Origin of the sequence: Mesorhizobium sp. M0052, assembly GCF_040323255.1 — a bacterium.
In the GTDB taxonomy this organism is placed as follows: Bacteria; Pseudomonadota; Alphaproteobacteria; order Rhizobiales; family Rhizobiaceae; genus Mesorhizobium.
Map to the genome: position 1 here is coordinate 1 of NZ_JAMYUS010000003.1, position 362,218 is coordinate 362,218.

The following is a 362,218-nucleotide window of genomic DNA, read 5'->3' on the forward strand; positions in this document are numbered from 1 at the left end:
CCTTGCCGGGGGGGGGGGCCGACACCCCCGCCCCCAAACCCCCCCCCCGGGGGGGGGGGGGCCGCCCCCCCGGGGGGGGGGGGGGGCAAGTGCCAGGCACCCCGCCCCGGCGCTACGCGCCGACCCTCCCCATCAAGGGGAGGGTAAAGGGAGCTAGCGCAGTGCCTTCATCAGCGCGCCGACCATCACCTGCGGCCGGTAGCCGAGCTTGGCCGGCGTCAACCCCAGCCGCACCACCACCAGTTGCTCCGACGGGATGATGGCGACCGTCTGGCCGTCATGGCCCTCCATCCAGTAGGTATCGTTGGGCAGGCCGGCGGCGACGCCGGCGCCGGGATTTCCTTCGTCCCCCGGGGCTTCGATCCAAAGTTGCCCCTTGCCGTAGACTTTCGAGGCCGGTGCCGGTTCGCGCATCCAGTCGACGAAACCGGCCGGCAGGATCTGGTTGCCGTTCCAGACGCCGCCCTGCAGCAGGAATTGGCCGAACCGCGCCCAGTCATGCCCCGTGGCATAGAGGTAGGATGAGCCGACAAAGGTACCCTCCTCGTCGGTTTCGAGCACCGCGCTTTGCATGCCGAGCGGCCCGAACAGCGCTGTCCTTGGCCACATCAGCGCCTTGTCCTTGTCGCCGATAGCATCCTGCCACAGCCGCGACAGCATCACCGCCGTGCCGCTCGAATAGGAAAAGACCTTGCCGACGTCGCCGGTCAGCGGCTTGGCCTCGGCGAAGCCCGCCATATCCGGTTCGAGGTAGAGCATGCGCGTCACATCGGCAACGTCGCCATAATCCTCGTTGAACTCGAGTCCGCTCGACATCGCCATCATATCGGCAAGGCTGATGGCGGCGCGGCCGTCCGCCTTCCATGAGCCGAACAGGCCCTGATTGGTCACCGCCATCTTGCCGTCCTTGACCAGCGTGCCGACGAGCGCGGCGTTGACTGTCTTGGTCATCGACCAGCCCAGCAGCGGCGTTTTCGCCGAAAAGCCGTCGCCATAACGCTCCGCAACAATGCGGCCATTTTTGACCACCACCACGGCGCGCATGCCGATGCCGGTCATCGCCGCACCGTCGAGGATCTTGTTGATTTCGGGATTTTGCGAGGCATCGACTCGATCTCCCTCGGGCCACAGATCGCCCTTGGTGGCCGCCGACGCCTCGGCAGGGATTGACGTGCGCCGTGCCTTGCCGACGTCGCCATCGGGAACCGAGGCGCAACCCAGGCCGGCGCGCGCAACGGCAACGCTCTTGCCGAGGAAGCCAAGCAGCCCGGCCGAGACGGTCCCCCTGTTCTTGTCGACCGACACCTTCATCAGCCTGAGAAGCGGATGGCCGGGCGCCTGCACGTCGATGGCAAGCACCTCATTGGGATCATGGCCGGCGATAAAAACATTGGAGCAGACAATCTTGGCGGAATAACCGGAACCGACCCGGATCAGGTCGGGCGGCGCGATGTAGAGCCAGGTAAACAGGGCGGCTATGGCCAACACGACCAGGCCGAGCAGCCATTTGATGATCTTCACGGCGATCCGCATCTTTCCGTCCCTGCTTTTCCGCTGGCCGTGGCTTGCGGCCCGATTTATGTCATCGATTTGCCGCCATTGCTTCCGCACAATCGGTGTTCTTGTCGAGCGCCGTCAACCTGTTATCAACCATGATCGGCGATCACTGATGCATGTCGCCCAAAAGTGCGCAGCGGTTTTGAGACAACGACATGCACGAAAATAGCGTATCAGGCGATGCTGTGGGGCGATCGCCTGAGGGGCACTTGCAACGACAACCCAACAGCGACCGGCTGATTCCGGCTCGGGAAATGCGATGCGCCGTTTTGCGGCCCTCATCACGTTGACGCTGCTGGCCGCCTGCTCGACCGCCAGCGATCTCGTGCCCTCGATGTCGCCATCCAGCAGCCCGACGGTTGCCGTGCGCGCACCGCGTTTCGAAGACTCCAAGCCGCATGAATGGGATAGCGGCGCGCCCTGGAACTATGCCGTTCACGGCACCGACGTCTCCAAATACCAGACCTCGGTCGACTGGCCGACGGCCAAGGCCAGCGGCATCTCCTTCGCCTTCATCAAGGCGACCGAGGGCGGCGACCGTTTCGACGAGTATTTCAACGAGCATTGGTCGCGCACCAAGGCCAATGGCATTCCGCGCGCGGCCTACCATTTCTTCTATTTCTGCACGCCGGCCGCCACCCAGGCGCGCTGGTTCATCCAGAACGTGCCCGTCGACCGCTCGGCCATGCCGCCGGTGCTCGACATGGAGTGGAACCCGCAATCGCCGACCTGCAGGCTGCGCCCGGATTCGGCAACGGTGCGGGCCGAAATGACCACCTTTCTCGAGATGATCGAGCGGCACTATGGCAAGAAGCCGATCATCTACACCTCGGTCGACTTCTTCGACGATAACGACCTTTCGACCTTCCGCGGCTATCCCTACTGGCTGCGCTCGGTCGCCGGCCACCCCCGCCAGAAGTACGGCAGCCACCCCTTCACCTTCTGGCAATACACCGGAACCGGTATCGTTCCCGGCATGACCGGCAAGTCCGATATCAACGTCTTCAACGGCACTGAGTCAGCCTGGAAAAAGTGGCTGCGGCAGAACACCCGTTGACACCGGCTCTGCCGCCTGCTTTTCGACGTCCCATGCGCACCTACCTGCAACCACTGGGATATTTACGCCGGAAACAGTCGAGGAGCCGCCTGCGCTCCGGGCTGCTCGCGGCCCTGCTGCTCGGCGCTACGGCGATGCCGGCGGGGGCGCAGGAATGCGGCGGCGACTTCGAAACCTGGAAGCAAGGCGTGGCGGCGGAAGCCAAGGCGGCCGGTGTCGGCGCTGTGGGCCTTGACGCACTGGAAGCCGCCACCGTCGACGACAAGGTGCTGGCGCGTGACCGCGCCCAGGGCGTCTTCGCACAGACCTTCATCCAGTTCTCCAACCGCATGATCTCGGCCTACCGGCTGAAGCAGGGCGCGGTCAATCTGAAGAAATACGCCGAAATCTTTGCGCGCGCCGACCAGCAGTTCGGTGTCCAGGCGCCGATCATCACCGCCTTCTGGGGGCTGGAGACCGATTTCGGCGCCGTGCAGGGCGATTTCCACACGCTGAGCGCCTTGGTGACGCTGTCGCATGACTGCCGCCGCCCCCAGCTGTTTCGGCCGCAACTGGTGCCGCTGTTGACGCTGATCGATCGCGGCGTCGTTCCGGCCGACGTCACCGGCGCCTGGGCCGGCGAGATCGGCCAGACGCAGATCCTGCCTTCCGACTATCTCGCGCGCGGAGTCGACGGCGACGGCGACGGCATCGTCGACCTCAGGCGCAGCGTACCCGACGTGATCATGACCACGGCCAACAAGGTGCTGTCGCGCGGCTGGAAACGCGACCAGCCCTGGATCGAGGAAGTGCGCGTGCCCGAGGACATGCCCTGGGAGCAGACCGGCCGCACCAACAAGTTGCCGCTGTCGCAATGGGCCGCCTGGGGCGTCACCAATCCCGATGGCACGCCGCTGATCGACAATGGCCTGAAGGCCGGCCTGGCGCTGCCGATGGGCCGCAAAGGTCCGGCCTTCCTCGCCTACGACAATTTCGACGTCTATCTCGAATGGAACCAGTCCTTCACCTACGCGCTGACCGCCGCCAACTTCGCCAGCCGGCTGGCCGGGGCAAAGCAGTTCGACCCGCGCAATCCCGAAACCGGGCTCAATGGCGACCAGATGAAGGAATTGCAGACCAAGCTCGAAGCCAGGGGCTATGACGTCGGCACCGTCGACGGCATTCTGGGCACCAACACCCGCGAAGCCATCCGCAAGGAACAGATGCGGCTCGGCATGCCGGTAGACGGCTGGCCGACGCCGGAGCTTTTGGGGAAACTGTGAGTAGAATCTGCCCAAGCTGAGTTCCTTATTCCCTACTCCTTGCCCGGACGAAGTCGATAAATGCCCGCAAAGCCGGGGGGACGTGCCTCGAACTCGGGTGATACAGGAAGAAGCCTGGAAAGCTGGGCGACCAGGGCTCTAGAAATCTCATCAGCCTGCCCGCATCGATCCAGGACTGGACCTGATAGTCGATCATGTAGGCAACGCCTGCTCCACCCAGCGCCGCGTTCAGCATCAGCTCGGTGTCGTTGACAGTCAGGCTGCCCTCGACGGCGATTTCCAGAGACCGTTTGCCGCGCGCGAACTCCCATCGATAGAGGTTGCCGCCACCAGGCCACTGGAATTTTATGCATTGGTGCTGATGCAACTCCTGCGGATGGCGCGGTATGGCCCGATTTTCGAGATAGACGGGAGCGGCCACCGCCGCCATCTGCAAATCCCCGCTCAGTTTCACTGCCACCATGTCCTTCTCCAGCCGCTCGCCAAGCCTGATTCCGGCATCGAACCGTCCTCGGACAATGTCGGTCAGGGTATCGTCGACGATGACGGTCAGCGCGATATCAGGATAGGCGCGTTGGAAGTCGCCAAGGATCGGGCCGATGAACCGCACCGCGGCAACACGCGGCACGTTTATTCGTAGCGAACCCGCCGGCCGATCACGCGCGGCATGAATGTCCGCTACGGCGCCCTCCAGCTCTTCGAACGCAACGGCAAGGCGCGCAAACAGCGTCTCGCCAGCACCAGTGGGTGAAACACTACGCGTCGTGCGATTCAGCAACCTGACGCCGATGCGAGCCTCCAGTTGCCGGATCGACTGGCTGAGCGCCGGCGGGGAAACACGCAGCCGGGCGGCGGCGCGGACGAAACTACGCTCTTCCACGATTGCGGCGAATGCCTTGAACTCGGTGAATTCAGAACCGCGCATTGTGTATCCCTAGATTAACAAGCTAGTCAGATAATAGGCCATTATCTGATCAGTTGCATGGCCCTATCTCTCGACTAGCGGACCCGTCAGATGAAACCGGCACGGGCCTGAATGATTGAAGGAAACGTATCATGCCCAAGTCCTTGCAAGGCAAAACCGCACTCGTCACCGGCAGTTCGCGCGGCATTGGGCGAGCCATCGCCGAAGGACTCGCCTCCAAGGGCGCTGCCGTCGTCGTCAACTATGTCGGCAACCACGAAGCCGCTGACGAGGTCGTGGCCGCCATCGCCGGCAAGGGAGGAAAGGCGATCGCCGTCCAGGCCGACATATCAAGCGTCTCGGATATTCATCGCCTGTTTGACGAGGCTGAGAGTGAGTTCGGCGCGATCGACATCGTGGTTGCCAATGCCGGCGTCGCCGTCATCAAGCCTCTGACCGAGGCAACCGAAGCCGATTTCGACCATGTCTTCGGCACCAATGCCAAGGGCACGTTCTTCGTGCTTCAGGAAGCAGCGCGCCGTGTGCGAAACGGCGGCCGCATCATCGCGGTCTCCACCGGCGGCACCAAGATGTTCTTCACGCAAACGGCGCTCTATCTCGGCAGCAAGGGCGCCGTCGAACAATTCGTCCGTGTGCTCTCGCGTGAACTCGGACCGCGCGGCATCACCGTGAATGCGCTGTCGCCTGGCTTCACCGACACGGACCTGCTTCCCGAGCGCGATCGCGCCGTCGCGGCCGGCATGTCTCCATTTGGCAGGATCGGCGCGCCCCGCGACGTTGCCGATGTCGCGGTCTTCCTGGCCAGCGACGAGGCCCGCTGGCTGACCGGCGAGAATATCCAGGCCGGTGGAGGCGTCGCCTAATCCGCCATTGTCTCCAGGCTGGCGAATCCCTGCGGCGCATCGCCTTCATCGAAGGGTGTCGTCACCTCGACGAAGGTATCGGGATAAAAGCCGTTGAAGCGGGTTCTTAGCGACAGCGAATAGGCGCCGATATGGCCAATCTCGATCCAGTCGCCGGTGTCGACGGTTTCCGGCAGCCAGAACGGCCGGGACAGGATGTCGACGGAATCGCAAGTCGCGCCGCAGACCTTGAACGGCACGATGTTCTTTTCCTCGCCATTGCGCGAGCGGATGGCCGGATCGGGGATGAAGCGGGCCGGCAGTGTGATCTTGCCGGTCCAAGAATCCGACAGCGACGCCCAGATGCCGTCATTGATGTAGAGCCGCTTGCCCTTGCGCAGCAGCACCCGCACGATCAGCGACAGGCAGCGCGCCACGATCACCCGGCCGGGCTCGGCCACCAACGGGATCTGGTCGAACTGGTATTCCCTCAGGTCGCCCGACAGCCGCGACATGATCTGGCCGAGCGACGGCATCTCGATCTGCTTGCGATTGGGGTCATGGCCGTACTCGGCGGGAAAGCCGCCGCCGACATCGAGGCCCGCAATGTCGAAGGTCAGCCGGTTGCGCACCCAATCGGCGGAGGCCAGCGCCCGCTCATAGGTGTCGGGATCCTCGATCTGGCTGCCGACATGGAAGCACAGGCCGACCTTGTAGCCGGTGCGGTTGAGTCGCTCGGCGAGTTCCACAGCATAGGCCGGCCCGGCGCCGAATTTCTTTGACAGTTCATAGGCCGCCGAGCCCTTGGTCTGGATGCGCACGAACACGCTGATGGAGCCCGGATCGATGTCAAGCGCCCGCACCACCCGCGTCAGCTTGGTGATCTCGTCCTCATGGTCGAGCGAAATGACGCGGATGGCGTATTTTTCCAGCGCAAGCTTGATGTCCGACTGCGCCTTGACCGGATGCATGTAGAGCATCTCGGCGTCGGGTGAGACGGCGCGAACTGCGGCGAACTCGCCGGGCGAGGCCACATCGAAAGCGGTGACGCCGGCTTCGACCAGCGCCTTCAGCACGATCTGCTCGCCATTGGTCTTGACTGCGTAAGCGGTCTTGCCGGGAAACATGCCCATGAACTGTTTGGCATCCGCCTTCAGCACCTGCGGGCGAAAGCAGTAGACCGGATCGTCCGGCCGAAGCGCCAGCGCCGCCTCGCGGGCATTCTCGAATCGCTGCATGGACGAATCCCCTGACTTCTCGGCTGCGCACAATTAATCCAAGCTAGCGGCCAAAGAAAACAATTCTGTGTCTGGCGGGCACTGACCCAGCGGCGCACCCTCTGGCAGCACTGTTGCCAGCAATCAGGTTTCGGGTGGCTCTTGTCGCCGGACCCGATATGCCTTCTGCCTGAGTGGCTGGCATTGATGCCGCGGGGAAGGACGTTCACGATGGCAATAGCCACGACAGCCGTGCAGCGCGGACCGATGACGCTGAGGGACTGGGGACAGCTTCTGCTGCTCGGCGCCATCTGGGGCGGCTCGTTCTTCTTTGCCCGCATCGCCGTTGCCGAAATGCACCCGCTGGTGCTGGTGCTGTTTCGCGTTGCCATTGCGGCCATTGCACTGCAGCTCTATCTCGGCATTCGCGGTCCGTCCTTCCGCCTCGCCTTCCCGCATGCCGGCCTGTTTTTCCTTTTGGCGCTCGCCAACAATGTCGTCCCGTTCTCGCTGATCTTTGCCGGCCAGACCGCGCTTGGCGCGGGCGTCGCCTCGGTGCTCAATGCGACGACGCCGTTCTGGACGCTGATCCTCGCCAACGCGCTGACAGCGGACGAAAAGCTCTCCTGGAACAAGCTTGCCGGCATCGGGCTCGGCATCGCCGGCACCGCTGTCATGATCGGCCCCGGCCTGCTGGCCGGGCTCGGCGGCCCGGTCTGGGCGAAATTCGCGCTGATCGGCGCCTCGCTGTCTTACGCCGTCGCGCTGATGATTGCCCGCCGCTTCAAGGGCGTGCCCTCGCCGGTCATCGCCACCGGACAATTGACGGCGTCGACCATCATCATGATCCCGGTGGTGCTGCTCACCTATGGCCCGGCCGGCCTGTTCTCGGCCTCGCCGCCGGTCTGGACGGCGGTGCTGGCGCTGGCGCTGCTCTCCACCGCCTTCGCCTACATCCTCTATTTCAACCTCGTCGCCTCGGCCGGCGCCACCAACGCCTCGCTGGTCACGCTCATCGTCCCGGCCAGCGCCATCCTGCTCGGCCTCCTGTTCCTCGGCGAGCGGCTCGCTCTGTTCGAGTTCTGCGGCATGGCACTGATCGCGCTTGGCCTGGTGACGATCGATGGCCGGTTGTTTGGTCGGCGCTAATGCCTGTCGACCAAAAGTGCGCAGCGGTTTTGGGACAACGACGCGCTTTAGGTCTGGTAGCGCTGCCATGCCTCGCTTTCGCCACGGCCGCGTCACAATTTATTCACAGGCTGCCAGCGGCTTTTCCCGAAGAGTTTCAACGCTTAACGACAGGTGGCAGGTCGCAAATTCCACAATCGCGTCGCATTGCAGCATATTTTCCGCTTGCCTGTGGCACAAATGCCCCTAGACTCCACCCATAGCTCTTGAAGAGGAGACTATGACATGGGACTTACGAGGCCAATCAACGCATTGATGATCTGTGCTGCATTTGCCTTCATTGGCGCCCTTATCATAGGTGTTCTTCCGTAACCGCCGGAGCGGAAGAAAACAGCAGCAATAGCCCACAAATTCGAAAGGCCGGGTGTTTCGCCCGGCCTTTTGCATTTCAGATTTCGTACCACGATGAAGCTCAGGCCGCGGCGGATCCAGCTGCCTCTGTTTCGTGGGAGCGGATGCCGATCATATGGCAGATGGCAAACACCAGGTCGGCCCGGTTCATGGTGTAGAAATGGAAGTCGCTGACGCCGCGCTCGACGAGATCGAGCACCTGCTCGGCCGCCACGGCAGACGCCACGAGCGCATGCGTCTGCGGATCGTTGTGCAGCCCTTCGAAACGCTCGGCCAGCCATGCCGGCACCAGCGCGCCGCAGCGCGCCGAGAAATTGGCGACCTGGGTGAAATTGTGCACCGGCAGGATGCCAGGCACGATCGGGATGTAGATGCCGGCACGGCGCGCCTTCTCGACATAACGCTCGTAGAGATCGTTGTCGAAGAAGAACTGGGTGATCGCCCGCGTCGCGCCATTGTCGGCCTTGCGCTTCAGCATGTCGAAGTCGGTGGCGAAGTCGGGGCTTTCCGGATGCTTTTCGGGATAGGCCGAGACCGAGATGTCGAAATCGCCGGCGTCCTTCAGCGCTCCGACAAGTTCGGCGCCATTGGCATAGCCATCGGGATGCGGCCGGTAGGCCGTACCGACACCCGCCGCCGGATCGCCGCGCAACGCAACGAAGCGCTTCACGCCCATATCGGCGAATTCGCGGACCACGGCATCGACCTCATGGCGGGCGGCGTCGACGCAGGTCATGTGCGCCGCCGGCGTCAGCGCCGTCTCGTTCAGGATGCGCTTGACCGTGCGCGCCGTGCGCTCCCGCGTCGAGCCGCCGGCGCCATAGGTCACCGAGACGAATCTCGGCTTCAGCGGCTCCAGCCTGGTGACGGTGTCCCAGAGCCTGGCTTCCATCTCGTCGGTCTTCGGCGGGAAGAACTCGAAGGAGACGCGGACCTTGTCGCCAATGTCGGGACGGCGGGAAAAGCGGAACTGGTTCATCAGGCGATTTCCCCCATAGGGTACGCTTTGGTGGGTTGGGTGTCATTTGAAGGCTCGGCGATCAGCATGCGGCGGTCGCGGCCGAGCCACAGCTTGACGGTGAGCCTGGCTTCGTTGCCGCCGCGCGGCTCGAATTCCTGGGCATCCTCGAGATCGAGCCCGGCATCGGCAAACCATTCGGAGATCTGGCGGTCGGAAAAGCCCAGCCTGACATGCGCATGCTGGTCGCGCAGGAATTCCAGTGCATGCGGCGCGAAATCGACGATCACCAGCCGGCCCGACGGGCGCAGCAGCCTTGCCGCCTCGCGGATGGCGCGGGCGGGATCGTCCAGATAGTGCAGCACCTGATGGATGGTGACGAGGTCGAAGGCGTCGCGCTCGACCGGCGGCGCGAAAATGTCGCCTTGGCGGACCTGGGCATTGGCGATGCCTGCCTTGTCGAGATTGGCCCGCGCCACCGTCAGCATTTCGCGCGACATGTCGATGCCGACACCGCGCCGGTAGAGCGGCGAAAATATCTCCAGCAGCCGCCCGGTACCGGTGCCGAGGTCTAGCATCGACTGGAATGGCCGCTTGCCGACCAGCTTGAGGAGTGCGGCTTCCACCGCGCGGTCCGGCACATGCAGCGAGCGGATGTGATCCCAACTGGCGGCGTTCTCGGAGAAATACTCGGCGGCACGGTCCTGGCGCTTGCGCTTGACCGATGCCAACCGCTCGAGATCGCGCTCGACCTGTGGATCGGCGCCGCGAATGCCAGAGACCAGCCCCATGACGAAGTCGCGCGCGGAATCCGTATCCGACAGCCGGAAGAAGGCCCACGAGCCCTCCTGGTAGCGGCCGATCAACCCGGCCTCCAGCAGCAGCTTCAAATGCCGCGACACCCGCGGTTGCGACTGGCTGAGGATCTCGGTGAGGTCGGACACGGTGAGATCGCCGCGCGACAGCAGCGCCAGGATGCGGAGCCGGCTCGATTCGGCCGCAGCCTTCAACGTATCAACCATCGTATCGAGCGAAACATGCATCGGCGCGTTCTCGTTGAAAAAGATATAAACATATGTTTATGTCAGCTTTGACGACATGGCAAGGCCTATGTCGCTTCCTGACAAGAAAATGCCGCACACATGATCCCCGCCTGAGAGAACCGCTTTTCCCTGACGATCAGCTGGAAACTTGTGCTAGGGCGAAAGCCATGTTCGAGAAGCGCGACGGCGAAAAGCTCCTGCAGACTGACCCGGCTGACATGCCGGCGGATGGCCATATCGTGTTTATCGGCCGCATCGCCTCGCCATGGACCACGCGCGAAAGCTGCCCGAAGAACATGCGCGCCGCCCGCGAGACAGGACAGGCGGCCACTGTTCTCATCGACCCACCCTATCGCGACGGCCTGCTTGCGCTGGAGCGGGCCAGCCACATCGTCCTCCTGTCCTGGCTGCATCACGCGCCGCGGGCACTGATTGTCCAGAGACCCCGCCATGCGGCTGAGCCGAAAGGCGTTTTCTCGCTGCGCTCCCCTGCCCGGCCGAACCCAGTCGGGCTGCATATCGCCAGGCTGATGGCCGTCGACATCGACAACGGCCGCATCGACATCGACGCCATCGATGTGTTCGACGGCACCCCGGTGATCGACATCAAGCCCTATTTCGCCTCGACCGACGCCTTTCCCGAGGCGACCATTGCCGGGCGTGACGAAAAATGAGCGCGCCCACCGGCCGCCGCCGCGCCATCGCCAAGGCGCTGACCGCACTGCTGCCCCTGGCGCCCTATGCCGATATGGAGAAAATCCGCACCGAGGCCGGCGCCGTGCACATGAAGACGCTGCCGCCGGGCATCGCGGTCTGGCTGGCGACGATCGCCCATATCAGGCACGGCCATACCGACTATGAAAAGCTGCTGGCCGAGGGCTATGACCGCGACTCGGCGCGGTTCTTCGTCATCGAGCAAACAAACATGGTGCTGACCCGTTGGCGCGCCACGCGCCTGCTCGATTCAGAGGACGAAGAGGAATAACTTCAGCTACCGTCGCTTCAATACGGCAACCGCATTGTAGGGCTGGCCGTCGGCCTGGCCAACCCAGGTCCAGGACAGGTTCCCTTTGAAAAATCGGACGGTGATGCCGCCACCGTCGATGCACTTGTCCTGGCCGTAGCTGATGTTTTCCCGGTATTCCGCCGAACTGTCGTCGCGAGAAATCTCGGTCAACGATCCGCCGCAGCCGAGCGACGGATAGTCGATCGACGCGGCGCCATCGCCGATTGTCATTGCGATCGCCCAATCGGCGCCGGCAGCCCCGGCCGGACTTTGATGACCGCTGCCGGTCCAGACGCCGTTGAGCCCCGCCGCGTTGACCACGCAAGGCACGTTCTGAAAGATCGGCGTCAACTCGCTGCCCGTCTTCTCGCAACGATAGGTCTGGCCGTTCTGGCACAGCGCCTCGCCCTCGCGAGCGCATTGCGCGAAGGCATGGCCAGTGACGAAGACGAGGAAAATTGCAAAGCTGATGGTCCGAAAAGATCTGCCCATTTTGCCCCTCCCGGCCGGATATTTTCAAGCCGGACCATAGGGCATATCGAATGTGCTACCTAGGACAAACGGCGATGGTTGGGTGGCCCTATGCCGCCTGCAGGGGACCACTAGCTTGACTCTGCCGTATGAAGCCGAAGGGACCAATCGCCATGAACCGAAGCTCAGCAGCGGGTAGCATCGTGCCATTTCCTTCCATGTCCGACCGCCACATCGATCCGCATTCCTATCCCGACGGCATCGCCTTCCTCGACGGCCAGTATCTGCCGATGTCGCAGGCCAAGATCTCGGTGCTGGATTGGGGCTTTCTGCATTCCGACGCCACCTACGACACCGTGCATGTCTGGGACGGGAGCTTCTTCCGGCTCGACCTGCATCTCGACCGCTTCTTCGCCGGCTTGCAAAAACTGCGCATGACGATCCCGTCCGACCGCGATGGCGTGGCCGAGATTCTGCACAATTGCGTGGCGCTGTCGGGCCATCAAGCCGCCTATGTCGAAATGCTGTGCACACGCGGCGCCTCGCCGACCTTCAGCCGCGATCCGCGCCAGGCGGTCAACCGCTTCATGGCCTTCGCAGTTCCCTTCGGCTCGGTCGCCAATGCCGAGCAGTTGCGGCGCGGCCTGCATGTCGCCATTAGCGACAAGGTGCGCATTCCGCCGGTCTCGATCGATCCGGCGATCAAGAACTACCACTGGCTCGACCTCGTGCGCGGCCTCTACGACGCTTATGACCGTGGGGCCGAAACCGCATTGATTCTCGACTTCAACGGCAATGTCGCCGAAGGCCCCGGCTTCAACGTGTTCTGCGTCAAGGACGGCAGGCTGTCGACGCCAGCCGCCGGCGTGCTGCCCGGCATCACCAGGCGCACCGTCTTCGACCTCTGCGCCGAGGCAGGCCTTGTCGCCGCTCCAGTCGATGTCAGCGTCACCGCGCTGAAGGGAGCCGACGAAGTCTTCATCACCTCCACCGCCGGCGGCATCATGCCTGTGACGGTGATCGACGGCGCTGCTGTCGCCGACGGCAAGATAGGCGCGATCACAAAGCGCTTGATGGCGCTCTACTGGCAAAAGCATGACGACCCGGCCTGGTCAAGCCCGGTGCGCTATCCCTGACCGGCGAAGATCCTGCTCCACACGATGTCGTGACCAAAAAGATTCCCCCTCGCCTCTGGAAAATCGCTCGACACACCGTATATCGCGGAAGCGGAGAAGCCTCCGCTTCCCAGTTCACGGCCCGCATGGGCAAGGATTCCACGTCATGACAAGCAAGGTTTGGTTCATCACCGGATCATCGAAAGGCTTTGGCCGAGTCTGGGCCGAGGCCGCACTCGCCCGCGGCGACCGTGTCGCCGCAACCGCGCGCGATGCCGGCACGCTCGCCGATCTCGTCGCGAAATACGGCGATAATGTCGCCGCCATCAAGCTCGACGTCACCGACAAGAAGGCCGTCGATGCGGCCATCGCCGAGGCGCACAAGCGCTTTGGCCGGCTCGACGTCGTCATCAACAATGCCGGCTATGGCCATTTCGGCGCCATCGAGGAAGTCAGCGAACAGGAAGCCCGCGACCAGATCGAAACCAATGTGTTCGGCGCGCTCTGGGTCACCCAGGCGGCTTTGCCGATCATGCGGGCGCAGGGCTCCGGCCATATCATCCAGATCTCGTCGATCGGCGGCGTCAACGCCTTCGCCTCGCTCGGCCTTTACCATGCCTCGAAATGGGCGCTCGAAGCCTTCAGCCAGTCGCTCAGCATCGAGGTCGCCGAATTCGGCATCCATGTGACGCTTGTCGAACCGGGAGGCTTCTCCACCGATTGGTCCGGCGCCTCGGCCAAGGTCTCCAAAGCGATCGAGGCTTACGCGCCGGCCCGCGCCAAGATGGCGGAACGCCGCGCCAACTCGGTCGCCGGGGACCCCGATGCCACCGGACCGGCGATGCTTGAAATCGTCGACGCGGCCGAGCCGCCGCTGCGCGTCTTCTTCGGCGATGGCGGCCTGCCGATGATCAAGCAGGAATACGCCAACCGCATCGCGCTGTGGGAAAAGTGGGACTACGTTTCCGTCGAGGCGCAGGGCGCCAAGAAGAACCGCAAGGCGGCCTGAGCGCGTCTTGAAATCCGGCTGCGTCGCCCCGGCGGCGCAGCCCTTGCCCTAGCCCGGTGCTAGGATCGATAAATCCACTGCTCGGGCACGCGCACCGAGATCTCTTCCCCTGTTGTCATACGACCCGGTTTCTCGACCCAGGCAACGAGGCCGCGCAGCCGTTTCGCCGCCTTCGGGAAGGCCAGCGCGCCGGCCTCCGGATCGGCCATCCCGGCGTTTTCGGCAATCGAACGTCCGGCAAGCCGGCAAGGTCCGTTCTGCGCATCAACCTTGATCGTCACGCCACCTCTGAAGAACAGCAGCGTGCCTGACGGCAGCATCGAGAGATGCGGCACGCCTTCGATCAGCAGATTGGCGCCGATCCATTCCGGCTTGATCTCGGTCAGCCCCATCCGCTCGGCAACGACGCCGAGTTCATTCGCTGCTACGATTGATATCTGCCGCTCGTTGCGGATTTCGGTGCCGCGCGGATACCAGGGTTCGCGACCGCCGGAACGACGGGTGGCGCCGGCGTGGAAGTCGCCGTCGATGCCTTCGAAACCGAGCTGCAATGCTTCCACCGGGCGCGTCTGGAACTGATTCGAAGGTGCGACGTACAAAGCGGCCACTTTGGCGGACAGCTTCCTGGCGGGGATGATGTCGACCGGCTTCTCAGACTCCGGGAAGAGGTCCAGCATGGCTTCGTTCCTTCTGCAGGATGACGTCGCAAATAGCCGTAGCCGTGGGCTCGGGTCCAGTCGAAAGCGATGATGATTCGATCAAACCGGCTGATAGCGTCCATCGGCATCGTCATGAAGGCAAGGCTGGAGGAACGCTTTCTGCGCGGAGAACTCGGCAACGCCTATGACGACTATGCCCGCCGCGTGCCGATGCTGGTGCCGTTCATGCCGGCCTGATTACAGCATCCGCAAAAGCGCGCCGCCGATCGAATAGCCGGCGCCGAAGGCGCACAGCACGCCGAAATCGCCGGGCTTCATGTCGGCGTGGTTTTCCGACAGCGCGATGATGGCGCCAGCGCCGGCGGTGTTGCCGAGCCGCTCCAGCACCATCGGCGCGCGGTCATGGTCGACCTCGTGGCCGAAGGCCAGTTTCAGGATCATGGCGTTCATTCGCGCATTGGCCTGATGCAGCCAGAATCGCCTGATGGCTTGCGGCGTCAGCCCGTGCTCGGCGAGGAATTCGACAATGAATTTGTGGCCGGCGACGGTGACTTCCTTGAACACCTTGTTGCCGACCTGTTTGATCAGATTGCCTTCGAGGTTGATCATGTAAGGATCGTCCTGGGCGGTGCGGGTGTGATAGCCCAGATTGGTGCGGATATTGTTCGACATCTGGGTCCAGGTGCGCGTGTCCAGCACCTCGAAACGCCCCGGCCGCCTCTCGCCCTCGCCCAGCCCCTCGACCACCATCGCCACCGATGCATCGCCGAAGATGAAATGCGTCTGCCGGTCGCGGAAATTGAGATGGCCGGTGATGATCTCCGGCGTGACCACCAGCACGCGCTTGTGCGCGCCCGCCCGCACCAGATTGGCCGCAATGTGCAAGGCGGCCGCGGCCGATGAACAACCAAGCCCCATGTCGAAGCCGGCGCCCTTGGTGCCCAGCGCCTCCTGCATTTCGATGGCGATCGCCGGATAGGGCCGCTGCTGGTGCGAGGCCGAGCAGATCACCAGGTCGATGTCGGAGGCTTTCAGCCCGGCATGGTCGAGCGCCTTCCGGGCCGCGGCCACGCCGAATTCGGCCTGCAGCGACAGTGCATCGTCCGGTCGCGCCGGGATGCGCGGCGCCATGCGAGTCGGATCGAGAATGCCTTCGCGCTCGATCACATGCCGGGTCTGGACGCCCGAGGCATGGACGATGAAGGCGCTGTCGGATTTCTGCAGCAGCGTCTCATCCGTGCCTTGCCGGCGCGCATTCTCCGTGTCGACCCAGGCATTGAAACTGGCGACCAGTTCTTCATTGGTGATCTTGGCTTCAGGGATTTCAACGCCAATGCCGCTGATGATGACGCGATGCATATCCAGTCCGTCCATGCGCAGGCGTTGTCGTTCTCATGTGAACGACCAGGGGGCGCGACACAACACTTTTCTCACCCCACCGGTTTACGCCGGCTTAAACCACAGGCTGTGGCCGGATGTCATCGGGAGTGCTAGCCGGCCCGCTTGGCGACGATGAAAATGCGCGGGAAGCGCAGCAGCACCTTGCCGTTTGCGGTCTTCGGATAGGCCTTGGCGATCTTGGCCGTGTAGCTGTCGAGGAAGATCTTGCGCTCGTCGGCGTCGAGCGGATCGAGGAAAGGTTTCAGCCCCGTCGACTTCACCCATTCGACGATCGCCTCGGCGTCGGTCAGCGGATGATTGTAGGCTGTATGCCAGATATCCACCCGGTCGGAGAGCGGCGACAAGAGATCATAATAGAACGACACCGCCGGCAGCGGTCCGCGCGCAGCACCTGCCATCTTGGCGGCGAACGGCATTTCGGCGGCCGTCTCGCGCATCACCTGATGCGACGGCTCAAGCAGATTGTCGGGCATCTGGACGGCGAGCGCGCCACCGGGGGCGAGAAAGCCCATCAGCCGCTGGAACACTACCGGGTGGGTGGGCAGCCACTGGAATACCGCGTTGGCGAAGATGACGTTGACCGGCTCGGCCGGTCGCCATGTCGAGACATCGGCGAGGTCGAAATTGACGCTGGGCAGGCGCGCCTTCGCCTTCTCGATCATGTCGGGAGAGGTGTCGAAGCCGCTGATATCAGCATCCGGCCAGCGCTCGACCAGCAGCTCGGTCGAATTACCCGGGCCGCAGCCGATGTCGACCACCCGGCGCGGGAAATCCACCGGCACCTGCGCAACAAGATCGCGCGCGGGCCGCGTCCGCTCATCCTCGAATTTCAGATATTGGGCGGCGGACCAGTCAGGTTTTGCGGCTGTGCTGTTCATCGATAAACCTCACGACGGTTGCCAACCTCCACGACCAGCACGACAAGCCGGCTGTCCTGGAACTGAGTAATGATCCTGTGGTCACCGACACGAAACCGCCAAGCTTCTTCCTTTGTGCCCGTCAGGCGCTTGGCAAGGGCTCTCGGATTGGGATGCGCTGAAACTCTCTGATTCAGGAACTCCAGGATGCGCCGTTGATCTTTCGTCGAAAGCCGTTCGATGTCTTTCTCGGCGCGCGGCGTGAACTCGACACGCCAGGTCATTCAGCGGCAGGCTTCTTGCGACGCTCCTCGGCTTCACGACGTTCGAGCTTCCGGATCACTTCATCCAGCGGAATGCGCACACCGTCATCATCTCTCAGGCGTTCGTCCGCAATTGCGGCGTCGTGCCAATCTTCGATGGCCTCGAGGATCGCTTCGGCTGCAACCTGGTCGGCGGTGCGACCGCTGGCCTTGGCCATTTCGGCCAGCAGTTTCTCGGCTTTTTGCGGCAGTTTGACTGTGATCATGGACGACTCCATCCGATCAATTTAGGTCAAACGCACACCGCCTGCAACGGATCGCCGCAGCCCTACCGCGTCAGCCTCTTGTACGTCATCCTGTGCGGGTTGACGGCCTCGGGGCCGAGCCGGCGGATCTTGTCCTGCTCATAATCCTCGAAATTGCCCTCGAACCATTCGACATGACTGTCACCTTCAAAGGCCAGGATGTGGGTGGCCAGACGGTCGAGGAACATACGATCGTGCGAGATGATGACGGCGCAGCCGCCAAAGTTTTCCAGCGCGTCTTCGAGCGCCGCCAGCGTTTCCGTGTCAAGGTCGTTGGTCGGTTCGTCGAGCAGCAGCACATTGCCGCCGGTCTTCAGCATCTTTGCCAAATGCACGCGATTGCGCTGGCCGCCGGAGAGGTTGCCGACCTTCTGCTGCTGGTCCCCACCACGGAAGTTGAACGACGCGCAATAGGCGCGCGTGTTGGCCTCGAACTTGCCGAGCTTGACCACTTCTGCGCCGCCGGAAATCTCCTCCCACACCGTCTTTGACGGATCGAGCGCATCGCGGCTCTGGTCGACATAGCCGAGCTTCACCGTTTCGCCGATGCGGACAGAGCCGGCATCCGGCGTTTCCTGGCCGGTGATCATGCGGAACAGCGTCGTCTTGCCGGCGCCGTTCGGCCCGATAACGCCAACGATGCCGCCCGGCGGCAGTTTGAACTCCAGACCCTCGATCAACAGCGTGTCGCCAAAGCCCTTCGACAAGCCTTCCGCCTCGATCACCACATTGCCGAGCCGCTCGCCATGCGGAATGACGATCTGCGTATCGCTCGGACGCCGCTTGTCGGCTGCATCCAGCAGGTCCTGGAACGCCTGGATACGCGCCTTGGACTTGGTCTGGCGGGCTTTCGGGCTGGACTGGATCCACTCGCGCTCGCGGCCGATAGCGCGCTGGCGGGCGTCGTCCTCGCGACCTTCCTGCTTGAGGCGCTTGGCCTTGGCTTCGAGGTATTTGGTGTAGTTGCCCTCATAGGGAATGCCGCGGCCGCGATCGAGCTCGAGGATCCATCCCGTGACATTGTCGAGGAAGTAGCGATCGTGGGTGATGATCATCACGGCGCCCGGATAGGCGCGCAGATGCTTTTCGAGCCACGCCGTGGTTTCGGCGTCGAGATGGTTGGTCGGTTCGTCGAGCAGCAAGAGGTCGGGCTGACGCAGCAGCAGCTGGCAGAGCGCGACGCGGCGGCGCTCACCGCCCGAAAGCTTGGTGACCTCGGAATCCTTGGGCGGGCAGCCCAGCGCTTCCATCGCCATCTCGACCTGCTGTTCGAGATCCCACAAATTGAGCCGGTCCATCTCGTCCTGGAGCTTGGCCGACTCGTCAGCCGTCTCGTCGGAGTAGTTCATCATCAATTCGTTGTAGCGCTCGATGATGGCGGTCTTGGCGGCGACGCCTTCCATGATGTTCTCGAACACCGTCTTGTTGGCATCGAGCGCCGGCTCCTGCGCGAGATAGCCGACGGTGGCGCCTTCGGCGAGCCAAGCTTCGCCGTTCCACTCCTTGTCGAGCCCGGCCATGATCTTGAGGATCGTCGACTTGCCCGAGCCGTTGGGGCCGAGGATGCCGATCTTGGCGTCGGGATAGAAGGAGAGATGGACATTCTCAAGCACCTTCTTGGTGCCATAGGCCTTGTTGAGGCCGGCCATGTGATAGATGAACTGGCGTGCCACGCGCGCTTTCCTTGATGATTGACCGAAAATGTCGGATTGAATGGAGGTTGGCCGCTATGTAGGCGATGCCGGGCCGAACGGCAATCGCTTTTGCCATTTCAAGCCGGGTGTACACCGCACGTTATGTTTTCCGCCGGTTGTGGGGAGCGTTGAAATCCCCGGTTAACCCTTCAGCGTCAAAACAGGATCGATCGCTGGCCTGTCGCGATCGAAAGTAAAGATCGGACCGAAGGTAGTGCTGAACAGTTTCCTGCTCCTTGCCGAAGCGGTCGTCTACTTCAGCGTCATGGTCACGCTGTTCCGCTTCAGGGATCGCATCGGCCTCGGCGTCTTCGTCTGCGCGCTGGGCGCCATGCATTTCCTCGAAACCTATCTCGCCAGCGTCTTCTATGTCGCCCTGCCCTTCGGCATGGTCTCGCCAGGCTCGGCGGTGCTGTTTTCCGGCAAGCTGGTGATGCTGCTTCTGCTCTACATGAAGGAAGATGCGGCCACGGTGCGCCAGCCGATCTATGGCCTGCTGCTCGGCAACGCCTTGATGATCGGGCTGGTCCTGATCCTGCGCCTGCACGATATTTCAGCTCTTTCCGACGGCAAGCTTCCCGATATCGGCTTCATCGACCAGATGGGCTGGTTGATGGTATGGGGCACGACGCTGCTCTTCATCGACGCCATCCTGATCATCCTGCTTTACGAAAAGCTCGGGCGTTATCTGCGCAAGGCGCCGTTCTCCCGCATCCTGATTTGCGTCGCCTGCGTGCTCACCTTCGACCAGGCCGGATTTTTCACCGCCCTGCATTTCGTCGCCGGCGCACCGATCGCGGTCTTCTTCGGCGGCTGGTTCGCGAAGATGGGTGCCGCTTTTGCCTACAGCGCCATGCTTGTCGCCTACCTCAGATGGTTCGAAACGCGTCAGGTCGTGGCACCGCGCGGGCTGTCCGACGTCTTCAACACCTTGACCTATCGCGAGCGCTACGAAGCCCTGGTCGAACATGTCGGCCGCGACGGCCTCACCGGCCTGTTGCACAGGGGACGCTTTGACAGCGACGGCGAACGTCTGGTTGCCGTCAGCCTGCGCACGGCCCAACCGCTCAGCCTGCTGATCGTCGACGTCGACCATTTCAAGTCGATCAACGATCGCTTCGGCCATGCCGAGGGCGACAGGGTGCTGAGATCGATCGCCCAGGTGCTGACCCAGGCGGCCGGCGCACACGATCAGGTTTTCAGGATCGGCGGCGAGGAGTTCGCCATCCTTTGCTCGCAGCCGCATGCGGTCGCCAGGTTGCTCGGAGAAAACCTCCGCCAGGCCGTCAAAGCGTGCGTAAACCGGTTCGACATCAGCGTCAGCGCCGGCATCGCCACTGTCGATGAGACCGTAGGCTCGCTTGCCGATCTCTTCGCCCTTGCCGACGAGCGTCTCTACAGGGCCAAGTCCACCGGGCGTGACCGCGTCGTCGGCGAAGCGCATGACGATGCCGAAGACCTAACTGCGTGGACATTGCCCACGCGTGGCGTCAGCGGATAAGGCTGTCAGCTCCGCTTGCGCTGCTGCAACGCGCCGACCGCAACTGAAACGGCTATCAGCGCGATGGCCAGCCATTTCAGCACGGTGATGATCGGACTGGCATCGATGTCATAAGCGATGAACAACAGAATGCCGGGCACCAGCAGGCCGCACATGACCAGCATGATGCGGTTGATCTGCCAAGACACTTTTGCTGCCAGCGCTTCGTCACCGGCTTCGCCGACAAGACCGGCGCGCATCTCCCGAGAGATGGCCAACGCGCTCGACAGGCGCATGGAGATCGGCAAGCCGAGCCCGATTATGAGGAAGGCACACGCCGCCAGCAGAGCCGAGAATTTGAGCGCGCTGGTGTCGGCCGGCACCGGAAACAAAAGTGTCGCCAGCGGCAGGAAGACACAGACGATGCCGAGCGCGGCAATGGCGATGAAGATCGCGGCATTGACCCAAGTGAACAGCTGGTAGCGGCTTGCCCCGATCGGCGCGGCAAGCACGCGCATGCGCGCCCACTCGGCATCGGTATAGGAAAAGCCCGGCCATTCCATGCGGCCGTCTTTAATGGCGGTCATCCCCCTGGCCCAGAAAGCCAGCCGCGCCAGCGCGCCTGATGTCATGCCACTCATCGCCACCCCCGCCGAATGAAACACATCCAGACCATATCACCGCGTCACTGCCAAGCGACAGACGGATATCCTACTGGAACCCGGCCGCATCGACCGAGCCCTTCGGACAGCCCGCCTTGGTCGTCGGCGCCGAGGCGAGCATGAGAGTGCTCAGCGAACTGTCGGGGCCGATCGGGCCGGTCAGGCCGAGCGTCAGCTCGCCGATCAGCCGCCTGCCGCTCGACGGATCGACCAGGCAGGAGACACGCACCCGCGCGCCCGACCCGGCGCCGAAGGCGCTGTCGAAGGCGCTGCGGATCTGGTCCGAAGTCAGCTGCTTGCCGACATTCCTGGTGAAGAGCTCGCGCACCGGCGAGGCATTCACCGCCCGGATCAGGTTCAGCGCCTCGGCAAAATACTCCTGCTGGCTCTTGCCGTAGCAGGTGCCGTGCTTGATCCATTCATGCCGTTCGAGCTTGGAGGCGGTGCCCGGCATAACCTGGTCGAGCTCGGCGCGCGTAGCGGCATCGAGATCGACCGGCGGCAGGTCTGCCCAATGGGCCGGATTGTCATTGGCCTTGTCGCTCGCCGGCACCTGGCAATAGAAATTGCCGTTCGGCTGCGGCCAGAGCCCATGCAATGTGAAATGCGACGCGTCGAAGCCGCCCGCCGTCTGCGCCTGGCATTCGGGCTTGCTCGACTTGGTTTCGCAGAAGGCCGGCTGCCAGCTCAGCGCGAAAACATATTCGGGTTTTCCTGAAGCCGGCGCCGCAGGGTTGCCCTGATCGGCGGGCGCGGCCGGCAGGGCGGCTGCGCTGCCGCCGGTGACATGACCGCAGCTGATCTTGACCCAGCGACGCTCAGGATCGGCGCCCGGCACGCGGATGAGGTAATGCGTCGGCGCATCCTTGTTGCCGGCCAGGAGGTCGTAGCTCTGTCCAGCCGTTGTCGCGATATTGCCGGGGTTCTTGCCGCTCTTGATTGCCTGCGTTGCTGGACAGGCAGCATCGGCCACGAAGGAGCCGCTCATCTTCACATCGGCGCGCGCTAGGCCGACACCGGCCAGCGCCACCAACACCGCACCCCATATCGCCGATATCCGCATTCCAGCACTCCTAGCGTTTCATAGCGCAAGCTAGAAACGTGTGACATGTCAGAATTACGATTTCTTTCGTCGGCCGCAAAAAACAATCGCTCGGTCGATCAGACCCCGCCCTCCTCGACCCGCTTCGTCAACATACGCAGCAGATCAAGCGCGGTCTCAAGCACGCGAGGCTCGATGCCCTCGCTGATGCGGTTGGCCCAGACATGCTGGCGCGTGCCGATATCCCTGATCGCGGCCCGGCCGGCATCGGTCATCGCCAGGAGCTTGGCGCGGCGGTGCGCCGGGTTGTCCGCATAGGCGGCAAGCCCTTCGGCGGCCAGAATATCGGCAAGGCGCTGCACGCTCTGGCGGGCAAGCCCCATGTCGCGGGCAATGTCGGCCACCGATTTCGGCTCCTTCAGCACCGCGCCCAGAACCTGCCAGCGCGCCGCCGTCAGCCCGGCAGGCTCCGCCAGCCGGTCGGCCGCGTCGAGAAACCCGCCATTCAGCCGGAACACGGCAAGCACCAGTTCGGTGAGCACATCTCCGGCTTCGGTCCTGCTTGTCATTTCTGGCCGGCCTCGATGGTGGAAACGAAGATGTTGACGGATTCAGCCACCGCCTCCGGCTTGTCAAGCATCACCCAATGGCCGGAACCGGCGACGGTTCTGTGGCCAATTCGGCTGCACAGCCGAAACAGGGCCGCCGCATTGTCATTGGCCTCCGTAGCCAGCACGAAGATCGGCCCGCGATAGGCGTCGAGCGTCGGTTCGGGATTCCATTCCGCCAGCGCCTTGCCGACGCCTGCCCGAGCCGCCGGATCGACCACCGCCGCATCGGCGAGGACCCGTTTGCGGACATCTGGATTGGATCCGGCGATCGAGGTGTAATAAGCGCTCAGGACGTCGCCGCCGTTTGGCCCCGCCAGATCGCGCACGAACCCGTCGCGAATCTCTTTGGGCAGGGCGCGCGGATCGGTCGCCGGATCGACCAGCAGGATGCCGGCAACACGGTCGGCATGGCCGGCGGCATAGGCGAGCGCGGCCCCACTGCCGCCGCTATGTGCAACGAGGACAAACCGCTTCAGGCCGAACGCATCGGCCACCGCATCAATATCGTCGGCACGGCCGTCATAGCCGTAGTCGGCATCAGCTGCAGGCGCCGATGCGCCATGGCCGCGAAAATCGAAGGCGACCGCCTCACGGCCACCTGCGGTGAGCTGCATCACCCGGTTCCACTGTGTGGCGCGGCTGCAGTCGCCATGCGCGAACAGGATCGGCAGGCCGTCGCCGGATTTGATGTCGTAGCCGGCAAGCTGGCCCTGCGGGCCGGCAATGGTTGAGATCTTCATGGTCATCTCCCTGGTCTGGCTGGAAGCAATGCCGGGCAGGAGCATTGCGGATGACAGGCTCGCCAGCAGAAACGCGCGGCGCGAAACGGTCGAAAAGGTTTTCATGCTCATGCTCCCTATTTTGACAGTATGCTGTCATATAATCAAATTGACAGCATACTGTCAATAGCCCTCCCCTTGACGCCGGTTACGCCGTCGCCCAACAGTCGCCGACGGGAGCGAGAGATGGCATTTGACGAGCAGACGACGCTGGCCTCACCGACCGGGGCCACGCTCAACCTCTATGTGAAGCACGCGAGCGGCTCTCCACGCGCCGTCGTCCAGATTAACCATGGCCTTGCCGAACACGCCGCGCGCTATGCCCGCTTCGCCGATTACCTCAGCACCGGCGGCTTTCATGTCTACGTCCACGACCATCGCGGCCATGGCGCGACCAAGGCGCCCGATGCCCCGCTCGGCAGGTTCGCCGGCACAAGCGGCCCGGCCAAGGTGATCTCCGATGTCGACGCAGTCCACGATTTGATTGCGAAGGAGCAGCCCGGCCTGCCGGTCATCCTGTTCGGCCATTCGATGGGTGCGTCGGTGGCGCTCAACTACCTGCTGGCGCACTCGCCGCGCGTCCACGCCGCGGCGATCTGGAACGGCAATTTCTCACAAGGCCTGCTTGGTCAGCTTGCACTCGCCATCCTCGCTTATGAGCGCTTCAGGCTCGGCTCCGATGTTCCCTCACGCGTCTTGCCCAAACTGACCTTCCAGGCCTGGGGCAAGGCGGTGCCCAACCACAAGACGCCGTTCGACTGGCTGTCGCGCGACGAGGCTGAAGTGGCCAAGTACATTGCCGACCCGCTGTGCGGCTGGGATGCCTCGATCTCGATGTGGCGCGATGTCGTGGAGATGGCGCAGAAAGGCGGCAAGGATGCGGGCTTTGCCGGCATCAGGCGCGACCTGCCCGTCAGCATCGTCGGCGGCGAGAAGGATCCGGCCTCCGACTATGGCAAAGGCATCGATCATCTCACCAAGCGGATGCGCGCGATGGGCTTTTCGAATCTGGTTTCAAAAATTTACGCCGACACCCGCCACGAAAGCCTGAACGAGGTGAACCGCGACACCGTTATGGACGATTTCGCTGCCTGGGCCGATAGCGTGCTCAAACAGTGACATCGCTGGCCTACCGCAAGGCCCGTGACAGCGGCATCCCGGGTTGATAGAGGCTGCGGTTCCGACCCGTTTTTGGTGATTTATGGCTGAACCTCCGCTGAAAGGCATCCGCGTCGTCGAACTCGCCCGCATCCTGGCCGGCCCGTGGGCAGGACAATTGCTGGCCGATCTCGGCGCCGATGTCATCAAGGTCGAGAGCCCCGATGGCGGCGACGATACCCGCAAATGGGGTCCGCCCTTCGTCATGAGCCATGATGGCGAGAACCTGTCGGCCGCCTATTACCACTCCTGCAATCGCGGCAAGCGCTCCATCGCGGTCGATTTCTCGACGCCCGAAGGGGCCGAGACGGTGCGCCGGCTGGTTGCCACGGCCGACGTTCTGATCGAGAACTTCAAGTTCGGCGGCCTCAAGAAATACGGGCTCGATTACGAGAGCCTGAAGGCGATCAATCCAAAGCTCGTCTACTGCTCGATCACCGGCTTCGGCCAGGACGGGCCTTACGCCTCACGCGCCGGCTATGATTTCATCATCCAGGCCATGGCCGGCATGATGTCGATCACCGGCGAGGTCGGGCGCGAGCCGCAAAAGGCCGGGGTCGCTATTTCCGACATCTTCACCGGCCTCTATTCGGTGATCGCCATCCAGGCAGCGCTTCGCCATGCCGAAAAGACCGGCCAGGGACAGCATATCGACATGGCCCTGTTCGACACGCAGATTTCCGCACTCGGCAACCAGAACCTCAACTATCTCGTCTCCGGCAAAGCGCCGGTGCAGATGGGCAATGCGCATATGAACATTGCGCCCTATGAGGTTGTCCCGGTCAGGGACGGCCACATCATCCTGGCGGTCGGCAATGACGGCCAGTTCGCCAAATTCTGCGCCGCCGTCGGGCTCGACCATCTCTCAGCGAATCCCGATTTCGCCACCAATCCGGCCCGCGTCGCCAACCGGGTGAAGTTGCGCGAGCACTTGATCGAGACGCTGAAGAATTGGGATCGCGACCCATTGCTGGCCAAGCTCGAAGCGGCAAGCGTGCCGGCGAGCCCGATCAACGACATCGGCCAGATGTTTGCCGACCCGCAGACGATCGCACGCGGCATGCGCCTCGACCTCGACGATGGCCATGGCAATCGTCTGCCCTCGGTGCGCGCGCCGATGGTGATGTCCGGCACACCGCTGGTCTATGAACGCCCTTCGCCGCGCCTTGGCGAACACACGCAAGAAATCCTTGCCGAACTGGAGAAGTCTGGACGATGAAGACCGGTGGACAACTGATTGTCGACGCACTCGAGGCGAACGGCACCGACCGCATCTTCTGCGTGCCCGGCGAATCCTATCTCGCGGTGCTCGACGCATTGCATGACTCGCCCATCCGCACCATTGTCTGCCGACAGGAAGGCGGCGCCGCCATGATGGCCGACTGCCAGGGGCGGCTGACGGGCAAGCCCGGCATCTGCTTCGTCACCCGCGGCCCCGGCGCCACCAATGCATCGGCCGGCATTCACATTGCCATGCAGGATTCGATACCCGTCATCCTGTTCATCGGCCAGGTCGCCAGCCACGCCAAGGAGCGCGAGGCTTTCCAGGAGGTCGACTACAAGCGCTTCTTCGGCGACATCGCCAAATGGGTGGTGGAGATCGACGATGCCGCGCGCATCCCCGAACTCGTCACCCGCGCCTTCGCCGTCGCGACATCGGGCCGCCCCGGCCCCGTCGTCGTCTCGCTGCCGGAGGACATGCTGACCAGTCTTGTCGACGCGCCCGCGGCCTTGCCGCACACGCCGGTCGAAACCCGGCCCGGCGAAGCCGAACTCGATGCTTTGGAAAAGCTTCTGGCCAAGGCCAAGCGTCCCTTCGTCATCCTCGGCGGCACACGCTGGGACGAGGAAGCGGTGGCACGTATGCGCACCATTGCCGAGGCCTGGTCGCTGCCGGTCGGCTGCTCCTTTCGCCGCCAGATGCTGTTCGACCATCTGCACCCGAACTATGCCGGCGATGTCGGCATCGGCATCAACCCGAAGCTGGCCACCGCCATCAAGCAGGCCGACCTGGTGCTGCTGATCGGCGGCCGCATGGGCGAGATGCCGTCCTCCGACTATACGCTGCTGAAGAGCCCTTACCCCGACCAGACGCTGGTCCATGTCCATGCCGATGCCGGCGAACTCGGCCGCGTCTACCGGCCGACCCTGGCGATCAACGCTTCGCCTTCGGCCTTCGTCGAGGCTTTTGCCAAGCGCAAGCCAACCTCCACGCCAGCCTGGGCGGATGAGACAGCGAAAGCACACGCTGCCTACCTCGACTGGTCGACGCCGCCTGAGACCGGCCCCGGCCCGGTCCAGATGGGGCCGATCATGAACTATCTGGAAAAGATTTTGCCCGATGACGCCATTTTCACCAACGGCGCCGGCAATTACGCCACCTGGGTGCACCGCTTCCACCGCTTCCGCCGCTTCGCCACCCAAGGCGCGCCGACCTCCGGTTCGATGGGTTACGGCACCCCGGCTGCGGTCGCCGCCAAGGCGCTCCATCCCGACCGCACCGTGATCGCCTTTGCCGGCGACGGCTGCTTCCTGATGAACGGACAGGAATTCGCTACCGCCGTGCAATACGACCTGCCGATCATCGTTATCGTCGTGAACAACGGCATCTACGGCACCATCCGCATGCACCAGGAGCGCGACTATCCCGGCCGTGTCGTCGCCACCGATCTGAAGAACCCTGACTTTGCCGCTCTTGCCCGCGCCTATGGCGGCCACGGCGAGACGGTCGAGAACACGGCAGATTTTGCCCCTGCCTTCGAGCGTGCCCGCGCCAGCGGCAAGCCGGCGATCGTCGAAATCAGGCTCGACCCCGAGGCGATCACGCCGACGCGGACGATGACGCAGATCCGCGACAAGAGCTGAGAAGTTAGCAGCGAAAGCCGAGTTCCGTCACACCCCCCTCTGTCCTGCCGGACATCTCCCCCTCAAGGGGGGAGATTGGATGTCATGTCGCCCTTCGCCAATCTGCAGCGTTGCAGACAGGGCGCTATGGTCAGAGCTGCTGATCTCCCCCCTTGAGGGGGAGATGTCCGGCAGAACAGAGGGGGGTGCTGTCCCGCCGACGCTGCCAAGACGATCGCCCCTTTCCTGATATCTACAAGCGAGCTATCAGACCGCTGCCAGCGCCTGCGTCAGGTCGGCGATAAGATCGTCCGGATGCTCGACGCCGATCGACAGCCTGACCGTGGTCTCCAGCACGCCGATGCGCTGGCGCACGTCGAAGGGAATGCCGGAGTGCGTCATCGCCGCCGGGTGGCTGGCGAGTGACTCCGTGCCGCCAAGGCTCACCGCCAGCTTGAATATTTGCAGCCCATTGAGAAAGGCGAAGGCCGCCTTCTCTCCGCCCTTGATATCGAAAGAAAATGTCGACCCGGCGCCGCTGCATTGCGCCTTGTAGGCCCGTCCCGCTGCCGTATCCTCGCCCAGGAACGGCAGGTAATGCACCTTCTCGACCTTGGCGTGATCGCGCAGGAATTCGGCCACGAGCCCCGCATTGTCGTTGGCGCGCTCCATGCGGATCGACAGCGTTTCCAGCGAGCGGCCGAGCATCCAGCAGGAATGCGGATCGAGCTGCGTGCCGATTGCGCCGCGCAACGCCTTGATTGGCTTGGTCACCGCCTTGCTGCCCATCGCCGCACCGGCGATCAGGTCGGAATGGCCGCCGACATATTTGGTCAGCGAATAGACGGAGACATCGGCGCCATGTTCGATCGGGCGCTGGAACACCGGGCCGAGCAGCGTGTTGTCGCAGACGATGATCGGCGTTGATCCTTGGCTTGCGCCGATCTCGTCGGCAATCTTCCGGATCAGTGCGATGTCGACCAGGCTGTTGGTCGGATTCGACGGCGTTTCGATGAGAATGACCGAGACACGCCCCTTCGCCACCGCTGCATCAGCAGCGGCCCGCACCGCCTTCTCGTCGACGCCGTCGGCGAAGCCGACAGCGCCGATGCCGAAGCCGGACAGCGTGCGCGTCAAAAGCGTCTCAGTGCCGCCGTAAAGCGGCTGCGAATGCAAGATGACATCGCCCGGCCGGGCATAGGCGAGCAGCGTGGTGGCGATCGCCGACATGCCCGACGAGAACAGGATGCAGGCGTCCGTTCCCTCATAGACCGCCAGCCGGTCCTCGACGATCTCGGAGTTGGGATGATTGAAGCGCGAATAGACCAGGCCGGACGCCGTGCCGCTCGGCGGCTCCTTGCGGCCGGATGTGTAGTCGAAGAAGTCGCGCCCCTCCTCCGCCGATTTGAACACGAAGGTCGAGGTCAGGAACACCGGCGGCTTGACGGCGCCTTCCGACAGTTGCGGATCGAAGCCATAGCTCAACATCAACGTTTCCGGATGGAGCTTGTGGTTGCCGATGTGGGTTTTCGACGGGCGCGGCGCGGTCATGGCTTTTCCTGCATCTGGAGGAGTCTCGTGCAGCAATTTATGCGATCCCGGTCCGCCAGTCCTTGCTATTTTCGGCCTCGCATGGCTGCATCCCGGCAACAAATTGCCGAGCGAGAGCAAAAGTGCAGCAGAAGATAGCCGACGATTTCGACCGCAAGATCCTGCGCGAGCTGCAGGCCGACGCCCGCATCACCAACAATGAGCTGGCGGAGCGCATCGGCCTGTCGCCGTCGCCATGTTTGAGGAGGGTACGCCGGCTGGAGGAGGCCGGCATTATCCGGGGCTATACCACGCTGGTTGATCCCTCCGCCTTCGGCTGGAACATGGTCGCCATCGCCACCGTTCGGCTCAGCCGCCAGAACGAGGACGAGATCGTCATGTTCGAGGACGCCATCCGCGGTTGGGAGGAGGTGCTGGAATGCCACCTCGTCACCGGGTCGCGCGACTATGTGCTGAAGGTGGTGACCGGCAGCCTCGAACAGTACGAGCGCTTCATCAAGGAAAAGATCGCGCGGCTTAAATGCGTCGCTTCGATCGAGACCAGCTTCGTCATGAACACCATAAAGGAACGGCGCCTCTGACATTTGGTCAAAGGCGCCGCTCTCGAGGTAGAAATTGCCTGGCCAGGCTTATTTGATCGCCTTGTCGGTGATGGCCGTGGTGTAGGCGCCGGTCGGCGCCTTGGTGATGATCTTCTGGTCGAGCAGCGCCTTGGCGGTGCGCTCGTAGGTCGCCGGGTCGAGCTTGCCGTCGGCATTGTCGATCAGCTTGGCGACTTCGCTCATCATCCGCTTCTGGTGGTTTTCGTCCTGGCCACCGCCGTCCATGACAATGCCCGCGGCCTCGTCATTGTTGTCGATGGCATATTTCCAGCCCTTCATCGAGGCGCGCACGAAACGCACCATCTTGTCTTCGAAAGCCGGATCCTTGAGCTTGTCTTCCGAGGCGTAGAGCCCGTCCTCAAGCAGGTCGTTGCCCATCGCCGAGTAGTTGAACACGGTGAGCTGGTCCGGCTTGTAGCCGGCATCGATCAGCTGCCAGTACTCGTTGTAGGTCATGACCGAAATGCAATCCGCCTGCTTCTGGATCAGCGGCTGGACGTCGAAGCTCTGCTTCAGAACCGTGACGCCATCCGGGCCGCCTTCGGTCTTCAGGCCGAGCTTGTTCATCCAGGCGTAGAAAGGATATTCGTTGCCGAAGAACCAGACGCCGAGCGTGTGACCCTTGAAATCGGCTTCGGTCTTGATCGGGCCGTCCTTCGGGCAGACCAGCTCCATACCGGCCTTCTTGAACGGCTGGGCGATGTTGACCAGCGGCACGCCCTTTTCGCGCGCGGCGAGCGCCCCGCCCATCCAGTCGACGATGACGTCGGCGCCACCGCCGGCGATCACCTGCTCGGGTGCGATATCGGGACCGCCCGGCTTGATGTCGACGTCGAGGCCTTCTGCTTCATAAAAACCCTTGGCCTTGGCGACATAGTAGCCGGCAAACTGCGCCTGCGTGACCCATTTCAGCTGCAAGGTCACCTTGTCGGCGGCCATTGCCTGGAACGCGGCCAGCGACATCGCGCCGGCCAGCATCGGAATGATCAGTCTTTTCATGTTTTTACCCTCTGAAGTTAACACCCGAACCCACCGCCCTATCCACCACGGACAGAGGGATGCCAAAACGTGACGGCTCTCTCGACGAGAGCGACCACGCCATAAAAGACCGAACCCGCCAGTGCTGCAACAGCGATTTCGGCCCAGACCATATCGATGTTCATCCGCCCGACCTCGGTCGAGATGCGAAAGCCCATGCCGACCACAGGCGTGCCGAAGAACTCGGCGACGATGGCGCCGATCAGCGCCAGCGTCGAGTTGATCTTCAGCGCGTTGAAGATGAAGGGCGCTGCCGCCGGCAGCCGGAGCTTCAAGAGTGTTGGCCAGTAGCCCGACGCATAGGTGCGCATCAGGTCGCGCTCCATATGGCCGGAGGCGGCAAGACCGGCAACCGTGTTCACCAGCATCGGGAAGAAGGTCATGATGATGACGACCGCGGCCTTGGACGGCCAGTCGAAGCCGAACCACATCACCATGATCGGCGCCACACCGATGATCGGCAGCGCCGAGACCATATTGCCGATCGGCAGCAGACCGCGGCGCAGGAACGGCACGCGGTCGGCCGCAATCGCCACCAGGAAGCCGGCGCCGCTGCCGATGACATAACCGAAGATCACCGCCTTGAAGATGGTCTGCCTGATATCGGCGCCGAGCACCGGCAGGGAACTGGCGATGCGCACACCGATGGCGCTCGGCGGCGGCAAAAGGATGAAGGGAATGCCGGCGCCACGCGTCACCGCTTCCCATATGATCAGGATCCAGGCGCCGAAGATCGCCGGGATGATGAGGCGCAGCGCCATCCGCGCCCCTTTTGCCATCGGGCGAAGCCCCGACAGCACCGCCACACAGCGCCAGGCCAGCAGCCAGGCAGCGGCGAGCAGCAGGAAATAAGGCGCCATTGCCGTGCCTTCGAACCCTGTAATGCCCGAGATCAGCATCCAGGCGACAAGGTGAGCGCCGATTAACAGCACCGCAGCCTCGGCCACCGCCGAAATTCTGATCATCGAGATCAGCCCCGCCAGCACGGCCAGGCCGATCATCGGGGTCTTTATACCGAAATAGGGGTAGTCGAAACTTGCCGTCGGGTCTGCAAGGGTGGCCGCTTCCGGCTTCGACATCGCGCCGAGCGCGACGGCGACGAGGCACAGCGCAATGGCCAGCACGGCTTGCCAGGAGGGCTTCAGCCAGTTCAAGCCGGCCTCCCGCCCATCGCGCGGTCAACGAGGCGCCCGGCTATGCCGACCACCATGACCAGAAGGGCCGCCACCACCGAGCCCGCCACAAGGGCGGACCAGATGTCGATCGACTGGCTGTAATAGGCGCCTGCCAAAAGCTTGGCGCCGATGCCGGCGACAGCACCGGTCGGCAGTTCGCCGACAATGGCGCCGACCAGGCTCGCCGCCACCGCCACCTTCATCGAGGTGAACAGGAACGGCACCGAGGCCGGCACCCGCAGCTTCCAGAAGGTCTGCGAGACACTGGCATTGTAGGTGTGCATCAGGTCGAGATGCATGAGTTCGGGCGAGCGCAGGCCCTTCACCATGCCAACCGTCACCGGGAAGAACGACAGGTAGGTCGAGATCATCGCCTTTGGGATCAGACCGCTGATGCCGATCGCCCCCAGCACGACGATGATCATCGGCGCCACCGCCAGAATGGGAATCGTCTGGGAGGCGATGATCCACGGCATCAGGCTGCGGTCGAGCGTCGCCACATGCACGATGCCAACCGCGATGACGATGCCGAGCGCCGTGCCGAAGGCAAAGCCGAGCAACGTCGACGACAGGGTCACCCAGGCATTGTAGACGAGGCTTCGGCTCGATGTAATGGGCCGCAGGAAGGTGTTCTCGAAGAAGTTCACCGCCACCTGATGCGGCGCCGGCAGCGTCGGCTTGGGCTGCGACAGCGTCTTGCCGATGAATTCGACGGTGTCGTGGGTTTCCCCGGCGCGCCGGTCGAGGTCGCGCTGGAAGGGCGCGTTTAGGATGACGGCGAAGACATACCAGAGCACCACCACGCCCAGGAGGATGGAGGTCACGGGGATGAGTTTTTCGCGGAAGGTGTCCATCTAGCGCGCCTCGCCAGCGGGGCGCCCTCCTCTCCCCAACGGGGAGAGGGTGGCCGGAGCGAAGCGGAGGTCGGGTGAGGGGGTAGAAATCTTTCCGTCGAGACAAGCCAAGATCGTATCCAGGACCGCTCGGCGCTCAGCCAAAACTTCGTGATTCCAGAAGCGCAGAACCGAATAACCTTGTCCGTTCAGCCAGGCTGTCCTGGCGGGATCGGTCAGTGAATCCGCGTGTTGGCTGCCATCAAGCTCGACAATCAGCCCCTGCTCGCGGCAGACGAAGTCCGCGATGAAAGGTCCGAGCGGCACTTGCCGCACAAATTTGTAGCCGTTGAGATGACGTCCTCTCAATTCCCCCCAAAGCCGGTATTCAGCTTCGGTCTCGTCAAACCGCAGCTTTCGGGCGCGAGCGGTTGCCCCGACATTTCTCTTGGTCGGATCCGTCGGCGCCGCCCCCTCACCCGACCTCCGCTTCGCTCCGGCCACCCTCTCCCCGTTGGGGAGAGGAGCCAGCCGGTCGTTCGCCCCCTCAATCATCATAGCTGTGCCCTGCCCTCAAGCCATCGCGTACCCTGGCCGCGATCGCCAAAAATTCCGGCGTCTCGCGGATGTCCAGTGGCCGCTCCTTTGGCAGCGTCGATTCGATGATGTCGGTAACCCGACCTGGGCGCGGCGACATGACGACGATGCGCGTTGACAGATACACCGCCTCGGGGATGGAATGGGTGACGAAGCAGATCGTCTTGTTGGTGCGCGCCCACAATTCCAGAAGCTGTTCATTGAGATGGTCGCGCACGATCTCGTCCAGCGCGCCGAAGGGCTCGTCCATCAGCAACAGGTCGGCGTCGAAGGCGAGCGCGCGGGCGATCGAAGCGCGCTGCTGCATGCCGCCGGAAAGCTGCCAGGGGTATTTCTTCTCGAAGCCGGAGAGGTTGACGAGCTCCATCGTGCGCTTGATGCGCTCGGCCTGCTCCGCTCTCGAAAGGCCGATGATCTCCAGCGGCAGCGCCACGTTACGCTCGATCGTGCGCCACGGGAAAAGGGCTGCCGCCTGGAAGACGTAGCCATAAGCGCGTTTCTCGCGCGCCTGTTCCGGCGTCATGCCGTTGACCGAGATCGTGCCCGATGTCGGTTTTTCCAGATCGGCGATGACGCGCAGCAAGGTGGTCTTGCCGCAGCCCGATGGGCCGATGAAGGAGACGAACTCGCCCTTGCCGATGGTCAGGTCGGCATTGGAGAGCGCCTCTACCGGACCGTCATTGGTCTGAAAGGTAAGGCCAAGTCTGCTTGCCGAGACGACGGCTGGCGATTGTCCCGTCATCGCTTGCTGCCTGCCTCTCGCAGCCGCCCAGGATGAAATGCCGTTGCATTCGCGTTGATGTTGCTTTCCACTCGTCCAATCCCACCCAATCGACGCCCGGAGCCTTGCCGATGTCGCCCAAACCCACTTGTCACCTTATCCGTCCTGAAAGCACTTATGAAGGCAAGCAGGGATTGACCTATTTTGCCGGCATTGCAGCCGAGACGGTCGGCTCGTCCGGCATCTGCATGCATCTGCTCACCCTGCCGCCTGGCGCCCGCGCCAAGGCGCATCTGCATGAACGCCATGAGACGGCGATCTATGTGCTCTCGGGCGAGGTCCACACATGGTATGGCGACAGGCTCGAGAACCACATCGTCGTCAAGGCCGGCGACCTCTTCTACATCCCGGCCGGCGTACCGCATCTGCCGGCCAACCTGAGCAACGCCCCGTCCTCGGCCGTCATCGCCCGCACCGATCCCAATGAACAGGAAAGCGTCGTCCTGTTGCCGGAACTGGATGCGCTGGTGGCCTGACGCTAACGGGACTGCCGTCATTTGCACCGCGCCACTTCGCCCATGACATTGCCGTCGTCGTCGGCGACCGTCAGCTTCTTGGCGTTCTTGGCGCTGCGCTTGATGGTGAATTTGGTCGGCTCCTGTCCTTCTTCGCCTTCCGCCTCGCATGTTGCCGTCACCACCAGCGACCCATCAGCCTGCGCCTGCTTGTCCGTGAAGGTGCAGGCGCTGGCGGCGGTGACCAATGCCTCGTCGGTCAAAAGCAGCATCCGATCGGCGGCGACTTCCTGGCCGTTGCGGTTGATGCAGCCATATTTGTCCCCATAGGGTTTCGTCAGGTCGATGCCTGCCGCAAGGGCCTGACCCGCAGCCAGAACGACTACCATCGCAACAGACGGCCCCAAACCGCGCGCGCTCATTCCCCCAGCTCCAACGTCACGAACACGGTTGCAACGGCCCCATTTCTTCAAGACCGGGAATGGTCACGAAGAACCCACCCTCGCCCTTGTTGGTGACCACAACGGTTTCAGCCGTCGTCCCCGCCTCGCCTTCGGCGGAACAGGTCGCATCAAGCGATTGCGTGCCCGGCGCCCACGTCAATTGCTGCGCGAACCGGCAGCCGCTGCCATAGGTCTCGATGCCTTCGGCGGTCAGCACGATATAATCGTCCCGGCCCTGAAAACCGGCCTTTGCAAAGACACAGCCGGCATCGTTGCCCCAGGAGCCGGCCAGCCTCTCGGCCCCTGTTGCCGGACCAGCGACCACCATCGCCACGACCAGTGAAATGAGCGCCCCCGGGCTCCGCAACGTCAAACGCCTGTCGCCGGAATGCCGGTGCGTTCCACCTTGCGCGGCGCGGTAATGTCCTTCCAGGTCGACAGAGCCCGGTTGACCGCCGCGTTCGGCTCGCGGGCGACGAATTCGCCATGGCCGGGCTTGGCCTTGACATCCGCTTCCTCGACCGACAATTCGCCGCGCGAAAAGACGAAGCGCGGCAGGCCGGTCACCTCAAGACCTTCGAAGACGTTGTAGTCGATCACCGATTGCTGCTTCTTCGAGGTGATGGTCTTCTTGGCGCTGGGGTCCCACACCACGATGTCGGCGTCCGCGCCTTCGACGATGGCGCCCTTCCTAGGATACATGTTGAGGATCTTGGCGATGTTGGTCGAAGTCACCGCGACGAACTCGTTCATCGTCAGCCGCCCGGTGTTGACGCCCGTCGTCCACAGCACGGGCAAGCGGTCTTCAAGCCCGCCGGTGCCGTTCGGGATCTTGGTGAAATCGCCGACGCCATTGCGCTTCTGCTTGGTGGTGAAGGCGCAGTGGTCGGTCGCCACCACCTGCAGCGATCCCGCCTGCAGGCCGGCCCACAGCGAATCCTGGTGCAGCTTGTTGCGGAAGGGCGGGCTCATGACGCGGCGCGCCGCATGGTCCCAATCCTTATCGAAATACTCGCTTTCATCCAGCGTCAGATGCTGGATCAGCGGCTCGCCGAAAACCCGCATGCCCTTCTGGCGGGCGCGGCGGATGGCTTCGTGGCTCTGCTCGCAGGACACATGCACGACATAGAGCGGCACGCCGGCCATGTCGGCGATCATGATGGCGCGGTTGGTCGCCTCGCCTTCCACTTCCGGCGGCCGCGAATAGGCGTGTCCCTCGGGGCCATTATTGCCGGCGGCGAGCAGCTTTTGCGACAGCGCCGCAACCACGTCGCCATTCTCGGCATGAACGAGCGGCAGCGCGCCGAGATCGGCGCAGCGCTGGAACGACGCGTACATCTCGTCGTCGTCCACCATCAGCGCGCCCTTGTAGGCCATGAAATGCTTGAACGAGGTAATGCCTCTGTCGACGACGGTGGCCATCTCGTCGAACACCTGCTTGCCCCACCAGGTGATCGCCATGTGGAAGGAGTAGTCGCAGGCAGCCTTCGAGGTCTTGTTGTCCCACATCTGCAACGCTTCCAGCAGCGATTGCTGCGGCGCCGGCAGGCAGAAATCGACCACCATCGTGGTGCCACCGGAAAGGGCCGCACGCGTCCCGGACTCGAAATCGTCGGCCGAATAGGTGCCCATGAACGGCATTTCGAGATGGGTGTGCGGATCGATGCCGCCCGGCATGACGTAACAGCCGCTGGCGTCGAACTCATGGTCGCCATGCAGGTTCGAGCCAATGGCGACGATCTTGCCGTGCTGCATCAGCACATCGGCCTTCCAGGTGCGGTCGGCGGTGACGATGGTGCCGTTTCGGATGACTTTGGTCATTGTCGTGTTCCCTTGTTCTCTTCGCGCTTCTTGTGAGCGTCGTTTTGAATACAGATCTTAGTTCACGCCACGATCCCCGCTGTCTCTACCACCGCATGGAACAGCACGTCGGCGCCGGCGCCGGCCCATTCCTTGGTGATTTCCTCAGCCTCGTTGTGTGACAACCCGTCAACGCAGGGGCACATCACCATGGCAGTCGGCGCAACGCGGTTGATCCAGCAGGCGTCGTGGCCGGCGCCGGAGACGATGTTGCGGTGGGAATAGCCGAGCCGATCGGCGGCGTCGCGGATCGCCTTGACGCAGCCGGCATCGAAGGTGACCGGATCGAAAGCGCCGACCTGCTCGACCTTGTACTGGATGTCGAGCGCCTCACAGATCGTGTCGATGCCTTCGCGTATGCGCCCATCCATCGCGTCCAGCACTTCCTTCTCGGGCGAACGGATGTCGATGGTGAAGACGGTGCGCCCGGCGATGATGTTGCGCGAGTTCGGAAACACCTCCATGTGGCCGACCGCGCCGACGGCGTCGGGCTGGTAGTCCATGGCGATCTCATGCACCAGCTCGACCACGCGCGCCATGCCTAGACCGGCATTACGGCGCTTGGGCATCGGCGTCGAGCCGGTATGCGCCTCCTTGCCGGTCAGCGTTACCTGCAGCCATTTCAGGCCCTGGCCGTGGGTGACGACGCCAATGTCGATGCCTTCGTCCTCGAGGATCGGCCCCTGCTCGATATGCAGTTCGAAGAAGGCGTGGATCTTGCGGTCGCCGACCTTCTCGGTTCCCTTCCAGCCAATGCGCTCCAGCTCCTCGCCGAACTTTTTCCCCTGTTTATCGGTGTGCTGATACACGTCCGCCTGCTCGAGCACACCGGCGAACACGCCGGACGCCATCATCGCCGGGGCAAAGCGCGAGCCTTCCTCATTGGTCCAGTTGGTAACGACGATCGGATGCCTGGTCTGGATGCCGAGATCGTTAAGTGAGCGGATGATCTCCAGCCCGCCGAGCACGCCGAGCACGCCGTCATACTTGCCGCCGGTCGGCTGCGTGTCGAGATGGCTGCCGACATAAACCGGCGGCAGGCTGGGATCAGCACCTTCCCGCCGGGCAAACATGGTGCCCATCTCGTCCAGGCCCATTTCGAGCCCGGCCGCCTCGCACCAGCGCTTGAACAGATGCCGTCCCTCGCCGTCCTCGTCGGTCACGGTCTGGCGATTGTTGCCGCCCGCAATACCGGGGCCGATCTTCGCCATCTCCATGATGGAATCCCACAAACGGTCTGAATTGATTCGCAGATTCTCGCCTGGGGCGGCCATTCAAAGTCCTCTCATTTCATATAACCAACCGGGCGGCGGTTCCCGCCGCCGCCCGACTGGCTGGATAGATTAGTCGATCGCCCTCAGCACTTCTCTGACATGGTCGATCAATTCGTTGATCTGGCCCTTGGTGATGATCAGTGGCGGCGACAGCGCGATGATGTCGCCGGTGGTGCGGATCAGCGCGCCGCGCTCGAACGCCTTTACGAAGGCCGAGAAGGCCCGCTTGGTCGGGCTGCCTGCGATCGGCGCCAGTTCGATCGCGCCGATCAGGCCGATGTTCCTGATGTCGATGACATGCGGCTCGCCCTTCAGCGAATGCAGCGCATCTTCCCAGTACGGCGCCAGTTCCTCGCCGCGGGTGAGCAGGCCCTCTTCCTTGTAGGTGTCGAGCGTGCCGAGTGCCGCGGCGCACGCAATCGGATTGCCCGAATAGGTGTAGCCGTGGAAGAACTCGATCATGTGCTCGGGGCCGGTCATGAAGGCGTCGTGGATTTCCTTCTTCACGAACACCGCGCCCATCGGGATGACGCCGTTGGAGACGCCCTTGGCGGTGGTCATGATGTCGGGCGTGACGCCGAAATAATCCGCAGCGAACGGCGCGCCCAGACGGCCGAAACCGGTGATGACCTCGTCGAAGATCAGCAAAATGCCGTGCTTGGTGCAGATCTCGCGCAGTTTCTGCAGATAGCCCTCCGGCGGCAGGATGACGCCGGTGGAGCCGGCGACCGGTTCGACGATGACGGCCGCGATGGTCGAGGCGTCATGCAGGGCAACGATGCGCTCCAGCTCGTTGGCGAGTTCCGCGCCATATTCCGGCACGCCCTTGGAGAAGGCGTTCTTTTCCGGCAGATGCGTGTGCGGCATGTGGTCGACGCCGCCGAGCAGCGTGCCGAACATCTTGCGGTTGGTGACGATGCCGCCGACCGAGATGCCGCCGAAATTGACGCCGTGATAGCCGCGTTCGCGGCCGATCAGGCGGGTGCGCGCGCCCTCGCCCTTCACACGGTGATAGGCGATCGCCATCTTCAGCGCCGTTTCGACCGATTCCGAACCGGAATTGGTGAAGAAGACATGGTCCATGCCCTTGGGCGCGAGATCGACCAGGCGGTTGGCCAGCTCGAACACGATCGGGTGTCCCATCTGGAAGGCCGGCGCATAGTCGAGTTCGGCCGCCTGATGCTGGATCGCCTCGGTGATCTTGGGACGGCAATGGCCGGCATTGACGCACCAGAGGCCGGCGGTGCCATCGAGCACCTTGCGGCCGTCGCTGGTGGTGTAGTGCATGTCCTTGGCGGACACGAACATGCGTGGCGCCTGTTTGAACTGCCGGTTCGCCGTGAACGGCATCCAGAATGCGCTGAGATCGTTCGGCGTGACTTTCAGCCGGTTGAACATGACCAAGACTTCCCCTTGTAACCTGTTTCGGTGCGGCTAACGCTTGGTCTTTCCAAAGCTTGGTCTTTGCTGCGTTTTCATGCTACGCAAATTTTTGACCGATTGGACAAACGTTAGCACCGCCCTGTCGGCGGTCAAGGGATTACTAGCGGAAATGCGGCCTGCGAAGTGCGCTCCACGGGTAAGAGAAAAACTGGTCCAGAGAATTGGTCCAGATGACCCGCTCGGCCAAGGCTTGCAGGGGTGAGCGGCGCCATGGAAGGCTCAGCCCCTCGCCGCACCCGCATCCAGCAGGAAAAGCGCGAACTGATCCTGGAGGCAGCCCTCGAAGTCTTCTCGGCCAACGGCTTTCGCGGCTCGACCATCGACCAGATCGCCGAGGCCGCGGGGATGTCGAAGCCGAACCTGCTCTATTATTTCCGCCGCAAGGAAGACATCCACGAAACGCTGATGGAGCGGCTGCTGGCGACCTGGCTGGCGCCGCTACGTGAACTCGACGACATCGGCGACCCCCTGACCGAGCTCAGGAGCTACATCCGGCGCAAGCTCGAAATGGCGCGTGATTTTCCCAGGGAGAGCCGGCTGTTCGCCAACGAGATCCTGCAAGGCGCGCCGCGCATCATGCCGCTGCTGGCGGGTGAGCTGAAAACGCTGGTCGACGAGAAGGCCAACGTCATCAAGGGCTGGATGCGCGCCGGAAAAATCGCCCGCACCGATCCCTGGCACCTGATCTTTTCGATCTGGGCGACGACGCAGCACTATGCCGATTTCGATGTCCAGGTCCGCGCGGTGCTCGGGCCCGACCGCGGCGGCGACGGCCGCTTCGAGGATGCGGCGCGGTTTCTGGAGCAGTTGTTCATTGATGGGCTGAAGCCGAAGGGCTGACCTTGGGCGTCAGGCGCTGCGGCGCTCCGCCGGCATCGCCTCAAGCAAATTCTGCAGCTTCTCGATCGAATTCTGTTCGGCCAGCGGCGTGTAGACGATCAGCTTCATGTCCGAGCCGTCGTCGATCGACAGGCTCATATGCTCGAACGTCATGGCGCCGGCGCTCGGATGTCGGACATGTTTCACCCCCGACAATCGGCGTGCCACGTCGCGTTGCGGCCACCAGTCGCGAAACTCCGGACTTGAGCGCGTCATAAGCACGATCAGCCGCTCGAAATCCGCACCGCCCACATAGCGGGCGCTTTCCGCCCGGAACGAGGCCAGCACGGTGCGCGCCAATTGCTCCCAGTCAACCAGCAGGCGCCGGTGATGCGGATTGGTGAACACCATGTGGACGATGTTGCGGGCGTCGCCCTCTAGCAGGCCATAATCACCGAACACCGCTACCGCCGCCGGATTCCAGGCCAGCACATCCCAGCGCCGCCCGACGACATAGGCCGGCTGCAGCACCAGGCTCTCCAGCATATGCATCAGCGGGCCATCGACCTTTTCCGGCGCAGCCACGCGGTTCTCCGGTTGCTGGCGGCCTGCCAGGATGAACAGATGCCGCCTTTCGACGGCGTCGAGGCGCAGCGCTTCGCTGAGCGCCGCTAGCACCTCCACCGAGGGTCTGACCTCGCGCCCCTGCTCTAGCCATGTGTACCAGGTGGTGCCGACGCCGGCGATCATCGCCACTTCCTCGCGACGCAAGCCTGGCGTGCGTCTCCGCAGGCCGGTCGCGATGCCGGTGGCGGACGGCGTCAATCTTTCGCGGCGCGAGCGCAGGAAGGCGCCAAGCTCGCGCCGGCGGCTGTCTTCAGCGGAGTGCGTGGGGGCATCCATGAGAGCTATTATAGCAGTATTGATACCAGGATAAAGTTTGAACTGTTTGGGCTGAGTCAGGCGCCCCATCTTCCATCCAGAGAGATGGAGGCTCTGAATATGGATCTGAAAGACAAGACAATCCTCATCACCGGTTCGACCGACGGCGTCGGCCGTGTCGTCGCGCAAAGGCTGGGCGCCGGCGGCGCGCGCGTGCTGGTGCATGGCCGTGACGCGGCTCGCGGCAAGGCAACCGTCGCAGAAATCGAATCCGCCGGCGGCAAGGCCGAGTTCCTCGCCGCCAACCTCGCCTCGCTAGCCGAGGTCCGCCGCCTTGCCGAGGCCGTACGCGCAAAAACCGACCGGCTCGACATCCTCATCAACAATGCCGGCATCGGCACGGCCGGCGCCAAGCGACAGCTCAGCGCCGACGGCTTCGAACTGCGCTTTGCGGTCAACTATCTCCCCGGTTTCCTGCTGACCTCGGAACTGCTGCCGCTGCTCAAGGCGAGTTCGCCGGCGCGCATCATCAACGTCGCTTCGGCCGGCCAGCAGGCGATCGATTTCGGCGATGTCATGCTGACACGTTCCTATGACGGCGTGCGCGCCTATTGCCAGAGCAAGCTGGCGCAGATCCTGTTCACCATCGACCTGGCCGGAGAGTTGAAAGGCAGCGGCGTCACCGTCAACGCTCTGCATCCAGCGAGCTACATGAACACCACCATGGTCCGCCAAGCCGGCGTGACGCCATGGAGCTCGGTCGAGACCGGCGCCGACGCCATTCTCAACCTCGCGACATCGCCCGCCCTGGAGGGCCGCAGTGGCCTCTATTTCGATGGCCTAAAGGAATCCCGCGCCGAAGCACAAGCCTATGACGCCAAGGCCAGACAGCAATTGCGAACCCTGAGCCTCGACTTCGTCGGCCAAGTCTCCGCAAAATCGAAGGAACAGCATTCATGACCGGCAAGATCGAACACACGGTCGTCATCGGCGGCTCATCCGGCATCGGCCTCGCAACGGCGCGAAAACTGCTGGGCCCAGGCATGAAGGTGACCATCACCGGACGAAGCCAGGACAAGCTCACCAGCGCCTGGAAGAGCCTCGGCGGCGCCGCCGAAAAAGCTGCCTTCGATGCTTCGAAGCCGGATGAAGTCCGCCATTTCTTTGGGGAACTCGGACCGTTCGATCACCTCGTGCTGGCTGCCAGCGGCGGCAAGGGACTTGGGCCGTTCGAAACCCTCGATCTCTCAGACATCGCCGGCGGCGTCGACGAGAAAGTCAGGCCGCAGCTGTCCTGCCTGCAGGCTGCCTTGCCGACGCTCAACAGATCGGGATCGGTCACTTTCATCTCGGCGGTGTCGGCACAATTGTCGGCGCCCGGCGTGGCTGGCATTGCCGCCGTCAACGGCATGCTGTTGACGGTGGTGCCGATCCTGGCGGTCGAACTGAAGCCGCTGCGCGTCAATGTCGTGGCGCCCGGCGTCATCGACACGCCGTGGTGGGATTTCCTGGCCGAAGACCAGCGGCAGGCGGTGTTCAGCGAATATGCCGGCAAAACCCCGGTGGGCAGGATCGGCCGCGCCGAAGACGTCGCCGGCGCAATCGCCTTTCTAGTCTCCAACGGCTTCATGACCGGCCAGGTGCTGACCTGCGACGGCGGCCTGCGCTACGCGGCGTGACCTTACAGCGACTGCGCGATCAGCGTGAGAAGGCCTCCGGCCAGTGCGACGTTGCCTACGAAACCGTTGATGCGCGACGCCCGGTCCGGGCCCTGATGGTCCCAGAAATTGTGGAACATCGGCGTGGCGACGATGAGAAACAGCAGCAGCACGGCGCAGGCGGTCGCAGTCCACAGGCCGGCCATCAACAGCGCGCCGGCAATGGTCTGCAGGACGATGCCGGCCCACAACGCCAATCTCGCCTGCGGCACGCCGCGCGCGGTCATCAGCCCGGTCAGGAAGGTCTCGTTCTGAACATTGCGCAGGCCGGCGCAAACGAAGGCGCCGCCGAGCAACAGGCGGCCGAGAAACAAAAAGGTCGAAGGCAAATCGACAGGCATGAAATCTTCCCCGTACTTAAGCATGAAACAGGTGGAGCGCCGCCCTTTCCACGGCGCTCCATGACTAACCGGACGGTCAGGCTGCTTTGGCAGCCGGCATCGGGTGAATGGCGTGGAACGGGATGCAGAGCCGGTTCCAGGTGTTGATCATGCCGATCGCGACCGACAGCTTGACCAGTTCCTCTTCCGAGAAGTGCTCTAGCGTGCGGGCATAGAGTTCGTCCGAAACGCCATTGTTGGCGATCAGGGTCGTTGCCTCGGTCCAAGCAAGCGCCGCGCGTTCGCGCTCGGAAAACAGCGGCGATTCCTTCCAGGCCGAAACCAGATAGAGCCGTGTCTCGGTTTCGCCATCGCGCCTCGCCTCGCGGCTATGCATCTCGACGCAGTAGGAGCAGCCATTGATCTGCGAGGCGCGGAGCTTGATCAAATGCAGCAGGCTCACTTCAAGCCCGCATTCGTCGACCGCCTTGTTGAGCGCCGACACGGCTTTCATGATCTCAGGCGCCTTGGCGAAGAATTGCAGTCTCTGTTTCATCGTCTTTCCTTTCACATCTGTTTGCGGGGGATTAAATCTGTTTGGTCGAAGCGGGTTTCTGCGGCCGCTGATGGCGCGCCACAAAGGCACAGCTGGCGGCAAACGATCGCGGATCGCCTTCGGCCTTGTAGTCAGCCACGATGTCGGACAACCGGGTTTCCGCGAGAGCGGCACGATAGGCACGCTCGGCTTTCAGCATCGCGGCATTGATGCCGCACGGCTTCACATAGGCCGAAGCATCGATCTTGACCGGGCCGCGCTGGCGGATCTCGCCGCAGCGGAAGGCCGGCTCGCGACCCTCGACCGCAAGCACGATATCGAGCAGCGTGATGCGCTCGGCCGGACGCGCCAGCCGGTAGCCGCCCGCCGGTCCCGGCACCGATTCCAGGATGCGCGCAGCAGTCAGCTGGTTCAGATGTTTCAGCAGATAGCTCGGCGACAGGCCGAAGGACTCTGCCAAAGCAGCACCCGGTATCGTGCTGTTGCCCTCCACGCTGGCCAGTGTGGCCGCGCAATGGATGGCCGCTTCTACACCCTCGCCCAGTTTCACGATGTTGCGCTCCTATTCATGGATATCTTTTATCCTAGATAGATTTTATCTGCAATAGTAAAATGAAAAACGGCGCTCGAAAGCGCCGCTTTTTTCTTCGACCCGTTCCTTACTCTGCGGCCACCTTGGCCATCGGGTTGTTCGGGTGCGTCGTCCAGTTGGCATAGATCGGCGACACCGGCTTGCCGGTGCGCTGGTCCATGACGCCGGCGGCCAGCGGCTCCATGGTGATGCAGTTCTCGACCGGGCAGACATTGACGCACAGATTGCAGCCGACGCATTCGGCCTCGATCACCTCGAAATGCCTGACGCCGTCGACCATGTTGGTGATTGCCTGGTGCGAAGTGTCCTCGCAGGCGATGTGGCAGCGGCCGCATTTGATGCAGGCGTCCTGGTCGATATGCGCCTTGGCGATGTAATTGAGGTTGAGATACTGCCAGTCGGTGACGTTGGGCGTGGCGCGGCCGACAATGTCGTTGAGCGAGGCGTGGCCTTTCTCGTCCATCCAGTTTTCGAGACCGGCGATCATCTCCTGCACGATCTTGAAGCCGTAAGTCATCGCCGCCGTGCACACCTGCACATTGCCGGCGCCGAGCGCCATGAATTCAGCCGCATCGCGCCAGGTGGTGATGCCGCCAATGCCGGAGATCGGCAGGCCGCGCGTTTCCGGATCGCGGGCGATCTCGGCCACCATGTTCATGGCGATCGGCTTCACCGCCGGGCCGCAATAGCCGCCATGCGAGCCCTTGCCGTCGATGGTCGGCTGCGGCGCGAAACTGTCGAGGTCGACGCCGGTGATCGAGTTGATGGTGTTGATCAGCGACACCGCGTCGGTTCCGCCGGAGAGTGCGGCGCGCGCCGGCTTGCGCACATCGGTGATGTTCGGCGTCAGCTTGGTGATGACAGGCATGCGGGTGTTGGCCTTGCACCAGCGCACTACCATTTCGATGTATTCAGGCACCTGGCCGACAGCCGCGCCCATGCCGCGTTCCGACATGCCGTGCGGGCAGCCGAAATTGAGCTCGATGCCGTCGGCTTCGGTCTCCTCGACCACCGGCAGGATCGCCTTCCAGCTTTCCTCGACGCATGGCACCATCAGTGAGACGACGATGGCGCGGTCGGGCCAGTCCTTCTTGACCTGTTTGATCTCGCGCAGATTGACCTGCAAATCGCGGTCGGTGATCAGCTCGATATTGTTGAGGCCGAGCAGGCGCCGGTCGGCCCCCCAAATCGCGCCATAACGCGGGCCGTTGACGTTGACCACCGGCGGACCTTCTTCGCCCAGCGTCTTCCACACGACGCCGCCCCAGCCCGCCTTGAAGGCGCGGATGACATTGTAGGCCTTGTCGGTCGGCGGCGCCGAAGCCAGCCAGAACGGATTGGGCGATTTGATGCCGACGAAATTGTTGCGAATGTCTGCCATGGGTCTTTCTCCTCTGGCCGTGGCGGGCTTACCGCCACCTTAAAGCGTTGCCTATCGGATCATTCCTCGCATCGAAGAAAAACCGATGGCGGTTCACCTTCGACCGTTACCGTGATCTGGTCCGGATCGCCCTTGCGCGCTTCCAGCCCGACCATTTTTTCATCCATGCGCACGGTCTCGTCCCCGTTGAGATAGACGCTGGCGCATGAAATCCTTGTCTCAACATGATCGCCGCTTGGCGGCCCGGATGTCCATTGGCAGATCGTGTGCTCGCTGAAGCCGACACCGGATGCCTCGACGGACATCCGCTCTTCACCCTTCGCGTCACACCATTGCGTATAGAGCCAATAGTCCGGTGAAGCCGCCGGCATTGCCGCGGTGCCGATGACGGCAGCGAGGATCGGCGCGATCATCGCAGTGCCCGGTTGATCAAGCGGGTCGGCTTTACCGAGGCCAACCAGAACGGATTGGGCGATTTGATGCCGACGAAATTGTTGCGGATGTCGGTCATAACTCTCTCCGCTAGCTACAGATCACAACAAGAGTCATCTGAACTGCTACAGGCTCACTCGAAACGTTTCGGACGACGACCTGCCACACATGGTCGCTAAACGGATAACTTGCCGATACAACCAACGCAGTAGGGTTGGCCGGCGGGATATCAAGCGCGTAACCTCCAGAGATGAGCTCCTCGTTCCCGCACCCAAGCATAGGAGAGAACGCCTCCCCTGCGCGAACGTCCGGTTGATCAAAATATCTGGTCACACGATGAGCCGCCGAGGCGTTGGCAGAAAACAGCAACAGGCTCGTGCTTAAAGCTCCAACGAACTTGACGACGTTAGGCATTCCAGCTTCCTCCAGCCAGTGCCCGGTTGATGCTCTCCGCCGCGTCGCGGCCTTGCGCGACGGCCGAGACCGTCAAATCGTCGCCGCCGAAAATGCAGTCGCCGCCGGCCCAGACATTGGCGAGCGAGGTGCGGCCTTCCGCGTCGACCTTGATGCGGCCGGCTTCGAGTTCGATCGCAGCACCGCTGCCGTTAAGTGCCGCCGGCACAAAGCTCTGGCCGATCGCCTTGAACACCTGGTCGGCGGTAAGCGTCAGCGTCTCGCCCGTGCCGGCAAGCCTGTCCCCGTTCATGGCGGTGTATTCGAGCTCGATGCCCGACACTTTGCCAGCCTCGGCGATGACCCGCTTCGGCTGCAGCCAGTGGCGGATGGTGACGCCGTTGGCGGCTGCCAGATCCTGCTCGAACTCGGAAGCGTTCATGTGTTCCTGGCCGCGCCGGTAGCAGATCGTCACCTCCTCGGCGCCGAGCAGCTTCGACTGCACCGCGGCGTCGATCGCCGTCATGCCGCCGCCGATGACGACGACGCGCCGGCCGACCGGCAGGCTCGCGAGATCGCTGGCCTGGCGTAGCTCGGCGATGAACTCGACCGCATTCACGACGCCATCGGCCTCCTCGCCATCTGCGCGCAGCGCGTTGACGCCGCCAAGTCCCATGCCAAGAAACACCGCATCGTAATTCCGGATCAGATCCGACAGCTGGTAGTCGCGGCCGAGCGCCCTGCCGTTCTGGATATCGATGCCGCCGATCCCCGTGACATAGTCGACCTCGGCCTGGGCGAAATTGTCGATGCTCTTGTAGGCGGCGATGCCGTATTCGTTGAGGCCGCCGGCCTTCGGGCGGGCTTCCAGTATGGTCACCTCGTGGCCATGGCGGGCGAGCCGGTGCGCCGCGGCTAGGCCGGCCGGACCGGCGCCGACCACGGCGACCGACTTGCCGGTCGATTCAGCGCGCGAATAAAACTGCTTGTGCTCGGCCATGGCGACATCGGTAGCGTAGCGCTGCAGGCGGCCGATCTGCACCGGCTTGCCTTCCGCCACCTCGCGCACGCAGACCTCTTCGCACAGCGTCTCGGTCGGGCAGACGCGGGCGCACATGCCACCCAATATGTTCTGGTCGAAAATCGTCTTGGCCGAACCGATCGGGTTGCCGGTCGATATCTGGCGGATGAACAGGGGAATGTCGATCGAGGTCGGGCACGCATTCATGCACGGCGCATCGTAACAGAAATAGCAGCGGTCTGATTCGACCAGCGCCTCGTGGTGATCGAGCGGCGGATGCAGGTCGGAAAAATTCTCGGCGTACTGGTCGGCGGCAAGCCGGCCGCCGGCAATGCCGTCCTTGAACTGGCCTTCTGGCATCGTCAGTTCCCCATGTTTTCGTTTTGGGAAAGGCTAGCACGTTTTATTTTTTTATCAATTGGTCAATTTTCGACCCAAGCCGCTGAAAAGACTAGCTGATAATATGATTTAGTTGCTCATGTTAGAGTGACGGTTGCGTCCTCAAAGAGGGGAGCGCGACAAGCTCCAAGTCGCGGCAAGCTGTTCCAGGCCAGCGCGAAATGATAGGGCGCTTGAGCACGATGCGCGGCTTTCATTCAACGGAGAAGACGATGACCGATGATAGGGAGACGGCTCACCGGTGGGAGCCCGTGGGAGATTTACCTCTGGCTGCCTGTCAGGTGTGGCGTCTAAAATCCGACAATAACTTTGAGCTGACCGTCGAAGGCGACTTCGGGACATCGGAACGAACTCTCAAGATCGATTTTCAAGGGGTAGTAGCCCTGGCTGCCCATGATGACATGCTGGGACTGACCAAAATCCGTGCGGACACCTCGATCCCATTGATTGGATCTGGCAGGCAAGCCTCCTACAGGTGGCCGATCCTGCGAGTGGAGAACTCGCATTGGTTGCGATCGACACTTGGCCCGACAGTAGACTGTACGCATTTTCTGCTGCTCAGTCTCGAATGCACGGTTGAGGTCATTGCTCGTGAAGCCACTCCTTCTTGGATCTGATCACCCGAGGAGCGAAACGCCTTGAAACCGCATACGCTCCGGCACAGGCCAAGATTGGTGGCTGTTCGCTACGAAGGTGCCAGCTGTAGGCTGGCATCTGAGGGGCCGCCATGAATCGACCTGATCTCGTCGGCAACCAGTTGCTGCAGCCGCCACAGATTGCGGTCGCGGATGCCGAATTCCTCGAGGTGGCTGACGGTGTTGTAGAGATATTCCGCACCCGAGCCGACATGGCCGCAGGCCCGCGCCAACACCCGCGCCACCCGATCTAGCGGCTGCCCAAGCGAGGTTCCCCTGCCCGTCACCCCGACCCAGAAGCCGAGCGCCCGTATCCGGCCCTGCTCCGTGCGCACGGGAACCCACCGGACCGAGCTGACACTCTCATGGTCGTCGATCTCGCGCCGCAACAATCTTTCGATCTGCTGCGGCTTGTCGCCGTCGGGCAGGCGGTAGATGACGCCGTCGCATCGGCCGCCGCGTTCGAGCGCCATCATCAGCCCCGGCTGCGCGACGCTGCCGCGCCAGCGCACCATGTCGAGGCAGAAGGAGCGATGCCAGCCAAACGCAGTGGCGCGCTGGCGTTCGACGGGCTCGAAAGCCGGCTTCCAGATCAGCGAGCCATAGGCGAACACCCATAACGGCCCCGCATCGGCTTCGTCGGAGAGCCGTAAGGCAAGCGTGCGAAAATCCTCATCGTTCAGCTGCGTCCAACTGCAGTCGGGTCCGGGATCGACCTCTTCGCGATGACACAGTGACACAAGCTCAGGCGTGAGCGACATAAGGCGCATGAAACGACTACCCCTCGTTTGCCCAAGGAAAGTCGAAAACCGCCGCACGTGCAAGGCGTCGGTGGGGCGAAGTGCGGAACGATGTGTCAACGCAGCCGTTGAATTTTCTCCGGTTCGCTGTCGGATTCGCGTCGCTGAAAACGTCCTTTGATGGATCGGACGACGATCTATGCATAGGTGAGGAGACCGAGAATGCCGAGATCCCCAATGCCCTTCTTCTGGTACGAGTTGATGACCAGCGACCTCGATGCGGCGCAAGCGTTCTACACCAGCGTGGTCGGCTGGCGGGCCGAGCCCTTCGACAAGGCGCCCGGCATGCCGCGCTATATCGTGGTGAACTCCGCCGAGCGTGGCGTCGGCGGGCTGATGACCCTGCCCGAGGAAGCAGCCAGGACGGGTCTGAAGCCGGCCTGGTTCGGCTATATCCACACCAGCGATACCGATGCCTCGACCGAGGCACTGAAAGCCGCCGGCGGGGCTGTTCACCGCGAACCCGACGACATTCCCGGCGTCGGCCGCTTCTCCGTCGTCGCCGACCCGCAAGGCGCCGCCTTCATGTTCCTGCAGCCCAGTGGGCCCGACCAGCCCGTCCTTCCGGCAACGACGCCGGGCCATGTCGGCTGGCACGAGCTTTATGCGGCCGACCGCCAGAAGGCCTTCGATTTCTACTCAAGCCAGTTCGGCTGGACCGATGCCGGTAGCATGGACGTCGGCGAGATGGGCATCTATCAGACCTTCTCGGCCGGCCCTGAATCCGGCGGCGGCATCATGAACAAGCCGCAACCGCTGCCGGTGCCGGTCTGGCTGTTCTACTTCAATGTCGGCGCCATCGACGCAGCCGCCAAACGCGTCACCGACAATGGCGGCAAGATCGTCATGGGTCCGATGCCGGTTCAGACCGGCCAATGGATTGCCCAGTTCACCGATCCGCAAGGCGCCTATTTCGCGCTGATCGCGCCGGGCCGCTGACCCCCTCCGGTACTCGCCTGCACGGAAACTGCTCTCATCGCACTGCCGGTGCGATGAGAGGCGCGTCCGGGCGCGGTCACTCCGGCGCCAGCACCGCGACTTTGAGGTTCTCTTTCCTGGCGCCGCTGAGCTGGATCGTGGCTGCGCCAGGCGTCAGCTTGAAGCGCACGCTCTTGCGGATGCCGGGGCAGGTCTTCACGCCGCTGAAACCCGCTGATTTCACGGCTTGGCCATCCTGAATGACGTCGACCCAGGCCTCCTCGGACAGGCTGATCTGGAGCTCTCCTTCCGCTGGCACGGCCACGTTTGCCGTCGCGCCGAACGTGCCGGCTGCCGGCGCGCGTTGCGGTGAGACCGTGAAGCTGACCGCATCGACGGGCTCCAGCGCCATATCCGCGGCTTCGCCGAAAGCAAGAGAGGCACCGGACTGCGCGGCGGGCGCTGCCGGAAACAGTTCCTGCTCGCGTGTCACCGGCCATTTGAAGGCATCGCAGCCAGCATCAGCGGCCATGGCGAAACTGGTGCTTGCGAGGATTGCGAACAGGCTGATGGCGGCTTTTTTCATGGCGAAGGAACCCGTCTGGTTTGGAGTGTCTACTCGCAGATATACAACCTTAACGAGATCTATGCAACCATAACGAGAGCAAATTTCGAAGTCAGACTGGAAATAATTGCAATCACCGATTGTTGATGACAGGCCATGGGAAGTGAATGGTCCAGCGCCGGGTGATGATTTATGGCCGGGCCACATGGTTGGAAAAATGGAGTTTAGATGAAGCTTTTTGACGGTCTCGCCAGATTTCAGCCGCAGGCACTCGGCGTCCTGCGCATCATGACGGCCCTGCAGTTCCTCGAGCATGGCTCGCAGAAACTGTTCAATTTTCCGGTCAGCGCCGAGCCTCACGCTCTTAGCGGCCTGACGGCGACGGCAGGCATCCTGGAGTTCGCCGGTGGCATCCTGCTGGCGCTCGGTCTGTTCACCCGCCCGGTCGCGTTCCTTCTGGCCGGCGAGATGGCCATCGCCTATTTCATGGCGCACTATCCGCGCGACTTCTTCCCGGTCAACAACGGCGGCGATGCGGCGATCTCCTTCTGCTTCATCTTCCTCTATCTGGTGTTTGCCGGCGCCGGCGCTTTCGCGCTCGACAACCGCCGCAGCACCTGACGCGCCTAATGCATGTCGCCCAAAAGTGCGCAGCGGTTTTGGGATAACGACTTGCACCAAGAATCTGAAGCGCCTCGGCGAAGCCGAAGCGCTTCAGGCGCGCATTCGCTCGAAGTTCGCGTCAAAGAGCGGCGCTGCCTGAACGCGCGCCGCGTGGCGCTTGCCCAAAAGTTCGATTTCGAAGCCGTCGCTCTTGTCTGCGATCTCCTTCGGCACATAGCCGATGGCGACGGATTTCTTCGAGTGATGCGCATAGCCGCCCGACGTTACCCAGCCGCGCACCGCGCCATCGTACCAGATCGGCTCGTCGCCGATGACATCGGCATCGTCGGCATCGAGGATAAATGTGCGCAGCCTGAGCTTGCCGCCCTGCTTGCGCTCGGCAAGAGCGCCGGTTTTACCGATGAAATCGGCATCCTTGCCATAGGCGACGAAACGGTCGAGCCCGGCCTCCAGCGGCCCGTAGATCGGCCGGTATTCGCGCGCCCATGAGCCGTAGTTTTTCTCCAGCCGCAGCGCATTGAGCGCGCGCGAGCCGAACAGGCCGAGGCCGAATTCCGCGCCTGCCGCCATCAACGCCTGGAAGGCAGCGCGCTGATATTCCGGCGCCACCCAGATCTCGTAGCCGAGATCGCCGGTGTAGCTGACGCGGCCGACCAGGCACGGCGCCATGCCGATGTCCATTTTCGCGACGGCCATGAAGGGGAATGCTGTGTTGGCGACATCCGCGCGGCTGACCTTTGCCAGCACCTCCCTCGCCTTGGGTCCGGCGATCGCCAGACCGGTCAGTTTCTGCCCCAGCGCCTCCATGCGCACTGAGCTATCCGCAGGTAAATGCGCCTCGAACCAGCGCATATGATACTGCTCGGCGATACCGGAGCCGGCGATGAACCACTCGGTCCCGTTGGAATTGGGGGCACCGATATTGGCCAGCGTGAAATCGCCGATGAGCTTGCCGTCATCCTTCAGCATCGGCGCCAACGTCATGCGGCCTGGCTTGGGCAACTTGCAGGCAAAGATCCGGTCGAGCCAAGCGGCCGCCCCTTCTCCCGTCACCTTGTATTTGGCGAAGTTCGAAATCTCCGCCAGGCCGACGCTTTCACGAACCGTCGCGACCTCATTGGCGACATGGGAAAAATCGCTGGAACGCCGCCACGAGAATTCGTCCCTGACACCCTCGGGCGCATACCACAGCGGCACTTCCAGCCCATAGGACACACCCCATTGCGCACCCTTGGCCGACAGCAAATCGTAGATCGGCGTCGTCTTCAGCTGCCGCCCGGCAGGCAGCTCCTCATTGGGGAAGCGGATCGAGAAGCGGCGCGAATAATTCTCGCGCACCTTGGCGTTGGTGTAGGCCATCGTCGCCCAGTCGCCATAGCGCGCGACATCCATGGCCCAGATGTCGGCGCCGGGATCGCCCTCGATCATCCAGTTGGACAGCGCCAGGCCGACGCCGCCGCCTTGTGAAAAGCCCGCCATGACCCCGCAGGCGACCCAGAAGCCCGGGAGGCCGCGCACCGGCCCGACCAGCGGATTGCCGTCCGGCGCGAAGGTGAAGGGCCCGTTGATGATCTGCTTGATGCCTGTCCTCTCGAAGGCCGGGAAATGCCGGAAGCCGACTTCGAGCGACGGCGCGATGCGGTCGATATCCGGCTCCAGCAGTTCATGGCCGAAATTCCACGGTGTCTGGAATTCGGACCACACCTTGTTGGCCTTCTCATACGTGCCCATCAGCATGCCGCCGCGCTCCTGGCGCAGATAAAGCTCGCCATCGAAATCGACGGCGTGGATGATCTCGGTGCCGGTCTTGGCGTTCCACGCCGCAACCTCGGGCATATCCTCGGTGATCAGGTACATGTGCTCCATGGCCAGCACCGGCAGTTCCAGCCCGACCATGCGGCCGACCTCGCGCGCCCATAACCCGCCGGCATTGACGACATGCTCGGCCACCACTTCGCCCTTGTTGGTGATGACCCGCCACATCCCGTCGGGCCGGCGCACAATGTCTTCCACCTTGGTGAAGCGCTCGACCTCGGCGCCAAGCTTGCGCGCGGCCTTGGCGTAGGCATGCGTCACGCCGGAGGGATCGAGATGGCCGTCTTCCTTGTTGCGAACGGCGCCGACGAACTGCTTGGGATCAATCAGCGGCATCAGCTCGGCCGCTTCATTGGCCGATATTTCTTCAAGGTCGATGCCGAGGTAACGCCCTTTGGCGACGACGCCGCGCAGCCATTCGAGCCGCGCCTCGGTTGCCGCCAGAAGCACGCCGCCGGTCAGATGTACGCCGGTCGCCTGTCCCGACAGCTCCTCGATCTCCTTGTAGAGCGAGATCGTGTATTTCTGCAGCTTGGCGACGTTGGGGTCGCCATTGATCGTGTGCATGCCGCCGGCCGCATGCCAGGTCGAGCCCGAGGTCAGCTCGTCGCGCTCCAGCAGCACGACATCGGTCCAGCCATGACGCGCCAGATGGAACAGCACGGAGCACCCGACGACGCCACCGCCAATGACCACGACCTTTGCATGCGATTTCATGAGTTTTGCTCTGTTATCAATGAGTTGAGGAGATAAGGTGAATCAGAAAGGCAGCGCCGCGCGCCGATGTTGAAAAAGTCACGGCTCGCCCTGCCCGATCGCTTCCTTGCGCCTGGCCACATACGCCTCCAGCGCCTCGCGCACGGCGATATCCATCACCGGCTCGACATAGTCTTCCAGCGCCTTCTTCCACAGCCGGGTCGCGCGCGCCGTGGTGTCGAGGCCGCCGGCTTCCTGCCAGGCCTCGTAATTCTGCCAATTGGACAGCATCGGCTGGTAGAAGGCGGTGGCATAGCGTTCCAGCGTGTGCGGTTCGCCGAAGAAATGGCCGCCGGTCGGCACCGCGCCCAGCGCCTCGACAGCAAGCTCCGCCTCGTCGACGACGATCGGGCGCAGGAATTCCATCATGTGCTGGATCATCTCGACATCGATGATGAGCTTTTCGAACGATGCCGTCAGCCCGCCTTCCTGCCAGCCGGCGGCATGATAGACGAGGTTGCCGTGGCCAAGCACAGCGCCCCACAGCGCCATCAGCGTCTCGTAGGCGCCTTGCGCGTCCGCCGCATTCGATGCCGACCCCGGTGTCGTGCGGTAGGGCAGATTGTAGCGCCGCGCCAATTGCCCCGAGGCGATGTTGGCCTTGGTGTTCTCCGGCGTTCCGAAGGCCGGCGCGCCCGACTTCATGTCGACGTTGGAGGTGAAGGCGCCGTACATCACTGGCGCGCCGGGGCGCACCAGTTGCGTCAGCACCACGCCGAACAGCGCCTCGGCATTCTGCTGCGCCAGGGCGCCGGCGAGCGTCACCGGGCTCATCGCGCCCATCAGCGTGAACGGCGTCACCGCCACCGACTGGCCGAACTCAGCCATGGTCATCAGCCCTTCGGCCATCATCTCGTCGAAACGCCGCGGCGAGTTGACCGAGATGATGGTGGCAATGCCGGGATCATCGCGCATCTCGTCCAGCGTCAGCCCGCGCGCGATTGCCATCATCTCGATGCCGTCCAGCGCCCGGCCTCGTCCGATCGCCGAGACATGGAACGATTTGTCGGTCAGCGTCAGATTGGTGAAATAGGTATCCATGTGCCTGGTGTTGGCCGGCAGTTCCACCGGCGCGCAGACCTGGTTGCCGAGCATGTGGATGCAGTTGAAATGCTGCGCCAGCCGGGTCAGATCGGCATAGTCGTGCAAGTTTCCGGCGCGCCGGCCGCGCTCCATGTCGTGCACATTGGGCGGCCCGGCGACGAGGGTGAAATTGATCGTGTTGCCGCCGAGATGAATGGTGTTGGCGCGATTGCGCGGCGTCAGCCGATAGCTGGACTGCGTGGTCTTCAGCGCCTCGGCGACAAGGCCCCGGTCGATGCGGACGTTCGCCGTTGCATGGTCGACCTTTGCGCCCGCCTTCTCGAACAGCGCCAGCGCCCGCTGAGACATCACCTCGATGCCGAAATTTTCCAGAATATGCATCGACGCCTGGTGGATCGTTTCGACCTGGTCGACTGAGAGCATCGCCATCGGCGGATAGGGATTGGTCACCCGCCGCAGTGGAAGTTGCGGGATGGCGGCAGGCCCCCGGTTGCTGGTTCGCTCCGCGCCGCGCTTTCGTCTTGGTTCATTCATGCCTGGCATCAGAGCGCCGGCATCCGGATATCGCTGTCAGAAATCCGCCCTTCGCGGGCGTGATTTTAGCCAAGGCGGCATTTTTGAATTCGTATGGAGACAGAGGCGACGCAAAAGGTCGGAATAATGATACAGGTCCCACTCAGCGGAGCCGGGCCGGCAAGCCGTTAAGAAACGCCGCAAGATTCCCTTTATGATTTCAGCCTATCCGTCTTCCATGCGTAGTTCGAATTTGAGTAAAATTGTAGCGGTTGGCGTGCTGCTGGCTTTGCCGGCCTGCGCGACGCCGCCCAACCATATCAACAATGTCTGCGCCGTCTTCGACCAGAACGACGGCTGGTTCGACAACTGGCAGTCGGCCGCCGAGCGCGCCTCGCAGAAATACGGGGTCCCCGTCCCCGTGCTGATGGCGACGGTGCGCAAGGAATCCGGTTTCAAGAGCAATGCCAGGCCGCCGCGTACCAAACTGCTCGGCTTCATTCCGTGGAAACATGTCTCGTCAGCCACTGGTTTCTCGCAGGCGCTCGACGGCACCTGGTCGCAATATCAGAGCGAAACCGGCAGTTGGGCGGCGAGGCGGACCAAGTTTGCCGATGCCGTCGATTTCGTCGGCTGGTATCATTCCAAGACATCAGACACGTTCGGCGTCGCCCGCAACGACACCTACAATCTCTACCTCGCCTACTATCTCGGCTGGACCGCCTACGGCCGTGGCAACCGTGGTGACGCCGGCGTGCAGGGCTATGCCAGGGCGACCGAAAAGATGGCCCGCGACTATGCCGAACAGCTGCAGCAATGCGGCAGCTGACGTTGCCAAGCGGTCTTGCAGCCACGCAGTTTGCGATCGAAGCGGAACTCAGCCATTCATTCGCTTGGGATCAGGTGGAGGATCGACCTCCCTCCCTTTACCGCTGCCGTCGACAGCTTTCGGTCAAACGTCGCCAATTGGCCGTCACGCGCCTTGGCGAGTCCCAACAGATAGCTATCCGTTACCTGTGCCGGGGTGAGGATCCTAGCTGCATCGATGTCGTTGGAACCGACAAGGCTGATCTCGTCAGGCCAGAACTGATGTCCTGAAAGGGCATGCAGCTTGCCGACAATCTGCGCCACCACGGCGGGAGAACCCGGAGAATTGGGGTATTTCGGGTTGCTTACAATCCTGATGACGCCATTCTCGGTAATGGGACATGTTGCCCATGATAAATGCCCGGTGGATTGGAACCACCGATGGGCATCTTCATGCGCGACGTGAGCTGGATCGATCAACGCAATCAACACATTGACGTCGAGCAGGAAGGTCACGCCAATTCGTCGCGAAGCGCATTGACCATTTCGAGATCGACCATCGGGCCGTCGGGCCGCGATGCAAGCAAGGGGATGCCGTTGCGTTCACCGCCGGTCGGTGGCCTGCGCAGTGAGCGGCGAGCCAGATCGGAAATGACATCGCCAACGCTGCGATCCTGCTGTCGCGCCATGGCCTTGGCGGCAAGGAGGACATCGTCATCGATTGCAAGTGTGGTTCTCACAATATGCTCCCTATCGCGCATCAAACATCACGCATCACATAAAGCAATGGACAGCAATATTCAAGCGAACGTAGCTGTCGTTCCTTGAGCTATGGCGACGCTGCGGCAATGCGCCAACGAGCGGCATTGCCTCTATGGCTGGTCAGCTCGGCTTCTTGCCATGCGGGCGCTTCGGCGGTTCGCCGGCGAAACCGGGCCCGATCCCATCCGGTGCGTCTTCCGGCACGCCCTCATGCGCTGCGTGTTCCCTGTCGAACTTGATCACCGGCTCCATCGTCGCCAGCACATCGTCCGACAGCCAGCACAGGCTCATATGGCCATCGCCGAGATGCTTCACCGGCGGCACCTTGGTCTCGCACAGATTGTCCGGCACCAGCCTCTTGTAGCCGCAGCGCGTCTGGAACGGGCAGCCGCTCGGCGGGTTCATTGCGGACGGGATATCGCCTTCAAGCACGATGTGCCGTTTGACCACGCTGGTGTCGGCGATCGGGATAGCCGACAGCAGCGCCTCTGTGTAGGGGTGATAGGGTGGCGCGAAGATCTGGTCGGTCGTGCCCTGCTCGACGATGTAGCCGAGATACATGACGACGACGCGGTCGGCGATGTAGCGCACGACGGACAGATCGTGGCTGATGAACAGCATCGTCGTCTTGTTCTTGCGCTGGATGTCCATCAGCAACTCGGTCACCGCCGCCTGCACCGAGACGTCGAGTGCCGACACCGGCTCGTCGGCCACCACCACCTTGGCATCGCCGGCAAAGGCACGCGCCACGCCGATGCGCTGCTTCTGGCCGCCTGAGAGCTGACGCGGCTTGCGCGTCTCGAAGGCCCGCGGCAGCTTCACCAGGTCGAGCAGCTCCAGCATGCGCTTGCGCCGCTCGGCGACATTGTTGCCGACTTTGAATTTTTCCAGCGTGCGGATGATCTGCGAACCGACGGAGTGGCTGGGATTGAGTGTATCGAACGGGTTCTGGAACACCATCTGGATCGACGACACCGTTTCGACGCTGCGCTTCTCGATGCCGGTCGACTGGATCTCCTTGTTGCCCAGCGTCACTGTGCCGGCACTTGCCGTCTCCAGCCCCAGCAGGACCTTGGCCAGTGTCGACTTTCCGCAGCCGGACTCGCCGACGATGGCGACGGTCTCGGATTCGCGCGCCATGAACGAGATCGTCTCATTGGCCTTGACCACGCGGCCTTCGCTGGAGCCGAACACTTCGCTGCCGCCGACCTTGTAGTATTTTCTCAAATCCTCGATCTTGAGCACCGGCGCGCCGGGCACGACCTTCTCATTGACCTTCTTGGCGCCGGGAGGCAGCGCTTCCCAGTCGATCTCGTTGAAGCGCACGCAGCGCGAGAAATGCCCTTCGTGACCGGCGACCTCAATCATCGGGATTTCGGCGGCATTGCAGACGCCCTCAACGAAATGGTGGCAGCGCGGGCCGAAATTGCAGCCCTTGGGCCGCTCATGCGGCAGCGGCAACTGGCCGGGGATAGAGATCAGCGGCCGCGAATTCTTGTCGGCGCCCGGCAGCGGAATCGAGCGGAACAGCCCTTGCGTATAGGGATGGCGCATCCGGTCGAACACGTCCTTGATCTTGCCGGTCTCGACCGCTTCGCCCGAATACATCACCGTGATGCGGTCGCAGGTCTCGAGGATGAGGCCCAGATTGTGCGACACGAAGATCATCGACGTGCCGAACTTCTCGCCCAGCCCCTTGACCAGTTCGACGATGCCGGCCTCCACCGTCACGTCGAGCGCCGTCGTCGGTTCATCGAGCAGAAGCAGCGCCGGCTTCGACAGCAGCGCCATGGCAATGACGATGCGCTGCTGCTGGCCGCCGGACAGCTGGTGCGGATAGGAACGCATCATGCGTTCGGGATCGGGCAATCTCACCGAGCGCACCATTTCGAGCGCCCTTTTGTAAGCCTCTTCCTTCGACACCTTGTCGTGGATCAGCGGCACTTCCATCAATTGCTGGCCGACCTTCATCGCCGGATTGAGGCTCGCCATCGGCTCCTGGTAGATCATGGCGATCTTGTTGCCGCGGATGGAGCGCAACTCCTCGTCGGACAGCTCGCCCATGTCCTTGCCCTGGAACTTGATCTTGCCGCCGACGATCTTTCCGATGTTGGAGAGGTCGCGCATGATGCCGAGCGACACGGTCGACTTGCCGCAGCCGGACTCGCCGACGATGCCCATGGCTTCGCCCGGCATCACCGTGCAGGAAAAGTCCATGACGGCGGGGATCTCGCCCTTGCGGGTGAAGAAGGAGATCGACAGGTTCTCGATCTCGATGATCGGCGCAGCGCTTGGCCCAAGGGTCGGGTTGCCGGGATTTCGAACTGCCTCATTCATGGGTCGCTCCAATCCTATTTTCATGCTCGCGGGCCGAAACCCGCAGATCAGTCTTTCATCGATTGTTCGCGCAGCGAGTCGGCAAGCAGGTTCAAGCCCAGCACGAACGACATCAGCGCGATTGTCGGCGGCAGCGCCGGGTGGATGAAGGAGCGCAGCAGGCGGCTGGCGTCCTTGATTGCGGTGCCCCAATCCGGGCTCTCCGGCGCCAGACCCAGCCCGAAATAGCCGAGCGTGCCGAGCAGGATCGTGGTGTAGCCGATGCGCAGGCAGGCATCGACGATCAGCGGTCCGCGCGCATTGGGCAGGATCTCCCACAGCATGATGTACCAGGGCGATTCACCGCGCGTCTGCGCCGCCGCCACATAGTCGCGCGTCTTGATGTCCATCACCAGGCCGCGCACGATGCGGAACACGCCGGGGCTTGAAGCAAACACCACCGCCACGAAGATATTGAGCTGGTTGGGGTCGATGTGGATGATCTTGAACGGATCGGCATCGAAGACCAGGCCGGCATAGACCCAGCCGCCGATGATCAGCGTCAGCCCGAGCAATATATAGAGGCGGTCCGGCCGGTTCTTGTAGCGCGTCCAGAACAGTACGGAAAAGAATATGATCGGGAACAGGAAGAACAACCCGGCCATGGCGTAGGGGATGGGTGTATCCATGATGCCGGGCGTCACCAGCAGGTAGAACAGCAGGATCACCGGGAAGGCCAGCACCAGATTGGCCAGGAACGACAGCACAGTGTCGATCCGGCCGCCATAGTAGCCGGCGGGCAGACCGAGCGTAATGCCGACCATCAGCGCGAAACCGGTCGCCGCCGGTGCGATGATCAGCACGATCTGGCTGCCATAGACCATGCGCGAAAAGACATCGCGGGCGAGCTTGTCGCCGCCGAAATAGTAGATGAGTTTCGATACCGGCTCGAGCGCGCCCGGCAGCGCATCCTTCATGATCGGGACCTGGGCGAGCGGATCGAAGGGCGCGACGGTCGACGCGAAGATTGCCGTGAACAGCCAGAACAGGCAGATGCCGACACCGACTATGCCGACGCCGCTATCGAACAACTGGCCGTAGAGGCCGAGCCTTTTCTTGTAGGTGAAGCTCACCCCCATCACCAGGGCAAGCCCTAACCAGACTGGCCAGAAACGCCCAATCACGCCGAGCACGACATTGAAGGCACCGATATATTCGACCTGCATCTGCCCCAGCCCCCTATTGAACTCTGATACGCGGATTGAGGAACGCGTAGCCGACATCCGAAATGAGCTGCGTGATCAGCACGATGAACACCGAGACCAGTGAACAGCCAAGCAGCAGATCGATGTCGTTGTTGCCGGCGGCCTCGACCAGCGTGTAGCCAAAGCCCTGGTAGCGGAACATCACCTCGACGATGACGACGCCGGTAAGCAGCCAGGGAAATTGCAGCATGATGACGGTGAAGGGCGCAATCAGCGCATTGCGCAGCGCGTGCTTGACGACGACGCTGCCGAAGGAAAGCCCTTTCAGCCGGGCGGTGCGGATATATTGCTGCGTCATCACCTCGACCATCGAGGCGCGTGTCATGCGGGCGATGTAGCCGATGCCGTAGATCGCCAGCGTCATCACCGGCAGGGTGAAATTGTAGAAGGTGATGCCCTGGCTTGCCGAGGCGGCCGAACCGTTCAGCCAGCCGAGCCAGGAGGCGAAGATGACGGTGAAGATGACGCCGGACACATATTCGGGCGTCGCCGTCGACGCGATCGATGCGACGGACAGCGTTCGGTCCGTTCGCGAGCCCTCGCGCATGCCGGCCAGGATGCCAATCAGCAGCGAAATTGGCACCATCACCAACAGCACGCAGAGCATCAGAATGCCGGTGGCGGCGAGTGCGGGGAAGAGCTTTGACGCAACGGAGGTTTTGAACTTGGTCGAGCAGCCGAAATCACCTTCCAGGATGCCGGAGAATTTCGGCTCCAGCGGATCGTTGCAGAAGGAGAAACGCTGCGTCGGCTTGCCGGTCGCCGGATCGGTCACCGGTTGCTTCGGGACGACGCCCAGCCATTGCCCGTAGCGCACGAAGAAGTTCTGCCGGTAGCCATGGTTGACCAGCCAGCTTTCGAGCTGTTCGGCCGATGTGTGCATTTCGGTCTGGCTGATCGCCAGCTTCTTCAAATTCGGCTCGAGGTTGATCAGGAAGAAGACGATCATCGTCAGGCACAGCATCGTCAATGCCATGGTGCCGAGACGCCGGATTACGAAAGAAAGCATGGCGGTCCCCTGCCGGTCTGGTTGGGGTTGGAGCCAGTTCGAAAAACCAGCTTTGCCGTTGCCGGCAGAGTTGGCCGTCAAATCGGCACTCGGATGCAATCAACCCAGTTTTATTGAACGGTCTTTCAGGAGAGTCCGCAACTTTTTGCTGCGGCGGCTTCCGGTTCTGGGCCATGCGAGGCGTGACGGGAAGGAGCGAAGCGCCCCTTCCCTGACTTCCGATCACGCCTGGTCGAGCCAGACCTTGCCGTAGTCGCGCTCGAAGGTCGGATGCATCTTGTAATTCTGCACCGCCTTGACCGAGTGGCTGTAGAGCTTGCGCCAGTATGGCTGGATCATGATGCCGGAATCCTGCAGGATCTGCTCGATGTCTTTCATCATCTCCTTGCGCTTGGCCGCATCGGCAACGGCCAATGCTGCATTGAGCTTGGCATCCCATTCGGGGTTGGAATAGGCCGACTCGTTCCACGCCTCGCCGGTGCGGTAGCCGATCGCCAGAACCTGGACACCGAGCGGGCGCATGTTCCAGTTGGTCATCGACAGCGGATACTTGGTCCAGTCGTTCCAGAACGTCGAGCCCGGCAGCACCGTGCGCTTTACCTTGAGGCCGGCGTCGCGCATCTGCGCGGCGATGGCGTCGCCGGTATTCTTGTGCCAGTCTTCGTCGACCGTGATCAGCTCATGCTCGAAGTCGGCCTGGCCGGCTTCCGCCATCAGCGCCTTGGCCTTGGCCGGATCGCGAGCGACTTTGGGCAGCTCGTAATATTCCGGGTGGATTTGGCAGACATGGTGGTTTTCAGCCACCGTGCCGGCATTTCCGTAGCCAAGCTGCAGGACGACATTGTTGTCGACCGCGAGTTGCAGCGCGTTGCGTACCTTCTGGTCGCCGTAAGGCTTGTTGTTGATGTTGGTGCGGCACACGATGGTCGACGCGGTGACGATTTCGGACTTGACCAGGTCCAGTCCGTCGAGGATCGACACATAGTCGGCCGAGGTCTCGAAATTGGTATGGACTTCGCCGGCCTCGAAGGCACTGACCATGGCTGCCGGATCGGTGCCGTAGTCGACGAATTCGATGCCGTCGAGGAACACCTCGCCGTCCCACCACTTGTTGTCCTCGCGGCGCTTGTAGACCACCTTCTGGCCGACATCGTAGGAGACGAGCTCGAACGGGCCGGTACCGATCGGGCAGGCTTTGAAGTCGCCGCCCTTCTCGTCGAAGCTCTTGTGGACGATGAGGCCGGGATAGTCGCACATGTTCGGAATGAGCGCGATATCAGCCTTGCCGAGCTTCAGCTTGACGGTGTGGTCGTCAACCTTGGTCACGGCGCTTTCGTCGAGCTTGTCGTCCTTGACCAGCGTGCCGAGACGGCCAGGCATGGAATTGCCCTCGGCCTTCTTGTCGGCCCAGCGCTTGAGATTGAAGATGACGTCATCGGCGGTGAAGGCATCGCCATTCGACCAGGTCACACCCTTGCGCACATGCAGCGTGTACTCGGTGGCGTCGTCGTTGACCTCCCAGCTCTCCAGAAGGTACGGGCGGAACGTGTATTCGCTGGTGTACTTGACCAGCGGCTCAAGCGCCTGACGCTCGGCATTGGCGATTTCCGACCAGTCGGCCTTGCGCGGATCCTTGGGATCCTTGACCCATTGCGCGACTTTAAGGATGCCGCCCTTCTTGCCCTGCACCTCTTCGGCCCTGGCTTGGGTCGGCACGGCTACGCCGAGCATGCCGTAGGCCATCGCAGTCGACGCGCCGAACACGCTCGCCATGGCGAGGAACTCGCGGCGATCGACTTTGCCTGCCTTGGCTTCTTCGGCCATGGCCAGGATGTGATCGGGAACGCGATCGCCATTACTCTTGTAATTTGTCATACCTTAACTCCCATTGTTGGCTTTCCGCCTTTTAACATTCCGCATCCCTGCCGTGATGTCAAAGACGGCATGGCTACGGAACCTGTTAGGGAATGTGCAACTTTGAAAAGGGAGCGGTTCGCGTGATAACGACAGACTTGGCGCAAAAGTGCTAGCGCGCCCAGATTCCGCCGAAATCTGCTTAGGCGAGTAACTGATACATTTGGGCGGGTTGAGACAGCGCCAGTTCCGGCGGCGGTAAGGGCCAGGAACTCAATATTCCTTTTCGTAGAATATGCCGCCCTTGGCCTCGCCGCCATCGTTAGCCTCGCCACGCAGCTTGACGCCGCGCCCGACATTGAGGTCGATCGTCGCCTTGCCCGATCCTGGCCTGTCGCCTTTCTGGATCGTCACATAGGTGCGGTCATTGAGATACTTGCCCGCAGACACGGCCGTCCCGCCCTGGTCATCGGTGGTCACATCCAGGTCGTCGACGCCGATTGCACTGCGCAGGTTTTCGAGCAGCGAGGTCGAGCCGCCGACGCCGGCCAGTTGGCCGGCGGCCTCGGCCAGCTGCGCGATCTGCAGCGGCGACAGGTTCGACATAGAGCGGCCGAAAATCAGCTGCGCCAGCACCTCGTCCTCGGGCAGCGCCGGCACCGATGAGAAGTCGAATTTCGGATTGGTCGCTTCGCCCGAGACGACGATGGTGACGGTGGCGCTGGTCGTGGTCGATGTCGCGGTCAAGTTGAGGTAGGGCACCAGCGAGCCCGAAAAGCCGACCGTGCCTTCGGTAAAGGTCAGCCGCTTGCCGAGGATCGACAGCCGCCCACGCTGCAAGGTGAAGGTGCCGACCGCCTGCGGCGAAGCCGCCGGGCCGGTCAGCCTCAGCGAACCGCCGAACTCGGCATCGACACCCCTGCCCTGGATGAAGATCTGGTTCGGCGCATTGACCGTGACGTCGAGGACAAGTCCACTGCCGCCACCCCCGCTGGCCGCCGCCGGTCGCAAGGCCTTGTCCTGCGCCCGCACGGAGGCGGGCGCGTTCTTGTGCTTGACACCGAGCGCTGCCAGCGAGCCCGGCAGCTTATCGGGAACGGTGATGACGGTCTTGGCCAGGTTGACGGTGCCCGAAATCACCGGCGCCGAGGTGAGCGGCCCCTTGATGGTCAGGTCGCCGCCGAGATTGGCTGTCACCACCCTGCCGTCGGTATAGCGGCCGTCAACCAGCTTGATCGACAAATCGGCTGGGAAACCTTGCGCCGGATTGATGCCGAGGGTGCCGGAGGCCGACAGGCTGCCGCGTGTCGACAGCGTGCCGGTCAGCCGGTTGATCCGGGCAACGCCGTTGCCGATCGAAATGTCGGCGGCAATGTCGTTGACGGCAAGGCCGGAACGCGCGTCGACCAGGCGGGCGCCCGACGTGCTGACCGTGCCGCCGATCACCGGCGACGCCGCCGGGCCGCGCATCTGGATATTGACGTTGGCGGTACCGCTGAGCGACAGCCCTTGCGCCGCAAGCTTGGCGGCCAGGAAGGAAAATGGCACCTTGCCGTTGAAGTCGAGCACCAGCGCTGGTGTGCCGGCCGTCGTCACCGTACCGCCGCCCTTGAGGCCAAGCCCGGCGCCGTCGCTGATGTCAGCGTTGAAGGTGAGCTTCTTGCCGGCGAATGTTCCCGACGAAGAGATATTCATGCCGCCAAGACCGGCGCTGCGCGTCTGCGAGGTCTGCACCCCACCAGCATCGATATCGAAAGCGACAGTCGGATTGCCCGGCGCGCCGGTTACCTTGACTGTTCCTGAAATCGAACCGGCGGCCTGGAGGCCCGGCGAAAAACTGTTGGCCAGCGAAGCCGGCACCTTCGACAGCGCGGCACTGATGTCGAGTGCCTGCCCGACCTTGCCGGTCACCGTCGCCGTGCCGCCACCGAGATTGAGCACCAGCTTGTCCAGCGTCGTGGTGCCGTTCGCGATGCTGACGGTCGAGGCCTGGGCGATGGCCGCCTTGATGCCCTGCACCGTGGCCTGGCCGGAAGCGAGTTCGATGGTGGTGGTGCCGCCAGCCACCTTTACCCTGCCCGCAGCCTTCGCCGGAATGCCCTTGACGGTGGCGCCGCCGGAAAACCCGGTCCATTCGCCGTCGCGCTTCAAATCGACATCGATGCCGCTGATGGCGGTGCCACCGGAAATAACGCTGTCGGCGCGAATTTTGCCCGAGATGACCGGCGCGGCGAGATAGTTGGCGACCAGCGCATCGATTGACACCGTCTTCGCCTGCAGGTCGCCGCGCGTGATCGAAGCGGTCGCAGCCTTGACCGCGACGTTCGGGCCATCCGCGGTCTTGGAGAATGCAATAGTGCCGCGCACATCGCCTTCGGCCTTTTCCAGCGCCAGCGCCGCCAGCGGCCCGATATCCGGCAGGTCGAGCGCGATGGTGCCGACCGGCACGAAAGCCTCGTCGAGCGCAAGGTCGCCGGAAATCCTGTTCTTGCCGAGTGACAACAGCAGTCCGTTGATGGCGCTCTTGCCGTCCGCCGTCGCCAGCACCGCGCTACCTTGCAGCGCCTGTCCAGCGACATTGCCGGTCAGTTGCACATTGGCCGCCGGATTGGCGGCATCGGCCTTGCCGGTGGCGGTCAGCTTCAACCCGGTGATTTCGCGTTCCGCCACCAGCAGCCGGTCGCTGTTGACCGTCAGCGACAGGTCCGGCGCCAGGCTGGGCCCCTGCGCGTTGAGTGCAAAGCTGATCGCGCCTTTGGCATCTTTCGACAACAGTGAGATGTCGGCCAGTGCACCCTTGATATCTGCGCTGAGCTTGTTGTCGGCGAGACTGGCCTGACAGTCCGCGGTCAGTGCGCCCGACGCCAGTCTGACCGGATTGGCGCTGACATTGCCATTGGCATCCCGCTTCAGCGTGGCGCTGAGCTGCGTGCGCTCTGCCAGCACGCCGCGCGCCGCAGCCGGCAATGCCGCGGACAGCACGTCGGCGTTGAGGTTGAGGTCGATTGCTCCATCGGCAAAGCCGACACGGCCATTGAAGGCACTGCCCAGCGCATCGGCCTGCACCGAGCCGCTGTCGATGGTGATCGCGTCCGCCGCCAGGGTGCCGGCGATCTTGGCGGTGATCTTGCCGGCGATCAGCGGCGCGATGGTCGGATTGTCCAGACCGATCTTGTCCGCCGTCACCGTGCCCGAGATCGGACCGGTTCGGCTTTTCATATCAAATGCATCGGAATGCAGCGCAAGCGCAATGCCCTCGACCTTGGCGTCATCCGTCGCCACCGAAGGCAGTACCGCCGAGATGTCGAGCTTGGCTTGCGCAGCCTGCCCGGCCGCCTTCACCGACAGCGCCTGCAATTCGAGCTTGATCGGGCTTTCCGCGCTGCCCAGCGTCAACGGCAGGCTCGGACCGGACGATGTCAGATCGAGCGCGAAATCGCTGGCGCCGTTCGGGTTGACGGTGCCGGCTGCCTTGCCGGAGATTTTTTGGCCCGACAGCGTCGCCTGATCCAGCACGATGCCGCCGGCCGTCGAATAGCTGCCGGCCGCATCGACATCGAGCGGTCCGAGCCCGGCCTGACGGGTCTGGCTGGTCTCGGCGCCGGCCAGTTTTGTATTAAAGCGAATGTCGGGATTTGCTGACGGCCCGGTGATTTGCGCCGTGCCGTCGAGCGTGCCCGCGGCATCGAGGCGGGGCGAAAAGCCATTGGCAAGCGCAGCCGGCAGCGCCGAGAAGGTCGCCGCCAGATCGAGCGTCTGGCCCGCCGTGCCCGACAGCGTCACCGAGCCGCCGCCGAGATCGACTACCAGCCTTTGAATGTTGGTTATGCCATCGGCAATGGTCAGGCTCGACGGCTCGGCGATCGCCACCTTGATGCCGCGCACCGTCGCCTCGCCGGACGCGATCTCGACGCTGGTCGCGCCGCCGGCAATCTTCGCCCGCCCGGCAGCTGTCGCCGGAATGCCTGATATGGTTGCTCCGCCGGTGAAATTCGTCCAGTCGCCGTCACGCTTGAGGTCGACGCCGATGCCGCTGACGACGGTCGTTCCCGAGGTCACGCTCTCGGCCTTGATCGTGCCGGAGATCGCCGGGCTGGTGAGATAGTTGGCGATCAGTGCGCTGACGGTGACTGCCTTGGCTGCCACATCGCCGCGCGCGATCGACACGCTGGCTGCATTGATGGCGACGGTGGGCGCCTCGCCGTCTTTGGAGAACACCACGGTGCCGCCGATATCGCCGGCCACCGTCTGCCCGGCCAGCGACGCCAGCGGCGCGATGTCGGGGGCGGAGATCGTCAGCGTCCCCAGCGGCAGGAATTTTTCATCGAGCGCGAGGTCGCCCGACACCTTGTTGTCGCCCAGCGCTACGCTGAGCCCCTTGATGGAGCGCTTGCCGTCGCTCGTCACCAGCGCCGCCTTGACGGCGAGCGGCTGTTCGTCGACCGCGCCGGTCAGCGAGACATCTGCGGCCGGGCTCACAATGTCGGCCTTGCCCGATGCGGTCAGCTTGATGTCCTTGACGGTGCGGCCGGAGGCCGTCAGGCTGGCACTGTCGGCCGAAACCGAGAAATCCGGTGCGTTGCGCGCGCCGCTTGCCGTCAGCGCGAAATCGACCCCGCCGGCGATCGGCACGCCGACCAGCGAAGACAGCACCGAGACGTCGCCGAGCTTGCCCTTGATGTCGGCCTGGATATCGCTGCCTTGCGCGCTGGCGGTGCCGCTGGCGCTCAGCGAACCGGAAGTGAGTTCGATCGAGTTGGCGGCGAAAGAGCCCTGCGGATCGCGCGTCGCGGTCGCCGAGAATTTGACCCGTTCGCCAAGCAGCGAACTGATCTGCGGCGGCAGCGCCGTCGACACAGCATCCGCATTCATCTTCAGCGTCATGGCGAGATCGGCCAGCGTCACCTTAGCCGTCAGCCCGGCATTGAGAGCATCGCTGCGCAGCGTGCCTTCGTCGAGCGAAATCTCGTCCCTGCTGATCGAACCGGCAAGAGAGGCCGTCAGCTTGCCGGTGATCAGCGGCGCCAGCGTCGCCACGTCGGTCTTCAGCCCGGCGGCCGCCAGACTTACACTGACCGGGCCGCTGCGGCTCTCGATGTCGAAACCGTCGGAATGGATCTTCGCATCCAGATTGTTCACCTGAGAGCCGCCCGCCACCACCGAGACCAGTGAAGCGCTGGCGTCAATCATCGGCGCCTTGCCGTCACCGAAGGCGCGCGCGGTCACATTGTTGATGGCCACCATGATCGGCTGCGCCGGGGTACCGACATTGACCGTGACCGGCTTGGCTTTGGCCACCAGTTCGACCGAAAGGTCACTGGCGCCCTTGGGGTCGACCATGCCGGCAGCGGTGCCATGAACTGCGTCGCTCTCGATCGCAGCGCGCTCGATGTCGACGCCGCCGGCTGCGGTCGCGGTGCCGGCGAGGTCGAAACTGGTCTTGCCGGCAAACAGCGACTTGAACCGTTCCGGCAGGAACCCTTCGAACGAACCGTCGCCCTTGGCCTCGATCCGGTTGCCTTTGTCGGTCAGCTGGTGCCGGCCGGTGAGCTGGGTAACGATCTGCCCATCGACCATGAAGGTGCCGACGCCGCTCCAGTTGGCCAGCGGCCCGGTGCCCGAGACGACGATGTTGACCGGCGGCGCGCCGGGCAGTTTAAGGAGATTGGCGATGATGCCGCCGGCCGGCTCGGAAGCCTTGAGATCGAGGTCGAGCTTGTTCTCATCCGGCGCGAAGTGGATGTTGGCGTCGACATTGCCTTGCTTGCCGTCATGGCGGGTAACGTTGAGCACCGTCTGGATCGCCAGCGGCGACGCATCGACCTTGGCCGATCCCTTGGCCGCAAGCTCGGCAATGCCGCTGCCGGCAAGTTGCTGGCCAAGCGCGATCTCCGGCAAATCGATCGCTCTGATATCAAGCGAAACCGGCAGGCCACCCGACCCGCTCTGGCTCGGCACGGTGCTCGCCACAGGCAGCCGTGCCAGTTCTATCCGTTCGGCCGCTATGCGGTCGGCGCTGAAATTCTTCGACAACAGCGCCAGCGGCGACCAGTCGACGGCCACCTTGCGGGCCACCAGCCAGGCGCCCTCGCGGTCTTCCAGCACGACATGGTCGACCGTCAGCGCGCCGGACCAGATACCGTTAATGCCGCTGACCGTGACTTTGCTGTCCCCTGACGAGGCCATGTCAGAGATGATGCCGGCGAGATTTTCGCGGCCGCGCTCGGTCTTGGTCAGCACGACCAGCGCGCCGATGCCCGCCGCCGCCACGATCAGCAGCGTGTAGAAAAACAGGCGAAGGATGCGTTTCAAAATCTTCATCGTCAGAACGCCTGTCCGATGCCGGCATAGATGCCGAAACGCGGGTCGCCACGGTCGCGGTTGAGCGGCACGGCGGCGTCGATGCGCAGCGGCCCGAACGGCGTGATGTAGCGCAGGCCAACGCCCGCGCCGACCTTCACGTCGGAAAAGTCCGGCGTCGCTGTGGTCGAGACAGTGCCGGCGTCGACGAACGGCACGATGCCGATCGTGTCGGTCAGCGCAATGCGCATTTCGACCGATGTTTCGAAGAAGGAAAGCCCGCCGATCGGCTGATTGTCGATGTCCTTCGCTCCGATGCCCTGATAGGCATAGCCCCGCACCGAGCCGCCACCGCCGGAATAGAAGCGCCTGTCGGCTGGAACGTTCTGAAGGCCGGTGCCGACGATCGAACCCAGCGCGACGCGTTCGGCAAGCACGAATTTCGAGGCCGTGTCGAGCGACTGATAGGCCGACCCCTCGCCCCTGAGCTTGAGGAAGGCGGCGCCGCTCAGAATGTCGTAGCTCGGTTCGGCATAGGCCAGAACCCTGAAGCCGCTGGTCGGATTGAGCCGGTTGTCCCTGTTGTCATAGACATACTGCAGCGGAATGCTGGCGATCAGGTATTTGTGCTTGCCGAAGGCGTCCGTGATCCTGGAATAGTCGAGCGCGACTTCAGCCGAAACCGTCTGCTTCTTGTCGATCTCATAGGACAGGCCGGTGCTGCCCTTGACCGAAAAATGGTCGTAGGCGTCGGGATGTTCGAGTACGGTCTTGACGCTGGCGATGAATTTCGAGGCCGGCCCGACCACCCCCGGCTTCTCGAACATGATGCCGGCATTGTAGTTGAGTTCGCTGAGATCGTTGCTGCCGATGCCGCTGATCTTGCCCTCGATGCGCAGCTTTTCGGCCCGGCCGAACAGATTTCGGTGGCCCCAATAGCCTTCCAGGCCTAGCCCTTCGGTGTTGGAGAAAGTGCCGCCGACGCCGAAATAGCGTGGTTTGCGCTCGCTGACCTGAACGCCGATCGGAATGTTGCCGTCGGCGTCGAGACTGTCGGCTTCCTTCAGCGTCACGCTGTTGAACACTTCGAGCCTCAGCAGCCGGTCGCGGGCACCGTCGATCTCGTCAGGCGAATATCGCCGGCCGCGTTTCAGCCCGGTCATATATTCGGCGAACTCGCGATCGACCTTCTCGGTGCCATCGACGGTGGTATCGCCATAGCCGGCAACCGGCCCGGCGGCCACCGTCAGCGTCACGTCGAGCGTCGAGGTGGTGTGCTCGGCCACGACCTGCCGGTCGGTGATCCGGGCCAGCGGCCGGCCCTCCTGCTTCAGCGCCCGCACGATCAGCGCCTCGGCCTTGAGCACGGCGCCCGAGCCGGCATCGCCGCCGGCTATCAGGCCGAAATCGGCGCTCGCCAGCCCGGCGGCATCGCCCTCCAGCCTGATATTGCCGAGTGTGAATTTGGGCCCGCTGGCGATGCTGACCACCACCGGGATCGGCTGCGGACCCGTGAATTCGGCATCGGGCGGCAAATCGTCGAGCGCCTTGCCCTGGATGGTGATGGTGACGACGCCTTCATAGCGGGCGTCGGCATAAAGCGCGGCGACCAGCTGTTCGCGGTCGCTACGCGCCTTTGCCAGAAGGCCGAGCGAGCCGGAAACCGGGCGGTCCTCGTCGGATTTCAGCGACGAGGCGTTTTCGAGCTTCTTGATCAGGTCCTTGTCGGCATCGGGCGCTTCGATGGTCACCGCATAGCGCAGCGGGTCGACGATATCGGCGTCTTCGTCATTCGAAGAGCCCCACAATTTGATGCCGAAGAGCTCGAAGGCGGCCGCCGACCCCGATTCGGCAACGAGCACGCTCGAGCACGCCAACGCCACAATCAGCGCGCGCGAAAGCGTGCGCCGTGGCGCACTTACCTTCGACATCTGCGCTTCATACGCCGGCATCAGGACAACCTAGGTTACAAAACTAAAATTGGAATGAAGTTTTGAAGCGCTCGTAAAGGGGCCACAATCCAATTGTCTGAAATAGGCAGGGCTTGGAATTCACACCTTCTGCGTTTTCGCAAGAAAGCGTGATCCCTTTCCCGTGGATGAACTATCGGCATACCGGTCATTGGCCGGTTTGGGAACCGTTGGCGGGCGGAAACCTGCCCGTCCTCGTGTTGACAAGCTTGACTGAAGCTTGAACATGCCGCGGACGTAGCAGTGTCTGGAGGGTGTTATGGCGATGCGCGCGGCGGCTCGTGGTCTGTCGATCTTGATTCTTCTCATTTTCGCCTGGGGGTCTGTAGCGCAAGCGGCCGAAGCCCGCCGGGTGGTGACCTCAAATAATTCCGACTATTTCGGCTTCGATCTCAGATCGGACCAGAATGTCAGCCTCGATCAGTGCAAGACGACATGCCTCGGCGACCCCGCCTGCCGCGCCTTTACTTACAACAACAAGGCCAAATGGTGCTTCCTAAAATCCGACTATAACCAGTTGAAACCCTTCAGCGGCGCGGTCGCGGGCAAGGTCGTCAATGTCGATGGCGACCCCGATATCGGCGCCCCGCCGGAACTCGCCTTCTTCCCCAACTGGATGGCCGACCAGGCCCAGCAATACCGCAACAAGCTGACCGATCCGGCCTATGACAAGCCGACCGACGGGCTGGAATCACTCCGCGCCGCCGCCGAACAGGCTGCACTGACCGGCGACCATGGCCAGGCCATGAACAAATACGAGGCCGCGGTCTCGGTCCTGCCTGACGACGGCCAGCTTTGGCTCGGTCTGGCGCGTGAAACGCTTGCCATACAGCCGGCCAGCGGCACCTCCGAATCCTACAATCTGCCGGTCAAAGGCACCTCCGCCGCCATCAACGCCTACAAATTGCTGCGCACCACCAAGACCCGCGCCGAAGTGCTGGCGCTGCTCGGCAACGGCCTCGACCGCCGCGATCTCTACCGTCCAGCCCTGCAGGCTTATGAAGCCAGCCTCGCGCTGGTCAGTTCGCCGGCGGTCAAGGCCGAATATGAGGATCTCAAGGCCCGCAAGGGCTTCCGCGTCATCGATCACTCGATCGACGCCGACACCAGCGCGCCGCGCATTTGCGCGCAGTTTTCCGAGGAGCTGGTCAAGACCGGCGTCGACTACGCCCAGTTCGTCACCGTCGACAACCAGCCGCCCAAGGGCGTCGAGGCCAAGGACAAGCAGATCTGCGTCGAAGGCCTGGAGCACGGCCAACATTACGAAGTGACCTTCCGCGCCGGCCTGCCGGCCGCCATTGGCGAGGTCACCGCCGCTCCGGTCGTGCTGTCGATCTATGTGCAGGACCGCGCGCCGTCCGCCCGCTTCACCGGCGACAGCTTCGTGCTGCCCGCCGGCGCCCGCCGCGGCATCCCGGTCGTCACCGTCAACATGAATGCCGCGCAGATGAAGCTCTACCGCATCGGCGATCGTTCGCTGGCGCAGCTTCTGTCCGGCTATCAGTTCCTGAAGCAGCTCGACGGCTATGATATCTCCAGCATTTCCGACCAGATGGGTGAGCCGGTCTGGCAGGGGCAGCTCGATATCGCCAACGACCTCAACAAGGACGTCACGACTTCGTTCCCGGTCGACGAAGCCTTGCCGCAGCGCAGGCCCGGCGTCTACGTGCTGACCGCGCAAGCGGTAAATGAAAATGACGAGGACAATTACAATTCGCTTGCCACGCAGTGGTTCGTCGTCTCGGACATCGGCCTGTCGACCTATACCGGCCAGGATGGCCTCAATGTCTTTGCCCGCTCGCTCGGAACCGCCAAGCCGATCGCCGGCGCCGAACTGACGCTGCTGGCCAGGAACAATGAAATCCTCGGCACAGCCACGTCGGACGCCGAAGGCCATGCTGTCTTCAACCCCGGCCTGACGCGCGGCGACGGCGGCATGGTGCCGGCCGTTCTGATGGCCAAGCAGGGCGACAACGATTTCGTCTTCCTCGACATGGGCCGCGCCGGCTTCGATCTGTCCGATCGCGGCGTCGCCGGACGCGCCGCACCGGGCGCGCTCGATGTCTATGCCTGGACCGAACGCGGCATCTACCGCGCCGGCGAGGATGTGCATGTCGCAGCCCTTGCCCGCGACGGCGCCTCCAAAGCGGTGGAAAACCTGCCGCTGACCTTCATCTTCACCCGTCCCGACGGCGTCGAGAACCGCCGCATCGTTGCCGATGGCGTCTCGGCCGGCGGCTATGCCGTCGACCTGCCGCTGGAAGCCAACGCCATGCGCGGCACCTGGACGGTGTCGATCTATACCGATCCCAAGCAGGCGGCCGTTTCCAGCCAGATGTTCCTGGTCGAAGACTTCGTGCCGGATCGCATCGAGTTCGACATGAAGTCCGACAAGCAGGAGATCGCACAGGGCGAAACCGCCAACATCGACATTGACGGCCGCTTCCTCTATGGCGCGCCGGCCGCCGGCCTCGCGCTCGAAGGCGAGCTGACGCTGTCGACGGCGCGCGACTGGGACCGTTTCGCCGGCTATTCGTTCGGCCTTGCCGACGAGCAGTCGGCCGAGCCTTCGGTCACCCCGTTCACCGGTCTGCCGGTGGTCGGCGACGACGGCAAGGCGACCTTCCCGGTCACGGTCGACCAGTTGCCCGCGACCACCAAGCTGGTCGACGCCAAGGTCACGGTTCGCATGCGCGAAACCGGCGGCCGCGCCATCGAGCGCTCGCTCAACATCGGCATCCGCCCGCAAGGCCACATGATCGGCATTCGTCCGGATTTCGCCGACAATGAGGTGCCGCAGGGCGGCACCGCCAAATTCAGCCTCATCGCGGTCGATCCCGACGGCAAGCGCGAGACGCTGAAGGGCGCGCAGTGGTCGCTCGTCAAGGTCGAACGCAATTACCAGTGGTATCGCAACAACAACTCGTGGAACTACGAACCGGTCACCTTCACCAAGTCGATCGCCAACGGCCAGGTCGATCTCAGCGCCGATGCCGAGGCGACCGTGACGATGCCGGTCGACTGGGGCCAGTACCGGCTCGAGATCGAGACTGCCGATCCCGAGGGCCCGGCGACCAGCTATGAGTTCGACGCCGGCTGGTATGTCTCCTCGACCTCCACCGAAACGCCTGACGGGCTCGAGATCGCTCTCGACAAGGACAGCTATGCCGTCCGCGACGTGGCCAAGCTGAAAGTGTCGCCGCATTTTGCCGGCGAACTGCTGGTCACCATCGGCGCCGACAAGCTGCTCAAGACCGTCACGGCAACCGTGCCGGCCGGCGGCAGCACGGTCGAGATCCCGGTCGGTGACGACTGGGGCGCCGGCGCCTACATCACCGCAACCCTGTTCCGGCCCGGCGATGCGCAGGAAACCCGCATGCCGGCGCGCGCCATCGGCGTAAAATGGCTGACGGTCGACCCAGGCTCGAAAAAGCTCGCCGTCACCCTGACGCCGCCGGACAAGACGATGCCGCGCCAGCAGCTGTCGATCCCGGTTTCGGTCGCCGGCGTAGCGCCGGGCAGCAATGCCTATGTCACGGTCGCTGCCGTCGATGTCGGCATTTTGAACCTCACCAACTACAAGGCGCCGGATCCGGAGGGCTGGTATTTCGGCCAGCGCATGCTCGGGCTCGAAGTCCGCGACATCTATGGCCGTCTCATCGACGGCTCGCTCGGCACCAGCGGCAAGCTCAGGACCGGCGGCGACGGCGCCTCGATGCAGCCGCAAGGCAGTCCGCCGACCGAAAAGCTGGTCGCCTTCTTCTCCGGCCCGGTCCAGCTCGACGCCGACGGCAAGGCCAGGATCGACTTCGACATCCCGCAGTTCAACGGCACCGTGCGCGTCATGGCCGTCGCCTGGACCAAGGAGGCCGTCGCCCATGCCACGACCGATGTCATCGTGCGCGATCCGGTGGTGATCACCGCCGGCCTGCCCCGCTTCCTGGCGCCTGGAGATGCAGCGATCATGCGGCTCGATGTCGCCGACACCGACGGTCCGGAGGGCGACTATGCCCTGTCGATCGCCACGACCGGCGACCTCTCGACCGGCGACAAGCCGTTGCCCGAAAAGCTGACTCTCGCCAAGGGCAAGCGCCAGACGCTGACTGTGCCGCTGGTTGCACAGACGGCGGGTAATGCCTCGATCACCATCAAGCTCGCCCATGGCGACGGCACCTCCGTCGAGCAGACGCTGTATGTTCCGGTGCGTCCGGCGCAATTGCCGGTCACCAACCGTCTGGTCGTCGACCTCAAGGGCAATGGCGGCTCGCTGCGCGTCGACAAGGAGCTGCTCGCGGCAAGCCTGCTCGACGGCGCCTCGATCAGTGTCGGCGTTTCGCAGGCTGCCGCCTTCGACGTGCCGTCGCTGCTGATGACGCTCGACCGCTACCCCTATGGTTGCGCCGAGCAGACCACCAGCCGCGCCATGCCGCTTCTCTACGTCAACGATCTGGCGTCCGGCGTTGGCATGCAAAGCGATCCCGAACTGCACGGCCGCGTGCAGGCCGCCATCTACAAGGTGCTGAGCTACCAGGCTTCGGCCGGCAGCTTCGGCCTGTGGGGTCCGGGCTCCGGCGATCTGTGGCTCGACTCTTACGTCACCGACTTCCTGACCCGGGCGCGCGAGCAGAACTACGACGTGCCGGCCCTGGCGATGAGCCAGGCGCTGAGCAATCTGCAAAACTCGGTCGGTTACGACCAGGACGTCCAGGATCGCGGCAGCGAAATCGCCTACGCGCTCTATGTTCTGGCCCGCAACAAGAAGGCCTCGGTCGGCGATCTGCGCTACTACGCCGACACCAAGCTCGAAGCCTTCTCGAGCCCGATGGCCGTCGCCCAGTTGGCGGCGAGCCTGGCGCTCTACGGCGACGCGCAGCGTTCGGAAGCAACCTTCCAGACGGCGCTGCAGCTGGCCAAGTCGACCACCGAATACGACTACTACCGGTCCGACTATGGCTCGCGGCTGCGTGATGGCGCCGCGATCCTGGCGCTCGCCGCCGAATCGAGGCCGGTGCCGACCATCGTGCCGGAGCTGATCCGGCTGGTGGCAAGGGAACGCGCCGATGCCCGCTGGACCAGCACGCAGGACGAGTCCTGGATGCTTCTGGCGGCCCGCGCGCTGAAGTCGGGCAACGACTCGATCACGCTCTCGGTCAACGGCGCGCCGCATGCCGGTGGGTATTCCAACCACCTCAGCGGCACCGACATTGCCGACAGCCCGCTGACCATCGCCAACACCGGCGCCACGCCGCTGCAGGCGGTCGTCACCACGGTCGCCTCGCCGGTAGAGCCCTTGCCGGCCGGCGGCGACGGCTTCACCATCGACCGCACCTACTACAAGCTCGATGGCACCGAAGCCAACGTCACCCAGGCGACGCAGAACGAACGCTACGTGGTCGTGCTCAAGGTTTACGAGCAGAACCGCTGGCCTTCGCGCCTGCTGATCACCGACCTGTTGCCGGCCGGCTTCGAGATCGACAATCCGGGCCTTGTCTCCAGCGCCCAATTGTCGAACTTCACCTGGCTGGCGCAAACGGATGCAGCCCATCTCGAATTCCGCGACGACCGTTTCGTCGCGGCATTCAATCCCAATGACGGCGATGGCGACCGCAACATCATGCTGGCCTACGTCGTGCGTGCGGTAACGCCGGGCACCTATGCCCATCCGGCAGCCACGGTGGAGGACATGTACCGGCCGCAATATTCGGCCCGCACCGCCACCGGCATGATGGAGATCAAGGCGCCGTAAGGCGCCTTGACGGAGATGAACACGCCGATGTCCGCGACCATCTCCTTCTCCCCGCTATGCGGAGAGAAGGAGCCGGCAGGCGGATGAAGGGCACCACCATGCTCTCCAGAAAATTTCTCCGTCGAACAGGCATCGCCGCCGCCTCCCTCGTCGGCTTTGCGGCGATCGCTGCCGCTTCTCTCTGGGAACTCGACCGCGCTTTTCCGCCGCCGCTGCCCGGAAGGCTCACCGTCTCCACCGAGGTCCAGGACCGCGACGGCCAGCTGTTGCGCGCCTTCGCCACGCCGGACGGTTACTGGCGGCTCGACACTCATCTCGACCAGGTCGACAAGCAGTTCGTCGACATGCTGGTCACCTATGAAGACAAGCGCTTTTGGGACCATGATGGCGTCGATGTGCTGGCGCTGGCGCGCGCCGCCGGCCAGTTCGCCACCAGCGGCCATATCGTCTCCGGCGGCTCGACCCTGTCGATGCAGCTTGCCCGGCTGATCGAGCCACGCGAAAACCGCAGCCTCGGCTCGAAGATCAAGCAGATGCTGCGTGCCATCCAGATCGAGCGGCGGCTGTCTAAGCAGGAGATCCTCGAACGCTATTTGACGCTGGCGCCTTATGGCGGCAATCTCGAAGGCGTGCGCGCCGCGTCACTCGCCTATTTCGGCAAGGAGCCGAAGCGGCTGACGGTCTCGGAAGCCGCCCTGCTGGTTGCGCTGCCGCAATTGCCGGAAAAGCGCCGGCCCGACCGCAATCTCACCATCGCTCATGCAGCCCGCGACCGCGTGCTGACCCGCATGGTATCAGCTGACCTGCTTGGCGAGCGCGAGGCCGCGCGCGCAGCGCTCGATGATGTCTCGGGCTTGCGCCGCAAACTGCCGGCACTGGCGCCACATGCCGCCTATGCCATGCTGCCCAAGGCCGTACCCGGCAAGCCATTGCAGCTGACGATCCGCAAAAGCGTCCAGCAAGGGCTGGAACAGGTGGCGCGAGATGCCGCGATCAAGCTTGGGCCGCGCCTGTCGGTCGCCATGGTGATGGCGGACGCGCGCACCGGCGACATTCTTGGCGAAGTCGGCTCGGCCGATTTCTTCGATGCCAGCCGCTCCGGCTGGATCGACATGACCAGGATCGTGCGTTCGCCCGGTTCGACGCTGAAGCCGTTCATCTATGGCCTCGCCTTCGAGCAAGGGCTGGTGGCGCAGGAAATGCTGATCGAGGACAGTCCGGTCGATTTCGGCGGCTACCGGCCAAAGAATTTCGACATGGGCTATCAGGGGGATGTCTCGATCCGCCAGGCGCTGCAGCTGTCGCTCAACGTTCCGGCGATCCGCGTGCTCGACTCGGTCGGCCCGGCACGGCTGATGGCGCGCTTCCGCCAGGCCGGCGTCAGCCCGGTGCTACCGGTCAACGAGGCGCCGGGCCTCGCCATCGGCCTCGGAGGCGTCGGCGTAACGCTGCGCGATCTCGTCCAGCTCTATACCGGCCTCGCCAATGGCGGCAAGGCAAACACGCTGCATGACGGCACCGAGCCGGCCAATGCCGAGCGCACCACCGCCACGATCCTCGACGCCCAGGCGAACTGGCAGATCACCGACATATTGTCGGGCGTAAAGCCGCCCGAGGGCGCCTTGCAGCGCGGCATCGCCTACAAGACTGGGACGTCCTACGGCTACCGCGACGCCTGGTCGGTCGGCTTCGACGGCCGCTACGTGCTGGGTGTGTGGGTCGGCCGCGCCGATGCCGGTGCGGTGCCCGGCCTGTCCGGCTATGTCTCGGCCGCCCCCATCCTGTTCGAGGGCCTCGTCCGCTCCGGCCTCACCGCCGTCCCGTTGCCCAGCCAGCCGGCCGGTGTCCTCAAGGCCAGGCGCGAAGACCTGCCGGTGACATTGGGGCGCTTCGGCGCCGGCGCCGACGGACTGGTGCAGGCAGGCCCGACGGAACCGGCGCCAACGATCATTTTCCCGCCCAACGGCGCCCGCGTCGATCTCGCCACCAATTCCGCCGAGGCCTCGCCGCTGGTGCTGAAACTGCAAGGCGGCCGCGCGCCGTTCCGCTGGCTGGCCAATGGCAAGCCGCTCGTCGGCATCGACCGCCGCCGCACCGCGACCTGGCTGCCCGACGGCGCCGGCTATTCGACGCTCACCGTCATCGACGCCGTGGGACGCGCGGCAAGCGTGAAGGTGTTCGTTGAATAGATGGCGCCAAGCGATTCAGGGGATTGGGCTTCTTCGCCCGAGGCCCGGCGCGAGGCACCCCCCTCTGGCCTGCCGGCCATCTCCCCCGCAAGGAGGGAGATTGGCAGCTTCGGCGCCGCGCTCATTCAGCAACGTTGAAAATTGGCGAAAGCCGCAGCGACATCTGATCTCCCCCCTTGCGGGGGAGATGGCCGGCAGGCCAGAGGGGGGTGTGCCGAAGCGCTTGCATCGAGGATTGGCCTTAGCCCTATCCATGTTCGTTTCGACTTGCTCCCCCGCCTCCGCCGATCCCCTGCCCGCTGGCTTTGTCCGCCTGGCCGATGTCGATCCCTCGATCCGCCAGGACATCCGCTATGCCGGCCTGGAAAATTTCCTGCATCGCAAGGCCGATGGCTACGACGCCCCAATCTGCATCCTCACGAAGCAAGCTGCGCAAGCGCTGTCCGGCGTGCAGAAAGCGCTCGCCGCCGATGGCCTGACGCTGGTCGTCTTCGACTGCTACCGCCCGGCCCGCGCCGTTGCCGACATGGGCAAATGGACCAGAGAGGGCGGCCCGCCCGATCCGCAATGGTACCCTCAGGTGCAGCGCGGCGACCTCATCGCCAAGGGCTATATCGGCGAATTGTCCACCCATTCGCGCGGCTCGACCGTCGATGTCGCCATCGCCCGCAGCGACGGCAAGAACAAGTCATCCGCCGCTTGCGGCGCGGCCGGCGCCGGCACGCTCGATTTCGGCACCAGCTTCGACTGTTTCGACCCGGCAAGCGAAACCGCACATCGCCCATTGGCGGCAGAAGCGGCGGCAAACCGCAAAAGGCTGCTCGACGCCATGCGCGCCGGCGGCTTCAAGAATTATGCGCGCGAGTGGTGGCACTACACGCTTCGGGATGAGCCGTTTCCAAAGCTGCGCTTCGATTTTCCCATCACTGCGGGCTGAAGTGCCCGGTGCTACACCGAGCCTTCCCTCGCTCGGCCTTGCTTCTGCGGTGTCAGCTCCTAGATAGCGTCAAACCGGCCGGATTTGGGTTAGACCAATATGAGGAAAATATTTCCTTCCGAGACCCAATATCGGCGAAAATTTCCTTCGAGCGGACAAAAAAGGCAACGTTGAATGCATCTAATTTCTATCAATTCGATAGAGTTCAGCCGTCATCAACGGAGGCGGGAATGACCAAACCTCATTTCAAGAAACTGCTCGGCGCACTGGTCGCCACATCGATCCAGTTCGGCACGCTCGGTTTCGCGTTTGCCGATACGACCATTCTGAACGTGTCCTACGACCCGACACGCGAACTCTACAAGGCCTATGACGAAGCCTTCGTCGCACACTGGAAGGCCGAGACCGGCGAGACGGTCACGATCCAGCAATCGCATGGCGGATCGGGCGCCCAGGCCCGCGCCGTGATCGACGGCCTCGATGCCGATGTGGTCACGCTGGCGCTCGAAGGCGACATCAACGCCATCGTCACCAAATCGAAGAAGATCAATCCGGACTGGCGCAAGAAATTCGAGAACAATTCGGCGCCGTACACCTCGACCATCATCTTCCTGGTCCGCAAAGGCAACCCGAAGGGCATCCACGACTGGAGCGATCTGGTCAAGGACGGCGTCCAGGTGATCACGCCGAACCCCAAGACCTCCGGCGGTGCGCGCTGGAACTACCTTGCCGCCTGGGCCTATGCCAACGCCAATGATGGCGGCGACGAAGCCAAGAACAAGGAATTCGTCGGCAAGCTCTACGCCAATGCTCCGGTGCTCGACACCGGTGCGCGCGGCTCGACGGTCACCTTCGCGCAAAAGGGCATCGGCGACGTGCTGATCGGCTGGGAAAACGACGCCTATCTGGCGCTCAATGAATTCGGAGCCGACAATTTCGAGATCGTCTATCCCCCGACCTCGATCCTGGCCGAGCCGCCGGTGGCGATCGTCGACGCCAATGTCGATGCCAAGGGCACCCGCAAGGTCGCCGAAGCCTATCTCGGCTGGCTCTATTCCAAGGAAGCCCAGACGATCATCGCCAAGAACCACTATCGTCCGGCCAAGCCCGAGCTGGTGGATGCGGCTGACATTCCGAAGACGCCCGAAATCAAGCTGATCTCCATCGACGATCCGCTTTTTGGCGGCTGGAAGAAGGCACAGCCTTATCATTTCGGCGACGGTGGTATATTCGACCAGATCTACAAGCCGGCCCAGTAAGATTTAGATCAGGACGACATGACCATAGCACCCGCCAAGGCGGGGTGGCGATTCAGACAGCCGAGTGTCATTCCGGGTTTCGGATTGACGCTCGGCTTCTCGCTTGCCTACCTCACGCTCATCATCCTCATCCCCCTATCGGGCCTGATCTGGCGCTCGGCAGCCCTCGGCTGGACCGATTTCTGGGCGATCGCCACCGACCGCCGGACCATCAACGCGCTCGAAATCAGCTTCGGCACAGCCTTCATCGCAGCCGCCGTCAACGTCGTCTTCGGCACGCTCGTCGCCTGGGTGCTGGTGCGCTACCGCTTCCCCGGCCGCCGCGTCGTCGACGCCATGGTCGACCTGCCCTTCGCGCTGCCGACGGCAGTGGCCGGTATCGCGCTGACCACTCTTTATGCGCCCAATGGCTGGATCGGCCATCTCCTGGCGCCGCTCGGCATCAAGGTCGCCTACACGCCGCTCGGCATTGTCGTGGCGCTTGTCTTCATCGGCCTGCCGTTTGTCGTGCGCACGGTGCAGCCGATCATGGAGGAGATCGACAAGGAAGTGGAGGAAGCCGCCGCGACGCTCGGCGCCAACCGCTTCCAGATCATCACCCGCATCCTGTTTCCCGGCCTGGCGCCGGCCATCATCACCGGCTTCTCACTCGCCTTCGCGCGCGGCGTCGGCGAATACGGCTCGGTCATCTTCATCGCCGGCAACCTTCCCTACAAGTCGGAGATCGCACCGCTTCTGATCGTCATCCGGCTCGAGGAGTACAATTATCCGGCGGCCACCGCGATCGCGGCGATCATGCTTTTGCTGTCGTTCGTGATGCTGCTGGTCATCAACCTGGCGCAGTCATGGAGTCGCAAGCGCTATGGCTGACCCCGAGATCAAATCCTACGAACCGCATCACGAGAGCCGGTCGGCGGCGGTGACCGAAAGCCGGCCGGTGCGGCTGCTGCTGATGGCGGTGGCCTTCGCCTTCCTCGCCATCTTCCTGCTGCTGCCGCTGATCATCGTCTTCCACGAGGCGCTGGCGAAAGGCATTGGCGCCTACACGGAATCGCTCTCCAATCCCGATACGCGCTCGGCGATCCGGCTGACGCTGCTGGTGGCGGTGATCGCCGTTCCGCTCAACGTCGTCTTCGGCATTTCGGCTGCCTGGGCGATCGCCAAGTTCGAGTTCAAGGGCAAGGCTTTTCTAACCACGCTGATCGACCTGCCCTTCTCGGTCTCGCCGGTCATTTCCGGCCTGGTCTATGTGCTTTTGTTTGGCGCTCAGGGACTGTTCGGTGAATGGCTGAAGGCGCACGGCATCCAGATCTTGTTCGCCGTGCCCGGCATCGTGCTCGCGACCATCTTCGTCACCTTCCCCTTCGTTGCCCGCGAACTGATCCCGCTGATGCAGGAACAGGGCAACGGCGACGAGGAAGCCGCGCTCTCTCTGGGCGCCAACGGCTGGCAGACCTTCTGGTACGTGACGCTGCCCAACGTCAAATGGGGATTGCTCTACGGCGTGCTTCTGTGCAACGCCCGCTCGATGGGCGAATTCGGCGCGGTCTCGGTCGTGTCGGGCCACATACGCGGGCTGACCAACACCATGCCGTTGCATGTCGAAATCCTCTACAACGAGTACAACGCCGTCGGCGCTTTTGCCGTCGCTTCGCTGCTTGCCGGCCTGGCGCTGGTCACGCTCGTCTTGAAAACACTTCTCGAGATGCGCTACGGCGCCGAGATCGCCGCGACGCGCGGGCACTGACTAAATGCATGTCGCCCAAGACTGGGAACCGGTTTTGGGACAATGACATGCACCAAATTACTGAGGGATCTACATGGAAGTTCGCGTTGCCAACGTACGCAAGGAGTTTGACCGGTTTCCGGCCCTCCATGACGTATCGCTTGACATCAAGTCGGGTGAGCTGATCGCGCTGCTTGGGCCATCCGGCTCCGGCAAGACGACGCTGCTCCGGCTTATCGCCGGCCTGGAGCGGCCGACGCGCGGAAAGATCTTCTTCGGCGACGAGGACGCCTCGCACCGCTCGATCCAGGAGCGCAATGTCGGCTTCGTCTTCCAGCACTATGCGCTCTTCCGGCACATGACGGTTGCCGACAATATCGGCTTCGGCCTCAAGGTGCGGCATGGACCGTCGCGGCCGCCGGCACAGGAGATCCGCCGCCGCGCCTCCGAACTGCTCGACCTCGTCCAGCTTTCCGGCCTGGAAAAGCGCTATCCGGCGCAACTTTCGGGTGGCCAGCGCCAGCGTGTGGCGCTGGCGCGCGCCATGGCCATCGAGCCCAAGGTGCTGTTGCTCGACGAGCCGTTCGGCGCCCTCGACGCGCAGGTGCGCCGGGAACTCCGCCGCTGGCTGCGCGAAATCCATGACCGCACCGGCCACACCACCGTCTTTGTCACCCACGACCAGGAAGAGGCGCTCGAGCTTGCCGACCGCGTCGTGGTGATGAGCCAGGGCCGCATCGAGCAGGTCGGCTCCGCCGACGAGATCTACGACACGCCGAACTCGCCCTTCGTCTACTCCTTCATCGGCGAATCGAGCATGCTGCCGGTCAAGGTTGAGAATGGCGAGATCTGGCTCGCCGACCGTCCGATCGGCGTGTCGGCGCCGCACGCACCCGAGGGCGATGCGACGCTGTACTTCCGCCCGCACGATATCGAACTGCTCGACGGCTGCAGCGGCTGCATCGCCGGCACGGTCGCCGCCAGCCGCCGCGTCGCCGGCACAAGACGCGTCGAACTGGAAATCGGCGGCGAGCGCCAGCGGGTCGAGATCGAACTGCCTGTGGACCATCCTGCGGCGCAGAAGAGCCGGGTGGCGTTCAGGCCGCGGCGCTGGAAGCTTTTCCCGGCGGCATAGACATCGATCCGGCGCTACTCCAGCCAGTTCTCGACCTTCAGGCCCTTGATCCGGCTGAACTCACCGGTGTTGGCCATAACCAGCGTCGTCCCCAGCGCGCAGGCGTGGGCAGCAATGAAAAGGTCATTGTGGCCGATGACCTGGCCCCTTGCTTCCAGTTCGGCACGAAGTGCGCCGTATTCGGCATCCACCGGCACGTCGAGCGGCAGCACAGGTAACTCGGCGAGCAATTCCTCCACCTTGGCGAGCAGCTTGGCCGATCCCTTGCGGGCGCAGCCATAGCGCAGCTCCGAGGCGACAACGATGCTGGTGCACAGGGCACCGTCTCCCGCGCGAACCGCCGCACTGGCAGCCTTGCCGGCAGGGTTTCGGATCATGTCGCTGAGAATGTTGGTGTCCAGCATGAACCGCATCAAAAGATATCCTCAGGCCCCACGGGCGCATCATGGATCTCGGGAAAGTCGTCTTCAGGACCAAGCGGCGGCTCTTTCGCCCATTGGGTGAGCAAGGCGGTGAGGCCTGGTTTACGGACTGGCTCGATAACCAGGCGATCGCCGTCGCGGCTGATCAGGACTTTTTCGCCGGGAAGCTCGAACTCGACGGGAATGCGCACCGCCTGGCTGCGGTTGTTGCGGAAGAGCTTCGCCTCTCTCGGCGGCGTTGAATGGCGGTGTTGCGGCATCACGATGCATTCTTGTATATGCCAAATGTATATGCCCCAACGACAAGATGCAATCATTTTGCATGGCGTTGGAAGGAAATCCTACCAATCGGCTGTTTCGGCAACGCTTTTTCTCATCGTCGAATGGCGAACCCGGCGCGCATGTCTGGCCGCGCTGGACATGGTCCTATTATGCTGGCGCATTATATCGATGCATCGACAAACGGCCTTCTCAAGGAGCTCCTTTTCATGAAGCGATTTTTCCTCAGCGTAGCCGCCGCCGGCCTGATCCTCGCCTCTTCGCCGGCCTGGTCGGCCGACAAATTGCTCAACGCTTCCTATGATGTCGGCCGCGAATTGTTCGCCCAGGTGAACAAGGCTTTCGTCGCCGGCCATCCGGGCGTCACCGTCGACCAGTCGCACGCCGGCACCTCGGCGCAGGCGCGCGCCATTGCCGAAGGCCTCGGCGCCGATGTCGTCACCTTTAACCAGGTCACCGACATCGACTTTCTGGTCAAGAAAGGCCTCGTCGCCGCCGACTGGCAGAAGGATTTCCCCGACAACGCCTCGCCCTTCTATTCGCTCCCATCCTTTCTCGTCCGCGCGGGCAACCCCAAGCACATCAAGGACTGGAACGACCTCGTGCGCGACGACGTGCAGGTGATCTTCCCCAACCCCAAGACCTCGGGCAATGCGCGCTACACCTATCTGGCCGCAACCGCCTACGCCAAGGAAGCCTTCAAGGGAGACGACGCCAAGGTGAAGGAGTTCGTCACCAAGCTGTTCAACAACGTGCCGATCTTCGACACCGGCGGACGCGCCGCCACCACCACCTTCGTGCAGCGCGAGATCGGCGACGTGCTGATCACCTTCGAGTCGGAAACGCGCGGCATCCGCAAGGAGTATGGCAACGACAAGTTCGAACAGGTCACGCCAACGGTCAGCCTGCTCGCCGAATTCCCGGTGGCGATCGTCGACAAGGTCGCCGACGAGCACGGCAGCCGTGACCTCGCCAAGACCTATCTCGACTTCCTCTACACGCCCGAGGGCCAGACCATCGCGGCTGAAAATGGCCTGCGTGCCCGCAACGCTGAAGTCGCGGCAAAATACAAGGCCGACTTCCCCGATGTCCGCCTGCTGACGGTGGAAGACGTCTTTGGCGGCTGGGACAAGGTACAGAAGGAGCACTTCGCCGCCGGCGGTCTGCTCGACCAGACCTATGGCAGCCGCTGATATCAGCAGCGTTCGACCTCACCTCACAAGAAAGCCGGCGCTTTGCCGGCTTTTTCGTTTTCGCGCGCCGACAAACGGCTTTCATGCGGAATCTGTCGCGGTGAAAAACGTTACAAAGAATCAACGCCTTTGTGCCTAACGTCTCAACCGGGCGGCTTGTTCTACGCGAAACCGGGTTGTTCAGGCGAAACGTCATGATTTGCACACAAACAACCGCCAGATGCGGGTGGTTGGGGTTTTTTGATGAACTGAAGCGGGCATGCTTACCAAAAAAGGCAAATACGGCCTCAAGGCCCTCGTGCATCTTTCCGGCCTGCCGGTCGGCCAGCTTGCATTCGTCAACGACATCGCGATCGCCAACAACATCCCGAAGAAATTCCTGGATGCCATTCTGGGCGAGCTGCGCAATGCCGGTTTCGTCCTCAGTCGCAAGGGCAAGGAAGGCGGTTATCGCCTCGCCCGGCCGGCTTCCGAAATCAAGATCGGCCACGTCGTGCGCGTGCTGGACGGCCCGCTCGCTCCCATACCCTGCGCCAGCCGCACGCAATACCAGCGCTGCGAGGATTGCGACGAGGCGACCTGCCAAGTCCGGCACATGATGCTGGAAGTGCGCCAGGCGATCGCCGAAGTGCTGGACAATCGCAGCCTCGCCGCCATGCGCGACGCCGACAATGATGATTTTCCGGTCGAGCTGACATCGCAGATCTAAATTAGAGCATGGTCCCGAAAAGTGCGAACCGGTTTTCGGACAAGATCATGCTGAAATGAGAGTCCTCAGACCAGGCCGAGCTTGCCGGCCAGGCCGACGCGCTGGATTTTGCCGGTGGGACCCTTGGGTATCTCCTGGAGAAACAGGATGTGGCGCGGCACCTTGAACTCGACGATCCGGCTGCGCGCGAAATCACGAATCTGCTCGGCATCGGCGGTGGCGCCCTCGGCCAGCACGATGGCCGCACCCACCTCTTCGCCGAGCATGGCGTGCGGCACGGCGAAGGTCACCGCCTGCGCCACCAGCGGATGATCGAGCAGCACATTGTCGACCTCGAGCGGCGAGATCTTTTCGCCGCCGCGATTGATGATCTCCTTCAGCCGCCCGGTGATCTTCAGATCGCCATCCTCGTCGATGAGGCCCTGGTCGCCGGTGCGGAACCAGCCATCGCTGAAGGCAGCTTCATTGGCCACCGGATTGTCGAGATAGCCATCATGGATGTTGGCGCCGCGCACCGCGATCTCGCCCTTTTCACCCGCCGGCAGGATCGTCCCCTTGTCGTCCAGGATCGTCACCTGCGGACCCGCAGGCAGGCCGACCGAGCCTGGCTTGCGGCGTGCCGGCGGCAGGCCGTTGGATGTCATCTGGTGCGCCGCCTCGGTCATGCCATAGGCCTCGACCACCGGACAGCCGAAGACGCGCTCGAGGTCGCGGAACACGGTGTCGGGAAGCGCTGCCGAAGACGAGCGGATGAAGCGCAGCCGCGCAGCCGCGATGGTTTCGCCATTGCGGGCGGCGCGCGCCAGGATCGCCTGATGCATGGTCGGCACCGCGCTGTACCAGCTCGGCCGGAAATCGCCCAGCCAGCCGTAGAATTTGAGCGGGTTGAAGCCCGGCGTGCAGACAACAGCGCCGCCGACTGCCAGCTGCGCGCTGAGCGCCGCCATCAGCCCGTGAATATGGAACAGCGGCATCACGTTGAGACAGATATCGTTTGCCGACAGCGCCAGGGTGCTGGCGATGTTGGCCATCGATGCCTGCAGATTGCGCTGCCGCAAGCCGACGATCTTCGGTCGCGCCGTGGTTCCCGATGTGTGCAGGACAAGCGCGAAATCGTCGGGTCCGTTGAACTGCATATCGTCGAGGCGAGCCTCGCTGGCAGCCTCCACCTCGGCGTCGCCCGCCAGCAGAAACTCGCCGGCCTTGGCGCCGTCAGTCACGACGACGTCGAGCACCGCAATGCCGTGCCCCTTTGCGGCGTTGCGCGCGGCATCGCCCATGCCTTGTCCGCACAGCAGCAGCTTCACATCGAGATCGCCGAGATAGAAGCGGAATTCGTCTTCGCCGTAAGCCGGATTGAGCGGCGCCGCCGTCGCCAGCGCCGAGACCGCCAGGAAACAGGCCGCCATTTCCGGGCCGTTGGGCAAGACGATGCCGACGGCCGTGCCGCGGGTAACGCCACGCCTGGCGAGATCGCCGCAGAGCTTGTCGACAAGATTGGCGAGGCCGGCAAAGCTCAGGGACGGCCGGTCCGGCGCCATCAGCGCCACCGCAGCCGGCCGCCAGGGCGCCAGTTGGGGAAGTGCTACCGATAGGGCCTGTTTCAAGTTCGAACCCTGAATGGCGTTCACCATGGCCTTGCCGGCGCCGATTGCGCGCCCGTGGCAGACGCAGTAAAGCGATTTCCGGACGCACGCAAGAACAGGTGGACACCGATCGGATGAGGCTGCCGTGGTTGGGAAAATCCCGGAAAGCCGACCGGACACCATCTTCCGCCGTCATTTATCATACGGAAATCATCGCCGACATCCTGGTGCCCGAACGCGCCGAGCATGTCCGCTTCTTCAGCCGCAAGCAGGTTCGCGCCGGCAAGTTGCGCACCTTCAACAACAGGGATCTCCGCGAGCTGCTGCTGGCCGCCTTCTACATCGGCGTCGCGGCATCGCTGCCGGTCGATTGGTGGGCCGCGGTCTGCAGCCGCGTATCTGGGCTGCGCCTCAAGCGCCATATCCGCAAGGATTTCGTGCGCTACGCCGCCGCGACGCGCGCCGTGCTCGGCAACGGCATCGATGCGCAAAGGCAGTTCAGGGCCTTGCTCTGCGCCAACCACCGCCGGCGTCTGCTGCTTGCCGCGCATCTCATCGGCCGCCGCTGGTCACCTAATATCCGGCTGGAGGGCCTGGAAGGCCTGCAAGCGGCGCTGAAGCGCGGCCACGGCGCTATCATCTGGTGCGATCAGTTCACGGCCCAGACCATCATCGGCAAACGCGCTCTCCATGAAGCCGGCATCGAGACACACCAGCTCAGCGTCAGGGCTCACGGCATATCCGATTCGACCTTCGGCTTGCGCTTCCTGAACCCGCCGATGGTTCGGGTCGAGAACCGTTTCCTGAAAAGCCGGATCGTGTTCGACCGCAGCGACGCCTACCAGGTCACCGGCCGGATCCAGAAGATCCTTGGCAGCAACGGCGTGGTGTTGGTGACCAACACGGTGCATGCCGGCTCGACATTCACCGAAGTCGGCCTTGGCGAGAGCGGCTGGACCCACCTGGCTTCGGCGCCGACGAATTTCGCTGCCAGAGGCAAGGCGGCGCTGTTTTCCATGTCGACCTTCGAGACCGATCCGTTCCGCCAATACCGCGCCGTCCTAAGTCCCGAACTGGTGCCGGCTCCGGCAGAGGCCGGCGAGCCCTCGACCAGCGCCGGCGGCGCCAAGAACATGGCGCTGCAGGCCGAGTACATATTGCTCAAGCGCGACCGCTTGCTGGAGGCGCTGAAACTCTATCCCGAGCAAATGATGGTCTGGTCCGGCCATGACCGGTTCACCGAACGGCCGGAAAGTGCCTTGCCTGACGATTCATGATTTTGCGCCGGCCAGCAGGCTGGCAACGGCGGTGACGATCTCAGCCACTGGAAGTGTGGCGTCTGTCGTCAGCGCCTGCTCGTCGGCGCCAGGCGGCTCAAGGATGGCGAACTGGCTCTCGACCAGGCTTGCCGGCATGAAATGCCCCTTGCGGTTGGCGACACGCTGCTTGGCGGTTGCGGGATCGATCTTCAGATAGATGAAATCGATATCCCGGCGGAAGCCACGCAGACGATCGCGGTAGCTGCGCTTCAGCGCCGAGCAGGCGGCAACCACGCTTTGGCCGCTGCCGGTCAGGTCGGCGATCCGCTCGCCGATGGCATCGAGCCAGCCCTCACGCAGTTGATCGGTGAGCGGCTCGCCGCTCGCCATGCGCGCGACGTTCTCTGGCGGATGCAGCCTGTCGCCCTCGACAAAGACGGCCCCTTCCTCTGCTGCCAATGCCTTGCCGACAGCCGATTTTCCGCAGCCAGCGACGCCCATCACCACAATGGCCCGAGGCACTGAGCCGGTAGCGTCCATTGGCGCCTGTGCCGTCTTTTCGTCCACGGTCAGCGGCTTGCCGGCGCGCGGCCGTAGAGCAGGAGCATGGCGACGATGACCAGACCATAGACGATCTGCCGCCCCGCCTCCGGCATCTGCATGACCGAGAGTATGGACTGCAGGAGGGTGATCAGAATGACACCGGCGACGGTGCCGAGATAGGAGCCGCGGCCACCCAGGATGGAGGTGCCGCCCAGAACCACGGCGGCGATCGACGGCAGGAGATAGGCATCGCCCATCGATTGCGCCGCCTTGGAGGCATAGCCGGCGAGAAGCACCCCGCCAAAGGCGGACAGCCCGCCTGAGATAGCGAAGGCGATCATCACCACGCGCCTTGTATCGATGCCGGAGAGATAGGCGGCACGCTCGCGGTTGCCGATGCCGTAGACGGTGCGGCCGAAGCTGGTGCGGGACAGCACGAACACCATCGCGGCACCAATCAGCGCCCAGATGATGACGGCGTTAGGCACGCCAGGAATGGTAAAACCTGTCGCAAGATAGCGCATGGCGCCGGTGGCCGAATCCTGTGGCGAGTAGCCGCCGGTATAAACGACCATGAGCCCTTGCGCGACAGCGTTGGTGGCGAGCGTGATGATCATCGAGGGTATGCGCAGATAAGCGACGGCAAAGCCGTTGACGATGCCGATCAGCACCCCGCAAAAGATGCCGAACGGGATGGCCAGCGCCACACCGATCGGGCCATAGGCCGCAGCCGCACACGCCATCATCGCGCCCGCCGCCACCGCCCACGGCACCGACAGGTCGATCTGGCCTAGCAGGATGACCAGCATCATGCCTGTGGCGATGACGCCGAGGAACGAGGCCACCTTGAGCTGCTGCAAGAGATATTCAGGCGACAGAAAGCTCCTGGAATAGAGGCTGCCTAGGAACAGCAACAGCACGATGCAGGCGAAGGCCGTCAGCACCGCCGGATCGGCGCGGCGGATGAATTTCGGCATGCGGCCGGCGATGCCGCCCAACGTCGTTTCGCTCACAGGAACCACTCCAGCCGGTTGCGGACCCGAAACAGCGCAAACGCGCCAAGGCTGACCGCGACCAGCAGGATAACGCCCTGGAACAGCGGCTGCCATAGCGGGTCGAAATCGAACACGAACAACAGGTCACCGATGGTGCGGAAGGCCAGCGCGCCGAAGATGGCGCCGATGGCGCTGCCTTTCCCGCCGAACAGCGAGACGCCGCCCAGCACCACTGCGGCGATCGAAAACAGCGTATAGGCGTTGCCGCTGGCATAGGCTGCATCGCCGGTATAGGTGAAGAAGGTCAGGAACAGTCCGCCGATCGCGGCCAACAGGCCTGCGAGCGCGTAGGCAGCGAACTTGCCGCGCCTTATCGGCACACCGGACATGTAGGCCGCCGTCTCCGAGGACCCGGCCGCATAGGCCGCGCGCCCGAGCACCGAGCGGCTGAACGGTACCCAGACCACGAGCACGACGGTGAGCAGCACGACCAGGCTCGCCGGCACCACGCCCAACAGGCGTCCGGTCAGCGCGTCGGCGAGACCTTCGTTGACCGAACCGCCGGGAAACGGCCTCAGCAGCAGCGCGATGCCGAAATAGACCGCACCCGTGGCGATCGTGGCGACGATCGGCTGCAGGCGGCCGTAGATGACGATGGCGCCGTTGATCGCTCCGCAAAGGAGCCCGGTGCCGAGCACGGCGATGACGCCGAAAGCGGTCTCGAGGCCGGTGCCGATGACCAGCCAGGAGGCGAGGCAATTGGTCAGCGTGAAGATCATGCCGACGGAGAGGTCGATGCCGGCGGTGATCACGACCAGTGTCTGCGCCATGGCGACGAAGGCGAGCAGCACGCCCTTGTTGGACGCCGTCTGCACGACATTGGCGGTGAAGCCCGCCGGATGGTTCGAGGTGTAGATGACGAACATGACAATGAATATGCCGAGTGCCATCAGTGTTCCGCGCTGCTCGGCCAGCCAGTAGCGCCACTCTTTCACGCGTCCGCTCCCTGTCTTGCGCCGGCATCGTCTCTCGCGCCGCCGTCATCGCCCTGGATGTTGAGCGCGCTTGCAATGAGCGCCCGCTCGGTGATCTCGGCCCCGACCAGCTCGCGCTTGACCGCGCCGTCATAGAGCACCAGCACGCGGTCGCAGCAGCCGATCAGTTCGTCATAGTCGGTCGAATAGAACAGGATCGCCGCCCCCGCATCCGCCAGCTTGCGCATCAGTTGATAGAGTTCCTGCTTGGTGCCGACATCGATGCCGCGCGTCGGATCGTTGAGCAGGATGATACGCGGCTGTCGCATCAGCCATTTGGCGATGACCACCTTCTGCTGGTTGCCCCCCGATAGCGCACCGACCGGAATGTCGAGGCCGGCCGTCTTGATCGCCAGCAGCCCGACCATGTCGTCGATCAGCCGCTGTTCGGCGGCGCGGTCGATGATGCCGGCCTTGGACAGCCGGTCTAGGGCGGCAAAGGAGAGGTTCTCGCGCACCGTCATCGGCAGCATCAGGCCTTCGGTCTTGCGGTCCTCCGGGATCAGCGCCATGCCGATGCGGTCGTCGCGCGCCGCTTGCGGGCTGGCGATCGAAACCGGCTTGCCGTCGATAAGGATCTGGCCGCCGAGGCCGCGCAGCACACCGAAAAAGGCAAGCAGCAATTCGCGCTGGCCCTGGCCGTCCAGCCCGCCAAGGCCGACGACCTCGCCTGCCCCGACCGTCAGCGAGACATTGTCCAGCCGGTCCGTCCAGGACAGCTTGCGCGCCTCCAGCACAGGAACGGCGGCGGCTGCGGTGCGCGCGGGTTTGGGCGGGAAAATATGGCTGTATTCGCGCCCGATCATCAGTTCGACGACTTCGTTGTCGCTCTTTGTGCCTGCCTTGTAGCTGGCGACATTGCGGCCGTTGCGAAACACCGTGCAGTGGTCGGCAAGCTCGGCGATCTCGTTCATGCGGTGCGAAATGTAAAGCAGCGCCAGCCCTTCCGAGCGCAATCGCTTGAGCACGCTGAATATCCTGGCGACGTCCGTCGCGGTCAGGGCCGAGGTCGCCTCGTCGAGGATCAAGATGCGCGGCTTCCTGGCCAATGCCTTGGCAATCTCGACCATCTGTCTTCTTGAAAGCGGAAGATCCTTGACCAGCGCCAATGGATGGATGTCGGCCGCACCTGCGCGTGCCAGCGCATCCTCGGCAATGCGGCGCTGCGCCTTGCGGTCGATCATGCCGAAACGCTTCGGCGGATCGGAGATGACGATGTTGTCGGCAACGCTGAGTTCGGGAACCAGCGACAGCTCCTGGAAGATGCAGACGATGCCGGACTTGTTTGCAGCAGCAGGCGAAGCGAACGTCACCTCGCTGCCGTTCAGCATCATGCGGCCTTCGTCGGGCGCGACGACGCCCGCCATGACCTTGATCAGCGTCGATTTGCCGGCGCCGTTTTCGCCGAGAATGGCGTGGATGCTACCGGACGCGACCGAAAGCTCGGCCTTTTCCAGCGCCCGCACACCACCATAGCGCTTGGATATGCCTTCCATCCGGAAGAGCGGAACCGCACCGTCCATCGGCCCTCCCGAGGCAGTTTGACTTCAAGGGATATCGAGTGGCCGGCGCCGCGGAGATCCCGCGGCGCCGGATATGCCGCCTATTGGTCAGCCCCTATTGGTCAGCTTTGGTCTGGCCCATAATTTCCTGCGCGGTGAAATTGATGCCGCAGGTCGGGAAGGAATTGCCGACGAAGAAATTGTCGGACTGGTCGGGGAAGAAATCCTGACCGGCCTTGAAGTTCGGGTCCTCGACGATCGCCAGCGGCAGCTTCACCGCTTGCGGCACAACGTTGCCTTCGAGCGCGGCAATCGCCGTCTTGATGGCGACCGCGACCTGCGCCGGACCGGTGCCGGCCGATGAGCATTTCAGCCCGTCGCCGGCATGTGCCGCGCAGAACTTGCGGAAACCGTTCTCGGTCTCGCCGCCGAACGGCACGAAAGCATGCTTGGCATCGATCATCGCCTGCACGATGCCGGTGTCGCCGCCTTGCCCGGTGATGCCGTCGAACGGGCCGTTGGTGGCAATGGCGTCGGCCGTGGCTTTCTGCGCCACGCCGTCGTCCCATTTGCCGACCACCTCGGTGACGTCCCATTTCTTGCCGGAGGCATCGAGCGCTTCATGGATGCCGTTGTGACGGTCGGTGTCCACGGAAGTTCCGGCAACGCCGCGCACTTCGAGCACCTTGCCGCCATTCGGCACATGGCCGACCAGCCATTTGCCCCACAATTCGCCAAGGCCCTTCTGGTCGACATTGACGTTGATGGCGTCCTTGGTGTCGAGAATATTGTCGAAGGCGACGAGGATGACGCCAGCTTCCCTGGCGCGCTTGATGACCGGCCCGAAAGCGGTCGGGTTCTGGGCGTTGACGACGATCGCGTCATAGCCGGAATCGATGAAGTTGTTGATCGCCGAAATCTGAGCCGGCACGTCCTCGCCGGTCGAGACGACCTTGAATTCCTTCAGTTTCGCGGCGACCTCCGGCTGGGCCGCATAGGCCTTGGCGGTCTGCACCATCTGGATGCGCCAGGTGTTGGCGATATAGCCATTGGCGAGCGCGATGCGGTATGGGCCGTCTTTCTTGGGGAACTTGAAGAACTGCGTATCGGCCGCCCAGGGCGCAAAGCAATCCGGCTCAGCCGACGGTCCCTTGACAACTTCCGGGTCGGCCATGGCCGACGAACTCAGCATGACGAATGCAGTGGCGGCAACGATGCCACCAACAAGTGACTTGATCATCGATATTCCTCCCAGTTGTAGTTTTGTTTGCTGCTGCTTGTTTATTTGATGCTGTTTGTCGTGGTGTGTTTTCCACGCCTGCCGAAGGCCCTCCAGCCTGGCCGGCGCCACGTCTCAAGGGCCCGAAGCCGGCCCGATCCCCTCCCCCTCGCCGCTTCACAGGCGAGAAACGAAACTAGCATATTATACATAATAAACAAGCATGAGCTGTTGCTTATGTATAATAAACAGGGGCGGCCTTTCATCAAAACGTCTGCCCGACGAAAATGGTAGCGCTACCATGACGTTGTGTAAAGCACCATTTGCTGAGGCAGCCAAAGCGTGTTCAGCGTGCGGTGCTCTCGCGGGGCTTGAGTTCGAAACCGAGATCGACGACCCGCTGCTCAGGCCTTCGTCCTGCGATCGCCGCCAGCGCCATGGCGACAGACCGACGGCCGATTTCATAGCGAGGGGTGCGGATACTGGTGAGCGGCGGGAACGCCGCCTGCATCATTTCGAGGTCGTTGAAGCCGACAATGCCGATTGTTTTCGGCACGTTGAGCGCGGCGCTATGGCATTCGAACAAAACGCCGAGCGCGATGTCGTCATTGTTGCAGAAAACGCCGTCGAGCGCCGGCATCTTGGCCAGCGCATCGCGAAGCAGCTCGCGGCCGAGCGTCACGCTGGACAGTAGCGGAGTGGTGGTGACGAGCCGCGGGTCGAACAGGCCGGCCTTCTCCATTGCCGCGCGATAGCCGGCAAGCCGCCGCTGCGAGCGCGGGTCCATGCGTGCGCCGATGAAGCCGATCCGCCGGCAGCCCGCCTCGATCAGATGCTCGGTCGCGGTGCGGCCGCCGTCGAAATGCGAGAAGCCGACCAGCATGTCGACCGGATCGGGCCCGGTCTCCATCACCTGCACCACCGGGCAGCCCGCGCTCTCCAGCAGCTTTCGCGAGGTCGGCGTCTGGTCGATGCCGGCCACGATCAGCGCCGCCGGGCGCTGCGGTGCGAACACCTGCAGCAGGCGCTCCTCCTCGAGGCCGGAATAATGGGTGTTGCCGAGCTGGACGCGGAACGGGCCGTCCGACAGGCTGTCATAGATGCCGCGCACCACTTCTGCGAAGACGTTGTTGGTCAGCGACGGCACCAGCACGCCGAACACATCGGCGCGCGCCGAGGCCAGTGCCCGTGCATTGGGATCCGGGACATAACCAAGTTCGTCGACAGCGGCCTGGATCTGGCGCCGCAGATCCTGGCTGACGCGTTCCGGTTCGCGCAGCGCCCGCGACACGGTAATGGCGCCGACGCCGGCCTTGCGCGCCACATCTGATAGGGTCGGGCGGCCGCCCCCACGACGCGAGCGCGGCTTGGTCATGGACATCCTCCACGTGCCAGGCCCCGGCCGCTGCGCCCTTGCGAAACCATGTTCAGCTTTTCCACTGCCACCATGCCAACCGGCTGCTGCCGCACCCACTCGCCTGCTGGCGTCGCGCAGCCAATCGCCCTTGTCAAGCAACAGGGCAATCCTGCCTTCCTAAGCCATCAGGGCAGCACTGCGTTTTGCTTTCCACAGCAGCAGCCCGATGGCCACTATGTTCAGCAAGTTCCACGCGATCCCGTTGAGGAACGCGGCGGCGTAGGAGCCGGTCAGGTCGTAGATCCAGCCCGACATCCAGCCACCGATCGCCATGCCGAAGATGGTCGCCATCATGACGATGCCGATACGCTGGCCGGCCTCCCTGGCGGGCAGGTATTCGCGCACGATGATGGCATAGCAAGGCACGATGCCGCCTTGCGACAGGCCGAACACCAGCGACACGACATAGAGCGAGGCAAGCCCGTCGAACGGGATGTAAAATAAAAGCGACAGGCATTGCAGCACGGAACCGATAAGCAGGGTTTTCACGCCGCCGATGCGGTCGGCGACAAAGCCGGAGGCAAGCCGGCTGACGACGCCCGCCGCCATCATGATCGACAGCATGTCGGCGCCATGCGCAATGCCGTAGCCAAGATCCATGCAATAGGCGACGATGTGCACCTGCGGCATCGACATCGCCACGCAGCAGCCGAGACCGGCAACGATCAGCAGCACCTGTAACGCCGCCGGCGACAGCGAAATCGACTGCACTGGCCGGCTTCCGGGCGAACCGGCGGCAGCCGCCGTCGGAGCAGCGCGCCGCAACAACAGCACCAGTGGCACCATGGTAACCAGGCAGAAGACACCGATGCCGGCATAGGTGAAGCGCCAGCCTTCCGCCTTGATCAGTGTCGGCATGATGGTTGGCCAGAGCGCTCCGGCGAGATAGTTGCCAGCAGCCGCCGCCGTGACGGCGACGCCGCGCCGACGGTTGAACCAGTGCGAGATGTCGGCGATCAGCGGCCCGAAGATCACCGATGTGCCGACACCAATCAGCACGCCCTGGGCAAGGGTGAATTGCAGGATAGAGGTCGACAACGCGGCGAGCAGCAGGCCGGCGGCGAGAGCCACCGAGGATAGCAGTGCCGGGAGCCAATACCCCATGCGATCGACCGCGCGGCCAACCAGCACATTGCCGGCGGCGAAGCCGACCATGGTTGCGGTGTAGGGCATCGATGCCGCGGCGCGGTCAACGCCGAACTCGGCCTGCACGGCCGGCAGCACGACGACGACGGCCCACATGCCGACCGCACCGATCGTCGCCAGCAGCATGGAGATGGCAAGCCGCATCCAGGCGTAGCTGCTGTCGATGCCGGGGCTATCCGCCTGATTGGCGACGATCGGGGTCAAGGCGTTTCCTGTCTACGGTCCTGGGAAGTCGACCGTTGTGTCGCCACTATCGGCGCATTCACCGCGACGGGCAGCGCCACAGGGCCATGATCCGTGGCTCCAGCGGCCCGGCGATTTCTCGGGAACCGCGGCGGCCTGCCCGAGTTTTTGCGACAGGAAGGAGTTTGTCATGACCGCGAAGAAAAAATGGTCGGCCGAGGTGACCGAGCACAGCGATGCGATGGACCTTGAGGACCACATCTTCGAAGCCGACGACGCCAGGAAGATCGCGGCCTCGCTCAAGCGCTCGGCCGAGCACAGCGACCGCCGCAAGGCCGAGCCGTTTCAGTCGGCCATGTCGATGCTGAATTTCTACATCAACCGCGCCGGCAAGAACCTGCCGCAGGCGCGCCGGAAAGTGCTCGAGGACGCCAAGGACGAACTGCGCGCGGCCTTCGGAAGGCCGCAGCAGGATTAATGCATGTCGCTCAAAAGTGGCGCCGGTTTTGAGACAACGACATGCATAAACAAAGACCTAAGCGCGTCGACTTAGTCCGTTCAAACGGGACGCGCTTTAGCGCTCCCGATTGGCTCTGCCAAATTCACCTCAACTGGACCTAGTGACAGGTCCTCTTTCCCCTCAGTTTGCCGGCCTCGGCTTTGTGTTTCCCCGAGCCCTTTGAAGTAGCGGCATGACGGTCAAGATCGGCATCAATCCCATCACCTGGAGCAATGACGATGTTCCCGCACTCGGCGGCGATACGCCGCTCGCGACATGCCTGTCGGAAACCAGGCAGGCCGGCTATCGCGGCACCGAACTCGGCGGCAAATTCCCCAGGCGAAGCGACGAGCTTGGACCGATCCTGTCTTCTTACGGACTGGAGCTCGTCTCCGGCTGGTATGACGGCAGCATTCTGGACCGCACGGTCGACGAGGAATTCGCCGCCATCACCTCGCATCTGACCCTGCTGCGCGACCTCGGCGCCAAGGTCGTCGTCTATGCCGACACCTCGCGCGGCCGTCATGACGGCATTTTCGCGCCGATCTCACAGCGTCCGCGCCTCGCTGACGGCGAATGGACCGCCTATGGCGAGAAGCTGACCGAACTCGCCGACCGCATGGCTGCCTTCGGCGTCGGCATGGCTTTCCATCACCATATGGGCACCATCGTCGAGAGCGATGACGAGGTCGACAGGCTGATGGCCGCAACCGGCAAGAGCGTCGGCCTGCTGTTCGATACCGGCCATTGTCTGTTCTCAGGCGGCGACCCGGCCTCGCTCCTGAACCGGCATCTCGACCGCATCGTGCATTTTCATTGCAAGGACGTCCGCGCGGCCGTGCTGGAGAAGGCACGGCGCGAGGACATGAGTTTCATGGCGGCAGTGATGGAAGGAATCTTCACCGTGCCCGGCGATGGCTCCGTCGATTTCCTGTCGCTGCTGCCGCCTCTGGCCAGCCATGGCTTCGAAGGCTGGATCGTCGTTGAGGCCGAGCAGGATCCGGCCAAGGCACACCCCTTGACCTATGCCACGAAAGGTTACGCTTCGCTTCTCAAAACGGCCTGCGCGGCCGGGTTCGACGTGGCAATACGAGACATGGCCTAACCACCGCCGGGGGGCTGGTGGTTGGGCCGGTTGGGCGCGCGCCTCGGTAGGGGTAGCGACGCGAAAGCGCCCGGCGATCCGCGCCGCCGCCCTCCCTTGGCGGCGCGGATCGCACAGTTCTTGGCATCGAAATTTTTGCCCCCGAGTTGCCGGCCCGGCGTTTCCAGCTTGAGGCTGGCGACGAGGCATGCCTTGATGCAGATGGAGGAGCGACATGGCATTCGAGGCGGCACTCGGCATGGAACGGCTTTGCACCATCCGTGAGATCGCCGAGAAGGCGGAACTCGGCGCGGCAACCGTTCACCGCGCGCTGAAGAACAGCCGCGAGGTCCGTCCCGCAACCAGACGGCTGGTGCTGGAGACTGTCTGCCTGCTTAACGAAGAGAAGATCGCCCGCGCCGCCAGGTTGGTCGGAGACTAGCTTGGCCGACCATATGCGCCTTTCCCTCGACATCATGTCGGTCGACCGCGGCTCGGACGAACCGATGCACCGGCAGATCTACGGCGCCCTGCGGCGCTTCATCCTCGACGGCCAGATCCAGCAGAACACGCTGCTTCCTTCGACACGCTCGCTGGCCGAGGATCTCAAGGTCGGCCGCAACACGGTGATCGCCGCCTACGACCAGCTGCTCGCCGAAGGGTTTATAGAGGCGCGCGCCGGGTCCGGCACCTGGGTGGCGCCGATCCAGCAGAAACGCCCGCCGGCCGCGCTGCGTGCCGGCCTCGCCGCTCCGCAAAAGCTCTCGCGGCGCGGTCAGACCATCGTCAACGGCCCGCAGCCGCCACGCAATGCCGGCGTCATCAACTTCCATCCCGGCGTGCCGGAAACCGCCTCCTTCCCCTTCACCATCTGGTCCAGCCTTCTGGTGCGCAATGCGCGCAGCCGCGACGAGAACTTGCTCGGCTATATCTCCTTTGCCGGCCATCCCGGTCTGCGCCAGGCCATTGCGTCGACCATCAGCCTTTCGCGCGGCATCAACTGCACCGCCGACCAGGTCATCATCGTCACCGGCGCGCAGGCGGCACTCGACCTCGCTTCGCGCGTGCTGATGGACGAAGGCGATCATGTCTGGATGGAGGAGCCCGGCTATCTCGGCGCCAAGAGCGCCTTTCTCGCCAGCGGCGCGCAGCTTGCGCCCTTGAAGGTCGATCGCCTTGGATGGCATCTCGCAGACCCAGAGCTGCCGCCGCCGCGCCTGATCTATGTGACGCCATCCTGCCAGTGGCCGTTCGGCACCATCATGCGCATCGAGGAACGGCTGCAGCTGCTTGACATCGCGGAACGCCACGGCGCCTGGATCGTCGAGGATGATTATGACGGCGAGTACCGGTACCGTGGCCGGCCGGTACCGGCGCTGCGCGGCCTCGATCACGCCGACCGGGTCGTCTATATCGGCTCCTTCGGCAAGACGCTGATCCCGGCGCTCCGCATCGGCTATCTCATCGTGCCGCGCGAACTGTCGGTCCCCTTCGACCGCGCCGTCTCGATCACCGGCCAGTTCGCGCCGCTGATCCTGCAGGCGACGGTCAACGACTTCATCACGCAAGGCTATTTCGCCACGCATCTGAAGCGTATGCGCCGGCTCTATGCGCGCCGGCAGGCCAATTTCGTAAAACTGTGCCAGGAGCATCTGGCCGAATGGCTGACTGTGACCGAGAACGATTCCGGCATGCAGCTGCTGGCCAGTTTTATCCGACCCTACAAGGACAGTGACGTCGTCGCCGCTGCCGTCAAGGAGGGCCTCGACGTGCAGGGCATCTCGATCAACTACCATTCGAGCGAGCCGGAACACGGCCTGCTGCTCGGCTATGCCGCGATGGACGAACGCCAGATCCTGCGCGCAGTGCTGGCGCTGCGCGCCGCCTTTATGCGACTGGACCGGCAATAAGCCGGTCCAACGCGGCTCTTCAATTCACGCTGTCGAATTTCTGCAGGTCCACCGGTGCTGCCTTGCGCACCTCGACATCGTCCAGCGAGGCATTCTCCAGCGCCACACGGGCCGCCGCATCGATGTTATGGATCATGTCGTCGATGTCGGCGTCGGCATGCGCCGGATTCATCGCGATCATGACCGTGCGGTTGAGGATGTCGAGAGAACCCTTGCCGAGGTCGTCGGCATAGGTCAGCCGCAGGCCCTTGTTTTCCGGCAGCGTGTACGGATTGAGCGCCGGATGATGCGCGCCCTCATGCATCAGCACCTGGTCCCACTGGGTGAAATTGTGGCGGCCGGTCTTGCCGGCAATGACGCTCGGAATGGTCTTCGAAAAAGTCTGCGCCGCCTGTTCGCTGGGCAGAAGATACATTACCTGTGCCGCGCAATCGTCGTCGGGGCTGTTCATCGGCGACGGCGTCAGGCCGAGATTGCCGAGATGGCGCGTGCCGGCCAGCACCTTCTTCTTCTCCGCCCGCATCGCCTCGATGATGCCGTCCAGACGGTCGAGCTGGACATTGAGCATCGCGCCCATCAATTCCGAGGCGCGCGCGCCGATGCCGGCGAACGGCTTGATGCTGTCGCTGCGGCCCTGCCAGTAGAAATGGCAGGGGTCGATGGCGCAGCGCGCGCGCTCGGCCACTTTCGGATCGCTGGTGGCGATGCCGCCGCCCTCGCCCGACGTGATGTTCTTGAAGTAGTTGAAGGAGTAGGCGCCGGCATGGCCGATGGAGCCGAGCTTCTTGCCCTCATAGCCGCCGCCAATGCCCTGGCAGACATCTTCCAGCACGAGCAGACCGCGTTTTTTAGCGATGTCCATGATGGCGTTCATGTTGCAGGCCGCACCCCACATATGTACCGGGATGACCGCCTTGGTGCGCGGGCCGACGGCGTCGCGCAGAGCGGCCGGGTCGATGGTCAGGCTCTCGTCGATATCGACAATGACCGGAATGGCGCCGACCGACAGCACTGCTGTGGCGGTCGCCATATAGGTGTGCGCCGGCACCAGCACCTCATCGCCCGGGCCGATGCCGAGGCCGATCAGGCCGGCGGCGAGCCCATAGGTGCCGCTGGCGGCCAGCGCAAAATGCTCGACGCCGAGATGCCTGGCATAGCGGGCCTCGAAGCGGTTGCACTCGCTGTTCTCGCCATAGCGAAACAGCGCACCCGAGCGGATCACCCTGGCAATGGCTTCGATCTCTTCTTCGCCGGCAGTGTACATGGCAAGTCTCCACATCGCTGATGGTATGAAAGCAGTACGCCTGCGGCCGCTGTTTGAAAGAACCACTCCGCTGCGATCGGACCAAGCCATCCTGCTCACGTCGGAGCGGCGTTTAGCGCCGACTGTGGGCATATCGAATGAAATCGACATTCCAGAATGCAGGCCCGCGGAAAAATCGTACCCATCCGAATTCGCTGAAGTGGCCCTGTCGGAAAGCCCGCATTGGGCGTTCCATCGCGTCCAGTTGGGCAAACGGTCGGTTCCATGCAGCACGGGACACACTTTGGAAGACCCTCGAAACCGGGGTGCCGGCAAGATGGTGGCCGGCAAAACGGTGGCCGTCCATGACGCGACAGCTCGTCCTGCATGAAGACGATGTCGGCATGTGCCATGGCGCCAACAGCGCCTTCCTCGAACTGACCGCACTGGGCGCCTGCAGCTCCGGCGCCGTGATGGTGCCGTGCCCATGGTTCCCTGAGATGGCCGAAGCGGCAGCCGCCGATCCCCGGCTCGATCTCGGCGTCCACCTGACGCTGAACAGCGAAAAGCAGCACTACAAATGGCGGCCGCTGACGTCGCCGTCGCGCGCGGCCGGCCTGACGGACGAGTTCGGCTATTTCTGGCCCGATGTCGCGACCACCCGCCGCAAGGCAGCACCGCAAGCGGTGGAAACCGAGCTTCGCGCGCAGATCGACACCGCCTACCGCGTCGGCATCGACGTCACTCATCTTGACGCCCATATGGGGGCAGCGCTGTCGCCCGAGTTTTGCGACGTCTACATCAAGCTCGGCCTGGAATATCGCTTGCCGGTGCTGTTGACCAAAACGCTGTCGGCCTATTCGCCCAACGACAATCTGGTTGGCGTCACCGAAGCGGCGTTCCAGCGCGGCGTCACTGAAGCCCGGGCCAGGGGCTTTGTCATCTTCGACGCCGCCATTCAGACGACCTGGGGCCGTCCACGCTCCAAGCCGATAGAGCCCGCCTACAAGGCATTGGTCGAAGGGGTGCGCGAAGGCCTGACCTTCTTTTGCCTGCACTTCAACGCGCCGGGCGAGCTCGAACTGATCGAGCCGCGCTCCGCCTATGTCCGCACCGAGGAATACGAACTCTTCCGGGACCAGGGTTTTCGCGACTGGCTCGGCGCGCAGGACATCGAAATCATCGGCATGAAGCCGCTGCGCGAGGAGCTTCGTGCACGGCTCGGGGCATCGACACCGGCAAAGGCCCGCAAAGCGGCCACCCGGGCAGCACCGTAAGCCGATCCATCGGCCAATGGCGCAAAGAGGGAATTGGAACTGCAACGACAATGGGAGAATGACATGAAGACTGTTCTGAAACTGGCGCTCGGCGCGCTTGTCTCGATGAGTATGCTGGCGGGCGTCGTGCAAGCGGCCGGCCTGAAGGATCCCAAGGATGTCCGCATCACCTTCGTGGTGCATGGCTCGGCCTCCGATCCCTACTGGTCGGTGGTCAAGCGCGGCGTCGACGATGCGGCGGCGCTCACCGGCGCCAAGGTCGAATATTATGCGCCGCAAGTGTTCGACGTGGTCGAGCAGGCCCGCCTGCTCGACGCGGCCATCGCCACCAATCCAGACGGCATCGCCGTCTCCATTGCCGACGCCAATGCACTTGGTAAATCGGTCAAGGCCGGCCTTGCCGCCAACATTCCGATGGTCGTCCTGGATTCCGGCGAGAAGGAAGGCGCCGAACTCGGCACCTCTCTCTACGTCGGCACAGTCTCCGAATATGATTCCGGCAAGAAGGCCGGCGAGCGGCTGGCCAAGGAAGGCACGCTCAAAGTCGTCTGCATCAACCACGAGGTCGGCAATGTCAGCCTCGACCAGCGCTGCCAGGGGTTGAATGATGGGCTGAAGCCGTCAGGCGGCGGCACCGAAGTGCTTACCGTGTCGCCCGATCCGGCCGACATCCAGCGCCGCACCGAGGCCTATCTGTCGGCGCATCCCGACACCCAGGCCGTCTTCGCGCTCGGCGCCACCGCCGCCAATCCGCTGATCCCGTTCTTCCGGCAGAAGGAATTGTTCGGCAAGATCAAGCTCTACACCTTCGACATCAGCCCCGAAGTCCTGGATTCCGTCGTCGCCGGCGAAATGGGCTTCGGCATGGACGCCCAGCAATATCTGATGGGATACCTGCCGGTGATCTATCTGGTCGAGCATGCCACACATGGCTTCTGGCCGCAGAACAACGCCTACACCGGCCCGCTCTTCATCGACTCGCCCGACAAGGCCAAGGCGATCCTGGCGCTCGCCAAGGACGGCATCCGCTAAGGCAAGACCAAAACGGATCGGGGAGCCGCCATGTGCTCCCCGTCTCTGGTCGAGATTGCGAAGTGAGCGATTGGGGAGCCTAATGGCTGTTGTGGAAGACAAGGCGATACCTCCAGAAGCGCCGGCCCCCGGGGTACTGGGCAAGGACCGTTTCGGCATGACGTCGAAACGGTCTGCCGGCACTGACGAGCGGCTGGCCAGCACCGGCCAGCTGACGCAATGGCTGCGCCGGCCCGAAGCCGGTGCCGCCGGCGGCCTCATCGCCACCATCATCATCTTCGCCCTGCTGCCGGGTGCGTCGAACCTCTATTCGCTGCAGGGGTCGATGACCTTCCTGACGCTGGCAGCCGAACTCGGCATCATCGCCACGGCCGCAGCCCTTCTCATCATCGCCGGCGAGTTCGATCTCTCGGTCGGCTCGATGGTCGGCTTCGCTGGCGTCGTCATCGGACTGACGGTGAAATATTGGGACCTGCCGCTGTGGGGCGGCATCGCCTGCGCCTTCGCTGTCGCCATCCTCACCGGCTACGTCAACGGCCTGATCGTGGTGAAGACCCGCCTGCCCTCCTTCATCGTGACGCTGGCGTCGCTCTACATCCTGCGCGGCCTGTCGATCGGCATCACCCGCGCCGTCACCGGCCGCACGCAGATCCCCTACATCCTCGACGGCGCGCCGGACCCGGCAACCGCGGGCCTGTTCAACGGCCATCTCCTGACCGGCTTCTTCCAATGGATGGGCACGCAAGGCTGGATCGCCACCCGCACCGACGGCATTCCCTTCGTCGTCGGCATTCCGATGTCGATCGTCTGGTGGCTGGGGCTTACCGCGCTTGCCGGCTATGTCCTTACCCAGACCAAATACGGCAACTGGATTTTTGCCACCGGCGGCGACCTCAATGCCGCCCGCAATGTCGGCGTTCCGGTCGACCGGGTTAAGATAGCGCTGTTCATCTACACCGCCTGTGCCGCGACCTTGCTTGCCACCATCCAGGTGATGGAGGCCGGCTCCGCCGACACCACGCGCGGCCTGCTCAAGGAATTCGAGGCAATTATCGCCGCGGTCATCGGCGGCGTGCTGCTCACCGGCGGCTATGGCACCGTCTATGGCGTGCTGTTCGGCGCGCTGATCTTCGGCCTGGTGCAGATGGGCATCTTCTACACCGGCATCGACACCGACTGGTTCAAGGTCTTCCTCGGCATCGTCATTTTGATGGCCGTGCTGGTCAACAACTACATCCGCCTCAAGGCGCTCGGACGCGGAGGCGGCAAATGACCTACCCAAACCCGTCCCCGGCCATCCAGCCAGCCATGGAATTGCGTGGTGTGTCGGTCAATTTCGGCTCGGTACGCGCGCTCCAAGATATCGACATCAAGGTCTATCCCGGCGAGGTGCACTGCTTGCTGGGCGACAACGGCGCCGGCAAGTCGACGCTGATCAAGGTTCTGTCGGGCGTGCACCGGCCGACCAAGGGCGAGATTTTCGTCGACGGCAAGCCCGTCACGTTCCGCAGCCCGCGCGACGCGCAGGACCTCGGCGTCGCGACGGTCTTCCAAGACCTCGGCATGATCTCGCTGATGTCGATCACGCGCAACTTCTTCCTCGGCCGCGAGCCGACCAGAAGCCGCCTGCCCTTCTCGCGCTTCGACAAGGAGCGCGCCAACACAATTGCCCGCCAGGCGATGGCCGATATCGGCATCGACGTGCGCGACCCGACACAGGCAGTCGGAACGCTGTCGGGCGGCGAGCGCCAGTCGGTAGCGATCGCGCGCGCAGTCCACTTCGGCGCAAAGGTGCTGATCCTTGACGAGCCGACCTCGGCGCTCGGCGTGCATCAGGCGGCCATGGTGCTGAAATTCATCATCGAGGCGCGCATGCGGGGGCTGGCGGTGATCTTCATCAGCCACAACATCCATCACGCGTACCCTGTCGGCGACACCTTCACGCTGCTCAACCGCGGCCGCAATCGCGGCACATACGCCAAGTCCGAGATCTCGCGCGACGAGGTGATCTCCATCATGTCGGGCGGCGAGGATTTAAAGGCGGTGGAAGCTGAGATTGCCGGGCTGTTGGCGCAGATCGGCAACCGGCCGGCCGCCGCACCCTGAGCCTGGAACACTTTGCAGAGAGTAATAACAGCATGAGCAGGATACGCGTTGGCGTCATCGGCGCCGGCATGATCTCGCAGGTCGAGCACATTCCAAACCTGTTGCGGCTCGGCGACCTGTTCGAACTGGTCGGCGTTGCCGACCCGTCAAGGATTTCGCGGGAATATGTCAGCGAAATTCACGGCATCGCCAATTTCGAAACGCCGGAGCAACTGTTCGGCCAGAAGCTCGACGCCGTCGTGATCGGCTCGCCCGACCCGCTGCATCACGAGCAGGTGCTGGCCGCACTCGGGCGCGGCCTGCATGTCCTCTGCGAAAAGCCGCTCTGCTACTCGCCGGCGGAAATCGCCGAGATCATCGCAGCGCGCGACAAGGCCGGCAAGGTCATGCAGGTCGGCAACATGAAGCGCTTCGATCCGAGCTACCGGCTGGCGCTGGCCTCGCTGCCCGGCACGGCAAAGACGTTGCGTTCCGTCTCTGTCGAGGTCAACGATCCCGACGCCTGGCCGTTCATCGCCCACCAGCGCTACAAGCGCGGCAACGATATTCCCAAGGACCTGATTGCCGCCGCTCAAAGCAAGCAGAAACAACAGGTCGAACGCGCTATCGGCCAGCCTTTGAACGATCTGGCTTTCCGTGGATTTATCGGCGCTTACAGCTCCGCCTTGATTCACGATGTGAATGCCGTGCACGGCCTGCTCGACGCGCTCAGCGTGCCGGATGGCGAGGTCGTCGGCGCGCAGATCTTCGCCAATGGCGATGGCGGCCAGGGCGCGGTAAAACTGCTCGACGGCCAGGCGCTGTGGACCATGACGCATCTGACCGTGCCGAAGCTCGCCGACTACAAGGAGCGCATCACGCTGTTCTTCGACGATGCCAGCCTCGAGCTCGAATTCCCCTCGCCCTGGCTCAACCATCACCCGACCCGGCTGACTGTGAAGACCTCGGACGGCCACACACTGTCGACGAAGGATCTGCGCGCCGGCTACGGTGAAGCCTTCGTCGAGGAACTGCGCGGCTTCTGGGGTGCGATCGTCAATCGCGACGAGGTGGTCAACCGCCCCGAGCACGCCGCCCGCGACCAGGCGCTGCTGATCGCGCTGACCAGGCAGCATTTGGCCACTTCGCAGGCCGGCTGAGCGCTCGCAGGATGTGTTGAGATTCAGGTCAGGCCGCGCCGAAAACGTTGGGTTTCGAGAACCGGAGCGGAGCGTACTTAAGTGCACCGGAAGCGCAGAAAGCCGGCGTTTGCAGGCCGGCCTCACCTGAATATCAGCACATCCTACCGGGTGTTGATGACGCCGTCTGTATTGGCGAGCAGCTTGCGCACCGCGTTGCGGGCCGCCTCCGGCCGCTGCAGGCGGATGGCCTTCTCGATCGCCTCGTGCAGTTGCTGTGCATGCTGCAGATCGTCGAGTTCGCGCGTCGTATAGGTGAACAGATGATCGAAGGCGGATTCGATCAGCACGCCGAGCGGCACCAGCAGATCGTTGCCGGAGGCGCGCAGGATGGCGAGATGAAAGCGCGTGTCGGCGCGCGTGCGCTCCTGCAGGCTCGACGCCTCGCCCATCTCGCGGCAGGCCTGGCTGATCTCGGCCATCTGCTCCTCGGTGCGTCGCATGGCTGCGAAGGCAGTCGCTTCCGGCTCGATGATGTGGCGGAATTCCTGCACCGTCTTCAGGAACACCTCACGGTCGGGCGCGGTCGCGTACCAGGCGAGCACATCGCGATCGAGTAGGTTCCAGCGCTCCCTGGGCTCCACCCAACTGCCGATCTTGGGGCGCGATGCCAAAAGGCTTTTGGCCATCAGCATCTTGATCGCTTCGCGCACCGCAGAGCGACTGACGTTGAAGGTTTCGGACCATTTGGCTTCATTGGGCAGGATGGTGCCTGGCGGATAGTCGCCGCGCACGATCCGAAGCCCGATTTCGCTGGCCAGCGAGGCATGCACGCTGGTGCCGGGCATCCGGGTGGCGTCAGCCCGGCGAAGGGTCGCCGGGCGCTCGGCGGATGCCGCCTTTTCAGGCTTCGTTCCCTTATTCGGCTTTCCGTCCCTCATGCGTCCACAAAGTCCGGATTTCGAAAGCTGTCAAGCAGAGGGCGGGACGTTGACGGCAAAGCCTGCGGCTGTGCACAGATCAGGTCGCAACCTTGCCCCCGGCCGGCCTATTTGACGTATTTGCGCCAGCTGTGCTCGGGACGGAAGCTAAGCATGTCCCTGGCCTTGCGGTTGGAAAGCAGCGTTTCATATTCGCCGAGCTTCGTCTTGACCGGCACGTCGGGATAAAACCGCTTCAACAGTTCCGCTGTCGGCAGGTCGGACGAGGTATCGTCATTGGCGGCGTTGAACACCTGGAAGCCGAGCCCGTCCGTTTCAACGGCGCGCAGCGCGATCTGGCCGAGATCGCGCGCGTCGACATAGCTCCAGGCGATGCGCTTGCGAAAGCCCGGATCGGCAAACCACTTCGGAAACAGCGAATATTCGTGCGGCTCGATGACGTTGCCGATGCGCAAGGCATAGATATCGGTGCCGTTGCGCTGCGCAAAGGCGCGCGCCGTGTGCTCGTTGACGACCTTGGACAGAGCATAGCTGTCCATCGGATCGACGTCGTATTCTTCATCGAGGGGAAAATATTTGGGGTCGCGCGGTTCGTTGGCGAACACCACGCCATAGGTGGTCTCGCTGGACGCGATCACCACCTTGGGGATGCCGAGTTTCACCGCCGCCTCGATGACGTTGTAGGTGCCCATCGCATTGATGCGGAACACCTCATTGTCGGTCGTGATCATGATGCGCGGTATGGCGGCGAAATGCACCACGGCATCGACCGGCTGCGGGCGCAGCGACGGGTCGAATTCGTGCAGACCCATATAGCTCGACAGCGCGTTGAACACCTGGCCGCTGTCGGTGATGTCGGTGATCAGCGTGCGTACCTTGGGATTGTCGAGCGGCCTGGTGTCGATGTTGAGCACCTGGCAGCCCTGTTCGACCAGATATTGCACGACATGGCGACCGGCCTTGCCGCTGCCGCCGGTGAACATGATCCGCTTCGTCATTTTCGTCTCCAATGCCTAGGATTTCTGTGTATTGTCAGACAATATGGCATTCTGCAACCACCCTCGCCCGCAAGACGGCGGTGCCCAATATCAATCATCGCAACAGGACTTCAAGACATGACCACGACCGCCGCGAGCGAAAAGATCGGCTTTATCGGCCTTGGCCTGATGGGGCACGGCATTGCCAAGAACATCGTCGACAAGGGCTATGGCCTGACCTTCCTCGGCCGCAAGAACCGCAAGCCGGCGGAGGACCTGATTGGCCGGGGCGCCAAGGAGGCGGCGACTTCGCGCGACGTGGCGGCGGCGTCCGACATCGTCTTCATCTGCGTCACCGGCTCGCGCGAAGTGGAAGCCATCATCCGCGGCCCCGGCGGCCTCAAGGAGGGCTTGAAGAAGGGTTCGGTCGTCGTCGACTGCTCGACCGCCGATCCGGTCTCGACGGTGGCGCTGGCGGCGGAACTGAAGGAGATCGGCGTCGACTTCGTCGATGCACCGCTCAGCCGCACCCCGAAGGAAGCCTGGGAAGGCACGCTCGACGCCATGGTCGGCGCGCCCGACGCGCTGTTTGCCCGTGTGAAGCCGGTCATCGAAACCTGGGCCGGCCGCATCGTCCATATTGGCGATACCGGTGACGGCCACCGCATGAAGCTGCTCAACAACTTCATCTCGCTGGGCTATGCCGCGATCTATTCCGAGGCGCTGGCGCTGGCCGAAAAGGTCGGCATCTCGCCACCGCGTTTCGACAGCGTCATCCGCAACGGCCGCATGGATTGCGGCTTCTACCAGACCTTCATGCGCTGGACGCTGGAGGGCGACCGCGACGCACATAAATTCACCATCGCCAACGCCTTCAAGGACCTGACCTATCTGGAATCGATGGCGGGTGCGGCCGGCATCGCCAACCCGCTCGGCAACGCCACCAAGAACTCCTTCGCCGGTGCCTATGCCACTGGCCCGGCCGAGCAATTCGTGCCGATGCTGGCGACATATATCGGCAAGGTCAACGGCGTCGACCTGATGCCCAGCAAGGACGGCAAGAAGCAGACGATTTGAAGGCGGCGAAAAGCCTGTGTCAGCGCCTCGACCGGCCGATAACATCGTCGGTGTTGGCGAGCAGTTTGTGCACCGCATTGCGCGCGGCCGCAGGGCGCTGCAGGCGGATGTTCTTCTCGATCGCCTCATGCAGCGCCTGCGCCCGCCGCTGATCGCTGGTCTCCCGTGTGACGAAGACAAAGAGATGATCGAGCGCCGACTCGATCAGAACGCCAAGCGGCACCAGCAGATCGTTGCCCGAGGCGCGTAGTATGGCGAGGTGAAAACGCGTATCGGCGCGGATACGCTCCTGCAGGTTCAGAGCCTCGCCCATCTCACGACAGGCCTGGCTGATCTCGTCCATCTGCTCGTCGCTGCGCCGCGTGGCGGCAAAGGCCGACGCTTCCGGCTCGATGATGTGACGGAACTCCTGCACCGTGCGCAGGAAGGCCTCCCGGTCCGGCCCGGTCGCGTACCAGGCCAGCACATCGCGGTCGAGCAGGTTCCAGCGTTCCCTGGGCTCGACCCAGCTGCCGATCTTGGGCCGTGAAGCCAGCAGGCTTTTGGCCATCAGCATCTTGATGGCTTCGCGCACCGCCGAACGACTGACATCGAAGGTCTCGGCCCATTTGGCCTCGTTGGGCAGAATGGTGCCGGGCGGATAGTCGCCACGTACGATTCTGAGGCCGATCTCGCCGGCCAGCGAGACATGGACGCTCGCTCCCGGAAAATGCGCGGCACCGGCCCTGCGCATGACAGCCGGACCGCGGCTGGCTTGTGCCTTGGCCCGCTCGGCTCGCTTCTTTGATTTCTCGTCCGGCATTCACGTTCCAATGCGTCGGCCGTCTGCGTCCGGACTGGTCCGAACCTGCACGGCGCGCCGATCTCGTTGCCGAAAATCCAAACTACAAGCGCGTCAAAGCCGGAGCCTGCTGCCCCAACCGTTGCGTCCGTTCGGGAAGAGACGGGGCGCCCGTCAAAGGGCGCCCCGAAATCGAGAACCTACTTCTGGATGCAGGTGTCGACCGTGTCCTTGGTGCATTCGTCGAGGCCGGTGAACACCGGATCGGCGACGGCCTTGCCTTCGACCAGATCGATCATCACCGATGGTGCCTTGTAGCCCATTTCGAACGGCCGCTGACCGACCAGAGCGGTCACAAGGCCGTCACGGGCGATCGCCACTTCATCGCCGATCGTGTCGGCGGCGCCGATGACGAAGTCGTTGCTGGCGATGCGGTCCTTGAGCGGCCCGAACAAGTCACGATAGGGCTGCGGTGCGCCAAACAGCGGCCAGCCGCCCATGATGCCGAAGGCGTCGAGCTTGGGGTTGGCGGCGAGGATGTCGGTCATCGCCTGCACGCCCTTGGCGCCGTCGTCATTGGTGAACACCGGGCAACCGGCGACTTCGGTCCAGCCGCCTTCGCCGGCAAGTGCCGCCAGGCCTTCCTTGCCCGACAGCGCGTCACGCATGCCCTGCGCGCGGCGCAGGATGTTGTCGGCCGCGGGATTGCCTTCGATGGTACAGATCGTGCCGCCGTTCGGCTTGCCCTTCTTGATGTACTCGCCGATCTTGTGACCCATCAAATAGTTGTCGGTGCCGAGATAGGTCTTGCGCAGCGCGGCATCTTCCTTGCTGAGATCGGCGTCGAGCGTCATGATCGGGATCGTCGGATTGGCGGTCTTGATCGTCTGAGCGATCAGCGGCGCGTTGGATGGCGAAATCGCCATTGCCACCGTGTCGGCCTTGCTCAGCATGTCCTGAACGATCTGCGCCTCGCCGGCCTCGTCCGAGGTCGACGCCGGGCCGGTGTAGAAGCATTCATATTCCGAGCTGGCATTTTCCTTGTTCCATTTCTCGCAACCCTGGTGGATGGCTTCGAAGAATGGATTGTCGAGACCCTTCACCACGATGACGAGCTGTTTCTTGGCCAAAGCCGGCCCGGCGCCCAGCGCCATGGCGGCGACGGCGGCGAGCAAAAGTGTTTTCCTCATGTCAGTCCTCCCTTGAAACAGACGGACACGGCGTGCCCGCCACACAGATCGACCGGATGCTTAATGACCGAGGTTCGTTTCACGAGCACTCGTGTCGCCAAGACAGATCGATAAGCATTTCCAGATGCGGCATTGGCCCGGCTCAACACATGGGTGGCGCCGCAACCTCGACCGATAAACCTCCGCCGATTCCGCCCGGCTAACCGCCAGCGGCATCGGCATAATCTCCTCCGACGCTTAGCTAATATCGGCTTGCGGCCAACGTCAATGCTATTTGTCCTACAAAACGGATTTTTGGATAACCAACGCTTCAATTCGTCCGACAATTGATTGACGAGCGCCGGCTTTTGCGTAAAAGAACGCTGACGCTGTTTCCGGGAGGAGATGGGGAGAGCGGGGCCAAAGCAGCGCCGGCATTCACGCCGGGAACAGCAGCGGGTCGCAAAACACGGGGAGGCAAAGACTGGTGGCGGTTCTCGAACTCACCAATATCTCGAGGCATTTCGGCGCCATCCAGGCGGTCAACGACGTATCGCTGTCGATCGAGCCCGGACAGGTGGTCGGCCTGATGGGCGACAACGGCGCCGGCAAGTCGACGCTGGTCAAGATGATCGCCGGCAATTTCCGCCCCAGCCATGGCGTCATGCGCATGGACGGCAAGGAGTTGATCCTGCACAAGCCGGCGGAAGCTCGCCAGCACGGCATCGAGATCGTCCACCAGGACCTGGCGCTGTGCAACAATCTGACCGCTGCCGCCAATGTCTATCTCGGCCGTGAATTGCGCCGCGGCTTCGGCCCTTTACGCATCCTCGACTATGCCGCCATGTACAAGCGCGCCGGCCAGCTCTTCGCCGAGTTGAAGTCCGAGACCCGTCCGCGCGACCTCGTCAAGCAGATGTCGGGCGGCCAGCGCCAGGCAGTAGCGATCGCGCGCACCATGCTGTCGCAGGCGAAGATCGTGTTGATGGACGAACCGACGGCCGCGATCTCGGTGCGCCAGGTCGCCGAAGTGCTGAACCTGATCCGCCATTTGCGCGACCAGGGCATCGCAGTGGTGCTGATCAGCCACCGCATGCCTGACGTGTTCACCGTCGCCGACCGCGTCATCGTCATGCGGCGCGGCCGCAAGGTCGCCGACAAGACGATTGCGTCAAGTTCGCCCGAGGAAGTCACCGGGCTGATCACCGGCGCCATCGAACAGGTTTGATCTCAGCGAATTTCACCACGCACAGCACATGAAGGTCGACGATGGCACTGACAATTGACCAGCCGATCGAACAAAAGCAGCAATCCTTGCCGGCAAGACTGTTTGCCAGCCAGACCTTCTGGGTGGTGATCGCGGTCATCCTGGCCTGCCTGTTCCTGTCTTTTGCCACCGACGCCTTCGCCACGTCGAAGAACCTTTACAACATCACCCGCAACATCACCTTCGTCGCCATCATCGCGCTCGGCATGACCTTCGTCATCATCACAGGTGGCATCGACCTGTCGGTCGGTTCGGTGCTCTGCCTGTCGTCGATGGTGCTGGCCGTCACCATGCATGCCGGCTACTCCATCGAGGTCGGCATCCTCGCCTCGATCGCCACCGCGCTCGCCATAGGCGCCTTCAACGGCATCATGATCGCCTATCTCGGCTTTCCACCCTTCGTGGTGACGCTCGGTATGCTGTCGATTGCCCGCAGCCTCGCCATGGTCGCCTCCAACAACACCGTCGTCTTCCAGTTCGGCCCGGATCACGACAAGCTTCTGGCGCTGGGCGGCGGTGCATGGGTGTTCGGCATCGCCAATCCGGTGCTCTACATGATCCTTTTGGCGCTGATCACCGGCTTCACGCTGCGCTGGACCAAGTTTGGCCGCCACATCTTCGCCATTGGCGGCAATGAGCACGCGGCGACGCTGACCGGCGTTCCCGTCAAGCAGATCAAGGTCGCCGTCTATATGATCTCGGCGCTGGCGGCGGGCATTGCCGGCATCATCCAGACCGGATGGCTGGGCGCCGTCACCACCAATCTCGGAACCGGCATGGAACTGCAGGTCATCGCTGCCACGGTCATTGGCGGCGCCAATCTCGCCGGCGGCGTCGGCACCGCTTTCGGCGCCATTGTCGGTGCCGCGCTCATCGAAGTGATCCGCAACAGCCTTGGTCTGCTCGGCATCAATGCTTTCTGGCAAGGCGTGTTCATCGGCGGCGCCATCCTGCTCGCGGTGCTGTTCGACCGGATCCGCAACTTCAGGCGCAATGACTGAATGTTTTTGGACTGAACCTTTCGGCTGGAAACCGTTGCCTTGACATCGAAAACCCTGTTCGAGCTCAACGGCCGGCTGGCGCTGATCACCGGCTCCGGCCAGGGCATCGGCCTGGCGCTGGCGCGCGGCCTTGCCGAGCATGGCGCAAGTGTCGTGCTCAACGGCCGCGATGCCGGCAAGGTTGCCGGTGCTGTCGCCGGCTTGCGCGACGCTGGCTTCAAAGCGCACCCCTCGACCTTCGACGTGACGGATTTTCGCGCGGTCGATGCCGATGTCGCCCGCATCGAGGCCGAGATCGGCGCCATCGACATCCTGATCAACAATGCCGGCGTGCAGTTCCGCGCTCCGCTCGAGGACTTTCCCGAGGAGCAGTGGGAGCGGCTGTTCAAGACCAATGTCTCCGGCGCCTTCCATGCCGGCAAGGCGGTCGCCCGCAACATGATCGCGCGCGGCAAAGGCAAGATCATCAACATCGGCTCGGTGCAGAGCGAACTCGCCCGGCCCAACATCGCGCCGTACACGGCGACCAAGGGCGCGATCCGCAATTTGACCCGTGGCATGTGTACCGACTGGGCGAAACACGGCTTGCAGATCAATGCCATCGCCCCCGGCTATTTCCGCACCGAGATGAACCAGGCGCTGGTCGACAACCAGGAATTCTCCGCCTGGCTGGAAAAGCGCACGCCGGCTGGCCGCTGGGGGTATGTCGACGAACTGATCGGCGCCGCCGTGTTCCTCGCCTCCGACGCCTCATCCTTCGTCAACGGCCATACGCTTTATGTCGACGGCGGCATGACGGCTTCGGTTTGACGGGAAACCCTATCGCTCAGTCTGAAAATCCACCACTGCGGCCGGCAGCACACAGCGGCTTTCGCCCCGCGCCTTGACGCGAGCCCGAACTCAGCCGCACAATCCCGTCGCAGGCGAAGGGAGGCCAGTCGTCTGCGGGAGGTATAACCCATGACGGACGCGATCAGGCTCTATTGGGGCCGGTTCGGACATGTTTCTGTCCTGAATGTCGCCAGCGACTTCGTCACCCATGCGCATGTCGAGGCCCACATCATCATCTGGCTGGAGGGCACGGCCGGCGAGATGACCGTCGGCCGCGAGACGGTGCCGCTGGGTCCCGGCACCGCCGCCGGCATCAATTCCTACCAGCCGCACAGCCACATTCTGTCGCAGAACGGCAGGCCCGGCCTGTTCCTCGCTTTCTACATCGATCCGGATTGGGCGCGCCGGCGCCGCGACCTGCCTTCGTCGGCGCCGTTGTTTGCACAGGCTGCGATCACGCTCGAACCCTGGCTGCACCAGGCCGCCGCCAACCTGCTCGACCATTTGAGCGATAATGAAAGCATCGACGACGTCGCCAATTACGAGATCGAGCGCTTCATCGATAGCCTGCTCGACGCCGCCGACGCCTCGGCGCCGCAGGAGGCGCGGATCCGGGTCAACACAATGCAGGATTTCCGCGTCCGCAAGGCAATCCAGCTGATGAAGGCCAATGTCTGCGAACGCATCTCGTTCGACGACGTCGCCCGCAGCGTCGGCCTGTCGCGGCCGCACTTCTTTGCTTTATTCAAGGAACAGACCAATCTGACGCCCAATGTCTACTGGAACACGCTGCGCATGGAGGAAGCCGTGCGGCAGCTGCAGTGGTCGCAGGAGCCGCTGATCTCGGTCGCCTGCAATCTCGGCTTCACCACCCAGGGCAATTTCTCGCGCTTCTTCCGCGACCATGTCGGCGTGCCGCCGACGCTTTACCGCGAGGCGGCGCGGGCCATGGCCTGAGCCAAGCCGCTCGTTTTTCAGACTCCTTGATAGGGCCGCAAGACCCATTGATAAGCGCAGCGCCGGCCGCCGCCCTACCCTGCAGCGTATCGAATTCGTAGGGGAATGATCATATGGCTGAAGTCACCGTCTCCAGCGTCATCGACGCGCCGGTCGAAAAGGTCTGGGCGCGCATCCGCGACTTCAACGGCCTGCCGGGCTGGCATCCGCGCATGGTCAAGAGCCATATCGAAGACGGCAAGAGCGCCGAAACCATCGGCTGCGTGCGTAGTTTCGAGCTCGCCAGCGGCGCGCGTATCCGCGAAAAACTGCTCGACTTCTCGGATGCGGATTTCCGCGTCAGCTATTCGATCCTCGAAACGCCGCAACCGCTGACCAATCACAAGGCGACGCTGCAATTGCGCCGCGTGACAGACGGCGACCGCACCTATGCCGAATGGACCGCGAGCTTCGACGCGGCACCCGACGAGGCCGACAAGATCGCCGCCGGCATGGCCGCCAATGTCTTCCAGGGTGGCTTCAATGCGTTGAAGAGCCATTTTTCTGGCCAGAGCTGAGTCAGGGGAGACTGCCATGGCGCTTGCCCTCCAGACCTTTTCGGCCGTCAGGGATGCCAACGCGGCGCTGAAGGCGCCCGGCACCCGCTATCTCGGCGGCGGCACACTGGTCGTGCGCGCCGCCAATGAAGGCGATATCTCCGTCTCCGGCCTTGTCCGCTCGACCGATCCGACCCTTTCCGGGATCACTGTTGCCGGCGGCAAGGTCCGCATAGGCGCTTCGGTGACGATGGCGGCTATCGCCCGCCATCCGGAGCTTGCGGCGCTGTCCAAGGCCGCGCGCGCCGTCGGCGGCCCGGCGATCCGCAACATGGCGACCGTCGGCGGCAATTTGTTTGCGCCGGCGCCCTATGGCGATTTCGCCGTGGTGTTGCTGGCGCTGGATGCGACGGTTGGCACCGATGATGGGGAATTGCCTATCGAGGATTTCCTGGCCAAGCGGGACGGCAGCCGCGCCATCGTCACATCAGTCGCCTTCGCGTTGCCGAAGGCCGAGAATTTCCGCTTCCTGAAAGTGTCGCGGGTCAAGCCGAAGGGCGTCTCCGTGCTCAGCATCGCCGCCGTTCTCGAACAGGCCGGCGACGGCACTGTCTCCTCGGCGCGGATCGCGCTCGGCTGCATGGCAGACCGGCCGATGCGCGCCCGTGCTGCGGAAAAGGCACTGATCGGCAGCAGGCTCGAGCAGGACGGCGTCGCAGCGGCGCTGGCTGCAGCCGGTGAAGGCACCTCGCCAATCACCGACCCGATCGCCAGCGCCTGGTATCGCGCCGAGGTTCTGCCGGTCCATCTCGGCCGGCTGCTGCTTACTTAACCACCGCTTGGGGGGCGCGCGTCTGTCCGATCAACCGGGCAGGCGCGCTGGGAGGAAAACATGGCAAAGGTTCCGGTTCAGTTCACGCTCAACGGCTCGGAGAAGGCCGAATTTGTCGACAGCGGCACGACGCTGCTGCACGCGCTGCGCGACAAGATCGGCGACACCTCGCCCAAGGGCGGCTGCCACCAGGGCACCTGCGGCGCCTGTTCGGTCATCATCGACGGCGAACTCCGGCTCTCTTGCCTGACGCTGGCCGAGACCTGCAGCGGCGCCGACATCCGCACCACATCGGGCCTCGCCGAGGCCGGCGTCCTGCATCCGCTGCAGCGTGCCTTCCTCGATGCCTTCGCCACGCAATGCGGCTTCTGCACGCCGGGCATGATCATGGCCGCCAAGGTGCTGCTCGACCACACGCCCAATCCGAGCCGCGAGGATGTGGTCGAGGCGCTGTCCGGCAACATCTGCCGCTGCACCGGCTACGAGCCGGTCATCCAGGCGGTGCTGACCGCGGCCCGAGCCAATTCGCAGAACGCGGCCTAAGGACCAAAAGAATGGAACTGCGCAAAAACTATTTCGCCGATCAGCGCAAGGACGGCCTGCACGAGATCGGCCATGGGCGGCCGCGGCTGGATTCGCCGGGACATGTGACGGGCAAGACCGCCTATTTCGCCGACCGCAACTTCCCGAATATGCTTCACCTGAAAATGGTGCGCAGTCCGCACCACCATGCCCGCATCCGTTCGATCGACACTTCCGAAGCGGAGAAGCATCCCGGCGTGGTGAAAATCCTCACTGCCAGGGATGTGCCGCACAATGTCTACACCATCCTGATCCTGATCCAGGTCGGACCGGAAGACGAAACGGTGCTGGCCGACGGCAAGGTGCGCTGGAAGGGCGAGGCCGTGGTGGCGGTGCTGGCCGAGACCGAGCGCGCGGCTCAGGAAGCGGCAGCCAAGGTCAAGGTCGATTATGAGGTGCTGCCGGCCGTCTTCGACATGGAAGAAGCGCTGAAGCCCGGCGCGCCTTTGGTCAACGAATATCACGGCCAGAATTATTACCTCTATGACAGCGGCGAATGCCGCAAGGTGCGCTTCGGCGATGTCGAGGCGGGCTTCGCTGGCGCCGACCACATCCTGGAACAGAGCTACCAGTCCTCGCCGATCGAGCATGCGCCGACCGAGACCACGGGCTGCGTCGTGGTGCCCGAAGGCAATGACCGCTTCACCTGCTACACCAACACCCAGGCGATGTTCTTCACCCTCGACAACGCGTCGATCATCCTGCAGATGCCCGGCTCCAAACTGCATTTCGTCGGCGGCACTGTCGGCGGCGGCTTTGGCGGCAAGGTCGACGTCATCGTCGAGCCGATCGCCATTCTTGGCGCCAAGCTGACAGGACGTCCCGTCTCCTTCATCTACAGCCGCGAAGAGGAGATGCAGATCTCCTCACCCCGCGCCGCCGAAAAGATAATCATCAAGGACGGCGTGATGAACGATGGCCGCATCGTTGCGCGCAAGGTGACCGGCTATACCGATGCCGGCGCCTATTCGCGCCACTCGCCTTATGGGGCGCAGAAGGGTGCCGCGCACTATCCCGGCCCCTACACCATCCCCAATGTCTGGATCGACACCTACTGCGTCTACACCAACCGCACACCCTCCTCCGCGATGCGCGGCTTCGGCGTCACCATCGGCGACTTCGCGCTTGAGGTGCAGATGGACAAGCTGGCGCGGCTGATCGGCATGGACCCGCTCGAATTCCGCTTCATCAACGCCTATCGCGATGGCGACATGAAGGCGCATCGCCAGCCGACCGAAGGAGCGGCGCTGATCGAGTGCATGCAGGAGGCGTCGCGCGCCGCCAACTGGCCCGTGGCGGAGAAGTATATGGCGATGTCCTCCTACACGAAGGGAGCTTGAGATGGCGATAAGGCGCGGACGCGGCGTCGCCGCGATCAACTATCCGACGGGCATGAACCTTGGCGGCGACCCGACGCAGGCGCTGGTGCATTCGACGCCGACCGGCAATTTCATGGTGACGCTTTCCAGCGTCGATCTCGGTCAGGGCTTGAAGCAGATCATGGCGCAGATCTGCGCCGAGACCATCGGCGTGCCGACGGACCGGGTCACCATCGACACCGCCGACACCGACACCGGCCCGCACTGCATGGGAACCTTCGCCTCGCGCGGCACCCACCGCGCCGGCAATGCCGTCATCCAGGCGGCCAAGGAAGCCCGTCAGGTGATGCTGGAGGTGGCGGCGGAAGAGCTGGAGGTGAACGCCTCCGATCTCGAAACTGATGGCGAGGGCAACATTCTGGTCAAGGGCGCGCCGCAAAAGTCGATCTCGATCTTCGATGTCGCCTTGTCGGCGCATTTCAAGCGCGGGCGCTCGATATCCGGGCGCGGCATGTTCCTGATCCCGCGCTCCTATCCGGAGAAAGAGACCGGCGCGATGAAGCCGTCGACCTGCTACGCCCATGCCTGCACGGTGGCCGAAGTCGAGGTCGATGACGAGACGGGCGAGGTTACGGTGCTGACCGTGAAGAACGTCTTTGAGATCGGCCGCGCGCTGAACCCGAAAATGGTCGAGCAGCAACTGGTCGGCGGTTCCTGGATGGGCATCAGCCACGCGCTCTACGAAACGACCGAGCCCTATTATCCCAACCGCGACCATGGCGGCACCGACTTCAACCAGTATCTGATGCCGGGACCGGGCGATCTCGCCCAAACCGAGATCATCGTGCTGGAGCGGCCGTCGGCGGATGGTCCTTACGGTGCCAAAGGGCCAGGCGAAATGTGCGCGAACCCGCAGATCCCCGCGGTTGCCAATGCCGTCTTCGACGCCGTCGGCGTGCGCATCGACACGCTGCCGATCACACCGGAGCGCATATTGCGCGCGCTGAAGGCGCAAGCGGCGAACTGAGGACGACATGCAGGAGCCGAATGCCGAGACTGTCGCGACCTCGCCGGAGGCGGTGGCACAGCATCTCGCTGCTTCGCGCTACCTCGCCGACGACAGCCTGGCCACCGCCATCTTCCTGGCCATACGGCTGGGCAAGCCGTTGCTGCTCGAAGGCGCGCCCGGCGTCGGCAAGACCGAAGCTGCGAAGGCGATCGCGCAACTGCTTGGCCGCGATCTGGTGCGGCTGCAATGCTATGAAGGCATCGACGCAGCACACGCGCTCTACGAATGGAATTACCAGCGCCAGCTGCTCGCCATCCGCCATGCCGGTGAGCACGAGATCGACATCTATGACGACCGTTTTCTGATCGCCCGGCCGCTGCTGCAGGTGCTGCGGGCGCCTCGGCAGCGTGTGCTTCTGGTCGACGAGATCGACCGCTCCGACCACGAATTCGAAGCGTTGCTTCTGGAATTCCTCTCCGACTTCCAGATCAGCATTCCCGAACGCGGCACCATCCGCGCCGAGGCGCAGCCGATCGTCATCCTGACCTCGAACCGAACCCGCGAACTGGCGGAGGCGCTGCGTCTATCACTGGATCGGCTATCCCGACGCCGAGCGCGAAGCCGCCATCATCATGCTGCGCGCCGGCGGGGTCGCCGAAGCGACCGCCCGCGCCGTGGCGAATGCCGTGCAGTCGATCCGCGTCCGCCCGCTGGCCAAGCCGCCCGGCATCTCCGAGGCCGTCGAATGGGCCAACGCCGCCACCATACTGGAGAAAGGCGGCAGCCCATGGCCGCAAGCCTTCCGCCGCGCCATCGGCGTGCTTATCAAGGACGAGGAGGATTTGTCCGCGATCGCGCCGGAGCTTGGTGCCATCGTCGAGGAGGCGCTGGGGTGAGCCGGGACTTCGGCAATGCGCAACGCCGGCGGGACAGCGCCCCCCTCTGTCCTGCCGGACATCTCCCCCTCAAGGGGGGAGATCAGCTGTCATTGTGGCTTTCGCCAATCTCCAGAGTTGCAGACCTGAGCAAGGCGCCGAAGCCGCCAATCTCCCCCCTTGAGGGGGAGATGTCCGGCAGGACAGAGGGGGGCGCGAAGGAATGATGCGTCAGGGAACCCTTCCTCTCGCCTCCGCGCCCTTCCTCGACTTCGCCCGGCTGCTGCGCCGCCACGCCTTTGCCGTCGCCCCCGAGCAGGTCTCCAGCTTCATGCAGGCGGTCACCCTGCTCGGCCCGCGCTCGATGGCCGACATCCGCGAGGCGGCGCTCGCAACGCTTGCCCCCCCGCCCGATCGCCGCGGCGAGTTCGAGGCGCATTTTCGCAATCACTTCCATGGCGATGGCCAACCTTCCGTCGAAGGCGAAGAAGACGAGGAAACCCGCATCAAGGACGATGGCGGCACGCGCCAGGAGGAGAAACAGACCACGCGCCAGGAGAAAGGCGGCGAGCTGTCGTCGGCAATCGAACAGCTCAGCAGCCGCGATTTCCTCCGCGACGACGATGGCCTTGGGCCCTTCCGCCGCAAGCTCGCTTCAGCCCTGCCCGCCCGCCGCTCCTTCCGCACCGTGCGTACGCATTCGCGCGGCAAGCTCGACCTGCGCCGCTCGCTCAGGGAAATCGTCAGTGCCGATGGCGAGATCCCCTCGCCGCTGCTGCGCCTCCGCCAGACGGTGCCACGCAAGCTGCTGATCCTGATCGATGTTTCCGGCTCGATGAAGCTGCATACATCGGATTATCTCAAACTGGCGCACGCCGCCGTACAAGGTGCTGACCGTGCCGAAATCTTCACCTTCGGCACGCGGCTCACCCGCATCACATCCGCACTGCGTATCCGCGATCGCGACCAGGCTCTCGCCCGAGCGGCGGCACTCGTCGACGACTGGGACGGCGGCACGCGCATGGGACCGACCCTGCTCGCCTTCCTCTCGGTGCCGCGGTTCTCGGCCTTCACGCGCGGTGCCGCTGTGATCATCCTGTCGGACGCGCTGGAGCGCGGCGACCATGCCGATCTCGAGACCGCGATACGCCGCCTGAGCGCCCGCGCCTTCCGGCTTTCGCTGGCGACACCCTTGGCCGGCGATCCGCGCTTCCAGCCGGCGACGGCAGCACTCCGCGCCATCCTGCCTGATCTCGACGATCTCGTCGACGGCTCTTCGCTCGGGAGTCTCACCGATTTCATCCTGTCGCTCGCCCGCCCTGCCCCGGCGGCGTCGGCTATCTGGAAAAGGGTATCGTGATGCAGAAAGCCATCGACGCGCATTTCCACATCTGGCGCCAGCAGGACCAGCCATGGCTGGTCGGGCCGATGGTGCCGCGCATTTTCGGCCCCTACGAACCGATCCGCCGCGACTATCCGATCGAGGAATTTCTCGCCGATCAGCAAGGCGCAGGTGTCGAGAAGGCCGTCTATGTCCAGACCAACTGGGCCAAGGAGGATTTCGAAAAAGAAGTCGCCTTCCTGCAGAAGACTGCCGACGAGACCGGCTGGCCGCACGCTATCGTCGGCTATACCGATATGACTGTCGACGATGTCCGGCCCCAGATCGATCGATTGAAAAAGTACCCGCTGCTGCGCGGCGTGCGCATGCAGCTGCATTGGCACGAGACGCCGGCCTTCCGCTTCGCTGCCTCGGCCGATCAGGTCATCGACCCCAAGGTACGCGCTAATGTCGCGCGGCTTAAAGACTATGGCCTGTCCTTCGACCTGCAGCTTTTCCCCGCCCAGATGAAGGACGGGCTGACGCTCGTCGGCGAGAACCCCGACACCAATTTCATCCTCACCCATGCCGGCATGCTGACCGGCATGGAGCCGGAAACCACCGAGGCCTGGAAAGCCGGCCTGAGTACTCTATCAACAGCGCCGAACTTCTACGCCAAGCTGTCGGGCCTCGGCACCTTCGCCCACCGCAACGATCCGGCGTTGATTGCCTACATCGTCGACAATGCCATCGACATTCTAGGCGCTGACCACCTGATGTTCGGCTCCAACTTCCCGATCGAAAAACTCTGGACGACCCATGCCGAACTGATCAAGGCGCACCGCGCCGCGGTGGGCAAGCACGGCGCAACTGCCGAGGCCGATATCTTCTGGAACACGGCGGAGAAGGTGTACCGGCCGGTGTAGAGCGGGCGCCGTCACTTCCCCCGCAAGGGGAGGAGGCAAGGCGCGCGACTGCCTACTTTAAGTCGAACTGCGGATCGACCGGAATCTGCATCGCAGTCACAAGATGGTTGGTCTGCCCGGCCAGCCCGATGATCGACACCAGCTCGCCATGCTGCGCATCGGTCATGCCTTTGGCGCGGGCAGCTGCCGTATGCGAGTGGACGCAGTAGGAGCAGCCATTGGCGGTGGACACAGCGATGTAGATCATCTCCTTGGTCAGCGGGTCGATCGCGCTCTCCGTGGCCATCACCACCTTCACCTGGTCCCATGTCCGTTTCAGCAAGGCCGGATCGTTGGCCAGCCCGCGCCAGAAATTATTGACGAAGTCCGATTTGCGCGTCGCGCGGATGTCGTCGAACACAGCCTTCGCAACCGGGATTCTTTCGACCTCGGCATCGCTGAGAAGTTTTGTGGCGGCCATGGCGTTTCCTTTCGTTGAATCGGTGGATCAGGTGGTTGAATCAGGTCTCGAGCAAGGGCGGCTAACCGGCTATTCCGATTCAGTTTTTGATGCTGACAGAACCATGGCGATTGGCCGAAGCATCTCAGCTTCGTCATTCACGGGCGAAGCAGGCGCGAAGCGCCGTCGCGGAGACCCGAGGATGACGAAGGCGCTGAGGCCTTCGCCAATTGGCGACCTATGCGCACCCTCAAACACCGACCAGAAACCTAATGAACCGCCGCATACATGATCTTCTCCTCCGTCGCCTCGGCGGGCGAAAACTCCTCGACCATACGGCCCTGCCGGCACACCAGAATCCGGTCCGACAGGTTCATGATTTCCGGCAGGTAGGACGAGATAACGACGACGGCCAATCCCTCGTCGGCCAGCCGGTTGATGATCTGGTGGATCTCGGCGATGGCGCCGACATCGACGCCGCGCGTCGGCTCGTCGAAGATCACGATACGCGGCTGCTGCACCAGCCCCTTGCCGATCACCACCTTTTGCTGGTTGCCGCCGGAAAGCTCGACCACGCGGGCATTGTCGTTGATCGCCTTGATGTTCAGCGTCTTCGTCCATTCAGCGGAAAGCGTGCGCATCTCCTGCTGGTTGATCACCCAGGCCTTTTCGCGGCCCGCCGCCAGCAGCCCGCCGAACAGGTTCTCGGCGATGCCCATCGTCTCGAAAATGCCCTCGCTCTTGCGGTCCTCGGTAACATAGACGATGCCGTCGGCGACCGCCTCACTGGGCACGAGATAGCGCACCGGCCTGTCGTCGAGTTCAATCGCGCCACCGCGCAAAAAATCGCGCTTGTAGATGCCGGAGACGATCTTGAAGGTCTCGGTGCGGCCGGAGCCGATCAGCCCGAACACGCCGGTGATCTGTCCCTCGAAGATCGAGAAGGAGGTGTTGCGCACGACATTGCTCATCGAAATGTCCTGCACCGACAGCACCTTCTTGCCGGCCTTGCGCAGCCTGGCCTCGTCGCGCTGGCGATAGATCTGTCCCGACAGTGTACGCCCGACCATGGCGGCGACGATCTTGTCGCGATCGAAGGCCGATGTGTCGTCGGTTATGACCAGCTCGCCATCGCGCAGGATTGTGATGCGGTCGGCGATCATCAGCGCCTCTTCCAATGCATGGCTGATGAAGACGATCGAGACGCCGTTCGCCTTCAGCCGCCGGATCAGTGCGAAAAAGTGCCGCTTCTCCTCCGGCGTCAGCGTCGCCGTCGGCTCGTCGAAGATGATAATCTCGGCATTGTGGTGAACGGCGCGCGCGATCTCGACCATCTGACGCTTGGCCGCGCCGAGCGTTGCCACCATGGCGTTCGGGTCGACCGGGAAGTTCAGCGATTGCAAAAACTGTTGCGCCGAAATGTAGGTGCCGCGCAGCCGGTTGAGAAACTTTTCGGTGCCGAGATAGAGGTTCTGCGCCACTGTCATCGACGGCACCAGGCTGGTCTCCTGGAACACCATGGCGATGCCGGCCTCGAGCGCCGCATGCGGCGAGGCGTAGGCGATCTCGCGGCCTTTGTGGAACATCTTGCCGGAAGTGGCGTCGACGACGCCGGCAATGATCTTGGTCAGTGTCGATTTTCCGGCGCCATTCTCGCCGAGCAGCGCGTGGATTTCGCCCTTGCGCAGTTCGAAGCTGACTTGTCTGACCGCGGGCACGCCGCGATAGTTCTTGGTGACATTTTCCAGGCGCACGATCGGTTCCATCAGAAACCTCCCGCGTCGAGCACGCAATCGCCGCCCCTGGAGGCGATGAATAGAAGTCCGTCCTTCTCCGCCACGCTGCAAATGCCGTGGCGCGTGCCGTCGGCGCGGCTGTGCAGGCTGAATTGCGGCTGCATGGTCCGGTCGAGCTTCACCACCAGCCCGTAGGAGCGGCTCGGCGACCAGGGCTTGTGGATGCCCATGGTGCGGATGCCGCCACATTGCAGCGGTTCGAGGAAGCTGCGGTTGGAGGCCAGCGCCGGCGCGATCCAATAGGCCGGCGGCACTTGGTCGATCATGTCGCGCCGGTAATGCGTTTCCTGCAGCACGAATTCGATCAGCCGGTTGCGCGGCGCGAACAGGGCCAGCCACGCGCCGCCATCGCCGGCCGGCGCAAGGCGCGCGGGATAGCCGGGCAGATGCGTCAGCACGGTCGAGCGGCTACCGGTTGCACCATCGAAGCGAACAAGCTGGTGACGCCAGCTTTCGCTGACCAGCACATCTCGCCCCGTGGGATGGAGCCCATAGGGAAAGGCGATCTCGCCGGCCACTTTGCGGAACCCGCCGCCGGCTGCGTCCCGCCTCCAAAGCGATCCGGACGCGCCCTTCTTCATCAGGTCGGCGGCCCATAGCGACGGCGCATGCTCAGCCGAGCCATTGGCCAGCCACAACGTGTCGTCCTCGGCATAGGCAAGCGCGGTGATGCAGCTGACGCCAGACGGCAGCGAAACCTCCTTGCCGGCGACCAGCAGCTTGCCGCTCTCAAGTCCGACCGTCAGTTCTCCCGACAGTGATAGAGCCAGCGCAGTGATGGGGGAAGGAAAGGTCTCGACAACCTTCGGCTCCACTTCTGCGGCAAGCGAATAGATGGCGTTGCCGCTGGAAGCGAGCAGCCGGCCATCGGCAACCAGCAGATTGTCGGGTTCGATCAGTCCGGCAAAAACCGGCGCATCATCGAGCCGCGTGTTGGGCCGGAAGGCGCCGTCGAGCGGCGGGATGGTGACGGCCTTGCCGCGAAACATGTCCAAGATGGGATCGAGGATCATGGCTGCGTTCCCCAATAAGAAGCGGAGCTGGTCCAGGTCGGGTCCGCGCCCGCAATCTTGTAGCGGCCGATGCGGTTGTTGAGGATGCCGCCGACGAACAGGAAACCCTTGTGCTCGCGCATCGAGGTGACCATCGGATGCGCGCCGCCGGTGAGGTCGCCCATCGCCTCGATAATGCCGCCCTTGTCGTTGAATTTCACCACGCCGCCGGTGTTGATGTTGGGGAACAGCCACTCGTCCTGCGGCAGCCGGCGCGTCATGCGCTTGCGCATATTGGGATGGCGCAGCGACAGGTCGAAGCTCGGCGTGCGCATGCCGAGCCATGCCATCCAGTAATTGCCGTCGGAGGCGCGGTTGATGTTGTCGGGATAGCCCGGCATGTCGCGGATGACGCATTCGGCGGCGCCCGCCTTCGGCCCTTCCAGCCAGTAGCGATGCACGCGGCAGGCCCAGCTCTCAGCGAAGAACAGCGACTTGCCGTCATGCGCCATGCACACACCGTTGGTGTAGCGGTAGCCGTCGAGCAGTGTCTTCGTCGAACCGTCCTTCGGGTCATAGACCAGCAGCCGGCCGGTGGCGCGGTTCTCGATCGAGTCAAGCGCCCAATCGTGGGCGTCATAGCGCTTGGTGGAGTCAGTGAAATAGATGCGCCCGTCCGGCGCGATGTCGCAATCATTGGGGTCGCGCAGCCGCGCATCGTCTACGATCGAGGTCCAGGAGCGCGACGTCTCGGCCGACAAGCGCCTCACTTCCCGATCCGGTGAGACGGAATAGAGCCCCATGGCGCCGACGCAGCTGATCAGATTGCCCGATTTGTCGAAGGCCAAGCCTAGCGGAAAACCACCGATATGGGCAAACACCTCCGACTTAACGTAATCCGGTGCGAAAAAGCGGACGATCTCGCCATGGCGCGTGCCGCAATAGAGATGGTCGTCGCGGTCGAGGATGACGTCTTCCGGCCCTTCCAACTCGCCGAGCCCGATATGGTCGGCCGCCGACAGCCGGTTGTCGAGCGCGTAGGGCGTGCCTGAGCCCGGCACCGCAGACTGTGTCTCGCCCATCTTGAGATAGACCGGCGCGACATAGACTTCGTTGAGCACCTTATGGCGGTTCTTCAGCCAGCGGATGTCGATCGTCACCGCCACCGCCAGCATGATGCCCAGCACCATCTGGTTGGTGCCGGTGCCATAGCCCAGCCGGATCAGCCCGTTGGTCATGGTCAGCACGATGATGGCGCCCATCAGCCCCTTGATGACCGAGCCGCGGCCACCACCCAGGCTGACGCCGCCGACCACCGCCGCCGTCAGCGCCATGATCTCAAGGTTGAGGCCGGTGCCCGGCCCTGCCCCACTCAGGCGGCAAGCGATCAGGAAGCCGCCGATCGAGGCGCAGAAGCCGGAAAAGACATAGGTCATGAACACGGTGCGACGCACGCGAATGCCGGCATTGTGCGCCGAGCGCCTGGATCCGCCGACCGCCAGCACATGCCAGCCCGGCCGTGAGCGCGTCAGCGCGATATGGGTGACGATGGCAAGAATGATCGCCAGCCACACCGAGACCGAAAGCCCCCAGAAGGTGCTGTCGCCGATGAAGTCGAGCACATCGGATGTCGCCTGGGAAAGCTGCACGTCTGCGGCATAGGTGGTGACGAGAATATCGAACAGCGCCCGGCCAAAAATGAAGGTGACCAGCGTAGTCAGAAAGGCGCGCAGCCTGAGATAGCCGACGAGGTAGCCGTTGACGGCGCCGAAGATGAGCCCGGTGGCAAGCGATGCCGCCAGCGCCAGCCAGATAGACTGTTCGAGGATGAAGAAGACATAGACGGCGGAGAAGCAGGACAGCGCGAAGATCGAACCGACGGACAGATCGATGCCGCCGCCCAGCATCACCACCGTCATGCCGGTGACCACCATCGAGAACTCGCCGAGCTGGCGGCTCGATTCCTGCAGCGAGGTCAGCTTGAAGAAGCCGGGAATGATCGAGCCGAACACGCTGAGCGTCGCCACCAGCGCCAGGAACGGAATGGCGTTGTCGGTCCAGCGTTTTGTCAGGATCTCGCCGACCAGATGGTCGGGCACGAGATTGTAGCGCCAGGACTGGAGGCGTTCGCGAAAGGACATCGGCGGCTGCTATTCCATGAGGGAACGAGGTGACCGGATTGTCCAGTCACCTCGTTTATTTCAGTCGAAAAGCGCGGCTTACTTCGCCGCCGCTTCGGCCTGCAGCGCCTTCAGGTCCCAGCAGCTGTCGGGCTTGAGGTCGGCCTTGGTCGTAGCCTTCTCCAGCGTGTAGATGTAGGTGTGCGACGTGCCGGCCGGCTGGCCGCTCTGCAGCAGGAACTTGATGATAGCGTTCATGTCGCCGGACTGGCGGGCAAGGTCTGTCATGACAACGGCGCCATAGGTGCCGTCCTGCAGCTTGTCGCAATCGGCCGCCTTTTCACCGCCGCCGGTGGTGACCAAAAACACCTTGCCGTCGAGCTTAGCGTCGCGGATGGCGGCGGATGCGCCGGTGGCGTCGCCATCCCAGAAGTCGATGATAGAGCAGATGTCCGGGTTCTGCTGCAGCATTGTCGTCGTCACGTTGCGCGACGTCGTCGGATCCCAGTTGGAGTCGGGCTTGGCCACGACTTTGAAGTCGGGGTGCTTCTCCAGCACCTTCATGATGCCGGCATACTGGTAGAGACTGGACGAGTTGGCCTGATCACCCTGCACAAGGCCGATCTTCTTCGACGAATTCTCGCCGCAGCCCTTGATCGCCGCTTCGGCCTCGAGTTGGCCGAGCCGGTCCCAGTCACTGCCGACAAAGGCGTCGGCCGGGAAGTTGGCGGGATTGTCGACCAGTATGACGTAGGTTCCGGCAGCCTGCGCCTTCTTCATCAGCTTGGAATAGGAGTTGAGATCCGGCGCATGGATGATCAGCACGTCCGGCCTTGTGTCGGACGAGATCGCGTCGGTGATCGCCTGTGCGCCGGCATCGACGACCCAGTTCGGATCGCGTGTTTCGAAGGTGCCGCCCCAGGCCTCGACTTCCGTCTTCAGATAGTGCGACCAGCCCTGCGCAAGGTCGAAGCCCATCGCCAGCGGCACCAGCATGACGCGCTTGCCCTTGAGCGCCTGCGCGTATGCGGCCGGGCCCGGATCGTCGGCGGCGAAGGTCGGCGCGACGAAGGCGGTAGCGGCCAGCGCCGTGGCGGCCGCCATCAGTGTTCTGATCAGTTTCATGTCACATCCTCTGTTTTTCACTTATTGCCGGCCGGTCCGCATGACCCGTCGGGTACCCCTTAGATGTCGCCCTGCTGCGCGGTCTGTTCGTCGCGCGGATTGATGATGCCGTCGGCGATGATGGCTCCGAGCAGGATCGCCGCCTTGATCAGGTTTTGATAGAGCAGCGGAATGTCGATGATGGTCATCGCGTTCGACAGGATGCCGATAAGTGCAGCGCCCACCAGCACATTGCGCACTCCGCCCCGCCCGCCGGACAGGCCGATGCCGCCGATCACCGCCACCAGCACGATGTCATAGAGCAGCGTCGAGTTGACGACGCGGGTGTTGATCGAGTGCAGGCTCGACGCCGTCAGCAGGCCGGCGATCAGCGCGACGAAGGCCGAAACCACATAACGCAGCACCAGCATTGGCCGCACCGGAATGCCGATGTTGCGCGCGGCGACCGGATTGTCGCCGGCGAAATAGATGTAGCGGCCCCATTTGGTGTAGCGCAGGAACAGGAAGAACAGGAAGGCGAGCCCGGCGAAGACGAACACTTCGATCGGAATGTCGAGGAAACGCAGGCCGCCGAGCAACTCCACCCAATGGCCCTGAGGCACCGGCACCGCATCCTGCGTGATCAGTTGCGAGCGGACATAGCCGAAGACTAAGGAGCCGGTCGCCAGCGTCACGAAGATCGCCGGCACGTCGGCATAGGCGACGAGAAAACCGTTGAGCAGGCCGATGGCGAGCACGCCTGCCAGCACATAGGCGAAGGCGAGCCCATCAGGCGTTCCGGCGTTGAGCAATTGCAGATACCAGGCGACCGACATCGCCATGATCGCCACCGCCGACAGGTCGATGCCCCTGCCGATTATGACGACCGCCATGCCGAGCGCCAAAATGCCCAGCACCGACACCGAGCGGACGATGGCAACGAGATTGTTGGCAGCGATGAAACCAGGCAGCCCAATGGCAGCGGCGACGAACAGCACCACGGCGATGGCAAAGACAATGCCTTCCTGATTCAGGCTCCTGACATTTGGCCAGCCAATCGTGTTCATGTCTGCATTCGCCCCGATGGCAGCTCTGCCACCCCTTCCGAAGAAAGCTAATCGGCTCGGCGCCGCTTCGTCAAATGAATCCGCGCTCGGAACACCCGTTGGCAGTGATAATCTTCCAGTGGACGCACCGATTGCTAGAACTGGCGCAATCCTAGGAAAAGGCTGCGCTTTTGGCATTTGGTTGCACCATTGCGCGTATGCGCGAAGGTGCCGTTCTGAGGCGAAAGCACAAGGCGGAATTAATTGCCGCCTGAGCGGCGAAAATCGCGAATTCAGGTCCTGGACGTGTGGCCTGAAACTTCGGCGCCTGCACCGGGCGGCAGCACGAGGAACCGCAACGCCGCCGCCAGCCCGATGGCGCCGATGACCAGGAAGGCGATGCGAAAATCGACGAGGTCGAGCGCCGGCCGGTGCCTGACGATCTGCGACAGGTTCAGAATGGCAGCCGCCACCGCTACGCCGAACAGCATCGACATCTGCTGCAGCATGGACGACAAAGTTGCCGCCGAGCTGCGCTGCGCCGCATCGATATCGGCGAAGGCCAGAGTATTCAGCGCTGTGAACTGCATCGAGCGCGTCAGGCCGGCGATCAGCATCAGCGCTACCACCAGCGCCTGCGGCGTCTCCGGCGAGATCGCCGCGCAGGCCATGATCGAGGCCGAGGCGATCAGGCCGTTGACGACCATGACCGTGCGAAAACCAAAGCGCCGCAGCGTCGGCGTCGTCACCGTCTTCATGCCGAGATTGCCGAGGAAGTAGGCCAGGATCATCAAGCCGGCATCGACCGGCGAAAGGCCAAAGCCGACCTGAAACAGCAGCGGCAAAAGGAACGGCGTGGCGTTGATCGCCACGCGAAAAATGGTGCCGGCGGCAAGCGTCGAGATGGCGAAGGTCTGCACCCTGAACGCGCTGAGATCGAGCAGCGGATGCGGCGCGCGCCGGAGATGCCGCACCGCCAGCCAGCCGATGACGATGCCGGCGGCAATCAGCAGCACGGCGGGCAAAGCGCCGTCTTCCGGATGTGCGATGCGCTCAAGGCCGTAGAGCAGCAGCGCGAGCCCCAGCGACGTGAGGAAAAACCCCGGCCAATCCAGCGGCTTGGGATCGGCCGCGCGGTCGCCCGGAATGAAGCGCGCGACCAGCGCCAGCCCGACCAGCCCAAGCGGGATGTTGATGAAGAAATTCCAGTGCCAGGAGAGATAGGTTGTGATGAAGCCGCCAAGCACCGGCCCGACCACGGGCGCAAACAACGCCGGCCAGGTGATCAGCGCCGTGGCGTTGAGCAGCTCCGACTTCGACGCATTGCGCAGCACCAGAATGCGCCCGACCGGCGTCATCAGCGCGCTGCCCAGGCCTTGCACGACACGGGCGGCAACGAACTGAGGCAGATTTTGCGAGAAGCCGCAGGCCAGCGAGGCCAGCGTGAACAGCACAATCGCCAGCAGGAAGATGTTGCGCGCGCCGAAGCGGTCGGCAAGCCAGCCCGACAGCGGCACGAACACCGCCATGGTCAGCATGTAGGCGGTGATGCCGATGCTCATCGCCACCGCCGTCACGCCGAAGGATTGTCCCATCTGCGGCAGCGAGGTCGAGATGATCGTCGAATCCAGCAGCTGCATGAAAAACGCGATGGCAACGATCAACGCCACGCGCCGCGCATTGCTGGCGGTTGCGGCGGAGGCCTCGGTGTCGGGAACGGCAGTCATAGCGAACCGCGTTGAACAGCATATGGCTGGCCCCGTCCAGAGCTTATCCAACAAACTTCCGTGTCGGCTCGCAGCCTGTTATGGATGGGCGGGCGGCCAAGGACATTGCATGAAGCCTATCTATATCGACTACCTCAATGCCCTAGATATCGAAGCCCTGGAGATGACCGACGGCGAAATCATTGCCGCTGTCGAAGCCGGGCTTATCGCGCAAGGCAATGGCCAGACGGTGATCGAGCCGCGCGTCCATCTTGAACCCGACCCTTCCTTCCATGGCCATTTCAACGTTCTGCGCGGCTACGTTGCGCCGCTCGATACGGCGGGCGTGAAAATCGTCGGCGACTATGTCGACAATTATCTGCACGGGCTCCCTTCAGAATTTGGCATTCTAAACCTGTTCGATCCGCGCACCGGCACGCCGCGCGCCATTCTCGACGCCACCGTCATCACCGACATGCGCACCGGCGCCGTCACCGCTATCGGCGCCAAACATCTGGCGCGCAAGAACTCCAAGGTGCTGGCCCATATCGGCGCACGTGGCACCGCCTATTGGAATGTCCGCCTGCTCGACCATCTCTTCGACTTCGACGAGATCCGCGTTCATTCGCGCCGCCCGAAAAGCCGCGACGGCTTCGCTGCCAAACTCTCGGCCGATCTCGGCAAGAAAGTTACCGCGGTTGCCGACTGGGAGAGCTGCGTCAAGGGCGCCGACATCGTCGTCGAGGCCTCGCGGCTGCCGGAGCCGCAGCCGCTGCTCAAGACCGAATGGATCAAGCCCGGTGCGCTGGTCGTGCCCTATGGTACGATGAGCGCGGTGGAGCTGTCATTGACCGACATCATGCAGAAAATGGTCGTCGACGACTGGGGCCAGTGCAAAGGCGGCAAGTTCGGCTCGCTGCGCGCCCATGTCGAGACCGGGCGGCTGGGCGAAGCGACGCTGCACGCCGAGCTCGGCCAGATCGCTGCCGGTCTCAAGCCGGGACGCCAGAGCGACGACGAGACGATCCTGTTCTGGCATCGCGGCCTGTCGCTGTCCGACATTGCGCTGGGCAAGGCGATGCTGGCCAAGGCTGCTGATAAAGGCATCGGCCAGAGGCTGCGCTTCGCATGAGCGCGCTCGTCCTCACCGGCGCCGGCGTCAGCGTCGAGGACGTTGCGCAGGTCGCCCGCGGCGGCCGCAAGGTCGAGGTTGAACCGACAGTCATCGAGAGGCTCGACAAAGCGCGAAAAGTGCTCGATCAGGTCGCCGCGTCCGGTCAGCAAATCTATGGGCTCAACACCGGGCTCGGCGCCAATCTCGGCACATCGGTCGAGGGCGATGCCAGCGCCTTCCAGCGCCAGTTGCTGGAAGGGCGAAGCGGCGCTGTCGGCGAACCGTTGCCCCAAGAGGCGGTGCGGGCGACCATGCTTGCGCGCGCAGCGATGCTGGCAGTCGGCGGCTCCGGCATTTCGCCGGCGGCTTTCACCGCCCTTGTCGATGCGCTCAATGCAGGCGTGCATCCGGTAATGCCGCAGTTGGGCTCGATCGGCGCCGGCGATCTCGTGCTGATGGCGGCGCTCGCCCGTCTGCTGACCGGCGACGGCGAAGCTGACTATCAGGGTCGGCGCATGCCGGCGGCCAAGGCGTTGATGATGGCGCGGTTGGCTCCGATCAGCCTGGCGCCGAAAGACGGCCTGTCGCTGATCAACGCCTCGGCGGTATCAGCCGGCACTGGCGCGTTGGTACTGGCCGACGCGCTGTCGGCCTTTGCGCAACAGCAGCAGGCCGGCGCGCTGACCATGGAAGGGTTTGGCGCCAACCGCACCATCCTCGATCCGCGCCTGCATCTGGCGCGGCCGGCAGCCTGCCAGCAACTCGCGGCCAAGGGCCTGCGCGACCTGCTTGCCCGTGACGAGGAGCCGGCGCCGACCACCTTGCAGGACCCGTTGTCGATCCGCTGCATGCCGTCGATCCATGGTGCATTGATCCAGGCGATCGATCAGGCGCGGCTGGCGCTGGAGATCGAACTCAATGCCGCCGCCGACAATCCGCTGGTGCTGGGCGATGACGGGCTGGTTCTGTCGACCGGCAATTTCCACACCGCATCGCTGGCGCTTGCCTTCGAGACGCTCGGCCTGGCGATCGCGCAATGTGCCGCGGCAAGCGTTGCCCGCTTCATCCAGCTCGCCGGCTCCGGCCGCAACGGCCTGCCAAAATATTTGTCACCGGTCGGCGGCGCCTCGGCCGGTTTCGTGCCGCTGCAAAAGACCGCAACGGCAATCCTGGCCGGCATCCGCCACAAGGCCAATCCGGTGATGCTGGATTTCCTGGCCGTGTCCGAAGGCGTAGAGGACCACGCCACGCAGACGCCGCTTGCCGTGTCGAAATGCGCCGGGATGATCGCGCTGTGGCGACGGCTGATCGCCTTCGAACTGATGGCCGCCGCACAGGCCGTGGACCTGCGCGACGGTCTCAAGCTGGCGCCCGGCACAGCAGCGGTCCATACCGCGGTGCGCGCGCATGTAGCGATGCTCAGGGAGGACCGGCCGCTGGGAACGGATGCCGAGGTGCTCCATGCCATGCTCGCTGACGGAACATGGCAAGGTGCAGCGATGATCGGCAAGGAGGCCGAGTAGTTAGCCCTTTGCGTCCACCCGTTTCATGAACAGGCTGAGCTCGGCCGGATCCATGCGCACGACATGCCTGTCTTCCGGATAGGCGCCGCTATCGACGTCGGCAACGTACTCGGAAAACGCCGCGACGCGTTCCGCCTGCAGACGATCGTACTCGGCGGCGAAGTTGCGGTAGACCTTGGAATGGCGCGGCATGTGGCCCCGGTTCTGGCCAAGAATATCGTCGGCAAACAGATATTGCGCGTCGCAGCCGGTGCCCGCACCCATCGACAGCATGATCAGCGAGGTCCGTTCCGAGATCGCCTTCGCCACCTCGATCGGCACCACTTCGATCTCGGCGCCGAGAGCTCCAACGGCCTCATACTGCTTGACCGCCTCAAAAATCTGCATGGCGGTGTCGGCGGTCTTGCCGACGGCCTTGAAGCCGCCGGTCCAGGTGGCGCGGGACGGAATGAGGCCGACATGGCCGATGACGGGGATCGCGTCGTCGGCGAGCCGCTTCACGGTGGCGAAACCGGCGCTGCAATAAACGGCGTCGGCGCCGGCCTTGTAGAGCCGGAACGCCCAGCGCAGGAAATCGTCCGCCGTGCCGATCTCATAAAAATTCTCGCCCGGCATGGTGAACAGGCTGGGCGCCGCATCGCGATACTCAGGGTTGAGCACCAGCTCGGGCGGCACCGAGACGATATCGACCCCTGCCCGCTCGGCAGCCTCGGCCTCGTCCATGGTCAGGACGCGCAGCATGGTCAGCTGGCGCTTGCCCTTCATGGCGCGCAGATCGGCGACGGTCGGTCTCTTTCGGCTCATCGGGATGTCCCTGTTGGCTGGTTGCTTTTCCCGGTCACCTTACCGGCCCCGTAACAGGCCGGATAGAAGGCGGGTGGTTTATTCGCTACTCGGCCGCCGCCGACATATCGAGCTCGTGAAATTCACCGCGATAGGGCCGCGCCGTCGGCGGCAATTCGCGCTTGAGGAAATAATCCTCGTACCGCAGCTGCTTCAGCAGCACCGGCCAGACCTCGCGATAGGCATGCCACATGGACGGGTTCGCCGCCGGCAGGTCGTGCTTGACCAGCTCGTGCAGCCTCGGCAGCGCATGGTAGGGCACCATCGGAAACATGTGATGCTCGACGTGGTAATTCATGTTCCAGTAGATGAAGCGGCTGACCGGGTTCATGTAGACGGTGCGCGTGTTCAGCCGGTGGTCGACGACATTGTCGGCCAACCCGATATGCTGCAGCAGGCCGGTCAGAACCATGTGCCAGCTGCCATAAAAACGCGGCAGGCCGATCAGCACCAGCGGCAGCCATGAACCCAGCGCGATCGCGAGGGCGATCGTCGCAACGTACACGGCGACATGCCAGCGCGCCGCCGTGATGGCCTTGCCCTGTTCGGTCTCAGGAATGTAGCTCTTTTCGTCGTCCGACAGCTTGCCCAACGCCTGGCGCGCCAGGATCGGCAGCGAATAACGGAAATCGAGAATGCCGGTGAAGGCAAGCGCCGCCTTGACCAGATTTGGCGGCCGCATTACCGCGATCTCGGCGTCACGGCCGACGATGATCGTGTCGGTGTGATGCCGCGCATGGCTCCAGCGCCATTGCACCGGATTGCGCACCACCATGAAGCTGGCGATTTCGTAGATCGCATCGTTCATCCAGCGTGTGCGGAAGGCGGTGCCATGGCCGCATTCGTGCCAGCGCGAATCGCTCGACGATCCATAGAGCACGCCATAGACGAGCAGGAACGGCACCACCCACCACGTGCCCCAGAACCACACGATGCCGGCGGCCGAGCCCAGGATGGCTGCGATCCAGATCACTGTATCGCGGATCGCCGGCCCGTCGGAGCGCTGCATCATTTCCTTCATTGCCTTGCGCGGCACGTCGGTGTGATACCACTCGGCCGAGGCCAGCCCGGTCTCGATCGCCCGGCGGGTGCTTTCGCCGACCAGGCCGTAATCGCGCTTTGTCTTGGCCGCCGTCGCCATCACCGTCTCGCCTACCTCAAAGCCCGTTGGCGCGGAACTTCCCGTCGAGAAATGTTTTCGCCCGCGGCACGTCGTCCTCGGTCAGATGCTCGATGATAACAGGGATGTTCGGGTGCTTCTCACTGAGCCGCTGCAGATAGAGATCGTAATTCAGCGATCCCAGCCCGGGCGCCGGCAGCTCGATCTCGCCGACGCCGCGGAAGGTCAGCCCCTCATGCGCGTCCGCGTCGCCGATATCGGCATGCTTCTCGGTCTTGTCGCTGCCTGAGCGCTTGACGTCCTTGGCATGCGCGATCCGGATCTTGTCGGCCAGCGTGTCGAACACCTGGTTCAGCACCTGGTCCATGCGGTCGATATTGTGCGCCTCGAAATAATTGGTCGGATCCATCAGCAGGCCGAGGCCCGGATGGTCGACCTGCGCGAACATTTTGACCGTCTCCTCGACCGAACCGACGACATTGTTGACATAAGTTTCGAGCAGGAACACCGCGCCATGGTCGTAAGCCGTCTGGGCAAGATCCGAGATCACCTTGCGGCATTCCTCGAAGCCTTCCTCGGTCTTGTTTTTGGGATGATGCACCCAGTCGGATTCGGTGTTGTAGGTGCCGGTCTCCGAGATCACGTAGGGCGAGCCGAAGTCGCGCGCATTGCGGATGATTTCCTTGAGATAGCCGACGCGCTTCTCGCGCTCGGATTTGTCGGGATGGATGATGTTGGTGTAGCCCGAGATGCAGCAGACCGGCAGATTGTGGTCGCGAAACGTGTCGCGCACTGTCCTCGCCTTGTCCCCGGTGATCTGCCCGGCCGTGAGATCGACATCCCTGAAATGCATGTCGAGCTGCACCGTGTTGAAGCCGAGTGCACGGATGCGGCGGGCGGCCTCGGCGAGCTCATAGGGGAAATAGCCGGTGAATATACCTGCCTGCATCATGATGTGAACTTCTCCCTGTGAGCGATTCAGCCGCCACGCTATTCGGCGGCATGTTCAGTCGATCGATATCTCGGACAGCTTGACGGTGCGGCCTTGCGCCATCGAGCGGTAGCCGGCCTCGACCAGCGCCATCGTCTTGACGTTGTCGGCAACCGATAATGCCGGCGGCGCGCCTGTCTTTACCGCATGCTGCAATTGCTCCATCACGCCGATGAAGGCATGCGGGAACCACATCGTGTCCCAGCTCGGGCTGACCCACTTGCCATCCGTCGTCTCGGTCGACGCATAGGTCAGCGTCGAGGCAGCGCCTTTCGGCCAGCCGATGGTGCCCTTCGCGACACCCTTGGTGCCGTCGACGCGCCAGTTGATGTGCTGGTCGTCCTCATAGCCCTCCTGGCGCGGTCCGGACCAGACATCCTCCAACGACACGGCGAGCACGCCGGAGGGAAAGCGCAGCGTCGAGACGGTGATGCCGTCGCTATGCTCGAATGTCGTGCGCGGGTCCTTGCGTGTCAGCGTGGTGATTTCCGAGGGATCGCCGAACAGGAAGCGCAGCACGTCGAGATGATGCACGCTCATATTGGCGAGCGTCAGCCGGTCGTAGTCCTGAAGGAAAGTCTGCCAGTGCGGGATCGCATGCATGTCGATCTGCGCAAAGACGATGTCGCCCAGCGCGCCGCTGTCGATGATCTGCTTCAAGACGCGCATCGACTGGTCGTAGCGCATGTTCTGGTTGACCGAGAGGATCTTGCCTGACTTGGCTGCCTCGTCGCGCAGCTTCACGGCTTCATCGACCGACAGCGCCAGTGGCTTCTGCGCCAGGATCGCCTTGATGTGAGGCTGCTTCAGCGCATGGCGGATCAGCGCCGGCTGCAGATCGGGCGGAAACGCAAGGTCGACGATCTCGATCTCGGGATTCTCGATCAGTTGTTCCGGCGTGTCGTGGACGGTCGGAATGCTCCAGCGTGCAGCTACCTTCTCGGCGCTGGCCTTGGTGCGCGAGGCGATGGCGACGACTGGGAAACCGGCCTGCGCATAGGCGGCAAGATGGCATTCGGCCATGATCATGCCGGCGCCGATGCAACCGATCCGGTATTCGCTGGTGCGAACCCTCACATCCGGCTCGAAACCCTGGCCTGCCATCCATTCCTCCCTTGGACGACAGGATATAACGCCATGGCCGGCCCATCAGCCAAGGTCCGCTCCATCAATTCCCATCAGAACCATGCCGGGGTGACGGTGCGAACTAGTTTGCGGCAATCAGCACGGTGCTTTCCGGCGACCAGCTGAGCATTACATTCTGGCCCTCGGCCAGCCGGTCACTGCCGGTATTCTGGACGATGACTTTCAACGTCTGGCCGGCGCGCTCGACGAAATAGGTGCTGTTGTTGCCGGCGAAGATGCGCTTGGAGACTTGCCCCTTCAGCGTGTTGGCATTGCCGCTCGATGCCTCGGCATCGGTGGCGATACGAATGCGTTCGGGTCGCACGGCGCAGCTGGCCTTTGTGCCGGCGGCAAGCCGACCACCCACCCCGGCGGCAATCGCCGTGCCATCAGGCAGCCGGATGCCGTTGCCGGTCGCATCGCCGCGAAGGATATTGGCGTCACCGAGGAAGGTGGCGGCGAATTCACTCTTCGGCCGGTCGTAGATTTCCTCCGGCGGCCCTTCCTGCACGAGCCTGCCGTCCCGCAATATGCCGATGCGGTCGCTCATCGTCAGCGCCTCTTCCTGGTCGTGGGTGACGAAGATGGTGGTGATGCCGATCTCGCGCTGGATGCGCTTCAGCTCGATCTGCATGTCGACGCGCAGCGCCTTGTCGAGCGCGCCGAGCGGCTCGTCGAGCAACAGCACGCGCGGCTTGGTGACGATGGCGCGCGCCAGCGCCACACGCTGGCGTTGGCCGCCGGAGAGCTGGTGCGGCCGGCGCTCGCCGAGCTTGCCGAGCTGAACCAGATCGAGCGCGCGCTGCACTTCGGTGGCGATCGTCGCTTTCGTTTCGCCGCGCACCGACAGGCCGAAGGCGACATTATCGGCGACGCTCATATTGGGAAACAGCGCATAGTTCTGGAACACCATGCCGATGCGTCGCTTTTCGACCGGCACGCGTTCCACACTCTCACCGCCAATGGTGATGCGGCCAGTATCGGGAAAGTCGAAGCCGGCGATCTGGCGCAGCAGCGTGGTCTTGCCGCTGCCCGAGGGGCCAAGCAGCCCATAGAAACCGCCATCGGCGAAATCGATGGAGACGTCGTCCAGCGCCTTGTGCGCGCCAAAACTGCGGGAGACGTTCGATACCTGCACGCCGGCCATTATTTCTCTCCGCCGAATTTGAAGAAGCGCGCCGTGAGCAGCATTAGCGCCATCGACACGACGATGATGATGGTCGAGACCGCGTTGATCTCGGGCGTGAACCCCTTGCGGATCGCGGCGTAGATTTCGACCGGCAGCGTCGTCTGCCCCGGCGTCGCCAGGAAGTAGGAGACGACAAACTGGTCGAACGACACGGCAAATGCGAACAAGCCGCCGGCAATGACGCCGGGCATGATCCACGGCAGCGTCACACGCGCGGTCACCTGCCACTGGTTGGCGCCGAGCGAGCGCGCCGCCTCTTCCAGCTCCGGTGCAAAAGTCTGCAGCCGGGCCGAGACGACGACGATGACATAGGGCAGCGCCAGCGCCACATGGCCGAGCAGGATGGCTAACAGGCCGCGGCCAATGCCGACGCCGAAGAAGAAGATCAGCATCGCCGTGCCGGTGATCAGCCACGGAATGGCGATCGGCGGAAACAGCAGCGCCTGCAGCACTTTCTTGCCGCGGAAGTCGTAGCGGAAGAGCGCCAGCGAAGCGGCCGAGCCAAGCACCACTGAGATGAGCGTGGTGATGACCGCGATCTCGAGGCTGTTCCAGGTCGCCGCGATCAGCTGGTCGTTCTGCCAGAGCGAGGCATACCATTCCGTCGTCCATTCGAACGGCAATTGGTAGAAGGGCGAGACGTTGAACGACATCAGCGCCATGATGATGATCGGCAGATAGAGGAAGACGAGCAGCAGTCCGATGTAGAAGCGGCCTAGTCCTTCGATTATGCGGGTCGTCATCATCAAGCAGCCCTCCGCAGCACCGGCGAGGCAACCGCCAGGATCACCAGCACCACCGCCAGCAGGATGAAGGAAAGCGCCGCCCCCAGCGGCCAGTTGAAGGCGGCGACGAACTGGTCCTCGATCACAGTCCCGTAGAACGTGCCGGTGCGGCCGCCGAGAATGCGCGGCTCCATGAACGAGCCGACGACCGGCACGAAGATCAGTGCCGCACCTGCCACCAGGCCAGGCATCGACAGCGGGATGATCACCCGCTTCAGCACCTGCAGCCGCGAGGCGCCGAGCGAACGTCCGGCCTCGATCAGCGAGTCGTCGATGGCCTGCAAAGTGAGATAACAGGTCAGCACCATATAGGGCACGTAGGAGTGCACCAGGCCGATGATGATTGCGGGATAGGAATACATCAGGTCGATGTTGATCTTGAACGGCAGCACGGCGTTGAGCGCCGTGTCGAGGATGCCGCCCTCGCGCAGCACCATCGCCCAGGAGAAGATGCGCACCAGCCCGTTCGACCAGAACGGCAGGATGACCAGCAGGAAGATCGCCTCGCGGCTGCGCCCCTTCAGCACCTTGGCCAACACATAGGCTGCGGGATAACCGATGACGACGCACCACAAAGTCACTTCGAGGCCGAGCCGCAGCGAAGCGAGCAGCAGCGTCAGGTACAGGCTCTGCGAGAAGAAGGCGGCGTAATTGCCAAGGGTCAAGGCCCACGGCTTTCCCGACAGCGGCAGATCGGTCATGAAGGAGAAGAACACCATGGCCGAGAGCGGCAGGAAGATCGCCACCGTCAGCCAGAGATAGGCCGGCGCCAGCAGCGGCAGGGCCGATCTCAGCCCGCTGCGCGACGCGACCGCACCCTGTACCGCCATGATACCCTCCTCCCCAGGATTGAAGGGCCAGCCGGCGCCAACCGCCGGCTGGTCCGGACGTGAGCGTTACTTCACGTCGACTTTGAGCTGCTGCCACAGCGCCAGATAGGCCTCGCGCTGCGCGTCGGTGATCGGCGCCTGGAACTGGATGCGCTTGGCCACCTCGGGATCGCCCATCACCTTGCGGTTGAAGGAGTCTTCAGGCAGCGCTTCCACCGCCTTGGTGTTGGCCGACACCGGAGCGCCGACCTTGGTGACCCATTCGACATAGAATTTCGGATCGATCATCCAGTTGATGAAGGCCTGCGCACCTTCGACATTCTTCGAGCCCACCGGGATCGAGAACGCGTCGAGCCAGGCGACGGCGCCTTCCTGCGGAACGACCAGCGAGACCGGCAGCTTGAAGTGGGTCTTGGCGCGATCGGCCGAGCCGCTCCAATAGGTGCCGATGTCGATCTGGTTGGAGGCGACCATCTGGTTCCAGTCGTTCTCCGAGCTCCAGAAGGTCTTGATCTGCGGCATCAGCGAGGTCAGCTTGGTCTTGACCGCGTCCATATCCTTGATGTCGTTGATGTTCTGGCCGGTGGCGATGGCGCCGAACTGCACCGCTTCGACAGCGTCGTCGCGAATGACGACCCGGCCCTTATGCGCTGGGTCCCACATTTCGGCGATCGAGGTCGGTGGCTTGTCGAAGGACTTTTCGTTGATAGCCAGCGCCGTCAGGCCCCACACCCACGGCACGCCATAGACCTTGCCGTCATGGTCGAGCATCGGCGATTGCGCCTTGTCCTTGCTGATGTCGGCATAGTTCGGCAGCTTGGAGACATCGATCGGCTGGATCAGCTTTTCCGCCATCGCCTGATCGTTGAAAGCGGCGTTGATCATGACCACGTCATAGAGGCCCGGATTGGTGCGGATCTTGGTCAGCATTTCCTGTTCGGAATTGAAGAAGTCGTTGACGACCTTGTTGCCGGTCGCCTTTTCGAAGGCTTCGATCGCCCACGGCTCGTCGGCGCCGTAGCCCTTCCAGTTGAGCACATGCACTTCGGCGGCACTGGCGGCCAGCGTGAGCGCGGAGGTGATGACGGCGGTCGCCGTCAGCAGGGCAGTCAGTCTTGGCATGCGCATGTTCGTTCCTCTCTTGTTTGCCCGCTTGGCGGGTCAGGCTGTCTGATGGGCCTTCTGGTTCTGGCCCGGCTCGCCCGTGGCGGCCTGGCTCAGGAAAGTCTGGATCTCGCTGTCGGTCGGCGCCGATGAGCCGCCATGGCGGGTGACGGAAAGTGCTGCCGCCGCATTGGCATAGCGCGCCGCCTCGAAGGGATGCACGCCGCGCGCGAGTGCACTGACGAAACCGCCGATATGGGTGTCGCCGGCGCCATTGGTGTCGATGGCATCGACCTTGAAGCCGGCAATGGTCTGCGTCTCGCCATTGACCAACCTCACGAAACAGCCCTTGGCGCCGGCGCGGATAACGACGCCTTCGGCCTTTGGGCAGTGGTCGGCGAGCAGCCGGGCGGCGAGTGCCTCGACATCGCCTTGCCCAGCGATCTCGACCGCTTCCGTCATGTTGCAGCTCAGCCATGTCGTACGGGCAAGCACCCGCGACAGGATGGGACGTGGGATATCCGCGATGACCGGCGTTGGATCGAAAACGAAGGGAATGTTTTCTGGCAGCGCCTCGATCCAGTCGGTCAGCGCGTCGCGGCTGCCGGAATAGCTCAGCGTATAGCCCGACGTGAACACCCAATCATCAGGCGCGACCACCACGGGCCTCATCATCTCGAGGCTGAGAATGCTCTCCGCACCGGGCCACGACACGAAGGTGCGCTCGGCATCCCCGGAGATCATGGCGACGCAATTGCCGCTGTCCATGACCGGCGATGGCGACGTCAGCGTTATGATGCCTTCGGCCGCAAACGCGGCGCGCAAAAAATCGCCATTCGGTCCGCTGCCGAGCTGGCCGCCGAACACCACCGTCATGCCGGTGCGGCTGGCCGCGACCATCATGTTGAAGCCGCCGCCGGCGACCTGCGCAAAGCTCGACGCGGTCTTCTCGCAGCCCGGCGCCGGCAAGGCGTCGATGCGGTAGACATAGTCGACGACGGCGCTGCCGATATGGACCAGACGCCCACTCATGCCGCGGCATCCTTGCTGGCCTTTGCCGTGCGCGCCGCGACGAGGTCTTCGGCAAGCGAGCGCACCTCCCCCATATCTATGCCGACGAGCCCGGCAATGTGTTGTTGCGGCAGTTGCGAAAAGCCGACGCAGGCGCCGGCCATGCCTGAGGCAATCGCGCCGATCGTGTCGGTGTCGCCGCCGAGATTGGCGCTGATGATTGCCGCTTGCCAGGGATCGCCCTGCGCGACTTCAAGCACGGCGAAAGCTGCCGGCACGGACTCCTGGCTGGCCACACCGGTGCCGACGAGATCGGTGATGAGCCCGATCGCATCCCGCATGGTCTTGCCGCGCACGAGCTCCTGCGCCCAGGCGATACGCGCGGCGATATCGCCACCAGTCACCCAATGTCCGAGCCGGGCGCCTCGCCGCGCGGCTGCTACCGCGCTGTCGGAAGCGGCACGCCAGTCGCCACCGGCGACGCCGTGGCTGGCGGCGGCGGCAACTGCTGCGGCCGAAGCGATGGCGATCGAAGTGTTGTGCGTGGCACGGCAAGTTTCGGCCACCTTGGCGACGAAAGCGTCGAGCGGTTCCAGCGGCATCATGATGCCGACCGGCGCGATGCGCATGGCCGCGCCATTGGTGTCGCCCCGGCTTCCCGCCTCTTCCGCCGGCACGCCGTCATTGATGGCGTCGATGGCGCGCTTGGTCGATGGTCCCAGCAGGTCATAGCTGCCGCGCGCCTTGACCTCGCGCTCCCAGTCGAGCAGTGCGTTCACCCAGCGCGCATGATCGAAGCGGTCGCCGGACTGGACCAGAATGCGACCAAGCAGCAGCGCCTGTTCGGTATCGTCGGTGATGGTGCCGGCAACGAGCCCCTTCGACACCGGATGATCGGCAAACGGCGCCACGAAATCCTCGACATGGCCGTATAGCTCGGCGATCCGCGCCGGCGACAGAAGCTGCGTCGGCATGCCCAGCGCATCACCGAGCGCCCCACCGACAAGCGCGCCCATGGCGCGATCGAGCGTGTCGTTGGTTCTGTCCGGCATCGCTCAAAACTTCATATGCAGCGCGAAATGCGCCGGGTTGAGCAGGCTGGTTACATATTCGATCGGCCGGTCGTCAGCCGCACGCGTCAGCCGGCGTCCGCGCAGGAACGGCGTGCCTTGCGGGCAGCCGAGAATGGCGGCGTCTTCGGCATTCAGCATCTCGATGCCCACCCATTCCTCGCCATGGTCTGGGATGAGGCCGGCGGCGCGCAGCGTCTGGTGCAGCGAGCCTTCGCGCAGGCCACGCAGCGGCACGTCCTCCAGTTCGGGCGACAGCGGCAGGCGGCTGCGTTCGATGGAGATCGCATGGCCGTCGCTGGCATTGGTGCGCACCCGGTCGACGGCGATGAAGAACGGGCTTTCGATGCCAAGGAGCGCGGCAAGCTCGGCATCCTCGATCACTTCAAGCCGCAGCGTCCGGGTCTCGGCATTGGCGCCGGCATTGGCCAGTGCCCGCGACCAGCCGATGGCGTCGTCGACCGGCTTGCCGTCGAAGGTGACGAAGGAGCCGATGCCGACCTTGGTCGTGATCAGCCCGCGGCTGGACAGCTCCTCGAGGCCCTTGCGGACCGTGTTGCGGCTGACGGAAAAGCGCTGGACGAGTTCGTTCTCGCTTTGCAGGCGGTCGCCGAAGCCAAGCACGCCGGAGCGGATCTCATGTTCGAGAACGGTGGCGATCTGCTCGGGCTTGCCCGTGCCGGGAGAAAGGTGAACCGCGCGCCGCTTCATATGGGTACCTGTTCAGTAAACCTGTATAGTCCTGTTCGATATTGGAGTTGAAGGGCGACGTCAACGATATATTTGGATTCACGCATATGCGTTGTGCTCAGGTGCCCCGGGCATCGTTTGTTCGCATGGCGACGCTAACCGCGCAGGGCGTCCCGTCTCCGAGACAGAGCGGGGGCAGCGCTTCCCTCAGGCGATTAGCCTTGCGCTCACACGAAGAAAAATTCCTCAATCCGTTGCTTGGCCGTCCGCAGCGCTGGCAGGATATCCCGCTCCATCGCCTCGACGGAGAACCGCGCCGACTGCGTCGAGACGTTGATCGCCGCCACGGTCTTGCCGGCGCGGTCATAGATCGGCACCGCTATCGAGCGCAGGCCAAGTTCCAGCTCTTCATCGACGACGGCAAAGCCATCCGCCCTCGCCGCGTCGATGGCCTTGGCCAGCGCGGCGCGGCTGGTGATCGTCTTCGGCGTGCGCCGTTCGATCCTCGCCTCTGCAAGCAAGGCCTTCAGCTCATCCGCGCCCAGCCCCGCAAGCAGGACGCGCCCCATCGAGGTGCAATGCGCCGGCAGCCTGGTGCCGACATCGAGCGAAACGCTGAGGATGCGGCGGCCAGGAATGCGCGCGACATAGACGACTTCCTCGCCCGACAGCACCGCCGCGTTACAGGCCTCGTCGAATTGGCCCGCGACGTCGCGCATGATGGATGCCGCGAATGTCCACAGCGAGGCGCCGCCGAGCCAAGAGCGCACGATGGCGAGCAGGCGCGGCGACAGCGAAAACTGCCGGCCGGATTGCGTGGCATAGCCGGTCGCGGTCAGCGTCAGCAGGAAGCGACGCGCGCCGGCGCGGGTCAGCCCCGCCTCCTCCGCCATTTCGGTCAGCGTCATCCCGGCCGGATGCCGGGCCAGTATCTCCATGACTGCAAGGCCGCGCTCCAGCGAGCCGACATGGTCGCGCGTCTTTGCCTTGTCCTCCATGCGGCCTCCGCAAGACAATGCGCCGCCTTGACTCGTCTCGGCGGCGCGATGTAAAAATATCTCATACAAAACAAATGTTCGCAATACGAACTTTTTGAACTTCGGAGTTCTTGGCGATGGTCAATTTCCTGCCGCTCAAACAGGCCGTGGCTGAGAACCTGCATGATGGCGATACGGTCGCCTTCGAAGGCTTCACGCATCTGATCCCGACGGCGGCGGCGCATGAGGCCATCCGCCAGGGCTTTCGCGACCTGACGCTCATCCGCATGACCCCCGACCTGATCTACGACCAGATGATCGGCATGGGCATGGCCAAGAAGATCATCTTCTCCTATGTCGGCAATCCCGGCGTCGGCCTGCTGCGCCGCGCCCGCGACGCCATCGAGAACGGCTTCCCCCGGTCGATCGAGATCGAGGAGCACAGCCATGCCGGCATGGCCAACGCCTACGAGGCGGGAGCTGCCGGCCTGCCTTGCGCGGTGTTCCGCGGCTATCGCGGCGCCGGGCTGGCGGCAGTCAATCCCAACATCCGCTCGGTCACCTGCCCGTTCACCGGCGAGGTGCTTGCCGCCGTTCCTTCCATCCGACCGGACGTGACCTTCATCCACGCTCAGAAGGCCGACAAAAAAGGCAATGTTCTGGTCGAAGGCATTATCGGCATCCAGAAGGAAGCGGTGCTCGCGGCCAAGCGCGCCGTGGTGACGGTAGAGGAAGTCGTCGACAATTTCGACGACCTGCATCCCAACCTCACCGTGCTGCCGCGCTGGACCATCGCTGCGATCTCGGTGGTATCAGGCGGTTCGCATCCCTCCTACACGCACGGCTACTATGCCAGGGACAACGCCGCCTATCTCGAATGGGACGACATCGCCGCCGACCGTGAAAAATTCCAGACCTGGATGCAGGCCAATGTCCTCGATCGCACGGCGGACGATTTCGCCGGCCGCGTAAAGCATCTGAGGAGCGCGGGATGAGCGGCTTTACTCCCAATGAGATGATGACGATTGCCGCCAGCCGAGCCCTGAAAAACGACGATGTCTGCTTCGTCGGCATTGGCGCGCCGTCAGCCGCCTGCAACGTCGCGCGGCTGACGCATGCGCCCGACATCACGCTGATCTATGAAAGCGGCACCATCGGTACCGCGCCCGATGTTTTGCCGCTGTCGATCGGTGACGGCGAACTTTGCGACACCGCCGTCACGACCGTCTCGGTGCCGGAGATGTTTCGTTACTGGCTGCAAGGCGGCCGCATTTCGATCGGTTTCCTCGGTGCCGCCCAGCTCGACAAGTTCGGCAACATCAACACCACCATCATCGGCGACTATGCGCATCCCAAGACCCGCCTGCCCGGCGGCGGCGGCGCGCCGGAGATCGCCACCTCGTCGAAGGAGATCTACATCACCATGGCGCAGTCCAAGCGCGGCATGGTCGAGAAGATCGACTTCTTCACCTCCTTTGGCCATGGCGATGGCGGCGATCACCGCCAGCGCCTAGGCATCGACACCGCTGGACCGACGCTGCTGATCACCGACCTCGCCATCTGGAAGCCCGACCCGATGAGCAAGGAATTCACCGTGGTGTCGCTGCATCCCGGCGCAACGCGGCTTGAGGTGCAGGACAGCTGCGGCTGGATCGTAAAGTTCGCCGAGGCGCTTGACGAAACGCCGGCGCCGACGGAACTCGAGCTGACGACATTGCGTGACCTGCAGGCCCGCACCAAGGCGGCGCATGAGGGAAGCGGAAAAGAAAAGGCTGCATGACATGACCGAGGCATTCATCTGCGATTACATCCGCACCCCGATCGGCCGTTTCGGCGGCTCGCTGTCGTCGGTGCGGGCCGACGATCTCGGCGCCATTCCGCTGAAGGCGCTGGTCGAGCGCAATTCCGGCATCGACTGGCAGGCCATCGACGACGTCGTCTATGGCTGCGCCAACCAGGCCGGCGAGGACAATCGCAATGTCGCGCGCATGTCGCTCCTGCTCGCCGGATTGCCGCAGGAAGTGTCAGGCTCGACCGTCAATCGCCTCTGCGGGTCCGGCATGGACGCGCTCACCATCGCCGCCCGCGCCATCAAGGCGGGCGAAGCCGAGTTGATGATCGCCGGCGGCGTCGAATCGATGAGCCGCGCCCCCTTCGTCATGCCCAAGGCCGAGACCGCCTTTTCGCGCCATGCCGAGATCCACGACACCACCATCGGCTGGCGTTTCATCAACCCGCTGATGAAGAAACAGTATGGCGTCGATTCCATGCCGGAGACCGGCGAGAACGTCGCCGAGGATTTTTCAGTGTCGCGCGCCGACCAGGACGCCTTTGCCGTGCGCAGCCAGGACAAGGCCGTCGCGGCACAGGCCAATGGCCGGCTGGCGAAGGAGATTACCCCGGTGACGACCCCACAGAAAAAGGGCGATGCGATTATCGTATCGAAGGATGAGCATCCCCGCGCCGGCACCACGGTCGAGTCGCTAGCCAAATTGCCGACGCCGTTCCGCCAGGGCGGCACCGTCACCGCCGGCAACGCGTCCGGCGTCAATGACGGCGCGGCAGCGCTGATCATCGCCTCCGAAGCGGCTGTGAAAAAATACGGCCTGACGCCGATCGCCCGCGTCCTCGGCGGCGCTGCTGCCGGCGTGGCGCCACGCATCATGGGCATCGGCCCTGCCCCGGCGACACAAAAGCTCTGCGCCCGCCTCGGCCTGACACCGCAGCAATTCGATGTCATCGAGCTCAACGAAGCTTTCGCCTCCCAAGGCATCGCCGTGCTCCGCCAACTCGGCATCTCCGAGGACGCGGAGCACGTCAACCCCAATGGCGGCGCCATCGCGCTTGGTCATCCCTTGGGCATGTCGGGCGCGCGCATTGCAGGCACGGCTGCGCTGGAACTGCGCGAGCGCAGCGCCCGCTATGCGCTGGCCACCATGTGCATCGGCGTCGGCCAGGGCATCGCGGTGGCGCTCGAACGGGTTTGAGTTTGCACCGCCCTTAATAGGGCAAACCGACATAGTTTTCAGCCAGCGCGGTCGACGCCGCTTGCGAATGCACGAGATAGTCGAGCTCGGCTTCCTGGATGCGCTGGCCGAACTCGCCCGTATCGGGAAAGCGGTGCAGCATCGTCGTCATCCACCAGGAGAAGCGCACCGCCTTCCACACTCTGGCCAGCGCCTTGGCTGAATAAGCGTCGAGCCCGCTTGGTGATTTGTCCAGATAGAATTCGCGAAGCCCAGCAAAGAGATAGCGCACATCGCTGGCGGCGAGGTTGAGCCCCTTGGCGCCCGTCGGCGGCACGATATGGGCGGCGTCGCCGACCAGGAACAGCCGGCCGAAGCGCATCGGCTCGGCGACGAAGGAGCGCAGCGGCGCGATTGATTTTTCGAAGGACGGGCCGGTAACGACCGCGGCTGCGGTCTGTTCCGGCAGGCGACTGCGCAATTCGTCCCAGAAGCGACCGTCGCTCCAGGCGTCGACCTGTTCGTCAGCCGGGACCTGCACATAGTAGCGGCTGCGATGCGTCGACCGCATCGAGCACAGCGCAAAGCCCCGCTCATGGTTGGCGTAGACCAGTTCGTGATCGGCCGGCGGCACTTCGGCCAGCACGCCGAGCCAGCCGAAGGGATAGGTCCGCTCGAAGGTTTTCAGCGCCCGCCCAGGCGCCGATTTGCGGCTAACGCCGTGATAGCCGTCGCAGCCGGCGATGAAGTCGCAGTCGATGCAATGGCTGACGCCGTCCTTGTCGTAGGTGACGTAGGGCGCTTCGCCATCGAAACCATGCAGCGCGACGTTGGCCGCCTCATAGACGGTGGTCAGCCCGGCCGCCTCGCGCTTGTCCATCAGATCGTGCGTCACTTCGGTCTGACCATAGACGGTGACATGCTTGCCGCCGGTCAGTGCCGTGAGGTCGAGCCGGTGCAGGCCGCCGCCGAACGCAAGCGAGATGCCGGCATGCAGCAGGCCCTCGGCATGCAGCCTTACAGCTGCGCCCGCCTCTTCCAGCAACTCGACGGTGCCTTGTTCGAGCACCCCTGCCCGCACCCGGCCAAGCACATGCTCCCGGCTCGAACGTTCGAGGATCACCGTCTCGACGCCAATGGTGCCGAGAAGCTGGCCAAGCAGCAGCCCGGACGGTCCGGAGCCGACAATGACAATCCGGGTGCGCATCAGTGTCCCAGGCTTTCAATCTGTCCGGCGAGTTCGGCGGCGAGCCGTAGCGCAGCCGCGGTCGCAACCGCCATCTGCGGCAAGAGCAGCCATTCCAGCGTCCAGGCAGCACCGGAGCGCTCCTGCTCATGCACCAGCGCCTGATGCATGCCGGAAAGCTGGGTGGCGTTGAAGCGCGCCAGCGTCACCAGCACTTCCGCCTTCACCGGGTTCTGCTTGTGCGGCATGGCCGACGAGCCGCCGCCGCCGGATAGTTTGATCTCGGTGCCGCTCTGCGCCATCAGGGCGACGTCCTGGCCGAACTTGCCGAGGCTGCCGGTGATGAGCGACAGCAAACCGGCGAACTCGGCCAGCGCATCGCGCTGGTTGTGCCATTGCGGCGCATCGCCAAGGCCAAGCTTTGCGGCAAGGGCGGCGCGCACTGCGGGGCCTTTGTCGCCGAGCTTTTCCAGCGTGCCGGCGGCGCCGCCGAATTGCACTACCAGCAGACCCTTGGATTGCTCCGAGAGTCTCTGCTGATGCCGTTGCAGCGGCGTGCGCCACACCGCCACGCGGTCCGACGCCTGAATTGGGATCGCCGGCTGCATGCGCGTAATCGCTGTCAATGCACGGCTGCCAAAACGTTCTTCCAGCCCCACCAGCCGCAAAATGTTTTCAGTCAGCAGCAGGTCGAGATGTTCAATGAGCCGGCGCAGCCGAAGAACCAGGCCGGTGTCGATGACGTCCTGGCTGGTTGCGCCGAAATGCACGCCGGCGTCGTGCGGCGCGCCGACCGCTGCCTTCAACTGGCGCACCAGTTCGGGCACGATCACGCCATCCTTCGCCACACCGGCCCGCAGCCGCGCGGTGTCCGGCTTGTATGACAACAGGAGAGGTATAATCGCCGCGGCGGCATCCGTGCCGATAATCCCGCTTTCGGCTTCCGCTTGCGCCAGCGCGCGCTCGAAATCGAGCATGGCGGCGATTTCCGCATCCACCGAAAAATGCCGAGCCGCCTCCTCGTCGCCGAGCAGGCCGGAAAGCAGCGGATGGTCGAAGGGCGATACGGTCATGTGCTGGTTTCCTCCGTCAGCTGTCGAAGAAGACCGTTTCCTTCTCCCCCTGGAGATGGACGTCGAAAATATAGTTGTCGCCTTGCCGCTCGGCGATCAGCGTCGGCACGCGCACCTTGTGCTCGATGCGGGCCAGGATCGGATCCTCGGCATTGGCCTTGGCCTCGTCGGAGAAATAGAGCCGCGTGTGGAGGCCGATATTGATGCCGCGGGCGACGATCCACAGGCTGATATGCGGCGCCATCAGCCGGCCGTCGCCATACGGCACGCGTCCCGGCTTGATCGTCTGAAAACTGCACAGGCCGGTTTCCATGTCGGTCGGCTGACGGCCCCAGCCCTGAAAATCCGGATCGGCATCGCCGCGCAATTCGGCCGGCGAATTGTAGAAGCCATTGGCATCCGCTTGCCAGATTTCGATCAAGGCATCCCTGAGCGGCGTGCCGGTGCCGTCGAGCACGCGAATGCGCAAACCAACGCGGTCGCCCTTGGCGTTGTCGTTGAGCATCGTGGCGCCCAGGTCTGTCGGGTAGACGCCGCCGATACCACCGAAATTCGGCGTCAGCCCGATATGCACGTAGGGCCCCGCGGTCTGCGACGGGCTCTCCTTCAGCCGGGTCAGCGATTGCGCCATCAATTGCCCTCCGGCCGGTTTTCGAACAGCGCGGCACGGCGTCCGCGCAGCACGATGTCGAACTTGTAGGCGCGCGCGTCGAAGGGGATTGTCGCCTGCATATCGAGCGCGGCGACCAGCGTCTCGATCGCCGCCTTGTCGCGGATGCCGCGCACGATCGGGCATCGCCAGATCAGCGGGTCGCCCTCGAAATACATCTGCGTGATCAGCCGCTGTGCGAAGCCGTGGCCGAACACCGAGAAATGGATGTGCGATGGCCGCCAGTCATTGGGCCCGTTCGGCCAGGGATAGGGACCGGGCTTCACCGTGCGAAAGGCATAGCCGCCATCGGCATCGGTGATGGTGCGGCCGCAGCCGCCGAAATTCGGATCGAGCGGCGCGAGATAGCCGTCCTTCTTGTGGCGGTAACGGCCGCCTGAATTGGCCTGCCAGAATTCGAGCAGCGCGCCGGAGACGCCCTGGCCGCGCTCGTCGAGCACGCGGCCATAGACGATGATACGCTCGCCGATTGCGCTCTCGCCGGGCTTGGCGAAGTTGTGGGTCAGGTCATTGTCGAGTTCGCCGAGCATGGCGTGGCCGAACACCGGACCGGTGATTTCCGACGCCGTGTTGTCGAAGGCCAGCAGCGCCTTTTGCGGCGAGCGCAGCACCGAAGTCTTGTAGTCGGGCGTCAGCGCCGGCGGATGCCAGCCGCGGTCGCGCTGGAAGAAGGCTCCGCTCTCGGGCCTGCGGTTCGAGCCGGCATCAGCTGGCATGGCCAGCCCTGCTTCCGTCCATTTCCGAAAACACCTCCTTGGCGATCCTGAAGGCGCGGTTGGCGGCCGGCACGCCAGCATAGATCGCGACATGCAGGAACGCTTCGCAGATATCGTCGCGCGACGCACCGGTGTTGGCGGTGGCGCGCACATGCATGGCGACCTCTTCATCATGGCCAAGGGCGGCCAGCAGTGCCAGCGTCACGATCGAGCGTTCGCGCCTGCTGAAGCCCGGACGCGCCCACACAGTGCCCCAGGCTGCCTCGGTGATCAGCTCCTGGAACGGCCGGTCGAAATCGGTGACGGCATCCTCGCTGCGATCGACATGAGGGTCGCCGAGCACCGAGCGCCTGACGGTCAGCCCGGTTCGGTATCTGGTTTCGTTTTTGGGCAGTTCATCCATGGGTCTGCTTTCTCAGTGGAAGCGCCGCGACGAAATCGCGGATCAGGGTGGTCAGCGCCTCGGGCTGTTCGACGCAAGGGATGTGCGCGGCGTCACGAATGATTTCGAAATGTGCGCCTGGGATCAGATCGGCCAGCCAGCGGACGAGATCCGGCGGCGTCGAGCCGTCCTGGTCGCCAACGACGCAAAGCGTGGGCACCGCGATCGCCTGCGCGGCCTCGGTAAAATCGGCATCGCGCACCGCGGCGCAGGTGCCGACATAGCCGGCGACGGCTTGCCGGGTCATCATGTTCCAGTAGCCGTCGAGCTCGGCGACACGGTCCGCGTGGAAGGCAGGCGTAAACCACATTTTGAGCACGGCATCGGCGATGGCCTGGATGCCTTTGCTTTCGACCGTTTCGATGCGGGTGTTCCAGCTGTCGGCCGTGCCGATCTTGTGGGCGCTGTCGCACAGGATGAGGCCGTCGACGATTTCGGGGCGCCGGGCATAAAACCCTTGCGCAATCAGGCCGCCCACCGACAGGCCGCACAGCACCGCATTGTTCAGTTCGAAATGATCGATCAGGCCCGACAGATCATCGACATGCTCGTCGATCGAGCTGACGCCACCAATGTCGGACAGGCCATGGCCGCGCTTGTCGTAGACCAACACAGGCATTTCGCCACCCAGTTCGGACAACACCTCGTCCCAGATGCGGAAGTCGGTGCCCAGCGAATTGATGAACACGATCGGCCGCGCATTTCCCTTCGCCTTGAGATGGCGATGGTGCAGCGTGATGCCGCCAATGTTGACGAATGGCACGATTTCGATCCTCCGTGTTCACATTGCACAAGGCATTTGGTTTGGTAAAATGATATTTTGCGCCGTTTCATTAACTGCTAGGTTATGAGAACATGTCCGAAAGCCGCATAAGGTTCCGTCACCTGCAGGCATTCCTTGAGGTAGCGCGGCAAGGCAGCGTGGCGAGGGCGGCCGACTTTCTCCATGTCAGCCCACCGGCCGTGACCAAGACGTTGCGCGAATTGGAGGAGGCGCTTGGCATCGCTGTCGTCGAACGCGACGGCCGCGGCATCAGGGTGACGCGGCTTGGCGAAATCTTTCTCGGCCATGCCGGCACGGCGATCACGGCACTGAAGCGCGGCGTCGATTCCGTCCGCCAGGACGGCGCCATCAACCGGCATCCGATCCGCATCGGCGCGCTCCCGACAGTGTCGGCCAAGGTGATGCCACGCGCCATAAGCCTGTTCCTGAGTGAAAATACCGGTGCTGCGATCAAGATCGTCACCGGCGAGAACGCGGTCCTGCTGGAACAGTTGCGCGTCGGTGCGCTCGATCTCGTCGTCGGCCGGCTTGCGGCGCCGGAAAACATGACCGGCTTCTTCTTCGAGCATCTCTATTCCGAACCGGTGCTGTTCGTGGTGAGGGCCGGCCATCCGCTGCTGCAGCCGGGCCAGGACATCTTCGCCCGGCTCGATGAATTTCCGGTGCTGATGCCGACGCGGGAATCGGTCATCCGCCCGTTCGTCGACCGCCTGTTCATCACCAACGGCATGACGGCGCCTGCGACCGAGATCGAGACCGTCTCGGATTCCTTCGGCCGTGCCTTCCTGCGCCAAAGCAACGCGGTCTGGATCATATCGACAGGCGTCGTCGCCAACGAACTCTCCAGCGGCGCCTTCGTCGCCTTGCCCGTCAACACCGAGGAAACCAAAGGGCCGGTCGGCCTGACGATGCGGACCGACACTGCGCCTTCGCCGGCCTTCACCATCCTGCTGCAGACCATTCGCGAGGCGGCCAGCCAGAACGCCTGAGCACCTTTCGCCAATCTGGCGCAGAGCGGGCCTTCAGCCGTATTTCCATAACCTGTTGGTTAACGAAACACCGCAAAATATCATTTTACCAAACCAAAAACCTAGGGCACTGTGACGATGGGAGGATCGAAATCGTGCCGTTATCGGCATTGGCGGCGTTCCGCTGCCGCCTCAAGGCCTGCCGGGGCGATCTCCGATCTTAAGAACGGGCGGCATCGATTTTGAGCAGGCCGGCGGTGACCTCCAGGTGCCGTCAGGAAAGGGAGGAATACCAGCATGACCTCAAGCAAATCCGGCGTCTCGCGGCGCCAGTTCATCGCCACATCGCTCGCCGGCGCCGCGGCACTTGCGCTCAGCCGCGGCCAGGCATTCGCGCAGGCCGCCGACACGCTGAAGGTCGGCTTTGTCAGCCCGCGCACCGGGCCGCTCGCCGGCTTCGGCCAGACCGACGGCTATGTGCTCGATCTCGCCCGCAAGGCGCTCGCCAACGGCCTCGACATCGGCGGCAAGAAATACAGTGTCGAGATCATCGACCAGGACACGCAATCCGACCCGTCGCGCGCCGGCCAGCTCGCCAAGGACCTCATCAACAACCAGGCCGTCGACCTGATGCTGGCGGTGTCGACGCCGGAGGTGATCAACCCGGTCGCCGACGCCTGCGAAGCCGCCGGCGTGCCTTGCCTCTCCACCGTCATGCCGTGGGAGGCCTGGTATTTCGGCCGCGGCGCCAAGCCCGGCGAACCCTCGCCGTTCAAATGGACCTATCATTTCGGCTTCGGCGTCGACGAGTTCTTCCGGACCTACATCTCGCAATGGAACCTGATCGAGACCAACAAGAAGGTCGGCGTCATGTATCCCAACGACGCCGACGGCAATGCCATCCGCACCCATCTGGCGCCGTTGCTGGCAAAACAGGGTTTCACCATCGTCGATCCCGGTGCCTACGAGACCGGCACCACCGACTATTCCTCGCAGATCGCGCTGTTCAAGCAGGAAGGCATCGAGATCTTCAACTCCTTCCCGATCCCGCCGGACTTCGCCGCCTTCTGGCGCCAGGCCGCGCAGCAAGGCCTGATCAAGCAGATCAAGATCTGCCAGGTCGCCAAGACCGGACTGTTTCCATCCGACATCGAGGCGCTCGGCGATCTCGGCAACAAGATTTCGAGCGCCGCTTACTGGCACAAGGCCTTCCCCTACAAGTCGCCGTTGACCGGCGTGTCGGGAACCGAACTGGCCGACGGCTATGAGGCCGCAAGCGGCAAGCAGTGGACGCAGCAGCTCGGCGCCTCGATGTCGCTGCTCGACGCCGGCTTCGAGGCGCTGAAGGCAAGCACCGACGCCAAGGACAAGGCGGCCGTCGCCAAGGCGCTGAGCACGCTCAACACCGAGACCATGATCGGCAAGGTCGACTTCACCAGCGGCCCGGTCGCCAATGTCTCTCCCGGCCCGATCATCGGCACCCAATGGGTGGCGGCCAAGGAAGGCGGCAAATTCCCGCTCGACTACGTCGTGACCGAGAACGCCACCGACCCGAAGGTTCCGGTCGAGGCCAAGCTCCAGCCGTATAACAGCTGACGGTCGGTTACGGGGATCGCATCGTGAACGGTTCAGCAAACGCCGCGATCCTCCGCGCTGCCGGCATCCAGAAACGCTTCGGCGCGCTGGTGGTGCTCGACGATGTCGACTTCGCCATGAATGCCGATGAGGCCGTCGGCATCGTCGGCCCGAACGGCGCCGGCAAGACGACGCTGCTCAGCATCTTGTCAGGCGCCTTCCCGCCGAGCGCCGGCACGGTCGCCTTCAAGGGTGGCGATGTGACCGCGATGCCGGCTACAGCGCGCTGTCGTCTCGGCCTGGTGCGCACGCACCAGGTGCCCAAGCCGTTCAGCGGCATGACCACGTTCGAGAACGTTTTTGTTGCCGCGTCGCATGGCGCCGGTCTCGCCCGCGACGAGGCCTATGAAGAGGCGCTGGAGTCGCTGAAACTGTGCGGCATGATGGGCGTGGCCAACCGGCGCGCCGAAACGCTCGGCCTGCTCGACCGCAAGCGGCTGGAACTTGCCCGCGCGCTCGCGGCAAGGCCTACGCTGCTTCTGCTCGACGAGATCGGCGGCGGACTGACCGATGGCGAGGCGAGCGAACTTGTCGATACCATCAAGGAATTGCGCCGCCGCAAGATCGGCATCGTCTGGATCGAGCACATCGTCCACATCCTGCTGCAGGTGGCAGAGCGGCTGATCTGCATGGACGCCGGCAAGATCATCGCCGATGGCGAGCCGCAAGCGGTGATGGCCGACCCGGAAGTCGTGCGCGCCTATCTCGGCGGAGGCCCGAAATGAGCCTGCTCGCAATCGAGAACCTGGTTGTCCGGCACGGCCTGCTGCAGGCGGTGCGCGGTGTGAGCTTTACGATCGAGCGCGGCGAAACGCTGGCGCTGGTCGGCGCCAACGGCGCCGGCAAGACGACGCTGCTGCGGGCGATCGCCGGCGCCCATGAGCCGACGGCCGGCCGCGTGCTCCTGGACGGCGCCGATATCACCGGCGTTCCCTCGCATAAGCGCGTCGGCATGGGCGTCGCGCTGGTGCCGGAAGGGCGAAAACTGTTCGTGCAGATGACGGTCGAGGAGAACCTCCTGCTTGGCAAGACCGCCGGCCGTCCCGGCGACTGGAGCGTGGAACGAGTGCTCGACACGTTCCCCAATCTGAAGCCGCGCCGCCATGCCAAGACCGGGCATCTCTCCGGTGGCGAGCAGCAGGCCACCGCCATCGGCCGCGCTTTGATGAGCAATCCCGAACTGCTGCTGCTCGACGAGGTCTCGCTCGGCCTGTCGCCGCTGGTGGTCGATCGCGTATACGCTTCGCTGCAAGGCCTGATCAGCTCCGGCACGACGATCATCCTGGTCGAACAGGACCTCAATCGCGCGCTCTCGGTCTCGGACAAGGTCATCTGCATGCTCGAAGGACGCGTCGCGCTGGAAGGCCCGAGCAAGGGCATGTCCCGCGATGAAGTGACGAAAGCCTATTTCGGTCTGCACAGAAAAAGCGCCGGGAGTGTGCCGGCATGAGCAACCAGATCGTCCAGGGCATCCTGCTCGGCGGCTACTACGCGCTGATCGCCTGCGGCCTCTCCTTCATGTTTTCGGTGATGCGCATCATCAACCTCGCACATGGAAGCCTGGCCGTGTTTTCCGCCTATGCGCTGTGGTGGCTCGCCTCGCAATTCCATATCTCGCCCTTCGTCGGCCTGCTCATCGTGCTGCCGCTGATGGCGGCCATCGGCTGGGCGCTGCAGCGCTTCCTGCTCGAGCGCAGCGCCCGCGGCGGCGCGCTCCTGCCGATCCTGACCACGTTCGGCCTCGCCATCATCATCGACAATGCGCTGTTCGAGCAGTTCGGCGCCGACACACGTTCGCTGGCGCCCTATATCGGCAGCCTCTCCTACGATTCCTGGGAATGGCCGGGCAGCATCTATGTCGGCAAGCTTGCCGTGATCATGTTCGCCGCCGCCGTCATATTGCTTGGCGGACTGCAGCTGTTCCTCACCCGCACCAGGCTTGGCCGCTCGATCCGCGCCACGTCGGAAGATCCCGACACGGCCGGTCTCGTCGGCGTCGATGCGCGCCGCGCCAATGCCCTCGCCGCCGCCATCGCCATGGTCACCGTTGGGCTGGCCGGCGCCTTCCTCGCCATGCGCGCCACCTTCGATCCCTATACCGGCGCACCTCAATTGCTGTTCGCTTTCGAGGCGGCGGTGATCGGCGGCGCCGGTTCGCTATGGGGCACGCTGGTCGGCGGCATCGTTCTGGCGCTCGCCCAGACGCTCGGCGCGCAGATCCATCCGCAAGGTTTTCTGATCGGCGGCCATGTCGCCTTCCTGATCGTGCTGTTCATCCGGCTCTCCACCTCCGGCCTCGGCCTGCGCGGCCTGCTGCGCCTGCCCGCGAGGAAAGCATCATGAGCGCGGTTTTAAACGACCCCGTCATCGAGCGCGGCACCTCCGCCTCGCGCATCTCGGCGATTGCGGTCGTCGTCATCATCGCGCTGCTTGGCATCGCGCCGCACTTCCTGTCGGCCGGCGCCGTCGACCGCCTTACCGCCTTGTTCATCTATGTGATCCTGGCAGCGATGTGGAACGCGCTGGCCGGCTTCGGCGGGCTGGTTTCGGTTGGACAGCAAGTGTTCTTCGGCCTCGGCGCCTATTTCGCCATCCGTCTGGCCGATGCCGGCCTCAACCCGTTCGCCTCGCTGTTCGTTTCGGCGATCATCGTCGGCGCGATCGCCTGGCCAATGTCGCTGTTCATGCTGAAGCTGAAGAACGGCGAGTTCGCCATCGGCATGTGGGTGATCGCGGCGCTCACCCATCTCCTGGTCAATCTCGACCGGCTGGTGCAAGGCGAGACCGGGACGTCGCTGATCTCGCTCAACGTCTATGACGCCGGTTCCAGGCGGGCGACGATCTACTGGCTGGCGCTGGCCGCGATGACGGCGCTGCTCGCCACCCTGTTTAGCCTGCTGCGCGGCAGCACGGGTGCGGCCATCCGCGCCATCAGGGACAATGAGGAGGCCGCGGCATCGGTCGGCGTGCGCGTCACCGGAACCAAGCGGCTGCTCTTCGTGCTCGCCGCCTTCGGCATCGGCATGGCCGGCGCGCTGTGGTTGGCCACGTCGATCACCTTCCAGCCGAAAACCTACTTCAACGTCCAGTGGACCGCCTACATGATCTTCATGGTGCTGGTCGGCGGCATCGGCACCTTCGAAGGCGCCATTCTGGGTGCGCTGCTGTTCTTCCTCATCGAGACCTGGTTCGGCGGCACCGGCGTCTGGTATCTGATCGGCCTCGGCGCCACGGCGGTGCTGTTCTCGCTGTTCCTGCCGCGCGGCGTGTGGGGAACGCTGGAGGAGCGCCTTGGCCTGCGCCTGCTACCGGTCGGCTACCGGGTCAGGCTGCCGGCAAACGCCGGCGATAGTGACGCGACGCCTTCGCCGCAACAGGCCGCAACGCATAGTGAAAAGGCGTGACCATGCTGTTCGGCAAGACCATCCTCATCACCGGTGTCGCCTCTGGTATCGGCGCTCGCACGGCCGAACTTGCCGGCCAACTGGGCGCTGACGTGATCGGCGTCGATATGCGTGAACCGGCAGCATCGGCCGGCAGTTTCGTCAAGGCTGACATCTCATCCAAGGCCGGCGTCGACGATCTCCTCGGGCGCCTGCCGCAGCGCATCGATGCGCTCTGCAATGTCGCCGGCCTCCCCGGCAACACCGGTGCGGTGTCGACACTGGCCGTCAACTTCTACGGCCTGCGCGCGCTCTCGGAAGGCCTCGCACCAAGACTTCGTGAAGGCGGCACCGTAGTCAACGTCGCCTCGATCGCCGGCTATGGCTGGCGCGCCAATCTCAACCGCGCGGCATCGATGGTCGGCATCGAAGGCTTTCCCGATGTGGCGAAGATGATCGCCGACCATCAGGTGAAGAACGAGGAAGGCTATCCCGTTTCCAAGGAGCTGCTGCTGTTGTGGACGCAGCGCGCCGCGCATCAGGACCTGTTCAGGAGCCGCGGCATCCGCGTCAATGCAGTGAGCCCCGGCCCGGTCGAGACGCCGATCCTCAAACAGTTCCGCAATGTGCTGGGTGACGCCCGCGTCGACAGCGACATCGCCAGGGTCGGACGCGCCGGAAGCTCGGGCGACATCGCGCCTGTCGTGCTGTTCCTGTGCTCGGACGGCGCACGCTGGGTCAACGGCGCCAATGTGCCGGTTGACGGTGGGCTTGAAGCATCGATCAATGCCGAGGTGCTCGGCTTCTAGACCATCATCCCGAAAAGTGGGAGCCGGTTTTCTGATAAGATCGTGGTCAATATAGAAAAGACGCTCCACGGCGAGCGAGGGAGAGAACAATGGACATCGGACTTCTGATCGACGGTGATAAAAGGGATGCCTCCGGCTCAGCCTCTTATGAGCGCATGGACCCGTTCACCGGCAAGCTGGCGACCCGCGCTGCCGCAGCCAGCATCGCCGACGCCAATGCCGCGGTCGAAGCCGCTGCTGCCGCTTTCAAGACGTGGTCGAAGACCGGTCCGGGCGAGCGCCGCGCTTTGCTGTCCAAGGCGGCCGATGTCATGGACTCCAAGGTCGGCGAATTCACCAAATTGATGATGGAAGAAACCGGCGCGACCGGCCCCTGGGCCGGCTTCAACGTCATGCTCGCCGCCAAAATGCTGCGCGAGGCAGCCGCCATGACGACGCAGATTTCGGGCGAGGTCATTCCCTCCGACAAGCCCGGCACGCTGGCCATGGCGATCCGCCAGCCGGCCGGCGTCTGCCTCGGCATCGCGCCGTGGAATGCGCCGGTCATCCTCGGTACCCGTGCCATCGCCATGCCGATCGCCTGCGGCAACACGGTTGTGCTGAAAGCCTCCGAAATGTGCCCCGGCACACACCGGCTGATCGGCCAGGTGCTGGTCGAGGCGGGCCTGCCCAAGGGCGTCATCAATGTCGTCACCAATGACCCCAAGGACGCAGCGGCAATCGTCGAGGCACTGGTCGCGCACCCTGCAGTCAGGCGTGTCAACTTCACCGGCTCGACCAAGGTCGGCAGAATCATTGCCGAACTCGCCGGCCGTCACTTGAAGCCGGCGCTGCTCGAACTCGGCGGCAAGGCGCCGCTGGTCGTGCTCGACGATGCCGACATCGATGCGGCGGTCAATGCGGCGACCTTCGGCGCCTACATGCATCAGGGCCAGATCTGCATGTCGACCGAGCGTCTGGTCGTCGATGAAAAGGTCGCCGACGAGTTCGTCGCCAAGCTCGCCGCCCGCGCGGCGCAGCTGCCTGCCGGTGACCCGCGCGGCCATGTCGTGCTCGGTTCGCTGATCAGCGACCAAGCCGCCGACAAGATGGAAGAACTGGTTGCCGACGCCGTCGCCAAGGGCGCCAGGCTTGTGGCCGGCGGCAAGCGCACCGGAACCGTGGTCGAGGCGACATTGCTCGACCACGTGACGCCGGCGATGCGCGTCTATTCGGAAGAATCCTTCGGCCCGGTCAAGCCGGTGATCCGCGTCAAGGGCGAGGACGAAGCGGTATGTGTCGCCAACGATACCGAATACGGCCTGTCTTCAGCCGTGTTCAGCCGCGAGATCCGCCGTGCCATGGCGGTTGCCGCGCGCATCGAAGCCGGTGTCTGCCACATCAACGGCCCGACCGTCGGCGACGAGGCGCAAATGCCGTTCGGCGGCGTCAAGGGTTCAGGCTACGGCCGCTTCGGCGGCAAGGCCTCGATTGCCGAGTTCACCGACCTGCGCTGGCTGACCATCGAGGATCCGGGGCAGCACTATCCGTTTTGACTCCACCTTCTCTCACAGGGAGAAGGAAAGGAGCCCTCAGGGCCGTTGCCTGGCGAGCCAACGGATTCCCGCATCAAAACCCGGCAAGGCTCGAGCCACGCGATCGGCGGCCCCTCCCGGAGTTGTAAATCGTTTAATCGTGGGTATTTTACCCCTCAAGCACATGCCGCCGGACGGCGGCAAGCGGTTTTGGGGACTACCGCAAGTGCAAAGCAAAATACGCGATACGGATCGCGCCGGGGAGGAATCGTCATGCCAAACAAGGCCCTGCCGCTGGTCATCAGCGCGCCGGAACCACGCACGCTCGACCTGATCTTCACCTCACCGCAGCTGGCGCGCCTCAAGGCGCATTACCGCGTCGTCGAGACGACGGCCGAGGGCGTGGCGAACTTGCCCGCCGACGTGCTTGCCGAAGCCCGCTATATTATCGGCCAGCCGCCGATCTCGCCCGAGACCTTGGAGCGGATGCAGGCGCTGCGTTGCGTCTTCAATGTCGAGACCAACCTCATCAACAACATGCCCTATGAGACGCTGTTTGCGCGCGGCATCCATGTCGTCACCACCGGCCTCGTCTTCGCCGAGCCGGTGGCCGAGCTTGGCCTCGCCATGGCGCTCAACCTTGCCCGAAATATTGTCGATGCCGACCTCGCTTTCCGCAAAGGCGAGGAGCTGTGGGGCGGCGATGGCAATTTGACGGCGCGGCTTCTGTCCGGCGCCGATGTCGGCATCATCGGCTTCGGCGATCTGGGCCGTGCGCTGAACCGGCTGCTGTCGGGCTTTCGTACCCGCACCAAGGTCTTCGATCCCTGGCTGCCGCCATCGATCCTGATCGACAATGGCGTCGAACCGGCCTCGCTCGACGAGGTGCTGTCGACCAGTGACTTCGTCTTCGTCGTCGCTTCGGTGACCTCGGAGAACCAGGGTTTTCTCGGCACCGATGCTTTTGCCAGCATGCGCAAGGGCGCCGCCTTCATCCTGCTCAGCCGCGCCGGCGTCGTCGATTTTCCGGCCTTGATGGCGGCGGTGAAGAGTGGTCACATCCTTGCCGCCAGCGATGTCTTCCCCGAAGAGCCGCTGGCGGCGGACCATCCGGTCCGTGCGATCCCCGGCTTCCTGCGCTCCGCCCATCGCGCCGGCGCGCTCGACATCGCCTTCAAGCGCATGGGCGACATGGTTCTGGAAGACATGGACCTGATCGACCGCGGCCTGCCGCCGCTGCGCTCCAAGCGCGCCGAGCGCGAGACCGTGTCAAGGATGCGTTCGAAGCCGGCGGACAGGAACTAGTTATCGCGATAAATCCGTCTGAAATGGATTTCGGAGTTAGCCAAGCCGCGTTGTCATCGTCGCTCAGGATGACCGCAAGCGCGGGAACCTTTGCACGGCGATACCCCGCCAGGCCTGGCCGGCGGGGTATTGATTTGCGGATCACGTAAAAATCTGCGTGCTATCCGGCCGCGACGCCGGCAGCTGAGCGATTGGCCAGCACCAGCCCGACCTCGCCGACGACCTGCTCGACGCGCTTCAGGATGGGTTCTGCCCGCAGCACGCCATCGGAAAAATCCTTGTCCGTGGCATAGACCCCTGTCGGCAGCGTCAGCGCCTCGAAGAAGCCGAACAGCGGCCGCAACTGGTGCTCGACGATCAACGCGTGGCGATCGTTACCGCCGGTGGCAAGCAGCACCACCGGCTTACCGCGCAAGGAAGCGGGATCGAACAGATCGAAGAAGTGCTTGAACAGGCCGGTGTAGCTGCCCTTGTAGGTCGGCGACCCCACCACCAGCACATCGGCATTGACGACGCTGTCGAAGATTGCCCGCGCCTGACCGTCGAGATCGCGCGCCCATTTGGCAGCGCCAAGTGAGGGGCCGAGGTCTTCGATGTCGTAGGTACTCGCCGACAATCCATGCTGGCGCGCAATGTCCCTGACGACCTGGTCGACGAAGCCGCGCGTCTTGGACGGCCGGGTGAAATTGCCGGAAAACCCGACGACGGTTGGATTGGGCATGTTTCTCTCACCTCTCGCGGACCTGCTTGATGCCGCATATTTACAGGCTTGCGCCTGCCGCAAGAAGCAAATGACTGACCTTGCAGCACCATAGTGAGGAATTTTTTTCCGTTTGCCCGCTCGTCTCAGGCCGCGAGAAGCCGGCCATAGGATTCCAGATAGAAGCCGGTTGACCTGGCGCAGGTCCGCACCGCCTCCCTGGCAGCAACCATTTCCTGCCAGCGTAGCAGGCGCTTGCATTCGGCCGGCATGGCAAAGCCCAGATATTTCTCAAGCACGCACAGCTGTTCGAACCAGGGATAGAAGGCGACGTCGGCGGCGCTGAATTCCGAGCCCAGCAAAAACCGTTCGTCCGCCCCTCGCCTCGCAAAGGCATGCTGTTCCACAAAGCGCAGGGCGTCGCCAAGCTGGGCCTTGATCCGCTCATGAACCATAGCGTCGGAACTGTGCATCATGGTTGCCGTCCTGGCGTAAAGCTGCGTGTCGGCGAAGCTGATCCAGATGCGCGCCTCAGCGCGGGCATGAGCATCCCTGGGGAAAATCGGCCGTTCGGGGAATGCATCATCGAGATATTCGCAGATGATCGCCGACTCCCTGACATATTGCCCCTGATGGCGCAGCAGCGGCACCTTTCCCGTCGGCGTGAGTTTCAGGAACCACGCCGGCTTGTTGCGCAGATCGATTTCGATTTCCGTCGCCTGCAGGCCTTTCTCGGCAAGGGCGAGCCTGACACGGTGCGCATAGGGACAAAGCTGCGCGACAAAAAGCTCGATTGGCGGCATGAATAACTCCTGAGTTTCGTTATCGCCGGCAAGCGGCCTGTCGGGCATAGCTAGGTCCAGTAAGGCCGGCGCGCTATTCGACAGCGTCTGGATTGATTTATCGATCGTCTGTTTCTGGAGCGAAGCGTGGATCTCCTGGCTACCCTCATGCGCGAATTGCACTTCGCAGCCGCCGGGTACCGGCGCCTCGAACTGGCCGCGCCCTGGGCGATCTCGTTCAGCCAGGCTGGACTTCGCGGCATTCACGTCGTCATCAAGGGGCGATGCGAGGCGGTGTTCGGTGAGGAAGATGTCGAGCCTCTCGATGCCGGCGACCTGATCATTGCACCGCGCGCCGATCCGCATGTGCTGCGGTCGCCCGGCGCGCTCAAAAGCGCGAACGTCCCCGCCGCCGAACTGGCGACCCAAACCGCAGCCGGGCGTATTCGCAGCGGCGGCGAAGGCGAAAAGACCGTCATCCTGTGCGGCGCCTTCGCCTTTCGCGACGCCGACCATCCGGCACTTGCCGGCCTGCCGCGCATCGTTCACATCCGGGGATCGAATGGCCGTCTGCCCAAATGGCTGCGTGGCTATGTCGAGGCCTTGCTGGTGGAAGCGACCGACGAAGGTCCCGGCAGCGACGTAGTAATGGCTCGCCTGTCTGGGGCCATCGTCACGCGCGCCTTGCGCTCCGGTCTGGAAAGCATGGACAATCCAGGTTGGCTGAGGGGATTGCAGGACCCCGCGATCGCCAGAGCGCTCGCGACCCTGCATGAAGCCTATGGCCACGACTGGACGATCGAGACCCTGGCACGCGCGGTCGGGCTCTCCAGGGCAACCTTTGCCGCCCGCTTTCGCGATCTCGTCGGCGAAGCGCCCATGGCCTATCTCTTCGGCTGCCGCATGCGGCAGGCCAGCCGGCTGCTGCACGAGGGCAAGAGCCTGGGCCAAGTCGCCGAGGCGGTCGGCTACAGCTCGGAAGCCGCCTTCTCCACCGCCTTCGGGCGCCACGCCGGCGTCTCGCCCGGCCAATTCAGGAAACGGAAGGATCTGTAAGGCAGAGCGATATTGGCGGCGGCCGCGCCTCGCGGTAGGACTTTGCCAGCACTATGTCTGATCATATCCCGACGCGGTTCGCCGCCGCTTTGCCCAGGAGATGCTTCGTGCCCAAAGGTTCTGACCTGCTTGTTGCCGCCCTCGAGAATGAGGGCGTCGATCGCATCTTCGGCATTCCCGGCGAAGAAAACCTGGACGTCGTCGAATCCATCCGCAAATCCTCGATCCAGCTCATCCTCACCCGTCATGAGCAGGCGGCGGCGTTCATGGCCGCCACCCATGGCAGGCTCACCGGCAAGCCAGGTGTGTGCATCACCACGCTGGGACCCGGCGCCCTGAACCTGACGACGGGTGCCGCCTATGCGCTGCTCGGCGCCATGCCGATGATCATGATCACCGGGCAGAAGGGCATCCGCTCGTCGCGCCAGGCCCGCTTCCAGATCGTCGACATCGTCGCCGCGATGAAGCCGTTGACCAAGCTGTCACGTCAGATCATCTCGGCGAAGACCATTCCCGCCGTGGTGCGCGAAGCGTTTCGGATTGCCGAGGAGGAGCGTCCGGGGCCCGTGCATCTGGAACTGCCCGAAGACATCGCGGCCGAGGAGTGCGACGATGTCGCGCTGATCCCGCCGCATCCGGTCGAGCTTCCGCTGGCCAGCCCGCTGGCGCTCGACCGTGCCGCCGAGATGATCATCAAGGCGCAACGGCCGCTGGCGATGCTGGGCGCCGCCGCATCGCGGCCGCGCTCGACCTCCGACCTCGCCCAGTTCGTTATCAGAACCGGCATTCCCTATTTCACCACGCAGATGGGCAAGGGCACGGTGCCCGGCGGCACCGAACTCTACATGGGCACCGCCGCGCTCTCCGAGCGCGACTATGTGCATGAGGCCATCGAACAGGCCGACCTCATCATCACTATCGGCCACGACACGATCGAGAAGCCGCCCTTCATTATGGGCGACAAGGGACCGAAGGTGATCCATGTCGGTTACCAGCCGGCCAATGTCGAGCAGGTCTATTTCCCGCAGACCGAAGTGGTCGGCGACATCGGCGCTTCGCTCAGGCTGCTTGCCGACCGGATCGAGGGCAAGATCGCCAACGCGCAGGCGCTACTACCGCTGCGCGAAGGGATTTTGAGCCGCATTGCCGCCCGCGCCACCGAAGACCGTTTCACGCCGCAGCGCTTGGTGCACGATGTGCGCGCGGTGATGCCGGCCGACGGCATCCTGGCGCTCGACAACGGCATGTACAAGATCTGGTTTGCGCGCAATTACCGCACGCGCGTCGCCAACACGCTGCTGCTCGACAATGCCCTGGCCACGATGGGCGCCGGCCTGCCCTCGGCGATGACGGCGGCGATGCTCTATCCCGGCCGCCGCGTCATGGCGATCTGCGGCGATGGCGGCTTCATGATGAACAGCCAGGAGTTGGAAACCGCCGTCAGGCTGAAGCTCAACCTCGTCGTGCTGATCATCGAGGACAATGCTTTCGGCATGATCCGCTGGAAGCAGGCGGTCGACCAGTTCCCCGATTTCGGCATGACCTTCGGCAATCCCGATTTCGTCAGATATGCCGAGGCCTATGGCGCCAAGGGAACCAGGGTCGGCGCCGTCTCAGAAATACAATCGACGCTTGAACAGGCTCTTGCCGGCGGTGGCGTCCATCTCGTCGTCGTTCCGATCGACTATTCGGAGAACGAGCGCGTGCTGGTCGAGGAACTGCGCCACCGGTTGCCGGCGCCACCGGAGGCCTGACGGTGGAGTAGATACCGCCGCAGCAGCGCTCAGGCGGCCCGGACCTTGGCGCTCCCACGCGCCCAGGCCGGCAGCCAGTCGCCATGTGTCGCCAGCAACTCATCGACCAGCGCCCAGATCTGGTCGAGATCGAGTTCGGCGGCCGTATGCGGATCCATCATCGCCGCGTGGTAAATGTGCTCGCGGTTTTCGGTCATCAACGCCTGCACCGTCAATTCCTGCACATTGATGTTGGTGCGTATCAACGCGGTGAGTTGCGGCGGCAGCTCGCCAATATAGGTCGGCTGGATGCCGGAGGCGTCCACCAGGCACGGCACCTCGGCGGCGCAATTGTCCGGCAGCGAGGTGATGCAGCCATTGTTGCGGACATTGCCGTAGATCACCGACGGCTCGCCGGTCCACACCGAATTCATGATCGAGGACGCGTATTCCTTCGACTGCTCGACCTCGATGCGGTCGGCCGAGCGATAGGCCTCGGCCTGGCCCTTCCAGCGCTCGATCTGTTCGATGCAGCGCTTGGGATATTCGTCGAGCGGAATGCCGAACTTCTCGATCAGGTCGGGGCGCCCTTCCTTGATGAAATAGGGCGTGTATTCGGCGAAATGCTCGGAGCTTTCGGTGACGAAATAGCCGAGCCGCGTCAGCATCTCGTAGCGCACCTTGTTGGGGCAGCGTGGGTTCCAGCCCGGCTTCGGCGCCCTGCCCTCGCGATAGGCGCGGACGAGGTCCGGATAGAGGTTGCGGTAAGAGCCATCCGGCTGCCGGTGCTCGAACTTCAGGTAGAAGGCCATGTGGTTGATGCCGGCCGAGCGGTAGCGTATCTCGTCGTAGGGAATGTCGAGATCGTGCGCCAGTTCCATCGCCGTGCCCTGCACCGAGTGGCAGAGGCCTACCTGTTTGATCTCAGGGTATTTCTCTGAGATCGCCCAGGTGTTGATCGCCATCGGGTTCACATATTGCAGCATGATCGCGTCGGGGCAGACGGCCAGCATGTCGTCGCAGATCTTCCACAGATGCGGCACGGTCCGGAGGCCGCGCATGATGCCGCCGACGCCGAGCGTGTCGGCAATGGTCTGGCGCAGGCCGTATTTCTTCGGCACCTCGAAATCGGTGACGGTGCAGGGCTCGTAACCGCCGATCTGGAAGGCGACGACGACGAAGTCGGCACCGGCGAGCGCCTTGCGTTGGTCGGAATAGGTCTCGGCCTTCGCCTTCACGCCCAGCGTCGCGATCAGCTTGTTGACGACGATGGCGCTCTCTTCCAGCCGCTGCGGATTGATGTCCATCAGCGCGATCGTCGCGCCTGACAGCGATGGCCGCTGCAGCACGTCGCCGACAATGTTCTTCATGAACACGGTCGAACCCGCGCCAATGAAGGTGATCCTGGGATGTCTTGCCACTATAAAACCTCCGGCACTTTGCTACGCCACGTCGAAGGCGGCCCTGACGAGCCGTTCGGTGTAGGCGGTCTTGGGATGGGTGAGGACCTCGTCGACGGGTCCCTGTTCGACGATCTTGCCGTTCTGCATGACGATGACGCGATGGCAGAGCGCGCGCACCACCTTGAGGTCGTGCGAAATGAAGAGATAGCTAAGGCCGCGTTCGTCCTGCAGCTTGCGCAACAAGTCGATGATCTGCGCCTGCACCGAAAGGTCGAGCGCCGATGTCGGTTCGTCGAGCAGGATGAATTCGGGCTCCAGCGCGATGGCTCGGGCAATGGCGATGCGCTGCCGCTGGCCCCCGGAAAATTCGTGCGGGAACCGTGACAGGATATCGCCGGGCATGCCGGCGCTGACCAGGGCGTCGCGCACCCGATCGACCCGCTCGCGCCGTGTCGCGCCGATCCTGTTGACGACCAGCCCTTCCTCGATGATCTGACCGATCGTCATGCGCGGGTTGAGCGAGGAGAACGGATCCTGGAAGACGACCTGCATGCGCGAGCGCAGCGGCCGCATCTCGGCGCGCGACAGGCCGTGGATTGGCTGGCCGTCGAAGCTGACCTCGCCACGCTTGGCCTCGGTGAGCTTGAGCAAGGCGAGACCGAACGTGGTCTTGCCGGAGCCGGATTCGCCGACCAGCCCCAGTGTTTCGTGGCGGCAAAGCTTCAGGCCGAGATCGTCGACGGCGACCAGCTCGCGCCAGTCCGGCTTCAGGAAGCTGCCATGGCGCAGCATGAAGCAGACGCGCATATCGCGGGCCTCGAGGATGGTGCCGCTGTTTTCCGGCAGCGGCTGCGGCTTGCCGTGCGGCTCTGAAGCGAGCAGCCGCTTGGTATAGGCATGCTGCGGGTCGGCGAACAGCCGCTCGGTGACGTTGTGCTCGCACATCTCGCCATGCTGCATGACATAGACATAGTCGGAGAATTTTCGCACCACGGTGAGGTCGTGGGTGATCAGGATGACCGCCATCCTGAGTTCTTTTTGCAGATTGCGGATCAAATTGAGGATCTGTGCTTGCACCGTGACGTCGAGCGCTGTCGTTGGCTCGTCGGCGATCAGCACATCGGGGTCGTTGGCGAGCGCCATGGCGATCATCACGCGCTGGCGCTGCCCGCCCGACATCTGGTGCGGATACTGCTTGATGCGCGCTTCCGGCTCGGGGATCTGGACATGCCGCAAAAGCTCGAGCGCCCGCGCCCAGGCTTGCTTGCGGCTGACCTTTCGATGCACCCTGATCGCCTCCACGATCTGGCTGCCGACCGTATAGATCGGGTTGAGCGAACTCATCGGCTCCTGGAAAATCATCGAGATGCGATTGCCGCGCAGCTTGCGCCGGGCGCTCTCGGGGAATTTCAATATGTCCTGCCCGCAATAGTCGATGGTCGAGTTCGGCGACACGGTGGCCCGCTTCGACAAGAGCCCCATGACAGCGCGCGCCGTCACCGACTTGCCGGAACCGGACTCGCCGACGATGGCGATCGTCTCGCCGCGATAGAGCTGGAACGAGACATCCTTCACCGCGTCGACGACGCCGTGCTCGACCTTGAAGGCGACCTCGATGTTGCGGGCATCGATGATGGGTTGGTCGTGGCGGCCGGCATGGTCGAGCCGGACGGCTGGTGCGAAGGTGGCTGCGAGCGCTACGGTCATCCCGGCCACCTCAATAGGGATCGACGGCATCGCGCAGGCCGTCGCCCAGCGCGTTGAAGGCAAAGACGGTGATCAGCACGAAGCCGACCGGTGACAGGATCCACGGATAGGTGCCGATGACCGAATAGGTAGCCGTGTCCTGCAGCATCAGCCCCCATGAGATCAGCGGCGGTTTCACGGCGAAGCCGAGGAAGCCGAGAAAGGCTTCGAGCAGTACCACCGTCGGGATCGCGATCGTCACGGCGACGATGACGTGGCTCATCACATTGGGAAAAATGTGCTGCATGATGATACGCATGTCGGTGGCGCCGACCGCCATGGCAGCGCGCACATAGTCGATCCGCGCCAGCGCCAGCGTCTTGCCGCGCACCTCGCGCGACATCTGCGCCCAGCCCAGCGCCGACATGACGATGATGACAAAGGCGAGGAAGACGTTGGTCGGCGCGGTCACCGGGATCAGCGTCGTCAGCGCAAGATAGAGCGGCAATTGCGGGAAGGCGAGCACCAACTCGACGAAGCGCTGCATCCAGACGTCGAAGCGGCCGCCGAAATAGCCCGAGACCATGCCGACCGTGGTGCCGATGACGGTGATGATGAACACCACCGTCAGCGCTATCATCAGCGAGACGCGCGAGCCCTGGATGGCGCGCGACAACACATCCCGGCCGAATTTGTCGGTGCCGAGAAAATGCACCGGCTGGCCGTCGGCCGAAGCGAAGAAATGCCGGTTGGCGGGGATCAGGCCAAGCAGCCGGTAGTCGGCGCCCTTGACGAAGAAGCCGAGCAGGCGCGGATGCTCGTAATCCGGCCCGACGACCGGCTGGAAGGTGACCGGGTCAAGGTCTGCAGAATCCGCCAGCGCATAGACCCGCGGCTGGAGCACGAAATTCCCGTCTCTGTCGTGAAAACTCATCACTTGCGGCGGGGCGAAAGCGACATCGGTCACCTTGGGGTCCATCGGCGCGAAGAAATCGGCGAACAGCGCCATCAGCACCAGAAGAACCACCAGGATCAGCCCGGCCATGCCGGTCCAGGAGCGCCTCAGCCGGCGCCAGACCAGCGCCATATAGCTCTCATTGCCGCGCGGGGTCGCAATCGCGGTTGCTTCAGCCGGGGGCGGCGGCGGGGATGGGTCGCGCGCCAGCATCTAGCTCTCCCTGAACTGGCGCACGCGCGGATCGAGCAGCGCGAGCAGCATGTCGGCGATGATGTTGCCGACGATCAGCGTTGCCGACAGCACCATCATGAAGGTCGCCGTGACATAGACGTCGCCGACCGCCATCGAGCCGACAATGGCCGGCCCGACCGTCGGCAGCGCAAAGATGATCGCCGTCTCGATCTCGCCGGTCAGCATGTAGGGCAGCACCACGCCCTGATACATGATGAGCGGGTGCAGTGCGTTGGGCACGGCATGGCGCATGACGACGGCGCTGCCGGTCAGGCCCTTGGCCTTGGCCGTCTCGACATATTGCGCGTTCAGCGTATCGAGCAGATTGCCGCGCATGACGCGCATATTGTAGGCGAGCCCGCCGAAGGTGGCGATCGCCACCACCGGCCAGACATGCTTGACGAGGTCGGCGAATTTCGCCCACGACCACGGCGCGCCGCCATATTGCGGCGAGAAGAAGCTGCCGATCTCCGACACGTTGAACTGGAAGACCAGGAGATAGACGATGATCAGCGCCATCAGGAAGCGCGGCACCGTCATGCCGAGGAAGGAGATTGCCGACAGCGCCGAGTCGATCCATGTGTATTGCCTGGTCGCCGCCCAGATGCCGAAGGTGATGCCGAGCACCGAGGCCAGCAGATGGCAGACCAGCGCCAGCAGCAGCGTGCGCGGCAGCCGCTCGCCGACCACGGCGGCGACCGGCTTGTTGTAATAGAGGCTGTAGCCGAAATCGCCGCGGGTGACGATGCCGGCGACCCAGTTCAGGTACTGGACGGGCAGCGGTTTATCGAGGCCGTGCTCGACCCTATAGGCCTGCGCCTGCGCGTCGGCTTCGGCAAAAGACGCCCCGCCCTGGTTGATGAGCTGCGAGCGGATATAGTCGGCATAGTCGCCCGGCGGCGCCTGGATGATGGCAAAGGTGACCAGGCTCAGGATGACCATGACCGGAACCGCCGATGCTATGCGCATGGCCAGGAATCGCAGCATCGGACCGTTTCTCCTCCTTGAATCTAATCTGTTGCCGCTGACCTTACTCCGTCCCGGCCGCGCGCGCAGCGCGGCCGGGCGTCAGCCAGGGGAGGAAACTCAGTTCGTCGGACCCTTGTCGCCGGGCTTGCCGGGAAGCTGGTCGGGAAAGAGTTCGTATTTCTGCTGCTTGTCGGCGGCGACGAAGACGCGTTCGCGCACGATCGAATCCTCGGCCCAGTTGAACATGAAGATCGGCGTTCCCTGCGGGATGTTGGAGAAGCGCTTGTTGATGATCAGGGCGCCGGGATATTCGGTCAGTCCGATATTGTAGACATGCTCCGTCGAGATCTTCTGGAACGTCTTCATCAGGCTGGCGCGCTCGTCATTGTCTGACGAGGAGACGAACTTGTTGACGATGTCGACAAGCTCCTTTTCGAACGGCATCAGGTCGACCACGCCGCTTTCGGGCGCGCGGTGATCCCAGCTGGTCTTGGGTCCGACGGGCGCGAGTTGCACGGTATTCTGCACGACGGAAGTCAGCTCCTGCTCGTTGCGCCTGATCAGCCAGTCGAAGCGGCCGGAATATTGCGAGGCATCACGCTGGGTGCCGTTAAGGCCGTTGAGCACGACCCTGATGCCAAGCTTTTCCATCTGGCCGACGACGCCTTCGGCGAGGCTCTTGTCAGTGCCGTAGTCATTGTTGACCAGCATCACGATCTCGACATTCTTGCCGCCGGCGGTCCCGGCCGGGAAGTTCACGAAGCCGTCGCCATCCGTATCCTTGAGACCAGCCTTTGCCAGTTCCGCCTTGGCGCCCTCGATGTCGAAGGGATAGTAGACGGTCGAGTTGCGGTCATAGAAGCTGGTGCCCGAGGAAAAGCCACCGGGGTAGATGGCGGTGAACGGCCCCTTGACCAGCGAGTCGCCGAGCGCCTTGCGGTCGAGCGCCATGGTGATGCCCTTGCGGAAGTCCTCATTGCGATTGAGCTCGCGGATCGCCTGGCCGCGTTCGTCGGGATTGCCCCAGCCATTGGCGGAAAAGTTCATGCGCAGATTGTAGCCGATCAGGCGCGGGCCAAAGGCGAGCCGGGCCGGCGCGTCCTTGTCCGCCGCTCGCTTCAGCGAAGCGACGAAATTCTCCGGCTGCTCAAGGTTGGAGAAGTCGGCGGCCCCTGCCACCGCCTGCACGTCGCGGTCGGCCCAGGTCGACAGCTTGTAGTGCAGTTCGTTGAGATAGGGCAGCTGGTTGCCCTTCTCGTCGACCTTCCAGTAGTAGGGATTGCGGCGCAAGACGATGATGTCGTCGGGCCTATACTCCACCGGCACCCAGGCGCCCATCACCGGAATGTTCATATATTCCGGCGGGAACGCGTTCTTGAACTGCTCGTAGGTATTCTTCGAGTACTTCGGATGCTGCGGCTTGAGGATATGCGCTGGGCCGGGGCAGAAGGTGCCATAGGCCATGGCGTAGAGATACTGTTTGGGGAAAGCGTCCTTGAAGGTCCACTCGACGGTGTAGTCGTCGACCTTCTTCAGCGTCGTGCCGACACCGAAGGTTTCCGCTGTGGCGCCGTTCAACGGCGAGACATTGGGGTCGACGACCTCATCGTCCCAGTAGAACATGACATCGTCGGCATTGAAGGCAACGCCGTCAGACCATTTGGCGCCTTCGACCAGGTGCATGGTCAGCGTGTGGCCATCCTTCGACCAGTCCCAGCTCCTGGCGAGGTTGGGCAGCGGCTCGGTGTCCTTGGCCTCGACCTGGAACAAAGGCGCGGTGCGCGTCAGGCATTCCGAAAGGCCGATGTCGATGCCGCCCCATCCTTGGGTCTGGCCGGCGCCATAATTCCAGCCTTCCGGCCGGCCGCCAATGACGTGGCGCATGGTGTCGCCATAAACGCCGATGCCGTCCGGCATGTTGCCGGTCTTGAACACCAGCGGCTCCTTCGGCAGGCGATCCTTGACCGGCGGCAGCTTGCCAGTCTTGACGTATTTCTCGGTGACCCACTCGGGCTCGTGATATTCGGGCAGCGCCTTGAACTCCAGGATGGAATCGCGGGCGACGTATTTGATCTTGCCCTCGGCGGGAAACGCCGCCGGCGCCGGCGGCGTGGTCGGCTCGGACGCGTATGCACTGCCAAGCGCCAATGCCGAGACGCTCAGCGCCAGCCCGGCGAGAATGCCCATTCTTCGCCCGGCGAGAATTCCAATTCCACGAAAGTTCCTCATTGTGTTCCTCCCAGATGTTTCGACGTCTGCTGCTGCCCGCATCTATTCATGATGGCTGATTGGCGAACCGGCCTCCCGCTGTCCGCCTGCCAGCATTCTCAGCCGGCCTGTTTCAGGGCCGTTTTTTCGGCGCGCAGTTCCTCGATCGAGCGCACTTTGCGCCGCGCCGCACCCGCCCAGTCGCGGGTTTTCACCATCGATTTCGAAAGCCGCTCCTTGGCGGCCGGCACGGCATCGGCGTATTGCGGCAGCCAACGCGCCTGGGCGACGACCATCTCGTCGACCATCTGCCAGACCTCTTCCGGCGTCGACACCGCACCCACCAGCGGATCGTGCAGCACCGCGAGCTTGAGCAGGTCAATGTCGCCCGTAACAGCCGCATGCACCGACATGCGCTGAACGTTGATCGAAGCCATGCAGGTGGCCGCGCAGGCTTCCGGCAGCGTGATGCCTGACGCCATGTTGATGCCGAAGCGATCGACGAAACCGGGCGATTCGATGATCGCGTCCTGCGGCAGATTGGTGATGATGCCGGCGTTCTTGACGTTGAAGTGGCCGCGATAGACGCGGTTCGTCTCCAGCGCTTCGAGAATATGGCTGGCATGCTCGTTCGAGCGCTTCGATACGTCGAGCGGCTTCGACGCCGCTTCGAGGAATTGCGGATATTCCGTCTCGAACCAGTTGCGGGTTTCCGTGGAGTAGCGAAGATAGCCGCCGGTCTCGCCATGGATCCAATCGGACATGTCGATCCAGCGGGTGATTTCGTCCGGCCGCTTGCGATACCAGGGCAGATATTCGGAGAGATGACCGTTGCTTTCGGTGGAGTAGACGCCGAAGCGCTTCAGCACGTCGATGCGCAGCTTTTCCTGCTGCGAATAGACCGGATGCGCCTCGAAGGCAGCCACCAGTTCGTCCTTGCCGATCTTGCGGCCGTTGAGCCGCAAATCGATGAACCAGGTCTGGTGGTTGATACCGGAGCAGACATAATCGAGTTCGCTGTGCGACTTGGCGCCGAGCACTTCGGCGATCTGTTCGGCGCCGTGCTGGACACCGTGGCAGAGGCCGACCGTATCGACCTTGCCATATTCGATCGCCGCCCAGGTGTTCATCGCCATCGGGTTGGCATAGTTGAGGAATTTGGCGCCTGGCTCGGCGACCTCCAATATATCCTTGCAGAAGTCGAGGATGACCGGGATGTTGCGCTGGCCGTAGAGGATGCCCCCGGCGCAAATCGTGTCACCGACGCACTGGTCGATGCCGTATTTCAAGGGAATGCGGATATCGTCGGCATAGGCTTCGAGCCCGCCCACCCGGACGCAGCTGATGACGTAGCGCGCGCCTTCCAGCGCCTTGCGGCGGTCGGTCGTCGCCGTCACCCTGGTCGGCAGCTTGTTGGCCTCGACGATGCGGTCGAGGATCGCCTTGATCATTTGCAGATTGTGTTCGCTGAGATCGGTCAGCGCGAATTCGATGTCGCTGAATTCCGGGACGCACAAAATATCGGTGAACAGCTTCTTGGTGAAGCCGACGCTGCCGGCGCCGATAATAGCGATTTTGAAACTCATCACCTCACCTCGATGCATTCGAAATGCCGGGTAAGGAGCAACAGGAAAGGGAATGGCGGCTCGCCTCGGCGCGCATGCCATTCGAGCCGGAATTCCGGCTCGTTCTCCTCCCCGCCCGCTCCTCGACCGCGGGTCTTTCGCGTTCTCAGGATTTGGATTATGCCGTTATTCCAGGGCGCGGCCAGAGAACGATTATGCTTTCGAGGGTAATTTTGTGCTGCATGATCTGATCGCCAACGGACAGTTGATGCGCACCATCTCGCTGCCGCGCGGCCGCCAGCGCCTGCATGCCATGCCAACCAGCACCGGCTATGAAGTACGCGAGGGCGTGACCTATGACTGGGATGGGCGCAAGCGCGGCCAGACACCGTTCACCGTGCTGCAGCACACGATCAGCGGCACCGGCCAGCTGCGCTACGAGAACCGCAACTACCGCCTGCAGGCCAACGACACGCTGCTGGTGCTGGTGCCACACAACCATCGCTACTGGCTGGAGAAGGGCGACCGCTGGGAATATTTCTGGATCTCGATGAATGGCGAGGAGGCGCTGCGCGTCCACAAATCCATACTCAGCGTCTCCGGCCCGGTGTTTCGGCTGCAGCCGGAGACGATCGATCATCTCGCCGATTGCAGCCTGCGCCTGATCAAGGGTGGCGCTTCGCCTGGCGCTGCTTCGGCAATCGCCTATGAGGCGGCGATGGCGCTTTACGACGATGTCTTCGGCTCGCACGCCTTCACTGAGAAACAGAGCGTCATGCAGCCGGTCATCGATCATATCAACGCCAATCTCGACAAGCCCTTGCCCGTGGCCGAGCTCGTCCAGATCAGCGGCCTCAGCCGCGCCCATTTCTCGCGCTGCTTCGCCGAGAGCGAAGGCGTTCCGCCGGCCGAGTTCGTGCTGCAGCAGCGGCTGCAGCGGGCGGCGAAGCTGCTAACCAAAGCCGATTTCCTGCCAGTCAAGGAGGTCGCCATCCTGTGCGGCTTCGAGGACGCCAACTATTTCTCGAAAGTCTTCCGCCGGCTCTACGGCATCAACCCGACGCAGTTCCGCACCACCGGCATGTATGCCAGCCTGGGCAGCCTTCGATAGGATTACCCGATGCGGTTGCCGCTTGCGGGATCGAACAGATGCAGGGCCGCCGGATCGGCAGACAGTCTTACCGTGTCGCCCGGCCGGATAGTGCTGCGTCCCATGACGAAGACACAAACCAGCTGATTGGCGAGCCGGACATAGAACTGCGTCGACAGGCCGAGCGGCTCGACCACCTCGACCTCTGCCATGAGCCCTCCGTCGTCGGCGAGCTGGATGTGCTCCGGCCGTAACCCGACGGTGAGCTTGTCACCATCCGTGAGCGGCAATCCATCCGGCAATCTCAGCTTCTGGCTGTCGGCCAGCACCGCATCCACCTTGCCGCCCTTGGCGACTGTCGCCGGAAAGAAATTCATGCCGGGCGAGCCGATGAAGCCGGCCACAAAAGTGTTGATCGGCCGATCGTAGAGTTCGAGCGGATGGCCGACCTGCTGGACGTAACCGTCATGCATGACGACGATGCGGTCGGCCATAGTCATGGCTTCGATCTGGTCGTGGGTGACATAGACCGATGTGGTCTTGAGCTGCTGGTGCAGCGCCTTGATCTCGGCGCGCATATGGACGCGCAATTTGGCGTCGAGATTGCTGAGCGGTTCGTCGAACAGGAACACTTTGGGATCGCGCACGATGGCGCGGCCCATGGCGACGCGCTGGCGCTGGCCGCCGGACAGTTGCCTGGGCAGACGTCCGAGGAAACTGTCGAGGCCGAGGCGCTTGGCCGCCGCCCCTACCCTGCCGTCGATCGTCGTCTTCTCCGCCTTCTTCAAAAGCAGGCTGAAGCCCATGTTCGACGACACGTCCATGTGCGGATAGAGCGCGTAGGACTGGAAAACCATGGCAATATCGCGGTCCTTCGGCGCGATATCGTTGACCAGCCGATCGCCGATATGGATCTCGCCGCCCGACACTTCCTCCAGCCCGGCAATCATGCGCAAAAGGGTCGACTTGCCGCAGCCGGACGGGCCGACCAGAACGACGAACTCGCCATCGGCGATTTCGAGGTCGACGCCGTGCAGGATGCGCAGCGAACCGTAGTCCTTCTCGACGTTTTGCAGCGTGACGGAAGCCATCGATTATCCTTTGACCGCGCCGGCGGTGAGGCCGGTGACGAGATAGCGTTGCAGGAAGGCGAAGAAGATGCAGACCGGGATCAGCGCCAGGATCGACGCCGCCATCATCTGCCCCCAGTCCACGGCGAACTTGCCGATATAGGTGAGCAGGCCGACGGCAAAGGTCTTCTGGTCGTCGCTGGAGATCAGCATCAGCGCGAACAGCAATTCGCTCCAGGCGGCGGTGAAGACGAAGCCGAGCGTGGCGCCCATGCCGGGCAAGGTCAGCGGCACGATCACCTTGCGCATCGCCTGCGCCCGCGTGCAGCCGTCGATCATCGCCGCTTCCTCCAGATCCTTCGGAATGCCGTCGAAGAAGGACTGCATCAGGAAGGTGGCGAAGGCGGTGTTGAAGGCCGTGTAGATGATGATCAGACCGACCAGGCTGTTGGTCAGGCCAAGCTCGCCCATGACGCGGTAGATCGGCGGAATGACCATCACCAGCGGAAAGGTTTGCGTGAGCAAAAGCATGATCGCCAGTGTCGCCTTGCCGCGAAAGGTGAAGCGCGACATGGCGTAGCCGGCGAGGGTGGCGATGACCGTGACGAGCGCCGCGGTCGACACCGAGACGATGACGCTGTTGAGGAAATAGCGGGGGAAGTCAGAGGCTTCCAGGACAGTGATGAAGTTGCGGAAGGTCGTCTGCGACGGCCACAGCGTGATGCCCTCGGAATAGAGCAGCCGCTCCGGCGTCACCGAAATCTTCAGCGTCCAGAAGATCGGGAACAGGGCGAAGATCATATAGGCGGCAATCGCCGCGTAGAGGCCGACGCCGCTGAAGATGCGCGAGGAGGTGGAGCGTCCGGCAATCATCAGACGTGCCTCACCAGCAAGCGGCGGATGGCGATCAGCGCGATCGCATAGGCGATGAGCAGTACCAGTAGCAGCACCGCCACCGCGGAGGCATAGCCCTTGTCCAGCGACTTGAAGGCGCTGACATAGATGTAGACCGGCACCGTGCTGGTCGAGCCGGCCGGCCCGCCCTCGGTCATGACGAAGATCAGATCGGCGAAGGTCGCGATCCAGATCGTACGCAGCATGACGGTGATGACGATGGTCGGTGCCAGGAACGGCAGCGTCACCTTGGTGAAGCGCTGCCAAGGCGAAGCGCCGTCGATTGCGGCCGCCTCATGCAGTTCCGACGGGATCGACTTCAGCGCCGCCAGCAGCGTGATGGCGAAGAACGGAATGCCGAACCAGATGTTGGCGATGATCGGCCCCCACATGGCGGTCGCCGGATCGGACAGCACATTGGTCGGCTCGGCCTTCAGCCCGAGCGTGAAGAGCCAATGCGGCAGTGGTCCGATGATCGGATTGAACAGCCACGCCCAGGTCAGGCCCGACAGGAAAGATGGCACCGCCCAGGGCAGGAACACCACCGCCTGCACGAACTTGCGCCCGACAAACGGTTTGTCGAGCAGCAACGCCAGACCCAGGCCGAGGAAGAACTGGAAGAACAGGCTGGCGACGGTCCACCACAGCGTGTTGACCAGCGCCTGCCCCAGCACCTGGTCGGTCAGCATCGCCTGATACTGGCCTAGACCGACATATTCGGATTTGAAGGCGGAGAACTTCCGGAACGAATAGCTGATGCCGATGATCAGCGGCACCAACAGCACCACGACCAGCAGAACGATCGCCGGCGAAAGATAAAGCCAGGGCTCGATGGCCGCATGCGTCAGCCGCTTCTTTCGCGGCCGGCCGGCGGATCGTATTTCGGACACGGCATAAGTCATTAGCGCTCAACAATCATGGGTGGGTGCCGACAGCGGCAACAGCACCCTTCTCCCCGTTCACGGGGAGAAGATGCCGGCAGGCAGATGAGGGGCGGCGCCAGCCTTGGGGTGCTCGCGCTGCCTCTCATCCGGGCCTGTCTGTGCATGTCGTTGTCCCAAAACCGCTACGCACTTTTTGGCGACATGCATTCGGGCCACCTTCTCCCCGTAAACGGGGAGAAGGTGGAAGAACTACTTCTTGTTCTTGGCCAGCCAGTCCTGCTGTTCCTTGGTCAGGAACGCGGCCCATTGATCGGCAACGTCCTTGGCCGACTTCTGGCCGAGCAGCACTTCCTGGAAATTCTTGATCGCCACCTGGTCGACGAAATTGCCGAGGTTCTCCAGATGTGTCGGCGGCGTCACCATTTCATATTTGGAAGTGTCGCTGAGTTCGGTGAACCAGCCTTTGAACTGCTCGGTCTTGAAGTGGGCATCCTGGTCGGCGCCATTGTGGATCGGCACGACGCCGACTTCCTTGGCCCATTCGAGATTGTCCTTGGGCGACAACAGCGTCGCCATCAGCTTCCAGGCATCGTCCTTGTGCTGCGAATTGGCGAACATCGCCCAGCCGGCATAGCCCAGCGTCGGATAGGATTTGCCGCTTGGCCCCACAGGCAGCGGCGCCACGGCAAAATCGTCGGCACTCATCTTGTCGGCAATGCCGATCAGCGCATCCGGATCCTGGTTGAGCATGGCGCAGGTGCCGGAATAGAAGCCGGTGACAGTCTCGTTAAAACCCCAGCTCACCGCATCCTTGGGCGCCAGCCCGTCCTTGTACATGTCGGCCAGCATCTGCAGGCCCTTGACCGAGCCCTCCTCGTTGATGGTCGAGGTGCCGTCCTCGTTGAAGTAGCCGCCCTTGCCAGCGGCGATGTTCATGAACATGTGCATGCCGTTGAAGGCGCCCGGGCCACCGCGCAGGCAGTAGCCGTACTTGCCCGGAATGGCGGAGATCTTCTTGGAGTCGGCGATGAAGTCGTCGAGCGTCGCCGGCGGGCCGTCGAGACCGGCCTCCTTGAACAGCTTCTTGTTCCAGAACAGCGCATTCACATAGTAGCCGTACGGGATCATGAACTGGGTGTTGTTGACGGTCGAGCCGAATTGCTTGGCGCGGTCGCCCAGCGTCTTGGCGTCGTCCCATTTGGCCATGTAAGGGCCGAGATCCTCGAGCTGGCCGTTGGTGGCGTACAGGCCCATCCAGCGCTCCGGCATCTCGACGATGTCGGGCGTATCGCCGGCCTGCACCATGGTGAGGAATTTCTCGAAGGCCTGCCCCCAGGGCAGCGAGACCACCTCGACCTTGACGCCGGCATTGGCGGCCTCGAACTCGGCGATCTGCTTCTTCAGGAATTCGGTGCGCTGCGGGCTGGTGATGACCTCGACCAGCTTGAGGGTGGTGTCGGCCAATGCGCCGCTGGCGGACATCGCCAGGCCGGCAGCGGTGGCAAGCATGATGCTCAGTCGTTTCATGTTCAGAACTCCCATTTTGAACCCAGTCATTTTTTTGCTTTGTCGAAGGCCTGGCCGATGTCGGCCCAGAGGTCTTCGACGCTTTCCAATCCGACATTGAAGCGGATGGTTCGGGGGCTGACGCCGAAGCGCGCCATCGAATTGAGACCCGGTGTCTGCTCGAGCGAGGCCTTTGCCGGCACGACGAGGCTTTCATGACCGCCCCAGCTGACGCCGATGCGGAAAAATTTCAGCGCATCGACGAAAGCGGGAATGTCGACATCCTCCGTCACCTCGAAGGAGAACAGCCCGGCATAGCCGGCAAGCGTCTTCTTGCCGGGATGGTTGGAATAGGCGGGATGATTGACCCGCTCGACCTTGTCATGCGCCTTCAAGCGCTCGGCGATGATGAGCCCGCTCTTCATGTGATGCGGCAGTCTCAGCGGCAGCGTGCGCAGGCCGCGCAACAGCAGCCAGCCCTCGAAGGGCGACAGCTTTGCGCCAAGCTGCGAGTAGGTCTGGTCGTTGATGTGCTTGATATGGGCGGCCGAGCCAGCCACCACGCCGGCGACGGTGTCGCTGTGACCGCCGAGATATTTCGAGGCGGAATGCAGCACCAGATCGACGCCGTGCAGGATCGGCTTCTGGAACACCGGCGTGGCCCAGGAATTGTCGATGGTGGTGACGATGCCCTGCTCTTTCGCCAGCCGCGTCAGATGCTCGAGATCCTGCAGCTCGAACATCATCGAGGTCGGGCTTTCCAGATAGAGCAGTTTCGCACCGGGAAGTGCCGCGGCCACCGCATCCGGATCGGAGCCGTCGACATAGTCGACCTTGATATGCAGGCGCGGGAACAACCGCTCGAACAGTCGGTAGGCGTCGCCATAGCAGTTGCGTACCGCAAGGATGCGTTCGCCTGCGCCGACGAAAGCCAGCAACGTCGCGCTGATCGCAGCCATGCCGCTCGAAAAACCACGTGCGGCTTCAGCACCTTCAAGCGCTGCGACGCGTGACTCGAATTCCATCACTGTCGGGTTGTCGCCGCGCGAATAGATCGGCTGCTTCCTGCGCCCGGCAAAGGTATCGGCCATGTCGGCATAGCTGGCGAAGGTGAACAGCGAGGTCTGGTAGATCGGCGGCACCACCGCATTGCCGGGGAACGGGTCGTCATGCGCCAGAAGCGTCGCCGCCTCGGCGAGATAGTCGCTGCCGGAAATGCCTGGGTCGAAGCTGTGCTCGTTCATGTGCGGACCGAAAGTTTGAGGTTGGCGGCGCCGCGCTTCAAATCGTCCTCGACCGTGGCGATCAGCTTCAGCGCTTCGGCCCGGGCGCCTTCCGGATCGTGCGCGGCGATGCAGTCGAACATGGTGCGGTGGTAGGGAAAGCTTGCGTGGCCGAAATCGCGCACGCCGAGCGGATGTTCCCAGAAGCGGTGGAACAGTTCGTGCATGGCGGCGATAATCTGCTCGAACAGCGGATTGCCGCAGGCGCGGTAGATCGCCTGATGGAATTCCCAGTCCTCTTCCGACGACATGCCGGCGCGGCTGAGAAACTCTTCCTCCATGATGTCGAGCTTGCGCTCGATCTCGGCGAGGTCGTCCTTGTCGGCACGAATGGCGCAAAGGGCGGCGGCTTCCGCTTCCAGCGCGCGGCGGATTTCCAGCGTGCGCATCAGGCCGGTGAAATCATTGCCGCCGGCAAGCGTCAGCGGCATGTGCAGCATGTCGAGCGAGACGGCGGCCTTGAGATAGGTGCCCGAGCCCTGCCGGCGCTCGACCAGGCCAAGCCCTTCCCAGCGCGTCAGCGCCTCGCGCACCGTGTTGCGGCTGACCTTCAGACGCTCAGCGAGGATGCGTTCGGTCGGCAGCCTCTCACCGGGTTCCAGCTTCTCGCGCATGACGAAGCCGGCCAACGCCTTCAGCACCGCGTCGTCGCGGGCCGTCGTCTGGATCGGCGGAAGGCTGAATTCGGTCACCGGGGCTATTACCGAAGTGGTTCAATGGTCCAACCAATTTCTGCACAGACGAAGGGACCTGTCAACAGTGGAAACGCAGCAAGGCCGAAGGGCCAGGGGATGCACCTTCGGCCTTGCTGCTTCAGCCGTGGATGCGCGCCGGCGCAGCGGCGGCGCGAGCCTCGCGCCAGCGAGCGAAGATTGCCTCGCGAACCCGCCTCGAACCAGAGAGGCGCTTTTTTGCCTGCGCCAGCACCGCAGGCGACGCCTCGGCGGGCGTGCCGGACCGAAAGGGAGGAGCCGGGGCGTATTCGAGCGAGAGCTGCACGATCTCGGCCTCCTCCTGTCCAAGCAGCCTCGCAACCAGCGCCAGGCCGAAATCGATCCCGGAAGTGACACCGCCGGCGGTGATGAGCTTGCCGTCTTCGACGATACGCTCGTCGACCGGGATCGCTCCGAACTCCTCGAGGAAATCATGCGCATACCAGTGCGTGGTCGCGCGCTTGCCCCTCAGCAGTCCGGCCGCCCCAAGCACCAGGGCACCGCTGCAAACGGAGGTGATGTAGCGCACCTGCCCCGCGCGCTCCCACACGAAATCGAGGACTGTCTGGTCCTCCAGCAGCGCGTTGACCCCGCCCCCGCCAGGAATGCACAGCACGTCGAGGGGCCGGCAATCGTCAAAGGTCGCCGTCGGGGTGAGGGAGAGGTGCGTCGACGACATCACCGGGTTGCGATCCTTCCAGATCAGTTCCACCTCGGCATCCTTGGCGGATGCCAGGACTTCGTATGGGCCGGTGAGGTCGAGTTGTTGGACGTCGGGGAATACGAGGATGCCGAAACGAAGGGGCATGGAAATCTCCGTGGGTTGACTTCGGGCAATCTACGGCATCATGGTTTGGCACGATTGCCATTCACCCCTCGTTTCAGGCCAAAACCCGATGCGCCGTATCGAAGTGCTTGCCTATCCCGACATCCAGCTCCTCGACGTCAGCGGACCGCTCCAGGTCTTTGCCAGCGCCAACGACTTCAAGCGGCAGGCGGGCGAGCCGGCCCCCTACGAGGTCGTGGTCGTCGCCGCCTCGCCCCGGATAAGGACCTCGGCCGGTCTGGTGCTGGAGGCCACGGCGCTGCCAACCCACAGAGGTGAGATCGACACGCTGCTTGTCCCCGGCGGATGGGGCGTCAACGCGGCCTGCGACGATGCCCAGCTGGTCGAATGGATTGCCAGCCGCTCGCGCGATGCCACGCGAACCGCTTCCGTCTGCAGCGGCGCCATGCTGCTGGCGACGGCTGGCCTGCTCGACGGCCGCCGCGCGGTGACCCATTGGGGACGCTGCGCGGAGTTCGCCCGGCGCTTTCCCGCGGTCCGCCTCGAACCCGATCCGATCTTCATCCGCGACGGCAATGTCTGGACATCCGCCGGCGTAACGGCGGGGATCGATCTCGCCCTCTCCCTTGTCGAGGCCGACCTTGGCCGGCACACGGCGCTTGCCGTGGCGCGCGAATTGGTGGTCTTCCTGAAACGTCCCGGCGGCCAGGCGCAGTTCAGCCAAACCCTCAAGCTGCAGCAAGGCGACGGGCGCTTCGACCGGCTGCATGGCTGGATCCTCGAAAATCTGGCCGGCGACCTGTCGCTCACGCAGTTGGCCGACCACGCCAATATGAGCCCGCGCAGCTTCTCGCGGCGCTATCGCGAGGCCACGGGCCGGACACCCGCCCGCGCGATCGAGGAGATCCGGATCGAGGCGGCGCGACGGATGCTGGAGCGGGGCCAGCCCGTCAACCAGACGGCCCGCCGCTGCGGTTTCGGCTCGGAAGAAACCATGCGGCGCGGTTTTTTGCGCGTGCTGGGCACCAATCCGCGCGCCTATCGCGAGCGTTTCTGATCGCGACGGCTCGCGCCATTAAGCCGGCGGTCGACGCCGTAGAAATAGAGCCTCTCTAGCATTCAGGCGGGATGCTGTAGCTGGCTGAGCCCGCCATCGACAACGAGGGTCGCGGCGTTCATGAACGGGCATTCCTCAGAAATCATGAACACAGCGGCCAGCGCGATCTCGCGCGCCGAGGCAATGCGGCCGCCTGGATGCAGCGCCAGCGTCCTGGCGCGCGCGGCCGCCGGGTCGGCAAAGCTGTTCCAATAGTCGGTCGCCTTCTGCGTCTCGACATAGCCGGGCGCCAGGGCGTTCACGCGCACGCCCTGCCCGGCATATTCCAGCGCCAGCGATTTGGTCAGCCCAAGCAGCGCGTGCTTGGCCACGGGATAGGGGAAGGTATGAGGGATGATGGTGAAGCTGTGCGTCGAGGCGATGTTGAGGATCGCGCCACCGCCATTTGCGATCATTGCCGGCAGCACCGCCTTGGCGCAGTTCCAGGCGCCCTTGACGTTGACGTCGAAATTGCGGTTCCACTCCTCCTCGGTCGCCTCGAGCGGCGTCGAGAACACATTCATGCCGGCATTGTTGATCAGCGCGTTGATCGGCCCGATCGCGTCGGTCGCTTGACCGACGGCTGCGGCAATCGCGGCACCGTCGCTGATGTCGGCTGAGACATGCCCGACATGGCCCTGCGGCGCTGCTAGGCCGGCGACCGCTTTGTCCAGCAGCGCGCCGTCGCGATCGACCAGGAACAGCCTTGCCCCTTCGGCGAGGCAAGCTTCAGCGATGGCAAGCCCAATGCCTTGCGCGGCGCCGGTGAGGAAGATGCGTTTGCCGGACAGGCGCTCAGCCATAGCTGTCACTCCACTGGAAGATGGTCAGCGCCGGCCCAGTGCCGACGAACGCAGATTGTCGAGCAAAACGGCAAGCAGCAGGATCACGCCGCGCACAATGTATTGGTAGAACGCCGGGATGTTGAGCAGGTTCATGGCGTTTTCGGCGATGCCCATGATCAGCACGCCGACGATGACGCCCGACATGGTGGCGCGGCCGCCGGCAAGCGAGACGCCGCCGAGCACGCAGGCCGAGATGACCGAGAGTTCAAGCCCGACCGCCGCATTGGGCTGGCCCGACGTGATGCGCGAGGCCAAAAGGATGCCGGCGATGCCACAGACCACGCCCTGCAGAGCAAAGATCCAGATGCGCGTCCAGTCGACATTGACGCCGGCCAGGCGCGAAGCCTCCGGGTTACCGCCGATGGCCAGCGTGTTCTTGCCGAACACGGTACGATTGAGGACAAAACCGAAGATGCAGAACAGCACGGCCAGGACCCAGACCGGCGTCGGAATGCCGAACAGCTTCGACAGCGCCAGTTGGTAGAAATCCGGGCTGTTGATGCCGACGGCGCGGCCGTCGGATGCGATCAGCGCAAGGCCGCGCACGATCTGCATGGTGGCAAGCGTCGTGATCAGTGCGTTGATGCGGAATTTGGCGATGACGACGCCATTGATGAAGCCGACGAAGGCGCCGCAGGCGATTGCCGCGAGAAGCCCGAGCAGGATCGAACCGGTATAGTTCGACGCCATTACCGCGACCATGCCGGCAAAGGCGACGATGGAGCCGACCGAGAGGTCGAAGTCACGCGCGGCAAGGCAGAACATCATCGTGCAGGCGACAATGCCGACGGTGACCACCGACTGCAGCAGGCCGAGCATGTTGCGGTCGGTGAGGAAGTTCGGCACCAGCAGCGACACCAGCACGAAGGCGACGATGAAGATGACGACGAGGCCCTGTTCGCCGAGCAGGATCTTCTTCAACTGATCGGTCATGGTAAAGATCCTCAGGATGCGATCGCGTCGGGGGTTTTCTGATCGGGAAGAGCAGCGGCCAGGATCGCTTTTTCGGCGAACTGGTCGCGGGCGAGTTCGGCACTGATGCGCCCGCCGCACATCACCAGGATGCGGTCGCAAATGCCCATCACTTCCGGCAGTTCGGACGAGACGACGACGATCGCCATGCCGTCTTCGGCAAGCTGGTAGAGCAGTTCGTAGATTTCCGCTTTGGCGCCGACGTCGATACCGCGTGTCGGCTCGTCGACGATAAGCACGCGCACGCCCTGCTCCGACAGCCAGCGGCCGAGAATGACCTTCTGCTGGTTGCCGCCGGAGAGGTTGATGATGTCCTGCTTGCGCGACGGCGTGCGCACCTTGAGCTTCTTGATGAAGGTCTCGGCGGTGGCGATCTCGCTGGCGCGGTTCAGGATTCCGAAGCGCGTGTGATGACGCCGCGACGAGATGTTGATGTTCTCCTCGATCGAGCGGCCCTGGATGATGCCGTCATGCTTGCGGTCTTCCGAGCACAAAACGATGCCGGCGCGGATCGCGTCATGCGGATCGGTGGCATGAACGACCTTGCCATCAACGGTAATGGTGCCGCCTGAGCGCGGGTCGGCGCCGAAGACCAGCCGCATCAGTTCGGAGCGGCCCGCGCCGATCAGACCGAAGAAGCCGACGATCTCGCCCGCCCTCGCCTCGAAGCTGGCGGGCGTCGTCAGTTTTACTCCGCAAACAGCGTCGACCTTCAGCCGGACATCGCCAGCCGGGCGTGGGCGAAACCCCCAGATGTCGGAGATTTCGCGGCCAACCATTTCGGCGACGACCTGATCGCGCGTGACGTCTTTCAGTGACGCATGGTGCGCCGCGAGCTTGCCGTCGCGCAGCACGGTCAGGCTGTCGCAGAGGCGGAACACTTCGTCCAGCCGGTGCGAGACATAGATGATGACCTTGCCCTCGCCGCGCAGGCGGTCGATCAGGGCAAACAGAATTTCGCTTTCGCGCGACGACAATGACGAGGTCGGCTCATCCAGAGCGATGACGCGCGCGTCGAGCATGATCGCCTTGGCGATCTCGACCATCTGCCGTTCGCCGATCGACAGCGTCTTGACCTTGCGGCTGATGTCCATGTCGATGCCGGCCGATTTCAGCTTGGCGCCAACATCGTCCAGCATTCTGGCGCGGGCGATGATGCCGGCGTTGGCGGGGAAGCGGCCGAGGCTGAGGTTTTCGGCAACAGTGAGCTCAGGAACCAGCTGCAGTTCCTGGTGGATGACGATGACGCCATTGTCGAAGGCATCTCGCGTCGTTGCATAGGCTTGCATCTTGCCGTCGATGAGGATCTCGCCGTCATCGGCATGCTGGTCGCCCGACAGGATCTTGATCAGCGTGGATTTGCCGGCGCCGTTCTCGCCCATCAAGCCGTGCACGGCGCCCTTGTCGACGCTGAACGAGACGCCGGACAGCGCCTTGACGCCCGGATAGGTCTTGGTGATTTCCGAGAAGTCGAGAAAGGACATGGGGCGCCTATCCTTTTGCCATGCCAAACAGGCGGCGACTGTGAGCCGCCGCCTGTTTGTACAGGGAGGATTATTCGATGCCGAGACCCTTGCGGACCGTCTGGTAGTCGTCGCGCTTGGCCAGCGCACCGGCGGTCAGGATGAGCTTCTCGGGTTCCTTGTTGTTGGCGACCCAGTCATACATGTTGAGCGCAGTCTCGTAGCCGTGACGCTTCGGCGAGATGATCACCGTGCCGACGAAGCCGGTGGCGGTCGGCTTCTTGAACTCGTTGATCGCCGAATCCGCGCCGCCAATGCCGACGCCGATCACGTTTTCGGCCGGGATGCCGACGCTTTCGGAAGCGCGCACGGCGCCGAGAACGGCTTCGTCGTTGAGGCCGAAGGAGACCCACTTCTTGATGTCGGCATGGGCGTTGAGCACCACCGTCGCCGCATTGAGCGCAGCCTCGGTATCGGTCTTGGCCTGCGGCGCGTCAAAGATGTTTTCGGCCTTGAAGCCGTTGGCCTTCAGCACCGAAATGGCGCCTTCGACCCGGTCGACGGCGGTCGGCAACTGATCATAGGAGACGCGGATGGCGCCAACCTCGTCGGCCTTCCAGCCGCGCGCCTTCATTTCGTCGACGATCGCCTGGCCGACGGCCTCGCCGATCTTGGTCGCCGAAATGCCCATATGCGGCACGTCTTCCAGCGCCTTCCCGTCTGCGCCGACCAGACGGTCATCAACCGTCATCAGCTTGAGATTGTTGGCGGCGGCCTTGGCGACGATGCCGGGGCCGAGCTTCACATCAGGCGTGCAGACGATGAAGCCTTGCGCGCCCTGCGCGCCGAGATTGTCGATCGCCGACATCAGCTTCTCACCGTCCTCGGCGCCGATCTTGACCAGGGTAAAACCCTTCTCCTTGGCGGCCTGGTCGGCGAACTTCCATTCGTCCTGGAACCACGGCTCCTCGGGCTGTTTGACGATAAAACCTATCTTGGTGTCCTGAGCATATGCAGCGATGGTCGTGACGGACAGCACGGCAAGGGCGCCCGCGACGAGCGCGGTCTTCAGAAGTCGCATGATTACCTCCCAGCGATGGCCGGGCGCTCAGCCCGGATGCAGAGTCTCTAATTCTTTTTATCATACTCGTCAATTGATCTGGTATGATAATTGAGCTACATGCTCTGACCAGGGATCGCTGGCGCAAATCATCCGCATCCGGTAAGGCCGGGGACGCGAGATCAGTGGTTTCGCCGCCTTGGAGGAGGGCTGAGGTGACCGAAACTTCGAAGAAGGCATCAGGCGACACCCGCCGCCCGCGCGTCATGCCCGATGTGACCAAGGCGCTTGCCTCAGACATCTTTTCCGGACGCTATCCCGCCGGCTCGTCTCTGCCGACCGAAAACGAACTCGGCGTCGAGTATGGCGTCAGCCGCACCGTCATCCGCGAGGCGCTGAAGGTGCTGGCCGCCAAGGGGCTGGTGCTGTCGCGGCCGCGCATCGGCACGGTTGTATGTGAACAGGACAACTGGAACATCATCGACCCGCAGGTGCTGGCCTGGCACGCGCCGCATGCGCTGGACGACAAATTGTTCGACGCCATCCTCGAAACGCGCCGCGCCATCGAACCTCTGGTAGCTGAACTGGCGGCGACTCGTGCGACGCTGCAGGAGATCGCCGATCTCGAAGCCGCCTGGCGCGGCATGGCCAATGCCGGCGAGGATCTCGCCGCCTTCTCGCGCTCGGACATCACCTTCCACCAGATCGTCTATGCTGCGAGCCACAACCCGATCTTCCGCCAGATCGGCAATCTGATCGACACCGGGCTGAAATTCTCGCTCGAAGCAACGGCGACCATTTCGCTCGCCCGGCGCATGGAAGCGGTGGCGGCGCACCGTGAGGTGGTCGAGGCGCTGCGCATGCGCGATGCCGCGGCGGCGCGTGCGGCGGCAGGCCGGATCCTCGACCTTGCGGCGCGCGACCTGGTCAGCGCCAAGAAACTCAAGAACAACTGAGACCAGCATGAAAATCATCTCGCTCACCACCTACATCGTCCCGCCGCGCTGGCTGTTCCTGAAGATCGAGACTGATGCCGGCGTTACCGGCTGGGGCGAGCCTGTGGTCGAAGGCCGTGCGCTGACGGTCGAGGCAGCGGTCAAGGAACTTGGCGATTATCTGATCGGCAAGGACCCGCGCCTGATCGAGGACCATTGGACGGTGATGCATCGCGGCGGCTTCTACCGCGGCGGGCCGATCCTGATGAGCGCCATTGCCGGCATCGACCAGGCGCTGTGGGACATCAAGGGCAAGGCGCTCGGCGTGCCTGTGCACGAACTGCTCGGCGGCAAGTTGCGCGACAGCATCAAGGTCTATTCCTGGATCGGCGGCGACCGGCCGGTGGAAGTGGCTGCTGGCGCCAGGGAGGTCGTTTCGCGCGGTTTCCAGGCGCTGAAGATGAATGGCACCGAGGAACTGCAGATCGTCGACAGCCATGACAGAATAGATGCGGCTGTCGAACGAGTCGCCATGGTGCGCGAGGCCGTTGGGTCCAACATTGGCATCGCCGTCGATTTCCACGGCCGCGTCCACCGGCCGATGGCGCGCATGCTGGTCAAGGAGTTGGAACCCTACCGGCTGATGTTCATCGAGGAGCCGGTGCTCAGCGAAAATCGCGAGGCGCTGAAGGAGATCGCAGCCCTGGGCTCGACGCCGATCGCGCTCGGCGAGCGGCTTTACAGCCGCTGGGATTTCAAGTCGGTGTTCGAACAAGGCGCCGTCGACATCATCCAGCCGGACCTGTCGCATGCCGGGGGCATCACCGAATGCCGCAAGATCGCGGCGATGGCCGAGGCCTATGACATTGCGGTGGCGCCCCACTGCCCGCTCGGGCCGATCGCGCTTGCCGCCTGCCTGCAGCTCGATGCCGTCAGCTACAACTGCTTCATCCAGGAACAGAGCCTCGGCATCCACTACAACGCCGCAAACGATTTGCTCGATTATGCCGCCAACAAGGACGTCTTTCGCTACGAGGATGGCTATGTCGCAATCCCCGATGGTCCCGGCCTCGGCGTCGAGATCGACGAGGACTACGTCAAGGAAAGGGCCAAGGAAGGCCACCGTTGGCGCAACCCGGTCTGGCGTCACAAGGACGGCTCCTTCGCCGAGTGGTAGCCCGGCCGACCTTGCGGCCAGGCCTTCAGGACCTCGAGCTCAATTTCGCGGTGGCGCCAGCGTAACGCAGGCCTCTGATGTGCCGCAGCGCCGAGCACCAGCGCATGGGAACCGTCGGCGCCGGCAAGCCGCAACTGGCTGACCGCCTGGGTTGCGGCAAGCGATCGAAAGCAGTCGCTATCCATGGAACATGGCGGATGTCCTGTTCTCATCGACCTTTTCTTGGCCCGCCAGCCGCGTCACCTGCCCGCGGCGTGCCGGCCTGCGTTCCTGCCGGAGAAGATGCAGCTGCCGAGAAATGTCCCTTCCAGCGCATTGTAGCCGTGATAGCCGCCGCCACCGCCGCCGGCCACCTCGCCTGCCGCATAGAGCCCGGCAATGGGTTCGCCATTGCCGTCGAGAACCTGCGAATTGAGATTGGTGTGCAGGCCGCCAAGCGTTTTGCGCGTCAGGATGTTGAGGCGCACCGCGATCAGCGGCCCGTGCCTGGGATCGAGTATCTTGTGCGGCTTGGTCACCCGGAAGATCTTGTCGCCAATGTAGTTGCGGGCGCCGCGGACGGCTGTGACCTGCGCGTCCTTGGTATAGGCATGGTCGACCTCGCGATCGCGCGCCACGATCTGCGCCTTGAGCCGGTCGTAGTCGAGCAGATTGTCGCCTGACAGCGCGTTCATGCCGGCGACCAAGTCGGCCAGGTTGTCGCGGACGACGAAGTCCTCGCCCTTTTCCAGGAACGCTGCCACCGATGGTGGCGCCTTGCCGCCGCGCCGGTTCTTCAGCACGGCCCGCCAATCCTTGGCCGTAAAGTCTAGGTTTTGCTCCGAACCCGACAGCACGAACTCCTTCGAAGCGATCGTCTTGCTCAGCACGAACCAGGAATAATCGTGTCCCGTCGACAGGATACGCTTCAAGGTGCCGAGCGAATCGAAGCTCGGGAAGAACGGCGCCTCCATGCGTTGTCCCAGAGCATCGAACCATAGCGGCGACGGCGCCGACAGGATGCGGATGCCGTGGTTCGGCCAGATCGGATTCCAGTTCTTGATCCCCTCGACATAGTGCCACATGCGGTCGGCGTTGATGACGGCCCCGCCGGCGTCCTGGGTGATCGCCACCATGCGGCCGTCGACATGGTGCGGCACGCCGGCAACCATACGCTTCGGCGCTGGCCCCAGCCGCCGGACCGGCCAAACCTTGCGAACCAACTCATGATTGCCGCCGATGCCGCCCGAGGTGACGATCACGACACCGGCCGAAAGGTCGAAATCGCCGACGGCCGTGCGGCTCGACTGCTTGCCGCGCTCGACATCGGATGCCTCCAGGATTTCGCCCGCGACGCCGGTGACCGCGCCGTTGGTCTTGATCAGCCGGCTGACCTGATGACGGAATTTCAAAGTGATCAGCCCTTTGGCGACGTGCTCGCGCACGCGCCTTTCGAACGGCGCGACCACGCCCGGCCCAGTGCCCCATGTCAGGTGGAAGCGCGGCACTGAATTGCCGTGGCCATTGGCCAGCGCGCCGCCGCGCTCGGCCCAGCCGACCACCGGCCACCAGCGCATGCCCATGGCGTAGAGCCACGGCCGCATCTCGCCGGCGGCGAAATCGACATAGGCTTCCGCCACTTTCCTTGGCCAATGGTCCTCGGGCCGGTCGAACTGGGCAGAACCCAGCCAATCCTGCCAGGCGAGGTCGCGGCTGTCCTTGATGCGCAGGCGGCGCTGCTCGGGCGTGTTGACCAAAAACAGGCCGCCGAGCGACCAGAATGCCTGGCCGCCGAGAAAACCGCCACCCTCTTGCTCGACGATGATCACGCGCTTTCCGGCATCGCCGAGTTCCGCGGCTGCGGCCAGGCCGGCCAGCCCGCCGCCGACGATGATTGCATCCGTGTCAGCCATTGTCGTAACTCCTGTCCCGGCTTGTTGTTTTTGACATCGGATGCTCGTTGCTAGCCGCGCAGCGCGTTCCAGATGATGCGCGGCAGCTTCAGGAAGCTCGGCCGGTAGTTGAACTCGGTGATCAGGCGGCCGACCATGTGTGCCCTTTTGTGGGTCAGGAACCAGGCCGGCTTCGGCATGATGCGGAACGGCGCTTCGAGCACGCTGCGCTCCGGTCTGTCGAACAAATAGGTGTTGTGGACGACGCCGATGCCGCTCTGCACATCGTCGAGCGTGTGGCCAGGGAAAGCACCCCAGGTCGGGCGCAGCAGCGCGAACAGAACGCCGCTCCAGGAATTGATGCCGATGCCGCCATAGCGCAGTTCGGCAATGATTTCCTCGAAGCGCTGCCGGCCGATCTCGGCGATCGTCCTGGGATGGATGAGGATGTTGGCGGCAAGCGTGCCGTGCAGCTTTTCATTGGCGTAGGCGACAGCGGCGCGCAGATAGGATTCCGCATTGCCCGCCGGCAGCCGCATGACGCTGAGCGCCGGCGCGAACACCTCGGCATTTTCGAGATAGGCGTCCGTGCCCGGCCGGAACGGCACCACAACGCAGGCGGGCCCGCCAGGCCGCTCGAATTTTTGTGCCGTGTCGGCGTGCGCCTCGAAGGCGGCGAGGCGCTCGGTCGCGCCGGGATAATAGGCCGGGCGCGACGGGGCTTTCTGCATCACCTTTTCGAGTGCTGCCAAAAGCGCATCGGATTTGCCCCAGCCTTCGGGCAACACGAGCATTTGGCAGGCGATGCAGTTGAAACCGGAATTGTTGAGCTTTTGGGTAGCGATCAGTTCGGCGTGGTAGGCGATATCGGCATCCGACCACGGACCGGGCACCACGATGGTGGGTGCCACGCCGCCAAGCTCCGAGGTGATACGCCGGCTGTTGCGCGGCGTGCCCGCCGCCTTGTTCTTGCGGCCCTCCTCGCCAGGCCCCCAGACGATCGCGTCATGCGAGGCGGCGGCACCGGTGATGTGGATGTCGTCGACGAGATCGTGGTTGCACAGATACGCGCCGACATCGGCGCCACCGCGCACGATGCGCAGCGCTCCGAATTCGATCAGCGGCCGCAGCGCCGGCCGCAGGAAATCGATCAGATAGTCGTTGACCGGGTTCATCTTGAGCAGAACCACCTGGTGCTCGACCAAAAGCTTGTGCAGGCAGTCGAGCGGCGCGATCGAGGCGACATTGCCGGCGCCGAGCACGAGGCCGATCTTGCCCTTGCGGCTGGTGCGCGGCGCGTCATAGGCCGATGCGGTGTTTGCGGCGAGGTTCGCCTTGGTCACGCCGGGCTGCATCCAGATCTCGGCCTTCAGCCCGGTGAACAACACCTTGTCCCAGAGCGAATTCGGAACCACCGTTACCGCCACCTGTCCGCTAGGCAAGGTGCGGACCGGCAGTCTGTCGAGAAACTTCTTGCCCTCCATCAGGCTGAGCGTGCGGATGAACTGGTTGCAGCCATCCATCAGCGCCGCCGGGCCAGCCAGCCATTCTTCGCCTTCCAGCGGCGAGCCGGTCGGGATGCCCTTCTTGCGCGTCGCGGTTTTGACCCACGCCTCGGCGACCTCGCGGATGTGATCCTTGACCTGCCGCAGCAAGGCGATCCGCTCGCCATTCGAGGTCTGCGCCCAGTCGTCCTTCCTGGCGTCGAGATCGGTGAGGGCGAGGTCGAGTTCGGCTGCCCATTCAGGCTGCACGGGCTGAGTTTTGACTGCCTTGGCGACCATCCTATCCTCCTCCACTTCGGTCTCTTTGTTTGACGCAACTCCGGACGGAACCGCTTCACACTTTTCCTGGAATTGCTCTACGAAAACGGCAGTGCGGCCCATTGCTCGACGAATTTCCCGCCGGAATAGACCTGGATCGAACCGAACTGCTGTAGCACGAATTCGCTCTGGGTCGGACGCAGGAAGGCGTAGTCGTCAGGCCCGACATTGACGTTGTCGGGCAGCGCCATGAATTGCTGATTGGTCGAAAAGCCGAACGTCTTGTCGGTCTTCATCCCCACGGGATGGACGGGCTTCGCCATCCATTTTCCGCCATAGAGAAAACAGCCGCGCCGCGGCAACAGCCCGAGCTTCTGCAGCAGCCAGGAGCGCTGGTCGAGGCCCGGCACCTGGACATCGACCACCTTCAGGATCGGCGTCGCGATGAATGCGGCAGGCCGCAATTGGCTGAGGCTCGGCACATCGAAATCGGTCGGCAGCATAAAAGCCGATCCGATGGACAATTCATTGGCGCCGACCCAGCTGTCATAGAGCAATGCGGTGCTGCTGCCGCCAAGATTGAGGATCTTGCGCTGGTCGGCGGCAAGGCAAGCGACATACTGGCGAAACAGGCTGATCGCCTTGACGCGCGCCTTGGCCGGTCCTCCCAGCAGTTTGGGGATATGGCCGATATGCGCCTCGTAGGCCATGACGCCTTCGCATTTCAGCCGCGGGTAATTCGCCAACGCGGAAACTGCCCGGGCCAGTGAGTCGGGATCGCTGATACCGCCGCGATGAAGGCCGACATCGACCTCGAAGCAGACGCGCAGCTCGCGGTCGAGCTCGGCGGCAAGCGAGCCATAGGCGGCCAGCCGCTCCTCGGTATCGATCAGCCAGACGATGCGCGACGTAGCTTCGCCGAGCCCGGCGAGAACGCCCTTCGTCAGCGCGTGCCTGGCGCCGGCAACCGGCATCGGCTTGCCCAACAGGAGATCGACTTGGGGAAACACTTTCAGCATCTCGGCGCTGATCGGCAGATGAAAGGTCATCAGCCTGTCGGTCGCAAACGCAGCGCGGATATGGTCGATCAGCGGCAGGCATGGCAGCGACTTGTCGACGAGGCGCAGATCGAGGCCCGTGGCGAACTTCGCCTTGATCGCAGCGATGTTGTGATCGAGCCGGTCGAGATCGAGCACCAGGCAAGGCTGAAAGATCCCGGCTGCCCTGAGCGCGCCCGACATTTCCGCGAAATAGGTGTCGGTCAAGCTCATGCCGCGACGCCGAGCAGCCTGGCAATATAGGGCGACACGAAGCGGTTGTCCGGGTCCATCTCGCGGCGGACCGCCATCGCATCGTTCCAGCGCGGATAGAGCGCGCTCAATTCCCTTGATGTCAGGCTGTGCATCTTGCCCCAATGCGGGCGGCCGCCGCGCTTCCTGAAGATCGGCTCGGCGGCGTTGAAGAACGCCATCGGATCGCGCTCGACGCCGTGATGGATGGCGATGGAACAGGTTGGGCGCTTGTAGAAGGGGCTGAGCCAGACATTGTCGGGCGCGACGACGCGCACCTCCATCGGAAAATAGACCTCTGGAAACCGCGTCTCGAGCAGCGCAATGATTTCGCTGAGTGCGGGCGCCCCTTCCTCGAACGGCAGGTGGTATTCCATCTCGTTGAACTTGACGTTGCGCTCGGAGGTGAAGACCTTCAGCCACTCCTCGACATAATCCTCGGCCGGCACCTTGGCGAAGGCCGAGCCGATGAGACGGCGGCGCAGCCAAGGGAGCCAGCTGAGATAGTCGCGCAGTTTTCTCAGCGTCGTCACCGCATCGTCGTCTTCCGTCGGCGGACGCACCGTCGCCGGCGCCTCGGTGATGTCGCTGGCAATCAGCAGCGCCTGGCCGGAAAACGGCACGTAGTAGAACTCGGCCGAACGATGCGCCGTCATGGTGCTTTCGAATTGCGCAAGCACATCGGCAATCGGCGCCGTCCAGCGGCGGTGCCGCATCCGGTAGCTCGCCACGTTGCGGATCGTCACTTCGGTGACGGCGCCGAAAGCGCCGAGCGAAGCGCCCATGGCTTCGATCATGTCGGGGCTCTTGGCACGGTCGAACTCTTTCAGCGCGCCACGCCCGTCGACGATCTGCATCGCCTCGAGCTGGGTATGGTAAGCGCCGAGCGTGATGCCCGAGCCGTGGGTGGCGGTGCCCAGCGCCCCGCCGAACGCCTGCTTGTCGATGTCGCCCATGTTCGGCAGCGCCTGGCCGACGCCGTGCAACAGCTTTGCCAGCGCGCCGATCTTGGTGCCGGCGCCGACCCGTGCTGTCAGCCTTTCGGGATCGTGCGACCTCAGGCCCTCGAAGCGATCAAGCGACAGGATCGTCCCGTCATTCTTGACCAGAGGCGTGAAGGAATGGCCCGTGCCAGCGAATCGAACTGGTCCCGGCGCGTTGCGAATGGCACCACTCAGCTCATCGAGACTCTGCGGTTCGGCAAAAGCCTGCGGCGTGGCCGTGACATAGCCCGACCAATTGCTCCACTGGCTGATAGCCTCTCCCAAAATTGCCTCCCTGGGACGCCGGCTTTGCCGGTCTTTCTCCTAGCGCTGAATAATATGATACATACTCAGCTTTTCGGATATGATACATTGTCAGCTTTCTGTCAACCTAGCAATCGGAGGTGTCTTGCGTCCGCGCCGGCCGCATTATCTACAGCGACGCACGCTGAGCCGGCGTCGGCATTGAACGCAGTTCGTTGCCCCTTCAAGCCAGCCCAAACGTTTCCACGGCCCGCATGATGCCGCGCAATTCGGCCAAGCCCTTCAGGCGGCCGATCAGCGAGTAGCCGGGATTGATCCTTGTCTTGCCGATATCGTCGGCGAGCAGGTGGCCATGGTCCGGCCGCATCGGGATTTGCCAGTCGGCGCGGCCCTCCTTGCGGCGGCGCGCCTCCTCCTGCATCAGCGCCAGGATGACATGCGCCATGTCGGTGCCGCCTTCGAGATGCTCGGCCTCGTAGAACGAGCCGTCATCCTCGATGGTGATGTTGCGCAGATGGGCGAAGTGGATGCGGTCGGCGAATTCCTTGACCATGGCGACGATGTCGTTGTCGGCGCGCGTGCCGTAGGACCCGGTGCAGAACGTCAGCCCATTGGCCTGGCTGTCGACGGCATTGAGAATGAAACGCGCATCCTCGGCGGTCGAAACGACGCGCGGCAGGCCGTAGAGCGAAAACGGCGGATCGTCGGGGTGGATACACATGCGCACCCCCTCCTCTTCCGCCACCGGAATGATCTCGCGCAGGAACCACGCGAGGTTGCCGCGCAACTCCTTCGGCCCGATCCCGTCATAGCCCGCAAGCGCCTCGCGAAAACTGTCGCGGTCATACTTGCGCTCTGTAGCCGGCAGGCCGGCGATCAGATTGCGCTCGATCTGGTCGATCTTCTCGGGCGGCAATTCCTTCAGCCGCGCTTCCGCTTGCGCAATACGCGCCGGCGTGTAGCTGTCAGCTCCGTTCTTGCGCTTCAGCACGAACAGATCGTAGGCGGCGAAATCAACGGCATCAAAACGCAGGGCGTAGCCTGTCGTCGGCAGACGGTAGGCTAGATCGGTGCGGGTCCAGTCCACCACCGGCATGAAATTGTAGCAGATCGTGGCGATGCCGGCCTTGGCCAGCGCGCGGATCGAATCGCGGTAATAGCCGGCATAGCGCTCGCGTTCCTGCGCGCCGATTTTGAAGGAATTGTGGACCGGAATGCTCTCGACGACCGACCAGGTCAGTCCTGCTTCCTGGATAATGCGCTTGCGCTCCAGCACTTCGGCCTCAGGCCACGCCCGGCCGTCATAGATATGGTGGAGCGCCGAGACCACGCCGGTGGCGCCCGCCTGCTTGACATGATCGAGCGTCACCGGATCATCGGGCCCATACCAGCGCCAGCATTGTTCCATTTTCGGCTTTCCTTCTGCGAGAGGTTGGCAACTTATTGTTGGACCCCGATGGGAGTCGATAGAAAATGGAGGAGTTTTTAGAAATGATGGATTTCGACGGCAAGGTCGCCCTGGTGACCGGGACGACCGGAATCGGCCTGGCAACCGCCAAGCGCCTTGCGGCCGGTGGCGCCGCAATCATCGCCTGCGGCATCGACCGCGCCGCCAACGCGTCATTGAAAGCGCAACTGGAAAGCACTGGAGCAGCAGCGCTGGTCATCGACACCGACGTCGCCGTTTCCGATCAGGTGCGCGACGCGGTCGCGGCTGGCGTCGCGAAGTTCGGCGGCCTGGATGTCATCGTCAATTCAGCCGCCGTCCATCCCTATGGCACGGCGACGACCACCGACTGGGAAACCTGGAACCGAACGATGACGGTCAATGTCGGCTCGATCTACCTGACCGCGCATTTCGGCATTCCGGAAATGATCAAGCGCGGAGGCGGCGCCATCGTCAACGTCGCCTCGGTGCAGGGCTTTGCCTGCCAGCAGAACGTCGCCGCCTATGCCACGACCAAGGGCGCCATCCACACGCTGACGCGCTCGCTGGCGCTCGACTACGCGGCATCAGGCATCCGCGTCAATTCGGTCAGCCCGGGCTCGATCCGCACGCCGATCCTGGAGAAGGCTGCGCGCGGTGACGGCGGCAGCGATGCCGATGTCGAAGAGGCCTACAAGCGCTTCGGCGCGGCTCATCCGCTCGGCCGTATCGGCGAACCGGAGGAAGTGGCGGAACTCATCGCCTTCCTGTGCTCGTCGAAGGCCGGTTTCTGCACCGGCGCGGACTACAGGATCGATGGCGGCCTGACGGCAGGTATTGGCGTGAAGTAGCGCTATGATGGCGTTCTGCGCGCTTGCAGGCAATCGGTGTCCGACCGCGCTACAGCTTCCACATCCGCTTGGCATTGCCCGACAGCAATTTCGTCCTCTCCTCAGGGCTGGCGCCCGCGATCAGCGCGTGTGTCGCCGCCACCCAGGTGGCAAGGCCACCGCCAAGCGTGCACACCGGCCAGTCGCTGCCCCACACGACGCGGTCCCAGCCGAAAATGCCGATCGTGTGCTCGACATAGGGGCGCAAGGTCTCGACGGTCCATGAGCCGGCATCGGCATAGGCGACGACACCGGAGATCTTGCCGATGACATTGGGACGCCGCGCGATCTCGGTCATATGCTCGCGCCACGGATGTTCCGCACTGGCCTTGATGTCGGGCACGCCGCAATGGTCGAGCACGAACTGCACATCCGGCGCCAGATCGGCGAGCGCAACCGCCCTTGGAATCTGATGCGGCAGGACGACGAGGTCGAAGGTCAGGCCGGTGCCGGCAAGCCGCTTGATGTTTTCGCGAAACAGCGCGCTGTCCGAAAGCTCGTCCGGCATGACATGCAGCACGCGGCGGAACCCCTTGACGAAAGGGTCGGCTTGCTGGCGCCCGAGATAGGCGGCGAAGCCGGCCTCCTCCGGGCGGCAGGAGGCGATCGCCCCGCGCAACAGACTGCCCTTCTCCAGCGACTGCGCCTTCACATGGCTGGTCTCGGCCTGGATGTCGGCTTGGTCGACATCGACCTCCATGTGCAATGCAGCCCCGATGCCAACGCGGCGGGCCTGGATCGCATATTCTGCATGCGGGAAATCACGGTTGAGCGCCGGCTCGCGGCTGAGCCAGGGATAGCGCAGCGCCGACAGGTCGATCAGGTGCAGATGGGTGTCGATGATCATGGCTGTCCTCCTCGGTGATTTCAGATCATCGCCAAATGCCTAAACCCAGCGCATGACACAAGCTTTGGCTCAGGCCCGCTTCGGGATCTCTTTGTCCTCGAGCAGCAGCGTCAGCCCCATGGCGACGAAATAGAGCGCCGCCACCCAGATGAACATCACGTTGAAGCCACTGGAGTAATGGTCGAGCACCACTTCGCGGATCGCGCCCGGCAGGCTCGATGCGAGGTGCGGCGTCAACCCGTTCAGGCCACCCGGCAGCAGGGCGGCGGCGTCTGCAGGAAGCTCGGCTGTCTGCCGGTTCAGCGCCCAGATCATCACCGCGCCGTTCAGCGCCAGTCCGAGCGATGCTCCGAGCGTTCGCGCCTGGGTGATCAGCGATGTCACCGCGCCGATATCCTGCAGCGGTGCTGCCGCCTGGATCGCCACGATCAGCACCTGGAACTGCAGACCCATGCTGATGCCGAATACTGCCATCATCGTCGCCAGCACCCAGATCGGCGTGTGCTGGTTGGTGAGGACGAAGCCCAGCATCAGAAACCCGCCGATAGCCATGGCGACCACCGGCATCCATTTGTAGCGTCCGGTTGCCGCGATCACCCGCCCGGCCACGATCGAGATGACCATCGATGTCAGGGACGCCGGCAGGAACAGGAAGCCTACCTCGGCCGGGCTCAGGCCCGTCAGCGTCTGCATGTAGAGGGCGAAATAGAAGAACATGCCCAGCGTCACCGTTCCGGCGACCAGCGACACGCCCGAGACGATGCTGACCGTCGAATTGCCGAACAGCCGCAGAGGTACGATCGGCTCTTCGGCCCGCCGCTCGACCATGACGAACAAGGTGATGGCGGCCACTGCCAGCAGCGGCAGCGCGAAGGTGATGAGGTCCGGTCCGTTGGGGTCGAGCACGTGATAGCCCCAATAAACGATCGCCGTCGTGCCTATGGCGAGCAGCGCGCCACCGAGATAGTCGATGCGGTGCCGCTTTTCGTTGAACCGGCTGCGCATGGCGAAGGCCAGCACAGCCAGCACGATGATGCCTATCGGCAGATTGACCAGGAACACCCAGCGCCAGCCGAACAGGCTGGTGATGTAGCCGCCGGCCAACGGGCCGAGCACCGACGACAGCGCGAACACCGCCGAACTGTAACCCTGGTATTTGGCGCGGTCGCGCGGCGAAAACAATTCGCCGATCATGGCGAAGGCGGAGACCATCAGGCCGCCGCCGCCGATGCCTTGCAGCACGCGCGCGGCGATCAAGCTCTCCATCGACCATGCCATGCCGCAGACCAGCGAGCCCAGCAGGAACAGGCCGATCGCCGTCAGCACGACATTCTTGCGGCCATACATGTCGCCAAGCTTGCCGTAGAATGGCGATACCGCGGCGGTCGAGAGCAGGTAGGCGGCACCGACCCAGCCGAACAGATGCAGATTGCCGAGTTCGCCGGCGATGGTTGGCAAGGCGGTGACGACGATCTGCATATCGATGGTGGCCATGAACATGGCGATCAGCGCGCCGAAATAGACGATCAAGGTCGTAAGGTCGGGCCTGACTTGGGCCTCCACGGGCGCTGTGTCCGGCAGCGTCTGCTCGACAGTCATCGGTGTCTCCGTAGCTTGGGGCGCGATTTATGTGCCCACAGCTGAGAGGTGTCAACCAGATATGTGCGCTCAGCATATAATTGACATCAGCATATATTCTTGCTAACGCGCTATGGATGAGCAGCAACGCATCCAGCAGTCCGGATCGATTTCCATCCCTGTTCCAGACGCGCGGCGATCGGGACCTCGCCGGTCTGGCGCGCGGCAGCGGCCTGTCCGAACCGGCGGCCGAGGCCGTGGCCGCCATCGATGCGGTAATGAGCAAGGTGCGCCGCTCGATCCAGCGCCGCGACTTCGGCCGCATGATCCTGGCGCGCGTAGACCCTTCGCTGGAAGTGAGCCATCTCGATGCGATCAGCGCCATCGCGAACAATCCGGTTTTCAGCGCTACCCAGCAGGATGAGGTGACGGTTGGCGTCATCGCCGAGCGCCTCGAGATCGATCCGTCGCGCGCCAGCCGCATCGCGGCCGACCTCGTCGAACGCGGCTATGCCTGCCGTGTCGCATCGCAACGCGATGCCCGCCGCATCTGCCTCAAACTCACCGCCAAGGGTGAGCGCCTCGTGGCGGCGGTGCGCCAGACCAAATGGCGGATTTTCGCCGGATCGCTGGCACAGTGGGATGAGCAGGACCTAGTAAGGTTCGCCACCTTGCTGGAACGCTTCGCCGGTTGGGCCATGGACGAAGCCGGGATGAAAAGATCCGCCGAGGCCGTCAAGCAGTTGATGGACGAGATGCTGCCCGAAACGAAATAGGCGGCACGGCGTGGACGCTCACCCATGTGTGCGAGCCGTTCGATAGCCCTTGACGCTCAGGTCGCCTCGGATCGTTATCGGCCGAAGAAACCGGCGTCCTCTTCCGCCAGGTATTTCTTAGCCGCTTTGGCATCGATGTCGAGGCCGAGTCCCGGAGCTTCGAGCAGGTCGACCATACTATCCCTGACGATCTGCCCCTTGGGCAGGCCGATGACGATGTCCTCCCACCACGGGTCGGAGGCGCTGGGATATTCGAAGGCGATGTAGTTGGCCGGCAGCGTGGCGCAGACATTGATCAGCGCGCCGAGGCCCAGCAGACCGTTCGCCGTGCCGTGCGGCGCCATCATGATCGAGTGCATATAGGCATGCTCGGCCACCCATTTGAGCTCGGCGATACCGCCTATATCGGCAGGATCCGGGCCGATGACGCGCACCGCCTGTGTTTCGATCAGTTCCTTGAAATTATGGCGCAGATAAATCTGTTCGCCCGTATGGATCGGGGTGGACGTCGATGTCGTGAGTTCGCGATAGGCCTGCGGATTGACCCACGGCACGTAGTCGCCCGTCAGCATATCCTCCAGCCACATCAGATTGTATTTTTCGACGGCCCGCGCGAAGCGGATGGCGTCGGGCAGGAACCAGCCGGGGCCGCAATCCAGCGCCAGCAAGACCTTGTCGCCGAGCACCTCCTTCATGGCGATGACGCATTCGATCATATGCGCCATGCCGCGCTCGCTGATCTGCCCCTGGTCCATCGCGCCGTGATAGGTCGGCGGCTGACGCACGCCGTAGTGGAAGTCGGGGACGCTGGTCTTCATGTTGGAATGAAAGCTGATGCCTTGCTTGACCATGAAGAAACCTTCCGGCCGCTCCATCATCCATTTGACGTCGGCCGCGTAATCCTCCGGCCTGTCGCCGGTGCGCTTCTTGCGGATGGAACCGTTATAGACCCGCACCTTGTCGCGCACCTTGCCGCCGAGCAGCTTGTAGACCGGAACGCCTGCCGCCTTGCCGGCGATGTCCCACAGAGCATGCTCGATAGCGCTGACGGCGGCGCCGTAGGGCTTGAACGAGCCGCGCTGGCGGATTTTCAACATCACGCGTTCGACATCGGTCGGGTCCTCGCCGATCAGCGCGTCGCGGAAATGCAGCACCCAGGGTTTCAGATAAGGCTTGGTGTACTCGACCTCGCCGAGGCCATGGAGGCCTTCGTCGGTGACGATGCGCACGATGGGGTGCCTGCCGATGACGGCGCACCTGAGATCGGTGATCTTCATGATGTCCTCTATTTCACCGACGAGAAGGCGGTTGGCGCGAGAAACTGGCTGGAAATATTGGCCAGGATCGGGCCATCGCGCTCGGACTCGTCGCGGGCCTCGAGCCATGCCGGATCGGTGGTGAAGGCCTTCCATTTCACTTCGCGCTCGGCAAGGGATTCCCAGGCGAAGAAAAAGGTCAGTCGATTGCTGCTTTCGCCGACCACCGTGGTGAAGAACCCGGCCTGGCGAATGCCATGTCTATCCCACAGCGCCAAGGTATGGTCGTTGAAACGCTTGAGCAGCGCCGGCAGCTGGCCCGGCACGCAGTCGTAAATGCGAAGTTCGTAGATCATGGTTGATCCTTCTGTTTACTTCTCCCTTCGGGGAGAGGTGTAGCGTCAGCTCCAGGTGCGGTCCCAGGAGTATTCGTCGTCCCAGTGATCGGTCGGCCGCCAGATGCCGGTGACGCCGGGCTGCAGGTGCTGGCTGATCACTTCGTCGACGATGTCGTCGATGCCCAGACCAGGCTTGTCGGGCACGGTGATGAAGCCGTCCTTGACCAGCGGCTTGGGCAGGCCGGTGACGATGTCGTCCCACCAGTCGACTTCGACGCTGTGATATTCGAGCGCCATGAAGTTTTCCGTCGCTACCGCGACATGCGCGGCGGCCATTGCCGCGATCGGGCTTTCCGCCATGTGTATGGCCATGGCGACGCCATGCTCCTGCGCCGCGTCGCCGATCTTCTTGGTCTCGAGGATGCCGCCGGTGGTCAGCAAGTCCGGGTGGATGACCGAGATGCCGGCGTTGAGCAGCGGCTCGAAGCCTTCCTTGAGGTAGATGTCCTCACCCGTGCAGATCGGCACCGACGTTGCCTGCTGCAACTGGCGATATTGCTCGGTGTACTGCCAGGGGATCACATCCTCGAGCCAGGCCGGTGCATATTTCTCGATCCGCCGAGCGAGACGGATGCCGTCCTGCAGCGAGATGTGGCCGACATGGTCGATGGCGAGCGGGATCTCGTAGCCGATCACCTCGCGGACCTCGTGGATATATTGATCGAGCAGGTCGATGCCCTTTTCGGTGAAGTGGAGGCCGGTAAAGGGATGCGGCACATTCTGCGCGTCATAGGCGGCGTTGCGCGCCCGACGTTCGTCCAGCGTGCGTGCCGGGCCGCGGCCGGCATGCGTGCGGAAACCGTCGAGCACGCCGGCCGGCGCGACGACCGCGCCCGGGATGTGGGAAATCTGCGTCAGGCCGAGGTCCATCTTGAGGAAGGTGAAGCCGAGATCCATCCGCGCCTTCAGCCGCTTGCCGGTCTCCGTGCCGCTGGGCTTGTCCGCGTCGGTGTCGCAATAGACACGCACCTTGTCGCGAAACCGTCCTCCCAGCATCTGGTAGATCGGCACGCCGTACGCCTTGCCGGCGAGGTCCCAAAGCGCGATCTCGACTGCCGAGACGCCGCCACCTTGCCGTCCATGGCCGCCAAATTGCTTGATGCGCCGGAACAGCCGGTCGACGTCGCAAGGGTTCTCGCCCAGCAACCGGCTCTTCAGCATCAGCGCATAGGTCGCGCTGGCGCCGTCGCGCACTTCGCCCAGGCCGACAATGCCCTGGTTGGTGTAGATCTTGACCAGCGCCGAGGTGAACGGCGCGCCGACGATCTCGGCGACGCGCAGATCGGTGATGCGCAGGTCGCTCGGCCTGGACTTCGTATTTACCCGATTGAGCGCCTCGCCGGCGCTACCCGTCTTTGCCATGGCTTATCCTCGTTCTGATGGTGGCGCCCCGCACCCCCGGCCTGCATAAGCGTTGCTAGCCAAGCTCTATCTCGTGGGCCTGCAGGTAGTCTCGGTTCATCTCGACGCCCAGACCCGGCTTCGACGTCAGCTTGAGGCTGCCGTTCGAAACATCGAGTGGCTCGTCGATGAGGTGATTGTATTTATCGAGGTTCCACTCCGACGTTTCGAGCTTGTAGAAGTTGGGAACCGTCATCATCACCTGCGCTCCCGCAACCACGTTGATCGGCCCCGCGGCGTCATGGGGCGAGACCGGGATATAGTAGGCTTCGCACAGGGCGGAAATCTTCTTCAGTTCGGTAATGCCGCCGGTCCAGGTAACGTCCGGCATGATGTAGTCCGCAAGCCTGTTCTCGAGCACCGGCACGAAATCCCACTTGGTGTGGCCGCGCTCGCCCCACGAGATAGCGGCGCTGACCTTCTCACGCACCTGCTTGAGGGCGTTGAGGCTCTCGGGCGGACAAGGCTCCTCGAACCAGTCGATCTGGCCGGCTTCCTCGAGGCTCCGGCAGAGGCGAATGGCGGTGGGCACATCGAAGCGGCCATGCGCATCGATCAGAATGTCGACATCGGGCCCCGCCGTTTCGCGGATCAGGGCCGTGAGTTCGGCGGCCTCGCGCTCGTCCTTGCGGGTCATGCCGCCATCCAGGTAACCGTCCCGCTGTTCGCGCGCCAAGCCATCGGCGATGCGGCCCTGGTGGGGGAAAGGATCGAACTTCAGCCCGGTGTGTCCGGATTCGACGATGTCTCGAATTTCGCGGACCACAGCCTCCTTGCTGGTAAACTTGGCCTGGTTGGGATGGGTATAGAGCGCGATTTCATCGCGCACCGGTCCGCCCAGCAGCTCGTAGATCGGCTTGCCTAGAACTTTGCCGCGAATGTCCCAGAGCGCTATGTCGATAGCGCTCACGCATTCGACCGCGGCGCCGCGGCTGCCCATATAGGTGAAGCTGCGGAAAATCTTGTGCCAGAGATGCTCGATGCGCGCCGGATCCTCACCTGTGACGGCAACACCGATCTGCCGCAGGATCGTGCACAGCGCGCGGTTGGCGAGCCTTGTGGTGGTGGTGATTTCCCCCCAGCCACTCACCCCTTCGTCGGTCGTCACCTCGACGAACAGGAACTCTCCCCAATAGGAAGCATCGGACTTGATCAGCCACGGCCGAACGCTCGTGATTTTCATCTCTCAACTACCTCTGTCTGATGGCCGGACCAATGATTTTCTGGCTGGAAGTTCTATCCGGCCCGAGCGGCGTTGCGCGCACGCATCTGTTCGAGAACGTGCCGGCCGGAACCCTCGACATGGCGGGCAATGAGTTCGGCCGCCTCGTCGGCATTTCCCGCTTTGATATGCGCGATGAGCTCGCGGTGTTCACGCATGATGGCGGCCCGCCGCGCGAGCGTGAAATTGAAACGCCGGCTCACCGCCCGCAGCACTTCGCGATGCTTCCACCAAAGCTCGGCGGCATGGCGGTTGTAGTGACGCTGGTACATTACGGTGTGGAAGGCGGTATCCAGTTCACTGTGCCGCAATGTGTCGGTGAAGTTGTTCTCTTCGATCAGAGCCTGGATGCGTTCGAGTTCGGCGATGTCCTCGCTGGTCGCCATGTTCACGAACCATCGCGTCAGGGCCGGCTCGATCAGGACGCCGATCTCGTAGATATCCCGGACAAAATCCTGGTCTATGGGCCGGACGCGCGCGCCACGGTTGGCGACAAAGGTGACGAAGCCCTCCCCTCGCAACAGCTGCAGCGCCTCGCGTACGGGGTTGGTCGAGGTGCCGTGACGCCGGGCGAGATCGGTGACCACAAGCCGTTCGTTGGCGGCGAGCCGTCCCTCGATGATGTCTTCCCGGATCAGCTCATAAAGCGAGGCGCCCTCGCTGGACGCCCCGATGGGATCAATCCCCACGGGTGGCTCTGCTTTGAAATCGCTTGTTTCGGCCAAAGCCGGCTCCCCCGATTAGTACATCACATGCTCGATATCATACACGCGTTTTGCAAACAATGTACGATCGGGTGCGTTGACAGGCAATCCACGATCTGAAAACGTACCAGATGATCGAAGGGATACATTGAGCAGAAGGACGCATCCCGCACGGTCGGACGAGCCCCTTGGCGCACAGCGGCATGGGAGAATCTGGGAGGATACTATGACGAGGATTACACTCGGCGGTGCCGTCCTGCGCGGCACTGTCGCCACTGCTTTGATGGCGTCGCTCATGTCGGGATCGGCGCTGGGTGCGCCGCCGGTCGACTTGAGCAAGTGGTCGCCGGAGTATGTGCGCTCCATCGCCGGCACACAGGATTTCGACACGGCCGCCGATTGCGGCAAGGTCACCCCGCTCGACTACAAAGGGCGACTGACGTTCTGGTATCAGGGCGTGTTCGAGGGCGACCCCGACCTGCTGCGTCAGTACTACAAGGATTTCTTCGAGACGTTCCGCAAGACCTATCCGAACATCCAGCTCGAGGATCAGGCCCTCACCTACAACGACCTTCTCGACAAATTCCGCACGGCGCTGCTGGGCAACGCCGCGCCGATGGCGGTCCGCCTGCAAATCCTGGGCGGAACCGAGTTCGCCTCGAAGGGTTATCTGCAGCCGCTCAAGCCGGAAGATGTGGGCTATCCCACGGAGGATTTCTGGCCCGGCGCCATGAAGGCGGTAACCTGGGATGGCGTGACCTACGGCATTCCCACCAACAATGAGACGATGGCGTTCATCTGGAACGCCGACATCTTCAAGCGTGCGGGCCTCGATCCGGACAAGGCTCCGGCGACTTGGGACGACGTCGTCAAATATTCCAAGCAGATCCATGACAAGCTCGGCATAGCCGGCTACGGCCTCGTGGCGCGCAAGAACGCCGGCAACACGCCGTACCGCTTCATGCCGCAACTATGGGCCTATGGCGGCGGTGTCTTCGACGAAGCCTCCGCGAACCCGACCTATAAGGAGGTCGAGCTCAATAGCCCGCAGAGCAAGGCGGCGTTGCAAGCCTCCTACGACATGTATGTTCGCGACAAGTCGGTTCCGGTCTCGGCCCTCACCAACCAGCAGGCCGATAACCAGCCCCTGTTCGTCGCCGGCCAACTCGGCATGATGGTCTCGCACCCGTCCGACTATAACGTCATGCTCGACCTGCAGAAGAAGGCAACGGGCGCCGACAAGGAGAAGGCGCAGACCGTCATCGACAACATGCGCTATGGCCTGATTCCGACCGGCCCCGACGGCAAGCGCGCCGTCGTGTTTGGCGGCTCGAACATTCACATCCTGAAGCCCGAATATGTCGAGGGCGGCAAGGTGGACGAGCCGGCTGCAAAGGCCATCATCTGCATGTGGACGAGCCCTGAATGGTCGCTGAAGATGGCGTATGCCGGCTCGAACCCGGGCAACCTCAACGGCTTCAAGACCAAATGGATGAAGGAACGTCTGGACAACATCAAGTTCCTCGATGTCACCACCTCGATGTTGCCATACGGCATTCCGTTCCCGGCGCTGCCGCAGTCGCCCGAGATCATGAATATCATCGTCCCGGACATGCTGCAGAACGCCCTGACCGGAGCGATGACCGTCGACCAGGCTGCCGACGATGCGGCCGAGAAGGTGAAAAACCTGATGGACGGACTCTAGTCCGGGCCTGACCTGCGATCCGACCGGCTGTGCCGACAGTGCGTGCAGCCGGTTTGCTCCTAACAACAAGGGCACGCCATCGTGACGATCGTGACCGGCAAGGCCGAGGCTCGCCGAAGATTGCAACCCGGTAGCTCCGGCGTGCTGCGGAATATCTGGGAGCATCGCGCCGACTACGCTTACGTGCTTCCAGCGATCGCCGTGATGCTCATCGTCATCGCCTATCCGATCTACTACACGGTCGAGCTGTCGTTCTTTAAGACGCCGCCTGGCCTGCAGCTCCGCGACAAGACCTTTATCGGATTGGACAACTACACGGCCATCGTCACCAGTCAGGTGTTCTGGAAAGTCACCTTGAACACCCTGATCTGGACGATCGCATCTACCTTCGTTGCCTTTGCCTTGGGATTTGCCGCCGCGCTGGCCCTCCACCGCGAGTTTATCGGCCGGGGTGTCCTGCGCGCTATCCTGATCATTCCCTGGGTCATCAGCGCGGTTGCCGCCTCCTATATCTGGAAGTGGATCTACCATTCGGACTTCGGCATCATCGGCGCGGTGCTGGTCGGCCTCGGATTGGCTGACCGGCCGCCGAACTTCATCGACAACGTCAGCACGGTGCTGCCCTCCTTGATCGTCGTCAATATCTGGCGCGAGTTTCCGTTCGCCATGATCATGATGATGGCCGGTTTGCAGACGGTCCCCGACCAGTTGTTGCGCGCCGCGGAAGTCGACGGGGCCAATGCATGGCAGCGTTTCTGGCACGTCACCTTCCCGCATCTGCGCAACGTCTCGACGGTGACGATCCTGCTGCTCGCAGTGGCCAATTTCAATTCCTTCATCATCCCGTGGATCATGACCGGTGGCGGGCCGTCGAACGCTTCGCACATCTGGATCACCCACATTTATGAGCTCGCCTTCGGCCGGCAGCGATGGGGCGTCGCATCGGCCTATTCGGTACTCCTGTTCCTCATGCTGATGGTGCTGGGCTACTTCTACGTCCGTGCGCTGGCCGGCAACGAGCGCAAAGAGGGGAGCGCATGAGCACGATCGTCGAGACAGTCCCTCGACGTCCGGCCCGGCGCCGCATGCGCATCGACGGATGGCGTTGGGCCGGGCGCATCTTCCTCGTGTTCATGCTGCTTTACACCGCGTTGCCGATGATCTGGATGCTGATCACCTCGATCAAGTCCGGCTTCGCGGCGATGCAGTTCCCACCGCAATGGTGGCCGGAAGAGCCTACCCTGGCCAGCTACCAAAAGCTGCTCGATCCGCAAAACAGCGTCGGCCAGGACTTCCTGCGTTTTTTCTGGAACAGCCTCTACGTGTCGACCGTCACCACAATCCTTTCGGTGATCGTGGCCGTTCCTGCGGCCTACGCCTTTTCGCGCTTTCGTTTCCCCGGTCGAAACTTCCTGTTCTTCACCGTGCTTTTGCGCAACATGTTCCCGGCGGTGATCTTTCTCGTGCCGCTCTTCATCCTGATGCGCGCGATCGGGCTGGTGAACACGCATGGCTCGCTCATTCTCACCTATCTCACCTTCGGCCTGCCGCTGGCGATCTGGCTGCTCAAGGGCTTTTACGACAACATTCCGGTGCAGCTCGAGCAGGCGGCGCGGATCGATGGGGCGACCCGGTTCCAGGCCTTCATCCTGATCGTGATGCCTCTCTCGACGCCCGGAATCATCGCCACCGCAATCTATTCCTTCATTGGCGCCTGGAACGAGTACATCTATGCCTACACCTTCCTTTCCAAGAACGAGCAGTTGACCCTGCCGGTCGGCATACAGCGTTTCTTCTCGGAGAATACGACGGACTTTCCGGGCCTGATGGCGGCCAGCTTCATGATGAGCGTGCCCGTCGTGGTGCTGTTCCTCCTCCTGCAACGATACTTCGTACGCGCCCTTACAGAAGGCGCGGTCAAACACTAGAGCCGGATGATTTCAGGTCTGTTCGACCTGAAATCTGAATCCGCCTCTAAATCAAAGAGATAGAGCATGATGTCGTCCGAAAACCGCTTCACACTTTTCGGCATCATGCCGTAGGGAGTTGCCTATGGCCCACGTGGTCCTGAGAGATCTCGTCAAGACCTATGGCGGCTTCAAAGCTGTCAACGACGTTTCGCTGACGGTCAATGACGGCGAGTTCGTTGCGCTCGTCGGCCCTTCGGGCTGCGGCAAGACAACCACGCTCAATCTTGTCGCGGGATTGATCCCGGTCACATCGGGCGACATCGTCATCGGCGACCGCGTGGTCAACGACCTCGACCCCAAGGACCGGGACATCGCGATGGTGTTCCAGAACTACGCGCTCTACCCGCAGAAATCGGTCTACAAGAACCTGGCGTTCCCGCTGCAGATGCGCAAGCTGCCCAGGGACGAGATCGACAGGAAGGTCAAGGAAGCGGCGCGCGTGCTCGACATGACGCACCTGCTCGAGCGCAAGCCGCGCGAACTTTCAGGCGGGCAGCAGCAACGTGTCGCCTTGGGGCGCGCCCTCGTCCGCGACCCTGCCGTTTTCCTCATGGACGAGCCGCTCTCCAACCTCGACGCCAAACTGCGCGTCCAGATGCGCTCGGAGATCAAGCGCTTCCACCAGGACCTCAAGGCGACCATCATCTATGTCACGCACGACCAGCTCGAAGCCGTGACCATGGCCGACAAGATGGCGGTGATGAACGGCGGCTACCTGTTGCAATACGATTCTCCGGCGCAGGTCTTTGCCCATCCGGTGAACATGTTCGTCGCCAGCTTCATCGGCAGCCCGGCGATGAGCCTTGTTCCACTGGAGGCATCGACAGCAAACGGCAACACTGCGTTGACCGGCGCGGAGGGCTGGAGCCTTGAGCTCTCGCCGCTCAACGCCCGGAAGGTTGCGAAGGCAACGTCAAGGAAAGTCGTGCTCGGCGCACGTCACTCGACCATCAGGCTCCACAAGAGCGCGGTGCCAGGCAGCGTCCCGGCCACGGCCTATACAGTGGAGCCGACCGGAGACGTCACCTTCGTGCAGGCGTTGCTGTCAGGCGCCATCGTCAACATCAGCGTGTCCCCCAACATCGCCGTCGCACCTGACGAGCAGATCTGGCTCGAGTTCGACCAGGAGCGGCTGCATCTGTTCGATGGCGAAACTGAACTGGCCCTCAAGGCCGGCTGAGACAAGACGGGGTTCATTGGGAACGTTGGGGATGACTGAAAAGCTTAAGATCACCGCGATCAAACCCTATCCTGTATGGGTTGGAACGCGCAATCAGATGCTCGTCAAGATCGAGACCGACCAGGGCGTCTTCGGCTGGGGCGAGAGCGGCTTGAGCGGGCGCGAAAAGGCCGTTGCCGGCGCGGTCGAGCATTATCGCGAGTTTCTCATCGGCCGCGACCCGATGCAGATCGGGCGGATCTGGCAGGAGGCATATCGCAGCCAGTACTTCGAAGGCGGGCGCGTTCTGCAGGCGGCGATTTCCGCCATCGACGTCGCCCTGCACGACATCAAGGGCAAGGCGCTGGGGGTGCCTGTCTACGAACTGCTGGGCGGCAAGCAGCGCGACCGAATCCCCACCTTCGCCTCGACCGGAGACGAGGCCGAGGGCGACGTCGCCATCGAACGAGCCCGGGAGCTGCGCGCACGGGGGTGGCAGGCGATCCGCTTCTTCCCCGCAGGGCAAAGCAGCAGGGACATCTTCGAACCCCGCGAGTCGATCGGCGCTACCGCGAGCATGCTGAACAAGGCGCGCGAGGCGCTTGGCGACGACGTCGTTCTCGGCATCGACTATCATCATCGGCTGTCGGTGGCAGAGGCGGCGAGCTTCTGCAACAAGCTCGGCCGCGGCGTGCTGGATTTCCTCGAGGAGCCGATACGAGACGAGACACCTGAAGCCTACGAATCCCTGCGCAGGATGACCGACATCCCGTTTGCCACCGGCGAGGAATTTGCCAGCAAGTGGCAGTTCCTGCCCTACATTGAGCGCGGCATCCATCAGTTCAACCGGCTTGATGTCTGCAATGTCGGCGGGCTTACCGAGGCGATGAAGGTCGCTGGCTGGAGCGAGGCGCACTATGTCGACCTGATGCCGCACAATCCGCTTGGTCCGGTGTGCACGGCCGCGACCCTGCATCTCGCCGCCGCCGTACCCAACTTCGCGTGGCTCGAGACCAGGGAACCCGAGACGAAGCTGGGCTTCGACAATTCCGACTTCTTCCCCGTGCAGCCACGGCTTGACGGTGCCGACTATCCGGTCAGCGACCTGCCGGGCCTCGGCGTCGAGGTCAACGAAGCGGCGGTCCAGGCGGAGGCTTTTCGTTTCTGGGAAGCGCCTCACCTCAGGCGCCGCGACGGGTCTGTTACGAACTGGTAGTCCCCTTTTATCCGGAGTCCACAATGACGCATACCCCTGACATCACGCGACCGCCCAAAGACCTCATTGACGCCCTGAGGGAAATCGGCGCCGCGACGGTTGCCGGCACGCTAGGCCACATGGGTTTCCGCAATCCGCACATGGTCGGTCCGGTGGCGCAGAACCATGGGAAGTCGATCGTCGGGCCGGCGCTGACGCTGCAGTTCCTGCCGCAGCGGCCGGACCTCTTCAGCGAGGGAGAATACGCCGACCCGGAAACGCAACTGCACCGGCACGTGCTCTACCACGCGCAGGAAGGCGATGTGGTCGTCGTCGACGCGCGCGGTGACATGAGCTCGGGCGTCTTCGGCGATATGATGTCGACCTACTTCAAGGGCAGAGGCGGCGCGGGCATCGTCATCGATGGATGCATGCGCGACCGGCCCAATGTCGAGAAGCTCGATCTGCCCCTATGGCTGCGCGGCTGGACGCCCAACTACCATGTGCAAACCAGCATCTATCCGAACGCCGTCAACGTTCCGATCGCCTGCGGCGGTGTCACGGTTATCCCCGGCGACATCATAGTGGCGGACGACGACGGGGTGGTAGTGCTTCCCGTCGCAATGGCCGCAAAGGTGATCGAGGAATCCCGGAAGCATCACGATTGGGAAGAGTTCTCGCGAGAGAAGCTGATGCAGGGCGCACCGCTGCAGCGCTACTATCCGCTGCATGACGATGCCCGCGGCGAATATGAGGAGTGGCGCAAAGCCAATCGCCCGGCGGATTGAAGCAGGCATTCAAGACGATCCATATGTGCGGTGAAACTTGATGTGCGCCCCGACAGACTACTGGGAAGCCGTCTCAGCCGGGACCGCGCCGCCGACGAACGTCCCGATCAAGAAAGGCGCTTTCGTCGGGCGAGGCGGCGGCTCCGACACGGAAGGCGAACGACGTGACCCGCGTCGCATTGATGTCGATACCGCATCGGAAGCTCAGATGGTACCATGTCGTTGCCGTCCGGAAAGCGGTGTCGGGGGCGTCAAGAACATTGCCGGCCTTAAGCGGAATGCTTGGGATCAATTGGGGAGAATAAGAGGCGTCGTTCAACTCTTGCTCCAGAACGCTGGCGCAAAGTCTGGCGGCCCGTTGATCGCGAGGCACGTCGGCCATCGAGTTCGTTGCGAACACATCACCGGTGGCGCCTTGCGAAAAGAGTTTGCGAACGCCCGGAAGGCCCGAATATGGCCGCGGTGTAGCCGCGCCCACGTCCGTGGAGTTTGGCTCTTCGGTGATTCCGCGTCCTGACTTCGTAGCCTTTGCGGGGCGGGGTTTCGGCACGTTTTCGGTCCGAGGCGCCTGAGCCGACGCGGGAAGCTCGATCTCACCGTCGTCCCCAGGGGCAGCCAAAGGCATTGCGGCCGCGGATGCCTGTTTGTCAGAGGGTGGGGTCGCAGCCTCCTGTTTGTCCGCTTCCGGCTTCTCATTAGTCTTGGCTGACTCTGTCGGCTCTCCGGCGTCTGGCGCTGGGGCGGGTTTACTCTCCGCATCCTTTGGCGCGACAGCCGACTGTGGCTCGTTATCCTTGGCCGGCGATGGCACATTGTCTTGAGCGCTGCCTCCATTCAAGGATTTTTTGGGGCCAGTGTCTTTGTCGCCGAACTGAAAAACAGGCTTCAGGACCTCGATTGGCGGCAGCTTTTCCGGTGCCGGCTTTTCAACCTTCTGCTCCGGCGGCTTTTCGGGTTGCGGTGGACGCGGCGCGGGAGCGGGTTTCGGCTTCGGCGGTTCGGGTGGCGGGACGAGTGCGACATTGACCGGTTCCTCCTCCTGCGGCTGCTGGGCAGGAACGGGCAGGCCATAGACCAGGAACGCGGTGATGAGCGCATGCAGGACCAGCGATGCGGGCAAGGCCCACAGCAAAGTCCGACGCCGCTCGGATTTCTCGGTCTTCATCCCTCACGATGTGGAGCGAAACTGCGGCGGCATCAAGCGTGGCAACCGTATTGGCGCATTCAGCCGCAGCTCAACAGTGAGGAGACGACGCCTGATTGCTTCTCGCCGCCGGCTCCATTCTCTGCATGCCCGCCTCCAATCTCAGCGACGCAGGCTGGCGTCGCGGGCACGCTCGCGGAGCTCTTCGCGAGAAAGGCCCGCATCCGCCAATATGCTGTCTGGAAGCCGCCTCAAGCTCGCAAGCGTCTGGCGATAGGCAAGCCAGCGGGCGAAACGGTGTCGAAGTTCATGCAACATGATCGTCTCCTTGAGAGCGAAATACCTCACGCTCTTGAGTTGGTCGAAAACGCAAAGCAATCGCGCAAAGCGTATGCACGATCAAAGGATTGGACTGACTTCCTGGCCAACCGAGGTGCCTGTCATTGTCCCACCAGGGCAGGAATTTCCAGCGCCTCCAACGGCTGCATACTTGCGCATGATGTCCGCTTCGCGCTACAGCCACGGTCGCAAGGAGTTTTTCATTTCTGCAAAATGGATATTGGCTGGGACGATCTGAGGTTGTTTCTCGACGTTGCGCGGCTGGGTGGCCTGAGCGCGGCGACGGCAACCACGCGCCTCAGCGCAGCCACACTCGGACGACGCGTCACCGCGCTCGAAAAGCAGATCGGCGAAGCGCTGTTCGTACGTCAGCAGACCGGCTACCGACTAACCCCGGTCGGTGAAGAACTGCTGCGGCGCGCCGAAGACGTCGAAGCAGCAATGCAGTCGCTAACCCGCTGGCGCGAGGGAAACCTGCCCGACCGCATTGTCCGCGTCTCGGCCGGGCCATGGACCTCGGCCTTCGTTTCGGCCCATATCGGCGAAATCTGGACCGTCGATGACGGCATCAGGGTGGAACTCGTCACCACCACCGACCGGGTCCACATCGGTCGCCGCGCCGCCGATATCGGCATCCGCAGCGAGCGCCCGACCGAACAGTGGCTGGCCGGCCGTCAGAGCGGCAAGGTCGCGTATGCCATCTATTCCGGACGCCACCTGATCAACGGCATCGCCGCCGGGTTGTTCGTCGGCGTCACCGGCGAAGGGGCAAACATTGCCTCGGCGCGCTGGCTGCAAGCCCATCACGGCGATCGCATCGCCGTGCGCGGCAACAACACCCATTCAGTGCGCGAATTGGTGGCCGCAGGCGCCGGCCTTTCGATCTTTCCGTGCTTCGTCGGTGACAGCGATCCGCGGCTGGTTCGCGTCGCTCATCCTATCCCCGAACTCGAAACCGACCAATGGATCGTCACCCATCATGAGGAACGCCACTCCCCGCCAGTACGAAAGGTTGCCGACCGTATTGCCGCCCTGATGCGGGCCCATCAGCCGCTGTTTCGCGGCAAGATGCCGATCCGGTAAGCCTCAGGCGTCGATCGGCCGCCACATTCTCAAGGTCCTCGCGCGTGAGGCGGGCGCGTGAAGCTTGGAGGGGTTGGATCCCGGAGATTGTGGATTTTCGCTGGCCAGAATCCGAGCCGATTCCGGAAGATTGAACTGGAGACCCGTTCAAAAGGTCGGCTCATTCAGGCGCATATGGTACAAGTCCCACATCTTGTCTTGCCGCAAAGTTCACCCTCTGATTCCCTGTGCCAAGGCGATAGAACGTGATTCTTGCACCTGGCGTGTTCAAGCGGCGCGTTCCGGGAACTTTTTTGTCGATCAATTCCAAGGAGACAAGACGATGAGCACCGCGGCAAGGCCCGTCATCTCGGAAATGCGGCCGAAGATAACCGTCATTGGTGTGGGCGGTGGCGGCGGCAACGCGGTCAACAACATGATTGCCGAAAATCTGCAGGGTGCGGAGTTCATCGTCGCCAACACCGATGCCCAGGCACTGACCATGTCGAAAGCATCGCGGCTGATCCAGCTGGGTGCCCATGTCACGGAAGGCCTGGGCGCCGGGTCGCTGCCCGCGGTCGGCCGCGCGGCAGCCGAGGAATCGATCGACGAGATCAGGGACCACCTTGCGGGAACCCATATGTGCTTCGTGACCGCCGGCATGGGAGGCGGAACTGGAACCGGTGCCGCGCCCGTCATAGCGAACGCTGCACGGGCAGCCGGCATCCTGACCGTGGCCGTCGTCACCAAGCCGTTCACCTTCGAAGGGAAGCGCCGCATGCAAGCCGCCGAAGAGGGCATCGAGCAGCTTCGCGAATGCGCCGATACCGTGATCGTTATTCCGAACCAGAACCTCTTCAGGATCGCCGACGCAAAGACGACTTTCGCGGACGCCTTCGCCATGGCTGATCGCGTCCTTTATTCCGGCGTCGGCTGCATAACCGATCTCATCGTCAAGGAGGGGCTGATCAATCTCGACTTCGCCGACGTGAAGTCGGTGATGCGCGACATGGGTCGCGCAATGATGGGTACCGGGGAAGCCACGGGCGAGGACCGCGCCAGGAAGGCCGCCGAAGCGGCGATAGCAAACCCGCTTCTCGACGAAGCCTCGATGATCGGCGCCAAGGGCGTCCTGGTCTCGATCTCGGGCGGCATGGACATGACGCTGTTCGAAGTCGATGAGGCCGCCACCCGCATCCGCGAGGAGGTCGACGCCGACGCCGACATCATCGTCGGCGCCATATTCGACCGGGCACTCGCCGGAAAATTCAGGGTCTCAGTCGTCGCGACAGGATTGCGGCAGGGCCTGGAGATACCGCAGTAGGCAGGATCCGGGCTGCTGATTTATGAGTCTGGTGGACCGTGGTCATGGGCTTCGCCACCGAAAAGTCGGCCCGCAAGCCCGCACCATTGAACTTGCCGGTGAATTCGCGTTGCCGGCCTAGAGACCGAATTTGTTTCGAGGCCGCTGCCACGAATGCGCGAACTCGCATCAGCGCCGCCGCGGAACCGCTCCCAACTGCAACCGCGCCGCGAATGCGCTTCGACCCGGATCCCCAACAGGAGGCCATACAGATTGACCGCGGCAGACATTTCGCCTGCGATATGGCCAGCGTCTGCTGACCACATGATCGGCCCTTTCTGATCGGTGATGCGGGCTCGCTGGATATGGCACAATAAAACCGGCATGGGTCAGACGTCGGGAGCGTCCAGTGGCGGCCAGCCTCGCAAGCGCTATATCGAAGAAAAACTCAGGTCGACCCGACAGGAGCATACTCCATGGCTGACACGCCGACACCCGATGCTTCGTTTCTCGCGGCCCTGACGACAGAGCATTTCGTGCAGCAGACAGCGATCAGCACGTCCATAAGTGAAATGGCGTCGCGGACGACCATCTACATTATGGCTCTGTCGAGCGCTCTGGTGGCAACGGGCTTTGTTACGCAGTCCTCCGAGTTCTTCCTGCCGTTTGTCGCGGTTGTGCTGCCATCGGTCTTTTTACTGGGTGCCTTTACCGTCTTGAGGTTGGTCGACATCGCCGCTGAGAACATGCAGGCCCATATCGGCATTGCCCGGATCAGAGCCTACTATCGAACTTTGGGCGACGAGGCTGCCTTCCAGTTTTCCAAGGAATTCGGTCGCTGGCCCGAAAATGACGCCGAACCTTCTCTTCGTACTGGGCCTCTCCTGGCGTACCTGACCACTGCAGCGACTATGATCGCATTCATAAATGCCATCGTCGCTGCGGCGGGCGTTACTCTGCTTGCGTTTGGTGTCGGTGCAGAACTATTGCTCGCGCTGTGTCTTGGTGCTGGAGCAGCAATCGGCTTGATGACGATTTTCTATTTATACCAGCGCCTTCGGACGAAAGGCATGGTCCGCATTGCCAAACCCTATGGCTCTGAAAAGAGCGTGCTTTGAGCGGGAAATGAATGTGGTGTTTGTGTGAACGGCACCGGCATGGCAATTCCGATCTTATTGACGACCAATGCTCCACGCCCCTCGCAGGCTGTTCGCAATGGCGAGCCCTTTCGGGATCGAGATATTTGCGCAAACTTTTTTGCCCGGCATGCGTTGTTCGTTCTCCGAGCACAGGAGAAAGCCATGCAGACTAAGTCGCAGACTTCAGCCGAAGCCGCCAAGCAACGCCATATCCAGCGTGGTATCGACGCCAAAGACGAGACGAAGAGCATTGGCAAAATGCAACAAGCGATGCAAGCCGGCGCCCGCAAATATCCCGAGCCACCTTTTCCCGAGCAGCATCAACCCAAACCGGGGCATGAATGGGCGATCGAGCCCGCTCCGCTCTACGATGCGCCTTACTACCTCGGATCGAAAAAACTCGATGACAAGGTAGCGCTTATCACGGGTGGTGATTCCGGCATCGGCCGTTCGGTGGCAGTCTTGTTCGCCCGCGAGGGCGCCGACATTGCGATCGTATACTTGAGTGAAGACAGGGACGCCGAAGCGACCAAAAACGCCGTCGAAAAGGAAGGCCGGCGTTGCATACTGATAAAAGCCGATGTCAGTGAACGCGAGCATTGCCGCAACGCCGTGGCGCTGACGGTCGAAAAATTCGGCAGGATCGACGTGCTGGTCAACAACGCCGCTTTCCAAATCCATTCCAGTGACTTCAACGACCTGACCGAGGAACATTTCGACACGACGCTGAAGACCAATCTTTACGGCTATTTTCATATGGCGCAGGAGAGCGTGCCGCACATGGAGCCGGGCTCCGCGATCCTCAATACCGGTTCGGTGACCGGCATCGACGGTTCCAAGCAACTGGTTGACTATTCGATGACCAAGGGCGGCATTCATGCCTTCACGCGAGCGCTTTCGGGCAATCTGGTCGGCAAGGGCATCCGGGTAAACGCGGTCGCGCCAGGTCCGGTGTGGACGCCGCTCAACCCTTCGGACAAGGAAGCCGACGACGTCTCGAAATTCGGCGCGGATACGCCGATGAAACGGCCAGCGCAACCGGAAGAACTTGCCCCGGCTTACGTGTTCCTCGCCTCGTCGCATTGCTCGAGTTACATCACGGGAGAGATCCTGCCGGTGGTCGGTGGCTACTGAGGTCGCGGAACGTATTTCGTTGCATTGGGCTACCGAGTAGACGGCACGCGGAGACGTCGTCTCCAGGGAGACGCTTGCCGCGCTCGATCGCTTCAAGAAACGCGTGATCGGTGCCGTGCGCCGCCGCTACACGGCACCCGCCACGGCTCCGGAGCAATAACGCTCCGTGTTGGTCGAAATCCTCGCTCGCGTTTTCAATTTTCTGAATTTCCGCTTGGAACTCTCCCGCCGGCATACCGTTCAAACATCATTGAGCCAGGAGAACGACCATGCCACGAGGCGACAAATCGAAATACAGCGACAAACAGGAACGCAAAGCCGACCACATTGCCGCAGGCTATGAGAAGCGCGGTGTTTCCGAGAAGGAATCCGAGCGCCGGGCATGGGCGACCGTCAACAAGGACGATGGCGGCGGCAAGAAAGAAGGCGGCTCGGGTCGTGGTAAACACACCGGACACCCCGCGGCCCACAAGGGTGGGAAAAGCGGCGGCAAGGCATCGGCTTCACGGTCAGCCGCAAGCCGATCGGAATCGGCAAAGAAGGCAGCGGCAACACGCAAGCGGAATGCCGAGCACCATGCCCATTAACTGCCCCGCAACAGGTTCGGAACGCCATGAAACCCAAGCTCGTCAATCAGGTCAGCGGGCAAAGAATTTTCGTCGTGGTGCTCGACCTCGGTGACGAAGGCTTCGCCGCGCTGACCGCCTTCGCAACCGACAAGAACATCGCCGACAAGAACATCGGCAGTGCCTCTTTGACTGCGATCGGAGCGTTCGGCGCCGCCTTGATCGATCTTAATGCGTGAGGTTGGCAAGCGCCTACCCGGCTCCTTGGCCATCAAGGGCGGATGTCTCTGTGGCAGGATCCGATTCAGCGCCGGGATCGAACCGAGGGTTCACTACTGCCACTGCGATATGTGCAGACGAGCGACCGGCAGCGCGTTTGCAGTTCTTGCCTGGATGCCCTGCCAAAGCCTGACCTGGAATTCCGGAACGCCAACATATCGAAGGTCTTCGCCGATCGCGCAAAGAGGCTTCTGCCCAGAATGCGGATCGCCGCTCAGCCTTTGCTACGACGCGTCGCCAACCGAGATCGCGCTGCACGTCGGTACCTTCGATGATCCGGCTCACCTGATGCCTCGGTACAACTACGGTTCAGCGCAGCGCCTTGGTTGGGTGTGCTGCGGAATAGACCTACCGGACCGCGACACCGAGGTGCGCTGGTAGCGCCGCCTGTTGCGAATGACCCAGATTGCCGATCAGGAATGCGGCCCTTGTCGCTGTGCCCCGAAGTGCGGTCTCGATCTGCCCGGCCTGCCGACGTGGCCAGACCGCGACAATCCCTAAGCGCTAGCCGGTTTTGATCCTTTGGGGGGCCGCATTCTCTATCGCGAGGAAAATCGCTTCGAACAGATCCTCGTCGCGGAAGGGCTTGCCGAGCAAGGGCACGTCGGCCGGCCGATCGGCAATCTCCCGGGCATCGGCATAGCCCGTGATCATGACCGCTGGCCAGTCCGAGCGCAAATTGCGCGCGAAGCGGATCACGTCGACGCCGGATACGAGTGGCATGGCGAAGTCGGTGATAATGACGTCGAACTGGTTGGGAGTGCGCTCCATCATGGCCAGCGCCTCCGCCCCTCCTCCCGCGCAGGTCACCTCGAAACCACGCTGGCGAAGGGACTCGGCGGTCAATTGCCGCAAAACATGGCTGTCGTCGATCAGGAGGATTGATGGGTGCTCCATCCCGGCATCGGCGAACGCTCGTTCAATGTCGGGTTCCACCACAGGATCGACCGGCTGTTCGGTTGATCGTGGCAGCCAGAGTTGCATGGCAGTTCCGCGATTGACGACGCTTTCTATGCGAAGTGTCCCGCCTGACTGCTTCATGAAGCCGTAGACCGTGCTGAGGCCGAGGCCCGTTCCCTTACCGACCGGCTTGGTGGTGAAGAACGGTTCGACGACCTTGGCGACAAGATCGGGGGGTATGCCGGATCCAGTGTCCTTCACGGCGATCAAGACATAGTCGCCCGGCGGAATATCCTCTGTTTGCGTCCCGATCGATCGATTCTGCGCATGCACGGTTATTGTCCCGCCAGAGGGCATGGCGTCACGCGCGTTGAAAACCAGATTCATCAAGGCCAATTCAAGTTGGCCTGCATCGACATGCACCGGCCAGATCGTGTCATCGATCTGCCAGTCGAAACGGATCAACCCCCCCAGCACGGGCGCCACCAATCCGTTCATCGTGTCGCCCAGCGCAGCAAGGCGCACCGCTTCCGGCGTCAGGGTCTGGCGCCGCGAGAATGCCAGCATTCGCGCGACAAGGTCAGCGCCTTGTTTTGCAGAACGCCGCGTCAGGTCGAGTACCTGTTGCGCCTGATCATCCAACGTGGCCCGGCGTTCAAGCAGCCCCAACCCACTGAGAATTGCGGCGAGCAGGTTGTTGAAATCATGCGCCAGGCCGCCGGTTAGCTTGCCGATAGCGTCGATGCGCTGGGATTGAAGCAGCTGATCCTCAAGACCGCGCCGCTCGGTGATGTCAAGCAATGTGCCGATGATTTCCGGTTCACGGCCATCTGAGCCGTCCGACATCACCCCCTGGTCGAGAAAGATGCGATACTCGCCATTGGCGCATTGCCAGCGGAACTCGCACGTATAGGAGCCGGTGGTTTTTGCCGCCAGCAGCGCTTCCCTCAATCGCGGCAGATCGTCGGGATGAACGCGGCTGAGACCGAACTCTGGATCCGATGTCAGGTATTCAGGCGCAAAGCCGGTCAAGCGCTCGACGCCCTCCGTAACAAAGCGCGCCGCAAAGGGCGGCTCGGCTGCCCGAGCATGAAAGCAGACCGGCAACGAATTCAGGATGGCGTCCTGCCGTTGCTCGGCGCTGCGCAGCGCGCGTTCGGCCTGAAGCTTGTCCTTGTGCGCCTGCAACGCCTGCGCCAATAGTCCCTGCTCGACCTCCGCCTTGCGCTGGATCTCGAGCGTCTTCTCGTGGAGTTCGACGAAAACCGCGACTTTCGAACGCAGCATGATCGGATCGAATGGCTTGAACACATAGTCGACCGCGCCGGCATCATAGCCGCGCAGCATATGCGCATCCTCCTTGTTGATGGCGGTCAAGAAGATGATTGGGGTGCGCTTGGATTGCTCGCGCTGGCGGATAAGTGCGGCCGTTTCATACCCGTCCAACCCTGGCATGAGGACATCCAGGAGAATGACGGCGAACTCCTCTTTCAGCAGAAAGCGCAGAGCCTCTTCGCCCGATTGGGCGCAGATGACCTCTCCGACAGTCGCGAGCACTTCGCTGATCGCCAGCAGATTGCGCTCATCGTCGTCCACCGCCAGGATGCGGGCTCTTGCCGGCCCTTCGGCAAGAGCTGCCACCTCAAGTTTCCTTACCCTGTTTCTTGCCAGCTTTTGCATCGAACGGCCGTCAGTTCGCTGCCAGGAGAAGTTTTTCCGGGCTCTCGACACGGGATCGGGCACGCCCGATCCAGACACGAAGCAGTGCCAGCAGGAGATCCAGGTCGACGGGTTTGGCGATGTAGTCGGAAGCCCCGGCATCCAGACATTTTTGCCGATCCCCCTTCATCGCCTTTGCGGTGACGGAAATCAGCGGGATATGAGCAATCGCCGGTGTGCCGCGAATCCGCCGCATCGTCTCGTAGCCGTCCATCTCCGGCATCATGATATCGATCAATGCCACGTCGACATCGGGCGCCTGTTCAAGAAGCGCGATGCCATCACGGCCCCGCTCGGCATGCAGAACCTGTATGTCATAGGTCTCCAGAACACTGGTGAGCGAATAGATATTGCGAATGTCGTCGTCGACGATGAGAACTTTCGCCCCGGCGAGATCGGACTTGCCGTTGTGTTCAGTTCCTGCCCAGGCCTCTTGGCGACCTTCTCCCGGCAGCGTTGCCGAAATATGCAGCGCCAATTGAGCGAAGTTCTCCGCCCGCGGTGCTTCCGCCAAGGCCGGGTTCAATGCCAGTACCTGTTCAAGCGCGTCCGGGTGAGGCGTAAAGAACAGCAGCTGCGGCAAGGCTTCGCCGAATTGGCCCGTGATCTCGTCCAGCGCCTTTGCGTTGTCCTTGGCGGAGCGTCCAAAGCCGAGCACGACGGCATCATAGGAGGCGAGGCCAACGTCTTCTGCATTTGCCGCAACACGACCGATCGCGGTGACCGACGTTACGCCGTCGCGGATTGCCTCGACCAGCGCCAGACGCCGCTCCGGGTCAGGGTCCACGACCAGAACGCGGCGCTGAACGCGGAGCTTCTTCGAGTGGATATCCTGAAACACCTTCATCAGCTCGTCCGAGGAAACGGGCTTGGTGGAAATGCTGGACGCCCCCTTGCGTGCGAGACTGTCGATGTCTTCGGCACCCGAGATGACATGGATGGGAATTCCCCTCGTCTTCTGGTCATGCCGCAGCAGATCGAAAAGCACCCAGCCATCGATATCCGAAAGTCCGAGATCAAGTGTGATTGCGTCGGGAACGAGCTTGCGGGCCAATGCCAGCGTGCCGGAACCTGCAGTCGACAGAACGCCTTTCAGCCCGGCCGACCGGGCGAGGCCAAGCAGCAACCCGCCAAAGGTCGGATCGTCTTCGACGATCAACACGATCCGATCGGTGGGTAGGATTGAATCGCGGTCGTCGATCAGCTCTGCCGAGGCCGGACTGCTGAGCAGAGCTGTCGCAGTAACCGCCTCCGCCGCCGGAGCCAGGGTCGACTGTACTGTCGTCACGCGGGGGCCGTCGAACGGGATGATGAGGGTAAATGTCGACCCCTTGCCCGGCGTGCTTTCGACCCGCAATTCGCCGCCAAGCAAGCGAGCGATCTCGCGGCTGATCGAGAGCCCAAGGCCGGTGCCGCCATACTTGCGGCTGGTGGTGCCGTCGGCCTGCTGGAAGGCCTCGAAAATCAGCTTCTGTTTGTCTTCTGGAATGCCAATGCCGGTGTCGGTGACGGCGATCGCGAGAGCCTTCACCGGCTGCGTCGCGCCATTGCGGCGGCCGGCCTTTTCAACCCGGAAGTTCAGGCTGACCTCGCCTTCCGAGGTGAATTTGAATGCGTTGGAAAGCAGGTTGAGGACAATCTGCTGCAAGCGTTTCTCATCTGTGCGGACCGTGTCGGGAAGCGCCGGATCGACCTTGATGGTGAAGCCAAGTCCCTTGTCGGCTGCCAGCTGACGAAAAGTTCGTTCCATATGCTGGCGAAGATGCGTCACCGGCATATCGTTGATGTCGATGGAAACAGTGCCCGACTCGATCTTCGACAGATCGAGGATATCGTTGATGAGGCTGAGAAGATCGGTTCCTGCCGAATTGATGGTGCGGGCGAACTCTACCTGTTTTTCGTTGAGGTTGCCGTGCTGGTTGGTCGCCAGCAGGTTTGACAAAATGAGCAGCGAATTGAGCGGCGTGCGCAGTTCGTGGCTCATATTGGCCAGGAATTCGGATTTGTATTTCGACGTGAGCGCCAGTTGCTCGGCTTTCTCCTCCAGCGCGCGTCGCGCCATCTCGATTTCGAGATTCTTGTTTTCGACCTGCTTCTTTTCGTTCTCGAGCAGCTGCGCCTTTTCCTGCAGCTCCTCGTTCGTCGCATGCAGCTCTTCCTGCTTTTTTGTCAGCTCGGTTTGACGCGCTTGCAATTCCGACGTCAGCAGTTGCGACTGCTTGAGCAGGCCCTCCGTGCGCATCGTCGCAGCGATGGTGTTGAGAACGATGCCGACGGATTCCATGAGCTGGTTGAGGAACGACTGGTGTGTGTCACGAAACTCGCCGAACGAGGCGAGCTCGATGACGGCTTTGACTTCATCCTCGAACAGGGCAGGCAGGATGATGACATTGGCGGGCGAGGCGCTGCCAAGACCTGACGTGACCCGAAGGAATTCTGGCGGCACATTGTCCAGCATGATGGCGCGCTTGTCGGCGGCACTTTGCCCAACCAGGCCCTCTCGCAGATCAAGCCGCTGCTTGATGGCAGCTTTGCTCTCGGCGCCATAGGAAGCCGCCAGCTCAAGATAGGATTCCTCCTCGTCGCGATTGGTGACGTAGAACACCCCATACTGGGCGTTCACCAGAGGAGCGAGTTCGGACATGATGAGCCGCGAGACGGTGGCAAGGTCGCGCTCGCCTTGCAGCATGCGCGAAAACCGGGCGAGATTGGTCTTCAACCAGTCCTGCTCGGCATTCTTCAGCGTCTGATCCTTCAGATTGCGGATCATTTCGTTGATGTTGTCTTTCAGCGCGGCGACCTCGCCGGAGGCTTCGACGCTGATCGAACGGGTAAGATCGCCCTTGGTCACCGCCGTCGAAACCTCGGCGATTGCACGCACCTGGGTGGTCAGATTGGCAGCGAGTTGATTGACATTGTCGGTGAGGTCGCGCCAGAGGCCGGCGGCACCTGGCACACGCGCCTGACCACCGAGCTTACCCTCGATGCCCACCTCACGGGCGACGTTGGTCACCTGGTCGGCAAAGGTGGCAAGCGTCTCGATCATGCCGTTGATGGTGTCGGCCAGCAGGGCGATCTCTCCCTTCGCGTCGACCGTCAGTTTGCGCCTGAGATTGCCTTGCGCGACCGCCGTCACGACATCGGCGATGCCACGCACCTGATTGGTCAAGTTCGTCGCCATCAGGTTGACGTTGTCGGTCAGGTCCTTCCAGGTACCGGCAACACCTTCGACGCGCGCCTGGCCACCAAGCTTGCCCTCGGTGCCAACCTCACGCGCGACTCGGGTGACCTCGCCGGCGAAGGAGTTCAACTGGTCCACCATGGTGTTGATGGTCGACTTGAGCTCCAGGATTTCGCCCTTCACATCGACGGTGATCTTCTTCGACAGGTCGCCGCGCGCCACGGCGGTCGTGACTTCGGCGATGTTGCGCACTTGGCCGGTCAGATTCTCGGCCATCGAGTTCACATTGTCTGTGAGATCCTTCCACGTGCCGGCAACGCCGCGCACCTGCGCCTGGCCTCCCAACTTGCCTTCCGTGCCGACCTCGCGTGCCACGCGCGTGACTTCCGAAGCGAAGGAATTGAGCTGGTCCACCATTGTGTTGATGGTGTCCTTCAGCTCCAGGATCTCGCCGCGGACATCGACGGTGATCTTCTTCGAAAGGTCCCCGAGCGCCACGGCGGTGGTCACCTCGGCGATGTTGCGCACCTGGCCGGTCAGGTTGGCCGCCATGGCGTTGACGTTTTCGGTCAGATCCTTCCACGTGCCGCCTATGCCGCGCACCTGGGCCTGGCCGCCAAGCTTGCCGTCGGAGCCGACCTCGCGCGCCACACGCGTCACTTCCGAAGCGAAGGAATTGAGCTGGTCGACCATCGTGTTGATGACGTCCTTGATCTGCAAGATCTCGCCCAGCGCGTCGACGGTGATCTTCTGGGTCAAGTCGCCGGTCGCAATGGCCGTTGCCACCTTCGACACGTCACGCAACTGCACTGTCAAATTGCCGGCCATGGCGTTGACGTTGTCGGTCAGATCCTTCCAGGTGCCACCGACGCCTTCGACATGCGCCTGGCCACCAAGCTTGCCTTCCGATCCCACTTCGCGGGCCACACGCGTGACCTCAGAGGCAAAGGAGTTCAGTTGGTCGACCATCGTGTTGACGGTGTCCTTGAGCTCCAGGATCTCGCCTTTGACGTCGACGGTGATCTTCTTCGACAGGTCGCCGCGCGCCACGGCGGTGGTGACTTCTGCGATGTTTCGAACCTGGCCAGTCAGGTTGGCGGCCATGAGATTGACGTTGTCGGTCAAATCCTTCCATGTGCCGCCGACGCCCCTCACCTCTGCCTGGCCGCCCAGCTTGCCTTCGGTGCCGACCTCGCGTGCCACGCGCGTCACTTCCGAGGCAAAGGAGTTCAGTTGGTCGACCATCGTGTTGATGGTGTCCTTGAGTTCCAGGATTTCGCCTTGCACGGCGACCGTGATCTTCTTGGACAGATCGCCCGACGCGACCGCCGTCGTCACCTCGGCGATATTGCGCACCTGACCGGTCAGGTTCTCGGCCATCGAGTTGACGTTGTCGGTGAGGTCCTTCCAGGTGCCGGCGACGCCGCGCACCTGCGCCTGGCCGCCAAGCTTGCCTTCGGTGCCAACCTCGCGTGCCACGCGCGTGACCTCGCCCGCGAATGAATTCAGCTGGTCCACCATCGTGTTTATCGTGGATTTCAGCTCGAGAATCTCGCCCTTCACGTCCACCGTAATCTTCTTCGACAGGTCGCCCAAAGCCACCGCGGTCGTCACTTCGGCGATGTTGCGCACCTGGCCAGTCAGGTTCTCGGCCATGGAATTCACATTGTCGGTCAGATCCTTCCACGTACCACCAACACCCTCAACGCGCGCCTGGCCGCCAAGCTTGCCTTCAGTGCCGACCTCGCGCGCCACGCGCGTCACTTCCGAAGCGAAGGAATTGAGCTGGTCCACCATCGTGTTGATGGTGTTCTTCAGTTCTAGGATTTCGCCCTTCACATCGACTGTGATCTTCTTCGACAGGTCGCCCGACGCGACGGCGGTCGTAACCTCCGCGATGTTGCGCACTTGCCCGGTAAGGTTCGTGGCCATCGCGTTGACGTTGTCGGTCAGATCTTTCCACGTGCCGGCGACGCCCTTGACCCGGGCCTGGCCGCCGAGCTTGCCTTCCGTACCGACCTCGCGCGCCACGCGCGTCACCTCGGAGGCGAAAGAGGCCAACTGGCCGACCATGGTGTTGACGATCTTGCCGATGCGCAGGAATTCGCCGCGCAGCGGTCGGCCGTCAATTTCGACCATCATGGTCTGCGACAGGTCACCCTTGGCGACGGCGCCGATAACGCGCGCAACCTCAGCCGTTGGCTGAACCATGTCTTCGATGAGATCATTGACTGAACGGACACTGGATTCCCAACTGCCGGTGGCATTGCGAACCCGGCCGCGCTCGCCTATCCGCCCTTCCTTGCCGACGACCCGGCTCAAGCGCTCGAACTCGCGCGTCACTTGGTCGTTGAGGTCAGCGATCTCATTGAAAGTCTCAGCTATCTCGGAATCGAGGCCTTCATAAACATTGTCGATGCGGACGGAGAAATCGCCGCGCCGGAAGGCTTTCAGAGAATTCAGGATGCTTCGACGGTCCAATTGCTTCTTGGATGCCTGCACGGTCACAGCGCCACTCCCAGCCCTATGGATTTATACGGATAAAGTTGCCCCCGCGGCCAATGGTGGATCGCGCCGCAAGACCCCAAACGCGGCATCTTCAATTTTGTTCCATCGTGCCGTGAATTCCAGGCCGACGGTTGCGCCTTGGTTTGAACGCCGGATTTTCATGATGCGGTTGTGGATTTATCGTGCTTCAGCCGACCACGACACGTCATAGCCGTTTGCCATTGCCAGAGAGGCATGAATTGCGTTGCGCAACTCGGAAGGCGAGGCAGGCTTTGCGACCCATGTCCCTTGAAGGAAAATCGGATCGTGAAAACCCGAATTGGCGTAGCTTGCCGAATGGACGACAAAGGGGATGTTTCGGGCGTCAAGCAACGTAGCTATTCGTTCGAGCGCGATAAACGCCTCGTCTTCCAAAATCGCAACGGACCTATGGTGGTCCAATTATCGCAGTCCTTTGCTCTCCGAAGCGATCGGCAGCGCAGCACGCCGCCTGACCGGTTCCACCCGGTGGTCGAAGCTCACGGCAATTTTCTTGCCGGACATGGCATGGACCATAAGCCCGACCAATTCCTCGTCGTCGCAGCGACACTCAGGAAACCTTGCGCGGATTTCATCGACCGCAAACGCCGTCGAGATAATGTCCGCGATAGCCAGCGTAGACTGCGCTATAGGTTTCAAGGTCAATGACTTCCGCTTTTCAGCACATCACCCTCCCAGCGTAGGGCCGACGGCAGAGGCGCCGGATGTCTCGCAAAGATTGCTAAAGGCCGACATCTATTCTTCGGCGCTGTATCCTGTTCATTCTATGACGGTTGGCCGCGCTGTCGATAGCTCTGCAAGGCTTTGTACGCTTCCAGACACTGATTCACGCGAGCGACCAGATCAGGCAATCGTGCAGTTCATATACGTTTTCCGGTTCACTGTAGTGCCGTCCGCCAACTGAAACAGTCCACCCGACCAGAATGACGATTGTCGGCCCTTTCACTTGAAGCCCCCCAGATCAGCGAGTGAGTTGTGGCCAACACTCCAACACCTCCGCCATGCTGGCCGCCTCAATCTGCTCACTGAAGCGGGAATGGTAGACTTCCATCAGTGCGTCATGGGTCTGGTCGGCAGAGCTGCAGATGGCATCGGTGACGAGAATGACGCGGAAGCCACGATCGATGGCGCCAAGCACGGTCGCGAGAACGCAAACGTCGGTTTCGCCACCGGTGATCACGAGCGCACGCACGCCGGAGCCACTCAGCAGCGCGTCGAGCCGCCCCTCGGTCCAGGGCGAATAGACGTGTTTGTCGACCACCGTCGCCGGCGGTACAAATCGTGCAAGTTGAGGCATCAGCTCGATCAGGCGCGGATCGATGTTGGAAAGGGTTACCTCCGCCCACCGACGATAGTAGTTTGCCCACATTCCCGGCGCCTCGCCCGGGCGGGCGGCAGGAATGAAGCGCGTGAACAGGGTACGGCTGGCATGTCTGGCGACCAGTTCTTCGATCGCCGGGACCACCTTTTCAGCCCACGGCACGGGCCAAGGTCCACCCGGCGCAAACAGGCGCTGCATGTCGACGCACAGATGCAGGCCATCGTCGCCTATTGGTCCGTGAATCAGTCCTTGGGCGGCCACTGGTGGATTCCGTCGGGTTGGGTTACTGGCCTGCCTGCCGCGCTGCATCGGCCTCAGCCACATCAACAGTGTAAAGCAATTCACCGTTTTCGTTGGATACCCTCACAAGCCAGCCGGACAGAGCGTCCGTGCCAGGCTGCAGGTCGGCGAGAAGATCGATTGCGCAGCGGATAGCTTCGGACCGGGCCGCCTCAAGGCTCGCCATCCTCGACGGCGGTATGCGTCGGCTGGTTTCGCCATCGCGATACTCAAAGACATATACGTCGCCGGCGCCGTCGCTTGCAGAGGTTATCTCGACCTGGTCGAAATTGCCGTTGCTGCTCGCGTCATATTCATTGGCTGCGAGATCAAAGGTCGCTGTCTGGACCAGGATTGCCTTTGCGCGGGCAAGCACGTCATCTTCAGCTTGTATCCCGACGTTTGCCATGTCCACCGTAACGCAGTCGCCGCCCTCGCCGCAAAATATCACCCGGCGAACCGACTGCCCGTCTGGCGCCCTGGCATTCACCACTTCGGTCCGAACGACTTGCATGACACTCTCCTGCCTGTGTCTGACAATGTTCATGGTGCGCTTTCGGTTCCTGCGGATGCAGGGCGCCGGCCCGGCTGTCGAGACCGACAGGACTTCCCCGCCGGACATTGACGTGCACCGAGCCCCCGCCGCAGGAACAATTCGAACGGAAACGCGTTGCCCTAGCTGGAAACGGGATAAGCGCAAAATGGCCGCGCCACGTGCTGCCTGGAAGGGCTTCTTGAAGGTTGGTTCGGTTACTTGCGGCGTGAAGATTGTCGGCGCAACCAGCGAAGCATCCAAGATCCATTTCAAGATTTTGAACCGCAAGGACGGTCTGCCGGTCAGGAGCGTCTACGCCGACGAGGAGACCGGAAAGCTGGTGGATGCAGCGGATCAGGTGAAGGGTTTCGAGATCGAAAAAGACGAATTTCTCCAGATCGAACCTGACGACATAAAGGCGTTGAAGCTGACGTCGAAGCACACGCTCGAAGTCGGCGAATTCGTATCGATTGACGATATCGATACGCGCTATCTCGAGAAGCCCTACTATCTGATCCCGGCCGACGGCGCCGCAATCGAAGCATACGGAGTGATCCGCGATGCCATGAAGAACAAGGGCGTGGCCGCTCGATCCTGCGTGGTGCTCTACCAGCGCGGCCGCGAAGTGCTGATTCAGCCCTATGGCAAGGGCATGGTGATGACCGAGCTTCGCAACCACAACGAAATGGTTTCGGAAAGCACTGTGTTCGATGGATTGGCCAAGCAGAAATACGACGCCGATCTGCTCGAAATCGCCGGCATGCTTATTGACAAAAAAGTGACGACCTTCGATCCCTCGAAATTTGAAGACACCTATGAAGACGCGCTGATCGCCATGATCGATGCAAAGCGCAAAGGCAAGAAGCTGCCGAAGCCCGCACCAAGGCCACAGGAGAATGTCATCAACCTCGCTGAGGTGCTGAAGAAGAGCCTCAAACAGGAAGGGCTGGCGAGATCCACAAAGAGAGCCTCACCGAAACGCAAGACAGCATAGTTGATAACTGCCCAGCCAGAAGGTCCGCACAGCAGCTCCAGCCGCCCTTAATAGCTCGGAACAATTCTCGCGGTTGCCCGTTGGCCACCAAGGACGATGCCTTATGGCCGAGATCAAGAACGTCGACAGGGCAGTCCTCAAAGAGCCAGAGGCAGCGGATGCCAACATTGCGCTCAAAGGAGCCGGAACGCAGGACTCTGATCGGGCGCCGACAAGCCCCAGGACCGCTGGCCATCGGTAAAAATACATGGGGTGTGAAAAAGACCCTTTCGCCTCCAGACGCGGCGACGCGCGACCGGTGGCGGGCCGAACCCCACGCCCAAGCGAAACCCGGAGAATAGATGTGCCCCCCAAACCAGAGCCAACCGAAGAGCCGCCAGTGGATGCGCCGACGTGGACGCCGGACATACGCGAGCCTGAGCCGGATCTTCTTCCCGACGAAGTGCCAGTTCCTAATCCGGACGAGAACCGTGATCCGCCAAAGCGAGGCGTGGTGACAGACTGAACAACGAGTTTGGTCCGGCATCCTCCTGCAAAGGCGTTTATCTCGCCGCCGGGTTCAAGATCGCCAGTGAAATGCGACTGGATTTGGCTGCGCCGAATGCTTGACGGATTTGGTCTCGATGGTGTGGACCTATCGACGCCTCGCCAAGCCTCATTTTCCAAGTATCTGTTCGAACGTGCATTGCTTCGGGCTTTTGTCAGGACGCCATCGCAGAAATTTGGTGCCATGACGGAAACGATCGCCGGTGACATGATCGAACCGCACCTCCGCCACCAGTTCGGGCCGCAATGGCTCCCATTGTCCGCTTCTTTCCGTGCTCCACCGACTGGGACCGCCCGGCGCTTTTCCCGTAAAGCCAGGAGCCGATCGCAAAGCTTCAAGTTGTCGCGTAAGCTTGGCCCTGTCCTCCCGGGCGATCGTCGAAGTGAACCCGACGTGGTCGAGTTGCCCCTGGTCATTGTACAGGCCGAGCAACAGGGAGCCGACTTCACGCGAATTCGCCAGGTAGCGGAACCCTCCGACGACACAATCGGCCGTGCGCAGGCGCTTGACTTTGATCATGGCGCGCTCGCCGGGTCGATATTCGTCATCGAGAAGCTTGGCAACGACCCCGTCGGTCGAACCTTGTCCGGATTGGCCAAGCCATCTGCCTGCCGCCGCCAAATCACGCGTTGCCCGAGACAGTTCGAGATCCTTTCGCCCGGCCGACTTTACGAACAGTTCGAGTGCAGCGCGCCGAATCGAGAGCGGCTGCTGCATCAAGGCGCCCTCGGAGGTCGCCAACATGTCAAAGAGGATCAGCTTTGCCGGCGTCGCGACCGACAGTTTCCGGATCCTGCTTTCCGCCGGATGCAGCCGCATCTGCAAGGCGTCGAAAGAAAGAGCGCCTGCAATTTCGATGACGATCTCACCATCGACCACGAACTCTTTTGTTTTCAGTTCATGCAACATCGCGACGACTTCCGGGAAATACCGCCCTAACGGCTTGCCGGATTTTGCACGCAACTCCACGGCCGCGCCGGCTTTAAAGGCCAGGCAGCGGAACCCGTCCCATTTGGGTTCGTATTGCCATCGGCCAGCATCGGCCGGCAACGTGTCGGCAGCCTTTGCTTCCATCGGCGCCGTGCTCAACGCCACGCCGAAAGACGATTTTACACTCGTCGGCAGATCGCGAGAGATGGCAGATTCGCCCGTCATGAAAGTTCCGTGGACAACGATGGAGATCGACTCAACGCAGCACTGGTGCCGGTTTTGGAAAAATCATGCTCCAACAGGGTTAGGTCATGATGAGATTTCAACCAATCTCATCATGACCTGGGACGGTCTACTCGGCAGCCTGCATGTTGATCTTGCTTTCCGCCATTTCGGTGAGCTTGCGATCGGTCGCCTGCTCTTCCTTCAGGTTCTTGGCCAATACGTTGGCGCAGTCACTGCGGCCAAGCTGCTTGGCCCAGGCGATGAGCGTGCCATATCTGGTCATCTCATAGTGTTCGACCGCCTGCGCCGACGCTATCAGCGCCGCGTCTAGAACCTCCTTGTCGTCGACGTCGCCGCTCACATCGTCGGCTTCCTCCAGAATGCCGTCTATCGCCGGGCAGTTGACCTCCTTGGCCTTGACGCCATGCAATTCGAACACCTGTTCGACGCGCTCGATATGGCCTTTGGTCTGCTCGAGGTGTTTTTCGAATCCGGCCTTCAATTGCGGATCGGTTGCCTTGCCGATCATCTTCGGCAGCGCTTTCTCGATCTGCTTTTCGGCGTAATAGATGTCGCGCAGCGTGTGCACGAAGAGATCGTCGAGTGTCTTGATGTCCTTCGAAAAGAAGCCCATGGCCTTACCTTTCATTGTGCAGAAGTTCGGGTTCGGCGGCGGCTTGCCCGCCACCCGCGGAGGCCGGGAACTCGTCCCGGCTTGCTGGTCAACGCACCGGTGCTGGAGGAGTTCCTGATTCCGAGCCGGGCCGTTACTCCTTTTCGGGACGCTGCGGTCCATCTCCGGAGGAGCTTTGACCCGATCACACGTTCCATGGTCCAGACGAGGACCCTCAGGCGCACGCCGGCGCGGAAAAACTGACGGCCAGGAGAGCCGAAACGTGCTGTGCGCCGCAAGCTCTCGCAGGCGATGGCTGCCTCGGCAGATGCAATGCCAGCGTCGGGCGCGCACTATTGTCGGGAGAACTCTTGGTCAAGTATGCGAAGGCCCTCTTCATATTTGGCCGCCGACGCTCCGACCTGCCTCGACTGCCAGATGTTGTCCTCCAGATCGGCGCGTTTTACGGGGAGCGCCACTGGGTTCGACGCAGCCCGCCGGACAAAGGCGAAATACTCCTCATCCGGCCTGCGCGACATGGCATCGACCGCCGCGGCAATTGTCGGTCCGAAGCCTGCTTCTTCGAGCTTGGCGCGGGTCCAGCCTTCGCCTTTCTCCAGAACGTCATGAAGGTAGGCAACAGTCTTCTGATCGATTGTCTCGACAGCGTCGACGACACGGCGGCAATGCTCGATGTAGGGCCCCCCGGTCTTATCGCGCTGCGACGCGTGAACCTCCTCCGCAATCTTTGCCGCCTGGTAGAAAATGCTCATCGCGCCTGTCGTTACCGTGATTGTCTCTGCCTGATGAAACCTATTCGACGATATGTGGCGTGTGTCGCTTGTCCTCGGCAGGGTCGACATCGATACGGGCCTTCTCCGGATCGAAAGCGCCGTGACCTGCAATAGCCAGAGCGGCCGCATCGGGCGTTTCGTAGGCCCACATGAAATCATCGGAAGAACTGCCGACGGCGTGGACACGCCAGTAGCTTGCGGTGCCTTTGAGCGGGCACCGGGTGGTGGTGTCGGTCTTTTCGAAAAGATCGAAATAGATGTCCTCGAAGGGGATATAGAAAACGGGCTCGTGCCCGTCTTCACGCAGGACCTTCGCCCGCTCCGTAGCCGCGACGATGGCGTCGGAAAACCGCACCGTCACCGTGCCGGAAAACGGTTCTATGGCCAATCGGCCAAGGTGGTGTTGTGAAGTTGCGCCTGAAGTTTGCATCTGAATTTCTCCCTGGCGATTACCGCAAGATCGGTCATGCCTGGAGACGAAATGCGCGGCGGCGCTTCAGGTTCCGGCATGTCCGATGAAGCTGAATGGCAGCCGGCCTTAAAGCGCCTCCCGCTTGCCGTATCCAGCAGTTCTCGTTGGTAAGGCGCGGTGAAATGCTCGTCCAACCCATTCGAAGACTTTAGAAGGACGACACGGTCGTCGCTTCCGTGGAGCGTCAGGGCTGGCACCGAAATGATCTTCGCCGCTACTTGCCGGCGGGCGAGTTCGTGGCTGGAGATGCTCCAACTGTTTGGCCGTCGTCAGCTGCCGCCTCATGTACGGGCTCCGGGGCGGCCTCAGTTGCGGCCAAGTGGGCCGCAAGGTCCCTATAGACCTTGTCCCTGCCGCCATCGTGTTTAGCGATCAGGCCAAGTAAGTCATGACGGCTTAGCTTTGCAATCTTCATTAGGAATTCGAATTCGTGCTTCGGAATCGAGGCTGCTAAGCGATCGAGTTTGGCCCGCCGGGTCTCTTTGGACACATGTGCTCCTATGTATCCAGGCAGCATGCGAGGCACGTGTTCGAAGGCCCGCCATTGTCTTGATGGCGGGCCTTCGGGCGGCCGAAGCCGCTAGGTCCATCGGCTACTTGTTGCAATTTTGCACGGTCGAGGTCGTTGCGCCACTTGCAGTGTTGTTATCGATGTCATTGCCTGCGGCGTCCTTGCAACGGTCGGTCATGCCGTTCGATTTTGTAGTCGAGTTTGTGGAATTCGGATCGGTTGGCACGGTCGCATTCCCGCTGCCAGTGCCATTGCCAGCGGCGCCGCCGCTGCCAACAGTTCCAGTACCAGTTCCATTACCCGTGCCAGCCGTGCCGCCAGCACCCGTTCCATTTGTCTGCGCCAGGGCGGAACCGGCCAAGGCAATAGTTAGCACCGACGCGGCTAGAATTTTCTTCAACATTGGAGTCTCCGTGTTTGAATCGCCGAATTGCGATCGCTTTCCCAACGACAGGTTTTTCTCATTGTTCCAGGCGTAATGGATTGTGATCCGCAGCAGCCTTCGTCGAGGTGGACACTCTTGACGGCGCACGAATTGTGATGAGACCTGACAAGGGCAGGATGGGCTTTGTTCAACACCAAAGCGATATGTTGGGCGCGGCTGCATGCATCCGACGCGGATCGCGATGCGGAATGTGGGCAAGACGGGTTACAACAGAAGCGGCGATCAGAGCTGCGAGCGAACCGGCCGCCTTGATGTTAATCTGACGGTTGAATCTCAAGACCATTCCGACGCAGGAGCAGAACGCATGCCGGCTCGATCCGAAGGATTTACAATCGCTCTGGCTCACAACGGGGATGCACGAACGCAGGCGGCCGCTGCGCTCTATCGACACAACATCGAACAAACCGGAATCGATGACCGGGCAGTGATCGGCGCGGAGCTTACCGACCCCTCGGGAAAGATCTGGGGTGGAATTTGGGGCAGAACGGAACTGGGGCTCCTGTTTCTCGACATGTTCTTCTTGCCTGAAGAATTGCGTGGCCGATCCTATGGATCACAGCTTCTTATGGCGATTGAGGAGGAAGCCGTTAGGCGTGGATGCAAGAGAGCCGTCGTCGAGACGAGCAGTTTCCAGGCGCCTCAATTTTACCGGCTTCATGGGTTTGAGGAATTCGGCAAGGTCGAATTCGTTATTCCAGGACACGCCCGCATCTTCCTTCGCAAGAACCTGCAGTAATCTTTGCGGAGGCGCCATCTGCACGAACGGCTAATTCGCCGGCAAAACGCCGGCTCCCAGCCGTAGCCATCTACTCCCGAAGGTCCTTTTGCCCTTTCCATCCGGGAAGCTCGGTCATCGGGCATAGCAGCCGCGGTCGCGCCGGATCGGAGATATCGAGTTTATCCCAGGGAATGCGGTACAGGCCGTCGCGACGGCGCAGCCGAAACAGGTCGAGCATCGCGACGCCGATGGTCGAAGCCGACAGACGCTCGAACGCGGCGTAGATGCCAACGTGGAATTCAGTAACGACGAGCTCGTCGCCACGCTGTTCGGCGAGAATCTCTTCGATGTGACCGATGCTCTTTCCACGCTGCGAGAGCACGCGTCGCCCGGCAAGATGTTCGAGGTTGACTGTCCTCATCATCACGCTCCTGGGATGCGCCCGATGACATGATCGCGCAACCAGTCCTGCCAGGCGAAAATCGACGTCTCGCCCACCTCGATGTCACATTCGATGTCGAGCCCGTTGTCCTGCACCTTTTTCCACGCAATCCTGTGTGGCTCGGCGTGGCGTTTGCCACCCACCCTCGTCGCCAGTTGCGCCATCCATTCCCCGGGCCGCGCGCCAAGGCGGCGCGCCAAAGTGATGGAGCCGAGTTCTATCGCGACAATCCTTGGTGGTTTGCCCCGCCGCAACTCGGCCACCACTCCGTCGACCTTGCCGATCTTGACCCGCCGGCGGTCGAACACCTGCTTGTCCAGGAGATCACGCATCAATTCCATCATGTGCCTCCGAATATCTGCAGCGGAATCGTCACCACGGCGAGCACGAAGGCAAGCGCGATAATGAAGATAACGGCGGCATTCGAAATGATGCCGTTGCGATGTTCGCCGACATAGCGTTCGTCATTCAGCAGGAAGAGAAATGGAACTACCGTCAGCGGAAGGCTCGCCGCCGTTACCGCCATGGAAAAGATGGTCAGCCTCAGTGGGTCGAGGCCAAGCACGATCGGAATGGCGGCCAAAAACAATGATGCCGTATAGACGGCACTGAAGCCCGGATCATCGCGCGGCTTTCGATCCTCACCCCACGTCCAGCCAAAGCCCTGTGCCACCAGATATGCCTGTTGCAACCCGACTTCGAGTGCGGCGCCGAAACAGGCAATGGCTAGCGAGGCAACGAATAGAACGAACCCCCAGAAGCCGAATATAGGGATCAGCATCAACGGCAGTTGGTGATAGTCGTCCACCTGGTCGATGCCGTGCGTCGCGAGAACGAGAGCAGCGACGATCAACACGGCGATCGAAATGGTCCCACCGAAGGTCATGCCCAGCCCGGCGATGGCACGATTGGCTCCAAGGTGGCTTTCATCCCATTTGTCCTCGATAGCTCCCGAGGAATAAAACATGAAAAGATAAGGCGATATCGAGGCGCCGAGAATGCTGGCCGCCATGAACCAGTAATTGATGGCATCGTGAGCCGGCAGCGCGGGCACGGCGCTGCCAGCGACCGCTGTCCAGTCGGGCTTTAACATCACCGCACCAACCACGAAGCACAGCGTCACGAGGCCGAGGACCGAAATGCCTTTCTCGATAAAGCCAAACGTGCCTTTCCACAGCAGCAGCCATGCCAGCAACGCCACCGGCAGTGCCCACCACTGGAAGCCTATGCCGGTGGCAAGTTCGAGTGCGATGGCCACACCGCCGATCTCAGCGGACAGCACCATGAAATTGACGAGAAGGACGACGAGCAACGGCCATAGGAAGACGTTGAACCCAAATCTTTCACGAATGCCCTCTGAGATCGTGTGATGGCTCATCGCGGCGAACCGACCGGCCATTTCAACCAAAAAGATGATGCATATGGTGCCGAGAACTATGGCCCAGATCAGCTGGAATCGGAAGGCGGCACCCGCCTGCGCCGCCGTAGCCATCGACCCGACTTCGAGGAAACCTCCGACACTGGTGACGACGCCAAGCGATATTTCCAGAAGCTTCTTCACGGCTTTGGTCCGAAAGCGCTGGTGTAAGCGGCGGCGAGCGAGCGCATGGCCGCCCGAAGATCCTGTTGTGCGCTTTTCACCTCAGTGCGATTGTTCACCTGCAATCCCGCCTCGGCATGCGCCACCGCCACCGACAAACTGTTGACTGCTGCCGTCAGTCCTGCTCGCCCGGCTGGTTCAGCGGTCTCGGCCGATCGAATTTGCGCCTCGACATCGGCCAGCGTTTTTCCGACCGAGTGCAGTGCGGCCGTGGCATAGGCGGACGGTGCCGCTCCCTCCACCCAGGCATCCAGTACCATCGATACGGTCTGTGCCGCGGAGGCCGCTGTTCGTGATTGCTGCGCCACCTGATTGGAAGACGAGCATCCGGCCAACCCGGCTAGAATCAGAAGCAAGCACAGGCAGCCAACCGGAAAATGACGGTCGTTATGGGGTACAGCGCGCGTTGGATGCGCCACGCGGATTTCCTCCCCGGCCCGAACCAACTGCGTCCGGCATCAATGATCTAGAGCGCTCGGAGAGCTCGTCAAACGAAACCGACGACGAGCCTGTGAGGTCGGCTAGTCCAACGTAACAAAACGCTCCATCCCGGACAGCCGTTAAAAGAGGGGGGCCCGCGCTTCTCTTTGGCGCGGAGAAGCGCGGGCAGATCGGGCTGAGGGGATGACCCGATCGCGCAGCATCAACATGGGAGGGCAACAACGCTGCACGGTTCGAACTTCCAACCGGGCCACTTGTTCCAACTTCAACTGATCCGTTCTGAGTACTCAATCCATGCGTTTGGGGGGCCTTTTTGAAGGTAGGCCATGGCGAGTTCTCATGGCGTAGAACGGTTTTTGTCGCAACGGCCCATCCATGAATGCGCGCGACGACCGCGATGACGACCGTCGCCTGACCGTCATGACAGCGCACGACCAATCCAGCCCAAACGCCGCGGAACAATTGTGCCCACTCGTGGTTCCGATGGCACGAAGATGGAGGATATGATGACGGACGCCAAACTCGCTGTGGTGACCGGCGCCTCGAGTGGCATCGGAAGGGAACTCGCAAAGCTGTGCGCTAAAGACGGTTACGACCTGATCATCGCCGCCGACGAGCCGGCTATCCGGCAGGCGGCAGAGGCACTTGAGACCCACAATGTAACGGTCGAAGCCATTGAGGCCGATCTGGCGACCGTCGAGGGCGCCGATCGGTTGATCTCCCAGATCGGCGATCGCGATATCGACCTGTTGTTTCTCAATGCGGGACGCGGGCTCGGCAACGGCTTCGTCGACCAGGACTGGCGAAAAGTCCGCCGGATCATCGACACCAATGTCACCGGAACGGTCTATCTGGCGCATGAGCTCTGCGCCAAGATGGCCCGGCGAGGTCGCGGGCGCATCCTGTTCACCGGATCGATCGCCGGCTTCATGCCCGGCACATTCCAGGCCGTCTACAACGGCACGAAGGCGTTCATCGATTCCTTCTCGATCGCGCTCCGCCATGAGCTGAAAGATAGCGGGGTGACGGTCACCGTGCTGATGCCTGGCCCTACGCAGACGCGATTCTTCGAGCGCGCTGAAATGATGGATACCAAGATCGGCACCGATGAAAAGGGCAATCCGGCCGATGTCGCCAAAACGGGTTACGAGGCGATGATGGCCGGTGATGAACAGGTCGTCAGCGGTTGGAAAAACAAGCTGCAGGTTGCCGCCGCGCATGTCACGCCGGCAGGCACTTTGGCCGAACAGCACCGTAGGATGGCCGAGCCGGGGTCGGCGTCCAGCGACTGAGCCAATATTTCGCGCCATCAAACGGGCTGGCATTCGCAGAGACCGCATGTGCTGTGCGACGCAGTCAATCACTGCCGCAAGGACGGCACCATCTCGGTCCCCACGGCGTCTGTGTTGGCCTGGTCGATCACATCCCGTCTGGCGCGGCGATGAATAAGAGACCGGCTTTCCGGATGGGCCAGACGCATACGCAACGCTGCCTCGAACCTCTTTTGGCCATGGTCCAGAGCGCCGCAATCGATCCCTCCTTGTGATTACCCACCGGGCCGATCTGAAAGCAGGGCCGGATCTCTACAAGACGTTCCGCGACAGGCAGGATGGCTGCATCAAAGTCGTGACGCGGCCTCACAGCAAAGACGGGCAAGGCGACCGACACTCACTGCAATCACAAGGGAACATTCGCGTCGACGGCCGGTTAGGTGCCACTTCCGTAACGGTCACCTGCCGTCAAAGCGAGCCCATGATGAACCACGACCAGCATGACAATGTACCAGACGCAGCGCGTAGACTTGTCGTCGGAAGCATGGCGGGAGGAATTCTCGTCGCTTATGCTTCCACGGCGTCAGCCGATACGGGAACAGTGCCTGCTAAAGCAGGCCCTGCGAGCCCGATGCTCAAACAGAATCCGGTGACGCAATATCCCCAGCCGCCGTTCAAGCCACAGGAACAGAAGTGGCCGGGTTTGGCCACCAAGATGGTGCCACGCCCGGATCACGGCGAAACGACCTACAAGGGATCAGGCAGGCTTGCCGGTCGCAAAGCGCTGATAACCGGCGGCGATTCCGGAATTGGTCGTGCGGCGGCGATTGCATTCGCGCGCGAGCGTGCGGACGTCGCTTTCGGCTATCTCCCCGAAGAACAGGAAGACGCCGACGAACTGGTGGACCTAATAAAAGCGGCAGGTCAAAACGCTTGCCGGCTATATCCGCAATGAGGCCTTTTGCAGAAAGCTGGTCGATGAAGCAGCAACGCCCCTCGGCGGTCTCGACATCCTGGTCAGCAACGCTGCCCGCCTCACTCGAGTCAACGGTCCTCAAAAAGGGCCGCCAGGCCCACCGCTCCTTAGGCGTGGTGGGCTTTCAGACTGTCTACAGGAGGAACCAATGGCTGGCGATGAAATAGAAAGAAGGCGACTGCAGATGTTGATCGAACAATATCTGGAGACCCGTAAGCGACGGCACGATTTCGTGTCGATCGCGAATGCCGAACTCGCGATCAAGGCGGTCATGCCGCATTGCCCGGTGTCAAGCGCAGCGTTGGCAGAGATGATAGCCGCTGGCGCCGTCACTTACGGCCTTGGCGTCCTATTCGACGCGAGGCAAACCGAGGGCGAACTGCCCGTCGTTTGATAGGCTCATCGCCTGACCAATCGTCGCGCCGTGGCGAAGTTTCGCCCAGCGCTGGAGTACGCCAGACCGGGAGCATGCCAATCGTGCCGGCCGGATCGCAGGCACTTGCCGGCGACGCCGTCTCGGGCCTGGACCCGAATGTCGTCGCATATCTGATGAAAAACCAGTGTCTTTGTGCAGTTACCGGGCTTCTCGTTGGGTTGGCACCGTTCCGCTGTCCTGGTGTCTTGCCAAAGCTGTCGGTTGAACACCGAGCATATTTCGCACGGCCTCGACCAGCGCAGCAGCCCACACGGGTTTTGACAGCATCTTGTGATGACGCAAATCTTGCGGGATGTCGGATGCCGTGTACCCACTGACGAAAACAAACGGAATTCCGCGTTGCGCTAGAAGAGGGACAAGGGCAGCGCTGGTCTCGCCGCCGAGACCAATGTCCAGGACCGCGGCAGATATGACTTCACTCTCGATCAGCTTTTTCGCGCGAGCAACGGACGGCACTGGCCCGGCGATGGCGAAGCCGGCCTCTTCCAGAATTGCGCGGTGCTCCTCCGCGACCAGCCATTCATCTTCGACGATAAGGATACGAGATGCAGTCACGTTTCGCTCTCCCGATGATCAAACGGAAACTCAATCCGCAAGCTCAAACCATCGGAACCGAAAGATGTTTCAAAATTTCCGCCAAGCCGATACTCAATTTCGCCCTTCACCAGCGAAAGACCAAATCCCGTCTTCTCAGGCGGACTGACAGCGGGACCGCCGCTTTCTAACCATTCAAGCTGAAAACCGTGATCCGACGCCGACCAAGTCACGGACACCACGCCGTTTGGCACGGACAAGGCGCCATATTTTCCAGCATTCGTGGCAAGTTCATGGATCACCATGCCAAGCGACAGGCCCTGCTGAGGCTTGAGCCGAATGTCCTCGCCTGTGGTGTTGATGCGTTCCAGCCCGAACGGCTCGACTTCCTGCCGCACGATTTCCTCTACCGAGACCTCTTTCCAGCTTTCGCGCGAGAGCACTCCGTAGGCCCGCGCCATGGCGCGCAGGCGACCGATGAGCGCTTCGGCGAAAGCCTCCGAAGAGGGAGCATTTTTCAGGGTCTGACTGGCAATACTGACCGTAACAGCCAGCATGTTCTTGACCCGATGGTTGAGTTCCGAGATCAATACCCGCTGGTGGGCTTCGGCTTCAGCCATGGTCGTCACATCGACAAAGGTCACCACCACGCCCTGGATTTTCCGCGCGCTGTCGCGGTAGGGGATCAGCCGCACGAGATAGTGGATGCCGTTGCTATCGCGCGGCAGCTGGTGCTCGATCATCTCGCCGGCCCTGAAAACCTGGGCAATATGGTCGCGCAGGTGCGGATAATCGAGCCGGCTGGCAAGATCGGTCAGCGGTCTTCCGATGTCGGTCGGCAGCAAGTTGAAGAACGAAGACGCCGCCGGCGTGAAGCTGCGGATAACCAGCTTGGTATCGAGAAAAACAGTCGCGATCTGTGTGCTCTCGAACAGGTTCTTCAGATCGCTGTTGGCACGATCGAGATCCTCGATCTTGGAAACCAGTTCGGCATTGATGGTGTTCAATTCCTCATTGAGGGACTGCATTTCTTCCTTGGAGGCCTCGAGCTCCTCATTGGAGGACTGGGCCTCTTCGTTGACCGAGACGAGTTCCTCATTGGAAGATTTCAACTCCTCCAACGCGGTCTCATATTCTTCGATCGTCGATTGCAGGCGCTCGCGCGTATCGCGGAGCTCGCGTTCGAAATCAGCAATCCCAGATGCCACCGGCTGTCGAACCTTTAGAGCCTCCAGCCGCGGCTGCGGCTGGCCCACCGGCTCGAACAGGACGAGAAACAGCGGCTCGCCGCTGCCGCGATCAGTCAAGGGCTCGATCGTCAATGTGACGAATTGGACACGATCTTCATCTTCTTCAATGGCTATCGCTTCGCGCACAACCGTGCGCCGGCCCTCGGCGGCTTCCCGCAAAGCGCCGCGCAATTCCAGACGCAGGCCGCTGCGTGCCATTGTGAGCAATTGTCTGCTCGGCACCCCTTGCGGCGGCTCGAGATATTTGCCGGTTCGGACCGAGTAATAGACGACATCTCCATCACCATTGACGACGACGTGAGCCGGAGCGAAGCGTTCGAGAACCTGCGCTTCAACGGTTTGCCTTAGGGAATAAGACAAGCCGCGGCGCGCATGTGTGTCATTGGCGCTGGAAAAGTTGGTTGCAGGCGCAGCATTCAACAAGATCGGCAGCCGCGGCGGCGCCGAATGTTCTCGTGCCTTGAAGATCCGTTGTTTCTTGTCGACCGGTGCAAACAGGTCGGCATGCTGGCTTATGCTTTCGGAGGTGCCAAGGAACAGATAGCCACCGGGCTTCAGCGAATAGTGGAAGGTCGGAATAACCTGCTTTTGCACATCGGGGCCGAAATAGATCAGGAGGTTCCGGCACGACACCATGTCCATGCGCGAGAAGGGTGGATCGCGGATGACGCTGTGCGCCGAGAAGATGCAGAGATCACGTACGCTCTTGCTTAAGATGAAACTTGTGCCGTCATTGCTGAAGAAGCGTTCGCGACGTCCAGGCGAAACGCCCGCAAGCAATGACTCCGGATAGCGCGCCGAACGTGCGATGCCCAGCGCCGCGTCATCGATGTCCGTGGCGAAAATCTGGATGCGCGGCACAGCCGAAAGTGTATCCATATGCTCGCGCATCAGCATACCGATCGAGAAGACTTCCTCGCCGGTTGCGCAGCCGGGCACCCAGACGCGGATCGTATCGTTGGCGTCCTTGCCTTCGAAAAGTTTGGGGATGACGGTTTCTTCCAGGGTCTTGAAAGCGTCCGTGTCGCGGAAGAAATTTGTCACGTTGATCAGCAGGTCGCGAAACAGCGACCGCACTTCCTCCGCATTTGAACGAAGCAACTCTATATAGGCATCGATCGCGGTGTTCTGTGTTATTTGCATGCGTCGCCTGACGCGACGCAAGAACGTCTTGGCCTTGTAGCCCGAGAAATCATGTCCCGAATGGCTGCGCAGGATCGCGTAGATTTCTTCCTGGCCCTTGCGGAGTTTCAAAGCACTGGCCTTGCCGTCGTCAGCTTCAAGCTCGTCGAGCAGTTCAAAGCTGTGGGCAAATTCCATGAGTTTCGCACCCATCTCATCGGCTGGGATGGCGATATCGATCAGACCGGAACTGATCGCGCTGCGCGGCATGTCGGGATTGCTCGGACCCGACTCGTCGGAGAGTTGCGCCAGCGTCAGGCCGCCATTCTCCTTGATTGCCTTGATGCCCAACGTACCGTCGGAATCGCCGCCCGACAGGACGACGCCGACGGCGTATTCGCCCTGATCCTCGGCCAGCGCGCTGAAAAAGATATCGATGGGCTTGCGCTCCCTGGACACGGAATTCGGTTGGCGCAGCTTTAGGCTGGAATTTTCGATGGTGAGGATCGCGTTGTGCGGCATCACGTAGACGGTGTCAGGATGGATACCCATTCCATCTTCAGCGACACGAACCGGAATTCCGGTGTAAAGCGCAATCACTTCGTGCAGCAGACTTTCCCGTTCCGGGCTGAGATGCGTGACGATCACGAACGCCATCCCGCTCGAAGACGGCATCCCGCGAAAAAATCCCTCCATGGCGGCAATGCCGCCCGCAGAGGCGCCAATACCGACTATGGGGAACCTCGGCAGCTTTTGCATCAATTGTCCTGCTTCAGTGAAATGCAACGCGTTAGCGCTGATTTCGATCCAATGTGTAAACCGTTCCTACTCAAATTCCCATCCCGCACCGCCGATAGCCACGGAACCGATGGACGCGACCGCCGTTTAAAGCCCGGAGGGCTGCTATGTTATTAGGCATGCGAATTCTGCTCGTCGAGGACGAATTCTTGCTGGCAAGCGAACTTGCCTCTTATTTCAGCGATTGTGGGGCGACCGTTTTGGGGCCGGTGTCGTCAGTCAGCCGGGCTCGACGATATATCGATTCAGCGGATGGGGCGGTGCTGGACATCGACCTCAACGGTGAGACTGTTTTTCCCCTCGCCGATGAGCTGACGGACAGAGGCATCCCGTTCGTATTCTTCTCCGGAAACGATCAGATCACCCTACCGGAGCGGTTCCGGTACACCCAAAACCTCTCCAAGCCGGCCGGGTTCAGGACGGTTGCCGGGATCCTCGCCGCGCAATCAACAGCGCTTGGTGAAGACAATGTTTTCCGCGCTCTTCCAAAACTGAGGCTGTCCGCGCGGCTGCTGCTGGGCGACCCACAGGCGGCCGATCGCCTCGTCGAACGGACATTGAAGGCGGCGCTGGAGGAGCGGTTGTCGACGCGGCATGACCTTCCCTTGAGCGAATGGCTCAATACTCTCATGGAGGAGGTGCTCCGCAACGACAGGTCTGGCATCATGAATTAAGATTGTCCGATAGTTTGCCGCAGGCCGCCCTGTCGACCGCCCCCCGCCACGGTACCCCTCCCCAAGAGCGCTTCGCTTCGTCTTGCAAATACGGCCGCATTCCTGCTAGAAATCCTCGTGGCCAAACCTCCGCAAACCAAACCTGACTCATTCCGCGATCCTGTTGAGGGCGACGCACTCGCAGCGCTGCTCGACGAAATCGCGGAAGAGGAAACACCTGAACGGCTGTTAAAACTCGCCCTTGAGCTGCAGCAGCAACTGCTGTTGTCAAAGCAGCTGAAAAATCCCAACTGAACGGCCTGCAGCTAGGCATCTTGATTTGCCTCGAGTTCCACGATGGCGTCATCGCCTCGTTCGCCAGACCGATGCTGCTGCGGTAATCTTTCTGCGCTCGATGTGGGCGAAACCCCAGTCTCAATAGCTCAGCGGTTCCTGCGCCCAGAAGGCCCTGATCCCATCATGACGCCGATGAGACGACCAGGAAGATCAGGGCCAACTTGGGTCGCAGCCCAAGGTCGATCACTGCTGCCCTGGCATCTCGGTATTTTCTTGCGGGTTCTTTTTAACGCCGGGCGCGGGTGATGTCTCGGCGGGGGCATTGCCGCCTTGGTTCTGTTCCGGGGTGCGCTTTACTGGCGATGTCTGCCACGATCCGCCTGAAAGGGGTGTGAACACAAAGAAGGCTAGCAGGGCGACGAAGATCACAGCCGCAATGACGACGCCCCACCCGAGTACATTTCGGGTGCCACGCTGTTCTTCCTTCCGGGACACATGCTCCGTCATCACTGGACTCCTTTGTGTCATTCGACGAGGTACAAATTTATCGTGCAGATCGACCGCACGGTCTGCTCTTCCCCGACGCGTTCCGCCGGCACAGCCGAAGAAGCTGAAGCTAATCTTCTCCAGCTTTTCGGCTGCCTGGTTTGGCGGCCCGCTTTGGCGCTTTCGGCACTGCCGGTTGCCGCTCGGGTGCAGGCGGATTGACCGCCTCGTGCGCCAAACGGGCTTTGCGCAATCGCGCCGTTTTCTCTTCCCGCGCTTTACGCTCGGCTTCCATTACGCCTTGTGCGTAGAGGGTGGCTCGTGCGTCTCTGTCGTTTGCGGATCCACTGGCCGCCATAGTCAGCCCTCCGCCTTGTAATTTCTTGCTTCCTTCTTGGCGCCGTCTTTGCCGTGCTCGGCTGCAAGCTCTTTGGCCTGCCCGGGTGACACGTCGGTGGCTTCGGCCAACTTGATTGCCTCTTGTTCAGAGAGGTCACTGTCCTTTCGCCCGGGGTTCCTTGTCATCGCAGATCTCCTATCAGAACCCAAACGACCGGACCGGCGGTGTGTTCCGTGAGACCTTCGATAGTCCACCCATTGAGGCGGGCTATGGCGCTTCCGTCAAACGAGCGAAAAGGTTCTGATGCGGACGACAAGATACACGATCAGCTTCAAGGCCTTTCGAACTGCTCCGGCAAGCCGGGTTATGGCCGGGCTATGACCGTGTGGGACGCGTGACACACGGACGGATTCAGGCATCGATGCCAGGCGCTAGTTCTCGCCCGCGAGCGTGGCGAGAAATGACCGCCGCCATTCTGCTGCGTCATTGCGCGTGATGCGCTTGAGCAGTGCACTATGCCTTGCAATTCTTTCCTCAAGCGGCATCGCGAGCGCTTTTGCGATCGCATCGGCAACCTCGTCGACCGCATACGGGTTCACGATCAAGGATTCGGCAAGTTCTTCGGCCGCACCCGCAAAACGCGACAATACCAGCACTCCGGGATCGGCTTCGTCCTGCGCGGCTATGTATTCCTTGGCGACGAGGTTCATTCCGTCACGCAGGGGCGTGACCAATCCGACCTGGCTAGCGCGCAACAGGCCAGCAAGCCGAGAGCGTGATACGGCACGGTGGATGTAGCGGATCGGGGTCCAAGCCAAATCCGCGTATCTTCCGTTGATCGCGCCGGCGGTTGCCTCAAGCTGGGCCCGGATGTCGGCATAGGCGCTGACCTCCTCGCGCGTCGGCGACGCAATCTGCAAATAGGTTGCCGCTCGCTCGTGTTCCGGATGCCTTTCCAAAAGACGAGCGAAAGCCTGCATGCGGCCGGGGAGACCCTTGGAGTAGTCCAGCCGATCGACGCCGATGATTTGCTTGAGGCCCAGAATCTGGCGGCGCATGGAATCGATCTGCACATCCTCCGCCGCCTCATTGGCCATGCGTGCGATTGAATCGACGTCGATGCCTATCGGGAAACACCTCGACAACACCGTGCGGCCGTTCATCTCAGCCGAACCATTGATATCAAAAGTAATGGAGTTGGCCGCCTGCACTGAGCGCCGGAAATTCCCCAGGTCCGTTTCGGTCTGGAATCCCACGACGTCATACTGAAGCAGATCATCGATGAGTTCTTCATGGTCGGGCGTGGCTACAAACAGGTCGGGCGGCGGGAACGGTATGTGAAGAAAGAAACCGATCCGATTCCGGACTCCCAGCCGCCGCAACTGGGCGGCCAAGGGCATAAGGTGGTAGTCGTGAACCCACACCAGGTCGTCGTTGCCCGACAGCAGTCCTGCGAGCGCCTTCGCGAACCGCGCATTGATCTGCCGGTAGGCGTGTAGAAACTCTGCTCGGTGGTTCACGAGGTCCAGTCGGTAATGAAAAAGCGGCCACAGCGTGCTGTTGGCATAGCCATTGTAATAGAGCGAATACTCCTCATACGGCAGGGTAAGCGCAGCCGTCTCGATCTTTCCCACGCGTTCCAAGCGGATCAGCGGTTCGTCGCTCGCGGCGTAGTCCTGATACTCGGCGCTTGCTCCTAGCCATAGGCCTCCACGCTCGGCCAACGCATCCCCGATGCCTACAGCAAGTCCGCCGGCTTGCGACGGATCGCGAATGTTTCCCAGCCTGTTCGAGACGACAACCAGACGACGCGGGACCGCGCGATCGCCAGTTAGCTCAGCCTCCCCACCTACGGCGTCGCGCTCAAGGGGATCACCAACCGTTTGCGAAGCCTCGTTGAGAATTTCATCCGGTCGCTGCAACAAGAGCAAATCCTGAGCGTGAAGATCGCTTGGGGAACGGTCCGCGCGTGCGATTGTTCCCGACGTAAGTGTCCAGCCGGATTCGCTGGATCGCATTCTCGGCCCGCTCGGGCGCCTTTTTCAGCGGCTCTCGCGGGGGGGCCTTCTGATGTTCGACCTCGTGTGAAGCCTGCCAGAAAAACAGGTACGGGGCTGCCGGTCTGTTATAGGTCGCGATGCCGCCAGGATCGTCGTCGGACGCACCGGTGATGAGAGCCCGATCCGGCACGCCGAGCAGCCGCGGCTTTGGCGACGGCCGGACTTACCGCTTTGGTATTCATGCTGCCGGATCCCCTGCCCTGTCATATCAACTCCCCACCTTGGCAAAAGCCTCAACTGACCAAACCGTCAGTCCACCTCGATTACCTTGCGCGTCGGCTTTCGTTGGCGGGGCGGCGGCTTTACCGCTGCGGGCGCGGGCGGGGTCCGCGCTATCGATGCCTCCAACAACTGTCGCTGTTCTCTAAGCCGCGCCGTCTTGGCTTCCCTGGCATGCCGCTCCGCTTCCAACAGCAACTTGGCTTCTCGATCCGCCCTCTCGATCTTTTCCCTGTCGATGCGTCGTGTTTTCAAGGTCGCCTCCTTTGGTCAGACGGCGAACAAAGTGCGGACCTGAAAAAATGTTCCCAACAAATTAAGGCCTGACCTGCCTCAAATGATATTGACGAGCAGCCCGCCGGTTGCGCGCATCTGCGGCTCTGTGACGTCCAAAGGAACTGCTTGCCGTCCGCGGCGTTGCGCCACCACGCTGGCCGGAAGATTACCATGGACGACAAACCCCGAACGACGATCAGAAAACCGGCCCGGATTGATCAAGGGCATTGCTTTTGCGGAGTCATCACAGCTGAATTCAGTGGCGATCCCTTTTGGATTTGTTTCGACCACGACGATGACTGCCGACGAGCGATCGGCAGCCCACTGACGATCTGGATTGGCTATCGTCCAGATCAGGTCGATTGGCTCGGCTCCAAACCAAAAACATTTTCGAAAACCAGGGGCGTCGTGCGCTCCTTCTGTTCGGAATGTGGCACCTCGATTGGGTACACCGATGAAGGCTTGCCAAATGAGTTCTACATCTCGATCGGATTCATGGACGCGCCCGAGAAGTTCCATCCCCAAGCTCAAGCCTATTGGGAAATGCGGCTGCCGTTTATCAGGATGGATGACGGTTTGCCTCGCGTCGAGGGCTACACCCGGGCGCGCGACCCCGCCCTGGGCAATCCCAGAGACCGGTGAGGCAGGAGGCTGGATCTCGGGCGTCGTACCTGCAAGCCAGCGCCAGGGCTGGCGGAACGGCGGCCGAACCATTGGAATGAGAGAGATCTCCAAACGGACAAATGCCCGAAACCAATTTCACCGGGGTGGGTTGAAGATGGACATGCGGGACTTGTTTTCACAGTCTGACGACAAAGAAGCGGATGTTTGAAGGATTCAAGCTAGAGACTGTGGATCTGCCCGAGTCCTCACTGCGAGTCAGGTATGGAGGTTCAGGCCCGCCGCTTCTTTTGCTGCATGGCCATCCTCGGACGCACGTTACCTGGCACCGGGTAGCCCCACTTCTCGCCGCCGACCACACAGTTGTCTGCCCCGATCTGAGGGGCTTTGGCCGGTCCTCGGTACCGGCGGACGCCGTGGACCATGCTGGATCCTCCAAGCGTGCCAAAGCCAGGGACTGCATCGCTCTAATGCGACATCTCGGCTTTGGCCGGTTTGCGATCGCAGGCCATGACCGCGGCAGCTACACAGCGTTCCGAACAGCCATGGATCACCCGTCGGCGATCAGCCATCTGATCGTCATGGACAGCGTCCCTATCCTGGAAGCCCTCGAACGCTGCGACGCCCGCTTTGCGAAGCTCTGGTGGCACTGGTTCTTTTTTGCACAGCCGGACAAGCCCGAACGCGCAATCATGGCCGATCCTGACGCGTGGTATGGCGGCTCAGCCGAGTCCATGGGGGCTGAGGCCTATGTCGACTACAAGGACGCAATCCACGATCCGAATGTTGTTCACGGCATGCTTGAAGACTATCGGGCAGGTCTGGCCATCGATCAATTGCACGATACCGATGACAGGAAAGCTGGTCGCCGGGTCGCGTGCCCGACCTTGGCGCTCTGGTCCGCCCGCGATGATCTTGAGGCACTTTACGGCAACGTGCTGGATGTTTGGCGACCCTGGACCACCGAACTGAAGGGCCAACGGATCGATAGCGGACATCATATGGCCGAAGAAGCAGCCGACGCGGTAGCCGCAGCTGTCATGGCGTTCTTGCGCGAACCGACGTCGTCATGCGGCGAGCTTTGCTGAACCGATCCGTTTGATGGCGATGCTGATCGACCGTTCGCCATCGTCGTAGTCGGCCCAGGCGACGGTCTTTTCCAGGTGGCCCGGAACCGTGCGAACGGTGTATTTTTTCGGATCGAGATCCGCCTTCACCTGACTCCAGGTCAGCGGCATGGATACAGTCGCGCCTTCCCTGGCGCGAGGGGAGAGAGGGGCGACGGCTGTCGCCATGCGATCATTCCTGAGATAGTCGAGAAAAATCCGGGATGTCCGCAGCTTCTTGGCCATGTTGACGAGGTAGAGATCCGGGCTGTCTGCCGCCATCTGGATGCAGACGGCCTTTGCGAAGGCCTTGGCCTCGGCCCATGTCGTCTTGCTGCGTTGGGCCGCCAATGGCGTCACGACATGCAAGCCTTTGCCGCCCGTGGTTTTGCAGAAGCTCACCAAGCCCAGATCTTCGAGACGATCGCGCATTTCCTTGGCAGCCGCGACCACCTTCGCAAAAGGGACTTCCGGACCAGGGTCAAGGTCGAAGACAAGTCGGCCAGGTATTTCGGGATGACCCGGCTGGCAATTCCAGGGGTGAAGCTCAAGGCCGCCTATCTGGGCGATCGCGGCCAGACCCTCGACGCGGTCGATTTGCAGATACGGTTTGTGATCGCCGAAGACTTTCACCAGTTCCAGCAGATTGGATGTGCCTGGCATTGCGTGGCGCTGGAAAAACTGCTCGCCAGCGTAGCCATCCGGCGCGCGCACGAGTGAACAGGGACGACCTTTGATATGTCTGATCATCCAGGGGCCAACGGTCTCGAAATATTCTGCAAGATCGAGCTTGTCGACGGGCTGACCGTGGCCGGCATTCGGCCAAAGCGGCTTGTCCGGCTTGGAAATGATGACGCCCATGACAACCGGGCTTTTTCCTGTCTTGCCAGTCACCTTGGCAGGGTCGGCAATCGGCGTCTCTTGAGGATCGGCTGGACGCTCGGCCTCGACGTCTTTTGCGGGCTTGTCTTCACGCAGGCCTTTGAAGGCGGCCTGCCGGATATTGCCACCCCCGGTCCAGCCGGCGAACTCGATTTCCGCGACCAATTCCGGCTTCGTCCAGAAGACGGTTGAATTCCTTTTCGGTGCGCCATCGCCGGTAAACGGCGACGTCGCGGCTTTCATCTCCTGCAGCCTGGGCATCAGCTGCTTGACCTTTGCCTCGCTGAATCCGGTCCCCACACGGCCGATATAGGCGAAATGTTCACCGCGATTGACGCCGACGAGCAATGACCGGAATTTGCCGTTGGTCGTCGACCAGCCGCCGATGACCACCTCATGCCCGGCGCGGCATTTCGATTTGGCCCAGGTGTCGGTCCTCCCCGAAACATAGGTTGCATCGGCCCTCTTGGAGACAATCCCCTCAAGCGACAGGCGACAGGCAGAACGCAGCACCGCGTCGCCGCCATTGCTGAAGTGCTCGACATAGCGGATGAGATTTTGCGCGCCGCGATCGACTTCGCCGAGCATCTCGCTCAGACGTTCCTTCCGTTGTGAGAGAGGCATCTTTCGCAGATCGACGCCATTTGCGAAGAGCAGGTCAAAAGCAAAGTAGATCAGGTCCTTCGTCCGGCGCTCCGACAGCGCTGCCTGCAGTGCGGCAAAATCGGGCGCCCCGTTCTCGCCAAGCGCTACGATCTCGCCGTCGATGATGACGTTGGGGAGGCTGGCGGCCTCCTTTGCGATGGCGCCAAATTTCTCCGTCCAGTCAAGACCCTTGCGGGTCTTAAGGGCGATGTCCTTGTCTTCCACGCGCAACTGGACGCGATAGCCGTCAAACTTGATTTCGTGAACCCAGTTCGTCCCGGCCGGCGGCCGGGAAAGCGTTGCGCAAAGCTGTGGTGGGATGAAGTCGGGCATCTTCGCCGCTGAGGCACCAGCGGCTCGCTTCGGCCGCGGAGCAGGCTTTGCCGACCTGGCGGCGCGCTTGTCGGTATGGCCGCGCTTGCTGTCCCAAACGGCATCCGCATCGGCCAACGATGAACCTTTCATCATGAACGGCTTCGGACCTGCCCCCTTTCCCGCTGCAATCCTCTCCATGCTCCGACCCGAGGCGACGGATCGATCCTGAGCCAGCACCGCATCGCCATTGCCCTCTGTCGCGTATTTGTCGCGGTGTTTGATCAGCAGCCAGTTGGTCCGCTTCCCGCCATTGCGGTCATGCTTCATGCGCACTAGGACGAAGCTTCCATGCAGGCGCTTGCCCTGCAGCGTGAATTTCAGGTCGCCTTTTTCCAACGCCTTTTCGGGAGACATGGCGCCTTCCGGTTCCCAATATCCGCGATCCCACAACTGCACCGTGCCGCCACCATATTGTCCTTTGGGAATCGTGCCTTCGAAGTCGCCGTACTCCAGCGGGTGATCCTCAACCTCCACGGCAAGTCGTTTGTCGTGAGGATCCAGTGATGGACCTTTGGTCACAGCCCATGATTTGAAGACCCCGCCAAGCTCGAGGCGAAGATCATAGTGCAGCCGCGTGGCCGCGTGTTTTTGGATGACGAACCGGAGTCGGTTCGAACCCGCAATCGAGCTTTCGCCGCTGGGCTCTTTCGTCTTCGCGAAATCCCTTTTGGCCCGGTAGGTTGAAAGCTCGCCCGTTTTCATGGAAGTGCCCCGACTAATGACGCAACGCCGGGACTCAACGCAGTGGGTGAGATTTGGTTCGGTTCATGGCCGAGACGACGCCGATGCTGCTTTTCCGCTTCAGAGTGGCATCGGCGTCAAATGAGGCCTTCACGGAGACTACAGGTGTCGTCACCGCTGACGTTAAGGTTCCTTGGTTTGCCCAACCATTTTTGCAAGCTCTGAAAATGGTGGGATGTCCAGTTCGCCTTGCGCGTTGTTTGCGATCTGCAGAAGCCGGATCGGGAAGCAGATCGCGTCACGGTTGGCCGGTGACATGTCTTCGTAGGTCCGCTCGTCACCTGTCATGGACGCCTCTGCCTTTCGCAGGGCGGTATCGATCTCGTCAATTGACAGCAGACCTTTGTGAACGAGCAGGTTGTTGATTGACGCGACCGCCATCATCAACCCTTCAAGCTGAAGATTGGCAACGTTCATGGCTTGACCGTGTTTCCGCCGCCCGGCCTCGCCGGGGCGTTCTGGCCATCGGATTGGTGCGTCTTGTCATCCACTTCGTTGACTGGCCGCGTCAGACCGACCCCACTCTTGGGTTTCTTGTTGCCGGCCGCATCCTGAGAGAACGCATCCGAAGGATCAGGACCTGTTCTAGCCGGGTACTTCGTTGCGCCGGTCTCGCGACGGTTTTCATTATCAGGCATTTTTGATCACTCCAATCGGATGACCGATAACCATTACGAGCCCGGCGAGTTCCGGCGCCGCATGGAACATTTCTGGGCGTGGTGCAGAGACAAGCGGGCGTGTCTCGGCAGTCACGCCTCGCGCACTGGCGGCAGGTCTCGCTTTCGTTGCCCACAGCACTAGGTTACTCGTTGAGGCAAAAGGAATTCCCCATGCGGGTGGCACGCGAAGCCTGGGTTCTTGGCAAGGAGAGCATCCTCGGATTCATCAACGACAATGCCCTCAGCCACGGTGCGGCGATGGCATTCTATGCCGTTACGTCCCTGGCCCCGATCTTGTTGATCGTTGTTGCGATTGCTGGACTTGTCTTTGGGCATGAAGCAGCTCAACTCGCTCTGTCGGCCGAAATCGCAGGCGTGATGGGATCGCAAACCGGCGACCTTCTGCGCAGCACCATCGAAAGCGCTTCTCACAGAACCGCCGGCACTGTTGCCACTTTGGTGGGCATTGTCACCCTCTTCGTGACAGCCTCAGGGGTGTTTGGCGAAATGCAGCTTTCGCTCAACACAATCTGGAAGATTGAGCCACCACCCATGTCTGTGTCGCGATTGGTGCGGGCGCGGGCGGCCAGCCTGGGTCTGGTTGCAGCGTTAGGATTTCTACTGCTTGTCTCGTTGGCGGCGAGCGCCGCCATTTCCGCACTTGGCGCTGCCATCAACGCCCATCTGCCGTTCGGCACGATCATTCTCGCGTCGATAAACGGCATTGTATCATTCGTGCTGATTTCCGCTCTGTTTGCCGCGATCTTCAAGATCCTGCCGGACCGGTCGCTCGCTTGGCGCGATGTCGCAATTGGCGCGGCAGTGACCGCTTTGCTCTTCACCATCGGCAAGTCGCTGATTGGCTGGTATATCGGAACCAGCGCGATCGCATCCTCCTATGGCGCGGCGGGTGCACTGCTGGTCGTGCTGCTTTGGGTTTACTATTCGTCTGAGATATTCCTGCTCGGCGCCGAGTTCACGCGGGCCTATTCCGTCCGTCTCGGCAGTCGGTCCGACCTTCAACCGATAGTGGAGGCAGAGAGCCCGTCGCGACAGACATCGAACCCTGGGCCAACCATCCAGCGCGAGGTGCAGGCCTGGATTGTGATCACGGGTTTGCTGACCTTCGTGGCGACACGGGTCTGGCCATCGCGGCGATCTTAGCTGCTTCCCACCAATTCTGTTTCTTTGGAACGCAACCCGGACACCGGAATTGCATAGGAACAGGAGGTTGCCCATGCCAAAATTCCGCTTTGAGACGACAGTATCCGGCCAGACTACCGCTCTCGAGGAAGAGCTAGCGAGTGCGGAGATGGCCAGTCCGAGAGCAATAGAGATGGCGCGCGTAGCGGTGGCGGCGGATCCTGGGTCAGGAACCAAGCAATCGGGATCGACTATCAAGGTCTACGATGAAGCCGGATACCTGGTCGCCACAGTCAATTTTTCCGACGTGTTGCCGAGTGATCCGGACGCCGGACAGCATGGGATTGGCGACGCGGTTGTCGAAGAACCGGGTGTGATGCGGTCTGGCTGATCCGTGGTATATCAGGGTTTCACGTTTCGCTCACGCGATCCCCGGCAGGGCAATTCGCTGAGAACGCGAGGTCCTCGCCCATCGTCAGATGCTAGAGCTGAGATTCGATCGGGAGGTGACGGACGAAGACCGCCAGGATACGGCGAAAAAATCCGGCTTCTGGTTCATGCGTATAGTCCTGAATCTTGCCTTCGCCGCATCCATGCCAATGCAGAACATTGTGCTTCAGTTCGAGCCGATAGCTTGTTTCCGGAGATATTTCCGATTGGAATCGATGCCGCAGCTCGGCGACCAATTTCGGATCCTCAAACAGCACGCCCATTTCCGAGTTCAAGGACACTGACCGTGGATCGAAATTGAAGGAACCGACGAAGCCGATATTGTCGTCGACGGTGAAAGCTTTCGTATGCAGACTGGCGCCCTTCGAGCCAAACACCGAGATTGCCGAGCGCCGGTTGAACGGCTGAAGCTCGAAAATATTGACGCCATTCCTCAGCAGCCGCTTGCGATAATTTGCGTAAGCGCCATGGACTGCGGCGACGTCCGTGGCGGCCAGGGAATTGGTCAGAACCGAAACGTCAACACCGGCGCCGACAAGGTCCAGCAAGATCGCTGTGCCCCTTTTGCCGGGGATGAAATAGGGCGACACAATTTCCAGACACCCGCGCGTGGATTGGATGATCGGACGCAGCTCTTTCATAAGCCAGCTGCGACGTCTCCAACCACGAACCTTCTCCGGCGGATCGGAAATAACCCGCACGCCATCCACCCAATGAACGTCGTTGCTGGCCGCAATAAACTCCGTGATCGAGCCGATGCCGTTCAGGAATTTGGGATCGGGGCCGGTATCGCTTCCTTCAAGCCATTTGGCATGCTCATGCTCAGCCACTGATCCCAAGGTTTTGATTGGCTTGGCTTCATTGCAAGCCCAGAAGGCATCGAATATCGCCGCGGTTTGCCGTACCGCAGGCCCCAGGAGCAGCAGATCGAGGTCCCGGAAATTGGTTTCTGCCGCATCGAAATAGGCATCGCCAACATTCCGACCGCCGACAATGGCAAATTTGTCGTCAACGATCCAAGCCTTGTTGTGCATCCGTCGCGTCAATGCAAAGAGCCGCAACAGCACTTCCACACCACGCATGATCCGGCCGCGCCTGATACCGCTCGGATTGAACAACTTCAATTCGATGTTTGGATGGTTGTTCAGCGCCAGATATGCCGCATCATTTTTACGCGGATTGACGTCGTCAAGGAGCATGCGCACCCGAACACCGCGCTCAGCAGCTCGAAAAACCTCGCGAAGCAGCAAGCGGCCGGTGTGGTCATCATGCCAAAGGTAATACATCAGGTCGAGGCTGCGCTCAGCGCTCCTTGCCGCCAGCACGCGCACAGCGAAAGCGTCATAATTGTCCGAGACAAGCAGCAAGCCGCTCTTGCCGGTTTTGATGTTGTCGTCTGCGGTTCGCGAAAGTGATACGTCCATAAAAATTGCCACCTTTGGACGGCGCTCGCTGCCATCCCGCTCAAATCATAGCTAGAACCATTCTGAGGTATTCTGGTTGCATACGCAGCGTCCAATCACCCAATTCCTGGATGCAAGCAGGGCCAGCAATCAAGCGGCTGCAGAGCGGTCAGGAGGCTTGAGAGGCGTTGCCCCGACTGCTCTGCTGCCGCCGCGGTACTTGCGTCTCCTGCAGTCCCAGGCCCTCAGACCGCACGACCGTTGGCGGGAGCCCGATGACGTGCGCCCCGCCGCGGCTCTTCGACGAGAATGACGTGGTCGTTGTTCTCAGTGAAGCGCAGGACCCTTTAAATTTAGATATCTCCATTATCCCGGAACCGGGTTCGGGTTTCCGAGTTAAGAAAATGCTCGCGACGGGCAATTTTCAACAGAGGAGACGGCACAATGCCCACTGCCAAGAAAGCCAATGGCAACAACAAGGACCTGGAGGACCTTTTCCTCGATGGCCTCAAAGACATCTACTATGCCGAGAAGAAAATTCTGAAAGCCTTGCCGAAGATGGCCAAAGGCGCATCCGAACAGCAAGTTGCGGCAGCATTCGAGAAGCACCTCGCTGAAACCGAGGGGCAGGTCGAACGTCTGGAGGAGGTCTTCGAGATTCTCGGCGCGGCCGCGCGCGGCAAAACCTGCCCGGCGATCGACGGCATCCTGGAGGAAGGATCTGAAATCCTTCAGGAGTACAAGGGTTCGACTTCGCTCGATGCAGGGCTCGTCGGTGCCGCGCAAGCCGTGGAGCACTATGAGATTGCCAGGTATGGAACCCTGATTGCCTGGGCTACGACGCTCGGCAAGGATGACGTGGTTGCGCTCCTCAATGCGACACTTGAGGAGGAGAAGGCCACCGACGAGGCGCTGACTGCCCTCGGTGAAGCCGGCGTCAACGAACGAGCGGCAGAACGGAAAGCGGCTTGATTGATCGCCTACCCAACCGCCTCGGCGACCTATGTGCCGAGGCGGTCCCGGGAGATGAAGGACATGATCACGCATATCTACAAAGGACTGGAATGTTTCCTGCTTGAGTGTTCGGCCGCGCTGGTCAGGCGCCGCGCCCTTGGTGGTTCGCGCAGCGATCCTCGGCAGTTGCGAGAACAGCGCAGAGATGAGTTCAGGGCCCGCAAAGGCGCCGAATGAGCGCCAAGATGGAGAGTCGGATGGGCTTCTTTGGAAAATATTTCTCAGGACTGTTGAGCAAGAAATCGACTGACGGCAAGGGGAGCGGCGATATGCGTAAAGCTACCGGCGCGGGTCCGGCGATTGCCGCGCATTCCAAAGATGCAAAGACATCCGCTGCTTCCGGTCAAAGCACCAATGCTTCGAGCAAAAATGCAGATGGACGATGACAAAAGGCAAGATTTGGCTACCGACCCTATGTCGCATCGAAGCGGCGCAAAGACGTTAAATCGTCGAGATGACCCGCATCGCAACCTTCAACGTCAATGGCGTCAACGGCCGACTGCCAGTGCTTCTCAAGTGGCTTGGCGAAACCGGCTATGACATCGTCTGCCTTCAAGAACTGAAGACCTCTGACGAAAAATTTCCCGTCGATGCGATTAGAAACGCCGGCTATGGCGCAATCTGGCACGGACAGAAGTCCTACAATGGCGTGGCAATCCTCGCTCGCGGGATTGAGCCGCTGGAACGTCGTCGAGGTCTGCCGGGCGATCCCGACGATTCGCACAGCCGCTACATCGAGGCAGATGTGAATGGGCTTGTTGTCGGCTGCCTGTATTTGCCCAATGGCAATCCAGCGCCGGGGCCGAAGTTCGACTACAAACTTCGCTGGTTCCAACGTTTGATCACCTATGGCCAGGTGCTGCTCGGCGATAGCTCACCGACCATCCTGTGCGGCGACTATAACGTCGTTCCAGGCTCGATCGACGCGGCGGTGCCGGGGCGCTGGGTTGGCGATGCCGTTTACTTCCCCGAGAGCCGGAGCGCGTACGCCGAAATGCTTGCTCAGGGCTGGATCGATGCCGTCCGTCGCATTCATCCAGAAAAGGGAATTTACACCTATTGGAACTTCTCCTACCGCGGCGGGTACGATCGGAGTTCCGGGCTCCGGATGGACCATCTCTTGCTGAGTTCATCCCTATTGGATCGCCTGAAGAATGCCGGAGTAGATGCCGAAACGCGTGCATGGGACAAGCCGAGCGATCATGCGCCAGCCTGGATAGAACTTGATTGAGCTTCCTCGGCAAGGAGCCTGAAGACCTGGTGGCGCTCCTTCGTGATTAGATTTGGCCGCATGTCTATCGCCAACAATGAGGACTGCCGGCGCCAAGCGATTCAAAGGACGCAATGATGAAAAACACTCAAAAGGAAGCTGAACTGACTGCGCGCCTTGCACGCCAGCATGGCGTCACTGATGGCGCTGTCATGGCAGTCCTTGAGGCGTTGCGGCGTGGTGGTGGAACCATGGCCCAGTTCAGCCACGTCGACTTCGGAGGAATGTCACAATGGTCCTCCGGCATGACGATGGTCGGCGACATGCTCGATGACAGCCTCAAGGCGAAGCTCAACACTATCGCGGCGGAGCTCTCGGCCTACTTGCGCGAACATCCCGCCAAGCCACAACGCGACGACACGAGCTATCGTTCTGCAGGTATGGCCCACGCCGGCTCATGGTGGCCTGAGGAGCTTGGGAGCCCGTCTGCCGCTGGTTCTCAAAACAATATGCGCTACGCAGCGTTTCCTGAGCGAAGCCGCCTGGTCATCGACGATCATGGAAAGACGGAGATTTATGACACAGGCGACCATCGCATATCCGGTGTTTCGCAGAGCCAGAGCACGGCCTCCACCCTGACCTTTGTCAGCCAGCACGGCGTGGTCCGCGTATCTGATCTCAAGCGCGTATCTGCGACGTAGGTCAGGGCCGCTTCCATGCAGACAGTCACGCTCATCGGCTATCTCGCGACCGTCTGCTCGATGAGCAGTTTCACCCCGCAAGCCTGGAAAATCATCAGGACACGGGAGACAAGCGGCATCTCCGCGCCGACGTATGCCATCACTGTGTTGGGCTTCGCCTTGTGGCTGGCCTTCGGCATCATGAAGGCAGAGTGGCCGATCAAAATCACGAATGGCGTCTGTCTCCTGCTGTCAGCCTTCATTCTCACAATGACAGTCCTGCCGCAGGCTGAGAAAGACGCAGTTGCCAAGGCTTTCGACCCCGACGACTAAATTAGCGCTTCCAACTTTTCAGCAGCGGACCTTGGCTACCATATGCAGGATCCTTGCGCGGACGCCCCACGCTGGGGATGGTTGCGAGCGCATCGCTATGCTGATCCTTGCTCCTACATTCGTCATAACTCCCAAACGGAGGATACGCGCCGACAACCAAAAAATCATCGGATGCCGAGACGCATTGGTGCCCGGTGCCTGCCGGGAGGACCGCGACGTCACCGGCCTTCAGCGACAGCGTTCGTCCTTTCTTGCCGCCAAACCGGACTTCAGCATTTCCGCGCGCAATTCCCAGAACCTCGTGTATTTGCGAATGATAGTGAACGTAATCATAGATGCCGTTTCGCCAGCTATCGCCCCATCCGTTTGCATCGAAAAGCACCTCCATGACGGCTGCTGGATCAAGTCCTTCGGGCAATTCGACGGCGCCGCGATAAACGACGAGCGGCCATGCTGGATGATTGGGCACAAGTCCATCATCCTTGAACCAGAACTCATTCGACTTTCGCTGCCTCACCAATCCGGCGACGATTTCCATGCGCGGTCTTGCGAAACCGGTGACGTTCTCGATCACCTTCTTGCTGGTTTCCAAAATGCTCATCGACGCTGCCTCTAAAGCAGAGGTTAGTTTAGCCGCTCGCTCAGAGCTCGACCTTTGCGTTGTCGCCCACATTCGGCTTGGCGCCGGTAACGGCCGCAAACACCATCGTTGCGGTAGCCATGATTAGCCCCGGGCTGTCCCACAATTCGCCTTCGTCGGGTTTGACCGTTATCAGACGAATCTCGGGATCATCGGCATTATCCCACCAGGCTGAGTCAGTTTTCTCCCAGAGCTCGGCGATCTTTTCCCTGTCATTTGTCACTGTGGCCGGGCCTGACATCGTGACGTATTTGTAGTGGCTGTTGTCACTCCAGGCCAATGTGACCTTTGGATAGGTCGACAGTTGCTTGCTCTTGGCGCTGTCGTCATTGACGAGGAAGTATATGGCGTTTTCTTCACGGACCACACGCGCAGATAGCGGACGGGCTCGATTGTACTCGCCGTCCCAGGTCACAAACATGCAGACGTCGATGTCCTCGGCGAGTTCCCAGATGCGGTCTGTTGCCTCGGCGGGCGTGAGGTTCGTCTGCTGCTCTCGGCGGTTAGCCATAAGCGTCCTCCTGCGGGTGAATATCCTCGCTTACAACTCACGTCCCGCCACGACGTTCCAACTCACTGGGTCCTTCGGCTTGCTAAAGCGGTGGAACTTTCGAAATTGCCGGAAGTTTGGATGGCAAACGCGAGGCCATGATGGCGGACAAGACGCTTCGAACATCAAAACGGACACCCGAGCAGGACGCTAAGGGTCAGTCGGAAAAGGACCACAAGGGCGGGGGGAGCGATGGCGTCGCCAGCGCCGATCCGCGGGTGATCTCCGGCAAAAAAGACGGCGACGCGACATTCCCTGTCAAGGGACCGAAGAAATAGCTATGAGCTCATTGGCAGGGCATCTGGCGGTGTCATCAATGCCACTGAGAAAATTGACGAACGGCTCAAGTCATTGCGCTAAAAGCGACAGAGTTAAGGCCGGCCTTCCCGACTTGCCTCCCGCCAGTGCGATCGCGGCAATCGTCGATCCGCATCGGCCACGTCGTGTCTCCTACTGCGTCGGATGACACTTTGCTACCGTCACCGACGCGGATCACCTTCAACCCTCCGGAGTTCCATGGCCGCATGACGCGCATCCGCCTCAAGGCGCTAATGGCAGCCTGGAATCACGCGACCTTTGAAAAGAGAGCGACGTCGCATCTGGCCAAACCATAGCGCCATCGGTGATCGGTTGTGGCAACCCGGCTCTGGTAGAACAGTGAAAGCTGACTGCCATCGATCATCACTGTCGAGTGGCCGTTCTCGCCCGGTTGACCTGGCTCCAACACCGGGCCGATCGAAACGTAAGGCCCGCTGACCTCGTCGGCGATGGCAAAAAACACCCGTTGCCGGTTTCCCCGAAGGCCATTCGGAAGAAAGCAAGTGGCGTTGAGAAGCACCCGGCCGTCCGGCAGCTCGATCAGTTGCGCGCCCTCAATGCCCCATTCGTAGTCGGGATCATCTCTGGTGTTATGGTGGGGAACATCGTTGTGGTCGAGGATTTTGCCGATCCGCTTCCACGGACCGAACCACGAGTCGGACTGGCTACGTGCCAGATAGATGTCGGGCTGAGGCACCCTGGTGAATTTTGGCATAGCCGAATAAACCAGGTAGCGCCCACCGCCAATGACTGCTGGATGCGGATCGTAAATGCCGTCCTCTTCCGTGTCCGGGATGGCCAGAATGGCCGGACTGAGGACTACCCAATGGAACCCGTCGTTGGAAACCGCATGCTCGCAACGGCCACCCGACTTCATGAATTCCGTCTGGATGAACATGTGGAAGACGCCGCACTCGTGGGTCACACCGGGAGCCGCAACACCAGTACCGTTGATTGGAAGTTCGATCGGCTCATGCTCGGCCCACGGCCCATAAAGATCGGGCGCCGTGGCATGCAAGATTCTCCACGTCTCAGTGGTGACCGTGCCGCTTGACCCGAAGACGTGCCAGACACGGCCATCGAAGACAGGACACGGGTCCTTGAGATCATCCACGCTTTGCGGATGAAACAGTGGAAAAACGTTGGTTTCAAAGTTGATGTTCATGTCAGCCCCGGAATTCGCCTCGGCAGTCGGAGACGCGCAGAGATACAGGCGAATCATTGATGTTAGGCACATTCTATAGCCAACGAGTTCAACGCAAATACGGCAATGCCGCTGTCCACCAGCATTCCTCGCTGAACCACGCTTTCAGTGGCGGCCGGGTTCCGACAGCCGCCCTCGCCTCCGCACCCAGATCCCGCTTCGTGCGTGGACCAAGCGGGCGACCGGGCCTTCTTCATTTCAGTTGGAACAACTCACCTGATCGAAAGTTAGGAGCTGGAACTAAGTAGTTCTCTCCATTCGCGATTAACAAATGTTAATCGTAACATAAATAGTGTCACAGAGGGAGTATGTCAATGGAAGCGGCCTTTGGCGGGGTAACCGGCAGTCAATATGTTCGTCGCGAAAATATACTGGTTTGCTTCTCCCACTTACGATGGAATTTTGTTCACCAGCGTCCGCAGCATCTCCTCACTCTCGCATCCGCTCAGCAGAGAGTGGTCTACTTTGAAGAACCCGTTTTCGAAGAATTGCCGCAGCCGCTGATGCGGACGAGCGTGGGATCGGAAAACATTCTGATTGTCACACCAGTGCTGCCGCTTGGCACGTCGGCCGCGAAAGCAGATGCCGTCCAGCGGAGATTTGTGCAGCAGACCATCGCTTCCATGCCGCATAGCCGGCTGATCGCCTGGTACTACACCCCAATGGCTCTTCGCTTTACGGAATTCCTCGACCCAGACATATGCGTCTATGACTGCATGGACGAACTCTCTGCGTTCAGGAATGCGCCCCCCGAGCTGGGCCAGATGGAAAAGGAGCTTCTGCGTCGCGCGGATCTGGTTTTCACCGGTGGTCTAAGCTTGTTCGAGACCAAGCGTCACCTCCATCCCGCCATCTTTCCATTTCCGAGCAGCATCGATGTGAGGCACTTTCACACCGCAAGACGGCCAGGAAGGGACCCAGCCGACCAGGCGGGCATTCCTTCCCCGAGGGTTGGATATTTCGGCGTCATCGACGAGCGGCTGGACGTCGATCTCGTGGCGCTAGCGGCAAAGACAATGCCGGACGTGCATTTCGTCATGCTCGGTCCGGTTGTCAAGATCGACCCTGCAAGCCTGCCGCAAGCCGAAAACCTTCATTGGCTTGGCCCGAAAGCCTACTGCGATCTGCCCGACTATCTGCGCCATTGGGACGCCGGATGGATGCCGTTTGCCCTCAACGAGGCGACGCGTTTCATCAGCCCGACCAAGACGCCGGAATTTCTCGCGGCGGGTCTGCCGGTGATCTCGACGGCAATCGTCGACGTGGTGCGCAGTTACGGTGCTGCCGGGCTGGTGGAAATCGCCGACTGTGACGATCTGGAAATCAAGCTGCGCTCCGTCCTTTCGCGACCGCGTCAGATGCTCCTGCAGCAAGTCGATGCCTATCTTGCGGACATGTCCTGGGAACGGACATGGAATGCCATGGCAGCTCACATTGAGCGCGCCTACCAACGCAAGAAGGTCGTGCCCCTTCGCAGGAGTGCATAGCCATGTTCGATTGGCTGATCGTCGGCGCGGGTTTCGCCGGCAGTGTGCTTGCCGAACGGATAGCGTCGCAGCGTCAGGAAAGCGTTTTGCTGATCGATCGCCGCAGCCATGTGGGAGGCAACGCCTATGACTGCTACAATGAAGCCGGCATCCTCATCCATCGCTACGGCCCGCACATCTTCCACACCAACAGCCAAACGATCGTGGACCACCTTTCGCAGTTCACGCAATGGCGGCCGTACGAGCACAGGGTGTTGGCGGCCGTGGACGGGCAACTGGTTCCCATCCCGATCAATCTCGACACCATCAACCGGCTTTACGGGCTAGACCTGACCTCGGCACAGCTGGAGGATTTCTTCGCGTCGCGACGCGAAACGGTGGAGGATGTCCGAACGGCTGAGGACGTCGTCGTCAGCACCGTGGGGCGCGAGCTCTATGAAAAATTCTTCCGCGGCTACACAAGAAAGCAATGGGGCGTCGATCCCAGTCAGCTGAGCAAATCCGTGACGGCACGAGTGCCGACCAGGACCAACCGTGACGACCGCTATTTCAGCGACAGCTTCCAGAAAATGCCGGCCGGCGGGTACACGCGGATGTTCGAACGCATGCTCGATCATCCGAACATCAAGATCATGCTGCAGACCGACTTCCGTGAAATTCGTGAGAAGATACCGTTCAGGCGCATGGTTTATACCGGCCCGATCGATGAATATTTCGGCTGGCAGCTCGGGCACCTTCCGTATCGTTCGCTTCGTTTCGAGCACGTTACACTGGATTGCGAGCAATTTCAGCCGGTTGCCGTGGTCAATTATCCCCAGACGGAAGATTACACGCGCATTACCGAGTACAAACATCTGACCGGCCAGCAGAGTTCGCGGACCAGCCTGACCTACGAATACCCCACGGACATCGGGGACCCGTACTATCCCGTGCCCCGGCCCGAAAACGAAGTGCTCTACAAGCGCTATGAAGCGCTCGCGGCAAGCTGCCCAGACGTCTGGTTTGTCGGTCGGCTTGCAACTTACCGCTATTACAACATGGACCAGGTAGTCGGACAGGCTCTGGCCACTTTCTCGCGCATCCAAAAAAGCCTCCCGGCCTGGGCGCGCACGGACGAGCCGTTGTTGGCCGAGCCGAGAAGATAGTTTCTTTCAAGACGGAAGATCGGGCGGGTATCAGAAGGAGAAACTCGATGGATACAAACTTCAACTCGGAAAGCCGTGAGATATTTATCGTCGGCTTGCGCAACGCGCACGCCATGGAAAATCAAGCGCTGTCGATCATGAAGCCTCAGGTCGAGCGTATAGAGAACTATCCGGAGGTGGCCGATCGCTTGCGCCGGCACATTCAGGAAACCGAAGGCCAGATCACGAGACTCGAGTCCGTCCTGGAGGGCCTTGGCGAGGAGCACTCCACCCTCAAGGACACCGCCTTGTCGATGGTTGGCAGCGTGGCCGCCATTGGACATTCGATGGCCGGCGACGAGATCATCAAGAACAGCCTGGCGAATTTCGCATTCGAGAACTACGAGATTGCTGCCTACAATTCGCTGCTGGTACTGGCCGACGCTGGGGGCTTCCAGGATGCTGAAAGGGCCCTCAAGCAGAACCTGAACGAAGAGGAAGCCATGGCCAACTGGCTCAAGGAAAATCTGAGCGACGTTACCATGCGGTATGCCAGGCTGCGCGAGGCCGGGGCGACTGCAAAAAGCTGATGCACCGCACCGGCGCGGGCGGCGTTTCGAAACAGACGCTCGCCCGCCCCTCCCTCGTTTGAGGCCTCTTCAAGGCGTCGTGTCCGCCACGAGAAGAGCTTGCTGACGGGCCAGTTCATCTGCTGTGGGTTTGCGCAGGTGTCGCCTGCCGTCAGCCTGGATGACGGAAAACAAACCGACCTCGGCATGTCGCGAATTGTCCCAGCCCGGGTAGGCCGTTATCGGGTACAGGCAAATACCCTCGATCGGCGCTCCGAGACTGATTGCGGAACGCACCTCGTCGCAGACATAATGGAGCCAAGCCGGCCCGCCGGATCCCTCGGAGCCGGTCTCCGCAATGAACATCGGCTTGCCGTACCGGTGAGCAACTTCTAGCAACATTTCCGACAGGGCGCGGTACTCGTGGTGTCCCATCGGAATCGTCGGCCCGTTTACGTACCATTGATTGTGCGGGTAAAAATTCAAGCCCACGACATCGACAACATCTTCGCTCCCGCCCAACTCAGGTTCGACGCGGCCCAGCAACATGTCGTAAGCTTCGAACTGTCCCTGTCGGGCGTTTTCGGCCCGGCGCCGTTCGCTGCGGGTCCGGTCACGAGGGGCGATATGGATAAGCGGCTCGGCCCAGACAAATCTGCAGGCGGGATCGATCTCCCGCATTGCACGAACACCCGCGATGGCGGCCTTGACGAGGTGCCGCTTGAACCATCCACGTTTGTTCGGCCCCACGCGCGGGAAATAGCCGACCTCGACAGCCCATGCGAAAAACGAGATTTCGTTGATGGGGCACAACAGAGGCGATGTTCCGGTGATCGAACGGTGTACCTTGACGGCTTCTGCCGCGAACGAGGCATAGGCGTCGATGAAATGCAGCGAGCCCTGATCGACATGGTCCGGAGATCCGTAGTGAAAGATGTCCCAGATTACCTGAACACCTGCCGATCGGGCTGCCTCGACCATTGGCGCCCAACTTGACCAGTCATAGGTTCCGGGAGCGGTTTCGATCAAATGCCAACGCAGGCCGTCGCGGATGGTGCGAAGGCCGAGTTCGGCGCAGCCGCGGTAGTCGCCCAGGGCATGCAAATTATGCGAGGTCGCACGAATAAGATCGAGGCGAACGCCGTCCTTGCGCCGGTGCGAGGAGCATTCAAAGCCTGCCATGAAAAAACTGGCGAAGCGCGAAGCTTCCGGAACCGAGGCCTCCGTCTGGCGTCCCACTTCGCTCATTTTTCGAAGTCTCCTTTGGGCAATCGGCTTCGAACTCGGCCGCCTTGTCCGGACCGGGAACCGCGTTGGCGAAATACCGAATTCAGTCGGGCGCGCCCCATGTTCGTTGCTCAGTCCAGCTCGTCCTTGCGTGGCCGGGTAGTGCCGAACCCATTGGTAGAGCCTTTGTTCCGGTGGTGAACTGTCCGGGCGCCGCGTGCAAATGAGGAACAAGGAGGCCCGTCCCAAGTTCGGGGCGATGTACAGCCGCCGTCATCCACTCGAGCGGCTGCTCGGCAACAACAGAGGCATGGGATCACATGACCGTTCAGATTCGACTTTCCGAGATCGACCACGCCAGGCGCGAGGATCGTGGCGACGGCGCTTGGAGCATCGCACCGGACCTGGGTTACTTGCGGCTAGCAATCGTCAATGTCGTGTTCTTCGGCGCACCGGGCAGCGGAGATCGGAACTGGGTGCTGATCGATACCGGGTTGCCGACGTCTCGCAGCAGCATTCTAGCGGTCGCGGAAAAGCGGTTCGGCGTCAACGCACGGCCGGCTGCAATCATCCTGACCCATGGCCATTTCGACCATGTGGGAACGGTTCTAGAACTCGCAAATGGCTGGGACGTGCCTGTCTTCGCCCATCCACTCGAGCACCCCTATTTGGACGGAACCACATCCTATCCGCCACCGGATCCCTGGGTTGGGGGTGGACTGATGGCGCTGCTTTCACCGCTTTTTCCACGCGGGCCAATCGATCTTGGCAGCCGTTTGCAACCCTTGCCCGCCGATGGATCGATCCCCGGAATGCCCGGATGGCAATGGCTGCACACACCCGGACATGCCCCTGGGCATATCTCGCTCTGGCGCGAGCAAGACCGCTCGCTCATCGTAGGAGACGCTTTCATCACCACCGGTCAGGAGTCGGTCTATGAAGTCGCCATTCAGGATCTCGAGATGCACGGTCCGCCGCGCTATTTCACGCCAGACTGGGATGCAGCGGAAAGGTCCGTGAAGCATCTGGCTGCCTTGGGCCCCCAGATGGTCATCAGTGGACACGGTGCGGCTGCTGCGGGAGTGGGCATGCGGCAGGCTCTCGATAACCTGGCTGAGCGATTCAGGGTATTCGCCGTCCCGCCGAAATTGAAATTCGTGCGCGAGCCAGCGTCGCCGATAGCTAGGCCAATCGAGCCGCCATCGTTCTGAAATTATGGTCGGATTGGCCAACGCGGGACCATCGGACAGAGTAACTCGGTCCAGCGGAACAAACCCGGCCGGCGACAGTTGGGGCACTCGCTCAGGGGGCGACACCCCGCGAAGTGCCGCGAGGTTCCGCGCCATGGGGAGGCTCAGATGGAAACCCGATGAACGCATGCCCTAGCCGCGTTCCCGCAAAGAGAGATTGCAGAACCGGTGTTGTTGCCATCCAGCCCTAAGTTGACACGCCAACTGCTCTGTATCCTAGGAGGCGCATTCTTGCCCGGTTGCGCGGGGGGAGTGCTCGATCCCCAAGGACCAATTGGCGTCGGCAATCGCACGATTCTTTTGAACTCGCTGGCGGTGATGCTGGTGATCGTTGTTCCCACGCTTGTTGCGCTTCTGGCATTCGCCTGGAAGTTCCGTGCCTCGAACAGCAACGCCCGCTAAAACCCGGAGTTCACCTATTCGGGACGCGTGGAGTTGATCGTCTGGTCGATCCCGACGCTCACCATCCTGTTCATTGGCGGGCTGATCTACTACGGATCGTATCAGCTCGATCCACGCAAACCGATCCCTTCTAGCCAGCCGCCGCTCGACATTCAGGTGGTGGCGCTCGACTGGAAATGGCTGTTCCTCTATCCCGAGCAGGGCGTGGGTGCTGTCAATCAACTGGTTATCCCCGCCGGTGTTCCAGTGCGTTTCAAGTTGACCTCGGCCAGCGTGATGAACACGTTCTTCGTGCCCCAGCTTGGTAGCATGGTCTACGTCATGAACGGCATGCAGACCGAATTGCATCTGCAGGCCGACCGCGAGGGCAGCTTTTTCGGCCAGTCGGCGCACTTCAGCGGCGACGGCTTCTCGGATATGAATTTCAGTGTGAGCGCGGTTTCAGCCGATGCCTTCACCCGCTGGGCGTCATCGCTGCGTGGCGGGGGCGGCGTGCTGAATGCCAATGCCTATCGCGAACTCGCCCGGCAAAGCACAAATGTGGCGCCGGCTTCCTTCGGTCATGTCCAGCCTGGGCTGTTCGAAGCGGTCGTTCAGCAGACGCTCCCACCGGGTCCGGGGCCTGCTGAGAGCGCAGCCAGCGGCGAGCCACAGGTGAGCCCAAGGGCATTCCCCCCGGCGGCGGCAACGATGACCCATCATCCACAAGGGGCAGAATGACGATGCTGGGCAAGCTCGACTGGTCGGCCGTTCCTTTCGATCAACCCATCCCCCTCGGCGCAGCCCTTGGCGTCTTTCTGGCAGCAGCCGCCGTGCTTGGCTGGATAACGGTGAAGGGGTACTGGCCATATCTGTGGAGCGAGTGGATAAGCTCGGTCGACCACAAGCGCATCGGCGTGATGTACATTGTGCTGGCGATGCTCATGCTTCTTCGTGGTTTTATCGATGCTATCATGATGCGCACACAACAGGTGCTGGCGATTCACGGGCCGGGCTACCTCCCGCCGGAGCATTACGACCAGATCTTTTCCGCGCACGGCACGATCATGATCTTCTTCGCCGCGATGCCGTTCATGATCGGCCTGATGAATTTCGTCGTGCCGCTGCAGCTTGGCGTACGCGATGTCGCTTTTCCGACGCTCAATTCCGTCAGCTTCTGGCTGACGGCTTCCGGAGCCCTGCTGGTCAACATCTCGCTTGTGATCGGCGAGTTCGCGCGCACCGGCTGGCTGCCCTATGCCCCTTTGTCGGAAACCACCTACTCGCCGGGCGTCGGTGTCGATTATTATCTGTGGGCGATCCAGATCTCCGGCGTCGGCACGCTGCTCACCGGTGTCAACCTGGTGACGACCATCCTCAAGATGCGGGCGCCGGGAATGGGCTATCTGCGAATGCCGATGTTCTGCTGGACCTCGCTCGCGTCCAACCTGCTCATTGTCGCAGCCTTCCCGATCCTTACCGCCACGCTCGCAATGCTGACGCTGGACCGGTATCTCGGCTTCCACTTCTTCACCAACGAAGCCGGTGGAAATCAGATGATGTTCGTCAACCTGATCTGGGCGTGGGGCCATCCCGAAGTATACATCCTGGTGCTTCCCGCCTTCGGAATCTTCTCCGAGATTTTCTCGACTTTTTCATCGAAACCGCTGTTCGGATACCGTTCGATGGTCGCGGCCACGATGTTCATCTGCATCGTCTCGTTCATGGTCTGGTTGCATCACTTCTTCACCATGGGTGCCGGAGCGGACGTTAATGCCGCCTTCGGCATCGCCACGTCGGTCATTGCCGTGGGAACCGGTGTGAAAATCTACAACTGGCTCTTCACCATGTATGGCGGGCGCGTTCGTTTCGACACGCCGATGCTTTGGGCATTGGCTTTCGTGACCACCTTCACCGTCGGCGGCATGACTGGCGTCCTGCTTGCCGTCCCGCCGGCCGACTTCGTGCTACACAATTCGCTTTTCCTCGTCGCGCATTTCCATAACGTCATCATCTCGGGCGTGTTGTTTGGAGCATTCGCCGGCTTCACCTACTGGTTCCCCAAGGCGTTCGGTTTCCGTTTGCACGAAGGCTGGGGAAAGGCGGCATTTTGGGTCACCTTGGCCGGCTACATGCTGGTCTTCGTACCGCTCTATATTGTCGGTCTGCTCGGCATGACGCGGCGCCTGCAACATATCGATATGGACCTTTGGGCACCGTGGCTGGTGGTGGCCGCTTTCGGCGTGGTGGTGATGATCGCCGGCGCGGCGCTGCAGATCACACAGCTTTTCGTTTCGGTCCGGCATCGCGACAAGTTTCGCGACGAAACCGGCGACCCGTGGGACGGGCGTTCGCTGGAGTGGTCGACATCTTCTCCTCCTCCTGTCTTCAATTATGCACGGCTGCCTCACGTGGAAGACGAAGAGCCCTACTGGAGCATCAAGCAACGAGGGATCGAACAGAGCTCGGACGAGGAAAAGGCATATGAGCCGATCGAGATGCCTCGCAACAGCCCGACTGGCTTCGTCACCGCCTTCTTCAGCACACTGATCGGCTTCGCGCTGATCTGGCATATATGGTGGCTGGCGATCGTCGGCTTCATCGGCGCCTACGCAACCTTCGTCGTATTCGCCTGGCGCGATCATGGAGACTACGAGATCCCTGTCGACGAGGTCGCCCGCATCGATCATGACCACAAGGCAGCCCAGTTTGCCTGGCTGCGCGGGTGGGAGCGCCCGGCATGAGCGATCACGCATTCTCCGGCGACATCAGCGCCGGCACCCAGGCACGGGACCCGTATCGGCTTAATCACACCGGTCGGCATGCGGTGCGCTCTGCGACGGGCCACGGAGAAGGCGGCCCGGCCTCAAAGTTCGTCACGGTGACCTACGGCTTCTGGATCTTTCTCCTGTCCGACATCATCATGTTCTCGGCATTTTTCGCCACCTACGCCGTGCTCGCCAAGGCAACCGCCGGCGGACCGACAGGCAAGGATCTGTTCGAACCGACACGGGTTGCGGTCCAGACGGGCCTTCTGCTCACTTCGAGCTTCACCGGCGGCGTGGCAACACTCGCCACCCGTCGCAGATCAATGGCTGCCACGCAGTTCTGGCTTCTCGTCACGGGGTTGCTCGGGGCAGCGTTCCTGTTCCTGGAACTACAGGAGTTCGCGGCAATGATCGGCGAGCAGGCAGGCCCCTCGCGCAGCGCATTTCTTTCTGCCTTCTTTGCGCTCGTTGGCTGCCACGGTGCCCACGTCGGTCTCGGCCTGCTCTGGCTGGGAACGATGATGGCGCAGCTGTGGGTCAAGGGCTTTCGGCCCGACATCTTGCGGCGGCTCCACTGCTTCGGGCTCTTCTGGCACGCCCTCGACATCATCTGGGTTGCCATCTTCACCCTGGTCTATCTGCTGGGAGCATCGTCATGACCGAGTTCGAGAGCAAGACCGGCGAGTTGCAGGACCGCCGCGATTCAGCGCCGGGCGAGGAACACATAAGCGAGCACGAAACGGCTGGGGGCCTCTCGGGCTATGTGCTCGGCTTCGGCCTGGCTATCCTGCTCACGATCGCGTCATTCCTGGCGGCGCGAACCGACCTGATTTACCAGCCCGCGGTCATCTCGGCCCTGGTGGTGCTCGCCGTTGCGCAGATGGGCGTGCATCTTGTCTTCTTTCTGCACCTGACCACCGGGCCGGACAACACCAACAACATCCTGGCGCTGGCCTTCGGCGTGCTGATCGTCGCGCTGGTGGTTCTGGGCTCTATCTGGATCATGGCCCATCTGAATGAAAACATGGCTGCCATGACACCCCATCAAGCCGGAACCATGCCTTGAACGCTCCCCGCGAACGCACGGCCGCCCGCAGCGCCATTCGCACGGATGGCCCCAGGAGACAAAAGGCTCGTCAGATCTCGTGCTTTGGCTGGGCTGCGCGTAGGGCATCAAGCGCTAAGCGAACCGCATCGATGCCTGAGACGCTGGGCTGGATAGGCCTGAAAATCAGGCGGCCGTTCCGGTAGTCCAGGCCCAACGCCTTGCTGTTCCGCCATTGGGACGCCGACGGCTTGTTCCGAGGGGTGATCGCGATGGCCTCGGGACCGACATCGACTTTGCCGACGCCCAATTCCGACGCTGCTATTCGCAACCTGGTAAATTCCAGCAAAAGGGCTACTTCGCCAGGCATGTCTCCAAAGCGGTCCTCGAGCTCTTCGCTGAATGTATCGAGGTCCGGCTCCGAACGGATGCGGGAGAGCCGCGCATAGAGGCCAACGCGCACCGTAGGCTCGTCGACATAGCTCTCGGGAAAAGCCCCCTTTCCCGAGCCATTGATCTCGGCAAGTTGCTTGCTGAAGTTGGCCCCTCCGCCAGCCGCCGAGACCGCCCGCTCCAGCAAGTGCTCGTACAAGCCCACTCCGATCAGCTTCATATGCCCGGCCTGGTCTTCGCCGAAAAGATCTCCGGCGCCACGCAGGTCGAGGTCTCTTTGACTGATTGCCAGGCCGGAGCCGAGCCGATCGAGCGCAAGCATCGTCGAAAGCCGGGCCCTGGTGCCGTCGGCCAGTTCAACGCCAGGCTGGGTCAGAAGAAACGCAACGGCCTGCACCGCCCCCCTTCCGACCCGGCCCCGCAACTGGTGCAACTGCGCCAGACCGAACCGGTCGGGGCGCCAAACGATGATGGTGTTGGCCCGCGGCACATCGAGGCCGCTCTCGATGATGTCGGTGCTCAACAAAATGTCGCCATCACCGTCGGCGAATCCGACCATGACTTCGTCCAGCTGTCTCCCCTTCATTTCACCATGCGCCGTCTTGACCCCGAGTTCCGGCACCAGTCTGTTCAGCTGGTCACAGGCCGGGGCAATATCCTCGATCCGCGGGACCACGAAGAAGCTCTGTCCACCCCGGTGAAATTCACGCAGGAGGGCCGCGCGCACCGATGCTGGATCGAACGCTGCCAAGATCGTGCGAACGGGACGTCGTTTGGCGGGCGGAGAGTTTAGAACGCTGACGTCCTGGATGCCCGACAACGCCGATTGCAGCGTCCGGGGTATCGGTGTGGCGCTCATGCTCAGCGTATGGAGGCGAGGCGTCATGGTCCGCAGGGCCCGCTTCAACTTGACCCCGAACCGGTGCTCCTCGTCGATCACCAGCAGTCCAAGATTGGCGAAGGTGACGCTCCTGGACGCCAGGGCCTGAGTACCCACAACGACCGCAACCTGGCCGCTCCGCAGACCCTCTTTTGCCGCTCTCGCCTCCGCTGCCCCGACCATCCTAGAAAGGTGGGCGACCTGCAGGCCGGTTCCTGCGAAGCGGCGGCTGAACGTCTCATAGTGCTGTCGTGCCAACACCGTTGTCGGCGCTATGATAGCAACCTGTTTCCCGCAGAAAGCCGCGGCGGCGCAAGCACGCAGGGCGACCTCTGTCTTGCCGAAGCCGACATCGCCGCAGACGAGCCGGTTCATTGTTCTTCCCGACGAAAGATCATCGAGCACAGCGCGGATGGCGGCCGCTTGGTCGGGCGTCTCCGTATAGGGAAATCTCGCCGCAAAACGGGCCAAGTCCGTGCGGGAGGGCTTTATGATCTCGGCAGGCTGGCTGGACCTGATTTTGGCAAGACTCAAGAGGCGTTTGGCCAGCCTGTCGATCTCGCGCAACGCAGCTTCGCGTCGCTTCGGCCAGCCCTCGCCTTTGAGGCGATCAAGCGACACTGCCTCCGGTTCCGAGCCGTAGCGCCATATTCGTCCAAAGTCGTCGACCGGAACCAGCAAGGAAGCCCCGCCATGATATTCCAGTCTGACGACATCCTGTTGCTGGCCAGCCAACTCGACCTGTTCGACCGCGGCGAGCACGCCCAGGCCATGGTCTTCATGGACGACGACATCGCCAATGCGCAACTCGGGTTCGAGTATGCCCGTGGTCGCGCTCCCGCTCGCCTTTAACGCGGGCCCAAACAGGTCGGATGCGGCCACCACGGCGATATTGGATTGCGCGTCGACAAACCCTTCGTCGAGGACGAATTCAGCCTTGAGAACAGAGCCCCTCGCGGCCGAAAGGATTTGCGGCAAGTCGGCCGCTTCCTCTGCCCGCCGGCCTAGTCTCCTATCGAGCAGGCGATCTGCTCGCTGCAGTTCAGAGGCATCGCCGGTGAACACTACTCTGACTCCGGCACTCGTCTGCCCTCTGATGAATTCCGCGAAATCATGCCCGGGTCGGGCCTGGCGGAAGAATTTGGGAACTCCCACGGCAGAAACGGCTAGTCTCACGCAGCAGCGGTTAAGCAGAGCAGCGTCCCACTCTTCACGGGATAGGTAAAATCGTCCCGGCAAAGGTTTTTTCGTTCCGGCTGCCTCCTGCCTGGCACGACGTGCATCCTCGACCAGATCCAGAATTCTGCCGAGCGGCTGCCCGTCGGTCCCTTCAAGGAAGGAGATCGAAGCGCTGGATGCCGCATCGAAGACGGATGGCATAGCGCCATACGATGCGACCAGGCGCTCCTCCATCGACGTCGTGCGCATCGCTGTCAACTCAGGATGCTCACCAGCTTTAAAGATCAGCTCGGATGCCGGTCCGACCGTAATCGAGTCTCGAACCTGATCGCTGAGCTGACTGAGCGGGTCGTAGGTCTTGAGCTGCCGGATGCAGGCATCGGGATCAACGATGACGCGAACGGGGCCATCCGCGCCAGCAGGGAAAATATCGATGAGATCGCCCCGAAAGGCTATCTCACCCGGTTCGTCGACCCTCTCGTCGACGACATAGCCAATGGCTTCGGACCAGGTTCTAAAATCGTCACGGTCGAGCTTTTGTCCCACCTCCAGAATTGTGAAACCGCCAGCGATGACCGGAGCAGGCGGCACCCGCTGCAGAATGGCTTCGAGCGACATTACAGCGATGCGCGGGCGATCCGGCTTCGTTGCGATCTCACGCAACGCACGAAGCCTTCGCCCCATATTGGCGCGTGTGGGCCACACCCTGTCGTAAGGCAGGCAATCCCAGGACGGCAGCAAGATTATATCCGCGTCAGGCAGGAACTGACGCAAGGCGCCGGCGATCTCCTCGGCACTGCGTTCCGAGGGAGCTATATGGATGATGTGCTTGTCCCGACTGGTCTCCAGGCCACGGGCCAGCGCTACCGCGATTGCTGAGGATGGCGGTCCGCCGTGCTCTATCGCAAACCCGCTGTCATCCGTGTGATCGATTTGTTCGACATCCGTCCGCGAAATATGCCTGTTCACTGAAATCTCACCTTGCCACTGAGACAACGTCAGCGGAGCCACCCCGTTCCTGGCGGCGCATCAAAGAGTTCCAGGACGGGCTGCGGGTGCAGCCCTTGAAATTGGGGGGAGCGACTGGGTCAAAGCTGCGCCGTGATCGGCGAACTCCTGGGGCTGGCTGCCCAGCGGGACAATTTCTAACCGAGCCTATGTCATAGGTTAATGCATTGCTGCCTGGCTCACCTATGGCTGTCCTAAAAAACTGGTGCTTGGATCATTCCGGGATCTTCAACCACCCTCGACGCTGGCAAAACGCTCCAGGCATGGGACCATGCCGCACGGCGGCGCTTTCTGCCGCCGCGCATATGTCCCCATGCCAGTCGGAACTTTTGGCGCGGATAATAGTTCGATCACCAACATCAGCCAGGTAGTCAATTTGTTCCCCACCTCATCCTCGGATGTACTCATTCGCAAGCTTCAGACCATCTCGGATCTTCGAGAGGCCGACATCGGCGTTCTGAAAGGCATTCCGATCCAGGAGAAGGAATATTCGGCCAACCACGATCTGGTGCGTGAGGGCGACCGTCCTGTTTACTCGTTTGTCGTTCTTGATGGCTTGGTCGGTTCCACCAAACATACGGGCGAAGGAAAGCGACAAATCACATCATTCTTCGTCGCCGGCGACATTCCTGATCTGCATGGGCTGCATCTGTCGGTCATGGATTGTAACTTCTCGACCCTTACGCCGGCGCGAATAGGTTTCATGCGGCATGACACCCTGCGTGCCGTTTGCGACCAGCACCCTCGCATCGCCACCGCTTTTTGGCGGTCGACGTTGATAGATGCCGCGATTTACAGGGAGTGGGTCATCAATGTGGGAAGACGCGAGGCATACACCCGCATGGCTCACATCCTGTGCGAACTGATTTTTCGCTTGCGCTCTATGGGGCGCATTGAGGATCACGTGGCGGATATTCCCATTACACAGGCGGCCCTTGGCGATGCACTGGGTTTGTCCACGGTCCACGTCAACCGGATGCTCCAGGAACTACGACGCAGAGGTCTCATTGCCACCTCGGGATCAAAAGTTCACGCACTGGACTGGGCTGGCCTCACTCACGCAGGAGATTTCGACACGACCTACCTGCACCAAAGGAACCCCGCAGATTAGCAGTGACGGAAGCTCTCCGATGGCACGATTTTTCTTCGACAGCGGCGATGGCGATCTCATCTTCGAGGACGAAATAGGTGTCGAATGCGCTGGCCTCGAGGAGGTCCGCCGCGCGGGATTCGAGGGCCTTGTCGACCTCACGAGAGAGTCACTGAAGAGCGTCGACGGGCAGCAATTGTTTATCGAAGTGCGCGATGAAAATGGCGCCAAGATTTTGCGGCTAAGCCTCTCGCTTCGGGTAAAATCGAACGTATAAATTTGCACCCTACGCGCAGCGTTAGGCGAGCGGACTGGGACTGCAAACATCCACTGGCATGTCGTGTCTCAAAACCAGGGCCACTTTTGAGCGACATGCATTAACCCATAGATTGTGCCTCGATTTGTGTACAGGACGGGGAACCATCAAAGAGCCGCCGAGTTCGTCCAACGGACAAGCTCGGAATCTAACATGGAAGAAATCGGCAAGGCACAACAAAAGGTCATAGCCCGCCTCATACGGGAGTGGATTTCATCGGACGCCAATCGTCGCCAGCTTCGCCAGTTGCTGGATCTGCCGACAGATACGGACATGCCCAGCGAGCATCGGTCATTGCTTGACGAACTCGACCGAAAGCTCAACCAATGAGCGCCCCTGCTTTCGGGAGGGCTTCCGAGTGGATGCGAGCCGGTGGCGAGGGAAAGGAGCTGAGGTCGACATCTGGTTGAGGCCGCCGACATTTGACCGAAGCAGACGCGAACGCTTTACGCGGGGACGGCGCCGATTGGCCGAAGAAAGAATGTTCGGTGGTTTCGTGGAGCCGCGGTCGGATTCCTAGAGGTGAGTTTCTGCACCTTGCTGCGCGTTTAAAAGTTGAGAAACGGCAGTTATGATCTGCGGCAGAAAAAAGGGCTTGGTGATCATTATGCTGTTGGGCACGCCTTCCGCTCCCCAGTGTACCGCGCTGTCGCCACTGATATAGACAACCGGGAGGGTCGAGTTGGACCTTCGCAAGTGCCGAGCGACCTCCCACCCCGACTGTCCTGCTCCCAGACGGATGTCCGTGAGCACGGCCTTGAACTTGGTCGGATCGGGGTCGAAAGCCGCCAGCGCGTCGGCGGCACTCCGAGTGCCGACGACCTGGAAGCCGGCCTCCTCCAAAGCTGACTCGAGGTCGAGCAGGATCATTGTCTCATCTTCGACGATCAGAACAGCACCTTCGCTCATCCGGAATCTCCCCAAGCCGCCACCGCTAATACGAGTTCGGCGTCAACTTGGTTCCATCTGACGCGCAGCAGCCTGTTGGTTATCGAAGCTCTACGCTGCCTCGATTGCGCGGCGGACTTGTGACGTCGGGAAGCCACCCTGGAAAAGGCCGACACCGGCTTAGCTGCTTCGACAGCCTTGGACAATGAGGCTGAATTACAGGTTGTAGCCGACGCTTAACCGTTGCCGACGAGGTCGCTTTGATCAAGCGTTCTCCTGATCTCCAGAAGCTTGCTGGATCTGCGTCATCACCTTTTGGGGATCCACATTCTCGGCGAGTTCCGGCAGCTCTTTGTCGGCCGGGGTCGAGATATTCAGACGCGCCGTCAAGGCAGCCACCATCTCGATCAGCCGCGTGGTTTCATGTTCGTTCAGAAGGCTGATCTGCAAATCCAGTTCGGCTCGGCGCTCGCTGTGGGCGGCCATTCTGTTCTGATTGATCAGCACGAAAGTAGACAGGAAGATTGCCTCAACCGAGGCGACCATGGCCAGGATCACGAAAGTCGGGTCCCAGGCTGGGACGGCTGGTATCGCGCCAAGGTTCGCGAGGACCCAGACGACAAGAATTGCAAGGTGCAGATAGACGAAAGTCATGCTTCCCGCGAAGCGCGAAACAGCGCCGGCGACCCACGCTTGAACGCCTTGGTGCTCCTCTTGCTGCCGCCTGTGCTCGACCAGGGCCTGTATGTTCTGGTGGAGCACCGACTGCATGTCGGCTGGACGTTGGTCGCTCATTTGAAAGCCCCGTTTGGAGATCATTCCGTGCAAGCGGCGTCGCTTATCGCCGGTGGCTCCCGCGAGGCCGGATCTGCCTTGAACTCGTCGGCACACGACTTGGGTCGCTGCCGACGGCCCGCTTGGAACAAGGCGTGCCGTCCTGCAATAGTGTGCACCATGCCGACCACTGCCTGCGGGGCGCTCTGATGAACCATATGGCCGGCGCCCGGAACCACCTCAAGGAGAGACCCACCGACTTCCGCGTGCAAGCGTCGTGCATCGCGTTGCGCGTCGAACAACCGGTCCCCGGATCCCGCCATGATGCCGGTGGGCACGGCAATGTCCCTATAGTTGGCTTTTCCCAAGAGGGACGCGGCCAGCATCGATGCTGTCTCCAGAGAAACCGCCCGCAGTTGGGAAGGGCGGCTGGCGACATCTTTGGCCAGTGCGGCGAAGTCGCCGGCGACGACGGCGGGTTTAAAGATCTTCTCCATTGCCCAATGCCAAGCAAGCCTTACAAGCGGGGGCAGCAAGGTGTGACGAAACGCGGTGCCGATCACAGGCAGTGCAGGGAGTGCGGCCAGTGCAAGATCCAGCCGCGGTGGCGGATAGTAATAGCCCGAGACCAGCACGATGCCGACGACCGATTGAGAATGCCTGCGCGCCAATTCGAGGGCGATCCAAGCTCCCCAGGAATGTCCAAGCACGAGGTATTTCTCTATACCCAGCCCGCAGGCCGCGGCATGTATAAGGTCGGCTTGGTCGCGAGCGGACCAACGCCGGCCGCGCGGCCGTGAGCTTCGCCCAAAACCGGGACGATCAAATGCAAGCACCCGGTAGGTCTTTGCCGCCTCATCGAAGATGCCGCTCGACTTGAAATCCTCCGCCATGGATCCATTGCCATGCAAGAGAAGGAGCGGCATGCCGGTTCCGGCTTCGATAAAATGCAGGCGCACACCATAGATCTCCATCACACGTCCGCACGCCCGGCCGGCAATCGCACGTTTGGCGCGGATGGCGTTGTATGCCGCCAGCGCCGCCAACGAGGCCGCGAGCAACCCGGTCGCGAGTTTCGGTCCATCTCTGTCGAACGCCATGCCCGTGCCTGTTGGAAACTATCTCCCGACCCCAACTCTCGGGGCGAAAGCTTGTTCCGCCAGACAAGACAACGCTGTACAACCGGCTCAAGCGGCTAAAGTAGGCCTTCTCCACGGAGTTGGGACCGTTAAGCTTGGGCAGCGCTGCTGCCTCCCATTTTCCAATCACCCTGCCAACGTGCGCGCACGGCAATCATCAGCATGGCCGCTTCCGTCATCCCGGTCTGGAAAAGTCTGACCAGCTCTCTCGCGATGGATTCTGCCGCGGTAGTGTCCGACGAAATCTCAAATTCCTGACACAGCGCGTCGAAGACCGACCGAAGCGTTCTCAGGTCGTCTGGATAGAGAGCGTCCGTATTCGTAAGAATGGGTCGGTCAAGCATCAAACGTCTCCAAACGAGTGAAGTGCGGTTCGGGCACCCAGCCAGCGGGAGCTCGTCAAGTGCCCGCTGGTTTCCCCTTTATCCGCCACAGCGCGCCAAGCTGTCATTAACCTATGACCGGTGCGGCGTGTTCGGCTGACCGGCCCGCCAAAGAAACTGCCGTCCCGCGGGGAACTCTTGGCCGCAGACTGCATTTAAGTCCGGGCAAAACGGGGACGAAATGGGGGCCACTTCAAGCAATCCGCGATCTGAACTGCAGCGCTTCGAGCTTTTGGCAGCGCTGGGCGACCGTATTCGCGAGATTACGGATCCCGCAGAACTGGCCTACGCAGCCGCGGAACTGCTGGGGAACCATTTTGGCATCAGCCGAGCCGGATACGGCACGATCGATCTAGAGAAAGAAACGATCACCATTGACAGGGACTGGAACGCGCCAGGCATCAAAAGCCTGGCTGGGACGCTGAATTTCAGGAACTACGGCTCGTATATCGAGGATTTGAAGCGAGGCGAAACCGTTGTCTTTGAAAACGCCGAGACAGATCCGCGAACCAGCAGCCATGCGGAGGCACTCAAAGCCATCAGCGCCCAATCCGTCATCAACATGCCCGTTACCGAGCATGGCGGGCTGGTGGCGCTGTTATACCTGAACCACTCCGCGCCCAGACGCTGGGCGACGGAGGAAGTAGCCCTCATTTCGGCAGTCGCGGACCGGACGCGTACGGCGATAGAACGCCTTCGCGCCGAACTGGCCCTCCGTGAGAACGCCGAACGCCTTGCTTTTCTCGACCGCCTCGGCAGGGAGATAGCCCTCGCGGCCGACGCCGATGCTGTCATGCAGATCACCACTCGGCTCCTCGGCGAACATCTTGGCGTCTCGATTTGCGCCTATGCCGACATGGAGCAGGACCAAGACCATTTCACCATCCGCGGCGATTGGAGCGCACCTGGCTCGCCCAGCATCAGGGGATATTACAGTCTTGCCGATTTCGGTCGCCTGGCTGTCACCAACCTCAGCGCCAACAAGCCGCTTATCATCAACAACAACCTTGAGGAAATTGCTCCCGAGGAAGCGAAGACCTTTCAGGATATCGGGATAACGGCAACCATCTGTATGCCTTTGGTCAAACAAGGCCGACTGACTGCCCTGATGGCCATCCACGACAAGCAGCGCCGCGTCTGGTCGCAACGCGAACTGTCCTTGCTGACCGAGGTGACGGAGCGGTCCTGGGCTCACATCGAGCGCGTTCGCTCGGAACAGGCGGCACGGGCCAGCGAGGAGAGGCTGAGGCTTGCCACCGACGCGGCCGCTATTGGCACCTGGGATTACGATCCCATCAGCGGAGTGCTGCGTTGGGACGACCGGTGCAAAGCCCTTTTTGGTTTGCCGCCGGACGCGGAGGTGACATATGAAAGCGCCTTCCTGGCGGGCCTCCACCCGGAAGATCGCGCACGGGCCGACGAGGCCGTACGCCAGTCGCTCGCGCCGGGCACCCCCTCCCGCTACGACATCGAATACCGGACGATCGGCCTTCGGGATGGCAAGGAGCGCTGGATTGCCGCAACGGGGGAAGCGCTTTTCCAGTCCGGCCGTGCGATCCGCTTCATCGGCACCGTGGTTGATGTCACCGCGCGAAAGCGGGTGGAGCATCAGCTTCAGTTGATGAACGCTACGGCGGCAGCCGTGGCGGCCGAGCTTGACGTGGAGCGAATTGTCCAGACGGTAACCGATGCCGGCGTCGTGCTGTCGGGCGCACAATTTGGAGCTTTCTTCTACAATGTGATCGACGACAAGGGCGACAGCTATGTGCTCTACGCCCTTTCGGGGGCACCTCGTTCTGCTTTCGAAAACTTTCCCATGCCGCGCAACACCGCGGTGTTCGAGCCCACTTTCCGCGGCACAAGCGTGGTGCGTTCCGACGATATCCTCACCGATCCGCGTTACGGAAAGAACTGGCCCCGCAAGGGAATGCCGGAGGGCCATCTGCCGGTGCGTTCCTATCTCGCCGTGCCGGTCGTCTCGCGTTCGGGCGAGGTCCTGGGCGGCCTCTTCCTTGGTCATTCAGAGACCGGCGTGTTCGCCGAACAGCAAGAAGCGGCCTTGCTGGGGCTTGCCGGCCATGCCGCGACGGCCATCGACAACTCCCGGCTGTTCAAGGCGCTGCAGACACTCAACGGCACGCTCGAACAACGTGTCAAAGATGAAGTTGCGGAACGCGCCAGAGCAGAAGAGCACCTGCGCCAAGCCCAGAAGATGGAAGCTGTCGGACAGCTCACCGGTGGCATCGCGCACGACTTCAACAATATGCTGGCCGTCATCATCGGCGGCCTGAACCTTGTGCAGCGCAAGCTCAGAAACGGCGATACCAACGTCCACCAATTCGTAACCGGCGCGATCGATGGAGCACAACGTGCCGCAGAACTTACCAGGCGACTGCTCGCCTTTTCCCGCCAGCAACCACTGGCGCCGAAGCGGCTGAATCCAAATCGCCTCGTCTCCGGTATGAGCGAATTGCTGAACCGGACGCTTGGCGAGACCATCCAGATCGAGACCGTGCTCGCTGCGGGCCTATGGCATGTCGAGGCCGACGCAGGGCAATTGGAAAGCGCGCTGCTCAACCTTTGCGTCAACGCAAGGGATGCCATGCCTGCTGGCGGCAAGCTGACGATCGAGACATCAAACGCCCACGTCGACGATCGCTATGCCAGGGAGAACGCGATCCCCTCCGGCCAGTATGTGATGATAGCGGTCACCGATACAGGAACGGGCATGACTGCTGATGTTGTCGCAAGAGCCTTCGATCCGTTCTTCACCACCAAGGGGGTCGGCAAAGGCACCGGGCTGGGACTCAGCCAAGTCTATGGGTTTGTTCGCCAGTCCGGCGGCAGTGTGAAGATCTATTCCGAGCAGGGCATCGGAACCACCTTGAAGATATATTTGCCGCGCTCGCACCATGGCGTGCTCGACAGCCAAATCGACGTCGTGGCAGGCGAGCACCCCGGCTGTGCAGACGAGATCATCATGGTTGTCGAGGATGAAGATCGCGTCCGGCTGATGGCCGCGGAAGCGCTGCGGGAACTGGGCTACTCCGTGCTGGAAATGCAAGGTCCACGCGAAGCGCTGGTGGCCGTCGAAAGCGGGCAAGTGCCGTCGCTTCTGTTCACCGACGTGGTGATGCCGGAGATGTCGGGCCGGGAGCTGGTGGATCAGGTCAAGACAATGCACCCGTCGCTAAAAGTGCTCTACACCACCGGCTACACACGAAATGCGATTGTCCACAACGGCACGCTCGATTTCGGAACCGAACTTTTGACCAAGCCTTACACGATCGACGAATTGGCAGAGAAAGTCCGGAAGGTGCTGGATCGAAAGTGAACGGGCAACAGCCCGCGACGCTCGCCGTGTGACCGAACCCGGCGTTTGCCGCGTAAGGTGTGCGGCGAAACGGGCCGAAGGTGTCGACACCGACATCGTATTAATATGGCCCGGCTTCACTTTTCCGAGCCAGTATCCCTCCAGATTTTGTCTACCTCTTGCCCATCCGCGGCCTTGCTCATTGCTGTGATGGCGCAGCACGATCGAAATCTCGTTGCCGCCGGTCACCGGTCGGAGAAATAAATGCCGCCTCTGGCTCCCTGCGATGCTCAACACTGAAGTTACCGTAAAAATGCTCACTGGCCGATGGCCGGATGGAACAATCAACTTGCCGGGATGTTCGGATGATCTAACCGGAGAGATGTCCATGTTCATGCACAACAAGCGCCTGCAATACACCGTTCGCGTCTCGGAGCCGAATCCTCGCCTGGCCTGCATGATCATGGAACAGTTCGGCGGCGCCGATGGCGAGCTTGCAGCGGCCATGCGCTATTTCACGCAAGGGCTTGGCGAGGACGATCTTGGCCGTCGTGACATGTTGCTCGATATTGCGACCGAAGAACTCAGCCATCTCGAAGTGGTGGGATCAATCGTCACCATGCTCAACAAGGGGCTTAAGGCACAGCTGGCCGAGGGCCAAATGAAGGAAGCGGACCTTTACCTGATGATCGGCGCCAGCGGCACAACAGCCAAGGAATCAATTCTGTTCGGCGGCGCTCCCGCGCTGTGCGACTCAGCCGGCGTTCCCTGGACCGCGGCCTATGTCGATTCGCGCGGTGAACCTACGGTGGATTTGCGATCGAATATCGCGGCCGAAGCTCGCGCCAAGATCGTTTACGAACGCCTCATCAACATCACCGACGACCCGGGAATCAAGGACGCGCTCGGCTTCCTGATGACGCGCGAGATCGCGCACCAGAAGTCGTTTGAGAAAGCACTTTACGCGATAGAAAACAATTTCCCTTCCGGCAAGCTCCCAGGCGTAGAGAAGTACGCCAGCATGTATGTCAACACCTCTCAAGGCGACGGCGATGTCGCTGGCCCATGGAATTCCGGCGAAGAGTGGGATCGGATCGATGACCTTGAAGAGGTGATGCCCGTCGACGGCGGAGACGGCCTGGCAACTGTCAAGCTGGGGGCCAAAGACATGAAGGTGGTGGCCAGGATGGCCGACCGTACGCTTTCCGATCCGGCTTCCGATCCGACAACAGGCGCTGATCTAGGGGCTGGCCCGGGAGCTGGCCGTACCAAGAACGCCGATTTTGGCGGCGCGGCAAGCATTCAGGAGGCCCCGGCCGTGGCAGAGGCTGCCGTCAAACGCGCACGTAGGCGTTAGTACAGAGCCGACATCATTGCGGGCATCTATGTTCCGCGATGCGGCCGGAAGCTAACACCGACGAAGGCAGGGCGCCCGACCAGCAACGGACTGGCCGGAGCGCTCGCATCGACATCTGTGCTGAATGTGGGTGAAGCAACCATGGCCACCGCCGCACCACGATCAGATTCGGAGCGTGCGGGCCAGCCGGACAAGGTCCGTCCCGACGGTTGCAAGAACCGGTGCATCGTGACAATCGGAGCATCGGCCGGCGGCGTCGACGCGCTGAAGAGACTTGTCCGCGATCTTTCGCCGGACATCCCGGCGGCTCTCCTCGTCGTACAGCACGTTGGTCCCACGAGTTACCTCGGCGACATTCTCGGTCGCGCTGCCAACATGCCCGTTGCAAATGCCTCCAACGGCATGAAGGTTAAAAACGGGCACATCTTCGTTGCACCGCCCGGAGCTCACCTTCTGTTACATGACGATCATATGCTGCTGCGGCGCGGGCCGCGCGAGAACCTGGCGCGCCCCGCCATCGACCCCCTGTTTCGATCGGCGGCCTGCAGCTTTGGCGGCAGCGTGATCGGCGTCGTGCTCACAGGCAGCCTCTCCGACGGCACCGCCGGCCTGCACGCAATCAAGATGTGCGGAGGCGTCAGCGTAGTCCAGGACCCCGGCGACGCTGCAGTACCCGACATGCCGCTGAGCGCCTTGCAGAATGTGGAAATCGACCATTGCGTCCCTCTGTCCGAAATGGCTGGCCTGTTGCACAGGCTTGCTTCCGAAATCGCAGGACCGACACCAGAAATCCCGTCCGGCATCCGCCTTGAGGCAGCGATTGCAGCTCAGGAGCACAGCACAATGGAACTGACCGAAGGCCAGCTTGGCGCCCCCTCGACATTTGTCTGCCCCGAATGTCATGGCCCCCTATGGGAGATAGAAGACGGGCCGATTACCCGTTACCGCTGCCACACCGGACATGCGTTCGGGGCAGACGTTTTGATGCAGGCCCAGGCTGACGATGCGGAACAGGCTCTTTGGAGCCTTTTAAGAGCGCACCAGCAGCGGGCTGAGTTGGCGAAACGTACGGCAAAACGCGAAGCCGCGCGGGAAAGACACAGCCTGGCCAGCCAAATGGCTGCGCGGGCCGCGGAGTACGAAGCCGACGCGAAACTTATTGAAGAGATCATCCATCGTCGAACGCCGTGACAAGGCAACAGCGTTTGTCAGGGCGGGTGCGTCTGCGCCATCCCGATCGCATTTTCCTGGATCAGCCGCGTTGCCTCACCGCTTGGCCTGTGGCCACGGGTATCCAGGTCCCATGCTTTGATTGAACACCTGCACCCAAATCCAACTGCACGAATTTTATGCAAAGCAGGAACATAGAAGCATTACGCGAGTTAGGCACTGACGCACTGGACGTATCCTCGCATTCTGCGGTCTGCCGGGGTGGTCCTTGTTATGTAAACGAATGCCAGGACAATGTATCGCTCGCAGCTTTTCGTACCTCTTTTTGGCCTGCTGTTGCTGATGGGTGGCCTGTTCCACGGGCACGATGCCATGGCGCAGGAGCCCTGTCCGGCCGATCACGATAAGCTGCTTGCAGCCCTCAAAGCCAACGTGAAGGCAAGCGGCGGACCAGCCAATGGCGGCTTTGAAACCAACGAATGGGCAGCCATCGTTGCCCGTGACGGCACTGTCTGCGCGATTGCGTTCAGCGGCCCCACCCCCGACTCGCAATGGCCGGGAAGTCGGCTCATAGCAGCGGAGAAAGCCAACACGGCCAACGGTCTCAGCCTGGCTCAGATGGCCCTCTCTACGGCCAATCTCTATGCGGGGGTGCAGCCGGGCGGGCCGCTATTTGGCCTGCAGGAGACCAATCCCGTCAACCAGGCCGCGGCCTATACGGGCGATCCCAAAACGTTCGGAAGCGCCGGCGACCCGCTCGTCGGCAAGCCGATCGGAGGCGTCGTGGTGTTTGGCGGCGGGCTTGCCCTCTACGACGGCAAGAGCATTGTCGGCGGCCTCGGCGTTTCAGGCGATTCCTCATGCGCCGATCACAATGTCGCCTGGCGTATCCGCGCGGCGCTCGGCTTCGACAAGGTCCCGGCAGGCGTCAATCCAAATCGCAAGGATGCCATTGTCTACGATCTGGACCCCGGCGGCAAAAGCGCTTCGGGCTGGGGCCATCCGCTTTGTGCCGGAACGGAGGCCGACATCGCGGCCGAACTCGGCGCCGGCGTGGGAGGCTCGATCAATAAATGAAAGCTATGCCGCAGTTGGCATTAACGCGCGTTGACGTAGAACGACGTACCCGCAAATTGGCAGCCGGGAATTCCTTTGGCGCTATCCTTCTGGTGACGCTGCTCGCCTGCCTGCTGCTTCTGGGCGCTGCGTCCGAGCCTCCTAAAACACCAGCGATCGTACCGCCAGCCGCAGCTTCGCCACCCGATGACGGCCAATGGACGATGCCGGCCAAGAACTACGCGTCGACGCGCTTCAGCGAACTCTCCGAGATCAATGAAGGCAACGTCAAGAACCTGCAGGTCGCGTTCACGTTCTCGACAGGCGTGAATAAGGGCCAGGAAGCAGCGCCGCTGGTCGTCGGCAACACCATGTATATCGTGACGCCCTTTCCCAACTTCGTCTATGCGCTCGATCTCTCCAAGCCCGGCGCCCCGATGAAGTGGAAGTACGAACCCAATCCCGAGCCGGCGGCACAGGGGGTGGCCTGCTGCGACGTCGTCAACCGAGGGGTGGCATTCGCCGACGGGCGCATCTTTTTCAATACGCTGGACGGCCACACGATTGCCCTTGATGCGAACACGGGCAAGCCGATCTGGAACACTCATGTCGGCAACATCAACATCGGCGAGACCATCACCATGGCGCCGCTTGTGGTGAAGGGCAAAGTGCTGGTCGGCAATTCCGGCGGCGAGATGGGCGTTCGCGGCTGGGTAAAGGCGCTCGACGCCGGCGACGGTCATGTCGTCTGGATCGCCTATAGCACCGGGCCGGACAAGGACGTGCTGATCGGATCGGACTTCAAGCCGCACTACGACATGGACAAAGGCAAGGATCTTGGCGTCACGACGTGGCCGCCGGAAGCCTGGAAGATCGGCGGCGGCAACATGTGGGGCTGGATTTCCTATGATCCCGATCTGAACCTGATCTTCCACGGCACCGGCAATCCCGGACCATGGAATCCGGATTTGCGGCCGGGCGACAACAAGTGGACGTCTGGCATTTTCGCGCGCGATCCCGACACCGGCGCGGCGAAATGGTTCTATCAGTGGAGCCCGCATGACCTCCACGATTATGACGGCATCAACGAGCAGATCCTGCTCGACATGACCTGGCAGGGCAAGCCGCGCAAGGTGCTGATCCGGCCGGAGCGCAACGGCTATCTCTACATCCTCGACCGGACCACCGGCGAGGTGCTGTCGGCAAAACCCTTTGGTCCGGTCAACTCCAGCAAAGGCGTGGATCTGAAAACCGGCCGGCTGATCGTAAATCCGGACAAGAAGACCGGCACCGGCAAGGTCGTTCGCGATATCTGTCCGACGGCGTCTGGCCTCAAGGACTGGCAGCCTTCCGCGTTCTCGCCGAAGACCGGCCTGCTCTACATCCCGCACAACAATCTGTGCATGGATGAAGAAGGCGTCGAGGTGAACTACATCGCCGGCACGCCCTATGTGGGCATGAACGTCCGCATGATACCAGGGCCCGGCGGTAATCGCGGCGCCTTCACCGCCTGGGACATCGCCGCGGAGAAACCCGCCTGGAGCCTCAAGGAGAATTTCCCGGTGTGGAGCGGCGCGGTAGTGACCGCCGGCGACGTTGTCTTCTATGGCACGATGGAAGGCTGGTTCAAGGCGGTTAGCGCCAAGACCGGAGACCTGCTTTGGCAGTTCAAGACCTCGTCCGGGATCATCGGCCAGCCCATCACCTATCGCGGTCCCGACGGGCACCAATATGTCGCCATCCTCTCAGGCGTCGGCGGCTGGGCCGGCGCAATTGTATCGGGCGATCTTGACCCGCGTGACGCCACCGCCGCACTCGGTTTCGTCAATGCCATGAAGGATCTGAAGAACGCGACAACCTCGGGAGGCACGCTTTATGTGTTCCGGCTGCCTTGATGGATTGTACTTGACCGTAGGTCCGGCGCGAAAGGCGTGTCAACGGCTGGCGATCGGCATGGCCGCCATCACCTTCGTGTTCTTGACGGCCACAGCAGACGCACGTGAGTTGAGGGTCTGCGCCGATCCGAACAACATGCCGTTCTCCAACGCGGCAGGTCAGGGCTTCGAGAACAGGATCGCCGAAATCGTTGCGTCCGATCTCGGCGCCAAGCTGACCTATACCTGGTGGGCGCAGCGTCGCGGCTTCATCCGCAACACGCTGAAGGCGGGCCTGTGCGATCTCGTGCCGGGCACGCCGAGCAACCTCGAAATGCTGCGCACCACCACGCCCTACTACCGATCGTCCTATGTTTTCGTCACCCGCAGGGACGGCCCCGACGTAGCATCGTTCAATGATCCGCGGCTGCGCGACATGCGGATCGGTGTTCAGCTCATCGGCGACGATGGCGCCAATTCGCCTCCGGTCCAGGCGCTTGGCCGCCGCGGTATCGTCGGGCACCTCGTTGGCTATCCGGTCTATGGCGATTATTCCGCCCCCAACCCGCCGGCGCGCATCGTCGAAGCGGTGGCGAGTGGCGAGATCGACCTTGCCGTGGTCTGGGGCCCCCTCGCCGGCTACTTCGCCGCCAGGCAGAAGGTGCCGCTCCGCATCACGCCGGTTGCGCCCCGCATCGACGGACCGCAACTGCCGATGATCTACGACATCTCGATGGGCGTCCGCCGGGAAGACGATGCGCTGCGCGGCGATGTCAATGGCGCCCTGTCCAGGCACAAGGTCGAGATAGATGCCTTGCTGTCACAGTATGGCGTGCCGCGCCTCGATGCCTCGGGGAGCCCGGTGCGATGAGAGCCGCTGTGGCCATGCTCCTGTTTCCAATCCTTGCGCTCGCTGCCTGCCAGCGCGAGGAACGTGACACGCGCCCGCAATCGGCGCTCGGATCGGGCGAGCAGCCGACGCCTGTGACCACGCTGGAGCCCGGCGGACAGCGGCCCCCCGCCAGCGACAACAAGGCGGCGAGCTTCGAGGCCAACGCCTTCCACATGAGCGAAGGGAAACGGCTTTTCGGCTGGTTCAACTGTTCGGGATGCCACGCCAATGGCGGCGGCGGCATGGGGCCGGCCCTGATGGACCAGAAGTGGCTCTATGGCAGCTCGATCGAAAGCATCCATGCCACGATCCGCGACGGTCGGCCAAACGGCATGCCGAGCTTCCGCGACAAGATTCCCGACGACCAGATCTGGGAGCTTGCGGCTTTCGTGCGCTCGCTGAGCGGCAACGCGCCGTCTTCCGCCGCGCCGCAACGCAATGACGACATGATGGCGCATCCGTCGGAAAACCGCATGCCGGACGCGGCCACGCTGGGGAAGTCGCCGTGAAACGTCTCGTCTCGATGGCGTTCGCCACCGCCGGCGCTCTGTTGCTCCAGGGATGCGCGGGCTGGCAATCCGCCCTCGACCCGAAAGGTCCCGCGGCGAGCGAACTGGCATGGCTGATCTGGTTCTTCACCGCGCTCTGCGCCGTGGTGTGGGTGCTGGTGATGATCGCCCTCGTCGTGCCCTTGATGATGCGGTCGCGCGCGCAGGCGGAGCCGCTCGCGATCGAGGCCGGCGCCGACGACCGGAAGCTGCGCGCGGTGATGACCGCCGTCGGGTTGACCGCCATTGTCCTGATCGGACTGACCTTGCTGAGCTTCTTCGCCAACAGGACGCTCGCCGCGATCGGCTCGGATGCCGCGCTGACCATTCGGGTCACCGGCCATCAATGGTGGTGGGAGGTGCGCTATGAGGATGCCACGCCAAGCCGCATCCTGACCACGGCGAACGAGATTCATATCCCCGCCGGGGAACCGGTGCGGCTTCTTCTGACCTCGACCGACGTCATCCATTCCTTCTGGATTCCGAGCCTTTCGGGCAAGCTCGACCTCATTCCCGGCCACATGAACGTGCTCGACCTCAAGGCCGACAAGCCTGGTGTTTACCGAGGTCAATGCGCCGAGTTCTGCGGGGCGCAGCACGCAAACATGGGTACCTTCATCATCGCCGAGCCGCGTGCGAAGTTCGACGCTTGGTGGAACGACCAGTTGCAGCCGGCAGCTACTCCGACGGGGGACGAGGCCAAGGCCGGCCAGGATCTGTTTCTGAAGCGCCCTTGCGTGATGTGTCACAGAATAGGCGGCACGCCTGCCGGAGGAACGGTCGCCCCCGACCTCACCCATATAGCCAGCCGGCAGACGCTTGCCGCCGGGACATTGACGATGAGCCGCGGCAACCTCGCCGCCTGGATAGCCGACCCACAGGGCATCAAGCCCGGATCCCACATGCCGGTGGTGGAGCTCAGCGGCGACGAACTCAACGCCATGGTCGCCTATCTCGAGGCGCTTAAATGAGCAGCGCGGATCTCACAAGCGAACGCGACCTGCCGCGCGAAACGCCCGCCACAGGCGACGTCGCACCCGAGCATGACGGACCGCGCGACACCGGCATGGACGATGCCAGCCTGGATCGCTGGCTGGCGCGGACATGGCGCACGCCCCCCGGCATCATCGGCGCGCTGTCGAGCGTCGACCACAAGGTCGTCGCCCGGCGCTATCTGATCACCGCCTTCGTGTTTCTGTGCCTGGGCGGGCTCAACGCTGTCGCCATGCGCATCCAGCTCTCAGGGCCGCAGCGCGGTCTGATCGGCCCGGACCTCTACAACCAGCTGTTCACGATGCATGGCGTAACCATGATGTTCCTGTTCGCCGTGCCCATCGTGCAGGCGACAGGCATCTATCTCGTCCCGCTGATGGTCGGCAGCCGCAACATCGCCTTTCCCCGCCTGAACGCGTTCAGCTACTGGATCTATGTTTCGGGCGGCATATTCGCCTGGGTGTCTTTCGCGCTCAACATGGCGCCCGACGTCGGCTGGTTTGCTTATGTGCCGCTGTCAGGCCCCGAATTCGCGCCGGGCAAGCGGGCCGACGTCTGGGCCCAGATGATCACTTATACAGAAGTATCCTCCCTGGCCGTCGCGGTGGCAACCATCGTCACCGTGTTCAAGCAGCGAGCCCCCGGCATGTCGCTGGACAGGATTCCGCTCTACGTCTGGGCAATGCTGGTTACCTCCTTCGTCGTCGTCTTCGCCATGCCCGCGGTGATGATCACCTCGACCTTCCTGATCCTCGACCGGCTGGTCGGCACACATATCTTCAACCCCGCCGAGGGCGGCGACGCACTGCTCTTCCAGCATCTGTTCTGGTTCTTTGGTCATCCGGAGGTCTACATCATCTTCCTGCCGGCGACGGGCATGGTCTCCGCGACCATCCCGGTCTTCGCCCGGCGTCCCGTGTTCGGACATCTCGGGCTGGTCTTGTCGCTGATCGCCGTCGGCTTCCTTTCGTTCGGCCTCTGGGTCCATCACATGTTCGCGACGGGACTACCCAAGCTCGGCGCCAGCTTCTTCACCGCGTCGAGCATGCTGATCGCCATCCCCAATGGCATTCAGATCTTCTGCTGGCTGGCGACCTTGTGGGACGGCAGGCCGGTGATCCGCACGCCGCTGCTGTTCGTGTTCGGCTTCTTTTTCATCTTCGTCATCGGCGGCCTCACCGGCGTCATGCTCGCTTCGGTGCCGCTGGACCTCCAGGTGCACGACACCTATTTCGTCGTCGCCCATTTCCATTACGTGCTGATCGGCGGTTCGGTCTTCCCGCTGCTGGGCGCGGCCTATTTCTGGTTCCCCAAGATCAGCGGCCGTATGATGAGCGAGCGTCTCGGGCGCTGGCATTTCTGGCTGGCTTTCATCGGCTTCAACGCGGCTTTTTTTCCAATGCATCTCGTCGGGCTCTGGGGCATGCCACGAAGGGTCTACACCTATCCGGCCGAGCTTGGCTGGGGCAACATCAACCTGTTCATCAGCGCCGGCGCGGTGCTCTTTTTCCTCAGCTTCGTACTGTTCACTTTCAATCTTGTACACGGCGCGTTGAAGGGCGCACTGGCCGGAAACAATCCCTGGGATGCCGGTACGCTCGAATGGGCGACGTCCTCGCCACCGCCAAGCTATAATTTCGCGCGGATACCGATTGTCACACACGTCGAGCCGCTCTGGGCCGAACGGGAGGCGCTGCCTGTAGCGACCGGACTCCGCGTCGATGTCCGTGAGCTGTTGATCTCAACCGTGGCGGAAGCCCACCCCGACATTCGCGAGAAATCGGCGACACCGTCGATCTGGCCGCTGCTGGCGGCAATCGCTGTCGGCGGTACGTTTGTCTATTCGATCTTCACGCCCTGGGCGATCGTCTGGGGCGCCGCGCCGATCGCCATCACCTTGATCGGATGGTTCTGGCCCAAGGACGACCCGGAGGATGAGGGATGAATGAGCGTCCCAGCTTGGATCTTTCGGACCTCCCAACCTTTGGACATGGTCCGCGCAGCCCGACCTGGTGGGGAACGCTCGGCTTCATGGCGCTGGAAGGCATGGGCTTTGCGTTGGCCGCCGGCGCTTATCTCTATCTCGCCACTTTGTGGCCCAACTGGCGTCTAAGCGCCCCGTACCCCAACCATTGGCCCGGAACGATCGTCACCATCCTGTTCATTATCAGCGTGGTGCCGAATCACATCCTCCACGGCCATGCCAAGCAATGCGCGATCGTGCCGGTGCGGATCGGGCTGGTGGTGATGTCGCTGCTCGGTCTGGCCCCGCTTGTCGTGCGCTGGTTCGAATTCCCGGCGCTGAACATCTACTGGGACACGAACGCCTATGGTTCGATGCTCTGGGTGCTGCTCGGGCTGCACACCACACACCTGATCACCGATGTCGGCGACACCATCGTTTTGACGGTGCTGATGTTCACACGCCATGGCTATAGCGGCCGGCGCTTCGGCGATGTCGGCGACAATGTCTTCTATTGGGATTTCGTGGTGCTGACCTGGATCCCGATCTATCTGCTCATCTACTGGATGCCGAGGCTAGGCTGATGCGTGCGTTGAAAAAGGGAACGTCCTGGGGTGGTCTTCTGTCGGGGCCGATGGCTTGGGCAATCTCGACGCAGCTGAACTACGCACTCGTACCATGGCAGTGCAACCGCCAGGTGCCGGTGGTGCTTCCCGTGGCACTGGTGCTCGCCGTGCTTTCGCTGCTTGGCGGTGCCTTGTCATGGCGGGCGAAGCGGCAGGGCGGCGCCGCCTTCAAGCCTGAGCGCACGCGCAGCACCGAGCAGTTCGTCGCCGATCTCGGCATGCTTGCGGCATTGCTGTTTGCCCTCGTCATCATCATGCAAGGCAGCGCGGCTCTCATTCTCGACGAGTGCCTGCGATGAGCTTCGACGCGTTCTTCTCGACCTCGATCTGCTACGGCGCCGGCGCGCCCGAGGCCGGATGGACGCTCGCATTTCCCATCACGTTTCCGCTGGCCGCGACTGCCTTCCTTTATGCCATCGGAGCGACTCGGTTGTGGCGCCGCAGCAGCCGAGGCCGTCCCGAGCGGATGCGGCAGGCGTTGTTGTTCGCCGCCGGTTGGGGCGTGCTGACGGCAGCACTGGTCAGCCCCATCCATGCGCTCGGCGAGCGGGTGTTTGCCGCCCATATGATCGAGCATGAACTGCTGATGGCGGTGGCGGCGCCTCTCCTTGTCGCCGCGTGCCCAGGCGCAGTCCTGCTCTGGTCCTTGCCGGCCTCACTTCGCCGCGGAACGGGCAAGCTCACGCGCGCAAAGACGCTGCAATCGGTTTGGGCCCTGGTGATCCGGCCCCTCAACGCGACGATCATTCACGGCGTCGCCATCTGGATCTGGCACATTCCGGCGTTGTTCCAGGCAGCGCTCCAGCAGGGCTTTCTTCATTATGCCCAGCATGCGAGCTTCCTCGGCACAGCCTTGCTGTTCTGGTGGGCGCTCCTTCCGCGCCCCGGTCGACAGCAGACCTATGGCAGCTCCGTCATGCATCTTTTCTTCACCTCGCTTCATACCGGCCTGCTCGGTGTCCTGCTGCTGATGTCGCCTAAACTCTGGTATCCGGAGAATGGCGCCGGCGCCGCGTTGTGGGGCCTGACCGCGATCGAGGACCAGCAACTTGCCGGATTGGTAATGTGGGTTCCGGCCGGCTTGATCTATGGCGGCGCCGCCCTGCTGCTCGCCGGCCTGTGGATAAGCAGCAGCGCAACCAGGGAGGCAACACATGCGCTCCGACCTGGGTAGGCTGATCGGGGGCGCCCTTGCCGCAATCCTGCTGCTGACCGCGGCTGTGGCAGCGGCGACCTTGTGGTCCGACCGGCGCGACCGTGTCCGGCACGAGTCGGATGCGGCGACTGGGGGCGTAGGCGCTCGCGCCATTCCGATCATGACGGCGAACGGCTGCTCCGGCTGCCATACGATACCCGGCGTGCCGGGTGCGCAAGGCCAGGTCGGACCCCGCCTGGATGGTGGCCTTGCCGACAGGGTCTTTATCGGTGGCCTGCTGGCAAACAATCCGGAGAACATGATCCGCTGGATACGCTCGGCGAGGGAAGTCAATCCGCACACGGCCATGCCGTCGACGAGGATCACCGAGCAACAGGCGCGGGACATCGCCGCTTATCTCTATGCTTTGAGGTAAATCAGCCCTCGCCGCCGCGCCGGGACCACAAGCCGCGGCCGGGATCGTAGCCGATGACCGCCGCGAGGAAGAAGGCGATGAGGCAGCCAAGGACCACAATCGCCGCGACAGGATCGAACCGCAGATAGAGCGCGAAGCGTATCAGCTCGACCGCCGAGCTGAACGGGTTCCAGGCGGCGATTGTTGCCAGCACCGGTCCCGCCTCGGCAAGCCGCCACAGCGGATAGAGCGCCGTCGAGGCAAAGAACACCGGAAAGATGACGAAATTCATGACACCGGCAAAGTTCTCCATCTGTGTCGAAACCGAGGAGACAAGCAGGCCGAACGCGCCAAGCATCAGGCCCGCCAGCACGAGCGCCGGAAATACCGCGACGTAGCCGAGAACGGGCGGCCGCACATCCCAGAAACGCGCGATCAACAGAAACAAATAGACCAGCGGCACGCCGACGATCACGCTGGCCAGCAGGCGCGCCGCAAGCAGGTACCAGCGCGGCAATGGTGCGGTCAGCAACAAGCGCATGCTGCCCATCTCGCGATCGTAGACCATGGCCAGCGAACTCGCCATGGCATGGAAGAGCAGCATCATGGCCGCTAGCCCGGGCACCACATACACGTCATAGAGAACATAGGTCTGGTAGGGTGGCGTGATCGACAGACCGAGAACGGAGCGGAAGCCAGCGGCAAAGATTGCCAGCCAGACCAGCGGCCGTACCATCGCCGAGAGCAGCCGGCCGCGTTGCCGCAACGTGCGCAGCATCTCCCTGCGCAGGATGCCGTTGAGCGCGCGCACCGCGTGAGACGTTTTCATTCGGACTCCGTCAGCGACGCGAAGGCCTCGCCCGTGCTCGCTACACCGAGATCGGTAGCCAGGCGATCGGCGCGGCCGGACCACCGCATTGTGCCTCGATGCAGCACCACCACATCGTCATCCGCCGTTAGTTCTTCCAGAAAATGTGTTGCCCACAGGACGGCAATGCCGCGCTCGCGGCAAAGCTCCCGCACGTGCCGCTCGAGCGCGCGGCGGCCCGGCACGTCGAGCCCGGTGGTCGGCTCATCCAGCAGCAAAAGGCGTGGGCTATGCATCAGAGCGCGTGCTATCTCGACACGGCGACGCTGCCCCCCGGAAAGCGCTCGGGCAGGATCGTCGATCCTGTCCAGCACATCCAGCCGGCCGAGTTCGTGGATGGAGCGCTCCTTGCTCAAGGCCTGGCTAAGGCCATGCAAGGCCGCGTGGTAACGCAGGTTCTCGCCGGCCGTCAGATCGAGATCGAGGGTCGGCAACTGGAAGACGACCCCCATCTGCGCCAACGCGGCGGACGGGTTGACATCCATCGCCTGGTCGAAGACATGCACCGAGCCGGAGCGGGCGTGATAAAGACCGGTGATCAGCGAGAACAACGTCGTCTTGCCGGCGCCATTGCGGCCTAGCAAGATGCACATCCTGCCTTGGGCCACAGAGAAAGAAACGCCGTCGAGAACCCGCCGGTTTCCGAAACTATGGCCCAGATTCTCGACCGACAAGGCGTTCATGGCCCGATCACGACGCCCCACGGCCCCCGCCCCACCGGCAGCGATTTCACCACCTCCTGGTTTTCCAGATCGATAAACGAAATATCGCCGGAATTCCCGTTTGCGCTGACCAGGCGCTTCTCGTCGCCGGAGAGCGCAACGTGCCAGGGTCGTTGACCAACAAGGTAGAGCCGACGGACCGCCAGCGTTTTCACATCGACTTCCGCAATCCTGTTGGCGGGGCCGAGCGCCACATAGACGGTCGTGCCATCGCGAGACGTCGCCATGCCGACCGCCTGCACACCCTCGCGTCGTATACCCGGCACCTCGAACTCGACTTTGCCGGTCTGCGCGCGCGTTGCCGTGTCGAAGACGGTGACAGTGCCCCGGATCTCCGAGGACACCCAGAATTGCTTACCGTCCGGCGAGAATAAAGCCGCGCGCGGCCGGGTATCGACCAGCAGATTGTCGACGAGTTCCAGCGTGCCTGCGTCGATCAGGTGCACCATGCTGGTGGTCTCCGAAGTGCAGGCGACATAGCGGCCGTCGGCGCTGGCCGCCATTCCTTCCGGTTCGACGCCGACATCCACGGTGCCGATGACCTTGGCCGCGGCGATGTCCACCACCGACACCAGATTGTCATTCTCGTTGGCGACGAACAGCCGCTTGCCATCGGGATGGACTGCGAAGAATTCCGGATCGGCTCCCGAAGGCAATTCCCCAACGACCCGCCGCTTCGCGACATCGACCACGTTGATGCGGTTGTCGTCGCCTTCCGCGACGAACAGCCTCTTGTTGTCGATCGACAGCGCCAGCCCGCGCGGACGGCGACCGACATCGATCGTCGCCAGCAAAGTCATTGTCACGCCGTCGACGACCGCGACCGTATTATCCTGCTCATTGGAAACGTAGATGGTCTCGGCGGCGGCGGGAGCAGCAAGAGCGAACGCCGCCAACAACAGCGTCATCAGAACTTGCATGTGCTCTCCTCCAGGTCGATGCCCAGCGTGTCGAGCGGCGTGCGCTGATGCAGGAAGCCCGGTTGCGGTGAGCTGGAAATCAAGAGGCGAGGCCCGGCGATCAAAATGGGCTGGCGCATCTGTCCGTCCCAGGGACGGAAACTAAGCCCCTGCCCCTTGAAGCCAGCGAGAAGAAACGCGTCGCCGCGTATATATCTGCCGATTGCCGCGGGATCGAGACTGTGCAGGCGCGTCGTCGCTTCGCCGATACTGCGCACAGCGAGCCAGGCCGCGTAGTCGCTGGGCAACATCCAGCGGCCTGCCTGCCTGTGGAAACGGTCCTGCAGTTGCGTGGCGCCCCATTCCTCGCTGACAGCGCTCCAGCCTGTGGCGACCAGCCCTTGCGTGCCGGCGACGATTCTCGGCAGCGCGGTGCGGCCCTCCAGATAGGCGCCGAATTCATCCGCCTCGTCGGCGACCACGAGCACATCATAGTCGCTGACCTGCGTGACCGCGGGTATTTCGGTCTGCAGCGTGACATGCCCTGTATCGGCACGTCCGTTGGCGGGCCTGAATGTCCACGGCTGGTCGATCGTGATCTCGGCTCCGAAGCGAGCCGCCGCCCGTCGAAAGGCCGCAGCCATCGCCTGATCCTGCGAATGCGGCCCCACAAGCAGGAACCAACGCTGCCAGCGCTTCCAGGCGAGATATTGCGCCAGCCCGTCCGCGAGCATGGCCCGGCTCGGGATCGTGTGCAGCACGTTCCCACGGCAGTCCTGCTGGCGAAGCACGTCGTCCGGCGCCCGGCTGTTGAGCAACGTCATCTGCTCGGCACCGGGCGCGGCACTGGCCTGTAGAAGCTGACGGGCGTCGAGATCGGCGATGACAAAGGCGATGCCGGCATCGGCGAATTGTCTTACCGCGTCGTCCGGCGTTTCGGTTGGTTTCAATATCCTTTCCTCCAGCCGAAATTTCTGCCCAAGAAACCGGCCGGTGCTTTCGTCGTCGGCAATGCCCAGCCGAGCGCCTTGCAGGCCGTCGTCGGTGACGGTTTCATCAAGGGGTCCAAGGGGCAGAGCCGGTTTGCGCTCCTGGCCGATATACCCGATCACCATCGTCTGTTGCTCGGTGGCGCCAGGGCCGGTGATCAGCAAAAGAAAGAGAAGGCCCAGCAACAGTCTCATTGTGTCGCCCCCAGCCCAAAGCGCGACGATCCCGCTTCATCGCCACCAGAGATTGCGACATCGCGCACGATGCGCGCCGGCGATCCCTCCAGAACAATAACCCGATCACCCAGCGACGAGGCATAGGCGAGATCATGCGTAACCAGCAGCGTGGTAGTCCGCCGACTGGCGAAACAATCCTGCAGCAGGCGGCGCATGGCTTGCGCGGTCGCCTCGTCGAGTGAAGCGAATGGCTCGTCGAGGAGCAGGAGCGCAGGCTCCACGGCGAGCGCCCGGGCAAGCGCTACGCGCCGCGCCATGCCGCCCGAGAGTCGCTGCGGATAGCTCTTCTCATTGCCTTTCAGGCCGACAGCGGCAAGCCACCGGGCCGCATTGGGCGCGCGATCCGGGATGGCCATCTCTACATTGCGCAAGGCGGTGAGCCAGGGCAGCAGCCTCGGTGTCTGGAACAGCATGCCTATCGGAAGCGGTCGTCCGCTCACGCTGCCGCGAAATTCGCGGTCGACGCCCGAAACGATCGACAGCAGCGTCGACTTGCCGACACCGGAAGGGCCGGTCAGGACGCAGACCTGTCCGTCGGCTATATCAAGCGACAGCGCGCGAAAGATCGTCCGGCGCTGGCCGTCGTCACCGGGGAAAGTCTTGTCCTCGATCCTGATCCTCAGCATCAGCGCCGCCAGGCGAACAGACGACGTTCCAACGGCACAAGCAGTCCATACTCTATGGCAAGCATCACAAGGCCGAAGCTGATCGCATAGGCAAGGATGTGGGTGACGTCGAAGTTCTGAAAATAGACCTGTAGCTGGAAACCGACGCCGTTGGAGCGGCCGAGCAGTTCGGCGAGCAGCACGACTTTCCACGTTAGTGCCAGCCCGCTGCGCAGGGTGACGAGAAAGAACGGCGCCAATTGCGGCAGCACGACATGCCGCAGCTTTGCAGCACGCCCGAAGCGATAGAGCTCAGCCATTTCGGCAAAGTCCTTGTCCAGCCGGCTGGCGCCTTCACGAATAGTCACCACGACATTGGGGATCTTGTTGAGCGCGACCGCAAGGACAAGCGCAGACTCGGCAAGACCAAGCCAGATATAAATTAGAATGACCGTGATCAGCGCCGGCATGTTGAGGAGTAACACGATCCAAGGCCTCATCCATATGTCGGCTCTGTGCGAGCGGCCTGCCGCGTAGCCAAGGGCCGCGCCAATGACGATTGCCGACCCGAGGCTTGCCACGACGCGCGCAAGCGAGATGCCCAAATGGTATGGCAGCTCGCCCCGAACCGCTTCGTGCAGGAGAACCGAAACAACCTGGACCGGACCAGGAAACAGGCGATCGGCGGCGATCGATGATGCAATCTGCCAGACGAGCACCATGGTCAGCAATGCCGCAGTGGATTGACAACGCTGCATTGTGATGGGGAACGCTGGGACATCAGTCATTGGCGCGAGCTCAAGCCGGTATGGCCCGGAAGACACCAGGATCGAGGCTCGTCGCCTTGCCGACCAGATCCTCGCCGCCCAATTCGGCCAGGATTGCAAACAACCGGGCCGCGCCATCACGTTCGTCTTTGCCGAACCGACGAGGGATTCCGGCTCGATAGGCGGCGCGTAACGCCGCCTGTAGGTGAGGATCGTCCGTGCCCAATTGGGGCGCGAGCACCCGCCATTCGTCGTCCGAAGACTCGAGCAGCGACTTCGCTGCCGCGGTCGCGCTCGTGAATCGCGCGAGGGCTATCGGGTTGGCCCGCGCCCAGCTTTCATGGAAGACGTAGCCGAGCATCGGCAAGTCCACGGATACGCCAAGCCCCTGCAGGATTTGCGCGACACTGAGCAGAGGCCTTGCCCCCTCTGACTCGAGACGGGCGGCGAAATTCCAGAACGTCAGCAGTGCATCCAGTCGCCCCGCCAGAAATTCCTGCTCCAACAAAGGCGGCGCGCCGAACACTGGCTCCACCTCTTCAGCAAGATCGCGCTTCACCTGACGGAGGCCGAGCGCGCGCAATAGGATCCAGCTTTTGTCCAGCGGACCACCTGCGATCCCCAGCCTTTTGCCCTTGAGGTCCGCAAGAGTTCGAATGGGCGAGCCTTGCGGCAGTTCCAGCGCGCCGACGGCACGAGAATAGGGATAGAAGACCAGATCAGCGCCTTCGCTGCGCTGGCGCATGACCCACACCCAGTCCGAAACGATGACGTCGACGCTGCCCGCCAGCAATGCGGTCTTACCGGCTTCGGTACCGGCAAGCCGCTGAGCCTCGATTGATACGCCGTGCACAGTGTCCAACGCATGTCGCCGCATGACGTCAACTTCCCAGGCGGCGGTGCCAAATCCCAGCACGCCAAATCGCACGAGCGGCGATGGCTGTGGCGCGGCTTCTGCGGAAGGACCCAATAGCCAGCAACAAATACCCGCAAGAGCGGCCCGCCGCGAGATGTGACCCTGATCATGCCGGGTAAGCCATTCGCCTGGAAGGGTAGCAGTCAGCACGGGCGCACCAGGTGTGAAGGAACTTTCCTAACGCGGTGGCGGCAGGAATGTTCCTCGATGGTGCATGGAACTAACGGGAAAGCACCTAAGGTCCGTTTTTCGGCTCGTACGGCAGTCCGGGGGCTTGTTCAGGCGAACAGAAGAAGGTGTCAGGGGCTACGGTCCGCTCTTGGCATCATCGACCTCCAACGCGTCCATTACAGGTGCCGGATCGCTCTTTTCCGAGCTCGGGCTCTGCACCCCGGACCCGGCGTTCTCGATCGCTTGCACGATAGCATCTTCGATGTTTCCGAGTTCGTCCTCCCTTACTTCACGCCCATAACCAGCCACCTCGGCATCCTGCTCGAATTGCTGAGCGAGCACCGCGACGCTGACTTCCTCTCGACCAGGAAGTGTGCCGACATTCTCCTGTAGCCAGTTTTGAAAAAACTCTCTGGTCGCGCTCATCTCAGACCACCCTTTCGCCAAACTAAGCGCGACGGTGAGCCGAAGTTCCATGATGCGTTCACTTTCCCAGTGGTGCTGTACTCACAGCGTTGGGAGCCACGAGGTTTTTGCAGGCTTGATGAGGCAGTGGCCTTTCTCTTCACGACTCGATTGGAGTTCACTCTTATTGTGCAGTGTGCATCCTGATTGCGTCCATTTCGACCCTGTGGAACAAGCTCGTTGAGTTGAAGTTAGGCCCGATGCCAAGCTTTCCGGGCGAACCAAGCTTTTCGGGCGCACAAGTTTTTGACGTTGCCATCGTCGGCGGCGGCCCCGCGGGGCTCGCTGCAGCCATGTATTTAGCCAGGTTTCTGCGTTCGGTGATCTCGCTCGACGCGGGGCATGCGCGTGCCAAGCTCATCCCAAAATCCCGTAACTGTCCCGGCTTCCCCGACGGCATCAGCGGGGAAGAACTGCTCGGCCGCCTACGAGCCCAGGCACAGCTATACGGCGCGAGCCTTGTCCATGGTTGCGTAGGCCACGCCGAAAAACGCGAGGGTTTTTTTGTCCTGACGACCACCTGCGGGATTGTCCAAGCAAGGCGCGTGATTCTGGCAACGGGCATTGTGGACAAGGCACCTCCCATCGAAAGACTGGAGGAGGCGATCGCAACCGGCATTGTCAGACTGTGCCCGGTTTGCGATGCATATGAGGCCCGGGGTAGCCGCATCGGCGTTGTTGGTCCGGAGCATCTCGCCGTCAGGGAGGCTCTGTTCCTGAAGGGATATGGCAGTCAGGTCGCCTTGCTCGCCAATAACCAGGATGATGTTTCCGAAGCTGCCCGCGGCGCCGCCTTGGCAGGCGGAGTTGAAATCTGGGACGCTGTCGATGACCTGATCCCTCGACGAACCGGGTTCGATGTCGTCATGGCCGAGGGCGCCCCGATGCGCAACATCGATGTGGTGTACCCTTCGATGGGCAGCGACGTACGCTCCGAACTAGCGGTTGCTCTGGGGGCTGACTGTGACGCAGAAGGCTATGTCCTGGTCAACCGACACCTTGAGACTTCAACGCCAGGACTCTATGCCATTGGCGACGTGGCCGAGGGGCTCAATCAAATTGCTGTTGCGTTCGGAGACGCCGCCAAGGCTGCAACTCACATTCATAACGACCTCCGCGATTGCGCCGAGCCGGCGACGAACTTCCGGCGAAGTTGACCTGCAGATGCGAACGCACCGTACCGGCTCACCTTTGGCTGCGTTGATGCCCGGAACCTGTTCCACCCGGCGTGAGACTACCGGCTTCGGCTTTGCTAGAGTTCTCCAAGGCGCAGCCGCTGGGTTGATGGACGGGCACGCGCTGGCGAACGGCTGGAGGAAGGAATGAAAATTCTCGTCACCGGCGCGTCAGGTCTGATTGGAGCCGCGCTTTGCGCGCGCCTGGCCAGCGAGAGTCATGAAGTGGTTTGCGTGCTTCACCACGCAGACACTGGCGTCCACCCGGAGATCCAAACCGTTTCCCTGGATATGGCGCGGGCCTTGCGACCTCAGGACTGGATCCCCTATCTCGCCGGTGTGGACGCCGTCGTAAACTGTGCCGGCGTCCTGCAGGATAGTGCCCGGGAAAACACCCGGCATGTCCATTCTACCGGCGCCTCGGCTCTCTTCACCGCGTGTGAGCAAGCAGGAGTGAACAAGGTGATTCACTTTTCTGCCATGGGGGTCGATCGCCAGCAGCCGTCCGCCTTTTCCGCCAGCAAGCTTGCTGGCGATGAAGCACTGATGGCACGTAGCCTTGACTGGGTCATCCTGCGCCCCTCCGTAGTGCTGGGAAGGCCGGCCTTCGGCGCAAGTGCACTTTTTCGCGGCCTCGCGGCGTTGCCGCTCTTGCCGTTGATGCCCGACACGGGCCGTCTCCAAGTCCTCCAACTCGATGACGTCATCTCCACCGTCCTGTTCTTCCTCAAACCCGGCAGCCCATCGCACCTCACGCTGGACCTGGCTGGGCCCGAGGCACTTTCGATGAGCGAGGTCGTGGGTCGCTATCGCCGCTGGTTCGGATGGAGCAGTGCTCGGGAGTTCATCTTGCCGAATTGGGCCGCAGCTATCTTGTACAGGTTCGGGGATGCCGCGGCTCAGCTGGGCTGGCGCCCGCCGATGCGCAGCAATGCAGCAAAAGAGATTGCCCGTGGCGCTGTCGGCGATCCCCAACCCTGGATGACGGCGACCGGCATTCAACCATCAAGTCTTACATCTGCACTGCGTTTAAATCCTGCGACCGTGCAGGAGCGATGGTTCGCCGGTCTTTACTTCGTCAAGCCGGCGCTCTTTGTCGTCTTGCCGCTCTTCTGGATCATGACCGGCATCATTTCCCTCACCGCCGGCTGGCGCAGCGGAGTTGACTTGCTGATTGGCACTGCCGCCGGCCCCTTGGCCGAACCGGCGGTAGTCGCCGGCGCGCTGGCTGACATCGCCGTCGGGGCGCTTATCGCCTGGCGCCCAACCAGCCGGCTTGGTCTTTTCGGCGCAATCGCGGTATCGCTTTTCTATGCGATCGCTGGGAGCATTCTGCGGCCGGATCTTTGGCTTGAGCCACTCGGGCCGTTGATCAAAATCCTCCCGATCCTCGTTCTGCATTTTGCAGCGCTGGCCATTCTGGAGGAACGCTGATGATGTACTTCGTGCTTAAATACCTGCACGTGATCGGCGCTGCTGTGCTGCTCGGAACTGGTGCCGGCATTGCTTTTTTCATGCTTTTGGCACACCGGACCGGGAATGCCGCGACGATCGCAGCTGTCGCCCGAATTGTCGTGCTGGCTGATTTCCTGTTCACGGCTACGGCCGTTGTCGCACAACCTCTGACCGGACTGGGCCTCGCTAGGGTTGCGGGGTATTCGCTGTCCGAAGGATGGATCGTTCTCTCGATCCTGCTCTACATCTTAACGGGCCTGTTCTGGCTGCCTGTCGTGTGGATGCAGATCGAGATGCGAAATCTAGCCACACAGGCCGCACTCTCCAACCAACCTCCTCCCGAGCGCTACCATCAGCTGTTCAGACGCTGGTTTGTCTTCGGCTTCCCAGCTTTCGGCGCCGTCCTCGCCATTTTCTGGCTGATGATTGCGCGCCCGGCAATCGAGTGGTCATCGTTGTAGCTGCGATCGGCAAACACTGCGCCGTGAATTCATCCGTCGCGCCTAGCTGGCTCCTGCCGGCGCGATGCACTGCGGTCGGGAACCACGGTCACTGCCGCGAGTTCTTTCGCATGGCCAATCATCCCGTCACCGGCGTGCTTACCTCAATCGGCACATTAACCTCCCGCCCCGCGGCATTCCTGATCCTGTTGGTCTACGCAATCCTTTGGATGATCTTCGAGCGACAGACCCTGGACTGGCATGGAGCGGCTACCTTGTTTACGTGGGCCATGACGCTGTTCATCCAGCGTGCCGAGCACCGCGACACTCAGGCCATTCACGCCAAACTGGATGAGATCCTGCGATCAGACCACAATGCCTCGAACATCACGCGGATCGACGATGAAGAGCCCGAGGAAATCGAAAAACACCGCCACCGCAAGCAGCAGGACGACTGATGAGCGGCGTTTTGGTTTCACGGCAGGACGAGTAGCGGGTTTCCAGCTTTTGACGCCTATCCAGCCCCGCCGCCAAAACCACCACCCTGCTAATCCTCGCTCCAACTCGGCGTTACGGCGCCCGGCGTTGATCTCTCTTCCCGCCCGGTTTCGCGTCATTCAAGGTTCTCCGTGATAAGGCCGAACTCAACGGCCTCGGGCAGCAGTTCGTCGTCGCCCTTCGCGTCACTTCTCCTCCTGCGCTCAGGGCTCCGATTCTGCTCAGGCCTTCGATCCTTGCTGCGACTGTGGTTCAGCGACCGAAGGATCGGAGCCCTCTATTGTTCCACCGCATCCAGAAAAATTTGCCCGAGAACCAGGTCAGGCAAATCGGCCGGCTCGAAGTGCGTCATTCGCCCTTCTGGTTGCGCTCGACGAACTTGTTGAAACGGCTGGTTTGTCCGTCACCAGTCTTGGACTGGTAAAGAAAGGCCAGATCGTTCTCGTCGAATATGCGGAAGAACTCATCCCATTCGACCGGCTCGAATGCTTCCTCGGGTTTGCCGAAGTCGATCCGCAGGATGCCGCCCGCGCCTTTGGTGCGAACCACTGCCGGCCGTCCATCCCGCTCCTCCGCCCATTTGCGGATTTCGTCGTGATTGGTGGTCGTTTGCGACTGGGACATTGAAATCTCCTTTGATCATCGGCGTTGCCAACATCGGGCATCGTCGGGGCTGCCGGCGTCCTAACAGCACAAGGGCGGCAATGTTCCGGCACGGCGCGGCGAGCGCGATGTGGCTGCTTCCGAACGAAGCCGGCCAAAGGAACTTTGTTGAAGCCAAGGGAACAAACCTTTTGCCGAAAAGTTCGGGTCGCCAAGATTACCTGTCTGAGGAGTGGTCGTGAAACGGATATTGGTTACAGGGGGCTGCGGCTTCATCGGCCGGCATGTCGCCCAGGAACTCATCGAGCAGGATTATTCGGTTCGCATTTTGGATGTGCTGCTGGAGCAGGTGCACGCAGGCGAAACAGTCGCCCTTCCCGCCGGGGCCGAGCTGATCAAGGGCGACATTCGGGACCGGGAGGCGGTCGCCAAGGCGCTGGAAGGCGTTGACGCGGTCATTCATCTAGCCGCGGAAGTCGGCGTCGGACAGTCGATGTACGAGATCGCGCGCTATGTCGGCACCAACGATCTCGGCACCGCGACGCTGCTTGAGGCGCTGATCAAACACCCGGTCGAGCGCATTGTCGTCGCCTCATCGATGAGTGTCTATGGCGAGGGCCTCTATGCTACATCGGACGGCCGGCGCATCGACAATGCCCGGCGCAAGGCGAGCGACATCAAAAACGGACAGTGGAATCCGCTGTCGCCGGAAGGCGAACCCCTCTCCCCCCTGCCGACGGACGAGGAAAAGCCGGTCGATCTCGCCTCTATCTATGCACTGACGAAATACGCCCAGGAACGCGCCGTGCTGATCTTCGGCGAAGCCTATGGCATCGATGCGGTCGCGCTGCGCCTGTTCAACGTCTTCGGCGCCGGCCAGGCGTTATCGAACCCCTATACCGGCGTGTTGGCCAATTTTGCTTCGCGTCTCGCCAACGGCCAACGTCCAATGATCTTCGAGGATGGCGAACAGAAGCGCGATTTCGTCCATGTGGATGACGTCGCCCGCGCCTTTCGTCTTGCGCTGCAGCAACGCCAGGCAAGGGGTCACGTCATCAACATCGGCAGCGGCCGAGCCTATGCTATCAGCGACGTCGCGCGGGTACTTGCCGAGGCCATGGGAACGCCGGACCGCTCGCCAGAGTTGCTCGGCAAGGCGCGCTCCGGGGATATCCGCAACTGCTTCGCCGATATTTCCAAGGCCCGTGAGCTGCTCGGTTTCGAGCCGAGGCAACAACTGGAGAATTCGCTCGCCGATTTCGTTTCCTGGGTGCGCAACTCGTCCGCCATCGACCGCGGCGCCGACATGAAACGCGAGCTTGAAGAACGTGGGCTGGTGTCATGAATACGCGCAATCGACGCGACGCGCCCGTCGCCATTGTCGGCGGCAGCGGCTTCATAGGATCGAACCTGGCCGACAGCCTGTTGTCGGATGGCGAGCCGGTGCTGGTGATCGACAATCTCAGCCGCCCCGGCGTCGAACAGAACCTTGAATGGCTGGCGCAGAAACACGGAAGCCGCCTCATGGTCGAAACGATTGACGTGCGCGACGCCAACGCGCTTGCGCCCGTTCTGAAGAGTTCCAAGGCGATCTTCCACCTGGCCGCGCAAACCGCCGTCACAACGAGCCTGGTCCAACCGGACGAGGATTTCGACATCAACCTTCGAGGAACGTTCAATGTCCTCGAGGCGGCGCGGCTGAGCAGTGAGTTTGTTCCGGTGGTCTTCGCCAGCACCAACAAGGTCTATGGCAGCCTGCCCGACGTCGCGGTGCGCGAGGACGGCGATCGTTACCTGCCTTGCGACGGCATCATCCAAGCGAATGGCATCGACGAGACCCACGGCCTGGATTTCTGCACGCCCTATGGCTGCTCCAAAGGCGCGGCGGACCAATATGTGCTCGACTATGCCAAATCCTACGGCATGCCAACGGCGGTGCTGCGGATGAGCTGCATTTACGGGCCGCGCCAGTTCGGAACCGAGGATCAAGGCTGGGTCGCGCACTTCCTGCTGAGTGCGCTGACGGGACGTCCAATCACCATTTACGGCGACGGCAGACAAGTGCGCGACATACTGCATGTCTCCGATGCGGTCGCCGCCTACAGGGCCACGCTCGATCGTATCGAGACGACCAAAGGCCAGGCATTCAATCTTGGCGGCGGCCCCGATAATGCGATCAGCCTGCGCATGCTGTTGAGCGAGATCCGTAGCTTGACCGGCCGTGAGCTTTCGATCCGCCATGATGGCGAACGCACCGGCGATCAGCCCTTCTTCGTCGCCGACACCCGCAAGATCAAAGCGATGCTTGGCTGGAAAGCTCGTGTTTCATGGCGCGAAGGCATTCGCGATCTCGCAGACTGGCTGCAACAACACCGGCTCCAGCCTCGCCCCGAAGTCGTGAGGTACGTCGCATGAAAATCGCCCTGGTAAACCCGTTCTGGACCTATGACGACAGCATCTATTTCGGCTGCCGCCAACCACATCTCCCGCTGGAACTCGGCTATTCGAAATCCCTCCTCGAAACAGCCGGCCATGAGGTGTTGATGCTGGATGGGCAATTGCAGAAGCTCGACAACTCGGACCTCTCCGAGCGTGTGGCTGATTTCGCGCCTGCAATGACGGTCGTCAGTACCGCCCCGACTTATCTGTTCTGGCGCTGCGCACCACCCGAGTTGCGCGTGCCGGCCGATTTCCTCAACCGTCTCGCCGGGCGCGGTGGACGCACAGTCGCGGTCGGGCCGCATGGCTCGGCTACGCCCGCGCCAACCTTGCGCAAGCTTGGCGTCGACATTGTTGTGCGCGGCGAATGCGAGGAAATCGTCGCGGAACTTGCCCGGCGCGACGACTGGAGCGCGGTCCCCTCGACAGCTTACCTGCGCGACGCCAAGGTGGTTTTGAACTGCGGCGTCCACGCCAGCTCGTTTGTCGATCATCCGCCACTCCAATGGCCATCAGACTGGATCGCAGCCCATTCGCATCACCATCACAGGTTCGATGACAAGCAGGTTGGGTTCGGCGCGGAGGTCGAAGCATCGCGCGGCTGCCCCTACAATTGCAGCTTCTGCGCCAAGATCGATTTCCGCGATGCCTATCGCCGCCGAAACCACGAGGCTGTCATAGCGGAAATCGATGGGCTGATTGCCCAGGGGGTCGGCTACATTTATTTCATCGATGAAATCTTCCTGCCGCAAAAAGCGCTGCTGGAAGCGTTGATCCATCGCGACGTGAAGTTCGGTGTGCAGACCCGCATCGACCTTTGGAAGCCCGAGCTGCTGGAACTGCTCGGTGCGGCTGGCTGTGTCTCCATCGAGGCCGGCCTCGAAAGCCTGACCGTGGAAGGTCGTGCGATGCTGGCGAAACGCTGCCGGCTGGGTACCGAGGAACTTGCCGCGCTGCTCGTCAATGCCAGGCGTCACGTTCCGTTCGTACAGGCCAATCTGATCGGCGTCGTCGAGGATGACCCTGCCCTTGTGGACTACTGGCGAACGCACCTGATCGACAACGGCGTGTGGGCCAATGAACCCGTACCGCTTTATCCATATCCGAGTTCGCCAAGCTATCGCGAGCTTTGGGGCGAACCCGACGACCTCGCCTGGGAGCGCGCCCATGATCACTATCTCGCATCATTCCAGAAGTTCAGCGACATCCAGGAAAGGCGCCCGCGTCCGCTGGCGGAACTGGAGGCGACATGTTGCGGACACTGACGCCGCGCTCGCGGCGCATCCTGATGACGGTCGACGCCGTGGGCGGCGTGTGGCGCTATGCGCTCGACCTGGCCAGGGAACTTGTCAACGGCGGCGATAGCGTGGTGCTTGCCGGCCTCGGTCCGCCACCGTCCAGGCAGCAGGCCGACGAGGCGGAGGCTTTCGCGAAGCTGATCTGGCTGAACACGCCGCCGGATTGGATGACCCGCAACGGCGGTGATCTCGACGCGCTGCCGCGGGAGTTGCATGCGCCCATGCGCGACCACGCCATCGACCTTGTCCATTTCAACGCGCCTTCGCAGGCGGCGGGATTCGACGCGCCATGCCCGGTCGTGGTGGTCTCCCATTCCTGCGTGACGACCTGGTTCCATGCGGTCAGAGGACAGGCGGCGGATGGGGCATGGGCCTGGCAGAAGGAGCGCAACAGACGCGGCATGGATCGGGCCGACGCGGTCATCGCGCCGAGCCGCAGCCATGCCGACATGCTAGAGACCTGCTACGGCCCGATCGCGCGCTTGAGTGTGGTCACAAATGGTGCCCGTCCTCTGCCGAAGGCCGAAAAGCATCAACCGCTCGTCTTCGCCGCTGCCCGCTGGTGGGACGAGGGCAAAAATGCGGCGGTGGTCGATCAGGCGGCGTCCCTGACGCGATGGCCTCTGTTTGCCGCCGGTTCGACGAACGGCCCAAACGGCGAGCATGTCAGCTTCAGCCATGCTGTTCCTCTGGGAGCAGTGCCGTCCGATGAGGTGCGTTCGTTGATGGCTCGCGCGGGTATTTTCGTATCGCCATCGCTCTACGAGCCATTCGGCCTGGCCGCGCTGGAAGCCGCCATGTCGGCTACGCCCCTGGTGCTTTCCGATATCGCCACCTATCGCGAACTATGGGACGGGGCCGCGATATTCTTTGACGCGCGCGATCCGCACGATCTCGCTGCCTGCCTCAACCGTCTCTCCAGCGATGCCGAGCTCCGGCGAGAGCTTGGCCAGGCAGCCATCCGACGCAGCCGCAGGTTTAGGCTGACAAAGCAGACAGCGGCTATGCGCGGCGTCTACGACAAAGCGGCCTTAGCGATGGCGGAGCGCTGATCATGCGCTTTGTGTTTTACACCCACTCGGTCGTTTCCGACTGGAACCATGGCAATGCCCATTTCCTGCGCGGCGTCATGCGAGAGCTGGTCCAGCGCCGGCATCAGGCTATTGCGCTGGAGCCGGCGAATGGCTGGAGCCGGTCGAATCTGCTGGCTGAGAAGGGGTCGTTCGCCATCGAACGCTTCCGCAAGGATTTTCCCGAACTGATGCCGGTGACCTACGACGCCGGATTTGATCACGAAGCCTGGATTGCCGAGGCCGACGTTGTGATCGTTCATGAGTGGACGGATCCGGAGCTTGTCGCACGTATTGGCCGTGCCCGGGCCGCCGGCGGCAACTTCATCCTTCTTTTTCACGACACCCACCACCGGGCCGTGTCTGCGACCGAGGCACTCTCGGCGCTCCGGCTGGAGCACTATGACGGCGTTCTCGCCTTTGGCGAAACCTTGCGCGAGAGCTATCTGCGCGCCGGCTGGGGCAAGCGCGTCTTCACTTGGCATGAAGCGGCGGACGATCGCCTGTTCAAGCCGCACCCGGAGATCCACCCCACCTCCGATCTGGTCTGGATCGGCAACTGGGGCGATGATGAGCGGACCGCCGAACTCAAGGAGTTTCTGATCGAGCCGGTGCACGATCTCGGCCTTGATGCCGCTGTTCACGGCGTACGCTACCCCAAGACCGCACTTGCGGATCTGGCCACCGCAGGACTGCGCTATGAGGGGTGGATCGCCAATGCCGACGTGCCGAAGGCCTTCGCCGCGCATCGTGTCACCGTTCACGTTCCACGGCGCCCCTATCGCGAGAGGTTGCCCGGAATCCCGACGATCCGCATGTTCGAGGCACTCGCCTGCGGCATTCCGCTGATTTCAGCGCCATGGTCCGATGTCGAGCAGCTTTTCAGGCCCGGTGTCGACTTCCTGTTTGCCGAGAATGGCTCGCAAATGCGGCAACAGCTTCGGACGGTGTTGTCCGACGAGGACTTTGCGGCCTCCCTGGTGACCTCGGGTCTCGAGACCATCCGCTCGCGGCACACCTGCCGCCACCGCGTCGACGAGTTGCTCGGCGTGCTCACGCAATGCGCGAACCGACACACCGCCGTCCCGACAGCCGCAAAGGAAGCCGTCGCATGAAGATCGCATTCTATGGATCGAGCCTTTTGTCGTCCTACTGGAACGGTGCCGCGACGTACTATCGCGGTTTGCTCAAGGCACTTTCGCAATTGGGTTACGAGATCACGTTCTACGAACCCGATGTCTACGACCGGCAGAAGAACCGCGACATCGAAGCTCCCGACTGGTGCACTGTCGTCGTTTATGAGGCGACCCAGCATGCGCTGATGCAGGTCGCGGCACGTGCCGCCGGCGCCGACATCGTCGTCAAGGCGAGTGGCGTCGGTTTCGAAGACGAGGCGCTGCTTCGCGCCGTTCTCGACCACGCCCGCAGCGACGCGCTTGTCGTATTCTGGGACGTGGATGCGCCAGCCACGCTTGCCCAGTTGCGCGACGAGCCGGACCACCCGCTCCATCGTGCACTGCAGGAGATCGACCTCGTGCTGACCTATGGTGGCGGCGATCCCGTTGTCTGGGCCTATCGTGCCATGGGCGCCAAGGAGTGCGTGCCCATCTACAATGCGCTCGATCCCGAAACGCACCATCCGGTCGCCAGCAAAGCGCGTTTTGCCTGCGACCTGGCGTTCCTCGGAAACCGGCTGCCGGACCGTGAAGCGCGTGTCGAATCGTTTTTCCTCGATCCCGCCAGCCAGCTGCCGAAACAGCGTTTCCTGCTCGGAGGCTCGGGTTGGGGCGACAAGCCGCTCCCCACCAATGTAGGCTGGCTCGGCCATGTCGGCACCCGCGATCACAACGCCTTCAATGTCACCCCAAAAGCCGTGTTGAACATCAGCCGCGATAGCATGGCCGCCAACGGTTTTTCACCGGCCACGCGAGTGTTCGAGGCGGCTGGCGCCGGCGCCTGTCTCATCACGGATGCATGGCTGGGCGTGGAACTGTTCCTGAAACCAGGCGAGGAGATCCTGGTCGCGCGTGACGGCGGCGATGTCGCCGAAATAATGCGCTCGCTGACCCCCGGTCGGGCCAAGGCAATCGGCCAAGCCGCACTTCACCGCGTGCTGGCGGACCATACCTACGCGCTTCGGGCGGATGTGGCGGATGCCGTCTTCAAACGTCATTTCGAGCACGGGGCCGTGGAGGCAGCGGAATGACCAAGAAACTGGACATCGTCTTTCTCGGCCTGTCGCTGTCCTCATCGTGGGGAAACGGTCACGCCACCACTTTTCGAGGTCTTTTGAAAGGCTTGCACGGACTCAGTCACCACGTGACTTTTCTGGAGCGCAACGTGCCATGGTACGCCAATCACCGCGATCTGCGCGAACCGGAGTTCTGCGCCTTGCGCTACTACGAAACCACTGCGGAGCTGCAACGCGACTACGCACAGTGCCTGGAGCAGGCCGACATCATCGTCATCGGATCCTTTGTTCCAGAAGGACGCCATGTCATCGACATCGTCGCCTCGCTTTGCAAGGGGCAGCTCTGCTTTTACGACATCGACACCCCGGTGACCATGGCCAAGCTTTCAGCCGACGATTGCGATTATCTGAGTTCGCGGCAAATTCCGTATTTCGATGTCTATTTCTCCTTCACCGGCGGACCAACGCTCAGCCATCTGGCGCAAGACTTCGGCGCGCGCCATGCCGAACCTCTCTATTGTTCGGTCGATCCGGAACGGCATCACCCGACAGGAGATCCGATCCGCTGGGATCTCGGCTATCTCGGCACCTACAGCATGGACCGGCAGACAACGCTGAACGCTCTGCTGCTCGAGCCCGCACGGCATATGCCGAACCTCCGTTTCGTCGTGGCCGGCTCCCAATATCCATCCGACATCATCTGGCCGGACAATGTCGAACGCATCGAACATTTGCCGCCAGCCGATCACGCCGCGTTCTATAGCCGTCAGCGCTACACGCTGAATGTCACACGCAGTTCCATGATCACCGCAGGATGGTCGCCCAGCGTGCGCCTGTTCGAAGCGGCGGCTTGCGGCACGCCCATCGTCAGCGACCGCTGGCCAGGGCTCGACAGCTTCTTTCCCGCATCGGCGATCCACACCGCCGCGGAGACGGACGAAGTCATCGATATCCTCGTTGGCGAGTCCGAGCGCGCACGCCTGGCCATGGCCGGCCGGGCTCGCAAACTCGTCCTCGCTTCCCACACCGGTGGGGCCAGGGCTCGCGAATTCGTGGCGGCGCTGACCCAACCAAGGGCGACGGCCCTCGATCTCGACATTGGAAGTGCAGCATGAACGGCAGACAGGAGAAAACAGCGATGCGACAGACAAGAAAGGCGCACAGGGCAAAGACGGTGCTTGTTGCCGGCGGCGCGGGTTTCCTCGGTTCGCATCTTTGCGAAGTATTGCTCCGCAACGGCTGGCGCGTGATCTGCGTCGACAATTTTCTGACCGGGCGCATGGAAAACATCATCTCGATCATGGACCGGCCGGGTTTCCGGTTGATCGAGCAGGACATCTGCCGGCCATTGGATCTCGGCGAGCCCGTGGATCACATCTTCAACCTGGCCTGCGCCGCCTCACCGCCGCGTTATCAGGCCGACCCGATACACACCACGCGTACCTGCGTGATCGGAACCCTCAACCTGCTCGAACTCGCTGTCCGCAATGACGCGCGACTGCTGCAGGCCTCGACGAGCGAAGTGTATGGCGATCCGGAACAACACCCGCAAAGGGAGGATTATGTCGGTCATGTGAACTGCACCGGCCCACGCGCCTGCTACGACGAGGGCAAGCGCACCGCCGAAACGCTTTGCTTCGACTATCTAAGAGCCGGCAAGGCCGACGTCCGCGTGGCGCGCATCTTCAACACCTACGGTCCGAGAATGGATCCGGCCGACGGTCGCATCGTCTCGAATTTGATCATGCAGGCGCTCGAGAAGCGTCCGCTGACGATATTCGGCGACGGCCAGCAAACGCGATCCTTCTGCTATGTCTCCGACTTGATTGATGGATTGATGCGCCTGATGAACATCGACCCCAATCCGGGCAAGCCGGTCAATCTGGGCAATCCCGGAGAATTCACCATCGTGCGACTGGCGGCATTGGTGAAGGCGATGACCGGCACCAAGTCGGATCTGAAATTTCTGCCCCTGCCGCAAGACGATCCTCGGCGCAGGCAGCCTGATATTTCGCGTGCGAAAACGCTGCTCGGCTGGTCGCCGAGAGTGCCGCTCAACGAAGGGCTCAAGCTGACGATCGATTATTTCGCGGCGCTCGAAGGCACCGGCATCGGCGATCAGATGACAGGCCTTGCCAAAAGGAGACCCGCAGGCGGGCTGCAGAACCTTCCTGCATGACGTGGGCCGCGGCCGGACCTGCCCGGAGATCGTGCGGAACATCCATCCAACCTTGTAGTTTGGCGGGAGGGACCCGATACGGAGGATCATCCTCATGCAACCCAAGCGACCCGCGAAGGATGTCGACAAGATTGCCGAACGCGAGGCGGCTGCCTATCTGCGGCGCTCCTCGATCACCTATCTCGAGTGCTGCGTCAGCCTGATGATGACGCATCTGCAGCGCGAGGAAGTGGCCGCTATTCTCGAGCAGGAAGCAGACATGCTACGAAGGCTGGATTGATCGAAACGCTACACCTGAGATTCGTCCAGGAATCGTATCAGCCCCGCCCTGTATCGGTCTGCGGTCGCGGCCAGCCTTGCTTTTTCCTGGCCATTTTCGGATTGCGCAGCCGTGCTCCAGAGCCCGATTTGGAACGCCAAATAGCAGGGTTCGAAAAAATCGATGTGGCCATTGTCAATATCGAGCCCCATCCCCTCGACCAATGTCGTCACATCGCTGTCGGATAGTCCATATTCGACACGGGCGCCGGCAATGTCCCACTCTATCGGCTGGCAGCCAATCAAATCGTGTGCCCGGCAATGGTCGACGGCATCTGTCTTGAGCACCGTGCCGTCGGCACAAACGAGAAACTCCCACGCGTGAAGCTTTCCGTCGATTTCCACCCGCTGCAGAACATACGCAGGGGTTTTTTTCGAGAGCCAACCGCGCAACGTCGCCGCTCGGTTCTCGCCCAAGGCTTCAGATGTATTGGAAGCAGCCATTTCCGCGAGTGCGAGCAATGATGCACCCGGTTCGCAGGTTCGGAGATTGAGCGCCCGCCAGGTTAGATAGCGCGTCAACTCCGCGACCAGCCTTCCTCTGGGCAGCGGCGCCTGGTCCATCGTGGTGCCGTCAATCCACCGTTCGACCAGAAAGCCGTGGCAAAGCCCGACCACTTGCGATCCCAACCCGGCTTTCCCCAACATTTCCGCGGCTCGTCTCTTACGCCGTCCGGTTTCGCCGAGGCCGGCGAATTTGACGAGCCAGCGACCACACCCCGCGGACGCCAGGAATTTACGCCGCTCGATGCCGCGCGGGCTCGGCGGCCAATGCTTTTCGTCGACGTAGTGGACGCTCCTCCATTCGCCACCAGACAGTTCGGTCAGGCGTAATTCGGGGCTGCCGACCGCCTCGGCCACCCAGTCGCGCAGCGTGGGAATGTTCGAGCTTTCGGGGAAGGTGCATTCGAGCGCCGTCGCCACATGTTTCGGACAGCGCGACCATGTCTCCCTGGCCTCCCGTGACGCTTCGATGCCCGGGTCGCCAGGATGGCTGGGAAACAGGTGAATGCGGTCCATACCAATACCCAGTTCCCGCAGCCACGCGACGACGGCGTGCATCGAACTGCCGGACAGACCGGGACCCTCGTCTACAACGGCGAAGCATGCCGATGGATTGTTCTTCCAGGAAGCGATCGAGCGCGGATCGGCATTGATGTGCCTGCGGAAAGGATGGCCGACCGGACGAACGCTGAACGGCGCCGGCGCGCCAATCGCGGCAGCCACTATGGCGGCAAGCCCCAGGCCGATGCTGCGGATGCCGATCACGCATGTGTTCGCATCGAGACCTGACTCCTGCGCCGCTCCCAAATAGCTTTCGGGATAAAGCGCGTAATGCGCGTAACCCTCAGCCGAACCGGTCAGAACCTCAGCCTCGCAATCCAACCCGTCCAGCAGTTGGAGAAGTCCCGGGTCGATGCCACCGCCCACGGCGAAACCGCTTCGCCACGACTTCGCCACCTCTGCCGCAACACCAACCAGCAATCTGGCGCCTTGCTGTTGCCGCGGCGAAAAGATGTCGATGCCCCTGTTCTCGAAATCGACATCGGCAAGCGCGCGAACCAGTTCCGATACGCTGATGAATAGCCCGACCAACGCGGCATGGCGTCGGACGCCATGAGCCATGCGGTCCAGACTTTGAGCAATTTCGCTCGCAGCATCGCGAAGCCGTTCTGCGCTCTGCCTCCGCTTCTGGTCGCCGTAAACGATCATCGATCGGTTTTCCAATGCTTTGCCTTGCGGCAACGCAGCGAGCGCTGCTTCGATCCATGCTGTCTTGCGCAATTTTTCGGCAGGCCAAGGAACATTCCGGCACGCTGGTGGTTCGGCGGCAGGAACTTACCTTTGAACAGCATAGGGCGGCAGTTTCGTGGGATCGAAAAAGGTTCGTGTCGGTATCGTCGGGGTCGGCAATTGCGCATCCTCCCTGGTGCAGGGCCTCTCCTATTATCGTCACGCAAAAAGCAACGAACCAATCCCAGGGCTGATGCATGCCGACCTCGGCGGTTACCATGTCGACGACATCGAGATTGTCTGCGCATTCGACGTCGCCAGGAGCAAGGTTGGCCTCGACGTCGCTGAAGCAATCTACGCCGCCCCGAACAACACGTTCCGCTTTGCCGATGCGGCGGCAAACGGCGTTCGCGTCGAGCGCGGACCGACACTTGACGGCATCGGAAAATACTTGCGCGACGAAATCGAGGAGGCGCCGGAGCCGGTTGCCGACGTCAGCGAAATCCTGCGCAACAGCGGCGCCGACGTGCTGGTCTCTTACCTGCCGGTGGGCTCCGAGGAGGCGACGCGCTTCTACGCCGAATGCGCGCTTGAGGCCGGCTGCGCCTTCGTCAACTGCATACCCGTTTTCATCGCCTCACGTCCGGAATGGCGCCGGCGCTTCGAGCAGCGAGGGCTGCCGCTGGTCGGCGATGATATCAAGAGCCAGGTCGGGGCGACCATCGTTCACCGCCTGCTGGCCAATCTCTTCCGCGAGCGCGGCGTGCGCATCGATCGCACCTATCAGCTGAATTTCGGCGGCAACACCGACTTCCTCAACATGCTGGAACGCGAGCGGCTGGAATCAAAGAAGATTTCCAAGACCCAGTCCGTGGCCAGCCAGTTCGATGTTCCCCTGGAGCCGGGCAATATTCATGTCGGACCCAGCGACCACGTACCGTGGCTGACTGATCGCAAATGGGCCTACATCCGGGTGGAAGGGACGACCTTCGGCGGCGTGCCGCTCAACGCCGAGCTCAAGCTGGAAGTCTGGGATTCTCCAAATTCAGCCGGCGTGGTTATCGATGCGATACGCTGCGCCAAGCTTGCGCTCGATCGCGGCATAGCGGGAGCACTGACCGGCCCCTGCAGCTATTTCATGAAGTCGCCTCCCGAACAGTTCACCGACGCCGAAGCGCGGCAGCGCACGCTCGCCTTCATCGCCGGCAAGGACGAGCCTTTGCTGGATGCCGCGGAATGACGACAACGTTCTTTTTGATCCGTCATGCAGCTCACGACAATGTCGGCTCCTATCTTGCAGGACGGATGGACGGCGTTTGCCTTGGCGAGGCTGGGAAGGCGCAGGCCGCGCAGCTTGGTGGCCGAATGGCCCGGGAGCCTATTGAAGCCATCTTGTGCAGCCCGCGTGAGCGTACGCAAGAGACGGCCGTGCCGATCGCGCTTGCCTGCGGCGTCGGTGAAATCGCGATCTGCGCCGAACTCGACGAGATCGATTTCGGCGATTGGTCGGGAAAGACTTTCGACGAGTTGAATGGCGATGCCGGTTGGCGGGCGTGGAACGACCAGCGGCAGGAGGCCAGGACACCGAGCGGCGAGACCATGCTGGATGTCCAGGAGCGGATCGTCGCACTGATGAACGCAGTGCGCGAGCGGCATCCGAATCAGTGTGTCGCCCTGGTCAGCCACGCCGACGTGATCAAAGCCGCCGTCTGCAAGGTGCTTGGCTTGCCGGTCGGCGACTGCTTCCGCTTCGACATCGATCCAGCCTCGATCACGACGATCGTGTCGGGTGACTGGGGCTCCAAGCTCCTGCGAATGAACGAAGCTGCCTGACGAGGACTTTCCGGATGCAGATGGTCATTTTCGGTCTCACCGTTACATCATCATGGGGCAACGGCCATGCCACGCTCTGGCGCGGACTGATCCGCGCCCTGGGTCGGCTGGGATGGTGCATCACCTTCTTCGAACGCGATACCCCCTACTATGCCGGGACGCGTGATCTCGATCGGCTCGATGGCGGCAACGTCGTCATTTATCCGGACTGGGAAGACATCCGTCGCGTTGCGGAGCGGGCAATGAAGCAAGCGGATGTCGTCGTCGTTACCTCCTACTGTGCCGACGCCGTGGAGGCCTCGCGGCTGGCGCAGCAGACAGGTCGCGGATTGCGTGTCTTCTACGATCTCGACACTCCGGTCACGCTTGCCCGCATCGAGCAAGGCGAGCGTCCGCCCTATTTCGGACCTGAGGGTCTTGCCGATTTCGACCTCGTTTTGAGTTACACCGGCGGCTCTGCGATCGAGGCGCTTAAGTCGGTTTTAGGCGCGCGTCACGTGGTGCCTCTCTATGGGCATGTCGATCCCGACCAACACCGGCCGGCAGAGAAGCGGGCCGAATTCGCCGGTGATCTGTCCTATCTCGGAACTTACGCGGCGGATCGCCAGGCCGGCGTCGAAAAGCTGCTGGTCCGCCCGGCCGCGCGCCTGCCCGACCACCGTTTCATCATTGGCGGCGCGCAATATCCGCAGGAATTCCCATGGAGCGACAACATCTTCTTTGTCAGGCATCTTCCGCCAGCCGACCATCCGGCTTTCTTCTCATCATCTCGCCTGACACTGAACGTCACCCGGGAGGCGATGGCGCAAAAGGGCTGGTGCCCGTCGGGACGGCTCTTCGAAGCGGCCGCGTGTGGGGCTGCCATCGTCACCGATGCATGGCCGGGCCTGGCCGAATTTTTCGAACCCGGCCGCGAAATCTTGTTGGCGCATGACACCGATGATGTGGTCGCCGCATTGCGATTGCCGGAGCGCGAGCTCGACGGCATTCGAAGGCGTGCCCGCGACCGGGTCTTGGGCGAACACACTTCCGCACGGCGCGCGGCGGAACTGGATCGCATCCTGAACGATGCCTTTCAAAGATCTCCCGGCGAACCGATGAGGGAAGCGGTCTGATGTTGGGCATCGTACCCGCTGCCGGGCGCGGCAGCCGCATTCAGCCGCTCGGCTTCTCGAAAGAGCTGCTGCCGGTCGGTAGCCGGATCGATGGACAGACCGAGCGTCCCTGCGCCGTGAGCGAGTATCTGGTACGGCGCATGGTGCAGGCCGGCGTCGACAAGATTTGCTTCATCATCGGATCGGGCAAATCCGACATCCTTGAATACTACGCCGCCGGCTACGGTGACGCGGCGGCTCTCTTCGTGGTGCAGCCGAACCCCGTCGGTCTGTGCGATGCGATCTTCCGGGCGGCGCCCCTCGTCGCGCCCGACGAGGTCGTCCTGGTCGGCCTTCCCGATACGATCTGGTTTCCCGAGGACGGTTTCCGCCATTTGCCCGACGATCAGCTCTCATTTCTGCTTTTCCCGGTGGATCAGCCGGAATTCTTCGACGCCGTCGTCATCGACGTCCACGAGCGCGTGATCGAAATCCAGGTCAAGCGACAGGATGCCGCCACGAACTGGGTTTGGGGTGCGTTCAAGATGCCGGGCCATATCCTTCATCAGCTTGCGGCACTCTGGCGTGAGCGCGAGCGCAGTGACGAATATATCGGCACTTTGGTCAACGCCTATATCTCGGCCGGCGGTACAGCTTTTGGTGTCAGGGCTGGGTCGGACTATGTCGATGTCGGCACTTTCAACGGCTATCGCACAGCTCTGCGGTTGCTTGAAAACGACGCCCCATCCGCGCACCGCCGGCCCACCATGATCATGCCCGGCGCGCAGTCGCATGTACCCGTCGTTCCTGGCGAAGGAGCCTGAGCCATGCTGCATTCCCATGCCGAAATCCGCCGCCGCATCGATGCGCTCGGCCCATGGTTCCACAACATGGAACTTGCCGGCGTCCAAACCGCTCCCAACCATTTTCTGGGCAACTACCCGCTGATCAAATGGCGCAAATTTGCCAATGCCATTCCCGCTGATCTGACGGGCAAGGCGGTACTCGATATCGGCTGCAATGCAGGATTCTACTCCATCGAGATGAAACGGCGAGGTGCTGACCGTGTCCTCGGCATCGATTTCGATGACGCCTACCTGGCGCAAGCTCGCTTTGCCGCCGAGGTTGCCGATTGCGAGATCGAATTCCAGAAGCTTTCGGTCTACGACGTCGGCTCTCTGCGCGAGACATTCGATGTCGTGCTGTTCATGGGGGTGCTTTACCATTTGCGCCACCCCTTGCTCGCGCTCGACCTGATCCGCGAACATGTCGCCCGTGACCTGATGATCTTCCAGTCCATGCAGCGCGGCAGCGCGGATCTGCCCGAGTTGGAAGAAAACTATCATTTCTGGACGCATGACCTGTTCGACCAGCCGCAGTTTCCCAAGCTGCATTTTATCGAGCACCGCTATGCCGACGATCCCACCAACTGGTGGATTCCAAACCGCGCCTGCACCGAAGCGATGCTGCGCAGCGCCGGTTTCGAGATCGTTCTGCACCCCGAGCAGGAGGTCTATTTCTGCCGCGCAGCCGGGGACCCGGCCGGCGGCGGCGCCATCTACCCCTCGAAAGGACAGCTCCATGATTGAAGCCGCCATGATCTGGAACGAGCCCAACAACAAATCGCATTGGGACCCAGAGCTCGATCCCGATTGGAGCCGCTTTGCCAGGATGGCGATCTTGTCGGCTGACGCAATCGCGTCGGAGAACCCGTCTTTGACGAAAGTACTCGGTGGCATCTCGCCGATAGATCCGGGCTTTATCACCCGCATGAAGGAATTCGGCGTGCTGGACCATGTCGATGCCGTCGCCGTGCACGGCTTTCCGCTCGACTGGAACCTGTGGCAGATCCACGAATGGCCACAGAAGATCGGCGAGATCGCGACCGTCACCAACCTTCCCATCTGGGTCAGCGAAGTCGGCGTATCGACCTTCGGCGCGGAAGAGATCCAGGTCTGGGGGCTCAAGCGCACCGCCGAGTTGCTGATTGGCAACGCACCACGTATCCAGTGGTACAGCCTCTACGATCTTCCGCGCGAATGGGAAGCAACGACGCGGCATCGCGAGGCGGAGGGCTCTTCTTACTATCGACATTTCCACATGGGGCTGCTGCGCCAGGACGGCACGCCAAAACCAGCGCTGGAGGAGTTCCTGCGCTACTCGCCCGCAATGGGGCTGGTGCAGTGGTTTCATTTCGAGGACCCCCGGCTGGACGATGCTGTCGCCTGGATGAAGCGGCTGGGCGTCACCAATATGCGCACGGGGCTTTCCTGGGCAGACAGCTTCCGACCGAACGCGCTGGACTGGTTCGACCGGCAGATGGAGGCACTCGCCGATTTCGACGTGACGGTCACCTTTTGTTTTACACCGGAGCATCGGGGAATGATGCCCCACCACACCAGCCCGCCACTGGTGCCGGAGGAGTTCGCGGAATTCTGCGCAACCATGATCCGCCGCTATGCGCCCGGCATGGCGTCCAATTCGCTCCCGACGCGGCGGGCCTCGGCAGCGTGAAATGTCATGCTACCGATGCATCAGACGCCCGACACATTGGACGAATTAGCGGCACCATCGACAGGTGGTGCGGCGTACGGGACCGAGGCCCAACCAGCCGCGGCGCTCACTGTCCTCAATGTCGCCTACCCTCTCGCACCCGTCGGACCCGATGCTGTCGGCGGTGCCGAACAGGTTCTGTCGATGCTCGATCGGGCGCTGGTTCGCGCCGGCCACCGCTCTATCGTCATTGGCTGCCGCGGCTCCAGCGCGAGCGGTACCCTTGTGGAAATACCGGCTGAAAACGGCGTGCTCGACGAGGCGGCGAAGAGCCGCGCGCAGCAGGCTCATCGCAAAGCGATCGCCGCTGCCCGCGCCCGATGGCCGATCGATGTGGTTCATCTGCACGGCATCGATTTTCATGCCTATCTGCCCGACGATGGTCCGACCCTGGTGAGCCTCCACCTGCCCTTGGACTGGTATCCGGCCGAGGCTCTGCGACCGACGCGCGACGACCTGTGGCTCCATGCGGTCTCGCCCACCCAGCAGCAAACGGCGCCACCAGGGGCCAGACTGGTGGCGCCGATTCCCAACGGCGTTGACATCGAAGCACTGAGCCTGGTGCAGCCGAAGCGAGACTTTGCCCTGGTTCTCAGCCGGGTCTGCCCGGAAAAGGGCATTCACCTGGCCCTGGACGCGGCCAAACAGGCGGGCGTGCCCCTGGTCATCGGCGGCAAGGTCTACCCCTACGAAACACATACGCGCTACTTTCGCGACGAGGTCCAATCCCGTCTTGATGCTCGCCGCAGCTTCTTGGGCCCGCTCGGTTTTAACGCCAAGAGGCGCTTTCTCAACGCAGCCCGCTGTCTGGTCATTCCAAGCCTCGCCGCCGAGACAAGCTCGCTTGTCGCCATGGAGGCCCTCGCCTGCGGTACCCCGGTGGTCGCATTCCCGAATGGTGCGCTTGCGGATGTAATCGAGCACGGCAGGACGGGCTTTCTCGTCAATACAGTCGACGAGATGGCCCAAGCCATTCTTGCGGCGCCCAGCCTGGACGCCGAGGCGTGCCGGGTGGAGGCGCGACGGCGGTTTTCGCTGGAACGGATGATCTCGTCGTATATGGCTGCCTATCAGGCGCTGGCACAACTTGGCACAGATTGCCGGCGCTTCGCTGCGGCACCGTGAGAAAAGCAGTGTTGCGCAGTGAAATCATCGATGACCCCGTAAAATTCGATGCCTTGACGCCGCACTGGTGGAAACTGTGGGAGCAGAGTTCCTGTGCGACGCCGTTCCAATCCCCCGCCTGGCTGGTGCCATGGTGGCGCGCATTCGCACCCGGTGAACTGGCGACAGTCGCGGTCTGGCGTGGCGGCGATCTGGTCGGGCTGGCGCCACTCTATCTCGAGCATGGAACGGCCGGTTCGAAGCTGCTTCCGGTCGGTATTTCGCTCAGCGATTATCTGGACATCCTGGCTGTCCGGGATATCGAGGCGGCGGTCGTGTCCACAATTGCCGAAACGATCTGCTCGGTCGGGTGGTCACAATGGATATTGTCTGATCTGCCGCAAAACAGTGCCGGTCTTACGATCGCGCATCCCGGTTTAACGGTCGAGAGGCCGGTAATTCATGCAGCCTGCCCCGTGCTTGCTGTTGCCGGCGACGACACGTTGGCCGGCTGCGTTCCCGCTCGGCGCAGGCGCCAGTTGCGCCGGGCGCGCCAAGCGGCGTCCAGACGCGGCCGGCTCGCGTTGGCGTCAGCCCGGGGCGATCAGAACTTCCTGAACCAATTGATCCGCCTGCACCATGCACGCTGGGTTGGACATGGAGGTGGTGTATTGGCCGACCCCGCCGTGCAGCACTTCCATGGGCTTTCACTTCCCTTGCTCGATGCTCACGGCCTGGTCCGATGCTGGTTGCTCGCGATCGATGGCACGACTGTCGCCGCCTATTACGGATTTCACCACCGCGGCCGCGCCTATGCCTATCTCGGCGGCCTAGATCCTGCATATGCCGAGGAGAGCCCAGGGGCGATCCTGATCGGCCACGCGATCGCGGAGTCGATCCGCGAGGATGCGCGCGAGTTCGACTTCCTGCGCGGCCAGGAGGCCTACAAATATGGCTGGGGCGCCGTCGACAGGTGGACGATGCGGAGGATCTGGACGCGGAGTTGATGTCATGAGTGTGCACGCGCAGCGCCGGACATCGGTCAGACGGGCGGTCGAAGATTGCATGGCCGATGGTGCCTGCGCCGAAGCTGTTCTCGTCAGGCTGGCGCTTCACCTGCCGCCCACAATTGAAGCGGCGGAATTGGCGGAGTTCGTGCTGAAAGTCCGTCCGGCGGATACCGGCGATGCTGAAAGACTGCGAAAGGTCGCTGGACTGCTGCGCCACAGACCGGGCGTCCTTGCCACTTTGCGAGCGACAGGCGGCGCCGTTCGGCATGAACGCGGTAACGGCGAGACGGATATTGCCGTCGTCACGCGGCTGGCCTCGAGTTTTGATGCCGCGGCAGCAATTTCGACAGCCGCAAGTGTCCAGTTAGGATCCCTTGGCGATGACGAGCGGCTGACAGCCATGACCGACGAAATCGTTGAATGGCTCGAGGCGCGAGAATTCACCGGAATTGAACGAGACATTCTCGACATCGGTTGCGGCATCGGACGTTTCGAGCGCGCGCTGTCCAATTCCTTCAAGCGGATGGTCGGCATCGACATATCATCGCGGATGATCTCTGTCGCCTCCGAGCAATGCGCAGCGCTCGGCAATGTCGAACTGCGCCAAACCTCCGGTCTCGATCTGGCCGACTTCGACGACGACAGTTTCGATTGCGTGTTGGCGGTCGACAGCTTTCCCTACCTGGTCCTGGCCGGCATGGCTGAGCGGCTTTTCGATGAAATTGCGCGCGTTCTCAAACGGCCGGGCCGGCTCGCATTGCTCAACTATTCTTATCGCGGATCGCTTTCTTTGGACCGGGCCGACATCGGCCGTCTTGCGCAAGCTCACCAATTGCGGGTCGTCATCGACGGCGAGAAGCCGTTTGGGTCATGGGATGGCGACGCCTTCCTGCTTGCTGGGTGAGACGGAACATTACAGCGCGATGCCGGTTCGGGCGTCGGCACCGATCGGTGTCCTGGATTCGAAGGAGGAGATCATGGCATCCGGCGGCAAAAAGCATTTCGGCCAAGGCAGCCAAGGCAAAGGTGCCGGCGCCGGCGCAATGACCACCTTGGACAAGGACAAGATCGAAGAAAACGCGGTTTTGTCCAACCGCGACAGGAAGCAACATGGCCGAGAGCGCGGGCTGGACGGCAATCGAATCAAGTCCGATCAATTTCAGGATCACGCCGCAAACCGGTTGCTGAAGGACTGACGCCACCGCGCCGCGTCTTGCCGCGGCACGGAGGAAAACTGTGCAAGGGCCGCCGGTGAGCCTCTCGGCGGTCGACAACGCCTTGTAGTGCCGAGCGCTCATCATCAGACTTGGATCTAGGGATGCTATCAAGAGAACGTGATGTCTCATTCGAGCGACGATACCACGGATCTGCTTGTCGAGATGGCAGTGGATCAGGAGATTGCTTCCCTGCTGGCCGCCATAGAGCAGGAAAAGATACCAGACCGCCTATCCAAGCTGGCGATCCAATTGCAAAATGCTCTCGTCGAGAAGCGTCGGCGAGACGTGAAGAGCTGATTATCTGCGGCTGTCGACCTCTATATCGAGCTGACCATCCGACAGCTGATTTCGCCTTTCTATCAATGTCTGCAACGAGCTCTCCCCGAGTAGCTCAAGGATGTTGGCGCGGGCACGGTTCAGCCGGCTCTTGACCGTCCCTACCGCGCAGCCGCAGATTTCGGCGGTTTCCTCGTAGCCCACTCCTAAAACGCCGATCAGCATCAGCACCTCGCGCTGATGTTCGGGCAGCTTTTGGATGGCGCCGTGAACTTCCTTGCTCTGAACGGTCCATTCCTGGGTAGCTTCCGAAATCGGTCTCGAAGACGCGCAGTCGAGAAGGCCTGGCGCTTCCCGTGCAGCGATCTTGATCCGGGTGTAGTAGGTGTTGCGCATGATGGTGAAGAGCCACGACTTCATGCGTGTACCAGGTTCGAACTTGTCGATGTTGGCGAGCCCTTTGGTCAACGTTTCCTGCACCAGATCGTCGGCATCGTCTGGAACGCGGCAGAAGGTGCGCGCGAAAGCCCGCAGGGCAGGTATCAGATCAACGATGGAAACGTCATTGGTTTGTTGGTCGGCCAAGAGATAGCCTCCGGATGACAATGGTCCAGCTCCCAGAAGAAAGAGTGAATGAACGAAGCCAGAGCTAAATGCATGGAAGTTTGGTTCGTTCCCGCCGTTGGAAACAACTCTTCGAAAATTCCACCGGGCGCGAACACGCCGACTACGGTCTTCCCCCAAACACGCCCACTTCAAAGGAACGAAACACCATGCCGAGCTTCATTCCCGGAAGCCTCGCCGGTGCGTTTGGCTGTGCAGGGCATGGACCGAGTCGTGCGGCTGGTAACGCAAACCACTGCCTGACAAACCTATTGGCGAACCACGTGGCGAACTCGGCTACCATCGATACATAGCGATAATGGTTGGCCCGGAGGACATGTTAAGGTCGTTGATTTTATCGATTTGTTGGCGCGGGTGAAATCCAGCAATCGGTCGTAGTTGCCGGGCGGTCGGCCAACGAACATGCTCGTCCAGCACTTGCTCTATTCTGCCCTCCGATCGGGCTAAGCCGATGAAATACCGGGTTGATTCACCCCTCACGACGTCGCCGAACGGCATGCTGTCGCGTACAATCTGCAGCTGCTCTCCGAAGCTGGCTGTTGCGGTGCTGTGCAACTCGCTTTGGCGAAAATCACGGATGACGATCAGCGCTTGAGTGAGCGCCCGAACCGGTCTTCGATCCGCGACTGCAGGAACTCGAGCCCCATCGAGAGCAGCCAATAGATCATCGAGGCGGTGATGAGCATCTCGATGTGGCGGAATTCGGTCTGGCCCTGCGTGCGTGCGAGATACATGATCTCCCAGACCCCGACCACCGAGACCAGCGAAGAATCCTTCAGCATCGCAATGAACTGGTTGCCGGTCGGCGGCACGATGACCCGCATCGCCTGCGGCAGGATGACCAGGAACATCGTCTGGTTAGCGCTAAGGCCGAGTGCCGTAGCACCCTCGGTCTGGCCGCGCGAGATGCTTTCGATGCCGGCCCGGAAGATCTCGGTCATGTACGCGCCGTAGCAGAGCGACAGCGCCATGATACCGGCCGGCACGGCGCCGATCACGTAGCCAATCTGCGGCAGGCCGAGATAGATGATGTAGATCTGCATCAGCAACGGCAAGCCACGAAACAGAGAGGTATAGAAGGTCGCCAAGCCATAGACCACGCCGTTGCGGGAAAGTTTGGCGATGGCGCCAACGAAGGCGATGAGGGTGGCGATGGCGATCGAAATGGCCGAAATGTAGAGGGTCGTCACCACACCCTTCGAGACGAGGAAGCCGATCTTCTTGGCGATGAACGCGAAGGACAAGTCGAAGGAATAGAAAAACAACATTAGCAACACGAACAGCTCTATCCAGACTGCCACAATCTGCTGTTTGCGGCTGAGATACCGCAGCGCGTTCCAGTTCGCCACCAAGATCAATGCGATCAGCACCGCCGAGACCGCCCGCCCGACGTCCGGGTTGGCGGCGAGCCACTCGACGGACCACGGAACGAGCTTGCCGAGCCAACTGGCTTTGATGCCGAGCCCATACAGGCCGGCGGCGATGGCGGCGAGCACGAAGAACACGCCAACACGGCGCGCCGCGTCCGGGTGGTTGAGCAATAGTCGGCCGATCACGTCTTCGATCTCCCTGCGGTCAGCGGGCCCGCTCGCGCCACCAATCCTGCGCCTGCAGCTTCCAGTAGGTGAGTTGCGCAACCGCAAGTCCAGCCGGGCCGCCCGCCCAGGCAAGGCCGAATGGTGCGAACAGCCGGTAGTGGTCCGATTGTCCCAGTATGGCTTCGGCGATCAACTTGCCGGCGATCGCCGTGGTGTTGATGCCATGGCCACCAAAAGCCGTGAGGTACCAGACGCCCGGCTGCAACGGGCCTATTTGGGGCATCATGTGCCGGGCATAAGACATGAGCCCGGACCAGGCGAGTTCGGTCTTGAGGTGTTCGAGCTGCGGATAAGTGGTGACCATCTCACGGCGCAATTGCCTCGCCAACACGCCCGATGAGGCTGCCCGGGTGGTGATGCGCCCTCCCCAGAGCAGCCGCCTGCCGTCTTCGACAACACGGTAATAATCGCCTGCGCGACGGTTATCGCCGACGGCGTCGGTCGTCGTAATCGCCTTGGCGATGAGGTCAGGCGCCTCCTCGCTCACCATAACGTAAGTGGCGATCGGCAGGAATGCCCGCTGCAGCCGACTGACCAGTGGCCCCGTATATCCGCCGGTGGCAACTACGGCCTGGCGGGCGCGCACTTCGCCGCTGTCGGTACGCAAGATCTTTTCGGCGCCGTCAAGGTTGGCTTCAACGGCAGCCGTTCTCTCGTATATCCTGCCGCCCAGCCGCTCGATCTCGCCAGCAACGGCGCGCAGATAGTTAAGCGGATGCATGTGGAAGGCGCTGGGATCGCGCAGGCCTTGGTGGTAGCGATCCGAATGCAGCACCGCTCGCACCTGGTCGCGATCGAGATAGTCGAGCCGATAGTCGAAATCCCGCGCCAGTTGCTCGGCATATGCCTTGAGCGCGGCGCCACCATCGTGGCGAAGCACGCTCAATATACCGGAGCGCGGCTCTGCCGCCTTGATGTCGAGATCGCGGATCGTCTGCCGCACGAAGTCGACGCCTTCGATGGACAGGCGGTGCAGTTTTTGTGCCGCGTCGACGCCGGCCATCGCGGCGATGTTGTCGGTGCCGGTGGCGAAACCGGGATTGACGAAGCCGCCATTGCGACCGGAAGCGCCGAATCCTATCCGCTGCGCCTCAAGCACGACGACCTGCTGGCCGGCGCGAGCCAGCTGCAACGCCGTCGTCAGGCCGGCCAGTCCGCCGCCGACAACGACAGTCTCGCACTCGGAAACGCCGCTCAGCGGCGGTCTGATGGTGTTGTCGGCAAGCGTGCGTCGGTAATAGGTGTCAGGACATGTCATGATCAATATGATGAGGTGGCGGCACTAGAGCATTTTGCAGGCAGGCGGAGCCGCCCGGTGTCGTGGAAATGCGGCTGAACCAAAACAGATGGAGCGGGATGTTCAATTGAATGCACCCCGCTCAAGCTTTATCCACGATGCCTCTCAGTCAGAGCTGTAATCCTTGCCGTACCACTTGGTGGTCAGTTTCGCGAGGGTACCGTCCTTCTTCATCTCGTCGAGAATGCCGCCGATCTTGGCATTCCACTCGGCATCACCTTTTTCCGCGATCACCACCAGTGGCTCACGGAAGGCATAGCCGCCTTCCAGGACACGCAACGGGTAGCCGTTCTTTATCGCGTTCTGAGCCGTCTGTTCTGGTGCGATGACCGCGTTGAGGCGCACGCCGTCGCCGAGCCTCAAATCGTCGAACGGCAGCATTGAGTCAGCGAAAGTCCTGATCTCACCGGGCTCCAGCTTGTATTCGATGGGCGGCAGGCCGGGAGCATCGATCTCGAGTTGTCTACGGATGAAATCCTCCGACGTGGTGGCGGTCTCGACGCCGATGATCTTACCGTTCAGGTCGGCGACCGATTTGGCCGGGCTGTCCTTGTGAACCACGTAAACGTAGGGGCTATAATAATAGATGCCTTCGAAATCGATCACCTTGGCCCGCGCTTTGGTCGGCGTCACCGAGCCGACACCCAGATCGTAGCGTCCCTGCCAATGGCCGCCCGTCATCGTCGCCCAGTCCGGCGTGTCGAAACTGACCTCCACACCGAGGCGCCTTGCGATCTCCTTCGAGACGTCGATATCGAAGCCGACCAATTGATTGCTGTCGTCGAGGAAACTCTGCGGCGGCCAACCGCTGTTTGTGGCGACCACCATTGCCTTCTTCGAGGTAACCCGGTCGATGGTTTCACCCGCCGACGCCGCAGACGCGAACGCGAGCGTGGTAGTGGCCAAGCCCAGCCACGCGATCAATTTCCTCACTTGAACCTCCCTCTTCATGGTCATTCAGACATATGCTTCCCAGAGCGCGCTCCCGTAGAGAAATAGCAATTGAGAGCGCGGCATGAGATCGATCTCATATCAGCACACATATCGACGAGGGGATCAAGTCCTTTTTCAAATAGCCAGTTGTCCTCCGGGGGCGCAAAGCATCGGCACCCGCACGGTGCGGCGGAACCCGCGTTTGATGTGACGCGCGTGACTTTCAAGACAGAGGAAACGAAGATCTACTTCAACCTATCACATCATTGCCAGATGGGCGGCACAGGATGGCTTGCTGTCTACGAGTTTCCGATGTTCCGGTTAAGCATGGGTGCGCGGCACACCGGCAGCAGCACCAGCAGGATAATGGCGGAATCGACCCAGAGGACCCTGTTCACGCCCATCGTGTCGACGATCTGACTGGTCGCTAGGGTACCCACGGAGATGGCAAGATTGAAAGTGAAGCAGTAGATGGCCGTCGCGGTCTCCGCGCTTTCTGATGCTGCACTCAGCACCCACGTCTGCAGCGTAATGGGCGCCGCGCCATACGCGAAGCCCCACACCAGCAGCAGGATGGTTCCTGTGAGCGGCGTGACCCCGAGCAACGGGAAAAGAGCCAGCGTGGCCCCGAGCCCAATGACGACGCAGGCCAATGTGCGACCGACGGATTTTGCGGCCCAGACGCCTGCGACGGCGTTGCCAATCATTCCGAGAATGCCATACCCCAACAGTAGCCAGCCTATGCTCCCTGCAGTGACGCCCGAGACCTCCAGCAACACCGGGCTCACGAAAGTGTAGGCACCGTAGTGGGCAGCCACCAGCAGTGCGGTCGCAACCACGCCCGCCAGAAGGGCGGGATTGCGCAATTGCGCACGCAGGGCTTTCACCTCCACAGGCTGCGCCGCCTCCAGCTTCGGAAGCACAAGCAGGGCGGCGAGCAGTGTGGCAAAGCTCAGGCCGGCGAGAGACCAGAACGCGCCGCGCCAGCCGACTAGATCACCGATGATCGTGCCGGCCGGCACGCCCAGCACCGCAGCGGCACTTACACCGCCGAAGACAATAGTCATGGCGCGCGGCACGGACGGTCCAGGAACAAGGCGTACTGCGATGCTCCCGGCTATCGCCCAAAAGCCACCGATGGTGATCCCGACGAGCAGCCTGGACGCGAGCAGAACGGGAAAGTTCGTTGCGAGCGCTGAAATCACGCTCGCTGCAGCCATTACCGCGAGCAGGCCCGCCATCAGAATACGCCGGTCGAGCCTCCCCACTGCCAACGGCAAACCGATAGAAGCGAACGCCGCAATTACGCCGGGTATCGTCACCGTGAGACCGCCACTCCCAATAGAGACATTCAACTCGGAAGAAATTGCCGGAATCAGCCCCACAGGGAGTTGCTCCGCAGTTATCATCGAAAAAATACCCAGCGATACAGTGAGCACGGAGAGCCACATGCGAAAAGTGGCTCCCTCTTTCTCCCGAAGGGCTGCTTTGGTCAGAGACATGATCACCTCCAGCCCGCGAGAAGGCACTCGACGCCAACGTTTCGGGCAAACGTTAGAGAGACGGATCGGGCAATTGATCCCGGCCTGGTTTCAGATAATCTGTCCACTGCGGATTGATAATCGAGGGAGATATGGATGGTGAATTCACGAAACGTGAATGAAAGAGGTGATTGCAGTTGGACCGGCTGACCAGCATGACCGTGTTTGCCAACGTCGTCGGTGAAGGCAGCTTCGCTGGAGCGGCCAAGCGGATGCGACTATCGCCAGCGGCCGTGAGCAAACATGTCCAGATGCTGGAAGAGTGGCTTGGCGCACGCCTTCTCAACCGGACGACCCGGCGCATAAGCCTGACAGAGCTCGGCGCCTCCGTCTACGAGCGCAGTCTGCGCATAATCGAGGATGTCGAGGAAGTTCGTACGAGCGCGGCCGAGAGCAAGACACGTCCCACCGGCTCACTGCGTGTCAGCGCGCCGATCTCCTTCGGCGCGATGCACCTTGGGAGAGTCGTTGCAGAATATCTCGCGGTCTACCCGGAGGTGTCGGTTGAGTTGGTGTTGGACGACCGTGTGGTTGACATCGTGGAAGAGGGCCTGGATGTCGCGGTACGCATCGCTCCACTCACGGTTTCCAATCTGGTTGCTCGCCGAATCGCGCCTTCACGCGAGGTGGTCTGCGCTTCGCGCGATTATCTGGACAGACGCGGGCGTCCCACAAAGCCGTCGGATCTCCACGACCATGATTGTCTGGACTACGCGTTGCGCGCCAGCCGCGGAAAATGGCGGTTCGACGGACCAAAGGGGGAAGTGGCGGTAAAAATCACTGCACGGATGACGGCAACGAACGGGCAGCTCCTGCGCGATGCGGCGCTGGGTGGAGCAGGCATAGTACTTTGCCCCACTTTCCTTGTTGGAGAAGCCATTCGTTCGGGCCAACTGGAGACAGTGATGCCCCAGTTCAAGCCGGTAAGCCGGTCGATCTACGCGATGTACCCGTCAAGAAGGCATCTTTCCGCCAAAGTTCAAAGCTTCGTGACGCTTCTCGCCGCCCACTTTGGTGAGAACCCACCTTGGGACAACTTTGGACCATGACGACTGGAATGTTGAGCCCAGAGGCCGCGCGCACTTGCACGGCCTTACTGTGCATGGGACCAGCACCCAGGGCCAAGGGGCGGTGCATATCGAGCCGTCCAGCACCTTTTCGAGACTGAAGCATCCGCTATTTGCCGACGGTCAGTCGCTGAGGCTCAATCCACCGCCCATCCTAAGCGCCGCCACAGCGCAAGTTGTAGCATCTGCGGTGTCTCTGGTTCTCTGCGGCCACCGGCGGAACGGGTTGTAAGCAGGCGCGTTCCTCCAGCGTCAAGCTTGGAGAACATACCATGGATGACGAGCTGCGCCTGAAGTTACAAGAGCTGAGCCAAAGCATGCAAACGCGAGCGGCCGAACTTTCGACGCTCGGCGGCAGCGCAGACATAAGTACGGTGATGTCGGGGATCGCCGTCGCTCTGGAGGCGCTACTGGTGATTGCCGAAGAGATGAAAACGCCACGTTCCGGCCCTTCGGTCCTGCCCGACGCTACATGAACATCTCCGATCGTTTGGGAGAGGCTCCAGAGCGAGAGCGCCTACCGCTCACCAGCAAATCGCTCGCCGAGGAACTGGCTTTAATCCACATTCTGGGTTGGAGAGTGGAGAGCGCAATCTACTCGGTGGAGTACTCCAGGTGGGGTGAGCGTCGGCAGAAATGGATTTTGCACTCGACGATGCCTTTTGGGTAATCGGGGACGGCCTTAGGACGGAGGACCATGGTGGCTTGGATGGCCGCAATTTGCCCGATTACAGATGAGCAGGCGCTCGTTAATTCGGAGACAGTTGGTGACATCCGGGAGTTTCGCTGTCCGAGTTGCGGCGACTTCAAAATCACGAACTCGGCCACCGCGATGTTCAAAGGCCATCGGCAGAACAGAAGTTGGAGCGCTTCGAATACGCTAGAGCAATCGCGGACGACAACGCGATCACAGTGACGACGGAACATGGATCTATCGATACCGAAGATCAATAGAATACCCGCCCGATAAGCCGGTTCCCAGCGCATCTCCTCACTTGCTGCCCTGAGACCATTTGACTGCCGGTCCAGGTAGTGGGCAGTTTGAAGGTAGAAGCTCACGTCAACATGGCCAGACCATTTTTACACTGCCGATCTGCGCGGCCAGCAACGCCTCTCGTGAGGGGCAAGGCATGGGCATCAAACGTCTCGGACCGGTCGGCAGCGTAAGGCTGGTTGCCTATGATCCCCTACCGGCGAATGGAACCAGATCTGCCACAGCGCGTCATAGAAGCAGATCAGGTGCGATTTAACGTAAGGAGTGAAATCGATGATCAGGCTCCTTCTCCTCCTCGCCATTGCACTCGCCTTCGCATGCGGCGGGACGGAGGCGGCCAAGCTGGACCTAGCCGCGGTAAATCAGGCGCAATTCTCCGCCGGCGATCCGAAAGGGCTCGATCCTGCCGTGCTGAAGGCGCAAATTTTTTTGGATCGTGCGCGCTTCTCACCGGGGCTCATCGACGGCCGCCTTGGAGAGAACTTCGCCAAGGCGGTCAAGGCCTTCCAGGCGTCGAACGGACTGGCGCCAGATGGCAAGCTCACCCAGGCGACTTGGGACAAGCTGATGGCAACCTCCACCAGCCCAGCTCTGATCACCTATGAACTGACCCGCAAAGATGTACGCGGCCCCTTCACCAAACGCATTCCGGGGCGCATGGAGAGGATGGCTCGCCTGAGAAGGCTTGGCTATCACGACTCGATCGAGAAGCTGGCGGAGCGCTTTCATGTGAGCGAACCATTGCTCAGGAGGCTAAACCCAGGCACCGGATTCAGGAAAGCTGGAACCACGCTGCTGGTACCAGATGTTGGCCGGGGTGAACCTCCCGCCACCATTGCCGGCGTCGAAGTCGACAAAGGCGCTCATCAGGTGCGCGTGCTCGACCCCTCCAATAAAGCGCTTGCCGTCTACCCTGCCTCGATCGGGAGCGACGAGAAGCCGGCACCAAGTGGGCAGGCAGAGATCCAAAGGGTGGTGCACAACCCGACCTATCACTACGATCCCGATTTTGCATTCAAGGGAGTCAAAACCAAGCGGCCCTTCACCATTGCTGCCGGCCCTAACAATCCCGTGGGATCAATCTGGATCGACCTCTCCATCGAAAGCTACGGCATTCACGGCACGCCCGAACCCGGCAAGATCGGGAAGACCTTCTCTCACGGCTGCATCAGGCTAACGAACTGGGATGCCGAGGACCTCGCCTCAATGGTGCACAAACATATGAAGGTGACTTTCAAGGACGAGTGACGCAAGCCGTCGCATCCCTCGATGTCGCCGAAACAAGATGTCCGTCGGTGCCCGTGACAATCGCATCCTGCGACCCGTTGGCCGATCAGCGCGTGCTTCGGGTTCGGGGTGCAACATCAAGCGGCGCCATTTGCACGGATGGCGGCGAACCAACCACCATGGCGGGGGCGCCAGATTGCTCACCACGTTGGCTCTCTAGTTCGCGGCTCATACCTTGTTGAGCAGCTTGCATCTCCGGAACGGTGAAAACCGGGACCTCGCCCTTGAAACCCTGGAGCTCAAAGGCGCCCGCCTGGACGACCGGCATCGATGCTCCTGCCGCAAAGCCGGGTCCAAGCACCAGGGGGATGCCCAGCTTCTTGGTCGTCGATTCGAGCCGTGCCGCGCGGTTCACCGGGGAACCGATCGCGGTGTAATCGAAGCGCCGTTCGGAGCCGAAATTGCCTACCGAGCAGATGCCGGTCTCGATGGCGACGCCGATTTCGATGGAGCGATGGCCATCCGCGGTGAAGGCGGCGTCTTCGCGCCTCACCCGCTCGATAAGGGCCAGGCCCGCGTCGAGCGCACGCTCACGATGATCGGGTTGATCTAGCGGTGCGTTCCAGAAGGCCAGCACCGCATCGCCCATGAACTTGTCGATGGTGCCGTCGCGCTTGAGGATCTCATCGGTCGCAATGCCGAGGAAATGGTTGACCACCTTGGCGATGTCTTGGGTGTCGAGCTGTTCGCTCATGGTCGTGAAGCCACGTATGTCGCTGATCAAAATTGTGATCTCGCGCTTCTCGCCGGACAGGATTGCCTCGGTGTCCGAGCTTGCGAGGCGCTGCACCACGGAGGGCGACAGATATTGGGAGAACTGTCGCGTCAGGGTGGACCGGCGCTGCTCGCTGCGCCTGTAGAGGACATAGCCTTCGAAGCCCGCAACCATGATGGTTGCAAGCGCCGGCTGCAGCGGGTCATAGAGTGCACCCTGCAGGCTGTACTCGAGAGCGCCGAACACGAACGGCGTGAGGGCCAGCAGCGCCAGGGAGATGGCGCCAAGCACGACACGCCCGGCGAGCACTCCAGAAAGCCCGATGAAAACGACGGCACTGAGGAGAAACCAGAGCCGCTCGAGCATACGCGCGTGCGCTGGCTCTGCCAGGAAGCGCCCGGCAAGCATCTGGCCGATCGCATCGGCGTGGATCTCCGCTCCTGGTCGCGCTGGACTCGTCGGCGTGGGCAGGTACTGCGTCAGGCCCACAGCCGACAGGTCGACAATGGCGATGGCGTCCCGCAGCCGCGGATCGCCATGGCCCGAAAGGATAGTGCTGGCAGACAGGCGAGGCGTGTCCGTGGCGGTTTCCCAGAGGCGGATGCTCCCCTCCGGCTCGAGCGGCACAATGGCGCCTGCCATCCTGAGTGCGTCGAACCCGGCTGCATTCATCCGGGCTGTGTAACCGTCCTGTCCAGCGTAAAGGCGCAGGAGCTCGAGTGCGAAAGACGGCCACAGCTGCGCGCGTTGAGGGGTATTGCGAAGCCAGAGCAGCGGCACATGGCGCAGTACGCCGTCGGGATCGGGCAAGGAGCGAATCACGCCGAGGCCTGCGGCGGCGTTCGAGAATTCGGCAAGCGAGCCGGTAAGACCGGTGAAGCCGGGAAGTGTATCGGGTACTTGCCCGACGATCGACCAGCCGGCTTTGGGTTCTGCTTCTGAAACCGTCGCTTCATTGCCCAGGCTAACGGCAAGCGCCGTTCGATTTTTGGACAGCGCCGCTGCCAGGCGCTTGTCTCCGGCGATGCCCTCAGGCGAGGTGTCAGCCTCGGGGAGTACCAGCGCAAGCCCGACCACCGCCGCACCGGATTGCGTGATGCCATCGACCAGATCGGCCAAGAGGCCACGGTTCCAGGGCCATCGCCCATGTGCCTTGAGGCTGGCGTCGTCTATCGAGACGATCACGACAGGATTGCTCGTCGCCTGACGTGGGGCGAGAAACTGATAGAAGTCGTACGTCCGCTCACGCAGGCGCGACAACGGCCCGTCAAAAGCCAAATGGCAAGCGAGCAGCAGGAGCACGACCACAAGGCCGGATATTTTGCGCCTGCCGGCTTGCCGCCAATCAGCCCAGCGCCTACCGACCGAGTGGCTCATCTCGTGCAGCCAGGCCTAATCGCAGTTGTAGTAGTAGCAGCAACCCTCACCCTCACACTCGCCCCGCCGCCCCCCGCTGCCCGCAGGTGGCGTTGGGCTGTCAGGGAATTCCATGACCACTCCTGGAAGTGCGCCGTCCCTGGACCCGCAGACTTTGAGCGAGGAGCCTAGAGCCGACGCACAAATTGCGCTTACGTCCAACCCAGGACCCGGTGCGCCCGGCAGGCCGGTTCCCGCTATCCGGTCGATACTGTCCAAGATCGGGAAGGCGTCGATGCCGCCGTAGCCGGCCAGAAGCTTGCCATCGTCCGACGTGCAGGCGTAGCCCGGGTTCGTGATGACCAGCCGTTTGCCATTGATCGTGCAGGTCATGCGGCCGGCGCGCAATATGCCGACGGTCTGGCCGGCTGCCACCAGCACTTCGATGATGCCGCCTCTCGCTCCGAGCACCATGTGCGGCGTCGCAACCTGCATGACGCCCCCTTTCGAAACCTGGCCGCCATAAAAACGGGCCAGGCCGCTGTTCATCCCGATGTCGATCTTTCCCGACCCGGAGCCCGGATTGTAGACGAACTCATCGATCGTCAGGCTGGTGTTTGGACCAATCTTGGCGCTCGATTCATCCCGGAACACCAGCATTCCGAGACCGGTGGGATTGCTGCGCAACTGGTCGCCGAGTTCGATGCCGGCGCCAACGTTCATCGTCCCGCCGTTATTGCGGACGATGATGGTCTGATAGGCCGTCATCGACCCGACCGTCTCAGCAGCGGATGGTGCCGCGAAGGCGAGGCAGGCGATAAAAACGACGATCTGATGATACCTCATCGCGGCCTCTTTCAATTGAGCGTCAACGTATAGCTCATGAGCATTTCGAACGATTTTCGGTCGCGGTTGGCGAGGGCGAAGTTGGTTTTGCGGTAGGCGAGATCGACGCTGATCTTCTGCGCTTCCGTCAGCTGAAAATCGCTTTCCGAGGCAATGCGCCAGAAGTCGCTCTTGATATTTGTGCCGATGCCGACGGACAGATCGGGAGTGTCGCTGTGGCCGGCCGATAAGGCGATCTGGTGCGACCATGCGAAAAAATCCGGTACGTTCATCAACAGGCCGCCATAGCGGACCTCGCCCGTATAGCTGCGGCTGATTTCGCCCGATCCGGAAGCGAAGTCATTCGAGCCGACAAAGCGCAAGCCGAGCGCCTGGCCATTGCGGAAGCGGTAGCTGCCGCCTGCCTCATAGAAGACCCTGCTATCGGCGAAAATGCCTTGCGAGGCGCTTAGATCGATGTAGCCGCCACCGGCGAAGAGCGTCGTCTCGACCGTCGGGCGAACGACGAAACGTCCACTGAGGCCGATACCGGTTTCGTAAATATCGCTGTCGAAACGATCCGTAGCGGTGAACGCGGAAAGCAGCAGGCGCAGCGAATCGATCCCGCTGTTGGGCAGTCCCTTGTCCCAGGTAATTGCTGCGTTGCCGTGAATAAAAGTCTTCTCGCCACCCGGAACCGACAGGTCTTCCGTGAAGAGACGCTCTGTCGCGGTCAACGACCCCGAAAGAACGAGCGCGTCGGCACTTGGCGTGCCGAGGTCCCACCGCACAAAACCTTCCGCCTGCCCGTAAGGCGAGACGAAGCTGTCGTCGTCCTGCGCCCCGCCTGGCTCAAAATCGGTGAATGCGCTGAATACCCCGCCGGTCAGGGCGAGTTCCCAGGTGACGCCACGCAACGCGCGCTCGATGCGGGCGAGCAGGCGAACAGCTTCCTGTTGCTCACTTGCGGTCAGACCTCCGACTTCGATGCCGTACTGCACCTGCCGCCGGGCCAATTCATAGGACCCTACATGATAATACAACCGGCTGGCCGCAAGCCGGGCGCGCGCATCGCGCGGGTATTGGATCAGATACTGCTCGATCGAGGAGATCGCCTGATCGTATTGCCCAGCATTGACCGCAACCGTGACGAATTGGGCGAGCGTTCCATTGTCGGCCGGACTGGCGATGCGGGCCGCAAACGCATCGTCATAGGCCCCAAAAAGACCTTGTGCGCCGGCCGGCAACACGCCGGCACAAAGCAGCGCTGCGGCGACGCCGAAGATCGTTCGAAACGAAGATTGCATGCCGAGAACCCACCCCAAACCCGACTAGTGCGAGAGATTTAGCACGACTGCAAGAAAAAGGCGACTGAACGGTCGCCGGACTTATGCGAGTCCTCAGCAGCTGTTGCAGCTGCGCAACAAGATATCGGGTTTATTCCTATTTCGGCTGCGCTGATTGTCAAAAACTCTTCTCGACATTGCTGCACGTGATTGAGGTATTTTGGCCCAAGGCTTAACAAACTCAAATCTCATCAGTAGTGGATCGCCCAGCCGAGAAGATTAATATTGGGTGGGCGATTCTGCGTATCTGGTCACCATGCTTCAAGGTGACCCACGGCTTCTCCAAAGGCCTTCCGTCGCGTTTCGCAAGGGGCCGGAGAGCTGCCGAAAGGTGTTCTCACGACGCGTGTGCGATTCGGCCTGGGTCTTGCAATTTCTTTAAACGCGACGAGGTCAGCTTGTTGCCTCCGACTCCAGGGGACGGGTCAGCGGACGCAGCTTGCTAGAGCACGAGCATGGTTGCCAGCCCCAGCATCAGGCCCATGCCTACAATATCGGTCACGGTGGTGAGGAAGATCGCCGAGGCGACCGCCGGATCGGCGCCTACCCGGCGCAGGCTCAACGGGATCAGCACGCCGGAGATGCCGGACATGAGGCACGATCCGGACATGGCAAGCAGGATCACAAGTGCCAGCATCGGCGCCTGCGCCGCCGACGCCGGTTGCATCGAGGCATAGAACCACATCGCCGCAGCCGCAACAACGCCGACGAGCGCGCCGTTGGCGGCCGCGAGCGCGCCCTCTCTCATCACCAAGTGCAGCTTCGGTCGTTTGTCCACATCCCCCAGGGCAAGGCCACGCAGCGTCATAGCCAGTGCCTGGCAGCCGGTGTTTCCGCTCTGCCCGGCCAAGACTGGGAGAAACGCCGCCAGAGCGACGATCTTCTCGATCGTGCCTGTGAACGAACTGACCACGAATGCGGCCATGAAGGCCGTCAGGAGATTCAACTGCAGCCACGGATGGCGCTTCAGGAAGGCTGAAAACAGCGGCGTAAAAGAGCGCTCCTCCTTCTGGAGGCCGACCATCTGGCCAGACTGGGCGGAAATCTCGATGATTTGCTGCTCGAACAAGCGCCAGCCGCGAACCTGCCCGAGCAGCCGGTTCTCCGCATCCACCACCGGATAGACAGGATAGTGACGCCGTACCGCCGCCTTGCATGCGTTACTCAAAGAGAGACCGACATCAAGAGCGAACGGCCTGGGCAGCATGATGTGATCGACAACCGCGTCCGGTTCGCTCAGCATCAGATCGCGCAGGACCGCCAGGCCAACCAGTTTATTGCCCTTGTCCGTGACGTAGAGATAAGTGAGCTCGGTCGGCACCTGGGCGCCTCTGACAGCTTCCACCGCGGCAGCAACCGTCGTCCCGACAGGAACGCTGGCGGGGATCGGGTCCATCACCTCGATGAGCGACTCGGGGATCGCGAAACCCATGTCACCATCATGAGAGCTGATGGGCCGCATATGCTGTGGCAAATGCTCGGCCACCTTACGGGCGTGCCCGTCAGGCAACAGCTTTAGTGTGTCGCGGATGAACTCGGGAGACTCTCTAGCGAGCAATTCAGCTGCGTCATCAGGTGCTCGAGCACGCAGCGTGCGCACCAACTTCTGAACGCCGGTCTCTTCGTTCATATGATATGGCCCCCCAATTGAAAGTGAAAAAGTTGTGAAGTATCGGATCGCACCGGGGCGGAAATACGACAGTTCTTCCGGCCCAGCAGTCCGCCTTGTGGTTCTCGCAAGCGCCGCCTGCACGCTCCTAGCTTGAGAAGGCAAAGCAGACGTCTACATTTTGGGCGTGCCCTCGTCAGGTCAGCATGCGAGTGTCCGCGCTATTTCCCTCGCTTTTCAACCTTTAGATTTGGGAGGTCGGGTCGCTTGGATACCACACCGGCCTCCTTCAAGGCGGTGTATCCAACCTTTTTGAGGAGCTTCTCTGTTTTGGCGCGCTCCTTGTCCAGAGCGGTATCACCTTTGACCTTGGGCATCCGTCCTCTATTTGGTCGTTGTCGTTCGCCGGTAAATGAGATTGCCGGAAATGTCCCGCAGTGTCGTGCTTTGACCCGCGGCCGAGGACTGATTGAGGCGCTTTGCCGCCCGGCAGCCTTTGGGCGGGAAGCGGACGGGCGGGCTATTCCTGCTGGAATTGACAGGGCCAATTTTCTGGCCTCGTCATGCCAGAAGGCAACTCGGTCCGGGCGTCCCCGCAAGCCATGTTGAGCTGCCACTGGGACAGACCCGCCGAATTGGATAGATCGAGGCCCTCGATACGGGTCAGAAAGAAAAAAGCGCCCTCAAAGTCTATCGGTGCGGTGAACTTCGCTCCTCGGAAGTCCGCCCGCGCGAGATTGGCAAACGAAAAGTGGCTGCCGCTGATATCGGCGTCATGGAACTGCGCACGCCCCAATTCCGCCTTTGTGAAATCAACATTGACCAGATTGGCGTCCTGGAAATTCGAGCGCTGCACTTCCGCGCCCGTAAACACGGCGCCCTGCGCGTCCATATGGCTGAAGTCGGTCCTGTACGCCTCGATTTTGTCGAACCGGGCGCCTTTGGCGGTCGAGCCGGCCAGGGAAGCGCGCACAAGCGTTGCCTTCTCAAAATTTGCCGCAAGGAGATTGCTGTTCCTGAGGTCGGTCGAAGTGAAATCAACACCGAACAGGTTTGCCCCGCTCAGGTCCTGTCCTTCTAGGATGAGAAGCTTTTTGTCACACTCCTGCCAATTGACGCCAGGCGTCGCGGCTGCGTAGCAATCTTGAGCGGCGGTGGCGTTTTGCCAAGCCAATACTGTGCAAACCGCCAGAACCAAGCCGGATCCGCCGTAAGCTCTGGTTCGTCTCAAAGTCATTGTTGCTGGACCCCTCTGCTACTCGTCGACAATCAGCCTTACCACATCTGCTGACACTCGAGCCACGGTAACGACCGCCGTCACAGTTGCGCATCAACGATCTGCCGATAGCCAGCAGCAGCTTGCGAAATTATCGAGAGGTGGGGAAAGGCTTTGACGGTAGAGTGCTTTTTCGCGGATGCGCATGAGCGCCTCAAGTGCACGAACGAGGAGCGTGAGCAGCGCCTGGAGGAGCTTCTGACGCTCGCGAAGGAAATGACGGGGAGCGTAGATCCGTTGGATTTCATAGAAACCTGGATATCCCCCGGCCAGAGACACCATCCAAAGTTCGGTGGTGACCCTCCCAGCGCCGGCGGGGCGGAGAGCGACAGCCTGAAGCGTGAGGCCGTGACAACCATAGTGACTGTCAACGAGCGCCTTCCCGTGGTTTGAGCCATCAGTCGTGTGAACCCATCCTGTTGCACGTCGTAGCCGCCGATTGCCGCACGAATCGCTGGAAGTCTTTCGAAGCTGAAATTCTTGGGTTACGTGTGACAGGTGGCATCCCAGAAGGTGAATCGACGAACGGACTGACGACTATGTTGATCCAAAGGCACATACTTTCGGGAAAACGCTCAATTCACAAAACAAAGAGTTCGGCTTAAGCCGTGAGTTATTGGTGGGCCCGAAGGCGAACGGAAATTGTTGATTTTGCTGAATTTTTGGTGGGCCAAAATCTGAAAGGTTCCCGTATCATTCCGTATGCTCCCGCGACCCCCAAACTGCCGACCATAGCTGACCTCGTTTTGCAAACGTTGGGGGACAGGGTCCAGAACGGCGGAAATGGGGGCGGTTGCAGATCGGCAGCTGTGGCAACAGCGCGCGACCAGCTGACGGTCTAACGCCTCGATATGGCCGATGAGACTTGGGAAGTAACAAACAAGCGGCAGCTTGCAGGCAGTTGTAATCGGTGGAATGGATTTACGAGTCGAGGCGCCGGACCAGGACGGGCTCACTTGCCTCGAAGTTCAGGCTGTTGGAATGGCGCGGAGGAACGAGTAGTGGTATCTAACGAGCCGGCGGCCCCTCGATGTTTGACCGCTCGTCCTGCAACTCTCGTATGTCGTCCCGCAAAGTGGTGGCGCTACCGACCACTTCGTTCCGCATTTTAAACAGCGTATGACTCGTTACAGTCAAATTTTTTTCTGAGCTGCGAAAGGCCGACACTAGAACCGTCAAAAAATTACGCTTTTGATTTTAACGGAAAATCGCCACAAGAAATATTTTGAGGTTTCACCAGCTATCGGGATCAATATCGAGGGATTTTTGGACCTTGCGGCATTCGATGGCCTACCGAACCGCCTCAAAAAGTACCGTCACCTCTTCGGTTGACCCAGTCGTTGATCGGCCGTCATACGAGCCCTATGCTGGCACGCTGGCCAGTGAAGCAGTCGTCGGCGTTTATTCGCCGGCTCAGGGATTTATGCCCACGCTTCAGGTCGAAGAAAGGCAGGGGTGTCCGTTCCAGGCTCTTGGCAAGTGGACTAAGATTATCCTGCCGATTGTAGCTGCCAACCAAGATGTTGTCGGTCACCTCGCTGAAAAAGTACACCCAGAAATAGTCAAGCCATCAGGAGCAAATAGGTCATAAGGTGGCCTTGCGGTCCTCCTTCCCGGAGCGGTTTCGCTTGCCTGTTCAAACTCGGACGGCTGTTACCCAAAAACCGCAGTGGGTATTTTATGTGCCATTTTTGCGACATTCTATAGAATTTTGCTTGAATTCAGCGTTTTAGCGGTCACTAAATCAATAAGTGCTCCCATATTTTGCAAATTTGTGAACAATCACGGTTGAGTTGTAACGCCTGGCAATAATGGCGCAGGGGAACGTTGGGGTGGGGTGAAATGAATACGACATCTATGTCGGCGATAGGCAAGCGCCTCGGCCTGCTGACGACGGTCGCCATATTGAGTTGTGGGAATGCTCACGCGCTCACTCTCCAGGAGGCGATGGCGGTTGCGGTGGAGTCCAACCCCGAAATTGGCCAAGCGATCGAAAACCGCGAAGCAATCGAATTCGAGCTACGCCAAGCGAAGGGACTTTATCTTCCCAGCGTCGATGTCGAGGCGTCGGCGGGGGTTCGTCGTCTCGACAATTCCTCCCGGCGTTCGCTGTCCATAGAGGATGACGCGCTCTATCCAGCGGAAGCCGATGTCGTTGTCACGCAGACGCTTTATGACAGCGGCGCAAGGCGGGCGGAACTGAACCGTCAGGCGTCGCGGGTCGACGGCGCATCGTTCCGGGTGCTGGAACGGTCTGAATTCATTGGACTGTCTGTCGTCCAGGACTATCTCGAATACATGCTGCAGGCTTCGATCGTTTCAGAAGCGAAGAAGAATCTGGGCTTTCACCAGGCAATCCTCGGCGACATCCGGCAAGGTATTGCAGGCGGCGCGTTGAACGAGGCTGATCGCCAGCAGGCCGAGGAGCGGCTGTTCGCTGCCAAGGCACGTATGCAGGAGGCGACCGAAGAACTGGAGGCTTCCAAGATACGGTTCTTCAAGACGGTCGGTAAGCCGCTGACCAACGCGTCAAGGCCAGGCGATGTCTCGAGCGCGCTGCCAAGGTCGCTCGACGACGCGCTAGGGCTGGCGCGACAGAACAATCCGCGCGTCCACATGGCCAACAGCGATATCGACGCCGCCGCCTCCCTGGTGGATGCGGCGCGGGCGAAATTCGGGCCCTCCGTCATCGCCGAAGGCCGCGCCCGCGGCGGCTATGACATCGACGGCGACGATGGCGACGCCAGCGACCTGCAGGCGCGGCTGGTGCTGCGCTGGAACCTCTATCGCGGCGGCATCGACAAAGCCAACGAGCAAGAGCAGGTCCGCCGCACCAGCGAGCAGCGCCTTGTGCTGCACCAGGTTCTGCGCGAGATCGAGGAAGCCGTCCGTACGTCATGGGATCGCCGCTTCCGGCAGGCCGATCTGGCAAAGACATTGAAGCTTCAGGCTGCCGCCAACGAAAGGCTGGTGGCGTCCTATCGCGAGCAGTTCAAGGTCGGACAGCGCTCGCTGCTCGACGTGCTCGACGCGCAGAACACGCGGTTCAACACAGCTACGCTTGCCGACACCGCATCCTACGCGTCGCTTTTCGCGCAGTACCGGCTGCTGGCGGCAACCGGGCAGTTGCTGAAGACCATGAATCTCCAGCCGGCAAAACAGGCCACCGCCTATGCCAAGGCCGAGTTCAATGCGCCTGAAACGGCCGACACCGAAACGTATGCGCGCACGCCGTCGGAGCAGACGAACGATCTGCCTTTCGACATCCTCGCACCGGTAAGAAAGAAGTAGGAAGGTCAAGGACGAACGATAGTCCTGCGGGCCGATCGTGAACCCACAACCCAAAATCCTCTCCCCAAAAGAGGCGTTCAAGGCCTGCTTCTCCGCTGTTGCCGGGTACCTCGGCAGGCCGAGTTCCGAGACCGTGCTGTTTGCCGGCGTGCCGCTGTCAGACACCCGCATCGATATCGACGCCATCCGGCATCTTGCCGAACGCATCGGTCTTGAAATCACGGAATTCAGCCATCGCGACTTTCTTCGCGGACGCATCGACCTTCCCGCCATTCTGTTTCGCGTCAGCCAGTTGCCGGTTGCGCTGCTTGCCCAGACCGAGGACGGTGGATTTACGACCGCTCCCCAGGAAGACGGGCGCACCACAATCAGCAAATCCGAGTTTTCCGGAAGTTATATTAGTGGCGGCGTTTCCTTCTCGATAACCTATGCCAACGCAGTAGAGGCGATGAGCGTCGGTTCGGCGGCCAAGATCGAGCGGCGACATTGGCTGACCGGCACGATGGGGCCGTTCTGGCGCACCTATTCGAAGGTCATCCTGTCGGCGGTATTCATCAATCTGCTGGCTCTTGCCTCACCGATCTTCACCATGAACGTCTACGACAGGATCTTGCCGAACAAGGCGATATCGACGCTCTGGGTGCTGTCGATCGGGATCGGCGCGGTCATTCTGTTCGACCTGCTCTTGAAGACCGCCAGAGCGTCACTGATCGACTATGCCGGGCGCAAGGCCGATCTTCGCATCTCCTATATGCTTTTCGAGAAGGTGCTGAACTCGTCCTTGTCGGCAAGGCCCGGCTCAACCGGCGAATATGCAAATCGGGTGACCCAGTACGAGTTCGTGCGCGAGTTTTTCACGTCGAACACCATCAGCGTCTTCATCGACACAGCCTTCGTCTTCGTCTTTCTTCTTGTCATCTATGCGATAGGCGGTTGGCTGGTCGTCATACCGGCCATTGCCTTTGTCGCCTCGGTGATCGTCGGGCTGATCACGCAACGGCGCATCGGCAAACGCGTTGCCGCTTCCATGAACGAGGCTTCGCAGCGCCAGGCCCTGCTGGTGGAATCCATCTCCACGCTGGAAACGATCAAATCGCTGCGGGCAGAGGCGTACCTTCTGCGAAAATGGGCGGAGCATTCCAAGAACGCATCCAACACGTCCGAGAAGATCAAACAGCTTTCGGCTGCCGCCGGCAACATAACGCAAGCCATCCAGCAGATGGTCACCGTCGCCTTGATCGTGGCCGGCGCCTATGCCTTTTCGGAAGGGCATGTCTCGACCGGCGCCATCATCGGCACCGTCATGCTGGCGGGCCGGGCGGTGGCCCCGCTTGGGCAGATTGCGATCACCTTGTCCAGACTTCGCCAGGCGATGCTGTCCCTGCGAATGGTGAATTCGATCATGGCGCAGCCTGAGGATCGGCCGGACACGGTTGGTTTCGTCAACCGCCCCATTCGCAACGGTGCAATGGCATTCAGGAATGTCGGCTTTGTCTACCCGGGTTCCGAAAACGAAGTGCTGACCGGCCTGAATTTCTCGGTGAAGCCCGGTGAGCGGATTGGCATCATCGGCCGCATAGGCTCGGGAAAGACGACCATGGGGAGGCTGATCGGCAGGCTTTTCCTGCCGACCTCCGGCGAGCTGCTGCTGGACGGGATCGACATCCGCCAATACCACCCATCTGAGGTTCGCGCCGCGGTCGGGATCGTCGCGCAAGCCAACGATCTATTTTCCGGCACCATCAAGGAAAATCTCCTGATGGCGTGCCCGGAGGCGACCGATGAGCAGATCGTCGAGGCGGCCAAGGCTGCCGGCGTCGACGACTTCGTCTCCCGCCATCCGCGAGGCTACGACATGAATGTCGGCGAGCGCGGCACCAATCTCTCGGGCGGTCAGAGGCAGACAATGGCAATTGCCCGCCTGTTGCTGACCAAACCGAAAATCGTGTTCCTGGACGAGCCGTCCGGCTCGATGGATCTGGCTTCCGAGCGCCAGCTGATCAAGCAGCTCAAAGTGGCTTTCGATCGCAACACGACCCTGATCGTATCGACGCACCGCTTCAGCATGCTCGAGCTGGCCGACCGCCTGATCGTCATCGAGCAGGGCAAGATCGTTGCCGATGGACCGAAAGACCAAGTGATACAAGCGCTGCAGAAAACAAGCGCCTGACGAACAGAATTATGCGTGAACACAGCACGTTGGGACGTGGTAAATGCTAGCCAGGGAAGACCGTCCGCCGCTTTTTGCGTCGGCTTCGATATTCATTATCGGGGCGCTTTTTGCGAGTTCGGTAGCCTGGGCATCCTTCGCCGAGGTCGATGAAATCGCACGCGGCGACGGCAAGATCATACCGGCGTCGAAGACCCAGATCATCCAGGCCAGCGAGCCGGGCGTGGTTCAGGAAATCGCCGTGACGATCGGTCAGGTCGTCAAGAAGAATGACCTCATCATTCGTCTCGACAACACCTTCAACACTTCCAGCCTTGGCGAGCAGCAGGCCAAGGCGCGGGCGCTGCAGACGCGCATTGCACGGCTCCAATTCGAACAGACCGGCAGCCTCGAGGGCGCGTTTCCCTGTCCGTCAGAGATCCAGAAGGTGGCGCCGGAAATCTGTGACAACGAGCAGAAGCTGCTAATCGCGCGGCGCGATAACTTCGAAGTCAAACTGTCGGTTCTAAAGTCGCGGCTCGATCAGCGTGAGAAGGAACTCGACGAAGCCAACGCCAATGCCGATCGCCTCACCAAGAACCTGGCCGTCAGCGACCAGGAGGCGAAGCTGGTCGAAGCGATGGTCAAGAAAGGCCTGATGGCGCGAACCGAGCAGCTCCGCGTCGAGCGCGAGCAGACCGAGCTCAATGGTCAGCTGACGCTTGCCGGAGAGACCATCAAGAAAGCCAGGTCTGCCATCACGGAAGCCAAGCTTCAGGTCGACGAACTTGGCCTCCAGCTGCAACAGGAAGCGCTCAGCGATCTGACGCAGGCGCTGGCCGATCTCTCGGTGGTGGACGAGACGATACGCGGTGCCACCGACAAGGTGGCGCGTACCGATATCCGTTCGCCTGTCGATGGTATCGTCAACACGCTTGACATCAACACGGTCGGCGCCTTCGTCCAGCCCGGCGCGGTCGTCGCGGGTATCGTGCCGACGTCCGAGACCCTGCTGGTCGAAGCCCGGGTCTCACCGCGGGACGTCGCCTTCATCCGGCCGGGCCAGGATGCCCTGATCAAGGTGACCGCCTATGACTTCTCGATCTTCGGCGGCATCGAAGGCAAGGTGTCGAACATCACTGCCGACAGCCTTGTCGACCAGAAGACCGGCGAACCGTACTATCAGGTGCGTGTAGCCACCGACAAATCGACCCTGACACGCGACGGCAAGACCTATTCCATCATCCCCGGCATGATCTGTTCGGTCGACATCAAGACCGGACGCAAAACGATTCTCACCTACCTTCTGAAACCAATCAACAAGGCGCGGGAGGAGGCAATGAGTGAGCGATAGTGCGATCTCCCGCCCGGTCGATCGCGACCGGCTGCTGCCACCGCTGGCGAGTGAGGATTTCGGTCTCGAGTTCCGGGTTGTGGCGCGTGGCGGCATGCGCCGCGGCATTCGTCTGGAACGGGCGTTCTGGACATCGCTGAAGCAGATGGCGGAAAGCCGCAAATGCACGATCGGCACACTGATCGAGGAAATTGCAGAGAGCCACGCCAACGCCGGAAACCTGACATCGGCAATTCGCGTAGCCTGCATGCGTGGATTGGCCGACCAAAACCTCACCTTGCAGAGGCTCGCGTCGATCAAGACCATCAGCGCCATTCTCGTCGCCTGTCCCTCGCCGGCCTTTGCCCTGGCATCGTCGAAGAAGATCCTGACCTTCAATGCGCCGTTCCAGCAACTGGTGCGGCGGCAATTGCCGGTGGCGCCGAACGAGGACGCGCGCCAGGATCTCAAGCTGGCGCTGGACCTCAATGTCGCCGACATATTCGCCAGGCTCGACGCCAATGGCGAGACGCCGGTCGCGACCGGTTTCGTCATAGGCGCCGGCGACCGCCGCTACCGCGGTCAACTGAGCGCGGTGCGGGCGCCGGTGGTCGAGCCGGAACTGCTGATGGCGTTCGTCTTCGGCGGCTAGAGCAATTCCGGGAAAAGTGTGAGCGGTTTCCGTGGAAAATTGCGTCAAACAAGAGATAGAGCGCTCAAGACTCTCTGATGGGAGCTTACGGCTGCACACCTTCACCAGGCGCGACCGTCGAAAGGCCGCCCTTGATATCGGCTATTTGAGCAGAACCGGTCTTCGCGCCATGGATCCACGCACGATCGGTGCTGAACGAATACAGCGGCACGTAGGTCGGCAGGTCTGTGTCGCGGGAAACTACATTGCTCAAACTGTCGAGAATGAAGACGCCGCTGCCGGTGCTGACCGACAGCACGGCATGAAAGAAACCGCGCTTGCGATCCTGCAAGACGACCAGCGACATGCTCTGCGCCGGGATGCCTGCATGCAGCAGCGCGGCCATCTTGAGGATGGCGAAATCCTCGCAGTCCCCTGCCCGCCGCTCAAGGATTTCCCGGGGCTTGGCCCAGTAGTCGAGCTTGCCGTAAACCACGCTGTCCTTCTTGTAGGCGATGGCGCGATTTATACTTGAGTTGACGAAGGACAACTTGTCGATGAAGCGCTTGTTCCCGGCTGCCTTGACTATCTCGGCAAAGGCGCTGTTCTTGCGTTCGCACGCGCTGCTCGCGGTACAGTCGACAATTGCCTTGTAGACCGGCGCCCAGCGCGCCGAAACCGGGAAATTGCGCATCGACAGGGCAACAGAACCGAACACGCCGGGAATGATCGCCGCCGTCTGGATCAGATCGATCCCGGCGGCGGGCGGCGCGATCGAAGAACCACGCTTTTCATCAACGGCAACAGAGCTGCTGAAAATCATGCCCATCCGGTAGGCTGAAACCGGCTGCCATGGCTGCGGCCGAGCCAGCGAAACGCCGCCGAGACTGGACGGGGTTTCGACCGGCGCCAGAACTCCAGCGGCAGCGCCGGCATTCACGGCAATTGCTTTCGCGGATGATGGCTGCGGCAGGCTTGCGATCGCCATTGCCAGCAGGAGGAGCCTGAGCCCGGTTATTCCCAGGGCAGATTTTTCTTTTTTCATGACGCCCACCTCTTGACTGTGGACGGTACCAATCTTGTCTCAAATTACTGGAAAGGAAGGTGGATAAGTTTCTCGCAAACAGTAACATCTATTTTGCGTAAAATTTTATTCAAATTTATACTTATGCGTACCAGCCCATCCCGATTGGAGGATATCAAACGGACAATGGCCCGGCCTATGTATATCAGGTTATATGTTCTGGATTTACCACGTGTAAAAAATGCCGAGATAGGCATATCAGAATATATGAAAGTGATTGCAGGATAGTTGCAAAGCAGAGGCCGTCACTGTCTCTTTCCGGGAAATACCGGAGGGGTTTGGTTATGACGAACAGTAACGAATTGGACACCGTCTCGAATTCTTGGGACCAGCATTCTCCCGATGAACATGGCGGCTCGACGTCGCAGACAGGGACGCAGGTAGCGCAGGCCGCTCAGGCGGCGCCTGCCGAGCCCGTACCGGTCGATGTCGGCAGCGGTGCGCCCGTCAAACAAGATGCACCCGCGGAGGCAAAGGCCCCGGCGGCAGCTGCGCCCCACGAGTACGTGGCCGACGCCAGCAACGTTGTAAAGCTTCCGGCCGACGTCTCGATCGACAACATCAAGGTCGACGGCCACAACCTCGTGCTCGAACAGGCCGATGGCTCGGTGATCGTGATCAAGGATGGCGCGCTCAACGTGCCGACCTTCATCATCGGTGACGTCGAGGTGCCGCGCGTTGCCTTGCTGGCGGCGCTTGAAGCAAGCCATGTCGATGTCGCCTTCGGTGCCGATGGTTCCATATCGGCCGGCCCGGGCGGTTCGAACCCAAGTGCAGGCGGAGACTTCTCGGTTCCCCCCGGTGGCATCGGTGACGGGTTTGACCTGTCGGCATTGTTGCCGCCCACGGCTCTGCAATTTGGGCTTCTGGATCGGCGCGAACTCTTCCCGTCTGTCGTCGACAGGCCGGTTTCAGTTGTGGCAACATCCTTGCTTGCCCCGGACGAGGCAGCCAGCGAAACCGGCCTTAACGGCGGCCCGTCACAATCGCCGGGTAGCGACGCGCCGAGCGACGCGGAAACCTCCGGCAAAGGAACGATCACCATCGACGCGCCGGATGGTATCGGGTCGATCGTCATCAACGGCGTCACTGTTATCGGCGTCGGCCAGCATATCCCGGGCGACTTTGGCTACCTGACCATCGTCTCCTTCAATCCGAATACGGGCGCTATCGAATACAATTACACGGTGACCGAATCAGTCACTCATCCCCTTCAGGGGGACGGATTCAATCCCAACGACACGGTTCCGGACAATTTCAGCATCACCGTCACGGACGTCGACGGCGATACGGCCAGCACCACCTTTGCGGTCGCCATCGTTGACGACGTGCCGACGGCGGTTGCCGACACGGACAGCGTGACCGAAGGCGGCACGGTGAGCGGCAATGTGATCGCCGGGCTCGGCGGCGACGGCAATCCGGCCGGCGCCGACACCAAGGGTGCCGACGACGCTTCGGTAAGCGGCGCGACGGGTGCCGGGGCAACCACCGTAGTGGGCGGCGACTTCCATGTCGTTGGCCAGTACGGTACGCTGACGCTGAGCCCGGACGGGACTTACAGCTACGTCGCCAATTCCAGCATCAGCAACGCCTCGCCGGTGACGGACACGTTCACTTACACGCTGAAGGACGGCGACGGCGACACCTCGCAGACGACGCTGGCGATCACCATCGCCGACGGGACTGACCCTTCGGTGCTAACGAACGCTGTCATCACGGTGGACGAGGCAGGGCTCGGCACTGTCAATGCGACCGGCAGCGCGGCCGCGACCAACGTCGAGGACGGCAGCGGAACGGTATCGTTCCATGCCGGTTCGGACAATATCACCGGGGTGGCGTTCACGTCGGTTGCCGGGATCACGGCGGACGTCAACGGGGTTGCCGGCGCCGACTTCGTCTGGACGCTGGCCGGCCCGACGCAGATTATTGGTTCGATCAACGGCATCGATGCCATCCAGATCGACCTGGTCGCGCCCTCGCTGCCGATTCTGGCGGGCACGGACGGATCCGCGACAGTCAATGTGACGCTACTCGACAACTTCCCGCATCCGGACGCGGGTGGGCAGAATGTCATCAACCTGACCGGCATCAGCGTAGTCGCCACCGATACGGACGGTGACCAGGCGAGCGCAACGGTTCAGGTCAATGTCGTCGACGATGTGCCGACGGCGGTCAATGACGGCCCGTACGCGGTCGTCGAGGACGGCGCCAGCACGGTCTCGGGGAATGTGCTGACCAACGACGCCTCGGGCGCCGATACGCCCAAGAGCTTCTCGGCCTGGTCGGGAGGCGACGCTGCGGCGATCACCGCGCTCACCACCTACGGCACGCTGACGCAGAACGCCAACGGCACCTGGAGCTACGTGCTCGACAACAGCAAGGCCGCGACGCAGGCGCTGACCTCCGGCAGCCATCTGAGCTACGATCTGCACTACACGATGACGGACGCCGACGGCGACACCTCGCCGGCGACGCTGACCATCACCATCGACGGCGCCAACGACAGCGCCTCGGTGGTGACGGCCCAAGCCCAGGGCGCCGACAACACGGTCTACGAGGCCGGCCTCAACCCGAACGGCTCGAATGCCTTGGCCGACACGGAGACCAGCACCGGATCCTTCACCATCTCGGCAACCGACGGCATCCAGAACGTTGTCATCGGCGGCACCACCTTCACGCTGGCCCAGGTGCAGGCGTTCGCGGCGACCAACGGCGTGGTCAACACCGGCGAAGGCGTGCTGACGCTGACCGGCTACACCGGCGATGCCCACACGGGCACCGTGGCCTACAGCTACACGCTGACGGCGACGATCGACAATGACAGCAAGGCGCCGACCGGCAACGACACCGTCGACGGCACCGGCTTCAACGACAGCGTCGCGCTGACCGTCAACGGCGTCGGCGGCACCACGGCAAGCGACAATCTGGTGGTGCACGTCGTCGACGATGTGCCGACGGCGGTCAATGACGGCCCGTACGCGGTCGTCGAGGACGGCGCCAGCACGGTCTCGGGGAATGTGC

The 362,218-nt window shown here is 62.3% G+C and carries 335 protein-coding genes and 2 pseudogenes; 165 read left to right on the plus strand and 172 right to left on the minus strand.

Annotated features, from left to right (window positions below):
• Positions 1-153 precede the first annotated feature (153 nt).
• Positions 154-1,533, minus strand: a complete 1,380-nt coding sequence (locus tag NKJ77_RS04175; RefSeq protein ID WP_352534344.1) for a serine hydrolase domain-containing protein — start codon at positions 1,531-1,533, stop codon at positions 154-156.
• Between the two features lie 283 nt (positions 1,534-1,816).
• Here NKJ77_RS04175 and NKJ77_RS04180 point away from each other — a divergent pair, with 283 nt between their 5' ends.
• Positions 1,817-2,614 carry a glycoside hydrolase family 25 protein gene (locus NKJ77_RS04180; protein ID WP_352534346.1) on the plus strand — a complete coding sequence of 266 codons (798 nt, stop codon included), beginning with the start codon at positions 1,817-1,819 and terminating at the stop codon, positions 2,612-2,614.
• 32 nt (positions 2,615-2,646) lie between these two features.
• Positions 2,647-3,876: a lytic murein transglycosylase gene (locus tag NKJ77_RS04185; RefSeq protein ID WP_023830777.1), complete on the plus strand. Its 1,230-nt coding sequence runs from the start codon at positions 2,647-2,649 to the stop codon at positions 3,874-3,876.
• 25 nt (positions 3,877-3,901) lie between these two features.
• On the opposite strand, the gene NKJ77_RS04190 is transcribed toward NKJ77_RS04185, so the two are convergent.
• A complete protein-coding gene (locus NKJ77_RS04190; protein WP_023830778.1) occupies positions 3,902-4,801 on the minus strand; it encodes a LysR family transcriptional regulator in 900 nt (299 codons plus the stop codon).
• A gap of 131 nt (positions 4,802-4,932) precedes the next feature.
• Between NKJ77_RS04190 and NKJ77_RS04195 the strand changes: the two genes are divergently transcribed.
• The gene (locus NKJ77_RS04195) at positions 4,933-5,664 is read left to right on the plus strand and encodes an SDR family oxidoreductase (protein WP_023830779.1); all 732 of its coding nucleotides are present in this window, start codon (positions 4,933-4,935) and stop codon (positions 5,662-5,664) included.
• Here the strand turns inward: NKJ77_RS04195 and NKJ77_RS04200 are convergent.
• A complete protein-coding gene (locus NKJ77_RS04200) occupies positions 5,661-6,881 on the minus strand; it encodes an alanine racemase (RefSeq protein WP_023668250.1) in 1,221 nt (406 codons plus the stop codon). The genes NKJ77_RS04195 and NKJ77_RS04200 overlap by 4 nt on opposite strands.
• Before the next feature lie 210 nt (positions 6,882-7,091).
• On the opposite strand from NKJ77_RS04200, the gene NKJ77_RS04205 reads away from it, so the two are divergent.
• The gene (locus NKJ77_RS04205) at positions 7,092-8,009 is read left to right on the plus strand and encodes a DMT family transporter (RefSeq protein ID WP_023682155.1); all 918 of its coding nucleotides are present in this window, start codon (positions 7,092-7,094) and stop codon (positions 8,007-8,009) included.
• 451 nt (positions 8,010-8,460) lie between these two features.
• Here NKJ77_RS04205 and metF read toward each other — a convergent pair whose 3' ends face one another.
• On the minus strand, positions 8,461-9,378 hold the full coding sequence (metF, locus tag NKJ77_RS04210; RefSeq protein WP_023690856.1) for a methylenetetrahydrofolate reductase [NAD(P)H]: 918 nt from the start codon (positions 9,376-9,378) through the stop codon (positions 8,461-8,463).
• Positions 9,378-10,400 (minus strand): ArsR/SmtB family transcription factor, encoded by a 1,023-nt coding sequence (locus NKJ77_RS04215; protein ID WP_023682157.1) that lies wholly within the window; start codon positions 10,398-10,400, stop codon positions 9,378-9,380. Before NKJ77_RS04215 ends, metF begins: the two co-directional genes overlap by 1 nt.
• 167 nt (positions 10,401-10,567) lie before the next feature.
• Here NKJ77_RS04215 and tsaA point away from each other — a divergent pair, with 167 nt between their 5' ends.
• Together tsaA and NKJ77_RS04225 are read left to right on the plus strand one after the other, a co-directional pair.
• Entirely contained in the window at positions 10,568-11,074 is a 507-nt protein-coding gene (tsaA, locus tag NKJ77_RS04220; RefSeq protein WP_023699618.1) for a tRNA (N6-threonylcarbamoyladenosine(37)-N6)-methyltransferase TrmO, read from the plus strand.
• Positions 11,071-11,385: a DUF2293 domain-containing protein gene (locus tag NKJ77_RS04225; protein WP_023705565.1), complete on the plus strand. Its 315-nt coding sequence runs from the start codon at positions 11,071-11,073 to the stop codon at positions 11,383-11,385. The genes tsaA and NKJ77_RS04225 overlap by 4 nt, the downstream gene beginning before the upstream one ends.
• Before the next feature lie 6 nt (positions 11,386-11,391).
• Here NKJ77_RS04225 and NKJ77_RS04230 read toward each other — a convergent pair whose 3' ends face one another.
• On the minus strand, positions 11,392-11,898 hold the full coding sequence (locus NKJ77_RS04230) for a hypothetical protein (RefSeq protein WP_023699619.1): 507 nt from the start codon (positions 11,896-11,898) through the stop codon (positions 11,392-11,394).
• 197 nt (positions 11,899-12,095) lie between these two features.
• Between NKJ77_RS04230 and NKJ77_RS04235 the strand changes: the two genes are divergently transcribed.
• Entirely contained in the window at positions 12,096-13,013 is a 918-nt protein-coding gene (locus NKJ77_RS04235) for a D-amino acid aminotransferase (protein WP_502900870.1), read from the plus strand.
• A 145-nt stretch (positions 13,014-13,158) separates the two neighbouring features.
• Positions 13,159-14,001, plus strand: coding sequence for an SDR family oxidoreductase (locus NKJ77_RS04240; protein WP_023705567.1), 843 nt, complete (start codon positions 13,159-13,161; stop codon positions 13,999-14,001).
• A 59-nt stretch (positions 14,002-14,060) separates the two neighbouring features.
• Here NKJ77_RS04240 and NKJ77_RS04245 read toward each other — a convergent pair whose 3' ends face one another.
• Complete coding sequence (locus NKJ77_RS04245) at positions 14,061-14,678, minus strand: MOSC domain-containing protein (protein ID WP_023830781.1); 618 nt, start codon at positions 14,676-14,678, stop codon at positions 14,061-14,063.
• A 69-nt stretch (positions 14,679-14,747) separates the two neighbouring features.
• On the opposite strand from NKJ77_RS04245, the gene NKJ77_RS04250 reads away from it, so the two are divergent.
• Positions 14,748-14,897, plus strand: a complete 150-nt coding sequence (locus tag NKJ77_RS04250; protein ID WP_023705569.1) for a hypothetical protein — start codon at positions 14,748-14,750, stop codon at positions 14,895-14,897.
• Here NKJ77_RS04250 and NKJ77_RS04255 read toward each other — a convergent pair whose 3' ends face one another.
• From NKJ77_RS04255 to ettA, 5 genes are all read right to left on the minus strand, one after another.
• On the minus strand, positions 14,898-16,019 hold the full coding sequence (locus NKJ77_RS04255; RefSeq protein ID WP_023690850.1) for a beta-ketoacyl-ACP synthase III: 1,122 nt from the start codon (positions 16,017-16,019) through the stop codon (positions 14,898-14,900). It lies immediately after the preceding gene.
• 131 nt (positions 16,020-16,150) lie between these two features.
• Positions 16,151-16,939, minus strand: a complete 789-nt coding sequence (gene tam, locus NKJ77_RS04260; RefSeq protein WP_023830782.1) for a trans-aconitate 2-methyltransferase — start codon at positions 16,937-16,939, stop codon at positions 16,151-16,153.
• Positions 16,936-17,202 carry a type II toxin-antitoxin system RelE family toxin gene (locus tag NKJ77_RS04265; protein WP_023668237.1) on the minus strand — a complete coding sequence of 89 codons (267 nt, stop codon included), beginning with the start codon at positions 17,200-17,202 and terminating at the stop codon, positions 16,936-16,938. The genes tam and NKJ77_RS04265 overlap by 4 nt, the downstream gene beginning before the upstream one ends.
• A complete protein-coding gene (locus tag NKJ77_RS04270; protein ID WP_023668236.1) occupies positions 17,199-17,447 on the minus strand; it encodes a DUF6290 family protein in 249 nt (82 codons plus the stop codon). Before NKJ77_RS04270 ends, NKJ77_RS04265 begins: the two co-directional genes overlap by 4 nt.
• Positions 17,448-17,509: 62 nt before the next feature.
• Positions 17,510-19,159 (minus strand): energy-dependent translational throttle protein EttA, encoded by a 1,650-nt coding sequence (ettA, locus tag NKJ77_RS04275; protein WP_023688009.1) that lies wholly within the window; start codon positions 19,157-19,159, stop codon positions 17,510-17,512.
• A 235-nt stretch (positions 19,160-19,394) separates the two neighbouring features.
• Here ettA and NKJ77_RS04280 point away from each other — a divergent pair, with 235 nt between their 5' ends.
• Positions 19,395-20,681, plus strand: a complete 1,287-nt coding sequence (locus NKJ77_RS04280; protein WP_023746932.1) for a GGDEF domain-containing protein — start codon at positions 19,395-19,397, stop codon at positions 20,679-20,681.
• Positions 20,682-20,686: 5 nt separating this feature from the next.
• On the opposite strand, the gene NKJ77_RS04285 is transcribed toward NKJ77_RS04280, so the two are convergent.
• The 4 genes from NKJ77_RS04285 to NKJ77_RS04300 all read right to left on the minus strand — a co-directional run bounded on the left by NKJ77_RS04285 (position 20,687) and on the right by NKJ77_RS04300 (position 23,820).
• Positions 20,687-21,301 (minus strand): hypothetical protein, encoded by a 615-nt coding sequence (locus tag NKJ77_RS04285; RefSeq protein WP_031194875.1) that lies wholly within the window; start codon positions 21,299-21,301, stop codon positions 20,687-20,689.
• A gap of 70 nt (positions 21,302-21,371) precedes the next feature.
• Positions 21,372-22,385: a ribonuclease T2 family protein gene (locus NKJ77_RS04290; RefSeq protein WP_352534350.1), complete on the minus strand. Its 1,014-nt coding sequence runs from the start codon at positions 22,383-22,385 to the stop codon at positions 21,372-21,374.
• 98 nt (positions 22,386-22,483) lie between these two features.
• A complete protein-coding gene (locus tag NKJ77_RS04295; protein ID WP_023705574.1) occupies positions 22,484-22,933 on the minus strand; it encodes a MarR family winged helix-turn-helix transcriptional regulator in 450 nt (149 codons plus the stop codon).
• The gene (locus NKJ77_RS04300) at positions 22,930-23,820 is read right to left on the minus strand and encodes an alpha/beta fold hydrolase (protein ID WP_352534352.1); all 891 of its coding nucleotides are present in this window, start codon (positions 23,818-23,820) and stop codon (positions 22,930-22,932) included. Before NKJ77_RS04300 ends, NKJ77_RS04295 begins: the two co-directional genes overlap by 4 nt.
• A gap of 120 nt (positions 23,821-23,940) precedes the next feature.
• Here NKJ77_RS04300 and NKJ77_RS04305 point away from each other — a divergent pair, with 120 nt between their 5' ends.
• The 3 genes from NKJ77_RS04305 (at position 23,941) to NKJ77_RS04315 (ending at position 27,777) form a co-directional block, all read left to right on the plus strand.
• Positions 23,941-24,873: an alpha/beta fold hydrolase gene (locus tag NKJ77_RS04305; protein WP_023705577.1), complete on the plus strand. Its 933-nt coding sequence runs from the start codon at positions 23,941-23,943 to the stop codon at positions 24,871-24,873.
• Between the two features lie 82 nt (positions 24,874-24,955).
• Positions 24,956-26,131 (plus strand): CaiB/BaiF CoA transferase family protein, encoded by a 1,176-nt coding sequence (locus NKJ77_RS04310; protein ID WP_352534354.1) that lies wholly within the window; start codon positions 24,956-24,958, stop codon positions 26,129-26,131.
• The gene (locus NKJ77_RS04315; RefSeq protein ID WP_023833920.1) at positions 26,128-27,777 is read left to right on the plus strand and encodes a thiamine pyrophosphate-binding protein; all 1,650 of its coding nucleotides are present in this window, start codon (positions 26,128-26,130) and stop codon (positions 27,775-27,777) included. The genes NKJ77_RS04310 and NKJ77_RS04315 overlap by 4 nt, the downstream gene beginning before the upstream one ends.
• A 246-nt stretch (positions 27,778-28,023) precedes the next feature.
• On the opposite strand, the gene NKJ77_RS04320 is transcribed toward NKJ77_RS04315, so the two are convergent.
• Positions 28,024-29,307 (minus strand): cystathionine gamma-synthase family protein, encoded by a 1,284-nt coding sequence (locus tag NKJ77_RS04320; RefSeq protein ID WP_352534357.1) that lies wholly within the window; start codon positions 29,305-29,307, stop codon positions 28,024-28,026.
• 122 nt (positions 29,308-29,429) lie between these two features.
• Between NKJ77_RS04320 and NKJ77_RS04325 the strand changes: the two genes are divergently transcribed.
• On the plus strand, positions 29,430-29,888 hold the full coding sequence (locus NKJ77_RS04325) for an Lrp/AsnC family transcriptional regulator (RefSeq protein ID WP_023690839.1): 459 nt from the start codon (positions 29,430-29,432) through the stop codon (positions 29,886-29,888).
• 48 nt (positions 29,889-29,936) lie between these two features.
• Here NKJ77_RS04325 and NKJ77_RS04330 read toward each other — a convergent pair whose 3' ends face one another.
• Genes NKJ77_RS04330 through NKJ77_RS04350 form a run of 5 tightly spaced genes read right to left on the minus strand, consistent with a single transcriptional unit; the run spans position 29,937 to position 34,294 of the window.
• Positions 29,937-30,908, minus strand: a complete 972-nt coding sequence (locus NKJ77_RS04330) for an ABC transporter substrate-binding protein (RefSeq protein ID WP_023682178.1) — start codon at positions 30,906-30,908, stop codon at positions 29,937-29,939.
• A gap of 38 nt (positions 30,909-30,946) precedes the next feature.
• The gene (locus NKJ77_RS04335) at positions 30,947-32,101 is read right to left on the minus strand and encodes an ABC transporter permease (RefSeq protein WP_352534359.1); all 1,155 of its coding nucleotides are present in this window, start codon (positions 32,099-32,101) and stop codon (positions 30,947-30,949) included.
• Complete coding sequence (locus tag NKJ77_RS04340; protein WP_023668221.1) at positions 32,098-32,976, minus strand: ABC transporter permease; 879 nt, start codon at positions 32,974-32,976, stop codon at positions 32,098-32,100. Before NKJ77_RS04340 ends, NKJ77_RS04335 begins: the two co-directional genes overlap by 4 nt.
• The gene (locus tag NKJ77_RS04345; protein ID WP_023705579.1) at positions 32,977-33,513 is read right to left on the minus strand and encodes an endonuclease domain-containing protein; all 537 of its coding nucleotides are present in this window, start codon (positions 33,511-33,513) and stop codon (positions 32,977-32,979) included. It lies immediately after the preceding gene.
• Positions 33,503-34,294, minus strand: a complete 792-nt coding sequence (locus tag NKJ77_RS04350) for an ABC transporter ATP-binding protein (protein WP_023830787.1) — start codon at positions 34,292-34,294, stop codon at positions 33,503-33,505. The genes NKJ77_RS04345 and NKJ77_RS04350 overlap by 11 nt, the downstream gene beginning before the upstream one ends.
• A 110-nt stretch (positions 34,295-34,404) precedes the next feature.
• Here NKJ77_RS04350 and NKJ77_RS04355 point away from each other — a divergent pair, with 110 nt between their 5' ends.
• Positions 34,405-34,809: a cupin domain-containing protein gene (locus NKJ77_RS04355; RefSeq protein WP_031194879.1), complete on the plus strand. Its 405-nt coding sequence runs from the start codon at positions 34,405-34,407 to the stop codon at positions 34,807-34,809.
• Positions 34,810-34,826: 17 nt separating this feature from the next.
• On the opposite strand, the gene NKJ77_RS04360 is transcribed toward NKJ77_RS04355, so the two are convergent.
• The 5 genes from NKJ77_RS04360 to aptA form a co-directional block, all read right to left on the minus strand.
• A complete protein-coding gene (locus NKJ77_RS04360; RefSeq protein ID WP_031194883.1) occupies positions 34,827-35,210 on the minus strand; it encodes a hypothetical protein in 384 nt (127 codons plus the stop codon).
• A gap of 16 nt (positions 35,211-35,226) precedes the next feature.
• Positions 35,227-35,604: a hypothetical protein gene (locus tag NKJ77_RS04365; protein WP_023668216.1), complete on the minus strand. Its 378-nt coding sequence runs from the start codon at positions 35,602-35,604 to the stop codon at positions 35,227-35,229.
• Positions 35,601-37,052: a dihydropyrimidinase gene (hydA, locus tag NKJ77_RS04370; RefSeq protein WP_023830789.1), complete on the minus strand. Its 1,452-nt coding sequence runs from the start codon at positions 37,050-37,052 to the stop codon at positions 35,601-35,603. The genes NKJ77_RS04365 and hydA overlap by 4 nt, the downstream gene beginning before the upstream one ends.
• Before the next feature lie 62 nt (positions 37,053-37,114).
• Positions 37,115-38,365, minus strand: a complete 1,251-nt coding sequence (locus NKJ77_RS04375; RefSeq protein WP_023830790.1) for a Zn-dependent hydrolase — start codon at positions 38,363-38,365, stop codon at positions 37,115-37,117.
• Positions 38,366-38,434: 69 nt separating this feature from the next.
• Positions 38,435-39,763 (minus strand): omega-aminotransferase AptA, encoded by a 1,329-nt coding sequence (aptA, locus tag NKJ77_RS04380; RefSeq protein ID WP_352446035.1) that lies wholly within the window; start codon positions 39,761-39,763, stop codon positions 38,435-38,437.
• A gap of 255 nt (positions 39,764-40,018) precedes the next feature.
• Between aptA and NKJ77_RS04385 the strand changes: the two genes are divergently transcribed.
• Complete coding sequence (locus NKJ77_RS04385; RefSeq protein WP_023668211.1) at positions 40,019-40,648, plus strand: TetR family transcriptional regulator C-terminal domain-containing protein; 630 nt, start codon at positions 40,019-40,021, stop codon at positions 40,646-40,648.
• Between the two features lie 9 nt (positions 40,649-40,657).
• Here NKJ77_RS04385 and NKJ77_RS04390 read toward each other — a convergent pair whose 3' ends face one another.
• A complete protein-coding gene (locus NKJ77_RS04390; RefSeq protein WP_352446038.1) occupies positions 40,658-41,530 on the minus strand; it encodes a helix-turn-helix transcriptional regulator in 873 nt (290 codons plus the stop codon).
• 99 nt (positions 41,531-41,629) lie between these two features.
• On the opposite strand from NKJ77_RS04390, the gene NKJ77_RS04395 reads away from it, so the two are divergent.
• Both NKJ77_RS04395 and NKJ77_RS04400 read left to right on the plus strand, forming a co-directional pair.
• Positions 41,630-42,469, plus strand: a complete 840-nt coding sequence (locus tag NKJ77_RS04395; protein ID WP_023697055.1) for an SDR family oxidoreductase — start codon at positions 41,630-41,632, stop codon at positions 42,467-42,469.
• On the plus strand, positions 42,466-43,188 hold the full coding sequence (locus tag NKJ77_RS04400; protein ID WP_023668208.1) for an SDR family oxidoreductase: 723 nt from the start codon (positions 42,466-42,468) through the stop codon (positions 43,186-43,188). The genes NKJ77_RS04395 and NKJ77_RS04400 overlap by 4 nt, the downstream gene beginning before the upstream one ends.
• Before the next feature lie 2 nt (positions 43,189-43,190).
• Here the strand turns inward: NKJ77_RS04400 and NKJ77_RS04405 are convergent, their stop codons facing one another.
• The 7 genes from NKJ77_RS04405 to NKJ77_RS04430 all read right to left on the minus strand — a co-directional run bounded on the left by NKJ77_RS04405 (position 43,191) and on the right by NKJ77_RS04430 (position 48,282).
• Positions 43,191-43,568, minus strand: coding sequence for a DoxX family protein (locus NKJ77_RS04405; RefSeq protein ID WP_023668207.1), 378 nt, complete (start codon positions 43,566-43,568; stop codon positions 43,191-43,193).
• A gap of 76 nt (positions 43,569-43,644) precedes the next feature.
• Positions 43,645-44,103 carry a carboxymuconolactone decarboxylase family protein gene (locus NKJ77_RS04410; protein WP_023668206.1) on the minus strand — a complete coding sequence of 153 codons (459 nt, stop codon included), beginning with the start codon at positions 44,101-44,103 and terminating at the stop codon, positions 43,645-43,647.
• A 31-nt stretch (positions 44,104-44,134) separates the two neighbouring features.
• Positions 44,135-44,653: an RrF2 family transcriptional regulator gene (locus tag NKJ77_RS04415; protein WP_023668205.1), complete on the minus strand. Its 519-nt coding sequence runs from the start codon at positions 44,651-44,653 to the stop codon at positions 44,135-44,137.
• Positions 44,654-44,762: 109 nt separating this feature from the next.
• Positions 44,763-46,076, minus strand: coding sequence for an NAD-dependent dihydropyrimidine dehydrogenase subunit PreA (gene preA / locus NKJ77_RS04420; RefSeq protein WP_023729383.1), 1,314 nt, complete (start codon positions 46,074-46,076; stop codon positions 44,763-44,765).
• A gap of 59 nt (positions 46,077-46,135) precedes the next feature.
• On the minus strand, positions 46,136-46,489 hold the full coding sequence (locus NKJ77_RS04425) for a hypothetical protein (protein ID WP_023668203.1): 354 nt from the start codon (positions 46,487-46,489) through the stop codon (positions 46,136-46,138).
• Between the two features lie 109 nt (positions 46,490-46,598).
• Entirely contained in the window at positions 46,599-46,922 is a 324-nt protein-coding gene (locus NKJ77_RS32375; protein ID WP_023729384.1) for a hypothetical protein, read from the minus strand.
• Positions 46,915-48,282, minus strand: coding sequence for an NAD(P)-dependent oxidoreductase (locus NKJ77_RS04430; RefSeq protein ID WP_023815596.1), 1,368 nt, complete (start codon positions 48,280-48,282; stop codon positions 46,915-46,917). Before NKJ77_RS04430 ends, NKJ77_RS32375 begins: the two co-directional genes overlap by 8 nt.
• 251 nt (positions 48,283-48,533) lie before the next feature.
• Here NKJ77_RS04430 and NKJ77_RS04435 point away from each other — a divergent pair, with 251 nt between their 5' ends.
• On the plus strand, positions 48,534-48,938 hold the full coding sequence (locus NKJ77_RS04435) for a hypothetical protein (protein ID WP_155923166.1): 405 nt from the start codon (positions 48,534-48,536) through the stop codon (positions 48,936-48,938).
• A gap of 68 nt (positions 48,939-49,006) precedes the next feature.
• On the opposite strand, the gene NKJ77_RS04440 is transcribed toward NKJ77_RS04435, so the two are convergent.
• On the minus strand, positions 49,007-49,726 hold the full coding sequence (locus NKJ77_RS04440) for a gamma-glutamylcyclotransferase (protein ID WP_023668199.1): 720 nt from the start codon (positions 49,724-49,726) through the stop codon (positions 49,007-49,009).
• 192 nt (positions 49,727-49,918) lie between these two features.
• Between NKJ77_RS04440 and NKJ77_RS04445 the strand changes: the two genes are divergently transcribed.
• Complete coding sequence (locus tag NKJ77_RS04445) at positions 49,919-50,695, plus strand: VOC family protein (protein WP_023668198.1); 777 nt, start codon at positions 49,919-49,921, stop codon at positions 50,693-50,695.
• A gap of 76 nt (positions 50,696-50,771) precedes the next feature.
• Here NKJ77_RS04445 and NKJ77_RS04450 read toward each other — a convergent pair whose 3' ends face one another.
• A complete protein-coding gene (locus NKJ77_RS04450) occupies positions 50,772-51,260 on the minus strand; it encodes a hypothetical protein (RefSeq protein WP_023668197.1) in 489 nt (162 codons plus the stop codon).
• Between the two features lie 207 nt (positions 51,261-51,467).
• Here NKJ77_RS04450 and NKJ77_RS04455 point away from each other — a divergent pair, with 207 nt between their 5' ends.
• Positions 51,468-51,860, plus strand: coding sequence for a DoxX family protein (locus tag NKJ77_RS04455; protein ID WP_023735991.1), 393 nt, complete (start codon positions 51,468-51,470; stop codon positions 51,858-51,860).
• A gap of 93 nt (positions 51,861-51,953) precedes the next feature.
• On the opposite strand, the gene NKJ77_RS04460 is transcribed toward NKJ77_RS04455, so the two are convergent.
• A complete protein-coding gene (locus tag NKJ77_RS04460; RefSeq protein WP_352534366.1) occupies positions 51,954-54,395 on the minus strand; it encodes a GcvT family protein in 2,442 nt (813 codons plus the stop codon).
• A 78-nt stretch (positions 54,396-54,473) separates the two neighbouring features.
• Complete coding sequence (locus NKJ77_RS04465) at positions 54,474-56,012, minus strand: trimethylamine methyltransferase family protein (RefSeq protein WP_023699648.1); 1,539 nt, start codon at positions 56,010-56,012, stop codon at positions 54,474-54,476.
• Between the two features lie 217 nt (positions 56,013-56,229).
• Here NKJ77_RS04465 and NKJ77_RS04470 point away from each other — a divergent pair, with 217 nt between their 5' ends.
• Entirely contained in the window at positions 56,230-56,820 is a 591-nt protein-coding gene (locus NKJ77_RS04470) for a transglycosylase SLT domain-containing protein (RefSeq protein WP_023682203.1), read from the plus strand.
• A gap of 56 nt (positions 56,821-56,876) precedes the next feature.
• Here NKJ77_RS04470 and NKJ77_RS04475 read toward each other — a convergent pair whose 3' ends face one another.
• From NKJ77_RS04475 to NKJ77_RS04510, 8 genes are all read right to left on the minus strand, one after another.
• Complete coding sequence (locus NKJ77_RS04475) at positions 56,877-57,314, minus strand: TA system VapC family ribonuclease toxin (RefSeq protein WP_023682204.1); 438 nt, start codon at positions 57,312-57,314, stop codon at positions 56,877-56,879.
• On the minus strand, positions 57,311-57,538 hold the full coding sequence (locus tag NKJ77_RS04480; protein WP_023707713.1) for a hypothetical protein: 228 nt from the start codon (positions 57,536-57,538) through the stop codon (positions 57,311-57,313). The genes NKJ77_RS04475 and NKJ77_RS04480 overlap by 4 nt, the downstream gene beginning before the upstream one ends.
• Positions 57,539-57,680: 142 nt before the next feature.
• Positions 57,681-59,897 carry a dipeptide ABC transporter ATP-binding protein gene (locus NKJ77_RS04485; protein WP_023668190.1) on the minus strand — a complete coding sequence of 739 codons (2,217 nt, stop codon included), beginning with the start codon at positions 59,895-59,897 and terminating at the stop codon, positions 57,681-57,683.
• 47 nt (positions 59,898-59,944) lie between these two features.
• A complete protein-coding gene (locus NKJ77_RS04490; RefSeq protein WP_023690814.1) occupies positions 59,945-61,102 on the minus strand; it encodes an ABC transporter permease in 1,158 nt (385 codons plus the stop codon).
• A gap of 13 nt (positions 61,103-61,115) precedes the next feature.
• Positions 61,116-62,150 carry an ABC transporter permease gene (locus tag NKJ77_RS04495; protein ID WP_023668188.1) on the minus strand — a complete coding sequence of 345 codons (1,035 nt, stop codon included), beginning with the start codon at positions 62,148-62,150 and terminating at the stop codon, positions 61,116-61,118.
• A 222-nt stretch (positions 62,151-62,372) separates the two neighbouring features.
• A complete protein-coding gene (locus NKJ77_RS04500; RefSeq protein WP_023668187.1) occupies positions 62,373-64,025 on the minus strand; it encodes an ABC transporter substrate-binding protein in 1,653 nt (550 codons plus the stop codon).
• 252 nt (positions 64,026-64,277) lie between these two features.
• A complete protein-coding gene (locus tag NKJ77_RS04505; protein ID WP_352534368.1) occupies positions 64,278-70,325 on the minus strand; it encodes a translocation/assembly module TamB domain-containing protein in 6,048 nt (2,015 codons plus the stop codon).
• Positions 70,326-70,327: 2 nt separating this feature from the next.
• A complete protein-coding gene (locus NKJ77_RS04510) occupies positions 70,328-72,256 on the minus strand; it encodes an autotransporter assembly complex protein TamA (protein ID WP_352534370.1) in 1,929 nt (642 codons plus the stop codon).
• A 277-nt stretch (positions 72,257-72,533) separates the two neighbouring features.
• Between NKJ77_RS04510 and NKJ77_RS04515 the strand changes: the two genes are divergently transcribed.
• From NKJ77_RS04515 to NKJ77_RS04545, 7 genes are all read left to right on the plus strand, one after another.
• Entirely contained in the window at positions 72,534-78,020 is a 5,487-nt protein-coding gene (locus NKJ77_RS04515; RefSeq protein ID WP_352534372.1) for an alpha-2-macroglobulin family protein, read from the plus strand.
• An 83-nt stretch (positions 78,021-78,103) separates the two neighbouring features.
• Complete coding sequence (pbpC, locus tag NKJ77_RS04520) at positions 78,104-80,209, plus strand: penicillin-binding protein 1C (RefSeq protein WP_352534374.1); 2,106 nt, start codon at positions 78,104-78,106, stop codon at positions 80,207-80,209.
• Positions 80,210-80,462: 253 nt separating this feature from the next.
• Positions 80,463-81,146, plus strand: a complete 684-nt coding sequence (locus NKJ77_RS04525; protein ID WP_352534376.1) for a M15 family metallopeptidase — start codon at positions 80,463-80,465, stop codon at positions 81,144-81,146.
• 230 nt (positions 81,147-81,376) lie between these two features.
• Positions 81,377-82,405 carry a sulfate ABC transporter substrate-binding protein gene (locus tag NKJ77_RS04530; protein ID WP_023673082.1) on the plus strand — a complete coding sequence of 343 codons (1,029 nt, stop codon included), beginning with the start codon at positions 81,377-81,379 and terminating at the stop codon, positions 82,403-82,405.
• A gap of 18 nt (positions 82,406-82,423) precedes the next feature.
• Complete coding sequence (cysT, locus tag NKJ77_RS04535) at positions 82,424-83,275, plus strand: sulfate ABC transporter permease subunit CysT (RefSeq protein ID WP_023687973.1); 852 nt, start codon at positions 82,424-82,426, stop codon at positions 83,273-83,275.
• Positions 83,268-84,152 carry a sulfate ABC transporter permease subunit CysW gene (cysW, locus tag NKJ77_RS04540; RefSeq protein WP_023690809.1) on the plus strand — a complete coding sequence of 295 codons (885 nt, stop codon included), beginning with the start codon at positions 83,268-83,270 and terminating at the stop codon, positions 84,150-84,152. The genes cysT and cysW overlap by 8 nt, the downstream gene beginning before the upstream one ends.
• 73 nt (positions 84,153-84,225) lie before the next feature.
• Positions 84,226-85,266 carry a sulfate/molybdate ABC transporter ATP-binding protein gene (locus NKJ77_RS04545; RefSeq protein WP_023807318.1) on the plus strand — a complete coding sequence of 347 codons (1,041 nt, stop codon included), beginning with the start codon at positions 84,226-84,228 and terminating at the stop codon, positions 85,264-85,266.
• Positions 85,267-85,280: 14 nt separating this feature from the next.
• Here NKJ77_RS04545 and NKJ77_RS04550 read toward each other — a convergent pair whose 3' ends face one another.
• On the minus strand, positions 85,281-85,679 hold the full coding sequence (locus tag NKJ77_RS04550) for a type II toxin-antitoxin system VapC family toxin (RefSeq protein ID WP_352463503.1): 399 nt from the start codon (positions 85,677-85,679) through the stop codon (positions 85,281-85,283).
• Positions 85,679-85,948: an AbrB/MazE/SpoVT family DNA-binding domain-containing protein gene (locus tag NKJ77_RS04555; RefSeq protein WP_023739913.1), complete on the minus strand. Its 270-nt coding sequence runs from the start codon at positions 85,946-85,948 to the stop codon at positions 85,679-85,681. Before NKJ77_RS04555 ends, NKJ77_RS04550 begins: the two co-directional genes overlap by 1 nt.
• 228 nt (positions 85,949-86,176) lie before the next feature.
• On the opposite strand from NKJ77_RS04555, the gene NKJ77_RS04560 reads away from it, so the two are divergent.
• Both NKJ77_RS04560 and NKJ77_RS04565 read left to right on the plus strand, forming a co-directional pair.
• Positions 86,177-87,160 (plus strand): sulfate ABC transporter substrate-binding protein, encoded by a 984-nt coding sequence (locus tag NKJ77_RS04560; protein ID WP_027050666.1) that lies wholly within the window; start codon positions 86,177-86,179, stop codon positions 87,158-87,160.
• 259 nt (positions 87,161-87,419) lie between these two features.
• The gene (locus NKJ77_RS04565) at positions 87,420-87,869 is read left to right on the plus strand and encodes an RrF2 family transcriptional regulator (protein ID WP_023673075.1); all 450 of its coding nucleotides are present in this window, start codon (positions 87,420-87,422) and stop codon (positions 87,867-87,869) included.
• 65 nt (positions 87,870-87,934) lie between these two features.
• Here NKJ77_RS04565 and NKJ77_RS04570 read toward each other — a convergent pair whose 3' ends face one another.
• Complete coding sequence (locus tag NKJ77_RS04570) at positions 87,935-89,503, minus strand: acyl--CoA ligase (RefSeq protein ID WP_352534378.1); 1,569 nt, start codon at positions 89,501-89,503, stop codon at positions 87,935-87,937.
• Between the two features lie 86 nt (positions 89,504-89,589).
• On the opposite strand from NKJ77_RS04570, the gene NKJ77_RS04575 reads away from it, so the two are divergent.
• Entirely contained in the window at positions 89,590-90,732 is a 1,143-nt protein-coding gene (locus NKJ77_RS04575; RefSeq protein ID WP_023826558.1) for a lysophospholipid acyltransferase family protein, read from the plus strand.
• Here the strand turns inward: NKJ77_RS04575 and NKJ77_RS04580 are convergent.
• From NKJ77_RS04580 to NKJ77_RS04610, 7 genes are all read right to left on the minus strand, one after another.
• Positions 90,727-91,281 (minus strand): gluconokinase, encoded by a 555-nt coding sequence (locus tag NKJ77_RS04580; RefSeq protein ID WP_023826557.1) that lies wholly within the window; start codon positions 91,279-91,281, stop codon positions 90,727-90,729. The genes NKJ77_RS04575 and NKJ77_RS04580 overlap by 6 nt on opposite strands.
• Before the next feature lie 2 nt (positions 91,282-91,283).
• Positions 91,284-92,270 (minus strand): ABC transporter permease, encoded by a 987-nt coding sequence (locus tag NKJ77_RS04585; protein WP_352534381.1) that lies wholly within the window; start codon positions 92,268-92,270, stop codon positions 91,284-91,286.
• A complete protein-coding gene (locus tag NKJ77_RS04590) occupies positions 92,267-93,247 on the minus strand; it encodes an ABC transporter permease (RefSeq protein ID WP_352534382.1) in 981 nt (326 codons plus the stop codon). Before NKJ77_RS04590 ends, NKJ77_RS04585 begins: the two co-directional genes overlap by 4 nt.
• Entirely contained in the window at positions 93,244-94,809 is a 1,566-nt protein-coding gene (locus tag NKJ77_RS04595; RefSeq protein ID WP_352534384.1) for a sugar ABC transporter ATP-binding protein, read from the minus strand. The genes NKJ77_RS04590 and NKJ77_RS04595 overlap by 4 nt, the downstream gene beginning before the upstream one ends.
• Before the next feature lie 94 nt (positions 94,810-94,903).
• Positions 94,904-96,028: a sugar ABC transporter substrate-binding protein gene (locus NKJ77_RS04600; protein WP_023673068.1), complete on the minus strand. Its 1,125-nt coding sequence runs from the start codon at positions 96,026-96,028 to the stop codon at positions 94,904-94,906.
• Between the two features lie 325 nt (positions 96,029-96,353).
• On the minus strand, positions 96,354-97,382 hold the full coding sequence (gene gntR / locus NKJ77_RS04605) for an HTH-type transcriptional regulator GntR (protein ID WP_023712085.1): 1,029 nt from the start codon (positions 97,380-97,382) through the stop codon (positions 96,354-96,356).
• 159 nt (positions 97,383-97,541) lie between these two features.
• A complete protein-coding gene (locus tag NKJ77_RS04610; protein ID WP_352534535.1) occupies positions 97,542-98,714 on the minus strand; it encodes an MFS transporter in 1,173 nt (390 codons plus the stop codon).
• A gap of 229 nt (positions 98,715-98,943) precedes the next feature.
• Here NKJ77_RS04610 and NKJ77_RS04615 point away from each other — a divergent pair, with 229 nt between their 5' ends.
• The 4 genes from NKJ77_RS04615 to mocR all read left to right on the plus strand — a co-directional run bounded on the left by NKJ77_RS04615 (position 98,944) and on the right by mocR (position 102,246).
• Positions 98,944-99,231: a DUF3175 domain-containing protein gene (locus NKJ77_RS04615; protein WP_023673065.1), complete on the plus strand. Its 288-nt coding sequence runs from the start codon at positions 98,944-98,946 to the stop codon at positions 99,229-99,231.
• Between the two features lie 214 nt (positions 99,232-99,445).
• Positions 99,446-100,357, plus strand: coding sequence for a myo-inosose-2 dehydratase (gene iolE / locus NKJ77_RS04620; RefSeq protein WP_352534386.1), 912 nt, complete (start codon positions 99,446-99,448; stop codon positions 100,355-100,357).
• A 214-nt stretch (positions 100,358-100,571) separates the two neighbouring features.
• Positions 100,572-100,778 carry a LacI family DNA-binding transcriptional regulator gene (locus NKJ77_RS04625; RefSeq protein WP_023705614.1) on the plus strand — a complete coding sequence of 69 codons (207 nt, stop codon included), beginning with the start codon at positions 100,572-100,574 and terminating at the stop codon, positions 100,776-100,778.
• A gap of 1 nt (position 100,779) precedes the next feature.
• A complete protein-coding gene (gene mocR, locus NKJ77_RS04630; RefSeq protein WP_245260001.1) occupies positions 100,780-102,246 on the plus strand; it encodes a rhizopine catabolism transcriptional regulator MocR in 1,467 nt (488 codons plus the stop codon).
• A gap of 19 nt (positions 102,247-102,265) precedes the next feature.
• Here mocR and NKJ77_RS04635 read toward each other — a convergent pair whose 3' ends face one another.
• Positions 102,266-103,510 carry a DegT/DnrJ/EryC1/StrS family aminotransferase gene (locus NKJ77_RS04635; protein WP_352446070.1) on the minus strand — a complete coding sequence of 415 codons (1,245 nt, stop codon included), beginning with the start codon at positions 103,508-103,510 and terminating at the stop codon, positions 102,266-102,268.
• A gap of 344 nt (positions 103,511-103,854) precedes the next feature.
• Here NKJ77_RS04635 and NKJ77_RS04640 point away from each other — a divergent pair, with 344 nt between their 5' ends.
• The 5 genes from NKJ77_RS04640 (at position 103,855) to NKJ77_RS04660 (ending at position 109,043) form a co-directional block, all read left to right on the plus strand.
• On the plus strand, positions 103,855-104,766 hold the full coding sequence (locus NKJ77_RS04640) for a polysaccharide deacetylase family protein (RefSeq protein ID WP_352534388.1): 912 nt from the start codon (positions 103,855-103,857) through the stop codon (positions 104,764-104,766).
• Positions 104,767-104,829: 63 nt separating this feature from the next.
• A complete protein-coding gene (locus tag NKJ77_RS04645; RefSeq protein WP_023687959.1) occupies positions 104,830-105,798 on the plus strand; it encodes a rhizopine catabolism ABC transporter substrate-binding protein in 969 nt (322 codons plus the stop codon).
• Between the two features lie 157 nt (positions 105,799-105,955).
• A complete protein-coding gene (locus NKJ77_RS04650; RefSeq protein WP_502902088.1) occupies positions 105,956-107,071 on the plus strand; it encodes an ABC transporter permease in 1,116 nt (371 codons plus the stop codon).
• Positions 107,068-107,904, plus strand: coding sequence for an ATP-binding cassette domain-containing protein (locus NKJ77_RS04655; RefSeq protein ID WP_023712088.1), 837 nt, complete (start codon positions 107,068-107,070; stop codon positions 107,902-107,904). The genes NKJ77_RS04650 and NKJ77_RS04655 overlap by 4 nt, the downstream gene beginning before the upstream one ends.
• 32 nt (positions 107,905-107,936) lie before the next feature.
• Entirely contained in the window at positions 107,937-109,043 is a 1,107-nt protein-coding gene (locus tag NKJ77_RS04660) for a Gfo/Idh/MocA family protein (RefSeq protein WP_352534391.1), read from the plus strand.
• Between the two features lie 143 nt (positions 109,044-109,186).
• Here the strand turns inward: NKJ77_RS04660 and NKJ77_RS04665 are convergent, their stop codons facing one another.
• Positions 109,187-109,963 carry a FadR/GntR family transcriptional regulator gene (locus NKJ77_RS04665; RefSeq protein ID WP_023690790.1) on the minus strand — a complete coding sequence of 259 codons (777 nt, stop codon included), beginning with the start codon at positions 109,961-109,963 and terminating at the stop codon, positions 109,187-109,189.
• 107 nt (positions 109,964-110,070) lie between these two features.
• Complete coding sequence (locus NKJ77_RS04670) at positions 110,071-110,961, minus strand: NAD-dependent epimerase/dehydratase family protein (RefSeq protein ID WP_352534394.1); 891 nt, start codon at positions 110,959-110,961, stop codon at positions 110,071-110,073.
• 117 nt (positions 110,962-111,078) lie between these two features.
• On the opposite strand from NKJ77_RS04670, the gene NKJ77_RS04675 reads away from it, so the two are divergent.
• Positions 111,079-112,017 carry an NAD(P)-dependent oxidoreductase gene (locus NKJ77_RS04675; protein WP_023756378.1) on the plus strand — a complete coding sequence of 313 codons (939 nt, stop codon included), beginning with the start codon at positions 111,079-111,081 and terminating at the stop codon, positions 112,015-112,017.
• A 19-nt stretch (positions 112,018-112,036) separates the two neighbouring features.
• Here the strand turns inward: NKJ77_RS04675 and NKJ77_RS04680 are convergent, their stop codons facing one another.
• Positions 112,037-112,819, minus strand: a complete 783-nt coding sequence (locus NKJ77_RS04680) for a FadR/GntR family transcriptional regulator (RefSeq protein ID WP_023712091.1) — start codon at positions 112,817-112,819, stop codon at positions 112,037-112,039.
• Between the two features lie 179 nt (positions 112,820-112,998).
• Entirely contained in the window at positions 112,999-113,988 is a 990-nt protein-coding gene (locus tag NKJ77_RS04685) for a sugar-binding protein (RefSeq protein WP_023673050.1), read from the minus strand.
• Positions 113,989-114,454: 466 nt separating this feature from the next.
• On the opposite strand from NKJ77_RS04685, the gene NKJ77_RS04690 reads away from it, so the two are divergent.
• From NKJ77_RS04690 to NKJ77_RS04745, 12 genes and pseudogenes are all read left to right on the plus strand, one after another.
• The gene (locus NKJ77_RS04690) at positions 114,455-115,195 is read left to right on the plus strand and encodes an ATP-binding cassette domain-containing protein (RefSeq protein ID WP_023673049.1); all 741 of its coding nucleotides are present in this window, start codon (positions 114,455-114,457) and stop codon (positions 115,193-115,195) included.
• A 41-nt stretch (positions 115,196-115,236) separates the two neighbouring features.
• A complete protein-coding gene (locus tag NKJ77_RS04695) occupies positions 115,237-116,235 on the plus strand; it encodes an ABC transporter permease (RefSeq protein ID WP_023673048.1) in 999 nt (332 codons plus the stop codon).
• 39 nt (positions 116,236-116,274) lie between these two features.
• Positions 116,275-117,045 (plus strand): SDR family oxidoreductase, encoded by a 771-nt coding sequence (locus tag NKJ77_RS04700; protein WP_352534396.1) that lies wholly within the window; start codon positions 116,275-116,277, stop codon positions 117,043-117,045.
• Between the two features lie 150 nt (positions 117,046-117,195).
• Entirely contained in the window at positions 117,196-118,023 is an 828-nt protein-coding gene (locus tag NKJ77_RS04705; protein ID WP_023673046.1) for an AraC family transcriptional regulator, read from the plus strand.
• Between the two features lie 113 nt (positions 118,024-118,136).
• Positions 118,137-118,580: an SRPBCC family protein gene (locus tag NKJ77_RS04710; RefSeq protein WP_023746977.1), complete on the plus strand. Its 444-nt coding sequence runs from the start codon at positions 118,137-118,139 to the stop codon at positions 118,578-118,580.
• Positions 118,581-118,596: 16 nt separating this feature from the next.
• A complete protein-coding gene (locus tag NKJ77_RS04715; protein WP_352534398.1) occupies positions 118,597-119,391 on the plus strand; it encodes an FAD binding domain-containing protein in 795 nt (264 codons plus the stop codon).
• A 60-nt stretch (positions 119,392-119,451) separates the two neighbouring features.
• Positions 119,452-119,934: a (2Fe-2S)-binding protein gene (locus NKJ77_RS04720; RefSeq protein ID WP_352534400.1), complete on the plus strand. Its 483-nt coding sequence runs from the start codon at positions 119,452-119,454 to the stop codon at positions 119,932-119,934.
• Between the two features lie 11 nt (positions 119,935-119,945).
• Positions 119,946-121,313 carry a xanthine dehydrogenase family protein molybdopterin-binding subunit gene (locus NKJ77_RS04725; protein WP_352534402.1) on the plus strand — a complete coding sequence of 456 codons (1,368 nt, stop codon included), beginning with the start codon at positions 119,946-119,948 and terminating at the stop codon, positions 121,311-121,313.
• Between the two features lies 1 nt (position 121,314).
• Positions 121,315-122,319 (plus strand): xanthine dehydrogenase family protein molybdopterin-binding subunit, encoded by a 1,005-nt coding sequence (locus NKJ77_RS04730; RefSeq protein ID WP_023690781.1) that lies wholly within the window; start codon positions 121,315-121,317, stop codon positions 122,317-122,319.
• Between the two features lie 7 nt (positions 122,320-122,326).
• Positions 122,327-123,197, plus strand: a pseudogene (locus tag NKJ77_RS04735) (AAA family ATPase).
• A gap of 202 nt (positions 123,198-123,399) precedes the next feature.
• A complete protein-coding gene (locus tag NKJ77_RS04740) occupies positions 123,400-124,536 on the plus strand; it encodes a vWA domain-containing protein (protein WP_352534404.1) in 1,137 nt (378 codons plus the stop codon).
• On the plus strand, positions 124,536-125,423 hold the full coding sequence (locus NKJ77_RS04745; RefSeq protein WP_352497991.1) for an amidohydrolase family protein: 888 nt from the start codon (positions 124,536-124,538) through the stop codon (positions 125,421-125,423). Before NKJ77_RS04740 ends, NKJ77_RS04745 begins: the two co-directional genes overlap by 1 nt.
• A gap of 52 nt (positions 125,424-125,475) precedes the next feature.
• Here NKJ77_RS04745 and NKJ77_RS04750 read toward each other — a convergent pair whose 3' ends face one another.
• The 7 genes from NKJ77_RS04750 to NKJ77_RS04780 all read right to left on the minus strand — a co-directional run bounded on the left by NKJ77_RS04750 (position 125,476) and on the right by NKJ77_RS04780 (position 134,647).
• Complete coding sequence (locus tag NKJ77_RS04750; RefSeq protein WP_352534406.1) at positions 125,476-125,883, minus strand: carboxymuconolactone decarboxylase family protein; 408 nt, start codon at positions 125,881-125,883, stop codon at positions 125,476-125,478.
• 248 nt (positions 125,884-126,131) lie between these two features.
• Complete coding sequence (locus NKJ77_RS04755) at positions 126,132-127,628, minus strand: sugar ABC transporter ATP-binding protein (RefSeq protein ID WP_023714820.1); 1,497 nt, start codon at positions 127,626-127,628, stop codon at positions 126,132-126,134.
• Entirely contained in the window at positions 127,628-128,671 is a 1,044-nt protein-coding gene (locus NKJ77_RS04760) for an SMP-30/gluconolactonase/LRE family protein (protein WP_023696217.1), read from the minus strand. The genes NKJ77_RS04755 and NKJ77_RS04760 overlap by 1 nt, the downstream gene beginning before the upstream one ends.
• Positions 128,668-130,791 (minus strand): ABC transporter permease, encoded by a 2,124-nt coding sequence (locus tag NKJ77_RS04765; protein WP_352534408.1) that lies wholly within the window; start codon positions 130,789-130,791, stop codon positions 128,668-128,670. Before NKJ77_RS04765 ends, NKJ77_RS04760 begins: the two co-directional genes overlap by 4 nt.
• 78 nt (positions 130,792-130,869) lie before the next feature.
• Positions 130,870-131,895, minus strand: coding sequence for a sugar ABC transporter substrate-binding protein (locus NKJ77_RS04770; RefSeq protein ID WP_023668177.1), 1,026 nt, complete (start codon positions 131,893-131,895; stop codon positions 130,870-130,872).
• 59 nt (positions 131,896-131,954) lie between these two features.
• A complete protein-coding gene (locus tag NKJ77_RS04775; protein ID WP_352534410.1) occupies positions 131,955-132,941 on the minus strand; it encodes an ABC transporter permease in 987 nt (328 codons plus the stop codon).
• Positions 132,942-133,213: 272 nt separating this feature from the next.
• The gene (locus NKJ77_RS04780) at positions 133,214-134,647 is read right to left on the minus strand and encodes a DHA2 family efflux MFS transporter permease subunit (RefSeq protein ID WP_023696221.1); all 1,434 of its coding nucleotides are present in this window, start codon (positions 134,645-134,647) and stop codon (positions 133,214-133,216) included.
• A gap of 109 nt (positions 134,648-134,756) precedes the next feature.
• On the opposite strand from NKJ77_RS04780, the gene NKJ77_RS04785 reads away from it, so the two are divergent.
• Together NKJ77_RS04785 and NKJ77_RS04790 are read left to right on the plus strand one after the other, a co-directional pair.
• Positions 134,757-135,758 carry an ornithine cyclodeaminase family protein gene (locus tag NKJ77_RS04785; RefSeq protein WP_023829197.1) on the plus strand — a complete coding sequence of 334 codons (1,002 nt, stop codon included), beginning with the start codon at positions 134,757-134,759 and terminating at the stop codon, positions 135,756-135,758.
• The gene (locus NKJ77_RS04790; RefSeq protein WP_023815628.1) at positions 135,755-137,263 is read left to right on the plus strand and encodes an HAL/PAL/TAL family ammonia-lyase; all 1,509 of its coding nucleotides are present in this window, start codon (positions 135,755-135,757) and stop codon (positions 137,261-137,263) included. The genes NKJ77_RS04785 and NKJ77_RS04790 overlap by 4 nt, the downstream gene beginning before the upstream one ends.
• Here NKJ77_RS04790 and NKJ77_RS04795 read toward each other — a convergent pair whose 3' ends face one another.
• The 12 genes from NKJ77_RS04795 to NKJ77_RS04850 all read right to left on the minus strand — a co-directional run bounded on the left by NKJ77_RS04795 (position 137,264) and on the right by NKJ77_RS04850 (position 149,019).
• Positions 137,264-138,067: a 3-methyl-2-oxobutanoate hydroxymethyltransferase gene (locus NKJ77_RS04795; protein WP_023682254.1), complete on the minus strand. Its 804-nt coding sequence runs from the start codon at positions 138,065-138,067 to the stop codon at positions 137,264-137,266. It abuts the gene before it with no gap.
• Positions 138,068-138,152: 85 nt separating this feature from the next.
• Complete coding sequence (locus NKJ77_RS04800; RefSeq protein WP_023736018.1) at positions 138,153-139,247, minus strand: fatty acid desaturase family protein; 1,095 nt, start codon at positions 139,245-139,247, stop codon at positions 138,153-138,155.
• Positions 139,248-139,263: 16 nt separating this feature from the next.
• Positions 139,264-140,178: a sugar phosphate isomerase/epimerase family protein gene (locus tag NKJ77_RS04805; protein ID WP_023705643.1), complete on the minus strand. Its 915-nt coding sequence runs from the start codon at positions 140,176-140,178 to the stop codon at positions 139,264-139,266.
• Positions 140,179-140,232: 54 nt separating this feature from the next.
• Positions 140,233-141,321: a Gfo/Idh/MocA family protein gene (locus NKJ77_RS04810; RefSeq protein ID WP_352534412.1), complete on the minus strand. Its 1,089-nt coding sequence runs from the start codon at positions 141,319-141,321 to the stop codon at positions 140,233-140,235.
• Positions 141,322-141,424: 103 nt separating this feature from the next.
• Positions 141,425-142,489 carry an ABC transporter ATP-binding protein gene (locus NKJ77_RS04815; protein WP_352534414.1) on the minus strand — a complete coding sequence of 355 codons (1,065 nt, stop codon included), beginning with the start codon at positions 142,487-142,489 and terminating at the stop codon, positions 141,425-141,427.
• The gene (locus NKJ77_RS04820) at positions 142,489-143,277 is read right to left on the minus strand and encodes an ABC transporter permease (RefSeq protein WP_031197950.1); all 789 of its coding nucleotides are present in this window, start codon (positions 143,275-143,277) and stop codon (positions 142,489-142,491) included. Before NKJ77_RS04820 ends, NKJ77_RS04815 begins: the two co-directional genes overlap by 1 nt.
• Complete coding sequence (locus NKJ77_RS04825; RefSeq protein ID WP_352534416.1) at positions 143,277-144,146, minus strand: ABC transporter permease; 870 nt, start codon at positions 144,144-144,146, stop codon at positions 143,277-143,279. The genes NKJ77_RS04820 and NKJ77_RS04825 overlap by 1 nt, the downstream gene beginning before the upstream one ends.
• A gap of 66 nt (positions 144,147-144,212) precedes the next feature.
• The gene (locus NKJ77_RS04830) at positions 144,213-145,274 is read right to left on the minus strand and encodes an ABC transporter substrate-binding protein (RefSeq protein ID WP_352446103.1); all 1,062 of its coding nucleotides are present in this window, start codon (positions 145,272-145,274) and stop codon (positions 144,213-144,215) included.
• Between the two features lie 33 nt (positions 145,275-145,307).
• A complete protein-coding gene (locus NKJ77_RS04835) occupies positions 145,308-146,282 on the minus strand; it encodes a PfkB family carbohydrate kinase (RefSeq protein ID WP_023690765.1) in 975 nt (324 codons plus the stop codon).
• Positions 146,279-147,313 carry an ADP-ribosylglycohydrolase family protein gene (locus NKJ77_RS04840; RefSeq protein WP_023696232.1) on the minus strand — a complete coding sequence of 345 codons (1,035 nt, stop codon included), beginning with the start codon at positions 147,311-147,313 and terminating at the stop codon, positions 146,279-146,281. The genes NKJ77_RS04835 and NKJ77_RS04840 overlap by 4 nt, the downstream gene beginning before the upstream one ends.
• A 3-nt stretch (positions 147,314-147,316) precedes the next feature.
• Positions 147,317-148,042: a GntR family transcriptional regulator gene (locus NKJ77_RS04845; RefSeq protein ID WP_352534418.1), complete on the minus strand. Its 726-nt coding sequence runs from the start codon at positions 148,040-148,042 to the stop codon at positions 147,317-147,319.
• Positions 148,043-148,248: 206 nt separating this feature from the next.
• On the minus strand, positions 148,249-149,019 hold the full coding sequence (locus NKJ77_RS04850) for an IclR family transcriptional regulator domain-containing protein (protein WP_023690763.1): 771 nt from the start codon (positions 149,017-149,019) through the stop codon (positions 148,249-148,251).
• 116 nt (positions 149,020-149,135) lie between these two features.
• Between NKJ77_RS04850 and NKJ77_RS04855 the strand changes: the two genes are divergently transcribed.
• From NKJ77_RS04855 to pcaF, 3 genes are read left to right on the plus strand one after another with little or no spacing between them, the layout of a single operon-like run.
• Positions 149,136-149,993, plus strand: a complete 858-nt coding sequence (locus tag NKJ77_RS04855; RefSeq protein WP_023696235.1) for a CoA transferase subunit A — start codon at positions 149,136-149,138, stop codon at positions 149,991-149,993.
• The gene (locus tag NKJ77_RS04860) at positions 149,990-150,778 is read left to right on the plus strand and encodes a CoA-transferase subunit beta (protein WP_023739483.1); all 789 of its coding nucleotides are present in this window, start codon (positions 149,990-149,992) and stop codon (positions 150,776-150,778) included. The genes NKJ77_RS04855 and NKJ77_RS04860 overlap by 4 nt, the downstream gene beginning before the upstream one ends.
• Before the next feature lies 1 nt (position 150,779).
• On the plus strand, positions 150,780-151,985 hold the full coding sequence (gene pcaF / locus NKJ77_RS04865) for a 3-oxoadipyl-CoA thiolase (protein WP_023830812.1): 1,206 nt from the start codon (positions 150,780-150,782) through the stop codon (positions 151,983-151,985).
• Between the two features lie 13 nt (positions 151,986-151,998).
• Here pcaF and pobA read toward each other — a convergent pair whose 3' ends face one another.
• The 6 genes from pobA to pcaD are packed head-to-tail and all read right to left on the minus strand — an operon-like array spanning position 151,999 to position 156,814.
• The gene (gene pobA, locus NKJ77_RS04870) at positions 151,999-153,171 is read right to left on the minus strand and encodes a 4-hydroxybenzoate 3-monooxygenase (RefSeq protein WP_023830813.1); all 1,173 of its coding nucleotides are present in this window, start codon (positions 153,169-153,171) and stop codon (positions 151,999-152,001) included.
• Positions 153,171-154,223: a 3-carboxy-cis,cis-muconate cycloisomerase gene (locus tag NKJ77_RS04875; RefSeq protein ID WP_352534421.1), complete on the minus strand. Its 1,053-nt coding sequence runs from the start codon at positions 154,221-154,223 to the stop codon at positions 153,171-153,173. The genes pobA and NKJ77_RS04875 overlap by 1 nt, the downstream gene beginning before the upstream one ends.
• 16 nt (positions 154,224-154,239) lie before the next feature.
• Positions 154,240-154,854: a protocatechuate 3,4-dioxygenase subunit alpha gene (gene pcaG / locus NKJ77_RS04880; protein ID WP_023696239.1), complete on the minus strand. Its 615-nt coding sequence runs from the start codon at positions 154,852-154,854 to the stop codon at positions 154,240-154,242.
• Positions 154,854-155,609, minus strand: a complete 756-nt coding sequence (gene pcaH, locus NKJ77_RS04885) for a protocatechuate 3,4-dioxygenase subunit beta (protein WP_023830815.1) — start codon at positions 155,607-155,609, stop codon at positions 154,854-154,856. Before pcaH ends, pcaG begins: the two co-directional genes overlap by 1 nt.
• The gene (gene pcaC, locus NKJ77_RS04890) at positions 155,599-156,012 is read right to left on the minus strand and encodes a 4-carboxymuconolactone decarboxylase (protein ID WP_023668153.1); all 414 of its coding nucleotides are present in this window, start codon (positions 156,010-156,012) and stop codon (positions 155,599-155,601) included. The genes pcaH and pcaC overlap by 11 nt, the downstream gene beginning before the upstream one ends.
• Positions 156,005-156,814, minus strand: a complete 810-nt coding sequence (pcaD, locus tag NKJ77_RS04895; RefSeq protein ID WP_023830816.1) for a 3-oxoadipate enol-lactonase — start codon at positions 156,812-156,814, stop codon at positions 156,005-156,007. The genes pcaC and pcaD overlap by 8 nt, the downstream gene beginning before the upstream one ends.
• Before the next feature lie 92 nt (positions 156,815-156,906).
• On the opposite strand from pcaD, the gene pcaQ reads away from it, so the two are divergent.
• The 9 genes from pcaQ to NKJ77_RS04940 all read left to right on the plus strand — a co-directional run bounded on the left by pcaQ (position 156,907) and on the right by NKJ77_RS04940 (position 166,449).
• On the plus strand, positions 156,907-157,824 hold the full coding sequence (gene pcaQ, locus NKJ77_RS04900; RefSeq protein WP_023685275.1) for a pca operon transcription factor PcaQ: 918 nt from the start codon (positions 156,907-156,909) through the stop codon (positions 157,822-157,824).
• Positions 157,825-158,100: 276 nt separating this feature from the next.
• Positions 158,101-159,399, plus strand: a complete 1,299-nt coding sequence (locus NKJ77_RS04905; RefSeq protein WP_023830817.1) for an ABC transporter substrate-binding protein — start codon at positions 158,101-158,103, stop codon at positions 159,397-159,399.
• Between the two features lie 23 nt (positions 159,400-159,422).
• Positions 159,423-160,163 (plus strand): ABC transporter ATP-binding protein, encoded by a 741-nt coding sequence (locus NKJ77_RS04910; protein WP_023691339.1) that lies wholly within the window; start codon positions 159,423-159,425, stop codon positions 160,161-160,163.
• Positions 160,160-160,888 carry an ABC transporter ATP-binding protein gene (locus NKJ77_RS04915; RefSeq protein WP_023830819.1) on the plus strand — a complete coding sequence of 243 codons (729 nt, stop codon included), beginning with the start codon at positions 160,160-160,162 and terminating at the stop codon, positions 160,886-160,888. Before NKJ77_RS04910 ends, NKJ77_RS04915 begins: the two co-directional genes overlap by 4 nt.
• Entirely contained in the window at positions 160,885-161,781 is an 897-nt protein-coding gene (locus NKJ77_RS04920) for a branched-chain amino acid ABC transporter permease (protein WP_023830820.1), read from the plus strand. The genes NKJ77_RS04915 and NKJ77_RS04920 overlap by 4 nt, the downstream gene beginning before the upstream one ends.
• Positions 161,778-162,842 (plus strand): branched-chain amino acid ABC transporter permease, encoded by a 1,065-nt coding sequence (locus tag NKJ77_RS04925; RefSeq protein WP_352534425.1) that lies wholly within the window; start codon positions 161,778-161,780, stop codon positions 162,840-162,842. Before NKJ77_RS04920 ends, NKJ77_RS04925 begins: the two co-directional genes overlap by 4 nt.
• A gap of 2 nt (positions 162,843-162,844) precedes the next feature.
• Positions 162,845-163,630 carry a coniferyl-alcohol dehydrogenase gene (locus NKJ77_RS04930; protein WP_023749942.1) on the plus strand — a complete coding sequence of 262 codons (786 nt, stop codon included), beginning with the start codon at positions 162,845-162,847 and terminating at the stop codon, positions 163,628-163,630.
• Positions 163,631-163,719: 89 nt separating this feature from the next.
• Positions 163,720-165,165, plus strand: a complete 1,446-nt coding sequence (locus tag NKJ77_RS04935) for an aldehyde dehydrogenase (RefSeq protein WP_352534427.1) — start codon at positions 163,720-163,722, stop codon at positions 165,163-165,165.
• 252 nt (positions 165,166-165,417) lie between these two features.
• The gene (locus NKJ77_RS04940; protein WP_352534429.1) at positions 165,418-166,449 is read left to right on the plus strand and encodes a hydroxyacid dehydrogenase; all 1,032 of its coding nucleotides are present in this window, start codon (positions 165,418-165,420) and stop codon (positions 166,447-166,449) included.
• A gap of 160 nt (positions 166,450-166,609) precedes the next feature.
• On the opposite strand, the gene msuE is transcribed toward NKJ77_RS04940, so the two are convergent.
• Together msuE and NKJ77_RS04950 are read right to left on the minus strand one after the other, a co-directional pair.
• A complete protein-coding gene (gene msuE, locus NKJ77_RS04945) occupies positions 166,610-167,170 on the minus strand; it encodes an FMN reductase (protein WP_352444550.1) in 561 nt (186 codons plus the stop codon).
• A 125-nt stretch (positions 167,171-167,295) separates the two neighbouring features.
• On the minus strand, positions 167,296-168,000 hold the full coding sequence (locus NKJ77_RS04950) for a glutathione S-transferase N-terminal domain-containing protein (protein WP_050596040.1): 705 nt from the start codon (positions 167,998-168,000) through the stop codon (positions 167,296-167,298).
• Positions 168,001-168,099: 99 nt separating this feature from the next.
• Here NKJ77_RS04950 and NKJ77_RS04955 point away from each other — a divergent pair, with 99 nt between their 5' ends.
• Entirely contained in the window at positions 168,100-168,987 is an 888-nt protein-coding gene (locus NKJ77_RS04955) for an AraC family transcriptional regulator (protein WP_023749947.1), read from the plus strand.
• Positions 168,988-169,094: 107 nt separating this feature from the next.
• On the plus strand, positions 169,095-170,741 hold the full coding sequence (locus NKJ77_RS04960) for an acetolactate synthase large subunit (protein WP_352534431.1): 1,647 nt from the start codon (positions 169,095-169,097) through the stop codon (positions 170,739-170,741).
• A gap of 29 nt (positions 170,742-170,770) precedes the next feature.
• Here the strand turns inward: NKJ77_RS04960 and NKJ77_RS04965 are convergent, their stop codons facing one another.
• From NKJ77_RS04965 to NKJ77_RS04990, 6 genes are all read right to left on the minus strand, one after another.
• Positions 170,771-172,141, minus strand: a complete 1,371-nt coding sequence (locus NKJ77_RS04965; protein WP_352534433.1) for an alpha-glucosidase/alpha-galactosidase — start codon at positions 172,139-172,141, stop codon at positions 170,771-170,773.
• A 21-nt stretch (positions 172,142-172,162) separates the two neighbouring features.
• Positions 172,163-173,830 carry an ABC transporter ATP-binding protein gene (locus NKJ77_RS04970; RefSeq protein ID WP_352462640.1) on the minus strand — a complete coding sequence of 556 codons (1,668 nt, stop codon included), beginning with the start codon at positions 173,828-173,830 and terminating at the stop codon, positions 172,163-172,165.
• A 10-nt stretch (positions 173,831-173,840) separates the two neighbouring features.
• The gene (locus NKJ77_RS04975; protein ID WP_023687914.1) at positions 173,841-174,977 is read right to left on the minus strand and encodes an ABC transporter permease; all 1,137 of its coding nucleotides are present in this window, start codon (positions 174,975-174,977) and stop codon (positions 173,841-173,843) included.
• Positions 174,978-175,985, minus strand: a complete 1,008-nt coding sequence (locus NKJ77_RS04980; protein ID WP_023702135.1) for an ABC transporter permease — start codon at positions 175,983-175,985, stop codon at positions 174,978-174,980.
• A 99-nt stretch (positions 175,986-176,084) separates the two neighbouring features.
• Positions 176,085-178,196: an ABC transporter substrate-binding protein gene (locus tag NKJ77_RS04985; protein ID WP_033000503.1), complete on the minus strand. Its 2,112-nt coding sequence runs from the start codon at positions 178,194-178,196 to the stop codon at positions 176,085-176,087.
• A gap of 98 nt (positions 178,197-178,294) precedes the next feature.
• A complete protein-coding gene (locus NKJ77_RS04990; RefSeq protein ID WP_023754420.1) occupies positions 178,295-179,761 on the minus strand; it encodes an alpha-glucosidase/alpha-galactosidase in 1,467 nt (488 codons plus the stop codon).
• 247 nt (positions 179,762-180,008) lie between these two features.
• Here NKJ77_RS04990 and NKJ77_RS04995 point away from each other — a divergent pair, with 247 nt between their 5' ends.
• Positions 180,009-180,851 (plus strand): AraC family ligand binding domain-containing protein, encoded by an 843-nt coding sequence (locus NKJ77_RS04995; protein WP_081725414.1) that lies wholly within the window; start codon positions 180,009-180,011, stop codon positions 180,849-180,851.
• Positions 180,852-180,853: 2 nt separating this feature from the next.
• Here NKJ77_RS04995 and NKJ77_RS05000 read toward each other — a convergent pair whose 3' ends face one another.
• From NKJ77_RS05000 to NKJ77_RS05030, 7 genes are all read right to left on the minus strand, one after another.
• The gene (locus tag NKJ77_RS05000; RefSeq protein ID WP_352534437.1) at positions 180,854-181,921 is read right to left on the minus strand and encodes an ABC transporter ATP-binding protein; all 1,068 of its coding nucleotides are present in this window, start codon (positions 181,919-181,921) and stop codon (positions 180,854-180,856) included.
• Between the two features lie 3 nt (positions 181,922-181,924).
• Positions 181,925-182,773: a carbohydrate ABC transporter permease gene (locus NKJ77_RS05005; protein ID WP_023691354.1), complete on the minus strand. Its 849-nt coding sequence runs from the start codon at positions 182,771-182,773 to the stop codon at positions 181,925-181,927.
• The gene (locus NKJ77_RS05010) at positions 182,773-183,696 is read right to left on the minus strand and encodes a carbohydrate ABC transporter permease (RefSeq protein ID WP_023685296.1); all 924 of its coding nucleotides are present in this window, start codon (positions 183,694-183,696) and stop codon (positions 182,773-182,775) included. Before NKJ77_RS05010 ends, NKJ77_RS05005 begins: the two co-directional genes overlap by 1 nt.
• A gap of 231 nt (positions 183,697-183,927) precedes the next feature.
• Entirely contained in the window at positions 183,928-185,205 is a 1,278-nt protein-coding gene (locus NKJ77_RS05015) for an ABC transporter substrate-binding protein (protein WP_023685297.1), read from the minus strand.
• A 26-nt stretch (positions 185,206-185,231) separates the two neighbouring features.
• Positions 185,232-186,428, minus strand: coding sequence for a PLP-dependent transferase (locus NKJ77_RS05020; RefSeq protein ID WP_023712132.1), 1,197 nt, complete (start codon positions 186,426-186,428; stop codon positions 185,232-185,234).
• Positions 186,425-187,159 carry a FadR/GntR family transcriptional regulator gene (locus NKJ77_RS05025; RefSeq protein WP_023668124.1) on the minus strand — a complete coding sequence of 245 codons (735 nt, stop codon included), beginning with the start codon at positions 187,157-187,159 and terminating at the stop codon, positions 186,425-186,427. Before NKJ77_RS05025 ends, NKJ77_RS05020 begins: the two co-directional genes overlap by 4 nt.
• 121 nt (positions 187,160-187,280) lie before the next feature.
• Positions 187,281-187,988, minus strand: a complete 708-nt coding sequence (locus NKJ77_RS05030) for a DJ-1/PfpI family protein (RefSeq protein WP_023668123.1) — start codon at positions 187,986-187,988, stop codon at positions 187,281-187,283.
• Positions 187,989-188,076: 88 nt separating this feature from the next.
• Between NKJ77_RS05030 and NKJ77_RS05035 the strand changes: the two genes are divergently transcribed.
• Entirely contained in the window at positions 188,077-189,024 is a 948-nt protein-coding gene (locus NKJ77_RS05035) for a GlxA family transcriptional regulator (RefSeq protein ID WP_352534439.1), read from the plus strand.
• 62 nt (positions 189,025-189,086) lie between these two features.
• On the opposite strand, the gene NKJ77_RS05040 is transcribed toward NKJ77_RS05035, so the two are convergent.
• The 4 genes from NKJ77_RS05040 to NKJ77_RS05055 form a co-directional block, all read right to left on the minus strand.
• The gene (locus NKJ77_RS05040) at positions 189,087-189,866 is read right to left on the minus strand and encodes an SDR family oxidoreductase (RefSeq protein WP_023668121.1); all 780 of its coding nucleotides are present in this window, start codon (positions 189,864-189,866) and stop codon (positions 189,087-189,089) included.
• 24 nt (positions 189,867-189,890) lie between these two features.
• A complete protein-coding gene (araH, locus tag NKJ77_RS05045) occupies positions 189,891-190,841 on the minus strand; it encodes an L-arabinose ABC transporter permease AraH (RefSeq protein WP_023687901.1) in 951 nt (316 codons plus the stop codon).
• 11 nt (positions 190,842-190,852) lie between these two features.
• Complete coding sequence (gene araG / locus NKJ77_RS05050) at positions 190,853-192,364, minus strand: L-arabinose ABC transporter ATP-binding protein AraG (RefSeq protein ID WP_352534442.1); 1,512 nt, start codon at positions 192,362-192,364, stop codon at positions 190,853-190,855.
• Positions 192,365-192,434: 70 nt separating this feature from the next.
• Positions 192,435-193,424, minus strand: coding sequence for an arabinose ABC transporter substrate-binding protein (locus tag NKJ77_RS05055; RefSeq protein ID WP_023668118.1), 990 nt, complete (start codon positions 193,422-193,424; stop codon positions 192,435-192,437).
• A gap of 245 nt (positions 193,425-193,669) precedes the next feature.
• Between NKJ77_RS05055 and NKJ77_RS05060 the strand changes: the two genes are divergently transcribed.
• Both NKJ77_RS05060 and dgoD read left to right on the plus strand, forming a co-directional pair.
• Positions 193,670-194,359: a FadR/GntR family transcriptional regulator gene (locus NKJ77_RS05060; RefSeq protein ID WP_245259915.1), complete on the plus strand. Its 690-nt coding sequence runs from the start codon at positions 193,670-193,672 to the stop codon at positions 194,357-194,359.
• Positions 194,360-194,366: 7 nt separating this feature from the next.
• The gene (gene dgoD / locus NKJ77_RS05065; RefSeq protein WP_023804888.1) at positions 194,367-195,515 is read left to right on the plus strand and encodes a galactonate dehydratase; all 1,149 of its coding nucleotides are present in this window, start codon (positions 194,367-194,369) and stop codon (positions 195,513-195,515) included.
• A gap of 239 nt (positions 195,516-195,754) precedes the next feature.
• Here the strand turns inward: dgoD and NKJ77_RS05070 are convergent, their stop codons facing one another.
• The 5 genes from NKJ77_RS05070 to uxuA form a co-directional block, all read right to left on the minus strand.
• Positions 195,755-197,407: an FAD-binding dehydrogenase gene (locus NKJ77_RS05070; protein WP_352534444.1), complete on the minus strand. Its 1,653-nt coding sequence runs from the start codon at positions 197,405-197,407 to the stop codon at positions 195,755-195,757.
• A gap of 50 nt (positions 197,408-197,457) precedes the next feature.
• Complete coding sequence (locus NKJ77_RS05075; protein WP_352534446.1) at positions 197,458-199,170, minus strand: aldehyde dehydrogenase family protein; 1,713 nt, start codon at positions 199,168-199,170, stop codon at positions 197,458-197,460.
• Positions 199,171-199,247: 77 nt separating this feature from the next.
• A complete protein-coding gene (locus NKJ77_RS05080) occupies positions 199,248-200,420 on the minus strand; it encodes an alanine racemase (protein ID WP_023702123.1) in 1,173 nt (390 codons plus the stop codon).
• A complete protein-coding gene (locus tag NKJ77_RS05085) occupies positions 200,417-201,706 on the minus strand; it encodes a D-arabinono-1,4-lactone oxidase (RefSeq protein WP_352534449.1) in 1,290 nt (429 codons plus the stop codon). The genes NKJ77_RS05080 and NKJ77_RS05085 overlap by 4 nt, the downstream gene beginning before the upstream one ends.
• A 202-nt stretch (positions 201,707-201,908) precedes the next feature.
• Positions 201,909-203,093 (minus strand): mannonate dehydratase, encoded by a 1,185-nt coding sequence (gene uxuA / locus NKJ77_RS05090; protein ID WP_023830835.1) that lies wholly within the window; start codon positions 203,091-203,093, stop codon positions 201,909-201,911.
• Between the two features lie 83 nt (positions 203,094-203,176).
• On the opposite strand from uxuA, the gene NKJ77_RS05095 reads away from it, so the two are divergent.
• Complete coding sequence (locus NKJ77_RS05095; protein WP_023830836.1) at positions 203,177-203,962, plus strand: SDR family NAD(P)-dependent oxidoreductase; 786 nt, start codon at positions 203,177-203,179, stop codon at positions 203,960-203,962.
• A 49-nt stretch (positions 203,963-204,011) separates the two neighbouring features.
• On the opposite strand, the gene NKJ77_RS05100 is transcribed toward NKJ77_RS05095, so the two are convergent.
• Together NKJ77_RS05100 and NKJ77_RS05105 are read right to left on the minus strand one after the other, a co-directional pair.
• Positions 204,012-204,848, minus strand: a complete 837-nt coding sequence (locus tag NKJ77_RS05100) for an amidohydrolase family protein (protein WP_352534452.1) — start codon at positions 204,846-204,848, stop codon at positions 204,012-204,014.
• A gap of 69 nt (positions 204,849-204,917) precedes the next feature.
• Positions 204,918-206,447: an MDR family MFS transporter gene (locus tag NKJ77_RS05105; RefSeq protein ID WP_050589851.1), complete on the minus strand. Its 1,530-nt coding sequence runs from the start codon at positions 206,445-206,447 to the stop codon at positions 204,918-204,920.
• A gap of 116 nt (positions 206,448-206,563) precedes the next feature.
• On the opposite strand from NKJ77_RS05105, the gene NKJ77_RS05110 reads away from it, so the two are divergent.
• On the plus strand, positions 206,564-207,202 hold the full coding sequence (locus NKJ77_RS05110) for a MarR family winged helix-turn-helix transcriptional regulator (protein ID WP_023744514.1): 639 nt from the start codon (positions 206,564-206,566) through the stop codon (positions 207,200-207,202).
• A 74-nt stretch (positions 207,203-207,276) separates the two neighbouring features.
• Here the strand turns inward: NKJ77_RS05110 and NKJ77_RS05115 are convergent, their stop codons facing one another.
• The 5 genes from NKJ77_RS05115 to NKJ77_RS05135 are packed head-to-tail and all read right to left on the minus strand — an operon-like array spanning position 207,277 to position 212,204.
• Positions 207,277-208,479: a mandelate racemase/muconate lactonizing enzyme family protein gene (locus NKJ77_RS05115; protein WP_023830839.1), complete on the minus strand. Its 1,203-nt coding sequence runs from the start codon at positions 208,477-208,479 to the stop codon at positions 207,277-207,279.
• 8 nt (positions 208,480-208,487) lie between these two features.
• Positions 208,488-208,814: an NIPSNAP family protein gene (locus NKJ77_RS05120; RefSeq protein ID WP_352534455.1), complete on the minus strand. Its 327-nt coding sequence runs from the start codon at positions 208,812-208,814 to the stop codon at positions 208,488-208,490.
• 45 nt (positions 208,815-208,859) lie between these two features.
• A complete protein-coding gene (locus tag NKJ77_RS05125) occupies positions 208,860-210,218 on the minus strand; it encodes a mandelate racemase/muconate lactonizing enzyme family protein (protein ID WP_023830840.1) in 1,359 nt (452 codons plus the stop codon).
• A gap of 55 nt (positions 210,219-210,273) precedes the next feature.
• On the minus strand, positions 210,274-211,440 hold the full coding sequence (locus NKJ77_RS05130) for a mandelate racemase/muconate lactonizing enzyme family protein (RefSeq protein WP_352534457.1): 1,167 nt from the start codon (positions 211,438-211,440) through the stop codon (positions 210,274-210,276).
• Positions 211,441-211,493: 53 nt separating this feature from the next.
• Positions 211,494-212,204, minus strand: coding sequence for a GntR family transcriptional regulator (locus tag NKJ77_RS05135; protein ID WP_027048643.1), 711 nt, complete (start codon positions 212,202-212,204; stop codon positions 211,494-211,496).
• Positions 212,205-212,409: 205 nt separating this feature from the next.
• Between NKJ77_RS05135 and NKJ77_RS05140 the strand changes: the two genes are divergently transcribed.
• From NKJ77_RS05140 to NKJ77_RS05165, 6 genes are all read left to right on the plus strand, one after another.
• Positions 212,410-213,888 carry an ABC transporter substrate-binding protein gene (locus NKJ77_RS05140; protein ID WP_031246154.1) on the plus strand — a complete coding sequence of 493 codons (1,479 nt, stop codon included), beginning with the start codon at positions 212,410-212,412 and terminating at the stop codon, positions 213,886-213,888.
• An 81-nt stretch (positions 213,889-213,969) separates the two neighbouring features.
• Positions 213,970-214,929, plus strand: coding sequence for a carbohydrate ABC transporter permease (locus NKJ77_RS05145; protein WP_023714611.1), 960 nt, complete (start codon positions 213,970-213,972; stop codon positions 214,927-214,929).
• Positions 214,926-215,816: a carbohydrate ABC transporter permease gene (locus NKJ77_RS05150; protein ID WP_023714612.1), complete on the plus strand. Its 891-nt coding sequence runs from the start codon at positions 214,926-214,928 to the stop codon at positions 215,814-215,816. Before NKJ77_RS05145 ends, NKJ77_RS05150 begins: the two co-directional genes overlap by 4 nt.
• Positions 215,817-215,940: 124 nt before the next feature.
• Complete coding sequence (locus tag NKJ77_RS05155) at positions 215,941-217,038, plus strand: ABC transporter ATP-binding protein (RefSeq protein ID WP_352534461.1); 1,098 nt, start codon at positions 215,941-215,943, stop codon at positions 217,036-217,038.
• 31 nt (positions 217,039-217,069) lie between these two features.
• Positions 217,070-218,233, plus strand: coding sequence for a mandelate racemase/muconate lactonizing enzyme family protein (locus NKJ77_RS05160; RefSeq protein WP_352534463.1), 1,164 nt, complete (start codon positions 217,070-217,072; stop codon positions 218,231-218,233).
• Positions 218,234-218,256: 23 nt separating this feature from the next.
• Positions 218,257-219,000, plus strand: a complete 744-nt coding sequence (locus NKJ77_RS05165) for a ribonuclease activity regulator RraA (RefSeq protein WP_023702107.1) — start codon at positions 218,257-218,259, stop codon at positions 218,998-219,000.
• Positions 219,001-219,073: 73 nt separating this feature from the next.
• Here NKJ77_RS05165 and NKJ77_RS05170 read toward each other — a convergent pair whose 3' ends face one another.
• Positions 219,074-220,120 (minus strand): DUF930 domain-containing protein, encoded by a 1,047-nt coding sequence (locus NKJ77_RS05170; RefSeq protein ID WP_352534538.1) that lies wholly within the window; start codon positions 220,118-220,120, stop codon positions 219,074-219,076.
• Between NKJ77_RS05170 and NKJ77_RS32380 the strand changes: the two genes are divergently transcribed.
• The 7 genes from NKJ77_RS32380 to NKJ77_RS05210 all read left to right on the plus strand — a co-directional run bounded on the left by NKJ77_RS32380 (position 220,097) and on the right by NKJ77_RS05210 (position 226,347).
• Positions 220,097-221,566 (plus strand): LysR family transcriptional regulator, encoded by a 1,470-nt coding sequence (locus NKJ77_RS32380; protein ID WP_502902086.1) that lies wholly within the window; start codon positions 220,097-220,099, stop codon positions 221,564-221,566. The genes NKJ77_RS05170 and NKJ77_RS32380 overlap by 24 nt on opposite strands.
• Positions 221,567-221,888: 322 nt before the next feature.
• Positions 221,889-222,869 (plus strand): cell division protein FtsZ, encoded by a 981-nt coding sequence (gene ftsZ, locus NKJ77_RS05185; RefSeq protein ID WP_023702103.1) that lies wholly within the window; start codon positions 221,889-221,891, stop codon positions 222,867-222,869.
• Positions 222,870-223,324: 455 nt separating this feature from the next.
• Positions 223,325-223,966, plus strand: a complete 642-nt coding sequence (locus NKJ77_RS05190) for a hypothetical protein (protein WP_023704645.1) — start codon at positions 223,325-223,327, stop codon at positions 223,964-223,966.
• Between the two features lie 183 nt (positions 223,967-224,149).
• Positions 224,150-225,121 carry an SDR family oxidoreductase gene (locus NKJ77_RS05195; protein WP_352534540.1) on the plus strand — a complete coding sequence of 324 codons (972 nt, stop codon included), beginning with the start codon at positions 224,150-224,152 and terminating at the stop codon, positions 225,119-225,121.
• Positions 225,122-225,390: 269 nt separating this feature from the next.
• Complete coding sequence (locus tag NKJ77_RS05200; RefSeq protein ID WP_023687854.1) at positions 225,391-225,708, plus strand: hypothetical protein; 318 nt, start codon at positions 225,391-225,393, stop codon at positions 225,706-225,708.
• Positions 225,709-225,734: 26 nt separating this feature from the next.
• Positions 225,735-225,926 carry a PPC domain-containing DNA-binding protein gene (locus NKJ77_RS05205; RefSeq protein WP_023815879.1) on the plus strand — a complete coding sequence of 64 codons (192 nt, stop codon included), beginning with the start codon at positions 225,735-225,737 and terminating at the stop codon, positions 225,924-225,926.
• Entirely contained in the window at positions 225,919-226,347 is a 429-nt protein-coding gene (locus tag NKJ77_RS05210) for a GFA family protein (protein WP_352534467.1), read from the plus strand. The genes NKJ77_RS05205 and NKJ77_RS05210 overlap by 8 nt, the downstream gene beginning before the upstream one ends.
• 123 nt (positions 226,348-226,470) lie before the next feature.
• Here the strand turns inward: NKJ77_RS05210 and NKJ77_RS05215 are convergent, their stop codons facing one another.
• Together NKJ77_RS05215 and NKJ77_RS05220 are read right to left on the minus strand one after the other, a co-directional pair.
• A complete protein-coding gene (locus tag NKJ77_RS05215) occupies positions 226,471-228,609 on the minus strand; it encodes a PAS domain-containing hybrid sensor histidine kinase/response regulator (RefSeq protein ID WP_352534469.1) in 2,139 nt (712 codons plus the stop codon).
• A complete protein-coding gene (locus NKJ77_RS05220) occupies positions 228,557-234,268 on the minus strand; it encodes a HAMP domain-containing protein (RefSeq protein ID WP_352534542.1) in 5,712 nt (1,903 codons plus the stop codon). The genes NKJ77_RS05215 and NKJ77_RS05220 overlap by 53 nt, the downstream gene beginning before the upstream one ends.
• Positions 234,269-234,580: 312 nt before the next feature.
• Between NKJ77_RS05220 and NKJ77_RS05225 the strand changes: the two genes are divergently transcribed.
• Positions 234,581-234,961: a hypothetical protein gene (locus NKJ77_RS05225; protein ID WP_155923925.1), complete on the plus strand. Its 381-nt coding sequence runs from the start codon at positions 234,581-234,583 to the stop codon at positions 234,959-234,961.
• A 313-nt stretch (positions 234,962-235,274) separates the two neighbouring features.
• On the opposite strand, the gene NKJ77_RS05230 is transcribed toward NKJ77_RS05225, so the two are convergent.
• Both NKJ77_RS05230 and NKJ77_RS05235 read right to left on the minus strand, forming a co-directional pair.
• A complete protein-coding gene (locus NKJ77_RS05230) occupies positions 235,275-235,895 on the minus strand; it encodes a cysteine hydrolase family protein (protein WP_023687850.1) in 621 nt (206 codons plus the stop codon).
• A 22-nt stretch (positions 235,896-235,917) separates the two neighbouring features.
• Positions 235,918-236,460, minus strand: a complete 543-nt coding sequence (locus NKJ77_RS05235) for a DUF6894 family protein (RefSeq protein WP_023700055.1) — start codon at positions 236,458-236,460, stop codon at positions 235,918-235,920.
• A gap of 22 nt (positions 236,461-236,482) precedes the next feature.
• Here NKJ77_RS05235 and ku point away from each other — a divergent pair, with 22 nt between their 5' ends.
• Positions 236,483-237,442: a non-homologous end joining protein Ku gene (gene ku, locus NKJ77_RS05240; RefSeq protein WP_502904427.1), complete on the plus strand. Its 960-nt coding sequence runs from the start codon at positions 236,483-236,485 to the stop codon at positions 237,440-237,442.
• Between the two features lie 655 nt (positions 237,443-238,097).
• Here the strand turns inward: ku and NKJ77_RS05245 are convergent.
• The 5 genes from NKJ77_RS05245 to NKJ77_RS05265 form a co-directional block, all read right to left on the minus strand.
• Positions 238,098-239,144: an ATP-dependent DNA ligase gene (locus NKJ77_RS05245; protein WP_050589852.1), complete on the minus strand. Its 1,047-nt coding sequence runs from the start codon at positions 239,142-239,144 to the stop codon at positions 238,098-238,100.
• A gap of 127 nt (positions 239,145-239,271) precedes the next feature.
• Positions 239,272-239,778, minus strand: a complete 507-nt coding sequence (locus tag NKJ77_RS05250; protein WP_023668075.1) for a YciE/YciF ferroxidase family protein — start codon at positions 239,776-239,778, stop codon at positions 239,272-239,274.
• A gap of 332 nt (positions 239,779-240,110) precedes the next feature.
• A complete protein-coding gene (locus tag NKJ77_RS05255; protein ID WP_352534472.1) occupies positions 240,111-240,530 on the minus strand; it encodes an HD domain-containing protein in 420 nt (139 codons plus the stop codon).
• Positions 240,531-240,570: 40 nt separating this feature from the next.
• The gene (locus NKJ77_RS05260) at positions 240,571-240,981 is read right to left on the minus strand and encodes a DUF427 domain-containing protein (protein WP_023725490.1); all 411 of its coding nucleotides are present in this window, start codon (positions 240,979-240,981) and stop codon (positions 240,571-240,573) included.
• Positions 240,982-241,616: 635 nt separating this feature from the next.
• Entirely contained in the window at positions 241,617-241,937 is a 321-nt protein-coding gene (locus NKJ77_RS05265) for a hypothetical protein (protein WP_031194920.1), read from the minus strand.
• A gap of 202 nt (positions 241,938-242,139) precedes the next feature.
• Between NKJ77_RS05265 and NKJ77_RS05270 the strand changes: the two genes are divergently transcribed.
• Positions 242,140-242,715 (plus strand): GNAT family N-acetyltransferase, encoded by a 576-nt coding sequence (locus NKJ77_RS05270; RefSeq protein WP_352534474.1) that lies wholly within the window; start codon positions 242,140-242,142, stop codon positions 242,713-242,715.
• 70 nt (positions 242,716-242,785) lie between these two features.
• Here the strand turns inward: NKJ77_RS05270 and NKJ77_RS05275 are convergent, their stop codons facing one another.
• The 4 genes from NKJ77_RS05275 to NKJ77_RS05295 all read right to left on the minus strand — a co-directional run bounded on the left by NKJ77_RS05275 (position 242,786) and on the right by NKJ77_RS05295 (position 245,158).
• Positions 242,786-243,118, minus strand: coding sequence for a hypothetical protein (locus NKJ77_RS05275; protein WP_023830856.1), 333 nt, complete (start codon positions 243,116-243,118; stop codon positions 242,786-242,788).
• A gap of 2 nt (positions 243,119-243,120) precedes the next feature.
• A complete protein-coding gene (locus NKJ77_RS05280) occupies positions 243,121-243,483 on the minus strand; it encodes a hypothetical protein (RefSeq protein WP_245260251.1) in 363 nt (120 codons plus the stop codon).
• A complete protein-coding gene (locus NKJ77_RS05285) occupies positions 243,480-244,631 on the minus strand; it encodes an NRAMP family divalent metal transporter (protein WP_502904428.1) in 1,152 nt (383 codons plus the stop codon). The genes NKJ77_RS05280 and NKJ77_RS05285 overlap by 4 nt, the downstream gene beginning before the upstream one ends.
• 65 nt (positions 244,632-244,696) lie before the next feature.
• Positions 244,697-245,158: a hypothetical protein gene (locus tag NKJ77_RS05295; protein WP_155923926.1), complete on the minus strand. Its 462-nt coding sequence runs from the start codon at positions 245,156-245,158 to the stop codon at positions 244,697-244,699.
• 528 nt (positions 245,159-245,686) lie between these two features.
• Here NKJ77_RS05295 and NKJ77_RS05300 point away from each other — a divergent pair.
• The 3 genes and pseudogenes from NKJ77_RS05300 (at position 245,687) to NKJ77_RS05310 (ending at position 247,821) form a co-directional block, all read left to right on the plus strand.
• Positions 245,687-246,472, plus strand: a complete 786-nt coding sequence (locus NKJ77_RS05300) for an SDR family NAD(P)-dependent oxidoreductase (protein WP_031194922.1) — start codon at positions 245,687-245,689, stop codon at positions 246,470-246,472.
• 610 nt (positions 246,473-247,082) lie between these two features.
• Positions 247,083-247,485, plus strand: a pseudogene (locus NKJ77_RS05305) (SDR family NAD(P)-dependent oxidoreductase); the annotation flags it as partial.
• A gap of 90 nt (positions 247,486-247,575) precedes the next feature.
• Positions 247,576-247,821, plus strand: a complete 246-nt coding sequence (locus tag NKJ77_RS05310; protein ID WP_023687844.1) for a hypothetical protein — start codon at positions 247,576-247,578, stop codon at positions 247,819-247,821.
• 180 nt (positions 247,822-248,001) lie between these two features.
• Here NKJ77_RS05310 and NKJ77_RS05315 read toward each other — a convergent pair whose 3' ends face one another.
• Both NKJ77_RS05315 and NKJ77_RS05320 read right to left on the minus strand, forming a co-directional pair.
• On the minus strand, positions 248,002-248,418 hold the full coding sequence (locus NKJ77_RS05315; protein WP_023804850.1) for a response regulator: 417 nt from the start codon (positions 248,416-248,418) through the stop codon (positions 248,002-248,004).
• Complete coding sequence (locus NKJ77_RS05320) at positions 248,415-251,528, minus strand: CheR family methyltransferase (RefSeq protein WP_023729494.1); 3,114 nt, start codon at positions 251,526-251,528, stop codon at positions 248,415-248,417. The genes NKJ77_RS05315 and NKJ77_RS05320 overlap by 4 nt, the downstream gene beginning before the upstream one ends.
• A gap of 158 nt (positions 251,529-251,686) precedes the next feature.
• On the opposite strand from NKJ77_RS05320, the gene NKJ77_RS05325 reads away from it, so the two are divergent.
• Together NKJ77_RS05325 and NKJ77_RS05330 are read left to right on the plus strand one after the other, a co-directional pair.
• Positions 251,687-252,241, plus strand: a complete 555-nt coding sequence (locus NKJ77_RS05325; protein ID WP_050588792.1) for a response regulator — start codon at positions 251,687-251,689, stop codon at positions 252,239-252,241.
• Between the two features lie 117 nt (positions 252,242-252,358).
• Entirely contained in the window at positions 252,359-252,535 is a 177-nt protein-coding gene (locus NKJ77_RS05330; RefSeq protein ID WP_023681160.1) for a hypothetical protein, read from the plus strand.
• 225 nt (positions 252,536-252,760) lie between these two features.
• On the opposite strand, the gene NKJ77_RS05335 is transcribed toward NKJ77_RS05330, so the two are convergent.
• From NKJ77_RS05335 to NKJ77_RS05350, 4 genes are all read right to left on the minus strand, one after another.
• Positions 252,761-253,024, minus strand: a complete 264-nt coding sequence (locus NKJ77_RS05335; RefSeq protein ID WP_023830862.1) for a hypothetical protein — start codon at positions 253,022-253,024, stop codon at positions 252,761-252,763.
• Positions 253,025-253,363: 339 nt separating this feature from the next.
• Complete coding sequence (locus tag NKJ77_RS05340) at positions 253,364-253,528, minus strand: hypothetical protein (protein WP_023821865.1); 165 nt, start codon at positions 253,526-253,528, stop codon at positions 253,364-253,366.
• A 246-nt stretch (positions 253,529-253,774) separates the two neighbouring features.
• Complete coding sequence (locus tag NKJ77_RS05345) at positions 253,775-255,268, minus strand: alpha,alpha-trehalose-phosphate synthase (UDP-forming) (protein ID WP_023830863.1); 1,494 nt, start codon at positions 255,266-255,268, stop codon at positions 253,775-253,777.
• 384 nt (positions 255,269-255,652) lie between these two features.
• Positions 255,653-255,877: a hypothetical protein gene (locus tag NKJ77_RS05350; RefSeq protein ID WP_023830864.1), complete on the minus strand. Its 225-nt coding sequence runs from the start codon at positions 255,875-255,877 to the stop codon at positions 255,653-255,655.
• Positions 255,878-256,069: 192 nt separating this feature from the next.
• Between NKJ77_RS05350 and NKJ77_RS05355 the strand changes: the two genes are divergently transcribed.
• Both NKJ77_RS05355 and NKJ77_RS05360 read left to right on the plus strand, forming a co-directional pair.
• A complete protein-coding gene (locus NKJ77_RS05355; RefSeq protein ID WP_050589853.1) occupies positions 256,070-256,540 on the plus strand; it encodes a GFA family protein in 471 nt (156 codons plus the stop codon).
• 182 nt (positions 256,541-256,722) lie between these two features.
• Positions 256,723-257,607: an alpha/beta fold hydrolase gene (locus NKJ77_RS05360; RefSeq protein ID WP_352534478.1), complete on the plus strand. Its 885-nt coding sequence runs from the start codon at positions 256,723-256,725 to the stop codon at positions 257,605-257,607.
• Here the strand turns inward: NKJ77_RS05360 and ligD are convergent.
• The 3 genes from ligD to NKJ77_RS05375 all read right to left on the minus strand — a co-directional run bounded on the left by ligD (position 257,587) and on the right by NKJ77_RS05375 (position 260,906).
• Positions 257,587-260,229, minus strand: coding sequence for a DNA ligase D (gene ligD / locus NKJ77_RS05365; protein ID WP_352534480.1), 2,643 nt, complete (start codon positions 260,227-260,229; stop codon positions 257,587-257,589). The genes NKJ77_RS05360 and ligD overlap by 21 nt on opposite strands.
• Positions 260,230-260,391: 162 nt before the next feature.
• A complete protein-coding gene (locus NKJ77_RS05370; protein ID WP_023687836.1) occupies positions 260,392-260,685 on the minus strand; it encodes a hypothetical protein in 294 nt (97 codons plus the stop codon).
• Positions 260,682-260,906, minus strand: coding sequence for a hypothetical protein (locus NKJ77_RS05375; protein WP_155921617.1), 225 nt, complete (start codon positions 260,904-260,906; stop codon positions 260,682-260,684). The genes NKJ77_RS05370 and NKJ77_RS05375 overlap by 4 nt, the downstream gene beginning before the upstream one ends.
• Before the next feature lie 192 nt (positions 260,907-261,098).
• On the opposite strand from NKJ77_RS05375, the gene NKJ77_RS05380 reads away from it, so the two are divergent.
• Complete coding sequence (locus NKJ77_RS05380) at positions 261,099-262,091, plus strand: YihY/virulence factor BrkB family protein (protein ID WP_023739551.1); 993 nt, start codon at positions 261,099-261,101, stop codon at positions 262,089-262,091.
• 73 nt (positions 262,092-262,164) lie between these two features.
• Positions 262,165-262,461, plus strand: coding sequence for a hypothetical protein (locus NKJ77_RS05385; RefSeq protein ID WP_023668045.1), 297 nt, complete (start codon positions 262,165-262,167; stop codon positions 262,459-262,461).
• 91 nt (positions 262,462-262,552) lie between these two features.
• Here NKJ77_RS05385 and NKJ77_RS05390 read toward each other — a convergent pair whose 3' ends face one another.
• Positions 262,553-263,944 carry a phospholipase D family protein gene (locus NKJ77_RS05390; protein ID WP_352534483.1) on the minus strand — a complete coding sequence of 464 codons (1,392 nt, stop codon included), beginning with the start codon at positions 263,942-263,944 and terminating at the stop codon, positions 262,553-262,555.
• A gap of 423 nt (positions 263,945-264,367) precedes the next feature.
• On the opposite strand from NKJ77_RS05390, the gene NKJ77_RS05395 reads away from it, so the two are divergent.
• The 6 genes from NKJ77_RS05395 (at position 264,368) to NKJ77_RS05420 (ending at position 267,160) form a co-directional block, all read left to right on the plus strand.
• Complete coding sequence (locus tag NKJ77_RS05395) at positions 264,368-264,895, plus strand: YciE/YciF ferroxidase family protein (protein WP_023704627.1); 528 nt, start codon at positions 264,368-264,370, stop codon at positions 264,893-264,895.
• Between the two features lie 54 nt (positions 264,896-264,949).
• Complete coding sequence (locus NKJ77_RS05400; RefSeq protein WP_023713350.1) at positions 264,950-265,114, plus strand: hypothetical protein; 165 nt, start codon at positions 264,950-264,952, stop codon at positions 265,112-265,114.
• A complete protein-coding gene (locus NKJ77_RS05405) occupies positions 265,111-265,323 on the plus strand; it encodes a hypothetical protein (RefSeq protein WP_245259911.1) in 213 nt (70 codons plus the stop codon). The genes NKJ77_RS05400 and NKJ77_RS05405 overlap by 4 nt, the downstream gene beginning before the upstream one ends.
• 68 nt (positions 265,324-265,391) lie before the next feature.
• Positions 265,392-266,168 carry an exodeoxyribonuclease III gene (gene xth, locus NKJ77_RS05410; RefSeq protein ID WP_352512482.1) on the plus strand — a complete coding sequence of 259 codons (777 nt, stop codon included), beginning with the start codon at positions 265,392-265,394 and terminating at the stop codon, positions 266,166-266,168.
• 116 nt (positions 266,169-266,284) lie between these two features.
• On the plus strand, positions 266,285-266,848 hold the full coding sequence (locus NKJ77_RS05415; protein WP_352534486.1) for a hypothetical protein: 564 nt from the start codon (positions 266,285-266,287) through the stop codon (positions 266,846-266,848).
• Between the two features lie 15 nt (positions 266,849-266,863).
• The gene (locus tag NKJ77_RS05420; protein ID WP_352534488.1) at positions 266,864-267,160 is read left to right on the plus strand and encodes a SemiSWEET family sugar transporter; all 297 of its coding nucleotides are present in this window, start codon (positions 266,864-266,866) and stop codon (positions 267,158-267,160) included.
• Position 267,161: 1 nt separating this feature from the next.
• On the opposite strand, the gene NKJ77_RS05425 is transcribed toward NKJ77_RS05420, so the two are convergent.
• Positions 267,162-267,761 carry a cupin domain-containing protein gene (locus tag NKJ77_RS05425; protein WP_352534490.1) on the minus strand — a complete coding sequence of 200 codons (600 nt, stop codon included), beginning with the start codon at positions 267,759-267,761 and terminating at the stop codon, positions 267,162-267,164.
• A gap of 40 nt (positions 267,762-267,801) precedes the next feature.
• Positions 267,802-268,311, minus strand: coding sequence for a pyridoxamine 5'-phosphate oxidase family protein (locus tag NKJ77_RS05430; protein ID WP_352534492.1), 510 nt, complete (start codon positions 268,309-268,311; stop codon positions 267,802-267,804).
• 140 nt (positions 268,312-268,451) lie between these two features.
• Here NKJ77_RS05430 and NKJ77_RS05435 point away from each other — a divergent pair, with 140 nt between their 5' ends.
• Positions 268,452-268,628, plus strand: coding sequence for a hypothetical protein (locus NKJ77_RS05435; protein WP_156932420.1), 177 nt, complete (start codon positions 268,452-268,454; stop codon positions 268,626-268,628).
• A gap of 287 nt (positions 268,629-268,915) precedes the next feature.
• Here NKJ77_RS05435 and NKJ77_RS05440 read toward each other — a convergent pair whose 3' ends face one another.
• Positions 268,916-269,833 carry a glycoside hydrolase family protein gene (locus NKJ77_RS05440; RefSeq protein WP_023700021.1) on the minus strand — a complete coding sequence of 306 codons (918 nt, stop codon included), beginning with the start codon at positions 269,831-269,833 and terminating at the stop codon, positions 268,916-268,918.
• Between the two features lie 353 nt (positions 269,834-270,186).
• On the opposite strand from NKJ77_RS05440, the gene NKJ77_RS05445 reads away from it, so the two are divergent.
• Genes NKJ77_RS05445 through NKJ77_RS05455 form a run of 3 tightly spaced genes read left to right on the plus strand, consistent with a single transcriptional unit; the run spans position 270,187 to position 273,073 of the window.
• Complete coding sequence (locus tag NKJ77_RS05445; RefSeq protein WP_031244114.1) at positions 270,187-271,359, plus strand: glycosyltransferase family protein; 1,173 nt, start codon at positions 270,187-270,189, stop codon at positions 271,357-271,359.
• A 2-nt stretch (positions 271,360-271,361) separates the two neighbouring features.
• Positions 271,362-272,504, plus strand: coding sequence for a UDP-galactopyranose mutase (gene glf, locus NKJ77_RS05450; protein ID WP_023668033.1), 1,143 nt, complete (start codon positions 271,362-271,364; stop codon positions 272,502-272,504).
• 47 nt (positions 272,505-272,551) lie between these two features.
• Complete coding sequence (locus tag NKJ77_RS05455) at positions 272,552-273,073, plus strand: ferritin-like domain-containing protein (RefSeq protein ID WP_023687824.1); 522 nt, start codon at positions 272,552-272,554, stop codon at positions 273,071-273,073.
• Between the two features lie 69 nt (positions 273,074-273,142).
• On the opposite strand, the gene NKJ77_RS05460 is transcribed toward NKJ77_RS05455, so the two are convergent.
• Complete coding sequence (locus NKJ77_RS05460) at positions 273,143-274,300, minus strand: hypothetical protein (RefSeq protein WP_023691420.1); 1,158 nt, start codon at positions 274,298-274,300, stop codon at positions 273,143-273,145.
• A 299-nt stretch (positions 274,301-274,599) separates the two neighbouring features.
• Here NKJ77_RS05460 and NKJ77_RS05465 point away from each other — a divergent pair, with 299 nt between their 5' ends.
• From NKJ77_RS05465 to cyoD, 6 genes are all read left to right on the plus strand, one after another.
• Positions 274,600-275,490, plus strand: coding sequence for an MBL fold metallo-hydrolase (locus NKJ77_RS05465; protein WP_023668030.1), 891 nt, complete (start codon positions 274,600-274,602; stop codon positions 275,488-275,490).
• Between the two features lie 270 nt (positions 275,491-275,760).
• On the plus strand, positions 275,761-275,931 hold the full coding sequence (locus NKJ77_RS05470) for a hypothetical protein (RefSeq protein WP_352534495.1): 171 nt from the start codon (positions 275,761-275,763) through the stop codon (positions 275,929-275,931).
• A 33-nt stretch (positions 275,932-275,964) separates the two neighbouring features.
• Positions 275,965-276,651 (plus strand): ubiquinol oxidase subunit II, encoded by a 687-nt coding sequence (locus NKJ77_RS05475; RefSeq protein ID WP_352534497.1) that lies wholly within the window; start codon positions 275,965-275,967, stop codon positions 276,649-276,651.
• A 2-nt stretch (positions 276,652-276,653) separates the two neighbouring features.
• Positions 276,654-278,654, plus strand: coding sequence for a cytochrome o ubiquinol oxidase subunit I (gene cyoB / locus NKJ77_RS05480; RefSeq protein WP_023830874.1), 2,001 nt, complete (start codon positions 276,654-276,656; stop codon positions 278,652-278,654).
• Positions 278,651-279,337, plus strand: a complete 687-nt coding sequence (locus NKJ77_RS05485) for a cytochrome (ubi)quinol oxidase subunit III (RefSeq protein WP_023668027.1) — start codon at positions 278,651-278,653, stop codon at positions 279,335-279,337. Before cyoB ends, NKJ77_RS05485 begins: the two co-directional genes overlap by 4 nt.
• On the plus strand, positions 279,334-279,744 hold the full coding sequence (cyoD, locus tag NKJ77_RS05490) for a cytochrome o ubiquinol oxidase subunit IV (RefSeq protein WP_023668026.1): 411 nt from the start codon (positions 279,334-279,336) through the stop codon (positions 279,742-279,744). The genes NKJ77_RS05485 and cyoD overlap by 4 nt, the downstream gene beginning before the upstream one ends.
• A gap of 70 nt (positions 279,745-279,814) precedes the next feature.
• Here the strand turns inward: cyoD and NKJ77_RS05495 are convergent, their stop codons facing one another.
• Entirely contained in the window at positions 279,815-283,144 is a 3,330-nt protein-coding gene (locus NKJ77_RS05495) for a DEAD/DEAH box helicase (protein WP_023696344.1), read from the minus strand.
• Positions 283,145-283,454: 310 nt separating this feature from the next.
• Here NKJ77_RS05495 and NKJ77_RS05500 point away from each other — a divergent pair, with 310 nt between their 5' ends.
• The 3 genes from NKJ77_RS05500 to NKJ77_RS05510 all read left to right on the plus strand — a co-directional run bounded on the left by NKJ77_RS05500 (position 283,455) and on the right by NKJ77_RS05510 (position 284,919).
• The gene (locus NKJ77_RS05500; protein WP_245260969.1) at positions 283,455-284,294 is read left to right on the plus strand and encodes a Crp/Fnr family transcriptional regulator; all 840 of its coding nucleotides are present in this window, start codon (positions 283,455-283,457) and stop codon (positions 284,292-284,294) included.
• 19 nt (positions 284,295-284,313) lie between these two features.
• A complete protein-coding gene (locus NKJ77_RS05505) occupies positions 284,314-284,550 on the plus strand; it encodes a DUF6894 family protein (RefSeq protein WP_023668023.1) in 237 nt (78 codons plus the stop codon).
• A 192-nt stretch (positions 284,551-284,742) separates the two neighbouring features.
• Positions 284,743-284,919, plus strand: a complete 177-nt coding sequence (locus NKJ77_RS05510; RefSeq protein WP_023700016.1) for a hypothetical protein — start codon at positions 284,743-284,745, stop codon at positions 284,917-284,919.
• A gap of 186 nt (positions 284,920-285,105) precedes the next feature.
• Here the strand turns inward: NKJ77_RS05510 and NKJ77_RS05515 are convergent, their stop codons facing one another.
• The 4 genes from NKJ77_RS05515 to NKJ77_RS05530 form a co-directional block, all read right to left on the minus strand.
• Positions 285,106-285,498 carry a response regulator gene (locus NKJ77_RS05515; protein ID WP_352534500.1) on the minus strand — a complete coding sequence of 131 codons (393 nt, stop codon included), beginning with the start codon at positions 285,496-285,498 and terminating at the stop codon, positions 285,106-285,108.
• A gap of 243 nt (positions 285,499-285,741) precedes the next feature.
• Positions 285,742-286,272, minus strand: coding sequence for a DUF1003 domain-containing protein (locus tag NKJ77_RS05520; RefSeq protein WP_023681128.1), 531 nt, complete (start codon positions 286,270-286,272; stop codon positions 285,742-285,744).
• Positions 286,273-286,292: 20 nt separating this feature from the next.
• Positions 286,293-287,351 carry an alpha/beta fold hydrolase gene (locus tag NKJ77_RS05525; protein ID WP_023700014.1) on the minus strand — a complete coding sequence of 353 codons (1,059 nt, stop codon included), beginning with the start codon at positions 287,349-287,351 and terminating at the stop codon, positions 286,293-286,295.
• 128 nt (positions 287,352-287,479) lie between these two features.
• A complete protein-coding gene (locus NKJ77_RS05530; protein WP_023700013.1) occupies positions 287,480-287,734 on the minus strand; it encodes a hypothetical protein in 255 nt (84 codons plus the stop codon).
• Between the two features lie 220 nt (positions 287,735-287,954).
• On the opposite strand from NKJ77_RS05530, the gene NKJ77_RS05535 reads away from it, so the two are divergent.
• The 13 genes from NKJ77_RS05535 to NKJ77_RS05595 all read left to right on the plus strand — a co-directional run bounded on the left by NKJ77_RS05535 (position 287,955) and on the right by NKJ77_RS05595 (position 303,136).
• Positions 287,955-291,107: a GAF domain-containing protein gene (locus NKJ77_RS05535; RefSeq protein ID WP_023821879.1), complete on the plus strand. Its 3,153-nt coding sequence runs from the start codon at positions 287,955-287,957 to the stop codon at positions 291,105-291,107.
• Between the two features lie 367 nt (positions 291,108-291,474).
• On the plus strand, positions 291,475-292,443 hold the full coding sequence (locus tag NKJ77_RS05540) for a manganese catalase family protein (RefSeq protein WP_023681124.1): 969 nt from the start codon (positions 291,475-291,477) through the stop codon (positions 292,441-292,443).
• Positions 292,444-292,584: 141 nt separating this feature from the next.
• Entirely contained in the window at positions 292,585-293,634 is a 1,050-nt protein-coding gene (locus NKJ77_RS05545) for a chemotaxis protein CheB (protein ID WP_023700011.1), read from the plus strand.
• Positions 293,635-293,907: 273 nt separating this feature from the next.
• Positions 293,908-294,690 carry a heme-binding protein gene (locus NKJ77_RS05550; protein WP_023826387.1) on the plus strand — a complete coding sequence of 261 codons (783 nt, stop codon included), beginning with the start codon at positions 293,908-293,910 and terminating at the stop codon, positions 294,688-294,690.
• A complete protein-coding gene (locus NKJ77_RS05555) occupies positions 294,687-296,564 on the plus strand; it encodes a methanol/ethanol family PQQ-dependent dehydrogenase (RefSeq protein WP_023830877.1) in 1,878 nt (625 codons plus the stop codon). Before NKJ77_RS05550 ends, NKJ77_RS05555 begins: the two co-directional genes overlap by 4 nt.
• A gap of 58 nt (positions 296,565-296,622) precedes the next feature.
• Positions 296,623-297,414: a substrate-binding domain-containing protein gene (locus NKJ77_RS05560; protein ID WP_023712211.1), complete on the plus strand. Its 792-nt coding sequence runs from the start codon at positions 296,623-296,625 to the stop codon at positions 297,412-297,414.
• Positions 297,411-297,944 carry a c-type cytochrome gene (locus NKJ77_RS05565; protein ID WP_023833986.1) on the plus strand — a complete coding sequence of 178 codons (534 nt, stop codon included), beginning with the start codon at positions 297,411-297,413 and terminating at the stop codon, positions 297,942-297,944. The genes NKJ77_RS05560 and NKJ77_RS05565 overlap by 4 nt, the downstream gene beginning before the upstream one ends.
• Positions 297,941-298,954, plus strand: coding sequence for a cytochrome c oxidase subunit II (coxB, locus tag NKJ77_RS05570; RefSeq protein WP_023729516.1), 1,014 nt, complete (start codon positions 297,941-297,943; stop codon positions 298,952-298,954). The genes NKJ77_RS05565 and coxB overlap by 4 nt, the downstream gene beginning before the upstream one ends.
• Positions 298,951-300,921: a cytochrome c oxidase subunit I gene (ctaD, locus tag NKJ77_RS05575; RefSeq protein WP_352534503.1), complete on the plus strand. Its 1,971-nt coding sequence runs from the start codon at positions 298,951-298,953 to the stop codon at positions 300,919-300,921. Before coxB ends, ctaD begins: the two co-directional genes overlap by 4 nt.
• Positions 300,918-301,523 carry a cytochrome c oxidase subunit 3 gene (locus tag NKJ77_RS05580; RefSeq protein WP_352534505.1) on the plus strand — a complete coding sequence of 202 codons (606 nt, stop codon included), beginning with the start codon at positions 300,918-300,920 and terminating at the stop codon, positions 301,521-301,523. The genes ctaD and NKJ77_RS05580 overlap by 4 nt, the downstream gene beginning before the upstream one ends.
• Entirely contained in the window at positions 301,523-301,864 is a 342-nt protein-coding gene (locus NKJ77_RS05585; RefSeq protein ID WP_352534507.1) for a hypothetical protein, read from the plus strand. Before NKJ77_RS05580 ends, NKJ77_RS05585 begins: the two co-directional genes overlap by 1 nt.
• Entirely contained in the window at positions 301,861-302,739 is an 879-nt protein-coding gene (locus NKJ77_RS05590; RefSeq protein ID WP_352534509.1) for a cytochrome c oxidase assembly protein, read from the plus strand. The genes NKJ77_RS05585 and NKJ77_RS05590 overlap by 4 nt, the downstream gene beginning before the upstream one ends.
• On the plus strand, positions 302,720-303,136 hold the full coding sequence (locus NKJ77_RS05595) for a c-type cytochrome (RefSeq protein ID WP_023712217.1): 417 nt from the start codon (positions 302,720-302,722) through the stop codon (positions 303,134-303,136). The genes NKJ77_RS05590 and NKJ77_RS05595 overlap by 20 nt, the downstream gene beginning before the upstream one ends.
• Position 303,137: 1 nt before the next feature.
• Here the strand turns inward: NKJ77_RS05595 and NKJ77_RS05600 are convergent, their stop codons facing one another.
• The 8 genes from NKJ77_RS05600 to NKJ77_RS05635 form a co-directional block, all read right to left on the minus strand.
• A complete protein-coding gene (locus NKJ77_RS05600; protein WP_023681112.1) occupies positions 303,138-303,944 on the minus strand; it encodes a lanthanide ABC transporter permease protein PedC in 807 nt (268 codons plus the stop codon).
• Positions 303,941-304,666: a lanthanide ABC transporter ATP-binding protein PedB/LutE gene (locus NKJ77_RS05605; protein WP_023729522.1), complete on the minus strand. Its 726-nt coding sequence runs from the start codon at positions 304,664-304,666 to the stop codon at positions 303,941-303,943. Before NKJ77_RS05605 ends, NKJ77_RS05600 begins: the two co-directional genes overlap by 4 nt.
• The gene (locus tag NKJ77_RS05610) at positions 304,663-305,625 is read right to left on the minus strand and encodes a PQQ-dependent catabolism-associated beta-propeller protein (protein ID WP_352534512.1); all 963 of its coding nucleotides are present in this window, start codon (positions 305,623-305,625) and stop codon (positions 304,663-304,665) included. Before NKJ77_RS05610 ends, NKJ77_RS05605 begins: the two co-directional genes overlap by 4 nt.
• The gene (locus tag NKJ77_RS05615; protein ID WP_352534514.1) at positions 305,613-306,788 is read right to left on the minus strand and encodes a lanthanide ABC transporter ABC transporter substrate-binding protein PedA1; all 1,176 of its coding nucleotides are present in this window, start codon (positions 306,786-306,788) and stop codon (positions 305,613-305,615) included. The genes NKJ77_RS05610 and NKJ77_RS05615 overlap by 13 nt, the downstream gene beginning before the upstream one ends.
• A complete protein-coding gene (locus tag NKJ77_RS05620; protein WP_352534516.1) occupies positions 306,785-307,456 on the minus strand; it encodes an ABC transporter ATP-binding protein in 672 nt (223 codons plus the stop codon). Before NKJ77_RS05620 ends, NKJ77_RS05615 begins: the two co-directional genes overlap by 4 nt.
• Positions 307,456-308,259, minus strand: coding sequence for an ABC transporter permease (locus NKJ77_RS05625; RefSeq protein WP_352534518.1), 804 nt, complete (start codon positions 308,257-308,259; stop codon positions 307,456-307,458). The genes NKJ77_RS05620 and NKJ77_RS05625 overlap by 1 nt, the downstream gene beginning before the upstream one ends.
• Positions 308,234-309,055: an ABC transporter substrate-binding protein gene (locus NKJ77_RS05630; protein ID WP_245262596.1), complete on the minus strand. Its 822-nt coding sequence runs from the start codon at positions 309,053-309,055 to the stop codon at positions 308,234-308,236. Before NKJ77_RS05630 ends, NKJ77_RS05625 begins: the two co-directional genes overlap by 26 nt.
• Before the next feature lie 369 nt (positions 309,056-309,424).
• Positions 309,425-309,766, minus strand: a complete 342-nt coding sequence (locus NKJ77_RS05635; RefSeq protein ID WP_023696361.1) for a DUF768 domain-containing protein — start codon at positions 309,764-309,766, stop codon at positions 309,425-309,427.
• Positions 309,767-309,954: 188 nt separating this feature from the next.
• Here NKJ77_RS05635 and NKJ77_RS05640 point away from each other — a divergent pair, with 188 nt between their 5' ends.
• From NKJ77_RS05640 to NKJ77_RS05655, 4 genes are all read left to right on the plus strand, one after another.
• Positions 309,955-310,911: an NAD(P)/FAD-dependent oxidoreductase gene (locus tag NKJ77_RS05640; RefSeq protein WP_352534520.1), complete on the plus strand. Its 957-nt coding sequence runs from the start codon at positions 309,955-309,957 to the stop codon at positions 310,909-310,911.
• Between the two features lie 165 nt (positions 310,912-311,076).
• Positions 311,077-312,363 carry an SDR family oxidoreductase gene (locus NKJ77_RS05645; protein ID WP_352534522.1) on the plus strand — a complete coding sequence of 429 codons (1,287 nt, stop codon included), beginning with the start codon at positions 311,077-311,079 and terminating at the stop codon, positions 312,361-312,363.
• Entirely contained in the window at positions 312,363-312,845 is a 483-nt protein-coding gene (locus NKJ77_RS05650) for a DUF2269 family protein (RefSeq protein WP_023681104.1), read from the plus strand. Before NKJ77_RS05645 ends, NKJ77_RS05650 begins: the two co-directional genes overlap by 1 nt.
• Positions 312,846-312,955: 110 nt before the next feature.
• Positions 312,956-313,282 (plus strand): low affinity iron permease family protein, encoded by a 327-nt coding sequence (locus tag NKJ77_RS05655; RefSeq protein ID WP_023687797.1) that lies wholly within the window; start codon positions 312,956-312,958, stop codon positions 313,280-313,282.
• 388 nt (positions 313,283-313,670) lie between these two features.
• Here NKJ77_RS05655 and NKJ77_RS05660 read toward each other — a convergent pair whose 3' ends face one another.
• Complete coding sequence (locus NKJ77_RS05660) at positions 313,671-313,946, minus strand: hypothetical protein (RefSeq protein ID WP_023667991.1); 276 nt, start codon at positions 313,944-313,946, stop codon at positions 313,671-313,673.
• 217 nt (positions 313,947-314,163) lie between these two features.
• On the opposite strand from NKJ77_RS05660, the gene NKJ77_RS05665 reads away from it, so the two are divergent.
• The 9 genes from NKJ77_RS05665 to NKJ77_RS05705 all read left to right on the plus strand — a co-directional run bounded on the left by NKJ77_RS05665 (position 314,164) and on the right by NKJ77_RS05705 (position 323,382).
• A complete protein-coding gene (locus NKJ77_RS05665; protein ID WP_023681102.1) occupies positions 314,164-315,270 on the plus strand; it encodes an NAD-dependent epimerase/dehydratase family protein in 1,107 nt (368 codons plus the stop codon).
• Positions 315,267-316,340, plus strand: a complete 1,074-nt coding sequence (locus NKJ77_RS05670) for a GDP-mannose 4,6-dehydratase (protein WP_023691444.1) — start codon at positions 315,267-315,269, stop codon at positions 316,338-316,340. Before NKJ77_RS05665 ends, NKJ77_RS05670 begins: the two co-directional genes overlap by 4 nt.
• A complete protein-coding gene (locus NKJ77_RS05675) occupies positions 316,337-317,629 on the plus strand; it encodes a TIGR04295 family B12-binding domain-containing radical SAM protein (protein WP_352534524.1) in 1,293 nt (430 codons plus the stop codon). Before NKJ77_RS05670 ends, NKJ77_RS05675 begins: the two co-directional genes overlap by 4 nt.
• A complete protein-coding gene (locus NKJ77_RS05680; RefSeq protein WP_023681099.1) occupies positions 317,614-318,714 on the plus strand; it encodes a glycosyltransferase family 4 protein in 1,101 nt (366 codons plus the stop codon). The genes NKJ77_RS05675 and NKJ77_RS05680 overlap by 16 nt, the downstream gene beginning before the upstream one ends.
• A gap of 2 nt (positions 318,715-318,716) precedes the next feature.
• Positions 318,717-319,847: a CgeB family protein gene (locus NKJ77_RS05685; protein ID WP_023830883.1), complete on the plus strand. Its 1,131-nt coding sequence runs from the start codon at positions 318,717-318,719 to the stop codon at positions 319,845-319,847.
• Positions 319,844-320,938, plus strand: a complete 1,095-nt coding sequence (locus tag NKJ77_RS05690; RefSeq protein ID WP_023667985.1) for a CgeB family protein — start codon at positions 319,844-319,846, stop codon at positions 320,936-320,938. The genes NKJ77_RS05685 and NKJ77_RS05690 overlap by 4 nt, the downstream gene beginning before the upstream one ends.
• Positions 320,935-322,038, plus strand: a complete 1,104-nt coding sequence (locus tag NKJ77_RS05695) for a CgeB family protein (RefSeq protein ID WP_023830884.1) — start codon at positions 320,935-320,937, stop codon at positions 322,036-322,038. The genes NKJ77_RS05690 and NKJ77_RS05695 overlap by 4 nt, the downstream gene beginning before the upstream one ends.
• Positions 322,039-322,061: 23 nt before the next feature.
• Positions 322,062-323,102 (plus strand): UDP-glucuronic acid decarboxylase family protein, encoded by a 1,041-nt coding sequence (locus NKJ77_RS05700; protein ID WP_023681096.1) that lies wholly within the window; start codon positions 322,062-322,064, stop codon positions 323,100-323,102.
• Between the two features lie 94 nt (positions 323,103-323,196).
• Entirely contained in the window at positions 323,197-323,382 is a 186-nt protein-coding gene (locus tag NKJ77_RS05705) for a hypothetical protein (RefSeq protein WP_023667982.1), read from the plus strand.
• Positions 323,383-323,390: 8 nt separating this feature from the next.
• On the opposite strand, the gene NKJ77_RS05710 is transcribed toward NKJ77_RS05705, so the two are convergent.
• Positions 323,391-325,205, minus strand: a complete 1,815-nt coding sequence (locus NKJ77_RS05710) for a hypothetical protein (RefSeq protein WP_245263028.1) — start codon at positions 325,203-325,205, stop codon at positions 323,391-323,393.
• 85 nt (positions 325,206-325,290) lie between these two features.
• Between NKJ77_RS05710 and NKJ77_RS05715 the strand changes: the two genes are divergently transcribed.
• The 11 genes from NKJ77_RS05715 to NKJ77_RS05765 all read left to right on the plus strand — a co-directional run bounded on the left by NKJ77_RS05715 (position 325,291) and on the right by NKJ77_RS05765 (position 334,262).
• Complete coding sequence (locus tag NKJ77_RS05715) at positions 325,291-326,394, plus strand: inositol-3-phosphate synthase (RefSeq protein WP_023681094.1); 1,104 nt, start codon at positions 325,291-325,293, stop codon at positions 326,392-326,394.
• The gene (locus NKJ77_RS05720; RefSeq protein WP_023826375.1) at positions 326,391-326,987 is read left to right on the plus strand and encodes a histidine phosphatase family protein; all 597 of its coding nucleotides are present in this window, start codon (positions 326,391-326,393) and stop codon (positions 326,985-326,987) included. Before NKJ77_RS05715 ends, NKJ77_RS05720 begins: the two co-directional genes overlap by 4 nt.
• A gap of 14 nt (positions 326,988-327,001) precedes the next feature.
• Positions 327,002-328,102 (plus strand): CgeB family protein, encoded by a 1,101-nt coding sequence (locus NKJ77_RS05725; protein WP_023830885.1) that lies wholly within the window; start codon positions 327,002-327,004, stop codon positions 328,100-328,102.
• Positions 328,102-328,905 carry a sugar phosphate nucleotidyltransferase gene (locus NKJ77_RS05730; protein ID WP_023830886.1) on the plus strand — a complete coding sequence of 268 codons (804 nt, stop codon included), beginning with the start codon at positions 328,102-328,104 and terminating at the stop codon, positions 328,903-328,905. Before NKJ77_RS05725 ends, NKJ77_RS05730 begins: the two co-directional genes overlap by 1 nt.
• 3 nt (positions 328,906-328,908) lie before the next feature.
• Positions 328,909-329,670: a TIGR04290 family methyltransferase gene (locus tag NKJ77_RS05735; RefSeq protein ID WP_023681093.1), complete on the plus strand. Its 762-nt coding sequence runs from the start codon at positions 328,909-328,911 to the stop codon at positions 329,668-329,670.
• On the plus strand, positions 329,663-330,595 hold the full coding sequence (locus tag NKJ77_RS05740; RefSeq protein WP_023687790.1) for a glycoside hydrolase 5 family protein: 933 nt from the start codon (positions 329,663-329,665) through the stop codon (positions 330,593-330,595). The genes NKJ77_RS05735 and NKJ77_RS05740 overlap by 8 nt, the downstream gene beginning before the upstream one ends.
• Positions 330,596-330,601: 6 nt before the next feature.
• The gene (locus NKJ77_RS05745) at positions 330,602-331,759 is read left to right on the plus strand and encodes a glycosyltransferase (RefSeq protein ID WP_031202573.1); all 1,158 of its coding nucleotides are present in this window, start codon (positions 330,602-330,604) and stop codon (positions 331,757-331,759) included.
• 8 nt (positions 331,760-331,767) lie between these two features.
• Positions 331,768-332,745 (plus strand): GNAT family N-acetyltransferase, encoded by a 978-nt coding sequence (locus NKJ77_RS05750; protein WP_245266075.1) that lies wholly within the window; start codon positions 331,768-331,770, stop codon positions 332,743-332,745.
• Between the two features lie 4 nt (positions 332,746-332,749).
• Entirely contained in the window at positions 332,750-333,652 is a 903-nt protein-coding gene (locus tag NKJ77_RS05755; RefSeq protein ID WP_023830889.1) for a class I SAM-dependent methyltransferase, read from the plus strand.
• Positions 333,624-333,944 (plus strand): hypothetical protein, encoded by a 321-nt coding sequence (locus NKJ77_RS05760; RefSeq protein ID WP_460222882.1) that lies wholly within the window; start codon positions 333,624-333,626, stop codon positions 333,942-333,944. The genes NKJ77_RS05755 and NKJ77_RS05760 overlap by 29 nt, the downstream gene beginning before the upstream one ends.
• 141 nt (positions 333,945-334,085) lie before the next feature.
• On the plus strand, positions 334,086-334,262 hold the full coding sequence (locus NKJ77_RS05765; protein WP_023667969.1) for a hypothetical protein: 177 nt from the start codon (positions 334,086-334,088) through the stop codon (positions 334,260-334,262).
• Here the strand turns inward: NKJ77_RS05765 and NKJ77_RS05770 are convergent, their stop codons facing one another.
• The 5 genes from NKJ77_RS05770 to NKJ77_RS05790 all read right to left on the minus strand — a co-directional run bounded on the left by NKJ77_RS05770 (position 334,263) and on the right by NKJ77_RS05790 (position 340,195).
• On the minus strand, positions 334,263-334,826 hold the full coding sequence (locus tag NKJ77_RS05770; protein WP_023667968.1) for a sigma-70 family RNA polymerase sigma factor: 564 nt from the start codon (positions 334,824-334,826) through the stop codon (positions 334,263-334,265).
• A gap of 623 nt (positions 334,827-335,449) precedes the next feature.
• Complete coding sequence (locus NKJ77_RS05775) at positions 335,450-336,421, minus strand: amino acid ABC transporter permease (protein ID WP_023712239.1); 972 nt, start codon at positions 336,419-336,421, stop codon at positions 335,450-335,452.
• Between the two features lie 19 nt (positions 336,422-336,440).
• The gene (locus tag NKJ77_RS05780; protein ID WP_023830891.1) at positions 336,441-337,721 is read right to left on the minus strand and encodes an NAD(P)/FAD-dependent oxidoreductase; all 1,281 of its coding nucleotides are present in this window, start codon (positions 337,719-337,721) and stop codon (positions 336,441-336,443) included.
• 144 nt (positions 337,722-337,865) lie between these two features.
• Positions 337,866-338,693 carry a transporter substrate-binding domain-containing protein gene (locus NKJ77_RS05785; RefSeq protein WP_502902087.1) on the minus strand — a complete coding sequence of 276 codons (828 nt, stop codon included), beginning with the start codon at positions 338,691-338,693 and terminating at the stop codon, positions 337,866-337,868.
• A gap of 299 nt (positions 338,694-338,992) precedes the next feature.
• Positions 338,993-340,195 carry an MFS transporter gene (locus NKJ77_RS05790; protein WP_023830892.1) on the minus strand — a complete coding sequence of 401 codons (1,203 nt, stop codon included), beginning with the start codon at positions 340,193-340,195 and terminating at the stop codon, positions 338,993-338,995.
• 176 nt (positions 340,196-340,371) lie between these two features.
• Here NKJ77_RS05790 and NKJ77_RS05795 point away from each other — a divergent pair, with 176 nt between their 5' ends.
• The 3 genes from NKJ77_RS05795 to NKJ77_RS05805 all read left to right on the plus strand — a co-directional run bounded on the left by NKJ77_RS05795 (position 340,372) and on the right by NKJ77_RS05805 (position 343,543).
• The gene (locus NKJ77_RS05795) at positions 340,372-341,283 is read left to right on the plus strand and encodes a LysR family transcriptional regulator (protein ID WP_023691455.1); all 912 of its coding nucleotides are present in this window, start codon (positions 340,372-340,374) and stop codon (positions 341,281-341,283) included.
• A gap of 290 nt (positions 341,284-341,573) precedes the next feature.
• Positions 341,574-341,777: a hypothetical protein gene (locus NKJ77_RS05800; protein ID WP_023667962.1), complete on the plus strand. Its 204-nt coding sequence runs from the start codon at positions 341,574-341,576 to the stop codon at positions 341,775-341,777.
• A gap of 791 nt (positions 341,778-342,568) precedes the next feature.
• Positions 342,569-343,543 (plus strand): L,D-transpeptidase family protein, encoded by a 975-nt coding sequence (locus NKJ77_RS05805; protein ID WP_023691458.1) that lies wholly within the window; start codon positions 342,569-342,571, stop codon positions 343,541-343,543.
• An 85-nt stretch (positions 343,544-343,628) separates the two neighbouring features.
• Here NKJ77_RS05805 and NKJ77_RS05810 read toward each other — a convergent pair whose 3' ends face one another.
• The 5 genes from NKJ77_RS05810 to NKJ77_RS05830 all read right to left on the minus strand — a co-directional run bounded on the left by NKJ77_RS05810 (position 343,629) and on the right by NKJ77_RS05830 (position 350,670).
• Complete coding sequence (locus NKJ77_RS05810; RefSeq protein ID WP_352534529.1) at positions 343,629-345,599, minus strand: CHASE2 domain-containing protein; 1,971 nt, start codon at positions 345,597-345,599, stop codon at positions 343,629-343,631.
• 90 nt (positions 345,600-345,689) lie between these two features.
• Positions 345,690-346,514, minus strand: a complete 825-nt coding sequence (locus NKJ77_RS05815; RefSeq protein WP_031194959.1) for a FecR family protein — start codon at positions 346,512-346,514, stop codon at positions 345,690-345,692.
• Complete coding sequence (locus NKJ77_RS05820; protein WP_196815051.1) at positions 346,511-347,728, minus strand: tetratricopeptide repeat protein; 1,218 nt, start codon at positions 347,726-347,728, stop codon at positions 346,511-346,513. Before NKJ77_RS05820 ends, NKJ77_RS05815 begins: the two co-directional genes overlap by 4 nt.
• 538 nt (positions 347,729-348,266) lie before the next feature.
• Positions 348,267-349,454 carry a magnesium transporter gene (locus NKJ77_RS05825; protein WP_031194960.1) on the minus strand — a complete coding sequence of 396 codons (1,188 nt, stop codon included), beginning with the start codon at positions 349,452-349,454 and terminating at the stop codon, positions 348,267-348,269.
• A gap of 499 nt (positions 349,455-349,953) precedes the next feature.
• A complete protein-coding gene (locus NKJ77_RS05830) occupies positions 349,954-350,670 on the minus strand; it encodes a pentapeptide repeat-containing protein (RefSeq protein WP_023691463.1) in 717 nt (238 codons plus the stop codon).
• Between the two features lie 1,881 nt (positions 350,671-352,551).
• Between NKJ77_RS05830 and NKJ77_RS05835 the strand changes: the two genes are divergently transcribed.
• From NKJ77_RS05835 to NKJ77_RS05850, 4 genes are read left to right on the plus strand one after another with little or no spacing between them, the layout of a single operon-like run.
• Positions 352,552-354,000: a TolC family protein gene (locus tag NKJ77_RS05835; protein WP_023681072.1), complete on the plus strand. Its 1,449-nt coding sequence runs from the start codon at positions 352,552-352,554 to the stop codon at positions 353,998-354,000.
• Between the two features lie 37 nt (positions 354,001-354,037).
• Positions 354,038-356,170 (plus strand): type I secretion system permease/ATPase, encoded by a 2,133-nt coding sequence (locus tag NKJ77_RS05840; protein ID WP_023691465.1) that lies wholly within the window; start codon positions 354,038-354,040, stop codon positions 356,168-356,170.
• Positions 356,171-356,213: 43 nt separating this feature from the next.
• On the plus strand, positions 356,214-357,503 hold the full coding sequence (locus NKJ77_RS05845) for an HlyD family type I secretion periplasmic adaptor subunit (RefSeq protein ID WP_023667951.1): 1,290 nt from the start codon (positions 356,214-356,216) through the stop codon (positions 357,501-357,503).
• Complete coding sequence (locus NKJ77_RS05850) at positions 357,493-358,134, plus strand: ribbon-helix-helix domain-containing protein (protein ID WP_023830899.1); 642 nt, start codon at positions 357,493-357,495, stop codon at positions 358,132-358,134. Before NKJ77_RS05845 ends, NKJ77_RS05850 begins: the two co-directional genes overlap by 11 nt.
• Positions 358,135-358,219: 85 nt before the next feature.
• Here the strand turns inward: NKJ77_RS05850 and NKJ77_RS05855 are convergent, their stop codons facing one another.
• Positions 358,220-359,158, minus strand: a complete 939-nt coding sequence (locus NKJ77_RS05855; RefSeq protein WP_023830900.1) for a transglutaminase-like cysteine peptidase — start codon at positions 359,156-359,158, stop codon at positions 358,220-358,222.
• Positions 359,159-359,481: 323 nt separating this feature from the next.
• Here NKJ77_RS05855 and NKJ77_RS05860 point away from each other — a divergent pair.
• The coding region (locus NKJ77_RS05860) for a beta strand repeat-containing protein (protein ID WP_352534533.1) at positions 359,482-362,218 on the plus strand (2,737 nt) is incomplete at its 3' end.

What these genes read in the sequence shown, in the direction of transcription:
- NKJ77_RS04175 (WP_352534344.1), bottom strand. Translation starts at nt 1,533, where the DNA reads ATGCGGATCGCCGTGAAGATCATCAAATGGCTGCTCGGCCTGGTCGTG.
- NKJ77_RS04180 (WP_352534346.1), top strand. Translation starts at nt 1,817, where the DNA reads ATGCGCCGTTTTGCGGCCCTCATCACGTTGACGCTGCTGGCCGCCTGC.
- NKJ77_RS04185 (WP_023830777.1), top strand. Translation starts at nt 2,647, where the DNA reads ATGCGCACCTACCTGCAACCACTGGGATATTTACGCCGGAAACAGTCG.
- NKJ77_RS04190 (WP_023830778.1), bottom strand. Translation starts at nt 4,801, where the DNA reads ATGCGCGGTTCTGAATTCACCGAGTTCAAGGCATTCGCCGCAATCGTG.
- NKJ77_RS04195 (WP_023830779.1), top strand. Translation starts at nt 4,933, where the DNA reads ATGCCCAAGTCCTTGCAAGGCAAAACCGCACTCGTCACCGGCAGTTCG.
- NKJ77_RS04200 (WP_023668250.1), bottom strand. Translation starts at nt 6,881, where the DNA reads ATGCAGCGATTCGAGAATGCCCGCGAGGCGGCGCTGGCGCTTCGGCCG.
- NKJ77_RS04205 (WP_023682155.1), top strand. Translation starts at nt 7,092, where the DNA reads ATGGCAATAGCCACGACAGCCGTGCAGCGCGGACCGATGACGCTGAGG.
- metF (WP_023690856.1), bottom strand. Translation starts at nt 9,378, where the DNA reads ATGAACCAGTTCCGCTTTTCCCGCCGTCCCGACATTGGCGACAAGGTC.
- NKJ77_RS04215 (WP_023682157.1), bottom strand. Translation starts at nt 10,400, where the DNA reads ATGCATGTTTCGCTCGATACGATGGTTGATACGTTGAAGGCTGCGGCC.
- tsaA (WP_023699618.1), top strand. Translation starts at nt 10,568, where the DNA reads ATGTTCGAGAAGCGCGACGGCGAAAAGCTCCTGCAGACTGACCCGGCT.
- NKJ77_RS04225 (WP_023705565.1), top strand. Translation starts at nt 11,071, where the DNA reads ATGAGCGCGCCCACCGGCCGCCGCCGCGCCATCGCCAAGGCGCTGACC.
- NKJ77_RS04230 (WP_023699619.1), bottom strand. Translation starts at nt 11,898, where the DNA reads ATGGGCAGATCTTTTCGGACCATCAGCTTTGCAATTTTCCTCGTCTTC.
- NKJ77_RS04235 (WP_502900870.1), top strand. Translation starts at nt 12,096, where the DNA reads ATGTCCGACCGCCACATCGATCCGCATTCCTATCCCGACGGCATCGCC.
- NKJ77_RS04240 (WP_023705567.1), top strand. Translation starts at nt 13,159, where the DNA reads ATGACAAGCAAGGTTTGGTTCATCACCGGATCATCGAAAGGCTTTGGC.
- NKJ77_RS04245 (WP_023830781.1), bottom strand. Translation starts at nt 14,678, where the DNA reads ATGCTGGACCTCTTCCCGGAGTCTGAGAAGCCGGTCGACATCATCCCC.
- NKJ77_RS04250 (WP_023705569.1), top strand. Translation starts at nt 14,748, where the DNA reads ATGATGATTCGATCAAACCGGCTGATAGCGTCCATCGGCATCGTCATG.
- NKJ77_RS04255 (WP_023690850.1), bottom strand. Translation starts at nt 16,019, where the DNA reads ATGCATCGCGTCATCATCAGCGGCATTGGCGTTGAAATCCCTGAAGCC.
- tam (WP_023830782.1), bottom strand. Translation starts at nt 16,939, where the DNA reads ATGAACAGCACAGCCGCAAAACCTGACTGGTCCGCCGCCCAATATCTG.
- NKJ77_RS04265 (WP_023668237.1), bottom strand. Translation starts at nt 17,202, where the DNA reads ATGACCTGGCGTGTCGAGTTCACGCCGCGCGCCGAGAAAGACATCGAA.
- NKJ77_RS04270 (WP_023668236.1), bottom strand. Translation starts at nt 17,447, where the DNA reads ATGATCACAGTCAAACTGCCGCAAAAAGCCGAGAAACTGCTGGCCGAA.
- NKJ77_RS04285 (WP_031194875.1), bottom strand. Translation starts at nt 21,301, where the DNA reads ATGAGTGGCATGACATCAGGCGCGCTGGCGCGGCTGGCTTTCTGGGCC.
- NKJ77_RS04290 (WP_352534350.1), bottom strand. Translation starts at nt 22,385, where the DNA reads ATGCGGATATCGGCGATATGGGGTGCGGTGTTGGTGGCGCTGGCCGGT.
- NKJ77_RS04295 (WP_023705574.1), bottom strand. Translation starts at nt 22,933, where the DNA reads ATGACAAGCAGGACCGAAGCCGGAGATGTGCTCACCGAACTGGTGCTT.
- NKJ77_RS04300 (WP_352534352.1), bottom strand. Translation starts at nt 23,820, where the DNA reads ATGAAAACCTTTTCGACCGTTTCGCGCCGCGCGTTTCTGCTGGCGAGC.
- NKJ77_RS04305 (WP_023705577.1), top strand. Translation starts at nt 23,941, where the DNA reads ATGGCATTTGACGAGCAGACGACGCTGGCCTCACCGACCGGGGCCACG.
- NKJ77_RS04310 (WP_352534354.1), top strand. Translation starts at nt 24,956, where the DNA reads ATGGCTGAACCTCCGCTGAAAGGCATCCGCGTCGTCGAACTCGCCCGC.
- NKJ77_RS04315 (WP_023833920.1), top strand. Translation starts at nt 26,128, where the DNA reads ATGAAGACCGGTGGACAACTGATTGTCGACGCACTCGAGGCGAACGGC.
- NKJ77_RS04320 (WP_352534357.1), bottom strand. Translation starts at nt 29,307, where the DNA reads ATGACCGCGCCGCGCCCGTCGAAAACCCACATCGGCAACCACAAGCTC.
- NKJ77_RS04330 (WP_023682178.1), bottom strand. Translation starts at nt 30,908, where the DNA reads ATGAAAAGACTGATCATTCCGATGCTGGCCGGCGCGATGTCGCTGGCC.
- NKJ77_RS04340 (WP_023668221.1), bottom strand. Translation starts at nt 32,976, where the DNA reads ATGGACACCTTCCGCGAAAAACTCATCCCCGTGACCTCCATCCTCCTG.
- NKJ77_RS04345 (WP_023705579.1), bottom strand. Translation starts at nt 33,513, where the DNA reads ATGATGATTGAGGGGGCGAACGACCGGCTGGCTCCTCTCCCCAACGGG.
- NKJ77_RS04350 (WP_023830787.1), bottom strand. Translation starts at nt 34,294, where the DNA reads ATGACGGGACAATCGCCAGCCGTCGTCTCGGCAAGCAGACTTGGCCTT.
- NKJ77_RS04355 (WP_031194879.1), top strand. Translation starts at nt 34,405, where the DNA reads ATGTCGCCCAAACCCACTTGTCACCTTATCCGTCCTGAAAGCACTTAT.
- NKJ77_RS04360 (WP_031194883.1), bottom strand. Translation starts at nt 35,210, where the DNA reads ATGAGCGCGCGCGGTTTGGGGCCGTCTGTTGCGATGGTAGTCGTTCTG.
- hydA (WP_023830789.1), bottom strand. Translation starts at nt 37,052, where the DNA reads ATGACCAAAGTCATCCGAAACGGCACCATCGTCACCGCCGACCGCACC.
- NKJ77_RS04375 (WP_023830790.1), bottom strand. Translation starts at nt 38,365, where the DNA reads ATGGCCGCCCCAGGCGAGAATCTGCGAATCAATTCAGACCGTTTGTGG.
- aptA (WP_352446035.1), bottom strand. Translation starts at nt 39,763, where the DNA reads ATGTTCAACCGGCTGAAAGTCACGCCGAACGATCTCAGCGCATTCTGG.
- NKJ77_RS04385 (WP_023668211.1), top strand. Translation starts at nt 40,019, where the DNA reads ATGGAAGGCTCAGCCCCTCGCCGCACCCGCATCCAGCAGGAAAAGCGC.
- NKJ77_RS04390 (WP_352446038.1), bottom strand. Translation starts at nt 41,530, where the DNA reads ATGGATGCCCCCACGCACTCCGCTGAAGACAGCCGCCGGCGCGAGCTT.
- NKJ77_RS04395 (WP_023697055.1), top strand. Translation starts at nt 41,630, where the DNA reads ATGGATCTGAAAGACAAGACAATCCTCATCACCGGTTCGACCGACGGC.
- NKJ77_RS04400 (WP_023668208.1), top strand. Translation starts at nt 42,466, where the DNA reads ATGACCGGCAAGATCGAACACACGGTCGTCATCGGCGGCTCATCCGGC.
- NKJ77_RS04405 (WP_023668207.1), bottom strand. Translation starts at nt 43,568, where the DNA reads ATGCCTGTCGATTTGCCTTCGACCTTTTTGTTTCTCGGCCGCCTGTTG.
- NKJ77_RS04410 (WP_023668206.1), bottom strand. Translation starts at nt 44,103, where the DNA reads ATGAAACAGAGACTGCAATTCTTCGCCAAGGCGCCTGAGATCATGAAA.
- preA (WP_023729383.1), bottom strand. Translation starts at nt 46,076, where the DNA reads ATGGCAGACATTCGCAACAATTTCGTCGGCATCAAATCGCCCAATCCG.
- NKJ77_RS04425 (WP_023668203.1), bottom strand. Translation starts at nt 46,489, where the DNA reads ATGATCGCGCCGATCCTCGCTGCCGTCATCGGCACCGCGGCAATGCCG.
- NKJ77_RS32375 (WP_023729384.1), bottom strand. Translation starts at nt 46,922, where the DNA reads ATGCCTAACGTCGTCAAGTTCGTTGGAGCTTTAAGCACGAGCCTGTTG.
- NKJ77_RS04430 (WP_023815596.1), bottom strand. Translation starts at nt 48,282, where the DNA reads ATGCCAGAAGGCCAGTTCAAGGACGGCATTGCCGGCGGCCGGCTTGCC.
- NKJ77_RS04435 (WP_155923166.1), top strand. Translation starts at nt 48,534, where the DNA reads ATGACCGATGATAGGGAGACGGCTCACCGGTGGGAGCCCGTGGGAGAT.
- NKJ77_RS04440 (WP_023668199.1), bottom strand. Translation starts at nt 49,726, where the DNA reads ATGCGCCTTATGTCGCTCACGCCTGAGCTTGTGTCACTGTGTCATCGC.
- NKJ77_RS04445 (WP_023668198.1), top strand. Translation starts at nt 49,919, where the DNA reads ATGCCGAGATCCCCAATGCCCTTCTTCTGGTACGAGTTGATGACCAGC.
- NKJ77_RS04450 (WP_023668197.1), bottom strand. Translation starts at nt 51,260, where the DNA reads ATGAAAAAAGCCGCCATCAGCCTGTTCGCAATCCTCGCAAGCACCAGT.
- NKJ77_RS04455 (WP_023735991.1), top strand. Translation starts at nt 51,468, where the DNA reads ATGAAGCTTTTTGACGGTCTCGCCAGATTTCAGCCGCAGGCACTCGGC.
- NKJ77_RS04460 (WP_352534366.1), bottom strand. Translation starts at nt 54,395, where the DNA reads ATGAAATCGCATGCAAAGGTCGTGGTCATTGGCGGTGGCGTCGTCGGG.
- NKJ77_RS04465 (WP_023699648.1), bottom strand. Translation starts at nt 56,012, where the DNA reads ATGAATGAACCAAGACGAAAGCGCGGCGCGGAGCGAACCAGCAACCGG.
- NKJ77_RS04470 (WP_023682203.1), top strand. Translation starts at nt 56,230, where the DNA reads ATGCGTAGTTCGAATTTGAGTAAAATTGTAGCGGTTGGCGTGCTGCTG.
- NKJ77_RS04485 (WP_023668190.1), bottom strand. Translation starts at nt 59,897, where the DNA reads ATGAATGAGGCAGTTCGAAATCCCGGCAACCCGACCCTTGGGCCAAGC.
- NKJ77_RS04490 (WP_023690814.1), bottom strand. Translation starts at nt 61,102, where the DNA reads ATGCAGGTCGAATATATCGGTGCCTTCAATGTCGTGCTCGGCGTGATT.
- NKJ77_RS04495 (WP_023668188.1), bottom strand. Translation starts at nt 62,150, where the DNA reads ATGCTTTCTTTCGTAATCCGGCGTCTCGGCACCATGGCATTGACGATG.
- NKJ77_RS04500 (WP_023668187.1), bottom strand. Translation starts at nt 64,025, where the DNA reads ATGACAAATTACAAGAGTAATGGCGATCGCGTTCCCGATCACATCCTG.
- NKJ77_RS04505 (WP_352534368.1), bottom strand. Translation starts at nt 70,325, where the DNA reads ATGAAGATTTTGAAACGCATCCTTCGCCTGTTTTTCTACACGCTGCTG.
- NKJ77_RS04510 (WP_352534370.1), bottom strand. Translation starts at nt 72,256, where the DNA reads ATGCCGGCGTATGAAGCGCAGATGTCGAAGGTAAGTGCGCCACGGCGC.
- NKJ77_RS04515 (WP_352534372.1), top strand. Translation starts at nt 72,534, where the DNA reads ATGGCGATGCGCGCGGCGGCTCGTGGTCTGTCGATCTTGATTCTTCTC.
- pbpC (WP_352534374.1), top strand. Translation starts at nt 78,104, where the DNA reads ATGAAGGGCACCACCATGCTCTCCAGAAAATTTCTCCGTCGAACAGGC.
- NKJ77_RS04525 (WP_352534376.1), top strand. Translation starts at nt 80,463, where the DNA reads ATGTTCGTTTCGACTTGCTCCCCCGCCTCCGCCGATCCCCTGCCCGCT.
- NKJ77_RS04530 (WP_023673082.1), top strand. Translation starts at nt 81,377, where the DNA reads ATGACCAAACCTCATTTCAAGAAACTGCTCGGCGCACTGGTCGCCACA.
- cysT (WP_023687973.1), top strand. Translation starts at nt 82,424, where the DNA reads ATGACCATAGCACCCGCCAAGGCGGGGTGGCGATTCAGACAGCCGAGT.
- cysW (WP_023690809.1), top strand. Translation starts at nt 83,268, where the DNA reads ATGGCTGACCCCGAGATCAAATCCTACGAACCGCATCACGAGAGCCGG.
- NKJ77_RS04545 (WP_023807318.1), top strand. Translation starts at nt 84,226, where the DNA reads ATGGAAGTTCGCGTTGCCAACGTACGCAAGGAGTTTGACCGGTTTCCG.
- NKJ77_RS04550 (WP_352463503.1), bottom strand. Translation starts at nt 85,679, where the DNA reads ATGCGGTTCATGCTGGACACCAACATTCTCAGCGACATGATCCGAAAC.
- NKJ77_RS04555 (WP_023739913.1), bottom strand. Translation starts at nt 85,948, where the DNA reads ATGCCGCAACACCGCCATTCAACGCCGCCGAGAGAGGCGAAGCTCTTC.
- NKJ77_RS04560 (WP_027050666.1), top strand. Translation starts at nt 86,177, where the DNA reads ATGAAGCGATTTTTCCTCAGCGTAGCCGCCGCCGGCCTGATCCTCGCC.
- NKJ77_RS04565 (WP_023673075.1), top strand. Translation starts at nt 87,420, where the DNA reads ATGCTTACCAAAAAAGGCAAATACGGCCTCAAGGCCCTCGTGCATCTT.
- NKJ77_RS04570 (WP_352534378.1), bottom strand. Translation starts at nt 89,503, where the DNA reads ATGGTGAACGCCATTCAGGGTTCGAACTTGAAACAGGCCCTATCGGTA.
- NKJ77_RS04575 (WP_023826558.1), top strand. Translation starts at nt 89,590, where the DNA reads ATGAGGCTGCCGTGGTTGGGAAAATCCCGGAAAGCCGACCGGACACCA.
- NKJ77_RS04595 (WP_352534384.1), bottom strand. Translation starts at nt 94,809, where the DNA reads ATGGACGGTGCGGTTCCGCTCTTCCGGATGGAAGGCATATCCAAGCGC.
- NKJ77_RS04600 (WP_023673068.1), bottom strand. Translation starts at nt 96,028, where the DNA reads ATGATCAAGTCACTTGTTGGTGGCATCGTTGCCGCCACTGCATTCGTC.
- gntR (WP_023712085.1), bottom strand. Translation starts at nt 97,382, where the DNA reads ATGACCAAGCCGCGCTCGCGTCGTGGGGGCGGCCGCCCGACCCTATCA.
- NKJ77_RS04610 (WP_352534535.1), bottom strand. Translation starts at nt 98,714, where the DNA reads ATGCGGCTTGCCATCTCCATGCTGCTGGCGACGATCGGTGCGGTCGGC.
- NKJ77_RS04615 (WP_023673065.1), top strand. Translation starts at nt 98,944, where the DNA reads ATGACCGCGAAGAAAAAATGGTCGGCCGAGGTGACCGAGCACAGCGAT.
- iolE (WP_352534386.1), top strand. Translation starts at nt 99,446, where the DNA reads ATGACGGTCAAGATCGGCATCAATCCCATCACCTGGAGCAATGACGAT.
- NKJ77_RS04625 (WP_023705614.1), top strand. Translation starts at nt 100,572, where the DNA reads ATGGCATTCGAGGCGGCACTCGGCATGGAACGGCTTTGCACCATCCGT.
- NKJ77_RS04635 (WP_352446070.1), bottom strand. Translation starts at nt 103,510, where the DNA reads ATGTACACTGCCGGCGAAGAAGAGATCGAAGCCATTGCCAGGGTGATC.
- NKJ77_RS04640 (WP_352534388.1), top strand. Translation starts at nt 103,855, where the DNA reads ATGACGCGACAGCTCGTCCTGCATGAAGACGATGTCGGCATGTGCCAT.
- NKJ77_RS04645 (WP_023687959.1), top strand. Translation starts at nt 104,830, where the DNA reads ATGAAGACTGTTCTGAAACTGGCGCTCGGCGCGCTTGTCTCGATGAGT.
- NKJ77_RS04650 (WP_502902088.1), top strand. Translation starts at nt 105,956, where the DNA reads ATGACGTCGAAACGGTCTGCCGGCACTGACGAGCGGCTGGCCAGCACC.
- NKJ77_RS04655 (WP_023712088.1), top strand. Translation starts at nt 107,068, where the DNA reads ATGACCTACCCAAACCCGTCCCCGGCCATCCAGCCAGCCATGGAATTG.
- NKJ77_RS04660 (WP_352534391.1), top strand. Translation starts at nt 107,937, where the DNA reads ATGAGCAGGATACGCGTTGGCGTCATCGGCGCCGGCATGATCTCGCAG.
- NKJ77_RS04665 (WP_023690790.1), bottom strand. Translation starts at nt 109,963, where the DNA reads ATGAGGGACGGAAAGCCGAATAAGGGAACGAAGCCTGAAAAGGCGGCA.
- NKJ77_RS04670 (WP_352534394.1), bottom strand. Translation starts at nt 110,961, where the DNA reads ATGACGAAGCGGATCATGTTCACCGGCGGCAGCGGCAAGGCCGGTCGC.
- NKJ77_RS04675 (WP_023756378.1), top strand. Translation starts at nt 111,079, where the DNA reads ATGACCACGACCGCCGCGAGCGAAAAGATCGGCTTTATCGGCCTTGGC.
- NKJ77_RS04680 (WP_023712091.1), bottom strand. Translation starts at nt 112,819, where the DNA reads ATGCCGGACGAGAAATCAAAGAAGCGAGCCGAGCGGGCCAAGGCACAA.
- NKJ77_RS04685 (WP_023673050.1), bottom strand. Translation starts at nt 113,988, where the DNA reads ATGAGGAAAACACTTTTGCTCGCCGCCGTCGCCGCCATGGCGCTGGGC.
- NKJ77_RS04695 (WP_023673048.1), top strand. Translation starts at nt 115,237, where the DNA reads ATGGCACTGACAATTGACCAGCCGATCGAACAAAAGCAGCAATCCTTG.
- NKJ77_RS04705 (WP_023673046.1), top strand. Translation starts at nt 117,196, where the DNA reads ATGACGGACGCGATCAGGCTCTATTGGGGCCGGTTCGGACATGTTTCT.
- NKJ77_RS04710 (WP_023746977.1), top strand. Translation starts at nt 118,137, where the DNA reads ATGGCTGAAGTCACCGTCTCCAGCGTCATCGACGCGCCGGTCGAAAAG.
- NKJ77_RS04715 (WP_352534398.1), top strand. Translation starts at nt 118,597, where the DNA reads ATGGCGCTTGCCCTCCAGACCTTTTCGGCCGTCAGGGATGCCAACGCG.
- NKJ77_RS04720 (WP_352534400.1), top strand. Translation starts at nt 119,452, where the DNA reads ATGGCAAAGGTTCCGGTTCAGTTCACGCTCAACGGCTCGGAGAAGGCC.
- NKJ77_RS04725 (WP_352534402.1), top strand. Translation starts at nt 119,946, where the DNA reads ATGGAACTGCGCAAAAACTATTTCGCCGATCAGCGCAAGGACGGCCTG.
- NKJ77_RS04730 (WP_023690781.1), top strand. Translation starts at nt 121,315, where the DNA reads ATGGCGATAAGGCGCGGACGCGGCGTCGCCGCGATCAACTATCCGACG.
- NKJ77_RS04740 (WP_352534404.1), top strand. Translation starts at nt 123,400, where the DNA reads ATGATGCGTCAGGGAACCCTTCCTCTCGCCTCCGCGCCCTTCCTCGAC.
- NKJ77_RS04745 (WP_352497991.1), top strand. Translation starts at nt 124,536, where the DNA reads ATGCAGAAAGCCATCGACGCGCATTTCCACATCTGGCGCCAGCAGGAC.
- NKJ77_RS04750 (WP_352534406.1), bottom strand. Translation starts at nt 125,883, where the DNA reads ATGGCCGCCACAAAACTTCTCAGCGATGCCGAGGTCGAAAGAATCCCG.
- NKJ77_RS04755 (WP_023714820.1), bottom strand. Translation starts at nt 127,628, where the DNA reads ATGGAACCGATCGTGCGCCTGGAAAATGTCACCAAGAACTATCGCGGC.
- NKJ77_RS04760 (WP_023696217.1), bottom strand. Translation starts at nt 128,671, where the DNA reads ATGATCCTCGATCCCATCTTGGACATGTTTCGCGGCAAGGCCGTCACC.
- NKJ77_RS04765 (WP_352534408.1), bottom strand. Translation starts at nt 130,791, where the DNA reads ATGTCCTTTCGCGAACGCCTCCAGTCCTGGCGCTACAATCTCGTGCCC.
- NKJ77_RS04770 (WP_023668177.1), bottom strand. Translation starts at nt 131,895, where the DNA reads ATGAAACTGATCAGAACACTGATGGCGGCCGCCACGGCGCTGGCCGCT.
- NKJ77_RS04775 (WP_352534410.1), bottom strand. Translation starts at nt 132,941, where the DNA reads ATGAACACGATTGGCTGGCCAAATGTCAGGAGCCTGAATCAGGAAGGC.
- NKJ77_RS04780 (WP_023696221.1), bottom strand. Translation starts at nt 134,647, where the DNA reads ATGACTGCCGTTCCCGACACCGAGGCCTCCGCCGCAACCGCCAGCAAT.
- NKJ77_RS04785 (WP_023829197.1), top strand. Translation starts at nt 134,757, where the DNA reads ATGAAGCCTATCTATATCGACTACCTCAATGCCCTAGATATCGAAGCC.
- NKJ77_RS04790 (WP_023815628.1), top strand. Translation starts at nt 135,755, where the DNA reads ATGAGCGCGCTCGTCCTCACCGGCGCCGGCGTCAGCGTCGAGGACGTT.
- NKJ77_RS04795 (WP_023682254.1), bottom strand. Translation starts at nt 138,067, where the DNA reads ATGAGCCGAAAGAGACCGACCGTCGCCGATCTGCGCGCCATGAAGGGC.
- NKJ77_RS04800 (WP_023736018.1), bottom strand. Translation starts at nt 139,247, where the DNA reads ATGGCGACGGCGGCCAAGACAAAGCGCGATTACGGCCTGGTCGGCGAA.
- NKJ77_RS04805 (WP_023705643.1), bottom strand. Translation starts at nt 140,178, where the DNA reads ATGATGCAGGCAGGTATATTCACCGGCTATTTCCCCTATGAGCTCGCC.
- NKJ77_RS04810 (WP_352534412.1), bottom strand. Translation starts at nt 141,321, where the DNA reads ATGGCAGGCCAGGGTTTCGAGCCGGATGTGAGGGTTCGCACCAGCGAA.
- NKJ77_RS04815 (WP_352534414.1), bottom strand. Translation starts at nt 142,489, where the DNA reads ATGGCCGGCGTGCAGGTATCGAACGTCTCCCGCAGTTTTGGCGCGCAC.
- NKJ77_RS04820 (WP_031197950.1), bottom strand. Translation starts at nt 143,277, where the DNA reads ATGATGACGACCCGCATAATCGAAGGACTAGGCCGCTTCTACATCGGA.
- NKJ77_RS04825 (WP_352534416.1), bottom strand. Translation starts at nt 144,146, where the DNA reads ATGGCGGTACAGGGTGCGGTCGCGTCGCGCAGCGGGCTGAGATCGGCC.
- NKJ77_RS04830 (WP_352446103.1), bottom strand. Translation starts at nt 145,274, where the DNA reads ATGCGCATGCCAAGACTGACTGCCCTGCTGACGGCGACCGCCGTCATC.
- NKJ77_RS04835 (WP_023690765.1), bottom strand. Translation starts at nt 146,282, where the DNA reads ATGAGTGGGCGTCTGGTCCATATCGGCAGCGCCGTCGTCGACTATGTC.
- NKJ77_RS04840 (WP_023696232.1), bottom strand. Translation starts at nt 147,313, where the DNA reads ATGCCGGACAGAACCAACGACACGCTCGATCGCGCCATGGGCGCGCTT.
- NKJ77_RS04845 (WP_352534418.1), bottom strand. Translation starts at nt 148,042, where the DNA reads ATGAAGCGGCGCGCGGTTCACCTTTCTCCCGGCACGGGCAAGCCCGAG.
- NKJ77_RS04850 (WP_023690763.1), bottom strand. Translation starts at nt 149,019, where the DNA reads ATGGAGGACAAGGCAAAGACGCGCGACCATGTCGGCTCGCTGGAGCGC.
- NKJ77_RS04855 (WP_023696235.1), top strand. Translation starts at nt 149,136, where the DNA reads ATGGTCAATTTCCTGCCGCTCAAACAGGCCGTGGCTGAGAACCTGCAT.
- NKJ77_RS04860 (WP_023739483.1), top strand. Translation starts at nt 149,990, where the DNA reads ATGAGCGGCTTTACTCCCAATGAGATGATGACGATTGCCGCCAGCCGA.
- pcaF (WP_023830812.1), top strand. Translation starts at nt 150,780, where the DNA reads ATGACCGAGGCATTCATCTGCGATTACATCCGCACCCCGATCGGCCGT.
- pobA (WP_023830813.1), bottom strand. Translation starts at nt 153,171, where the DNA reads ATGCGCACCCGGATTGTCATTGTCGGCTCCGGACCGTCCGGGCTGCTG.
- NKJ77_RS04875 (WP_352534421.1), bottom strand. Translation starts at nt 154,223, where the DNA reads ATGACCGTATCGCCCTTCGACCATCCGCTGCTTTCCGGCCTGCTCGGC.
- pcaG (WP_023696239.1), bottom strand. Translation starts at nt 154,854, where the DNA reads ATGGCGCAATCGCTGACCCGGCTGAAGGAGAGCCCGTCGCAGACCGCG.
- pcaH (WP_023830815.1), bottom strand. Translation starts at nt 155,609, where the DNA reads ATGCCAGCTGATGCCGGCTCGAACCGCAGGCCCGAGAGCGGAGCCTTC.
- pcaC (WP_023668153.1), bottom strand. Translation starts at nt 156,012, where the DNA reads ATGGATGAACTGCCCAAAAACGAAACCAGATACCGAACCGGGCTGACC.
- pcaQ (WP_023685275.1), top strand. Translation starts at nt 156,907, where the DNA reads ATGTCCGAAAGCCGCATAAGGTTCCGTCACCTGCAGGCATTCCTTGAG.
- NKJ77_RS04905 (WP_023830817.1), top strand. Translation starts at nt 158,101, where the DNA reads ATGACCTCAAGCAAATCCGGCGTCTCGCGGCGCCAGTTCATCGCCACA.
- NKJ77_RS04915 (WP_023830819.1), top strand. Translation starts at nt 160,160, where the DNA reads ATGAGCCTGCTCGCAATCGAGAACCTGGTTGTCCGGCACGGCCTGCTG.
- NKJ77_RS04920 (WP_023830820.1), top strand. Translation starts at nt 160,885, where the DNA reads ATGAGCAACCAGATCGTCCAGGGCATCCTGCTCGGCGGCTACTACGCG.
- NKJ77_RS04925 (WP_352534425.1), top strand. Translation starts at nt 161,778, where the DNA reads ATGAGCGCGGTTTTAAACGACCCCGTCATCGAGCGCGGCACCTCCGCC.
- NKJ77_RS04930 (WP_023749942.1), top strand. Translation starts at nt 162,845, where the DNA reads ATGCTGTTCGGCAAGACCATCCTCATCACCGGTGTCGCCTCTGGTATC.
- NKJ77_RS04935 (WP_352534427.1), top strand. Translation starts at nt 163,720, where the DNA reads ATGGACATCGGACTTCTGATCGACGGTGATAAAAGGGATGCCTCCGGC.
- NKJ77_RS04940 (WP_352534429.1), top strand. Translation starts at nt 165,418, where the DNA reads ATGCCAAACAAGGCCCTGCCGCTGGTCATCAGCGCGCCGGAACCACGC.
- msuE (WP_352444550.1), bottom strand. Translation starts at nt 167,170, where the DNA reads ATGCCCAATCCAACCGTCGTCGGGTTTTCCGGCAATTTCACCCGGCCG.
- NKJ77_RS04950 (WP_050596040.1), bottom strand. Translation starts at nt 168,000, where the DNA reads ATGCCCGACAGGCCGCTTGCCGGCGATAACGAAACTCAGGAGTTATTC.
- NKJ77_RS04955 (WP_023749947.1), top strand. Translation starts at nt 168,100, where the DNA reads ATGCGCGAATTGCACTTCGCAGCCGCCGGGTACCGGCGCCTCGAACTG.
- NKJ77_RS04970 (WP_352462640.1), bottom strand. Translation starts at nt 173,830, where the DNA reads ATGACCGTAGCGCTCGCAGCCACCTTCGCACCAGCCGTCCGGCTCGAC.
- NKJ77_RS04975 (WP_023687914.1), bottom strand. Translation starts at nt 174,977, where the DNA reads ATGCTGGCGCGCGACCCATCCCCGCCGCCGCCCCCGGCTGAAGCAACC.
- NKJ77_RS04980 (WP_023702135.1), bottom strand. Translation starts at nt 175,985, where the DNA reads ATGCTGCGATTCCTGGCCATGCGCATAGCATCGGCGGTTCCGGTCATG.
- NKJ77_RS04985 (WP_033000503.1), bottom strand. Translation starts at nt 178,196, where the DNA reads ATGAGGAACTTTCGTGGAATTGGAATTCTCGCCGGGCGAAGAATGGGC.
- NKJ77_RS04990 (WP_023754420.1), bottom strand. Translation starts at nt 179,761, where the DNA reads ATGAGTTTCAAAATCGCTATTATCGGCGCCGGCAGCGTCGGCTTCACC.
- NKJ77_RS04995 (WP_081725414.1), top strand. Translation starts at nt 180,009, where the DNA reads ATGCGCACCATCTCGCTGCCGCGCGGCCGCCAGCGCCTGCATGCCATG.
- NKJ77_RS05000 (WP_352534437.1), bottom strand. Translation starts at nt 181,921, where the DNA reads ATGGCTTCCGTCACGCTGCAAAACGTCGAGAAGGACTACGGTTCGCTG.
- NKJ77_RS05005 (WP_023691354.1), bottom strand. Translation starts at nt 182,773, where the DNA reads ATGATTGCCGGACGCTCCACCTCCTCGCGCATCTTCAGCGGCGTCGGC.
- NKJ77_RS05010 (WP_023685296.1), bottom strand. Translation starts at nt 183,696, where the DNA reads ATGACTTATGCCGTGTCCGAAATACGATCCGCCGGCCGGCCGCGAAAG.
- NKJ77_RS05015 (WP_023685297.1), bottom strand. Translation starts at nt 185,205, where the DNA reads ATGAAACGACTGAGCATCATGCTTGCCACCGCTGCCGGCCTGGCGATG.
- NKJ77_RS05020 (WP_023712132.1), bottom strand. Translation starts at nt 186,428, where the DNA reads ATGAACGAGCACAGCTTCGACCCAGGCATTTCCGGCAGCGACTATCTC.
- NKJ77_RS05030 (WP_023668123.1), bottom strand. Translation starts at nt 187,988, where the DNA reads ATGCCCCTTCGTTTCGGCATCCTCGTATTCCCCGACGTCCAACAACTC.
- NKJ77_RS05035 (WP_352534439.1), top strand. Translation starts at nt 188,077, where the DNA reads ATGCGCCGTATCGAAGTGCTTGCCTATCCCGACATCCAGCTCCTCGAC.
- NKJ77_RS05040 (WP_023668121.1), bottom strand. Translation starts at nt 189,866, where the DNA reads ATGGCTGAGCGCCTGTCCGGCAAACGCATCTTCCTCACCGGCGCCGCG.
- araH (WP_023687901.1), bottom strand. Translation starts at nt 190,841, where the DNA reads ATGACCGATCAGTTGAAGAAGATCCTGCTCGGCGAACAGGGCCTCGTC.
- araG (WP_352534442.1), bottom strand. Translation starts at nt 192,364, where the DNA reads ATGTCCTTTCTCGACTTCTCGGAAATCACCAAGACCTATCCGGGCGTC.
- NKJ77_RS05055 (WP_023668118.1), bottom strand. Translation starts at nt 193,424, where the DNA reads ATGCGACTTCTGAAGACCGCGCTCGTCGCGGGCGCCCTTGCCGTGCTG.
- NKJ77_RS05060 (WP_245259915.1), top strand. Translation starts at nt 193,670, where the DNA reads ATGCCCGATGTGACCAAGGCGCTTGCCTCAGACATCTTTTCCGGACGC.
- dgoD (WP_023804888.1), top strand. Translation starts at nt 194,367, where the DNA reads ATGAAAATCATCTCGCTCACCACCTACATCGTCCCGCCGCGCTGGCTG.
- NKJ77_RS05070 (WP_352534444.1), bottom strand. Translation starts at nt 197,407, where the DNA reads ATGGCTGACACGGATGCAATCATCGTCGGCGGCGGGCTGGCCGGCCTG.
- NKJ77_RS05075 (WP_352534446.1), bottom strand. Translation starts at nt 199,170, where the DNA reads ATGGTCGCCAAGGCAGTCAAAACTCAGCCCGTGCAGCCTGAATGGGCA.
- NKJ77_RS05080 (WP_023702123.1), bottom strand. Translation starts at nt 200,420, where the DNA reads ATGAGCTTGACCGACACCTATTTCGCGGAAATGTCGGGCGCGCTCAGG.
- uxuA (WP_023830835.1), bottom strand. Translation starts at nt 203,093, where the DNA reads ATGGAACAATGCTGGCGCTGGTATGGGCCCGATGATCCGGTGACGCTC.
- NKJ77_RS05095 (WP_023830836.1), top strand. Translation starts at nt 203,177, where the DNA reads ATGATGGATTTCGACGGCAAGGTCGCCCTGGTGACCGGGACGACCGGA.
- NKJ77_RS05100 (WP_352534452.1), bottom strand. Translation starts at nt 204,848, where the DNA reads ATGATCATCGACACCCATCTGCACCTGATCGACCTGTCGGCGCTGCGC.
- NKJ77_RS05105 (WP_050589851.1), bottom strand. Translation starts at nt 206,447, where the DNA reads ATGACTGTCGAGCAGACGCTGCCGGACACAGCGCCCGTGGAGGCCCAA.
- NKJ77_RS05110 (WP_023744514.1), top strand. Translation starts at nt 206,564, where the DNA reads ATGAGCAGCAACGCATCCAGCAGTCCGGATCGATTTCCATCCCTGTTC.
- NKJ77_RS05115 (WP_023830839.1), bottom strand. Translation starts at nt 208,479, where the DNA reads ATGAAGATCACCGATCTCAGGTGCGCCGTCATCGGCAGGCACCCCATC.
- NKJ77_RS05120 (WP_352534455.1), bottom strand. Translation starts at nt 208,814, where the DNA reads ATGATCTACGAACTTCGCATTTACGACTGCGTGCCGGGCCAGCTGCCG.
- NKJ77_RS05125 (WP_023830840.1), bottom strand. Translation starts at nt 210,218, where the DNA reads ATGGCAAAGACGGGTAGCGCCGGCGAGGCGCTCAATCGGGTAAATACG.
- NKJ77_RS05130 (WP_352534457.1), bottom strand. Translation starts at nt 211,440, where the DNA reads ATGAAAATCACGAGCGTTCGGCCGTGGCTGATCAAGTCCGATGCTTCC.
- NKJ77_RS05140 (WP_031246154.1), top strand. Translation starts at nt 212,410, where the DNA reads ATGACGAGGATTACACTCGGCGGTGCCGTCCTGCGCGGCACTGTCGCC.
- NKJ77_RS05150 (WP_023714612.1), top strand. Translation starts at nt 214,926, where the DNA reads ATGAGCACGATCGTCGAGACAGTCCCTCGACGTCCGGCCCGGCGCCGC.
- NKJ77_RS05155 (WP_352534461.1), top strand. Translation starts at nt 215,941, where the DNA reads ATGGCCCACGTGGTCCTGAGAGATCTCGTCAAGACCTATGGCGGCTTC.
- NKJ77_RS05160 (WP_352534463.1), top strand. Translation starts at nt 217,070, where the DNA reads ATGACTGAAAAGCTTAAGATCACCGCGATCAAACCCTATCCTGTATGG.
- NKJ77_RS05165 (WP_023702107.1), top strand. Translation starts at nt 218,257, where the DNA reads ATGACGCATACCCCTGACATCACGCGACCGCCCAAAGACCTCATTGAC.
- NKJ77_RS32380 (WP_502902086.1), top strand. Translation starts at nt 220,097, where the DNA reads ATGCAGGACCAGCGATGCGGGCAAGGCCCACAGCAAAGTCCGACGCCG.
- ftsZ (WP_023702103.1), top strand. Translation starts at nt 221,889, where the DNA reads ATGAGCACCGCGGCAAGGCCCGTCATCTCGGAAATGCGGCCGAAGATA.
- NKJ77_RS05190 (WP_023704645.1), top strand. Translation starts at nt 223,325, where the DNA reads ATGGCTGACACGCCGACACCCGATGCTTCGTTTCTCGCGGCCCTGACG.
- NKJ77_RS05195 (WP_352534540.1), top strand. Translation starts at nt 224,150, where the DNA reads ATGCAGACTAAGTCGCAGACTTCAGCCGAAGCCGCCAAGCAACGCCAT.
- NKJ77_RS05200 (WP_023687854.1), top strand. Translation starts at nt 225,391, where the DNA reads ATGCCACGAGGCGACAAATCGAAATACAGCGACAAACAGGAACGCAAA.
- NKJ77_RS05205 (WP_023815879.1), top strand. Translation starts at nt 225,735, where the DNA reads ATGAAACCCAAGCTCGTCAATCAGGTCAGCGGGCAAAGAATTTTCGTC.
- NKJ77_RS05210 (WP_352534467.1), top strand. Translation starts at nt 225,919, where the DNA reads ATGCGTGAGGTTGGCAAGCGCCTACCCGGCTCCTTGGCCATCAAGGGC.
- NKJ77_RS05235 (WP_023700055.1), bottom strand. Translation starts at nt 236,460, where the DNA reads ATGAACATTGTCAGACACAGGCAGGAGAGTGTCATGCAAGTCGTTCGG.
- ku (WP_502904427.1), top strand. Translation starts at nt 236,483, where the DNA reads ATGCAGGGCGCCGGCCCGGCTGTCGAGACCGACAGGACTTCCCCGCCG.
- NKJ77_RS05245 (WP_050589852.1), bottom strand. Translation starts at nt 239,144, where the DNA reads ATGACGGGCGAATCTGCCATCTCTCGCGATCTGCCGACGAGTGTAAAA.
- NKJ77_RS05250 (WP_023668075.1), bottom strand. Translation starts at nt 239,778, where the DNA reads ATGGGCTTCTTTTCGAAGGACATCAAGACACTCGACGATCTCTTCGTG.
- NKJ77_RS05255 (WP_352534472.1), bottom strand. Translation starts at nt 240,530, where the DNA reads ATGAGCATTTTCTACCAGGCGGCAAAGATTGCGGAGGAGGTTCACGCG.
- NKJ77_RS05260 (WP_023725490.1), bottom strand. Translation starts at nt 240,981, where the DNA reads ATGCAAACTTCAGGCGCAACTTCACAACACCACCTTGGCCGATTGGCC.
- NKJ77_RS05265 (WP_031194920.1), bottom strand. Translation starts at nt 241,937, where the DNA reads ATGTTGAAGAAAATTCTAGCCGCGTCGGTGCTAACTATTGCCTTGGCC.
- NKJ77_RS05270 (WP_352534474.1), top strand. Translation starts at nt 242,140, where the DNA reads ATGCATCCGACGCGGATCGCGATGCGGAATGTGGGCAAGACGGGTTAC.
- NKJ77_RS05275 (WP_023830856.1), bottom strand. Translation starts at nt 243,118, where the DNA reads ATGAGGACAGTCAACCTCGAACATCTTGCCGGGCGACGCGTGCTCTCG.
- NKJ77_RS05280 (WP_245260251.1), bottom strand. Translation starts at nt 243,483, where the DNA reads ATGATGGAATTGATGCGTGATCTCCTGGACAAGCAGGTGTTCGACCGC.
- NKJ77_RS05285 (WP_502904428.1), bottom strand. Translation starts at nt 244,631, where the DNA reads ATGGCTACGGCGGCGCAGGCGGGTGCCGCCTTCCGATTCCAGCTGATC.
- NKJ77_RS05300 (WP_031194922.1), top strand. Translation starts at nt 245,687, where the DNA reads ATGACGGACGCCAAACTCGCTGTGGTGACCGGCGCCTCGAGTGGCATC.
- NKJ77_RS05310 (WP_023687844.1), top strand. Translation starts at nt 247,576, where the DNA reads ATGGCTGGCGATGAAATAGAAAGAAGGCGACTGCAGATGTTGATCGAA.
- NKJ77_RS05320 (WP_023729494.1), bottom strand. Translation starts at nt 251,528, where the DNA reads ATGCAAAAGCTGCCGAGGTTCCCCATAGTCGGTATTGGCGCCTCTGCG.
- NKJ77_RS05325 (WP_050588792.1), top strand. Translation starts at nt 251,687, where the DNA reads ATGCGAATTCTGCTCGTCGAGGACGAATTCTTGCTGGCAAGCGAACTT.
- NKJ77_RS05335 (WP_023830862.1), bottom strand. Translation starts at nt 253,024, where the DNA reads ATGACGGAGCATGTGTCCCGGAAGGAAGAACAGCGTGGCACCCGAAAT.
- NKJ77_RS05340 (WP_023821865.1), bottom strand. Translation starts at nt 253,528, where the DNA reads ATGACAAGGAACCCCGGGCGAAAGGACAGTGACCTCTCTGAACAAGAG.
- NKJ77_RS05355 (WP_050589853.1), top strand. Translation starts at nt 256,070, where the DNA reads ATGGACGACAAACCCCGAACGACGATCAGAAAACCGGCCCGGATTGAT.
- NKJ77_RS05360 (WP_352534478.1), top strand. Translation starts at nt 256,723, where the DNA reads ATGTTTGAAGGATTCAAGCTAGAGACTGTGGATCTGCCCGAGTCCTCA.
- ligD (WP_352534480.1), bottom strand. Translation starts at nt 260,229, where the DNA reads ATGAAAACGGGCGAGCTTTCAACCTACCGGGCCAAAAGGGATTTCGCG.
- NKJ77_RS05370 (WP_023687836.1), bottom strand. Translation starts at nt 260,685, where the DNA reads ATGAACGTTGCCAATCTTCAGCTTGAAGGGTTGATGATGGCGGTCGCG.
- NKJ77_RS05375 (WP_155921617.1), bottom strand. Translation starts at nt 260,906, where the DNA reads ATGCCTGATAATGAAAACCGTCGCGAGACCGGCGCAACGAAGTACCCG.
- NKJ77_RS05380 (WP_023739551.1), top strand. Translation starts at nt 261,099, where the DNA reads ATGCGGGTGGCACGCGAAGCCTGGGTTCTTGGCAAGGAGAGCATCCTC.
- NKJ77_RS05385 (WP_023668045.1), top strand. Translation starts at nt 262,165, where the DNA reads ATGCCAAAATTCCGCTTTGAGACGACAGTATCCGGCCAGACTACCGCT.
- NKJ77_RS05390 (WP_352534483.1), bottom strand. Translation starts at nt 263,944, where the DNA reads ATGGACGTATCACTTTCGCGAACCGCAGACGACAACATCAAAACCGGC.
- NKJ77_RS05395 (WP_023704627.1), top strand. Translation starts at nt 264,368, where the DNA reads ATGCCCACTGCCAAGAAAGCCAATGGCAACAACAAGGACCTGGAGGAC.
- NKJ77_RS05400 (WP_023713350.1), top strand. Translation starts at nt 264,950, where the DNA reads ATGAAGGACATGATCACGCATATCTACAAAGGACTGGAATGTTTCCTG.
- NKJ77_RS05405 (WP_245259911.1), top strand. Translation starts at nt 265,111, where the DNA reads ATGAGCGCCAAGATGGAGAGTCGGATGGGCTTCTTTGGAAAATATTTC.
- xth (WP_352512482.1), top strand. Translation starts at nt 265,392, where the DNA reads ATGACCCGCATCGCAACCTTCAACGTCAATGGCGTCAACGGCCGACTG.
- NKJ77_RS05415 (WP_352534486.1), top strand. Translation starts at nt 266,285, where the DNA reads ATGAAAAACACTCAAAAGGAAGCTGAACTGACTGCGCGCCTTGCACGC.
- NKJ77_RS05420 (WP_352534488.1), top strand. Translation starts at nt 266,864, where the DNA reads ATGCAGACAGTCACGCTCATCGGCTATCTCGCGACCGTCTGCTCGATG.
- NKJ77_RS05425 (WP_352534490.1), bottom strand. Translation starts at nt 267,761, where the DNA reads ATGAGCATTTTGGAAACCAGCAAGAAGGTGATCGAGAACGTCACCGGT.
- NKJ77_RS05430 (WP_352534492.1), bottom strand. Translation starts at nt 268,311, where the DNA reads ATGGCTAACCGCCGAGAGCAGCAGACGAACCTCACGCCCGCCGAGGCA.
- NKJ77_RS05435 (WP_156932420.1), top strand. Translation starts at nt 268,452, where the DNA reads ATGGCGGACAAGACGCTTCGAACATCAAAACGGACACCCGAGCAGGAC.
- NKJ77_RS05440 (WP_023700021.1), bottom strand. Translation starts at nt 269,833, where the DNA reads ATGAACATCAACTTTGAAACCAACGTTTTTCCACTGTTTCATCCGCAA.
- NKJ77_RS05445 (WP_031244114.1), top strand. Translation starts at nt 270,187, where the DNA reads ATGGAAGCGGCCTTTGGCGGGGTAACCGGCAGTCAATATGTTCGTCGC.
- glf (WP_023668033.1), top strand. Translation starts at nt 271,362, where the DNA reads ATGTTCGATTGGCTGATCGTCGGCGCGGGTTTCGCCGGCAGTGTGCTT.
- NKJ77_RS05455 (WP_023687824.1), top strand. Translation starts at nt 272,552, where the DNA reads ATGGATACAAACTTCAACTCGGAAAGCCGTGAGATATTTATCGTCGGC.
- NKJ77_RS05460 (WP_023691420.1), bottom strand. Translation starts at nt 274,300, where the DNA reads ATGAGCGAAGTGGGACGCCAGACGGAGGCCTCGGTTCCGGAAGCTTCG.
- NKJ77_RS05465 (WP_023668030.1), top strand. Translation starts at nt 274,600, where the DNA reads ATGACCGTTCAGATTCGACTTTCCGAGATCGACCACGCCAGGCGCGAG.
- cyoB (WP_023830874.1), top strand. Translation starts at nt 276,654, where the DNA reads ATGCTGGGCAAGCTCGACTGGTCGGCCGTTCCTTTCGATCAACCCATC.
- NKJ77_RS05485 (WP_023668027.1), top strand. Translation starts at nt 278,651, where the DNA reads ATGAGCGATCACGCATTCTCCGGCGACATCAGCGCCGGCACCCAGGCA.
- cyoD (WP_023668026.1), top strand. Translation starts at nt 279,334, where the DNA reads ATGACCGAGTTCGAGAGCAAGACCGGCGAGTTGCAGGACCGCCGCGAT.
- NKJ77_RS05500 (WP_245260969.1), top strand. Translation starts at nt 283,455, where the DNA reads ATGCCGCACGGCGGCGCTTTCTGCCGCCGCGCATATGTCCCCATGCCA.
- NKJ77_RS05505 (WP_023668023.1), top strand. Translation starts at nt 284,314, where the DNA reads ATGGCACGATTTTTCTTCGACAGCGGCGATGGCGATCTCATCTTCGAG.
- NKJ77_RS05510 (WP_023700016.1), top strand. Translation starts at nt 284,743, where the DNA reads ATGGAAGAAATCGGCAAGGCACAACAAAAGGTCATAGCCCGCCTCATA.
- NKJ77_RS05515 (WP_352534500.1), bottom strand. Translation starts at nt 285,498, where the DNA reads ATGAGCGAAGGTGCTGTTCTGATCGTCGAAGATGAGACAATGATCCTG.
- NKJ77_RS05520 (WP_023681128.1), bottom strand. Translation starts at nt 286,272, where the DNA reads ATGAGCGACCAACGTCCAGCCGACATGCAGTCGGTGCTCCACCAGAAC.
- NKJ77_RS05525 (WP_023700014.1), bottom strand. Translation starts at nt 287,351, where the DNA reads ATGGCGTTCGACAGAGATGGACCGAAACTCGCGACCGGGTTGCTCGCG.
- NKJ77_RS05530 (WP_023700013.1), bottom strand. Translation starts at nt 287,734, where the DNA reads ATGCTTGACCGACCCATTCTTACGAATACGGACGCTCTCTATCCAGAC.
- NKJ77_RS05535 (WP_023821879.1), top strand. Translation starts at nt 287,955, where the DNA reads ATGGGGGCCACTTCAAGCAATCCGCGATCTGAACTGCAGCGCTTCGAG.
- NKJ77_RS05540 (WP_023681124.1), top strand. Translation starts at nt 291,475, where the DNA reads ATGTTCATGCACAACAAGCGCCTGCAATACACCGTTCGCGTCTCGGAG.
- NKJ77_RS05545 (WP_023700011.1), top strand. Translation starts at nt 292,585, where the DNA reads ATGGCCACCGCCGCACCACGATCAGATTCGGAGCGTGCGGGCCAGCCG.
- NKJ77_RS05550 (WP_023826387.1), top strand. Translation starts at nt 293,908, where the DNA reads ATGTATCGCTCGCAGCTTTTCGTACCTCTTTTTGGCCTGCTGTTGCTG.
- NKJ77_RS05555 (WP_023830877.1), top strand. Translation starts at nt 294,687, where the DNA reads ATGAAAGCTATGCCGCAGTTGGCATTAACGCGCGTTGACGTAGAACGA.
- NKJ77_RS05560 (WP_023712211.1), top strand. Translation starts at nt 296,623, where the DNA reads ATGGCCGCCATCACCTTCGTGTTCTTGACGGCCACAGCAGACGCACGT.
- NKJ77_RS05565 (WP_023833986.1), top strand. Translation starts at nt 297,411, where the DNA reads ATGAGAGCCGCTGTGGCCATGCTCCTGTTTCCAATCCTTGCGCTCGCT.
- ctaD (WP_352534503.1), top strand. Translation starts at nt 298,951, where the DNA reads ATGAGCAGCGCGGATCTCACAAGCGAACGCGACCTGCCGCGCGAAACG.
- NKJ77_RS05580 (WP_352534505.1), top strand. Translation starts at nt 300,918, where the DNA reads ATGAATGAGCGTCCCAGCTTGGATCTTTCGGACCTCCCAACCTTTGGA.
- NKJ77_RS05585 (WP_352534507.1), top strand. Translation starts at nt 301,523, where the DNA reads ATGCGTGCGTTGAAAAAGGGAACGTCCTGGGGTGGTCTTCTGTCGGGG.
- NKJ77_RS05590 (WP_352534509.1), top strand. Translation starts at nt 301,861, where the DNA reads ATGAGCTTCGACGCGTTCTTCTCGACCTCGATCTGCTACGGCGCCGGC.
- NKJ77_RS05595 (WP_023712217.1), top strand. Translation starts at nt 302,720, where the DNA reads ATGCGCTCCGACCTGGGTAGGCTGATCGGGGGCGCCCTTGCCGCAATC.
- NKJ77_RS05600 (WP_023681112.1), bottom strand. Translation starts at nt 303,944, where the DNA reads ATGAAAACGTCTCACGCGGTGCGCGCGCTCAACGGCATCCTGCGCAGG.
- NKJ77_RS05605 (WP_023729522.1), bottom strand. Translation starts at nt 304,666, where the DNA reads ATGAACGCCTTGTCGGTCGAGAATCTGGGCCATAGTTTCGGAAACCGG.
- NKJ77_RS05610 (WP_352534512.1), bottom strand. Translation starts at nt 305,625, where the DNA reads ATGCAAGTTCTGATGACGCTGTTGTTGGCGGCGTTCGCTCTTGCTGCT.
- NKJ77_RS05615 (WP_352534514.1), bottom strand. Translation starts at nt 306,788, where the DNA reads ATGAGACTGTTGCTGGGCCTTCTCTTTCTTTTGCTGATCACCGGCCCT.
- NKJ77_RS05620 (WP_352534516.1), bottom strand. Translation starts at nt 307,456, where the DNA reads ATGCTGAGGATCAGGATCGAGGACAAGACTTTCCCCGGTGACGACGGC.
- NKJ77_RS05635 (WP_023696361.1), bottom strand. Translation starts at nt 309,766, where the DNA reads ATGGAACTTCGGCTCACCGTCGCGCTTAGTTTGGCGAAAGGGTGGTCT.
- NKJ77_RS05640 (WP_352534520.1), top strand. Translation starts at nt 309,955, where the DNA reads ATGCCAAGCTTTCCGGGCGAACCAAGCTTTTCGGGCGCACAAGTTTTT.
- NKJ77_RS05645 (WP_352534522.1), top strand. Translation starts at nt 311,077, where the DNA reads ATGAAAATTCTCGTCACCGGCGCGTCAGGTCTGATTGGAGCCGCGCTT.
- NKJ77_RS05650 (WP_023681104.1), top strand. Translation starts at nt 312,363, where the DNA reads ATGATGTACTTCGTGCTTAAATACCTGCACGTGATCGGCGCTGCTGTG.
- NKJ77_RS05655 (WP_023687797.1), top strand. Translation starts at nt 312,956, where the DNA reads ATGGCCAATCATCCCGTCACCGGCGTGCTTACCTCAATCGGCACATTA.
- NKJ77_RS05660 (WP_023667991.1), bottom strand. Translation starts at nt 313,946, where the DNA reads ATGTCCCAGTCGCAAACGACCACCAATCACGACGAAATCCGCAAATGG.
- NKJ77_RS05670 (WP_023691444.1), top strand. Translation starts at nt 315,267, where the DNA reads ATGAATACGCGCAATCGACGCGACGCGCCCGTCGCCATTGTCGGCGGC.
- NKJ77_RS05675 (WP_352534524.1), top strand. Translation starts at nt 316,337, where the DNA reads ATGAAAATCGCCCTGGTAAACCCGTTCTGGACCTATGACGACAGCATC.
- NKJ77_RS05680 (WP_023681099.1), top strand. Translation starts at nt 317,614, where the DNA reads ATGTTGCGGACACTGACGCCGCGCTCGCGGCGCATCCTGATGACGGTC.
- NKJ77_RS05685 (WP_023830883.1), top strand. Translation starts at nt 318,717, where the DNA reads ATGCGCTTTGTGTTTTACACCCACTCGGTCGTTTCCGACTGGAACCAT.
- NKJ77_RS05690 (WP_023667985.1), top strand. Translation starts at nt 319,844, where the DNA reads ATGAAGATCGCATTCTATGGATCGAGCCTTTTGTCGTCCTACTGGAAC.
- NKJ77_RS05695 (WP_023830884.1), top strand. Translation starts at nt 320,935, where the DNA reads ATGACCAAGAAACTGGACATCGTCTTTCTCGGCCTGTCGCTGTCCTCA.
- NKJ77_RS05700 (WP_023681096.1), top strand. Translation starts at nt 322,062, where the DNA reads ATGCGACAGACAAGAAAGGCGCACAGGGCAAAGACGGTGCTTGTTGCC.
- NKJ77_RS05705 (WP_023667982.1), top strand. Translation starts at nt 323,197, where the DNA reads ATGCAACCCAAGCGACCCGCGAAGGATGTCGACAAGATTGCCGAACGC.
- NKJ77_RS05720 (WP_023826375.1), top strand. Translation starts at nt 326,391, where the DNA reads ATGACGACAACGTTCTTTTTGATCCGTCATGCAGCTCACGACAATGTC.
- NKJ77_RS05725 (WP_023830885.1), top strand. Translation starts at nt 327,002, where the DNA reads ATGCAGATGGTCATTTTCGGTCTCACCGTTACATCATCATGGGGCAAC.
- NKJ77_RS05730 (WP_023830886.1), top strand. Translation starts at nt 328,102, where the DNA reads ATGTTGGGCATCGTACCCGCTGCCGGGCGCGGCAGCCGCATTCAGCCG.
- NKJ77_RS05735 (WP_023681093.1), top strand. Translation starts at nt 328,909, where the DNA reads ATGCTGCATTCCCATGCCGAAATCCGCCGCCGCATCGATGCGCTCGGC.
- NKJ77_RS05740 (WP_023687790.1), top strand. Translation starts at nt 329,663, where the DNA reads ATGATTGAAGCCGCCATGATCTGGAACGAGCCCAACAACAAATCGCAT.
- NKJ77_RS05745 (WP_031202573.1), top strand. Translation starts at nt 330,602, where the DNA reads ATGCTACCGATGCATCAGACGCCCGACACATTGGACGAATTAGCGGCA.
- NKJ77_RS05755 (WP_023830889.1), top strand. Translation starts at nt 332,750, where the DNA reads ATGAGTGTGCACGCGCAGCGCCGGACATCGGTCAGACGGGCGGTCGAA.
- NKJ77_RS05760 (WP_460222882.1), top strand. Translation starts at nt 333,624, where the DNA reads ATGGCGACGCCTTCCTGCTTGCTGGGTGAGACGGAACATTACAGCGCG.
- NKJ77_RS05765 (WP_023667969.1), top strand. Translation starts at nt 334,086, where the DNA reads ATGTCTCATTCGAGCGACGATACCACGGATCTGCTTGTCGAGATGGCA.
- NKJ77_RS05780 (WP_023830891.1), bottom strand. Translation starts at nt 337,721, where the DNA reads ATGACATGTCCTGACACCTATTACCGACGCACGCTTGCCGACAACACC.
- NKJ77_RS05790 (WP_023830892.1), bottom strand. Translation starts at nt 340,195, where the DNA reads ATGTCTCTGACCAAAGCAGCCCTTCGGGAGAAAGAGGGAGCCACTTTT.
- NKJ77_RS05800 (WP_023667962.1), top strand. Translation starts at nt 341,574, where the DNA reads ATGGATGACGAGCTGCGCCTGAAGTTACAAGAGCTGAGCCAAAGCATG.
- NKJ77_RS05805 (WP_023691458.1), top strand. Translation starts at nt 342,569, where the DNA reads ATGATCAGGCTCCTTCTCCTCCTCGCCATTGCACTCGCCTTCGCATGC.
- NKJ77_RS05825 (WP_031194960.1), bottom strand. Translation starts at nt 349,454, where the DNA reads ATGAACGAAGAGACCGGCGTTCAGAAGTTGGTGCGCACGCTGCGTGCT.
- NKJ77_RS05830 (WP_023691463.1), bottom strand. Translation starts at nt 350,670, where the DNA reads ATGACTTTGAGACGAACCAGAGCTTACGGCGGATCCGGCTTGGTTCTG.
- NKJ77_RS05835 (WP_023681072.1), top strand. Translation starts at nt 352,552, where the DNA reads ATGAATACGACATCTATGTCGGCGATAGGCAAGCGCCTCGGCCTGCTG.
- NKJ77_RS05845 (WP_023667951.1), top strand. Translation starts at nt 356,214, where the DNA reads ATGCTAGCCAGGGAAGACCGTCCGCCGCTTTTTGCGTCGGCTTCGATA.
- NKJ77_RS05855 (WP_023830900.1), bottom strand. Translation starts at nt 359,158, where the DNA reads ATGAAAAAAGAAAAATCTGCCCTGGGAATAACCGGGCTCAGGCTCCTC.